Genomic DNA, 461,373 nt, shown 5'->3' with positions numbered 1-461,373 from the left:
CGACCTTGGCGTAGACGAAGCGCATGTGGATCTCGGTGACCGAGTCCACGATCATCGCAATCACCTTGTTGCCGGTCGAGGCCGCCAGCAGCTTGTAGAACTCGCGCGAACATTCGACCCGGTCGAGCAGCCGCCCCTCCTTGGTCGCAAAGCTCCGTCCGCTCGATATTGGCTTCCAATGCATCGAGATCGGCCCGGCGGGCATTGGCACAAGCCAACTGCACCACGAGGTCGAGGACGTGGACCCGCGTCTCCGACAATTCCCGCACCGAAATCGTGCCGAGGCTCAGCATGTCGCGCATGACCTCGTTCATGCGGCGGGTGTCGCCCTGCTGGATGAAGGCGCCGCCCTTGACGCCCTTCTGCAGCCGGAGCACGCCGGCCATTTCGAGGCTGCGCAATGCTTCCCGCAGCACATTCCGACTGACGCCGAGCTGCTGAGCCAGCTCGCGCTCGGCCGGCAGCTTGTCGCCGGGCTTCAGCACGCCGAGCGCGAGTTGCTCGCGAATGCGCTCGCAGATCTCCTCGAACGTCCGCCTGGTGTGAATCGGCTTGAATGTCGGCGCGGCCGGCGAGCCGGCCGCACGATGATCGGTGGCCCGCTCCCGGCGGCTCGGCGAGGCGGCACGGGAGCGCCGCGGCGCGCGAGGGCTTGACTTGGTGCTCATGCGGTGAATTATTAAATGGATCACCCATTCAATGGAAGCCCTTTTTTAGCTTCCGGCAAAGAAAACGAAACGGGAGTTCGCATGAGTTTTTCCGAGGAGCAGGTCGCGTTCCGCGACAACGTGCGCAGAATGGTCGCCAGGCACGTGGCGCCGATCGCCGCCGAGATCGACGAAACCGACCGCTTCCCGCTCGAACTGGTCAAGCTGTTCGGCGAGATGGGACTGATGCAGCTCTGGGTGCCGGAGCGCTATGGCGGCCCGAATGGCAACCTGACCATGGCCTGCATCGCGCGCGAGGAGATCTCCAAGGTCTCCCCTGCCTGTGCGTCGATCGCCGCGCTCAACACCATGTTCATCATGCCGCTGCTGCATTTCGGCTCTGAGGAGCAGCGCAAGAAGTATCTGCCGATCATCGCCGAGGGTGGCGTGGTCACGGCAATCGCGATCTCGGAGCCGCAGGCCGGCTCCGACGTCGCCGCGCTCAACACCCGCGCCCGCAAGGACGGCGATAGTTATGTCCTGAACGGCCGCAAGCAGTGGTGCAGCTATGGTGTCGCGGCCGACTACATCGTGGTCATGGCGCGAACCAGTGACGGCGCCGGTGCGGACGGCATCAGCGCCTTCATCGTCGAGCCGAAGAGAATGCCGGGCATCACGTTCGGCCGCCACGAGCGCAAGATGGGCTTTCGCGGCGCGCCCAACACGCCGATCTTCTTCGACAATGTCCGCGTTCCCGCGGAAAACCTCGTCGGTGAGGAAGGCAAGGGCTTTCGCGCGTCGATGCGCGCGCTCGACCTCAACCGGCCCACCATCGGCGCGCAATCCGTCGGCCTCGCACAAGGCGCACTGGATGCCTGCGTCGCCTACGCCAAGGAGCGCAAGCAATTCAAGAAACCGATCGCCGAGTTCCAGGGCGTGCAGTTCATGCTCGCCGACATGGCCATGCAGATCGAGGCGGCCCGCGCGCTGGTCTACGAATGTGCCCGCGCCGGCGATGCCGGCGACTGGAAGCGGCTCAACGTGCTTGCCAGCATGGCCAAATGTGTCGGCAGCGACATGGCGATGAAGGTGACGACCGACGCGGTCCAGATCTTCGGCGGCTACGGCTACACGATGGACTATCCGGTCGAACGCATGATGCGCGATGCCAAGCTGACCCAGATTTTTGAAGGCACCAACCAGATCCAGCGCGTGGTGATCGCCCGCGAGCTGCTGCGCTAGCGCGGATCGATTTCAAGAAGAAGCAATTGCAGGGAGGAACGAACTTGAACCACATCATCAACCGGGCGCTGATAGCCGGCGCGGTGTCAGCACTGCTGGCGGTACCTGCCTATGCTCAGAACGCCTACGGTCCCGGTGCCAGCGATACCGAGATCAAGCTCGGCCAATCGACGCCGCTGAGTGGTCCCGCATCCGCGTTCGGCGCGGGCGCCGGGCGGGCGGTGGTCGGCTACTTCGAGATGCTGAATGCCAAAGGCGGCATCAACGGCCGCAAGATCAACTTCACGCAGCTCGACAATGCCTACAGCGCGCCGAAGGCGGTCGAACAATCGCGCAAGCTGATCGAGGACGTCGGCATATTGGCCGAGGTCGGCACGATCGGCACCGCGCCCAACGTCGCGATCCAGAAATACCTGAACGCCAAGCAGGTGCCGCAGCTGTTCATCACCGCCGGCGGACGCCGCTTCAACGATCCCAAGGCCTTTCCCTGGACGATCCCGCTCTATCCCGACTTCGAAACCGAAGGCCGCGTCGTCGCCAAATACATCCTCACCGTAAAGCCGGACGCCAGAATCGGCGTGCTTTATCAGAATGACGACTATGGCAAGGACTACCTGAAGGGCCTCCGCGCCGGCCTCGGTCCGAAGGCCGAGCTGATCGTCGCCCAGGCCTCCTACGAGCTCGCCGATCCGACGATCGACTCGCAGATCGTGCAGCTGAAGGCCGCCGGCGTCGACACCCTGATCGAGCAGTCGTCGTCGAAGGCCGCCGCGCAATCGATCCGCAAGGTTTACGAGCTCGGCTGGAAGCCCCTGCACGTGATCGGCGGCTCGACCGCGTCGGTCGAAACTATCCTGAAGCCCGCAGGCCTCGAAGCATCGAAAGGACTGGTCACAACGCAATTCCTCAAGCAACCGGGCGATCCAGCCTGGGCAAATGATGATGAAGTCAAGGCCTACAAGGAGTTCCTGAAGGCGTACGCACCTTCAGCCAATCCGGACGACTATTCCGTGCTCGTGGCCTATATGAACGTGCACGCTGTGGAGCTGGCTCTGCGCAAATGCGGCGACGACCTGACCCGCGAGAACCTCATGAAGCAGGCTACCTCGCTGAATGGCGAACGATTGCCGATGATGCTCCCTGGCGTCGCGATCAGTACCCGGCCCGGAGACTACACACCCTTCAGAGCTCTGCGGATTGCGACATTTGACGGAGAAAGCTGGTCCTTGACCGGCGCCCCTCTATCGGCCGACTAGACCAGACCAGACTGCGGGCGAGAGCCATCAAGGCTCTCGCCGCGGCAAAGCCCAATAAATTGGCCTAGCCGCCCCGCGCCGTAAAACCCGATTTCCGATCAAACCCAACGGGCTAGACGCAATAACTACTGCCATGATTGCCTCTTGCCCATCCTACCTCAACGTTGGGGCGCATCATCTGCTCCCTCAACTTAGCGATTGCTTCTGTCGCTAGCTTTGAGGAGAATGTTTTTATTGTGCCGGAAGTTTTTCAGTATGTGCTTTTTGGATTGGCCCATTGAAGTCCAACAGGCCGCGCGCAAAGCAGACGCGCGGCGCAAGCGTTTGACCGAAGAACTCGTCGTCCGTTTTGCAAGGAAATTTCCGCAGATCACATACACCTTGATCTGGGACTCGCCACTAATAAACGCGCAGGCTTGGCGACTGGGAGAGCAGCGCAACGTCTATCTCTATGGCGGTTTCGTGCGGCAGCCTGCTATTACGCGCGCCGGATTGGCGCTCGCCTTGGCACATGAGACGGGACACCATCTTGGGGGAGCGCCCTACGACCCGGCCATGACCTGGATGACTAGCGAAGCGCAAGCGGACCATTGGGCTGCAGTTTCAGGCATGCCTAGCCTGTTTGGTAGCAGAGCAAAAAGATTAACCTTGCGAGGTGCCTGCGAGATCGCCGTGGTGCAACGTCAATGTCAATGCGGAGCAAATAGCGACGATAAAGAGGTGAACGAACGAGTTCTTCAATTCTATTCTAGCATTCAGCAGAGTTCGTCTGCTGGCATTGGAGAGAGCAAATGGGAGCGCTGATCAGAACTGTCGGAACACGCATGCTCATCCAGCATTTCAATCACGAATTTTGTGGCAGCCGACTTAACGACATTCGTACACAACATCCGATGGTTGATCCCAAGAATCAGTTGATCCAAGAGTATTTCAAGACAGATAAGGACCTGTTGTGGCTCACCAACAATATAAAGCACGGGCACGCCCGCAGGCCCGACAACAAATGCTTTCTTCCAGTCAAGAACAAGGATAAGGCCGCGCCGAACGCGATATCAAGATGGACTTGGTTCATCGACAAGGCGAATATTAGTGGGCTTGACGCCTTAACGGCTGCAAATCATGTAGCTGTCTGCGATGCGATCTACACAGGCTTGACCGGAGCTTCTAGCACCGGCGGCCGTTACGACCGAATTGAGTTCGATGCCATAGACGGAACGTCAGTAAAGGGAGCAGCGGATCAGTTTGTGCTGCAAGCTGAGGAGACGGACCCTGACGGCGCGAAGTACTACAAAGTTATTTTGGTCACGCCACCGATCCCGGCCGCTGCTGGGGGCGGAAGGCCGAAAAAAGATGATCAACCAGGAGACCCATAAAGAGCGGTGGGGAATTTCCCTCTGTCAGGGAAAAGGATGCGAATTGAGTGCCGAGCCTGCCCTTCAGGCGCTCTTTGCGCGCCTTCAGACTCACGAGGTGACCAAGCCATTTGCTGTCGAAACGGGCCTCGATGAGCCCACGTTGGCACGGGTACGCGCGATTCGCACTGAGCGGCTTCAGACCGGCAAGAACGTGCTCTTGATGGATTTTTCTGCATCTCTCGGTGCACCACCGTGTGCACACGCAGCTCTCTAACCAATTGAAACCCTTGAGCTCTCGCTCCAATCCATCACCACCCAGCTCGGGCAAGCTTCCGCCAAACAGCTCAAATTGGAGGAGGTTCAGGGAGAGCCGGTTTCCGCCGATGGTAAGCTGATGATGCGCGGCGCGCCGACCTCCCGGGGCAGTGGCGCGCCGAGCACAAGCGACAGCTGATGCGAGGCGTCGGTGAGCCGGGCCGCCAACGCCCCGAGATCGGCGCGACGTATGCGTTCGACGGGGCCGCTGACCGTCATGGCCCCCACCAGTGCTCTGTCGTGGCCGAAGACAGCGGTGGAGAGAGAGGCCGTCACGGCGTCGTAAATTCCGGAGCTGACAAAGATGTGCACGCCGTCATCTACCCGGTCCGCCCAACGGGCCATCCTCAGCACTTGTCCTGTCGAGGTCAAATCAAGCGGCGCGAGATTTGTGAGCCGTGCGACGTCGCGTACTAGTTGCGGCGAATCCACCCGAAATAGGCAGAGCCGGCTGTCACGTTCGCGCACGTGAAACGCGCTGCTCTCCAACGTCTGCTGGCTTAGCCGCTGAAGCACCGGCAGCACATGCTGTTCGAGATTGAAATTGGCCCGATAGGTGGTACCGAGCTGGAAAGTCTTCGCACCGAGTGCGTAGCGGCCGTCGCTGAGGCGGACGACGTAGCCGGCTTCGTCCAATGATACCAGCGAACGCATCACCGTTGGTTTTGCCAAACCCGTGATCTTGGCGATGTCGGCCAGGCTGCGCGAGCCGGCTCCAGCGAACGTATCCAAGATCGCCAGTGCGCGCTGCACGGCGGCGACCCCCTGCGTTTTCGGCATCGAAATCCCCTGTTCCGCCGATTCCGGGTTGACCTCGGCGTATCACCATTACACTATGCGTAACGGCGTTCCATTTTCAATGGGGTTCGGTATGGCCGTAGGGTTCAGGATCCACTCCCGCAAGCGCGCTGTCGCGGACGAATGGATCAAGCGGGCTCGCGCCCTTCCGGTCGCCAATATTAGTGATGTGATGTCACGCATGGCCTCGGGCGGCGCGACGCTCCGGCCCATGCATGCGGCCGGTGGCATGGCTGGTCCCGCTCTGACCGTGAAGACCCGCCCCGGCGACAATCTGATGGTTCACAAGGCGCTCGACATGGCAGTTGCCGGCGACGTCATCGTGGTCGATGCGGCTGGCGACCTTAGCAACGCAATCTTCGGAGAGATGATGCTCGCGCAGGCGGCCAGGCGCGGCGTCGCCGGCGTCGTCATCCATGGCGCGATCCGCGATGCCGCTGCGATCCGGGCGAACCCGCTGCCCGTATTCGCAGCGGGTGTCACCCATCGCGGTCCATACAAGGACGGTCCGGGCGAGATCAACGGGCCGATCGCGATCGGTGGCATGGTCATACTGCCCGGCGATTTGGTGTTGGGCGACGACGACGGCGTCCTCGCAGTTGCCGTCGACGATTGCCGAGCGGTGATCGAGGCCGCCGAAGCCAAGGGGGCTGCCGAGACCAAGCAAATGGCGGCGATCGAAGCCGGTACGCTCGATCGTAGCTGGGTCGACGCCTCGCTCCGCCGTCTCGGCTGCGAGATGCCAGAGGTCTAACGATGGCCGGGCGTACGATCTCCGAGAAGATACTTGCTCGAAAATCCGGGCAGGATGCGCAGGCCGGGGACCTCGTGGTCTGCGAGGTCGATTGCGCGCTCGGTACCGACGGTTCAGTCCCGATGGCGCTCGATTATTTCAAGGCGATGGGCGGGAAGAACGTGCACGATTCCGCGCGATTGGTCTTTGCGCTCGACCATTACGTGCCGCCCGCGAGCCCGCAAACGATCGAACTGCATCGCGTGATGCGAGACTTCGCCAAACGCTTCGGCGTCACACTGCACGAGGCCGGCGAAGGAATCGGCCACCAGCTCATCGTCGAGACCGGCCGCGCGCTGCCGGGCAGCTTGGTCGTTGGAGCCGACAGCCACGCCGTGACATACGGGGCGCTGAATTGTTTTGCGACCGGGATCGGCTCGTCCGACCTTGCCGCAATCATGCTGTGCGGCCGGATGTGGTTGCGCGTCCCTGACTCGATCCGCGTCGTTCTGACCGGAGAACTGCCGAGCGGCGTCTATGCGAAGGATGTCGCGCTGGCGCTCGCGGGCCGACTCGGCGCCGACGGTGCGGCCTATCAGGCGCTCGAATTCGCGGGGCCCGGCCTCGCCACGCTCACGCTGGAGGACCGCCTCGTCCTGAGCAATCTTGCGGTCGAGATGGGGGCGAAGACCGGCATCTTCCCGGCCGATGAAGAGACCGTCGCGTATCTGGAAGGTCGCACCGGCCAAGCCTTCGAACCGATCGCACCGGATCCGGATGCCCGCTACACCCGGACCGTGGAGATCGCGCTCGACGCACTCCCGCCGCAGATCGCGTTGCCGCATCTGGTGGATCAGGTCGTGCCACTCGAGGATGTGGCCGGTACGCCGGTGCAGATGGTCTATCTCGGCACCTGCACGGGCGGCAGGCTACGCGATTTCCATCAGGCCCGCGCCGTGCTCGAGGCGGGTGGAGGCGTTGCGCCCGGCGTGCAGCTCGTGGTCACGCCGGCATCGCGCGAGGTCCGCGACGCTATGGCGGCCGACGGCACGCTCGACGCCCTGGTCGGCTTCGGCGCGACGGTGGTCGAGCCGGGTTGCGGCTCCTGCTGCGGAACCTGCGGAGTGATCCCGGCAGACGGGGTTTCGGTGATCTCGACGGCCAACCGCAACTTCAAGGGCCGCATGGGGAACGCCAAGGCATCGATTTACCTCGCCTCCCCGGCTGCCTGCGCAGCCACGGCAACACGCGGCGTGGTGACTGATCCCCGCGAGGAGTCGCGATGACAGCTCTGCGGGGACGCGCGCGACTGGTTGGCGACGACGTCAACACCGACTCGATCATCAGCTCGAGCCGCAAGCGGGAGAGCCTCGATCCCGCCATTCTGAAGCAATTCCTGTTCGAACATGTCGATCCTGCCTTCGCAGCTTCTGTACAGCCCGGAGACATCCTGGTGGCGGGCAAGAATTTCGGTTGCGGTTCGGCCATGGAGGTCGCCGTCACGACAGTGCTCGGCGCCGGCATTCCGGCAGTGCTGGCTCGAGGATTCTCGCGGACCTACTACCGCAACGCCATCAACAACGGCCTGCTGCCGCTCGTCTGCGATACCGGCGGGATTAGTGAGGGCGACATCCTGATCTACGACGGCAGCGGCGCGATCCGCAACGAACGTAGTAGCGAGATGCTCAGCCCGGATCCTCTGCCACCGATCATGCTGGCGATCCTGCGCGCGGGCGGCCTGGTTCCCTACATGCGTCAGAACGGTGACTTCAAGCTATGACGGCCACAGAGACTTCCTCCGCCATCGCCTCGACAGGTTACCGTCTTCGGCTTCCCGGTCCAACTGAGGTGCCCGAGCGGGTGCGGCATGCATTGGCCCGGATAATGGTCAACCATCGCGGTCACGAATGCCGGACCGCGATCGGCGAGGCGGAGAAGATGATCCGTCCGATCCTGGGGACAACAAACCATGTCCTGTTCTTTGCGAGTTCCGGAACAGGCGTTATGGAGGCCGCGCTCGTCAACGTAGCCGGACCCGGCAGCCGGATCCTTGTGATCGAGCATGGTCAGTTCGGCGAGCGTTTCACCGCCATCGCGAAGGCCATGAACATCACGGTCGACACGGTCGCGATCGAATGGGGCCAGGCGATCGATATCGCCGCGGTGGAGACCCGGTTGCGCGAGCACACCTATTGCGCCGTCGTCGCCGTGCACAATGAGAGCTCAACCGGGATCGTGGCCGATCTCGCAGCGCTCGGCGCGCTCGTGCGCAACCGGCCAACGCTGCTGATCGCAGATTCTGTCAGCGGTCTTGGCGGCATCGAGATGCGGCAGGACGAATGGGGCGTCGATATCGTGGTCTCAGCCTCGCAAAAAGCCTTGATGTGCCCGCCCGGCCTCGCACTTGCCAGCGTGAGCGCCAAGGCGTGGCGCGTGATCGGGCAGGACAAGCAGCGATCGACCTTCTATTGGGATTTCCGTCGCGCGCTGAAATCCGCAGAGCAGAACGAGACCGCATTCACGGCGCCGGTGAGCCTCATCTACGGTCTGCGAGAGGCCTTGACGATGATGCATGAGGAAGGCTTCGCCAATGTGCTCGAGCGCCACAAGAAGCTCTCAGCCGCGCTGCGCGCCGGCGGCGCGGCGCTCGGACTAGCAGATTTTTGCCGCGATGGGCCGCGCTCGAGCACGGTCGTGGTCTTCAAGGTCCCAGACGGGCTCGAAGGCGGAGCCATCGTCCGGCAGCTCTACCAGGATCACCGCACGGTGATCGCAGGCGCCCGCAACCGTCTCTCTGGCCGTGTCATCCGGTTTGGCACGATGGGTGCTTTGAGCACGGGGACCATTCTGACCGACCTTCTGCATCTTGAAGACTCACTCACGAAGCTCGGCTTGCCGATTGAGCCGGGCGCCGGGCTCAAGGCGGCCACCGTGTACCTCGCTGCCACCACATGAGCGACGATTGAACCGATAAAGGCGAACTATGATGAGATGTCCTGCCTCCGTCCTCGCCAGAGTCGTGGCCCTCGCGGTATCGCTGTTCGCGGCCGGGCTGGCCGCGGCCCAGCAGAGCGTCGTGCTCTATTCGGCCAACGACGACACCGTGAACAAGCTTGTCGCCGAAGGCTTCGCCAAGGCGACGGGGATCAAAGTCGACGTGGTTTCGACCGGATCGGGTGTCCTTGTACGCCGTGTCGCCTCTGAGTCCGCCAATCCGCAGGGTGACGTAATCTGGGGTGTCAATGCGACGCTGCTGCGGCTGGCGAGTCCACATCTTCAGGCTTACCCGGCCACGGGCCGCGAAGTCGTGCCGGCCCAATTCCGCGATCCAAACGACCTTTGGCTGGGCACCAACATCCAGGTCGTTGTGATCGGGCAGAATACCAAGGCGATCGACAAGACCAGCGGGCCCAAATCCTGGGCCGACCTCCTCGATCCGAAATGGAAGGGCAAGCTCGCTTTCACCGACCCGGCCAATTCGGGATTCTCATATGCGGCCGCGACCACACTTCTGTCGCTGTGGGGTGCGGATGACGCGGCCTGGACGAGGATGGACGGGTTGCTTGCCAATGCGAAGGTGCTCAACCGCTCGACCCAGGTGTTCGACGGGATCGGTAGCGGCGAATATCCACTTGGCATCACCCTCGAATATGCCGGCTTCTTGTGGGCCCATAATGGCGCGCCAGTGAGCGTCACCTATCCGGCCGAGGGCACATATGCGGGCGTCGAGGGCGCGGCCATCCTGAAAGGCGGACCGAACCCCGGGCCCGCCAAGCGGCTGGTCGACTACCTGGCCAGCAAAGAAGTTCAGGAGATGTTGCTGAAAGCGACTTTCCGGCGCCCTGCCCGTCAAGATATCGAGCTCGAGGCAGTCGCACCCGGGATGCTGCCCTTCCGGGCGATCAAGGTGCTGCCTTATGACGACGCCAAATGGGAAGCGGCCCGGCGCGACACCCTCGCGCGTCTGAAGACCACGATCCAGAACACGCGCTGATCCCATGACCAGGATTCGGATTGAAAGTCTGACCCGCACCTTCGGCGCGGTGCGGGCCGTGGACGACATTTCGCTCGACATCAGGCACGGCGAGCTGTTCACGCTGCTCGGGCCTTCGGGCTGCGGGAAGACGACGCTGCTGCGCATGATCGCCGGCTTCGTGGATGTCGAATCCGGATCCATTTCCTTCGACGACCGGCGCATCGATGCCGTGCCCGCGCATCGCCGCAACACCGGCATGGTGTTTCAGAACTACGCGATCTTCCCGAACCACACCGTCGCCGAAAACGTGGCCTACGGGCTGAAGGCCAGGAAGGTCCCGGCTGCCGAGATCGCATCGCGTGTCGACAAAGCGCTCGAGCGGGTGCGCCTAGCAGGTTACGGTCCGCGCTCGCCACACCAGCTCTCCGGTGGCCAGCTTCAACGCGTGGCGATCGCCCGCGCGCTCGTGATCGAACCCGCCGTGCTCCTGTTCGACGAGCCTCTCTCCAATCTCGACGCGCAACTGCGCACCGAAATGCGAATCGAGGTCCGACAGCTCCAGCAGGCGCTCGGCCTCACTGCGATCTACGTGACGCACGATCAGGAGGAGGCGCTCGCCATCTCCGACCGCATCGCCGTCTTGCGTCGCGGCAAGATCGAGCAAGTGGACACGCCCGAACGCATCTATCGGATGCCGCAGACTGCGTTCGTCGCCGAGTTCCTCGGTTCGACCAATGTGGTGCCGGGCATCGCCGGCGCTTTCGATGGCCGCAACACCCCTGTCGCGGCGGCCGGAACGGAGTTCTCGGTCAGAGGCGAGGTTGCGTCACCGGGCGCACCGGTGTTGCTGTCGGTCAGGCCGGAGGCCCTGCGGCTGGGAAGCAGTTCCGAGGGTCCGCTCGTCCAGGCACGTCTGGCGCTACGCGAATTTCTGGGCCCGATGCAGCGTCTCCACGCAACCTTGCCGGACGGCACCCAGCTACGGATCACAGCGCTCGGCGGCCAGGTACTTGATGTCTTGCCCGGCGCGCCGCTCACCCTTGCCTACGATCCTGCCCAGATCACGGCGTATCCGGCGCCATGAAACGCTTTGCCACCATCGTGGCGCTGGCGGCGCTGGTGCTGCTCGCGGTCTTTCTGCTCTACCCGCTGGCTCTCGTTCTGGATGCGAGCATACGGATCGACGGCACAGGCGGGCTGACGCTTGGGAATTTTGCGGCGATTGTGAAGAGCCGATACTACCTTGGCGGCATCGGCAATAGTCTGCTCTGCGCCGCGCTCGCGACGGCCTTCACATGCGCGATCGGCATCCCGCTCGCCTTCTGTCTTGCCCGGATCGACATACCGGGCCGCGCACTGCTGCTAACGCTTGCCTCCCTGCCGCTGGTCCTGCCCTCCTTCGTCAGCGCCTATGCGCTCGTGCTGCTGTTCGGTCATGCCGGCGTCATCACTAGCGCCTTGCGCGGACTCGGCATCCCGATCGGCTCGATCTATGGCCTACCCGGCATCGTCATCGTGTTCACGTTGACTCTCTATCCCTACGTCGTCATGCCCGTGATGGCCGGCTTCCAGGCCGTCGATGCTTCGATGGAGGAGGCAGCCCGCAATCTCGGCGGTTCACGGTCCTATGTGATCCGCACCGTGCTGCTGCCGATCGTGATGCCGGCGATACTTGCCGGCGGAATTTTGGTGTTCATTGAGGCGCTGGAGAATTTCGGCGTGCCAGCGGTGCTGGCTGAGGACCGCCCGTTCCTGGCCGTCGACATCTTCAAGCTGTTCGCCGGCGAATCTGACGCCAATCCGGCTGCTGCGGGTGCGCTCAGCGTGCTCCTGATCGCCTGCACGGCGCTCGCGCTTGTCGTTCAACGGCACTATCTCGGCAAGCGCCGCTTCTCAACCAATGCCCGCAGTGCGGCCGCGAAGCTGCCGCTGACACCGGGACCGCGGCAGGTGGCTACGGTCGTGAGTTGGGGCATTGTGATTGCCTCGCTGCTGCCTTTTGCAGCCGTGTTGATGATCTCCGTCCTGCGCTTCCGTGGCCCCGTGCTGACCTGGGAGTTCGGATTGGGCAATTACGCGACCTTGTTGTCGGGCTCCTATCGGCCGCTGCTCAACACGCTGATACTCGCCAGCATTGCGGCCATCGCCACTATGCTGATCGGCGCTCCGATCGGCTACGTGGTGGCCCGGCACCGCTCGCGCTTGTCAGGATTGCTCGATTTCGTCGGCATGGTGCCGTTTGCGGTTTCCGGTACGATCCTGGCGATCGGACTTATCATCGCGTTCAACAGCGGCCCTTTGATCTTGACCGGCGGCTGGCTGATCCTGGTCATCGCCTACGTCGTCCGCAAATTGCCCTTCGCGATCCGGTCGTCCTCAGCGATCGTGCATCAACTCGATCCCTCGCTCGAGGAAGCCTCAATCAATCTCGGGGTCTCGCCGAGCAAAACCTTCGCGACTCTGACGGTGCCGCTGATGGCGAGGGGCCTTGTCGGCGGGCTGGTGCTGGTCTGGATCACCGCAGCCTCCGAGTTGAGCGCAACTATCGTGCTCTATGCGAGCGGCTGGGTCACCACAACCGTCGTGATGTACCATGCCATCGAGGGCACTGGCGCGGGACTCGCAGCCGCCGCAGCCGCGGTGCTCATCCTGGTCACCGCAATCCCGTTGCTCCTGATCAACTGGCGCATAAGCAAACACGAAACGACCGTGATCTGACGGCGGCCGAGGACGGCATGAACGAAGCAACCAAAGCGCTCCCGAATTTTCGCAGCGACAACGTCGCGCCGGTCAGCCCTGAGATACTGCGAGCGATCGAGGAGGCTAATCGTGGCTCAGCCGCCGCTTATGGCGACGACGATTATTCGAAATTGCTGAATCAGCGCTTCTCGACGCTGTTCGAGACCGAGGTCGCGGTGTTCCCAGTCTCGACCGGCACGGCAGCCAATGCTTTGGCGCTCGCAGCCTGCGTGCGGCCCTACGGCGCGATCTATTGTCACAAGGAAGCACATATCGACACGGCGGAAGGCGGCGCGACCGAAGCCTTTACAGGTGGCGCAAAGCTTCTCACGTTGCCCGGCCGGCATTTTCGGATCGAGCCACCAATCCTGCGCGAGGTGGTTACCGGGGCGGCTTGGGGAGTCCGCAATCGCGCCCAGCCCGATGCGGTGTCGATCACTCAGGCCAGCGAATATGGGACGGTCTACCCTCTCGCCGAGATCGCCGCGATCGGCGAAATCGCCCGTGACAAGAATCTATCGCTGCACATGGACGGCGCCCGGTTCGCCAACGGCTTGGCGCGGCTCGGCTGCAGCCCGGCCGATATGACCTGGCGAGCGGGCGTCGACATCCTGTCGTTTGGAGCAACCAAGAACGGGGCGATGTCAGCGGATGCGATCGTGGTCTTCGACCACGACCTTGTTGAACCCCTGTCCTATCGGCTTCGCCGCGCCGGACAGACCGCGTCGAAGATGCGTTATGCGTCCGCACAGCTGCTCGCTTATGTCGAGGATCGCCTTTTTCTACGACTCGCGGCAAAGGCCAATTCCGTGGCTGCCTACCTTGGAGCAGGACTCGCCGCACTGCCTGACGTTCGGCTCGTCGCTCCGGTGGAAGCCAATTTGATTTTCGCCAAGCTGCCCGCACTAGCCATCGACCGGCTCACGGCGAACGGGCTGCAATTCGCGCGACGAGGCGACGAGGTGATCCGGTTCGTCGCCCGCTTTGACAGCACCGAGCAGGAGGCCGATGAGGTCATTGCCCTCGTCCGTCACGCGGTCACGGGACCAACATCAGCTGACTTGTGACGCCTGCGCGCCCCCTGTTGATGAACATAGAAGAGCAGTGTGGCGGACAAAGTGCAGCCCATGCGAACAGGGAGCGACCCAAACCCCACATTAACTCTATCGTCGACTGTAGTTGGTTCAGCTTCTCCCGAACGGCCGAATGCCGTGAGGAACACTAGCGTCTTCGCCACAATGCGCGAGCCAGCGGCTCGACCTCCCTCTACCCATCACCGCTTTGCAGCCGTCACACGTCAATTCAAGGAGGCCCTCAAGACTTGACGACGATAGATTTTTCTTGATCTCCCGGTGCACACGCGGCCTGCTATCTTTTTTCAAGACTTGAACTCTCGCTCCATCCATCATGGGCTGGTTTGCGCAAGCTCCAGCCAAATTGCGGCAGGTCGCCCCAAATTGCAGAAAATCAACGGGCGGGCACCGCTTACCATCACGGCTTCGCTGATCGACACACACAGTTCGTTCTTGTCCGGCTTAGCGCAATATCCGCAACAACGGCTATCAATCGTTGGCTTCGCTCAGCTCGTCGTTGCCGCACTTCGCTCGAAAGGTTTGTTTTCTGCGATGAACCTTGCCGCCAGCACGAGAGCGCCCATAGAGAACTCCTTGCCATGCGCGGCGATCATCCGCTCGGAAAGCTCGGCCAGCTCCTTGAAGTACTGATCTTTGCTGTCGGCTTCATTTAGCGATCGAGTAGACGTCATGGTAGCCCTCCTAATGACAGCGGAAGACTTTCGCTCTGGCGCGGACCCGCTATTTGAAAATGTGGGAAGGAAACGTAATGATCGCCGCCTCCCCGTTATCCGAGCCGAATGCAAGATGCTGGCCATCGGCCGACCACCGAAGTGCGTGGACCGCGCCCCCGCCAGGTGGCTTGACGACCAGTTCGTCCGATTCCCCCATCTTGGCGACAACCACCATGCCGTCCCGGTACCCTGCTGCAATCAGCTGACCCTCGGGGTGTATATCTATTGCATCCACGAGTACGGGTCGGGCATGGCCTGTCGAAAGGCTGGCCGGCCGTTCGCTGTCGTCGCTCAGGCTGGAAATGTCCCACGCGATTATTCGATAAGCTCCGCTCGTGACAAGAACGCGGGAGTCCGTGCTCCACGCCAGGGATGAATTGTTCCCAGGATAACTGGAAATCCGAACGATCCGGGCATCGGCAAGGCGGACCAAGACGACGCCAGTCCCCACGATAGACGCGGCCAACCAGCTTCCATCGGGACTCCACGCCAAATTGGAAATTGGGCCGAGCTCGAATGAGGCCACCGGCTCTGGTCGTGCCCCGAAGGCACGAACAAGCACGCAATCGTCGACTCCCATCGCAAAGCGCCGACCATCACTTGATACAGCCAGTGCCGATGCATTCCTGCCCGCGCGCTCCTGGAGCCAGCCGACTTCGCCATTGGGATCGTAAAATATGACCGATCCACCGGAAGCGGCCAGAATGCCCCCGGCCTGCACCGGGGCGACGAGATCGATTGCGGACCCATGGTCCGCGATCAGATGCGTGACGCCGGATGGCGACACGCCGAGCAGCCGGCTGCGCTCATTTGCGACAAAGCCCGACGACCCGATCGAGGCGAGATGAAGCGGTGCGTCGCTAATGACGACCTTCGTCAATGGGGGCACCGGTTTCCGCCGCGGCGAGATTGTGGCGCGGCCTCCGTCCAGCGCGATACGACAGCGATCCTGCGGCCGCTCGATATCGGTCAACGGAGCGATTGCCAGCGCGCCATCGGTGAGCGCAAATGCGACTGCGTCTCCAGCGAAGGCCGTACTGGTGACGGGCGCCCGCACCGTCCAGTGCCGCCCGAGCAAGTCATAAAGCGTTGCAGTCTCTGCTTCCATCGTGTCCATCGAACGTCTCACCTGCCGGCGGCAATCCGCCTGTCAAGATCGTCAAGGCGTCGTTCCAGTACGGCGCATTGAGTGTCGCATGCTGCCATGCCGGCGGTTGCGCTTTTCAGGCGCGCCCGTGCTTCCTCAAGCGCCTGGGCGAGCGCATGCGAGGCGCCTGTCGTGGCAATCTCACGCTCAATCTCCTGAATCTCGAATTCCGCACCACCGCCAAGCTGGAAGTTCAGAAGATTGCGCGATTGAGCGGCCGATATCTCCTGAACGACAGCCAATCGTTCCTTCAGCACTTCGATCAGGATCGGAGGATCGTCACTCATGAGTCCGCCTCGATCTGAGTCAGGATCCGCTGCAGGCCTCCGACACCAGATACAAAGTGTTGCTGCGCGTCATTGATGTGAGATTGCAGCGAGTCCCACAGATCGACCCTTAGCAACCGCGCCGGATCGCCGGCCATCGTCTCGATGACCTGAAGGCCGAACTGGTGCCGTAAGCCGATTCCCTTCAAGACGAATTCCGAAAGCTCGCGTGCATGCGTTTCGACGAAGGGACGCAATAGCGGATGCGCACCGTAACTGATATCGCGCTTTGCGAGTTCGACCTCGATGAACACGATGAAATGCCTAACCAGCAGATTCTGGCTTTCGCCAAGCAGTTGCACCACGAAAGTGACATCGCGGTCTGCGCGTGCAAGGATCTGCGATGCGATTGCCACAGCGTTGGTCGCCCCCTCGCCGCCGCTCTGCTCTTTCCAGACAGCCGCCATGCCTCATCCCGCCTTCAGGTCCGGGAACGGTATTGGTGCAATTTTCGATACAGCGTCGCGCGCGAAAGCCCGAGCTTCTCGGCAGCGGCGGCAATGTTACCACCTGCATTCGCGACCGCCCTCTCGATGGTACGGCGTTCCACTTCGTCGAAACGCGCAATCTCATCGCCTCCTGATCCCGTCGAGCTCTGCCCCGCCTGCACGGACACCGAGGAGGGCTGAGCCGACGCCATTTCCACGAAATCCTCCGGCAAATCCCGGGGAGCGACGATGCCGGTGATCGTCATCAGCACGAGGTTCTCGACCAGATTGCGCAGTTCGCGAACATTCCCCGGCCAGCTATAGCGCCGCAGCAACTCCATCGTCGTTGCCTCGAAATGTAGCGGTTGGGTGCTGTAGGTCTCCGCAAACTGCCTGTTGAAATGATCGATCAGGATATCGACATCACCCAAACGCTCACGAAGTGGCGGTATGGTGAACTTGACGACACCGATCCGGAAGTACAGGTCCTTGCGAAAACGCCCCTCCGCCACTTCCTGCTTCAGATTCCGATTGGTCGACGCTACGAGCCGGACGTCCACAGGTCGCGCCTTGCTGTCACCAAGCCTGTACACCGCGCGCTCCTCCAGCACACGGAGCAGGTAAGGCTGCAAGTCCATCGGCATCTCGCCGATCTCGTCAAGGCTGAGCACGCCGCCATTGGCAAACTCAAACCGTCCGGGCCTGCCCTCGCGCGTCGCGCCGGTATAAGCGCCCGGCGCATGCCCGAACAATTCGCCGCCGAGAAGCTCCTTGGAGACCGCACCGCAATTGAAGGCAATGAATGGCTCCTTGCCCGTATTTTGGCTGGCGGCGTGAACCAGACGGGCGAAGAGTTCCTTGCCGACGCCCGTCTCACCCTCGAGCAGGATTGCCGTTCGTCCAAGCGCCGCCCGCTCAATCTTCTCGATCGTTTGCACCAGCGCGTCACTGCATCCAACAATCGCTTCCTTGGCCGAGACAAGTGCGGTGTGGGCTGCTGGCGACATCTGGGATCGGGCAAGCCTGGCGCGTGGCTTCGCCGCGAGCACAAGCATCGCGCCCTTCACCACGCCGTCGACCACCAACGGCTCGATCCGCTGCTCGCGCAGTTCCTCGGGCAGCCCTTTGGCGAGGTCTCTCGCCAAAAAGCCCTCGTCACTTGGGAGAAGCTGCTGCCCGATACTCAAGTCATGCGACTGCGCAATCCGGTGCCAGCGGACGGATGCCATGTCGTTGTGGTGAATGACCCGGCCGAACCGGTCGAGAATGACAACCCCGTCAGCACTATTCATTCCCGGCATTCGGGAAATGCTCGCCTCGAGAAGCCGTATTCTCTCGATGCGGACCTTTTCCGAGAGCGCCAGTTCGATGTGATGGGCCGCGACCACCGCCAGGGCCACATTGTGCCGATGAAAGATTGCCTGAGGTCCGGAAAAGTCTACGATGCCGATGATGCTGCGGTCTATCGGACTGCGAATGGGGCTACCGACACAAGTCCATGCCTTGATGCCCTCCGAGAAATGCTCGGCCGCATGGACATGAACCGGCTTTCCCGTGACCAGCGCTGTGCCAATGCCATTGGTGCCGGTGACCGCTTCGGCCCAGGCCGCGCCGGCTTCCAGGCGAATATCGTGCCCTGCATCAATGGTCCGCCGATCGCCCCCGACCTCCAGCACGACGCCGTTCCTGTCGGTGATGACGACCATCGTTGCGGCGTCACCAAGCACCTCGGCAATGCGGCGGAAAGTCTCGGCGCTCGAACCAAGCAGGTCATCGTTCTTCAAACGCAGCTCATAGAGATCATCCGGCGAGGCGAGGAGATTACTGCCCTTGCCACGAGCATCGACCCCGGACTTGACACTGCGTTGCCATGACTCCTCGATGAGACCGCGCACCGGAGCGTTTTCGCGCCTCAGGTCTCCGAAGGTCAGGAAATTTTCCCATGCCTTGTTGGTTTCGCCCTCATCGTATGGCCGCCCCTGCTCCGCGTCCGAAGCTTTGTAGCCTTCCAGGGAAAACGGCGGCTTGGCCATGAGCGTTTCCGTCAGCATTGGAGCACCATACGTCCGTTGGCAAACAGCAACCCGATCGGCAAACACAAACTGAGCCGGAGCCCATCGGGATCACTTTCCCTACAGGCTCCGCTCACGCAGATCATTCGACGCTTCTGGAGATCGCGTCCAGGCCGAGGCGACCTGAGATGACCTGTTCAAGGTGGGCTTCCGACGTCTCGTCGGGCACACTCACTCCCTCAAGGTCGGCCAGGACCCTGTACAATTCGTCGTCTAGCGGCTCGAAGATCCCGTTCTCGCGTGTCGCCAGAGCGAAGTATCGCGATTGGCCGTTGCCGCGCAATTCGCCGACAAAATCGAGCTGCCGTCCCGATGCAAGATCGGCGATCACGACGCGACCGTTATGGCTGATCCGCACATAGGGCTCGGCCTCCTTTGGACGGGCCGGCGGCGTGGACCAGAGTTTGCCCGATGGCTGCGGTTGCGGAGGAGGCGTCGGATTGCGCAGCTGCTGCCAACGCCCGAGTGTCAGATGATTGGCGAGCGCGTTGATCGTGGTGCGGTTCTTCTGAAGGAAGTCCTTGGCCGCCACCTCTTCCCGGTGCGGACCGTCGCGCTTGGAGATGATGTAGACCATGTCCCTTTCCTCCCGCCCGGCTGATCGGATGAGCCTGGAGGCTTGTTACACTGCCTCCTTCGGCTCATGCCGGGACTTTCAAGATTGTAACCCGTTCCGGATCGTTGTCACGGTGCAATCAGTCATGCGATCGCGAACGTCACGCCGTCGCCACCATCTGGCGCGTCACCCCCGCCTTGAAGACGTAACCGGACAGTGCGGCCCCCAGGCACGGCGCTACAAAATAGAGCCACACCTGTGACAGCGCATCGGAGCCAGCAAACAATGCAGGCCCCAGCGAGCGCGCCGGATTGACCGATGAGCCCGACACGGCAATGCCGGCAAGATGGATCGCGACCAACGTCAGACCGATCACCAACCCGGCATAGGCAGACGCCGCTCCGTTTTGCGTCGCACCAAGGATCACCGTCAGAAACAGGAAGGTTGCCGACGCTTCGAACACAAACGCGGATAAAACACCGTACTGGCCCCAGCCATTCTGGCCAAAGCCGTTCGCCGCGACATCGTAGCCTCCGACCTTGCCTTCGGCGATGAGGTACAGCACGGCTGCAGCCGCGATTCCTCCGACGAATTGCGCAACGATATAGCCGGAGAAATCCCGCGGCGACATCCGCCCGGCGACGAGCATCCCGAGGCTGACGGCCGGATTGAGATGAGCACCGGAGATATGTCCGATCGAATAGGCCATTGCGACCACGGTCAGGCCGAATGCGAACGCGACGCCCAGCAAGCCGACCTCAGCTCGCATGAAGATCACGGTCGCACAGCCAAAGAACACCAGCGCGAACGTACCGATAAATTCCGCAACATACTTCTGCATAGCTCCCCCTCCCTGGTGATGGATTCGATATCGAGGCCTCTGTCCCCCTGGTCGCGGCCCGCATCGTCTCCTGAGACGGTGCGGTGGAACGCGGACCGCGTGCACGTGCCTCATGCGCGGCCAAGCTTCTCCGCTCCGCCGCCCAATGCCGGCCCTTGTGTCGGATCGATGTACTCCGGCACATCGGCAATCAGGGTGTTGGTGGTCAGCACGAGCGTGGCGACGGAAGCGGCGTTTCGAAGTGCCGTATAGGTCACCCGGACGGGGTCGATGATGCCAGCCGACACCATGTCGATGAATACGCCGTTGGCGGCATCGAACCCGACCCCTGCCCGGGAACTCTGCAGATCGGCTATGACCGTCTCCGCATCATGGCCTGCGTTCCGGGCAATGAAAGCGGCGGGACGCGACAGGGTTTCGCGCACCAGCTTGATGCCCTCACCCAGATCGCCATTGATGTTGCCGAGTGTGCGCGTCACCACCGGCGCGCACTGCGCCAACGCCGTGCCGCCACCGGGCACGATGCCCTCCTCGACCGCGGCGCGGGCCGCGCTGAGCGCATCGTCGATCAACTGGATCGTCCGCTTCTGCTCGACGGGAGTGACGCCGCCTGCAAGGATCACGGCGGTCCCGCCCGACAGCTTCGCCAGCCGCTCCTTGAGCTTGTCCTGTTCGATGTTAGGCGGTGCCAGATCGTGCTGCTTGGCCACCTGCTGACGCCGCGCCGCAATCGCCGCATCGTCGCCGCCACCGCGAATGATCACCGTTTCCCGCGCGCTGGCCCGCACCTGCCGTGCGGTCCCGAGATCGGTCAGGCCGGTTTCTTCCAGTCTGCCGCCAAGCTCGCGCGCGATGACCCGTCCGCCGGTGATGATGGCGAGATCGTCCATCATTGCCTTGCGCCAATGACCATAATCAGGCGGATTGACCACCAGGATCTTGCCGCGATTGTCATCGCCGAGCAGCGTGACGACCACTTCCGGCGCAATCTCCTCGGCGACGATGACGAGCGGCCGCCCGGTCGCGGCAACGGTCGCACGCACCGCCACCAGCTCGGCCGGCGTTTTGATCTTCAAGTCGGTCAGGAGGATGTACGGCTGATCGAGCACCACCTCCATCTTTTCGACATCCGTCACCATGTGGTGGGAGATGTAACCGCGATCGAACGACATGCCCTCGACGACTTCGAGCGTCGTGCTGGTCGTCAACCCGTAGTCGGAACTGATGATGCCATCCTTGCCGACGCGCTGGACCGCCTCCGCAATCAGACCGCCCAGATGGGCGTCGGTCGACGCAATCGTGGCCACCGCCTCCAGCGTCTTGCGGTCCGATACGACGATTGCCGAGCTCTTCAAAGCATCGACAACGACCTCGACGGCCCGGTCGATCCCTTTGCAGAGATCGACGGCCTTGGCGCCCCGCTCCAGTGCTGCAACGCCTCCCTGGATGAGGCCATTTGCAAGCACCATGGCGGTGGTCGTGCCGTCGCCGGCGACCTCGTTGGTCTGCATCGAGACCTCGCGCACCACCTGCGCACCCATGTTCTCGAAGCGATCAGGCAGTTCGATTTCAGAGGCAATGGTGACGCCATCGCGCGAGACGATGGGCGTGCCGATCGGCCTGTCGACCATCGCGTTCATGCCCTTGGGACCGAGGGTCGATTCGACCGCCGCTGCAAGCTTCTGGACCCCGCGCGCGAGAGCACGGCGGGCTTCGGTATGATGTAGTAATACTTTCGGCATTGGCTTCGCTCCCAAGCGGTCGGATCTTGTTGTCTGATTGGGCGGACTTGCTGACCGCTCCGGTTCTTGGCGCTTCCGGGCAGCGCGCAAAACGCACTCCCACGCTTCTAGCTCCTCTAAGGTCAGGGGCTGCCCGATGAAGCAGCACAGCGGCTGCCACAGCCTCCGCACGGTGACGGCGTCCGTCCAGGATTGCCGTCGCTGAGTCCGCGATCGCGGACAGCAAGCAGGCCTCTGCACAATGAACTGTTGAACTCCATATTGATGCGCACTCCCCGCAGCCGCTGCAGATAAGACGCCAGTTCGTGCCGTTTGATGGGGGCCCCCTCGTAGGTGACAAACGTGCGATCCTCCGGGAGGCAGGCCAGGCCTGCTTCAATCAGAAGCTCGCGATAGCGGGGCTTCTGGCGCGCAACATCCGGCGAAGCGAACTCGACCTCGTCAAAGCTACGCAGACTCATCCGGCAGATCTCCGGATCCTCATAGCCCAGCCCCCGCAAGGCCAGTATCATGACCTCCTGGCGCCGCTCGAACGCCTTGCGGCGGAACTTATCCCGCAATTCGTCAAGCGAGCCTCCAGGCGCAAACTCCTTGAGTGCATCGGCAAACGACCTCCCTTCGCGGACACCAAGGTTGATCTGCTCCGCGACCATATGGTCCCGAAGCTGCGGCCGCGCCTCGCGAACCCACGACAGCGACGACACCGCCCGGCGCATGTCGTCGGCCATGAGGAATGCGAAGTTCGCCGAACACCAATATGTCGGCAACCGAAAGACGATATCGACATCACCATCGTCGTCGACGGTGACATGCTCGACGAATCCGAGATCGGTCACCGACTCGTCGAGTTCGGGGTCTGTGACCAACGCGAGGCGCTGCCACACCTCGCTGGTCCTTCGGTCATGCTTCAAGAACGGCGCGTTCATGTGATGTCACCCCGCCGCGGTCGCGTAGGTACCTTTGGCAAGCTTCGCCTTCTGCGCCTCGACGTCCACGCCATAAAGCCGCGCAGCGTTGAGACCGAGGATCTTCTTCTTGGCCTGCGGCGTCAGATCGACACCGTGCTCCTGCTTTAGATCCTCCGGCAGCTCGAAGTTCCAGAACTTCTCGACCAGCCAGCGGGGCGTCCAGATGGCATAGTCGCTGCCGAACAGAATCTTGTCCTCGCCGACCCAAAACAGCAATTCGCTGATCACTTCCGCGAAATACCGGGGACGTCCGTGAATGAACGGAAGCGCGACCGCAAGGCCGCCATAGACGTTGGTCTCCTGCACGGCGATCCAGCAGAAATCGTCCAGTCTGGGCAACCCGCAATGCTCGATGATGAAATTCAAGCCCTGGAAGTCGGTCGCCGCATGATCGACGTCGTGAACATCGAATGCATCCTTGTCCAGCGGGATGATGGTCGGCCCCTTGTGGACGTGGATGTTCGTGATACCGAGCTTCTGGCAGAGCTCGAAGCAACGATAGGCGTTCGGATCGGTGAGCTTCCAGCCCCGCGACTCGCCCTTCCACTCGGCGGTGTAGAGCTTGACGCCCTTGATGCCGAACGTTTCTTTCATGTAGTGAATATATTCCAGCGCCCGCTCGCCGTCGCGCGGATCAAATGCGCCGTTGACGATGAAGCGGTCCTTGTACTTCTTCGCCATTTCGGCGTTGCGGTCGATGGTGTTGAATCCATTCTTGTAGAATTCCGTGAGGTAGGTCGACTGCACGATGGCCATGTCGTCCGGACCGTCGACGAACAGATCGCGGTACATCTGCTCTGCGCTGTACTTCTCGAACTGCTCTTTGGGCCATAGCTTGTCCTTTGGACTGAGCGAGCTGTGGTAGGCATAGAAGCAATCAATGAACTGCTTGCCGTGAATGTTGAGCTGGTTCGCCGGACTGCCGTCCCAAAAGTGGGTGTGACCGTCGATGACGAAGACTTCCTCGCCCGTGGGAGTTATGAACATGATGGTCTCCAGGAATTTGATTAGCTCTGTTCGATCAATCCACGCGTCGTAGCTGCGCGAACACCTTGGAAGCGGCGGGCCACACCTTTGAGGATGCGGCCCCCAGTGAGTGAGCTTCACTCGATGTATTCGAAGACCTCGTCCATGTTCCCGAACAGCGTCACCGTATTGTCGTCGATGCGCACCATCCGGCCGTAATGGGTCGAGGTATTCACTTCGAATATCTCGGCCGTCATGTCCTTTCCGAGGATGTCGCTGATCTCGTCCATCTTGAAGATCAGCTTGCCCTCGCCGTCGATGCGGATCAGGGCCGGCTGGTAAGTCACGGTCACGTTCGGCTTCTTGCCCATGAATTCAGCGATGGCGCGCGCCTCGACGCTGTCGTTCATAGTGACGCCGCACTGATGGGAAATCGTCTGTTCGAAACGAAGATCTCCCATCTTCTGGAAGATGTTCTGGTTAGTCGCACTTCTTGAAGCAACGGACATTGCAGTCTACTCCTTGGGAAGGACGAGACCGAGCTCGCCGAGAATCTTCTTGATGCGCTCGACCGACTGCGCGCGGACGTCGGCGTACTGCACCGGCTTCGAATGTGGCTGCGACCAGATCGGCTGCAGTCCGGCGGCCGCCTTGCTTGCCAGCGCCACGTGCTTGTTCACCCAGCCCTGGAACAACTTCTTGTTGTGCGCGGCATACTGATTGTCGCTCACCAGCAGATGCATCAGATCGATCGTGTTGGCGAGATTGCGCTCATAGTCGGCCTCGGCCGCCGAAATCACCGTCGGCGTGATGAAATCGCCGTTCGGCGAGCCGACCTGCATCAGGAAGCCGCTGCGGAACAGCTCGCCGACCAGCGGCTCGAACACGATGTTGGTGGCGAAGTACTGTTCGAGATAGTCGGCCGACCCCATGATCGACTCGATCGCTTCGCGGGTGCCCTGCCAGCCTTTGTCCTCCAACCACGCCCGCTTGCCTGCGGCGTCGTCGAAGCCCGGAATGTCCATTCCGATCTCGGCGAGATAGAGCGTAATGTCCTGGGCCAGACGAAGCTTGTAGGACGAGTTCGTCAGGGTCGCGTTGTTGATCATCTGGGTATAACCGTAGCGCTGAGCCTGCATCAGCGACGTGCCGAGCCCGAACTCGGCATGTTTCCACGCGCCGAGATGGTTTTGCAGGATCTTGACCCAGGCCTTGTCGAACCCCTTCGGCGCGCCGGACTTGCGGCCGTTGGCGATCACCGATTGGACCATCGTCTCGATCTTGGACTGGCGCTGGTAGTGGGTGCGCTCCCACTCCTGGTCGGGCGCACGGAAGGCGTGCCAATTCGAGCTCAACGCGGCCGTGTTGTCCTTGGTGTAGGCCCCCTTCCCGTTGGGAAAAGAGATGATCCAGTCCTGCAGCAAATAGCGCTCAGGATCGGGCTGAACGTCTACGGTCACGTCCTCATAGTGCGTCGCCCGCTTGCTGCGTGGCTCGAAATACCGGTACTTGCGGCTGTCCGAATCCGGAAATACCGCAGCTCCTGCTGCACCGGATTTCGCTAGAACACTTTGAACGGCAGTCATGGTCGTCTTCCTCCTCCCTTGGTGGGCTCTACAAAAGGCACGCTCGCTAGTCGGAACTCTCAGTTGTTGGCTGGTGTGAACTTGTCGAAGAAGATGCGATCCGACTCGACGTCGTTCATCTGCAGCACTGGCACCAGCGCCTCGATCATCGGCGACGGTCCACAGGCATACACGTCGACGTCTTCGCCATATCCCGCGCTGCGAAGATGCGCTCCGACAGCTTCGTGCACGAAGCCCTTTGCTCCATCCCAGGCCGTGTCATCGGCCGCATGGGAGAGCACCGGAACGAAGTGGAACTCCGGATGCCTGGCGGCGAGCTCCGCGAAGCGATCGAGATAGAAAAGATCGTTGCGCGTCCGTGCTCCGTAGAAGAAGTGTACCGGGCGTTCTTCGCCAGACGCGATGTGATCATGCAGAATCGACCATAGCGGCGACATTCCCGATCCGCCGCCGACCAGGACTATGGCTCCGGTTCTGTTTTCTCGCCGGAAGCAGGTCCCGTAGGGTCCGCGGAGTCCGACCGCGGTTCCGACGGCGAGGTCTCCGTCGAGCCGGGAAGAGAAGCGTCCGTTCGGGTACTTCTTGATGATGAAGGCGAGCTTTTCGCCCTCGATCGGCGAATTTGCCATGGAAAACGAGCGCGTAATCGTCTCTGCCCCCGAGAGCGTGATGTCGACATATTGACCAGCCCAGAACTTCAGAGGTTGCTCGAGCGAAATCTCGAGAAGCCGGATGTCATGGGTCAGTGCGGAGACGCTCGTGACTGTGCCCGTGAAGTCCCTGACCGGGATCGATTTCGACAGCACCTCCTCGTCATAGTTGAGGAGCTCCACCTCGAGATCCGAATAGGCCAAGGTCCGGCACAGCAGGATGTAGTCCTGGCCTCGCTCCATCTCGTTGAGGGCGAACGTCGAATACTTCTTGAGTTCTACTTCGCCTCCGGTGAGAACGCATTTGCACGCCGAGCACTGCCCCTCCTTGCAACCATGAGGCAGTGCGATGCCCTGGCGGAATGCGGCGTCAAGAACGGTCTCGTTCTCCTCGACCTCGAATTCTATGCCTACCGGCTGCAGGCGAACGACATTAGCGGGCGTGCCCATAGGGCCTCCTCAAACCAAGGCTTGCGTATCTTCCGGAGATCGATCGGGAAGAGCCGGCCGGAGCCGGCTCCTTCCGTCTCGGTTAGTTGCAGGGATTGATGGTGAATCCCTTGCGGTACTCGGCGAGGTGCTTCTCCCGGTCGGCCGGGCTCATCTCCCGCAGCGTGAGCAGCGGGCTCTTCAGGATGTGGCCGCGGACGTCGTCGAGCGTCCACATTTCCTTCTCGTCGAAGCGCAGGTGCGGCTGGGCGACCAGGGTCTTGCCGTCCGTGCGCACGAAGCCGAGATCCTTGATGGCATCGGCGATATCCACGTTGTGGTAGACGCTTTCCCATTCGCGACGGCCGCTGAACCGTCCCATCGCCGGGGTCGGACGCCCCTGGTACTCGCCGGCGAAGGCTTCGACGGCCGTCCACCGATCGAGCTCATGGGCGAACGTGTAAAGCTTGCCGTCGATCTCGCCCGTGACCATGTCCTCGCGGATCAGGCAGGGCACCAGGCACGACCAGCAACGATGCGGATAGACGTAACCGACATCGCTGTTGAAGAGGATGTTGGTCTGTCCGCGGTGCGACAGCTTCTCGTACCATTTCCAGAAGTCGCCGAACTGCGCATACCAGCCAGGATACTTGTGCTCGAACCACTCGAAGTCCTTGTCGGTCTGGGCCTCGATGCGCCAGAAGTTGGCCGACCAACCGACCGCGAAGAACTGCGCGACCTTGTGGACGTAATGCTTCTCGGTCAGCCGCTTCCAGGCAGTCTGAACGTCGTCATGATGGATCTTGATGCCATACTTCTCGAGCGGCAGCATGTACGTGCGATAATAGTCCTCGAAGATCCAGCGGTGCCACATCTCCGCATAGGACTCCTTGGCCTTGTCGCGGTTCGTGGTGCCGTATTCGATGAAGGTTCCGATCGCCGCGTCGACGATGGCGTGGTTCTGCCAGAACGCATAGCGCATGTCGCGCTCCAGCAGCAGATGGTTCTCCGGCTCCTTCAGCATCGACATCAGCATCGAGTGGCCGTTGCCGATGTGCCGGCTCTCATCCGACTGAACTGACAGGAACACCGTCGGCAACGCATAGTCACCGTTGCGTGCGGCTTCCGACGGCATGGCGACGAACAACGTGTTGGTGAACGCGGTTTCGGCGACCACGGTCAGATACACGTTCGCAGAGGTGATTGCGTCCCCAGTGATGAAGCCCTCACCGAACTGCCTGCCGATCGTGGTGGCGTAGCACTTTCCGAACGCTTCCTCTGTGATGTCGAAGCCGGCCGGATCGATGTAATTCTCCATGTACCACTTCTTGAGATTCATCTGGATCGTCGAGTGACGGAACTCGTCGACCATCTGCATCGTGAAGCCGGTGCGAAGATCTTCACCCGGAGCAAGGCGACCAACCATGGCCATGGATCGCGCTGCGGAGATTTCCGGGAACGGAATGATCGCCAGGAACAGCTTCATCCACTCGACCCAACGTGGCTCGACGTTGCGGAACATGTCGCCGCGCAGCGCAGCGTCGAGCGCACCGTAGACGCGGTTGTCCTTCTCCTCCTGCATCGGAAAATAGGAGCGGAGGACCTGCTTCATCGGATCCTTTGGCGCCTTCGCAATCTTGTAGTCCGTGGGAAAAGTCATCGCTTCCTGGACGTAGGAAGGGTTCCATCCGAGATCTGCAATCTTCTTTGCAGCATCACCGACGGATATGCCGCGCTGAGCGGTGATCTTGTTGAGTGTTAAAGTTCCAGACATCTCGTCTTTCCTCCTGATCGGGTCAGAAACCACATCGATATTCCGCCTGCCTGAGCCTTCGAGGACCGGGCAGTGCTTACCCGCGCGTTACGGGCCACCTCGCGACCGTTTGCACGGCCGGACGCTTGATATCGGCAAGGGTTTCGGGAACGACTGTGGTGCACCGCAACGATGATCAGGAGCGATCTTCCGAACCACGGTCCTTCGATCGCAATGCTTCATCCCGCACATCATGCGCCCTCAGCCAAGCGTCCCCTTCCCTCGTTCTTGTCGCGGCTCGCCCCGGACGGAGCAGTCGGCATTGTTGTGAGCAGGAGCTTTGCAATGGGCGTGCCAGCGCGTTGGAAGCACTGGCCAGCGCGCTTTCAGAGGCGCTGATGCTGATATTGAGTGGACGGAGCCGTCACATCCGCCCGGCTTGCGGGTGAAGGAGATGCAGATTGCGACGGAAATTGCAGAATGAGAATCCCGACAATGCAAAAGCATCGGCGTGCGCAGCAATTTTTGCACCGCAAAAGCGAAGTGGCTTCGTCGGAAGCCGCAGCGACCGCACGTTGGATGCCGCGATGTTTCGGGATCTCGACCTGGATGGCTTTCTTGCCCGAACGCTTCCCCCACGCGGTTGGACGAGCTAGCGGGAGGTGTCCGCAACGGCCGAGTGCTTCGTCTGCGCCGCCTTGGAGATCCAGCGGTCGCAATAGAGTGCGTAGCAGTCATGACCGCAGAAGGACAGCCCGGTGCTGAATTCCTTGAGATAGCTCGCGCCGATTGGCTCACAGCAAAGCATGCAGAGGGTTCTCGGGCGCAGCCTCATGCCGTTCACCAGAATGAACCTCATGTGACGCCTCTCAATGCGAAGAAACGATGTCACTGGCAATCGCCCCAAATCATCCGCGGAACCGCGAAGCATCTTGCAGTCGGCTCCCGGCGTTATTGAATCGATCAATGCGTGCTGCGATGGGTGCCTGCGCATAGTTCGTGCAACGGCCGTGCCAGACTCCCGACCACCGCTTCCTGAACAAAGTGATCGCCGGTGATCCTGGATGACCGCGCCGCCCCGACTTGAGAGCGACCGCGACGCAAATTGCGACAACGATATGCAAATTGAGACTCGCTGCGAACTTCCGTCGGTGTTTTTGCGATGCAAAATGAGCATCTGTTGGATGCCTGGAAGCCGATTTGATCGACTGGCTGCTTCCGCCCGGTCCTAAAAACCTCCTTCCTTCAAGCCATCTCCGGCCTACACAACCGAACGAGAGCTCCTTCGCTGTGACAGGTGGCCGGGCCTGTGAAATCCACCACGAGCAAATGCTCGCGGTGGACCACGTTCGACTTCACGGAATCAATACGGCGCGTCCATGAATCTTGCCGGCATTGAGATCATGCAAGGCCTTGTTTGCATCGGCGAGGCGATACTCGGCGGTCGCCAATTCAACCAGACCGCGGTCTGCGAGCGCCATCAACTCCGTCAGTTCGGCCCATGTGCCAACCAGATTGCCGATGATGTTCTTCTCGGTGATCACCATGTCGACGGTCGGAATGCGGATGTCCTCGCCATAGCCGACGACATAGTAGCTGCCCATCGAACGGGTCATCGCCAGCCCCCTGGATGTCGTGCCCTTTTCGCCGACGAAATCGATCACCGCCTCTGCGCCGTTTCCGCCAGTCAGAGCCAGAACGGCAGCCACTTCATCGCCGTCGGCTTTCACCAGATGGTCGGCACCTGACTTTTCGGCTAGCTTCAGCGACGCTTCGGACTTGTCGACGACGATAATATCGGCGGCGCACATTGCCTTGAGGCACTGGATTGCGATGTGGCCCAATCCACCTGCACCGATAACGACGCAAGACTCGCCGGGCAAAAGGTGACGCGTCGCCTTCTTGACGGCGCGATAGGCGGTGAGCCCCGCATCCGCGTAAGGCGCCACCTCCTTGGGGGCAAGCGTCCGTGGCAGCGGCACGATATTCCGCTCCGAGGTGCAGAGGAATTCTGCATAGCCGCCGTTGCAATCCAGACCAGGAAATGTGCCGGGGCCATGCATGTCGAAGCCGCGACGACAGGCGAGACACGTCCCTCCGGTGATCTTCGGATGAACGATGACGGGGTCTCCCTTTTTCAGTCCCTCGACTTCCTTGCCGACCTCCTCGACCCAACCTGCATTTTCGTGTCCCATGATGATGGGGAGGAGTTTGTCGCCGGACGGATCCATGTGCGGCTTCCAGACGCCTTCGATGATATGGAGATCGGTCCTGCATACGCCCGCGCCGCCGATTCGGACGATAACGTCGGTCGACTTCGCAAGCTTGGGATCAGGTACGTTTTCTTCGATGACCCAGCGGTCGTTGGACAGCTTCTCGTCATACGCTCTCAATACTTGGGCTCTCATGTTCTCCTCCGTCTGCCCAGCGAACCTTGCGCTCGCCGTCGCGGAGGCGACTCAGCATTTTTTGTGCCAGCACAATTGCTATTGCAGCGCGACGCAGGACTCGGGGTGCCTGTCGGGAAACTTGCCCCGATCAAGATGGTGCCCGTCACGCCAATTGGATGACCCAACGCGATCGAACCTCCTTTGACGTTGATCTTGTTTCGATCGATCCGCAGGTCGCGGATGTACTTCTCCACGGCGACGGCGAACGCCTCGTTGACATCGAACAGGTCGATATCATCGAGAGTCAGTCCGGCCCTGGCGAGCACCTTGAGGGTTGCGGGAACAATATCCGTGGCCGGCGCGACAATCTGCACAGTGGGAAGCGATTCGTAGCGCCCCATGCTCGCGCTGCCTATCGTGAGATTTTTCTTGATCTCCGGGTGCACACGTCGTGCACACGCGGCCATCTAACCAACTGAAAATCTTGAACTCTCGCTCCAATCCATCATCGGGGCAACGGAAAATTTCCATGTCATCTCAATTGCCTAGCCGCAACATCGGTTCAATGCAACATGATGTTTCGGAGCGCTGCCCGGCCGAAACAGGCCCGGCCCAACCAAAATATCGAAAACAACCCCATGCAAAGTAGCTTCGCCATTGCGGGGAGCTCAACGGAGGCGGTCAGAACTGTACCGGCTACCCGGGAAGTCGACAGACATCCGGATGCAGCAGCGGCGCCTCCTTGATCCAGATTTTCGCGCCCTGCGGGCCCACCGTCGCTTTCAGGTCGACGCCGGCGGGTAGCCGACCCCAGCCCTGCGGCTGCAGCGTCTCGCCCCCGATCGTTAGTCCCCCCGATAGAACAAAGAACTCGAGCCCGCGCGCGTTCGCAAGGCTGATCGTCTCACCCGGTCGCCAGTCTTCAAGGCGGACCTCTTCGTCGCCGTCCTTAAATAGAATGCTGACGCTGCTTGCACCGGGGCGCGGCGCAACCTGTTGACCCTCACCTGGCTGACGCACGACCTGGGTCCGGTCCTCGTCCCGGAACTGCCAGAGCCGCACGAAGATGGTGCAGCCGTCCTTCGAGGCGGGAACATGTGACGTCCCCGGAGGGTTGCGGAAGTAGCTGCCCGCGGGATAGTCGCCATGCTCATCCTGAAAGGTACCTTCAAGGACGACAATCTCTTCTCCACCGCCATGCGTATGACGCGGGAAAGCGCTGCCGGGAGCGTAACGCACGATCGAGGTGGCGTGCGCGACTTCGCCGCCAATGCGGAACAGCATGCGCCGATCCACGCCGGCCGACGGACTGGCCACCCAGTCCAGCTTCGAGGCGTGAACGATAACAGGCTTCGACAGATCATCGTTGATGCGCATCATTACTCTCCCTCAGGCGGCGCCATCCGAAACCCACCACTTCGCGATTTCGGATCTCTTGGCCAGTGCAGGTCCCTAAACCAGGACACGTTCAGATGCCCGCGAGCGGAACGCCACTCGCCGCATTCTGCGGTCGTCGTGACGCGATCAGCCGCCGCGCCTCGTCGGCGCGACCACTGCGCAGCAAGGCGCAAGTGACGGAATATTCCAGCAGGTCGCGCTGCGCGCGGCTGCCTCCAACCCTTTCATGGGTTGCCAGGACGGGCGTTAGCTCATCGACGACCCGTGTCCAGTCGCCCTTGGCCAAACCATCGAAGCCGCGCGCGATGGGCACCACCATGTCCGCGGCGGGTCCCTTCGGGTTCTCGATGATCCTCGCCAAGGCCTCCGCATCGCCGGCCATTGCAAAGGCGAGCGCGCTGTGCATGTCGGCAAAGATGATCCCCGAGTTGGGAAACCACTTCGCCGCATACTGGCTGATCTCGCTCCACAGTTCCGGATACCGCGGCTCGCCCGCCATCTCGGCGCGTGCAAGGAACGAGGCGCAATCGGTGAGGACATTGATCTGCGGCCCCCACGAGCCGCCCGGATGCAGCGCCTCACGATAGATCTGCCAGGCTTGATCCCGCCTGCCGGTCTCCAGCGACCACAGGGCAAGATGCCAACTGATATGGCAATGCAGTTGCGCCTCGCGCGGGTAAGCGGCGTTCCATTGCTCGAGATAAGCCAGCCCCTCCTCGCGCTGTCCCTTCTCATAGAACAGATGGGCCTTGATATGCGCAGCGTGAGCGTTGCGGGGACAACCACGAAGGGCGGTCTCGATATTCCTGAAACCACTGTCGAGCCTGTGCAGCTCGATTTCGGCAAACGCGAGCACGGTTCGAAACCACCAGTCATCGCCATAATGGGTTGCAAGCGGCTCCAGCATCGCCAGTTGCTCAACCTCGCGGCCGGACTTGCCCGAGAAGCCGATCAAGCCGAAGACACCGGTGGCCGGTGCCAGCACCATGGCATCGCGCGGCCAGTGCTTGATATGTTCGGCGATCGCCGAAACCGCCGCAGCGCCTTGACCACTCAGGATCTTGGCAAAGATCGCAATATGACCTTGCTCGCGCGAAGTCGTAGCAGGCGCTAGCGCGATCGCGCGTTCGAGCGGCGCTTTGACTTCGTTGCCGCGACCGAGCAGTTGCAGGGTTCGCGCAAGCGCAATGTGCGCCAGAGCAAAACCTTCGTCGGCGGCGATCGCGTCGCGGAATGCCTGGTCAATCCCCGACCCAGCCGAGAGCAGCTTGTCGACGCCGGCGACATATGCGTCGCGGGCGGCGGCAGAGCTTGTGCTCAAGGGGTTGCCGTACCGGTCTTCAAGAACGCCCACCCGATTTCCCATCGAACTCTCGGTCATTTTGATGACACTCCCTCCATGGAAACCTGCTTGGCCTTGGCTTGCCGCCGGCGGCGCTCGTCACCCAGCTTGAGCAGCCGCTCGCGATCCTCTGGATTTACTCTTCCATACCGGGGCCGCCAAAGGGAACCCTCCTCCTTCCACGCAAATGGCGCTTTCACAGTCGTTCGCGGCGCCGTCGCCGTGTCAAAAAGGGCGAGCGCCTGGCGCATGATTTCGCGCTGCATGTCCGGTCGCCAGGGATGCCCGCAAGGATTGCCCAGCGGGAAATCCGTGAAATAGAACCGTGGCACGCCGCAGTGCTCCACGACATCCTGCGCCGAGCCGACAATGACCGTCGGAATGCCGTTCGCTTCCAGATGCCGGGCCACCAAGCTTACGGTCTGATGACACACGGGGCAAAGGGGGCAAAGGATCGCAGCATCAGCCCCGTCTTTTCGAACCCGTGCCAGGATTTCAGGTGCATCCTCCGCGTTCGTTTTCCGTTGGCTGTATTCTGTCGGCACGCCGTGAAAGTGCCGGGTCAGTCCGACAAGGGCGCCCTCGCCGACCAATCCAAAAGCGGCTTCTACCGGCAGGAAGCTGCCCGGATCATTGGTGTGGGTCGACTCCTTGTCCCACGCAACGTTGTCGGTAAACAGCTTCCCGGGCGGCGGCGAAACCTCACCCGACCACACCCGTTTGACGCCGTCAAAATCCGGCGGACTGGCCGTGGTAATCAGTGCGATACGCAGATCCGATGACAGTTTGGCAGGTTTGATGAAAGGGACATCATCAAACCTCGCCCAGACATAGTCGTTGTCGTAACCAAGGGCACGGTAATATTGGCGCGTTCGCTCCATATATTGAACCGGGGTTTCCGCTACGCTCATGTGGATTCTCCTCGAGACGCTAGCTTGGTCGTGCGGTGGGCCGGTATGAAAAGCCGATGAGTGCCAGCAATGCGGCGACGAGTGGTGCGAACGACAGCATCAGGACGGTCGACCAGCCGAAGGACGACAGCAGCCCGCCCGACAGGAAGGAGCCGACGGTCATCGTGCCGAAGACCACGAAGTCATTGAGCGACTGAACGCGCGCCTTTTCCTCGGGACGATGGCACTCCAGAACCATCGCGGAGGCGCCGATGAAGCCGAAGTTCCAGCCGATCCCGAGCAGGCTCAGCGTCGCCCAGAAATGCACGACATCGATCCCGAGCAGGCCCACCGACGAAGAGGCCGCAATCAATACCAGCCCGACCGCGACGATCGCGGATGCGCCGAAGCGCGTGATCAAGCGGCCGGTCCAGAAACTCGGGGCGTACATCGCAATGACGTGCCACTGCAGACCGAGATTGGCCGATTCCTGAGGCAGCCCGCAGAGCTTCATCGCCAGCGGGGCTGCGGTCATGAGGAAATTCATGAGCAGGTAGGAGACGACCCCGCAGATCACGGCCAGGATAAAGCGCGGCTGCCGGGCAATGACAGCGAGCGGCCTTCCGGCGTTGAGATGCGTTGCAGTCAGCGGAGGAAGCTCAACGCCCGCCAGAATAACCGCGGAGAGCGCCGCAACCACCGCCTGGCCGACAAACGTCGCGGCAAAGAGGTACGGCGCCCACAGATTCATGGTGTGCGTCACAAGCTGTGGACCGATCACACCGGCGAACACACCGCCAGCCATCACGGCCGAGAGCGCGCGCGGACGCCGTTCAGGTGCTGCGCAATCGGCCGCCGCAAAGCGGAACGAGAGCACCACGGCCGCGTAGACGCCGCCAAAGAAGGTCCCGGCGCAGAATAGCGGGAATGACGCGTTGAGTACCGCCAGGACCGCAATCAAGCCTGCGAGGACGCCGCTGCCTGCACCAAGCAGGAATGTCGTGCGCCGGCCATAGCGCTGCGCGACAACGCCCGCCGGCAGCGTGCACAGAGCCATGCCGACGACAAAAACCGAGACCGGCAGCGTCGCAAGTGCCTTGGTGGGCGCCAGCATGTCGCCGACCACGGCCCCGGTTGCGTAGACGACCGTGGAATTGGCGCCTGCGAGGGCCTGGGCGACGGCAAGCCTTGCGACATTGTTGCGCTCGCGGCGAATGGCGGTCGGCGCCTCATGGCTGGGAACGGAAAAATTGAAGTTCACGCTGCGGCTTGCTCCGCCGTTAGATGTCCGTCGACGGGACGTCGCCGATCAGACCAGTGGCCGATCCACCGGGCCGTGGATCACCGCGTCGGAGTTAAGGAGAAATCGCTGGACTTTTCCTTCTACAGATTGCCAATTTATGTCGATGAAACGTCACATTTCGCCAGGGAACGCCGGCTGGAAGACGGTCGATGCCCCGCACGGCCTCGGATCACCGAAGCCTCTGATCGTTCGGGTGCAGTCTCTTCCTGCGAGGAGCTACTTCGCCGAACACAGTCACAGCTGGAATCAGTTGGTCTACGCGATCTCAGGCGCGCTCACCGTGAAGGCTGATGGACGGCGCGTCGTCATTTCTCCGGAACAGGCCGTCTGGCTGCCGGCCGGTACGAAGCATTCGGTCGGCTCCCTGATGGGAGCGGAATTCCGGAGCCTCTGGGTCGCCAATGCGGCCGGCCAAGGCATGACGTCCGGCACGACGGTCATCCATGTGTCCCCGCTCCTGCGGACGCTCATCGTGGAAGCCGCGTCGCTGAAAGGTGAGGATCGTCGCTACGCCGCTCGCGTTATCGCGCTCATCCTCGATCAGTTGCGGCGGGCGACGCCGATCTCGGCAGCGTTACCTTGGCCCACCCACCCGGGCCTGCTGGCCCTCTGTGAAACCCTCTACGCCGATCCTGCGAATCCGCGCCACGCCGAGAGATGGGGGCGTGAGATCGGCATGTCGCCACGAACCTTGACGCGACACTTCGAGCGCGAAGTCGGCATGAGCTTGCGCGCATGGCGTCAACGTCTCCGCCTGCTCAAGGCTATCGAATTGTTGGGCAGCGACCTGCCGATCACGGAGATCGCGTTGCGTCTGGGTTACTCATCGGCCTCCGCATTCATATTCATGTTTCGCTCTGAAATGCGGATTAGTCCCCTGCAACATCGACGCAGTCTGGGCCATGCTGCCAGCAGAGGGACTCCATCAAGGCGTCGATCCGAATCTCAAGATTCGCCCCGCCGGGCGCGCTGACCCTTCAGCCGTAGGGCGGCTCTCAATGGCGAGGTAGGCGCTAGCCGTCCCTGCCCCGTCATCCAGCGAAAACGACGACCATGATCGATCCCCAGGTCGTCAGCAGAATATTGGAGATCGGATAGGCGGGCGTGTAGCCGAGCACCACCACGGAGCTGCCCGAACGCTCCTGAATGGCGGCCATCGCGGCCGTGACCGTCTGTGCGCCGGTCAAAGCGCCGAGCATGAGGATGGGGTTCATGCGCAACACGAAATGGCCGAAACAGAAGCCGACGATCTGCGGCAGCAGGGTTACAAACATGCCACCCAGCAGCAGGCCGACGCCCGACTCCCGTATGGCGGAGAGGAAGACCGGACCGGCATGGATCCCGGTCAGGCCGACGAAGGCAGCCAGTCCGAGCGACGTCATCAGGCTGATGGCGCCATCGGGAATCCGGCCGAAATACGGCAGACGTGTGCGGAGATAGCCGACAAGAAGTCCAGCGAGCAGCGTACCGACGCTGGTGCTCAGCGAGATCGTGACGCCACCAATCGAAAAGCTCAGGAGCACGCCAACGAGGCCGCCGAAGAAGATCGCGAGCCCCAGCACCACGAAATCGATCGTGGTGCTGGGCGCAACGATGACGCCGATGCTCTTGGCCGCGTTCTGCACCACCGATTCAGGACCGACGATGCGAAGCATATCGCCGCGCTGCAGGACAACGCCGGCCGCGATGGGGAGAGCTTCATCGCCGCGGCTCAACGAACGCAAGTAGAGGCCGCGTGCCCAGCTCTGTTCCGACGCCTGCTGCAGACTGCTGCCTGCGAGCTCCGGGTTGATCAGGAACACGTCCGCCGAGATCACGGGGATGTCGAGCAGCTCGCTGTCCTCTACCTCCTCGCCGCGCGGTCCGATCAGTTCGACGATGGTCTGGCGCGGCGCCGACAGCGCGATGATATCGCCGGCCGCGAGCACCGCTCCAGGCTCTGTCTCCAAGATGCGCTCGCCGCGACGAATGCGGTGGATGAACACGCGTTGCCCGGGCACACGAGCTTCGGCGGCGTCCACCGACAATCCGGCGATCGCCGCCTGAGCATCCAGCCGGTAGGCACGCAATTCGAATTTGCGCCAGGCAGACGCCAGGCCGGGCTTGGCGCGCGTGATGCCCAAGGTCTGCTCCAGCTTGAGCGCCTCCGCCTTCAGATCGATCTTCAGCAGCGCCGGAACGATCAGGGTGCAGAATGTGATCACGCCGGCATAGCCGAAGATGTAGCAGACCGCGTCGGCCACCGCGATGTGCGAGACCAACAACGCGCGCTGTGCTTCGGTCACGGCGAGCCCATTGACTGCATCGGTTGCCGTACCCATCGCCGCGCTTTGGGTGAGCGCGCCCGACATGAGCCCGGCTGCAAAGCCGGCGTCGAGCCGCAGCACGCGTGCCACGACGATCGCCGCCGCAAGACCGGTAAGGCTCACGATAACGGCCATCAACATCGGCTTCAGCCCGTCGCGCTTCATCGCCAGCACGAATTGCGGACCGACCGAATAGCCGACCCCGAACAGGAACAGCAGGAACAGGAACGATTTGGTCATGCTTGAGACGGGCACATGCGCGAAATCGCCGACCGCGAGTCCTGCGAACAGCGCACCCGTCACCGGGCCGAGGCTGAAGGCGCCGATCTTGAAGCTTCCGATCCAGTAGCCCGCGGCGATCACCAGGAACAGCGCGAGCTCCGGATACCGAACGAGAAATTGCGCCAGCCAGGTCAACATCGTGTCAACACGGTCCCGCGCCGCGGCTATGTCATCATCATCACCAGCACCATGCCCCAGATCGTCAGCAGCGTGTTTCCGACCGCATAGGTGACGGTGTAGCCAAGACCGGGAATCTGGCTCTTCGCGCGGTCGTTGATCATGCCCAGCGAAGCGGTCGTGGTGCGCGCGCCGGAGCAGCATCCGAGCAGGATCGCGTCGTGGAACCGGAACACGTATTTGCCGACGAACATCGCCAGGATCAGCGGCACGGTGGTCACAACGACGCCCCAAAGGAACAGGCTGAAGCCGAGCTTTTGCAGGCCGGCGACAAATCCCGGGCCCGAGGAGATTCCGACCACGGCAATGAAGACGTTCAGGCCGACCGAGTTCATGAACCACACGGTGGGTGACGGGATGCGGCCGAAGGTCGGGTGCACGGATCGGAGCCAGCCGAAGAACAGGCCGGAGATCAGCGCACCGCCGGAGGTGGACAACGTCAGCGGCACGCTTCCGATCTTGTAGACGAAGGCGCCGACCAGGGCGCCGATCGCGATCGCAGCCCCGATGAAGGCGACGTCGGCAACATCGGTTGCGCGGTCCGGCCGGCCCAGCATCTTTGTGGTGGCAGCGACATCGGACGTGCGGCCGACCAGGGTGAGGATGTCGCCCCGATTGATCTTGGTGTTCGGCAGGATCGGAATCTCGGTCGCGATCGCCCCCCGGGCGATCTTGCGCAGGAATACGCCGCGAGCGCCCGGTTCCTTGGCCAGTTGCTCCAGCGTCTTGCCGTCGACGTCCTTGCTGGTCACGTAGACATCGACACCTTCGATCGGCACCGCCAGCAGCTCGCGATCGTCAACTTCCTCCGCCTGCTCGCCGATCAGCTGCACCAGCACATCGCGGCGCCCGGCGACGGCGACGACATCGCCGGCATGTATCACGGTGTCGGAGGTTGCCTCCACGATCTTGCCGGCTTGCCGGAGCCGGAGGACGAAGATGCGATGATCGGGAAGCAGCGCCTCGGCCTGCCCGACGGTCTTGCCGGCGACGGGTCCGCGCTCATGAACGCGATAGGCGCGCACATCGAACTGGTGCCAGGCCGTCCCTGGGCCGCCCAACTCCTTCTTGCCGCCATGCTCCTCCTCGTATTTCTTGCACGCGGCTTCGAGATCGATCCCGAGCAGCGCCGGTCCGAGCAGCGCCAGCACGATCGCCGACCCAACCGTGCCGAAGATATAGGTCACGGCATAGGCGACCGGCATGGCATCGAGCAGCTTCTTGGCTTCGTCCGCGGGCAGACCAAGGCGATTGATGGCGTCGGTCGCGAGTCCCATCGACGCGGAGATCGTCTGCGAGCCGGCATAGAGCCCGATCGCCGATCCGACGTCGTAACCGGCGACCTTGGCGCCGAGATAGGCGGACAGCAGACAGAAGACGCAGACCACGGCCGCGAAAATCGCCTGCGGGACGCCGTCCTGCGCGATACCGCGCACGAATTGCGGTCCGACGCCATAACCGATGGCGAACAGGAACATCAGAAAGAAGAACGGTTTCAGCGGCCCTGATATGGTGATCCCGATCTGGCCGATGATGACAGCGGCAACCAGTGTCGCGGTGACCGCGCCCAGTCCAAGCCCCTTATAGGTGAAGGAACCGAAATAGTAGCCCAGGGCCAGCGAGAGGAAGATCGCAATTTCGGGATAGGTGCGGAGCGTCTGGAAGAGCCAATCGATCATGATGTCACCCGTTCATGCTGTCCCGGGGCTTCGGCGTGCGACCGCTTCGATCTCGTGCGGGGGGTGCCGAAAAGGGCGAGCAACCGTATCGGTCGACATCAGACGGCGGTTGGCGAGCAGAATGTTGATCTATGTCAACCGCAACTGCGAGAGCCTCGCGATTTCATGATCTTGCCGACACTACGCACGTGCCGCGCACTTGCATCGTGAGCGACTATCCGTCGCAGCATCGCATCGCCTGCGCGTGACCGTTGACATAGATCAAGGCTCGTAACCCGTCGCCGATCATGCTGCGCGCGATTGCGCAGGCAACAGAGCCTGTCGCCTCCATTCCAACAGCATGCATCGCCCCGGGAGTGTCAAATGGCCGATCTTCTGACCCTGAAGAAATTCGAGGCGTTGAGCCCCTTCGAGATCAAGGACGAGCTGATCAACCTCGCCAAGAGCAATTCGAAGCGGAGCCAGATGCCCTTCCTGAACGCCGGGCGGGGCAATCCGAACTGGGTGGCCACGACGCCGCGCGAAGGCTTCTTCCTGCTGGGGCAATTCGCCATCACCGAGAGCAAGCGGGTGATGGAGCATCCGGCGGGCATCGGCGGCATGCCTCAGGCAAACGGCATCGCCGGCCGGTTCGAGGCCTGGCTCAAACAGCACAAGGACATGCCGGGCGCGAGCTTCCTGACCGAGATGCTGCCCTTTGCGGTCAAGAAGTTCGGCTTCGACCCGGACGCCTTCGTCCACGAGCTGGTGGATTCGATCATCGGCGACAATTACCCGGTGCCGGACCGCATGCTGGTGCACAACGAAAAGATCGTGCACGAATACCTGATGTGGGCGGTTTGCGGCGAGCCCCGGCCGGCCGGAAAATTCGACATCTATGCGGTCGAGGGCGGCACAGCGGCGATGTGCTACCTCTTCAAGTCGTTGAAGGCCAATCGGCTGCTGGTGCCTGGCGATACGATTGCACTGGCGACACCGATTTTCACGCCCTACATCGAGATGACGCACCTGGAAGACTACGACCTGAAGGTCGTTCAGATCAGGGCTCCGCAGGAAAACAAGTTCCAGTTCACCGACGAGGAAATCAAGAAGCTGGAAGATCCGAAGATCAAGGCCTTCTTCGTGGTCAATCCGTCCAACCCTCCGGGGATGGCGTTGAGCAAGGAGACGGTTGCCAAGCTGGCCAATCTGGTCAAGACCAAGCGCCCCGACCTGATGATCCTCACCGACGACGTCTACGGCACCTTCGTGCACGGGTTCCGTTCGCTGCTGGGCGAACTGCCGCACAACACCATCGGCGTCTACTCCTATTCGAAGTATTTCGGCTGCACGGGATGGCGGTTAGGGGCGATCGCCATCCACGAGGACAACATCTTCGACAAGATGATCGCCAAGCTCCCGGACGAGGCCGTGAAGGCGCTCGACAAGCGCTACGGGCCGCTCACGCTCGAACCGCGCAAGCTCAAGCTGATCGACCGCATCGTCGCCGACAGCCGCGACGTGGCGCTCAATCACACCGCGGGCCTGTCGTTGCCGCAGCAGGCGATGATGAGCCTGTTCTCGCTCGCCGAGATGATGGACGAAAAGAAGACCTATCAGGCCGCCTGCATGGAGATCGTCAACAAGCGCCTGTGGTCGCTGCTCGACGGCCTCGGGCTTGCCGACAAGCTGACCCCGAATCCGAGCTATGATGCCTACTACGCCCTGATCGATTTCGAGTTCTGGGCCCGAAAGAACATCGGCGACGAGGCGGTTGAATACCTGAAGAAGAACGTCCATCCGCTGGACCTCGCGTTCAGGCTGGCTGAAGCCCACGGGATCGTGCTGTTGAACGGCGGCGGATTCGACGCGCCCGAATGGTCGCTTCGCGTCTCGCTCGCGAACCTGCCCGACGATGTCTATGACGATATCGGGCGAGGCGTTCGGACCATCGCCAGAGGCTATCGCGACGCCTACGAAGCAGCGAAGGGCGCAGCCGCAAAGCGCTGACAGCGGCGCTTGCCGCACTTCGGACATTTGGTCCGGTAGCCGCCAAAACTAAAAGAAAGGCCCCGGCAAGAATGCCGGGGCCCAAATTACATCCATCCAGGGAGATCAGTATCTCGCGACGACCGGCCCGCCGAACCGATAGTTCAGGCGGATCGTCAGCAGATCCACATCCTGTCCGATCCGGTTGGCGGCGCCGGCCACGATGGGATTGACCACCGAGAACGTGTTGTTGGAATCGCCCATGAACAGACGGTCATATTCGAGCCCGACGGACCAGTTCGGGGTGAACCCGTACTCGAAGCCCACGCCGACGGTACCGCCCCAACGGGTCGATGTCGCCGACGCGACCCCGATTCCGCCGACCGTGGTAAAGATGTCATAGCGATTGCTGGTGACCGCTGCACCACCCTTCACGTAGAACAGCGCGGCATCCCAGGCCCAGCCGAGCTGGCCGGTGAAAAGGCCCAGTCCGTCGGTCTTCGTTGTCGTCGAGAACCTCGGATCGATCAGGCTGAGGCGCGAGCTCTTCAGGTCCGCCCAGTCACCCTGCCCTTCCAGGCCGAAGACGAACTGGCCGGCCTGCCAGCGATAGCCGAGCTGTCCGCCGAAAACGCCACCGGAGCGCGAGCTGCACCCGTCGGCCACGACACCTCCGACAGCGGGGATGAAGTCCCAGCAGGTGCGGCTCTCGCCCCAACCGCCGTTCGCACCGATATAGAAGCCGGTCCAGTTGTAGACCGGCGGAGGGACCGGCACAGGCGCCGCCTTGACGGCCATGTCAGCCGACAACGCCGGCGTGGCCATGCCGACAATCGCGGCGACAGAAAGCAAAAATCTCTTCATGGAATGATCTCCGGGTCTCTTCGCGTTAAATCGAGAACAGCAGTCCTTGCGCTCGCCCAATCGGGGCAGTGATCGAAGCCTAGATGTGAGTCACGAAAAGGCGCGTGCCAAAATGGCAACACTCAAGGGCAAACGAACACCGTGCTTGGGCTGTGCTTTCAACATTCGGTGCAGCACGAAGCTCGTGCTGCCGGAGAGGAAGCGCCGGAGCCGACTCACTGTTCGACGAGCCAATCGGCGATGTTATGCGAGGGGATCAATTGCCTGGGGAGGTGCGGATTGATGGTGCCGGCAAACACGACCAGCCCTTCGTCCAGTTTTGACCGTGCGAACGCCTTGGCTTCCGATTCGCTGGCAAATGTCCTGGTCTCGCGAGGACTGCGCGCCCTTCGAGCCAGCAGACCACGTCGGCGAATTTCATAAGTGACATACCAGATGGCCGACACCGCGACACCGGAGAGAGCGAACAGCCCTAGCGACACACCATCTTGCCAGTGGCCGCGCCTTGACCTCGGTCAAGCGCCCGGACCGTAAAAATACGGGAGCCGCGGCCGGCATTGAGAGACAGCCGGTTCGATCGGAAGCGCCAGTGAACCGCGACGAGCCTGCCGACCGTCGACATCGCCGGCTTCACCTCCGACCCGTGAAGGACAAGGATGCCGTCCAAGGCTTGCGCGATCGCAGCGACGATGGTCAGCGCCAGTTCTTTTGCATCGCATTCATCACGGTGTCTGTCTTGTGCGACTTGCAGTACTTGCCGATGACCTTGCCGTTTCGCTCGACGTAGCGAAAATCGACGACGGTCAGGTTCTTCGATGCGCTGAAATAGCCCGACATCCAGGAGCTGATCAGCATTTGTCTTTCCTGGTCCGCCTCCAGCAGTTGCTTGCAGGTAATGAGGGACAGATCGACGACGACTTGGGCTTTGGCCACGACGCTCGTGGCGAGGAGTGCAACGGTCGCAACGGCAAGAATCGATGGCTTCATTGTAGTCTTCCAATCCTGTTTGATCATTGGCCGGCCGTAGAGCGCTCAAGGCCGGCCATCACGGTCTGAGTGGGATTGGTCGCGCACCACGCCTTTACGCTTGCGACATTTCGCGCATACGCGTTGAGATCGACAAAGACGTATCCCTTCTTCTGATTGAACCAGCCGCTCATCCAGGCAGAAAATACGGAAGAATCGCCCGGGGACATGGCGAGGTATTGCGAGCAGGTTATCCGCGCCATATCGACGCTCGTCTGCGCTTGCAGCGGACCCGACAGCATCGCACCGGCAAGAGCCAGGCACACAGCGATTTTGTTCATTCGATTTCTCCCAAGCTCCATGCACAGTACTTTCTATCCACCGATCTGCACGCTCACTGACAGACAAGGACCGGAGTCCTTGCTTGCGTCAGCACCTTGTTTGTCACACTGCCGATGAGAAGCTTGGAGAGCCCGCTGCGCCCGTGCGATGACATAACGATGAGATCGCAGCCCTTGTCCTCGGCTGCCGCGATGATGGCTTGATGGGGTTGCCCGCTCTCGACCTGGCTTGTCTCGCAGGGAACGCCGGCCTCCCTGGCCGCGTGTGCGGCGCGATCCAGCGCGCTCGTGGCCTCTTCCTTGCGTATCTCGGCAAATCTCGCGAGCAGATCACGGTACCGCCCTCCTATTTCCGAGAGCGGCTCAACGACGAAGATGACCGATACTTTGGCTCCGAGAGATTTCGCCAGCGCCAACCCCTGCTTCACCCCTTGCTCCGCCAGTTCCGACCCATCTGTCGGAGTGAGAATGTGCCGGTACATGCCTCCACCTCCCGGTTACCTGGATGACCTATCGCCGCCCCGCCGAATGCAGGTTGAACCTGAGCCTCGGACCCGGCCTTGAGATAGATCAATCCATCGCTCAGCGCCGCACCCCGGACGCTGGTAGTCGCGCGGCGGAGGCACCTTCCACCTGCGGCCCATCTGAGGCAGGGCGAATCGAGCCCGAGCTCAGCGCAGCGAAATCGTGAGTCCGCCCAGATTGGCGGCGAACTCCAATCCCGCTTTCGGCCCTTTGAGCATGAGAACGACGCCGTGCTCATTGCGCAGGCTCACCCCGCCTACGCCCGCGGCCCACGCGCCGCCTGCCCCGACCAGCGCGTAACTGCCGGCGAAATCGTTGACGTCCCTGATGCCTGAGGCGGTGCCCTCCAGCCAAGTCACCGACGCACCGGCAGTCACGCCGAGGCTGAAGCCGGACGCGATGAACCGATAGTGCCGCCCGCGGTAGGTCAACGTGCCGCTGCCGCCGCCGCCGCCCACGACGAGCGCCGCCTTCACGAACTTGACCTGGACGTGGCCGACGGCCTGGGCGAAGCATGGCGCGACCAAGAGGACCATCGCGACAAGCGCCAGTACGACGGAACGAATCATGGATCGCGTCACTGCAGCCCCCTCCTCGCTCAGGGACTTGCCGGGTCCACTTTCTTCCAGGTGTGATCCGGATCGAAAACGATCATGCGCTTGGCGAGGAAATCGGTGCGTGAGCCGAGATCCTTCTGATAGACCGTGCCTGCGTGGTTGACCAGGAAGGTCATGACGCCGGAATTGCCGTATTCGGCGGGATAGGCGACCAGCGCGAATCCACCGATCATCTTGCCCCTCACGACATAGTTCAGCGCGCCGCCAGGAGCGTCGGAGCCCTGTGCCTTCAGGATCCGATAGTAGTAGCCGTGGTACGGCATGCTCTGCTCGCCGACCTTGTAGCCTTCCGCGGCGGCCTGGGCCGCCAGCTCGCCGAGCGGGCTTGGATCCTTGTCGTCGCGCCAGAACAACCCGTCCGTCTTGCCCGGCCTGCTGACGATGCGCTGGGCATAGGCGCCCACACCCTCGCCGCGATCCTTCTCTGCGTATTCGTTCTGTGCGTCGACATAGGCAAGAGAGGTCTGGATCGCGGCCAACTCGTTGCGGCCTATCCTGCGGTAGAGGATTTCGCGACGTCCCGCGGCGGCGTCGAAACTCCAGCCGTCATTGTTGTTGACGAGCGGGATCGGGAACGGGAAATCGTCCCTGCCCAGAATCAAGGTGGCTTTCTTGTTGCCATCAGCCTTGATCGAATGCTTGGCGTCGTAGGCAGAAAGAAAGCTCTCTCGCGCATTGGCGTCGGCGACATCGTCGCCCGACTCGATGATATCGGCGGCATCGCGGCCCAGCACCTTCAGCATCGCCCGACTGGTGCCGGTCTTGACCGCGGTTGCCAAGGCGGACGCCGCGTCTTCCGGATTGGGGAAGCCTTGCTGCGCGCGCGCCGGAGTCAGCAGCAAGGCGAGTGCTGTTGCCGTGGCCACGCCGATGGAGGCAATATGATCCAGTCGCGAGTACGAGGGGCCTGTCATCGTGATGCCTCCGACGGGGATGGAATCTTCGCGCCGGCGGCAAGCCAATCGTTGTAGCTGCGGAACTTGAGTCCGAGCTTGTCGTAATAGACCCTGAGATAGCCGTCGGCGCCGCGCGTCACCGCCGCCGGCATGACCTGCTCGACCTCCTGCGCCATCACGCCGACATAGGCTTTCCTGCTACCGAGATAGCTGAAGCGATAGTAGCCGAGGCCGTTGGCGAGATGTCCGAGCAGCTCGATATCGTGCTTGAGCGCGATGTCGGAGCGCCGTCCACCGCCGCCGCCGCCGCGAAAGCCACCGCCTCCGCCACCGCCGCGGAAGCCACCTCCGCCGCCGCTGAAGCCACCGCCACCACGGCCGGCAAAACTTGCGCCGCCGCCGCCGCGCGGCATGCTGGCCATACTCGATCGCCCGCGCGCCGATGCCGCCGCAGCTGCCCGCCCGGACGATACGTTCATGGCGCCACCGCGACTGCCACCGCCACGATTCGCCGCTGCTGCGCGGTTACCGGCATTGCCGCGGTTAGCGGCCTTGGCGCGATCGCCGCCGCCCTTGGCCTTGTTGCCGGCACCGGCGCGGTCGCCGCCCTTGGCGCGATCGGCGGCACCGGCACGGTCACCACCCTTCGCACGATCTCCGGCGCGGTCGCCTCCACGGTCTCCAGCGCGATCTCCCGCACGATCTCCGGCGCGATCACCCGCACGGTCGCCGCCGCGGTCTCCTGCCCGGTCACCTGCGCGATCAGCACCCGGGCCATCGCCGCCGGGCTTGAGGACCTGCTGACCATCGCGGCCGCGAAAATCCATCCGATCGCTGGCACCAGCCCGATTGGCGTTGCCGCCGAAGCGCTGCTGGACGTTGCTGTTGTTGTAGCGGACGCCCTGGCGATGCGCCGGATTGTGCTGCCAGCCATTTGCGATGTTGGTGGTCCGATGATTGACATAGACGTTGCGATTGCCCCAGTTGAAGCCGCCGCCCCAATAATTGCCCCAGCGCCCGATCGCCCAGCCGGCGCCGAAGGCAAGACCTGCCGCGATCACCCCGGCGCCGATATAGGACGGATAGCCGAAATAATACGGCGGATAGTCTGCATAGGGCCACGCGCCATAGACCGTCGCGGGATCGTAATAGGGAACGTAGACGGTGTTCGGATCGGTCTGCTCGATGACGATGACCTGCTTGCTCTCCTGGGTCTGGACGCTGACCTTCTGCTGCTTGGTCGTCACCAGCTTGTTGTTGGCCTGCGCCTTGCTGCGCAGCCGCTGGATCGCATCCATGACGTCGGGCTGCTGCGCCAGCACGGCATCGCCCAGATTCTTCGTCCAATCGATCTTGTCGCTCATCATCGCGAGCACGTCGGCGGTGCTGGTGAGCGCCTTCACGCTGTCATCCCAGGCCTGCTTGTCGACCTCGGCCTTCAGCGCATCCCCTTTCAGGCTCTTGCGCTCCTTGACCCAGCGATCGGCCTGCACGACCTCGAGCGGATAGGTCGACGCCGCCAGCACGTTGGCGAGCAGCGAGTCCGGGTAGAGCGCGATCGGCGCCACCAGGGCTTCCAGCTGTTCCGGCTTCAGGATCTGATCGGTCGGCTGGGTTGCCGCAGCCGGCTGGCTAGCCTGGGCGGGCGGGCTGGTCTGGGCGGGCGGCTTGTCAGCCGTTTGCGCGAATGCGGCAACGGACGTCACCGACACCAGCACAACCGCGAGCAGAATCTTGCCCCAACGGAACATCGCGACCTCCATCGACACCAACAGTCGACAGCATCGGCCACGATCCCCTCCCCTCCTTGATCGAGATCAAGGAAACTGTCCTTCGGCTCAGCTTTCGACTCAGCTTTCGACCTGGCTTCCGGCCTGGCCCGGCTGTCGCGACGCAAGGTGAATGCGGCGGTCGTGAATCAGGTTCTCGAGCCGATGGGCCGCAACGTTCACCGCCGTGACAGCGCGCTCGGCCTTGTCGTCCGCGACCGGCTGCTCGCGCTGCGTACGCAGCACCTGATCGATTTCGCGCTCGATCTCTTCGAGATCCGACACACGCCTGGCCATCCGAATTCGCCCTGCCAGTGCATAAAGCGTGTCGAGCGCCTCCTTCCGGCTCGGTGCCTCGCTCGAGCGGAGAAATTTCCACGCCGCCGCGAGCACCGACGCAAGCCCGCCTGCGATCATCGGCGCCAGGAAGATCGCATTGCCCCATTGATCGAGAAAGCTCTCCCTGGTCCCCTCATAGACCGCAGCCGCCCCGGGATGCACGGGAATGTAGGCGCCCGCGTCGGTATCAGGCGTAGCGATCTGGGAGAGCGCCGGCAGTTCGGCGAGCAACTCTCGCCGCGCGTTCATGATCGACTGCGTCAGGTCGCTGATCACGTCGTTCCCAAGCTTCTTCTGTGCTACCAAATAAAACGACGTCTGGAGCGTCGTCAGGTCATCAGCAGGAACAGGCGGCGAGCCGCGCAGGGTTCCCTTGGGTACGTCGAAGCTTTCGTAGGCGCGCTCTTTCTCGGCGATCGCTCCGGCGGACTCGATGGCGATCATCACCGGGCCGGCTCGCGTGGTGCGCGCGAAGACATTGCGCAGCAGCGAAAGATATCTTTCAGTCAAAGGCATGACGAGCAGGATCGCCCGTACCTCCTTGGTGTCGAGCGCCCGGCGCGCATCCGCGGGTGCGAGCGGCTTGAACGTCACGCCCGCGCGCGTCAGATCGTATTCGTCGGTCAGCACCTTGATCAGCTTCTGATTGGCTTCGGCGCCGATCACACCGATCGCGACGCGTTTCAACTCCGCCACGTCAGATATCGCAGCGCCGGGCGGCGCGACCAACAGGACGGTGGCGTGGGCCAACACGATCACGGCCTGGGCCTGCGATAGATCGCCGACGTCTCCACGGACGACCGCGAGGTCCACCTTTCCGGACGCGAATGCCTTGGCGGACTCAAGCGGTCCCGGCGTCTGGACCAGGCTGAGCCGGACTGGTGCTTTCGATTGGGCGAACTTTCCTGCGATCGCCGAGACCAGCCTCCCGGCCTCGCCGTCCAGCGACCCAACCGCGATCGTCAGGGTCGTCGGCCGCTCGTACCAGCGATAGGCGAACAGGCTTGCACCCCCCGCCAAAAGCACAAGGCCGGCCACCAGGGCGATGCGCAATGACCTCGGCAACCTGCTGGGATCCACGGCGCATCACTCGATCGGTTCGGCGCCAGCCGACAACGGTCCGGCGGCGCTGAGCCAGCGCGGGGAGCGGATGCCTCTAGATCTTGCAACGATGATAGTTGACCTCCATCCCCTCGATGCCCGGGAATTGGCGCGTAATGGTATCGTCGTCGACGGCCTTAAGGAAGAACTGCACATTCGATACCATGATTCCGGACGCACAACCGACGATGATGTTGATGGTCTGGCCGTCGTCCTTGCGCGATTTGATCTTGCAGTTCTCGAACTTGCTCCGGAGGCGATCGGGCTCGGCGATGAATCCGCCGCCATAGACGCCAGAGAAGTTCGTGAAGGTCAGCTGGTTCGCCCTGCCCTTGTGGGCGAACACTTTTCGGCATTGCTCGGCGCTCGTCGCCCAGGCGCCCGTGAGATCGAAAGCGTGCGCGTAACCCGGCAATCCGAAGATCATGCCCGTTACCACGATTGCGCGAAGCTTGCGGCCCGGCTTCATCTGCTGTCTCCCTGTTCGCGCCCGTCAGTGGCCACTGATCACCAGCGTCTTGATCGGCAGCAGCAGAGCCTGGATCCGAAGCAGCAATGCATGCACGAGGCCGGTCGCGTCGACGGCGTGCAGGACAAAGCCCTTCAACGCGCCGGTTTTCGGATCGGCAATCTCGTCATGGTTGCTGGTGTAGGCATTGACGATGCAACTGCTGCCCGGCGTCACGCCGTCAAGGCCGCCCTTGTAAAGCGGCTCGAGGAACACGAGGATCGAACCTGGCTGTTGCAGATTCTGCGGGTCGATCAACAGCTCGCTGGCCCGAAACTGGCCGGCGGCGATGAAATCCTGCACGCTGGTGACGACCAGCGGAATGATCACCCAGGGTTTCGACATACAGGTGGCTTCCGCGACCATGCCGGGCTTCATCACCTGGGCTTCGATCTGCCCGAAGCCCGCCTGCAACCTGTTGCGGCCCGCTTCGTCCGGTATCAGGATTCCGGCCGGCCGCATGATCTGGGCGACGAGGTCCCCGGGGCGAACGAGGAATTGCTCGACGCGGCCGTTAACGCCGGCACGGACGAAGGTCTTGTCGAGATCCACTTGCGCCTGCGCCCGCGCGGCCTCGGCGCTCGCCTTCTCGGCCGGCAACAGCGTGGAGACGCGCAACGTCGCCGACTCCCTGGCGGCGCTGGCGGCATCGACGCCGGACTGCCGCTGATCAACCAGAACCTGCAGCTTCTCGATGTCACGTTGCGGCACGATGCCGGGATTGCGACGCTGCAACTCGCTCTTCACCTCCAACTCGTCCTTGGCCTGCTGCAAGGAGGCCTTCGCCTCCCCGATCTGAGCGTCCGCCTTGACGACGTCGGCCTGCGCCGCGATCAACGACGCATCCACCTCGGCGATCTTTCGCTTGGCGGTCTCGAGCGCGGCCTCCTGCTTCGAACTGTCGAGCCGGAACAGAACGTCCCCCTTCTTCACCGGCGCGGTGAAGCCGACATTGACCTCGACGACACGTCCGGAGCCTTCGGGCAGGATCGGCACGGTCCTGAAGTAGATCGCCGCCGAGGTTGTCGAGGGATGAAAGTAGAAGATCATCGTGATCAGCGAGATCGTGAGCATCAGGCAGCCGGTGATCCCCCATCTCAGTTCATACCAGACAGAGAAGAACGTGATCTCCTTGCCGAACCGCTTGCCTTGCCGATAGCGGCGGTAGAGGTAATCCGGCAGGATCGTCACCAGCGAGCAGATCATCAGCTCAAGCATGGTTGTGCACCTCTTGCTTCGCGGGCGTCCGGACATCGGGACCGCCGCCAGGTCCGGATTCGGCTACCGGTTCGGCAGCGCCCGGCGTGGCGTCGGCTATGCGCTCGACGGAATCTGCGATGCTGCGCATCGGCGTGCCGAAATCCGGCAGGTCGATGAGTGCCAGCAACAGGCCGGCGACCCAGAAGATATGCATGTGGGTGAAAAGCGATATCAAGCCGAGAACGGCGACGATCTCAAACTGAAGTTTCTGGCTCTTGTGCGCCATGCGCTCCGGCAGGCTGTGCAGCTTCCAGTACAGAGTGCCAACCCACAAGACGGTGGCTACGAGGAAAATGCCCATCACCACCATCAGGGTGTCCGACCCGTCGGCGCCGGGAATGAAAAACGGCAGATGATGGGGGGCCGCCGGATGCATCTGTTCGCTCAAGCCAAGTCTCCCGGTCGCAATAACACCGCAGGCGAATCCTGATCGACACTGCTGACGATCCTATCGCGCTTGCTTGATCTGGATCAAGGAAGCCGGTCGGCTCATCCCTACCGTTCCGGGGGCAAGGTCGAAGATCGGGCTTAGGAGTCCCCAGCCATGCGAAACAAAATCGATGACCTGATCCCGAAGGCGCACGAGATCCAGAAGCAGGCAGCGCTCAAGGAAGCGGAGAAGGCCGAGGAGCATGCCAAGCGTGCGGCTGCTATCGAAGCCGAGAAGCGCGCGTTGATCGAGCGGCTGAGCAAGCCCTCGGGGCTTACCGAGGACGAGAAGGTCAAGCTCGCGTCGACGGTGATTCAGCGGGCGGTGCGCAATGGCTTGAGCGAGGTCCAGGTCTATCGCTTCCCGAACTCGCTGTGCTCCGACAAGGGGCGAGCGATCAATCAGATGGAGGCCGGCTGGGAGAAGACGCTGACGGGTATCCCTAAGGAAATATACCAGCTTTGGGCTGACTACCTGCAGCCGCGCGGCTACCGCATCCGCTATCAGATCGTCGATTACCCCGGCGGCATGCCCGGCGATATCGGAATCGTCATTGCCTGGGGCGACTAGTTGAAAACGATGGACGGATATCCATGGCGAAAGACAAGCCGACCGAGAAGATGAAGCGCAAGGACTATGAGGAAGAGCTGCAGAAGCTGCAGGCCCAGCTCTGCCAGCTCCAGGATTGGGTACAGGCGAACAAGCTCAGGGTCATCATCCTGTTCGAGGGACGCGATGCGGCCGGCAAGGGCGGAACGATCAAGGCCCTGACCGAGAAGGTCAGCCCGCGCGTGTTTCGCGTGGTCGCCCTGCCCGCGCCCTCGGATCGTGAGAAGTCCCAGCTCTTCATCCAGCGCTACATGCAGCAGTTTCCGGCGGCCGGCGAGATCGTGATCTTCGATCGCAGCTGGTACAATCGCGCGGGCGTCGAATATGTGATGGGTTTCTGCACGCCGGCGGAGCACAAGCGATTCCTTTCCCTCTGCCCGCAGATGGAGCAATACATCATCGAGGGCGGCATCATCCTGATCAAGCTGTGGCTCGAGGTCGGGATGGAGGAGCAGGAGCGCCGCTTCAGGGCACGGATCGACGATCCGATGCGGCAATGGAAGCTGAGCCCGATGGACACCGAATCCTACCGCCGCTGGTATGATTACTCCCGTGCGCGCGACCTGATGTTCAAGGCGACGAGTTCGAAGCACGCGCCCTGGAACGTCATCCGTTCCGACGACAAGCGGCGGGCGCGGCTGAATTGCATCTCGTTCCTGCTGAAGACAATTCCTCACGGACGGGTCAAGCGCGACACGGTCAAGCTCCCCAAGCGCTCCAACAAGGGTCGCTACAACGATCAGGCCGGACTGCGCGGAATGAAGTTCGTCGAGGAACGCTACTGAGAGGACAGGCCGCGCAGGGCGCGCGGCCGGCCTCCCTTGGACCTACTTCAAGCGGATGGAAACCCCGCCCACGGCGGCCGAGACTTCGGCGCCGACCTTCGGGCCGCTGAGCTGCAGGATCACGCCATTGGCGTTCTGCAGCTGCACGCCGCCGGCGCCCGCGGCGATCGCCCCACCGGCGCCTGCCGCGCTGTAGGAGCCTTCGATCGAGGCAGGCCCTCTGAGATTGAGGGCGCGCCCGACCAGCTTGGTGGTCGAAGCGCCGATCGTGAAGCCGACGCTCATGCCCGACACCGTGAACGGATAGTGCTTGCCGCGCAGCGTCAAGACGCCCTCGCCGCCTCCGACACCAACGATGAATCCACCCTTGGTGAAGATGACGGCGACCGAGCCGGTTTCAGCCAGTGACGGCGTGCTGAAGCCGGCCAATCCAACCGCCAGCATAGCAAGAGCTCCGATCAAACTCACTTTCCTCATCATGTCCCTCCAGGAACCGGTTGCGTTACGCCTCGTTGCGCAAGACTCTTCGCCGCAAGAATGCGAAGACGCCTTGCGGACTCTCCTTCGTCTATGATGCAGCCTTGAACTTCGGCGCAGCCGCTCGCGGCTTGCCCATCCTGGCCAATGCCTCGGTCGTCACGAGCTTCAGGCCCTCGGCCGCGTCGTAGCCATGGATCTCCTTCACATCCAGCTTGCGCATGAAATCGATGGTCTCCTGCGTGATGACCTGGCCAGGGACCATGATCGGGAAGCCCGGCGGATAGGGAATCACGAAGTTGGCGGAGACGAGAGCGGGCCCGTTCTTCAGGCGCCTGTCGATCTCGGGATCGTGCAGGCGAATATATTCGCATCCTGCCGCGTCATAGGCCGAATAGAATCCGCCGCGGATGTCGCCCTCATTCGTCTTCGCGCCGGCATCGCCGCGATAGGCGTCGTGGAAATGCGAGAAGTTCGGCAGGTCGGGGACGTCCTTCATCAGGCTGTTGACCCGCATGTCGAAGTCGACCCTGGCGTTTGCGCCGCCCTTGGTCAGGCCGCGATCGATTTCACCGGAGATTTCGGCCAGCACCCGGACGAGATGCGCGACGTCGCTCCGGGTATTGTTGATGTTGGACTGGATCAGGACCGAGTTGCGCGAGGTCTTGTTGACCTGGATGTTGTAGCGGCTGGCGAGCAGCCCCTTGAACGACGTTCCGTCGTACCCGGCCGTGCCGCAGACCAGCGTCATGCGGGTCGGATCGAGGCAGAACTCGTCGTCGTTCAGGCTCTTCAGGGCGCTAGCCCAGTTGGTCCCGGCCGCCAGATAGTCGGTGAATCCGCTCTCGCGGTATTGCTTCGGCACCATGGCATCCGCGCCAAGAACGCGGAAATATCGCGAAATCAACGGATTGGTGTTGACCGCGTTGCGGATGGCGAACGCGATCTCCATGGCATTGGCCACCAGTCCATATCCCTCGAGCTCCATCTGCCGGCGCGAGACGTCGAGGCTCGCGATCAGCTGCTGGTTCGGGCTGGTCGAGGCGTGCGTGAATACGGCCTCCTTGAACTGCGCTTCGACGGTGTGGAATTCGATGTCCTTGACCGCCAGCATCGAGCCCTGGCGGATCGCCGACATCGACTTGTGCGTCGAGTTGGTCTGGTAGACGCGCAGCCGGATCTGGCGCGGATCGGGGATCAGCCTGGTCTTGAGCAGAACCTCGTCGGACGGATTCTTGCCGAGCTCGGCCTGCTGTTTCTCATAGGCGGCGACCGACTTGGGATCGCGCATCCAGGCTTCGATCTCATTCGCCGCGCCCATCGCGGTTCGCCGCCTCAGGAACGGCGAAAACCGCGCGAAGCCGAACCAGGCCTCGTCCCAGAGGAAGATCAGGTCAGGCTTGATCGCGAGGCATTCCTCCATCACCCGCCGCGTGTTGTAGATGTGGCCGTCGAAGGTGCAATTGGTCAGGTCGATCAGCTTGACCCGGTCGAGCCGGCCATCCGCCTTCGCGTTCAGAAGTGCCTGCTTGATCGTCTGTAGCGGCACCGCGCCATACATCGAGTATTCCGTCATCGGGAATGCCTCGACGTAGAGCGGCTGCGCGCCGGCCAGCACCATGCCGTAGTGGTGCGACTTGTGGCAATTGCGGTCGACGATTGCGATGTCGCCGGGACCCAGCAGCGCCTGCACCGCCATCTTGTTGGATGTCGAGGTGCCGTTGGTCACGAAGTACACGCGGTCGGCGCCGAGCGCGCGCGCGGCCTTCTCCTGTGCCTTCTTGATGTTGCCGGTCGGCTCCAGCATGCTGTCGAGGCCGCCGGTGGTCGCGCTGCTCTCGGCAAGGAACAGGTTCAACCCGTAGAATTCGCCCATGTCGCGGATCCAGTCCGACTTGAACACGGACTTGCCGCGCGCGATCGGCAGCGCGTGGAAGGTGCCGATCGGCCGCTGCGCATATTTCTTCAAATTGTCGAAGAACGGCGTGTCGAAGCGATCCTGCACGCCCTCCAGAATTGAAAGGTGCAATTCGAGGATATCCTCGACCGAGTAGAACACCCGGCGCACCACATCGGCTTCGGGATTGCCGGCCAACTCCTCGACGTCGCGATTGGACATGAGGTAGAGGTCAAGCTCGGGACGCACCCGCTTCAGGATATGGGCCAACCGGAGCGCGGACGCATCGGACTCGTCGTTCAGCCCCATGGCGCTGGTCATGGCGCGAAGCACCGGCGCATCGTGGCGCGAGCGCAGCCCGAAACCTTCATTGATCACCACCGCCGCAATATTGGGGTTCAGCATTGCTGCGCAGAAGGCGTCCTCGAGGTTGCCCACGACCACAGGCTCATAGATGAAGGCGTCGACCGGACGCCGCAGCTTGCGCCATTCCGCCAGGAGCCCGGGCCAGTTGCTGGCCGGCACCCCGGTCACGATCAGGGTCTCGAAGTAAGGACGGCGCGCCGCCGATTGTCCGAGAGTTGGGGGAAGCAGATCGGGAACGTCGCCATTGCCATCGTCCTGCGTGCTCCAGTCACCTGCATGCTGGCGGAAGGATTTTGTCTGAAGTGCCTGGGCGATCCGCGTCGCAAGCATATGCGAGGTGGCGGCGTCGCCGGCCGCCGCGGCCTCCTTCAGCGCCGCCATCAAACCAAGGCCCGGATAGCCGTGAAATTCCTCCGTCACCGCAAGCGCCGACAGCGCCGCGTCATACGCCGCACGGTTGCCGCCCCTGCTCCATACCTTCGCCGCCTCAACCAGATCGCGCCAATTGTCGGCTCGTCCGCCGGGCCCGGAGAAGAACTGGTCGATGCGCTGCTGTGCCGGCTTCGCCTCGTTGGCCATGAGTGTCTCCCGATCTCGTGATCTCAGCGCTGGTTCTGTCCAATCGTACAAACCGGGCCCATTGCGCCCTTTGATCCAAGTCAAGCTGCAAGCTGGATTGAGACAGCCCCCCAGGCGCGCGTGATCGCGACGTCTTGCGGCGCAACAAGGCCGGATTGTCGCAGCAGTCCGTACGGCCGCGCACGCTAGATGCTTGCCCGCGGCTTCCTGTTGCTCAATACGCTGTCGAGCGTACGCGTCCAGTCGCCGCTGTCGGTCTTGTCGGCAAGACCGTCCGCCCGAAGCAGATCCCGCAACTGCGCGTGCGCACCCACGATGCAGAATGTGATCTGGCGCGATGCGAGCTCCTGATGAAGGTCGTGCAGCATGCGCGAGCCCGCAAGGTCGATGAACGGCGAGGCCGACAGGTCACAAGCCACCAGCTTGACGTCGGGCGACGTCCGAAGCGCCGCCAGCACCGTTTCCAAGATCGTCTCGGCATTGACATAAAGCAGCGAGGTCTCCGGGCGGAACGCGATGATCCCGGTCAGGGGCTCGACGTCATCGTGTCGCGCCCGGTCGGAATAGCGCCCGCTGCCGGCTTGACGGCCCAGAAACGCGATATTGGGCTGGGAAGCCCGCAACAGCAGCAGGAAGATCGAGGCGACGGCCGCCAGCAGCACGCCCTGCAATATCCCGAGGAACAGCACGGACACCAGCGCGATGATAGCGGCATAGAAATCGATCCGACTGATCCGCCACATTCTGGCGAGCGCCGGAATATCGACCAGTTTGTAGACGGCTGAGAAAACGATCGCGGCGAGCACGGTCTTCGGCAGATTGGTCAAGAGGCCCGTGAAGAACAGCAGGCAGAGCGCGAGGGTTGCCGAACAGAACACCAGCGCCAGCGGCGTGCGTGCGCCGGCGGCGTCATTCACGGCCGACTGCGACAACCCGCCGGCGACGGGATAGCCATGCCCGAAGGCTGCGGCGAGATTGGCCGCGCCGAGTCCCAGAAACTCCTGCCTGACATCCAGCGGGTAGCCGTGCTTTGCCGCAAAGCTGCGCGCGGCAGACACCCCTTCCACATAGGCCAGCACGAGGCATCCGGCAGCGATCGGAAAGAGATCGTCAAATTCGAGCAGACCAAATGTCGGGAGCGACATCGTCGGCAACCCGGTCGGGATCGGCCCGGTCACCGGCAGTCCCATTTGCGCGAGCCCGAGCGCGGAGGCCATCAGGATCGAGAGCGCGACCACCGCCAACCCGATGGGCTTTCCCGGCAATCTCTTCTCGCCGAGCAGGAGCAGCACCGTCGCAGTCACACCGAAGCCGAGTACCAGCGGCCTGGTATCGCCCAGCTGGCCGGCAAGCTTGATCACGCGGTCGAAGAAGTTGTGGCCGCCTCCAGCGACGCCGAACAGGCTGGGCAGCTGGCTCATGATGATGGTGAGCCCCGCTCCGGCCTTGAAGCCCACCAGAATACTGTCGCTGATCAACCGCACCAGCACGCTGAGCTTGAACAGCCAGGCAATCAGGCAGAGCACTGCGACGCTGAAGGCCACGAGACTGGCAATCTGCCCATAACGCGTGGCGTCGCCGCCGGCCAATATGCCGACGGCGCCGGCGATCATCAGCGAGATCGCCGACGTGGGCCCGACCGCGAGCTGCCGGGACGAACCCAGCAGGGCGTAGCCCACGCCGCCGAGCAGATAGCCATAGACGCCGATCTGCGGCGGCAGACCCGCAAGCCCCGCATAGGCCAGCGACACCGGGATCGCGTAGGCCGCCAGCGTGACCCCGGCGATTGCGTCCGCCCCAAGCCAGGATGCGCGGTAGTCGGCGAGCCAGTTCGCCGGCGGAAACCAGCGCATCCAACTCGTCTCTGCCTGGATCGACATCAAGCCCGCCGTATGACGCCACAATGGTCGCATGTGGTTGCGCCGGCGGGCCCGATGCGCGTTGATTCAGATCAAGCCTTGCAGTCGACAATGTGCTTCTGATCTTGCGCGGCTCGATCGTCGTAACCTGCACATTTGCCAGATGATTGCCGGAGCGCATGACATGCGTCAGCACCGCTTACGGACCCTCGCAACCGCAGCGCTGCTGTTGCTTGGCCTGACCGCTCCAGCACGCGCCGATGACCAACAGTCGCCCCAGCGCATCCAGGAAGAGATCTGGGCGTTGCCGACCCCGCTGCCAATGTTCGCTTATCTGGTCCGTCCGCTCGGCGATGGCCCTTTCCCACTGGTCATCATGAACCACGGCGTGTCACTGAACGCCAGGGATCGCAGCTTCTTCCCGCTGGTCGAATTTCGCGATGCCGCAATGTGGTTTGCACGGCGCGGCTATCTCGTGGTGGCGCCGGTCGGGACCGGCTATGGCGCGGCGGCCATCGACATTCCTGAACGCGGCCTTTATGGCCCGTTCTTCTCCAAGATCGGCATATGCACCAATCCGAATTTCCTCGATGCGGCCCTCGCCGTCGCACAGGTCGATCTCTGGATCATTGATTACATGGCTGCCGAAAAGCGCACCTTGCCGAAGGACGTCATCGTCGTCGGGCAGTCGGCCGGCGGCTGGGCTGCGATCGCGCTGTCGAGCCTCAACCCGCCGCAAGTCAAGGCCATCATCACCTTCGCGGCAGGCCGCGGCGGCCGTGTCGACGGCAAACCCAACAACAATTGCGGCCCCGACAGACTGGTCGAGGCCACCGGCATGTTTGGCCATACGTCGCGGGTGCCGATGCTGTGGTTCTACATCGAGAACGACACATTCTTCGGCCCGGCCCTGTCGAAGCGAATGCACGAGGCCTTCACGCGCGCCGGCGGTCGTGCCGAGTACCATCTTTTGCCGCCGTTCGGCGACGAAGGGCATTTCCTGATCGGCTCTCCCGATTCCATTCCCATATGGTCGCCTTTGGTCGAACGATTTCTCGACAAGGTTCGCTAGGCGGCCGTTCGCGCTGGAGGAGCATCCATGGTCCGATATGGTGCCTTGGCGAAGTTGGCGCTGTTTGCGGCCGGCATCAGTGCTGCCCACGCTCAACAGACGTCCTCACCGCCTGCTACGGTGAAGGACGGCGGCGAAGTAGCCCCGCGGGGGGCACGTCAGCCGGTGCGGGACATCAAGTATGGCGAGTGGCGAAAGGTCTGCTTCAACGCCGCCGGCGCCAAGACACTATGCCGGACGACGATCACCGGCACCTTCCCCACCGGGCAGACGGCCGTTCGCCTCGATCTGATCGAGCGAGAGGACGGCAGCAGCCGCGTCCAGCTATTCCTGCCGGTCGGGATGTATCTGCAAGCCGGCGTCAAGCTATCGGTCGACCAGAAGGCGGTTCGTCGGCTGCCCTACACCTGGTGCGCGACCAACATGTGCATCGCGGCCGATGTCGCCGATCCCAAGCTTCTCGAGGACATGGATGGCGGAAAGACGCTCTCGATCGAGGTCGTCGACACCAGCATTTTGACGATGACGACATCGGTGCCGCTCGACCGCTTTGCAAGCGTGCGCAAGGGCGCGCCTGCGCTGACGCTCGATCAAGTCATCGATGAATGATTGAGACCGGCTGCCGCTAGACCACGCCGGCCAACAGCCGTTCAATCGGCTGGATCAGCGAGTTGGCGGTGAATGGCTTGGTCAGATAGGCAACGCATCCCGATGCCGTTGCCGCCATGCGCGTCGCCGGGTTGTCATTTCCGGTGATGTAGATGACGGGGATTTCGATGCCCTGATCCGCCAGGCGGTGCCGCAGTTCGATCCCGGACCCATCGCTGAGATTGATGTCCAGTATCAGGCAAACCGCGCTGTCAAAGCTGCCATGTCTCAGTAACGCGCTTCCGGTCTCGAATAGCCTGGATGCAAATCCGCACGCCCGCAGCAGACGTCCGATTCCACGAAGCATGGAAGGATTATCATCCACAACGAAAACGAGTTTCGCGGTCGGCAAATCCTGAAGCCTCTAGCTATCGCTGAATGACCTTCGCCCGCGTATGGATAAAGGGCACGTCAAGCGGCTACCAGCGCGCAATGTTCTCCGCGGCCAAGATCGGAGATACGCCGCGTCACAGAGCTTTCATATTGTACCATGGGACAGGAGGGGCAGAGCTGCCCGGCCGATCAAGCCTTGACCTCGCCACCGGATGCGCGCGTGCCGAGCTGCTCCGCGATCGAAACCAGCTCGGCAAGCGACTGCACCTGCATCTTCTCCATGACCTGGTGACGATGCGCCTTGATCGTGCGTTCGGTCGTGCCAAGCTCGTGGGCAATCTGCTTGTTGATCCGGCCGCACACAATCAGATCGAACACCTGCCGCTCGCGCGGGGTCAACTTCGCCAGCAGCGCGCGCAGCGAATCGAGCCTGGTTCGCCGGCCGCGGGCCAGTTCGTGCCGCGCAAGGGCGCGATTGATCGCCTCGATCAGCTGTTCCGACGCGATCGGCTTGGTCAAAAAATCTTCGGCACCTGCCTTGATCGCCTGGACGGTGGTCGCCGTGTCGGCATGTCCGGTCAGGAATACGATCGGGAGCGTCGACCCCAGTTCGTTGAGACGCCCCTGCAGCTCCGGACCACTCATTCCGGGAATGCGTACGTCCAGCAGGATACAGCCGGTCTCTTCGTCGTCAGGCAATTGATCGAGCAATTCCCGAGCCGATGCGTAGGTGGCCACACGATAGCCTGCGAGCTTGAGCCGGCGCTCGAGCGCTGCGCGAAACGAGGCGTCGTCGTCGACTATGTGCACGTAAGCGTGCATTATTGCTCCACCGGCCAAAATCGCCGCTACCTGTAGAATGACCATCAGCGGCGATCTGAAAATGCTGCGTTCGTCGTAAATTGAACCTTGCAATAAGGCAAACAAGACCCAAACGCGCTACGCGGCCAGCGGCAGTGAAAGGTGGAATACCGCCCCTCCTCCGGACTGATTCTCGGCCCAGAGCTGGCCGCTATGCGCAAGAACGATCGTCCGTGCGATGGACAGGCCGATGCCCATGCCCTGCTCCTTTGTGGTGAAGAACGGATCGAAGATGTCGTTCAGCCTGTCCTGCGGAATTCCCGGCCCGGAATCGCTGATGGAAATCACCGCCGACGCGTCCCCATTGACTTCCGTACGGCCGATGATGGTGCGCCCGTAGGGCATTTTGGCCATCGCGTCCATGCTGTTGACGACGAGGTTGAGAATGACCTGCTGCAACTGCACCGGGTCGCCCTTCACCCGCAGGGTCTGCGGTGAGGTCTGCAGATAGATTGCGACGTTGCGCGTCGAGGCCTGCAGCTTGAGGAAATCAAATGCTTCCCGCATGGTCTGGTTGAGGTCGATCTCCTTCTTCTCAAATGGCGCACGCTTGAGCAGGCTGCGCATCCTGCGGATCACCTCGCTTGCACGCAGGTCATCGCGCTTGATGTCGGAAATGATTTCCCGCACCTCCTGAAGGTCGGGCGTCGGCGACGCGAGGATCAGCTCCGCGCTCTCGGCATTGGTCAGGATCGAGCCCAGCGGCTGGTTGAGCTCATGGGCGATCGAGGACGAGAGCTCACCGGCAGTCGCCTGCCGATTGATATGGGCGAGTTCGGACAGGCGACTGCGGGCTTCGACCTCGGCACTCCGCCGCATGTGACGCTCGTGCAGCAGGAACGCAATGAGCGCGGTTTGAACCAGCAGCGCCACTGCCAGGGCAACGGCCCGCCAACGATATTTTTCCAGGAAGGACGGCTCACGGAAGCGAATTTCGTTGCCTCTTGGCAGACTGGCTTCGCTGACGTTCCAATGCTGCATCTGCCGCCAGTTGAAGATCGGCTTCACCGCATCGATGACCGACGGTGGCAGGCTTTCCGGCGCCTCGCCATCCAGAATGCGCAGCGCCCTTCCCGCAGCCTCGGCACCGATCAGCGACGGAACTATGACGAATCCGCCGATGCCGCCCGCCCCGAGAAAGGTCTCCGCGGCGACGACAATCGGACGATTGGCTCTTGCCGCGACAAATGCGAGGGCATCCGACGGCGGATAATAGTTGCCTTTGCCGTCGCTATAGAGGCCCGTGTAGATGATCGCGCTATGATCGGGGAGCGCCGCGACCCGCTCAACGATCTCGGGCATCGGACGTCCGATGATCTCGACGATGTCGAGGCCCGGAATGCCGGCCGCTGCCTGGTCTTTCCAGTTGCGAAACAGAACTTGCCGGTCCCAATCCGCGCCAACCAGCACGACGGTCTTGAGGCCCGGCAACACGGCGCGGGCAGCCGTGACGGCATCCTTGAGTTTCAAGTTCACGATGCCGCCGGTAACATAGGCCGGCGGCTGCAATCGCTTGAAATCGGCCTCTTCGACCAGCGAAAACACGATTGGCGTGTCGGGCCAGAGCTGCGGGCGCCAGCGGAGCGCAAGCTCAAGCGCAGCCGCGCCAATGGTGACCACCACGCCGATCGGCCGATCGCGATATTTCGCCTCGAGGAATCGCCGGAAATCCTCCTGATAGGCCTCGCCGCCGAAGCGATTGAGATCGAGGCTTTCGGTGTAGACGGTGGTCGGCGCGTGCCCGTGAGCGCTCACCGCATCCCTTAGGCCAACGAACACCTGGTAGTAGAAGGGGCCACGTCGATCGGACTGGTCCAGCACCAGCATGGAATGCGGGCGCGTTTGTTGCGCCCGGAGATCAGCCGGTGCCAACAAAGCAGCCAGCAGGATGATCAGTCCAGAGAGCCGAATTGCACTGCCCATAACGTTCGGAGCCGGAGACCAACGGGTCCAAAACCTAGCACCCGGTTGTCGCCGAGAAAATTGAAAAGTAATCTAAGACTGTGCGCACCAATTTACGAACAAATTGCCGCATTTCGCGCACCCTGTCCTTTAGGACAATGACCTCAAGACCAATAGAGACCGGCCGGGCCCTGTCGTAGTTATTGCGCGCGGACAAAAGCATTTCGAGCCGCCGCGGACGCTGCATCAGTTGTTACCCGAGAGAGTTAGTCCATGTTTGCTCGCGTCAATGCCAGACCCGCCAATGTGCCGAGCATCCTCGGTGGGTTGACCGTCCGGCACGCCAACTGCATCACCAGCGAATTCCACTACAGGAAAGGCACCGAGATCTACGGGGAGAAGGAGCCGGCAGAGTACGTCTACCAGGTCGTTTCGGGGGCGGTCCGCAGCTACAAGCTGCTTTCCGACGGACGCCGCCAGATCGGTGCCTTTCACCTCGTCGGGGATATTTTCGGCCTCGAGAATGCCGAAACCCACCGCTTTACCGCCGAAGCCATCGTCGACACGAACGTGCACCTGATCAGGCGGATCAGCCTCGAACGCGTGGCCGATTCCGATTTCGCCCTGGCTCGCAACCTGCTGGTCATGACGACCAGCAACCTGCGGCATGCCGAGGAGCACATGCTGCTGCTCGGCCGCAAGACCGCATTGGAGCGGGTTGCCGCGTTTCTGCTCGAAATGGATCGCCGGCTGACCGGAGTCGGTGTCGTCGCCTTGCCGATGTGCCGGCGTGATATTGCCGACTATCTCGGACTGACGCTCGAAACCGTGTCACGTGCGCTATCCAAGCTGCACGCCTACGGCGCGCTCAACTTCCTTGGCTCGAACCAGCGCGAGATCATGCTGGTCGACCGCGACCAGCTGTCCAGGCTGGACGACTAGCCGACGTCAAGGGGATTTCGTGAGCGCCGCCTGGCGCTCGATGGTCTTTTGCAACACTTCGAACAAGACCGCGGTCGACCATCCGAACATGAGAATGCCGTTCATGGCCGCCATCGGTCCGATCAACAGCCACTGCTTGACCGGGATGACGTCGCCATAGCCGAGCGTGGTGTAGTTCACAAAGGCGAAATACAGCAGATTGCTGCCGGCAGGCGCGGCGCCGAGCACCCAATAGGCCAGGCTCCACACCACGATCTCAAGCGTGTGAGCCAGCATCAGCGCAAGCGCGGTTGCGACCATCACGCCGCTGAGCTGTAGCCCCGCCCGGCCGGCCGCGCTCAAGGCAACGTTGCGAAGCAACCCGATGGCCGCGACTGTCCACAGCGAATGGATCGCGATGTTGATCGCGCTCACCGCCGATCCCACGAGGAGCTGAAACAGCATTATCGCTCTCCCGCCAGCCGGGCGCGGTCGTCCCGGATCCATGCCGTGAGCAATTCCCAGGCGACCGCGAGAATGATTGGACCGATGAACAGGCCCACGATGCCGTGGGCAAGCGTGCCGCCGATCACGCCGACAAAGATGACGAGCGCCGGCGTGGTCAAGCCCCGCCCCATCACCAGCGGCTTCAGCACATTGTCGAGGACGCCGACGACCAGGAAGAAGAACGTGAGGGCGAGTGCGGTCGTGAAATCCTTGGCCGACCATAGCCAGATGATGACCGGAAACAGCACGATTGCCGCCCCGATCTGCACGATCGCGAGCAGCATCACGACAAACGCCAGCAGCCCCGCACTCGGGATCCCCGCCAGCTTGAAGCCAATGCCGGCCAGCAGCGATTGCAGGACGGCGACGCCAATGACGCCGCGGGAAACCGCCCGGATGGTCGCACCTGCAAGGTCGAGGAAGTGCTCGCTCTGCTCCGGCACGATGCGGGACAGGAAGCTCCGGCACGCCGCCGCAAGCTGCAAGCCATACGGAAACAGAAACCCTGCCACGACGACCGCCAGCAGAAACTTCAGCATCCCGATCCCGGCATCGCTGGCAAATGCAAACAGGGTCCCGGCCAACGGCTTCAGTTGCGGCACGACCTCGCGCAGCACGGCACGCAGATTGGTCGACGCCCGATCCCAGATCTCATGGAGTGGGCCGCCGATCAGCGGCCAATCCTTGATCTCGGGCGGCGGCGACGGCACGACAACGTGGCCGGCGCCGAGTTGTTCGGCGAGCTCCCTCACCCCCTCTACTGCTCCGATTCCGAGCCAGGTCGCCGGCCCGATGACGACTCCCAGAGAGATCAAGGTCAGCACGAGCGCCGCGATGCCGGTATGGCCGCCGAGCATTGCTGCGAGCCAGGTGAAGACGGGATAGAGCGCGACCGCGAGCACCACGCTCCAGGCCAGGATCGGCACGAACGGGCTGACCAGAACGAACGACCAGTAGATCAACAGCGCCAGCAATCCGAGGCGAATTGCGAGCTGGACGAACTCGTCTCCGGTCACGAGCTGGCGAAGGGTTTTCAAGAGCGTGCTTTCGATCGAGCATCAGCAGCTACCCGGGAAGCGATGCCATCGCCTTGCTGCGCACGGCTTGATTCAGATCAAGCGTGATGCGTCCGGACTTTCACCGAAGAAGCGGCCCGGTTCGGGGGCAGGAGATCACGAGCGCGATCGCGCCCCATCAGGCGGCGGCCTGCCTATCCGCGGCAATTGTCCCAGGTGCAGGATCAATCGTCCGCACCGCCCTCTTGCCACTTTGATTCAAATCAAGCTTCGGGCCGGCCGCGGCTGACAGGCTCGGCGTCCTCATGGATCGGACAGCCGCTCTCGATTTGGCTGCCTTTCGGTCGCGACTGCCTGTGTCACCCCGATGTGGAGGACGTCATGAAGAACACCAAGACCCTGCCGGCCTTGATCCTGCTTGCGAGCATGGTCGGCATTGGCGCGAGCCAGGCGGCCCCGTTGCCGACCAATGTCGCGGCCATGAAGGGCATGGTCGAGAGCAACACCGCCCTTCAGGTGCGCTGGGGCGGCTGGGGCGGCTGGCGCGGCGGCGGCTGGGGCTATCGCGGTTGGCGCGGCTACGGCGGCTGGGGAGGCTATCGTGGATGGGGCTATCGAGGCTGGGGCGCTGCGGCCCGCCGGTGCGATCGTTGGCGGAGCCATCGCGAGCTCGGCCTACTATGGCGCGTATCCCTACTATGGCGGTGGATACGGCTATGGCGGCGGCTATGGCTACGACTATTGCCCGCCGGGCGGAGGCTACGGCTATTACGCTCGGCCACGCTACTATGACGGATGGTAGTGCCGGCTTTACGTGACAGGCCGGCCTTCGGTGATGTCACCGAAGGCCGAGCAGCGAACGCCGATAGCCGCTCTCGCGCGCTTCATTCCTGCACACGAAACCGCCATCGAAGCCCCTGGCATAGCGGCTTTGCCCTTTGAGGTAGTAGCGTCCGCGCCGAAAATCGAGCCAGACCACGCTATCGCCGGGGCAATGCCGCTGAGCCTGGGCTTCATAGCGGAAAGGCGTCAGCGGCAGCGCGGCCGTCTGTTGCGCGCAGCAAAACAAGAAGGTCGCGGCGCAGGCCCCGACGCCCAACCTGGCCGCCAGACGGTCTCGACGTCCGCTCGATTTTTCAGCTAATTCGAAGTGCATTCATTGCCGCCGGGAATGATCCGTGTCGTGCCGAAGACGATAGCTCATATTGTCAGAGCTTCGCGGGCGGAGCACCTCAGAACGACGATTCCAGCATCACGCACGGCCAACAAGAGGCGCGCTCAGGACGATAGCAATCCAAAGGCGATCGCCGCGGTCGACAGCATCCCGGCCGTCACGACCACGACCTTGAAGGCAATATCGCCGTCGGCCGCTTCAAGCCAGCGACGCAGCCAATTGCGAGCGCCAGCCGGCTGGCTTGCGCCACGCACTCGCCGAAATCTGTCGCTGGTATACCCCATGGCTGCGATTGTAGATCGCGGTGGAATGGAGAGGCCAGTGCAGCTTGTGCCAAGCAGTCAGGGTCACGTGCGACGGCTTAACTGACCCAATTGGGCTATACGAGCCGGTTCGGCGCCAAGGCCCGCTCAACCAGCGCGCCCTAGCTGCCCTTCGAGCCGGCGGCGTTCCGCATCGGCCGCTCCTCCTCCGACGCGCTCTTCGAGGGCGCCGCGCCGCACATGGAGCTACTCCTTGATTCCACGGTCGTCGCGCGAGCGGTGCGATCAAATGGATTCCGCTCCATGACCTTCAGCGAAGCGAGCTCCTCCTTGTTCAAATAGGAGATCTTTCCCGGCGGAGTCATGACCATCCTGCCGATGGCCGACGGAGGAATACGGAGCTTGGCCGACAACCTCGCAAGCTTGATCGTGTCACGAATCGTTCGACTGTCCTCGTTGCCGTGTAAATTGGAAACCGAATGGACGCCGATCTTGGCATTTGGCGCCACATAACGCTTCCTGCTCGCCAGGAAAATAAAAGCGCATGCCGAGTCGCATTCTCCGGAAACGTAACTGGCGATTTGCCTCTGGTGCGCGAGCATGGCGATTCGGAAGCCTTCGTAGAGGGACCCACCTCGGGAATCGAGATCGAGGCCAACGACCCGGCGCTCAGTCGCCAGATATCCGCGAAAGCGGACAAAGTCCCCATCCCTGATATCTCCACTGAGCTTCAAGACATCTCCAAAGCACCCCTGGACACGGGAGAACTCCATCGCGAGACAGTTCGTCGAGGTCAGCACGACCGCGATGCTCAAAACGCATCCTGCAATCCGCATCGAGCGAATTGCAGGCGCTCGAGAATGAAGTTGACCCGCTGCGACATCGCTTCGGGGTGGCCGCAACCCATGCGTGGCGCACCGGCCGTTTGCGTCGCCGTCGATAAATGTCGCGCGGAGGACCCTCAAAGCGTGCTTCCAGGCTGCCACGGCGCTCCCCATTGGACCCGGGACCTCGCACGATAAACAGAGCATCGACGCGCATCGTGGGTTGATCTGAATCAAACCCAATTCGGCAAGCGCGCAGGCGGGAGCGCCATTTTGACGTCTAGAGAGCGACGCTGGCCCTCAAGCGCACGCCCCGTGCCGAGAGCGAACATCATCTACCGCGACCCTACGATCAGCCAGTCCAATCCAGCATCGGGGTCACCGACAATCTCCACCTTAAGTCATTCATTTCATTTATTTCTTTTTCCCCCGATCCTTGAGGGGACTGGACCGCTTGAGGAATCCCATCCGGCTCGACATGCGCGATCAATCCACGCTCCACGCGAACTGCTGGTCGCCAAGGCAACCTAACGCGGGATGCGGCGTCTCGATGGTGCAGCGTCCCGAAAGCCGCCGCTTGCGCCCCATGGCTTGAGCGATGGCCGCCCACACGCGCCGGACAACGCTGTCCGCGACGCGTCATCTTGTGTAAACTCCCACTGCATCCCGATCGATTTGGGAGAACGACAATGAAAGTCTTCTTGCTCGCCTGCGTGGCCGCCGTCGTCGTGTCGGCATTCGGGGCCCTGGCGCTAAACCGGGTGCAAGAACCGGTCGCACAGGCCTTTGCAACGACGGGCGTACGGCTGTAGCAAGTTCGCGTTCAACGGCTGCGCGCCCCCCTACTCCGCCGCGGTGACGGAGGGCTGGGGTCGAGCATCGCGCGCATTCTCCTCTTCCAGCCAGAGGCTGTGGTGCTCCCTGGCCCAATTGACATCGACGGTGCCGCTTCCCATCGCCTCGAACGCGCCTTCCATGCCGATCGTGCCGATATAGATGTGCGCCAGCATCACTGCCGTGAAAAGCATCGCGACGATGGAGTGGACGATCTGCGCAAGCTGCATCCCTTCGATGCCTGACAGGTAGAACGGGAACATCAGCACATATCCCGTCGCCGCCACCAGACCTCCGCCGATGACCACGATCCAGTAGATCGCCTTCTGGCCGGCGTTGAAACGATAGGCCGGCGGATGATCGTGCCCGACGATGCCGCCGCCGCGCTTGATCCAGTCGACATCCGCCTTGTTCGGGATATTGCCGGCGATCCACATCAGGAAGATCAGCACGACGCCGATGGTGAACGGGAAGCTGAGATAGTTGTGAACATATTTCGCCCATTGCGACCATTCGGAAAACGCTTCGTGGCCGATCAACGGCAGCAGCAATGGACGTCCAAAAGTGACGTTCAACCCCGAGATCGCCAGAATGATGAAGCAAGTCGCCGTCATCCAGTGCACGAAGCGCTCGAATGCGGAAAAGCGCACGATGGTCCGGCCGGAACGACCGCTCTGCAGCCGTACCATCCCGCGGCTGAGATAGAAGATGACCAGCGCCGCGAGCATGCCAAGAATGGCGATGCCGCCGATCCAGCGCAGCGTCACGTTCCGGAACTCGCGCCATTCACGGCCGGCCGGCTGTTCGAGAACGCCCGAGCGCTGGTCGGGTATGCTGACGCGTCCCTGCACCCGGTTCAGTTCCTGCAGGAGCTGTTGCTCCTTGACCGCGCTTGCGGTCGGGTTGACCTGCTGGGCTACGGACGGGGAAGCCGCGGAGACGAGCAGCAGGAGTCCAGCCACGCCAATGACGAGCCGAACACATCGTGCAAAACACGCCATAAGGTCCTCCCGATATCGACGCGACCCGCGCCAGGTCGTCGTCAGGACTCGATCGTCTCGCGATAGGCGGTCTTCCAGCCCCATGCGCCTGAGCCGTAGCCGCGCTTCAGCACGCGCTCTTTATAGATCTGGGCAATGATCTCGCCGTCGCCGGCGAGCAGCGACTTGGTCGAGCACATCTCCGCGCACAGCGGCAGCTTGCCTTCGGCAAGCCGGTTCGCGCCGTATTTCTCGTACTCTTCCTTGCTGCCATCGGCCTCGGGACCGCCGGCACAATAGGTGCATTTGTCCATTTTTCCGCGCGAGCCGAAATTGCCGACCTTCGGATATTGCGGCGCGCCGAACGGACAGGCGTAGAAGCAGTAGCCGCAGCCGATGCAGAGATCCTTGGAGTGCAGAACCACGCCGTCGGCGGTGGTATAGAAACAATTCACCGGGCACACCGCCGCACAGGGCGCGTCCGTACAGTGCATGCAGGCCATCGAGACCGAGCGTTCGCCCGGCTTGCCGTCGGCGATGGTGACGACCCGGCGGCGGTTGATGCCCCAAGGCACCTCGTGCTCGTTCTTGCAGGCCGTGACGCAGGCGTTGCACTCGATGCAACGGTCGGCGTCGCAGAGAAACTTCATACGTGCCATCGTCGTTGCTCCCTTATGCCGCCGCGATCTGGCAGAGAGTGACCTTGGGCTCCTGCATGCCCGTCGCGGGATCGTATCCGTAGGTGGTGATCGTGTTCGCGCTTTCGCCGAGCACGATCGGATCGGTGCCCTTCGGGTAGTTGCCGCGAAGATCCTTGCCCGCAAGCCAGCCGCCGAAATGGAAGGGCATCCATGCAACGCCCTTGCCGACCCGCTCGGTAACGAGCGCCTTCATCCTTGCCCTGGAATTGTTCTCGGCGCCGGTGACCCAGACCCAGCCACCGTCCTTGACACCGCGATCGGCGGCATCGGCGGGATTGATCTCGATGAACATGTCCTGCTGCAACTCGGCGAGCCACGGGTTTGTGCGCGTCTCCTCGCCGCCGCCCTCATATTCGACCAGACGGCCGGACGAGAGGATGAGCGGAAACTGCTTTGCAATGCCCTTCTCCACCGCGGCCTTCTGCACGGAGAATCCGATATTGGGCATCCGGAACTGCTTGGCGTCGGGCAGCGTCGGGTACTTGGCGACGAGATCGACACGTGGCGTATAGATCGGCTCGCGGTGAACCGGGATCGGATCGGGCAAGCCGAAGGCATTCATGCGTGCCTTGCCGTTGCCGTAGGGTACGCAGCCGTGCGCAAGCGCGACGCGCTGAATGCCGCCCGACAGATCGAGCGACCACGACACCGTGTCCGGATTGGCCGGATTGATCTTGTTGATCACGGCCATTTCCGCTTCGGTGAGCTCGGTGTCCCAGCCGAGCTTCTTCAGGCTCGCCAGCGTGAATTCCGGATAGCCATCCTGGATTCCCGACCCCAACGAATACGAGCCGTCCGCGAGCAGGCTTACCTTCCGCGTCGTGCCGTCCGGCAGCTTCTCCTCGCGCTCGACGCCGAACCGCGGCCGGAACGTGCCGCCGCCGTCCATCACGTGCAGATTGGTGTTGTAGAGCAGTGGCGTGCCGGGGTGCCTGACCTCGGGTGATCCCCAGCACGGCCAAGGCAGGCCGTAATAGTCGCCGCCAACCTCGGGATCGTCCTTCGGCGCCCGCATCGTCAGCATGTCGAACTTCGCCTGGTTCTTCATGTGCGCCTTGAGGCGCTCGGGCGATTGTCCGCAATAGCCGGTCGACCAGCTGCCGCGGTTCATCTCGCGCAGCACGTCCTCGGCCTCAGGCAGGTTGTTCTCGACCTTGATCTTCTTGAACATCTGATCGGCGAAGCCGAGCTTCTTCGCCATCAGATAGATGATTTCGAGATCGTCCTTCGACTCGAAGATCGGCTTCACAATCTGCTCGCCCCATTGCAGCGAGCGGTTGGAAGCGACGCGCGACCCCTTGCACTCGAACTGGGTGGCGACCGGGAGAATGTAGACGCCTTCGGTGCGTCCCGCCTCGACCGCGAGCGAGGCCCAGGTCGTCGGATGCGGATCGGCGATGACGAGCAGCTCGAGCGCCTTCAGGCCGTTGAGGGATTCAGGGATACGGGTGATGCTGTTGGAGGCGTGTCCCTGCACGAACACCGCCTTCACGTTGTCCTTCTGCGCAACCTGCTCCTTCGGCAACGTCACCGCCTCGAACCAGCGGGTCAGCGGAATGCCGGGGGTTTCCATGATCTGCTTGGAATCGAACCGCGCCTTCAGGAAGTCATAGTCGACCTCCCAGACCCGCGACCAGTGCTTCCAGGCGCCTTCGGCAAGGCCGTAGTAGAACGGCAGCGTGACGATATCGAGCCCGACATCGGTCGCGCCCTGCACGTTGTCGTGGCCTCGGAAGATGTTGGCGCCGGCGCCGGCCTTGCCGACATTGCCGGTCATCAGCAGCGCGATGCAGCTCGCCCGCACATTGGCGGTGCCGACGGTCTTCTGCGTCTGGCCCATGGCCCAGATCAACGTTGCCGGCTTCTCGGTGGCGAACATCTTGGCGACGCGCTTGAGCTGCTCGCCGGGAATGCCGGTGACGCGCTCGACTTCCTCAGGAGGCCATTTCTCGACCTCCTTCTTGAGGTCGTCGAAACCGTAGACGCGCTGCCGGATGAACTCCTTGTCCTCCCAGCCGTTCTGCAGGATGTGCCACATCATGCCGTAGAGCACCGGAATGTCGGTACCCGGCCGCATCCGCACATATTCGGTCGCGTGCGCGGCGGTGCGCGTCAGGCGCGGGTCGATGACGATGAAGTTGGCCCTTTGCAGCTCCTTGCCCTCGAGCAGATGCTGCAGCGAGACGGGATGCGCCTCGGCCGGATTGCCGCCCAGGATGACCTGCGTCTTCGCATTGCGGATGTCATTGTAGCTGTTGGTCATCGCGCCGTAGCCCCAGGTGTTGGCGACGCCGGTGACGGTGGTTGAATGGCAGATGCGGGCCTGGTGATCGGTATTGTTGGTGCCCCAGAACGCACCGAGCTTGCGGAACAGGTAGGCGCCTTCGTTGGTCATCTTGGCCGAGCCGAGCCAATAGACGGAATCGGGACCCGACTTCTCACGTACCGCCTGAATCTTGTCGCCGATCTCATTGATCGCGGTGTCCCAGGAGACGCGGGTCCACTGCCCGCCCACCAGCTTCATCGGATAGCGCAGCCGCCGCTCGCTGTGCACGAGCTCACGCACGGAAGCGCCCTTGGCGCAATGCGAGCCGCGATTGATCGGCGAATCCCAGCTCGGCTCCTGGCCGATCCATACCCCGTTCAAGACCTCGGCCGTCACCGTGCATCCAACCGAACAGTGCGTGCAGATGCTCTTGCGGACGGTCGCGCCCGCCGTGAGCGGACCGGCCGCCGCGGCTTCCGCCTTGCGCACGCTGCCGAGCGGCAAGGTGCCGAATGCGGCGAGCGCGCCGCCGGCAAGACCGGATTTGCGCAGGAAGCTGCGGCGGTCGAGGCCACCGGCCTGATCTGCAAGGGAGCTGGCGGCGGAGCCTTGGCGCAGGGAACGCTGGTTTGTTCGCTTGATCAGCACGGTCAACCTCCCTTGGCCGGATAACGATTGACGCGGTAGAACGCCTTGACGTGATCGGTTTCCTTGTAGCGCGCCTTGCGCTTCTCATCGTTGGTTTCGCTGTCGGCTTGCGCAGAGCCGACCAGAGGCGTTGCCAGTGTCGCGCCGGCGCCCACCGTGCCGACGCCGACCTTGCGCAGGAAATCGCGGCGCCCGACTGTGGTAGTCCTGTCTTCACTCATCGCATCTCTCCTGGACCCGCGGATGCAGGTCAGTTCGCGAACGTGAATGCTTCTGTCTCGATCTCGATAAAGGCGCGACCAAGCGCACCGACCGCACGATAGAAGACGGCGCTCTCCGCGCGCTCGATGTCGACGAACAGCCGCCCCATCCAGGGCGCGACGTGTTTGCCGAAGAAGGCACGCTGCGTGTCGAACGGCGCCGGGAAACGCCCTCCCGCGAAACCTGCCATGATCTCGCACAGGATAGCCGCGTGATCTTCCGGCTCGGAATTGTTCGCGATGCGCTCGATCCCGGACGCAGCGAGGTCGGCGCGCAGCCTCGACAGCGGCCGCTCGTTGAGAAAGCCGGTCAGATAGTAGGAGGCGTAGGGCAAGAGTTCGCCGCGGCCGAGACCTGTGAACAGATCGAAATATTCGCGTTCGACCTTCGCCGCGACCGCATTGGCGGCGGATTCGGCCAGCGCGGCATGCGCGCGCCCAAGCGGCGTGGCATCGGCGGTCAACGCAGCCAGTTGATCGAGCAGTTTCTTCGATGGTGCGGCGGACAACAGCGTCGCGAGCAGCAGATATTCCTGCGCACGCGCGACATCGACAAAATCGATCGGCGCTTCGGCACGAAGCGGCTCGCTGTACAGATCAGGCCGCAAATGATCGCGCGAGATGCCTGTGGCGGCTTCGACGGCGATCACCCGTTGCGCGGGCACCTTGTTCCAGTTCGAAACAGAGGGCTGGCTGATGCCGATTTTGCGCGCAAGCTCTGCAACGCCGCCGGCGGCGTCAATGGCTCGCTCAAGGCCAGCATCGCGCACGTGGACCTCCATCCAAGTCCCGGGTGCTGATTTTGCTTTTCTTACAAAGCGCTAGCGAAGCCTAGTCCCGGCCCAACGGAGGGTCAATCGGCTCGCTATAGTCTGAGGCTATGGCCTTTCGTCGCGGTCCCTAGCGGGGCAGCGCACTGCCGTGCGTGCGGCGCTCAACCGGCACCTGTTCGCCGTCGGAGCTTTCCGCGACCGTTCGTTGCGTTGCAGCAGGATCAGGCGCGGATCCCGTGGTCGCGGCTTCTTCGGCGGCGATGCCCGGCAACTCGACCTCGCGCAATTCCTGCGAAGAATCCGCGACTTCAACCGAACGCTCAGGCGGCGCCTCGGCCGGCTTGCCGAGGCCGCCGACGATCCTGTCGATGAGCGCGGTGAGCTCAGCCTCGGAGCAATCCAGCGGGCCAAAGCCCGGCATCGCGGTCGGGTCGTTGAAGTCCCAGGCGTTCTCGGCAAGCCCGACAAAGTCGCGGATGACGGGATCGGCGCTCCAGGCGCGACGAAGCGCCGCACGCGTCAGCTCCTGCGGGATTCCCTTGCGCAGGAACGCCGTGATGTCGGTCGCCGAGGTAATCGAGTCAATCGAAGGCAGGCTCGAAAGATCGAACTCCGCGTCGTCGTCTTTGACTGCTGGCGGCGGCGACTGCATGTCGTCGCGCATGGCCGGGTCCGGTGGCGTGGCGTTCGCCTTTGCCTCCTGCTTGCGGCGGGACCAGCGCGTCAGGAACTTGTCCTCACTCATTCGTGTCCGCCTTCATGCTGCCGGCGCGCGAGCGCCTCGGGATCGGCCTGCCGTCGCTTGCGCTTGAAGAACTCACGTTCGACGTGGTGCTCGGCCACGAAGCTTTCAATCTGCTCACGCAGCATCTCGGGCATGGGGACGGCCTCGACCAGATTCGCACCGGCCTCCGTGAACGCCTCGCCCTCCGAAGGATCGGCGGTCGCGGCAGCCACCGAGTAGGGCCAGGCGCCTTCGGCCGGCGACAAGACGGTCCAGATGGCCGGACTGCCCGAGACGAGATTGTCGCGATAGCGCGCCGTCTCGGAACCATAGAGATCGACCATGGCGCTGCCGGCATAGAACAGCGTCGTCCCGTTCTCTTCGCGAAGCACCGTCCAGGGTTTGGTGTCCGGCTCGTCAGGCAGCACGGCAACCGCGCGCCAGACGAAATCGGTCCACGGCGAGTCCGCCTGATGCCGCTCGACCACGACGCCGACGGGGACGCGCACAAGCGGCAGCGCGGCCGGACTCATGTCGCCATCTCCAGATGTTTGACCGGCAGCCCCGTCAGCAAATTCTGCGGCTTCATCCGCAGCTTCTGATCGGCGTTCATCGACAGAATGAGATAAACCGGCTCGCCCCGCATCTCGTCTGCGGCCGCGTTCGTGTCCGCAAACATCAGACGGAACAATGAAAGCACGCGTCCTGCGCTGCGGTCGTCGAGCTGCTCGCCATGCCAGAGACGGTCGCCGAGTCTGGTCGCGTCGGCGTCGAGCCCGACATACCAGGTGAGACGTGCATCACGCAGCTCGCGCAGCGGCTCAATGCTGACGTCGATCCCGAGCAGATGGGAGATCCAGCGCACCATCGCCTGCGCCAGCGCCGCCGGCCCGCGGCCGCCTGCGGTGAGGTCGAATGCCATGTCGAACTGGTCGCTCCGGCGCCAGTAATCGCCGGCATTGTCCTCGCGCAAGACGTCGAGCTCGGCATCGGTCACCGCCCCCAGCATCGACATCAGCGAGAGCACCGGGGTCGGAGTCTGTCCCCCGACGACCTCTTCATCGCCGAGCAGCAGGGCCTGCTCCTGCGGCAGGATGCGCTGCGGGCGGAAGAACAGCTCGGCTGCGCGCAGCACGAACGGATCATCGCAGCCGTCGAGCGCATTGCGCAGGATCACGTGGACGAGCTGATTGACGAACAGCGGCGGCAAGTCGTTCGTCCCGGACCGGACGGTTGCAAGATAGGCCTGCTCCAGCGTCGGATGCCGCAGGAGGAGATCGCGGAAGGCAAGCACGAGCCGCCAGTTCTCCCGAGCATCCGCATCGACGATCGCGTCAATCTCTTCCGCGCCGACCGGCCTGCGGGGAGCCGCGAGCAGCGCGCGGTGCAGCCGCCGCTCGACCGGGCATGCTTCGTCCGGCGGAACCAGCTCCGGACGAGCAAAATAGGCCTTCAGGAACTCGTCGGTGACGCAAAGCCCCCCGCTCTCGTCGCGATCGAGCAGATGGTGGCCGCACGCGATCCAGAAATCATTCATCGGTGCCGCGACTCCCCACTCATATCGGCAAGCTTGAGATCACCGTCAGGCTCGACATCGTCTTCGACTTCCATGAACGAGAACGCCTTGCCGTGTCCCTGACCCTGACGCAGCTGCAGCCTGCGGAACGACTCCCGGACTTCGCCGTCGCTCACCGAACGGTGAACGGCAATGAGCGAGCTGACCGGATGGTTGCAGAGCGACTGCGCGAAGGCGACCTCCTCTTCCGCCGCCGTCCGCGCGGTCGCCAGATTCGGCGCTCCGAAACGATCGATCAATTGCCTGGCGAGGCGGTCGATCAGCGCGCTGCAATCGTTCTCGGTCGCAGGCACAATCTGCACCAGCGTCGACCAGCCCCAGGACTGCACGCCGAGGAAGCCACTGCGGAACGCGACGCGGGCCTTGCCGGTCAGCTTCGTCGGATCCTGATCGCAGAAGCGGAAGGCACCGGAGACGGCCCATTCGCCCGGCTCGGCCGCCACATCGAATACGAAGGTGTCGGAGGGATCGAGCGCGATGCTGCGGAGCAGTTTCACAGCCGCGGCCCTCCGAGCTTCGGATCGAACCAGGACGGCGTTCCGAGCGCCTTGACGAGTACGCTGCGTTCGATCCTGTCGGCGCCGACGCGGCGCGTGAGGAGATCGCCGCCGTCATCGATCCGCAGCACGGTTCGCCGCTCGCGGGGGATCCGGCTGAGATAGTCGCGCGCGAGGCTGCCAAAGCCATCGGTCTGCCAGCTATCGATCGCCCGCATCAGGTGCCGCGCAAAGCTCTCGGTCACCTGCACGGCTCCTGCTTCGCCAAACCCCTCCTCATCCAGCGCGGACGCGAGCGGATGGACGCCTGGTCCCTGATCGGCCATTGCAACCGTCCGGATCATGGCGCCGAACACCAGCCAGGCAGGCGGCTCGTCCTCGCGCGCGGACGTCGGCCATCCCAGCCGTCCGCCGCCCACCAGCCCACCGTCAATCGCGACGGTGTCGGGCCAGCCGATCGCGACCGTCTTGTGCGGCGGCGCATAGGCGCGCAGGGCGTCGGTGAGCGCGACCATGCCGGCATAGAAGGCGCGCCGTGCGGTGGCCAAGGGCTCGCCCGGCTCGAGCACCACGGCGAATTCGGCAAGATCGAACCGCCCGACATACACCAGCGTGCCGGCACCGCTTTTGGGTGCAATGCGGCAAGCGTGAGCAAAGGCGTCTCCGCTCTCACGCAACCGGACGAGCGTGAATGGCGGCGGCAGATGGATCGCTTCCGTCACGGAGACGCGGCTGGTCGGGGTCGACCGCAAGGGCCGTCCTCCACTTTCCTTTTCCTTCCGATAGTGAATATCTATACGAGGTGAAGGAATGGCGCGAGTCCGCAAGACGGCGCCGCACCCGCGGAGGGATCGACCTGGAGCAGCCAGCGAAGACCGTCCTGATCTGCTCGTGTGAAGACACGATGCGCCTTGACGTGGCCGCGATCCTGCGTGGATGTCCCAACTGCGAGATCAGGAGCCATCGTCATCTCTGCGGCGCCGAGCTCGAAGATTTCCGCAACGCCGCGAAAGCCGACGGCCCGCTGACCGTCGCCTGCACGCAGCAGGCCGGCCAGTTCACCAATGAGATGGGCGAACGCGCCGGCCCGATCAGCTTCGTCAACATCCGCGAGACGGCGGGCTGGTCGCGCGACGGCGCGAAGGCGGGCCCGAAGATGGCGGCGCTGCTTGCAGCGGCGGCGGTTCCCGCGCCGGACTATCCGCTGGTCACATTGTCGAGCGATGGCATCATCCTGATCTATGGGCGCGACGAGACCGCGATCGAGGCTGGCCGGCTGCTGGCGGACCATCTCGACGTCACGGTCATGCTCAGGAAGCCGGCGGACGTCGTGCCGCCTGCCGCGGCCGTGTTCCCGATCGTGCAGGGCACGATCCGCAATGCGCGGGGGCACTTTGGCGGCTTCGAGCTCGCGATCGACGACTACGCGCAGCCACGCCCGTCCTCACGCGCCCGCTTCGAGTTCGAAGCCCCGCGCAACGGCGCGATCTCGCGCTGCGATCTCGTGCTCGACCTCTCCGGCGAGCCGCCTCTGTTTCCCGCACACGATCTGCGAGACGGCTATCTCCGCGCGGATCCGAGAGATCCCGCGGCCATGCTGCGTGCGGTGCTCGCCGCCCGCGATCTCGTCGGAAGCTTCGACAAGCCGAGATATGTCGACTTCACACCCAGCCTCTGCGCGCATTCCCGCTCGAAGCTGATCGGATGCCATCGCTGCCTCGATTTGTGCCCGACCGGCGCGATCACGCCGGACGGCGACCATGTCGCAGTCAACGCGGAGGTGTGCGCAGGCTGCGGGCAATGTGCGGCCGCCTGCCCCACCGGAGCGGCATCCTACGCGCTGCCACCCGCCGATACCCAGTTGCAGATCCTCCGCGCCATGTTGCGCGCCTATCGCGAGGCCGGCGGCACACATCCGGTCCTGCTGCTGCATGACAGCCAGCACGGCACGCCGCTGATCGATGCGCTCGCCCGCCATGGCGACGGATTGCCGGCCAATGTGCTTCCCCTCGCCGTCAACGAGCTGACGCAGGTCGGCCTGGAAGCCATCATCGGCGCCTTCGCCTATGGCGCGGCTGCCGTGCGGCTCCTGCTGCGCGCCAAGCCACGACACGACGTGACCGGATCGTTGCTGACGATCCGGATGGCCGAGACCATTCTCGCCGGACTCGGATTTGACGGCCGCCGCGTGAGCACGATCGAAACCGACGATCCCGACACTCTGGCCGAGCAACTGACGGGGATTGGCCCCCTCGCCGGCCTCGAAAATCCCGCGACTTTCCTGACGGTCGGCAAACGCGGCGATCTGCTTCGCTTCGGCTTGAGCGAACTGCATCGCCTCGCCCCCAAGCCGGTTGACGTGATCGCCTTGCCTGAGGGTGCACCTATCGGTGCGATCACCGTCGACGTCGCCGGTTGCACGCTGTGCCTGTCCTGTGTTTCGGCCTGCCCAACCGGCGCGCTCCGCGCCGATCCCGACCGCCCTGTCCTCAAATTCGTGGAGGACGCCTGCGTGCAGTGCGGTTTGTGTCAGAGCACCTGTCCTGAAAAAGTCATCAGGCTCGCCCCGCAGATCGATTTCCGGGCAAGACGCGCGCCGGCGCGGGTGATCAAGGAAGAAGAACCTGCCCTGTGTATTCGCTGTGGCACGCCGTTCGGCGTCAAGAGCACGATCGATCGGATCGCGACCAAACTCGAGGGACGGCATTGGATGTACCCTGCCGGGGACCGCCGGACCGAGGCCTTGCGGATGTGCGCCGATTGCCGGGTCATCGTCATGAGCGAACAGCAGTTCGATCCGATCCAGGACGTGCCGGAACGCGCGCCGCCACGAACGACGGATGACTACCTGCGTCAACGCGAGAACAAGGACTAGCCGCATGCCTCGATTCATGAAGGTTCTGTCGACGTGCCTTGTCACCACCGCCCTTGGCGGCACAGCCGTCGAGGCCGCCGCTCTTACCAAAGCCGAAAAGGTTGCACTCAAGCAGGCGGTGGTCGCCTGCAAGGCCGAGGCGAAGGGCAAGAAGATCAAGTGGCTGTCCCGCCGCAAATACGTCAACCAGTGCGTCGTGGCGGCGCTCAAGGAACATCCCAGCATTAGTATCGCCCGCATGCTCAAGGAGAACCCGGAGCTGACGAAAATTCCGGTGGAGCAATGGCCGGGGTATTAAAGTCTCATATCGCGGCTTGACGCCTTCGCTTGAGTATGCGCAAGGCGGCTAGCACCAACGCGGGCTATTTCGACGTCGCACGCGCCAGGAAGTCTGTGAGCGCGCGGCGATCTTCGGCCGAGCCGATCTGCTGCTCCGGCATCTTCGTGCCGGGCGTATAGGCGTTCGGCCCGATCTCGAACAATTTTGAGACGGTGTCCGGCGTCCAGACGATGTCCATCGTCTTGAGTGCGTCGGAGAAGCGATAGCCCGGCAGCGAGGCGATCTTCCGACCGAACAGTCCGGCAAGGGTCGGACCGGCACGCTGCACCTCCGTCTCCGACAATGTGTGACAGGCGACGCAGGCCCTGAAGACTTCGGCACCGTGGTCGTCGGCATAGGCGGCGAGCGGGTCCCCCGGCGTGCCCACCACGTTCGATCCGATCGCCGCGCCGGTCAGTGCATTCCAGCGCCTGATCTTGCCGTCGGCGCCGCCGGTCAGGAGCGTCACGCCATCGGGCAGGAATGCAACCGACCAAACCGGCCCGCCCAGCCCGGCGAACGTGCGCAGCACGCTGCGCGCCTTGCGATCGACGATCGCCACCGTGCCGTCAATTGCCGCCGCGGCGATCAAGGCGCCGTCATGCGAGACCGCCAAGGCGACGATCGGCGTGGCGCCGGCGATGACCTCGCCGCTTGCCTTGCCGTCGGCCGTCATCATGCGCAGCTTGCCGTCCGCTGCGCCGGTGACGATTTCGCCGTCAGGCGAGATGGCCACGGCATTCAGCGGCAACGGCACCGTGACGACCTCGGCGCTGCCGTCCGGCAGGCGCCAGATCCGCACCGTCAGATCGTAGCCCACGCTCACCAGCGACTGTCCGTCGGGGGCAAAGGCCACGCCATTCACGTTTTGCGAGTGACCTTGCAGCACGCGCGAGCCCCCGTCGGACAACGACGAGAGCCGCACGGTATGGTCCCACGAGGCGGATGCGAGCTTGGATGCATCGGGCGAAACGGCGAGCCCGACGATGGGTCCCGTATGGTCCGCGAAAACCCGGTCCGGCTGCGGCCGGCCCGACGTCCAGATCGCAATCCGGCCATCCGCACCCGCCGTTGCCATTCTTCCATCGCCGAGGAAGGCGACCGCATTCACCGCACCCGAATGGAAACGAAGCACCTGCTCCGCCGACTCGGTTGCCAGCGACCATCGGATCGCCGCAGTGTCGAAGCTGCCCGACAGAACCGTCCTGCCGTCGCCTAAAACGGCGATCGCGCGGACAGGTCCGCCGTGTCCGGCCAATTGCGCTTGCGCGGGTTGCAGCGCAAGAAGCAACGATGCCGTCACAAGGAACGTGGCGAGGCGCAAAATCAAATCCATGGCCGTCGGAGACACTCGCAGCGAAGCCCCGGGCCATTCTGCCCGTTTTTGCTGCCCGGCCAAAGTGCTCCCTGGCGTCCATCGGCCCCGCCGGCGGTCATTCTGAAAATCTGGCGTGTCCATGGGCGACGGGCTTGGCCCCTGGCAACAACGTGCCCATTTCACCAGTAATCAACAAGGGAGTTCGTATTCGGTTCGGGGTGCGACAAGCGGCGCCTTGAAGAGCGGCCCACGCGGTCGCAGTCTTGGTAAAGGCGCCTCACAATCGAGGTCGAACATGCAAATACATCCGAAAGCATATCTGCAGTTCATCTCGCGCATTTGGCATTCTCGCGTGTTGCCGCCGCGGGATCGCAATCCCACCAGCCGGGACGCGTCGCCACTGCTGATCTACATCGCTGCGGTGTTGGCGCTGCTACTGGCAATTCTGATAGTCGATCGCCACGGTGCGCCGTTTCAATTCCCAGAACATGTCGGCGATCCCGCTGAGATCAACCCGATCTTCATGAGTTTTTGAAACACAGCGCGCGACGGGGGCTGCGCAAGCGAACAAGCCGTCCGACGCGTCGCGCTGTTCAACGCCAGACGATTTCCAGCCCGCTCATCCCGAACCGAATGCGTTCGGATGCGACGGCACCATTCTCTCTATTGCTGAGTTCCCCTCGGAAACACCAGCGATCGATCGTCGAAATCTTCAACCGGCAGCTTATCTTGCACAGCGGGCATCCCTGCCACCGATGTGTGGCTCACGGACGATGGATGCGATCTCGGGACATTCGTCGCAGCCAGAAAAAGCGCGAGGGCGGTCAGGCCGGCGATCATCAGGAGCTTCATGCGAACCTCCGTTGGTTCTGAGAAATTCCTGACTAGTGCAGGACTCGACGTCCCCCTGTGAGATCGCTCACAACTCTCCTTTTGTTGATCAGCGCTGGAGCCGATGCCTCGGCTCCAGCCCCCTCCCAACCCGCCTATGGCAAATCTTTCGGGCGCGGCCACAGGCCGCCTTCGGACCAGGATTCGGATTCATCGGGCGACAACGAATCCGCGCCACCGCCGGTTCGTGAGGGATCGACATTGAGCCATCGGCGCAATTCGAGCTTGCCGATCTGGTTGCGGTGGACCTCGTCGGGGCCGTCGGCCAGTCGCAACAAGCGAGTCGTCGCGAGCGCTGCCGAAAGGAAATGGTCGTTGTTGGTGCCGCCTCCCCCGAACGCCTGGATCGCCCAGTCAACAATGGTCTGCGCCATGTTCGGCGCAACGACCTTGATCATCGCGATTTCCTGCCGCGCTGCCTTGTTGCCGACCGTGTCCATCATGTAGGCAGCTCTGAGCGTCAGCAGCCGCGCCTGGTCGATCTTCATGCGCGCTTCGGCCACCCGCTCGAGCGTCACGGTTTGCTCGGCGAGAGGCTTGCCGAAGGCGACACGTTTCAGCGCGCGCCGGCACATGCGCTCGAGCACGCGCTCGGAGAGGCCGATCAACCGCATGCAATGATGAATGCGTCCGGGCCCGAGCCGACCCTGCGCGATCTCGAACCCACGCCCCTCGCCGAGCAGCATGTTGGCGGCCGGCACGCGTACATTGGTGAATATCACCTCGGATGCACGATCCGGTACGCCGTAGAAGCCGAGCACGGGCAGCGAACGGACGACATGCACGCCGGGCGTCTCCTTCGGCACGAGGATCATCGACTGACGCTTGTGACGATCCGGATTCTGCGGATCGGTCTGCCCCATGAAGATGATGATCTTGCATCGCGGATCGGTGGCGCCCGTGGTGTACCATTTGCGACCGTTGATCACGTAATCGTCGCCATCACGGACGATCGAGCTGGCCACATTGGTCGCGTCGGACGAGGCGACGTCGGGCTCCGTCATCGCAAAGGAAGAACGGATCTCGCCGGCCAGCAAGGGCTTCAGCCAGCGGTCCTTCTGCGCCTCCGTACCGTAGCGCAGGATGGTCTCCATGTTGCCCGTGTCAGGAGCACTGCAATTGAAGACCTCGGGAGCAAGATGCGAACGCCCCATGATCTCGCATAGCGGGGCATATTCGAGATTGGTCAGCCCGTCCTCGTGAGTGGGCAGAAACAGGTTCCACAGGCCGGCCAGTTGTGCGAGCGGCTTCAGTTCCTCGACGACCGGATGCACAGCCCAGGGCCCGAGCCGCTCGGCCTCCTGATAGTATCGGCGCTCGTTCGGATAGATGTGCTCCATCATGAAGCGCTGGAGACGCGCGGCCAGTTGCTGGCTGCGCTCGCTTTGGGTGATATCCACGTCGATTCTCCTTACCGGCCGCGCAGGCCGTCCCTGAGCGTGTTTCGGGTGATTTTTCCGGATTCCGTCTTCGGCAGGTCGTCCAGCACGCGAATGTCGACCGGGCATTTGTAGGCCGCCAGTCGCTCGCGGCAGAAGCGCGAGAGCGCGGCGACGTCGATCACGGTGCCGGGTTGAGCGGAGACGAAGGCGACCACCGTCTCGCCGCGATAGGGATCGGCGGCGCCGACGACGGCTGCCTCGCGCACGCCCGGAAAGCCATAGATCACGTCTTCGACTTCACGCGGCCAGACCTTGAAGCCGGAGGCGGAGATCATGTCCTTCTTGCGATCCACGAGGTAGAACCAGCCGCTCTCGTCAAAGAAGCCGACGTCGCCGCTATGCAGCCAGCCGTTGGTCAGCACCTCGTCGGTTTCCGCCGGCTTTCTCCAGTAACCGGCCATCACGCCTGAGCCACGCACAACCACCTCGCCATGCGCGCCGGGTCCGAGCGGGCGGCGCTCGTCGTCGACGACGATCGCATCGGCGCCCGAAGTCGGCCTGCCGATCGACAGCGCGCCTGAGTCGGGATCGACCGGAATCCGACCTTCGTTGGGCGCAAGATGGCTTGCAGAGGTCAGTTCGGTCATTCCATAGGAACTGCGGATCGCCCGTCCAAACCGTCTCGCAAAGGCATCGATGACCGAGGGCGCGATCGGCGCGCCGCCGGAATAGATATGTACGAAGCTCTCGAAATGCCGGCTCGTTGCGTCGGCCTGGTTCATCAGCGCGATGTATGCGGTGATGGCACCGACGATGAATGTCGGCCGCCATTCAAGGAAGGCATCGAGCGCGACCTGGGGCTGGAAGCGATAGGTCAGCACCATCGCTGCACGCGCGGCAAACGCCGCGACCATCTGGATTTCAAAGCCGGTGATATGGAACAGCGGCGCGACCCCAAAGATGCACGACGTGCCGTTCAATTCGAAATGATCGCAACAGATCAACGCGGTCGCCACCAGATTGCGATGCGTGAGCATGGCGCCCTTTGGAACGCCCGTGGTTCCGGAGGTATACAAGAGAAGGGCGATGTCGTCGGACGTCAGAACCGGTGCCGGTGGTGCGGCTGCATTTTCGGCGAAAACCGTCGCCAGCGCCCGGGCCTGCGGAGCTGCGCCCGGCACCGGCAGCACCCGGACATCGTTTCGCAGCTGGAATTCCCGAGCGCCGGTCCAGAACACCAGCTCGGAATCGACCGAACCGGCGGCCAGGAAAACGTTCTCCCATTGATCGTCGTGGCAGATCACCGCCTTCGGCTCGCAATCCCCGAACAGCTTGCGAAGCTCTGGCGTGCGGTACATCGGGTTGAGGCTGACGACGATGGCCCCGACCTTCCAGGCCGCTACGCTGACGATGACGAACTGCGGCACATTCTGAAGAATGACGGCGACCCGATCGCCGCGCCCGACTCCTTTTTGCGCGAAGCGGGCGGCGAGCCGGTCGCTGAGCCGATCGATATCGGCATAGGTCTGCGTCGCATCGAAATAGAACACGGCCGGCGCCTCGCGCGGCGCGGCTCGAAACAGATCAAGCGCCGTCCGCCTTCCGGGATCGGGCGGAGCGACCGATTCCCCGAGCCGCGCGCGCAGCCGGCCCGCGGCTTCCTCGTAAGCGCGTGCACGCGACACGGAATCCAGGTCGACAGTCATCGCCGCTTGCCACCACTGTCGCAACGATGGCAGCCCCGTCCGGGCCGGCGGCCGCTATAGCCCGCCGCCACCTGGCGCAGCAGGAACCGTGGCAAAAGGCGTTCGCCGCCACTACTCATTGGCACTTTTTCCTCGATAGACCGAGCCGAGACGCGCATGCGGAAGCGCGGCACGGCTTGCAAGGGGCGGCTGGGCCGCCCCACTCTCTTTTGCTTGAATGACAACGCGCGTGCGCCGGATGTGGAGACGCACCAACACCTGTGCAGCTTCGACATCGCGCGCCCGGATCGCGTCCATGATCAGGACATGCTGGGGATCGGAGAACGGAAACCCGTCCTTGGCATAGGTCTCGCTCACAAACTGTCGCCGGAAATGCTGCGTGCTGTTCCAGAAGCGTTCGACCATCGCGAGCAGTTGCGGCATCCGCGCCCGCGAATAGGTCCGTAGATGAAACTCCCGATCAAGCTGGATGTATTCCTCGAGCGTGGTGACCTGCTCAAGTTCGCGCACAATGCGGTCAAGCGTCTCGATATCCTCGTCGGTCAGATTTGGAACGCTTTCGCCGATGGCAAGCGGCTCGACCGCTTCACGGATCTTGTAGATCTCGATCGATTCTTCCGAATTGACGTCCGCAATCCAGGCGCCACGGTTCGGCGCCATCACGACGAGCCCCTCGTTCTCGAGCTGCTTCAGCGCCTCGCGCACGGGAATGCGGCTGGCTCCGAAATGGGCCGCAAGAAGCTCCTGCCGAATCCGCGTGCCTGGCCGCATCTCGCCGCTCAGCACCGCGCTGCGAATCTCGCTTGCGATCCTCTCGCTCATCAGGCGACGGGACTCCGGATCGTCCTCATTGCCGTCCCGCGTCATGTCCTTCCAATGGGGAGGCCGCTGATAAGGACTCATGAAAGGCCCTCCTTCAATGAATGGCCGCGTACATGATCTTGTCCTCGGTCGCATCAGCCCGTGCCATTTCCTCGACGATACGTCCGCCGCGAGCGACCAGGATCCGATCCGAGATAGCCAGAATCTCCGGCAGATAGGAAGAAATAACGACAACCGCCTTGTTCTCGCGCGCCAGCCTGCGAATCGCCTCGTGAATTTGTGGAATGGCGCTCACATCGACACCACGCGTCGGTTCGTCGAAGATGACCACCGTAGGCTCCTGGGCCAGAGACTTTCCCACCACGACTTTCTGCTGGTTGCCGCCGGAATATTCGACAATCTTCAGCGTCCGCTTCAATGCAGAGATCGAGAGCGCCGAGATCCATTGATCGGCGATCCGTTTCATCTCGCGCGCGGAGTAAAGGAACCGCTTGACGCGCGGCGACGACAGATAGCCAAGATAGATATTCTGATCCACCGTCATCGTCTCGAAGAAACCGTCGACCTTGCGATCCTCGGTGATGTAGGCGATTCCGTCGCGCACCGCCTGCCGCGGCACCCGGTAGCGGACCGGCTTGTCCCGCAGATAGATCATCCCGCCGCGCAGGAAGTTGCGCTTGCGGGCGCCGCTGACGATCTGCGCGATCTCGGAGCGCCCTGCCCCGACCAGCCCGAAGATCCCGACGACTTCTCCGTTGAACACCGAGAACGACATATTCTTGACGATGCTGCCCATCGTCACGTTCTCGACCGAAAGCACCTTCTCACCGCGGGAGGCAAGCGGCTTCGGCGCATCCGGATCAGCCCCGTGGGTCGCGTACTGCGCTGCGGTTTCCTCACGGCCAACCATCATCCGCACGAGCGCGTCCCGCGTGACGTCCTTCGCCGGTACGGTGGCGACCAGCTTGCCGTCGCGAAGCACGGTGATGCGATCGGCGATGTTCAATGCCTCTTCCAGCGCATGCGAGATGAAGATGATCCCGGCGCCCTTCTCCTTCAGGGTGTTGAGAAGATGGAACAGATGCTGCGTCTCTTCGGGGGTCAGCGATGCGGTCGGCTCATCAAAGATGAAGACCTGGGCGTTGTGGCGAACCGCACGCACGATTTCGACCATCTGCCGCTTGGCCGTTCCGAGATTCTCCACCAGCACCAGCGGGTCGACGTTGAAGTTCATCGATTGCAGCGACTGGGTCGCGGCGATGTTGATCTTGCTGTAGACCGTGACCCATTTCTCCATGCCGAGTTCAAGGTTCTGCGCCACCGTCATGGAGGGGACCAGGCTGGATTCCTGGTAGACCATCGCCACCCCACCCTCGAGCGCTTCCTTTGGCGACGCGAACGAGACCTTGCGCCCCTGGATCAGGTAGTCGCCGGAGGTCAGCACGATCGCACCGGCAATCGCCTTGCAGAGCGTCGATTTCCCCGCGCCGTTTTCTCCCAGCAGCGCGTGGATTTCGCCCGGCCGCAGATCGAAATTGACGCCATCGATCGCGTGCAGGCCACCATAGACCTTGCTGCCGTTGACGATCTGAAGCAGCTGGGTCCCTGCCCGTTGTTCGGCCGGCATGGCGTTCATCCTTCTTGCATGCCGCGGCCAGGCGGCAGTTCGACGAGGCAATCGCGTCCCTTGGACACCGCCAGCACACGCGAGCCGATCGGGCGGACGGCGGTGATTCCATGAACCCGACCATCGACCCGGCTGTGCAGCGTCTCGGTCGCCGCGCCCCTGGCGTCGAGCCGGGCGACAAGGCCATAGGAACGCGGCGGGGCCCACGGCTTCTGGATGCCGAGTTTCTTGATGCGGCCGATCTGGGTCGGTTCGCGCGGATTGAGGCGACCATCCAGCGCCGGCCCGATCCAAAGCTCAGGTGGCACCGTCCGCATCATCTCTTCGCAGAATGCCCGCTCGCGCAGGACGAATTCGGTCAATTGCGTGCGGAGCGCGAGGAAGGCCATCCAGACCTCACCATTCTCGCCTCGGGCAAGACGCGCCGGGTAGCCGGTATGATTCTTGACGATCACGCGCCTGTCGTCACCCGCACGTGAAAAAGCGGTCAGGCGGTGGGCCCAGGACTCGGCGACCCACACATCCTTGCCGTCACCGGATACGACCACGCCGAGCGGCCATGCGAGCTTGTCCGCACGCGCGCTCGCACCGCCGAGCGAGGAATTGCAGGCAATGAGCCGGCCCGACGGGGCGCGGTTCTGCATCAGGTCGGTCAGCCAATGCTCTGGCCGATTGTTTCGCGAACCGTCGGTCAGGTAGATCGCCCCGTCCGGCGCGACCGTCACCGACAACGGACAGGCAATCTTCTCACCACCGACGCTTTCGAGCTTGCCGGCGATCTCGCCAGTTGGCGAAAGCGCCACCAACCCCACGCCGGAGACGCAGGCGAGCAGCCGGCCGTCCGGCGTGCAGGCAAGCCCGCCGACCGGGCCGTCGAGCGTCGCGAACGCCGCGCGCGTGTTGAAGTCGTCTCCCGTGCAACGCAGGACGCGGTTGCCGGTCGAGACATAGAGCGCACCGTCCTGCCCGAGCGCGATGTCGTCCGGCCGCTCGATCTCTTCGCCGAGCTGGCGGGCCTGATCGAGCCGCTGGTTCGGGGAGAAGGCGCCGTCGAGCACCGGAATGCCGTGAACTTCCCGGTTCGGGGACAACACGCGATCGATGATATCGCCAAGCAGAGACATGGCTCAGGCCCCTCCCCAATAGGACTTGTGCGCTTCCCAGGTCGGGTCGGCGTCCTGCAGGCGGATACGGCCGATGCGGTTGTTCTCCAGACCCCCGATATAGAGATAGCCCTTGTGTTCACGGACCGACGTGATGGTCGGATGCGAAAGCCCGCCCGGATCCCAGAGCGATTCCGTCACCACGCCATTGTCGTCGAACTTGACCACGCAGCCGTAGTTGATGCCCGGACACAGCCATTCGTCCGGCGGGATCTGCTTGACCATGCGAGTACGGAAAACAGGGTTGCGCATCGCAAGGTCGTAGACCGGCGTGCGCAGGCCGACGAAAGCGAGCCAATACTTGCCGTCGGATGCGCGGTTGATGTTGTCGCAATAGCCCGGAAGGTTGTCGATCAGGATTTCGCTGGTGCCCGCCTTCGGGCCGGCGATCCAGAAGCGGTTGATCTGGCATAGCCAGGTGCTCGCCCACAGCACCGACTGACCGTCATGCGAAATGCAGATGCCGTTGGGAAACGTCAGGTTCTTGAGGACCGTCCTGGTGATCCCGGTTTTCGGATCGTGGCAGATCAGCCGGCCGTTGCCGCGCCCCTCAAAGCCGTCGAGCGCCCAGTCGGTCAGTTCATAGCGGGTCGAGGCCTCGCTGAAATAGATCTTGCCGTCGGGCGCGACGTCGAGGTCGTCAGCGAGATAGAGCCGCGAATCGTCCTTGAGGCGTGTACGCGTGCGCGTGGTGCGGTCGGTGACCTTGAAGACTGAACGATCGGGCTTCACACCGTAAACGCCCATGCCCGCGATGCAGACGAGCAGGTTCTGATCCCGATCGAACGCCAACCCGAGGGGCCGGCCGCCGATGCGTGCGAATTCCTCGCGCACGGTATAGTCAGGCGCGAGAAAGCGGATGATCGAACCGTTGCGGTTGACGGTGTAGAGGTTGTCCTTGCGGTCAAGGATGATGTCTTCCGGGCCTTCGATCATGTTGAGCGCGATCGCTTCCGCGTTCTTCAGGCGATCGTTCTCCGCGAACGGCGTGCCGCTGCCCCGCTCGACCGACGGCGGCGGCTCGAAATCAACCCAGCTTGGGGTGACGTAGACCTTTTGCAGCACCTTGCCCTTGTTCTTGATCCACTTCACGTTGAAGCCGACCGCAAGCAGCAGGATGATGCCGATGATGGCGGTCGTCAGGTTGCCGGAGATGCCGAGCCGAACCATGCCGCTGGTGAGCATGAAGATGATCGCCGCGCCCATGACGGCGCGCGCGATGGTACCGCGGCCGCCGGCCAGGCTGATGCCGCCGAGCACCACCGCGGCCAGCGCGTTGATCTCCCAGCCGACGCCGGTGTCGGTGCCCGAGCTGCTCTGCCGCGCGGCATAGAGGATCCCCGCCAGCGCCGCGATCGCGCCCGACATCACATAGGCGGAGAACAGCACGCGCTTGACGTTGACGCCGGCGTGGCGGGCCGCCTTGCGGCTCGACCCGACCGCCATGATGTGGACGCCGGGCTTGATGCGGGTGAGGAAGAAGTGGGTTCCGACCGCAAGCAGGATCAGCACCAGCATGTTGAAGGGAATGCCGAGAACCCTCCCCGAGCCCATGAAGTCCCACGTACTGGACCCGCTGTCGATGCTCGCGAGTTCGTTCGTGAACGCAACCGTCACCTTGTTGTAGGCGGCGCGGACGATGATGAGGACGACGAGCGTCGTCAGGAACGGCCGGGTCTTGCCGTAGGCAATCAGGCCGCCGTTGATCGCGCCCATCGCCGCACCGAACAGGACCACAAGCACGATCGTCACGGGCAGCGGCAGCCCGAGGATGAGATACAGATAGAGCGCGAGGAAGTTCGACATCGCGAACACCGCGCCGACCGACAGGTCGATGCCGCCCGACAGCACGGAGAAGGCCATCGCGACCGCGACCATGCCCTGCTCCGCGAAATTCCGCATCAGTTCCTGCAGGCTGCCCGCCGTCAGGTAGCGCGGGATCATGATCGCGAAGGCCAGGAAAACCGCGATCGTCAGCGTGAATGGAATGATCGGCTCCATCCAGCGCTTCTCAAGCAGTTCGCCCAGGAACAACTGGGGCGAATGGCGGTGCCAGGCTCGTTGCAGGCTCTTCATCAACAGACTCCGGCGGGCTCGGCGCAGCAGCGGCCGAACGGCGGGACGACACGGGGGATTTGGATCGACAGCTCCGGCCTGCCCGCGCCGCGGTGGGCGCGGGCGCCGGAACGACTTACTTCGCGCCCTTCGGGATGCTGAAGCAGTACATGCGATCGTCCTTCGACTTCACCCAGGCGGGGGTCGTGTAATAGGCGATGTTCTTCGCGCCCGGCTTGTCGCCGCTCTGCAACAGCGCAATCACCGCGTCGGCGATGGTCTGGCCCTGCACGTCGGCGCGATACGACAGGTTCGCGGAGAACGCGCCTTGCTCGAGCAGATCGCAATCCGCAGGTTGGCCGTCGCTGGCGACGAACACCTTCACCTTGTCGCCCATGTTGGCGGCCTTGATCGCCTGCGCCGCGCCCGCGGTTTGCGGTCCCCAGACGCTGAGGATCCCGCACAGCTTGGGATGCTGCTGCAACACGGTGGTCGTGATGTCGCCGGCCTTGTTGGCGTCCCAGCTGGTCGGCTGCGACGACACGACCTTGATCGACGGGTCGGTCTTGAACACCTCCATCGCGCCATTCTTCATGTCGAGCGAATAGGCCGCGGTCGCCTCACCTTCGAGGATCGCAACCTCGCCGGAGCCCTTGCCGCCGCCACACTGATTGATGACCTCGCGCGCGATCTTGGTGCCGAGATCCTTGGCATCGACGCCGACATAGGCGTCGGTCAGGGTGTTCGATGCCATGTTGACCTGCACGACATAGATGCCCGCGTCCATCGCACGCTTCAGCTCCTTGGCGAGCAGCGTGACGTTCGGATTTTGCACCACGATCACGTCGGGCTTGTCGTTGATATAGTCGCTGACGGTCTGAAGCTGGATGTCGGACTTCATGTTGGCGTCGCGGGTGACGAGCTTGATGCCGTAATCGTCGAAACGATCCTTCATCACGCGCGTCCATTCGGATTCCAGAACACCCATCCAGACCGGCGACCAGGCCACCGTCTTGCCCTTGAGCGACTTGTCGAATTTCTCGCGCAGCTGGTCGCGCGGCCCGGCCGCCTGCGATGGCGCAGCCACCAGCGCGGCGGTTGCCACCATCGCGGCCAGCCCGATGCCGGCAAACGCCCTCCTGTGCACAGCTTTCGTCATGTCAATTCCTCCCCTGTTATGTCGGCCGACTGTTGCGGCCCGTTGGTTGATGCAGAGCTTTAATCGCCCTGCTTCGACGTCTCCTCGTCGCGCGGATGCAGCCGGGAATCGAGCAGGATCGCGATCAGCAGCACGACACCCTTGACGATGTTCTGGGTCTGCACGTCCATGTCCATGATGGTCATGCCGTTCAGCAGCACGCCGATCAGCAGCGTTCCGGCGATGACGCTCATCACGTTGCCGCGGCCGCCGACGAGGCTGACGCCACCGAGCACCACAACCATGATGACGTCGAAAATGATCGTCGATTCCGCGACCTGGAGATGCATCAGCGCCGTCTGCGCGACCATCACGACACCGCCGACATACCCGATCGCGGCGCACAGCGCGTACTCGATCATGGTCAGCGGGCGGGTCGGCAGACCGGTCTGACGCGCGGCATCCGGATTGTCGCCATGGGCATAGACGAAGCGCCCGATCACGGTGCGCGACAGGAAAAGATGCACCACGACCGCGGTGGCCGCGAAGATCAGGATCGAGATCGGAACGCCGCCCCAGATGTTGCCGCCGAGCCGCAGGAATTCGTCATGCCCCTTGGAAAGATAGACGACATAGTGCTGCACCGCTGTGGTGCGCACGATCCCCAGCACCGCCAGGCTCGACGCCAGCGTCGTCAGCAGCGGCGGCATCTCGATCACCGAGATCAGAAACCCGTTCAGGATGCCGATGGCGATCGCCATCACGAAGCCGATCAGCAGCGCGACCGGCGTCGCGTAGCCCGAGTTCATCAGGATGATCGCGATCGCGGTGGAAGCGGCAAAGGAGGCGACTTGCGACAGATCCAGTCCACGCCCGATCACGACCACGGCCATGCCGAGCGCGAGAATGCCGAGTATCGAAATGTTGCGCGCCAGCGCGAACAGATTGCCCAGCGTCAGGAAGCCCTTCAGGAAGATCGAAAAAATGACGATCAGGACCGCGCACATCACCAGCACGGCCGTCGTCTGCGTCAATTTCGCCCCGCGCGCGCCCGAACTGCCGGTCACCGGGTCCTCCCAGGATTGATTTTATTGTGGGCGGAAATTGAACAGAATGTATCCAGAAGTCAACATCCGTATCCAAGATTTGGACAGCAGCTGGTTTGACCGGAGGATATATTCACACCTGAAACCCTCCATAACTGTCTATATCTACATGGATATATGTATGTTCTGGCGATCCGCGATCGAAGCGCATTTTCCGAGTTCGATCGGTCCTTTTGAAGCCGACATTGCTATATTGGATACATTCGGCTTGAGAGCCTGTCCCTAAGGCCAACTGGTCCTCATAGCGCCGTCACCCGCGGCGACGGAACGAAGCCGACGACGTTGCGGCAATCGCTCCTGGCCAAGGCCTGAAGATCGTGGCGAAAGAGAATGCCGAGACCGAGCTTTGACGCCGCCTTTCGCCCATCGAAGCCGCGCCAGATGGAAGACCGAGCGACCTGACGGCCGGTTTAAATTCAGTCTCGGCGCGCCCATATGCGTGGCAGGTTCGCAATCACTGACGGCACCAGATTGTCCGAGCAACTGTCGATGTTCGATGCGCCCGCCGCAGGACCGGCGGGTCTGCGCTACGCGCCGGATTTCATCTCCAAAGCAACCGAGGGCGAGCTCATCCGCCACATCCGGGCACTTCCGCTTGCCCCCTTCCAGTTCGGACAGTTCGAAGGCAAGCGCCGCGTGGCCTCGTTCGGTTACCGGTACGACTATGGGTCGCGCCGACTGGAATGTACCGAACCGATCCCCTCCTGGTTAAGCGACATCGTCGCCGCGATCCAATCCTTCGGCGGCGCGTCGACCGAGATCGGGCAGATCCTGTGCACCGAGTATGATCGCGGCGTCGGTATCGGCTGGCACCGCGACAAGCCGCATTTCGACAGGATTTTCGGACTGTCCCTGGGATCCGCATGCAAGTTCCGCTTCCGACGCCGGACGGAAAACGGGTGGGAGCGGTTCACGCTCGAGGCGGCGTCCCGATCACTCTATCTGATGGCCGGTGATGCACGGCAGATATGGGAGCACAGCATTCCGCCGGTCGAGGCCCCCAGATATTCGATCACTTTTCGAACCATGGTCGAAACGGCGCGGGGCGCCAAAGCGTCGCGATGACCTTGGATTGCCGGTTCCAGCGATCCGCTGCGCATCGCCGCATCAACCCTGATCGAGCGCTACTTCGATCCAATCGGAAGACGCAATCATGAGCGGAAGGTGCGACCAACGCCGCGCGAATGGTTGATGGGACGGGGGCGGACGAACTTGGGAAGTTCGTCCGCCGAGAGATCGCGCGTCCCCGGAGTCGATCGCGGGGAACGCACCGGGCTTCTCACGCCGCTTTCGCAGCAGCCTTGTCCGCCGGTGCCGTTTCCATGGCGCGCATATAGAGATCGAGCAGGGATTCGCGCTCGTCACGCTCATCCTGATCCTGCTTTCGCAGTTTGACGATCTCCTTGAGGATCTTCACGTCGAAACCCTCACCCTTGGCTTCCGAAAACACTTCCTTCTTCTGCTCGTTCAGTTCCTGCAGTTCAGCGTCCAGATTCTCGATCCGCTCGATGAAGGAACGAATTTTTCCGCCGGGAATGGTGATGTCAGACATGGTGCCTCTTTGTTGAATGAGGCGGTGAAAATGAAAGCAAAGTGATAACCAATGTCTTAAGCTTCATCGGTTCCTGTAGCGCATCTATCCCGCGGCTTGCCGCGGTATTTCAGACCGCGATCCAGCTGATCACGGCTGCGGCCGACGTCCAGAGTGTCCATCCAAGGCCAAGCAGGGACATCACCGCGGCCGCCATTGCTACGGCCAGCAGCAGACCATCTTCCTGCAGGTAAGCGATCGCGATCAGGACGACCACAATTCCGGGAATGACGTTGACCAGAGGCAGGGGCCAGCCCGCCAGCAGACCCAACAGGAACACGACCAAGCCAACAAGCCGGTCAGTCACGTCATGGCGCGCGTTCCAGCGCGGCCGGCTGATGTTCTCGATCGCGCGCAGCAGCGGACCCGCCCTGACGGTGAACCGCTTGAATCGCTTGAAGTCGAACGGCCGCTTCGACAGGAAGCGGGGAAAAGATGGAGCACTGTGCCCCAACATCATCTCGACCGCCGGAAATAGGAGGGCCAGCGTCGCAATTGTGGCCACGCCGGGGACGATCACGAGCAGCCCCAGCAACAGCAGGAGCAACCCGAACGAGCGCCTGTCCAGATGGCTGAGGAGCCATTCGAGGTCGACGGGGCCGTCAGGTGCTTGCGCGACGAGTTCTTCGAGGAGCTGGGAAGTACGGGTAGGCGCTGAGAGGGGAGCGGGCAAATGAAGCATTACCCGGTAACATGGTCGAACTCCGTATCGATTGCAACGAATGCCAGAGGCGCCTAGGAAGCATTGATGGACAACGATTCCGACCAGGCGTGGCACGGCCATGCGCCGAACAGCCCCCTGCCCGCCGGTCGCCGCCGCTGGCCATGGTTTCTTCTGATCGTCGTCGTCGCCCTTGTCGGCGCCGGCGGCGTCTACGCTTGGCCCGAAGTCGCGGCATTGGTCCCCGCCATAAGCCACGAATCGTCCGGCGGAGCGATGACGACGAGCGACAAGGAGGCGTTGCCAACTCTCCTCGCGGCCCAACAGAAGCTCGAGGAAGACCTCGCCGCACTCGATCGGTCAGTAGCCGACGGGCAGGCGCAGTTGAAGGCCATTACCGACCAGTTGGCGGTCCTGACCTCGAAGGTCGAAGAGTTGCAGCATCTGCCCCCGCCGACAGCGCCGCCGCCACCTGTTACGGCCGAGGCGCCGCGTGCCCCGATCCCGCCACCCGCCCCGCAGCCGAGAAAGCCGCCGCCTCGGGCCGTTAGGCCTTCGGGTCCCGTTTCGACTGGCGGCGCACCGCTCAATGTCGCGCCCGGCGGCATGGCCCGTTGAGTTCAGAAATGCCCCAAACCGTATTCCGATATTTGGCTTGGGGGTTGATCCTGGGCCTCTTCATCGTCACCGATACAACGCTGGCATTTCGTCCCCACACGTTGATATCGCCAAACGCCGATCGCTTTGCGGCGCTCTTCGTCGTCGGTGCCGTTTTTTCGCTCGCCTATCCGAAGCATGTCCTGCCGATCCTGCTGGCACTGCTCGCCGTCATCGTCGGCTTCGAACTCATTCAAAAGCTGCTCGCCGGCAGGCATGGCTACATAAAAGACATATTCGTCAAAGGTGCCGGCTGCTGCGCAGGCGTTGTCGCCGCCAATGCCCTGAGACGCGCGCTTTCAGCGATGTCCAAGCCGACAGGTACCTCCTGACGTCCTGCGCCGCCTTTGCCCTGTTCGACGTTGGCGCAGAGGCACGTGTCGGCAACCTTCGGTCCAATCCATCATCAAACCTGCCTTGGCACGTGCAAGTCCGCTATTCAAATTGGACCGGCTCGGATCCGGGATAGGAATGAGCGACGAACTCGCAGAACGCGCGAGCCGCCGGAGAAAGCTTCGCCTTGTCCTTCCAGGCAAGCCCGACATCCATGGTGTGGACGGCGTCATCGAGCGTCTTGAGATCGATGCGATGTCCTTCGAGCGACCAGGGACGGTAGACCATGTCGGACAGGATTGTAATTCCCATGCCGGTTGCGACCATGCTGCGAACCGCTTCGACCGACAGGGTCCGGAAGATGACGTTCGGCACGTACGCCGTATGCTGCCAGTAACGCATCGCGGAGCGTTCGGCTTCATCGACGGTCAACATCAGATAGGGCTCGCTCACCAGGTCCGCCAGCTTGATGCTGTCCTTGCGAAGCAACGGATGATTGACGCAAGTCCACAAGCGACGCGGCGAGCGCAACAAGAGCCGCGAGCGAATGGAGTGCCGGTCATGCAAGTTCGCAACCAGCATGATGGCCGCATCGACGCTACCGCTGATCAAGCTCTGCTCGATCGCGTCACGCGGAAACTCGTGGAGACGCACCGTGATGCCCGGAAATGATCGCCAGAAGCGCGACAACAAGGGCGGCAGGAAATATCCGGCGATGGTGTAGCTGACGGCGACATCGACGGTGCCGTCCACCTGCATTCCCCAGCGATGCGGCCCGCGTATCGCATCCGATACGCTGGCCTCGATCGCGCGGGCACGCTGCAAGAACTCCCGTCCGTCAAAGGTCAGCGTCACGCCGTTCGAGTGACGGTCGAACAGCTTGTGGCCGAGCTCGGCCTCGAGCGCCTTGATGGACGCGGTGACCGCAGATTGCGTCACGCTGAGCGCCGCCGCGGCAGCCGAAACGCGCCCGGTCTCGGCGGTTGCGATGAAATGCCGAACCTGACGGAACGTCAGAGACATAAAAATTTCCGATATCAGCGAACGATATTTCGAATTTTACAATCCCCCGGCGGACCGGAAAAATCAATCCATCGGTTCGCGAGTGAGAGGCATTGAGGTCATGTCCGATGGTTTGGAGTTGGTCGCTCGCGATATCAGCGTCCAATTCGAAGGCCTGAAGGCGCTGTCCAACGTGACCTTGACCGTACCGCGGGGACGTATCGCCGGACTGATCGGTCCGAACGGAGCCGGCAAGACCACCCTTATTAATGTGCTGACGGGTTTCCAACCGGTTGGCGCCGGAACCGTGGAACTGGAAGGCGAGACGCTGAGTGGCATTGCAGCGCACAAGTTGCGCCGCAAAGGCGTGGCGCGAACCTTCCAGTCGGGCCGACTTTTCCGCGACCTGCCGGTGATGGACAACCTTGAGGTCACCGGCGTCGGCCTGGGCCAATCCCGTCCGGAGGCGATCGGTGAAGCCGAGCGCGTCATGGCCTGGCTCGGCATTTCGCATCTGTCCAACACCATCGCCGGCGCCCTGCCCTATACCGACGAGCGCCGCGTCGCGATCGGCCGCGCCATCATGTGCACACCGCGCTATCTGCTGCTCGACGAACCGGCGGCAGGAATGTCGGAGCATGAGAGCCACGAACTTGCCGCCATCATCCGGCGGATCGCGGGCGAGCTCAATGTGGGGGTGCTGCTGATCGAGCACAATATCGGCCTCGTGCTCGAGCTCTGCGAGCGCATCTACGTCCTCGATTCCGGCGAGGTCATCGAAGCCGGCCCGCCTGCTCAGATCCGTGACAGCGACGCGGTCAGGCACGCCTATATGGGCACGCAGCGCGACGAGCCGCTTCCGCCGGTCGGCGCCGAACAGGCCGTCGCGTCATGACGCTGCTTGCCGTCGACGACATCACCGTCAGCTATGGGCGCCTGACGGCTCTCCGCGGCCTGACGCTGAAGATCGATGAAGGCGAAATCCTGTTCGTGACCGGCCCGAACGGCGCTGGCAAGTCGACCTTGCTGAACGCCATCGCGGGCGTCGTGCCACCGGGCTCCGGGTCCATCATGATCGATGGCGCAAAGATCACGGGTGCCGCACCCGAAGACATCGCCCGGCGCGGATTCTCCCTGGTTCCGGAAGGACGCAATGTCTTTGGCGCGCTGACGATCGAGGAGAACCTGAAGGTCGGAACCGGCATGCGCGCCGACCGCAAGAAGATCGCCGACGACCTGGATCAGGTCTACGAGGAATTCCCGATGCTGGCCGAGCGCCGCCACACCCCGGCGGGCATGCTCTCCGGCGGCCAGCAGCAGATGCTCGTCATTGGCCGCGCCTTGATGGCCGCGCCCCGCATCATGGCGATCGACGAGCCGTCGCTCGGCCTTGCGCCAAAGATCATCGACCAGGTCTACGAGATCCTGGTGCGGCTGCGGACGCAGCGCAAGCTCACCCTCCTGATCGTCGAGCAGAGCTCGACACGCGCCATGATGACGGGCGGACGGATGGTCCTGATCCGCGGCGGCCGCATCGTGCTCGAGGGCCCTGCGGCCGATATGGTCAGGGATGATCGTCTGAAGCAGTCCTATTTCGGCTTCGGAGATCATTGAGATGCGCGAACTGCTCCAGATCATCTTCGATGCCCTCAGCCTCGGCAGCCTCTACGCCCTTGGCGCGCTCGGCATCGCCCTGATCTTCGGCGTGATGCGGCTCGTCAACTTCGCCCACGGCGATTTCATCGCATTTTGCGTCTTCGCCATGCTGTGGCCGTCGATCGATGCTGCGGCGATCGTCTTTGCCGGGCAGCTGCCGTTCCATCTGTTGATCCCGCTGCTGCTCTTGATCGGCGCCGCGCTGTCGATCCTGTCGGAGATCGTCGTCTTCCGCCGCTTCCGCAATGCCAATCCGGCGACGATGATGATCGCATCCTTCGCGCTCGGCTTCGTGATCCGGCATCTCCTGCTGATGCTGTTTTCCAGCCGGCCGAAGTCGATCACGCTGTGGCCGAGCCTTGGCCTGCCGGTCGAATTCCTCGGCGCTCACATCCCGATGCTCCAGGTCGTGACCATCATCATCACGCTGGCCGTGCTGGCGGTCCTCGTCCTGTTCCTCAAGCGCACGCGCTACGGGCTCGAGATGCGCGCGGCCGCCGACAATTTCACCATGGCGCGCATGCTCGGGGTCCGCGCCAACGGCGTGATCCTGCTGGCCTTCGCTATCAGCGGCATGCTGGCGGCGGCGATCGGCCTGATCCTGGCGACCAATTCCGGCACCGCCGACATCGGCATGGGCGCCAATGTGATGCTGATCGCGTTCATCGCGACCGTGATCGGCGGCCTCGGCAGCATTCCCGGCGCCGTTGCCGCCGGCTTCCTGATCGGTGCGGCCAGCGTCGTGTTCCAGGCGACCCTGCCGCATGACGCCAGGGTATTCCGCGACGCCTTCGTCTACGGCGCCGTCATCGTCGTCCTTCTGGTGCGGCCGCAGGGCCTGTTCGCACCGAAATCCGCCAAGCAGAGGGTCTGATCGATGTCGCAGCGGCCGTCCGTCATCCGGCAAACGATCATCACGCCGATCGTGCTGATCGTGGCGCTGCTCATCATGGCGGCCCTCTCCTATCAATTCGGCAGCCGGGCCTTCAACCGCACCGTGGTCGAGATGTTCATCAACATCATGGTGGTGGTCGGGCTCTACGTCTTCGTCGGCAATTCGGGCCTGCTGTCGTTCGGCCATATCAGCTTCATGTGCCTCGGCGCCTACATGACCGCCTGGCTCACGATTCCGCCGGTGATGAAGTCGATCACGCTCAAGGGCCTGCCGGCGTGGCTGCTCCACGCGCAACTGCCGATGTGGGTGGCGACGCCGATATCCGGACTGTTTGCGGCACTGTTCGCGCTGATCGTCGGCCGCGTCATCATGCGCCTGTCGGGCATCGCCGCCTCGATTGCGACCTTCGGCCTGCTCGGCGTCATCAACAATGTCTATTCGAACTGGGATTCGGTGACGGGCGGACAGGGTTCGATCGTCGGCATTCCGCCCACCATGAATGTCTGGACCGGATGGATCGGCGGCGCCGTGGCCATCGCGATCGCCTATCTCTACTCGATCTCGCGCTCCGGGCTGGCACTTCGCGCCACGCGAGACGAAGCGGTCGCGGCCAGCGCCTCCGGCATTGACATCGTCCGCGAACGGTTGATCGCCTTCGTCGTCAGCGCGTTCATCATCGGGCTCGCCGGCGCGCTGTACGCGCATTTCCTGAGCATCGTCAATCCCGGCGCATTCTATCTGCGGACGACGTTTATCACGCTGTCGATGCTGGTGGTCGGCGGCATGTACAGCCTCAGCGGAGCCGTCTCGGGCGTGGTCGCGATCTCCGTGCTGATCGAACTGTTCCGCAATCTCGAGAAGGGCATCAGCCTCGGCGGTCACACCGTCGGCCTGCCGAACGGTGTCCAGGAGATCGCGATCGGCATCATCACCATCGCGATCCTGATGTATTTGCCGACGGGACTGACCCGCAACCAGGAATTCTCCTGGCGTCGATGGCCGTTGCAGCGCCGCCTGACGCCACCGGTCCAGACCGCGCTGAAGGAACTGCACTGACGCTTGTTTGTACAATTGGAGGAGTGGGGATATGCGCTTTACGACATTACTCAGCATCTTGGCCGGAGCATCCGCGCTCTGGTTCACGCCTGCCCGGGCAGCCAACGAGATCGTTGTTGGGTTTGCGACCGCGGCATCCGGGTTCATGCAAGCCTATGACAAGCCGGCGCAGGACGCGGCGCTGATCCGGATCGAGGAGATCAACAAGGCGGGCGGCCTGCTCGGCAAGAAGATCAAGCCCGTCTTTGCCGACACCAAGACCGATCAGGCCGAGGGTGCCAAGGCCGGCCTTGCGGTGCTCGACCAGGGTGCCGACCTCGTCATCGTCTCCTGCGACTATGATTTCGGCGCGCCCGCGGCGCTGCAGGCGCAGGCCGCCGGCAAGGTTTCCTTCTTCCTCTGTGCCGAATCGATCAAGGCCGGCATCCCCGGCGTCGGCCCGTTCTCGTTCTCGGCCTCGGTGCTGGCACCGGTGCAGGGAGCGACCATGTCCGAATGGGCTTACACCAAGAAGAACGCACGCAGCTTCTATCGGCTGCTCGACAGCTGGACCGTCTACAACAAGGGCATCTGCGACGGCTTCGACTGGATGCTGCCGCGCCTGAAGGAGGCCAAGCTGGTCGGCAGCGACACCTTCAAGAACGACGATGCCTCGATCGCCTCGCAGATCACGCGCATCAAGAGCCTGCCGAAGGAGCCTGACGCCATCATGCTCTGCACAATGATGCCGGGCGCTGTCTCCGCCATCAAGCAGATCCGTGCCGCCGGTATCAAGTCGATGATCCTCAACGGGTCGGGTGTCGACGGCAGCTACTGGATGAACGCCGTTCCTGATCTCTCGAACTTCTACGTCCCGGTGCAGGGCTCGGTCTATGGCGACGATCCGAACCCGAAGGTCAACGAGTTCAACAAGAAGTACAAGGAGGTCACCGGCGGTGACCCCTCCAGCCAGTACGTCTATCCGGGTTACGTCCTGATCGACGTCTGGGCCAAGGCGGTCGAACGCGCCAAATCGACCGATGCGGCAGCCGTCGTGGCCGAGCTCGAGAAGATGAACAACGAGTCCACGCTGTTCGGGCCGCGCACCTTCACCAAGGACATCCACCACCAGAACCAGGGTCGTTACCTGATCGTCGACACCGAGGCCGGCAAGCCGCAGGTGATCGACCAGTGGACGATCTCGGAAAAGATTCCGCTCGACTATCTGGTGTCCAAGTAACCCGGCAATGCGCCGCCCTGGGTGCGCCAGTGATACCCCGGGGCGGCCTTCGCCGGTCATGTGCAAAGCCAGTTGGAAGGAAATCAGGAGATGGTCGTGATCAACTGCGACATGGGCGAGGCCTACGGCCTCTACAAGATGGGCGACGACAAGGCATTGATGCCTCATATCGACGTCGCGAACGTCGCCTGCGGCTTTCATGCCTCCGACTTCAATCACATGCGCAAGACCGTGCAGCTCGCCAAGCAATTTGGCGTCAAGGTCGGGGCGCACCCGTCGCTGCCCGATCTGCAGGGATTTGGTCGCCGGGAGATGAAGATCGACCGCGAAGAGCTGGCCAATTGCCTGCTCTATCAGATCGGCGCACTCAAGGCCTTCCTGGATGCCGAAGGCATGGCGCTCAATCACATCAAGCCGCACGGCGCACTCTACGGCATGGCATCGCGCAACGAGGAGATCGCCGAAGCCGTGGCTGATGCCGCCGACGTCTACAAGGTACCGTTGCTCGGCATGAAGGGAACGTTGCACCAGAAGGTCTACGAGCGGCGCGGTCATGCCTTCGTCGCCGAATACTATGCCGACCTCGACTACAATGCCGACGGCAGCCTGATCATCACCCGCGAGCACGAGGCGAAGGATCCGGCCGACGCCGCCACCCGATGCGCAAGGGCGGTCAATGAAGGCAAGACGCGCACGGTGGCCGGAAACGACATCGTGGTCGGCTCCGATTCGATCTGCATCCACTCCGACACGCCGAACGCCGTCGCCATCGCCGAGGCCGTCCGCGAGGCGGTGCGCCCCTATCTCACCGCGCGCTGAACCGTCGCGGCAACGAACCAATACACCACGAGGAAACAATGGCAACGCAGCAGATCTTCTCGCCGCTCCCAGGCATCTTTTATCGCAAGCCCGCGCCCGACAAGCCGGTCTACAAGAACGATGGCGACGCCGTCGCCGAGAGCGACACGATCGGGCTTATCGAGGTGATGAAATCGTTCAACGAGGTGAAAGCCGGCATCGCCGGCAAGATCGTCCGCTTCCTGGCCGAGAATGAAGATGCCGTGATGGCCGGCCAGCCGATCGCCGAAATCGACGTTTAGGGGCTCTTCGACCAGCCATGGCGATCAAGAAGCTCCTCATAGCCAATCGCGGCGAGATCGCGGTGCGCATCATCCGCGCGGCGCGCGATCTCGGCATTGCAACCGTGCAGGTCTACAGCAAGGCCGACCAGGATTCGCTCGCGGTCAGGCTCGCCGACGAAGCGGTCGATATCGGTCCGCCGCAGGCGTCGAAATCCTATCTCAACCAGGCGGCCATCCTCGCCGCGGCGCGGAGCACCGGTGCCGACGCCATCCATCCCGGCTACGGCTTCCTGGCCGAGAACGCCGAGTTCGCCGCCGCTGTCGAAGCGGCGGGATTGATCTTTGTCGGTCCGACCGCGCAATCGATCCGGCTGATGGGCGACAAGGTCGCGGCACGCGAGGCCGCCGCCGCGGCCGGGGTGCCGACCGTCCCCGGCAGCCAGGGGCGGCTGGAGTCGGCGGACGCGGCCTTCGCGCTGGTCGAGAAAACCGGCTTCCCCGTGATGATCAAGGCCGCTGCCGGAGGCGGCGGACGCGGCATCCGCATTGCGCGGTCGCCCGAGGAGTTTCAGCATCTGATGCCGCAGGCACAGGCCGAGGCGCTCGCGGCCTTTGGCGACGGCGGGCTTTACGTCGAAAAGCTGATCGAAGGCGCGCGGCATATCGAGGTGCAGGTGCTCGGCGACGGACACGACGTGATCCATTGCTTCGAACGCGAATGCTCATTGCAGCGCCGCCGCCAGAAGGTCTGGGAAGAAGCCCCCTCGCCCTCGCTCACCCAGGCCGTGCGGGACAGGCTCTGCACCTCGGCCGTGGCACTCGCCCGAGCGGTCAATTATCGCGGCGCCGGGACGCTCGAATATCTCTACGACGACGCCACCGGCGAATTCTACTTCCTGGAGATGAACACCCGCATCCAGGTCGAGCATCCGGTCACGGAAATGATCACGGGCATCGACCTCGTCCGCGAGATGATCCAGATCGCCGGCGGCGAGCGCTTGCGCATCAGCCAGAACGAGATGCGCGTCAGCGGCCATTCGATCGAAGTCCGTATCAACGCCGAGGATCCCGCCAGAAACTTCCTGCCGAACCCGGGCACGGTGAGCGCACTCAGCCTGCCCGTCGGCGACGGCGTTCGCTTCGACAGCATGCTCTATCAGGGCTACACGGTGCCTCCCTTCTACGACAGCCTGCTCGGCAAGCTGATCGTGCACGACAAGGATCGGCCGAGCGCCATGAAGAAACTCGAGCGCGCGCTTGCCGAGCTCACCGTCGAAGGCATTTTCACGACCAAACCCCTGCACCAGGCGCTGGCGCGCGACGCCGACGTCCAGGCTGGACGCTTCCATACGGCATGGCTCGAACCCTGGCTTGAGTCCCACGCCGCCACGCTTGCCACCGCTCAGCCGCCATCAGCTGCGAAGGTCGCCTCATGATGGCGAGAGAATCCGCCCCGTCAGCAACAGGAGGCCGCTAGCATGCAAACTCGATTTTCCTTCGGCGGCGATGAGCACATTTTCGCCGAGGTCGGCGAAGCGATGTCGCTCGAGGCCTTTTTCAAGAGCCTGTTCATCACCAATGCGGTGCGCGATGCCAGGATCAAGGGTGTCACCGAGATCTGTCCGGCGAACGCGTCCTATCAGGTCAAGTTCGATCCGGAGCGGATCAAGCCCGACGATCTCCTCGCCGAGCTGAAGCGGCTGGATTCCGCATCCGAGAAATCGGAACCGGTGATCAAGACGCGGATCATCGAGATTCCCGTGCTCTACAACGACCCCTGGACCCGTGAGACCTTGATGCGCTTCCGCGAGCGTCACCAGGATCCTGACGGCACCGACCTCGAATACGCCGCGCGGATCAACGGCCTCGACAGCGTCGATGCCTTCATCAAGGCGCATTCCAGCGCGCCCTGGTTCGTCTCGATGGTCGGCTTCGTCGCCGGCCTCCCCTTCCTTTACCAGATGGTCGAGCGCAAGCGGCAGCTTCAGGCCCCGAAATATCTGCGCCCGCGCACGGATACGCCAAAGCTCACCGTCGGACATGGCGGCTGTTTCAGCTGCATCTATTCGGTGCGCGGCGCCGGCGGTTACCAGATGTTCGGCATCACGCCGATGCCGATCTATGATCCCAATCAGACCATCAGCTATTTGCGCGACTTCATGTGCCTGTTCAAGCCGGGCGACATCGTGAAATGGAAACCGATCGACCGGGCAGCCTATGACGCCGCGGTCGCCGACGTCGACGCCGGCCGGTTTGCGCCTGTGATCCGCGACGTCTCATTCTCGCTGACCGAGTTCAACCGCGACATTGATGGCTACAACAGCAAGCTCGATGGAGTTCTCCATGGCCGTTAGGGTTTTGAAGCCGGGTCTTGCGACCACCGTCCAGGACCTCGGACGTCCCGGCTATTATCACATCGGCATCCCGCTCTCCGGCGGCATGGACCGTCACGCGCTGGTCGCCGCAAATCTGCTCGTCGGCAATGATGCGGGCGCAGCCGTGCTTGAAGCGGTGTTCATGGGGCCCGAGCTCGAATTCACCGAGGACGCCACGGTCGCCGTCACCGGCGCGGAGCTGCCGCCGAAACTCGACGGCGAGCCGCGCGAGACCTGGACCAGCTTCAAGGTAAAGCGTGGCCAGATCCTCTCCTTCGACTTCCTCAAGCGAGGCGCACGCGGCTACATCGCGGTCGCCGGTGGCATCGATGTGCCCGTGGTGCTCGGCTCGCGATCGACCTACGCACTCGGCGCGCTCGGCGGCTTCAAGGGCCGCAAGCTCGAGGCCGGCGACGAATTCCCGGTCGGCCGTGCCAGCGTGACGGTCAAGGACGGCCGCACCGTCGCCAACGATTTGCGCGGGCAACCGGCGGGAATGCCGACGGAGCTGCGCGCCATGCCCGGCCTCTATTGGCACCGCATCACCGAGGCCGCCGGCAGCGGGTTCTTCTCCGACACCTGGAAGGTCGCGCCGGAAGCGGACCGCATCGGCTACCGCTTCAAGGGTGGCAAGGCGCTCGAATTCGTTCCGCGCGAACCGCCGTTCGGCGCCGGCTCCGATCCGTCCAACATCACCGATGCCTGCTATCCCTACGGCTCGATCCAGGTTCCCGGCGGCACCGAACCGATCGTGCTGCATCGCGACGCCGTATCCGGCGGCGGCTACTTCATGGTCGGCACCGTGATCGCCGCGGACATGGATCTGATCGGTCAGCTTCAGCCCAACACGCCGGTGAAGTTCGTCAAGGTCGACATGGATCAGGCGCTTGCGGCACGCAAGAGCCGGACCGAGCTGCTGGGCAAGCTTCGCAGCGCCATGGCGTAATCGCGAGGGGGCCCACCGCATCTGCCAACGGACCTCGGCCGCGGGCGCCGGAGCGATCGCGCATGGTCAAGTCTAAACCTGTGGCTGTCGATTGCGCGCTCGCACATCTGAGGTCTGTGCCACGGTGTGCTGTCCGCCGGACGGCACGAGAGTTGCAGCGGACACATTCGGGCTGAGAAACACTGCTCATGAGTTGTGCAAACATCGGAACAACCGCGATGTCCGTTTCTCTGAAACAGATCCGCTACTTCGTCGCCGCCGCCGAGACCGGGCGGATCAGCCAGGCGGCCATCGATCTCAACGTCTCGCAATCAGCGGTCACCGCGGCGATCCAGCAGCTCGAGGCCACCGTCTGCGCCCGCTTGCTGGAGCGCACGCCGAACGGCGTAACCGTCACCATGGAGGGCAGCCGCTTCCTCTCCCAGGGCCGTCATATCCTCGCCGCCGTCGCCGAGGCGGTGCGCGACACGCAGATGTCCGCCGGCCCCCTGTTCGGGACGATCCGCGTCGGCGTCACCTACACCGTGTCGGGCTACTTCCTGCCGCGTCATCAGATGCGCTTCAAGGCGAGTTTCCCCGGGATCACGATCGAGCTGTTCGAGGCGCCGCGCGACGTGCTCGAGCGCGCACTCGTCGATGGTGCCCTCGACCTCGCGGTGATGCTGGTCTCGAACCTGCGCGACAACGCCATGCTCACCAGCGAGACCTTGCTGCGATCGCCGCGCCGGCTGTGGCTTGCGCCCGAGCATCCCCTGACCCGTGCCGAGCGGGTCCACCTCGCTGACATCGCGACCTATCCCTATGTCATGCTCACGGTCGACGAGGCCAAGCACACCTCGATGCGCTATTGGAACAACGCCTCACTCGAACCGAAGACGGTGTTCCGCACCTCCTCGGTCGAAGCCGTCCGCTCCATGGTCGCCGGCGGCATGGGGATCGCCATTCTGTCCGACCTGATCTACCGGCCCTGGTCGCTGGAGGGGCAGCGGATCGAGACCCGCGTCATCGAGGACGAGGTGCCCAGCATGGACATCGGTCTTGCATGGCGTCGCGACACCAAGCCATCGGAGGCTGCGATGGCTTTTCGCGATTTCATGCGCTTTGCGGTTGCCGGCGTCGGGCCGGCCCGGCCGCCGGTCAGCATGGACCACCGGCATCAGGCCGAGGAGGCCATCGAAATCTAGAATATCAGTTTCCGTTTTATTCGACTTGACGCCGTCCGGCTGTCCTCGCCAAACTTTGCCCGGGGACACGACGACCGGAGGCACAGCCGGCGGCGGGAGTGAGACATGCAAGTCACCTACACGACCAACGACATCCCGTTGCAGACCCGCCGCCAGTACTGGCAGGAGGTCGTCTCGAAGACCTATTACTCGCTCGACCTGCGTTTCCCGAGCACGCGCGACTTCAATGCGCGCCTTGGCGCCTGGTCGATGGGCCCTGTCTCGGTGTCCCGCAACATCGCCAACGGCCTGCTGTACAAGCGGCATGAGCGGCATCTCCTGAGCGAGCGGGAGGAATCCTTCCTGATCACGGTGCCCGAACTCGCCGAAATCCGTTTCGAGCAGGACGGCAAGGTGGTGCATTGCCGCCCGGGCGCGTTCCTGATCGAGCGCAGCCACCTACCCTACGAGTTCAGCCATCAGGATCCGACGGCGCTGTGGTGTCTGAAGATCCCGAGCGCGGTGCTGCGCGCCCGCATTTCCCGGCCCGAGCGCCTCGCGACGCTGCAATTCGACGCCAGCCGCAGCGTCGGCGCGCTGTTCGTCGACACGCTGCGCCTGTCCGGTGAACGGATCGAGGAAATGGACGAGACGGCGCGCACGATGATGGGCAAGCACCTGATCGAGCTGCTTGCGATGGCCATTGAATCCGACGACCGTGTGTTGACCGGTCACTCGTCCTCCGTGCGCAACGGCCATTTGCTGCGTTGCGAGCAATTCATCCGGGCCCGTCTCGACGATATGCGGCTCACGCCGCAGATGATTGCCGACGGCTGCGGCATCTCGCTGCGCTATTTGCACCAGATCTTCGAGGGCGAAGGTCTGACCGTCTGCGCCTACATCCGCAACCAGCGCCTTTCAATGTGCGACGCCCTGCTGCGCGATGCGAACTGCCGCAAGAGCATTTCGGAAATCGCCTATCAATGGGGCTTTGCCGACCAGGCGCAGTTCAGCCGCAATTATCGCGGCCGGTTCGGATGCACCCCGAGCGAGGCCCGCGCCATTTCGCGCACAGCCAACTCCTGAAGACTGGCCTGCTGATCGATTCTTAGGCACACCGCCGCCGGTCTGGGCATGTATGGGCACCGGCACGGTTCGCTCTCTCGCACAAATCTTCCTGCGCTCAGCGTCAAGAACGAAGGCCGCCGCTCTGCCTAAGATCGGCGAAACGCTCGTTCGAAAGGAAGAGGCATGGCGCAGAACCTTCGTGTGGCCGTCGATGTCGGTGGCACCTTCACCGACATCTGCATCATGGACGAGACGACCGGTCTCGTGCGCATCGAGAAGACCTCCTCCACGCGCGATCCGATCGAAGGGATCATGGGCGGCGTATCCAAGGCCGGCATCGACCTGTCCAAGGTGGCGCTGTTCTCGCATGGCACCACGATTGCCACGAACGCGCTGATCACCCGCCGCCTGCCGCGCACCGCGGTGGTCACGACCAAGGGGTTCCGCGACGTCATCGAGATCCGGCGCGCCAACAAGGAAGACCTCTGGGACACCTACAAGGACGTGGTCCGGCCCTATGTGCCACGGCGCGACCGCCTCACCGTGCCCGAACGCGTCGATGCTGCCGGCACCGTGATCGAACCGCTCGACATCGAAGCCGCGCGCAGCGTCGCCCGCATCCTCAAGCGTCGCGGCGTCGCCGCAGTCGCGGTGTGCTTCATGAACGCTTATCTCAACAGCGCCAATGAGCGCGCCATGCGCGATATTCTGCTGGCCGAGATGCCCGATATTCCGGTCTCGATCTCCTCGCAGGTGCTTCCCGAAATCTTCGAGCACGAGCGGTTCTCGACTACGGTCGCCAATGCCGTGGTGAGCCCGGTCGTCGTCAACTACACCAGCCGGCTCGGCGAACGCCTCTCGGACGAGGGCTACACCCGCGATCTTCTGCTGCTGCACACCGGCGGCGGCGTGATGACGCCGGCGAGCGTGAAGGATTTTGCGGCACGCCTTGCCGGCTCCGGCATCGCCGCCGGGGCCATCGCCAGCCGCCATATCGCCGGTCTTTGCGGTTTCCCCAATTCGATCGGCCTCGACATGGGCGGCACGTCGACCGACGTGTCGCTCGCCTATGAGGGCCAGTCGCGGATCACCAAGGACTGGCACATCGAGTTCGGCTATCCGATCCGCTTCGCATCGATCGAGGTGCTCACCATCGGTGCCGGCGGCGGCTCGCTGGCCTGGACCGATCCGGCCGGCTCGCTGCGCAACGGCCCGCAATCGGCCGGCGCCTATCCGGGACCGGCCTGCTACGGCAACGGCAATACGCAGCCGACCAACACCGATGCCAATGTGACGCTCGGCCGGCTTGGCACCGATCTCGCCGGTGGCAAGGTCAAGCTCGATCCCGAGCTGGCACGGCAAGCGGTCGAGGGCGGCGTCGCCAAGCCGTTCGGCCTCGGCCTGCATGAAGCCGCGGATGCAATCGTCAAGGTCGCCAACGCCAACATGTCGGATGCGGTGCGGCTGATCTCGATCAGTCGCGGCTACGATCCACGCGATTTTGCGCTGGTGGCGTTCGGCGGCGCCGGTGCCCTGCATGGGGTCGACGTCGCACGCGAGCTGGCGATTCCCGTCGTGATCGTACCGCCCAATCCCGGCGTGACCTCAGCGCTCGGTTGCCTGCTCGTCGACATGCAGCACGATTTTTCGCAAAGCTGCATGGTCGACGCCGCCGAGGCCGACGCCACCGAGATCGAGGCACAGTTCGCCGAGCTCGAGAAGGCTGCGCTCGCACGGTTGACCCATGAGGGCGTCGCGCAGCAGGACATCGTGCTGCAGCGCTCGATCGACATGATGTATCGCGGCCAGTGGCGTTCGCTTGCCGTCAACGCGCCGCGGCCGATCGGCGCGATCGCCGATCTGGTGCAGAGCTTCCATGCCGAGCATCAGCGCGAATACAATTTCCGCCGCGACAGCGCGCCGGTCAGCTTCTTCCGTCTCAATCTGAAGGCAGTGGGCGTGGTCCCCAAGGCCGAGTTTGCCGTCCACGAGCCGACCGGCGCTAGCCCAGAGCCGGTCAGCCGCCGCAGGGTCTGGTTCGAGGGCAGCGGGCTCGATACACCCGTCTATCGGCGCGACAACCTGCCCTGCGGCTTCTCCTTTCAAGGCCCCGCGATCATCGAGCAGGTCGATGCCACCACCGTCGTTCCGCCCGGCGCCGCCGCCGAGGTCGACAGATATCTCAACATCATCATCCGCGTGAAGGAGTGAACCATGGCCGGAGCTCTCCCGCTCGACCCCGTGACCTTCGAGGTTTTGAAGAACTCCTTCATCACCAGCGTCGACCAGATGGGCGAGCAGGTCCTGAGGACGTGCTACTCCTTCGTCATCTACAATCGCGATTTCTCGAGCGCGCTGCATGACGCCAACGGCGAATGCGCGGCGCAGGGCAACCAGGATATCGCCGTCCACGTCGGCACGCTGCATTTCACGTGCAAGGATGTCATGCGCCATTTCGAAGGCGACATGCATGAGGGCGACGTTTTCGCCATCAACGATCCCTATGCCGGCGGCACGCACTTCTCCGATGTCCGCCTGATCCGTCCGATCTTCGCCGACGGCAAGATCATTGCCTTCAGCCAGTCCAACGGACACTGGTCGGACGTCGGCGGCAGCGTGCCGGGATCGTTCGACGTCGCCGCCCGGGAGATGTTCCGCGAGGGCCTACGCATCACGCCGGTCCGCCTGTTCGACAAAAATGGCCTGCGCAAGGACGTCGCGCATCTGATCGCCTCGAACACGCGCGACCCGGCCTCGATCATCGGCGACATCCAGGCACAGGCCGAAGCCACCGCCGTCTGCGAACGCGAGATCCTGCGCCTGGTCGGCAAATATGGCCGTGATACGGTCGAGACCGGGCTTGCCGCCGTCCAGGACTATGTGGAGCGTTCGGCGCGCCAGCGCATCGCGGCGCTGCCGGACGGCGAATGGGAAACCGTCGACTTCATCGACCGCGATCCGGCCGGCGGCGAAGGCATGATCCCGATCCGCATCAAGATGACGATCAAGGGCGATCGCGCAATCTACGACTTCACCGGCAGCCATCCAACCATCGGCTCGATCTACAATTCGGCGTTCGGTGCAACCTTCTCTGCCGTCGCCGCCGGCATGAAGACTTTCTTCCCCGACCTGCCACTCAATTCCGGTTTCTACCGCTGCTTCGAGATCATCGCCCCCGAAGGATCGATCGTCGACGCCAAATGGCCGATCGCGGTCACCGGCTTTCTGATGCCGTTCGAGAAGATCATGAACTCGATCTACGAAATGTGGTCGAAGCTGATGCCGGAGCGCGCGCTCGCTTGCGCGTTCAATCTCGAATATCTGCTCACCGGCGGGCTCGATGCCCGCAGCTCCGACAAGCCGATCTTCATGTTCTATGACTGGCTGCCCGGCGGCTGGGGCGGGCGCAACGGCAAGGATGGCAGCAATGTCACAACCGCCTGCTTCGGCACCGGCTTGATGTCGCAGCCGGTCGAAGGCCAGGAGCGCGCCAACCCGATCCTGACCACCGAATGCGAGATCCTCAAGGACTCGCCCGGCCCCGGCAAGTGGCGCGGCGGCGCTGGCGTGGTGAAGACGTCGCGGATGCTGCAGGCCGAGAAAACCGTGATCTCCTATATCTGCGACCGCGAGCGCGCGATCGTGTGGGGCATCGAGGGCGGCCTGCCGTCGATGCCGCACGGCCTGACCCTGAAGCGCGCCGGCAGCACGGCCGCGGAGCGGCTCGGCTCGATCTTCTCGGACGTCCCGATCGGCGAAGGCGACACTTTCTCGCGTCCGACCGCCGGCGGCGGCGGATTTGGCGATCCGCTGGAGCGCGATCCGAACCTCGTCGTCGAGGATATCAAGGACGACTATGTCTCGGTCGAGCGTGCCGCCAAGGACTATGGCGTCGTGGTGCACACCATCGACGCCGAGCTCTGTAACTACGAGGTCGACAAGGTCGCGACCGAGGCGCTCCGTGCGAAGATCCGCTCCGAGCGTGTCGCCAATGTCCGGCTCGATCCGGAGCTGGTGGCGCAACGCTATCGCAGCGGAGCAATCGACGCGCTCGACGCGATCCGCAAGCACGCGGTGATCCTCGATTGGGGCACCGGTGCCTTGCTTCCCGAATCCACGCGCCAGTTCCGCGAGGTGTTTGAGCGGCGCTCGGTCGCAACGTGGAAAGCAGGCTGAATGCCATCGCCGGCCGCGACGTCGGCAGACCGCACAGAGCGTTCACGAAAAACTGGATCCGACACCGCCCCTCCACTTTCATTCGAGCCATGAGGATTGTGCTATGACGAGTACGACGTGCCTTTCCCCCAATCGAGTTTGGCCGATCCGCCCCGCGCTCGGCCTTGCCGCCGGCCTCGCCCTTGCCGCTGCGGTCGCGCCGGCCGCGGCCGAGACGCCGTGGTTTCCGATGAAGGTCTACGACGCGTCGTCCGGCACACCGAAGCCGGCCGAGTACACGCCGCTGCCGAAGGCCGAGAAGCCTTACAGGCTCTGCGTGCTGTTTCCGCACATGAAGGACAGTTTCTGGGTCGCCGTCGCCTATGGCATCGTCAAACAGGCCGAGGCGATGAACGTCAACATGAACCTCTACGAGGCCGGAGGTTACGAGAACCTGCCGAAACAGCTGTCGCAATTCGATGACTGCATGGCGAGCGGGCCGGACGCCATCATCGTCGGCGCCATCTCCGGCGCAGGCCTCGGCAAGAAGTTCGAGGAAGCCAAGGCCAAGGGCGTTCCGGTCGTCGGCGTCACCAACCCGCTGCCGCCGAACGCGCTGCCCGCGGCCAACTACGTCGACTTCGTCGCCATGGGCGAAGTCACCGGCGCCGGCCTGCTGGCGCAATCCAAGCCTGGCGACAAGCTCAACATCGTGACGTTCCCCGGTCCGGCCGGCTCTGGCTGGGCGGAGTCGTTCAACGAAGGCTTCAAGAAGGCCGTTGCCAAGAACCCGAACGCCAAGATTCTGGCCGAGAAATTCGGCGACTCCGGCGTCGCCGTGCAGCTTCAGCTCATTCAGGACGCCTTGCAGGCCTATCCCGGCATGAACGTGATCTGGGGCACCGCCCCCACAGCTGAAGCCGCCATCGGCGCCGTTGCCGAGGCCGGCCGAAGCGACCTGAAGATCGTATCGTCTTACGAAAACCAGGCCATGCTTGACGCGCTCAACCGCGGCGACATCCTCGCCTTCGCAACCCAGTATCCGGTCGGAGAAGGCGCCGTCGCGATCGATCAGGCAGTGCGTCTCATCGAGAAGAAGCCGGTCATGAGCCTTGTCCAGCCGATCGCCGCTGTCATCGACAAGACCACCGTACCGAAATTGCAGATGGACCTCGTGCTGGCTCCGGCGAGTTGGACACCGGTCTATTCGGTCAAGGCCAAGTAAGCCGCTCGCGAATGGTGCCGGGTGGGAGCACGTGCTCCCACCCGTCTTGCTCACGGCCCAACGGAGACGCGGATGGATGTCGAGATTGACCCGAAGCCTGCCGAGCCTCTGCTTCGATTGCGGGGGATATCAAAGCGCTTCACCGGCGTTCGCGCGCTCGACCGGGTCGACCTCGACGTTCGTGCCGGCGAGCTTCATGTCCTGTTCGGCGAGAACGGTGCCGGCAAATCGACCCTGATCAATGTCGTCTCGGGAACGTTTCCGCCGGACGAGGGCACGTTCCATTTTGGCGACGAGGAGATCCATCATCTCACGCCGCAGCGGGCCCGCACGATCGGCATCAGCCCGGTCTTTCAGGAGTTCTCGCTTATCCCGAGCCTCACGGTGGAAGAGAACCTGTTCCTTGGTCGCGAGGTCACGCATGGCGGCGTGCTGCGCTCGCGCGAGATGCGCAAGCGCGCCAGGGCGCTGATCGACGAGCTCGGCTTCGATCTCGATCCGGCGCAGCGGATCGACGACCTTTCCCGCGCGCACCAGCAGATGGCCGAAATCGCCAAGGCCCTGCTCGGCCGCGTCCGCCTTTTGATCCTTGACGAGCCGACCGCCTCGTTGACCGAGCGCGAGACCGGACGGCTGTTCGAGCTGATCGCGCGCCTGAAGAGCCAGAATGTCGGGCTGATCTATGTCTCGCATCGCATGCGCGAAATCCGTGCCCTCGCCGACCGTGTGACGGTGCTGCGCGACGGCCGCCACATCCAGACCCTCGACGCCGCCGGCTCGACCGACGGCGAGTTGGTAGAGCTGATGACCGGCCGCAGGATCGACCTGCTGTTCCCGGCCATCGGCCACCGGCCTGACAAGGTGATGGTCGACATCGAAAACCTGACGCTCGCGGACGGCAGCGTTCAGGAGGTGAATTTCCATGCCCGCGCCGGCGAGATCACCGGCATCGCCGGTCTCGTCGGCTGCGGCAAATCGGAGCTGATCCGCGCGGTCTACGGCATCGAGCCCGCGGCATCAGGCGTGATCCGGATCGACGGCCTGCCTTACGAATTCCCGACCCCGAGGCAAAGCCTCAAGCGCGGCATCGCCTATTTCCCTGCCAATCGGGTTGCTGAAGGGCTCGCGCTGTCCCGTCCGATCCGCGAGAACGCATCCATGACGGTGCTCGACCTGCCCGCGTTCGCGCGCTTCGGCGTGCTGCGGCAAGCCGCCGAACGCGCCACGATCGCGGACATCATGGAGCGGTTGCAGCTGAGGCCGCCGAACATCGAACGGAGCGCCGGCGCGCTGTCCGGCGGCAACCGTCAAAAAGTGATGCTGGCACGCGCGCTCACGCGTGAGCTGACCGTGTTCCTGTTCGACGAGCCGAGTGTCGGGATCGACGTCGGCGCCAAGCTCGAGGTCTACCAGTTCATGAAGCGCCTGGTCGAGGCCGGCGCCGCCGTGATCGTGGTGTCGTCGGAATTGCCGGAGGTTCTGGCGCTGTCGAACCGGCTCTACGTCATGCATCACGGCCGCGTCGCCGCCGAGCTGAGGGGCGCCGAGAAGACCGAGCAGAACGTGCTGTCGAGCTTCTTCCGCGACCATCTCGCCGCGGAGGTCGCGTGAACACCGCGCTGGTCACCGCAAACGCGCAAGGCGCGATCGGCTTGCGATCGATCGCAGGCCGTGTCGGGTTCCTGCCGGCCCTGCTGGTCTTGCTCGTCGCCGGCATGTCGGCGGTCGATCCGCAGTTCTACGGCATCATCAACACCCTCAACATCCTGCGCAACGCGTCGCTGCTCGCGATCGTCGCCTGCGGTCAGGCACTGGTCATCATCGCGGGCGGCTTCGATCTTTCGGTCGGCGCCGTCGTGGCGCTTGCGAGCGTCGTCACCGCCAAGACCATGGCCGCCGCAGCCACCGCGTTTCCCGGCAACAACGCCCTCATCATTGCCAGCGGGATGGCGGCCGGACTCGGCTCCGGGGCCGTGGTCGGGCTCGTCAACGGCTTCTGCGTGGCAAAGCTCAAGGTATCCGGCTTTGTGGTGACCCTGGGCACGATGTCGGCGACTGCGGGCGTCGGCCTGATGATCACCAACGGAATCCCGGTTTACGGCATGCCCGATATCTTCGTGAAGGGCTTTGGGCGCACCCAGGCACTCGGCCTGCCGACCGCCGTCCACGTCGCGCTGGTCATCATCATCGTGATGGTGTTTGCGCAGCGGCGCACGCTGTTCGGCCGTTACGTCTACGCGATCGGCGGCAATGTCGATGCGGCCATCGTGTCGGGCGTATCGATCCAGCGTCACGTCGTCGGCACCTACGTTGTCTCGAGCATGCTTGCGGCATTGACCGGCATCCTGTTGACCGCGCAGGTCGGCTCCGGCCAGGCCAGCTTCGGCGGCGATCCGATGATGCTGCAATCGATCGCGGCCGCCGTGATCGGCGGCGTGAGCTTGCGCGGCGGCGTCGGGCGCATCGAAATCGTCGCCATCAGCGCCCTGTTCCTGACCATCCTGGGCAATGCGCTCAACCTCCTGCACGTCGACTCCCGGCTGCAGCCGGTCTTTCTCGGCGTCATCATGGTCGCGGCCGTGGCGCTGGACGAACTCAGCCGACGGAGCAAGGCTCGTGTCTGACCTCGAATTGTCCGTCGCCGCCAAGAACGCGGATCGCCCGAAATTGGCGCCGGGTCGCTGGCTCTGGAGCGCAGTGCTGCCGGTCGCATTGGTGGCCCTGTTGCTCGGCTTCGCCACGGTCGACCGCGGCGTGTTGTCGCCGGCCAACCTGCTCAACATCGCGCAACAGAGCAGCTATCTGGCGCTGTTCGCGATGGCCCAGACCGTGGTGATCCTGACGCGCGGCTTCGACCTCGCACTCGGCCCGACCGTATCGATGGTGAGCGTCGGCACCGCGCTGGCGATGGCCGGCGCGACGGCGTCGGGCCATGGTACAGGCGCCGTGCTGCTCGCCGGGCTCGCTGCCGGCTTCGTGCTCGGCACCGCGTGCGGGCTCTTCAACGGCGTGGTTATTGCGCTGCTCGGGGTCAACCCCTTCGTCGCAACGCTCGGCAGCTACAATATCGCGATCGGGATTGCGACCACACTGTCGTCCGGACGGCCCGTGCAAGGCGTGCCGGCGCCGTTCTCGCAGATCTTCTACGGCGGCACCATCTTCGGTATTCCGGCGGCCATCGCGATCACGGTCGGGGTCGGCGCCGTGCTCCATTGGACCCTGACGCGGACCGTGTTCGGCCGTTCGCTTTACCTCATCGGCACCAACCCGCGCGCAGCGGCGGTCGCCGGCCTGCCGGTCAAGCGCACCCTGATCGCGACTTATGTGCTGTGCTCCGGGCTTGCGGCGCTCGGCGCGATCATGATGACGGCGCGGACCGGATCGGGCGAGCCGAACCTCGGCGGGGCGCTTTCATTGCAGGCGATTGCCGGCGCCGTGGTCGGTGGAACAAGCCTGGCGGGCGGGCGCGGCGGGGTCGGCACCGCGGTGCTCGGCGCCCTGTTCATCACCATTCTGTCCAACGGCATGAACCTCACCCGGATCGACGGGTACGTCCAGATGGTCGTGCTCGGCGCGATCGTCATCGTCGGCGTTCTGCTCGATCGCCTGCGACTGGAGCGACGCCAATGACGACGGGTTCTCCCATGCAGAGCGTCGCGGGCGAGACTGCACCTGCCTCGATCTACGTTGCGCCCTCGCTCGCTTCCGCACTCGACGCACTGAGCGAATTCGGCACAGCCGGCGCTGCCTTTGCCGGTGGCACATGGATCATGCGGTCACCGATCCGCCACGAGCGGTTGAAGCCGCACTATGTCGCGATCGGCAAGATCGCCGAGCTGACCGCGGTTCGTATCGACAGCGATGCAATCGAGATCGGCGCGGCGGTTACGCATGCGGCACTCGCGGCGGCCCTGGCCCATCATGCGGAATTCGCGGTCCTGGTCGACGCCGCCGGCCGCTCCGCCAATCCCGCGATCCGCGCGATGGCGACGATCGGCGGCAACCTTGCGACGTCGGAATTCGCCGCCGCGGATTGCGTGCCGGCGCTGCTCTGCCTCGATGCCCAAGTTGAAATGTCGGCCCGCGACGGCCGCGAGCGCATCGGCCTGGCGCATTTCCTGAAGATCCGATCGTCCCTTCCCCCCGGTCATCTGGTGACGCGGATCATCTTGCCGCGGTCGGCGCGCAGAAGCGCCCATGCCCGCCTGCCGCTGCGTAAATCGGGTGACTACCCGGTCGCCATCGTCAGCCTGTCGGTCAGCATCGATGCAGCGGGCCGTGTCCAGGCGGCGCGCGTCGCGGTCGGTTCAGTCGAGCCAGTGGCGCGCCGCTGGGAGCGGCTCGAGGCAGCGCTGATCGGACGCCTGCTCGATGCGGCGGAGGCAGCGCAGAGTGCGGCCGCGTTGGCGGATGAGTTCGTCGGCCGCGACAGCGTCGATGCCCCTGCCTGGTATCGGGTCAGCGTGCTACCCGGTCTCGTCCGCCGCGCTGCGATCGCAGCGCTTGGCTCCTGAACCGGTGGGGATCGACATGGGATTCAAGCTGACCGTAAACGGCGATCATCTTTCTTCCGCGGCCGATCCCGCCACTCCGCTGATCGACATTCTGCGTGAGGAGATGCATCTGACCGGCGCGAAACCGGTCTGTCGCGAAGGCTTTTGCGGTGCCTGCATGGTGCTGGTCGACGGCAAGCCGACGCCATCGTGCCTGCTGCCCGCCGCGCTGGCCGATGGCCACGAGATCCGCACCGTCGAAGGCCTTGCGCCTCACGGCGAACTGAACCGCATCCAGGCGGCCCTCGAGGCCAGTGATGCCGTCCAATGCGGCATGTGCTTTCCCGGCATGGTGGTGAGCCTGACGCATCTCTTGACGGCCCGGCCCGACGCCACCCGTGACGATATCCGGGCGGCCCTGACCGGGAACATCTGCCGCTGCACGGGATACGAACGCATCGTCGAGGCGACGCTGCTCGCCTTGGCCACGGCATAATCGGGAGGCGCAAGCATGTCCGACGTTTCCGCGACGATGGATCTGCGCCGGCGGGACGCCGCCGACAAGCTGCGTGGCCGCACGCGCTACACCATCGATCGATATCTGCCGGGCATGCTGCACGCCGCGGTGCTGCGCGCCGGCGTGCCCTCGGGGCGGATCATTCGTCTCGACACGTCGAGGGCTGCCCGCATGCCGGGGGTACGTGCGATCGTGACGGCAGAAGACGCGCCCGGCATGATCGGAATCGGCATCGCCGATCACCCGCTGTTCGCCCGCGATGTCATTCGCTACGACGGCGAACCGCTTGCCGCGGTCGCAGCTGTCACGTTGGCGCAGGCGCAGGCTGCGCTTGCGGCGATCGACGTGGAGATCGAGCAACTCCCCGCAGTATTGACCATGGCGCAGGCGCTGGCACCAGATGCGCGGCTGGTTCATCCGGACTGGCGCGGCTATGAGGTCCTGGTCGAAGGCGGCGCGCGTGCGGGCAATGTCGCCTGGGAGGCGACCGTCGTTCGCGGCGACGTCGACGCCGCCTTTGCGCGGCCTGACGTCGAGATCGTCGAAAGTTTCTATCGCGTCGGCCGGCAGAACCACGTGGCCTTCGAGCCGCGTGCGGTCGTCGCAAGCTACGAGGACGGCCGCTTCCATATCGAGACGTCGACGCAGGTTCCCTGGAGCGTCCGCAATGCAACCGCGCGCGCGTTGGGCGTGCCGGCATCGCAAGTGCGCGTCACTGTGCCGCCGGTCGGCGGCGGCTTCGGTCTCAAATTCGATCTGGCGGTTGAGCCCTTCGCCGCCCTCCTCGCCCGCGCCAGCGGCCGGCCGGTTCGCCTCGTCAATTCCCGCGAGGACGAGATGCTGACCTGCCTGTTCCGCGAGAACGCCGATATTCGCATCCGCTCGGCGGTGACGCGCGACGGAGAAATCGTGGGCCGCGAGGCGGTCGTGCTGATGGACTGCGGCGCCTATGGCGGCGAACAGATCTTCCTGACCACCATGACCGCACACACGCTCGGCGGAAACTACAGGCTTGGCAGCGTGCGCATGGTCTCGCGCGCGGTCTATACCAACACGGCGCCGAACGGCGCGTTCCGCTGCTGCAATGGCGTCTACAACACCTTCGCGCTCGAGCGGCACACCGACGAGATCGCAGCGCGGATCGGAATGAATCCGCTTGCTTTCCGGCGCCGCAACGTGCTCGGCGACAAGGATCTCGGCGCCACCGGCCAGGTATTCGAAGGCGATGTGCTCGGCCCGATGCTCGACCGGATGGATACGTTGCGCGACGCGGCAGCGCCGCTGCCGGCGCGCACCGACGGCAAGCTCCTTGGACGCGCGACCACCGTCGGCACCTGGTTCGTCTTCGTCGGCCCATCGGCCGCGACGGTGAACATGAATGCCGACGGCACGGCGACCCTGGTCACGTCGGGTGTCGAGATCGGATCCGGCTCGATGATGCAGAGCCTGCCGCAGATCGTTGCCAGCACGCTCGGCATCGCGCCCGAGCAAGTGATCGTCCGCGCCGCCGATACCGATGCGGCCGGTTATGATGTCGGCGTCGGTGGCGGCCGCACCACCGTCTCGCTCGGCGCCGCCAGCCTGTCGGCGGCACAGGAGGTCCGCACGAAGCTTTTGAGGATCGCCTCCGAGATGATCGAAGCCGCGCCCGGCGATCTCGTCATGCGCGATGGTCGGATCGAGATCGCGGGCGCGCCGGGCTCCGGCCGCACCGTCGCGGAGGTCGCGACCCGCGCTCAAGCGCTGGGCGGACCGGTCGCCGGCACCGGCGCCTTCACCGGCGCCGGCGTGCCGGCGATGCCCGGTTGCGTTGCCGGTCATTTCATCGACGCGATCGACATCCCCGTCTTCGCCGTCCACGACTGCGAGGTCGCCGTCGATCCGGAGACCGGGCATGTCGAGGTGCTAAGCTATCGCGTGGTCCAGGACGTCGGCCGTGCGCTGAATCCACGCGCAATCCACGGCCAGATCCAGGGCGGCGTCGTGCAGGGCCTGGGCTACGCCCTGCACGAGGAGGTGACGATCGGCAGCAATGGCCGTGTCAGTCAAAGCGGCTTTGAGACTTACCGCGTACCGCTTGCGCTCGACGTCGTACCGGTGGAGATCAGCCTCTATGAGGGTGCGGCGTCGGTGGGGCCGCTCGGCACCAAGGGCGCCGGCGAGGTGCCGATCCTCAATGTCGGCGCCACCGTCGCCTGCGCCGTTGCCAACGCGACAGGAAAGCGGGTGCAGGAATTACCCCTAACGCCGCCGCGCGTGCTCGAGCTTCTGCTCGAGCGCAAGCCGGGTCTGGCACTGTCTCACATTGCCGAGGTGTGGGCGGACAACCTTGTTCGTCCTCACCAGTGGCCCTAGGGACATCAGAGAATGCCCAGCAAACAATCCGAACGCTGAGCGACCGACCTGGGCGCCAGGCGCCTGATCCGTGGCAGGTAGGCGCTACCGTCCCCGCACCGACCAGGCCCACGATATTTTCGTCCATTCCCCTCCGCGGCGCTCAGGCAGCCGCGACCTCGTGGCCCGCCATGACCTCCAGCGCTCTCAGAATGCCGGAATGGTCCCAGCTTTTGCCGCCGAGGGCGGTACAGGCGTTGAACAGCTGCTGGGCTGCGGCAGTGCCTGGCAACGACAAGCCGAGCGCGCGCGCCCCTTCCAGCGCGAGGTTGAGATCCTTCTGATGCAGCTCAATGCGGAAGCCCGGATCAAAATTGCGCTTCAGCATGCGATCGCCGTGCACTTCGAGGATTCGCGACGACGCGAAGCCACCCATCAACGCCTGGCGCACCAGCGCTGGGTCGGCCCCGGCCTTGGAGGCGAACAGCAACGCCTCGCTCACCGCCTCGATGGTCAGCGCCACGATGATCTGGTTCGCAACCTTGGTGGTCTGGCCGTCGCCGTTGCCGCCGACATGCGTGACATTCTTCCCCATCGTTTCAAACAGGGGCTTCATCGCATTGAACGCCCGCTCCCGCCCGCCGACCATGATGGTCAGGCTGGCCGCCTTTGCACCAACTTCGCCGCCGGAGACCGGCGCGTCGAGATAATCGGCCCCGAGCGCATCGATCCAGCGTGCAAACTCCTTCGTCGCCAGCGGAGAGATCGAGCTCATATCCGTCACGATCATGCCTTTGGAGATGCCCTCCGCGACGCCGCCTTGACCGAACAGCACGGCTTCGACATGCGGAGTGTCCGGTACCATGATGATCACGGCGTCCGCCTCCTGCGCCACCTGCTTGGCGGACTCGCAAGCGATGCCGCCGGCCGCGATCAGCTCAGGCGCAACAGGTACGACGTCGTGCAGGAACAGGCGATAGCCGGCAGCCAGGAGGTGGCCGGCCATCGGTCGTCCCATGGTGCCAAGTCCGATGAATCCGATGTCTTTCATTGTCGTTGCTCCCTGTCAGCCGGATGAAGGCGTTTTTCCGGCGAGCGACTCTCGGCTCGCGTGAAGAAACCGCGTTAAATAAAATTCCAGAGCTCCGTCCCGATTCAATCGGAACGGAACAGGCTCTAGGTCACGAAAGTCTGTGCGGCGTGCCAGCCCAGGCTCTCGAGCGTGGTCGTCCGCGGCTTGTATTCGCACCCGATCCAGCCCCGATACCCGATGCTGTCGAGATGCTTGAACAGATAGGAGTAGTTGATTTCGCCGGTTCCCGGTTCATAACGGCCCGGATTGTCGGCGAGCTGGACATGCGCGATCCGGCCGAGATGCTTCTGCAGGGTCCGCGCGATATCACCTTCCATGATCTGCATGTGATAGATGTCGTACTGGATGAACAGATTGGATGAGCCAACCTCGGAAATGAGCTGCACCGCCTGTTCCGTACGGCTCAGGAAGAAGCCGGGAATATCGAGCGTGTTGATCGGTTCGACCAGGAGCTTGATGCCATGCTGGGCGAGCGCGCCTGCGGCGAAGCGCAGGTTGGACACGAGGACTTCCTGCAGGTCTGCCCTATCCGTATCGGCTGGAGCGATGCCGACCAGGCAGTTCAGCTGCCGGCAATCCAGCGCCTTTGCGTAGTCGATCGCGCGCACCACGCCGTCGCGAAATTCGTCGACCCGATTGCGCAGGATCGCAATGCCACGCTCACCGGCGGCCCAGTTGCCGGCTGGAAGATTGTGCAGCACCTGGGTCAGCCCACAGCGCGCCAATTCCTCCCGCAACGCGCCCTTTTCGAAGTCATAAGGAAAAAGATACTCGACTGCGTTGAAGCCGGCCGCCTTGGCGGCCGCGAACCGATCGAGGAACGGCAGCTCGTTGAAGAGCATGGTGAGATTGGCGGCAAATTGAGGCACGGGTCGTATCTCCGCTTGAAGCGCTGAAAGATGTGGTCAGGCCGGCAACAGCGTGCCGGATCGTGACGCACTCGGCACGTCATCGAGCGGAAGATCGAGCACCTCCTCGAACTCGACGATGTTGTCGATCTCCGTTCCCATGGCGATATTGGTGACTCGCTCGAGAATGAACTCCACCACCACGGGCACGCGATGCTTCGTCATCAGCTCGCGTGCGGTCGCGAACGCCGCCTGCGCGTCATTCGGATCGGTGACCCGGATCGCCTTGCAGCCCAACCCCTCCGCGACGGTCACGTGGTCGACGCCGTAAACGCCGATCTCGGGCGCGTTGATGTTCTCGAACGAAAGCTGGACGTGATAGTCCATGTCGAAGCCGCGCTGCGCCTGCCGGATCAGGCCGAGATATGAATTGTTCACGACGACGTGGATGTAGGGCAGATTGAACTGCGCCCCGACCGCGAGCTCCTCGATCAGGAACTGGAAGTCGTAGTCACCCGACAGCGCGACGATGTCGCGGTCGGGATCGGCGGCACGCACACCAAGCGCGGCCGGCAGTGTCCAGCCGAGCGGACCGGCTTGGCCAGCATTGATCCAGTTGCGCGGATTGTAGACGTTGAGGAACTGGGCCCCAGCGATCTGCGACAATCCGATCACGGTCACGTAGCAGGTGTCGCGGCCGAAGGCTTTGTTCATTTCCTCGTAGACGCGCTGGGGCTTGATCGGGATGTTGTCGAAGTGGCTCTTGCGCAGCATCGAACGCTTGCGGTCGCGACAGGCGGCGGGCCAGGCCTGCCGATCGCGCAGCCTCCCGGACTTCCGCCACTCCCGGGCAACGCTCACGAACATTTCCAGCGCAGCCTTGGCGTCGGAGACGATACCGAGGTCCGGATTGAAGACCCGCCCGATCTGCGTCGGCTCGATGTCGACATGCACGAATTTGCGGCCCTTCGTGTAGGTCTCGATCGAGCCGGTATGCCGGTTGGCCCAGCGATTTCCGATGCCGAGCACGAAATCGGATTCGAGCATCGTGGCGTTGGCGTAGCGATGGCTGGTCTGCAAGCCGACCATGCCTGCCATCAGCGCGTGATCGTCAGGAATAGCGCCCCACGCCATCAGCGTCGGAACCACGGGAACGTTGACCACTTCGGCGAAGGCGACCAGCAGCTCGGACGCATCGGCGTTGATCACGCCGCCGCCGGCCACGATCAGCGGCCGCTCCGCGGCGTTCAGCATCTCGAGCGCCTTCTCGATCTGCTTGCGCGTCGCCGTCGGCTTGTAGACCGGCAGCGGTGAATAGGTCTCGTCGTCGAACTCGATCTCGGCCAATTGCACATCGAGCGGAAGATCGATCAGCACCGGTCCCGGCCGCCCCGACCGCATGACATGGAAAGCCTGGCTGAACACGCGCGGCACCAGCGCCGGCTCGCGCACGGTGACGGCCCATTTCGTCACCGGCTTTGCGATCGACTCGATGTCGACGGCCTGGAAATCCTCCTTGTAGAGCCGCGCCCGCGGCGCCTGACCGGTGATGCAGAGGATCGGAATGGAATCCGCGATCGCCGAATAGAGGCCGGTGATCATGTCGGTGCCGGCGGGACCCGATGTGCCGATGCAAACGCCGATATTGCCCGCCTTCGCCCTGGTATAGCCTTCCGCCATATGCGAGGCGCCTTCGACGTGCCGTGCCAGGATATGACTGATCGATCCGTTGCGCTTCAGCGCGGAGTAAAGCGGATTGATCGCCGCGCCGGGAACGCCGAATGCGCACGTGATCCCTTCGCGTTGGAGAATGCGCACTGCTGCATCGACTGCTCGCATCTTCATGTGATGATCCCGCTTCGCTATGAGTTGGTCTGAGCAGGATCATCAGGCCCGCGAGCATCGATCTCAACGCAATCGATTGGAATTTCCGCGCTGTGGCAACGCTCGCGATTTCTTGCGCGTCTTCAAACGATTAGCGTCAGTGTAGAAATGGAAATTGTTGCGGACGGAATTGCAGCCCGCCCTACGCCTGCGTTTGCTGCGTGCGGTTCCCGCGAAGTTCGGCCGTGAGCTCGGCTGCGATCCGGTGCACGATCGTACCGATCTCGGGCAAGCGTTCGTTCGTCAGCCTGTCCGCCATGCCGGATACCGAGATCGCGGCATATGGCTCGTTGCAATCGTTGAAGACGACCGCGGCCACGCAGCGCAGCCCGAGGCGCGCCTCTTCATCATCCACCGCATAACCCTGACGCCGCACGCTCTCCAATTCCTTGAACAACTCGCCGGGCCGCACGATCGATTTTTCCGTCAGCCGCGGCATGCCCTGACGGCGAATGATCGCATTCACGTCGGCATCGGAATAGGTAGCCAGCACCGCCTTGCCCACTCCCGAGGCGATCATTGCGACGCGCCCGCCCACCTTGGTCAGCGAGCGCATGATCTCGCGGCTTTCGATGCGGGACACGACGATGATGGATTCGTCATCGACCACCGCAAGGTTGGCCGTTTCCCTGGTCTGGTCGCGCAGCTTGCGCAGATAAGGCAGCGCCTGCGCGGCAAAATTCCGCCGGCGCACGAAGGTAGAGCCGACCACGAAGCTTTGCGCGCCGATGTGCCACTTGGACTCCTCGCGGTCGAACTGCACGAACCTGCGGTTCTCGAGCGTGGTCAGCAGACGATGAACGGTCGAGGGCGACAGGCCGGTACGGATCGCCAGATCGGTCAGCCGATAGCCTTCATCATCCTCTGCAAGTGTCTCCAGGATTTGCATGGCGCGATCAACGGACTGAACACCGCCGTCGCGCGCGTCCGGCTCCGGCTGCGCGCGAAGATCGGGGTCGGACGGCTTGCGCCGGATCGGCTCTCTTTTCATCACGACTTGCCCCTAACCGGTTGCAGTTCAGAACGAAATTGCTCGTCGAGAACGAGTGCCACAATTGGCATATGGCATACCAAAAGACCCTGGAGTCAAGGCGACAATATTCGCGAATAGGTCAGTATTTTTACCATTCCTCTTACCAAATGGCGCGATTCTTTTGTTTGACTTCTGGGATAATGTATACCACGATCATTTCACGACGATCCAAACAAACAACCGGGAGGACGATGCCATGTACGTCGGGGACATCCTTCGCGCCAACAATGCGCACGTGGTGACGATCGGCTCGAACGAAACCGTAAGCATTGCGGCGAACCTGATGTACGCGAGCAATGTCGGCGCCCTCGTGGTCAGGAACGCCTCGCGCAGCAAGGACGCCGCCGTGATCGGAATGTTCAGCGAGCGCGACGTCGTCGCTGTGATCGCCGAGCGCGGCACCAATGGACTTGCCATGAAAGTCGCGCAGTTCATCTCGCCGCGGCCGCTGCTATCCTGCAATTCGCAAGATGCGCTCACGGATGTCGAGCGCCTCATGGCCCGTCATGGGATCCGCCATGTCCCCGTCATCGACAACGGCCGGCTCGTCAGCGTCGTGAGCATGCGGGACATCACCCTTGCTTACGAGGAAGCCGCCTGCGCGGCCTGACGGACTTTCCTAAGGCCATTGCCACGCTACTCGGTTCGAGCCGCTGCGGCTCCTGCTGTGTCCCCACTCTGCTTGCGAGGATCGAATGAGAATCTGCATCTACGGCGCCGGCGCGATCGGCGGCTATCTCGGTGTCGAATTTATGCGCGCTGGTGCCGATGTCAGCCTGGTCGCGCGGGGTGCGCATCTCGCCGCAATGCGGCAGAACGGCCTGAAGCTCCTGATCGGCGACGAGGAGCGCGTCGTGCATCCTCACTGCACCGATAACCCCGCCGAACTCGGCGAGCAGGATTACGTCATCATTTGCCTCAAGGCGCATTCGATCACCGGCGTCATCGAGCCCATGCGGCCGCTGCTGGGCGATCGGACCCGCATCGTCACCGCCGTCAACGGCATTCCCTATTGGTATTTCCACAAGCACGGTGGTCGGCACGAAGGATCGACGCTCGAGAGCATCGATCCTGGCGGTCAGCAGTGGAACGAGCTCGGCCCCGAGCGCGCCATCGGCTGCGTGGTGTACCCCGCCACCGAAATCGAGGCGCCCGGCGTGATCCGCCATGTCTACGGCAACAACTTTCCGCTGGGCGAGCCCTCCGGCGAGATCACATCCGACGTCCAGAAACTTTCCGAGCTGTTCGTGGCCGCGGGCATGAAAGCGCCGGTCCTCGACCGTATCCGTGACGAGATCTGGCTCAAGCTGTGGGGCAATGTCTGTTTCAACCCGATCAGCGCCCTCACCCACGCGACGCTCGACGTGATCTGCAGCAATCCGGGCACGCGCGCGCTGTCCCGGGCGATCATGCTGGAGGCCCAGGCGATCGCGGAAAGCCTCGGCGTCAAGTTTCGGGTCGATGTCGAACGCCGCATCGAAGGTGCGCGCAAGGTCGGCGCGCACAAGACCTCGATGCTGCAGGATCTCGAGCGCGGACGTCCGGTCGAGATCGATCCGTTGATCACCGTGGTGCAGGAGATGGGCCGGATGACAGGAATCGCGACGCCCGCCCTCGATGCGGTGCTGGCCCTGGTCGCGCAGCGCACCAGGCTGGCCGGCCTCTATGATGGGGCGGCCGGCGCCGCAGCAGCAGAAACGCTGGCGGTGGCGTGATCCCGATGGCCAATGTTACGCGCTGGGTCCGCTTCCGCCACCATGCCGAAATCGGCTTCGGGCAACTCACCCCGTCCGGCATCTCCGTGCACGAAGGGGACATGTTCGGCGACATGCGAACGACTGGACAAACGCTGGCGCTGGACAACGTCGAGCTGCTCGCCCCGACGCAACCGAGCAAGGTCATCGCGCTCTGGAACAATTTTCACGCGCTTGCGGAGAAGCTGAAATCACCTGAGCCTGCCGAACCGCTGTACCTGTTGAAGGCGCCGACCAGCGTCACCGCGCCTGGTGCCGTCATCAGGCGTCCCTTGGGCTATGATGGCAAGACGACCTACGAAGGTGAACTCGGCATCGTCATCGGCAAGAGCTGCACGGCGGTCGCGCCCGAGCAGGCCGACGCCTTCATCTTCGGCTACACCTGCACCAACGACGTCACCGCCGCGGACATCCTCAATCGCGACCCGACCTTCCCGCAATGGGCGCGGGCCAAGGGCTTCGATGGATACGGCCCGTTCGGCCCCGTGATTGCGTCAGGCCTCGACCCCGCACGCCTCGTGGTGCGCACCATTCTGAACGGCGTCGAGCGCCAGAACTACCCGATCGCGGACATGATCTTCAGCGCACAGACGCTGGTCAGCAAGATCTCGCACGACATGACGCTGTTGCCGGGCGACCTGATCTGCTGCGGGACATCGATTGGCGTCGGGGTGATGAAGGAGCCCGTCAACACGGTCACCGTCGCGATCGACGGAATCGGCGAGTTGACCAACGAATTCCGTCAGTAGGCTGCGGCGGGACGACAACCCGACGCAGCCGGCCCAAACGACGATTATCTGCCTTAGGAGCGTACATGATCTCCACGAACCCGGCATCATCGCCCGGCGGCTTCCGCTGGCTGCAACTGGCGGTCGGCATCGTCTGCATGGCGATGATCGCCAACCTGCAATATGGCTGGACGCTGTTCGTTGATCCGATCGACGCGAAGTTTCACTGGGGCCGTCCGGCCATCCAGCTCGCCTTCACGATTTTCGTGATGACGGAGACATGGCTTGTGCCGGTGGAGGCCTGGTTCGTGGACAAATACGGCCCCCGCATCGTCATCATGTTCGGCGGGCTGATGATCGGGTTGGCCTGGGTCATGAACTCATACGCCTCATCTCTCGTCACACTTTATGCGGCAGCGATCGTCGCGGGCATTGGCGCCGGCGCCGTCTACGGCACTTGCGTCGGCAATGCGCTGAAATGGTTTCCGGACCGGCGCGGCCTGGCCGCAGGAGCAACCGCCGCCGGGTTTGGCGCCGGTGCGGCCCTCACCGTTGTACCGATTGCCAACATGATTGCCGCCAGCGGCTACCAGAGCACCTTCCTGACCTTCGGGATCGGACAAGGCCTCATCGTCATCCTGCTGGCCTGGTTCGTCCGGCCACCACATGGCGTCGAAGCACCCAGGAAAAAGCGTCTCAATCTGCCGCAGAGCGCGATCGACTACACCCCGCCCCAGGTGTTGCGCACCCCGGTCTTCTGGGTCATGTACTTGGTGTTCGTCATGGTGGCTTCCGGCGGCTTGATGACCGCCGCGCAAATCGGGCCGATCGCGCATGACTTCAAGATCGCGGACACGCCGGTCACCCTGGCGGGCTTCCAGATGGCGGCGCTGACGTTCGCCATCTCGCTCGATCGCGTCTTCGACGGTTTCGGCCGTCCGCTCTTTGGCTGGGTCTCGGACAACATCGGCCGCGAGCACACGATGTTCATCGCGTTCGCCACTGCGGCGCTGATGTTGCTGACGCTGTCCACCTACGGTCACATCCCGGTTGTCTTTGTGCTGGCCACGGCAATCTATTTCGGCGTCTTCGGCGAGATCTACAGCCTGTTTCCGGCGACGTCGGGCGACACGTTCGGCGCCAAATACGCAACCACCAACAACGGCATGCTCTACACGGCGAAGGGCACGGCAGCGCTGCTCGTGCCGCTCGCGAGCATCATCTCTTCCCAGCTCGGCTGGCAGGCCGTGTTCATCGTCGCGGTTGCACTCAATGCGACCGCTGCCCTCACCGCGTTGTTCCTGATCAAGCCGATGCGGCGCGCGTTCATTCTCGGCAGTGAAGCGACGGCAAGTGCCGCAATCGCTCGCGCAAAGGTCTTTCCCGGTGAAGGCGGTCGACTTGAGGCACCCGTGTCTTACGACCGTCTCGAGAAGGCACCATAACAAGAGACCTATCGGCCGGAGCGCAAGCGATTGAACGACAGATGGACGGATGTGCGGGCTCGGTCCGCCCTGCGGCGAATCTTCGACGCCGCCATCGCGAGCGCCGATCCGAGGATCACGATTGCCGACGCCCTGCCGGCAAAGCCGAAGGGCAGATGCATCGTCGTCGGCGCGGGGAAGGCGTCGGCGGCAATGGCTGCGGGCCTCGACGCGGCATGGCCTGACGTCGAGCTTGCAGGTGTCGTCGTCACGCGCCACGGCCATTCGGTTCCAGCCGGCCGTATCGAAGTGCTCGAAGCGTCTCACCCCGTGCCGGATGACACGAGCAAGGCCGCGGCCCTTCGCATGCTGCACGCCGTCGAGGGGCTTTCAGCAGACGATCTCGTCATCGCCCTGATGTCCGGCGGTGGCTCGGCGCTGATGACCCTGCCAGCATCTCCGATGACTCTCGCCGACAAGCAGGCGGTCAACCGGGCACTCCTTGCAAGCGGCGCGACGATTTGCCGAGATGAACGTCGTCCGCAAACATCTGTCCGCGATCAAGGGCGGTCGGCTGGCGCTGGCCGCCCGTCCCGCCCGCGTCACGACCCTTGTGATCTCAGACATTCCCGGCGACGATCCCGCGGCGATTGCCTCCGGTCCCTCGCTGCCGGACAGCAGCACAAAAGCCGCTGCGCTGGAGATCGTTGGCCGGTTTGCCATCGACCTGCCGGAAGCGGCGCGGCTTGTGCTTGAACAAGCTGACGAGACACCCAAGCCCGGCGAGATCGATGCCGACGTCCGCATCCTTGCCGCTCCATTTCATGCGCTTGACGCTGCGGCCAACGCCGCCCGGGACGAAGGCCTGACGCCGATCATCCTTGGAGACGCGATCGAGGGCGAGGCACGGGAACTCGGAACCGTGATGGCCGGCATCGCCCGGTCGGTCGCGGGGCATGCACAGCCGGGCCCTGCCCCCGCGGTGCTGCTGTCCGGAGGCGAGACGACGGTGACGATCGGGCGCGGTCCGGCGGGACGCGGCGGCCGCAACACCGAATTCCTGCTGGGGCTTGCCGTCGCCCTGTCCGGCGCATCCGATATCTGGGCCGTTGCGGGCGACAGCGATGGAATTGATGGAACGGAAGATGCGGCTGGCGCTTTGATCGGTCCGGATACGCTGCGGCGCGCCGCCGCGAATCTGCTTGACGCGCGGGCGCATCTGGCTGCCCATGACAGCTACACGTTCTTCGACCGCCTTGGAGACCTCGTGCGCACCGGGCCGACGCTTACGAACGTCAATGATATCCGTGCCGTGCTGATCGCAGCCGGCCAACCACCGACGAGGTGATCCATGCGTCGTCATCGACGAGCCAAGATCGTTGCAACCGTTGGTCCAGCAAGCAGTTCCCCCGAGATGCTCGAGGCGCTGCTGCTGGCTGGCGTCGATACGTTCCGCCTGAACTTCAGTCACGGAACGCAGAGCGATCACGCACGCATTCACGCAGCGATCCGAAAGCTGGAACAGGAGGTCGGCCGGCCGATCGGCATCCTGATGGACCTCCAGGGCCCGAAGATCCGCGTCGGCACCTTGCGCGATGGAAAGATCACCGCAGTGGCCGGAGAGACCATTCGGTTCGTCTTGTCCGGATCGGAAGGCGACCGAACCGCAATTCCCCTCCCGCATCGGGAGATCTTTGCCGCCGTTGCCCCCGGCCATGACCTTCTGATCGACGACGGCAGGGTCCGCGTTCGCGTTACCGGGCTCGGTGACGATTTCATCGAAGCCAAGGTGATCGTCGGTGGCACGATCTCGAATCACAAGGGCGTCAATCTGCCGGGGACGGTCCTCGATCTTTCACCGCTGACCGCGAAGGATCGCCTCGATCTGGAGTTCGGCCTGAAACTTGGCGTGGATTGGGTTGCCCTGTCGTTCGTGCAGAAGCCCTCGGATATCATCGAAGCGAGAGGCCTCGTTGGGGACCGCGCCGGTCTGATGGCCAAGATCGAGAAGCCGGCAGCGCTCGAACGGATCGACGATATCATCCAGTTGTGCGACGCCATCATGGTTGCGCGGGGAGATCTCGGCGTCGAAATCCCGCATGAGGACGTGCCGGGGCGCCAGAAGGAGTTGGTGCGGGCCTGCCGTCTCGCGGTGAAGCCCGTGATCGTCGCCACGCAAATGCTGGACTCGATGGTCGCCGCCCCGACGCCGACGCGTGCGGAAGTCTCCGACGTTGCGACCGCCATCTATGACGGCGCAGACGCAGTGATGCTGTCGGCGGAGTCCGCGACAGGCCGATATCCGCGCGAGGCGGTCGAGATGATGGACCGCATCATCCGCAGCACCGAACAACACAAGATGTACCGCTCGATCGTCGAGGCGACCCAGCCCGGCGAAGAGCAGACGCCACCGCATGCCGTGGCCACGGCAGCGGCCGATCTCGCCTCCGTCGTTCACGCCGCGGCCATTGTGGCCTACACCTCGAGCGGTACCACGGCCGCACGCGTCGCGCGCAAGCGGCCGAGCCGCCCGATCCTCGCCATCACCCCAAGCCGCGAAGTGTCTCGCCGCCTGTGCCTGCTTTGGGGCGCTCACAGCGTGCTTTCCGACGACGTTCAGAGCTATGAGGAGATGGTCGAGCGCGCAACTACATTCGCGCATGCAGAGCAGTTTGCATCAAGCCGCGATCTGCTGGTCGTGGTCGCCGGCATTCCCTTTGGACAAGCGGGAACGACCAACAATCTACGGGTCGTATCGCTGCTCTGAGAGTACGTTCGGCCCGAGCGATTGCATCATCAGCGCACCGCGCGGCAAGGTGAACGCGACGGTCGCGCGCATCCCGATCGCCTAGGTCAGCATCGAGATGATCGACTGGAGCTGATCGGATGCCGACGTCACGAGCCCGTCGAACGAAGTCTGGCCGTGAGCCGCGGCTCGCAGGATGCATTCCGCAACAGCGGCCTTGAGACCGAACACGGATTGATCCGCTGGCACGCTTGCCATGACCGCATCCAACGCTTCGCGCATCGTCTGGATCAGTTCGGCGCTGTACTTCATGGCTGTCCTCCGCAGCCTCAAAATAGGCCGGCCGCACGAGGTCGCCACTCACAAGCGCGCGATTCCAAATTGCCTTTTCTTAATGCAGTGACAGGTACGTGAACCGGCGAGCGCTAGAGGTCTCTCTCCGCGAGCTTGCGAAACGCATCGGGCACCGAATGAACCGCCTCCAGCGCGGCTGAACCATATCCGATCGCCTCCCAGCCAAAGCGATCGCGGATCCTGTCGATCGCACGGTCCGCCGCCCAGCGGGCCATCCCTGTCGGACTTCCAGGCCGAAGCGCTTCGTCCTCCAGTCCGAGTGGAAGCTCCAATGCAAGATCCCAATGCTCCTCGAGATGCGACACCGAGATCGCCAGCAGCGAGATGATCTTCTCGCCGGGATGGTCGGCAAGAGCCGCGCGCACCAGATTCTCGCCGAGCCGGGCCAGGACGATGGTCGTGCACACCGGCGCATCGAGCGTCATCGAGCGCGTCACCGACTTCAGGTCGGCGAAGCGGACGCGCACCGTTACGGTTCGTCCAGGCCGTGACTTCGCCCGAAGCCGCGTGGCGACGCGGTCGGCGAGATGAAGCAACGTGGGCCGAATGACTTGCTCGATCGCAGGCTTTCGGCCAAGCGCCGATTGTGCTCCCGCCGATCGTGCGCGCCGGTGTGGCTTGAGCTGTCTCGGATCACGATTCCAGGCCAGCGCGGCGAGTTTCTCGCCCGCTGCCGGACCGAGCAAGTGCGTCAGCGACCGTTCCGACAGTTTGGCGAGCTGACCGATCGTCGCGACGCCGATCGCGTCCAACCGGGTCCTGGTGATCGGCCCTACTCCCCACATCAACTCAACCGGCAATTCGTGAAGGAAGCTCAGCTCGGCGTCGGGATCGACGACGACAAGTCCGTCGGGCTTTGCAACCTGCGAGGCGATCTTCGCCAGATGCTTGGTGCGGGCGACGCCGACCGAGATCGGAAGGCCGAGCTCGCTGCGCACGCGCCACCGGATCGACGCGGCGATTTCGGCAGGCGTTCCGAACAGGTGAGTGCAGCCGGCAACATCCGCAAACGCCTCGTCGATCGAAATTCGCTCGACCAGCGGCGTGAAGTCGCCGATCACCTTGATGGCCGCGTCACCCAGCCGCTGGTAATCGCTGAAATGGCCGCCGACGAAAACGAGTTGCGGGCACAGTTGGCGCGCTTCCCGCCCCGACATGCCGCCATGCACCCCGAAGGCCTTGGCCTCATAGGACGCCGCCAGCACAACCCCGCCCCCGACCGCGATCGGCTTGCCGCGCAGCGAGGGCTCGAGCAGTTGCTCGACCGATGCGTAAAATGCATCCAGGTCCGCATGAAGGATGGTGGCTGCGGCTGCCATCTCGACCCCTCATCCCTGACCTGACCGAAGCCGCCGGTGGAAATGGCTGATATCGTGACGCTGATCGACAAGCGCGAAGGGGCACCGAAGAAGCGCGGCCCCTATAAAAAACATCTAACGACCACGAACTGAGGTGGTTTTGCCGCGAAGTCTCGCCAAAGCTCTCCTCGATCGGCGCAGTACAACTGTGCTTTGCGCAAGCACCCTATAGCTGTGTTCAAGCGACTCAAGCACGTATCGATCGGATCGGTCCCTAGTATCGAGTTTTGCGCTACGGCAACGCTCAGCTAGTTCTAGGTATTCTTTCAAGACGTTCATGGAACGTGAAGCCAGCACGCGTCGGTTAGTTCCTAACTGACATTGGAACAAAATAGGAACATTCTGAAATCGTGTCAATCCACCAACGTCGTCGCGGCCGCTGGCGCCGCGAACGACGCCAGGTCGTCAACGCGCGTTGCCACGCTGCGCGCGCGCTTGCCGCGCGAGAGGATCTGCCGGCGCTCCCTTCAGCCGGCTTCGCCCGATCGCCCCCGATCTCGGTCCGCGGGAGATCGAAGCGGGAGTTGCTGCGAGGCATCGACGCGAGGCACATCGGCGGATCGTTCGAGATGCATGACGGCGGCTTCTGCGATGCACGACCGCAGCTTGCGCGTATTGCCGCACCGGCTCACTCATCAGCCGGCTGACTTTGCCGTGCAGGGCTTTTTCGGGTAGATATTTTGCAATGACCGACCAACCCCATCAGGTGGACTTCCAAGCTGCGGCCCACCTTTACAAATGGCCTTCTCTCAACAACTCCAGGCGAGAGGATCGCGCGCCCTATATGGTCGTCAATGGAACGCTCGACCAATGCATTCGGGATTTCATGGGCAAGCCCGAGAAGACGCGACATCTTTACGAGATCCGGACCAAGTCGCAGCCTCCCCTCGTCCCCGACGTGCTGTCACCCGAGCATGTGATCGAGCTTTCCAGGCTTCGCGAGTTTCTCTGAGGCGCGCAGCGAACGCGATCCCGACGCGTGTCGTTTGCGCCGACTTATCCATCTGTCGTAGGTCTGGTGCCGGATTGTTTGCCCCTTGGCGAGCCGGTACACTTGCTTGACTCCCTGACTGACCGACGTCCGCGCCGGCATGATTGATCCGCTTCGACCCGCTGAGGCCCGCACGTCGCCTGCACGGGAGCTGAACGGCGGCACGGCCGGTTGATGGGGTATCGCGAGGCGCCGCATGAGGTTCAATCTGGCGATCCTGAGTGTGCTGGCCGCAAGGCCCGGGCAGCGGATCGCGATCGACGAGGTCAGCCGCGAGGTCAAGCGCATGATCGCGGCCGGCGATGAAGCCACGCAGTCGAAGCGGCCGTCCGAGCTTGGCGACGCCGACGTCTTCCAATCGGGATGGGCATCGATCAACGACGCGGGCCTGCAGATCACCGATTCGGGGCTCTCGCTGTGGCGCTCGCTTGAAGCCGCCCGCATCGAACAAGGACTCGATCGACAGGAAACGGAACGATTGGACGCCGCTGCGGCCGACACGCGCCATTACGTTGCGGATACTGCGATCGACCGCCCCGACGACGTTGATCTCGAGCTCCCCGGCATGACGCGCGAGGACCACGACGACCGCCAGCGATCCGGCGCGGGCCGTTCGGCTACCGCTCCCGCCATCCCCTCGGCGCACTCGCCGATCGTCCCGGCGCCTGCATTCGGCTCCTTTCAAGAGGCGAACCGGGCGGCGGCTGCGCGGCTGTCCGGTCTGGTCAGCTTCCTCGGCACGATCAAGCCGAAATTCGCCGCCGCGCGGCAACGGCGATCCGCGGAGGATGTCCGGGATCGTCGTGCCGATCGTCGAGGCGGATTGACGGGGCTGGCGGTGGCTTGCCTCAGCCTGATCTCGGTCGTCGCTTGCGTTGCCGCCGCGATTGCGCTTGGTCAGCTTTCTTCGCTGAAGTCGGACATGGCCGCGTTGCGGCGGGAGATCGCGCCGCTGAGGGAACGCCTCACCAGACTCGAACAGGTCGAAGTCGCAAAACGCGAGGCTGCCCAGCAGCAAGATGCGCAAGACAAGGCCGAGGCGGAAAAGAAGCTGCCTGACGGCGCAGGCGAACAGGCCGCGCTCAGCCTCTCGCGTGAAGAGATTCAGTTGATAAGAGAGTACATCAAGGCCGCGCCTTCGGCCGGCGCAGCTGTCGCGCCGATCAATGTCGGCGATCCCATCACCGGCGGAATGATTCCGCTGCCTTCATCGCTGACGGAGAAGGTGCCGCGCCTTGTCGGCGCGAGATTTGCGACCCGCAACGGCGCCATCGTCATCAGCACGCGAAACAGCCGCCGCATCGATGCGGTGCTGATGCCGAACTAAATCGGCAGCAACATCGCGTCGGTCGAAAGCGAGACCATCTGCCGGTGCGCGCACATCGCGATGGCACCTTTTGCCGGCAGACGCGATGAAATCCCCGTCCGTTCCTTGCGCGGACCTTGCTCCTGTTTTCTCGAACAAATACTGGCGCAAAGCGGAACGATGGCGCGGTTTCCTTAAGGATTTTAGGAACTTATGACACATCGCGGCGACGCGGGGCGCCCGACACAACAGGCGGCAAACAGGCGCCGAACAGGAAGCAAACAGGTCTTGAACAGGGACGTAACAGGTCGACAAATCGCTTGATCCGGCCTGTTTGCTCGCTCGTGGCGATCGACGGTCGGATATTGACGCATACGGGGGGCAGTTTGCGGATGACGTTTCACACACAACCGAGCAAGAGCATCCGGATCGGCGGAAGCGGCGCGCAATGCTGGGCGCGAAACGATGGTCTACCTGCGCTTAAGAAGAGCCATCCAAGAGCGCTGCCATCCGATGTCGATCGATGATGTTGGGGTCCGGGGGCAGCGGATAGCCGTCCAATTCGGCCAGTTTCGCGGCCACGTTCGGTCTCGCGATGACCTCCTGGGGCAGCGCAAGGCACATTGCGATTTCAATCATGCCACGGAGCGCGTCGGCGTCTTGGGATGAGGCGACGAGAAGCTTGGCCATGACCGGGTTGGGTGCGGGCATCGGCGTGCCCGCTTCCAAAGCATTCATTTCAGCGATACGCGCGCGGTCGGCGGCGATCTGGTTTCGATAAAACGGCCCGACTAGGCGTTCGGTCTCGGCATCATATTCACGGCAGAACGCTCCGGGATCGTCGATGTGTCGACGGACGGCGTCGCGTAGCACCTGTGCGTGCAGAAGGCCAACGCTCAAGCCCCGTCCGGCGGACGGGTTGGTGCACGCCCATGCATCACCTACGGCGGCGAACCCGGTAACGACGGGCTGACCATCGATGACAAACCGCCGGTACCGGTCGATAACTCCGGCCATCAGAAGGACGGGCGTTATTGGCTCGCCGTCGAGCCAATGGGCCTGCCGCGGGCACGCGGAGACGACGCGATGGAATGTCGTCGTATCACGCAAGGCTCGCATCGCCTTGTTCTTCGATGAGGTATACAAGGTGACCGACCAGGTATCGTTGTCGCCGTCCAACGTCAGGATCGAGAACAAGCCCATCGGCGTCAGCGCGCGGCCCATTCTGCGGGGTCGCCGCTGTCCGGAAAAATATCGGGTAAAATAGGCGAAATTGCTGTCTTCGGCTTGCTCGATCGGACTACGGGCTCCTGCGCTGACCATCCAATCGCAAGCCGGGCTTCGCCGACCCATGGCGTCGATCACGAGATCGGCTCGAATTTCTTCGCCGGAGCTAGTGCGTACGCCCGTGACGTGGGGCACGCCGGAAACCGCCGAAGCGCCCGTGATCAATTCCCGAACCTTGGCTCCCCTGCGGATAGTCACGTTCGGCGCGGCTTCTGCCATTGCAGCCACGGCGCACTCTATCACGGGCCTTCGACCGGTGACGAAGCGGATCGCGTCGTCGCCCGGACGCGGTGTCCGATCCGTTATGGATGGCGGAAGACTGTCGAGATAGTCCACCCAAACGCAACCGGCTCGGAGCAAATCATCCGTTAGTCCCGGTAATTCCTGGTCGCTGATCAGCCGAAATCGCGAACTGAGGTTGTGAGGTTGCCGGAATTGGGCAACTCCCGGGCGTTCCCACGCCTCCCACCCCGCGGAGGGCGCCGTCGGAAGACCTGCCGGGTCGGCTTCTAAGACTGTGACGCGGTGACCGTCGCGGCCGAGCATCGTGGCGGCGCATAATCCGATCACGCCTCCACCGCAAATGAGGATCTTGCTCATTCCTCGTCCCCCCTTAAGCCCGTCGCGCTCGAGCCAGCGACGCGGTCTCGCCATCATGTTCTCTGGCGAGACGACAACACCCGCACACGCGGGGCACGGCATTCAAGACACGGCACTCAAGACATGGCACTCAAGACATGGCACTCAAGACATGGCACTCAAGACATGGGTCGGTGCGGCAAACCGGAGGTTCAAAGCTCTGCGCAGCTTGCCTTGGCGTCCTGGCCGGTCAGGAGGCGTATGGCGCGAGGCGAACATTATCCAAAGACTGCAGGTGGGACAGCCATCCTGACGCAGCAGACCCAAGATCTCACGCCTCCTCCAGGCTCTCCGGTTGCCGCGGTCGAGCTCGCGATGATGGTTACCTCGACCTCCGGCAACCTGGGCACGGAACGCTCGGTGTTCGTTCGCGTTAGACCGGCTCGAGCTCAGGGAAGGATTCCATATGCTGAAGATCGCTCTTGTCTTAGCGGCATCCGCGGCGGCGCTGACAACCACATCGTTTGCCAATCCGGCCAAAGCCCAAGGCGTCAAAATCGCCCAAGGCGTCGATGTTCAGGTCGGACCGGACCGCGAGGACCGCTATTATAGAGACCGCGACTACCGGGACCACGACCGCTACAACCGCGATACCACGGTTGGCGTCGGCCCGGGCGGCGTCACCGTCGGCCCAAGGCAGCGCTGCCACTACGAGACCACCACGAGCGAACGGGACGACGGCCGCAGGATGACGCGCCGGGAGCGCATTTGCGACTAACACGGCGAGCTGACGGTCCGGAGCTCTGACTTAGACACTTCGACCCAAAGCGGCGCCGATCAATCGGCGCGGAACATGCGCGCGCGTTCCTAGCGCTTTGTTCAAGATTCACCGGCGGGCCACAAAATGGGTTTGTCCAAAAACGGGTTTGTCCAATGAGCGAAGCGACAGTGTTCATGGCGGGCGTGGCGGGTTTGGCTCTATGGGCCGCGGTCGTGGCGGTGTTTGAGATCAAGGCGGCCTGGGAACGAAACCGGCTACGAGCCCGTGAGCGAGGCCATATAACCCATTAGGCTTTCGCGGCCATTGTCCGGTGCCGTGGCGTTTTTGGCTGCCGCGACCCGCGGACATCAACGACGCTCGGCGCTCCATTGCGGACGCGCCTGGGAGCGGACTGAATCCGAGCGTCCTCTGTTCTCATGCGGAGCTTATGCACCGTTTGTCCACAGCGGCGAGGAAACGCATCAGGATCGGATCATGAACCGTCCCCTGCACGCCTGTGTCATAAGGACCTTTCGCGCCCGATGGACGTTAAAGCGGGCAAGAGGCATGACGGCGAACCGGGTCATGTGCACTGTCCCTCTGGACCTCGAAAGAAAATTCGAACAGCGCTGGGCCGCGCGATTTCCGCGGCAAGCTCTATCGGCGCCTGAAGGGCATGAACTCGGAGCCAAGACTGCGCAACCGGCTGCGCTCGCTGGGAACAACAGAAATTCCCGCCAGGACAAGGCAGCTGGCGTGGTCGGCCTGCAGGATGACCGCGGGACTTAAGAGCGGGACTTGAGCGCTCACCTAAGCCGCGAATTTGCAGGCGCTCGGCGACGCATAAAGACGAGTGGATTCGCAAAGCCCAAAACGTCCCCGGTTATCTCTGAAAAAATACGCCGTCGGGCTAAAAATATCGTGTCCCGGCGGCGCCCTGTCGCTGGGCCCCTGAAATCCCCCAGCGCTCTGGATGTAGCAGTCATCCCCCGCGCGAACGTGAACCCGTTCATAATCGCGTCTCCGTAAAACCCCGGTCTGTCTCGCTGTCGAAGGAAGCGTCGAGACCATCACGGCCGACCGTAGGACGCTCTAGCAGGCCGTCCCGGCCCCATAGCCCACGCGAAGACGATAGGCAGGTTCTTGGTCGGAAATGGCAATGCAGCAGCACCGCGTTCTTCATCACCACTTGCGCGCAAGTTCAGACTGGTGCCGGATAGTCCGGGAAGACGCCCGGCATCGGCGCCGAGATTGCCGACGTAGCGGTTGACCACGCGGAACAGGGCGGCGATGGCGGCTTGGTTTGTAGTGATGCTGTACACGGCTATGTCGTTCCGACTAGATGTTGCCGATAGAACGCCGACATTCGTTTAAGCTCGTCTTGGTACCGAGTTGAGTGAGCGAAGATATCGTTGTGTCGGCCATCCGCGTAGTAGACCGCCTCAACGGGCCTTCCAGCAGCACACAGAGCCCGTTCAAAGTTGCGCGCCATTTCGACGTTTGTGAACTCCGTTCCTCCGTCCCCGGGACCGTCTGCCGTGCCATGGAGCATCAAGACAGGCGCTGTCATTCTGGAGGCGAGGTCCGCAAGTTGTCGCGGATACCGCGATGAACTGAGTACGCCAGCCTGCACATCACCGGCTCGAAGCATGTAGCTCAGCGCGGCTCCTCCCCCGCGAGAGTGCCCGAACAGTCCAATGCGGTTGGGCAGGGCATCCGGTAGATTTCTAACCGTACGTACAAGCGCGCTTACCGTTTGCATTGACTGATCGCTCAAAGGATCGGGGACCGGAGGCGCTTTAGGCCAGACAATCGGAGTAATGAAACGCTGTCCAGCTCCGCCGCCTTCGCGAAACCAACACGCCGCCACGCTTAACAGGCCAGCACGGGCAAGGTCCTGCGCCAGACGCACATATTCCTGCGCGAAGCCATGGCTGCCGTGCAGGAGTAGAACTGTCGGAAACGGTCCATCGCCGGTCGGCCGCGCCACAGCAGCTATTAGACTGCCGATATCCGGGACACCTACGCTGATCCACTCAGCTCCAAGTTTCTCTGTTCCCGCAGGCGCGTCGGCAACAGAAACTGTCGGCGCGGCCTCCATGATTTCACCGCTCCCCCGGCCACCACGTCGATGGCGGATTGCTCGCCGAAATCTTCGTCGTCCGCAGCGCCACCAAATGGCTCCGCTTACGCGGGTAGGAGAAGGCCGCCGTCACGCGACCACCTTCCACTGGTATGAACGCGCACCGTTTAGCTGCTGCGGCGCTTCCGGCACCCCATTGCGGATAAATCGGCCCCAAGCCTTCCCGTAAGGCCACTTTCCAATTTCGATCCGCTCGACAAGGAAGGCGCTGCTCTCGGGGTTCCAAGTCCACCGGATCACTTTGAATGGAAGTTTCTCGCCGCCTTCCTTCCAAAGCTGGAAGACGTTCTTGTTGCACTCAGGGTCGGTCATGGTCCTTGTTCGCCCCGCCACAATGTTTGTTTCACATTGCAGACTGCCTTGCCCAGCCGACCGCAGCCGTAGCTGCGCTCTTGAGCATCAAAACGTCGAAGCCCAGCCCTACGCTAGAGTATCCGCGCGCTACGGCTGATTGGACCTCCTGCTCCGTCATAGCGAGAGTGCTCCTCTGCACTTTGGCCGCCGTCGTGGCCCACTCGAACATCTCGACTGCTTTTAGGAAAATGGGATTGTCGAGTTGGCCGGGGCAGCCAAGCTCAACCGAAAGATCGAAGGGCGCGAGGACCAAGATACTGATGCCCTCGACAGCACAGATCGCCTCGATGTTGTCGATCGCGCCTTTTGTCTCGATCAGGATGTTGCAGAGGACCGTGCCACCGAGCTTCGGCAAATACTCTTGAAAGGGCACACCCCATCGAGAATGTCCAATGAAGGGACCGAAGCCGCGCCTGCCGCGAGGCGGATAGCGTGTCATCGCGACACAATCGGAAGCCTCTTGCGCGGTATTCACTTGCGGAAACACGATACCGGCAGCGCCCATGTCGAGTGCCAGTTTCACCATTGCTTCATCACGCTTGCCGACCCTGACGATGGGGCGGCAGTTGGTGCCAGCAGTTGACGCGATCATTGCATGGAGGTTCTCGGGGCCGATCGCACCATGCTCCTGGTCAATTACGACAGTGTCAGCGCCCGCCTGCGCCAGCGCCTGCGTAACCACCGCCGACGGAATTGTGCAGATGAACGAAGTACGGATTTTGTGAGTTAGTTCTGACATCTCAAGCCCCCGAAGCGAATGAACGTTTGGAAACAAGCGGATCAAAAAATGCGCGATGCTCAGAGCGTCGCGGCTGGCTGATCCTATGCTCAAATCTTCGGCCTAGAACAGGAGGCAATTCGGCACAGGCCACTTGGAGTACCCGCGCGGGCACCCTACGCGCGCTCGGCAAAGCGCGTCAGCGGCCAAATTGGCGTTTCGGCTTGCGCCTAAGGCAGGCCAGTTTTGCGCCGACCGGGCAGCTCAAAGGCTACAGCGAAAAGGGCTCCGGCTCGCTGAACACCTCCGAGAGACACAGGCGTCGGTGGCCGTGAGTCCCAAACAAGCGAAAAGGGAGCGCGAAATGCACTTCCCTCTAGGCGAAATGTGTCGTGATTTTGAGGTTGCGATCAGAAAACGCTGAAGTATGGATCGAGCTCAGCGCGCAGGTGCTTTACCGCCAACCTCATTTCGTCGGTTACGTCTTCAGGAAACTTGCGAAACCGATCTTCGGCATTCGCAATCGCTTCGACATTGGTTAGTTGCTGCTTAATGTGCTCGAGCGTGAATCGCTCATGCCTCTTACTATATTCGACGATTGCCCGCAGATCTCCAGCGACAGCCTTGCGGATCAACTGCATGTCAATTGCCTTATGCGCCGAAATGGTCTTCCGCCTTCCGTTTTCCGTGATGGTGATCGGCGTTTCGGCGGCTTCAAAGAACTCGCGCCTCAGTCTTTCGGTAGAAATCTCCAAGGGCTGCTTGCGAGGACGACCGCGCGGGTTGCCACACGTCCCCTTTTCGAACTGGCCCAACTCGTTGCGAGGCATTGCGCTACTCCATTTCTAAGGAGCCGCGCCACAAATAAGAAAGGCGCAACTCCGGAGGATATTTCGAGCCTGCTCTTGCAGGAAACTCGACCCATCCGGCGTCACGCCGTCATTTTCGGACTACCTGCTGGATTTCCGCATCACGCAAGGTTCGCAAAAAGCAAACCCAACCCAGCTCTCGTCGCGAGGCGAATTCACTTTATCGCAACGATCGGATTTGATCAAATCTTGATCGCGACGCGATCAGCACTTGGTCGCTCGCGCGCCGCGATCAAGTTGCGTCACGCTTGCCTCACCGCAGCTATTGCAATGGATCGCCGCGCCGCTGTTCGACATCGGCAAAGCTCTCGCCGGTGATCGCCATCAAGGCCGCCTGCCCTGTGTAAGCCTGCCAGCGGCGGATGGCGATGTCGACGTAGAGCGGGTCGAGCTCGATCGCCCGCGCCCGGCGCCTCGCCTTGTGCGCGGCCATGATCGTGGTACCCGAGCCCGCGAAGGCATCGAGCACGATCTCGCCGCGCCGCGAACAATCCCTGATGGCGTCGATCACGAGTGCGGTCGGCTTTACCGTCGGATGCATGTCGAGTTCGGCGGCGCGGCCGGGCCGAAAGCTATTGACGCCGGCATAGTCCCAGACGTTGGTGCGGTAACGTCCGTGTCGGCCAAGCTCGATCGTGTTCAGATGCGGCGCGGTCCCGACCTTATAGACAAAAACCAGCTCATGCTTAGAGCGGTAGAACGAGCCCATCCCACCGTTGCTCTTGTTCCAAACGCAGAGGTTCTTCAGCTCGGAATAGATCCCGCTCGCCGCCCCCAGAACCTCGTCGAGATGCCGCCAATCCATGCAGATGAAATGGATCGCACCATCGACGCTGAAGGCGGCCAGATGGCCAAACACCGTTGCCAGGAAACCACGAAATTCGCTCGGGCTCATTTCGCCGCAGGCCATCTTGAACTCGCGGTGCTTGACCGCGCCGAGCCCCCCGACATGGCCGTCGATCGGCACGTTGTAGGGCGGATCGGTAAAGACCAGGCGCGCCGGCTCGTCGCCGAGCAACTCGGCATAGGTCGCGCGGTCGCAGGCGTCGGCGCATAGCAGCCGATGCTCGCCCAGCATCCAAAGATCGCCCAGGCGGGATACCGCGGCCGCCTCCGCCGCCGGGATCTGATCGCTGCGATCCACCTTGTCGGGTTGGGTCGGGCCGTCGACCAGCAGATCAATCTCGGCGGTGCCAAATCCCGTGACCTCCACGTCGAAATTGAGCTCGGCGTCCATCAACTCCCGCCATAATCCCTTCAACTGGTCGAGGTCCCAATCGGCGTTCAGGGCGATCTTGTTGTCGGCGAGCGCAAACGCGGTCTTCTGCGCCTCGGTTAGATGGGTTACCCGAAGCACCGGGACCGTCTCGAGCCCGGCCAACCGCGCGCCCGCGACCCGGCCGTGCCCGACAAGGATGCAGCCGTCCTCATCGACCACGACGATGCTGTTGAAGCCGAACTCGCGGATCGAGGCCGCGATCTGGTTTAACTGCTTGTCAGAGTGCCGCCGCGCGTTGCGCGGGTTGGGCTTCAATTCGCCGATCGGACGCTGCTCAACCTGAAAACCTGTCATCGAAAACGCCTCCAAAACACGGGAAAGTTCATTTATACCATGAACTATGCCAATACTTCGTGAGGCATCCTCCAACGATGGATCGAATGGTTAAGCGAACGGTTCAGCCGCGAATGATGATTTCCACGTCCTCGGGCGTTACGCCAAACGTCACCGCCAAAGCCTGCTTGGCCTCCGCAATCGTTAGTCGACGTTCGCCTGCGGTCGAGGGCGGCTGTACCGGCTTGAACTGCAGCCGCCGCGGGTCGATTCCGATCGTCTTCAGCGCGCTATAGCCAACCGGGTTGGTCACATCCCTGCGCCATACCTCGGGACAATCAACCTCGGCATAGTCCGAAATCCCGATCAGAAATCGCCCCTGCCCCCGCGCATTGCTGCTCGCATCAAACCGCGTCAAGCCCGCGATGCGGCAGACCAGGAATGCGGCGCGGTGCGCGATCCCGTCCGCGCGGTTTTTCCAGCCCGAGTTGCGGCAACAGACGACGTACCGGCAGCTGTTGCCCCGCGTCGGACTGAGGACCCAATCACCAGTGCCCGCCTTGCCCAAAATCTCCTGTCGGCTCTCCGAGGTGAACACAACAATGGTGTCATCGTCCTTCGCCATCGTTGCCTGGTCTCCCTAGTCGTCCAGATCGTCCCAATCGAACGGCGGTAACGGAGCCGCGCCGTGCGCTACCATGAGATCATCCCCTGCCTGGTGCAGCAGCCGGCTCGGCGCGTGCTGGCCGTAGGCGTCCCGTTCGTTGCGGGCGCCATGGACCAACAAGAGCAGCTTGTCGCCCAGCGCCCTGGGTTCGCGCAAGCCCGCCTTGTCGCATAACTCTACGACGCGGCGCCGCTCCTTCTGCCAGTACTGCGCGATCTCCGCCAACGCGACAACCTGCGGACCGCGTAATAACTCAGCCGCGGTGCGAGCTAGCAGCGCCTCGGGCCGAACCGGATCGGTCATGCGCGCTTGTTCGTAGAACATCCACCAGCGCAATTGCGCGTGGGGATCGTCGGGATAGTGGGCCTCGACCTCGCGCCAGTAATCCTCCGATTCCTCAATCAGCGACCTTACGAATTGGCCGATCAGGCGCTCGCCGTGCCCGAAATATTTCGTGACGGTCGCGACATTCGAATGCGCCTGCTGGGCTATCATCAGCAAATGGATCCGGATTCCATACCGCCGGAACAGTTGGTCTGCGGCCTCGGCAATCCGCTGCTTGGCCGGCTTGTCGAACCCAGAGCCTTGGGTCACTTGGGGCGACGTCGTGCGGGACAACTTTGTCATGGGATGGGACTCCAATAAGAATATCATCAACTATCAGCATACTTCGTGCCAACATTTGCCAGGACCACGCATCGCCCGACGCTCATCCGGCGGATGGCAAATCCCGCACCGGCGTCACCGAGCTGCGTCAATCGGCAATCTGCTATCCCATTGATTTCTTGATCGAATAATCCAACGCTCCGTCCCGGCCCTGGAGCCGATGCACGTTGCTCAAAGCCGAATATGAAGGATTCTGACCCTGTCAGAGTGCCCCGACGGCGCCAAACCCACCCACGGCCTTCCCTGGGTATTACAGAGCCTATCGCGCTCAGCGGTGGTTGTTCCGATATCGCTACTTTTGATTGTGCGGGCGATCTTGCCGCCAAGCTCGGGGATCCTTTCATGGGGCGCGCCGCCGAACCACAAGAACGGACCGAGCCGCAGCGTATCCGGGTCGAAATAGATCCAAAGGATGCAGGCGGCCGGCCGGTCCAACAGCTTGACGTTGGCGGTGATCGCACCGCGCCTGGCATCGCGGTGGCTGGACTTCAGCTGGATGTGGCGGACCACGCCCTGGAATTCCAGCGCGAGGTCGTAGCCGCCGCTGTCCACCTCCGGTCGTAACACCTCGACGCCGCGGATGTTCTTCAGCCACAACGCGCGCAATAATTCGCCCAGAAAAAGATGCTCCACCAGCTTCTCGCGCGCGCTCGAATCCGCTGAGTGTGTCGGCGCGAATCCAAGGACGTCGTCCCGCAGGTCCATTTGCGTCATGCCCGTTGCCCTCCGCCTCTCCTTCGCCTCACCGCGGCAGTTCGCTTGCCGCGGCCGCGAAGTCGAGGGGATACCGCGAGAGTAGACCATCACGGTTAACGATTATCCTTTTTTGGGATAATCCGAATCCAGGATCAGATTGCCTGCCGCCCGTTTCCCCAGCTCCCGGCGGCGATGCAAAAATCCCTTCAATCTGCCGAATATCGGCGCCTCATCGCGCTTCTTGTCGCCGTACGGCACAAGGCTGGCATCCGCCAGCACGCGCTCGCCAACAAGCTCGGCAAGCCGCAATCCTTTGTCGCCAAATATGAGGGCGTGGAGCGGCGGCTCGATGTCATCGAGTTCATCGCGATCGCCGAAGCCCTTGGTGCCGACCCCGCCAAGCTGTTCAGGCAATTTTTACGTGGCAAAGGCCGCTAGGCGCGAGGCAAGCCCGCCGCCCACCTCGCGCAATCGGCGTCGATCCGGCGAATCGCCAACCCACCGCAAAGCCGACCGCGTGCTACGGCGCCATTAACCGACGCGCAGGCTAAGCGCTCCCGGGCATCGCGACATGCCAGGCACCGGCACGATCATCCGATATCGGCGGAAAATGATCAGTGCAGGCTGGTATCCGACAGCCAACGCTGATGCTTGTCGGCCGTTTCGTGGTGCCATTGGTTTTCCGCCATGGCCTCAGTCTTTTCGACGATTCTAAGTCGGACGGCACGGTCGCGGATCGAGCGAAAGGCTAGCAGCAGCCTGAACGCCTGCGCTGCATCGGCAGCCTCGCTTTGCGTCGTCAAGATCACCCTCTGATCTCTGATTGCGTTGCGGGGCGGGACAAACCTTCTCCAGTGGGTGTAGTTGAATTGGCCTTCCCATGAGTGGACCGGCGCATTGCACTCCGCGCAAGGCGGTGTCGGGGCACGCCTTTGCTCTTGCACCGCAAAATAAAGCGCACCGCAATCGGTGCAGGTGAAAACAACTTGGGTCATCAAAATCGGTGTCGTGCTGCAAACTTGGTCTCGTGCTCCAATCAACTGACCATGAGCTGCCCGATCGGAGCGGGTCATGGTTGTGGCACCACGATCCAATGTCACGTTGCGCCAAACGTTGTCTCTATCCCGATCATTGTCAATGCGGACGTCCAACGGCCGAGCGAAATGCGAAGACGTCGCTGTTTTTGAGGTTGCGCGCGATACCTGAAGTCTATCCCGGCGCGCTCGGCTGGCGCGCATAGCTGACGCGCCGAGAGATGTCATGGCGCGCATCTCTCTTGACTGGATTGGCCCGTGACCCAAATGGGCCAAGACGCGTCGGCATCGAGACCCTACGATGCATTTTCCTCGTCGTCTGCGATTCTATTGAAAGTGCTTTCCGTGGCGTGGGGTGGATTGCCGCCAATCCGCATTGCGCTGATCGCGATTGTCGTCTCAACGGGTTTTGGGACCTTATTGCATTTTATGACTCTCACCTCGTGATCGATTGCGAATTCAATTTGGGTTTGACTTGGCCGTGCCCTTCAACCAGCGCCATCGGCAATTTCTAGAGTATCTTCGGAACGGGGCATGGATGCGCTCGTCCGACCTACCCGATCGGCCAAAACTGAAACTGAGCTTGCTTCACAACGAATGGATCGAGGTTCAAGAGACCGACGGCGAAGTCCGTTACCGGATTACGCCAAAGGGACTCGCTGAGATGAGCAAACCTAGAAGGCTTCGCTAACGGGTAACCGCACCAGTAATATCCAGGACCGCGCCAAGCATCGTCGTACCAGCAATAATTGCGGCCGCCGAAAATGAACTAAGCCCGTTCGACATTGGTTGGGCCGACCGCCGGCGTCATTTGGCCGATGGGCATTGCGCCGGCCGGCTCCGCTGCGACGAGGGCGGCAAGCGCGGCTGCCGCGACATAGATAGGTGATCGCATCAAAGTCTCCACTTCATCTTGTGAGTCGCCCCGAGAGCGCGGTTGTAGCCCAACCGCGATCAAAGCCCAGCGCCGTCTTTTTGCATCGCAGAACCTCAATTCCGCCGCCTTCCGATACAGAGTCAGAGGCGACGTTTTTGGGGGGGGCGCTCGCGCATGGCCCCGATGCTGTACCAATTCTTCTAGTAGCCAGCCCCAGTGCAGCATCGGGGCCGGCGGCCTCTTAGCCCGCGAGCAGCATCGAACCGTTCGAGCGGAAATGATCGTGCGCCGATCGCGGGAGCCGATGGTCCTTCGCGAATTTTTCATTGGTGCATCGATCAGAAAACGGATCCAGCGCAATTCTCCGAATGCCCCCGCGGTCCCGAAGCACGTCGTCATGATCCTCCAGGCGGGAGACTCGCCACCTGCTGCAGCTGTCGCTTCCGCGACCGCGAGCAGAAATATGACTTTCGACACTTCGAACCGATCCAGTCCGAGATAGCATCTTGCGCGCCAGCGCTAGGCAAGCGCGGTCTTGGCCACCCCAAGGCTACTCCAAGGTCAAGACCGCGCCCTTTATGGTCGCGACGTTTAGCAGCCGTTGTTTGCAAGCAAGCTCGTTCTCAGCTCGAGGAAGTCACGGCCACGACGAATGATCCGCGGTACGGAAGCTTGCGCGCCTCCCGAGGGAGTTCGATATGAGCAATCGGTTAGGTCAACTCGTCTATTTTCTTTATGCCTTTGGACCGGCGCTGGCGTGGCTGAGCGCGCCGATCACGCCCGCCCATAGTCGGGGCTTTGCTTGGTTTTTCGCGCACTCCAAGCCGCACGGCGCCTGTTCGGGGCAACACGTCGTCGCAACTTTCTATACCTCGGGACGGCGGACGGCGAATGGTGAGACATTCGACTCGAACCGGCTTACGGCCGCACATCGCACACTGCCGTTCGGCTCGCGAGTAACGATAATGAATCTGCAGAATGGAAAATCTGTCACCGTGGTGATAAATGATCGAGGCCCGTTTAGGCGCGGCGTGACCATTGACCTGGCGCACGGTGCCGCTCGCGCGATTGGCATGAATCGAACGCAGTGGGTTTGTATGCTGTGACACGCTGAGCGAAGGTCAGCACGACGGGAACACCTGCAGCAATCAGCGGAGGATGTGCGTCTGGTCCCCCGATTATCATGCCCCTCCCACTCTAAATGAGAGCCAGTTGTTGCGCTTGCGTAAACGCACCATCTACGATGTCTCGTTGAACGTCGTTTAATCGTTCACCCAGTGCTTTTCGATCCATAGAAAGTCCGTCCCCTGAGAGTTCTTGATGCGGTAAGATGTATCCGTCCAATGAAGCGGACTGTAACCGCGAATAGAATATTGCAGAATGGCGGCAGGCTTTTTGATCTTGGTTGCGACATTCGATGACGAAGGCAACTTCGGCCACATCACGTACGCCGTCGCCGTTGCGGATGCAGCGGAAGCCATCCGCATAGCGATGGAGGAGAGCGCCGGCTCGGCGGCTGTGGTGAGTTCCGAGCTAAACGAGGCGCAATTGCGCGACCTCCATCTCAATGCCGGCGAGTTGCTCGCTCTCTATGACAACAAGTCGGACCCGATTACGTCGGGCGCTTTGCGCCACTAGCGGTGTCCACGCCCAGGCGAACGGCCCAAGCAGGATGCCACTTTGGCGACTCGCCCGCCGACCCTAGCAGGTGTGAAATGCAGCTGAATAGGACATGGAACCGAGCGATTGCCCGCGAACAACAACGAATCCAGATCTATTCCAATCAGCGTGGTTTTGCTTCGCTGAGCGCGTTTCCATTTTCTATTTTGGGGTGGACAGAACGCAATCCTTGCTAGTCTGATGGATGGTCCTGTGCGGATGGCGCCGACGCAAGGCGACGCATATTTGGTCACTAGAATTTTCGTTGCGGCAGGCCCCCAAATTCGATGAGGGGCTGAGATAGATAAACAAAAAAGGATGAGGAAGGTCTTCGAATTCGGCCTGCGAGGTCAAGCGGTCTCAGGCTCGCAGCAATGTCCGCAACAAAGACGCCGCGTCCTGGAGCCGCCCGGCGTCATAGATTAATTGCTCGATCTCCATGGAGACGCGCACGCCCTCGCTGACGCTACCGATCTCGGCGCAGGCGGCTGCGGCTCTGGCAATCTGCTCGGCCTCCTTGAGCTTGGCGTGAACGTTCTTAAGGCAGGCCGTAATGGCCGGCTCGATCCATGCGTCGTCCATCGCATGCGCTCCTCCCTGCTCTTCGCATTGCAGGAACGCTCCGTTTGCGCCGCAAGTCCAGTCGGTTCGGCCGCGATGCTTATCCCCCGTTGGGCAGATACGCGGGAGCCTCGCATCCTTGGGCACGGTATCGTACGCGGCGCCAGCAATGTGCGCGCAAGATTGCCAACGGGCAGCATTCCGATTGGCTTTGTTTTGTTCGATGCCAAATCGAGGCGCTATCTGCGGCTCCGCATCGCCCGCATCTGTCGTGCGACGGCCGCGCGCTCATAGCGCTCCAGCCCCAGCAGCCGTTTTCGCAATTTTGCGTCGGGAGCCTTTAGGAAGGCAGCCAGTAATTCGTGACGGACCGCGCGCAAGCGGGCGAGCTCCAACTTGGTACGTACGACGTCCGCTGGCTCAATGGAGGGCGCCTCTCGCGCCATCCAATCCAGGACGCCCCGTGTCAGTGCCTCACACTCCGCATCCTCATGCGGCGCTGGCCGCGATAGACCGTGGCGGAGCGCATTCCGGCTTGATCGAAGCTTCCCCTGCCCTGTCTTCGGGCCCGTGCTGCGCTTGGCATTTCTCCGATTGGCTTCGATTTGTCGATCTGACGTCATGTCCCATTCTCCCCCTTACCGGTCGCGTCCACCACCTCGCTCTGATCCGCTGTCCGCATCAAGCTTTGAGGCGCAAAAGAGCAAGATTGTTGCTGCAGAAAGGGACTGGCATTCGCGTGCCATTGGAGCGTTACTGAGTCGGCCGGGCACACAACGGCCCCGGTTTCTCACCTCGCATCCCGCGGGGTTTGGGCAGTGCGGCAACCATCGCCGCGCTGTTCACATCAGGAGAGACCGGTGAGTACCATTGAGACCGGTGGCGCAACGGAGCCACATTTCCAGCTAATCAAGTTCAGCCCTTCCGATCGTCGCCATTTCATCGGCGGCTCGGATGCCCGCATCATCATGGGCAACGATGAGGCGGACCTTATCCGCCTGTGGCAGGAAAAGCGCGGCGAGAGCGAGCCTGAGGACCTGTCAGGCAATCTGATCGTCCAGCTCGGTACCGCCACCGAAGAGCTCAATCGCTGCTGGTACCAGCGCAACAGCGGCCAGACCGTCAGAGACATCCAGAGACGCGTCCGTCACCCCGTCCATTCATGGATGGCGGCAACGCTCGACGGCATCGTCGAACCGACCGGCGCGGTGTTCGAAGCCAAGTTCATGCTGCCCTGGGCCTTCACCGAGGAGGGCGCCGCCGAAAAGCACATGGCGCAGCTGCAGCACAACATGTGGGTTGTGGCGGCACGCTCGGCGGTCCTATCGATCATCACCGGCGGCGGCAAATGGGTCGAGATCAACATCCATGCCGATCCGCTCTATCAGCACCTTCTGCTCACTGCCGAGAAGAAGTTCTGGCGCTGCGTTAAGACCGGCGACCCGCCCGTCCCGTTCAACATCGAGGCGCCCCGGCCAAGGCTGGAGGCGGTCAAGGTCGTCGACATGACGTCCTCCAATCTTTGGGCCAAACTGGCCGCGACCTATCTGCGCACCCGGACCGCCCATGGCGACCACGAGATGGCGAAAGCAGAGCTGAAGGCGCTGGTCCCGGAGGATGCCAAGGAGGCGACCGGCCACGGCGTGCGCGCCAAGCGGTCCAAATCCGGCGCCGTCAGCTTCGATGCCGTCGCGGTGGAGAACGCCGATGCTGCAGTCCAGTGAGAGCATCGGTGCCGTCGCCGCCGCCTTGGCGCGCGCCCAGGCCGACCTTGTCAACCCCGAGAAGACGCTCACCGCCACCATCCGTTCGCCTTCCCCCCGGGAGGATGACCGGACCTTCCGCTACGCCTCGCTCGCTACCGGCCTCGACATCGTCCGTAAAGCCCTAAGCCAGCAGGAGATCGCCACTGTGCAGACCACCCGCCTGGAAGCGGCCAGCGGGCAGATTCACCTGACCACCCTGCTCGCGCATTCGTCCGGGGAGTGGATCTCCTCCGATCTTCCGGTCTGCGCCGCCAAGGACACCGAGGCGCCGCACCGGATGGGCGCGGCCCTAACCTATGCGCGGCGCTACGCGCTGTTCGCCCTGGTCGGGATCGCCGGCGAGGACGATCTCGACGCCCCCGACGCGGTGACCGGCCCGCCGCCGGCCGAGCCACAGAGCATCCCTAGACCGAACGAGCGCCCCGCCAAGCGCGTTCTCAACCGCCCCGCGGTGCTTGGGCCGCAGCATTCGGCCGAACTGTGCGCGCGGCTGCTAACCCAGCTCGAGGCCTCACATTCCACCGAGGCCCTGCTAGCCTGGGCCAAAGCCAGCCTGCCGCTGAAGAATACCCTCCTCGAGGACGACGCCCGGCGCGTGGAGGCCGCTTATCAGCGGCGGCTCGATGCCGCGCTACCCCCGCTCAGCGAAGCCAGCAGCGATCCGTCGGTGTCGCCGGCCCCTGCCCCACAGGTCCCGCACGCCGCCGCGCAAGCTCAGCCCGAAGCCTCCGATGCCGGGCTCGCGTTCCCGAAGGAGACCCCTCGCAAGCGCAGCAAGGCGCATTTGCTCTTCGTCAGGGAGCAGCCCTGTCTCGTCTGCAAACAAACCCCGACTGATGCCCACCACCTCAAGTTCGCCCAGCCGAGGACTCTGGGCCGCAAGGTCAGCGATGAATTCACCGTGCCGCTCTGCCGCGCGCACCACCAGGATCTGCATCGCCATGGCAACGAAAAGGCTTGGTGGGCCAATCTGCAGATTGCTCCGCTCTCACTCGCCAAAGAGCTTTGGCAGGCAAGCCGCGTCCAGGAGACCCACACAACGCCCGTTGACAATGGCGCCCGCCCCGCCAGCGTCCGCCGGGAGGCCGCCGCGTCATGAACGGGCCTGTCCCTGTCGCCCGCCAGCTGGCGGCCGCCGCGCTGCCGCTGGAGCTTGAGGCTTTAATGCCCGCGCCGCTGCTACTGCCCGGCGAGAGCCTCGAAGCCTATCATTTGCTGCAGCAGGCCGTCTTCGCCGACCTAGCGCCCCGATCGGCGCTGGAATGGCTGCTCGCCATCGAAATCGCGGAGCTCTCATGGGAGATCCGCCGCTACCGATTGCTGCGCCACGCGCTCCTGGAGGACCACCGCCAGCACGCGATTGAGGCCGCGCTGCGCCGCATCGACCTCGCGGGTATCACAGCTGAGTTCGCCGAGGACGCCACCTCCCACCTACGTCAAAACGCCCTAAGCTGGCGGTCGGATCGCGCCGCCGCGCACGAAATCGAGGCTCGCCTGGCGGCTTACGGATTTGACCAGTACGCGTTGAACCTGGAGGTCTTTGTTCAAACCAGGGAAATCTTCTTGATGTTCGAGGGGCTGTTGATTGCGGCCCAGAAGCGCCGAACGCTCTTGCTTAAGGACATCGATCACCATCGGAATAGCCGACAGGTTAAGTCGGCACAGAACCAGCAAAACGCTTAGGGATGATCGAAGGCTCCTCGCCAAAGGCCTCTGATTAAGACGCTACATCACCGTGAAAATCGAAATACAGGCGCGTCCGGCGTCGTACGGTTGCCGTGGTTTTACGGGGGCGCGATCGTGGACGAATTTGCTTGATGCCATACTACAATGTAGGTTGCTGCATTATTTTCATTTTCTTTTCGGAGTTTTCATCGGGTGAGTATTGGCGCTGCTAGTTTACCGTCTGATTTCGGTACCGAATCCTCGATTTCGACTTTCGGATCTTTGCAGGGGCGGCTGTGGTTGGCGACGGCCATAGGGCTGGTTGTCGTGCTCCTTGCTCCCCTGTTCGTTATCGACGTTCCTCCTATAGAGGATTATCCCAACCATCTTGCCCGGTTCTTTGTCCTGGCCCATCCCGACGATGCCGTTCTCTCGACGATGTATGCTCCTCACTGGACGATCCTGCCCAATTTAGGCATGGACCTCATTGGCACCGGCCTGCTGCGCATCGTCGGTCCGTACACGGGTGGCAAGATACTTTTGGCGTTGAGCCTGCTCGCGCCTCTTGTCGGCGTCGTGATCTATCACCGGGTCGTGTTCGGTTGTCTTTCCTGGTGGCCTTTAGCTTCTGGCTTGACGGCCTATAATGCAGCCTTCTTCCTCGGCTTCATGAATTTTTTGCTCTCGCTAGGCGTTGCGTTCGTTGGCGCCGCAACATGGGTCGCGCTGCGCAGGCAGAACCGCCTCGCCCGGATGTCGTTAGCTGGAGCGGTCGCGTCTACCTTAGCTTTCTTCACTCACATCTTTGGACTTGCCTTTCTGTTTGTCTTGATCGGCGCGCATGAGGCGGCCGCACTCCGGCAACGCTCGTCCTCTACGGTAACACTGTCCGACGTCGCGAGGGCAAGCGTCCCAATGGCTGTCGCGTTCGCTCCTGCAGTCGTGCTGTATGAACTCAGTCCCTTCAGTGATGCAACCAACTCTATCGGCGACTGGGAACCATTCGCCAAAGCTGTGTGGCTGTTTAGCCCGTTCGCCGTCATGAATCTCAACTTGACTATCGTGACTGCCGGAACGTTCGTCGCCGCCCTGTTTGTCATGCGTCGGAGATTAGAGTTTGCGCCGGGATTGTGGCTGGCCCTGACGGCGTTAGCGATCGTGTACGTCGCTACGCCGTGGAATCTGAAAGGTGGTTCTTTCATCGAGTTGCGGATCGCGGTGATATTTGCGCTGTTGATGTTCTCCAACGTGCGTCCACGGATTCCTCGGCGTGACGCGATGATGCTGGGCTCCGCTATTGCCATCCTAGTCATTGTTCGTTCCGCAGTTGCTGGAGCTTCATGGATCGACACGCGAAGTGACCTCGCCGATCTGCGAGCGGCGATCGCGGATATCGAACCGGGAGCGCGTGTGATGGTCGCAACGGGCGATCTAAACGAACGGCTATTCTCGCCGCCACAACGAGTGCTGCCCGGCTTCTACCGGCTCACCAATCATCTCCCAGCGCTGCTTCTCATCGAGCGCAAGGCCTTCTGGCCATTGCTGTTCGCTAGTCCAGCACAGCAGCCCATAACAATTCTTCCGCCTTTTGATCGTATCGCTCACCCCCTCATGGACCCAGTTAAGTGGAGCAAATTGGCCGCGGAGCCGTACGCGGCAGAGACCCTGCGTCGCGCGCGCTATCTCGTCCAATGGCGTACGAACTTCGATTATCTGTTGCTCATTGATCCAGATTCGTTGAATCGGACGGTCGCGAAGCTTACGCCGCTCCACGACGGCGCCTTCGCAAAGTTGTATCGGATCGATCGCTAATGTCGCCGCGGCTGACTCCAATTAAGATGTTCGGCAGATAGTATTCGGGCAAACAATTTCAAATCAACATCACAGCGCGGCGCCTCAATCGGTGCTGGTATCTTGATCTACAGGAGGCAGTAGATGCGTCCAACATTCCTTCTAGGGCAGGTTGTGGGCGATGGTATGAACCCGACGATGGTTGGGAATGGTAGGCAGGAAATGCGGTTTGAACTCAGGGCACTAACCGGGTTCCGCGGATTAGCAGCGACGACAATCGCCCTCGCGCATTTTCAGAAGTTCTATCCGACCTACCTCAATGCTCCCTTTATGTGGCACAACGCAGTCGATCTCTTCTTCTGCCTCAGTGGATTTACGCTCTCCTATGTCTATCGACCCGAGAGCTTCAAGTTTTCAAGCTATCTGACGGCACGCGTCGCCAGAATTTATCCGCTGTATTTAGCGACGCTGCTCATTGCCGGGGCGACGATCGCCTGGCCTGCAGTTGACCAGACAGCGTATCCTGCAAGAAACGCCTTTTCTGACTTCGTGCTCCAGATTCCGGCGCTGAACTCTTGGCCGATCATTGGTTCTGGCGTTCATTGGGACCCACCAGCATGGTCAATATCTGTCGAGTGGCTCTGTTATCTGCTCCTATTTCCTCTTTTGCTTGTTCAGAGAGCACCTTCATCGACACCGATAAGGCTACTCTGCATTGTGGTGCTTTCCTCGATTTCTTACTCACTCTTCGTGCGCTATTTCGACAGCAACGTAATGCTCCCCCAAAGATATCAGGCCCAGACTCAATGGAGCTATTGGGTAAACTCATTGCGTGGCGCATTTGGCTTCACAGCTGGGTGGCTCGTCTTCAGGTGCTTTGAAAAGAGAGATGGCATTTACGTATTTTGCGCAAGATTCCATTGGTTGATTTGGTGCAGCATGGGTCTAATCGTTGCGTTTGCATACTGTGACCACATCAATCCACAGGCGCTGGTGTTTCTCTTCCCGTTCGCGGTTTTGGCGGCAACCGATCAGACATCTGCCAGCTCACGACTGCTAGGATCAAAAGGGCTTCACTTCCTCGGCGTTATTTCTTATTCAATCTACATGACGCATTTTGTCGTTTTTGTCTGCCTGCTTGACGCCTTCGGGCCGCCTGCAACGTGGACGATATCCATCTACGCTGCCGCTATAATTCTCGCGGCTGCCGTCTTTACAATCAGCTATTTCATGATTGAGAAACCGGCACGCGACGCGATCCGCGCACAGCGGCCAATCAGGCCGTTGAGGCCTGAATAAGACAAATTCACGAACCTCGCGCAGGCGTCTGCCGATCCTCCAACTTTGCTTCTTGCTCTCTTGTCGGCACGGAGCACAGAAACATCTCGCACAGCGGCAGGAGCTGCCCGCGTAGCCGCGGGTCGACGTCAGCGGCGACTTGTACGCCGTCTCGCGAGCGGACGGCTTGCCGCACGCTATTTGATGGCCAACCTCCACCCCTGGGCCTCCGGGTTTGACCGCCGCGCAGCCTGGCTTCTTTCGTGCGTCGATGCCAGCCAATTATGCCTTGGTAGATTCAATGATCAGGTCCCGTAAAAGCCCCGGCTTGTCCTGGACGACCAGCTGCGCAGAATGCATCGAGCTGGGATGGAGCACCCCGATGAAGCCCTCGCGGCCAGAACTACGAGCGCTGACTGGGCTGCGCGGAATGGCGGCTATATGCGTTGCTCTAGGCCATTTTCAGCAGCTTTACCTCACCAATGCTCCCTTCATGTGGGACAACGCGGTTGATCTATTTTTCTGTCTCAGTGGCTTCACACTCTCGTACGTCTATCGCCCCGAGGACATCCGGTTTTCGCATTATTTGACTGCGCGTATCGCCCGGATCTATCCGCTCTACTTCGTGACCTTAGTCATTGTTGGAGGTGCCATCGTCTGGCCGCTGCAAATCGATTCAACGACCTACCCAGTCGGACACGCGCTCTCGGACTTTTTACTTCAGGTGCTCATGCTGAACTCGTGGCCGCTGATTGGCTCCGGAGTTCATTGGAATTCACCGGCATGGTCAGTATCCGTCGAATGGTTCTGCTACGTCCTCCTGTTTCCATTGCTGCTTTTTCAGAAGGCGCCGCGGTCCACCGCTATTAGACTGCTCTGCATTGTCCTGTTGTCGGCGACGGCCTATTCCTTGTTCGTGCGCCACTTCGATAGCAACCTTTTTATCCCAATGCTCTATGAGCCGAAAAGCCAATGGAGCTACTGGGTCGACTTGTTCCGCGGAGTTTTCAGCTTCACCGCGGGCTGGATAGTCTTCTCATGTTACGATAGGCGCGACGCGCTTTACACCTTCTGTACAAAATCCTCTGCACTGCTCTGGTCGAGCGTCGTTCTCCTGATCGCCTTGGCATATTGCGACCGCATCAACTCTCAGGCCCTGATGCTTCTGTACCCATTCGTGGTACTCGCGGCGACCGATCAAACGTCGGTTGCGTCTCGCCTACTCGGATCCAGGCCCCTACACTTTCTTGGGCTCATTTCGTACTCGATCTATATGACTCACTATGTTCTCTTTATAGGCGTCGTGGCCGTGTTCGGTTTGCCTGCCACTTGGAAGTTGTCGATTTATCCCCTTGTGGCTGGAATTTGCCTCGCCATGTTTATTGGCAGCTATCTAGTGATCGAACGACCGGCGCGTGATGCGATACGAAGGCCTCGGTGTATGCACGTCATAGGCGCGAGCTGATAGGCGCCCTGAGCGAGGTTTGAGTACGAGGTTGTCGGATCAAATTGACTGAGCAACGGGACGACGCAGTTCGGAACCATTTCGTGTCCAGCCCGTTGAGGTGCCACCACTGCTCGTGCAAAATTAACGAAACTGAATTATCAACTTGGTCTTTGCCATTCCGACGTTCGGCATCAAGAGGCTAAAATGAATTGGGTTAAGGCATTGCTAGTGTTCACCGTACTGATACTCGGATGCGCGGACCTTGTAACCACGAATAGGATTCTGGATCTTGGATTCGGCGAGGCGAACCCGTTCATGCAAATGGCTCAGGCATGGTTCGGTGTCTGGTGGCTGATCCCTAAGCTCGGTTTGACATTTGTCGTCATGGCATTGCTTTGGCTCAGCAAGAACCTCTTCAACATCGCCATGGTGGTAGCGTTTTGCTCCACGCCCGTAATAAACAATCTCCTGATCATCGCCGGCGCAAACTGAACTATGATCGCCGTTCGCCGCACGGATTAGACAAGTCCTATCTATCACCCCGATCAATTCTTGCACGACCGGTCGCTAACCGGCTCGCAGCGCCCCTCAGATTATTGTCCAAGATGCCGCGCTGCGAATAGATCAGTGCTTCGCGCCCAGAGAGCGTAAACTCGGTGCTCATGAGCGTCCGCGGCCGCAAATCGTCCGGCTAGGCTCTAGGGTAGAGGACGGATCGTACCGAGCCTGTTCGCAGCCATCGCACCAAGGCTGCAATTTCCTTTCCGACGGCCTGGACATAAAGCAGATGCGTGATCGCAAATGACAGGAAGCAAGCGCCCAAAATCGTCGCTATCAGGTACAGGCCAGCGCCGGAGGGAATCGCGCTCAAACCGAGTGAAGCCTGTGCAGTGGTGGGCACGCCGGCACGCCAGGAATAGACCAGGAAACCCGCATAGCCGGCGCTCAAGTGCGTTGCGACGGTGAATGCCGGCCTCGCCTTGGCTGCGAGGGCAAGGCAGGCTAGCAGGAAGAGCGGCAGCGCGACCCCGAAGAGCTGAAAGCTGTCGATTGCAACGTACCCGCTCAACAACGCGTGGCTGCGCTGGAAGATACCGAAAATCCTGAGGTTGATGAACCAGAGTAATTCGGAGCTCGGCGCAAATTGCAATGCCCGCGCAGCAATTTCGGCGCAAAGCGCGGCGGCGAAGAGTACGCATGGACCTAGGAATTGCAGTTTGAAAAGGCAATTCACGAAACAAGCCATATGAAAAAACGTCTGGCTTGTTTTAGGTCCAAAGCATTTAACTTGTCTTAATAAGCCCCTTGCCCCGGGTCGCCTGCGTACAAATATTAAATTCAAGCTACTCGGTCCAGATCACCGAGATTATGGCTGATTGTTTGGCGGCCTCTCGATGAACCTCCGACTGCCGTTGAGAAGTTCGAGGTTGTTCGCGATCACCGGATTAGTCGGATCGAGTGAATATGCCTTTTCGAACTTCCGCCGCGCGCCACCCAGATTGCCGCGCAGCATGAGGGAATATCCCTGATCGTTGAGGATCTGGACGGTCTCGCCGCCAAGCCGGATCGCCTGCGCATACGCCTGATCGGCAAGATCGAAGCGACGCAACTTATCATAGCTGGCCGCTAGCCCGACCCAGGCCGTCACGTCCTTCGGCGCTTTCTCGACAGCATCCTTGAAATAACGCTGCGAGATTCCATAATTGCCGCGGTTGTATTGCTCCAACCCCATCCGCACCGGCTCGTCGGAGGGATAATATTTGACGTCGGTCGGCTCCTGTACGGGGTCGCCGCCTGGCGGATCCACGGGCGCGACAATTGCTGCCTCCCGCGTTGTGTAATCGCAGGCGGCAAGGCTTACGGCCAGCCAGCAACAGGCGAGCGCCGGAATGAGACGACGCAATGCTCGTCCCATGCTCCAGCCCCGGCGACTTATCTGCGTCATTCGAAAAACCATCGTGAAAACTACCTAAGAAAAACAGACCGTGCGACCGAGCAGGTTCACTTATTTCCCTACCCCGACCGCCACCGATCCTCCGGTCCCCGCTCCCAATCCGGTTGTGTTGACATTCTGAATTGTGGTGACGGGCGGCGCCTGGCCCATCGCCTTGCCCGGATCGCCCACGTCGGGAAGCTGATCCAGTGGGCGTTGCTGATTGCCATAGCGAGTTACCGCAGCGCCCGTACGCCGCGCGTCGTACGCAATTCGACGATCGCCGACGTAAGCCGGCCATGGGTGGATCGTATGGGTGACGGCATTGACCTCCTTGGCGTTACCGGCACTCATCGTGATGGTGTCGGATCGCTGGACGTAGCGGTCCATCTCGTCATGTCCATAAACGCCGTAGCAGCCGCCGAGCAGGAAGGGTGCGAGCAGAGCCAGGTATCTGAAAGACATCTCTCGCCTCCTTTAATTCAGGGTCTTCACGACCGGTTGGTCGACAACGGCTGCTGGCGGCGGAGCGCGAACGACTGCATCGGGCGCGATGATGTGTCCATAGGGTCCCTTCACGTCGCCGCCGGAATTGACGTAGTCGTTGTAACGCTTGCGAATTTCCATCTGGCCGTTGAGGAAAAAGTCGACGTCGTTTGCGGGCAACCTCGAATCGAGGGGCGACGCGAGAGTTTGCCCGGGGGCCGCCGGCGCAACTAGACGCGGCGTCACGATAACCACCAGATCCGTCTCTTTCTGCTGATAAGATGCGCTTCGGAACAACGCACCGAGGACTGGCACCGAACCAATCCAGGGTAACTGCGAGACGTCCTGTGCGTTGCGGGTCTGGAGCAAGCCGGCAATTGCAAAGCTCTGGCCGTCGCGCAATTCCACCGTGGTCCGAGCGTTGCGGCTGGTTAATGCCGGGACCGTCGTTCCAGAGATGGTTACAGCATTGGCGAAATCGAGTTCGCTGACCGACGGCTCAACCCGAAGGTTGATCACGCCGCGCGATAAAACGGTCGGCACGAAGGCCAACTCGACCCCGAACTTCTTGAATTCGATGGTGGTGGTGGGAAAGCCGTTCGTAGTGTTGGAGGCTACCGGCACCGGAAACTCCCCGCCGGCCAGGAAGCGCGCCGCGTCGCCCGACAACGCCATCAAGTTGGGCTCGGCCAAGCTCCGCACCAGTCCCTTCGTCTCCAGCGCCTGCACTAGCAGATCCACCGAAGTGCCATTCGTTTTCAGCACGTTCGTTAAGAGGCTGCCGAAAGGAACCGCGCCGCTCAACAAGTTGTTCGCGGTGCCGAGAAGCGGAACACCTTGGGGCGTAGCTGACGCAAATGGACGGCCCGCAGTTCCGCTATTCCCAACCTGCGTGAGGTTGCTATTGCCGGCATAGAGGTTCACGCCCAATTCGCGGCCGGCCGATCTCGCGACCTCGAGGAACCGCACCTCAAGCATCACCTGCTGCGGCGCCGCGACGCTCATGGCATTGACGACGATGCCGCCCTCGGGAACGCTGCCCTTAGCAATCGTCAGCGCCCGCTCCGCAGTGACCGCATCGGCTGCCATTCCGCTCAGCACCACCTGGCCTTCGGATGCGGACACGCGAATGCCGCGCGTGCCTGTGCCGGATGCGATGTTCTGCTGCAGATTTCCGATATCGAGAGTCACCTCGACATCCAGGATACCGATCTGCTTCATCGAACTGTCGAACAGGATGACATTGGTGGTGCCGGTCTTCTTGCCCTGGACGTAGATCAGGTGATCGCTCAGCGACTTGACGTCGACGATCTCGGGAGAGCCGGCCACAATTGTCGAAAAGGCCGCGTCGACTTTGAAGGTGCGCGACTTGTTGACGGTCACCTTGACCCGCTGGACCTCGGTCATTTCACTTACGAAGACGCCGCCAGAATTAGCCCGCCGCTCTGCTGCCCCCGCGTGACCAGCCGAACTAAGCAAGCCAAGCGCAGCAGCACCGAGGGCGATCACGCCCAAGGCGGCAAAGCTACGTTCCGCGCTACCCGAGACGCGACCGCCACTCATCCGAATCCCCTTCGTCGCTGCTGTCGCAGCTATCCGTAAATTTACGGCTCCCCGGCGTCCTGACTAGTCTCCTTCGTGCACCACGCCTCGGAGCTTACAATCTGTTCAACTACAAATGGTTACTGATCCTGGCAAGCCTCAAACCAGCTCGGTTCGGACGCGTCCCGTCGTCAAGCCGCAAATGGCGACCTCGGGATCATCCTCTGCCACGCGCCTCGATTGCAAGGAGAGAGCGCCGACTGCCGGGGGCAACACCTGAGAAAGCTCCCCGATGTTGCCAGAGCGCACCACTTCCGTGCCGCCGGAGCTCAGTTGCGCTAGGCCTGATGGGCCGACAGATGGCGAGCCGGCGGGCAATCTGCGATTCCCGATAGCGAATCGCCCCCGTCAGGCTCCCCAGCAGGACGGCCTAGAAGGGTATCGCAGTGGACGCGCTCGGATTCTTGAATGTCGTGCCCCATAGCGGCACGATCGAATCGAAACCGAGCAAGGTCGCCTTAACAGTGAGAGTGGACCCGACAACCGTTGTAGCCACGGTCGGCGAGAGCCCGCCGGCGTAGAGGAAGGGAGCTATGGCTTGCTTCTCCGCAAGGGTAAGGTAATCGCCAGTACAAGCTGAGGGAGATGTGTTGGCCGAGGTCCCGATCACTGCAGGCGTGTAGCATTGGATCATCGCCGCGCGAGCACCTGCATTCGCAAGCGCCCTTAGCGACTGCATCGTGATTGCGTAACGCCCGAGATCGATGATGACAAACATTAAAGTGAAAAGCGGCACGGCGAGCATGCAGAATTCAAAAGCCGCGACGCCGCGCTGATCGAGCTTTCTCATCAATGCACCAAAGCGACAACTTGGCTATGAGCAACGGTGCCCGGAGCACAGTTGTTCGTACTCATGTACGCATTTCCGTTGATGGTGAGTGTGTTGGCAATCACTTCTGTACAGGTCGTATTAGTATTTTGAACCCCTCCGCCCCACGAAACGTCAGCATAGGGGAAGTACATCGCACCGCCAAAGCTAGACGTAGCGCCACCGTTGATGTTGACAGCAATCTTGCTCGCGTTCGTCGGGTTCTGGGCCTGATCGTCAATCAGAACGCCGTTCAGATCAGAAGAAAAATTGTTGTACTTAGCGGCAGATAGATTAACCGTGCCGCCAGTCATGCTAATGGTCGAAGTCGTCCCCAGCAATACGAGGGTCACGCCAGATGTCGCTGCGCTTGTGCAGGTGCTGCAGGTGACGGTTCCACCAGTGATTTTGATCGTGGCATTGTAAAAAAAGTACGTACCTGGTGCGAAATCTACCCAGTCGTTGTTAGACACCGTCAGGTCTTTGTAGGCCCCCGTGCCCCCGCTGTTCGGGCTCACTGAATAACATTTGGCAGTGGAAGTAGGTATCCCTGAGGGGAAGGTTGCGGGGCACCCTGAGGACGCTGTCGGAACCATTTTATTTAGTGGATTGTCAGTGCCAGTCCTACTGTTGAACGTCTCAGTATTCAGCACCTTCAGCGGATTCGTCGCCGGCAGCATGTTGTAGTTATACGGCACACTAAGGGCACAATGGCCCACCGAAGCGACACAGCCGGTTACGCCATTAACGGCCCAACCCGAACCACTGAAAGTCGGAGTGCTATTATACTTGACGCTGTTGTCCGACATCAGCCCGCAACCATTTCCGGTTATGTTGCTGCTGCCGCCGATTGTAAGTGCATTATCGTGTGGTCCAAGTCCCAGCGCACATAGCTCCTTCGGTTGCTTAACCTCGACGATTGCTTGAGCGCTGATGTTGACAGTGGACAGACCAAGCACTCTTGCGAGATACGCAGGTTGTTGCTGGCTGATAGCCACCCGAACGAAACTACCGGTAGCCGAGCTGGTCCAGGTATTAGCCGCGTAGCTGCCTCGATCGATCGTCACCGTCTGTGAAGCATCTCCCAGGGCGACGCAGTTAGCTCCCGGGTACGAAGAATCGCCCGAATTGCAGAAGGTATTCTGCGCAGCAAACTGCTTGCCGCGATAAACATAGTCATGTCCGGTATCACAACTGCTACTTCCAGAAATCGAGCACGCCAGCGTCAAGCCGCTTGAATAGGCCGCAGCATCGGCGGCGGTCTGCGCGTGCTGCTTGGTTGCGTACCACGATCCCGCTTCAGCCCCGAGCGCGACCATTCCTATCAGTGGCACCAAAGCCACAACCGTCGCGAAGGCAACGGAACCACGACGACAGCGGAGCAAGCTGCGCATTCATCCTCCTACTGGAAACGTTCCGAGTACTTTACCGTGCAGGTGCTGCACAACACCTTTCCAAGCACAATGGGTGACAAGGAAAAACTTGTTTGAAATGTGAAGTACTTCGGAAAGGCTGTTCCGGCGCAGGGGGGTGCCGTTCCGGCATCACCGCACTTAATCGTCGCGCTGATCGTATAGCCTCCTACCGTCGTAGGCAGCGAGCTCTGCCACGTGCTAATGCTCGTCGAATCTGTTGCGTCAAGTGTGGAATACTGAGTTAGCTGCCCCATATCCCGCAACGCCTGATACGCGGAAATGAATTTAAAGCCAGCGACAGCAACATCAGCAAGCGGCAGGAGCATACTCACGATCAGGAAGACGTAGACGAACGGCATCTCGAACGCGACCGCGCCGCGCTGATCCCTGAGAAGAGACCGCCTTCGGCTCAAGAGCCTAACTCGAGGGGCGCGAAGCGTGCTCATAGCTCACCGTAACTAGATCTGTTTGAATGCCTTTATGAGGTGCAAGAACGGGCTTGCACCAAGAATGACGAACATCGCCGGAAGCAGGAACAACACCATCGGAATGGTTAGCTTGGCGCCGAGCTTGTGCGCCCTTTCCTCAAGCTTGGTAATCCGCTCCCGCCGAAGGTCGACCGCGATGCTGCGTAGCGCCTGGCTCAGCGGCGTTCCGTATTGCAGGCTTTGACTGACCATGGTGCCGAAACGACGCAGGCCCTCCGACGTGTTTGCCAATTTCTCGAAGGCATCGATGCGGTTTGGCAAAACCCGGAGGTCATCCAGAAGGCCGCGCAGCACCTGAGCCATAGCAGGGCTGGCCTCCTTCATCTCTTCTGCGACACGCTCCAGCCCACTCTCGAGGCCCATGCCGGCTTCGCTGCAGACGACCAGCAAATCAATCGTATCCGCCGTAGCTGCCCGAACGGACTTGTCGAACCGGCGCCTAAGCTGCCACAGGATCAGGCGAGGCCCCATGATTCCGATCACCACGCCGATCAGCGTGAAGACAAGCACCCCGCTGAGCGAATCTCCAAGGATTTGCGCTACGGAGAAAGTCAGGATCGGAAAAGCAAGCATGCAAACGATCTTGAGACCGATCCAGATCGGAAGCGTCCGGTGATGATTGAATCCCGCAGATTGCAGAACCGCTCGCAGTTGCTCGATGTCCCCGTCGGCATAGAGACGGCGGTAGCGTGCGCCGATCGACGAGAGCCAGCCGACCAGGTCCTTGGATGGGCTCGATCGGTCAGGAATGCCGAGAACCGCGTTCGATACTCGCGTGTCCAAGGCGCGGATATGCACCTCGCGAATGATCAACATGAATGTCGCCGCTGCGGCAAATATAGCGACGACCGCGATCTCAAGACCGGCAGTCATAGCGAGGTTTCCCTTCTGACCATCCAGCGGATGACAAAGTGCCCCATCAGCACTGAACACACAGCGTAGACCAGAAGCACGTTTCCGGTGGGATCATAGAACAGTTGATCGATCATCTTCGGACTGACCAGGTACATCACCCCACCTACAACGAGGGGCGACACTGAAAGCGCGCGGGAAGAGAAAATTACCTCCCCGGCAAGAGCCTTCGCGCGGGCAGCCAGCGCAACCCGCTGGCTTACGGTCTCCCCCAAATTCTGGAGAGTTTCTGCCAAGCTGCCACCGGACTTCAACTGGACCGCGAGCGTCACCGCAAACATCGCATATTCCGGCACTTGCGTTCGCCGATAGATAGCTTCCACCGCCTCCTCCGGCGCCCTCCCGACGTTTAGCTCACTGCATACGATCGCAAACTGCCCAGATGTCGGCTGTGGCATCTCACGAGCGATGGTGCGAAATGCCTCATGGACGGGCAGACCTGATCGGACGGTGCTTGTCACGAGCTGGATCGCGTCGGGCAATTGCCGGAAAAGCAGATAGGTAAAGCGATGTCGCTGCCATCCGAAGAGCCCGCGCACCACCAGGACGGCAACGACGGCCGCCACGACGGATACCGTGAACGCGGAAAATCCCACCAGACGGTTGGCATAGACGACGCCTCCCGCGGCTACGACGCCAACGAAAAGCACATAGATCGGATGCACGACGTAGACGATGTGGGGCAAATAGTTGGCGAAGCGCTGGAGAACCTGCCAACGCGAAGTCGATTCCGCGCGGCGTATCGAAGGCAAGCCAGCCACATGAGACATCGGCAGGGCAATCTCGATCTGACGGTCCATCCGACGCTGCCGCGCATCGAGCCACAGCGTAATGCAAGTCGCGCCTATCAGGAGCGCCAGCACAATCAGAGTGAGGGACGTCAGAGTCATAGCTGCCTCATAGCCTCCGCCCAGGCTCGGTCGAGCCCGAAATAGACAAGACGGCTCTTGAACTTCGGGATCCCGTTGGTTGATCGATAGGTGCCCGATATCCGTCCGTGGACGTCCTCCTCCTTGTATTCGAACAACGCGATGTCATTGGTGGTGACCACTTCGCCTTCCAGCCCGATCACCTCGCTGACCTGGACGATGCGGCGCTGGCCGTCGCGCATGCGCTCGACCTGTACGATAAGATCTAGCGCGGCTACGATCTGGGCCCGGATCGCTCGCGATGGCAGGTTGACCTGCCCCATCTGAACCATATTTTCGACGCGTGTCAGCGCATCGCGGGTGCTGTTGGCGTGCACCGTTGAGATTGAACCATCGTGCCCGGTGTTCATCGCCTGCAGCATGTCGAACGCCTCGGCGCCGCGCACCTCGCCCACCACGATCCGGTCCGGACGCATGCGCAGCGCGTTCCAGAGTAGATCTCGCTGCGTCACCTGTCCTGTTCCTTCGAGGCTCGGCGGGCGCGTTTCCAGGCTGATGACATGCGGCTGCTGCAGTTGCAGTTCGGCCGCGTCCTCGATCGTGACGATGCGCTCGCTGTGGTCAATGAACTGGCTAAGAGCGTTCAGCAATGTCGTTTTGCCCGAACCCGTGCCTCCGGAGACCAGGACATTGAGCCGGCAGCGAGAGGCAATCTCCAACAGCTGTCCGAGGGCGGGGGTCATCGTGCCGTTTTCGATCATGCCGGCGATGTTGAGGCGCCGGTTCGGAAATTTGCGTATTGAGATGCAGGGACTATGGATGGCCAGCGGCGGCAGGATGATGTTGACGCGGCTGCCATCCGGCAGGCGGCAGTCGACCATCGGGCTGGATTCGTCGACGCGGCGGCCGACCTGCGAGGCGATTTTCTGTGCGACGGCGGCGATATGGTCATTGTCGCGAAACCGGACAGCAACCCGCTCCAGCTTGCCGGCCCTCTCGACATACACGTTGCTCGGACCGTTGATCATGATGTCGTTGATGGTCTCATCGAGCAGCAGCGGACGAAGCGGTCCGTAGCCGGTCATGTCGTCGGCGATTTCCTCCGCCAGAAAGAGCTGCTCGCGGCCCGACAGCTCCAGCCGCTCCTGGTTGGCGATACCGTGGATGATTTCCTCGATCTGCCGCCGCAGCACGTCGCGGGAGACGGTCGTGGCGACCGCCGGCTCGATCTGCTCGATTACTCGTTCGCGAAGGGACGCCGACATCACCGGATGGTGCGAAGGCTCTTCATGCTTCGGCGCCGACGCAAACGGGCTGGGCGCTGCTGGCCCCATGCTAGGCTCCGCCAGCGGCAAAGGCGGCGGGACCGGCTGCGCGCTTGGTGCCGCTGGCGGTGCGACCAGCACCGCTCCAGGCATCCGCACCGGCATATCGTCTGCGCGCCTGCCGAATTTTTTCATAGCCCGAGCCACCTCTTCCACCCGGCCTTTTTCATGGAGCCGACGCCGGTGATCTCCCGTACGATCGGGGCGAGGTGACGCCGCAGCCTGGATACGTGCTTCAGCGCCGGAACGCCGAGATTGACCGCCTGGGTCATTCCCTTGCCGAGATCCGGGATGATCATGTCCGGCTCGGCGCCCAGCGCCTTGACGATCGTCGCCCTGGGGAGGCCGCCGGCGCGGTCGGCACGGTTGAGCAGGGTAAACACCCGATCCTTGCCCGCGATGTTGGTGACCGCGTTGCGCAGCGCATGGGCGTTGCGCAGGCCGGTTACCTCAGCTTCCAGCAGCACCAGCACATGACGGGACATCTGAATGACCGGATAGATCGATGCCGGGAACGGCACCGGCACATCGACGACTACGTAGTTGAATCGCTGACGGAGCAGACCCAGCACGTGCCGCACGCCCGCTTCGGTGATCTCGAGCTTCGCATCGAGCTCCTCGTCGCCGGAAATCAGGCAAACCCGATCGTTGACCTCGATTGCCGCCCGCTCGAGAAACAGCGTGTCGGCCCGCATCGGGTTTTCAAGGGCAATGCGCAAGCCGGGTCCAGGGCGAACACCCAGCATCACCGCGGTCTCGCCGCCTTGCAAATGCAGGTCGAGCAGCGCCACCTTGGCCTTAGTGGTTTCGGCCAGTTGCAGCGCTAGGTTGATCGCGACGCTGGTTGCGCCGGCGCCGCCCTGCGCGCCGCAGATCGACACCACGTGCCCGCCGCGATCATTGTGAGTGGGCGCGACATCGCCGATCAGCTTCGGACGAAGCTGGTCCAGCACCATGTCCCGGGTAATCGGCGTCGGAAGATATTCGGTAAGGCCGGTATCCATCAGCTCGCGGTAAAAGGTGATCTCCCTGTTGTCGCCGATAAGGGCCACCTTCACATCCGGCGGACAGACGCTGGCGAGGCGCTCCAGTTCAGTGAACGGATCATCCATCCCGCTGATGTCCGTCACCAGCGCGTACAGATCGGTGTCGGTCTCGAGCATACGTGTCGCATGACGGATGGTGCCACGCCGGATCACCAGGTTGCTGCCGTCGAGGCCCTTGCGAAGCGCCGCAGCGCTCAGCTCGTCGTTGACGAAGCAGACGATTCGATTGCGCGCGACCAGGGACGTCGTCTCTTCTGGTTCGACCATTGCCATGTTCGCACTCATCAACGTTTCTCCGGTCCCTTGCCGACGTCGCTCGCTGCCGCTGTGGTCTGACGATCGAGTTCGGACGGCACGTCGCAGCCCGCGCGGGCGTCGTCGTCCAAGTCCTGCTTCCTGACCGAGTATTGCTTGACTCCGGTGCCGGAATAGATCGCCACCGTCGTGCTCTGGCCGGCGACCGCACTCTGGCGCGCCAGCTCCGGCGAGACGTCGCAACTGGATGTCACACCGGTGTCGGCCTTGTCCCACTGCTCGGCCGCAGCCCGGACGACGAACGACAGCGTTCCAAGCTGCTTTGCAACGGCGACCCGCTTCACCTGTTCCGGCTTGAGCTCCAGCGAAACGGTCTGCGCCGTCTTGCCTGCAACGGCATTGCTGACGGAGCGGCCGCCTTGGGCAATCTCCTGGTCGATCGCGATGACGCGCACGTTGGATAGAACGGTTTCGCTGACCGCCCGCCGCACCGGATCCGCCTTCTCGAAGACCTGGGTCAAAACCACGTCGACATTGTCGCCCGGCCTGATCAGCCCGGAGACGCCGGTCTCCTCGTCGACCTTGATGCTGATCGCGCGGCTGTCCGGCGCCAGAACGCTGGCGAGGAAGCCACGATCCTTCGGACGAAGAATGTCATCCAAGGTAATGGCGCTGCCGGCGTCGACGAACTTCCGAACCAATGAGCCGGGGAGTCCGGCCTTGGTGTCGGGCGTCTCAAGGATCGCTCCGGCAGGGACGCGGTCGGGCATCGCCTGGCGCACGGTGAAATCCTCGTCCCGCGCCAATGTGCCTTTCGAAAGCGGATGCGACGCAACAAAATATCCGACGGTGGCGGGCCCGGTCGGCGCCGGTGCAGTTGCCGCGACCACCGCAGCCGGCGCCTTTGGCTGGTTCATGCTGTAGGCGATGAGCCCGAGCGCCGTCGTCGCGAGCAGCAGCACCATGATGATCGAGACGCGCAGGGCGGATGACATGTCAGAATCCTTTGCTCAAAATGGTCCAGATTCCGCCGCTTGCGATGGCGACCCCGTAGGGCAACGGCGCATGCCGCAAGTGGCGCCAGCGCTCGACTGCATAGACGCGACGTATCAGAGACGATCCGGCAGGCGCGAGCCGAGGTTGCGGCAGGCGACGCATCATGAGATGCAAAGCGGCGAGAACGCCGCCGGCCAGCGCAGTCGCGGTCAACAGCTGGATCACGCCGGTCAGCGGCAGACCGATCGCCAAAGCGACGAGCAACTTGACATCGCCGCCGCCGATCATGCCGCGCTGGTAGATGACGAGCAGAACCAGAAAAAGAATAGCAACGACGATTAGCGCTTGGGCAAGCTGCATCGGCGCGAGCAATTGAGCGGCGATCCCAAGGAACGCCAATGCCAGGCAAATCTCGTTGCTGATCAGTCGCGTCGCAATGTCGATCGTTGCCACATACAGCAACAACAGGATTTCCAAAACCGAAGCTACGGGAACAATCCAGCTCATCAAACACATGCCTAAAAACGACTAAAAAATAGCAACCAACCTGCCTCAGAAAACGCCGATGGCAAATCCCTGTACCGCACGAACCGGGTGACTTCACTAACCTCCGACCGCGGTACTCACAGCGGCGCTGCCCGTCGATCAACTTCTCCTTGACGGGACCACTGGCCAAGAACACAGCATCCACAGCGCCGACAACAATAACATGCCGAAACGACACGACGCGGTTGGAGCCCGTCTGCAGCGACTCGGCACGTCGACAATTTGGGCAAAAAGCCTCAGCATTGGAATCCCGCCTTCTTGACGCGAAGGGCGACAATCCATTTCAAAGAGATGCTGTGGAATACCGGGACATTGGTTACTCCAATGCCCCGGTATCAACTGTCTTAGCTAACAGCGGAGGTGAGCTTCGCGACGACGGCGCTGATCGCAGACGACAAGCCGCTCGAAAGGGCACCACTGCCACTCAGGCCGAACGCGGCGCCGACCGCAACGATAATGCAAGCGGCGACGATCACGTATTCGAACGACACAACGCCATCCTGGTCGGCGCGGAGACGCTTAAAGGCTTCAGCGGACTTGATATAATACTTGAGCATAGGACAAAATCCCTCGTTATAATATTTACACCACAAGTTGGCGGGCAAATCTGGTGCCAACTTCAATTTTACTTATAATCCATCGTGAGATAGCTGTCATCCGGTAATCGTTTATTAACCCTACCGGTGCGGCCGCCGCCGACTCAAGATGGAGCAGATGTCGCGCAGGCATCGACCGGAATTCCTTGAACTAACTCGGAATTTCCTGGCGCTTCTCAACGTCGGGCGCACCGGTCCGTGCGAATACGGTGCGCGCATTCCCGGATTCGAACGAATACACTGCGCCGTGCACAAAGCAGCGGGAACTTCTGCCAGGAACTCCACTTGCTTATGCGCAGGATCACCCGCCTCGATGGCAACTCCGCCAAGCAATTGCTTGCTCGCATCCGATTGCGGAGCTTCGAACGATATCCAAATCGCTGGCCGTGGTGCCCACGACGACCATGAGTATTTGAACGCAGCAAGCGCGTCTACTTCATGGTGTCCGCGCCTACATCATGCGTACGTCGGACGTGGACAACGGCTACGTCATCGGCATAAGCCCGCTTCCACTCCGGCAGCCGATCGAGCAGCCCCACCGCCGCAGTTGATGGGAACAGCAGCGTTGCGTCGATTTTGTACTCGTCGAGCAACCTGACGAAATCCGCAACGTCATCGAGCGAAATTGCGCGCACGTAACGATTGAGAAAGGTCGGACCGTATAGTTCAGCTCGTGAATCAATGAACACCGGAACATCCTGGAAGATAAGGTATCCGGAGAAGTAGTAATCATTGAGAACGCGATCGGCCCTCTGTTCCTTGAGCTTTTCGACTGCAGCGCGCGGCATGAGTGGCGGCGTGATATCCATCACCGCGATGACCACGCCACTGGCGATGACCAGGGCCGTAATCGCCGTAAAAATCGCTGACCTTGTCGGGGGGACCACTTTTCGACTGTGTTGCAACTGGGGCCAAGAGAGGTGCTGCGCCAGCGGACCTGCAATGAAGAATGGCGAAACCAGTGCGAGGACGTCCGCATACCGGACGTGGGAGAGCGTCTGATAAATTACCGCCAGGAGCGCTGCGATCCTGATCGGAGGCAGCCTGAGCCCGCTGTACAGCACGTAGGCAAGGCCAGCGATGAGACACAGCGTGACGGCATTCAAGTCGCCGAAGTTGAGCGGTCGCCACTCCCCGATCTTTGAAAGAGTCGCTCCAAGGCGCAAAATGCGGAAAATGACCAGTATCGATTCCGGCCCATACGGGGTGATGCAGGCAGCCAAAAGCGCCAGTATACCAAATCGAATCCATTGGACCGCGACCGTCGCGCGAGCGGATTTATCTGCGGTCCAGAGCGCCTCCAGGGCGAACGGCGCAATCAACGCCAAGCCTAGCGTGAAGCTTCCGTGTAGATTCGCCCAGAGAGTGATGAGCGGGAGATATACGAAGGAAGGAGCCCGTCGTTGTTCGCTCGCCTCGACCAGGGCGTTTGCCCACAGCACCATCAAGGGAAAGATCAGGACGTGCGGCCGAGTGAATACATGGAACGACGTTATCGCGATTCCGGCCGTCAGCATAATCATGACGGGTATGTTGGGCAGCCTCTTCAAAAGCAGGAGCGCAAGCAAGTAGAACGCGACCGAGGCTGCAAGCGCTGCTAGAATCAAGGGCCCCGTCCATCCGGCCAGTTTGTACGCCACGAAGTAAAGGACTTCTGATAGCCACTCACTGGTTATCCAGGGTGCACCGCGCATCGTGAAGGAAAACAGATCGCTGTGAGGCACGGCACGATGATCAACAATCCACTGGCCGACAACTATGTGCCAATAGATGTCTGCATCCTTTAATAAGTTGGCGCTCCTGGTGATAAGCGTCAGATAGGCAGTAACGGCGAATATGAACGGCAACCAAGGCCGAAGGTAATCGCTGTGCGCAGGCACGCTCGGCCCGGTCTCCTTATTCTGAGGCGGATGACTGGTTGAACGCATGCCTCTATCCTCCGCTACCGATCAGCGCCGTCTACGACATGCGAGCGCATCCCAGCGCTTGCCAAAATTGTCCGTCTCAAAGGCATTTCGCGGCATCGGCTTTGGGTCGACGACCTCCGGGCGGATTGTCGCCACTACGCGACCGAAGTCTTGGCTGTGCGGAGCTGGTAAGAGCGCCTTCTTAAGTTGAGCTTGGTCTCGGGGCGCGGAATCTAACTCACCAACTCGCCCTCCCTTACAAGATTGCTCGGACCGGACGGATTGCAAACTAGGCCGGAGTGAGCCCGTTTGTGTGCGGTCTGTTGATATTGTAGTCCATCCTCCATTCTTCTAGGGAGGGGGAGCCTCCCGTACCATTGACCGACTTTGCGACCGTTTTACTCTCGCTGCCGTAAGTGGATCGAAAGTGCTCCCCGGCATCTTCTCTTGATGGCTTTGAGAGATCTAATGATGACACGATTCGCGATTATGCCGCAAAGAACCGCCTTGATTATCGTTCTAGTTGCGTTCATCTCAGCGTTGTGGCTCGTCGTTCTTGCGGAAACGGCGCCGATCACGAGTTCGGTCCTTCCCAAATATACGGATCCGGACGCTTATCTAGATATCTTAGCGCTCATGCGCGGTGGGGCCGGCTATTACGAAGCGGCTCACGAAATTCTTCTGGCGCACGGCTATGGCACGCGCTCAGTGTTCAATTGGCGAACCCCAGCCTGGATTGAACTTCTCTCCCTACTGCCGTCCATCGTCTGGGCGCAAAAGTTGCTGGCGGTCCTTACGTCAATGACGCTTCTTCTCGCTTATCGGATGATCCGCGCACAAGGCAGCATAGCACTAGCAATACCTGCGATTATCGGGATTTTTTTTAGCATTATTCTATTGGCCGGCGATCGAGGTATCGTAATGTCAGAAGTGGCAACGGGCGCGTTGATATTGTTATCCGTGGTCAACTATGGCAACGGCCAATGGCTTGTCGGTCTATTGGCCGCGCTGGCAGCACTCTTTACCCGAGAACTGGCCGCACCTTACATCCTGATCTGCGTTGCCTTTGCAGCGTATCGAATGAATGTGCGAGAATTATTCGGGTGGGCTATAGGACTTTCGGCTTACTTCGTGTATTTTGCGTGGCATTGGGTCGAGGTCCTGCGACATATCGCACCTACCGATCGCGCCTATCCAGACGGATGGATAAAGTTTGGTGGGCTCAGGTTCGTCCTCGAGACCGCACATTTCAACGGTCTTTTCAATCTGACGCCATTATGGATAACGGCCGCCCTCTTGCCGGCCGCGCTGCTCGGACTTTTTGCATGGCGTGATGGGCTTAGAGCCGCCGTCACCGTGACGACCTACCTCTGCATCTTTGCTGTGGTCGGCAAGCCATTTAACGATTATTGGGGAGCGCTCTACACCCCCTTGCTCATGCTCGGGCTCCCTTGGTCGATCCCTGCTGTTTACGATGCAGTCGCCCGGCGGCCCTCGGCTCTGTCCCGACTTTCCGACACATCTAAGCAAATTAATTTCTGAAATCGACGAATCCAGCCACCCACTGCCTTTCGCATGATGGCTCCTGCCAAAGAAAGATGCCGGAGTGCTCTCCGGGCTGGCTACGAAACTCCTCGGGTTGGATTGTCCTCACTGGGTGACCGCTAGCAGTGCTTGCCGGCGTCTGCCGGCGCTGGCAATAGCTTGCTGCGCTCTTCGACGGCCGGCCGTGAATGAACCTTCTGAATCTGAGCGCTTCGTTCGAGCTGAGCTATAGTTCTTTGAACCTTCTTTACCGTGCCTTGCGCAAAGACGTTCCGATCGAGCAATTCGGGAAATGACAACAGCGGCCGTACGAGCACGTAGAGCGGGTACGGCTGACTCAGATTTTGGTTGCAATAATGGGTTGCACGAATAGGCTACTTCCCCTTCTCGGTTATGGACGCCAATCTTGTCGATAATCAGCTCAGGCGTATGGCTGACCGCTAAACGCGTTCAGTTGTACCCGACGATGTTTTTGACGATAAGCGCGGTTCTGTCAGTGGCCTACCTGCTGTCAGGACATAGCAACCTTGACGTTCGCGGGAAACCGATTGGAACGGATTTCGCTAGCTTTTGGGCGGCCTCCAGGTTCGTGCTGTCCGGGAACGCGGGCGATGCATATGACCCAATCAAGCATTATGCGGCGCAAGAGGCTTTCTTCGGAAAGGGCGTTGTGTGGGCCGCTTGGTTTTATCCCCCTCCCGCCCTTTTAATTATCGCACCCCTCGGTGTTCTACCTTACCTAATTTCTCTGTTCACCTGGCTTGCCGCAACCGGCGTGGTATATATCGCCACAGTCCGGAGATTCATCTCGCGACCCGACTCCATTGTCCCGGTACTCTGCTTCCCGGCGGTTCTAATAAACATAATTCACGGTCAGAACGCGTTTCTATCGACATCGATAGTTGGGACAGGCTTGCTTATGTCGGATCGATACCCGACTGCCGCCGGAATGCTCCTTGGCACCTTATGCTTCAAACCGCAGCTTGCACCTATGCTTGCCGTTGTGGTCTTTGCCCGGGGAAATTGGAGGATGGCGCTTGGCGCCGCATTTTCGGTCTGCGCCATAGCAACTGCAGCGACGCAACTGTTCGGGCCTGAAATATGGCGTCAGTTTTGGTCAACTGTCCCCCTCTCTCGGTTGTGGCTGGAAGAGGGTTTAACGGGCTTTGCCAAGATGCAAAGCGCGTTCTCAGCCGTTCGCCTCATTGGAGGCGGGATCAATCTAGCCTACTCAATACAAGCTGCATTTAGCATTTCGGCTGCTATATTACTCTGGATGATTTGGCGCAGTGTCGCGTCGATACGTCTGCGCGCAGGAGCGACAGGTGCCGCGATCTTGCTGGGCACGCCATTTATTTTGGACTACGATTTTGTTCTCTTGTCCTTGCCAATTGCGGCTTTGGCAGCCGAGGGCCTCGAAGACGGCTTTCGACCATACGAGAAGACCATTCTCGCCTGCGCCTGGACTTTGCCATTGATTGCCCGATTGGCTGGATTTGCATATGTGCCGTTAAGTCCGGAAATCGTCATGTTCTTGCTGGTACTGATCTGGAGACGCGCAACTCTGCCGCACAGGAGTTCGCTTGCAGCGGCAGGCAAGTGTGAAGTGCCAGCAGTAGATTGATGGCTATTGCACAGCTTGGACGGATTTTTCGTGAACAATTTGGCCCCGGAACGAAGCGTTCAGCCAGACCGTTCTGAGCCGCTTGATGCGCTCCGCGGACTTGCGATTTCATTGGTGATCGCCCACCACTACTTCGGCTTCAGGCTTGGAGAATTCGGCGTTGACCTATTCTTCGTTCTCAGCGGCTTTCTGATCGGCGGCATTCTGCTGGATAGTCGTGAACAGCCCGACTTCTTCTCATCATTCTACGTACGACGCGCGTTTCGCATCCTGCCGTTGTATTGGCTCCTGCTGCTGATCGCTCCACCCGATCGTTGGGCCTACTATCTGTTTTTCATTCAGCAGGTGCCGTGGGTGCAATTCGGCTATCCCGTACATGATCCGACGTTCGTGACCTGGTCACTCGCCGTCGAGGAACAGTTTTATTTAGTGCTCCCGATTTTGGTTTTCTGGCTACCGCGCCCATGGCTGATCCGCGTATTATGGTGCGGCGCATTATTGGCTCCGCCTTCGCGCTGGCTGTTTGGTGCCTATCTTCCCCATCCATCATGGGTGGTGCTGCTACCCGGTCGCTTGGATGAGTTATTTGGCGGAGTGTTGATCGCCTGCTTCATGCGCGAATATTGCCGTAGCCGCGTCGCATGGGCGACCTTGGCGCTCGTTCCACCGCTTTGCGATATCTTCCATTTCGCGCTTTTTGGCTCAACCGCACCCCTATCGGTCGCGTCGTTGATATGCTGCATGGCGGTCATGTCCGCCGCAGCGACCGACGCGCAGGTGATGTTTCGTCCGCTGATCTGGATGGGCCGACGTTGCTATGCACTCTATTTGTTCCACATGCTCGTCTATAGTGCAGTTTCCGGACAGACGTGGTCTGCCGTTGTCGCGTTTGCGATAGTCGGCGCGCTGGCGGAAATAAGCTGGCGCATCGTCGAGGCGCCGCTGATCGGCTACGCAAAAAGACGGTTCGTCATGCGAAGCTCAGATGATCACCCCAGCAGCCGCGTCGGCGCGCCGACGCACATGCCGGACGGGTTTGTGGTTGAGACGAAGCACAAATGAAAAACCCGCGTCGCCAGGCATGGCAACGCCGACCCTTGGAGGTTACCCGGCTCGTTAAGTTCAACGGCGCGCGTCACTTCGTCCAGCGCATCGCGGGCCGATACTTTTGCGCCCCTTCTTAGCCATTATTGGTCCCGGATCGATCCTGCAGCTGCCGGATCTGATCCAATCTCTCTCTATCGGGTAACAAAGATCGAAAGAGTGCCACAGCCAGTCTCGCCAAAGTGTCCACCAGGTAGCATCCACCATGCACCGGCGTCGAGGCAATCATCATCACGTTCACCTCACAAGGAGAGTCGGACATACGGCCTTCCACTTAATAACACGTCCCGGAATCGCCTCTGAGCCGGCCTCAAGTCTCCCCATTGGATTGCCGCCACTGCGTGACCGCCAGCGGCGGCTTGCTCCCGTCCGTGGGCGCGGCCGATAGCCTGCTGCGCTCCTCTTCGAGGAGCTGCGAATGAAGCTTCTGGATCTGGATGTTGCACTCGAGCAGGGACATCGTTCTTGTCTGAACCTGCTCGGCCAGTGCCTTGCGCAGGGCATTCTCGCGGTCGAGCAGTTCAGGAAACGGCAACAGCGGACGGACGAGGTCGGTCGCCTTGATTGCGCATAAGGCCCGCCCGACCGCCTGTGCGATCTGGTCAGAAAAGGCGCAGCGGCAGCCCGCGAGGGCGCCGTTCAGGTTGACCGCTGCGCTCAGGCTTCGGCTCCGCCGTCTCCTCGATGGCCTGGCGCGCAGCCCGCATCTGGCCGGCATGACACAGAGCGGGGCAACGAGCGCACACCGGATAGTGTCGCTCAGATCCGGCGGCGCACTCGGCCAGGTCACTGGCGCGCCATGGGCGCGGGCGCCAGCGGTGAGTGTAGCTGTCGATCAGCTCGCTGCGGCCGTGGTAGCCCACCACCTCTGCTGCCTGACCGACCTGAACGATTCCGAGGCCACCTTCGTGCGGTCACTTCTGCCGGAACGCACGGTTGAACGACATAATGAGTGGCCCCACGATGTAATCAAACGCAGTTCGCTGAATCGTCGGGATCATCACGGTTGCCGGCATTCCCGGATATAGCCGAATGTTTGGCATGCCAGCCAATTCGTTCTGATCAATCCGAACGAAGGCCGTATAGTAGGGATTGTTGGTTTTGGGATCCGTCAAGCGGTCCGCCGAGACCTGAATGACGTCGCCATGAATGATCGGGACGATCCGCTGCTTGTAGGCGGTTAGGTGAACTTCCGCGCGCGTGTTCGGATGCACGTCGCTGATATCCTCGACCGCCACCTGCGCTTCGATAGTCAGCGAATCCTCGTCGGGCACGATGTCCAGGATCTTGTCGCCGCGCTGGATCACGCCTCCTACCGAAAACACGCTCAGCCCAACCACGCGTCCGGTATAGGGAGCACGAATTTCCATCCGGCCGAGCACGGCTTTGGCGTTCGTCGCCTTCGGGATGACCTCCAGGAGCTTGGCTTGCGTATCGCGCAAATCCTTGGTGACGTCTGTCATCCGATCGTTGTCGAACTGGGCGATCTGCTGCTCCTGCTCGGCGATCGCCTGGCGAGCTTTGGCGATGTTGGCGTTCGCATCGGCGATCTGGCCTTCGAGACCGTACGCCGTCCGCTCCAACTGCAGGATGCGGGGACGGGCGATCAGCCCTCGCTCAACGAGCGGAGCGATATCCTTGGCCTCCTTGCGTACTGAATCGATTTGATTGGTGAACGACTTCACCTGCGCTTCCGAGCCAACGATCTGCGAGCCCAGCTGATTGATCTTCTCGCGAACGACGCTTCTTTGCCCTTCGAGCGACGCCCGGCGGGTATCAAACTGACTGACCTGTCCGTTCCAGACGCTCTTGAAATAGGGATCGTCAGAGCGCGCCTTCAGATCTGGCGGTATGACAAGCCGTGAGCCATGATCAAGCTCGGTCAGCAGCCGGATTTCCGTTGCCCGCAGCACGGCATATTGCTGCGTCAGCACCTCATGTTCGGCGCGAGCCTGGGTCTCGTCCAGAACGATTAGCAGATCGCCTGCGAGCACCCTGTCGCCTTCCCTGACATGCAATTCCTTGACGATGCCGCCATCGAGGTGCTGGAGGCTTTTGCGGTTGCCATCGACCTTCACGACCGCGTTGGCGACCACGGCCCCGTTGAGAGGCGCGGTAACCGCCCAGGTACCGAGACCGAAGAAAAAGATCGCGATGATCAGCCAGCCCGCCAGCGCAATGTTGCGAATGGAATCGTTTGGCGCTCCATGCTTGCTGACAGATTCTCTACGGCCTGGAACAGTGCCGGGGCGCATCGATAGGTCGGCAAGATCAAGCAACGACATGACGTCTCCTAGCCTGCCGCCCCTCGAACGGCCGGTACCGGCACGGGACGTGTTAGACGCGACAGGACTTCATGGCGTGCGCCAAACATCTCGACGACGCCGTCACGCAACACGAGAAGTTTATCGGCCACCCCGATCGTTGCCGGTCGATGCGAAATGATGACGACCGTCGTTCCACGCTTCTTCAGCTCGGTGATGCACTCTGCGAGTGCGGCGTCACCTTCCGAGTCGAGGTTTGAGCTCGGCTCGTCAAGCACGACCAGGCTCGGATTGCCGTAGACCGCGCGTGCGAGGCCGATGCGCTGGCGGTAGCCTCCGGACAGGATCGCGCCGCCTTCCCCGACCTGGGTGTCGTAGCCGTCGACGAGCCGCAGGATCATCTCGTGCACGTCGGCCATTCGCGCCGCCAGAATGATGTCCTTGTCGTCTCCGTCCTTGAACCGACAAATATTGGCGGCCACCGTATCGGCAAACAGCTCGATATCCTGGGGAAGATAGCCGAGATGCTGGCCGAGCGACGACCTGATCCAGCTCGAAACGTCCGACCCGTCGAGACGGACGGCACCTGCAGATGGCGGCTGAACGCCAACGATATGGCGCGCCAGCGTCGATTTGCCGGCACCCGAGGGGCCGATAATCCCCAGCACTTCGCCCGGCTCGATCTGGAAGGTGACACCGCGCAGAATGGGCCTCGATGTTCCAGGCACAGCAAAGGACAGCGCTTCCACGGAAAGACGGCCTTCGGGCCGCGGCAGCGTCAATCCTGATTGGCGCGGCGGATTGACGGCCAACAGCTCCCGCACCCGCAGGAATGCGCCGCGGGCCGAGACAAGACTGCGCCAGGATCCGACGATCTGTTCGATCGGCTGCAACGCGCGGCCGAGCAGGATGCTGGCGGCAAACATGGCACCGGCGGTGGTCATCCGCTCGATCACCAGATAGGCGCCAAGGCCGAGGATCAGAGATTGCATCGACAGCCGCAGGAAACGAATCATGCTCTGCATGGTCGCCGCGCGATCGCTAGCGGCAACCTGGCGCTCGAGCATGCGGTCGCGGTCGCGGTTCCAGCGCTTCAACAGACCAGCGGTCATCCCCATTGCGCGCACCACCTCAGTGTTGCGCAGGCTCATCTCCGTGAAACTGTAGTTTCGATTTGCCGCCTCACCTGATTCGGAGAGCGGAGGCTTGACGATCCATTCATTGAGAAAGGCCATCAGCACCAGAACGATCGAAGATCCCAGTGCAAAGGCGCCCAGGAACGGGTGCAGGCAGAAGATCACGGCGATGTAGATCGGCGACCACGGCAGGTCGAAGATCGCGTGAATTCCGGACCCGGTGATGAACTGTCGGAAAGTATCGAAATCGCGTAGCAACTGGCTGCGCGCACCGCCGATCCTGGTCGAATGGTCAATGATGGCGGTCATCACGCGCGGCGCGATCTTGCGATCGAGGCGAATGCTGGTGCGGGTCAGAACACGAGCGCGCACGGCGTCGAGACCTGCGAGCGCCATGAACGCTAGTAATAGCGCAAGCGTCAGCATCAGCAGCGTGATCTCGCTCCCGCTCGAGATCACGCGATCATAGACCTGCAGCATGTAGAGCGGGCCGGCCAAGTACAGCAGGTTAATGGCAAGGCTGAATATAGCCGCAGTCACAAAATAGCCTTGGCAGGCCTGCAGCGCCTGCCGGAATTCGTCCGCTCTTTTACGAAGGGTACTCACGCGGAACCTGGCCGGAGCCATCCCCTTAATGATGAGCGGCAGCCAATAGGCGGCAGCCAAAAGGTCCAAGTAAATCCATCATCCAATCTGTTCTACTTAACATGGCCGGCGCCTGCGCCAAAGCGGCTGCCGGCGCAAAAGAGGCAGGAGGGTAAACTTACCGAGTTTGGCTTCTCCCACGAGTAGTCTTCCCCCGTGAAGTTCCGCCCCTCAGGCGATGTGGTGCGGGTCATAGGTGATCACCGTACCGTTCGTTGCATCAGCCTTCTCGGCAAAGCCGTTTGGATCGTATTGCCCGAGCAGGACGATGTTGGCCGTGTGAGCGCCATCCGACACCGTCAGAGTGCCGCCGGTGCCCGCCTGGTTTTCCGTGAAGCTCAATGTGGTGCCTGCGCCGAAGCTGACGCCCTTGACGTCGATGTCGTCATTGCCATCGAGGCCGCTCACCGTACCGGAGAAGTGGAAGGCATCATCCAGGATCAGGTGGCCAGCGGCGGTCGTGTCGAAGGTGACGCCTGCCGCCGAGGCTGCCCCGAACTCGATGGTGCCAGCCCCGCTGATCAAGGCGTTGCCGTTGCCGGTAACGTCGCCTTCTGCTGTGACCGTGCCGCCATTGGCCCAAATCAGGCCGCTGTTGGCGACCGCACTCTCGAGCACCAGCCCACCCGCACCACTCGCCTCCAGCGTACCGGCGTTGGCGATCACGTTGGCGCCGGTGTCGATCACCAGGGCATGAATGCCGGTGGCATCGATGGTGCCCTCGTTGCTCAGCGTCAGGCTGCCCTGACCGAGCTGGCCCGCACCGGAGATCACGTTGTCGATGTTGTCGAGCGAGACGTTCGAGGCCGTGCCGGCGATGATGTTGTGGTCATCGTCGGACAGGACCACGTGGCCACCGCCGTTGAGTGTGACCCCGGTCTGGATTAGCTGCAGCAGCGTGTCGTCGCCGGAGGCCTGCAGGTCGATCTCGCCGGTGTTTTGGATGACACCCGACAGCGGCAGCATCGCGCCGTCCCCAATGGTCATCCGGCCGGAATTTTCGACCGTGGGTGTCACGTCGAACTCAAAGTTTGACGCGGTCAGGTCCGCCGCATGGACGCCGTCCAGGGTGATTGTCTGACCATCTGCGAGCGTGATCACAGCATTGCCGATCGCATCGTCCGCGGTGTGGGCCTGGACGTCCGCGAAGCTTTGCCAGCCGTAGCTGATGAGGTCGATGACGTCCGAGGACACCTCGAAACTGTGCACCACGTCGTTGCCAATCGGCTGCGAAAACACAAACGTATCGCGGCCGCTTGAACCGGTCAGATGGTCATCGCCCGACCAAGCAAAAATCGGAGATCCCGGGGCGTACGCTTCGACGTTGTCGCGAACCAGAATTGTGTCAAAGCTACCATCGGGATTAGCCCAGGTGGCGGAAATGGTCACAACCGCGGCTCCGACAAATTCAAGGGGCGTCGTAACTGTGAGCGCGCCTAAGTCGGCCCCCGATACGGCAAATGAACCGTCGCTAAGCTTGGTGCCGTTTGGCACGGTCCACCCCGTTGGGAGGTTTGTTATCGTCACCGAGATAGCGGTGTCGTTTGCTTCGGGTTGATCAAGACCGAGGTTAATCGGCTGACCCGAAATACCCGCAGGAGCTTTTTTCGAAATAGTCAGAGATCCGCCACCGGCCCCGGGATTTCCCGCAAGGTCGGTCCAATAGGGATCCGTGGTAGCCGTGGTGCCACTGTTGAAAACTGTGATTGTTGTACTATTGGAGCTGCCCTTGGTGAACGTCGCGGTCCAGGTGAGGCCGCCATCGGTGGACTGAAGATTGCTCAAATTAGTCCCGCTAGAGCTATCGTTTAGCGATATATCTCCAAGCGTAAGATTCGTAACTTTTTCGCTGAAGGTAAACGTGATCGTTTCGCTATTGCCCGCAGGCAACGAGTTGCCACCCGTAATCGATATCACCGTAGGCGGAGTTGTGTCGGTCGCATTGATAGTGATGTTCGCAGTATCAGTGGCGGTCGAAAATGCCGTCGTACCGCCATTGGATGAGGTGTCCACCTTGACTCCGTTCGAGCCGCTGGTCTGATCCCAAGCGCGGAAGGTGATGGCATTTGTATCTATACCGGTAAAGCCCGCGCTTGGTTGGAAGTAAAGCCGCGTGTTGGCGTCCGCCGAGAGGAGTAGAGCCGTGCTGTTTGACACCGCTCCTACAGGGTTCCACGTTGTGCCGTTATTTGTGGAAAAGAACCAGGTGCCGTGGCTCGTATCGGTACCGGTAAGTGCGATGCCGACCACGGCCCCTGTATCGACATCGGTAACATTGTCCACCCCCCCACTGGGTGGATTAAGATCCACCAAGCTAGAGACCAACGTACCGACAGCTCCCGCTGGCGCACCGCTGCCTTGGTTCTCTGCCGTGAGCACCGGCGTTTTGGACGGATCGAGAACTGGGGCGTCATTGGTGCCGGTCACCGTGATCTTCAGCGTCGTGCTGTTGGACACGAGCCCGCCCGGGTCCTTGGCCGTGTAGGTGAAGGTGTCCATCGCCGTGACACCCGTGGCGAGGCTGTTGGCGGTGTCGGCTACGTAGCTGTACGAGCCGTTCGCATTCAGCGTCAGATGACCGTAGGTGCCCGCGATCGAGGTCGCGACGCCAACCCCCTGCGTTACGGCTCCAGTGCCGGCAACCACGCCGGAGACCACCAGCGTGTTCGTGGCGTTGTCGACATCGGTATCGGCTACTGATCCGCCGGTCGTGCCCTGGACTACGCCATTAGCCGCCAACACCGTGAGCGTAGCATCCTCGTTCACCTCACCAGTATCGGCTTTGGCCACCGGCGCATCGTTGCTGCCGTCGATGGTGAACACGACGTTGGTGGATGCCGTGGCGGTGCCATCGGTGACCGGAACGGTGAAGGTCTCGGTCGGATGGCTGCTGGTGTTGAGCGCCTGGGTGGCGGTCAGCGTATCGTCGAGCGCATAGGTGAGCGTGTTGCTGCCGGTATGCAGCGTGGCGGTGCCGTAGGTCCCGGCCTTGGTCCAATTGCCGGAGCCGGCATCGGTCCAGCCGTCGCTGGTCAAGGCGGCGGTGTCGTAGCTGGCGGTGCCGTCGACGTCGCCCTTGGTGATGGTTGCGGTCGCAGTCGCGGTGCCGAGCGTGCCATTGGCAACGCCGCCGGCTTCGACGAGGTTGTGATCGACCAGCGCCGAAACCGTCGGATTGTCGTTGCTGCCGTCGATGGTGAACACGACGTTGGTGGATGCCGTGGCGGTGCCATCGGTGACCGGAACGGTGAAGGTCTCGGTCGGATGGCTGCTGGTGTTGAGCGCCTGGGTGGCGGTCAGCGTATCGTCGAGCGCATAGGTGAGCGTGTTGCTGCCGGTATGCAGCGTGGCGGTGCCGTAGGTCCCGGCCTTGGTCCAATTGCCGGAGCCGGCATCGGTCCAGCCGTCGCTGGTCAAGGCGGCGGTGTCGTAGCTGGCGGTGCCGTCGACGTCGCCCTTGGTGATGGTTGCGGTCGCAGTCGCGGTGCCGAGCGTGCCATTGGCAACGCCGCCGGCTTCGACGAGGTTGTGATCGACCAGCGCCGAAACCGTCGGATTGTCGTTGCTGCCGTCGATGGTGAACACGACGTTGGTGGATGCCGTGGCGGTGCCATCGGTGACCGGAACGGTGAAGGTCTCGGTCGGATGGCTGCTGGTGTTGAGCGCCTGGGTGGCGGTCAGCGTATCGTCGAGCGCATAGGTGAGCGTGTTGCTGCCGGTATGCAGCGTGGCGGTGCCGTAGGTCCCGGCCTTGGTCCAATTGCCGGAGCCGGCATCGGTCCAGCCGTCGCTGGTCAAGGCGGCGGTGTCGTAGCTGGCGGTGCCGTCGACGTCGCCCTTGGTGATGGTTGCGGTCGCAGTCGCGGTGCCGAGCGTGCCATTGGCAACGCCGCCGGCTTCGACGAGGTTGTGATCGACCAGCGCCGAAACCGTCGGATTGTCGTTGCTGCCGTCGATGGTGAACACGACGTTGGTGGATGCCGTGGCGGTGCCATCGGTGACCGGAACGGTGAAGGTCTCGGTCGGATGGCTGCTGGTGTTGAGCGCCTGGGTGGCGGTCAGCGTATCGTCGAGCGCATAGGTGAGCGTGTTGCTGCCGGTATGCAGCGTGGCGGTGCCGTAGGTCCCGGCCTTGGTCCAATTGCCGGAGCCGGCATCGGTCCAGCCGTCGCTGGTCAAGGCGGCGGTGTCGTAGCTGGCGGTGCCGTCGACGTCGCCCTTGGTGATGGTTGCGGTCGCAGTCGCGGTGCCGAGCGTGCCATTGGCAACGCCGCCGGCTTCGACGAGGTTGTGATCGACCAGCGCCGAAACCGTCGGATTGTCGTTGCTGCCGTCGATGGTGAACACGACGTTGGTGGATGCCGTGGCGGTGCCATCGGTGACCGGAACGGTGAAGGTCTCGGTCGGATGGCTGCTGGTGTTGAGCGCCTGGGTGGCGGTCAGCGTATCGTCGAGCGCATAGGTGAGCGTGTTGCTGCCGGTATGCAGCGTGGCGGTGCCGTAGGTCCCGGCCTTGGTCCAATTGCCGGAGCCGGCATCGGTCCAGCCGTCGCTGGTCAAGGCGGCGGTGTCGTAGCTGGCGGTGCCGTCGACGTCGCCCTTGGTGATGGTTGCGGTCGCAGTCGCGGTGCCGAGCGTGCCATTGGCAACGCCGCCGGCTTCGACGAGGTTGTGATCGACCAGCGCCGAAACCGTCGGATTGTCGTTGCTGCCGTCGATGGTGAACACGACGTTGGTGGATGCCGTGGCGGTGCCATCGGTGACCGGAACGGTGAAGGTCTCGGTCGGATGGCTGCTGGTGTTGAGCGCCTGGGTGGCGGTCAGCGTATCGTCGAGCGCATAGGTGAGCGTGTTGCTGCCGGTATGCAGCGTGGCGGTGCCGTAGGTCCCGGCCTTGGTCCAATTGCCGGAGCCGGCATCGGTCCAGCCGTCGCTGGTCAAGGCGGCGGTGTCGTAGCTGGCGGTGCCGTCGACGTCGCCCTTGGTGATGGTTGCGGTCGCAGTCGCGGTGCCGAGCGTGCCATTGGCAACGCCGCCGGCTTCGACGAGGTTGTGATCGACCAGCGCCGAAACCGTCGGATTGTCGTTGCTGCCGTCGATGGTGAACACGACGTTGGTGGATGCCGTGGCGGTGCCATCGGTGACCGGAACGGTGAAGGTCTCGGTCGGATGGCTGCTGGTGTTGAGCGCCTGGGTGGCGGTCAGCGTATCGTCGAGCGCATAGGTGAGCGTGTTGCTGCCGGTATGCAGCGTGGCGGTGCCGTAGGTCCCGGCCTTGGTCCAATTGCCGGAGCCGGCATCGGTCCAGCCGTCGCTGGTCAAGGCGGCGGTGTCGTAGCTGGCGGTGCCGTCGACGTCGCCCTTGGTGATGGTTGCGGTCGCAGTCGCGGTGCCGAGCGTGCCATTGGCAACGCCGCCGGCTTCGACGAGGTTGTGATCGACCAGCGCCGAAACCGTCGGATTGTCGTTGCTGCCGTCGATGGTGAACACGACGTTGGTGGATGCCGTGGCGGTGCCATCGGTGACCGGAACGGTGAAGGTCTCGGTCGGATGGCTGCTGGTGTTGAGCGCCTGGGTGGCGGTCAGCGTATCGTCGAGCGCATAGGTGAGCGTGTTGCTGCCGGTATGCAGCGTGGCGGTGCCGTAGGTCCCGGCCTTGGTCCAATTGCCGGAGCCGGCATCGGTCCAGCCGTCGCTGGTCAAGGCGGCGGTGTCGTAGCTGGCGGTGCCGTCGACGTCGCCCTTGGTGATGGTTGCGGTCGCAGTCGCGGTGCCGAGCGTGCCATTGGCAACGCCGCCGGCTTCGACGAGGTTGTGATCGACCAGCGCCGAAACCGTCGGATTGTCGTTGCTGCCGTCGATGGTGAACACGACGTTGGTGGATGCCGTGGCGGTGCCATCGGTGACCGGAACGGTGAAGGTCTCGGTCGGATGGCTGCTGGTGTTGAGCGCCTGGGTGGCGGTCAGCGTATCGTCGAGCGCATAGGTGAGCGTGTTGCTGCCGGTATGCAGCGTGGCGGTGCCGTAGGTCCCGGCCTTGGTCCAATTGCCGGAGCCGGCATCGGTCCAGCCGTCGCTGGTCAAGGCGGCGGTGTCGTAGCTGGCGGTGCCGTCGACGTCGCCCTTGGTGATGGTTGCGGTCGCAGTCGCGGTGCCGAGCGTGCCATTGGCAACGCCGCCGGCTTCGACGAGGTTGTGATCGACCAGCGCCGAAACCGTCGGATTGTCGTTGCTGCCGTCGATGGTGAACACGACGTTGGTGGATGCCGTGGCGGTGCCATCGGTGACCGGAACGGTGAAGGTCTCGGTCGGATGGCTGCTGGTGTTGAGCGCCTGGGTGGCGGTCAGCGTATCGTCGAGCGCATAGGTGAGCGTGTTGCTGCCGGTATGCAGCGTGGCGGTGCCGTAGGTCCCGGCCTTGGTCCAATTGCCGGAGCCGGCATCGGTCCAGCCGTCGCTGGTCAAGGCGGCGGTGTCGTAGCTGGCGGTGCCGTCGACGTCGCCCTTGGTGATGGTTGCGGTCGCAGTCGCGGTGCCGAGCGTGCCATTGGCAACGCCGCCGGCTTCGACGAGGTTGTGATCGACCAGCGCCGAAACCGTCGGATTGTCGTTGCTGCCGTCGATGGTGAACACGACGTTGGTGGATGCCGTGGCGGTGCCATCGGTGACCGGAACGGTGAAGGTCTCGGTCGGATGGCTGCTGGTGTTGAGCGCCTGGGTGGCGGTCAGCGTATCGTCGAGCGCATAGGTGAGCGTGTTGCTGCCGGTATGCAGCGTGGCGGTGCCGTAGGTCCCGGCCTTGGTCCAATTGCCGGAGCCGGCATCGGTCCAGCCGTCGCTGGTCAAGGCGGCGGTGTCGTAGCTGGCGGTGCCGTCGACGTCGCCCTTGGTGATGGTTGCGGTCGCAGTCGCGGTGCCGAGCGTGCCATTGGCAACGCCGCCGGCTTCGACGAGGTTGTGATCGACCAGCGCCGAAACCGTCGGATTGTCGTTGCTGCCGTCGATGGTGAACACGACGTTGGTGGATGCCGTGGCGGTGCCATCGGTGACCGGAACGGTGAAGGTCTCGGTCGGATGGCTGCTGGTGTTGAGCGCCTGGGTGGCGGTCAGCGTATCGTCGAGCGCATAGGTGAGCGTGTTGCTGCCGGTATGCAGCGTGGCGGTGCCGTAGGTCCCGGCCTTGGTCCAATTGCCGGAGCCGGCATCGGTCCAGCCGTCGCTGGTCAAGGCGGCGGTGTCGTAGCTGGCGGTGCCGTCGACGTCGCCCTTGGTGATGGTTGCGGTCGCAGTCGCGGTGCCGAGCGTGCCATTGGCAACGCCGCCGGCTTCGACGAGGTTGTGATCGACCAGCGCCGAAACCGTCGGATTGTCGTTGCTGCCGTCGATGGTGAACACGACGTTGGTGGATGCCGTGGCGGTGCCATCGGTGACCGGAACGGTGAAGGTCTCGGTCGGATGGCTGCTGGTGTTGAGCGCCTGGGTGGCGGTCAGCGTATCGTCGAGCGCATAGGTGAGCGTGTTGCTGCCGGTATGCAGCGTGGCGGTGCCGTAGGTCCCGGCCTTGGTCCAATTGCCGGAGCCGGCATCGGTCCAGCCGTCGCTGGTCAAGGCGGCGGTGTCGTAGCTGGCGGTGCCGTCGACGTCGCCCTTGGTGATGGTTGCGGTCGCAGTCGCGGTGCCGAGCGTGCCATTGGCAACGCCGCCGGCTTCGACGAGGTTGTGATCGACCAGCGCCGAAACCGTCGGATTGTCGTTGCTGCCGTCGATGGTGAACACGACGTTGGTGGATGCCGTGGCGGTGCCATCGGTGACCGGAACGGTGAAGGTCTCGGTCGGATGGCTGCTGGTGTTGAGCGCCTGGGTGGCGGTCAGCGTATCGTCGAGCGCATAGGTGAGCGTGTTGCTGCCGGTATGCAGCGTGGCGGTGCCGTAGGTCCCGGCCTTGGTCCAATTGCCGGAGCCGGCATCGGTCCAGCCGTCGCTGGTCAAGGCGGCGGTGTCGTAGCTGGCGGTGCCGTCGACGTCGCCCTTGGTGATGGTTGCGGTCGCAGTCGCGGTGCCGAGCGTGCCATTGGCAACGCCGCCGGCTTCGACGAGGTTGTGATCGACCAGCGCCGAAACCGTCGGATTGTCGTTGCTGCCGTCGATGGTGAACACGACGTTGGTGGATGCCGTGGCGGTGCCATCGGTGACCGGAACGGTGAAGGTCTCGGTCGGATGGCTGCTGGTGTTGAGCGCCTGGGTGGCGGTCAGCGTATCGTCGAGCGCATAGGTGAGCGTGTTGCTGCCGGTATGCAGCGTGGCGGTGCCGTAGGTCCCGGCCTTGGTCCAATTGCCGGAGCCGGCATCGGTCCAGCCGTCGCTGGTCAAGGCGGCGGTGTCGTAGCTGGCGGTGCCGTCGACGTCGCCCTTGGTGATGGTTGCGGTCGCAGTCGCGGTGCCGAGCGTGCCATTGGCAACGCCGCCGGCTTCGACGAGGTTGTGATCGACCAGCGCCGAAACCGTCGGATTGTCGTTGCTGCCGTCGATGGTGAACACGACGTTGGTGGATGCCGTGGCGGTGCCATCGGTGACCGGAACGGTGAAGGTCTCGGTCGGATGGCTGCTGGTGTTGAGCGCCTGGGTGGCGGTCAGCGTATCGTCGAGCGCATAGGTGAGCGTGTTGCTGCCGGTATGCAGCGTGGCGGTGCCGTAGGTCCCGGCCTTGGTCCAATTGCCGGAGCCGGCATCGGTCCAGCCGTCGCTGGTCAAGGCGGCGGTGTCGTAGCTGGCGGTGCCGTCGACGTCGCCCTTGGTGATGGTTGCGGTCGCAGTCGCGGTGCCGAGCGTGCCATTGGCAACGCCGCCGGCTTCGACGAGGTTGTGATCGACCAGCGCCGAAACCGTCGGATTGTCGTTGCTGCCGTCGATGGTGAACACGACGTTGGTGGATGCCGTGGCGGTGCCATCGGTGACCGGAACGGTGAAGGTCTCGGTCGGATGGCTGCTGGTGTTGAGCGCCTGGGTGGCGGTCAGCGTATCGTCGAGCGCATAGGTGAGCGTGTTGCTGCCGGTATGCAGCGTGGCGGTGCCGTAGGTCCCGGCCTTGGTCCAATTGCCGGAGCCGGCATCGGTCCAGCCGTCGCTGGTCAAGGCGGCGGTGTCGTAGCTGGCGGTGCCGTCGACGTCGCCCTTGGTGATGGTTGCGGTCGCAGTCGCGGTGCCGAGCGTGCCATTGGCAACGCCGCCGGCTTCGACGAGGTTGTGATCGACCAGCGCCGAAACCGTCGGATTGTCGTTGCTGCCGTCGATGGTGAACACGACGTTGGTGGATGCCGTGGCGGTGCCATCGGTGACCGGAACGGTGAAGGTCTCGGTCGGATGGCTGCTGGTGTTGAGCGCCTGGGTGGCGGTCAGCGTATCGTCGAGCGCATAGGTGAGCGTGTTGCTGCCGGTATGCAGCGTGGCGGTGCCGTAGGTCCCGGCCTTGGTCCAATTGCCGGAGCCGGCATCGGTCCAGCCGTCGCTGGTCAAGGCGGCGGTGTCGTAGCTGGCGGTGCCGTCGACGTCGCCCTTGGTGATGGTTGCGGTCGCAGTCGCGGTGCCGAGCGTGCCATTGGCAACGCCGCCGGCTTCGACGAGGTTGTGATCGACCAGCGCCGAAACCGTCGGATTGTCGTTGCTGCCGTCGATGGTGAACACGACGTTGGTGGATGCCGTGGCGGTGCCATCGGTGACCGGAACGGTGAAGGTCTCGGTCGGATGGCTGCTGGTGTTGAGCGCCTGGGTGGCGGTCAGCGTATCGTCGAGCGCATAGGTGAGCGTGTTGCTGCCGGTATGCAGCGTGGCGGTGCCGTAGGTCCCGGCCTTGGTCCAATTGCCGGAGCCGGCATCGGTCCAGCCGTCGCTGGTCAAGGCGGCGGTGTCGTAGCTGGCGGTGCCGTCGACGTCGCCCTTGGTGATGGTTGCGGTCGCAGTCGCGGTGCCGAGCGTGCCATTGGCAACGCCGCCGGCTTCGACGAGGTTGTGATCGACCAGCGCCGAAACCGTCGGATTGTCGTTGCTGCCGTCGATGGTGAACACGACGTTGGTGGATGCCGTGGCGGTGCCATCGGTGACCGGAACGGTGAAGGTCTCGGTCGGATGGCTGCTGGTGTTGAGCGCCTGGGTGGCGGTCAGCGTATCGTCGAGCGCATAGGTGAGCGTGTTGCTGCCGGTATGCAGCGTGGCGGTGCCGTAGGTCCCGGCCTTGGTCCAATTGCCGGAGCCGGCATCGGTCCAGCCGTCGCTGGTCAAGGCGGCGGTGTCGTAGCTGGCGGTGCCGTCGACGTCGCCCTTGGTGATGGTTGCGGTCGCAGTCGCGGTGCCGAGCGTGCCATTGGCAACGCCGCCGGCTTCGACGAGGTTGTGATCGACCAGCGCCGAAACCGTCGGATTGTCGTTGCTGCCGTCGATGGTGAACACGACGTTGGTGGATGCCGTGGCGGTGCCATCGGTGACCGGAACGGTGAAGGTCTCGGTCGGATGGCTGCTGGTGTTGAGCGCCTGGGTGGCGGTCAGCGTATCGTCGAGCGCATAGGTGAGCGTGTTGCTGCCGGTATGCAGCGTGGCGGTGCCGTAGGTCCCGGCCTTGGTCCAATTGCCGGAGCCGGCATCGGTCCAGCCGTCGCTGGTCAAGGCGGCGGTGTCGTAGCTGGCGGTGCCGTCGACGTCGCCCTTGGTGATGGTTGCGGTCGCAGTCGCGGTGCCGAGCGTGCCATTGGCAACGCCGCCGGCTTCGACGAGGTTGTGATCGACCAGCGCCGAAACCGTCGGATTGTCGTTGCTGCCGTCGATGGTGAACACGACGTTGGTGGATGCCGTGGCGGTGCCATCGGTGACCGGAACGGTGAAGGTCTCGGTCGGATGGCTGCTGGTGTTGAGCGCCTGGGTGGCGGTCAGCGTATCGTCGAGCGCATAGGTGAGCGTGTTGCTGCCGGTATGCAGCGTGGCGGTGCCGTAGGTCCCGGCCTTGGTCCAATTGCCGGAGCCGGCATCGGTCCAGCCGTCGCTGGTCAAGGCGGCGGTGTCGTAGCTGGCGGTGCCGTCGACGTCGCCCTTGGTGATGGTTGCGGTCGCAGTCGCGGTGCCGAGCGTGCCATTGGCAACGCCGCCGGCTTCGACGAGGTTGTGATCGACCAGCGCCGAAACCGTCGGATTGTCGTTGCTGCCGTCGATGGTGAACACGACGTTGGTGGATGCCGTGGCGGTGCCATCGGTGACCGGAACGGTGAAGGTCTCGGTCGGATGGCTGCTGGTGTTGAGCGCCTGGGTGGCGGTCAGCGTATCGTCGAGCGCATAGGTGAGCGTGTTGCTGCCGGTATGCAGCGTGGCGGTGCCGTAGGTCCCGGCCTTGGTCCAATTGCCGGAGCCGGCATCGGTCCAGCCGTCGCTGGTCAAGGCGGCGGTGTCGTAGCTGGCGGTGCCGTCGACGTCGCCCTTGGTGATGGTTGCGGTCGCAGTCGCGGTGCCGAGCGTGCCATTGGCAACGCCGCCGGCTTCGACGAGGTTGTGATCGACCAGCGCCGAAACCGTCGGATTGTCGTTGCTGCCGTCGATGGTGAACACGACGTTGGTGGATGCCGTGGCGGTGCCATCGGTGACCGGAACGGTGAAGGTCTCGGTCGGATGGCTGCTGGTGTTGAGCGCCTGGGTGGCGGTCAGCGTATCGTCGAGCGCATAGGTGAGCGTGTTGCTGCCGGTATGCAGCGTGGCGGTGCCGTAGGTCCCGGCCTTGGTCCAATTGCCGGAGCCGGCATCGGTCCAGCCGTCGCTGGTCAAGGCGGCGGTGTCGTAGCTGGCGGTGCCGTCGACGTCGCCCTTGGTGATGGTTGCGGTCGCAGTCGCGGTGCCGAGCGTGCCATTGGCAACGCCGCCGGCTTCGACGAGGTTGTGATCGACCAGCGCCGAAACCGTCGGATTGTCGTTGCTGCCGTCGATGGTGAACACGACGTTGGTGGATGCCGTGGCGGTGCCATCGGTGACCGGAACGGTGAAGGTCTCGGTCGGATGGCTGCTGGTGTTGAGCGCCTGGGTGGCGGTCAGCGTATCGTCGAGCGCATAGGTGAGCGTGTTGCTGCCGGTATGCAGCGTGGCGGTGCCGTAGGTCCCGGCCTTGGTCCAATTGCCGGAGCCGGCATCGGTCCAGCCGTCGCTGGTCAAGGCGGCGGTGTCGTAGCTGGCGGTGCCGTCGACGTCGCCCTTGGTGATGGTTGCGGTCGCAGTCGCGGTGCCGAGCGTGCCATTGGCAACGCCGCCGGCTTCGACGAGGTTGTGATCGACCAGCGCCGAAACCGTCGGATTGTCGTTGCTGCCATGGATCGTCACCGTCAGCGTCGTGGTAGCCGTCGCCCCCGTGGTATCTTTTACTGTATAGGAGAACGTATCTGTCAGCGTGTCACTAAACGTGCGCAGCGCCTCGACCGCGCCCTGGCCGTTGTTCACCGTATAGGTATAAGAGCCATCGGTATTGAGATGCAGGGTACCGTGCGCACCGACCACATCGGTGCCGGCGCCCGAGCTCAACGCGGCACTGGTGGTTCCCGCCGTAACGCCCGCGACCGTCTTGGAAGCTGCACTGAAATCGAAATCGTTCGTTAGGACGTTGCCGGTCGGATTGACCCCGGCCGTGCCGTTATTAATACCGCCCGCTTCTGTCGCCGATGCTGTATCGGCAGTGGCTGCGATCGTAAGATTGCCCGAGGCATCACGTACTTCAACTTTCTCGATCGCAGAAACCTGCAAATTGAGAGTTTTGAAGGTATAGATGGTACCGTCGGCTTGTCCGGTTTGAGCACTGATGTGCGCAGGAACCCAGACGTTCTTATAATATGAAATCTCGGCCCGAATATCTGCATCGGCTAACTGCGCGGCGCTCAGCCAGATCTGGAGCGTATCGACATCCGGCGTCGCCCCCGCCTTGCCGAGCTGCACAGCACCATTTCCGCCGTCGTAGGAGTCGTAGCCCTGGAATGTTGTACCTGAGACGACCGTAGACGCGCCAACAATGCCGAGACTCGTCTGATCGGTTCCTGAATAAATAGTCCCGCCGCTGATTTGCTGGTTGGTGGCGGTGAAGCCGGTCGATCCCAAGATGTACTGATTTTCATAGGCCTTATATATCAGGGTATCGGATCCTGATCCGCCCAAAACGGTATCAAAGCCGCTGCCGCCGTTAAGGGTGTCGTCTCCAGAACCACCGTTGAGACGATCGCTACCTGCACCTCCGTACAGCGTGTCGTTGCCAGAACCTCCGACCAGATTGTCGTTAGTGGTTCCCGTCATGATAATGGTGGTGTCGCCGCTGGCGCTTGCCATTAGAGATGCTCCAATAATTCTTTTCGTACAATTCGCGTCACAGCTTCTGCTATTTGATCAAACGGATGCGTGATTAGCTGGCTCGATTCCGGGAATGATGTCTTGATAGAGCGACAGGAAAAGCAATCAGAGCCGGCCGATCACTCGCCGGAGTGAGCGCAGGCTCGATCGGAAGATCGGCTGACGATGAAGAAGCAGAATTTGAAATTCCTTGGAGGCGCGATTCAACTTCGGACCAGTTGATCAGTGGCTGGGCCTTCGGGATGAAATTGACGCGACTCAATACACACTCCTTGAACTCTGCTAACGCAGAGCAGGCGTGATCGCACCCGAAAATCAATTCACAACAACACGCACGATGCCCATCAGCAATATTCGTGGGGCGCGCGGCCAAAGGCCGCCCATGTGCCATTAGACGCCTACCGTGAAAAGACTCCGACCGCCATTACCCTGCCCGTTTCGCGTGCGGCCCTGCACTCCGCATGCTCGCAATTTTTCTTGTCTTTCAATATTCAGCTTCGAGAGGCTTCGGCGCCTGGCCCGCAAGACTGCGGGCGCCCAAACCTCTAAATCTAATTGAATGCAATTTGCCGCAAATTTGCGCAGCCGTCTAGAGCCGAGCGATTTGCTCTACTTTAACGATTAACGCCGTGCCGCCATGGAGTTCCCTCCTGTCTTCAACAATGCCCCGTTGATTTACGGGTCTCCCCAAACGTCCTATCCACGCGCAGCGCCGGTTTGGGCGCCGCGGGCTCCGACGCCATCCCGACCATGCCTCGTTTCGTCACCGAACAGTTCGAGCTTATAGCGAGCCTGTCTCCAAATGCAGTGCATGCTGGGTAAGGTCAAGAACAGCCTGCAGCGGACGCTTCAATAGCAACTTCCGGAGTCCCCTCCGAGCCGGCCGCAACTCTCCCCATTGGACTGCCGGCACTGTGTGACCGCCAGCGGCGGCTTGCTGGCGTCCGCGGGCGCGGCCGATAACCTGCTCCCCTCCTCTTCGAGGGGCTGCGATGAAGCTTCTGGATCTGGATGTTGCGCTCGAGCAGGGACATCGTTCTTGCTTGGACCCGCTCCGCTAATACCTTGCGCACGGCGTTCTCCCGATCGAGCAGCTCGGGAAACGGTAGCCAGCAGCCATTACCAATACGTCGTCGGATCGGTATGTGCGCCCGATGAGAACCGTGTCGGCGTTTGGCGAAAATTTCCGCTTCTTCCCGGCCAAACCCCTGCTCTTGGATTAGCCATTTCAGCTAGGGTGCTCACCCACGATGGCCCGTGGAATTTTAGAACCACATACGCCACCTGAGACAATCAAAACGAAGATTCAAATGATGTTCAACGTCACGAGAACCGAATTCCTCCTCTACGTCATAGCCGCATTGACCATTGCAGTGCTTGTCGCTTGGGACGAACCGTGGATCATGGGACGAATATGAAGGTGTCCTTGAGAGACCGGCACGCGACGCATCCGCGGCATTTGACGAGAAAACCTGCGCTGCCGGACGGCGCGACGCAGATCCTTGGAGGTACGCGATACGGTAATCGGGCCTGATCGCGGGGCCTGTTTCGGCGCGCGCGACATTTATCAGCTTCGCGACGTCGATTTCGACAACGGTTCCCGACAATTCTGCCATGGCACCTCCTCCTGTGATTGGATCGACACAGACGGACAGTGTAGCGCGAGCCACATAGCTGGAAGAGACGGCCATACGCTTTCCACTCAATAACACGTCCCGGAATCCCCTCCGAGCCGGCCGCAACTGTCCCCATTGGATTGCCGCCATTGCGTGACCGCCAGCGGCGGCGGCTTGCTCCCGTCCGCGGGCGCGGCCGATAGCCTGCTGCGCTCCTCTTCGAGGAGCTGCGAATGCAGCTTCTGGATCTGGACGTTGCGCTCGAGCAGCGACATCGTTCTTGTTTGAACCTGCTCGGCCAGCGCCTTGCGCAGGACATTCTCCCGATCGAGCAATTCAGGAAACGGCAATAGCGGCCGGACGAGCTCGGTAGCCTTGATCACACACGACGCTCGCGCCTTTGCCTGCGCAATCTGATCCGGAAAGGCGTTCCGGCATTCCGCCAGTGCGCCGTTCAGGTTGATCGGTTCCGCCGCTGGCGTCCGTGTCGCCTCCGGCGTCGATACCGGTGTCGCTGTTGCCGATGGTGTCGGCTCTGTGGCCGCCGTCGCCGTCTCCGTTATTGGGTCCGGTGCCGGTCCCGCCTCCTTCTCGATGGCCTGGCGAGCGGCCCCGCAACAAGACAGCAAGATGCAGAACGAGAGAACGACCAGGCATCTCGCGCGCCTTGGCCAATACTCCCTGGCGCCCGCCTCGATCGGGCGCCCGACTACGATTTCGATCACGGCAGGCCCCATCGTGAGGCCCCCACCCTGCCTCCTGCTGATCCGAACATCACATCGAGCAATGGGTCGATCGCGACGGTTCGTTAGCGATGCGTACGAGAGACTGGTTCTGTCGGCGCGACAGACGCCGCGCCGCGCATCCATACCCGCCGGCTAACCATCTGCGTAATGTGGGACGCAAGGCTGTCCTTCCTCCGGCGAAATTGGTATCGACCAAAACCTGCATCTGCAAAAAAGTGGTATCTCGAAATATCGCGCCTACACGAAATGATGCCGCTACACTGCATTGATTTTAGATGTAGTTTTGTCGGTGACGCAACAGTCGGCTGGAGAGTAGCGGCGCGGCGCGCCTCTTGGCGCCTATCGCGGCGTTCGTCCGACGCCATCTATTCTGATACTGTGGAGATCAGGATCGGCGTCGCGCGCGCGCGCTCGGACCGCCTATGCCACCGAATCGCCATGGCGGCCAGTTTTTCTGCGCCGGCGAATGCGCCCGCCGGCGTGAACGGCCGCATCCTTGTTCAACGACAACCGTGATGTTTGCGTGGCCGGCCAGCCGCGCTTTCGACCTATGTTATCAACAGGCGCACGATTCGCATGGGACCCGCATTGGTAAAAATTTCCGCTTTTTCGCGGCCTAGCCCTTGCTCTAGGATCAGTCATTTCAATTCGGGCGCTTACCCACGATGCGCCCGTGGAATTTTAGAACCACAGCATACAGTGACTGATCCGGGCGTCATGGGGATTTGAGATGGCCGATCGTATTGCACTTTTCATCGATGGCGCGAATCTTCACACCACGGTCAAGAACCTCGGTTTTGAAATCGATTTCCGGCGACTGCTCTCGGAGTTCGGCAAGCATGGACAGATCGTCCGCGCCTACTTCTACACCGTCGTGAGAGACGACGACGAGTTCAGCAGCCTTCGGCCGCTGGTGGATTGGCTCGATTACAACGGATATGCGGTCAGGAGAAAGTTAGCCAAAACGCACGATGACGGCGAAGGGCGGCGGCGAATGAAGCGCAGCATCGGCATCGAGCTCGCGGTCGACGCATTGGAAATCGCGCGCCGCATCGACCATGCGTACCTGTTCTCTGGCGACGGTGATTTGCGCGCCGTTGTCGAGGCGGTCAGGCGGATGGGCGTCCGCGTGACCGTCGTTTCCAGCATCCGAACAAAGCCTCCCATGATCGCCGATGAGCTTCGCAGGCAAGCTGACGTCTTCCTCGAACTCGAAAGCCTCAGGGCATCGATCGAACGTCCAGCGCACCCGATCGCGCCCGAGTGAAATCGCGGGCGCCTCTTCCGGCGAGGAAGCAACGCAGCTCTGCTTGTCCGTAAATCACCGAGTTGCGCGAGTCAGGCGCTGACATCACTATCCTCCAAACAACGAAACAGAGGGTAACACCCATGTGGAGGTCGGTTGGCTGCCTGTTGCTGTTCTTGGCGGCGACGAGCGCTGCGATCGCCGAACCTTCCCGGTTCACCTGCGACACGCCGCGGGGCAAACGGGTCGAGCTCGGCCCGTCAGGCAAAGGCGGCGACGCCCAGTGGATCGATGACGATCTCGATACGGTCCGGCCCGCCGTCGTGATCGATGGCGACACCTTCACGGTCACTTGGGGGACATCTGTCGCGGCAGAAGGCAAGGGAGGAGCCAAGCTCACGACCTACGTCTTTGCGGCCGCCCGCCGGTCCGCCGCGTCGATCTTCGCGACCCGCACGGACGACACCACGGCCGAGATCTTCCGGTTCTATTTTGGCGACAAGTCGCTCTACAAACTAACGAGCCGACTGGGAGGCCCCTCCGCGGACACCAAGGCCGCGCCCTTCGTTGCAACCTACCTGGCGACCTGTCGCCAGCAGTAGCCGGCTGCCGCCAACCTTAAGATGGGCTTAACTGATCTTTCATGTTCCGGTCCCCGGTGTTGCGGCTCGGCACCAGTTCGCGCGATCACAGAACATCATATAAATCACTGAATTTTAATAAAAATGTTTAGATTTGCGCGCACCGGACCTCGGATGGTTCGGCCCCCACTTAGGCCGCCTGTGTGGCTGAAATGTCATAGGTCGCGGAACTGTCCTTTGTTACCCTTTGGAGGATTCTACATAATATTTTTGTGAGTAGGGGCTGAGATTATGAAGTCGGCATACACGGTCATAGCGTGCCTATGTCTGGCGGCAACGCCAGCATGTGCCGAGGTTTTTTCTATTAATGATGCTTTGCGCCAGGCCATGCAGACCAACCCGGGTATCGGCGAGGCTTCGGCGAACCGGCGGGCGACGGAAAGCGAGCTGCGGCAAACCCAAAGCACACTGCTGCCGCAGGTGCGCATTGACGCCAGCTACGGCCCGGAAAAATTCGATCAATCGCCGGGCTTCATCACCCCGAACATTCAGGCGGCGCCGACCGTGGGTTCAGGACCATGGCGCAATGGCAGCCAGGAATCGGTCGTGGTGCGCCAGCTGCTGTGGGACGGTTTTTCGTCGATCTATGACGTCTGGCGCCAGACCGCGCGGGTCAATGCCGCCGCCTCCCGCGTCAAGGAGAGAACCGAGCTGCTGGCCCTCGACGCCGCCGAAGGCTACATCGACGTCACGCGCTACATGCGGCTGGTCAGTCTTGCCCAGCAAAACGTCGCCAACCACGAAAAGATCTTTTCAAACGTGAACTCCCGCTTCTCGGGCGGCCGGGCGGGCGAAGGCGATCTGGAGCAAGCCCGCGAGCGCGTCGAGGCTGCCCGTGCGGCACTTGCCGAATTCCAGCGCAGCCTGGATGACGCCAGGGCGAAGTACCGCAAGACGGTTGGCCTCGAGCCGATCAATGTTCGGTTCCCCGCCCCTCTCGCGGGATTGCCGCACAGCCGCGACGAAGCGTTGGCGACCACGCTCCGGTTCAACTCGACGATCGCGGCGGCACAGTCCGACGCCGACGCCGCCAAGCACGCGTTCAAGGCCACCGACGGCACCTTCGGTCCGAAATTCTATCTCGAGGGACGGGCAACCCATTACGACAACTCCTACCCATACGTGGCGGCCCCGGGAACTCCCGCCATCACGCATGAGGACTACAGTGGGAAGGTTGTCATGTCGTGGGACATCTTCCGCGGCGGCCAGGACGCGTGGAATCGGTCAGAGAAGGCCGAGCGCTACACCGAAGCCACCATGCGCCACGCTCGCCTGCAACGCGACGCCTATGAGTCGATCGACAAGGCGTGGAATGCCCGTACGATTACGGCCACGCGCATCGGTGCTCTGACCCGTGAGCTGGAAGCAGCCAGGAAGACCATCACGGCCTACCAGAAGGAATACGAACTCGGTCAGCGCTCCCTGATCGATCTCTTGAACGCGCAGAACCAGTTCTTCAACACGTCGGTCTCGCTCACCTCAGCCCGCGGCGTCGTGGTCTTCGCCGACTACCAGCTGCTGGCCGCGATGGGCACCTTGATCGAGTATCTGAAGGCTCCGCCGCCGGTCGATGCTGCGCCGACGGACATGCTTTCGATCGGCCTGCCCCGCTACTCGTTCCCGACCCTTCGCGTGAACCTCCCGCAAACCGGGTCCGAGCCGCTGCGCGTCGCCGCTCCGGCGCCTGTCGCCCGTCCTGCCAAGACCTATGCGGCGGCCCAGCCGAAGGATGTTGGCTTTGCGGACCGCTTCACCGGTGCGACGACGACCGCAGCGGTGCCCGGTTCAGCGGAATGGATGCAGCAGCAAAAGACCGCTGCGGACGGCCCGAACGTCATTTACACGGACCCTTCGGTCACGGCGAACGCGAGCTCCTATGCGTCGACCAAGCCCCACTGGCTGCTGTCGGCCTTCCCGAGTTCCGCTCGGTAGCGACCGCCAACAAGCTCAGGACAAGACTGCCGGAAGGGCCCCAAGTCGGGGCCCTTTCGATTCCTTATTAATCGTTAAGATAAGTTTCGCTGAATTTGTTCGCTGTTTGTTGTAGTCTGCCCGAAATCTAATGCGATTGCTGCATTTCCATTTTGCTTGTCGAGGTTTCAGTTGTTGTTTCGAACCCCCAGCGCGGCGGCCGACGCCGTCCGCCCCTCGCCGGATGACTCAACCTCAAAGCCTGTCGCGATAAATGGGCCACGCGCGCTGGGCGACGATCCCCTCACCGCATCGTTGACTTATCTCGCCGCCCATCACGGCCGCGCGGTCAGCCGCGAAGCTCTGCTCGGCGGACTTCCGATCACGGACGGACGCTTGTCCGTTTCGCTCTATGACCGCGCGGCCAGGCGCGCCGGTCTGGAGACCGAGGCCGTCAAGCGCGACATTTCAGACATTCCCGCGCTGGTCCTGCCGGCCGTCCTCGTCATGAAGAACGGCTCTGCGCTGATCCTTCTGGGTGTGGACCCGGCGAACAGGTCGATCAAGGTCGTTGATCCGGCGACGCCGAACAGCCCGCGCGTCGCCGACATCGGCTCGCTCGCCACGGACTATACCGGCTATGCGTTCCTGGTGAGAAGCGCGCCGCAGGCCGATGCGCGCGCCGTCGCCGCAGGCGACATCCCCAAGAGCCACTGGTTCTGGTCGGTGGTGAAAACGCATTGGCGCAGCTACGGGCACATCGCGGTCGCGGCCTTTCTGACCAACATCCTCGCGCTGGCGACGCCGCTGTTCACGATGAGCGTCTATGACCGTGTCATCCCCAACGGGGCGATCCCCTCCCTGATCGCGCTCTCGATCGGCATGGGGCTCGGCATCGTATTCGATTTCATCTTCCGCATGGTCCGCAGCCGCATGATCGACGTGACCGGCAAGACGATCGACGTTGTGCTGGCCGCAAACATCTTCGAGCACGTGATGTCGGTGAAGATGGCGCAACGGCCGACTTCGGTTGGCATCCTGGCCAATCAGCTCCGCGACTTCGACTCGGTGCGCGAGTTCTTCACCTCCGGAAGCGTGGTTTCGGCGACCGATCTGCTGTTCGCCATTCTCTTTGTTGGGGTGCTGTTCCTCATCGCCGGACCGCTGGCCTGGATCCCGCTGATCATGCTGCCGCTGGTCATGCTGATCGGCTTCTTGCTGCAGCGCCCGCTCGATCGCGCCATCAAGCGGCTGCAGGCCGAATCCGCCGCCCGGCACGGCGTGCTGGTCGAGTCGCTGTCCGGCCTCGAAACCGTCCGTGCAACCGGCGCCGAGGCCCGCATGCAGACCTTGTGGGAACGGTCGGTTGCCGCGACCGCCCCGATCCGGCGAGGACGTTCACTTCTGGTCGTCGATGTCGCTGACGAGCGCGAGCACGGCCCAGCAGATCACGAGCCTGCTCCTCGTCATCGTCGGCATTTTCCTGATCCTCGACGGCAAGCTGAGCGTCGGCGCGCTGGTCGCCGCAAACATGCTCGCCGGGCGCGTCCTGGCGCCGATCGCCGGGATCGCCTCGGTGATCACCAAGGGTACGCAGACGATCACGGCCCTCAAGGCGATCGATCGCATCATGTCGATCGAGCGGGAACGCTCGCCGACCCGGTCCTACGTCGCAAGACGAATCGAAGACGGCAAGGTCGCCTTCGAGAACGTATCGTTCGCCTACCCCAACGCGCCGGGTAACGCGCTCGAAAAGGTCAGCTTCAAGATCGAGGGCGGAGAAAGGGTCGGCATCATCGGCAGGGTGGGCTCTGGCAAGACCACGGTCGGCAGGTTGCTGCTCGGATTTTACGAGCCGAAGGAAGGCCGCATCCTGGTCGATGGCGTCGACTCGCGCCAATACGATCCCTCGGACCTGCGCGCCGGCATCGGCTTTGCGATGCAGGATACCGACCTGTTCTTCGGCAAGCTGCGCGACAACATCGCCCTTGGCAAGCCGGAAGCAACCGACGAGGAAGTCCTGCTTGCCGCGCGGCTTTCGGGCGTCGAAAGCTTCATCGCCGGTCACCCGATGGGCTATGACATGCCCATCTCGGAAGGCGGCCGCAGCCTGTCGGGCGGCCAGAAGCAGGCCATCGGACTCGCGCGCGTTCTGATCCGCAAGCCTCGCGTGCTCTTTCTCGACGAGCCGACGGCGCACTTCGATATTCGCAGCGAACAGGAGTTCCTTGAGCGGCTCAAGGGCCTCAATGATGATCGCATGACCATCATCATTTCGACCCATCGCTTATCATTGCTGAATATGGTCGATCGCTTGCTGCTGTTCGACAATGGCCGCCTGGTTGCCGACGGCCCGCGCGACAAGGTGCTCGCTTTGCTCCAGGGCCGGCCGGCGTCCGCGGCCCCGTCGCCGGAGAATACGATTCAGCCGAAATCCGCATAACGAGCAAATACATTATGGCGTCTTCCGATTTCACATTTGCAAATGATATCCGGTCCGCGGCGCTGCTGCGCACGCCGCGCACCTCCCGCATGCTGCTGTGGACGTCGTGCGCGCTGCTTGCGACGTTCTTGATCTGGGCTCATTTTGCCGTGCTGGACGAGGTCAAGCGCGGCAGCGGCCGCGTCGTGCCGTCGCGGCAGATGCAGGTGGTTCAATCGCTCGAAGGCGGGATCGTCGGCGACATCCTGATCCGGGAAGGCGACATCGTTCAGCAGGGCCAGTCCCTGATGCGGATCGATGATACGAAATTCGCTTCCGAGTTCGGCGAAATCCGCGAGCGCCGCGCGGCGATGGCGGCGCGGGTGGCCCGCCTCGACGCCGAGGCGCGCGGCCGAGCCGAGATCACCTTCCCGGACGATCTCGACAAGATGGTTCCCGCCGCCGTCGCGACCGAGACCAGCGTGTTCAAGATGCGGGGTCAGAAGGTCGCGCAGGACATCGACGTCCTCAACCAGCAGGTCACTCGCCTCACCGGCTCCCTCAAGCTCCTCGAGCGCGAGCAGACCCTGACGCGCAGGCTGTATGAGCAGAAGGTGGTGCCCGAGATCGAGATGCTGCGACTTGATCGGCAGGCAACCGAAATGAAGGGACAGCTGGCCGAAGCGCAGTCGAAGATCGCGAACATCACCGCGTCGTTCCGTTCACAGGCCGACGAGGACCTGGCCAAATCGCGTGCCGACCTCGCCGTGCTCGACGAGAATATCAAGTCCGCCCAGGACCGGGTGCGCCGCACGGATCTGAAGGCGCCGGTCCACGGCATCGTCAACAAACTGAACATCAGCACCATCGGTGCCGTCGTGCAGCCGGGCGCCAACCTGATGGACATCGTGCCGCTGGACGACACGCTGCTGGTGGAGGGCCGGATTCGTCCCCAGGACATCGCGTTTATCCGTCCCGACCAGGACGCGGTGGTGAAGATCAGCGCCTATGATTCCTCGGTCTACGGATCGCTGAAGGGCAAGGTCGAACGCATCAGCGCCGACACCATCGTCGACGACAAGGCGGAAAAGACCGAACGCCAGGAGACCTTCTACCGGGTCATGGTGCGTACCGATAAGAACCATCTCGGCACCGAGCAGCATCCGCTGCCGATCATTCCGGGCATGGTGACCACGGTCGAGGTCTTGACCGGCGAGAAGTCCGTGCTGGACTACATCGTGAAGCCCGCCCGCCTGCTGCGTGACGAGGCCCTGCGCGAACGCTGATCGGGACCACGGATTCCGTGGTTAACCGATCGTGACCTCGGTTCGTTCAATTTCGAACGAACCGGCAAACCCCGGATTGACCGCCTTTTCGACATTCGAGGCGGCGCCCCCCTCCACTTAACTCCGCTTAAGCGGCCAAGGCGCCAGTTTGCGTCCCGATAACAGCGGGGGCGCAGATCGACGCACAGACGTTGACGGTCCCCGACATTGGGGACGTCATATGAAGTCGCTGAACTTTGCTTCGTCGGCGGTCATGGCCGCGGCTGCGCTGACAATCGGTCTTTGCGCAGCGCCTGTCGCATTTGCCGCGGACGGGCTCTCTGTCGGAAAACCCGCCGGCGAGCTCGCGCCCGCTGCGGACGCCGCGTCAAACCGCCCGCCTGCCACCTTCTTCACCATCGCCGACGTCCTGGCCAAGCTCGACCGGCAGCGCGGCCGGGGTCCGAACGCCATTCGCACCGCCTCGCTCACACCGCCAAATACCGCGACCGACGCGGTGCCCGCGGCAAAGCCGCTTCCGCCTGTCGGCGCCGAGCCGTTTGGCCTGTTCACCTTCCGCGCACCGGAAAACGGCCTGTGGCGCAAATGGCGCGGCCTCGAATCCGATCTCGCAAAGGAGGCGAGCGTTCTCGAGCAATGCCGCGAGAGCGCGACCGGCTGCCCGTCGCAAGCCGCGCAATTCCTTCGCCTGATCGGCGCGGTCAAGTCCAAAGCCGGACGCGACCGGCTGGATGAGGCCAATCGCGCCGTCAATCAGGCGATCCGCTATGTCAGCGACTTCGCCCAGCACGGCGAGGCCGACCGCTGGACCGCCCCGCTCGCCACCTTCGCGACCGGCAAGGGCGACTGCGAGGACTATGCGATCGCAAAATACATCGCGCTCAGCGAAGCCGGCTACCCGCGCGAGGATCTGCGCCTGGTGCTGGGCCGCGATCGCGCCATCCGCCAGGATCATGCCGTGCTGGCGGCGCGCCTGGACGGCCATTGGCTGATCCTGGACAGCCGCCGCTCCGAACTGATTGATGACGGCGAGCTCGGCAACTTCACGCCGATGTTCGCGATCAACGACCGCGGCGTGCAGCTGTTTGCGGCACCTTACGCCAAGCGGCTCCCGCTCGGCGATGAACTTGACGCGGCGCCGGCGGCCGCCAATGCGGCGGAGACCGAATGGACCGGCGTGGAAGCGCTGGACGCGGCAAGCCCGCTCTTGGGCTTCCTGCCCGTGCTGATGTGATTGCGCGCAAGAAAGGCGACAATTCAATCAATAAAAATCCGCGGAGAGGTCTCCGCGGATTTTCGATTTTGCTGCAAGCCTAGCCTAGAAAATATGAACGTTCGTGGCCGCCGGCAAGCCGGTGCTCACATGTGCGAGGTCCACCTTGTCGGAGCCTGTACCATTTGCCGAGTACCAGAGCTCATGGGTCGTATTGTTGAAGAAGAATTTGTTCGTGCTTGCACTTTCGTTCCAGGCGCTGGCGTTGTTCTCGGTCCCGCCGGTGACTGCCGATGACGTGAACTGGCCAGCCGTAAGGGCGTTTGAAACGCCCGTCGGCAGGCTCAGGCCGGCCACGTCGAGAAGGAGTGTATCACCGCTGTTGAAATCACTGATGATATCGTGGGCGGTCAGATTGAGAACAAACTTGTCGTCCCCACCATTGCCAGTGAGCGTCTCGTTGGTTGGTCCGGCGACAATGACATCATTGCCGGCCGTGCCCAGCAGGGTCGTGGTGCCATTGATGTTGATATTGATGGTGCTCGACGCCGTGTCGCCGTCACCGTCAATCGTCGACACGTTGAAGCTCAGATCCTCGGAGACGTTCGTGGTCGACGAAACTCCGACGCCAACCAGGTCGACCTTGCCGCTGCCTGTCACGTCCGTGAACTGGACAGTGTAGAGCTGCAGGCCGGCCGGCGCTGTGGGCGTCGACCATTCGGTGGCGACCGTGGTGTGGGTGGAAGGATCGAAATCACCGGATACCGATGTGATGGAGGCGGCGTGCACTCCGTCCCAATAAGATACGACGTAATGGATTTCGTCCCCGCCCTTGTAGTTGGAGAACGTGTAGTTCGCGACCGATTCGTTTGCCGGCGGATGGAACGCCGCATTGCCGACCGGACTGGCGATTGCGCCGCTCGTGAAATCGAACAGCAGCTTTTCATTGGGGTCGAAGTTATTGTTGTCGACGCCCCAACCGTTGGTAGATCCGTTCACACCGCCTTGGCTGCCGCCGGAGGTCGTTCCCGAAACAACCGCCAGTTGATCGGTGTTCGACGAAAGAACCTGCTCTTCCGATGGTCCCGAGCCGAAGGAAGATGAACTGCCGACATTCTGGATCGTTGTCTCCGTGAATGGCTGAAGCAATGTGAATAGGTAGTGACCGGTTGTGTCATCCAGATTCAGCGTGAAGATATTATTCGCTGCTGATGGGGCCGCACCGATATAGGCCGTCAAATTCTGTCCAAACGCGTCGATGGAATAGTGCACGGCCTGGCCATTGAACGTCAGGCCGGCCGGCGCCGTGTTTCCAGTCAAGGTGAAGTCATATGCGCCAAAACCATCGGCGCCGGAGAACACGGGTAGGTTACCTAGCACGGACATTCCCGCGTAATCGGCAATGATTCCATGCTCGATCGTGCCGAAACTCGGGCCGTCGTCGAGGAAGCTGATATGAGTGCTGATGTCGGCGGTGGCCGTCACATGATCGCCATCGGCGTCCGTCAACGTGACCGTCGCGCCGATCTTGCCGGCCGTCATCGTCAGCAGATCGTTCGAACTGGCGGTGCTGTTGTGGTGGAGCGAGAGATAGTCCGCCACATAGAGCTGACCGGTGATCGGATCGATGGCGATCGCGAAGGCCGTTTGGCCCGTCAGGCTGGGGTTGGCGGCATCGTTGCCCACAGTACCGATGATCCGGCCGCTGGCATCCAGCGACAGCGCGATCCCCGTGCCATCCGTCAATGTCAGGCCTGACGCAGCGCTGAGGACGCTCAACGCATAGGTCGTAGACCCCGCGCCGTCAGAGCCGAAGCTGCCGCCGGCCACCGTCAGGATGCTGCTCGCGCCCGTCGAGGCAAAGCTGAGCGCACCGTTGTCAAGTGACGCTGCCGACACGTCGGTGTCGATGCCCTTGTTCGCAACCGTGCTGAACAGCGCGGCGACAGTGCTGGCGGCACCGTTGAACGTGATCGCAGTGGAGCCGAGCACGTCGCTCGCGCCGCCGGTGGTCTGCACGCCGGGCGTCTCGTCCACGCCGATCGTAGCTGCGCTGACCGTCGCTGTCGGCGCCGTCGGGCCGCTATCCTGGATTATGAACACGCCGGTGCCGAGGTCGAGCGGCGTCGACACGCTGTCGCCGTCGGCATCGACGATGGTCTGCATCACCTGCAGCAGGTTGGCGCTCGAGAGCGTCAGCGTCGCCGCATCGTCCGAATTGTTCGGATCGGAGTGCCAGATGTTGTTGACCTGGGTGAAGGTCACGATCCCGGTTGCGGGATCAATGGTGATCGTGAAGTAGGTCGTCGCGCCAACCGAACCGGTGATGGTGTTGCCGGACTGGTTCAGCAGAATCTGCGCACCTTGTCCGATACCATCGCCGTCGCCGGCAGTCTTGTCGGTCGCATCGAGCGCATAGAGACCGGAGGCCACGTTCGAGCCCGTCAGCTTCAGCGTGTAGGTCGTCGAACCAGCACCGTCGCTGCCATAGCTACCGCCGGTGAAGTTGTCGGAGAAGTTCGCCGTCACGGAAACAAGCCCGTTCGGCGCCGTGCCGCCCGCGGTGTCGGTGCCAACAGGACGCGTCTCGTCCAGCACGAGCGTGTCGGTCGGGCCGGTCACCGTGCCGGCGGTCGGACCGCTGTCCTGGATCGTGAACACGCCGGTGCCGAGGTTCAGCGGCGTCGTCACGCTGTCGCCGTCCGCATCGGTGATGGTCTGCACCACCTGCAGCAGATTGGCAGCCGACAGCGTCAGCGTCGCCGCATCGTCCGGGTTGGTCGGATCGGAGTGCCAGATATTGTTAAGCTGGGTGAAGGTCACGATGCCGCTCGAAGGATCGATCGTGATCGTGAAGTAGTTGGTGCCGCCGACCGAGCCGGTGATGGTGTTGCCGACCTGGTTCAGCAGAATCTGCGCACCCTGTCCGATACCATCGCCGTCGCCGGCGGTCTTGTCGGTCGGATCGAGCGCATAGAGGCCGGAGGCCACGTTCGCACCGGTGAGCTTCAGCGTGTACGTCGTGCTACCAGCACCGTCGCTGCCGTAGCCGCCGCCGGTGAAGTTGTTGGAGAAATCCGCCGTCACGGTGTCGAGTCCGGTCGGCGCTGTGCCGCCCGCGGTGTCACTGCCAACAGGACGCGTCTCGTCCAGCACGAGCGTGTCGGTCGGACCGGTCACGGTACCTGCCGTCGGGCCGCTGTCCTGAATCGTGAACACGCCGGTGCCGAGGTTGAGCGGTGTCGACACGCTATCACCATCGGCGTCCGTGATGGTCTGCACCACCTGCAGCAACTCAGGGCGCGTCAGCGTCAGCGTCGCCGCATCGTCCGGGTTGTTCGGATCGGAGTGCCAGATGTTGTTGACCTGGGTGAACGTCACGATCCCGGTCGTCTCATTGATCGTGATCGTGAAGTAGGTCGTGCCGTTCGCCGAGCCGGTGATGGTGTCACCGACCTGGTTGAGCACGATCTGCGTTCCCTGTCCGATGCCGTCGCCGTCACCGGCGGTCTTGTCGGTCGGATCGAGCGCATAGAGGCCGGAGGCCACGTTCAAGCCCGTCAGCTTCAGCGTGTAGGTCGTCGACCCAGCACCATCGCTGCCGTAGCTGCCGGCGGTGAAGTTGTTGGAGAAGTCCGCCGTCACGGTGTCGAGCCCGGTCGGCGCCGTGCCGCCGGCGGTATCCGTTCCTGTGGGACGCGTCTCGTCCAGCACGAGGGTGTCGGTCGGGCCGGTCACCGTGCCGGCGGTCGGGCCGCTGTCCTGGATCGTGAACACGCCGGTGCCGACGTTGATCGGCGTCGTCACGCTGTCGCCGTCCGCATCGGTGATGGTCTGCACCACCTGAAGCAGGTTCGCGGCCGACAGGGTCAGCGTCGCGGCATCGTCCGGATTGGTCGGATCGGAGTGCCAGATGTTGTTGACCTGGGTGAACGTCACGATCCCGGTCGTCTCATTGATGGTGATCGTGAAGTAGGTCGTGCCGTTCGCCGAACCGGTGATGGTATCACCGACCTGGTTGAGCACGATCTGCGTACCTTGGCCGAAGTGGGTCGGGTCGGTGTCGGTCGGATCCAGCGCATAGAGACCGGAGGCGACATTCACGCCGGTCAGCTTCAGCGTGTAGGCCGTGTTGCCCGGGCCGTCGCTGCCGTAGCTGCCCGCCGAGAAGTTGTTCGAGAAGTCCGCCGTGACGGTGTCGAGCCCGGTCGGCGCCGTGCCGCCGGCAGTATCCGTTCCTGTGGGACGGGTCTCGTCCAGCACCAAGGTGTCGGTCGGGCCGGTCACCGTGCCCGCGGTCGGACCGCTGTCCTGGATGGTAAACACACCGGTCCCGAGATCGAGCGGCGTCGACACGTGGTCGCCATCCGCATCGGTGATGGTCTGCACCACCTGCAGCAGGTTGGCCGCCGACAGCGTCAGCGTCGCGGCATCGTCCGGATTGGTCGGATCGGAATGCCAGATGTTGTTGACCTGGGTGAACGTCACGATCCCGGTCGTCTCATTGATCGTGATCGTGAAGTAGGTCGTGCCGTTCGCCGAACCGGTGATGGTGTCACCGACCTGGTTGAGCACGATCTGCGTACCCTGCCCAAAATGGGTCGGGTCGGTGTCGGTCGGATCGAGCGCATAGAGGCCGGAGGCCACGTTCACGCCGGTCAGCTTCAGCGTGTAGGCCGTGTTGCCCGCACCATCGCTGCCGTAGTTGCCGCCGGTGAAGTTGTTGGAGAAGTCCGCCGTCACGGTATCGAGCCCGGTCGGCGCCGTGCCGCCTGCGGTGTCGCTGCCAACAGGACGGGTCTCGTCCAGCACCAAGGTGTCGGTCGGACCTGTCACCGTGCCCGCGGTCGGACCGCTGTCCTGGATGGTAAACACACCGGTCCCGAGATCGAGCGGCGTCGACACGTGGTCGCCATCCGCATCGGTGATGGTCTGCACCACCTGAAGCAGGTTCGCGCCCGACAGCGTCAGCGTCGCGGCATCATCCGGGTTGGTCGGATCGGCGTGCCAGATGTTGTTGACCTGGGTGAACGTCACGATCCCGGTCGTCTCATTGATCGTGATCGTGAAGTAGGTCGTGCCGTTCGCCGAACCGGTGATCGTGTCACCGACCTGGTTGAGCACGATCTGTGCACCTTGGCCGAAGTGGGTCGGGTCGGTGTCGGTCGGATCGAGCGCATAGAGGCCGGAGGCCACGTTCACGCCGGTCAACTTCAGCGTATAGGCCGTGTTGCCCGGACCGTCGCTGCCGTAGCTGCCGGCCGAGAAGTTGTTCGAGAAGTTTGCCGTCACGGTGTCGAGGCCGGTCGGCGCCGTGCCGCCCGCCGTATCCGTGCCGACGGGACGGGTCTCGTCCAGCACGAGGGTGTCGGTCGGACCGGTCACCGTGCCGGCGGTCGGGCCGCTGTCCTGGATTGTGAACACACCGGAGCCGAGGTTGAGCGACGTCGTCACGCTGTCGCCGTCGGCATCGGTGATGGTCTGCACCAATTGCAGGATTTCCGGACGCGACAGAGTCAGCGTCGCGGCGTCATCCGGGTTGGTCGGATCGGAGTGCCAGATGTTGTTGAGCTGGGTGAAGGTCACGATACCGGTCGAGGGATCGATCGCGATCGTGAAGTAATCGGTGCCGCCGACCGAGCCGGTGATCGTGTTTCCGACCTGGTTCAGGAGAATCTGCGCACCCTGCCCGAAATGGGTCGGGTCGGTGTCAGTCGGATCCAGCGCATAGAGGCCGGACGCCACGTTGGCGCCGGTGAGCTTCAGCGTGTAGGCCGAATTGCCCGGGCCATCGCTGCCATAGCTGCCGCCGGCGAAGCCGTTCGAGAAATCCGCCGTGACGCTGGCAAGGCCGGTCGGCGCCGTGCCGCCCGCGGTGTCGGTGCCGGCAGGCCGCGTCTCGTCGAGCACGAGCGTGTCCGTTGCGCCAGACAGCGCGCTCGCCGTCGGGCCGCTGTCCTGGATGGTGAACACACCGTTGCCGACATCGAGCGGCGTCGACACGTGGTCGCCGTCCGCATCGGTGATGGTCTGCACCACCTGCAGCAGGTTGGCCGCCGAGAGCGTCAGCGTCGCTGCATCGTCCGGGTTGGTCGGATCGGAATGCCAGATGTTGTTGAGCTGGGTGAACGTGACGATGCCGGTCGTCTCGTCGATCGTGATCGTGAAGTAGTTGGTGCCGCCGGCCGAGCCGGTGATGGTGTCACCGACCTGGTTCAGCAGAATCTGCGCACCCTGCCCGAAATGGGTCGGGTCGGTGTCGGTCGGATCCAGCGCATAGAGGCCGGAGGCGACGTTGGCACCGGTGAGCTTCAGCGTGTAGGCCGTGTTGCCCGCGCCGTCGCTGCCATAATTGCCGCCGGTGAAGTTGTTGGAGAAGTCCGCCGTCACGGTATCGAGGCCGGTCGGCGCGGTGCCGCCTGCGGTGTCGCTGCCGACAGGCCGCGTCTCGTCCAGCACAAGGGTGTCGGTCGGACCTGTCACCGTGCCCGCCGTCGGGCCGCTGTCCTGGATCGTGAACACGCCGGTGCCGACGTCGAGCGGCGTCGACACGCTATCGCCGTCCGCATCGGTGATGGTCTGCACCACCTGCAGCAGGTTCGCGGCCGACAGGGTCAGCGTCGCGGCGTCATCCGGATTGGTCGGATCGGCGTGCCAGATGTTGTTGAGCTGGGTGAACGTCACGATGCCGGTCGTCTCGTCGATCGTGATCGTGAAGTAGGCGGTCCCGCCGACCGAACCGGTGATCGTGTCACCGGATTGGTTCAGCACGATCTGCGCACCTTGGCCGAAGTGGGTCGGGTCGGTGTCGGTCGGATCCAGCGCATAGAGGCCGGAGGCCACGTTCACGCCGGTCAGCTTCAGCGTGTAGGCCGTGTTGCCCGCGCCGTCGCTGCCGTAGCTGCCGGCCGAGAAGTTGTTGGAGAAGTCCGCCGTGACGGTGTCGAGGCCGGTCGGCGCGGCGCCGCTGGCAGTGTCGGTGCCGACAGGACGGGTCTCGTCCAGCACCAACGTATCCGCCGCCGCGACCACCGTGCCGGCGCTCGGGCCGCTGTCCTGGATCGTGAACACGCCGGTGCCGACATCGAGCGGCGTCGTCACGCTGTCGCCGTCGGCATCGACGATGGTTTGCACCACCTGCAGCAGGTTGGCGCCAGACAGCGTCAGCGTCGCCGCATCGTCCGGATTGGTTGGGTCGGAGTGCCAGATATTGTTGAGCTGGGTGAATGTCACGATCCCGGTCGAGGGATCAATGGTGATGGTGAAATACGTCGTCCCGCCGGCCGAGCCGGTGATCGTGTTGCCGACCTGGTTCAGCAGAATCTGCGCGCCCTGCCCGATGCCGTCGCCGTCGCCGGTGGTCGTATCGGTCGCATCAAGTGCGTACAGACCGGACGCCACATTCGCGCCGGCGAGGTTCAGTGTGTAGGTCGTGTGGCCCGGGCCGTCGCTGCCATAGCTGCCGGGCGTGAAGTTGTTGGAGAAGTCTGCCGTTACGGAATCAAGGCCGGTCGGCGCCGTGCCGCCCGCGGTGTCCGTGCCAACCGCACGGGTCTCGTCCAGCACCAGGGTGTCGGTCGGGCCGGTCACCGTGCCGGCGGTCGGGCCGCTGTCCTGGATCGTGAACACACGGGTGCCGACATCGAGCGGCGTCGACACGCTGTCGCCGTCGGCGTCGGTGATGGTCTGCACCACCTGCAGCAGGCTGGGGCTCGACAGCGTCAGCGTTGCCGGATCGTCCGGATTCTTCGGGTCAGAATGCCAGATGTTGTTCGACTGCGTGAAGGTGACGATCCCGGTCGACGGATCAATGGTGATGGTGAAATACGTCGTCCCGCCGGCCGAGCCGGTGATCGTGTTGCCGGACTGGTTGAGGACGATTTGCGCGCCCTGTCCGATGCCGTCGCCGTCGGCAGTGGTCGTGTCGGTCGGATCCAGCGCGTAGAGACCCGAAGCCACGTTCGAGCCGGTGAGCTTCAGCGTGTAGGCGGTATGGCCGGGTCCGTCGCTGCCGTAGCTGCCGGACGTGAAGTCGTGGGAGAAGTCCGCCGTTACGCTGGCAAGCCCGCTCGGCGCAAAGCCGCCCGGCGTGTCGCTGCCAACCGGGCGCGACTCGTCCAGCACCAGCGTTTCGGCCGCGCCTTCCTTCTCGATCACCGTGCCGGCCGTCGGACCGCTGTCCTGAATTGTGAATACGCCCCCACCGAGGTTGATCGGCGTTGTCACGCTGTCGCCGTCCGCGTCAGTGATGGTCTGCACCACCTGCAGCAGGCTGGCGCTGGAGAGGGTCAACGTCGCCGCGTCATCCGGGTTGGTCGGATCGGCATGCCAGATGTTGTTGACCTGGGTGAAGGTCACGATCCCGGTCGTCTCGTTGATCGTGATTGTGAAGTAGGTCGTGCCGTTCGCCGAGCCGGTGATGGTGTCACCGGACTGGTTCAGCACGATCTGCGCACCCTGCCCGAAATGGGCCGGGTTGGTGTCGGTCGGATCCAGCGCATAGAGGCCCGAGGCGACGTTCGTGCCGGTGAGATGCAGCGTGTAGGCGGTGTTGCCGGCACCGTCGGCGCCGTAGCTGCCGCCGGTGAAATTGTTGGAGAAGTCCGCCGTCACGCTGGCGAGGCCGGTCGGCGTGGTGCCGCCCGCGGTGTCGCTGCCGACGGGGCGCGTTTCGTCGAGCACCAGCGTGTCGGTCGCGCCGGTCACCGTGCCCGCCACCGGACCATCGTCAAGGATCGTCAGATGCGAGCCGACGTCGACGCTCGCACTTGCCGACTGATTGTTGTTGTCAGTCACGGTGGCGGTCAGCGTGATCAGACCCGACGCCAGCGTGATCCCTTCATTGAAGTTGCCCGGTGTTGCCTCATGAACCGCGCGCAGATCGGTCAGCGTCACATGACCCGCGGTGTCAACCGAGACCGTGAGGACCAGATCGCCACTGATCGCCGTGCGGCCTTCCACGACGCCGGCCGCGTTGACCGTCAGCAGAACGTGCTGACCGGTCGCCGAATCGATCAGACCGGAATCTTCGTTCGGTGTCGTGACCGACAGCGCATAGGTCAGCGACTGCTGGCCGCCCGGTACCGTGACGTTGAACGACACCTGCACAGACGCGACCGTTGCCCCTGCTGGTCCGAGCCCCGAACCGGCGACACCATGGTTGGTGGCCGCGGTCAGGAAGCTCTCGTCGACAATCAGCGCCGACAGGGGGTTGCCCGAAATGGTCGGAGGCGGAGCAATGCCCAGCACGAAGCCGGTCGGCGGCACAGGGGTCACGAGGTTCGGCAACTCTTCCTGCGGCGCCAACACGTTGGTCGGCACAGGAGCTAGCGGATCAACCGCAAACGGGCGGAAATCCGCGCCGCTCGCCTGCGCGTTGCCGTTCGAGTTGCCGCCATTGTCGGCCGCCGGCAACACGGAGGCATCCGTGGTGATCGGAAACAGACTGGCGAATTCCTGGACCGAGACCTCGCGTCCCGGCGCCATCTCGATCGTGACATTCTTCTGTCCATCCGTACGGGAGTCGAAGAACGGCTCAACCGTGACGGTCGACTGGTTGTCGAACAGGATGATCAGCTTTTCGCCGACGTGGACCAGCGTGATCTTTTCATTGGCGATCGACGAAAAGTCGACCTTCACCTTCTGGTCGTATCCAAGATTGACGACCACCGCCTGATCGGTCAGCGGCTTGGTCAGCTTGTAAATTCGTACGGGAGCCGAATTGGTGGAATTGCCGGTGCCGGTTGCCTGAGCGACCTGAAACGAACCCTGCATTATCAACTCCGCAAAATGCGATTAGAGGAAAAGTTGTAGAAAAATTTAGTTTTAGGCTATTGTTAACCCTCCCCGCGGTCAAGAAATGTATTTGGTTAATCAATGCTTTCCGTCGAAGTGTGGTAAAGATCGGACAGGTCGAAGCAGAAAGAACAACGGCTTAGCGGGATTAACTTGGCCAAAGGCAGTATTTCCCCGGCCCCGTTCGTCCTTCCCGGCGATTTGGAGCAGCAGTCGATGCGTGTGATTCTTCAGGCGTGCGCCGCTGTCTTGATTTGGGGCTGTTTCGGCGCGGCCGCCGCGCAAGCCCCTGCACAACCTGTCCCCCAGGAGACCACGGTGGAGCGCCAGGTTCGCGCCCTGGCCAACCGGGACACCCAGATTGGCCTCTATCTCAACGTGTTACCTGATTGCACGTCGGGGCCGCTGCCGACCATCCGCCTGGTCACCGCGCCGGCTGCCGGAAAGGTTGTGGTGAAGTCGGCGAAGGCGAAGGCCACCAATTACAAGGCCTGCCTGGCGCTCGAGGTGCCAGCCTATGTCGCCTTCTACAAGGCGCCACCGGAATTTCTCGGCGACGACGCCTTGACTATTGAGGTCAAATATCAGGGCGGTCGAACCGAAATTCAGAAGATCACCGTCAAGGTGAGTGCACCAGGCGGGCAGCAGAAGATCTGATGGTGTTGCGGGCGGCCTGAGGCCCGCGCGCCGACCAATCGCCTTACAGCGGCTCGCCCTCGGCTTCGTCCTGCTGCAACGACACCTCGCTCGGTGCGGAGGCCGGCTGGCTGAGCGAAGCTCTATCCTCGTGGCAATCGCTGATTCGGCGGGCAACCACCCGGTCGGTCCGCGGCGCCTGACCAACATTGGTCTTGTTGACCTCGGTATAGGCCTCGTCGCTGAGAACCGTGATGACGGTGCTGACCGGCCCGAGATAGTCGCAGCGGTTGGAGAAGACGTATTTGTTGTTGATCTTTTCCGGCCGCGAAGAGTGGCAATTTCCAACGGACGGAGATGAGAAGGTCGCCTTCATCGCCTGGGTCGGATCGACACAGCGCGTCATTTCGCGCTCGAGCAGCGTTTGCCGGACGTTCGAGGACGAGGCGATTTCCAGCGTCCGCACGAAGCGCCACATCCCCTTTCGGAAGGTCGGTCCGCTGAATCCTTCCTCCGCCAGGGCGCTCGGGGAGGCGAGCACGAACACGGAAAGCGCGGTCACGACGCCAAGCGCGGATGCGAAGATCTTCGACGGGGCGAAGCCCTCACGCGATGTCATTTATTGAATCCCTAACCGGCCGATTGACGCGGATCGCGTGACTTCGCTTGAAGCACGTCCAACCTCACATCATTCAGGAGCATTTCGTGTTAAGACCCCGTAAATGCTTGGCCTTTGCTCGAAGTTCTCACGAGCTCTTGCGCCAAACACGGTGAATGCCCGGTTGCTTCAGGCCGGGGCAGCTTCGGCGCGAAAGGAAGCGCAGCGTCTGCGTCGTCGGGGACGAATGGACGCCTCGTCCGCCGCCACTGCCGTTTGATTGCCAGCTAATGCTGCAAAGCCGCCGCAGCGGACTTGTCAGTCTTGGCCTCGGACTTGGCCTCAATCTTGGCCGCGCTACCGTCGTCGCAGTCGCCGATCCTTGTCGCGACGACCGTGTCGGTCCGGGGATGCTCTCCGGTGCTGATCTCGTTCAGCTCGGTATAGGCCTCGTCGCTGCGCACGGTGATGACGGTGCTGACCGTCCCCATGTAATCGCAGCGGTGTCCGAAGGTGTATTGATTACCGACCTTCTCCGGCTTGTCCGAGACGCAGCTTCCGATCGATCCCGAGGCAAAGGTCGCCTTCATGGCGTGGGTCGGGTCGACGCAGCGCGTCGTCTCCGCGTTGACCACCCGATACTTGAAGTTCTTGTTGGCGGTCCTGACCACATCGAGCGTTCGCACGAAGCGCCACAGACCTTTGCGGAAGCTCGGGCCAGAAAAGGCTTGATCGCCCTGAGCCGGCTGCGCCGCCGCTGCCCGGCCGTTCGCCGGTTGAGGAGCCTGAGTCTGCGCATGAGCTGCCAGCGCAGGCAATGAGACAATCATCAGGGTCAGTAGCGAACGTGCAATGCCACCACGGAAGTCCATTCCCACCCCCGATGTCCGTCCGAATGCGTTCGTGATGCGATCCGGTCAGCGCATTGAAGCAATCTCCGGAACACGACTCAATACATCACACCACTTGCAGGGCGAATTGTGGCCAGTAAAGGTGCATTAACGCTACCGGGCAGCTTGCGGCCGAATTCAGACTTACTGCAGCAAACTTGCAACACCTGACACGCCATTCGCGATGGCGCCGGCCGATCTCCCCCGCACCACATTGGGCAGAGAGGTTTGACCTTGGAGGTTTTTTTTGCTCATTTAGCGCGAGATATTTTCTTCAATTACTTAGCCTATCGCTGGACGAGGGGGCACTGATGCGTATTCGGTTTGGCTACACGGTCGCAGGCATTTTGGCGTTGGGTGCAACGTTGTTCGGCAACTCCGGGCCGGCGGCGGCAGCGGACCTTGGCCTGGTCACAAAAGCACCGGTCGGCACCTGCACCGAGATTGTCTTCACCTGCGAGAACGGCCATCAATATCCGCTGTGCCCGCGCGCCGTGTCGGTCGAGGGCGAAGTGGTCACGGCCTCCCTGCTCACCGGCCGTGGCGGCGTCCATGTGCGGCACGTTCCGATGGGCGTCGGCTATCGCTATGCGGGCCGCGGCGTCTGGCTGGACGGCTTCCGGGAAAACGCGCTGCTCAACTTCGGCAAGCGCCACCAGGTGGCGTGCACCATCGCGCATTCATGAGTGCGCGCTCTGCGTCGCTGCAATCGGCGTGACGCAGAGCACCTCAAGCAGCCGAACTCTCCTCACCCCTTGGTGCGGAGCACGACGCGCGACGAGCGCGAGAACATATACGCCTTCGGATTGACGTAGACCGGGCAGTAGTCCTGCCACTGGTACAGCTGCCAATTCCATTTCCAGCAGCCCGATACGATCTGGGGCTCTTGCACGTAGTCCAGCCGGTACGGCGGATCGCCAAACGGATAGTAGTCGCCGCATCGCGCCGCCGTCGAAGACAGAACGACGATTGAAGCGGCCGCGGCAATGATCACAGAAAATGACTTGTTCATAACGCCCCTCGATGGAATGACGTGACCGCACGAGAGTGCCAAATCCGCCGGTCGTTATCAAGGTGCCGGCCGCCTGCCCCGAGACGTCAACCGGCCGCCTACACCGCGCGATTCTGCGTCGGCGCCCGGCCGCCGCCATCGGCGACCAGCACCGCGCCGGTCACGAAGGACGCCTCGTCGGAGGCCAGGAACAGGCAGCACGCGGCGATCTCGGCGGGCTCGGCCATCCGTCCCAGGGCAATGCGTCGTTCGACGCCGCGAATCTCGGCATCGACGGTGGTGCCGTTCTGGTCCGCGAGCAGCTGCATTTCATGGGCGCTCATCGGCGTGCGCACCCAGCCCGGTGCCACCGCATTGGCGCGGATGCCGTCGGCGCCGTGCGCATAGGCCAGCGAGCGCGTATAGGCGACGACGGCAGCCTTGCTGGCGGCGTAGCTTGCGCTGTCCGGGCTGGCATTGAACGCGGCAACCGAGGCGACGTTCACGATCGCCCCGCCGCGCTGCCGGAGCAGCGGCAGGGACGCGCGACAGACGCGCATCGTCCCCGTGAGGTTGACGTCGAGCGTTTTGGCCCAGACCTCGTCGGAGACGCTGGCCGGCTGATCCGGCACGATCAGGCCGGCGGCGTTGACGACGACGTCGAGCCACGCGCCGCAGGCGGTGACGGCCTTTGCGATGTCGTCCGGCCGGGTGACGTCACCATGGACCGCCTGCCCGCCGCACTCCACTGCTGCGGCCTGAAGCTCGGCGTTGCCGAGGCCGAACAGCACGACGCGCGCGCCGCTCAACGCCAGCCGCGCCGCCGTCGCCCGGCCGATCCCCGTGGCTGCGCCGGTCACCAGCGCCGTCTTTCCGTCGAGCCGCGGCATCAGGGCATGATCCGGAAAAGTGGAAACCGGTTTTCCGAAAAGACCATGCTCATCTAGACTCCCCACTGCCGTTCGACGGCAAATCCGGTCTCCGGCAACGTCGAGCCGCCGTCGACGACGATGGTCTGCCCGGTGACGTATTTGGCCTCGGTGGAGGCGAGATAGAGCATCGCGCAGGCGATGTCGTCGGCGCTACCCATGTGCCCCATCGGAATGAAGCGCTCGAGCTTCGCCTTGTTCTCCGGCGCGCTCATGGTGCCGCGGCCCGGCTTTTCGATGAAGCCGGCCTCGACGCCGTTGACCGTGATGCCGTCGCGCGCGAGTTCGAAGGCGGCGCCGCGGATGAATGCGTTCACGCCGGCTTTCGCCGCCGAGTAATGCGCGCCGCCGCCCATCGCGACGCGCGCGGAGACCGAGGACGTCACGAGGATGCGCCCGAACCTGACGGCACGCATGTGCGGAATTGCGGCCTGCGCGAGCCAGATGCTGGCGTTGAGGTTCAGCGCCAGCGTGTCCTCAAGCTTGGCTTCATCAAGCTCTTCAAGCGATGACCACGGACAGCCGCCGGCATTGTGCACGACGATATCGAGCCGGCCATATTGAGCAGCGACGCGATCGACCATCGCGCGCAAGCTACTGCGGTCCAGGCGGTCGAACGGAACGCAATGCGCCGCGCGTCCATCGGCCACGAGTTCGCGTGCCAACGCCTCGGCCACATCAAGAGTCCGGTTGGCGATCACCACGGTCGCGCCCACCTGCGCGAACCTTCTCACGATGGCGGCGCCGATCCCCCTGCCGCCGCCGGTGACGATGGCGATGCGACCGTCAAGATTGAACGGAGGGGCCTGCATCAAATCGCTCCCGCGCCGCGAAGCAAATTGATGAACTGCGCCAACACCCTCGTGTGCTTGTCGACGTCGCGCGCGGAGGTCGCCGGACACATCAGCAGCATGGTGTGGAACGGGGTCACCAGAATGCCCTCATTGATGTAGAAGGCATGCAGCAGGGTCTCGAGATCGGGTTGCCGGCCCGCAATGACGTCGGCGCCGCTGCGTGGCGGCTGCGGCATGAACATGATCTCGGCGCGCGCGCCGATCTGCGTCACGTGCCAGGGCAGACCAGCCGCCGCGATCAGGCGGCGCGCTTCCTGCGCGAGCAAGGTCGCGGTTCCGATCATTCGCTCGTAATTCGCAGAGGTCAGCACCTTCTCCAGCACCGCGCGCATGGTCGCGACCGTCAGCGCGTTGCCGGCGAGCGTGCCGCCGAAGCCGAGATGCGCCGATTGCCGCTCGCGCGGATTGACGTGGGCAACAAGTTTCCAGAGCCGCTCGGCGATCTCCTGGCTGAGACCGAACACACCGGCAGGGATGCCGCCCGCGATCGCCTTGCCCGCGACGAAAATGTCGGGCTCGAGCCCATGGCTCTCCGTATAGCCGCCCGGTCCGCAGGACAGCGTGTGGGTCTCGTCGATGATGAGGACGGAGCCGGCGCGCCGGGTCAGCTCCCGCAAAGCCTGGTGAAAACCGGGATCGACCGGGATCATGCCGAAATTCGTCATCAGCGGCTCGGTCAGCACGCAGGCGACGTCGCCATGCGCAAGCGCCGCCTCGAGGCCCGCGACATCGTTGAACTCGACGACCCTGCTCACCGCATCATGATCGATGCCGTTGGGATGGATCATGTTACGCAGGCCGACCCGGCCGTCGCGGATCTCGACATGCGCCTCCTCGACGCCGCCATGATAGCAGCCGGAGAACACCAGCACCTTTCGCCGGCCGGTGATCATGCGCGAGATGCGGATCGCGGCACGGTTGGCGTCGGTCGCCGACGTCGTCAGCGTCCAGTATTTCGGGCCGAAGCGGCGCGACAGCTCGGCGCCGACCCAGATACTGTCCTCCGTCGGCAGCATCATGGTCGCGCCACGCTTGAGCTGAGCGAGCGCGGCCTCGGTCACCGCCTCGGGCGCGTGCCCACACATGCCGCCGGTGTCGCCAAGGCAGAAATCGATGTAGTCGCGTCCGTCGATATCCCTGATATGCGCGCCCTGCGCCTGCTCGGCATAAACCGGGAAGCCGCCGGCCCAGCGCCGCATCCAGTGCGACGGGCCGCCGTAAAGGTAGTGCCGCCTTCCGTCCTGCCAGGCCGCCGCCGATCGCGGGTGCAGCGCGCGAAAGCGGTCCTGCTCGGCATCGAGCAATCGGTTCAGAACGCCGGCGCGTTCGGCAGTTGCAGCTGTCATAGCGCGATCCCGGCGGTCTTGAGGTCGGTATAGGCATCGAGCGCGTGCAGCGACTTGTCGCGTCCGAAGCCGGATTGCTTGAAGCCGCCGAGCGGCACCGTGATGTCGGCGCCGCCATAGGCGTTGACGTGCACGACGCCGGCCTTGATGGCGCGCACCATGCGATGCGCCGTCGACAGACTTGCGGTCCACACCGCCGACGCAAGTCCATAGGGGGTCGCATTGGCGAGCGCTGTGGCATCTTCCTCGCCCTCGAACCGCGTCACTGCCAGCACCGGGCCGAACACTTCCTCGCGCCAGACCTGCATCGACGGCGTCACGTCGGTGAGGATCGCGGGCGCCATGAAGTTGCCGCCGCTCTCGACACGGACCTGCTCGCCGCCGATCAGTCGCTTCGCGCCCTCCGCTTCCGCATGGGCAACGGCATCCAGGTTCTTGCGCAACTGCGGCTTGCTCGAAATGGCGCCGATATCAGAGCTCAGTTCGAGGGGATCGCCGACCCTTAGTTTTGTGGTGGCGTCGAGCAGCTCGGCCATGAAGCGATCATAGATCGAGGACTGCACCAAGAGCCGCGATCCAGCCACGCAGACCTGCCCGGAGTTTCGGAAGATGCCGTTCGCGGAGACCTTGGCCGCATGCTTGATGTCGGGCGCGTCGGCGAACACGATGTTGGGCGACTTGCCGCCAAGCTCGAGATGGACGCGCTTCAGGTTCGATCGCGCCGAGCATTCCAGGAGACGCCGGCCCACCGCACCCGAGCCGGTGAAGGCGAGCACATCGACATCCATGTGCAGCGCGAGCGCTTCGCCGGCCGATGCGCCGCGGCCGGTGACGACGTTGAGCACGCCGTCGGGCAACCCCGCCTCGGTCGCGAGCTCGGCAAGCCGCAGCAGCGTCAGCGAGGCAAGCTCCGGCGGCTTGACCACGACCGAATTTCCGGCGGCGAGCGCCGGGCCGATCTTCCACGCTCCGATCATCAGCGGGAAATTCCACGGCACGATCACGCCGACGACGCCAAGCGGCTCGCGATGCACGAGCCCGAGCACATCGCCTGAGGTCGGCGCGATCTCGCCATAGACCTTGTCGATCGCCTCGGCGTAGTAACGGATGGTGCCGGCGGCCGAGAGCGGCTCGGCCTTGTAGGCCATACTGATCTCGGTGCCGTTGTCGCGCACGCCGAGCACCGCAATCTCGAGCGCGTGCCGCTCGATGAGATCGGCGAACCGCAGCAACACCTTCTTGCGCTGCGCCGGCGCCGCGCGCGACCAGCTGCCCTGCTCGAAGGCCTGCCGCGCGTGTCTTACCGCGGCGTCGACATCGGCCGCATCGCCGTCAGCGATGCTGGTCAATACCTGGCCGTCGATCGGCGACACGACATCAAGCCGTGCCTCTCTGATCGCCGGTGTCGGCCGGCCGCCGATGAAGAGCTGCTGGGCCGGAATGACGGCCGCGCGTAGTCGATCGATCTGGGCTTGCTGCATGCGAGATAATTGTGACGATGACAAAAGCGGCTTCCAAGCGAGACCGCTGGCACGGCGCAATCCTCGCCAAATCAAGGCTTTGGCAGCAATCAACCGATAGGTGGATGTCACGGCAAGGCGCGTCCCCATAGCGTGATCGCACGATGGCCGAGCGCTCCGCCTGCGTTATGCAAACCGGTTGTCACCATCCCTTACGCCTGCCGGCGAGCCGAAGGTCATGCCTGAGATGACGCAGCCCCGCATTCTCCTGATCGGAACGGGAGACACCAAGGCCGACGAACTGCTGTTCATGAGCGAGTGCATCGCGCGCGCCGGTGGACGAACCATCATGATGGACATCAGCGTGCTCGGGGATCCGCCGTACCAGGCGGCACATGACAAGCACGCGGTGGCGGCCGCCGCACAAACCACGATCGAGGCGATCGCATCGAGCGGCGACGAGAATTCCGCGATGTCACTGATGGCAGTTGGCGCCGCCAATCTGGCGCGCGCGCTCGCGGAGCGCGATGCCATCGACGGGGTGATCGCGATCGGCGGCACGATGGGCACCGACCTTGCGCTCGACGTCGCGCAGGCGCTGCCGCTCGGCCTGCCGAAGCTGATCGTCTCGACCGTCGCCTTCTCGCATCTGATCCCGCCCGAGCGCGTCGCCGCCGATCTGATGATGATCCTGTGGGCCGGCGGCCTCTACGGCCTCAACGGCACCTGCACCGCCGTGCTGTCGCAGGCCTGCGGCGCGATCGTCGGCGCCGCCAGAAGCGCAATCAGGCCGCGCAAGGACCGGCCGGTCGTTGCGATCACCTCGCTCGGCAAGAGCTGCCTGCGCTACATGGTCGAGCTCAAGCCGCAGCTCGAACGGCGCGGCTACGAGGTGGTCGTCTTCCACACCACCGGCATGGGCGGCCGCGCGATGGAGTCGATCGCCACGCAAGGCGGCTTTGCCGCGGTGCTGGACCTCAGCCTGCAGGAGGTCGCCAACCAGCTCACCGGCTCGGTGGTCAATTCCGGCGCCGACAGGCTGGAGAATGCGGGCAGAGCCGGCATTCCGCAGATCGTCGCGCCCGGGGCGATCGACATGGTCGACTTCCCGGCATGGCTTGGGGTTCCGAACGAGCTGTCGGATCGCCCGTTCCACGCGCATAACCGGCTGCTTGCATCGGCGACGTCGGGATCCACCGATCGCCAACGGATCGCCCGCGCGATCGCTGAAAAACTGTCCCAGGCCAACGCTCCCGTTGCCTTCGTGCTGCCCGCCGGCGGCATCCAGCAATGGGATCGCGAAGGCGAAGCCTTGCACGATCCCGACGCCCTCGCCGCCTTCGTCGACGCCATGCGATCGGCGATCAAGGCGCCGGTCGAGCTGCACGAGATCAAGGATCACATCAACAGCGCCGCATTCAACGAAACGGTGCTCGGCATCTTCGACCGATGGGTCGCTGCCGGCATTGTCCCTCGCGGCCGCACCACGGTTGCCGCATGAGGAGGCCGCGTACCCAGGCGCTGGTGCTCGACTTCGGCGGGGTGATCTCGAAGACATTGTTCGAGACCCATGACCTGACCGAGCGCGCGCTCGGGCTCGCCCCGTGCACGCTGAAATGGCTCGGACCGTTCGCACCCGACAGCGATCCGCTCTGGACGAGCATGCAGCGTGGCGAGATTTCGGAACGCGACTACTGGCTCATCCGCAGCCGCGAGGTCGGGCGCCTGGTCGGCGAGGACTGGCGCGACATGGAGACCTTCGTGAAACGCGCGCGCGGCGCCGATCCCGACACCGTGATCCGCCCCGAGGCAGCGCGCGCGATCACCCTCGCCGCCGATGCCGGGTTCCGGCTCGCCATCCTCTCCAACGAGCTCGACCTGTTCTACGGCACCGATTTCCGCAGCCGTCTCTCCATCCTCAAGCGCTTCGACACCATCGTCGATGCCACGCATACCGGGATCCTGAAGCCCGACCCCCGCGCCTATCAAAGCGTGCTGGACGAACTGGCACTGGAGGCAGACAATTGCGTCTTCGTCGACGACCAGCGCCGCAACATCGCAGGCGCCGCCGCGTGCAACATGCGCACGGTGCTGTTCGATGTGCGCAATCCTGCCGCGTCCTACAGCGAGGCGCTGCGGCATTTCGGGCTGCAATTCGACTAAAGCGCTTTCGAGCGAAGTGGTACCGGTTCGCGTGAAGAAAGCGCATCAAAACTGGAATCTGGAGCCCCGTCCCGATTCCATCGGAACGGAAAAGGCTCCGGCCGGACAGGGAACGATCATGCGCGACAGAAACTTCCTGGTTGAGAACAACGCCAAGCCGATCTGGCACCCGATGGCCCATCCCGCCGAGATGCGGGCGCAGCCGCCGCGGATCGTGATGAAAGGCGAAGGTGTTGAAGTCACCGACATCGATGGCAAGACCGTGATCGATGCGGTCGGCGGATTGTGGAATGTCAATCTCGGCTACAGCTGCGATCCGATCAAGCAGGCGATTGCGGACCAGCTCAGCGCGCTGCCGTATTATTCCGGCTTTCGCGGCACCTCATCCGGCCCCTCGATCGAGCTCGCCTACGAGCTCACCGAATGGTTCAAGCCGGAAGGCATGGTGCGCGCCTTCTTCACTTCGGGCGGCTCGGACTCGGTCGAGACCGCGCTGCGGCTCGCGCGGCAATACTGGAAGATCAAGGGCCAGGCTGACCGCACCAAGTTCCTGGCGCTGAAGAAGGGCTACCACGGCACCCATTTCGGCGGTGCCTCCGTCAACGGCAACGCCAATTTCCGTCGCAACTATGAGCCGATGCTGCCCGGCGTGTTCCATATCCCCGCGCCGTCGACCTATCGCAATCCCTTCAACGAGACCGATCCCGCAAAACTCGCGCAGCTGTGCGCGGCGGCGATGGAGGAGGAGATCGCGTTCCAGGGCGCCGACACCATCGCCGCCTTCATCATGGAGCCGGTGCTGGGGGCCGGCGGCGTGATCGTGCCGCCGGACAGCTTCATGAAGCTGGCGCGTGAGATCTGCGACCGTCACGGCATCCTGATGATCGCGGACGAGGTCGTCACCGGTTTCGGGCGCACCGGCGCGTGGTCGGGTTCGCGGCTCTGGGGCGTGAAGCCCGACATGATGACAATGGCCAAGGCGATCACCTCGGGCTATTTCCCGCTCGGCGCGACGCTGATCGGCGAGCAGATCGCGGAAGCCTTCGAGGCCGACACGACCACGTTCGGCTCGATCGGCCACGGCTACACCTATTCCGGCCATCCGGTCGGCTGCGCCGCAGGCCTTGCCGCACTCGCCGAGACCCGCCGCCTCAAGCTGGACGAGAATGCCGCCGCGCGCGGCGAGGACCTTGCGCGGGCGCTTGCGGCGCTCAAGGCGAAGCACGCGCTGGTCGGCGACGTCAGGGGCAAGGGCTTGATGGCCGCACTCGAACTGGTCGCCGATCGCGACAGCAGGAAGCCCGCCGACAAGAAGACGATGGCGAAGGTTGCCGACGCCGCCTACGACGCCGGCGTGATGCTGCGTGTCTCCGGCAACAACCTGATCCTGTCGCCGCCCCTGATCCTGACGCCGGCCGACGTGAGGCGGATCGCCGAAGGGATCGACGCCGGGCTGTCAGCGGCTTCCTGATAGCGCACTCACACAAGCCATGGCGCGCTCGAACAGCGCGCCATCCGCCCTGCCGCGGTCAAGGCAATCGGCCAGCGATATGGCTGACATCCGCTGGTCGGTGCAGAAGATGCGCATGAAGTCGGCCGCGAGCGCGACCTTGCGCGGCGCCGGTTGCCTCTCCCAGTCGCTGGTGCTCAGATAGAGCAAGGACGCATCGTCAACGCTGCTGTTTTCGGCCGCTGCGCCACGCGCGGCTGGGCCGGTCGCCAGCAACGCCAACAGCGCGCCGACCACGGCTCCCATGCGATGCATGCGGCCGCTCATTTCGTCTCCCTGGCATTCACCATCGGCGGCACGTCGAGCGCGGGATTGCGATCGAAGAAGTTGAACGGACGCAGCCGGAAGCCATGCCATAGGCCCGGCATGGCCGGCCAATCCTCGGCGCGCGGCACGTGGCGGAAGCCGACCGTGTACCACAGCACGAGGTCGCGGTCCTCGATCGGCCGCTTGGCCGCCGTCCATTTCGGCAGGCCGTCGACCTCGGGGTTTCCGTTCGGATACATGCCCGCGGCGTAGCGCTCGTCCTTGGCGTAGGCCGAGGTCCACAGCGTGTAGGCGCTGAAACCGGCACGCAGCTGGATCGGATCGTCCTTGGCGAGCAGCGAGACGTCGGAGTGGCCGGGCATCAACTGATAGCTTGTGCGGTAGCCGCGGCTGTTGGTCCTGCCCGTGCTCTCGACCCTAAATTGCGCCGCGTTCAGCGGCATGGTGATCGGACCTTCGGTCGCAACCGGCCTGGTGTCGACCTGCCAGAGGCTCTTGCGCTGACCCTGCTCCAGGCGGCGGACATTGAAGCGATCCTCGACCAGCCGGTTCGAGGTGCCGTCGACGTCCATGTCGATCCGGAACGTCATGTAGTGATCGTGATTGACCGCGAGCAGCCGTTCGTCGACCAGCGTCCCAAAGGCGGTATCCTGCGCGGCCGTCGGGTCGCTCAGTGTCTTGCTCGCGACGCCCTTGGTGGCATCGATGCCGTAGGCGCCGAGCCGCACATCGATATTGCCGGCACGGTCGAACACGTAGTCGACCAGATAGTCGTAATTGCCGACCACCGGCGCCATCCGCACCACCAGCTCATTGTTCGGCCGCACCTCGGCGGTGTTGTTGATCAGCTCGCTGTGGCGCCAGATCGGATCGCCGGTCGGGCGCTCGAAGATGCAGACCGCGCCCTTGGAAACGACCGGCGCGCCCTTGGTATCCGAGATCGTCAGGTCGAGATAATGCGCGCCTTCGGGACAATCCACGCCGCGCTGCAATTCACTGGAGAGCACGCCAAAGCCGTACTCGCCGATATCCATATAGGCGCGGAACGACCAGGTCGGCGCCGGATCCATATAAGGCACGAACATCTCGCTCGCCGAGATCTGATAGGCGATGTCGCGGAGCGTGCCGTGGTCATCGTAGCGGATCAGCGACAGCACGGCGCCGACACGCGGCTCGAGACGGACATGGAACGACCAGTTGTCCCAGCGGACTTGGCCGCCCTCCACCTTCACGTTGCTGCCTTCAGGCGCGGCGATTTCGATCGGCTTCGGCGGCTTGCGATATGTTCCGGAGTCGGCATAGGCGTGCGAGGGCGTCTGCGGCGGTGGCGGCACCACGCCGAGATCGGTCACCGACAGCACCGTTTTGCTCTTGAGATCGACCTGAGCGAACAGGTTCTCGATCGGCTTGCCCCAGAGATTGTTGGCGGCGCCCGTGGTGTCGACACAGGGAACGTTGAGCAGGCGGCGGCCTTTCAGGACCGGGTCGCTCACCGGACCGACCGTCAGCGGCAGACACATGACGTTGCGGAAATCGGTGATGCCGCGCTTGGCCATCGCGGCGATCCAGCGCGGGTCCTGCTTCGGCAGGTCGCCGGCGGAGATCAGCTCATCGATGGTCAGCGCAGCCTCGTGATCCCTGACTTCCTGCCAGCCGAGCAGGCTTCGCGTGGCGAGATCAACATGCGCCTCGTAGAGATGCCCGCCGCTCAGCAGCGTCGCGCTGGCCCGGCGCGTGAAGGGCTGTCCGGGCTTCCACGCCCGCACCTCGTCCTTGGGATCCTCCTCGACCGACATCGAGACGACCCGCGCCGAATCGTCGAGCTTGCCGGCGCCGCGCAGGATATCGGAGACCGAGCGGATTTCGTCGGTGGTGAGCCCGTCCATCGGGTGCGTTGCGGCCGCCTGCGGCCACATCCGCCGCTCGGCCTGCGCCGGCAGCGGCGCCGCCAATGTCGCGACCATCAGACCGGCCACTGCCCACACGCCATGCCTGAAAATCAGAGCCATTCCGCTCTCCACTCAAAGCTAGAACTGCCAGAATACAAGCAACGGCGGCGACGTGAAGGCCCGCTCCTTCATCCGGTAACCTGTTCCGACGCCGCCGGCAGGATTGCGGCCGCGGCCGGGCGTGGCGCGGCGCGGTGGACATCGAGCAGCCGCACGCCGATGCGATCGCGCAAGGCCGGCCAGAGGCCGCGCGGCGCCACGATCATCACGACGACGGCGATGATGCCGAGCCCCACCAGATACCAGCCGCCGGACAGGCCGAGCGGTCCGGTCATCAGCTCGCGCAGGCCGAAGAAGATGATGACGCCGAGGATCGGGCCTTCCAGCGTTCCAATACCGCCGATGATCACGATAAACATCATGTAGACGGACCAGTTGACGTCGAAGGCCGCTAGCGGCGCGATGAACAGATTGCCCATGAAGCTGAGCGCGCCGGCAAGCCCACATCCCGCCGCCGAGAGCACGAAGGCGACGAAACGATTGTGCCGGACGTCAACGCCGACGCTCATCGCGGCAAGATCATTGTCGCGCACGCTCATCAGCCCGAGCCCGAAGCTCGACGTCATCATCCTGTACAGCGCCGCAATGGTCACCAGCGTCAGGCCGCCGGCGAGCCAGAACATCGTCGGCTCGAACCAGTCGAAATCGATCAGCTTGCTGGTCGCGAGCGGCACGCCCGACGTGCCGCCGACGGCCTGCGACTTCATTGTGAACGCGCCGATGATTTCGGCGAACACCCACATCGCGATCGAGAAATAGGCGTCGCGCAAACGAAACAGCGGAAAGGCGATGATCGCCGCAACGGCGCCCGCCACCAGCGGCACGACCGGCAGCACCCAGATCGGCGTAACCTCGAGCCAGCCCGAGGTCAGGAACAGCGCATAAGCGCCGAAGGCGATGAAGACCTGGTGGCCAAGCGAGACCAGCCCGGCATAACCCGCCAGCAGGTTCCACATCTGCGCCATCGTCAGCAAGAGCAGGCACTCGGTCGCGAGCCGCAGGAATCCCTCGTTCAGCACGAAGGGCGCGCCGGCAATCACCGCGACGAGCACGATGGCAGAGGCCGCAAGAATGGTACGTGTCGGCATCGGCATCACACCCTGCTCGACACGAGACCCGACGGGCGGATCAGCAGCATGATGAAGAACAGGAGGTGCGCATAGAGCAGCCCGGCATTCGGATCGATTTTCAGCCCGATCAATTGCGCCATGCCGAGCGCGATGCCGCCGAGCAGCGCGCCCCAGAACGAGCCGAGCCCGCCGAGCACCACGACTTCGAACGCGATGAGGAGCCGCTCGGCCCCCGAGAACGGCGTGAAGCTCGAGCGCACCGCGAGCAGCACGCCGCCGATCGCGCCGAGCGCGAGCGACAGGCCCATGACATAGTTATAAACCCGGTCCGGTTTGACGCCGGACAGCCGGACGATATCGCGGCGGTCGGCGGTGGCGCGCACGATCCGGCCGAACTCGGTATGGCGCAGCACGAGTTGCAGCGCCATGAACAGCAGCGCGGCGAGCACCAGCGTCAGCAACGGCATGATGCCGATGTTGAGGCCCGCGATCTCGAGGCTGGCGCGCGAGAGCTCGCCGACCTGGAGGCTGCGCACGTCGGCGCCGAACACCTCGACCATCACGTTGCGCAGGATCACCGACACGCCGAAGGTCAAAAGCAGCGGCGACAGCGGATCGGGCGACGTCACGACCCGGTTGACGATGGCGGCCTGGTAGAGCCATCCGACCGCAAAGGACAGCGCAATCACCGGGATCAACATCAACAGCGGCGACACCTGCGGAAACAGGTTGGCCAGCAGCACGGCGCAGAACGCGCTCAGCACCATGAACTCGCCATGCGCGATGTTGACGACGCGCATCACACCGAACACCAGTGCGAGCCCGATGCCGAGCAGCCCATACAGCCCGCCAAGCAGGGCCCCGTTGATCAACGTCTCAACCCAGATCATGTCGTGCCAACCCTGGCTAGTTACCGAAATAGGCGTGCGTCAGCTGCTCCGGCTGCAAGCCTTGCGCCGGGCCGGTCAGCGACACCCGCCCCTTCAACAGGCAATAGATCCGCTCCGAGGTCGCGAGCGCGCGCTTGACGTCCTGCTCGACCAGCACGACCGCGGTACCCTCGCGGCGGATGTCGGCGAAGGAGCGGTAGATCTGCTCGACCACGACGGGGGCGAGCCCGAGCGAGATCTCGTCGCACAAGAGGAGCCGCGGGTTCGACATCAGCGCGCGGCCGATCGCCGCCATCTGCTGCTGGCCGCCGGAGAGCTGGCCGGGAAACATCCGCCGCCGCTCCTCGAGGATCGGGAACAGGTCGAACACCCGCCGCAAGGTCCAGCTGCCTTTGCGCCGGTTGACGCTGCCCATCAACAGGTTCTCCTCGATCGTCAGCGAATCGAACAGCAGGCGGCCCTCGGGCACCATGATGAGGCCGAGCCGCGACACCTCTTCGGCCGGCATCTGCGAGATATCGACGCCGTCGAACTGCACCGCGCCGCGACGCTCCTCGTTGAGACCGACCAGCGCCTTCAGGAACGTCGACTTGCCGGCGCCATTGGCGCCGACCAGTGCCACCGCCTCGCCGTCCGCGACGGTGAAGTTCATATCGAACACGGCCTGCAGATCGCCGTAGAAGATCTGCAGGCCGTTCACATCAAGCAACGCCATCGGCCTTCAATCCCATGTAGATCTCGCGCACCACGGCGCTGTCCATGACCTCGGCCGGCGGCCCGTCCAGCACCTTGCGGCCGAAGTCGAGCACCAGGATGCGATCCGACACCGCGCGCAGCGCGTGCGGAATGTGCTCGATCCAGATCATGGCATGATCGGCCTTCACCGACTGGATGATGGCAACGAGGCGCTCGACCTCGGGCTCGGTCAGCCCGGCGGCGATCTCGTCGAGCAGGATCAGCTTCGGCTTCGAGGCCAGCGCCTTGGCGAATTCCAGCCGCTTGCGGTCGATCAGCGGCAAGGCGCCGGCGAGCCTGTCCGCCTTGGCGTCGAGCCCGGTGCGCTGCAACACCTCCATGGTCCAGCTCGACGCCGCCTCGCCGGTGAGGCCGGCGCCGTAGGATGCCGCGACCAGCGCGTTCTCGTAGACCGACAGATGCGGGAACGGCTGCGGGATCTGGAACGCCCGCCCGAGCCCCATCCGCGCCCGGCGATGCGGCGGCAGGCCTGATATCTCCCTGTCGTCGAGCATGATCGAGCCGCCGTCGGCCGTGAGCAGTCCGACGATCAGGTTGAGCAGCGAGCTCTTGCCGGCGCCGTTCGGGCCGATCACGCCGAGGCATTCGCCGCGCGCCAGCGCGAAGCTGACATTGTCGGCGACCACGATCTCGCCGAAGCGCTTGGACAGACCGCTGACGCGCAGAAGCGGTGCCATCTCAGGCCAGCTTGGAGAGCAGCTGGAGATCGGCCTGCTTCGGGATGAACGGCGCCGTTCCGTTGTGCACGATCAGGAGCTCGTATTTCGACTTGCCGCCCTTGGCCTTGCGCCATTGCCCGCCCGACAGCGAGGTCACCGCGACGTTCTTGATCGGACTGTCCTTGAACTTGACCCGGCCGACCACGGTCTCCATGTCGAGGCCGGCGATCGCATCGCGCAATGAGTTCTTGTTCTTGGGATCGCTGTTCTGCAACGCCGCGAGCCCGACCTCCCACAGCGCATGGGCGTAGCCGATCGGTTGGGTCCACTGCTTGCCGGTGGTCTTCTCCCACTCCGCGGCGAGCTCGGCAGCGCTCTGCCCGGTCAGCGAGGACTTGAACGGATAGGCCGGCGTCCACCACACCTCGGTCGACATGCCGTCGCCGCGATCGCCGAGCGCATTCACCGCGGCCGGGAACAGGAAGGCCGCCGCCACCGTGCAGATCTGCGGCTTGAAACCGGCCTGCGCCGCCTGATTCCACAGCGTCACCCAGTGATTGCTGAAGGTGAAGCCGGAGACGATGTCGACGCCGTTGTTCTTGAACAGCGCGATCTGGTTGGTGAAGTCGTCGGTCGCGATCTGGAATTTGCCGGCCGAGAACTCCTGATAGCCCGCTCCCGAGATGCCCGCCGGCAGGCCGAGCTTCGGATCGGAGAACGCCTGGCCCGGCGGGTTGTCGATGTAGAGCGTGCCGACCTTCTTGTTGGTCTCGACCGACTGCCACATGCCCAAGAAATTTTTCGCAACGTCGTCGGCACCCCAGAAGAAATGGTAGCTGTAGGGAAAACCCTTGTCCGGCGTCGACTTGCGCGGAAACATCCAGCCTTGCCACGGCACCATGGTCGAGATGGTAGGAATCCCGCGGGCGTCGGCGAGCTCCTGCACCGGCGGCTGGGCGTCGCCGTCCTCGATCAGGATCAGGTCGCACTTTTCACGGAGCACCAGCTCGCTCGCGATCACCGACGATCGATTCGGATCGGATTGATTGTCCTTGAACACCAGTTCGACCTGATAGGTCTTGCCGCCGATCTTCAGACCATCCTTCAGCCGCGCCTTGATGCGCTCATGGATCCAGGGATCGGGCTCGGCGAACTGCGCCCGGACGCCGGAGAGGCAGCCGACCCAGCCGATCTTGAGGGTGTTGCCGGCCGCCCGCGCGATATTGACCAGCGGCACGTTCATCGCCGATGCGAGGCCGGTGGCACCGGCCGCTTTCAAGAGCGTGCGCCGGTCGAGCCGGCCGAACGCCGTATTGTTCTTCGTCTCAGTCATGTCCCTCTCCCTCCACAACCAATGATGAAAATGCCTGACCGCGGCTCACGCCGCCGATCGCTGGATCGCCGCACGGCTCACCGCGGCGAATTTGCACAAGGTGTTTTCGATGATCTGGCGCGGGATGCCGCGCACGATGAAGACGAGCCGCGAGCGCCGGTCCGCCGACGGCCAGCCCTGCAGCGCGATCGGCGGATGGAACACGTGCTGCACGCCGTGCACCACCATGGGCGCATCGGGCTGCTCGGCGACATGCACGATCGCCTTGAAGCGCAGCAGGTCCTCGCCTCTAAGCGCCGCGACATAATCGAGCCAGCGCGCGAACGCCTCCCGCTGGATCGGCTCGTCGATGATCAGGCTGTAGGACGATACGCCGGTGTCGTGCGCGTGATGACTGTGGTGGCTGCACGCCTCGCCGTCGCAATGGTGATCCCCGTGATGGTGCGGCGTGTTCGCCGCCTGCGCTGCCAGATCGAACCAGCGCACCACATCAGCGGAGCGCGCCGCCGGATCGAACAGCCCGGCATCGAGAACTTTTGCCGGATCGACGATCCCGTTCCGCACGTGTGAGCGCGTTGCGACCGGATTGATCGCCGCAAGCTGCGCATCAAGCCGCGCCAGTGCATCATCGGCGGCAAGGTCGGTCTTGGTCACCAGCAGCCGGTCGGCGACGGCGATCTGCCTGACGGCTTCGCTGTGCGCCGCAAGAGTGTGCGTACCATTAACCGCATCGACGGTCGCGACCACGCCGTCGATCCGGTAGCGACTGAGGACATCGGACGCCGTCATCAGCGTGTGCAGCACGGGCACGGGATCGGCGAGCCCGGTGGTCTCGACCAGCACCCGGTGGAATGGCGGGATCGTGCCGTCAGCGCGGCGCGATGCGAGGTCGGCCAGCGTCTCGATCAGGTCCTCGCGCACCGAGCAGCAGATGCAGCCATTGTCGAGCAGCGCCAGGCGGTCTTCGCTGCTCTCGACCAAAAGGTGATCCAACGCCACCTCGCCGAACTCGTTGATGATGGCGACGACGCCATTGAGCTCTGGCTGGCGCAGCAAATGGTTCAGCACCGTGGTCTTGCCGCTGCCGAGGAAACCGGTCAGCACCGTGACCGGGATCTGATCCGCCGTGCCCATCACGCGCCCCGCTCGTAAACCTTGCGGCCCTCGAAGAAGGTCAGCTCGACCCGCGTATCGGCCAGTTGATCCGGCGGGATGTCGAAGATCATCTGGTCGAGCACGATGAGGTCGGCGGATTTGCCGACCTCGATCGAGCCGATCGACTGGCCGAGCCCGGCCGCGCGCGCGGCATCGATCGTGTAGATGTCGATCACGGTTTTGAGGTCGAGCGCCTGCTCCGCCCACAGTGACTTGCCGGGAAAATCCCCGGTCGGATTTTGCCGCGTCACCATGCCCTCGATGCCCTGCCAGGGATCGGGGATCGGGATCACCGGCCAGTCCGAGCCGCCGGCCATCAGCGCGCCGGCCTCTTTCAGATCGCGGTTCGGCCAGAAGCGCTGCGCGCGCTCCTCGCCCATCGCGGCCTTGTGCGCCTCGAGGAAGATGGTCGGATACCAGATGATCGGCGACAGGTCGGCGGCGACGCCGAGCTCGGCGAAGCGCTTGACATCGTCGGGCGCGATATAGCTCGCATGCGCGATCTGATGGATCAGATGGGTCGGGCCGTTGAAGTTGCGCACGACATCGATGGCGTCGAGCGCCTGCGTGACCGCGGCGTCGCCCGCGCAATGGATCTTCGCGGCAAGGCCGAGCTTCTCGCAGCGCCCGAGCCAACGGATCAGGTCCGGCACGGTCAGCATGGTGGAGCCGCGGAAGCAGCAGCCGCGCACCGGGTCGGCCACATACGGCTCGTGGAAGGCCGCGGTCTTGGCGCCCGGCACGCCGTCGAGGAACACCTTGACATAATCGGGCTTCACATGCGCACCGCGGTAATCCTCGCGCAGCGCGAACAGCTCCTCGCCGGCCTTGCCGAACATGAAGCCCGGCTCGACCACCGGCATCGCGCACACCGCCCAGGCGGTGAGCTCGCCGCGATCGTCGAGCCCCTTCAGCGCCGCCATGATCGGCTGCATGCTGGCGGCATCGATGAAGGCGGTGACGCCATAGGCGTTCAGCACCGAGATCGAGCGCGCCACTGCCGCACGGTCCATCTCGGCCGTGTAGTGGCCGGAGGCCGCGAGCGCCCGCTCGACCAGGCCGGAGGCGGCCTCGATCATGATCCCGGTGAGCGTTCCGGACTTGAGGTCGCGGCCGATCTCGCCGTCGGTCGGATCCGCCGTGTCGGCCGCAACACCGGCCAGCCGCAGCGCCGCCGAGCTCGCCCAGCGATTATGATAGGTGTCGTCGCGCAATACGACGGGATGGCCCAGGCAGGCCGCGTCGAGCAATGCGCAGGACTCCGCGGTGTTCATCTCGTTCAGGAGATTATTGCCGAACTGCCCGCCGACGATCCAGGCGCCGGGCGCCGCCGCCGATGCGGCCTTGTGCAGGGTGTCGGCGATCCTTGGAATGCTGTCTGCGTTGGAGAAGCGCAGCTCGTAGAGATCGGCCTGCCCACCCATCATGATGTGATTGTGGATGTCGACGATCCCCGGCATCGCCATGCGTCCGCCGAGATCGACGGTCGCCGTCCCCTCGCCGATCAGCGCCACGACGTCGCGTTCCTCGCCCACCGCGATGAACCGGCCGGCCTTGACGGCCGCACATGTCGCCCAGGGCTGCCCGCGGTTCGACGTGTAGATCCGGCCGTTGCGGAAGACCGTGTCGGCGAATGTCCTGTTCATACGGATCAAACTTCTCGATTGGGAAAGCCTGGAGCGATCAGCCTCTCACCGTGCGGTGCACAAGGCTGAACCGCGCACGACGCCGGCATGATGGCCAAACGTTCGGCATGTCGGCATTTTGAACAATCCACCGTCCGGTGGATGCTCCGCCGCGTCCCCGCAATGCGGGCGGCGGCCTCAGCTCAGGATGATAGTCATGGGGCACATCGGTCCATCCACGTCATTGCGAGCGGAGCGAAGCAATCCATCACTCCGCGGGCGGTGATATGGATTGCTTCGTCGCTGTCGCTTCTCGCAATGACAACTGTAAAAGCCTCACCGCCCCTCAAAACCCCAGCGCGAGGCCGTCCTTGCGGTGATCGGAGGCACCGAACAGAACGCCCCTCGCATGGTCGATGCGGATCGCCTGGCAGCCGCCGATCGGCTCCTCCAAGAACCGCGCATCGTGGCCGCGGGCGCGAAGGTCGTCGCGTATCCCGGGAGAAATGGTCGTCTCCAGCGACAGCGCGCCGTCGAAGGCAAAGGAGCGCGGCGCCTCGGCCGCGGCCTGGATGTTCATCTTCATGTCGAAGATGTTCGACAGCAGATTGGCGTGGCCCGCGGCCTGGTAGTGCCCGCCCATCACGCCGAACGACATCACGGTCTTGCCGTCCTTGCGCAGCAGACCCGGAATGATCGTATGCATCGGCCGCTTGCGCGGCCCGAGCGAATTGGGATGTCCCGGTTTGGCGCGAAAGCTCCAGCCGCGGTTGTGCAGCAGGATGCCCGATTTCGGCGCGTAGATGCCGCTGCCGAACGGATAGAACAGCGAGTTGATCAGTGAGACGGCGTTGAGATCGCGGTCGACCACCGTGACATAGACGGTGTCGCGATGCTCGATATCGTCCCAGGTCGCGGGCGCGGATGCGCGGCGCATGTCGATTTTTCCACGGATTCTCCCGATATAATCGTCGGCAAGGAATGCGGCCGGATCGACCTTGCTGGTGGCGGGATCGCAAAAAAAGGCGTCGCGCGCGCGGTAGGCCGCTTTGGTGGCTTCGGCCAGCAGATGGATGCGATCGGCCTCTCCGAGCTTGCCGACATCGAAGCCTGCAAGCGTCCGCAGGATCATCAGCGCGGCCAGGCCCTGCCCGTTCGGCGGACACTCGACCACGTCGTGGTCGTGGTAGCGCGCCGAGATCGGGCGCACATAGTCGGAGGTCTGGGCGGCGAAATCGTCGGTGCTATGGGCGCCGCCCAGGGCACGCAAGATAGCCACCATCTCGTCGGCGGCCTCGCCCGCGTAGAACGCGTCGCGCCCGTGCTGCGCGATCCGGCGAAGGGTGCGGCCGAGCGCGGGTTGCGTCCGGATGTCGCCGACCTCAGGCGCCTTGCCGCCGGGCAGGAACTGCGCCGCCGCATTGCCGTCGATCTCGATCCGGGCCCGGAAGCGGCGCCAGTCCTCCGCGACGCGCGGCGTCACGCAAAAGCCCCGCTCGGCAGCCGCGATCGCCGGCCGGAAGATCTCCTCCAGCGACCTGCTGCCATGATCGGCGACCAGCCGGCACCACGCATCGATCGCGCCGGGCACGGTGACGGCCTCGGGCGCGGTCGGCGGAATGTCGCGCGCGTCGCTTGCGGCAAATTTCTCGGCATCGGTTGCGGTCGGCGTGCGGCCCGAGCCGTTCAGCGCGATCGGCTCGCCGGCGTCAGGCGAATACAGCGCGAAGCAGTCGCCGCCGATCCCGGTCATCTGTGGCTCGACGACGCCCTGCACCGCGACCGCCGCCACCGCGGCATCGACGGCGTTGCCGCCGGCCTTCAGCATCTCGACCGCGGCCAGCGTCGCCTGCGGGTGCGAGGTCGCGGCCATGCCGCGCTCCGCAACCGCCACCGAACGGCCGATGGCCATGAAATCGCGCATGTCGTTTCCTTCAATGTTGTGAGCGGCCGCCGCTCGCCAACATTGTCGAAAACGACACCGGTCCTCGCGGAGGACTCTCGTTTGGCCACCGGGCAGGCAGCAATCCACCTAACGGTGGATCGGTGAACACGGACGAGGGTTGTCCCGCCAGACGCGTCTCGGACGCGGCGGATTGATCCGGCGGGCAACCCGGCAACACCTGTCAAACCTGCACGTAAGGAATTCTTTCGGCCTATCTGAATAGTTGCGTGCTCGGCGGCAATTCTGTGGTGGGTAACTGGTTGCCAAGCCCGGAGCGCGATGGCACGCTGCCATGATCAATTTAGCTCATGTCGATTGCCAATGCCGATGTCATCTCTCAGAGAGTTTCATGGCGCCAGGCGAAGTCGGTTCGGTTGCGGGGCTGGTTGGTTACGCATTGCCTCGTCTCTGGTTTCACTGTCATGCTGCGCCGTCGTTCACGATGTGCGTGCGGCGTCGCCCAATGAGGAGTCGAGCCGGCAGGTGACGGCATCCGAACCGTCGGCTCAATCCGATGCCAACGGGAGTGTCTTGCCGGATGCGGACCGAGCGTCGCCCGAGGCTTTGCCGACGACGCCAAGCGAGAAGCAAGCTGAGCAGGCCTCTCAAACCGCCAACGTTACCGACCCGCTCAAGGCCACTCCGGACAATGTCGATACAGTCTTGGTCCTGGACGAATGCTTTGTTGCCGAGACGTGCATCGACCGGTTCCTTGGCGCGCTTTACATGCGCGCGCCGAAGACCGACTGGATCGTCGTGTACGAAAAAAAGGACGTGATCATCAAACGGAAGCGCAAGCTGATCACCGTCACACGCAGCTTCCCGAAGCGGGTCGAAAATGACTTCGGGTGGAAGGACCCCAAGGCGGCAGAAAGAGCCCGCATGCCTCTGATGGATTACGTGATCGGAGGGATGGATCGAGCCTTCAAGCTAAAGCTGTTCTATTTGCTCCATGCAGCGGAACAGGCCGGATTGGCACCCGGGATCACAAGCGGATTCCGCGATGACTACCGCCAATCGATTGCAAACGGGCTGAAGGCCGCAAATGACAAGTCCTATCACGGCGGCAGCGCGCGTGGGGGCTATGGTCACGGGCTCGCCGCAGACGTCGTCAGCATGAATGGCGGGAGCAAGGAGGAGTGTGCAGCCGAGACCAAGCGATTATGGAAATGGATCGACGAGCACGAAAAGCAGTTCGGAGTTGGACGTCCATACTTGAATGGAGACCCAGCGCATCTCGCACCGGTCGATGGTCGGGAGTATGCTGCTCATCGTACGGTATCAAGGCACACAAAGCTGGCCGGCAAGCGTCATACCCGAATTGCAGCATCGTCCAGACATGGCGTGACGCCGCGCGCAAAGTCAAAAGCAGCGTCAAAGGCCGCGACGACGAAAGTCAGCTCGCGCCTCTGATTGGCCTACCCCTCCTGCGCTTCGTGCGCTCCGGCGCCCCAGCTCAGGGGGTGAGCTGGGGCTGACGGCGGCTTCGGAGGCCGTAGCGGCCAGCCTCCACCCATGACGTTATGCCTCTCTTCGGACTCTCATCTACCAGGAACCGCGATTGCTGCGCCGCGCTACTACTTCTGCGCTGTGGAGCATGCTTGCCGCTGAATCTGTCACTCGGGGCTAGTCCAGAATGGCAATTGCCGCGTGCGCTTGTCGATCTATCATGTCCCCAGTCGTGCGGATTGGCCGACATTTTGCCCACACCCGACCATGCACCTCGCGCGATCAGGGATCGCCGCTTCGGCCCACGGAGCGACGGTCCCGCCCAATTCCGGATGTGTGACTCACAGACCGCGCCACACACTCAATGTCGTCCTGGCGAAAGCCAGGACCCATTGCCCCGGATCGCAATTGTTGCGCGACGCTGGGGCCACGATCCCGTTCATGATCAAATGCTGTGGTTATGGGTCCTGGCTTTCGCCAGGACGACGATCGTGTGTCGCATCCGCACTGTCATTGCCCGGCTCGCCGCCTCCGCTAAAGCTTCGGCGCGCCAAGGATGCATGGCCTCGTTGAAGCCTTGGCGAAGACGGGACCGGGCGATCCAGTACGCCGCGGCCTCTCGATTCAAGCACAGGCATCTCTGAAATACTGGATCACTCGCATGCGCGTGCGCGGGTGATGATACCGAAGATGGGAGCGCAATGACAGTGCGTTGTCTCGCGCGAGAACGATCCTCATCGTCGTCCCTGCGAAAGCAGGGACCCATAACCACGGATGTTTATTGTTTCACGACGCTGGGGTGACGAATCTCGTTCACAACATCCGCCGCGGCGTATGGGTCCCTGCTTACGCAGGGACGACGTGCTGGAAGAGCCGCGGACTCTAATCGACAGCCCGCGCCTCAATGCGGCCGCGACATCATCGCCACGACGGCGGAGCGGGTCTCGACGCCGAGCTTTTCGAAGATATGGATCAGATGCGTCTTCACCGTCGCGAGACCGATGTTCAGGCACTCGCCGATCTCGCGGTTGGTTCGGCCGCAGCACAACAGCTCAACGACTTCCATCTCGCGCGAGGTCAGGCCAAAGCGCGCCGGCTCGTCGGCATTCGACGACAGGCGGCTGGTCAGGTTGAACTCGAGGTAGTCGTGGATTTTCTCCGCAATATGCATGCTGCCGTCGGGGATCGCGCAGCCCGGCGCCCACAGCACGCTCATTCCGGCGACGATGCGGTCGTTGCGGCGGAAGAAGAACTCGATCATGTCGGCGACGCCGCATTGGCCGGCGAAGGCGCGGTAGGTCGCCGCCTCCTGGGTCGCGCATTGGTCGAGCGCTGTGCTCAGCCGCGCAATCGGCCGGTTACTCGCCGAGCGCGGATGCAACGGATCGAGCCGGTTCATGCCGGCAAGATACTGGTCGTGGAAACTCGGCGGCACGTTGCTGCTGAGCACGAAGCGGTTGAGGGTCAAATTGCCGTCGACCTCGTAGAACGCGGTCGCCGACCCCTCGAGAATGCCGCGCGCGAACTGAATGGCCTGCGTGGTTGCCGGATCCGGTCGGCCCAGAAGCGCGATCATGACCTACCTCCCGATGTTTCCCGATGGCGAACGTCTGCGCGTCGCGCGACCGTCACGCTGGGGCACGCGCGAGCCATAGTCAAGCAAATTGCGGGCCAAACGCACGAAGCGCACGTCCGGGGAAACGGTTACGCCGAAGTAACCCAACGGCCCCCTCCACCATCCGGTTGATTGCGAGCGACGCGAGCCATGCGGAACTTTCGTACATCATCCGATGTCATTGCTGGATCAAGAATGAATTCGCGTCGCATCATGGCCGCCTTCCCGTCGGCGGCCGACCAACAGGTCACGCTCGCCAACTGGCGTCAGCATCCCTTCAACGAGTGGGCATTCCGCAATGTCCGTGAATTGCTACCTACCGCGAACATCGCGCGCGCCGCGGCGCCGGCGCCGCTGTCCTTTGCGCCGCGCTATCTCGACGACGTCAGCTTCGCCAACCCGCGCGGCGAGACGGTCGGCGTCGGCGAGGCGCTGCGTGCCAGCCACACCGACGGCATCGTCGTGTCGCATCGCGGACAGGTCGCGTTCGAATGGTATGCCCATGGCCTCACGCCCGATGCCCCGCACCTGATCTTCTCCGTCAGCAAGTCGGTCGCCGGAACGCTCGGCGGCATCCTCGCCGATCACGGCAAGCTCGACCCCGACGCGCCGGTGACGCGCTACATCCCGGAGATGGAAGGCTCGGTCTATGGCGGCGGCTGCACGGTACGGCATCTGCTCGACATGAGCGTCGGCATCCGCTTCGACGAGGATTACATGGCGCGCGACGGCGACGTCATGAACTACCGGCGCTCGACCGGCTGGGAGCTGCCCGATCCGGCGATTCCGCCGAGCAATCTGCGCGACTATCTGCGCACGCTGCGGCCGAACGGCGCACCGCATGGAGAGACCTTCCACTACGTCTCGACCAACACCGATGTGCTCGGCTGGGTTTACGAGCGCGCCTGCGGCCTGTCCTACGCAAAGATCCTCTCCCACTATCTGTGGCAGCCGATGGGCGCCGAGCACGACGCCTACATCACGGTCGATTCACGCGGCGCAGGCCGCGTCGCCGGCGGCATCTGCGCGACACTGCGGGATCTCACCCGCTTCGGCGAGATGATGCGCAATCACGGCATCAGCAACGGACGACAGGTCGTCCCCGGCTGGTGGATCGACGACATCAGGCAGAACGGCAATGCGGAGGCCTGGTCGCGCGGCGACCTGACGAAAGTGTTTCCAAACGGCAATTACCGCAACAAGTGGTACACGCTCGATCGGCGCGAAACGCCGTTTGCCGCGGTCGGCATCCATGGCCAGTGGATCTACATCGATCCGGCCAATGAGACCGTGATCGCACGCGTCTCCTCCCAGCCGCTGCCGATGGATCTCGATCTCGATCACATGTGGATGCGCGGCTATCGCGCGATCGCGGCCAGGCTTGCCGGCAAGAGCTGACCGATTGCGACAGGGGGACACCATGGGACCATCGATCAACCGCCGCCGTCTGTTGCAGATCAGTGCGGGAGCAAGCCTCGGCATTGCGATGCCGCGCATCGCGCGGGCCAGTTCGAAGACGATCACGGCCGTCATGCACGCGCCGCTGCGCGCCACCGACCCGATCATGACGACGGCGTGGACCGCGCGCAACCACGGCTATATGATCTACGACACGCTGTTCTCGACCAATTCGAAATTCGAGATCAAGCCGCAGATGGTCGAGGCCTGGGAGGTCTCCGCCGACAGCCTGACCTACACCTTCCGCCTGCGGCCCGGCCTCAAATTCCATGACGGCAGCGCAGTGACATCGGCCGACGTGATCCCCTCGCTGCAGCGCTGGGCCAGGCGCGACACGATGGGCCAGAAACTGTTCGAATTCGTCGCCGAACTGAAGGCGATCGACGAGCGCACCTTTCGCATGGTGCTGAAGGAGCCGTGCGGCTTCGTTCTGGCGGCGCTCGGCAAGCCGACCGCCAACGTGCCCTTCATCGTGCCGGCGCGGATCGCCGCGACGCCCGCCGACCAGGCCATATCAGATCACCTCGGCTCCGGACCGTTCCGCTTCGTGACGGCGGAATTCCAGCCCGGCGTCAAGGCCGCCTATGAGAAGAACCCGGACTACGTTTCCCGCTACGAACCATCCGACGGCACCGGCGGCGGCAAGGTCGTCAAGATCGGCCGCTATGAATGGATCAGCGTGCCGGACTTCCAGATCGCGACCAACGCGCTGATGAACGACGAAATCGACTACTTCGAGGTGCCGCCGCACGACCATCATCCGATGCTCGCGCGCGCCTCCAATGTCGAGCTGACCGATTACAACACGCTCGGCTTCTCCGGCATGTGCCGGATGAACTGGCTGGTGCCGCCGTTCGACCGGCCGGAGATCCGCCAGGCCGTGCTGCACGCGGTGAACCAGAAGGACTGGCTCGACACCCAGATCGGCAATCCCGATTACTACAAGATCACGCCGGCGATCTTCGTCGCCGGCACGCCGTTCGAAAGCGCGGTCGGATGGTCGACCAAGGCGGACACCGCGAAAGCCAGGGAGCTGCTCAAGCAGGGCGGCTACAAGGGCGAGCCGATCACGATCCTGCACGCGACCGACGCCCCGATCATCACCGCGCTCGGCACGGTCACCGCCGAGGCGCTGCGTTCGATCGGCATGAACGTCAACCTGCTCGCGATGGATTGGGGTTCGGTGGTGGCGCGGCGCGCCAAGCAGTCGATGCCGGCCGAGGGCGGCTGGTCGCTCTACCATTCGACCTGGGCCAGCGCCGACCTCGTCAATCCGATCGGCAACGCCTGCGTCAACGGCAAGGGCAAGAACGGCGGCTTCTTCGGCTGGGTCGAGGATACCGAGCTCGAGCGGCTGCGCGACAGCTTTGCCCGCACCGCGGCGCCGCCGGACCAGAAGGCGCTGGCCGACAAGATCCAGGCACGCGCCTACGAGGTGGTCACCCACGTCCCGACCGGGCAGTACAATCAGCCGGCCGCGACGCGCAAGGCGCTGAAGGACATCGTCCGCGCGCCGGTGCCGCTGTTCTGGAACGTCGACAAGACCGGTTGAGGCCCCTATTCGATCGGCGGCCGCCGCGTGTGCCAATCCGTCGCCGACTGGAACGCGGCGCCGGCGCGGACCAGCACGTCCTCGGACAGATGCGGGCCGACCAGTTGCATACTGAGCGGCATCTGGTCCGAGGCCATGCCCATCGGCAAGGTAATGGTCGGGCTGCCCGAGAAATCGAACACCGCCGTGAAGCGCAGAATGCTCAGGAGGACATTGGGGTCGGCACCGTATTCGCTCATCTTGGTGAGCGTCGGGATCGGCACCGGCATCGTCGGGATCAGTAGCAGGTCGATATCCTCGAACATGGCGACGAGGCTGCCGCTGAACTTCTGCCGTTCATGATGGATGGCCGCGATGTCGACGCCGCTCGTCGCCCTGCCCTGCTCGATCAGCTGCGCGAGATCGGGTCCGTATTCCGACTTCCGCGACGGGTAGGTGTCCAGATGCGCCTCAGCCGTCTCGACCGAGCACATCGCAATCCACTGGCTGACGAGCTTCTGGTAAGGCGGGACATGCACCTCGCGGATGTCGGCGCCGAGATCGGCGAGCGTGCGCTCGGCTTGCACCAGCGCAGCGACGACTTGCCGATCGATGCCCTCCTGGGTGTACCTGCGGTCAACACCGATCCTGAGGCCCCTGATGCCGTCGCCCGCTCCAGCGAGATAGTTCGGCACCGGAGCCCGCAAAGCGGTCGGGTCGTTGATATCAGCGCCCGCGATGACGCCGAGCATCGCCGCGGCATCCGCAGCGCTCCGGCACATCGGCCCGACGTGATCGAGCGAGTCGGCCAGCGGGAAGACGCCGTAGCGGCTGACCCGCCCCCAGGTCGGCTTGATCCCGGTCAACCCGCAGGTCGCCGACGGAAAGCGGATCGAGCCGCCGGTGTCGCTGCCGATAGAACCGTAGCAGAGCCCCGCCGAGGTCGCGACGCCCGATCCGGTCGACGACGAGCCAACCCAGTAGTTCACATTCCAGGGATTGAGCGGGGCCTGAACGGCCGGATGATGGCTGGTATAGGCCCCCTCCGTCATCTTCAGCTTGCCGAGCGTCACCGCACCGGCGACTTCGAGCCGGTCCACGATCGTGGCATTGAAGGACGGCACGAACTTGGCGTGGATCGTCGTGCCGCCCGCGGTCGGCGCAAACGAGGTGTAGCAGAGGTCCTTCAGCCCGATCGGAACGCCATGCAGCGGGCCGCGCCAGACACCCTTGGCGATCTCCGCATCATACTGCTTGGCCTGGGCCATCGCCCGCTCCGCAAGGACCAGCGCATAGCCGTGAAACTGTCCATCCAGCTTCGCAATCCGGCCCAGCATTGCCTCGGTCACCTCCGACGGCTTCGCCTCCTTGCGGCGAATGAGCTCGGAGACTTCGATGATGGATTTGTAGTGCAATGAATCCGCTGACATCTGACGCCCTGCTGTTATCGGAATATGCCTGTCCGGACCGCCGCCGCGGGCGGCGATCTCGCGGCTCTGCTGACGGCGCGCCCCGCCTAGAACTGGACGCCGCGCGTCAACGCGCCGTCCACCACGAGGTTGGTCCCGGTGATGAAGCTCGCCGCTTTGCTCGCCAGGAACACAGCGGCGTTCGCCATCTCCTGCGGCGTGCCCATGCGGCCGGTCGGGTTGAGCGCCAGTGCTGTCTTGTACAGTTCGGGATTGCCGTCCTTGATCATGTTCCAGACACCACCCTCGAAGTAGGTGTTGCCCGGTGATACCGAATTGGCCCGGATGCCCTTGGCCGCGAGCTGGTAGGCAAGGCCCTGCGTGTAGTGGATGATCGCCGCCTTGAACGTACCGTAGGGACCGCTGGCAAAATCGACCTCGCGTCCCGACACGCTCGAGATGGTGACGATCGCGGCGGCGCCGCTCTTCTCCAGATACGGCATCGCCGCGTTGACGAGGCGCACCGTCCCCATCATGTCGGTGGAGAATTCCTTCTCCCAGCTCTCCTCGTCCTGCCCGATCGACAGCGCGCTGACATTGGCGACCACGACATCGATGCCGCCGAGCTTGGACGCCATGTCGGCGACCCAGGCCTTCAGGGCCGGCCCGTTTGAGACGTCGACGGCACTACCGAACGCCGAAACGCCCTTGGCCTTGAGCGCTGTGACCGCAGCGTCGACGTCGCCCTGGTTGCGCGCACAGATGCCGACATTGGCGCCCTCGGCGGCGAACGTGTCGGCGATCGCCCTGCCGATGCCCTTGGTGCTGCCGGTAACGAGAACCTTTGCTCCCTTGAGTCCGAGATCCATGTCCATTCCCTCCATTATTATCAATTATGCAACGCACTGATCTTCACCGCATCGCGCGGTCGATCACAGCAACAGCTGCGCGCGAACGTTGTCCGCGTTGACCTCCTCACCGGCCAGCGATCGCGTGATCTTGCCCTTCTCCATGATGTAGCAGCGCTGCGCGATCTCCAGGATGGTGTCGAGATTCTGCTCCACGAACACGATCGTGGTCCCGAGCTCCGCTCGGAACGATTTCAGCGCCTCGCAAATATGCTGCACGATCGACGGCTGGATGCCCTCCGACGGCTCGTCGAGGATCATCAGCGCCGGATTGCCGATCAGCGCGCGGCCGATCGCAAGCTGCTGCTGCTCGCCGCCCGACATGGTGCCCGCGATCTGGCGCCGGCGCTCCCTCAGGCGTGGAAAATACTCGTAGACGAGCTCGGGCAGCTTCTTGCCTTCGGGCCCGCCGATCAACTCGCCGACCTGCAAATTCTCCTCGACGCTCATTTGCGGAAACACGTCGCGGCCCTGCGGGATGTAGCCGAAGCCGGCGCGCGCCCGCGCATCGGCCTCGAGCTGCGTGACATCCTGATCCATGAAGCTGATGGTGCCGCGCCAGGTCTGCAGCAGACCGATCAGGCACCGCATCAGGGTCGACTTGCCGACGCCGTTGCGGCCGATCACGCCGACGATCTCGCCGCGCGACACCGACATGCTGACGCCTTGCAGGATCGGCGTCGCGCCGTAGCCCGCCCAAAGCCCCGACACCTCCAGAATGCGATCAGTGGGCATGAGTCTTACCCAGATAGATTTCTGCGACCTTCTCGTCTTCCAAAATCGCCTCCAAGCTGCCGCGCGCGAAGATCTTGCCAAGATGCAGAACGGTAACGCGCTGGGCAACCTGACGCACGAACGCCATGTCGTGCTCGACGACCAGGACGGTCATGCCCTCGGCATTGAACGACTTGATCAGCTCGCCGGTCTTGAAAGTCTCTTCCGGCGACATGCCGGCGGTCGGCTCGTCCAGCAGCAGCAGCTGCGGCTGCAGCGCCAGCGCCATCCCGATCTCCAGCCATTGCTGCTGGCCGTGCGACAGCGCACCGGCGAGCTTGCCGCTATCGTCAGCCAGGTTGAGCAATGCGAGCAGCCGCTCCTCTTCAGCACGGCAATCCGCGCCCGAAATGCGTTCCTGCAGCGCGATCTGGATGTTCTGCCGCACCGGCAGCTCCTTGAACACGCTCGGCGCCTGCATCTTGATGCTCATGCCGCGCTGCACCCGCGCGTAGGGCCGCTCGACGGTGATATCGATCGAGTCGAAGAAGATGCTGCCCGTGGTCGGCGGATAGAGCCCGACGATCAATTTGAACAGCGTGCTCTTCCCGGCCCCGTTGGGCCCGATCAAGCAGTGGACCTCGCCGGCATTGACCGTCAGGTCGACATCGGAGACGGCGGTCAATCCGCCGAAACGTTTCGATACGCCTTTTACGTCGACTAACGCCATGATTCAGGTCTCATCCGATTGCAGGCGGGCGGTATCGGCCAGCGCGGGGGCTTCGTCGCGGCGCCGACGCCTGGTCCACCAATCGACGACGAGCTTGCCGATGCCGAGCACGAAGCCCTGCGGCGCCAGCATCACGGTGGCGAGCAGCAGCACGCCCATCAGCACCAGCGCCGCTTGCTGGCTGTAGACCGTGATGGTCTGAAAGCCGAACAGCAGCAGGAACGATCCGACCAAGGTCGCGGTCAGATCGTTGCGTCCGGAGAACGCCACCCACACGATCGGCATCGCCGCCGCCGGCAGGCCGATGCTGGATGGCGTGATGAACTGCCCCCACGACGTGTACAGTGCGCCGCTCAACCCTGCGAGGCCGCTGCCGATCACGAAGGTCAAAAGCTGATACTTGCGGACATCATAGCCGAGCATCTCGGCGCGCTGCGGATTTTCCCGCGTCGCCACGATCACGTTGCCGACGCTCGAGTTCACCAGCATGCGTAGCGCGATGTAGACGATGACGATCAGCGCGATCATGACGTAATAGAGCGCCGAGCCCTCGATGTCGAAGTCGCCGACCGTGAGCGGGTCCATTCCCTTCATGCCGTTGAAGCCGTTCAGCCGGGCCGGACCGATATGCCATTCGGGTCCCGCGGTCTGCCCGAGGAAGAAGGCAAGCACTAGCGTCGCCGACAACGTCACGATGCCGAAGAAAATCCCGCTGATGCCGCCCCAGATCATGAAGTAACCGAGGATCCCGGCCGCGATCATCGCGATGACCACGGAGAGAACCAGCGCGGCGATCGTGGTCGTTCCCCCGCCCATATTGATGGCGAGCACGCCATAGCCGTAGCCGGCGATGCCAAAGAAGAAGGTCTGGCCGAACGACAGCATGCCGCCGTATCCCCACATCAGGCAGAGACCGAGCGCCATGAATATCCAGATCAGGAAGTAGGCGAAATTGCCGACGTCATAGGAATCGGCGAACAGCGGATAGATCAGCGCCCCCGCCAGCACGGCGAGGAAACAGGACCAGAAGATCTTCCCGCGTCCGAGCGTCTGCGGGCCCTCGAGCAGCTTCAACATCAGAAATTCCCGTCTAGCGCCCACGACGAACCAGCACGCTGGATAGTCCCTCGGGCAGCACACGTATGATCAGAATGACAGCAAACAGCATGCCGATCTGGCCGATGATCTGCCCGTAGCTGGCATTCAATGCCATTCGGATCATCGCCAGGAACACCGCGGCCGGCGCGGTTCCGAGCAGGACATTGGCGCCGCCGATCACCACGGTGACGAAGCTCTCGACCACAAAGGTCGCGCCCATGGTCGGGATCAGCGTCATGGTCGGCGCGTAGAGCGCGCCGCAGAGCCCCGCGAGCGCGGTGCCGATACCGAAGCTGATGGAATAGATCCGCCCGGTGCGCGCGCCGAGCGCCTTGGCCATCGCCGCATTCTGCATCGTGGCGCGGGCGATCACGCCAAAGCGCGTCTTCATGAAGATGACGTAGAGGCCCGCAAGGACCGCTACCGCACAGGCAAACAGCACCAGCCGGTAGGTCGAAAACGTATAGCCCCCGATCGCGAAGCTTCCTTCCGGCGTGCCAATACCGCGCACCGCGGAGCCGACGATCAGCAGCATCGACTGCGTCACGATCAGACTGAGGCCCCAGGTCGCGAGCAGCGAGTCGAGCGGTCGCTTGTAGAAGCGCCGCACGACGAGGTACTCGACGATCATGCCGATGATCCCCGCCGTCAGCGCGGCCAGGATCTGCGCGATCGGAAGCGGCACGCCGAGATTCACGAGCCCCACGGTGACGTAGGCGCCGCACATGATGAACTCGCCATGCGCCATGTTGATGACGCCCATCATGCCGAACACGATGGCCAGGCCCGCCGCCGACAGGATGAGGAACGCGAAGACATCGGCGAACTGATAGAATACCGAGAAGAGTTCAGCCGACATTCCGGTCTCCCTGATCGCGGCGCCGCATCATTGCGGCGCCGGCTTGCTTCAAAGCCGCGATGCAAACACGAGCAAGATTCGTGCCTGCGCGCATCACGACTTGCTGGGAAGATGACTCGGCGTGTACTGATCCTTGTCGTTCTTCTTGGTGAGGTCGCAGCCGATCTCGCCGAGCCAGTATGGCTGGATCGTCCCGTAGTCCTTCTCCACCGTCACCTCATGCTTGGGCCCGACCGAGATCAGGCGCATGCGGTGCGACGTATGCTGGCTCTTCGGGTCGATGCAGACCTTGCCCTCGGGAGCCTCGATGCAGGCATCACCCGTTGCGATCACCTTTCGCATGTCCTCGAGCTTGGTCGACTTCGCCTTCTCGACCAGCGCCTTGTACATGTAGAGCGCGTTATAGGCGTTGTAGCCCATGTCGTTGATGTAAAGCTCATCGGGGAATTTTGCGTGCCAGCGCTTCTTGAAGTCATTGGCTTCGGGGGTATCGATCTCCTCGAACCAGTTCGCGGTCGCATGCATGTTGTTGAGCGCCGGCGGCTTGAACCGCTTGTGCTCGAAGCCGAGCATGATCTTGATCGAAGAGCCCATCGGCAGGTTGAGGTTGGCCGCGGCCGCCTGCTCGAAGAACGAGTCCTGGGCGGCGCCGACATTGATCGTCAACAACCAGTCCGGCTTCGCCTTCTGGATGTTCTGGATCGTCTGCGCGAACTGCGACACGCCGAGCGGGATGAATTCCTCGCCCACGACCTCGCCGCCGAGGTCCTTCATGATCTTGCGGTTCCATTCCGCGGAGATCTGGCCGAAATTGTAGTCGGCTGCGATGACATAGACCTTCTTGCCGAACTTCTGGACCATCCAGGGGATCAGGGTCGAGAACTGCTGCTCCGGCACCGCGCCCATGCTGATCATGCTGGCGTCGCAGACACCGCCTTCATACTGGTTCGTATAGAAGTACGGCGTGGTGGTGCGATCGACGATCGGACGCAGCGCCTCGCGCGATGCCGAGGTGATGCCGCCGATCAGCACGTCGACCTTGTCGCGATTGAGCAGCCGTCGGCCGAACTCCTGATAGCGGGCATTGTCACCCTGGGGATCGAGATGGATCAACTCGATCTGCCGGCCGAGAATGCCGCCGCTCTTGTTGATCTCCTCGACCGCGAGCTGCGAGCCGTGCAGCTTCGGCATGCCCATGAAGGCGAGATCGCCGGAGACGTCCTCCAGCAAGCCGACCTTCAGCGGCGGCTCCGCCGCCTGGGCGACACCTATTGCCGCGGTCCCGAGCATTGCACCAAGCAAAGCCATTCCGACTATACGCCCCGAATACATCGCGATGTCCTCTGTCGTTGAAGGATGTTTGAAGTCACGCCTTGAGGTAATTCTTCAGGATCGACGCCCCCATCGTGTATTTGGGATCGACCATGTTGCCGAGCCGCATGCGGCCGGCCTGGCTGAGCAGCATGTAGGCGTCGATCTCGTCGAAGCCGTAATCGGCGCTCATCCAGCGCACGAGCTCGCGATAGGCGATGCGCGCCGCGTCCTCGAGCGGGCGCGCGCTGCCGATCGTCATGATGAAGTCGCGCGTCTCGAGCCGCGGCCAGGCGAAGCTCCAGTTCTTGATCAGATCGATCTGCAGCGTCACCGTCGCGCGCTGCTCGAGCGCGACGCCCGAGAGCTCGCCATCGCCCTGCGTCGCGTGGCAGTCGCCGACATAGAGCAGCCCGCCTTCGGCATGCACCGGCAGATAGATAATCGCGCCCGGTGCGACGTCGGGCAGGTCCATGTTGCCGCCGTGATAATCGGGCTGCAGCGAGGAGATCGCCTCGATCTCTGGCGAGACGCCGATCGTGCCGATGAACGGTTCATAGGGCAGCGTGATCTTGTCGTTCCAGCGCACGCCGTTGCGGTCGACATGCAGCTTCCTGACGCGTTCCGGCAGCGGCGGATTGAGCAGCGCCGTGGATGCGGTCCCGACCAGGCCGCCGAACTCCGGAATGATGCAGGTCGTTCCGGCCGGCTGCGCGCCGCGGGTCTCGACGTCGCGGATATAGACGGCGAGGCAATCGCCCTTCTTGGCGCCTTTGACCGCGATCGGTCCGCATTGCGGGTTCAGATAGGGGAAGTTCAGCTTCGCCGTAGGGCTGTCGCTTTCGCTGGTGAGCACGCCGCCGAAGGCGTCTTCGGTTTCGACAACGACGACCCCACCTGGGTCGATCGAAAGGGTCGGCTTGGCATAGGGCCCATAGACGTAATGGAAGCCGCCCTGCTGCTCGATCGTCAGGCTATGGGTCGTGCCGGTCGCGCCCTTGGCAAGGGCGCGCTTGGCCATGATGGAACTCTTCAACCAATCCTCGGTCATGCGGTCGGCTCCTCAATTCAGATCGCGGGATGGCGCTTGTGCCAGTCGGTGACGCGCTGGAAAGCATCGCCCGCGCGAACGAGGCTTGCTTCGTCGAAGTGACGGCCGACGAACTGGAAGGCGATCGGCCCGCCGTTCGGCGCGAAGCCGCCGGGAAGCGTGACGGTCGGGCTGCCGGTCATGTCGAACGGACAGGTGAAGCGCAGCAGCCCGGTAATCAGCGACGGGTCCTCACCCAGCGCCGCCATCTTGGCCAATGTCGGCGCAGCGAACGCCTGGGCCGGAACGGCGATCAGATCGACCGTCTCGAACAACAGCCGCACCGCGCCGCGGAATGCTTCGCGCCGCAGCACGATCTTCTGATAGTTCATGCCGGATTGCGCCCGGCCGAGATCAAGCAGGCCGGCGAGCGCCGGACCGTATTCGTCCTTGCGGGCCGGATAGGTCTCTTCGTGCGCGACCGCCACTTCGATGCCGCACAAGGGGAACCAGTCCTCGATGACGGCCTTGGGATCAGGAAACGTGATGTCCTTGATCTTCGCGCCCAGATCGGCAGCAACGCGCAGCCCTTCGCTGAGCACCTTGCCGGCAGCCTCGTCGGTACCTTCGCTGGTCCAGCGCCGATCGACCCCGATCGTCACGCCGCGCAAATCGCCGGACAGGCCGGCGAGATAGTTCGGCACAGGCAGCGGCACGGAGGTGGTGTCCTTGGGATCCTGGCCGGCAATCACGGCGAGGATCGCGCCGCAATCGGCCGCGCTGCGCGCCATCGGCCCGATGTGATCGAGCGTTGCCGCAAGTTCGAACGCGCCATAACGGCTCACGCGTCCCCAGGTCGGCTTCAGCCCGGTGATGCCGTTGGCGGCCGATGGAAAGCGGATCGAGCCGCCCGTATCGGTGCCAAGCGAGCCAAAGCAAAGCCCCGCGGCGGTGGCGACGCCGGAACCGCTCGACGATGCGCCCGACCACAAATCGGCATTCCACGGATTCTTCGGCGGGTCGATCTTCGGGTGATGGTCGGCATAGGCGCCCTCGGTCTGCTGCAGCTTGCCGAGGATGACAGCGCCGGCATCCTTCAACCGCGCGACGACCGTGGCATCCTCGCTCGGCCGGAAGTCCCGATGAATGGTCATGCCATGCGCGGCCGGCGCGCCCTTGGCCCAGCACAAATCCTTGACGGCGATCGGCACGCCGTGGAGCGGTCCCTTGATCTTGCCGGACGCGATGTCCTTCTCGGCTGCCGCCGCTTCGGCCAGCGCCGCCTCGCCCATCACATAGGCGTAGCTCTTGAGCTTGCCGTCGAGCTGCTCGATCCGCCCGAGCATCGCCTTGGTCACCTCGACCGGCGAGAGCTTTTTGGCCTGGATTTGCTGCCCGATCTCAATGAGCCCGAGATAGTGAAGATCCGTCGTCGGCATCGTTTCTCATCCCCGCACTTGACATGACGCAAGCGCAGGCACTGCCCATCACCGCGCATGCGCCTCCGGCTTGGCGGCACGGACGTGTCGCCAATTTGTTTAGCGGCAAAAGCAAAAAACCACCCGCCCCTCCGAAACGAAGGTGACGAATGGCCCAAATGCCGCGGCTATGAACTATCGCATGGGTCCGAAGTCGAACGGAGCACTCTGCGCGGCGATCGGGACGTCATCGGCCAAATCGACGCACGCAAGGTTCGACAGGAAGCCCTGTAGGAGAAAATTCTAAGGAGGTGTGCAGCGCGTTGTCAACGAGGCTGGCTGCACAAATTTCGCGAGGTGCATGCGCAGCAAATCGGCATGACCTCTTGCACCGACCTCTGCGAAGATGATTTCCTTGATGCGTTGCGCCGCCGAAAGCACTCAATGACCAAGCCCTCCATTCCAGTTGGCATCATCTGCTCGCAGCACGGGCCCTATCAGGCCATGGGACGCGAGATCCTGAAGAGCGCCATGATGGCGGTCGACGAAATCAACAATCAGGACGAGTTCGACTTCGCGATATCTGCGCATGTCCGCGATCCCCGCGGAATCATTTCGGAGTACCACACGGTCTGCGACGACCTCATTCGCAACGTCGGCGTCGAGCACATCATCGGCTGCTACACTTCGGCCTCGCGCAAGCAGGTGCTGCCGATCGTCGAGCGTACCGATCGCCTGCTCTGGTATCCGGCGCGCTACGAGGGGTTCGAGTGCTCCGACAATGTCATCTATGTCGGCGCCTCACCCAATCACAACGTGCTGCCACTGGTGCGTTACGTGCTCGATAATCTGTCGCACGAGATCTTCTGTGTCGGCTCCAACTACGTCTGGACCTGGGAAACCAATCGCGTCACCCGCGAGCTGGTGACGGCGGCCAAAGGACGCATTCTCGCCGAACGCCTGCTCGAACTCGGTGAAAGCGCGGTCACCCACATCGTGGACGAGATCGTGCGGCGCCGGCCGCCGGTCGTCTTCAACACCTTGGTCGGCAGTTCGAGTTATGACTTCATCCGCGCCTTTCATGCGGCGACCGCCGCGGCCGGCCTCGACATCCCGATGCTGAGCTGCAGCCTGTGCGAGCCCGAGCTCAAGATCGCGGGTCCCGCGTCGGCCGGATGCATCACCTCGTCGGCCTATTTCGAGAGCATTCGCCTGCCCGAGAACCGGGCCTTCGTGGCGCGCTGGAAGGCGCGCTACGGCGAGCACAGCAGCCCGTCCGTCGACGGGCAATCCGCCTATGTCGCGGTCTATCTGCTGGCCCGCGCGCTGCAGCGTGCCGGCACATCCGATATCGGCGAGGTGCGGCGCGCCGCGGCCGGCCATCGCTACAATTCGCCGCAAGGTCCGGTCTGGATCGACGGCAGCAACAACCACTGCGTCCTGACGCCGCGGCTGGCCGTCTCGAACGCCGAAGGACAGTTTGACATCTTCTGGGAAGCTGAAGCGCCGGTTAGACCGGATCCTTATCTGACGCAGCTCGACATCGCCGCCAGCCCGGCAAGGGATGGAACGTTGCCGAATGCGCCGCATTTGCGGGTTGTGAAATGAGCAAACCGTCGTCATTTTCGCTGCGCGGGCGCAAGGCGCTCGTCGCCATCAAGGATGAGCGCGATGCCTCGATCGTCAGGCGCCAGTTCGAGCGTCTCGGGATCGAGATCGTCACATGGGAGCCCGGTGCCAGTATCGACTGCCGTCCCGACGTGACGCTGATCGATGACGAGTTCCTGCCGCTCACCTCGCCGGCGCAACGGACGTCGCTTGGACGAAGCCCGGTCATCACCCTGCTCGGCACCGAGACGCCAAGCCGTCTGAAGCTGGTGCTCGACCTCGATCCGGCGTCGTTTCTGGTAAAGCCGCTGCGATCGGCCGGCATCTATGCCGCGCTCGTCCTGGCTTTCGAGCGAAGCGAGCGCACCAGCGAGCTCAAGCAGCAGGTGCTCAAGCTGGAGCAGCGCCTGCGATCCCGCCGTGTCGTGCTCGCCGCGGTCCTTCAGGTCATGCACACCCATGCGCTGGCCGAGCCGGCTGCCTTTGCGCTGATCCGCCGCGCCGCCATGGAGCAGCGCAAGACGATCGAGGAACTCTCGGCGGAGATCACCGCAAAGGGTTCCCTGCCGCGGGCAACGGGCTAGAGCCGGGACTATTTCTTCAGTTCTGCGTAGAGCTGCATCACCCGTTGCGGCAGCACCTCGATGCGCGGCACGCGGAGCGCATAACGCTCGCCGAAAATCCGATCGAGCTGGGGAAATTTGTGCTCACCGATACCAAAGGCAAAGATATCGGTGCCGCGCCGCCGCAGCTGCTGCGCGGCCCGGCGGGCGTCCTCGACGAGATATTGCGCATCCGGCACGTCGACGTCGGACGGCTCGCCGTCGGTCAGAACCAGCAGCACTTTCCGGAACGCGCGTCGTTCCGCGAGGTAGCCCCCGGCATGGCGCAATGCCGCGCCGAGGCGCGTGGAATGGCTGCTGCCAAGACCCGCGAGACGTGAACGAACCACGGCATCCATCGGCTCCGCAAAGCCCTTGATGCGCAGATAGCGCACGCGCTCGCGGCCGTCGGAGCTGAAACCATGCACCGCGATCGCATCATTCGCGGCCTCGACCGCCGCCGCCATGATCGCAGCCGCCTTGCGTTCGACGTCGAGGACCGTCCGGCCGCGGCGGTCACGGTCGGCGGTCGATTGCGACAGGTCCAAGAGCAGCAGGATGGCGAGATCGCGCGGTCCCGGCGCATCGCGCTGGTAGACCCTGGGCTCGCTGATATTGCCGGTGCGCCGCTCGATCGTCAGGGCGATCGCCGCGTCGATGTCGAGCGCGTCGCCGTCGCGCTGGCCCTTGTGTCTGATCCGGCGGCCGATCGACGCGTCGCGGGTCAACTCCGTGATCCAGCGCATCGCCTCGGCGTCCGTCGAGGAATCGAAGGGCTGCGCGGAAACGGCTGCATCGGCTTCCAGAATCGTTGTCCAGTCCGGCCGCTCGGTACGCGCCGCATAGTCCCATTCCGGGTAGGTCGCGACCGGAAACCCGTCCAGCAGCGTTACCGCGCTGGCCTTCGCGCGCAGCGTCTCGTCCGGCCTGGCGTTGTCGTCGGCCGATTGGCCACCCGCATCGTCGCGCCGCTCGATCCGGACGGAATCGACGGCAAGTTCGATCGTCTCGGCCGGACTGTCCCGCTGGTCACCGAAATCCCACAGCGCCAGATTGTCGTCGCGATAGGCAGGTTCGACGACGTAGCTCTTGGCGTTGAACTGCAGCCGCATCTGCCCGATGTCGTTGCCGAGCAAACCACCGATCTCGCGGCTGATGGCGGGATCGGTCCAGCGGCCGGCGGCAGCGGCAAACAGCGTCCGTCCCTTGGTCACCCACGCATCCGGATCCTGATAATCGGGATCGATCAGCGCCCGCGCCAGCCGCATCATCAGTCCGGCTGCGGTTGCCTGGCCGGCTGGCGTCGCGCTGTGAAATGGCAGCCACAGCCGGCGCAGCCCCGGCATCTGGTGGAGCGCCAGCGCCTCGACCCGGGCATCCTCGATCAGCGAGACCAGCGCGATCTGCAGCGCCTTCAGTCGCCTCACCGGAAAGCGGACGGTGGAATGCACCAGATGCGCGCCAGCATGCGCGACCGCCGCGAGATAGACGGCGTCGGCCGCCTCGCCCTCGAAGCCGGGAAAGGTCTGCGGAAGACCGACGAGGCCGGCGGCGAGCGAGGTCCGCCGCGGCACCGGCGTCGGTGCAACGGCAAGTTTGCGGAAACGCGGCTTTCTGTTCCACAACGCGATCGTGGTTGCAGCGAGGCGCTTCTCCAGCCGCGCGAAATCATCCCCGCTCCGACCGGCTGCGAACAGCTGCGCCGAAAGCTGATCGTCGAGCGCGAAATAGGCGCGGCGGCGCGATGCGCGACTGCCACTGGCGCGCAAGCCAGCGGAGACCCACGCCGCAAACTCGTCGCCGCCGGCATGCGTCAGAAACTGCCCCAGCCGGCCGATCGCGAGCCCCGCCGACTCCGGCCCGGTGGCTGCGAGTTCGTCGAGCGCGGCGAGAACTGCGGTGAATTCTCCTGCACCCGCAAGCCGGGGCAGCACCTTGGACAATTCGGTCAGCAAGGCATGGGCGACGCGGCTTCCGGCACTGCAGCCGATGTCCCTGACCGCGCGGCCGATCGCGATCAGATCATCGGCCGATCGCTGCGCCGGCCATTGCTCCGATAGACGCAGAAAACCCTGCACCACGGCTTGACCGAGATTGGCCTCGAACAGGGCGTGCACGGCCTCGTCCCAGACCGCCAAATGATCGAACCAACCGGTTCGCTGCAAAGCGGCGCGCGCCGCCTGCACGGCCGCAGCTACATCGTCATGGCCGCGCAACAGTGCCGCAAGCCGACGTCCGGACCGGAAGCTATCGAGCGAACTGATTTGCGCGACCGCCACCTGCAATCTTCCACTTACCCACAGGCCGAGATCACGTCGCGCAACGTGTTCCTGGTGTCCGCATCATCGGTCAAGGGAACGACGATCGTGGTCTCGCAGGCCTTTTCGAGGCTGATCCCGCATCCGATCAGTCGGCCGGCATTGACCAGCATCCGGGTCGAGGCACCTTCGTCGAGCCCCTGGCCTTTCAGGTTGCGGCTGTGCTGGGCGATCTTCACCAGGAGATCGGCGAGGTTCGGCTCGATACCGGCTTCGCGCGACACCACCTCGGTTTCGGCCGGCCGATCAGGATAGCCGAAATCCAGCGCCGCGAAGCGCTGCTTGGTGGATTCCTTGAGGTCCTTGATCGCGCTCTGGTAGCCCGGATTGTAGGAGATCACGAGCTGGAAGTCGGAATGGGCGTGGATCAATTCACCACGCTTTTCCAGCGGCAGCACACGACGATCGTCGGTCAAGGGATGGATCACGACCGTCGTGTCCTGGCGCGCCTCGACGATCTCGTCGAGGTAACAGATCGCGCCAAGACGCACCGCTGTGGTGAGCGGCCCGTCGCTCCACACCGTGCCCTCTGCGTCGAGCAGCCAGCGCCCCACCAGATCCGCCGCCGTCATGTCCTCGTGGCAGGCGACCGTAATCAGCGGGCGGCCCAGCCGCCACGCCATATATTCGATGAAACGGGTCTTGCCGCAGCCGGTCGGGCCTTTCAGCATCACCGGCATGCGGTTGGCGTAGGCTGCACCGAACAGTTCGACCTCATCCTTGAGCGGCCGGTAATACGGCTCCTCCCGGATGCGGTACTGGTCGAGCAGCAAAGCGGGATTGGACAAGCTCACGCCTCCCATGATCGCGCAGGCAGCCGTTCGCAACCGGTCGATATCACGATGCGAGCAGCTCCTTGAGCTTGCCGTCGATAAAGTCGACATCGACCGGATTGGTCCCCGGCCCGCCGGCGAAGTGGCCCCAGATCGACGGCACCGGCACGAGCTTGGCGTTCGGCATGTTCTCGACCTCGAACGCGCTGTCCTCCGGCGGGAAATAGAGATCGGTCTGCCCCGGCATGACATAGGCCTTGGCCTTGATCGCCCGCAGCGCGGCCTTGAAGTCGCCGTTGTAGATTTCGTTGTCGCTGATGTCGCCGTGCTGCCAGGTCCACAGCATGGTCAGCAGATTGTTGGGATCCTTCGGCAGGAAGAAGCCTTCCCAGAACGCCACCAGGAAATCCTCCAGCGACGAATAGCCCAGCGTCTTGATGTCGAGCTGCTCGCGATAGAAGGCCTGCGAAAAGCCCCAGCCGGCATAGACACGCGCGGCAGCGCGCAGGCCGCGGGCCGGCTTGTCGGTATACCAGCCTTCCTTCCACGCAGCATCCGCGGTGAGCGCCGCCTTCACGCCCTCGAGGAACACGAAGTTGTGCCGCGAGCATTTGGCCGAGCCACAGAACGGCGCCAAGAGGTCCATCATATCGGGATAGAGCGCGCCCCAATGGAACGTCTGCAGCGCGCCCATCGACCAGCCGACGACGAGACGGATATGCTTGATGCCGAATTTCTCGGTCACCAGCCGATGCTGGGCGCGCACATTGTCATAGGCCGTCACCTGCGGAAAACGCGGTCCATTATACGGTTCCGGCGTGTTGCTCGGCGACGACGACAGCCCGTTGCCGAGCATGTTCGGGATGATGATGAAGTACTTTGCCGGGTCGAGCGCCCTGCCCGGTCCGATCAGCCATTCATTGTCGTAGTGCTGGCCGGAGTACCAGGTCGGATAGACGATGACGTTGTCCTTGGCTGCGTTGAGCTGGCCATAGGTCTTGTAGGCGAGCTTGCAGTCGCGAATGGTCGCGCCGCGCTGCAAGGTCAAATTGCCGAGATCATGGATCTGATAGTCGACGCTCATTGATGTACCCTTCTTGCTTGATCGAGCTGATCGCTTACGCCGGACGCGCCACCTTTTCAGTCGGAGACTCCACCCGTGCGATCGCACCGTACACGATGCCTGCGACCACCGCGGCGGAGAACGCAGTGGACAGTCCCGGCATCAGGTTTTCAACCGCAAAGGCAAACAGCGACCCGATGCCCCAGGCGATGAACGGCTTCGCACGCCAGTCGACGTCCGCGCGCGCCTCGGCCCGTAGCAGATACTGATCGACCAGAATGATCGCACCGATCGGCGGCACGAGGATGCCGAGCAGCGACAGCCACTGGATGAAGAACGCCCAGACATTGCCGGCAGCGACCAGGATACCAAGCGCGCCGAGCACCACCGCCATCAGCCGCATATTGGTCCCGAGGATGCGCGACCAGCCGGTCGCCGCATTGTACAGGCAATGCGAGCAGACCGAGCCTAAATTGGCATAGAGGAAGATGAACGCGAGGATGCTGAGCCAGGTCAGCTGCTTGCCGTTCATGTAGCCGAACATGTTGTCGACACCGAACGGATTTGCGTTCGGCACGGCGAGCGCCGCCGTCATCACGCCGCCGACCAGCATCGCCACCAGACTGGCGAACGGAAATGCGCTGAACGTGGCAAACAGCGAGGCCCGCGTGCTCGGCGCCCAGCGATTGAAGTCCGCTGTCACCGTGCCTGCATCGATGAACAGCGCGAGCACCACGGTAAGCCCGACGCCCATCGACATGCTGGCGACGCCATTGTTGCCGGCATAGCCGAAGATCGCCGCCGACGTCGTGGTCGAGGCGGCATCGGCCGCGACCCAGAGGCCAAGCACGACAAACAGCGGCACCGACGCCAGCCCGATCCAGTGCAATCCCTTCACGCCGACGAAGGTGATCCCGATATAGAGCACGCCGGCGACGATGGTCATCGCCACATAGTTGAGGCCGTAGGTCGAGGAGATCAATGCGCCGGTGATGCCGGTCTGCACCGCATACCAGCCGAGCAGCAGGGTCGACAGCAGGCCCGACGCCAGCACGTAGCCCTTCTTTCCGAACACGATGCTGGCGATAAGCGCGAAGTTCATGCCTCGCCGGGTGCCGATCAGGCCGAGCGCGCCGACATAGGCGAACATGATCAAATTGCCGATGATCATCGCCACTAGCGCATTCTTGAATCCCATGCCCAGCACCAGCAACGATCCGGTCATCGCGCCGGTGATGATCATCGGAAAGCCCAGCCACACCATCGTGACCGAGAAGGCGCTGCGCCGAGCGCTCATCGGTACCGGCTCGTGCTCGAATTCATGGCCGAGAAGATCGTCGATCTGCCCTTCGGTCTGCTGGACCAGCCCGCTATTCGATTGACCGCTCATGATGTCCCCCCTGTTTCCTCCGCGAGGAAGTGTCCGCCGTTGCACGGAACCACGCCGGCGCGAAACATCGCGCCGGCGCCGATCATCGATGTCACTCAACGATGTGCGACTTTCTGGTTCGGAATGCCCTCGATCGGGCATTCGTCGGTTCCGACAGTCGGACGGGTCATGGCCTCGACCATTTCCCGTGTCCCCTCGGGGTCGGTGATCCAGTTCTTGTAGAAGGTGTAGGGGCAGACCGCGTGGCCGCGATCGCCGTCGCCGGAGTTGATCAGGCCGGTGTAACCGCGGTGCATCAGCTTGAAGAGATGGTTCTGCGACTGCATATTGCGGCGGGCGTCGCGGATCAGCGACACCGAGAGCTGCGCGTACTGGATGCCGTTCTCCTCGGTGCCGCACTCGCCGAGCGTCCTTCCGTCGAAGCCGATCAGCGCGGAATGGCCGAAGTAGGAATAGACGCCGTCGAAGCCGGAGGCGTTTGCGACCGCGACGTAGCAGTTGTTGGCCCAGGCCATCGACTTCGAGATCTGGATCTGCTGCTCCTTGGCCGGATACATGTAGCCCTGGCAGCGCACGATCAGCTCGGCACCGCGCATCGCGCAGTCACGCCAGATCTCCGGATAGTTGCCGTCGTCGCAGATGATCAGGCTGATCTTCAGTCCCTTGGGCCCGTCCGAGACGTAGGTGCAATCGCCGGGATACCAACCCTCGATCGGCACCCACGGCATGATCTTGCGATACTTCTGGACGATCTCGCCCTTGTCGTTCATCAGGATCAGGGTGTTGTACGGCGCCTTGTTGGGGTGCTCCTCGTGACGCTCGCCGGTTAGCGAGAACACCCCCCAGACCTTGGCCTTACGGCAGGCGTCTGCGAAGATGCGGGTCTCCTCGCCCGGCACGGACGACGCCGTCTCGTACATCTCCTTGGAGTCGTACATGATGCCGTGGGTCGAGTATTCCGGGAAGATCACGAGGTCCATGCCCGGAAGGCCGAGTTTCATGCCGTCGACCATCTTGGCGATGTTGCGCGCGTTATCCAGCACCTCGGCCTTGGTGTGCAGGCGCGGCATCTTGTAGTTCACCACGGCAACGCCGACCGTGTCCTTGCTGCTTGATATGTCTCCATGCAACATGTCTCGACTCCCTTTCCTGAGCGATAATTCCCGCTACACGGCCATGTGCAGCTGGATGAGATCATCGGTGAGCTCACCGATCGCGCCCTTGGCGACGACGCGTCCCTTTTCGAGCAGCGCGAAGCGGTGAGACGCGCGCCGCGCGAACGCGACATTCTGTTCGACCAGCACGACCGTGATGCCGCGCTCGCGATTGAGACTGACGATCACGTCCTCGATCTGCTCGACGATGTTCGGCTGGATGCCCTCGGTCGGCTCGTCCAGCAGGATGACCTTGGGCTTGGCCAGCAGCGCCCGCGCGATCGCAAGCTGCTGCTGCTGGCCGCCGGAGAGATTGCCGCCATAGCGATTGAGAAAGTCCTTGAGTACCGGAAACAGCTCGAGCACCCACTCCTCGATTCCGTTGGCCGATTTCGCCGCGAAGGTTCCGAGCGTCAGGTTCTCCCGCACGGTGAAGCGCGGCAAAATCCCGCGGCCCTGCGGCACGTAGGCAATACCGGCCTTGGCGCGCTGATAGGTCCGCAGCGGCGAGATGTCGGCACCGTCGAGCGATAGCCGTCCGGTGCACCGGTCCATCAGGCCGAGGATGCTGCGCATCAGCGTGGTCTTGCCGACGCCGTTGCGGCCGAGCACCGAGAGGAATTCGCCATTGCCAACCATCAGGTTGATGCCCTGCAGGGCGCGGCTGTTGCCGTAGAAGGCGTCGACGTCGGTCAGCTCAAGCATGGCTGATGCCTCCCGATCCGAGATAGGCGCGGCGCACTTCCGGATGCGCCTCCACTTCCGCCGCGGTGCCCTCGGCCAGCATCTGACCCATATGCATCACGGAGATGATGTCGCCGATCGCCTTGACGAAGCCCATGTCGTGCTCGACCACGATCAGCGTGTGCTTGCCCTTCAGCCGTGCGAACAGTTCGGCGGTCTTGCGGGTTTCCTGCACCGTCATGCCCGCGGTGGGCTCGTCCATCAGGATCAGCTCGGCGTCCTGGGCGACCAGCATGCCGATCTCCAGCCACTGGGTCTGACCGTGCGACAGATAGGCGGCCGGCCGGTCGAGCTGCTCGGTGAGCCCGACCAGCTCGGCCAGACGCTCGACATGCTCACGCCCTGAATTGCCAATATTCCAGCGCAAATTGCCAAGCACGGAGGTGCGACGCGCCCGCGCCACTTCAAGATTCTCGGAGACCGACAGCTCGCGGAACACGCTCGGCACCTGGAATTTGCGGCCGACGCCGGCGCGGGCGATTTCGTATTCCTCAAGGTCCTGCAGCGCGGTGCCATCGAAGCTCACCGTGCCGGCGCTCGGCTTGACCTTGCCGCAGATGATGTCCAGCGCGGTGGTCTTGCCCGCGCCGTTCGGCCCGATCAGGCAGCGCAGCTCGCCCTTGCGCACGCTCATGTTGAGTGAATTGAGCGCCTTGAAGCCGTTGAAGCTGACCGAGACGTCGCGGAGATCGAGATGGGAGCTCATGTGCTGCCCTCCGTCTGGCCGACGCCTTGCGCCACCCCGCCCGCGGCCGCATGGCGGCGCTGCACGATCCAGCGCAGCATGACCTGTGCGAGGCCAGCGAGCCCCTTCGGCAGGAACAACACCACGAGCACGAACAGCGCGCCCATCACCAGCGTCCAGGTTTCCAGGAACGCCGCTGACTCCGACAGCGCGCCCTGCATACCCGCCACCAGCACCGCGCCGAGGAACGCACCGACCAGGCTCTGCCGGCCGCCGACCGCGCACCACACCACGACCGAAAGAGAGAGCTGCACGCCGAGGAAGGTCGGCGAGGCAAACTCCATCACCACCGTGTAGAGCATGCCGGCAAGGCCCGCGATCGCCGCCGACAGCGCGAACACGAAGATCTGGTAGAGCGCGACGTCGTAGCCGAAGTAGCGCACCCTGCTCTCATGGTCGCGGATCGCCTGCACGATCAGGCCGGCCTTGGTCCTTGTAAAGGCAAAGGCGACAAGCAGGCTGAGCAGGACACAGCTGGCCACGAGATAGTAGGTTGCGCGGCCATAGGCGTCGAACGCGACGCCGAAGATCTCGAGCTGGGCGAGATCGGTGACGCCGTTGAAGCCGCCGGTGTAGCTCTGCTGGTCGATGATCACGAGATTGATCACCACCATGGTGGCGAGCGTGATGATCGAGACATAGACGCCGGTGACGCGGCCCCGGAACATGAACCAGCCGAGCGCCGCCGCAACCAGCGCCGGCACGATCAGGCCCGCGGCGATCGCGAAGGTCAGCGAGCGGAACGGCTCCCAGAACCACGGCAAATGCTGGACATTATTCCAGACCATGAAGTCCGGCAGTCCGCTCGCCCCCGTGTGCACCGGCACGGTCTTGAGCTTGAGCGCCATTGCCATGGCGTAGGAGCCGAGCCCGAAGCTCATCGCTTGGCCGAGATTCAGGATGCCGCCGAATCCCCAGGACAGCCCGAGCGACACCGTGAGGATGCCCAGCACCAGATAACGCGCGACCTTGTTGAGCAGGAAGTCGTTGTTGAGCATCACCGGCAGCGCGAACACCACGGCGCAGACGATCAGCAGAGGCGCAAGCTGCGCGATCAGGCGCTGCAATCCGCTGGAGTTAGGAACATGCGACGGCATAGATGAGCGATCTGTCTCAGGCCCGCACGCGTGCGGTGAAAAGCCCCTCGGGGCGGAAACGGATGAGCACGACGATGGCGAGCAGCACGATCGCCTTGGCCACCGTGTCGTTCTGCAGGAAGGCAATGCCGCCGGAGAGCTCGCCGAGGATGAAGGCGCTCGCCACGGTGCCGGCGAGGCTCTGCACGCCGCCGAGCACCACCACCATGAAGGCATCGACCACATAGCCGGTGCCCATATCGGGCGACACGCTCTTCAGCGGCGACACCAGCGCGCCGGCCAGTCCCGCAAGGCCCGCACCGTAGGCGAAGGTCAGCGCATAGACCCGTTTGGCGTTGATGCCGAACGAGGCAGCGACGGAACGGTCCTGGATGATCGCGCGTAGCTTCATTCCGACCGTGGTGCGGTTCATCAGCAACCAGGTCGCCACGAACAGTGCGATCGACACCACGAACAGGAACACCCGATAGGACGATACCGAGATGCCGAACACGTCCATGCTGTCGGACAGCGCCGGCGGCAGCTGCACGTAGCGCAGTTCGCTGCCGACCATCAGCCGCACCGCCTGCTGCAGCATGATGCCGACGCCCCAGGTCGCAAGGATCGTGTCCAGCGGCCGGTTGTTGAGCAGGCTCAGGACGTAACGCTCAATGACCCAGCCGAACGCGGCGACCACGAAGAAGATCGGCACCAGGCTCGCGAGCAGGCCGAGCCCGAAATAGGTATGGAACACCCAGGCCGCGTAAGCGCCCAGCATCACGAACTCGCCATGGGCGAGATTGATGATGCCCATCGAGCCGTAGATGATCGACAGGCCCAGCGCGACCAGCAGCAGGATCGATCCGATGCTGAGGCCGGTGACGATTTGTTCGATGAATTGGTCCACGTCGGGATCCGCTTTCGATGTTCGCGTTGTGCGCCCTGCCCCTCGCCCCCGTTCGTGCGAGAGGCGGCATTCGTTTCGGGACGCTGGCCGCCGGCGCCGCACGCCGACGGCCTTCGTCAGCCCCCGTCGTCAGCTCTTCTCGACCAGGCCCTTCTCGGTGCACGACTGTCCGGGATAGGCCGCGTAAGGCACCGGCTTCAGCCACTCCTTGGCCTCGACGAGAATCTCGAACTGTCCGTTCGACTTCGCCTGCGCGATCTTGGGCCACAGCCAGGTGTGCAGGTTCTCCGGCTCGATCCGGACCTTGCCCTGCGGTGCAATCACTTCCTGGCCCTTGACCGCGTCGCGGATGTTCGGCGGCGTGAGATCGCTGGTTGCGAGCTTCTCGACCGCCTGCTTGAACAGGTAGGTCTGGAAGTAGCAGGCCTCCGACACGAAATGCGTCACCTTGTCGGCGCCCCAACGCTTCTTGTAAGCCTCGACGAACTTCTCGTTCTCCGGCGACTTGTGCACCATGAAGTAAGGCGCCGAGGTGAAGTGACCGGCGGCCGCCTCGCCGCCCATCGCAGCGACTTCGTTCTCGGAGGTCGTGAGACTCGCCATCGGCATCTTCTCGGGATCGAGGCCGGCCGCCTTGTACTGACGATGCAGCGCGACCACGGAATCGCCGACCACGGTGGAAAAGATCACGTTCGGCTGAGTCGAGCGGATCTTGTTGATGACGGAAGAGAATTCGGAATGGCCGAGCGGCACATATTCTTCCGCCACGACCTCGCCGCCGAGTTTCTCAAGCAGCTTCTTGCAGTAGTTGTTCTCTTCCTTCGGATAGATGTAGTTGGAGCCGATCAGGTAGAACTTCTTGCCGAACTTCTTGACCAGCCAGGGCACGAACTCGTCCTGCTGCTGGTTCGGCACCGCGCCGGTGTAGATGACGTTCTTCGAGCACTCGCGGCCTTCATAGAGCGTCGGATACCAATAGAGATTGTTCTGCCGCTCGAACACCGGGAGCACCGCCTTGCGGCTTGCCGAGGTGTAGGAACCGAACACACTGACGCATTTGTCGCCGACGACGAGCTTGCGAGCCTTCTCCGAGAAGGTCGCCGGATCGGACGCGGGGTCCTCGACGATCGGCACGATCTTGCTGCCCTTGATGCCGCCTGCGGCGTTGATCTCCTCGATGGCGAGCAGCGTCGCCTTGTTGAGCGATTCCTCGATGATCGCGGTCGTTCCCGTCAGCGAGAACAGCACGCCAACCTTGATCTCGCCGCCGGCGGCGTAAGCGAGGTCGGCGTTCTTGATCCAGATGTGCGGCAGTCCGGCGCCGGCAAACGCGCCCAGCGCCGCGGTATTCCTCAGCAAAGTCCGCCGTGAAATGCTCATCCCTAGCTCCCTTCAGGACTGAAAAAACAAAAAGCCCTCCCGATGCGCGCTTACGCGAGCATTGGGAGGGCTTTGTTGCCGGTTGTGTCGAAGGCGGCGCTGTCGCCGCCGGCCCCGCTATTGGGGCCTACTGTTGATGATCGTAGCCAAGCAGTTCGAACGAGTCAACAATCGCCGCGGCGACTGCACTTGCCGACACGCGACGATCCATCGCCTGTCGTCTGATGAAGCCATAGGCTTCGGTTTCCGGCATCTGCCGCGTCGCCATCAGGATCGCCTTGGCGCGCTCCACCGTGCGCATCGAGCGCAGATTGTCATCGAGCTTCTCGATCTTGCTGCGAAGCCGCCGTTCATAACCAAATTGACTGCGCGCCAGCACGAGACTGGACAGCACGGCATTCTGCGTGAACGGCCGCGGCAGCACGGCGTTCGGCGTCGCATGACACAGCGCATCGGCGTGAACGGTTTCCGTCGCCGGCAGGATCACAACCAGCGCCGAGCGCGCGTCGCCGGGAATCCATGGCAGGCGCCGCGCCAGGTCAGGGGAATATTCGCAGTACACCACGTCGGCATCGGCGGGCACGCTCTCCGGCATCGGCCAGACCTGCCGCACCCGCATCCGGAACCGCTGCAACTCGCGCAGCAACATGCCGACCTGATCGTCGACCGGCGCGACCACCACCGCCGACAGATCGGCAAGTTCCTGAACCATGGTCTTGCGTCCGCCGACGTCTCGGCTCAGCGACGGCTTACGCGACATTTCGTTCATTGGACGCTTCCTGCTTGCGTTGCACGACCATATCCGATCAGGAACGGATCCGCATGCACCGGCTCCTTCGACTGGCTGACGACATCGAACTGCCCCTGGCGGTTGGCGCGCCCGATGCGGGTCCAGAGGTCGGTATGACCCGACATCGGGTTGACGGTGACGGCACCTTGCGGTGCATCAAAGCTGGTGCCGAACACCATCGAGCGGAGAACTTCGGTGTCGAGTGAATTGACCTGCTCGAGCGCCTTCGCGAACAGATGCAGCTGGAAATAGGATGCTTCGGCGCACATGTTGGTTGAGATATCGGCGCCGAACCGCTTCTTGAAGCGCTGCACAAACGCATTATTAGCGCTGCCCTCGACGCCCTGGAAATACGATGCGGCCGTGACGTGTCCCTCGCCGACGTCGAAGCCCATGGCGGCAATTTCCGCTTCCGTCGTGGTCAGGCTGGCGATCGGCACCTGCTTTGGATCGAGCCCGACATTCGCATAGGCCTGATAAAGGAACACCGTGCCCTCGCCAACGACGGTCGAGAAGATCACGTCGGGCCTGACACGCTTGATATCCTGGATGATCGGCACAAAATCCTGCCAGCGCGCGTAAACATTGACATAGCGCTCGCCGACCACCGAGCCGCCGTTGCTCTTGAGCAGCTCCCGCATCACCCGGTTGGACTCGCGCGGATAGATGTAGTCGGACCCCACGAAATAGAACCGCGTTCCGAACGTATCCATCAAATAGCGGCACAGCGCGAGGCTGTTCTGGTTCGGCGAGGCGCCGGTGTAGATGACGTTGGGCGACGCCTCGAACCCTTCGTAAAGCGTTGGATACCAGAGCAGACCGTTCAGCCGTTCGACTACCGGCAGCACCGCCTTGCGGCTCGACGAGGTGTAGCAGCCGAAGATCGTGCTGACCTGATCCTCGATCATCAGCCGCTTGGCGTAATGACCATAGGCGGCCGAGTCCGATCCGGGGTCATAGGCAACGGGAACCAGCTCGCGGCCGCAGACGCCGCCCGCTTCATTCACCTCTTCGATCGCGAGTTGCGTGCCCTGATACTGGGTCTCCTCGATGACCGACATGAAGCCGGTTCGCGAGAACAGCACTCCTATCCGCCACGGAGCGGATGTCGTTTGGGTAAGGTTCGACATGATCAGGCCCTCGACAGAATTGGAGGGACGAGAGGGATTATTGTTCTTGTTGCTCTCGAACAGCATTGCCGGCTGCGGAAGATTGCATGCCATCTGCCGCGAGACAAGGACCCTGGCCGCTCATCCTGTCAGCGAAGCTGACGCGAAAGCAGGCAGACTAATGTGTCACCCGCGACGGGTCACAGGCGCAGCGCTCCACGGACCACCTATCTCCGGTAGCTGCACCGCCGATTTCCCGTATCAAGGCATGTCCGGCCGGTCACCTCGCGTACATCAACCGGAAGGTTGAGAGCTGCAACGGGATTGCTCGTTAAGCTGCGCCCCGGTCGGGAGATGCCGCAACTCCCGATCGAGGAGGTCCCATCAGCGCAGGCTGGGCAGATCGAGCCCGTTGGCGCGCGCGCATTCGATCGCCGTGTCATAGCCGGCGTCGGCGTGGCGCATGACGCCCGTCGCCGGGTCGTTCCACAGCACACGCTCCAGTCGGCGCGCCGCCTCCGGCGTGCCGTCAGCGACGATCACCATGCCGGCGTGCTGCGAATAGCCGATGCCGACGCCGCCACCGTGATGCAGCGACACCCAGGTGGCACCGCTCGCGCAGTTGAGCAAGGCGTTGAGCAGCGGCCAGTCGGACACCGCGTCGGAGCCGTCGCGCATCGCCTCGGTCTCGCGGTTCGGGCTCGCCACCGAGCCGCTGTCGAGATGATCGCGGCCGATCACAATCGGCGCCTTGAGCTCGCTGCGCGCCACCATCTCGTTGAAGGCAAGGCCAAGCCGATGGCGGTCGCCAAGCCCGACCCAGCAAATTCGCGCCGGCAGTCCCTGAAACTTGATGCGCGCCTTGGCCATGTCGAGCCAGTTGTGCAGGTGGCTGTCGTTGGGCATCAGCTCCTTAACCTTGGCATCGGTCTTGAAGATGTCCTCGGGATCGCCCGACAGCGCCGCCCAGCGGAACGGTCCGACGCCGCGGCAGAACAGCGGACGGATATAGGCCGGAACGAATCCCGGGAAATCGAACGCCTGCTTCAGGCCCATGTCCTTGGCCATCTGGCGGATGTTGTTGCCGTAATCGAGCGTCGGGATTCCCTGCGCGTGAAAATCCAGCATGGCCTGGACGTGATCGACCATCGAGGTCTTGGCCGCTGTCTCAACGGCCTTCGGATCGGCCGCGCGTTTGGCTTCCCAATCTGCGAGCGTCCATCCCTTGGGCAAATAGCCGTTGATCGGATCATGCGCGCTGGTCTGGTCGGTAACGATGTCCGGGCGCACGCCGCGGCGCACCAGTTCGGGAAAGATCTCGGCCGCATTGCCGAGCAAGCCGACCGACACCGGCTTCTGGCTCTTGACCGCCTCAGCAATGATCGCGAGCGCGTCATCGAGCGTCGCCGCCTGGCGGTCGAGGTAGCCCGTCCGCAGCCGCATCTCGATGCGGCTCGGCTGGCATTCGACCGCGAGCATCGAGGCGCCGGCCATCGTCGCGGCCAGCGGCTGGGCACCGCCCATGCCGCCGAGGCCCGCCGTCAGGATCCATTTGCCGGCGAGACTGCCGCCATAGTGCCGGCGGCCGACCTCGACGAACGTCTCGTAGGTCCCCTGCACGATGCCCTGGCTGCCGATATAGATCCAGGAGCCTGCCGTCATCTGGCCGAACATCATCAGGCCCTGGCGGTCGAGCTCGTTGAAATGATCGAGCGTTGCCCAATGCGGCACCAGGTTGGAATTCGCGATCAGCACGCGCGGCGCGTCGGCATGGGTCCGGAAAATGCCGACCGGCTTGCCGGACTGCACCAGCAGGGTCTGGTCGCCTTCGAGCTTGCGCAAGGACGCGGCAATCCGATCAAAGCTCTCCCAGTCGCGCGCCGCACGGCCGATGCCGCCATAGACCACGAGCTCGCTCGGGCGCTCGGCGACATCAGGGTCCAGATTGTTCATCAGCATGCGCAGCGGTGCTTCCGTCAGCCAGCTCTTGGCGCTGATGTCGGTGCCGCGGGGAGCACGGATGATGCGTTCGTTATCCAGTCGGCGGTTCATGACGGATGTTCCTGCTAAGCAAGTCTTCTAAGTCAGTCTTGGAAATGGATCGGTCGGAAGCACCGCGATCGCAGCGGCGGGCAGCGCGTCGGCTTCGATCAGAGCGGCCGCCCTGGCGAGATCGTCAGCCATGTAGCGGTCGGCGGCGAGCGCCGGAACCTGCTCTCGGAGCGCGGCAATGACCGCAGCGAGCGGCGCGCTCGTTGAATGCGGCGCGCGCAGCGTGATGCCCTGCGCGGCGACCAGCAGCTCGATGCCGAGGATGGCGGCGAGATTGTCGGCCATATCGGACAGCCGGCGCGCGGCATGTGCGGCCATCGAGACGTGATCCTCCTGATTGGCGCTGGTCGGCGTGGAATCGATCGAGCATGGCATCGCGCGCTGCTTGTTCTCGGCATAGAGCGCCGCCGCCGTCACCTCGGCGATCATGAATCCGGAGTTGATGCCGGGCTCGGGCGTCAGGAACGGCGGCAGGCCGAAGTTCAAGGCGGGATCGACGAGGGTCGCGATCCGGCGCTCGCTGGTCGCCCCGATCTCCGAAAGCGCCAGCGCGATCTGGTCGGCGGCGAACGCCACCGGCTCGGCGTGGAAATTGCCGCCTGACACGATCTCGCCGGTCTCGACCAGGACGAGTGGATTGTCGGTGACGGCATTGGCCTCAACGGTCAGCCCGCGGGCGGCCTGCGCAAGCAGGTCGAGCACGGCGCCCGCAACCTGCGGCTGGCAGCGCAGGCAATAGGGATCCTGCACGCGCTCGTCGCCCTCGAGATGCGATTGCCTGATATCGCTGCCGTCAAGCAGCGCGGTCAGGGCGGCGGCCGCAGCGATCTGCCCGTCATGGCCACGCAAAGATTGAATCTCGGGACGAAACGGCACCGTCGACGCCATCGCCGCATCGACCGACAGCGCGCCGGTCACCAGCGCGGCGCACGCCAGGCGATGCGCACGCAGCAGGCCGGAGATGGCGTAGGCGGAGGAAAACTGCGTGCCGTTGATCAGCGCGAGCCCCTCCTTGGGACCGAGCGTCAGCGGCGCGAGGCCGGCGGCGGCAAGCGCTTCGCGGCCCGGCACGGCTTTGCCATCAAGAATTGCCTGTCCCTCCCCGATCATGACCGCGGTCATATGAGCGAGCGGCGCCAGATCGCCGGAGGCACCGACCGAGCCCTGCTGCGGCACCAACGGATAAACGCCGCGCGCCAGCATACCATGCAACTGCTCGATCACTTCGCGGCGCACGCCAGATGCACCGCGACCGAGCGAAATCACTTTCAACGCCATCATCAAACGCACGATCGGCTCGGGCGTGTTCGGACCGACTCCGCAGCAATGCGACAAGATGAGGTTGCGCTGAAGCAGCGCAGTCTGGTCGGGCGCGATGCGCGTCGATGCCAGCTTCCCGAAACCGGTATTGATGCCGTAGACGGGAACGTCGATATGCGCCGCCTTCGCCACGATTTGCGCGGCCGCCTCGACGCGCGGCCAGCACGATAGATCGAGCATGATGGGCGCGCCCGCGAGCACGCGCACCAGGACGTCGAGGCCGACGGTTCCGGGCGTCACGACGACAGGCGCATCCCGATCGCTCATTGCCCCCTCCACACCCGGCTGTGCAGCGGGTTGAAGCCGATGCGGTAGACCAGTTCGGCCGGACGCTCGATGTCCCAGATCGCCAGATCGCACCACTTGCCGGCCTCTAACGTACCGGTCTCGGCGAGCATGCCGAGCGCGCGCGCCCCTTCCCGCGTCACCCCTGTGAGGCATTCGGCGACCGTCATCCGGAACAGCGTTGCGCCCATGTTCATCGCCAGCAGGAGCGAGGTGAGCGGCGAACTGCCGGGATTGCAATCGGTCGCCAGCGCCATGTTCACACCGTGGCTACGGAACAGCTCGACCGGCGGCTTGTGCGTTTCACGAATGAAATAGAACGCGCCGGGCAGCAGGACCGCGACGGTGCCGGCCTTCGCCATCGCCACCGCGCCGGCTTCGTCGGTGCGCTCGAGATGATCGGCCGAGAGCGCCGAGAATTTCGCGGCCAGCGCCGCGCCGCCGAGATTGGACAGCTGATCCGCATGCAGCTTGACCGGCAGTCCGAGCGCACGCGCCGCCTCGAACACCCGTGCCGTCTGCTCTCCGGAAAACGCGATCCCCTCCATGAAGCCGTCGACGGCATCGGCGAGGCCGGCCTTGGCCACGGCCGGCAGCATCTCGTTGCAGACCAGATCGATGTAACCGTCCTTGTCGCCGTTGGCCTCCAACGGCAGCGCATGCGCTCCGAGGAACGACGTGCGGATCGCAACTTGCCGCAGGCGGGCAAGGCTGCGTGCCGCCGCAAGCTGCCGCATCTCGGTCTCGGTATTGAGGCCATAGCCGGACTTGATCTCGACCGTGGTTGCGCCCTCGCCGATCAGCGCGTCGAGCCGCGGCAGCGCGCCGGCGACGAGCTCCGCCTCGGTCGCGTTGCGCGTCGCCGCAACGGTCGAGACGATGCCGCCGCCGGCGCGCGCGATCTCCTCATAGCTCGCGCCCTTCAGGCGCAGCTCGAACTCGTGCGCGCGGTTGCCGCCGAAGACGAGATGGGTGTGGCAATCGACCAGCCCGGGCGTGATCCAGCGGCCGGCACAATCGATCCGTTCAACGGCGTCCGCATCCACAGGAAAGTCCGACGGCACGCCGGCATAGACGATGCGGCCGTCGCGCGCCGCGATCAGGCCTCGCTCGATCTCGCCGAGATCAGTGCGGTCGCTGCGCATCGTGGCGAGCCGGGCGTTGTGCCAGATACGGTCGAAGCGCTCTGCCATGCGATCGTCCCCTCGAGGTGGGATGCTTGACTTATATGTCTAGACATATAATCGTGTCCGGGTTCTGTCCAGCCGGCGTGAAAAAATGACACGACTGCATTTCGCATTCGCGCTGCTGCCTTCGGGCTGGGCCAATGACGTGCAGGTCGTCGTTGTCGATGGCGCGATCGCCTCGGTGACGGCGGGCGTTGCGCCCAGCGCCGGCGACGAACGTCACCAAATGGCGGTTCCGGGATTGGCGAGCCTGCACAGTCACGCGTTTCAGCGCGGCATGGCCGGCCTTGCCGAACTGCGCGGCGACACGACCGATACGTTCTGGACCTGGCGTGAGACGATGTATCGGTTCGCGCTGACCATGACGCCGGACGACGTCACAGCCGTCGCCACCCTGCTCTATGTCGAGATGCTCGAGCGGGGCTTTACCCGTATCGGCGAGTTTCACTATCTGCATCATGATCGGGACGGCGCGCCCTACGCCAATCTCGCCGAGATGGCCGTACGCATCGCAGAGGCCGCCGACGCCTCCGGCATCGGGCTCACGCTGCTGCCGAGTTTCTATGCTCACAGCACGTTCGGCGGCGCCGCACCGCATGCCGGGCAACGTCGCTTCATCTGCTCGGTCGATCAGTTCGCCGCGCTGATGGCCGCCTCGCGCGAGGCAATCCGAAAACTTCCCGGCGCCAACATCGGCATCGCTCCGCATAGCCTGCGCGCCGTGGCGCCGGATGAGCTGGCGGCGATCATCCCGCTTGCCGGGGCGGACCCGATCCACATCCACGCCGCCGAACAGGTGCGCGAGGTGGAGGATTGCCTTGCCTGGTCAGGACAGCGGCCGGTGCAATGGCTGCTCGAACATGCGCCCGTCGATCGACGCTGGTGCCTCATTCACGCGACCCACATGACGGAGCAGGAAGTCAATGCACTCGCCGGCAGCGGCGCGGTTGCCGGCCTTTGCCCCGTCACCGAAGCAAGTCTCGGCGACGGCATCTTCTCGGCGCGCGAATTCCTCGCCGCGGGCGGCCGGTTCGGCATCGGAACCGATTCCAATGTGCTGGTCGGCGTCGCCGACGAACTGCGCCAGCTCGAATACGGTCAGCGGCTGAAACACCGCGAGCGCAATGTGCTCTCGGGGCGTCCCGGCACATCCACCGGCCGCGCCCTGTTCGACCAGACGCTCGCTGGCGGCGCGCAGGCTCTGGCACAGACCAAGGCCGGGCTTGCGCCCGGCGCGCGCGCCGACATCGTCAGCCTCGACACCGCGCATCCGTCCCTCGCGGGACGGTCGGGCGATGCGGTTCTCGACGGCTGGCTGTTTGCAACCGGCAGCGACGCGATCGACTGCGTCTGGGCCGGCGGCGACAAGGTGGTCGCGGGCGGACGGCACCGGCTGCGCGACAAGGCGCGCGAGCGGTTCAATGCGAGCGTGCGGAGGCTCGTCGCATGAGTCTCGCCTCCGACCAGGCCAAGCCCGGCGCGGCGAACAAGCCGACACTCTACAAGCGCATCCGGCTCGACATCGAGACGCGGATCCTGACCGGCGAATGGCCGCCCGGGCATCGCATCCCCTTCGAACACCAGCTGATGGCGCGCTATCGCTGCTCGCGCATGACGGTGAACAAGGCGTTGTCGGAACTGGCGCAGGCCGACCTGATCGAGCGGCGGCGGCGTGCCGGCTCATTCGTGCGCCGTCCGCAGCATCTGTCGGCGGTGCTCAAGATCGCCGACATCCGCGCCGAGATCACCGCGCTCGGCCGCAGCTACGGCTATCAGCTGATCGAATGCCGGCGGCGTACCGCGACATCGGCCGATCGCGCCCGGCTCGGCGTCAGCACGGCCGGCAAGGTAGTCGCGATCGCCTGCCGGCACAGCGCCGACAATGTGCCGTTCGCCGTCGAGGACAGACTGATCGATCTCTCCACGGTCCCGGAAGCTGCAACCGCGGACTTCGCCCGCGAACCGCCGGGATCATGGCTGCTGCACCACGTGCCGTGGACCGAAGCCGAGCATACGATCAGCGCCGTCGTCGCCGACGACCGCACGGCAAAGGCGCTCGACATCGCGGTCGGCGCGCCCTGCCTCGTGATCGACCGCTACACCTGGCGCAGCGCACGCACGGTGACGGCGGTGCGGCTGCATTATCCGGGCGAGACGCATCGCCTGGTGGCTCGCTTCAAGGGAGGCTGAGGACGCCTTGCGCGGCATATTTCATGCAATGCATCATGGGCCATCGTCCGCCGACATGCTTCATGCGGCAATCCGCCGCGACTGACGTGAAGACATCAACTGGGTTCAATCCATCGTTCAAGGGGTCGACAATCATGCGTTCCTTCAAGCTATTGCCCGCAATCGCAGTGTTGCTCGCGTCCACGGGCGCGTTCGCGGATGACGTCAAGGTCGGCGTCGGCATCTCCGGATGGACCGGCTTCGCGCCGCTGACGCTCGCCAAGGAGGCCGGCATCTTCAAGAAGAACGGCCTCGACGTGACCCTGAAGAAGATTCCGCAGAAGGACCGCCATCTCGCGATCGCCTCGGGCGACATCCAGTGCGCGGCCACCACGGTCGAGACCTGGATCTCCTGGAACGCCAATGGCGTCGCGACCAAGCAGATCTTCCAGCTCGACAAGAGCTATGGCGCCGACGGCATGGCCGTGCGCAACGACGTCGCCGCGATCAAGGACCTCAAGGGCAAGACCGTCGCGGCATCGGCGCCGGGTACCTCGCCCTATTTCGCGCTGGCCTGGATGCTGAAGAAGAACGGCCTCACGGTGAAGGACGTCACCGTGGTGAATCTGGAGCCCGCCGCCGCGGCGCAGGCCTTCGTCTCCGGCCAGAACGATGCCGCGATGACCTACGAACCCTATCTGTCGACCGTGCGCGCCGCTCCCGACAAGGGCAAGATCATCGCGACCACGCTCGACTACCCGATCGTGATGGATACCTTCGGCTGCACGCCGAAATTCCTGACCGACAATCCGAAAGCTGCGCAGGCGCTGGCCAACAGCTATTTCGAGGCGCTCGACATGATCGCCAAGGACCAGGCCAAGTCCTACGAGATCATGGGCGCTGACGTGAAGCAGACCGGCGAGCAGTTCGGCAACTCGGCAAAGTACCTGCGCTGGCAGGACAAGGCCGCCAACCAGAAATTCTTCGCCGGCGACTTCCTCACCTTCAACAAGGACGCCGCTGAGTTGCTGCTCGAGGTCGGCATCATCAAGGCCGCGCCGAAGGTCGAGGACATCTACGACGCCAGCTTCATCAAGTAACGCAGCAACCCTTTCCACCGGTCCCGCATCGCGACACAGCGGGCGGGACCGGCGCATAAGCTACGCCCGGATCATCTGATGCGTCCTCTCGAGCCCACGACATCGAAGCAGCGCGTGGCCTATGGCCTCGCCTTCTTCGTGCTGTTCGTCGCCCTCTGGTCCTGGGCAACGTTCGGCGGCCACGTGTCGAAGACCTTCCTCGCCAACCCGCTCACCATGGTGCAGGAAGGCTATGAGCTGCTCGCCAAGCAGGGCTTTCTGTTCGACATCGGGATGACGATCTGGCGCGTGATCGGCGGGTTTGTGCTTGCTGCCGTCATCGCGGTGCCGCTCGGCGTTTTGATGGGAGCCTACAAGCCAATCGAGGCCTTTCTCGAGCCGTTTGTGTCCTTTGCGCGCTATCTGCCGGCATCCGCCTTCATCCCGCTGCTGATCCTGTGGGCGGGCATCGGTGAGTTGCAGAAGCTGCTTGTGATCTTCATCGGCGCGGTGTTTCAGATCATCCTGATGGTGGCCGTCACCGTCGGTGCCACAAGGCGCGACCTGGTGGAGGCCGCCTATACGCTCGGCGCCCGCGACCGCGGCATCATCCGCCGCGTGCTGCTGCCCTCCGCTGCGCCCGAGATCGCTGAAATCCTCCGGCTGGTGCTGGGCTGGGCCTGGACCTACGTCATCGTAGCCGAGCTGATCGGCTCGTCATCCGGCATCGGGCACATGATCACCGACAGCCAGGCGCTGCTCAACACCGGCCAGATCATCTTCGGCATCATCGTGATCGGGCTGATCGGCCTGATCTCCGATTTCCTGTTCAAGGCCTTCAACGCCTGGCTGTTCCCCTGGAAGCTCGCATGACCGCGCTCAGGATCGATCAGGTCTCGCGAACCTTCCGCGCTCGTGCCGGCAACGCGCCGACGAGAGCGCTTGAGCCGACCACGCTCGACGTCGGCGACAACGACTTCGTCACCATCCTCGGCCCCTCCGGATGCGGGAAATCCACCCTGCTCCGGATCATCGCCGGGCTCGACCGGCCGACCAGCGGACGGGTCACGCTCGACGGGCGCGAGGTCACCGGCCCCGGCGCCGACCGTGGCATGGTGTTCCAGTCCTACACTCTGTTCCCCTGGCTGACGGTGCGGGAGAATATCGCATTCGGCCTGCGCGAGCGCGGCGTTGCGCAAGAAGAACGCCATGAGATCGCCGACGCGTTCATTCGCCGGGTCGGGCTGTCGGGCTTCGAAAATCACTGGCCCAAGCAGCTGTCAGGCGGCATGCAGCAGCGCACCGCGATCGCCCGGGCACTGGCCAACGATCCGAAGATCCTGCTGCTCGACGAGCCGTTCGGCGCGCTCGACAACCAGACGCGGGCACTGATGCAGGAGATGCTGCTCGGCATCTGGGAGCGCGACCAGAAGACGGTGCTGTTCGTCACCCACGACATCGAGGAAGCGATCTTCCTCGGCAGCCGCGTCATCGTCATGAGCGCGCGGCCCGGCCGCATCAAGGCCGAGATCGCGGTCGACCTGCCGCATCCCCGGTCCTACAAGATCAAGACCACGCCCGAATTCGTCGCCCTGAAGGAGCGGCTGGTGGAAGAGATCCGCACCGAGGCCCTGAAGGTCGCCGAACAGGCCTGAGAGCCTGTTTCTCCGTCATGCCCGGCCTGTGCCGGGCATCCACGTCTTTGCTTCAATCGGACAAGAAAGACGTGGATGGCCGGGACAAGCCCGGCCATGACGAAGCAGCGCCAGTTGAGGAAAGCCGACGATTGGCTGCGCTGTCAGTGGCTGATCATCCAGGGACGCGCGGTGGGAAACCCCTTGGCGCCGCTCTTGGTCTTGGTCATCAGCCGTGCCGGCTTCTTCCTTCCCGTCGAGCAGCAGCCGCAGCCCGGGCCGTGCGCGGCCTTATATTGATCGAGCGTCTTCGGCGCGTGCCGGCTCTGCTCATTGGTGGCGTGCGCCTTGCGCTTGTCCGAGGGCATGCAGAAGAACGCCGGCGCGGTGAGGATCACGCGCAGCGACGTCGCCTCGCATTGCGGGCAGTCCTGCGGCAGGTCGCATTCCGCCATCGGCCGCATGTCGGTGAACGGGCCGCAGTCGTTGCAGAGATATTCGTAGATCGGCATTTCCTTAATCCTTGCGCAGTCGTGCGTGACATTCGGCGATGGATGCGGGGCGGCCGATACGCAGCCGTCCCGCACCCTTCGCGCAGGGATCACCTAAAGGATCACTTGTCCGGTGAGATCGGCATCTGCACGTCGCCCTTGATGTGCTTGATCGGTCCCGCCGACGACGGCATGACGTCGAAGTCGAAGATCTCCGTCGGCAGCCACAGCGTGGCACAGGCATTCGGCACGTCGACGACGCCGGAGATGTGGCCCTGGCACGGCGCGGTGCCGAGGATCGAGTAGGCCTGGGCGCCGGAGTAGCCGAACTTCTTCAGATATTCGATCGCGTTCAGGCAGGCCTGGCGATAGGCGATGTGGACGTCGAGATAGTGCTGCTTGCCGGCCTCGTCGACCGAGATGCCTTCGAAGATCAGATAGTCCTTGTAGTTCGGCGTGATCGGCGACGGCTTGAACACGGGGTTCTTGATACCGTATTTCGAGACGCCGTCCTTGATGACATCGACCTTGATGTGCAGCCAGCCGGCCATTTCAATGGCGCCGCAGAAGGTGATCTCGCCGTCGCCCTGGCTGAAATGCAGATCGCCCATCGAGAGCCCGCCGCCCGGCACATAAACCGGGAAGTAGATCTTCGAGCCGCGCGACAGATCCTTGATGTCGCAATTGCCGCCATGCTCGCGCGGCGGCACGGTGCGGGCGCCCTCGAGGCCGATCTTGGCCTTGACGTCGCCCTTGGCCCGGCCCGCATGGGCGGTCGGCGCGAACGGCGGGTTGGCGAGGCCCGGCACGCGGGTCGGGTTGGTCGCGATCAGTTCCGCTTCGCGTGCGTTCCATGCGGCAAGCATCTTGGCGTCGGGCAGACAGCCGATCAGGCCGGGATGGATCAAGCCGGCGAAGTTCACGCCGGGAATGTGCCGCGACGAGGTGTAGAGGCCCTTGATGTCCCAGATCGACTTCTGTGCCAGCGGGAAATGGTCGGTGAGGAAGCCGCCGCCATTCTGCTTGGAGAAGAAGCCATTGAAGCCCCACAGGCTCTCCTTCAACGGACCAACGTCGAGCAGGTCGACGACGAGGAGATCGCCGGGCTCGGCGCCCTTGACGCCGATCGGGCCGGACAGGAAGTGCACGATCGACAGATCGATATCGCGCACGTCGTCGGCTGAATCGTTGTTCTTGATGAAGCCGCCGGTCCAGTCGACGGTCTCGATGATGAAGTCGTCGCCGGGGCTGACCCACTCGACGATCGGAACCTCCGGATGCCAGCGGTTATGGATCTTGTCGTTTTCATAGGCCGACTTGCTGAGATCGACCTTGATCAGTGTATCTGGCATCGCATTGCTCCCCTTCGTTTACTGGTGGTTACACAGACAGATATTTCGAGATCTGCGCGGCATCGACGCTGGCGCGCGGATCGTCGCGGACGATCTCGCCGTTCTCGATGACGAGCACGCGGTCGGCGATGTCGAGCGCGAAGCTCAGGACCTGTTCGGAGACCACGATCGACAGCCCGCGCTCGTCGCGGATCCGCTTCAGGGTGCGCGCCATGTCCTTGATGATCGACGGCTGGATGCCTTCGGTCGGCTCGTCCAGCAGCAGCACCTTCGGCTTGGTCGCCAGCGCGCGGGCGATCGCGAGCTGCTGCTGCTGTCCACCCGAGAGATTGCCGCCGCGGCGGCCCTTCATCTCGAGCAGCACCGGAAACAGCTTATAGATGTCGCCCGGTACCTCGGAGCCGCCTGACACCACGAGCCCGGTCTCGATGTTCTCCTTCACCGTCATCGTGGAGAAGATCATGCGACCCTGCGGCACATAGGCGAGCCCCTTCGCGACCCGCTCGTAGCTCTTCATCGCGCCGAGCTCGGTGCCGTCCATGGTCACCTTGCCGCTCTTGGCCGGCAGGATGCCCATCAGCGACTTCATCAGCGTGGTCTTGCCCATGCCGTTGCGGCCCATGATCGCGACGATCTCGTTGGGTGCCACCGAGACGTTGAGGCCGTGCAGCACCTCGCTCTGGCCGTAGGCGACGTGAAGATCATTGATTGCCAGCATCGTCCCAGTTCCTCAGTGGCCCAAATACACTTCGATGACTTTCGGATCGTTCTTGACGTGCTCCATCGTCCCCTCGGACAGGATCTGTCCCTGGTGCAGCACCGTGACCTTGTGCGCGATGTCCTCGACGAACTTCATGTCGTGCTCGATCACCAGCACCGAACGGTCCTTGATGATGCGGTTGAGCAGCTCGGCCGTCTTGGCGCGCTCGGACACGCTCATGCCGGCGACCGGCTCGTCGAGCATTAGGAGGTCCGGGTCCTGGATCAGCAGCATGCCGATCTCGAGCCACTGCTTCTGGCCATGGCTCAACTGGTCGGCATAAGTATTGAGCTTGTCCTTCAGGAAGATCATCTCGGCGACCTCCTCGACCCGCTGCCTGACGGTATCGTCGCGCTGGAAGGTCAACGAGCCGAACACGGTGCGGCCGCGCGGGAAGGAAATCTCGAGGTTCTCGAACACGGTGAGATCCTCGAACACCGACGGCGTCTGGAACTTGCGTCCCACCCCGGCCTGCACGATCTCGTTCTCGCGCAACCTGGTCAGCTCCTGGCCACGGAACTGGATCGAGCCTGACGTCGCCCTGGTCTTGCCGCAGATCAGGTCGAGCACCGTGGTCTTGCCGGCGCCGTTCGGGCCGATGATGACGCGGATCTCGTTCTCCTCGACATAGAAGGAGAGATCGTTCACCGCCTTGAAGCCGTCGAAGGACACAGTGAGACCGGAGACCGCGAGCAGGAAGTCCTTGGGCTGATGGCCGACGAGCATGATGATCCCTCCTCACTCGGCCGGTGCGCCGTCGGCGATCAGGCCGGCCGCCGATTTCGATTTGCGTGATGCCAGCAGGCGATCGATGCGCGGCTGGACGTGGTCCGCCCAGATGCCGGAGAGCCCGTTCGGGAATGCGAGTACGACAGCGATGAACAGCGCGCCGAGGCCGAACAGCCAGAGCTGCGGGAAGGACTCTGAGAGGCTGGTCTTGGCGAAATTGACCAGGAGGGCGCCCCAGACCGCGCCGAAGATCGACATCCGGCCGCCGACCGCGGTGTAGATCACCATCTCGATCGACGGCACGATGCCGACGAAGGATGGCGACATGAAGCCGACCTCGAGCGTGAACATGGCGCCGCCGATCGCAGCAAACACCGCCGCGGCGCAGAACGCGAAGATCTTGAAGTTGGCGACGCTGTAACCGGAGAAGCGCACGCGATCCTCCTGCTCCCGCATTGCCACCAGGATGCGCCCGAGTTTTGTCAGGCGGATGAACTGCGCGACGCAGATGCAGCCGAACAGCAGCACAACCTCGACGAAATACAGAATGAACTTGGCGTGATCGGTGCGGATGTCCCAGCCGTGCAGCGTGCGCAAGTCGGTAATGCCGTTGATGCCGCCGGTGTAGCCTTGCTGCCCGACAATCAGGATAGTGAGGATCGCGGCGATCGCTTGCGTGATGATGGCAAAGTACACGCCGCCGACCCGGCGCTTGAACATCGCGGCACCGATGATCAGCGCGAAGACCGCGGGAACCAGCAAGATCGCAAGCAGCGTGACCGGGAAGCTGTGGAACGGCTTCCAGAAGAAAGGCAGCGAGGTGAGCTGGTTCCAGTCCATGAAGTCGGGGATGCCCGGCGTCGACTGGATCTTGGTGTTCGCGACCGACGACGCCTCGAGCTTGAGGTACATCGCCATGCAGTAGCCGCCGAGGCCGAAGAACACGCCCTGCCCCAGGCTCAGGATGCCGCCATAGCCCCAGCACAGCACGAGGCCGATCCCGACGAAGGCGTAGGTCAAATATTTGGCGACGAGGTTGAGGCGGAAGATATCCAGCGACAGCGGCAGGACGAGAAACAACAGCACCGCGAGCGCAAGGAAGCCGAGCAGTTCGGAGCGATTGAAAAAGCGCGAGTTGATGATCATGACCAGCCTGCTTGTTCTTATTTGCGGACCTTGAGCGCGAAGAGCCCCTGCGGACGCACCATCAGGATCGCGACGATCGTCAGCAGCGTGATCACCTTGGCCATCGATCCGGACAGGAAGAATTCCAGCGTCGATTGGGTCTGCGAGATCGAGAAGGCGGAGGCGATGGTGCCGAACAGCGAAGCCGCACCGCCGAACACGACGACCAGGAAGGTGTCGACGATGTAGAGCTGGCCGGCGGTCGGTCCGGTCGAGCCGATCATGGTGAAGGCCGAGCCGGCGATCCCGGCGATGCCGCAGCCGAGGCCAAAGGTGTAACGATCGACCTTCTCGGTGTTGATGCCGACGGCGCCCGCCATCACGCGGTTCTGCACCACGGCGCGTACCTGCTTGCCCCAGCTTGACCAGAACAGCACATAGGCGACCGCGATCGTGATCAGGATGGTCAGCGCCATCACGAACATGCCGTTGATCGGAATCTGGATGGAGTCGGTCGCCTGCCAGGAGCCCATCATCCATTCCGGCAGTTCGACGCCGACCTCGCGCGCGCCGAAGACCGAACGATAGGCCTGCTGCAGGATCAGGCTGAGGCCCCAGGTCGCCAGCAGCGTGTCGAGCGGACGCTTGTAGAGATGGCGTATCAGCGCCCACTCGACCAGCATGCCGAGCGCGCCTGACGCAATGAACGCGAGGATCATTGCGATGAAGAAGTAACCGGGGAACAGCCAGGGCGCGACGTGCTGCACGGCGTTCGACGTCATCCAGGTGACGTACGCCCCCAGGATCATGAACTCGCCATGGGCCATGTTGATGACGCCCATCTGGCCGAAGATGATGGCAAGCCCCAGCGCCATCAGCACATAGACGGAGAACAGGATGAGCCCGGCAAATCCCTGCATCGCAAGGATGGCGCCGAGATCGCTGATCGAATAGTCGCCGAACATCTGGTCCTCCGTCATTCCAAGGGGCACGCGCCGCCGGTCAAGCGACGCTCGTTCCGTGGCGTGGACGATGACGTCCACGCCACGATGCGTTGTGGAGCTTCGTAGCCCGGGTGAGCGGGTGCGATACCCGGGACGGTCCCGCATATCGCCCCGCTCATGAGGGCTACTGGCTCACTGGTAGCCCTTGGGGAACGGATCCGGCTCGACGAGATCGGCGGTCTCGTAGATCAGCTCATACTGGCCATCGGCCTTGGCGCGTCCGACGCGGGTCTTCGACCAGAGGTGATGGTTCTCGTGGATCCGGACGTAACCTTCCGGCGCGCCCTTGAACTCGACGCCGGGCGACGCCGCCGCCACCTTGTCGATGTCGAAGGAGCCGGCCTTCTCCACCGTCAACTTCCACAGCCACGGGCCGAGATATGCAGCCTGGGTGACGTCTCCGATCACGGTCTTCTCGCCCCACATTTTCTTGAACGCGGGCACGAAGGCCTTGTTGTTCGGATTGTCGAGCGACTGGAAGTACTTCATGCAGGCATAGGCGCCGGCAATGTTCTCGCCGCCGATGCCGTCGATCTCGTCCTCGGTGACCGAGATCGTGAGCAGCGTCTGCTTGGACAAGTCGATGCCGGCCGCCTTGAGCTGCTTGTAGAATGCGACGTTGGAGCCGCCGACGATGATCGCGTAGATCACGTCCGGCTTGGTCAGCTTGATCTTGTTGATGACCGAGTTGAACTGGGTCGAGCCGAGCGGGAAGTATTCCTCGCCGACCACTTTGCAGCCTTGCAGATGGTTCTCGATGTGCTTGCGCGCGATCTTGTTCGAGGTGCGCGGCCAGATGTAGTCCGAGCCGAGCAGGTAGAAGCTCTTGGCGCCCTTGGTCTTGTTGACCCAGTCGAGACCGGCGATGATCTGCTGGGTCGCCTCCTGCCCCGTGTAGATCACGTTCTTGGACTGCTCGAGGCCTTCATAGAAGGTCGGGTAGTACAGCATGCCGTTGTACTGCTCGAACACCGGCAGCACCGCCTTGCGCGAGGCCGAGGTCCAACAGCCCATCACGGCCGCGCATTTGTCGTTGACCAGCAGCTTCTTGGCCTTTTCCGCGAAGGTCGGCCAGTCGCTGGCGCCGTCTTCCTGGATGAACTTGATCTTGCGGCCGAGCACGCCGCCGGCGGCATTGATCTGCTCGATCGCGAGCTTCTCGGCCTCGACCGACCCGGTCTCGGAGATCGCCATGGTGCCGGTGACGGAATGCAGGATGCCGACCGTGACTTCGCTATCGGTGACTGCAAGACCCGTGGTGTTGACCGCAGAGGTTGCAGGAACGTCGGCAAATGCCGGACGGCCCAGCATCGAAACGGCCGGCAATGCCGCCATTCCCATCAAGAGCTTGCGCCGGAGCGGAGACTTCAGGCCTGGTTTTGGTTCGTCTGACATGAGCACCCCATCTGGTTCGAGAACGCTTATTGATCAGGCGAGGATTGCTCACTTTTGTGCAGCGCACTGATACGTGAGATCGCGTATACTGCACCGCAAAATAGCGACGTAGGTTTTTGGTACGGGATTTGCCCGCGATCAGCGCATCGTGGACCAGGAGTTCAAACGAGTGGCAGGGCGGCAGCGGATAGACCGCGTCAGGCGCCAGTACAATCAATGGGTCGCCAACCAGACGCTGGAAGACTACGCGCTGCGCTTCACCGCCAAGAGCGCGCGGCGCTGGTCCGCCGCCCGCGTCGCCAACACCGCGCTCGGCGCGATCTCCTTCCTCGCGCTGGAGGCGATCGGCGGCACCATCACGCTGAACTATGGCGCGATGAATGCCTCCGCCGCGATCCTGGTCGTCAGCGTCATCATCTTCCTCTGCGGGCTGCCGATCGCCTACCATGCCGCGAAAAGCGGCATCGACATCGACCTGCTGACCCGCGGCGCCGGCTTCGGCTATATCGGCTCGACCATCACCTCGCTGATCTACGCCTCCTTCACCTTCATCTTCTTCGCGATCGAGGCGGTGATCCTGGCCAGCGCGCTCGACATGTGCTTCGGCATCCCGCGGCCGATCGGCTATTTGATCAGCGCAGTCGTGATCATTCCGCTGGTTATCTACGGCATCACGCTGATCAGCCGCTTCCAGCTCTGGACCCAGCCGCTGTGGATCATCCTCCACATCATGCCGTTCGCGGCGATCGCCTGGGCCAATCCGCATTCCTTCACCGAGTGGCGCAAATTCGCCGGCGATCACGGCGATCCCGCAGGGAATCTCGACCTGCTGCTGTTCGGCACCGCCGCCTCCGTCGTGTTCGCGCTGGTGGCGCAGATCGGCGAGCAGGTCGACTTCCTGCGCTTTCTGCCGCGCGACCGCCGCACCTCGCGCAAGGCCTGGTGGATCGCGCTGCTGAGCGCCGGTCCCGGCTGGATCGTGCTCGGCGCGCTCAAGCTACTGGCCGGTTCGTTCCTGGCCTTCTTCGCGCTCAGCCACGGCGTCTCGGCCGAGCACGCGGCCGAGCCGGCCAACATGTATCTCGAAGCGTTCCGCTACGTGCTGTCGCAGCCGGATCTGGCAATGGCGCTGACCGGGACGTTCGTGATCCTGTCGCAGGTCAAGATCAACGTCACCAACGCCTATGCCGGCTCGATCGCCTGGTCGAATTTCTTCTCCCGCCTCACCCACTCGCATCCCGGCCGCGTGGTGTGGCTGGTGTTCAATGTCGTCGTCGCGCTGCTGCTGATGGAGATCGGCGTCTACAAGGCGCTGGAGCAGACGCTCGCGCTCTACTCCAACGTCGCGATCGCCTGGGTCGGCGCGCTGGTGGCCGATCTCGTCGTCAACAAGCCGCTCGGCCTGCGGCCGCAGCACATCGAGTTCAAGCGCGCCCATCTCTGCGATATCAATCCGGTCGGCGTCGGCGCGATGACGATCGCCACCGTGGTCTCGATCAGCGCGTTCTACGGCCTGTTCGGCCCGACCGCGAAGGCGCTGTCGGCCTTCGTTGCGCTTGCGGTCGCGTTCGTCACGGCTCCCCTGATCGCCTGGGCCACCGACGGCAAGTACTACATCGCCCGCAAGCCGAAGCGGAGCTGGCAGAACATTGAATCGATCCAGTGCTGTATCTGCGAGCATGCGTTCGAGCCCGAGGACATGGCCTCCTGCCCGGCCTATGCCGGCCCGATCTGCTCACTGTGCTGCTCGCTCGACGCACGCTGCCATGACCTCTGCAAGCCGCATGGCCGGATCGGCGCACAGGTCTCGGACGCGCTGGGCAAGGTGATGCCGCAGCCGATCTACGCCCGCCTCAATTCACAGCTCGGGCATTACCTCGGCGTGTTCGCCGTCTCGGCCGGCCTCGTGGCGCTGGTGCTCGGCCTGATCTACCTGCAGACCACGGCAGCCGTGCATGCCAACGAATTGCTGGCCGACGTGCTCTGGAAGGTGTTCTTTGCGCTGACCCTGATCATCGGCGTCGTCGCCTGGCTGTTCGTGCTGGCGCAACAGAGCCGGCGCGCCGCGGAAGCGGAAACGCGGCGGCAGACCACGCTGCTGATCCAGGAGATCGACGCCCACAAGCGCACCGATGCCGAACTGCAGCGCGCCAAGGAAGTCGCCGAGTCAGCCAATCTCGCCAAGAGCCGGTACGTCGTGGGCCTCAGCCACGAGCTGCGCTCGCCGCTGAATGCGATCTCCGGCTACGCGCAATTGCTGGAGCAGGACGATAGCCTGCAGGTGCGGCCGCGCGAGCAAGTGCGCGTCGTCCGCCGCAGCGCCGATCATCTGTCTGGGCTGATCGACGGCATCCTCGATATCTCCAAGATCGAGGCCGGCCGGCTCTACCTGTCGCGCGACGAAGTGCGGCTGAACGATTTCCTCGAGCAGCTGGTCGGCATGTTCCGCCTGCAAGCCGCAGCAAAAGGCATCGACTTCGTGTTCAAACGGCCGGCCGTGCTGCCCGTCGTCGTCTATGCCGACGAGAAGCGGCTGCGGCAGATCCTGATCAACCTGCTGTCGAATGCGATCAAGTTCACGCAATCCGGCCAGGTGCAGTTCGTGGTGCATTACCGCAGCCCGGTCGCAGAGTTCGAGGTGATCGATACCGGGCCGGGCATCCAGCCCGACGACCTCGAGCGGATCTTCGCGCCGTTCGAGCGCGGCGCGCTCGGTGTCAGCCAGCCGCAGACCGGCACCGGGCTTGGCCTCACCATCAGCCGCCTGCTCGCGGGTGTGATGGGCGGCGACATCAAGGTTTTGAGCATGGTCGGCACCGGCAGCACGTTCCGCGTCAAGCTGCTGCTGTCGGAGGTCACCAATCCGCGGCGCGATGCACCGGTCGATGCTCCCGTGTACGGCTATCACGGTCCGCGCAAGACCATCCTGATCACCGACGACGACCCGACCCACCGCGACCTCCTGCGCGAGATCCTGACGCCGCTCGGCTTCATCCTGCTCAGCGCGCCGGACGGGCCAGGCTGTCTTGCGCTCGCGCAGCATTGCCGGCCGGACCTGTTCCTGCTCGATATCTCGATGGCGGGCATGGACGGCTGGACGGTCGCCGAAACCTTGCGCTCCGAAGGCCATCACCAGGCGCGGATCCTGATGATCTCGGCCAGCGCGCTGGAGGCGCATGGCGCGCCGCTGGCGCAACCATTCCATGACGGCTACCTGATGAAGCCGATCGACATCCCGCGGCTGCTCGAGACCATCCGCCAATTGCTCAAGATCGAGTGGCAGTATGAGGCCGAGCCGGCCGCGCCTCCGCAATGGAAGCCCGAGAGCGGTTCGCGGCCGCCGGTGAAATATGTCGAAGAACTGATCAGCCTCGGCCAGCTCGGCTATGTCAGGGCGATCCAGCTCAAGCTCGACGAGATCGGCAACGAGTGTCCCGAACATGCCGACTTCGTCGGCCAGATGCGCACGCTGATCGACCGGTTCGATCTCGATCAATATATGGCGACGTTGAAGACATTGCACAGCTATGACCATTGAACAGAAGAAGCGCGACGTCGCGCTCGTCGTCGACGACTCTCCGGAGACGTTGCGCCTGCTCACCGACGCGCTCGACGGCGCCGGCATGACCGTGATGGTCGCACTTGACGGTGCCTCCGCGATGCGCATCGTCGAACAGATCACGCCCGATATCGTGCTGCTCGATGCCGTGATGCCCGGCATGGACGGTTTCGAGACCTGCCGGCGGCTGAAGCGCGATGCCGGGCTTGACGGCGTGCCGATCATCTTCATGACGGGTCTCGCCGAGACCGAGCACATCGTGCGCGGGCTGGAGGCCGGCGGCGTCGACTATGTGACGAAGCCGATCGTGGTCGAGGAGATGCTGGCGCGCATCCGAGTCCATCTCGCCAATGCGCGGATGACGCAAAGCGCCCGCGCGGCGCTCGATGTCTCCGGCCGCTATCTGCTCGCCGTGAACAGCGCCGGCGCGCTGCTGTGGGCGACGCCGCAGGCACAGCGACTGCTGTCGGATACGCTCGCCGACGCCGCCGACAATTTCGTGCTGCCGGATCCGATGCCGCAATGGCTCGAACAGGCGCAGAAAGGCAAGACCGGATCGAAGACCGCGACCATGGCGTCGTTCCCCGGCAACGAGCAGCTTCGGCTGCAATATATGGGCAAGCTCGGCCCGAACGAATTCCTGCTGCGGCTCGCCAAGGACACCAGCGGCGACATGCCGGCCGAGTTCTCCAGCGAGCTCGGCCTGACCACCCGCGAGGGCGAGGTGCTGTCCTGGCTCTCCAAGGGCAAGACCAACCGCGACATCGCGCAGATCCTCGGCCTCAGCCCGCGCACAGTCGACAAGCATCTCGAGCAGATCTACGCCAAGCTCGGCGTCGAGAACCGCACCGCCGCCGCCGCGATCGCGGTCAACGCAAGGCATCGCAAATCTTGATCTAGCGCCTCTGCGCCTCGCACCGAAACGTACGCGAGGCACGGGGGACGCTACGCATCCACAGTCGGCGAACTGCCTTTCCGATCAGCCGGCACGGCAGATTCCAACGACACGTCGTGTTCCGGCGGCTGCGTCTTTCGCCACTGCGCCGGCGTCACGCCCATGTGGCTCTTGAAGGCGCGCTGAAAGGCGGCCTCCGATTGATACCCGACCATCTCCGCAACGGCGCCGGTCGAAAGCGATGATCCCTTCAACTCGTTTGCCGCAAGTGTCATCCTGATATCGGTGAGCAGATCGCTGGCCGATCGCCCGAGCTTGTCCTGGAACTGCCGCGCCAGCGTCGCGCGCGACATGTTGCAAAGCCGTGCGAGCTCCGGCAGCGACCACGCATGCGCGGGCTCCTTGAACATGGCGGCCACGGCCGGTGCGAGCCTGGGATCGCCGACCAGGGCGAGAAGTCCCCGTGACGTTGCATCGGTCTCGCTGGCAAGCCGCAGCACAAGCGCGAACATTGCCGTGGATAGCGCATTCAGCATGGCGTGGCCGCCCAGATGATCGTCGGCCGTTTCGCTGCGCATCAGGGACACGAGCCCGGCGAGCTGCGCAGCCGTTCCCTTTCCCGCACGCGTGCCGGCATGCACGACAAGACGCGGCGGAAGATAATTGCGCAACAGACGGTCGTGTGGCGGAGCAATCGCGAAGTGCCCGCACAACAGGTCAAGCCGTTCGTCCGATCCGAGGTTTTCGCTGATCGTGAAATTCTCCGCTGCCCGGTTGCGCGCCGGCAGCGGTGTCGCCCCGCTTCCGTCGTGCATCACGTGTCGCGGGTTGCCGGGAAGCAGGAGAATATCGCCGGGCTTCAGCAGCAACGGCCGTCCGCCCGCGGCGTCGTCCAGGATCGCCGAGCCGGCAAGCACCGCATGATAGGGGATTTCACTGGTTACACCCGGTCCCTGCTCGATACGCCAGGGGACGCTGTAGCTGCAGCGCAGGTCGAGCCGCCCGCGCACCGGCATCATCTCGAACAGCCGGCTCAGCCAATCCATAGCCAAATTCCCCTGAAGCAGCACTTGAGACGATTGAGCATATAAACGAGCAATATGAACATTCAATGTCTCAAATCTCGATCCTAATGTCACTCCGCAATCGTTCACCACCCCGAACAAGGAGTGCCACCATGTCTCGTCTCTCAACCCCCAATCTCGAAAGCGATACCGGCCCGTCGGGCCAGATCTACGCCCAGATCAAGAAGGCGATCGGCGCCGTCCCGAACACCTACGCGGCGATTGCGGCCCACGGTCCGGCCGCGCTCAAGTCGATCCTCGCGGCCGATGCCGTGCTGACCGGCGGCAGCCTGCCCCGGCGCGACCTGGAGGTCGTCAAGCTCGTGATCAGCGCAGCCGGCGGCTGCGATTATTGTGTCGCCGCGCATTCGCATCTCGCCAGGCTCGCCGGCGTGAATGCCGATGTGCTCAAGCAGATCCGCAACGGAGCGCCGACCGGTGACGCCCGGCGCGATGCGCTCGTGCATTTCGTCCGCAAGCTCGCGCAGTCGAGCGGCACCGTCAGCGACGGGGATTTCGCCGCGATCAAGTCCGCCGGCTACAGCGACGCACAGCTGGTCGAGATCAGCCTGGCGTTTGCGACCACGGTCTTCACCAACGTCTTCAACCGCATCAACGACACCGACATCGACTTCCCGGCAGTCGCGTGAAGCGACCGGGCGATGTCACGCGAAAAGGATCACGACCATGACCACGCTTGCCAACACCACACAAAATCCGCTTGTCCGCGCGCTTCATAGGTCCGGCCTGCTCGCGGAAGATCTCGACTATCACGTCGTCCGGGCCGCGATGGTGATCATGTTCCTGTTCTTCGGTTACCAGAAGTGGTTTCCGTACGAGTTCGAACGGCTGGTCCCGTTCATCAGCAACGGGCCGCTGATCTGGTGGCTGTACCCAGCGTTCGGCCACGCCGGCGCCAGCTACTTCCTTGGCGCCTCGGAGTGGACGTTCGGTTCGCTGCTGCTCGCGGGCTTCTGGGACAAGCGGCTCGGCGTGCTCGGCGCCCTCGGCTCGACCGGAACCTTCATCGCGACGGTCACCATCATTCCGTTCATGCCTGATGGCTGGGACGTTGCCGCCGGTGGCTTCCCCGCGATGACCGGCAACGTGCCGTTCCTGATGAAGGACGTCGTTCTGCTCGCCGTCTCGCTCTACCTGCTGCGACAGGACGTGGTTCGTCTAATCAGGCAATAGCTGATCACGATTGATCGCCGGTGGGCCTCGGGCGTGCCGGCGATCGCGCGTGGTATTGAGCAGACGCAGCATTTCTCTCGAACACAACGACATGGCAGTCACTATTGCTGCACGGTCCGGCGGCCCATGCTCTTTAAGAACCGAGCCATAACCCATTGCCGAACTTGCATAATGCGTTGAAAATCGGCCACGCGCTCCGCGCGATCGGCTGCGCTGTCGCCCGCTCGACGACGCACCGCCGCTTCCATGCACGAATGATCCGGTAGCTCTCCGGCCATGAACATAGTTCCGCCGCGCGGTCTGCGCTAAGAAGGAGCGCCGGTGTTGTTCTGGGGTGAGTTGATGAAGAAGGACGACGTCACATGCCCGCGTTGCGGGGCTGGATTCCGACGCCTTGAGCTGGCATCCAGGTCAGGAAGTGAGGGCGAGTATCGCTGCCCGGTTTGCGAGACGACCCTCGAGCAGTTCGATGGCGACAAGCTTGTCGCTTACCGCCTGACCATCCAACCCTCGATTCGCGGGTTGAAGACCTAGCGGCCCCGCTGCATGGAATGCCGCCGGAGCAAAATCCGGATCACGATCTCCGCTTCAGGACATAGCTGTCCATGATCCAGCCGTGCCGCTCACGCGCCTCGCGTCGCGCGGCGACGATGCGAGGACCCACCTCTGCCAGTTCTCCCGCCATGACGATCTGATCGGGCATGCCGAGATAGGCGCCCCACCAGATTTGCAGTCCGGCAGGATCCAGCGTCTGGAAGGCGGCGCCGCCGTCGAGCATCACGACCACGGTGTCGAGGCCGGGCGGCCAGCCGCCCTCGCGCAGCCGCCGGCCGGTCGTGACGAGGAACGGCTCGCCGATCTCATTAAGCGGCAGCGCATGCGCCGCGCACAGCGCCTGGATCGACGTGATGCCCGGGATCACCTCGATCGATGGCAACGGATCGAGCCGGCGCGCAATCCGCAGGCTCGAATCGTAGAGCGAGGGATCGCCCCAGATCAGCAGGGCGACGCGTCCCTCCCCGCCGAGATGGCGCGCGATTTCCTTCGACCACGTCGCGGCGATCGCATCGTGCCAATCGTCCACGCCCTTGCGATAGTCCTCCTCACCGGCGTCACGCACCGGCAGGTCGAACTCGGCAATGCGTGTGCGGTCGTTGCTCAACGCTTCCGCGCAGATGGTGCGACGCAACTCGGCGAGATCCGACTTCGCCGTCCCCTTGCGCGGGATCAGGATCAGGTCGGCGGCATTGATCGCGGCGGTCGCGGCGAAAGTGAGCTGCCGGGGATCACCACAACCGATGCCGATCAGAGACAGCGTCAACATAGCCGCGTCACCCTCGTTCCGTCGCCAGCGCACCGAACAGGATAACGGCAGCCGCCGTGGCCGCGCCTGCCTGCGTGAGCTGTTCGGCCAGCGCTGCGATCGTGGTGCGAAGCAGCCGCTCGTCGGCGTGGCCGAGCGATTCCGCCAGCAGTGCGGGAGTGTCGGGCGCGAGGCCGTGCGCGATCAGCCTTGCGGCCAATGCCGGGAAGGTCCGCCGCCCCATATAGACGACGGTGGTCGCTTCCGGATCGGCCAGCGCCGCCCAGTTCAGGTCCGCAGGCAATTCGCCTGTCACATCGGCGCCGGTGACGAACTGGACCCGGCGCGAGGTCAACCGGCGCGTCAGCGGAATGCCGGCCTGCGCGGCGGCAACCGACGCCGAGGTCACGCCGGGAATGATCTCGTAGCCGATGCCGGCCACGCGCAGCGCTTCGATCTCCTCCTCGAGCCGTCCAAAAATGCCGGCGTCACCGGATTTCAGCCGCACCACCCGCACGCCGGCGGCGGCATAATCGACCAGCAGCCGGCTGACATGGTGCTGCTTCGCCGACAGGCGGCCGGCGCGCTTGCCGACCGCGACGAGATTGGCGCCGGAGCGCGCGAGATCGAGGATCGCGCCCGAGGCGAGATCGTCATAGAGCACCACATCGGCCTCGCGTAGCCGAGCCGCTCCCTTCATGGTCAGGAGTTCGGGATCGCCGGGACCGGCCGAGACGAAGGAAACGAATCCGCTCACCGGTCCTCCGCAATCAGATGGAAGAATGTACCCGTCGCACAGCCGCGCCGCGATCCGGTCTCCGCAACGATCGTACCGGTCGCATCACGCACCACCGCGAGCGGCGTGTCGGGCTGCGCGATGATCGTCGAATAGTGAAACTCGTGGCCGCGCAGCCGTGCGCATGGGCCGTGGCCGGGCATCGGTGCGGCAAGCTCGGCGACCCGGTAGCCCAGATGCATGCGGCGCTTGGCATAGCTCGTCTCAAGGCCGAGCAGGCCCGCCATCTCGTGGCGCACGCCGTCGGCGTCGGTCAGCGCGGCGCCCAGCACCATGTAGCCGCCGCATTCGCCGTGCACCGGCCGCGTCGCGGCGAAGGCGCGGAGCCGCCCGAAAAATCGCCTGTTGGCCGCAAGTCGGCCGGCATGCAGCTCGGGATAGCCGCCGGGCAGCCAGCACACATCGGCGCCCGAGTCGGGGCCTTCGTCCGCAAGCGGCGAGAACGTCACGATCTCAGCGCCGGCCGCGCGCCAGGCTTCCAGCATGTGCGGATAGACGAACGAGAATGCGGCATCGCGCGCCAGCGCAATGCGCTGGCCGGGCGGCGTGATGTCCAGCCCACGCACGGCTGGTTGTGGCGACCAGACGCGCGCCGATCGCAGCACGGCGTCGAGATCGACATGCTCGGCGACGAAGCGTGCGGCTTCGTCAATCAGACCGTCGATTTGAGCCTGCTCTTCGGCCTGTACCAGGCCGAGGTGACGCTTCGGCAAGGCGATCTCGGCGTGGCGCGGCAGCGATCCCAATACCGGAATGCCCGCACCTTCCATGGCATTGCGCACCAGCGCTTCATGCCGCGCGCTCGCGACGCGATTGAGGACGACGCCCGCAAGCCGAACGCCGGCGCGAAAATCACGCAATCCCGCCGCGACCGCCGCCGCGGTCTGCGCCTGACCGGAGGGATCGATCACCAGCAACACCGGCCACTCCATCATCTCGGCGATGTCGGCGGTGGCGCCGGTCCCCGAGACGCCCCGCGCGGCGACGCCGTCGAACAGTCCCATCGAGCCTTCCGCCAGCACGAGATCGGCGTCCGCGCCGCGGCCTGCCAAATGCGCGATCGCTTCGCGCGCCATCGCCCAGCTATCGATGTTGACCGACGGGCGTCCCGTGGCGACCGCGTGAAAGGCGGGATCGATGTAATCAGGCCCGCTCTTGAGGCATTGTACCTTGAGACCACGATTGCGATAGGCGCGCGCCAACGCCAGGGTCAGCGTCGTCTTGCCGACACCGGATGCCGGCGCAGAGATGACGAGCCCCGCGGTCATTGCGATGATTCCGGAAAACGCGGCGCCACCCCGACCGGACGGTAGCGACGGTCGTAGTCAGCTGCATAGAGACGGCTCTCGGCGAATTCGTCCGCGCCGAGCGTCTTGCCGACCAGAATGAGCGCAGTGCGTTCGAGCTCGGGGCCGACGGCGGTATCGAGCGTCGCGAGCGTGGCGCGCACGATGCGCTGGTCCGGCCAGCTCGCGCGCCAGACGATCGCAACCGGGCAATCCGCGCCGTAGTGCGGCGTGAGCTCGGCGATGACCTTGTCGAGCAGATGGATCGAAAGATGGATCGCCAGCACCGCGCCGGTCGCGGCAAAGGCTGCGAGCGTCTCGCCATCAGGCATCGCGCTCGCCCGGCCCGGCGTGCGCGTCAGCACCACCGATTGCGCAAGGCCCGGCAGCGTGAGCTCGGCCTCCAGCGCCGCCGCGGCTGCCGAGAAGGCCGGCACCCCCGGCGTGACCGAATAGGGAATCCGCAACGCGCGCAGCCGGCGCAGCTGCTCGCCCATCGCCGACCAGATCGAGAGATCGCCCGAATGCAGCCGCGCGACGTCCTTGCCCTCCGCATGCGCGGCAGCGATCTCGGCGATGATTTCGTCGAGCGAGAGCGGCGCGGTGTTGACGATGCGCGTATCCGGCGGGCAATGCGCCAACACACCTGCAGGCACCAGCGATCCGGCATAAAGACAAACCGAGCACGAGGCGATGAGATCGCGCCCGCGCAGGGTCAGCAAATCGGCAGCGCCGGGTCCTGCGCCGATGAAATGCACCGTCATTCGCCGTCTCCTTCCGCGATCGCCGCAACGGCCATCCGGTCCGGTGACGCGGTCCTGATCGAGATCAGGCGCGCACCGCGCCCTGCTGCAGCGATCGCCGCAGCTTCGGCGACCGAGCCCGTTCCGAATCTCGCCTCGATGAACTCGGATTGCGTTGCAGTCTTTATTTCAGCCAGGACCCCGGCGGGAATGCTCCGGACCGGCAGCCCCAATTCCCGCGCCAAGTCCCTCAATGCCGCCGCATCGGCCTTGTCACTCACCGTTGCAATTGCCGCAAGGCCGTCGGAACCGCCGGCCGCGTCGAGGGCGCCGCGCAAGGACGCGACACTGGCATTGCGCCTGAATCCGAGACCAGCGACCTTCATCGGAGCGCGCTCCATTGCACGATCGGCCGCGCGGCCTTCCAGCCGCGATAGCGGCCCAATGGCTCGGCCTGCGCGATCTCGACCCGCATCAACTCGCCGCCATGACGCTGGTGCAGATCGCAGAGCAGCGCCTCTGTCTCCAGGGTCACCGCATGCGCGACCAGCCGCGTGCCCGGCGCGATCTGCGACCAGATCGCATCGAACATATCAGCGTCGAGGCCGCCTCCGATGAACACCGCATCGGGCGCCGCGAGGTCCGATAAAGCGCCGGGCGCCTCGCCCTCGCTGACTGTGATCCGATGCGTCAAGCCGAAGCTCGCCGCATTGCTGCGGATGTTGGCGGCGCGTTCGGTGCGGGCTTCGACGGCGATCGCCGTCCCTCCACACAGCGCCCATTCGATCGAGATCGAGCCCGAGCCCGCGCCGACATCCCACAGCCGCTCACCGGGCCGCGGCGCAAGCGCCGACAGCGCAAGCGCGCGGACCGGCCGCTTTGTCAGTTGCCCGTCATGCACAAAGAGCGCATCGGCAAGACCCGAGCTGCTTGCGATTCCCTGCGCTCCCCGCGCCTCCAGCGCGACTGCGACCAGGCTCTCGCCTGAATCACCCGCATACGAGTCGGCGCGATGCTGCGTGATAGATTCACGCGGTCCGCCAAGCGCCGCAAGCGTCCATATTGCCGACGCCCCCCAACCACGCTCCGTCAGCCAGCGCGCAAGGTCGGAAGCTGCCTTGCCGTCACGCAGCAGGCAGATGATCCGCGCATCGCGCACGAGATGCGGTAACAACCGTTCAAACGGTGCGGCATGAAGACCGAGACAGACACCATTCTCGATACGCCAGCCCAAACGAGCCGCCGCCAGTGAGAACGTCGACGGCGAGGAGTGCGCGACCCACTCGCCGGCCTGCAGCTTCTCGACAAGGCTTCCGCCGACGCCATGCCAGAACGGATCGCCCGACGCGAGCACCACCGTCGGACGGCCGCGACAGCTCAGCACGATGTTCGCATCGAACGGCACCGGCCAGGCACGGCCGCGGTCGGCGATGCCGGCGAGCGCGAGGTGCCGTTCGCCGCCGAAAACTGTTTCGGCTTCACGGAGCGCCTTTCGGCTTGCATCGGAGAGGCCGGCAAGGCCATCTTCGCCGATGCCGATGATGGTCAACCAGGGATTATCCATGATGCGCGCCCTGATCCTGGGCGGAACGGCCGATGCCAATCTGCTCGCCGCTGCGATCGCAAGCGCGGGGATCGACGCGGTCTATTCCTATGGCGGCCGCACCCGTGCGCCGGCTGACCAGCCATTGCCGGTCCGCAGCGGTGGTTTCGGCGGCGTCAGCGGTCTTGCCGACTATCTGCAACGCGAAGCCATCACGCATGTGGTCGATGCGACGCATCCCTTCGCGGCCGAGATGAGCCGCAACGCCATCGCGGCGTGCGCGCAGACCGCAACGCCGCTGCTCGCGCTCGAACGCGCGCCCTGGGACAAAACCTCCGGTGATCGCTGGATCGAGGTCGCGGACGTCGTATCCGCAGCCGCGGCCTTGCCGGACAGCCGCGCCAGCGTGTTCCTCGCGATCGGCCGCCAGCATATCGCGCCGTTCGGCAACCGGCCGCAGCATGCCTATACGTTGCGTTTCGTCGACCCGCCCGAGCAAGCGCTGCCATTGCCCGATGCCGACGTCATCGTCTCGCGCGGCCCCTTCACGCTCGAGGGCGAACTCGCGATGATGCGCGCACGTCGCATCGAGTGGATCGTCGCCCGCAACTCCGGCGGAACCGGCGCGCGCGCCAAGATCGACGCCGCCCGCGTGCTCGGCCTTCCCGTTATCATGATCACGCGGCCGCTGCTGCCCGACAGGCCGCGGATGGAAAGCGTGAGCGAGGTGATGCAATGGCTCGGTCATCGGACCTGCCTCGGCGCATAGACCCAGCGGCCGACCCGCCGTGTCGCCGAATTGCCGACGATCACGAGCGTCCGCATGTCGGCCATGTCTGGCCTTGCGTCGCGCAGTTCGACCGTCTCGATCCGCTGCTCGGGCGTGCTGACGGAGCGCGCGAACACCACGATCCGCTCGTCACAGCCGGCCTCGCGCAAGATCTCGAGCGCGCGCCCAAAACCTTCCGGCCGGCTGGCCGAGCGCGGATTGTACATCGCGATCGCGAAATCCGCTTCGGCCGCAAGCCGCAGGCGTTTCTCGATCAGCGGCCAGGGCTTGAGATTGTCGGAGAGATTGATCGCGCAGAAATCATGACCGAGCGGCGCGCCGGCGCTTGCCGCCGCCGCCAGCATCGCCGTCACGCCGGGCAGAACGCGAATCGGCAGGTCGTGCCATTGCGGCGCGTCCTCCAGCGCTTCGAACACAGCCGATGCCATCGCAAACACGCCGGGATCGCCTGAGGAAACCACGACGACGTGGCCTCCTTCCGACGCGAGCCGCAGCGCGTCAGCGGCGCGCTGCAACTCCACGCGATTGTCCGAGGGATGCAGCGTGAGCCCGGCGCGCGGCGGCACGCGCGTCACATAGGGCGCATAGCCGACGATGTCGGTCGCGGCCGCGAGCGCAGCAGCGACCTCCGGCGTGATCAGCGCCTCGGCGCCCGGTCCGAGCCCCGCGATGGTCAGCGTGCCGGTCATTGCGCGACCTCCCTGCGCCGCCCCTGCCCGTGCACCAGCACGATCGCAAAATAGGGACAATCGGCCTCGCCGACATCTGCAAGCCGTGCGACGCGCTGATCCGGCATGGTGCCGCGTTCGACCAGCCACGCATCATCGAGGCGCCCCGCGAACGCCAGCGCGCGGCGAATCTTCGGAAGATTGCGACCGGTCTTCATCACGACCAGCGCGTCGGAGCTGCGCATCCGCTCGGCGAGCTCCGCCTCCGGCAGCGTCCCCATCAGAACGGTCGTCACATCGTCGGCCAGCGCAATCGGCTGCCCCACCGAATTCCAGCAGCCGACCATGCCGGGAATGCCGGCGATCACCTCGATCTCGACACGCCCCTGCAGCCGCGCATGCAGATGCATGAACGAACCATAGAAATAGGGATCGCCCTCGCAGAGCACGACGATGTCGATCGCGCGCGCAAATCGCGCCAGGCGCTCGGCCCATTCGTCATAGAAGTCGGCCAGCAGGCGCGCATAGTCCGGACTGTCGAACGCGATTTCCGTGGTGACCGGATATTCCATCGGATATTCGCTGACGTCTGCGGCGAGCAAGCCTTCGACAATGCGGCGTGCCTGCCCCGGCTGGCCCTTCTTGCGAAAATAGGCGACGTGCTTCGCGGCACGCACAACGCGGTCGGCACGCACGCTCATCAGGTCCGGATCGCCTGGGCCGAGGCCGCAGCAGATGATGCGTCCCATCGCTATTCGCTCCGGCTCGCCAGCGCATTGACGGCGGCAACCGTGATCGCCGAACCACCGAGCCGTCCCTCGACCGTCAGCGCCGGCGCGGGCGGCTCAGCCATCAATGCCGCCTTGGATTCCGCCGCGCCGACAAAGCCGACCGGACAGCCGATGATCGCCGCCGGCCGTGGGCAATCGGGATCCTCCAGCATGTTGAGCAGATGGAACAGCGCCGTCGGCGCATTGCCGATCGCGACGATGGCGCCGCCCAGATGCGGCCGCCACAGCTCGAGCGCCGCCGCGGAGCGCGTGTTGCGCATCGATTGCGCGAGCGCAGGTACCTTGACATCACCGAGCGTGCAGATCACGGCATTGCCGGCCGGCAGCCGCGCGCGCGTAATTCCCTCCGACACCATGCGCGCGTCGCAGAGGATTGGCGCGCCCTCCTGCAGGGCGGCTCGCGCGCGCGCAGCCATGCCCGATGTGAAGCGCACATGCGCTTCCAGGCCTACCATGCCGGCGGCATGGATCATGCGCACGACCACCGGCTCTTCGTCTGGCGTGAAGCGGGCAAGGTCGGCCTCGGAGCGGATGGTGGCAAAGGACTGGCGATAGATCGCTGCGCCGTCGGTCTCGTAGACGTGCGGCATCAGCGGCCTCCCGTCAGCACGGAGGGATTTGCGACGAGGTACGAACTGCTCAACCCTCGGGTGACCGGCGCATCCCGCGTCGTGCCGCGGCAGATCAGATCAAAGCCGTTGTCTGTCGCAACGAGGGTAACATCCGCAGAACCGGAATGGGCACAGCCCTTGGCGCAGCCGGAGACGTGAAGCCGCGCATCAGGTGGGATATGCCGCGCGAGCGCCGACGCCAGCATACGCGTATCCGCATGCGCATCGCCGCAGCGCGGTGCGCCGCTGCAGGTGACCACGCGCAGCCTCGGATCGCCGGCATCAGTCACGAGGTCCGCCCCACCCGGCATCTCGCGCATCCCCTCCACCAGCATCATCCGCCACGGCGTCATGCGGAGAGCCTGCGCGCAACCGGCGAGATCGTTGAGCGTCTGGTGCGGCATCTGCCCGAAGGCGACGCCGACCATCGCGCCCGCCGGATAGAGGCCAGGCGCAGGGGCCGCCGATCGGGCCACGGGCTCGGCATCGCCGCGAAGTGTCTCGGGAACGCTCGCGCCGCCCGCCAGATGAGCCGCCATCCGCCGTTTCTCACCCTTGGTTCCGCCGGCGGCGACGAACCACTCGGCCAGCGCCAACGCCGTCCGCACAGCCTCGCTCCGCGTGACCGAAAGCCCGCACTGTGCGCCATCGGCACGTACCAGCAGTCCGCCGTTGCGATCGCGCTCGATCCTGACGTCGGCGGACGCGCGCGCCAGCATCCGCGCATCGCCATCATCGATTGCGAAGCCGAACTTGGTTGGAAGATCAAGCGAGGCACCGGCAAGCCCCTGCTCAAGCTCGGTCGCAAGCGAGCGCGTCTCGTCGGCGGCAGTCCAGAACGGCGTCACCAGAATGTTGCGCTGCGCCTCGATGTCCGCGCCCGCGTCCAGCAACCCGAGCTCAGCGAGCCCATCGACCAGGGGCGGATAAGCTTCATCGCTGACGCCGCGGATCTGGAGATTGGCGCGGCTGGTCAGGTCGATCAGGCCGTTGCCGTATCGCGCCGCCAGCCTGGCGATTCCCGCTGCCTGCGCCGCGTCCAACCGTCCGCCGCGCGGGCGAATGCGCACCACGAGGCCATCGCCTGATAGCATCGGCCGCAGCGCGCCTGGACACCAGCCCTTGACCGCAACCGCACTCATGAGGCCTCCTGCAGCGCAGCCGCAATCGAATTGCGCCGCGTCTGCCAGAGCGAGGCTTCATGCAATCTCATGAAGCAGGTTTCGATCGCAGCCAGCGCCGCCGCGTTCTCGCGCGCCATGAAGCCGCGAACCTCGTCATTGCCGAGCGTCGCATCGTAGTAGAGATCGAACAGATGCGGCGGCACCGCGCCGGCAAGATGGGCGAACGCCGCCATGTGCTCCAGCGTCGCCGATATCTCGGCGGCACCACGGAAGCCATGGCGCATCATGCCCGCGATCCAGGCAGGGTTGGCGGCACGCACCCGCACCACCCGTGAAATTTCCTCGGTCAACGCGCGGGCATGCGGCTGATCCGGCCGCGTCGCATCGAGGTGATAGAGCGACGGAACTTTTGTGCCAAGGCGCCGGGCGGCCGCCGCGATGCCCGCCTCGTGCGCGGCATAGTCCGCCGCCAGCAGCAGATCGGTCTCCGGCAGATCCTGAGTGTGAACAAAACTGTCCGCAGCCGCGAGCCGCGCCTCGATGCCGGCGCGATCGGGCCGCATCTCGCCGTCGGATGCGAGAGCCCACGACGATGCCGACAGCCAGGCTTCGCCGGCCGCCTCGCGCGCCTCCTCGGTGAAGACATCCGACAGCGACGCAATGCCAACGCCATAATGTCCGGGGCGAGGACCGAACACGCGCGCGATGCGCTGCCGGTAAGGATTCTCGTCCGCCTCGTCGCTGCGTTCGGACAACGCCTCCGCTGCGGCTTCGAACAACTGGGCCAGCCCTGAGAAGACGTCGCGGAACAGCCCCGACACCCGCAACGTGACGTCGATGCGCGGCCGGCCGAGCTCCGCCGGCGCGATGATGTCGTAGCCCGACACCCGCCCCGATCCATGATCCCAGCGCGGCGCGATGCCGGCGAGGTGCAGGGCCATCGCAAAGTCCTCGCCGGCGGTGCGCATCGTCGAGGAGCCCCAGAGGTCGACCACGAGTCCCTTCGGCCAGTCGCCGTGATCCTGCAAATGACGCCGCAACAGCTCCTCGGCGAGTTTCACGCCTTGGGCATGCGCCGACGGCGTCGGCACCGCGCGCGGATCGACCGCAAACAGATTACGTCCGGTCGGCAGCACGTCGCGGCGTCCGCGATAGGGCGAGCCCGACGGCCCCGGCGCCACGCGCCGCCCCGCGAGCGCATCGCGCAGCGCCGCCCTCTCCGCCTCACCGCAAGCGCCCTGCCCGAACACATGCAAGCCGTCGCTGAATTGGCTTTCCTTGAGGTCGCAGACGAAACGATCGATCTGCGGAATGGCCTCGGCCGCGGAGACCGACGCGGCGAGACCGAGATCGTCCTCCAGCCCGGCGATGCGCGCTTCGTCGCGGATCGCGGCGATCAGGCGCTGCCGCCGCGCCGGATCGAGACCGTCGGCGGTCGAATACTCATCGAGCAAGCGCTCGAGATTGCGCAAGCCTTCCGGCACCGCGGCCTTCGCGAGCGGCGGCGGCAGATGGCCGATCGTCACGGCACCGATCCGGCGCTTGGCCTGCGCCGCCTCGCCGGGATCGTTGACGATGAAGGGATAGACAACAGGCAGATCGCCGATCAGCGCCTCCGGCCAGCATGCGGGCGACAGCGCAACCGACTTGCCGGGCAGCCATTCCAGCGTTCCATGCGCGCCGATGTGGACGACGGCATCGATGGCCTGCTGCCTGAGCCACAGATAGAACGCGACATAGGCATGGCGCGGCGTGCGTGAGAGATCGTGATAGTCGGCGTCGCGCTGCCCTACCTCACCGCGCTCCGGCTGAACGGCAATGACCGATTTGCCGCAACAGATCGCAGCGAAATGAAATGCGCCGTCACGGCAATCCCGATCATCCTCCGGCGCGCCCCATGCGCGGCTGAGATCGTCCTGCAGCAGTTCGGGAAGGCCGGAAAGCGCCGCGCGATAGTCGGCGACGTTCCACGTCAAAGTCCTCCGCAAAAGAATGTCGCCTAGCGACCGCACCGGCTCAAGGTCAAATCCCGCAGCCGCGAGATCGGTCAGCAACGCCTCGACTGAAGCCAGCGCATCGAGGCCGACGGCATGCGCGATCTGATGCGGGCGGCCGGGATAGTTCGAGAGCACCAGCGCGAGCCGCTTCTCCTGTGCCGGCTTGCCGGCAAGCCGATGCCAAGCGGCCACGCGTGCGGCAATTGCAGCGACGCGCTCGGCATCCGGTCGATGCGCAAGATGCGCGAATTGCAGCTCGGGATCGCGCTCACCAGGCGATTTGAAGCTCACGACCCCTGTGAACAGGCGGCCGTCGACCTCCGGCAGCACCACATGCATCGCGAGATCGCCCGGCGACAGGCCGCGAAGCGACAAGGCCCAATCCTCGCGCCGCGCGGTCGACAGCGCGACCTGGAACACCGGGCATGATGCGGCGTCGAAGGGCGTCGTGCCGTCGTCACCGGCCGCGGAAAACGCGGTCGCATTGACGATCGCCGCTGGAGCGCATTGCGCGAACTGAACGCGCAGCCAATCGGCCACGCCCGCCGCCTTCAATGAAGTGACGAACACGCCATGAGCATCAAAGCCCCGCTCACGCAATGCATCGATCAATGCATCGACCGGTGCCGTGTCGCCGGCCGCGAGATAAGAACGATAAAACGTAACCAGCACGCGCGGCCGGCCATCCGGTGCCGGCAACGCCGCGATGGCTCCGCGCCGGGGATCGTAGACGCCGATCTCGGGAAGATCGATCTCGCCGACCACCGGCCCGGCATAGAGTCCGGACGCCAGCGCCAGTTGCGCGATCACGGCCTGAGCGGCAACCGGGCCGCCCTTGTCGCACAACACCTTCAGACGGCGCAGCGTCGAGACCGGCAAGGTCGAGAATTCATCCAGCCGCTGATCGTCGCGGCCATCGGCCGGCAGCACGACCAGGGCGATGCCGCGCTCCTTCGCCAGCCGATGCACCGCGGCCAGCCCGTATGACCAATAGGGCTCGCCGCCGATCAGCCGCACCAGAATGCCGCGGGCGTGCGAGAGCGTCCGCTCGATATAGGTATCGACCGACAGCGGATGGCGCAGCTCCGCGAGATTGGCGAGCCGCAGCGACGGCAGCGCAGCACGGCCGCGCCGCCAGCCGGCCGCGAAGGCAGCAAGATCGCTGTCGGAAAACGACAACACCACGAGATCGGCCGGATCCTGGCCGAGGTCCCTTGGCGTCGCGGTCTCCTCAAGGCCGCGGCTCTCGCGGAAGACGACGTGCATCAGACACCAAGCCGTGCCCTGATCGCGGCTTCATCGATGTCGGCATGTTCGCCGATCACGACGAGCTTCGACTGCCGCGCCCGGGCACCCCAGGGCATGTCGAACTGATGCCGCACCCGCTCGCCGACCGATTGCACCAACAGCCGCATCGGCTTGCCTTCGACCGCGATGTAGCCCTTGGCGCGCAGCACGTTCTGCTCGCGCGCCAGCCCCTTGATCGAGGCGACCAGCGCGTCGACATCCGAAACTTCCGGAAGATCGATCACGACGGAATTGAAATCGTCGTGCTCGTGTTCCTCCTCGCCATCGTGATGCGACGGCCGCGCCGCGAGATCGCTTTCCGCCGCCGCCCCGAGCCCGAGGATCACGCGCGCGTCGATCGTGCCGTCGACGACGGGCAACATCGGCACCTCGCGCGGCATCTCGGCCGCGATCACCGCTTTCGCTGCCTTGATCCCCTCCGCCCCGGCGAGATCCGCCTTGGTCAGCAGCACGATATCGGCACAGGCGATCTGGTCCTCGAACACTTCCGACAGCGGCGTCTCGTGGTCGAGATTGTCGTCCGCTGCACGCTGCGCATCCACCGCGGCCGGATCAGGCGCAAAACGGCCGGCGGCGACGGCCTCGGCGTCGGCGAGCGCGATCACGCCGTCGACCGTGATCCGCGAACGGATCTCCGGCCAGTCGAACGCTTTCAGCAGCGGCTTCGGCAGGGCGAGCCCCGAGGTCTCGATCACGATGTGATCGGGCTTCACGTTCCGCGCCAGCAACTGCTCCATCGCCGGGATGAAATCGTCGGCGACGGTGCAGCAGATGCAGCCATTGGCGAGCTCGACGATGTTCTCGGCCGGACAATTGGCGTCGGCGCACGACTTCAGGATGTCGCCGTCGACGCCTTCGCTGCCGAATTCGTTGACCAGCACCGCGAGCTTCTTGCCGTTGGCATTGCGGATCAGATGCTGGATCAGCGTCGTCTTGCCGGAGCCGAGAAAGCCGGTCACGACGGTGACCGGAATTTTGGCGAGCGTGGTCATTCTGCGGCCTCCGGCACGACGGGAAGAGGTGGAATGCGGGCGAGCGATTGCTTGCGGAAGATTTCCGGACGGCTGCGCCACGGCACGATGCCGTCGGGCGCCGCCGCATAGGCGGAGGCACCGGCGATCACATCCGCGGCATTATCAGCGGACAGTCGGCCGTAGACATAGGACCAGCGCCCCGGCGCGCTGAGCGCGACCGAGCAGCCCTGGCTGCAGGCCGACAGGCATGCGACGGGAACCAGATTGACGTCATCGGGCACGCCGGCCTCGACAAGCGCGGCATGCAGGCGTGCACCGGGCGCGAGTTCACCTTCCGCCGACGTCTGGCCGGCGCGGCAGGTGATGCAGACATGAAGTGTGACGCTCATCGCCCTTCCTGGATTGACAGCGGGAAGCGATGAGGCACACGAACCGATTTTGGACAGGTTCGTTCCCCGTCGCGGAACACCCCGTCCGCCGGTTTCACAACATGCTGCGTTGGCAGGTCTCCCGGCTTGCGGAGCAGGTTTTACCCTTCGATGCCCACCTTCCCGACTCCGTATGGAATCAGTGGCTTGGGCATCTCTCCGGTCACGGTCGCGGGGGCGGCTGCGCTTCGGGCCCGATTTAGCGGAGCCCTATCGCATTCCCTCTTCGCCTGTCGTAGGACAGGAACCAACGCAGGACCACCATTCGTCCAAGCCTCGCACTTGTCAAGCCGAAGGAATGTGATGACTTCTGATGGAAAGGACGCTGAAGACGGCGCCGTCGGCACCGATCTTTCGCCGGATGCGCGCCACGCGGACAAGATGGCGAAAAAGAAGGCCGCCCGCGACCGCATCATGGCGACCAAGAGCGGTGAAAAGGGCCTGATCATCGTTCATACCGGCGCCGGCAAAGGAAAATCGTCCTCCGCGTTCGGCATGATCGTGCGCTGTGTGGCTCACGGCTTTCCCTGCGCCGTGGTGCAGTTCATCAAGGGCGCCTGGGATACCGGCGAGCGCCGCCTGCTCACCGGGCATTTCGGCGATCTCTGTCAATTTCACGCCATGGGCGAAGGCTTTACCTGGGAGACGCAGGATCGCGCCCGCGACATCGCGGCAGCGCAAGCCGGCTGGGAAAAGGCCAGGCAGCTGATCGCGGACCCGAGCCTGCGCATGGTCGTGCTCGACGAGATCAACATCGCGCTACGCTACGATTACCTTGCGATCGCCGATGTCGTCGACTTCCTGACCACGTCGAAGCCGCCGATGACCCATGTCGTGCTCACCGGGCGCAACGCCAAGGAGGAGCTGATCGAGATTGCCGATCTGGTCACCGAGATGACGCTGGTAAAGCATCCGTTCCGCTCCGGCATCAAGGCCCAGCCGGGCGTCGAGTTCTGACGGGCATCACGATGGCGCGCGCATTGATGATCCAGGGAGCCGGCTCGGACGTGGGCAAATCGCTCATCGTCGCCGGCCTCGCCCGCGCCGCCCGACGGCGCGGCCTGCGCGTGCTGCCGTTCAAGCCGCAGAACATGTCGAACAACGCCGCCGTGACCGTCGATGGCGGCGAGATCGGACGCGCGCAGGCATTGCAGGCGCTCGCCGCCGGCGTCGAGCCGCACACCGACATGAACCCGGTGCTGCTCAAGCCCGAGACCGATGTCGGCGCCCAGATCATCGTGCACGGCAAACGGATCGCCACCGCACGCGCGCGCGAATATGCCGGCATGAAACCATCGCTGATGGGCGCGGTGCTGGAGAGTTTTGCGCGCCTGAAGCAGCGCGCCGATCTGGTGCTGGTCGAGGGCGCCGGCAGCCCCGCCGAGGTCAACTTACGCAAAGCCGATATCGCCAATATGGGTTTTGCGCGCAAAGCAGACGTGCCCGTGGTGCTGGTCGGCGACATCGACCGCGGCGGCGTGATCGCGCAGCTCGTCGGCATCAAGACGGTGATCGACCCTGATGATGCCGCGATGATCCAGGGCTTTATCATCAACAAATTCCGCGGCGATCCGACATTGTTCGATGACGGCTATCGCTTGATCGAAGAGCGCACCGCCTGGCGCGGATTTGGCGTGCTGCCCTGGTTCGTCCGCGCCGGCGAACTTCCGGCCGAAGATGCGCTCGGGCTCGGCGAGGCGCGCAAGCCGGGCCAGTGCAAGATCGCGTTCCTTGCGCTGTCGCGGATCGCCAATTTCGACGACCTCGATCCGCTGAAGCTGGAGCCCGGCGTCGATCTCGTGATGGTACGTCCGGGCGAAGCCATCCCAGGTGATGCGAAGCTCGTCATCCTGCCCGGCTCGAAATCGACCCGCGGCGATCTCGCCTTCCTGCGCGCGCAGGGCTGGGACATCGATCTCTTGGCACATCATCGCCGCGGCGGCCATGTCCTCGGCCTGTGCGGCGGATATCAGATGCTTGGTCAGACCGTCGCCGACCCTGAAGGGATCGAGGGGCCCGCCGGCGAAACACGCGGCCTCGGGCTGCTCGATGTCGCAACCACCATGACCGAACAGAAGACGCTGACGCGCGCCAGCGCGGTGCATGCCGCGACCAGCCAGCCGATCAACGCCTATGAAATCCATATCGGGCGCACCGACGGCCCGGATCGCGCGCGGCCCTTTGCATCACTCGACGGTACGGCTGAGGGCGCTGTCTCCGCAGATGGGCGCGTTCACGGCAGCTATCTGCACGGCCTGTTCGCCTCGGACGATTTCCGCAAGGCGTTCCTTGCACAACTCGACATCGCGGCGGCTGATCAGCCCTACGGCGCCAGGGTCGAGAGCGCACTCGACGCGCTTGCCGAGCACATCGAGACCCATCTCGATGTCGAAGGCCTGCTCGCGCTGGCGCGTTAAAGCGAGATGATTCCTTCTCACCTCGCCCCGCGTGCGGGGAGAGGTCGGAACGCATCGCTAGATGCGTTCCGGGTGAGGGGGAGTCTCCGCAACCGCAGCTGTCGCCGAATATGCGGATGCGGCCCCTCACCCCAGCCCTCTCCCCGTAAGAACGGGGAGAGGGAGCGCAGCGCCGTCGCAATCAGCGCGACAACACGGCGGAAAGGCGCGACCACTCGGGCTCACTGCCCGGCAAGCCGAGGCGCAGCCATCCCGGTTTCTGCTGGAAAACCCGCGACCAAATCTGGCTGCGCGCAAGCTTCTCCTGCACGGCCAACGCATCGCCGGTCTCGTAGAGCCGGAACAGCAACGTGCCACCGAGCAGCGTCCAGCCCCGCGATCGCGCCATTGCAGCGAGCCTGACGCAGTCGTCCGCGAGCCGCGCAGCCGTCGCCGTTGCCCAGTCGTGATCGAGCAACGCGCGCCGCCCGATCGCGATTGCTGCTCCCGAAACCGGCCATGGGCCCGCCCTCGCCGCAAGCGCGGCGACGTCCGCCTCGCTGCCGATCGCGAAGCCGAGGCGCAAGCCGGCAAGTCCGTAGAACTTGCCGAAGGAGCGCAGGATCAGCAGCCCCGCGTGTCCTGCTTCCGGTGCAAGGGACAGGTCAGGAACGGCGTCCGCAAAACTCTCGTCGATGACGAGCCGGCCAACGCGCGGCAGCAGTGCCAGCAACTCCCGCCGATCATGGCGTCGTCCGTCGGGGTTGTTCGGATTGACGACGATCGCAATGTCCGCACCCGCAAGCGCGGCGAGATCGGACACCTCGGCAACGTCCCAGCCGGCGGCCGACAACACCGCGGCATACTCGTTATAGGTCGGCGCCAGAATCCGCGCCCGCCCCTTGAGCGCCAGATGCGGCAGCAACTGAATCGCGGTCTGCGCACCACCCATCGCCACGATCGGCGCCTTGGTGACATAGGCCTGCCGCGCAGCGTCGTGCAGCGATTCAAGATCGGATCGCGACGGCAACGCGCTCCATTGCCGCGGCTCGACATCGACCAAGGGATACGGCACCCGATTGATCCCGGTCGACAGGTCGATCCAGTCGTCCGCGGCGCCGCCGAAGCGCTGCCGGGCGACATCAAGGTTCCCGCCGTGCTCACGCATGCGCCGCTCCTTCACGCCAGCGCCAGGACCAGCAGCGCCCCAGCCAACAGAATCATGGCGTAACGATAGAGTTTCAGCCCGGTGAGGACGTCAGCGGCAGCCGGATCGCGCGCCCCCTCGTTCAGCCAGGGCTCATCGGCGATGTGCCCGTGATAGATGCGAGGACCGCTGAGCCGCACGCCGAGCGCGCCGGCCATCGCAGCTTCCGGCCAGCCGGCATTCGGCGAGCGATGCCGCTGCGCATCGCGCAACATGCATGACCACGCCTGCGAACGGTTCGGCGCGAGCAGCACGAACAGAACACCCGTCAACCGCGCCGGAATGAGATTGGCGAGATCGTCGATCCGGGCGGCCGCCCAGCCAAAGGCTTCGTGCCGCTCGGTGCGATGACCGATCATCGAGTCCAGCGTGTTGATCGCCTTGTAGCCAAGGATTCCCGGCAGGCCGAACAGCGCGCCCCAGAACACCGGCGCCACGATGCCGTCGGATGCATTCTCGGCGAGGCTCTCGATGGTGGCGCGCGCGATGCCGGCGTCGTCGAGCGTTGCCGGATCACGCCCGACAATTTGCGCGACCGCTGAACGTGCGACCGCGATGTCGCCGGATGCCAAGGGACTTGCCACCGCGGCGACATGGTCGTGCAGCGAGCGCACGGCAACCAGCGGCCATGCCAGGACACCGACAAGGACAATGCGAACCCATCCGCATGCGAGCACGGACTGAACGGCCCAACCGAGCGCAATCACCAGCGCGATCACCAGGATCGCAGCCGCAATACCAGCGCCGCGACGAAACGCCGGCGGGTCGGAGGCGCGGTTCCAGGCGCCATCGACAAGATGGATCAGCCGGCCGAGCCAGGTCACGGGATGGCCGATGCGGGCAAACAGCCACGCCGGCCAGCCGATCAGAGCATCCACAGCCATCGCCACCGCCATCGCTCCCGCAAAACCCACTTGACCCTCTCCGCGCCGCGGTCCCCCTGATGCGCAAGACATCGGCCGAGCGCAAGCCCTCCGTGACGGATTTCGGCTTTGTCTTTCTCCGCGATTGGTGGTTAGAGCGTTTGTGAACGACGTGCGTACCGGTCGCACAGGAGATGATATGGCCGTCATTCTGATCACGGGGGGAGCCCGGTCCGGCAAAAGCCGGCGCGCCGAACTTCGTGCGCGCAGCTTTCCGGGACAGCCGGTCTATATCGCAACCGCCGAGGCGCTCGACGCAGAAATGGATGAGCGGATCGCCAAACATCGCGCGCGGCGCGGCAGCGACTGGATCGAGCGCGAGGTGCCGCTCGATCTGGTTGAAGTGCTGTCCGGGACCGATGGCGCTGGTGCACGGCTGGTCGATTGCCTGACGCTCTGGCTATCCAATCTGCTGCATGCCGGGCGCGACTGGTCGCAGGAAGTGACGCGGCTGGCGGATGCACTGTCGCGCCAGCACGGCCCGGTCGTGCTGGTCACCAACGAGGTCGGTCTCGGCATCGTGCCGGACAATGCATTGGCGCGGACGTTCCGCGACGCCGCAGGAATCATGAACCAGACTATCGCCGGCATCGCAGACGAGGTCGAGTTCGTCGTTGCGGGCCTGCCGATGAAGCTTAAATGAAGTCCGAGATCGATCCCGCCAAAGGCCCCGCGATGGTCTCATTCGACGATACGTTTCGCCGCCAACTGCACGAACTGTTCGTGTGGCGGCGCGACGTGCGGCGGTTCCGGGCCGATCCGCTGCCGGATGGTGCGATCGAGCGGCTGATCGAGATCGCCTGCCTGTCGCCTTCGGTCGGCCTGAGCCAGCCCTGGCGGTTCGTCATTGTCGACGACAAGACACGACGCCGCGCTGTCATCGACGACTTCAAGGCCTGCAACGCCGATGCGCTGCGGTCCTATTCGGGCGAGCGCGCCACAAAATACGCCGCGTTGAAATTATCGGGCCTCGAGGAGGCGCCGGGCCACCTCGCCGTGTTTGCCGAGAAGACCGACCGGATCGGCGCCGGTCTCGGCCGCGCGACGATGCCGGAGACGTCGGAATATTCCGTGGTGGCCGCGATCTGCTCGATGTGGCTTGCCGCGCGCGCCGAAGGCATCGGCATCGGCTGGGTATCGATCCTCAATCCAGACCGCATTCATGGCGTTCTGGAAATCCCGGACTCCTGGAAATTTATCGGCTATCTCTGCATCGGTTACCCCCAGACCGAGTGCGACCGCCCGGAGCTCGAACAGGCCAAGTGGGAATCGCGGCGAGGTCCGGATGAATTCACCGTCCGACGCTGACCGAGCCCCTGCCGGCGACGGCACCTCGAGCTGTGACGCGCACTGGCGCGCCGACATCGCCTCGCTGGTCTTTCCCGTCCCGGGGCACAACGCGATCTGCGCGGTGCATCGGGGCGCCTTTCGCACGCTGCTTGGCATCGACCCGACGGTGGACGCATGCCTCGCCCATTTCAGGCGGTTTGAACCAGCCTTCAAGGCAGCCGCACACGCCAAGATCGAGCGCAAGCGCATTCCCCTTGGAACAAATTTGCATCTTACCAGTCGCGACATCACCCGAAAGCTGCTAGAAGCCGATCAAATCGAATGTGGAGAACGACCATGAGCCAGTCCCAGACCGCGCAAACCCAGGTTACTCAAGCTCAGGTCACGCATCTGCCGATCGCCACCCGACAGGTCGGACGGCTTGCACAGTCGTTGATAGCCATGACGCTCGGCCTGTTCATCGTCGGCGTGGTCGGCTTCTCGCACATCGACGTAATCCACAACGCCGCGCATGACGTGCGCCATTCCAACGCCTTCCCCTGCCACTGATCTCCTTGGCATGAGCACGTTTCGCTCGATCGTCTTCTCGTCGGTCATTGCCGGGTTCATCGTCGGCCTGATCGTCACGGCGGTCCAGCAGTTCGGCACCGTTCCCCTGATCCTCAGGGCCGAGGTCTACGAGAAGGCGGCCACGCACAAGCACGAAGCCGCCGCGCCACCGCAGGTGATCCTCGTCCATGATCATGCGGATCATGATCATGGCGCGGAGGCCTGGGAGCCGCGCGACGGTTTGGAACGCAACGTCTATACCGCGGGGGCAAACATCCTGACCGCGATCGGTTTTGCGCTTCTGCTCTGCGGCTTCCTTGCGGTTCGCAGCGGCGCGACCGGCGAGCGGATCTCGTGGCATGAAGGCTTGATGTGGGGCCTCGCCGGTTTCGCCGTCTTCACCATTGCTCCGGGCCTTGGACTGCCGCCTGAATTGCCGGGGGTCCCCACCGCTCCGCTGCTTTCGCGCCAGATCTGGTGGGTGACGGCGGTGCTGGCGACCGCAGCCGGCCTCGGGCTGATCGCGTTCCGGCGCTCGATGCCGGCCGCCATCGCCGGCGTGGTCCTGATCATGCTGCCGCATCTGATCGGCGCGCCCGAGCTGGAGCACGTCGAGACCAACGTGCCTTCGTCCCTGTCGCATCAGTTCATGGTCGCCGTCACGCTGACCAGTCTGGTGTTCTGGTCCCTGCTGGGCAGCCTGACGAGCGCCGCATTCGCCTATTTCGACCAGCCAAGCTCATCCGCTCGCGGGTGACAGCCGCTGCCGGAAGAACGCCAGGATCTCATCGCGGGCCGCGATGGTCGGCTGGCCGGCCTCGTCGATCAGATGCACAGTCACGACGCTGTGCGGTGTCGTGACGAAATTCCGGAAGAACGGCGGCACATCGCGGTTCGCCGCGCTGTCGGGAAGCACTCGCCCGATGAAGCGGTCGCCGAGCGCCTCGCGATAGGCCGCAAAGCGCTGCGCCATGCAGAACTTGTCGCCCTCAAAGCGATAGGCCAGCACGGTCAGGTCTTCGCGCTCCAACCGCTCGCGCACCGCCTTGACTTGCTCCGGTGCGATCTCGATGCCCGCCGGATCGTTCAATGGCAATGACGGCTGCGAAAGCACCGGCGCCAGCATCGACGGCTCCAGCATCATGGTGAGCGCGAAATTGCCGGTAAAGCACATCCCGATGGCCCCGACACCGGGACCGCCGCATTCGCCATGGGCAAATCGCGCCAGCGCGCGCAACCATTGCGTCACGGGACTGGACTGGTTTGCGGCCATCGCACGAAACTCCGCGCTGACGCAGGCGCGCTGAAACACCGCTGCGCCCTCCTCCGCGCTCGCAATAGCGCCGTCACGGCCGAACAGCGACGGCATATAGACGGTGAATCCGGCATCGCGAACCCAGCGGGCGAAGCGCGCCACATGCGGGCTGATGCCCGGCATCTCCGCCATCACGATCACCGCAGGACCTGCGCCGCCAACATGGACGGTCTTGCCGGCCCCATCGAGGGTAATCTGGCGGCGCTCGAAATCCTCGAGCGAATCGTCCTGGGTCATCGGCCGGTTCGGCATCGGCGGTCCTCCTGATCGAGATCGGCAGCGTCTCGGCACCAGAGTTGCGATTTTCCGGCCCGGCAGCTAGTGTCAAAAATGACATTGATCGCGGATTTTATGACATGACCAGGATCGCGGTTGTCGAGATCGACGGCTGCCTCGCGTCAGCGGCCGCCATCACCCACGACGTGCTGGCCACCGCCAACCGGATCAGTACCTCGAAGCGCGCGCGCTTCGAGGTGACGACGCTGCGTTATGGGCCGAAGCGGCGCGCCGCCCGATTGCGCGGCGCGGACCTGGTCATCGTTCCCGGGCTCGGCTCGGCATCGGCCGGCGAGCTGGAGCGGAAGCTGGCGACACCGGCATGTCGGCACGCCCGCGACATGCTGGTCACGGCGTTCGCGAGCGGCGCGATGCTCGCCGCGTCCTGCGCCAGCAGCTTCCTGCTCGCGGAGACCGGCCTGCTCGACGGCAAGCGAGCGACCACGACATGGTGGTTCGCGCCGCTGTTTCGGCAACGCTATCCGAATGTCGAGTTGATGACGGAGCGGATGGTGGTGGCCGACTGGCCGATCGCAACCGCCGGCGCGGCGATGGCGCAGATGGACCTGATGCTTGCGGTAATCACGCGTTTCGGCAGCCCGGCGCTGGCCAAGGGCTGCGCCAACTACCTGCTGCTTGGCGAGCGGCATTCGCAGGCGCCGTTCATGGCGATCAATTATCTTGCCAGCCAGGACCCCAAGGTTGCCAGGGCCGAGAAATGGGTGCGCAGCAACATCGCGCGCGACTTCACGGTCGGAGACGTTGCCACCGCCGTCGCGCTGACGCCGCGGACATTTGCCAGACGGCTCGAGTCGATCTGTGGCGTGTCGCCCATTCAATTCGTGCAACGCATCAGGATCGAGACGGCGCGGTCGTTGCTCGAGACCACGCGCCTGTCGGTCGAAGAGATCGCGGGCAAGGTCGGATATGCCGAGCCCTCGACCCTCCGCCGGCTGATCCGGCGCGAAACGCGGCATTCGCCGCGGCATTTCCGTTCAAGCGGTTGATCCGCAACGACGCCACATCAGCGATGAAATCATCACGCCGAGAGCCATGCGAAGGCGCGGCGCAAGAATGCCGGCGCATCCTTTTCGACTGGCGTGCCATGGGCCATCAGCACCCTTTCGGCGGGCCACGCCAGAATCCTCTGTAAGGCCGCGCGCGCGGCACGGCGGCCCGTGAAGGCAACGCGGAACTTGCGCGGCACCGACGGCTCCGGCCCGACCATCAGGTCGAGTTTCGCGATCGTCGCGCGCCAACCCGAGACCAGTTCGGGAGGAATCTGCTGCAGCAAGTCGGTGAACAGCACGGTGCCGCTTTCGACATGGAAGAACACCACCTCCGTGGTGATCAGGTTGCCGCGCATCACCACCTGATCGATCTGTCCGGCCCAGTCGAGGCTCGGCCCATCCGCGAGATCGGCATCGAAGCCGAGGTCACGGCGCCGCTTGCACAGGCCCGGCGGGGCGTGGAGCACAGCGGCAGGATAGGCCTGCTTCCACTCGGCGAGGAACAGATGATGCAGCGAGTTGGGCGCCACGATGTGCCTGACCTGGCCGAGCGCGTTGACGCCGGCCTGCAATTGCTCCGTCAACCGGACCGGCGACCAGATGAAAAGGGCGCCGTCCGCCAGTCTGACGACGGCCATCCGGGTCGGATAGTGAAACCCGGCGATCGCAAGGTTCGGCCCCCCGGCAATCCAGATGTCGTGGCCGAACTGCTGCAATATCGCCATTTGCGATGAAACCTGACCGTAGATCGCCGCATGCTGCCGCCGGCGTTGCGGGTTCATTTACCATGCCCGGCGTGACAGGCCGCGGACAAGGGGCAATGTCGATCATCGGTTCCGATTGCGCCGCGGCCAATTGCAACGATCGGGTTTACGCAACCTTAGACGATTTGATCCAAATGTTGCGCGTGCACGACGCGATTGGGATGAAGCGGCCGATGTCGCAGAAGTCGGACCTCGAGGGACACAGGCTGGCCTTCGCTGATGACGCCGCGCGTCACTTCGCGGCGGATGACGCGGGTCGTGGCGCTGCGATGCCGCGCGCGACCATCAGCCCAACTACGTCCACAGGTCAGCCGCAGGTGGCAATCGCGCATTCACGGCAGTCCGGCGCGGGCGTGCTGGTCTCCGCGCTGCGTGAGGCCGACTGGCTCACGGCTGACCGTGTCACCGCCTTCACCCGCGTATTTCTCGTCCTGTTCATCGCCTGCATCGCGATCATCCCATGGGCTGTGCCGACGATGGATGTCGGCCATGATTTCGCGGCGTTCTGGACCGCGGCGAAGCTCGCGCTCGAAGGCCGCGCCGGCGACGCCTATGGCGACGCGGGCCGCGCCGCTGTAGCCGCCGTGCTCGGTCAGAACACCTACGCACCGTTCTTCTACCCGCCGACGTCGCTGTTGTTCTGGCTGCCCTTTGCACTGGTTCCCTTTGCAACGGCGGCCGTCGTCTGGATCTTCGCGACCGGCGCCGCCTATGCAGCCGCGGTGAGAGCCATGCTCGAGCGCGGCTCCGTCGTTCCAGCGCTCGCCTTTCCCGCCGTGTGGGTGTGCGCGCTATTCGGACAGAATTCGCTGTTCTCGGCGGCTCTGCTCGGCGGATCGGCCGCCACGCTGGACCGCTACCCGGTGATCGCCGGCGCGCTGCTCGGGTGCTTCAGCTACAAGCCGCAGATCGCCCTGCTTGCGCCGCTGGTGCTGATCCTGACGCGGCGCTGGCGCGCGCTGGCTGCAGCGGCCGCAACGACGCTCGTGCTTGTGCTGGCGGCCACCGCCGTCTTCGGGATCGACCCGTGGATCAAGTTTGTTGCCGTGCTGCCGGAGGCAAGCGCCTGGAGCCTCGGCGGCGGCCCCGGTTTCGAGAAGTTCGCCAGTCCCTATGCCGCGGTCAGGCTGGCCGGCGGATCCAGCAGCACGGCCTGGCTCGTCCAGGTGACCACGGCCGCGATCGCGATCGCCGTCCTGGTCCTGGTGCTGCGAAAACGTCCCGGCGGCGCCGCCGAGATCGCGCTGATGGTGGCGATGACCGGCCTCTGCGTGCCGTCGCTGGGCAACTATGAGGTCGTGATCCTGGCGATCCCGGGCGCGTGGCTGATCGCGCAGGCGCTTGCACAGGGCTGGCTGCCCTATGAGCGCATCGCCCTCGCGGCGCTATATTTGACGCCATTCGCCATGGTGCCCGCGGGCGCCCACGGCCTGCAACTGGCACCGATCGCCGCCGCGGCAGTTGCCATCCTAGTCGTGCGCCGCATCAGGCATCTGCCCCTGCTGGACGGCGAAATCGTGCAGGCCTGACGCCCTAAGCGAAGGTATGACCCACAAACGCCGACCCATATTGGGTGTCGTCCCTGCGAAAGCAGGGACCCATAACCACAAATGCTGATTGTTGAACGATGTTGGGACAACGAGTCCCACTCACAACACCTGCCGCGGCGTATGGGTCCCTGCTTTCGCACCGAACAAGCTGTTTGACAGTTGAATCCGAAAACCAATGTGGCTCATAACCGCCGCAACGCGACGAACCGGCGTCCGCTGCTATCCAGCCGGCATCAGGATCGCCTCTCGCGCCGCGTGCCAGCTCGCCTCGTCGGGTGCGCACAGCAAGCCGCCGGTCAGATTGACCGGCCGGTAGGGTGATCCGTCGAAATGCGCGCTGTAGCCGCCGGCCTCGCGATGCAACAGCCAGCCCGCGGCATGATCCCATGGCATCAGCTTTTTGTAGAACAGCAGATGGCAATGTCCGGACGCCGCCATGCGATATTCGTGCGCGGCGCATCTGAGCCAGGCGCTGCCGCCGAGCCTGGAAAGATTGCCGGCGACGATCGTGCGCAGCGGCTCGGGCAGGAAGTTGACGCCGACGATCGCATCCATCTGCTTGACCGGCACGGCGGGAGCCACTTTGAGGTCATGCCGCCGGCCGTCCGGCATCGCGAGCCACGCGCCCTCGCCGCGCAGCGCGAATGCGGTGTCGTTGCTGACCGGATCATGGATCGCGCCGAACACGATCTCGCCGCGCATGGTGGCGGCCACCATGGTGCCGAACAGCGGAAGACTCGAGGTGAAGTTCCGCGTGCCGTCGATCGGATCGATGATGAAGGCAAGCTCCGCGGTTCCGACCTGATCGAGCGCGGCCGGATCACGCGCGGTGCCCTCCTCGCCGATCACAACCGCATTCGGAAACGCCCGCAGCAGCGCCGCCGATATCGCCTGCTCCGCCAGCTCATCGGCTTCGGTGACGACGTCGAATGCCGATGTCTTGGTGCGGACCTCGATCTCCCGCACGCGGCGGAACCGCGGCATGATCTCGCTGCGACCCACTTCGGCAAGGATGGCTCCGATATTCAGCGTATCGGCATGGGACAGTTTCACGCGGCATTCTCCTGCGTTGCGCCGGCACCCTACCGTGGAATTGTGACTGCGTGGCGGTCAGCGGCGCTGGTTGTAGACATCGATGCAGACGGCGCCAAGCAGCACGAGGCCCTTGATCACCTGCTGATAATCGATGCCGATACCGAGGATCGACATGCCGTTGTTCATGACGCCCATGATCATGGCGCCGACCACCGCGCCGCCGACCCGGCCGACGCCGCCATAGGCCGAGGCACCGCCGATGAAGCAGGCGGCGATCACATCGAGCTCGAAGCCGAGGCCGGCCTTCGGCGTCGCGGTGTTGAGCCGGGCTGCGAACACCAGCCCGGCGAGCGCGGCCAGCACGCCCATGTTGACGAAAGTGAAGAAGGTGAGCCGTTCGGTCTTGACGCCCGACAGTTTCGCCGCCTTGGCATTGCCGCCCACCGCGTAGATCTGCCGCCCGATCACCGTCCGCCGCGTGACGAAGCCATAGAGCGCGATCAGGACGGTCATGATGACAAGCACGTTGGGCAGGCCGCGATGCGAGGCGATCAGGTAGGTAAAGTAGAGCACCGCGCCCGCCAGCGCGATGCTCTTGACGATGAAAAACGCATACGGCTCGACGGCGATACCGTGCGCCTGCTCGCGCGCCCGGCTCCTGGCGGTCGCCAGCACCAGGACAAACGCCAGGACGATGCCGATCGCGAGCGACGTCGGATAGAGCGTGCCGGCGCTCGGGAACAGCTCGGGGATGAAGCCCGACGACAGCTTCTGGAAGGTCGGCGGGAACGGCCCGACCGACTGGCCCTGCAGGACAGCGAGCGCGAGGCCCTTGAACACCAGCATGCCCGCCAGCGTCACGATGAAGGACGGAATGCCGAAATAGGCCACCCAGTAGCCCTGGGCCGCACCGATCGCGGCGCCGACCAGGAGGCAGGCGACGAAGGCGATCGGGTAGCTGACATGGTAGCGCACCATCAGCACCGCCGCGACGGCGCCGACGAAGCCCGCGACCGAGCCGACCGAAAGGTCGATATGCCCGGTGACGATCACCAGCAGCATGCCGAGCGCCATGATGACGATGTAGCTGTTCTGCAGCACGAGGTTGGTGAGGTTGAGCGGCTGCAACAGCGTGCCGTCGGTCACGATCTCGAAGAACAGCATGATCGCGAGCAGCGACAGTAGCATGCCGTAGTTGCGCAGATTGTTCTTGATGAAGCCGGAATGCCTGGGGGCCTCGGGAAGTGATACCGTCTTGTCGGTCATGGTGCCCCTCCTCCGGCGCGTGCCACCCTTTCGTCGGCGCGGCGTCCGGACATTCTGACATTGCGCATGATGGCGCGCATGATCTTCTCCTGCGTCGCATCGTGGCCTGCGAACTCGCCGACGAAGGCGCCGTCATTCATCACGCAGATCCGGTCGCAGATGCCGAGCAGCTCGGGCATCTCCGAGGAGATCACCACGACGCCCCTGCCGGCCTCCGCCAGCTCGTTGATGATGGAGTAGATCTCGTATTTCGCCCCGACGTCGATCCCGCGCGTCGGCTCGTCCAGCAGCAGCACCCTCGGATCGGTCATCAGCCATTTCGACAGCACGACCTTCTGCTGGTTGCCGCCCGAGAGGTCGCCGGTCGCCTGGTAGACGTCGGAGCAGCGGATCCGCATCCGGGTGCGGTAGTCGCTCGCGGCCTTCAGCTCGGCGACATCGTCGATCACGCCGCGATCCGACACCTGGCGCAGGCTCGCCACCGTCACGTTCTTGCGGACGTCGGCGGCAAGGATCAGCCCGAGCTGCTTGCGGTCTTCGGTGACATAGGCGATGCCGGCATCGATCGCGGCCGGCACGCTGGACAGATCGGCCTCGCGTCCATCGAGGCGGACCTTGCCGGAGACGTTGGTGCCCCAGGCGCGGCCGAACAGGCTCATGGCGAACTCGGTGCGGCCGGCGCCCATCAGGCCGGCGATGCCGACTACCTCGCCGCGGCGCAGTGTGAAGTCGACGTTCTTGATCACCTGCCGCTCGGTATGCAGCGGGTGATACACTGACCAGTTCTCCACCGTCATCACGGGTTCGCCGATCTCCGCCTTCCGCTCGGGAAAACGATGCGCCAGATCGCGGTCAACCATGCTGCGGATGATGCGGTCCTCCTCGATGCGCTCGGTGCGGCAGTCGATGCTGTCGACGGTGCGGCCGTCGCGCAGCACCGTGATGCGGTCGGCGACCCGCGCAACCTCGTTCAGCTTGTGCGAGATCAGGATCGAGGCGATGCCCTGCTCGCGGAAGGCCAGGAGACGCTCGAGCAAGGCGGCGCTGTCGGCCTCGTTAAGACTTGCGGTCGGCTCGTCGAGGATCAGGAGACGCACCCGCTTGGACAGCGCCTTGGCGATCTCCACGAGCTGCTGCTTGCCGACGCCGAGGTCGGTGATCAGCGTATCCGGCGGCTCCCGCAGGCCGACCTGCGCCAACAGCTCGGCGGTCCGCCGATGCACCGCGTTGCGGTCGATGACGCCGAACCGCGACGGCGGATGCGACAGAAAGATGTTCTCGGCAATCGACATCAGCGGAATCAGCGCCAGCTCCTGATGGATGATGATGATCCCGAGCGCCTCGCTGTCGTTGATGTCGCGGAAGCGCCGCTCCTCGCCGTCGAACACGATCGACCCATCGTAGCTGCCGGCCGGATAGACCCCGCTCAGCACCTTCATCAAGGTCGACTTGCCGGCGCCGTTTTCGCCGACCAGCGCATGGATCTGCCCGGCCTCGACGGTGAAGCTGACGTCGCGCAGCGCCTGCACGCCGGCAAAGCTCTTGCTGACGCCGCGCATCTCAAGCATTGCCGTCATCGGATCATGTCCCGCAGCGTCGATCGTCCCCGGCCCGGCTCGCTGCCGCTCCGCCCTAGAGCCCATTCCGTTCCGATTAAATCGGAACGGGGCTCCAGATTCTAGTTTGATGCGTTTTCCGCACGCGAACTGGTACCCACTTCGCTCGAAAACGCTCTAGTCGAATTGCGAGCGCTTGTAGTAGCCGCTGTCAATCAGGACTTTCTCCCAATTGTTCTTATCCACCACGACCGGCTTGAGGAGATAGGACGGAACCACCTTGACCCCGTTGTTGTAGGTCTTGGTGTCGTTGACGGCGACCTCCTTCTTGCTCAGCACAGCGTCGACCATGTCGGCGGTCACCTTGGCGAGGTCGCGGGTGTCCTTGAAGATGGTCGAGTATTGCTCGCCGCGCAGCATCGCCTTGATCGAGGGGACTTCGGCATCCTGCCCGCTGATGTACGGCATCGGCTGGTCCTTGCTGCCGTAGCCGACGCTCTTCAGCGAGGAGATGATGCCGATCGACAGGCCGTCATAGGGCGACAGCACCGCGTCGACGCGCTTCTTGCCGTAGAACGCGCTGAGCAGGTTGTCCATCCGCGCCTGCGCGGTCGCACCGTCCCAGCGCAGCGTCGCAACCTTGTTCATGCCCGTCTGGCCGCTGCCGACCACGAGCTTGCCGCTGTCGATATAGGGCTTCAACACCGACATCGCGCCGTCGTAGAAGAAGTACGCGTTGTTGTCGTCGGGCGAGCCGCCGAACAGCTCGATGTTGAAGGGCCCCTTGCCTTCCTTGAGCCCGAGCGCGTTCTCGATCGACTGGGCCTGCAGCACACCGACCTGGAAATTGTCGAAGGTCGCGTAATAGTCGACGTTGGGGGTGCCGCGGATCAGGCGGTCATAGGCGATCACCGTGATGCCCTGGGCCTTGGCCTGCTTCAGGACATCGGACAAGGTGGTGCCGTCGATGGCGGCGATGACCAGCACCTTGGCGCCCTTGGTCACCATGTTCTCGACCTGGGAGAGCTGGTTCGGAATGTCGTCTTCGGCATATTGCAGATCGGTGCCGTAGCCGCGCTCCTTCAGCACCTTGACCATGTTGTTGCCGTCGTCGATCCAGCGTGCCGAGGACTTGGTCGGCATCGCGATGCCGATGGTCGGCTTGCTCTGGGCGAGCGCGTCGCGATCCGACACCGCCGCGGCAAGGCCGGCCAGCGCGAGCGCGAACAAGGTCTTCAATTTGAACATGCTTCACTCCCTCGTTTTTTGAGTTGGGGTACCGTTGCCGTGGACAGCGTCAATCGACGGCTATCGTTCGTGGGCGGACCGCAGATCTACGGCGATGTCGGATCGGCGCCGGGACCGTCACGAACCGAAATTGCGGAATGTCGATCGACCCCGTCAACAGCGCCGATGCTCGCTCCGCACGATCGGCCATGTCGATCCCGCAATGCCGGGTTCAGTCGCGAGTCATGTCGTGGGACGAACGAGGCGCAGGAATGACGTGGAGGATCATGAGGCGCCGGTCTCCCGGAATCGTTGGCGAGCGCCAGCGTCCGACAGGACGTCTGGCGGTGCGCTGCCGTTTTCTGCACCCTTTGGTTGATGTTGCCGCTGCAATGTGGACGCAAGCGCCGACTGGCCATTTATTTCATTATCCGAAGAAATTGATCGGAGACGCGGAGGGTCGCAGGGGTACTGTCCGGAATCGCTGGCAAGTCCTATCGCCTCCCAGGTGGTGCAGCACCGCTTCTGGTAACCTTTCGCCGGATTGTGCCTTCACCCTGCTATGGATGCAAGCGCCATTTATTTCACCATCTGAATAAATTGGCCTGAGCTGCCGGCCGGGGGCAGCGAGCTTCAGGCGTCGATGTCAGAGAGATCGTCAACAACCAGCAAAGCCTCGGCAAAATCGTCGTCGCCGAAATAGGTGCTGCGGGTGATGACGACGGGGATGCCGGCGCGCGCCGCGGCGGCGAGGCCGTTGCCGGAATCCTCGATTGCGACGCAATCTCCCGGCCCGAGCCCGAGCCGGGTCAGGACCTCGGTGTAGACATCGGGCGCCGGCTTCTTGCGCGGCACGTCGTCGCCGGCAACGATCGCCTCGAACTGATCGGCCCAGTCCAGCCCGAGCGAAACCGAAAGCAGCGCATCGATATTGCCGTGCGAGGTGGTGGTTGCGATCGCGAGGCGCTGGCCGCGGCTGCGCGCGCCGGCGAGCCAGGCCCTGACGCCCGGCCGCAACGGGCAGCCGCCCGCGGCAATCAGCACGGCGTAGCGCGCGGTCTTGATCCTGTGCAGGTCAGCGATCTCGGCGAATGTCAGCATTGGGACCGCGTTGCGCTGGTCGAAGGCGCGGATGCGCTCCTTGCCTCCGGCCACCCGCAGCAGCCGCGCGTAAGTGACCTGATCCCAGAACCAATCGAGCCCGGCTTCGGCAAAGGCTTCATTGAAGGCGCGGCGGTGCACCTCCTCGGTTTCGGCGAGCGTGCCGTCGACATCGAAGATCAAGGCGCGGGCGCTCGCAATGATGTCGCGCATCCCGGCGGTCCGGATCACGGCGAGCGCCTCGTTCATCGTCCCTCGCCCGCCGCACCGGCGCCTTTGACGAACACCCGGCTGGCGAGCACGTCGCCGGCCTCGATCGACATCACGTCGTCGGCGGTGAGCGTGCGGTCGAGCTTCGCCACGATCCGGTTGGCCTGGCGCAGCCGGATGCGATCGAGCGCATTGCGGATCGAGCGTGCATTGGAGAACAGCGGCTGTTCTTTGCGCACGGCGATGTAACGGATGAAGGCCTCGCGGGCTTCCGGAGAGAACTGATAATTCTGCTGCTGCAACATCAGCTCGGCGATCCAGAGCAACTCGCCGTCGGAATAGTCGGGGAAATCGATGTGATGCGCGATGCGGGAGCGGAAGCCCGGATTGCTCTGGAAGAATTTCTCCATGCGGTCGCCATAGCCGGCCAGGATCACCACCAGATCCTCGCGCTGCTGCTCCATCACCTGCAGCAGGATCTCGATCGCCTCCTGTCCGTAGTCGCGCTCGTTTTCCGGGCGATAGAGGTAATAGGCCTCGTCGATGAACAACACGCCGCCCATCGCCTTCTTTAAGATCTCCTTGGTCTTCGGCGCGGTGTGGCCGATATATTGGCCGACGAGGTCGTCGCGCGTGACGCTGATGACGTGGCCGCGGCGCACGAAGCCGAGCTTGTGCAGGATGCCGGCCATCCGCAGCGCGACCGTGGTCTTGCCGGTGCCGGGATTGCCGGTGAACGACATGTGCAGGGTCGGAAACGTCGTCGCCAGCGCCATCTTCTGCCTGATGCGTTCGACCAGCAGCAGCGAGGCGATCTCGCGGATGCGGGTCTTCACCGGCTTCAGGCCGATCAATTCGGAATCGAGCTGGTCGAGCACGTCGCCGATGCCGAGGTCGGCGAATTCATGGCGAAGGTCGATAGTCTCGAGCGGGGTCTCGCGGATTTGTTCGCTGATCTGTTCTTGCGCTTGCGTCATTGTCCTCTCGCCTGGAAAAGCTCCGTCGCCGCGGCGGCGACGACGGAGAAGTGCATCCGGACCAGGACGGTCGAGGGAGCAACCCGCCTGGTTTGCAAGCCGGACGCGGTCAATGATCGGTGTAGCGTTCGCCTTCGGGGCGGCCCGCTGCATAGGAATGGGTCGCATAACGCAGATTGCGTCCGGCCGCCTCCTGGCGGTCGAGCCGGAAGCCTGGCTCCTCCTGCGGCCGGTTGACGATGAAGGAGATGCGAACCGACTCCCAGCCCGGGCTGGAATCAAAGCCGGAGATCCGGATATAGCGGTCGCCATAGACCCGTCGGCAGTCGGCGAGCTCCTTCATGATGCCCGCCGCATCGCGCAGGTCGAACATCGGCAGGCCCCACATGTCCCAATAGGTGTTGCGGGGATGCGGATCGTCGGTGAACTCGATGTTCACCGCCCAACCCTTGTCGAGGCAGTATTGCACCTGCGCGGCGATCTGCTCGTCGGTGAGATCGGGCAGGAACGAGAAGCAGCCTTGGGTAACGCGCATGAGTATCTCCTCTCAGACCGCCATGCTCGGCGTGGGAACGAAATCGGGGGCGTCGGTCGACTCGTAGTTGAAGGTGACGTCCTTCCAGACGTCGAGCGCCTCGCGCAGCGGCGTGCAGGTCTGCGCCGCCTTGGCCAGGATCTCCGGCCCCTCATGGACGTAGTCGCGCCCCTCGTTGCGGGCGAGGATCATGGCTTCCAGCGCGACGCGGTTGGCGGTGGCGCCGGCCTGGATGCCGCGGGGATGGCCGATGGTGCCGCCGCCGAACTGCAGCACGACGTCCTCGCCGAGCAGATCGAGCAGCTGGTGCATCTGGCCGGCATGAATGCCGCCCGAGGCCACCGGCATGAGCTTGTTGAGGCTCGCCCAGTTCTGGTCGAAGAACACGCCGTGCTCCAGGTGCAACGGATTGAAGTCCTCGCGGCAGATGTCGTAATAGCCGCGGGTGGTGTTTGGATCGCCTTCGAGCTTGCCGACCACCGTGCCGGCATGGATGTGATCGACGCCGGCGAGCCGCATCCATTTCGCGATCACGCGGAACGAGACGCCGTGGCTGCGCTGCCGCGTGTAGGTCGAGTGGCCGGCGCGATGCAGATGCAGGATCATGTTATTCTTGCGCGCCCACTTCGCCATCGACTGGATCGCGGTGTAGCCGATCACAAGGTCGATCATGACGATGTTGGAGCCGAGCTCATGGGCAAACTCGGCGCGCTCGTACATATCCTCCATGGTCGCCGCGGTGACGTTGAGATAGGTCCCCTTGATCTCGCCGGTCGCGGCCTGCGCGCGGTTGACCGCCTCCATGCAGTAGAGGAAGCGCTCGCGCCAGTGCATGAAGGGCTGCGAGTTGATGTTCTCGTCGTCCTTGGTGAAATCGAGCCCGCCTTTCAGCGCCTCATAGACGACGCGGCCATAGTTGCGGCCGGACAGGCCGAGCTTCGGCTTCACGGTGGCGCCGAGCAATGGACGGCCGAACTTGTCGAGCCGCTCGCGCTCCACCACGATGCCGGTCGCCGGGCCCTGGAATGTCTTCACATAGGCAGTCGGCAGCCGCATGTCCTCGAGCCGCAATGCCTTCAGCGGTTTGAACCCGAACACATTGCCGATGATCGAGGCGGTCAGGTTCGAGATCGAGCCCGGCTCGAACAGGTCGAGGTCATAGGCGATGTAGGCGAAGTAGCTGCCCGGCGAATTCGGCACCGGATCGACGCGGTAGCACTTCGCCCGGTATTTCTCCGCGGCCGTCAGCCGGTCGGTCCACACCACGGTCCAGGTCGCGGTCGAGGATTCGCCCGCCACAGCCGCGCAGGCTTCGGTCGGATCGACGCCGTCTTGCGGCGTGACGCGGAACAAGGCGATGACGTCGGTGTCCTTGGGCTCGTAGTTCGGCTCCCAATAGCCCATCCGCTTGTATTCCATCACGCCGGACTTGTAGCGATCCTTGCCGCGCACGGTGATCGACTGCTGCATATTCATCGAAATCTCCTGTGGTTCGTCGCCATTTGCTCAGGCGGCCTGGGTCATCTTTCCAATTTGCGGATCGAGCGCGCCGGCGCGATAGCGGCGAGCCATTTCCGGCAGTGCAACCACCTTGATTCTGGCGGCATTGCCGGCCGTGCCGAACTGCTCGAAGCGGTCACGGCAGAGTTCGCGTAGCGCATCCATCGCCGGCTTCAGGAATTTGCGCGGATCGAACTCACTCTTCGACTGGACGGCGACCTTGCGGAAGGCCGCCGCCATCGCCAGGCGGCAATCGGTGTCGATATTGACCTTGCGCACCCCGTGCTTGATGCCGCGAACGATCTCCTCGACCGGGACGCCCCAGGTCTGCGGCATCTCGCCGCCGAACTGGTTGAACATGTCCTGCAGCGGCTGCGGTACCGAGGACGAGCCGTGCATCACCAGATGCGTGTTCGGCAGGCGGCTGTGGATCTCCTCGACCACGCGCATCGCCAGGATCTCGCCGTCGGGCCGCCGCGTGAACTTGTAGGCGCCGTGCGAGGTACCCATCGCGATTGCAAGCGCATCGACCTTGGTGGCGCGGACGAAGTCGACCGCCTGATCCGGATCGGTGAGCAGCTGGTCATGGCTCAGCTTGCCCTCGACGCCGTGACCGTCCTCCTGCTCGCCGCCGCCATGCTCGAGCGAGCCGAGCACGCCGAGCTCGCCTTCGACCGACGCGCCGACCCAGTGCGCCATGTCGACCACCCGGCGGGTGATATCGACGTTGTAGTCATAGTCGGCTGCGGTCTTGGCGTCGGCCTTGAGCGAGCCGTCCATCATGACGGAGGTGAAGCCGTAACGGATCGCGGTGGCGCAGGTCGCCTCTTCGTTTCCGTGATCGAGATGCAGGCAGAGCGGAATCTGCGGATGCATCTCCTCGAGCGCGTCGATCATCTTCGCCAGCATGATGTCGTTGGCATAGGAGCGCGCGCCGCGCGAGGCCTGGATGATGACAGGCGCATCGCAGGAAGCCGCCGCCTCCATGATGGCGAGGCCCTGCTCCATATTGTTGATGTTGAAGGCCGGAACGCCGTAGCCGCGTTCGGCGGCGTGGTCCAGCAACTGCCTCAGGGTTATCCGCGCCATGGTGGCGTCCTCCTTTCAATTCGCTCGTTGAATGAGCTGTTTTGCTGCAGCAGCGATTGCCGCGGGCGTGATGCCGAATTCGCGGTAGAGCACGTCGGCCGGCGCGGAAGCGCCGAAGCCGGCCATGCCGACGAATGCACCGTCGTCTCCGAGCCAACGCGTCCAGTCGCCCTCGACCGCAGCCTCCACGCCGACGCGCGGGGCGCTGCCCAGCACCTGGGCGCGATAGTCGCTCGGCTGCTGGCGGAACAGGTCGAAGCACGGGGCCGAGACGACCGCGGCCTGTACCCCGTCTTCCGCCAGCAGCTTTGCGGCTTCGAGCGCAATCGCCACCTCCGAACCCGTTGCAATCAGGGTGACGTCACGCGCGAAGGCCGGCTCGACGAGAACGTAGGCGCCGAGCGCGACCTGGTTGTCCTTGCTGCCGTCGCGAACCGTCGGCAGCGCCTGCCGCGACAGGCAGAGGATCGACGGCGAGGTCTCTGCCTTCAGCGCGCAGTCCCACGCTTCCGCCGTCTCGACCGCATCGGCCGGGCGGAACACCAGGACGTTCGGGATCGCGCGCAGCGCCGCCAGATGCTCGACCGGCTGATGCGTCGGCCCGTCCTCGCCGAGTCCGATGGAATCGTGGGTCATCACATGGATGACGCGGATCCCCATCAGCGCCGCAAGGCGGATCGCCGGCCGGCTGTAATCGGCAAAGCTGAGGAAGGTGCCGCCATAGGGAATGAACCCGCCGTGCAGGGCGACGCCGTTCATCGCCGCGGCCATGCCGTGTTCGCGAATGCCGTAGTGGATGTAGCTGCCGTCGAGCGTTTCCGGCCGCACCGAAACCTGCGACTTCGCCAGCGTCAGATTGGAGTGCGTGAGGTCGGCCGAGCCGCCCAGCAAATTGGGCAACGCCTCCGCGATCACGTCGATGACCTGCTGCGAAGCCTGCCGCGTGGCGAGCTTCGGCCGCTCGGTCGCGAACCGCTCCACCAGCTTGGCCATCGCCTCGGCATAGGCGCAGGGCAATTTCCGGTTCAGCGCATCGTGGAACGGAGACCGCTCGGCCCTGTCGCCCTTGCAGGCGCCGCGCGAACGCTCGATCCAGGCCCGCCGTGCGTCGCGGCCGCGGCCGCCGAGCTCGCGCCACTCCGCCAGCACCGCATCGGGAATCTCGAATGCCGGATACGGCCAGCGCAGCGCGGCACGGGTCTTCGCCACCTCATCGGCACCGAGCGGCGCGCCATGCACCTTTTCGCTGCCCTGCCGGTTCGGCGCGCCGAACCCGATCACCGTCCGGCAGGCGATCAACGACGGACGATCGCTCGATCGCGCCTGCCTGATCGCCGCGGTGATCGCCTGCGGATCGTGGCCGTCGACGCGGTTGACGTTCCAGCCGCTGGCCTTGAACCGCGCCGTCTGGTCGTCCGAGCAGGACAGCGAGGTGGCGCCGTCGATCGAGATATGATTGTCGTCGAACAGCACGATCAAGCGGTTCAGCCGCAAATGGCCGGCCAGCGAGATCGCCTCATGGCTGATGCCTTCCATCAGGCAGCCATCGCCGGCGATCACATAGGTGTAGTGGTCGACGAGGTCGTCGCCGAAGCGGGCGTTCATCAGCCGCTCGGCAAGCGCCATGCCGACCGCGGTCGCAACCCCCTGCCCGAGCGGCCCGGTCGTGGTCTCGACACCCGGGGTGTGGCCGTACTCGGGATGGCCCGGGGTCTTCGATCCCCACTGCCGGAACGCCTTGAGCTGGTCGAGCGTCATGCTCTCGTAGCCTGTGAGGTAAAGCAGCGCGTAGAGCAGCATCGAGCCGTGACCGGCCGACAGCACGAAGCGGTCGCGGTCGGGCCACGCCGGATCGGCCGGGTCGAACTTCAGGAAGTCCGTGAACAGCACGGTCGCGACATCGGCCATGCCCATCGGCATGCCGGGGTGGCCGGATTTCGCCTGCTCGACCGCGTCGACGGCGAGGAAGCGGATGGCGTTGGCCATCTCGTCGTGGCTGATTTCGGGGCGGCTGGCTACGGACGCAAGTGCGGTCATATCGTTCGCCTCTTTCGTTCGATCAGTTGCAGGATCAGCGGGGTCAGGATGAGCTGCATCGCGAGGTCGAGCTTGGCGCCGTGCACCACGATCGAATTGGCGCGCGACATGAAGCTGTTCGGGATCATCGAGAGCAGATAGGGGAAGTCGATGCCGCGCGGGTTCTTCAAGCGGATCACGACCATCGATTCATCCGGCGTCGGGATCCAGCGCGCGATGAAAGGGTTCGACGTATCGACGGTCGGCACGCGCTGGAAGTTGATGTCGGTCTCGGTGAATTGCGGACAGATGTAGTTCACGTAGTCCGGCATGCGGCGCAGGATGGTGTCGGTCACCGCCTCGGTGGAGTAGCCGCGATGGCTGCGATCGCGGTGCAGCTTCTGGATCCATTCGAGGTTGATGACCGGCACGACGCCGATCTTGAGGTCGGCATGCTGCGCGACATTCACCTTGTCGGTGACCACGGCGCCGTGCAGGCCCTCGTAGAACAGGAGGTCGGAATTCTCCGGCAGCGCCTCCCAGGCGGTGAAGGTGCCGGGCTTGGCGCCGTAGAGCCGCGCCTCCTCCTCGTCGTGCACATAGTGCCGCGTGGTTCCGGTGCCGGTCTCGGCATAGTCGCTGAACAGCTTCTCCAGCTCCTGGAACAAATTGGTCTCGGGGCTGAAATGGCTGAAGTGCTTGTTGCCGCGCTCGGCTCTCTCCGCCATCAGGCTGCGCATCTCGGCGCGGTCGTAGCGGTGGAACGCGTCGCCCTCGATATAGGCGGCGACCACGTTCTCGCGGCGGAAGATGTTCTCGAAGGTCTTCTTCACCGAGGTGGTGCCGGCCCCGGAGGAGCCGGTGATCGAGATGATGGGATGCCGACGTGACATGCGGTCCTCCTCAGCGGAACAGGCCGCGCCGCGCGAACAGCGGGGCATCGCTGCTTTCGAACAACGGCTCGACGGTCAGGTGGATCGCATCGACGTCGCGCACGGCGCGCGCCGATCCCATGATCAGGGGCACACGCTGATGCGGCGTGCGTGCCGACAGTTCGAGAATGCGCGACCGGCCGTTCGACGCGGCGCCGCCCGCCCATTCCATGATCAGTGCGATGGGATGCGCCTCGTACAGCAGACGCAACCGGCCTTCGCGGTAGCCCTGGCGCGCATCCGCCGGATACAGGAACACGCCGCCGCGCATCAGGATGCGGTAGGCCTCGGCGACCAGCGAGCCGATCCAGCGCATGTTGAAGTCCTGCCCGCGCTCACCGTTCACGCCGGCGAGGCACTCGTCGATGTAGCTGCGCACCGGGCCGCTCCAGTGCCGCCGATTCGAGGCATTGATGGCGAATTCCGACGCATCCTGCGGCACGCGCAGATCGCGCGCGGTCAGGACGAACTCACCGGTTCGCGGGTCCAGCGTGAAACAGTCGACGCATTGGTCGAGCGCCAGCACCAGCACGGTCTGTGGACCGTAGATGAAGCAACCTGCGGCGCATTGCGCCGTGCCGGGCTCGAAGAAGGTCGAGATGACGTCGTTTCCCTTCGGCCGGATCGAGAAGATCGTGCCGATCGAGATGTTGTTTTCGAGATTGGCGGATCCATCGAGCGGATCGATCGCGACGCAGAGCGGCGCGTCGGGATCGAGCGTCTCGGGCAGTTCGACTTCCTCCGACAGCACTGCGGCGACCGGCGCGGCGCGCAGCGCGTTCCGCATCAGGTCGTCGGCGACGATGTCGATGGTCTTCTGGCGATCGCCGTCGGGATTGACGCCGCCGCTCTCGCCGCCGACTCCGGCGAGCGGCCCGGCGGCAATGATGCGCGAGAGCTCGATCGCCGCACGCGCAAGGGCTTCGATCACCACAACGGTCGCGGCGCGCAACGGGTTGTGTTGCGTCGGCCACTCCAGATGGGCATGCAATGCAGGACGAATCTCCACCGGCCTCTCCCTATGATCGCGCCCTCTGTCCCGAGGCTTCGAGAGGCGACCTCAGGGGAGTCGCCTTCGCCCTATCAACGCGCGAATTGCCCAATTAGGGAAATTTTATTATCTTTGGTCCGGGCAAAGTATTTCTTATGGAGCTTGTCATGGCCGGCAACTTCTCACGGGATCTCACCATCCGCCAGCTGCGCGCACTGTCGACCTTGCACGAGGCCGGATCGATCACGTCGGCCGCCAACCGGTTGAACCTGACGCAGCCCGCGGTGACGCTGCAGCTTCGCAACCTGCAGGCGCTCGCGGGGTTGCCGCTGATCCAGCGCACCGGCGACGGTATGGCGCTGACGGATGCCGGCGCGCATGTGCTGACGCTGGTCGAGCGGATCGAGGCGGCGCTGAAGGATTGCGAGCAGTCGCTCGACATGATCGCCGGCCGCAGCGGCGGCCGCGTCGCGATGGGCGCGGTCTCCACCGCGAAATACTTCGTGCCGTTCGCGATCGCGGCGTTCTCGCGCCGCTTTCCCAAGATCGAGGTCACGCTCAGGATCGGCAACCGCGAGGAGATTCGCGACGCGCTGCGCGGCTATGATCTCGACATCGCGGTGATGGGCCGGCCGCCGGCCGACGTCGAGGTCGAGATGAAGCCGCTCGGCCGGCATCCGCACTTCATCGTCGCCGCGCCCGATCATCGGCTGGCGCGGCGGCGGCACGTCGCCCCATCGGAGCTCGCCAACGAAACCTTCATCACTCGCGAGCAAGGATCGGGGACGCGGATGCTGATGCAGCAATATTTCGAGCGGGTCGGGCTGGAGCCGAAACTCGGCATGGCGATGGACAGCAACGAGACCATCAAGCAGGCGGTGATGGCCGGGCTCGGCATCGCCTTCATCTCCCAGCACACGGTGTTCCATGAGCTGGAGGACGGCCGGCTGGTGGTGCTCAAGGTGAAGGGCCTGCCGATCGTCCGGCAGTGGCACGCGATCAGGCGCGCCGACAAGATCCTGCTGCCGCCCGCGCAGGCCATGCTGGATTTCCTCGGCAAGGAGGGCTGGCGCTATCTGCCGAATTCAAACTAGCGCCCGGGCGACGTTGCAACGCCCGATCGAGCCAGAAAATCGAGGTGGTGCCGTATGTTAGGCATTGAAGTTCCGCGAAACGCATGTCACATCTTGACTGCGGTCACCCGGCGGACCGCACCCTGCGAGGGAGGTTGAACTGCAGAACCAGTCCCCGCCGACGCCCGACTTCAAGGCGTTATTCGAGGCGGCGCCCGGCCTTTATCTGGTGCTGACGCAGCCCGACTTCCGCATCGTGGCAGTGAGCGACGCGTATCTGCGCGCCACCAAGACCGAGCGCGCCGCGATCCTCGGGCGCGGGCTGTTCGAGGTGTTTCCCGACAATCCGGACGATCCGACCGCCGACGGCGTGCGGAACCTGCGCGCCTCGCTCGAGCGCGTGGTCCAGTTCCGCCGCCCCGACACCATGACGGTGCAGAAATACGATATCCGCAAGCCCGAGTCGGAGGGCGGCGGCTTCGAGGAACGCTACTGGAGCCCGCGCAATACGCCGGTGCTGGGGCCGAACGGGCAGTTCACCTACATCATCCATCGGGTCGAAGACGTCACCAGCTTCATCCAGCTGAAGCAGCGCGGTGCCGAGCAGGACCAGCTGACCGACCGGCTGCGCGAGCGCACCGAGCAGATGGAAGCGGAAATCTTCATGCGCGCCCGCGAGGTCGAGGCCGCCCGCGAACAGCTCGAAGCCGAGCAAAAGCTCCGCCAGGTGCAGAAAATGGAGGCCGTCGGGCACCTCTCCGGCGGCATCGCCCACGACTTCAACAATATCCTGACCGTCATCACCGGCCTGATCGACATCCTCGCGGAAGCCGTTGAACATGATCCCGCGCTGTCGTCTGTCGCCAAGATGATCACCGACGCCGCATTTCGCGGTGCAGAAGTGACCAAGCACCTGCTGGCCTTCTCGCGGCTGCAGCCGCTGCAACCGCGTGAAGCGAATCTCAACACCCTGGTGCAGGACACCGCGCGGCTGCTGCGCCCCTCGCTCGGCGAGCAGATCGAGATCGATACCGCGCTCGAGCCCGACGCCTGGTCGGCTTTCATCGATCCGAACCACATGGCGACCGCGTTGCTCAATCTCGCCGTCAATGCCCGCGATGCGATGCCCGATGGCGGCAAGCTGATGCTGGAGACCAGCAACGTCATCCTCGACGAGGTTTATGCCGTCGCCAACCCCGACGTGCGGGCGGGTGAATATGTGATGGTCGCGGTTAGCGACACCGGCGGTGGCATCCCGGCGGGGATCCGCGACAAGGTGTTCGAGCCGTTCTTCACCACCAAGGACACCGGCAAGGGCACCGGGCTCGGGCTCAGCATGGTGTACGGCTTCATCAAGCAGTCCAACGGACACCTCAAGATCTATTCCGAAGAGGGCCACGGCACCTCGATCAAGCTCTATCTGCCGCGCAGCAGCGGCGACATGATCGACGTCGAGCCGCCTCCTCCGGTCGACACCCGCGGCGGCAATGAATCCATCCTGGTCGTCGAGGACGATCCGCTGGTGCGCAATTACGTCAGCGCCCAGCTCGAGCAACTTGGCTATCACACCATGGTCACCGCCAACGGCCCGGAAGCACTGGCTGCGGTCGACAAGGGGTTCGTCTGCGACGTGCTGTTCACCGACGTCATCATGTCCGGCGGCATGAACGGCCGGCAGGTCGCCGACGCCGTGATCGCCAAACTGCCCTCGGTGCGCGTGCTCTTCACCTCCGGCTACACCGAGGACGCGATCATCCACCACGGCCGTCTCGATCCGGATGTGACGCTGCTGCCGAAGCCCTATCGCAAGTCCGATCTCGCGCGGATGATCCGGCAGGTGCTGGCCCAGCCGCCGGCGGCGGCAATGGGCAAGTGACGCGGGGCATCACGCGTCTCCGTTCTGCTTCTTGATCTGATCGGCCGGCACGGCGCATCCGGACAAGAACAGTGCCGCGCAGGCCTTGGCGCGGGCCTCGATCTGCGCCCGCGACGGCGGCGGCCTGTGGCCGTACATCACGTCGCGTTGCGGCTGGAACACGAGCATGCCGAGCAGCATGCCCGCAGCAGCCTGCGCGTCGTCCACCGCGATCCTTCCCCTCCGCTGCTGCACGCCGAGCCACGCAGCGAGCGCGCCAAGCGTCCGCTGCATCGCCTTCTCGTAGAACATCTCGGCGATGTCGGGAAATTTGTCGCTGTCGGCCAGGATGATGCGCTGAAGCGCGATGACCTCGGCATCGAGGATCAGCTCGCCACAGGTCGAGAGTGCGGCCTCCAGTGCCGCCGCGATATCACGGCCATCGCAGGCGCCGAGATTTACGGCGGATATGAATCGGTCCATCCGGTCCGTCACCGTGCCCTCGAACAGCGCCAGCTTGGTCGGGATCAGCCGATAGAGTGTCTTGGTGGAGACGCCGGCGCGGCAAGCCACGTCGGCGATGTTGGCCGCAGCAAAGCCGCGCTCGGAGAACTCGCGCCGCGCGGCGTCATAGATCAGCGCACGCGTCTCGTCGTCGGAACGCAGCTGCGGCCGCCCACGACCGCGCCGCGCCGGCGCGCCTTGCTCAGTCTGATCCTTGTCATTCCGGTTCATCCGCGAGCCATGCTTTTAAATGATGCCTGTCATTCTATTGACACTCCCAATATGGGCTCTATTTTGGAAAACATCAAGTTTCCTAATTAATCCTGCGAGCGCCGACCGAAATTGGCAAGACTTTCCAGCAGGATAGAACGGATCAGGAGCGCCGCCATGAGCCAGCATGAGACATCATTCAAGGCCGAGAGCCAGGTTCCGGCCGAGACCGCCAGGCAATTGATCGCAAATCCGGAGGCCGCCAGGCCGCCTGCCGCCAAGGGCAGGCTTCGCCGCCTGCTGCTGGCCGGCGCGGCGCTCGCCGTCCTTTCGGGCGGCGCCTGGTACGGCTGGGACTACTGGACGGTCGGCCGCTTCCAGGTCTCGACCGACGACGCCTATGTGAAGGCCGACAACACGACGATCGCGCCAAAAGTCTCCGGCTATCTCAGCGCGGTGCTGGTGGGCGACAATGAGCATGTGCGCGCCGGCCAGATGCTGGCGCGGATCGACGATCGCGATTTCAGGGTCGCGCTGGATCAGGCCAAGGCCGATGTTGCCGCCGCCGAAGCCGCGATCGCCAGCAAGCATGCGCAGCTCGATGTGCAGCAGTCGGTGATCGAAGCGGCACGCGCGACCCTTGCCGTCGACACCGCGACGCAGACCTTCGCCGAGCAGGAGAACAAGCGCTACACCGACCTCGCCGGCACCGGCTTCGGCAGCGTGCAGAACGCGCAGCAGGCGCAGTCGCGCTACGCCAGCGCACAGGCCGCTGTGGCCCGCGATACCGCGAACCTCGCCTCCGCGCTCCGCCAGGTGGAGCTGCTCAAGGCCGACATTGCGCAGGCGGTCGCGGCGCAGGCGCGCGCAACCGCGCTCCAGCATCAGGCCGAGCTGAACCTCGGCTACACCACCATATCAGCCCCGATCGACGGCGTGGTCGGCAACCGCACCCTGCGCACCGGCCAGTTCGTCCAGGCCGGCACGCAGCTGATGTCGCTGGTGCCCGCCACCGGCGCCTATGTGATCGCGAATTACAAGGAGACTCAGCTCACCAATGTCCGCAAGGGTCAGCCGGTCGAGATCGCCGTCGACATGTTCCCCGGACAGGTGGTGCGCGGCCATGTCGACAGTCTCGCGCCCGCCAGCGGCCAGGAATTCGCGCTGCTGCCGCCTGACAATGCGACCGGCAATTTCACCAAGGTGGTGCAGCGCATTCCGGTGAAGATCAAGCTCGACGCGACGGCGGTCGAATTGCGGCCCGGCATGTCGGTCATCCCGACCATCGCAACCTTGTCGCAACCTGGCGAGGCGCCGCGCTCCAGCGCCTCTCCCAAGCTCGCTGTCGCCTCATTCAAATAGGTGATGTCATGTCCGACCTCGCGCTCTCCTCCCCGGCTGCTCCGCCCCGCGCGGCAGCCGCAGCGGCCGATCCCAACCGCGCCAGCATGGCGGTCTGGATCTCCATCGTCGCCGCCATGATCGGCGCCTTCATGGCGATCCTCAACATCCAGATCACCAACGCCTCGCTGCTCAACATCGAGGGCGGCATCGGAACCGGCGTCGACAACGGCTCCTGGATCTCGACCTCCTATCTGATCGGCGAGATCGTGGTGATCCCGCTGACCGACTATCTCAGCCGGGTGTTTTCCTTCCGCAAGATCATCATCGGCTTCGCCACCCTGTTCGCGATCTTCTCGGTCGCCTGTGCCTTCACCCACGACCTGCCCTCGATGATCGCGATGCGCGGCTTGCAGGGTTTCTTCGGCGGCGTGCTGATCCCGATGGCCTTCACGCTGGTCTTCACCAAGCTGCCGAAGGCCCAGCAACCGGTCGGCCTTGCCATGTTCGCGCTCGCGGTGACCTTTGCGCCGGCGATCGGCCCGACCATCGGCGGCTACCTCACCGAGAATTACGGCTGGCAGACCATCTTCTTCGTCAACGTGATCCCGACCGCGGTGATGGTCATTACCCTCTATTTCACGCTGGAACGCCAGCCGATGCAGTTGCATCTGCTGCGCGAGGGCGACTGGCTCGGCATCGTCACGATGGCGATCGGCCTGTCGTCGCTGCAGGCCGTGCTCGAGGAAGGCAACAAGAACGACTGGTTCGGCTCGCCCTTCATCGTCAAGCTCGCGGTGATCGCCGCCGTCAGCCTCACTCTGTTCGTCTGGATCGAGCTCGTCGTGGAAAAGCCGCTGATCCGGCTGCGCCTCCTGACCCAGCGCAGCTTCGGCTTCGGCACCATCTCGGCGGTGTTCGTCGGCTTCGCACTGTTCGGCTCGGTCTACCTGCTGCCGGCCTATCTCGGCCAGGTGCAGCGCTACAACGCCGAGCAGATCGGCCAGGTGCTGGCCTGGACCGGCCTGCCGCAGCTGATCCTGATCCCGCTGGTCCCGAAGCTGATGCAACGTTTCGATCCGCGCTTCATCGCCTTCACCGGCATGATCCTGTTCGCGGTCTCCTCCTTCATGAACATCGCGATGTCGCTCGATTACTCCGGTGACCAGTTCTTCGTCCCGAACATCGTCCGTGCGATCGGCCAGGCGATCATGCTGGCCCCGCTGTCGGCGGTCAGCCTCGGCAGCGTCGCGCCGCAGGATGCCGCGGCGGCCTCCGGCATCTCCAATATGATGCGCAATCTCGGCGGCGCGATCGGCACGGCCCTGCTCGCCACCATCGTCACCAAGCGCGAGCAGTTCCACTCCAACATCATCGGCCAGTCGGTCGACTTCGGCCGCGAGGAAGTGCGCACCCGGATCGCCGAGGTGACCAATTACTTCCTCAGCCACGGCATCTCCGATCCGGCGACCGCGCACCACCAGGCGATCGTGGCGCTCGGCAATATCGTGAAGCGCCAGGCCCTGGTGCTTGGTTTCAGCGACACCTTTGCCGTAATCGGCATCGTGCTGGTGTTCGCCGCGATTGCGATCCTCTTGACCGGCAAGCCGAAGAACGCCGCCGGCGGCGGCGCGGCGCATTGATCCCTCGTTGATCCCCGGGGCGGCGGCCGAAAGCCGTCGCCCGATTTTCAGCTTGCCTCGCGCAGCTTGAAGCGCTGGATCTTCCCGGTCTGGGTCTTCGGCAGCTCCTCGACGAAGGCGATCGCGCGGGGATATTTGTATGGCGCGATCGTCGCCTTGACGTGATCCTGCAGCAGCTTGACCTCGACCTCGTCGCAGCGCGCGCCCTGCTTCAGCACGATGAACGCCGAGACGATCTGCCCCCGCTCCTCGTCGGGTGCGCCGATCACGGCGCACTCCGCGACATCGGGATGGCCGAGCAGCGCGGCCTCGACCTCGGGGCCGGCGATGTTGTAGCCCGCCGAGATGATCATGTCGTCGGCGCGCGCCACGAAAGACAGCCGGCCGTTCTCGTCGCTGACGAAGGCATCGCCGGTGATGTTCCAGCCGTCGCGGACATATTTGGTCTGCCGGGAGTCGGCGAGATAGCGGCAGCCGGTCGGACCGCGAACCGCCAGCTTGCCGACCTGGCCCGCCGGCAGCTCGTTCATGTCTTCGTCGACGATCTTCGCCTCGTAGCCGGTGACAGGCGTGCCCGTGGTGCCGCCGACGGCGCTGCCGGTGCGGTTGGTGATGAAGATGTGCAGCAGTTCAGTGCTGCCGATGCCGTCGAGGATCGGCTTGCCGGTCTTCCTGGTCCAGCTCTCGAACACCGGCGCCGGCAGCGTCTCGCCGGCCGAGACGGCGAGCCGCAGCGACGACAGATCAGCGCCCTTGTCCATCGCGGCCATCATCGCCCGATAAGCGGTCGGCGCGGTGAAGCAGATGGTCGCCTTGTAGGTTTCGATGATCCGGATCATCTCGCTCGGCGCCGCGTTCTCCAGCAGCGTCGCGGTGGCGCCGAAACGCAGCGGGAAGATCGCCAATCCCCCGAGACCGAAGGTGAAAGCAAGCGGCGGCGAGCCGACGAACACGTCGTCGGGCGTCACCTTGAGCACCTCGTTCGCATAACCGTCGGCAACGATCAGGAGATCGCGGTGGAAGTGCATGGTCGCCTTGGGCTCGCCCGTCGTGCCCGACGTGAAGCCCAGCAGCGCGACGTCGTCGCGGCCGGTCTTCACCGCATCGAACTTGACCGGCTTGTTCAGCGCGATCCGGTCGAGCTCGGCGTCGTGGTTCTGCGTGCCGTCGAAATTGACGACCTGCTTGAGGAATTTGCTGGTCTTGGCGCAGGCCACCAGTTCATCCGCGATGCGGCTGTCGGTTAGCGCCAGCGAGATCTCGGCCTTGTCGACGATCTTGGCCAGTTCGCCGGCGCGCAGCATCGGCATGGTGTTGACGACGACGGCACCGGCCTTGGTCGCAGCGAGCCAGGCCGCGACCAGCGCCGGGTTGTTGCCCGAGCGGATCAGCACGCGATTGCCGGGCTTGACGCCGTAATTCTCCACCAGAGCGTGCGCCAGGCGGTTCGACCAATCGGTCAATTCCTTGTAGGTGCGCTGACGGCCATTGCCGATCAACGCGATGCGATCGCCCATCCCCTGCTCGACGATGCGGTCGGTCAGTTCGACCGCGGCGTTGAGATAATCGGGATATTGAAACTCCGGCCGGTCGAGCAGCAGTTGCGGCCATTGCGCTGATGGCGGCAGGTTGCGCCGCGCGAAATCGTCGACATGCCCGGATGGGCCGAGCCCGGGAAATTCACCTGACATTCGATTGCCCCTCGCTTTCCATCCAGAAAGGCCAAGACCAACGTCGAGAAGAACAAGGACGCCCGGCAGCGTTCCAATCGCCAATCATTTTATACTTAAAATAATTCGACGCAAGCCTGGAAATCGCGCGGCAATCGCCGGCCGATCCTTCAGAACCTCAGATTTGCGTAAGCTGCTTCAGCCGCGCGACCATCGCCGAGCCCGGGTCGGCGAGCGGCGCGATCGCGGTGAAATGATTGGCGTCGGGCACAACGCCGAACCGCGTTGCGACGCCCGCTTTGCCCCAGACATCGACGACGGTCCGGCTCTGCCGGTGATATTCCGCGCTCTCGGCGCCGCCGACGACGGCATCGAGCGTCGCGCCCGCAGGCGGCGTCCAGGACAGCGGGCTCGCCGCCCTCGCTGCGGCGCGGTCGAGGCCAAGCGCCTTGTTGATGGAGGTGCCGACCAATGGCTCAAGCTCGAACAGGCCGGAGATCGCGTAAGCAGCCCTGACCAGGTCGTTCGGCAGCGACGCATCATAGGCCGGCCAATCGGTCGCGAGCATGCATGCGGCAAGATGTCCGCCTGCGGAGTGTCCCGACACGACCAGCGGCCGGCCGAGCCTGGCCAGTTCGCGGCACGCCGCACGCATCTCGCCGATGATGTCGCCGACCGTGACATTGGGACAGAGATCGTAGCTCGGCACCGCGACGCCGATGCCGTGGCCGTTGAGCCCTCGCGCGCAGTGGCTCGATGACGAGCCGTCGAGCGCCTGCCAGTAGCCGCCATGGATGAAGACCACGAGCGGGCCGTCACGATCGCCTTCGAACAGGTCGATGACGTTGCGGCTGCCCGGACCATAGGTCAGCCGCCGCGGCGGATGCTGCTCGCGATAGGCCGCGGAGTCCCTCGCCCAGCCGGCCATCAGCGCCGGATTTTCCGGCACCCGCGCCCGGTTGTTGTATTCGACCTCGTAATCGACCTCGCTCACGGCTTAAGCGCTCCTCGCCTTGGCGGAGCGCTGCGCCGAGCCCTTGGCCTTGGCGAGCAGCCGCATCAGTTCGCGGATATCCTTCGGCGAGAGATCACCGAAGATATCGGCGATCCACTTCTCGTGCTCGGCGGCCATCTTGCGGAATTCGGCGCGACCGAGTTTTGTGAGCCGGATGAACTGCACGCGGCGGTCCGTCTCCGAGGTGCGGCGATCGAGATGGCCTGATTCAACCAGGCGCTCGACCAGCCCGGTGACGTTGCCGTTCGACACCATCATCCGCTTCGACAGGTCCGACAGCGTCATGCCGTCGGACACCTTGTCGAGCTGGGCCATCAGGTCGAAGCGCGGCAGCGTGACGTCGAACTTCTCGCGCAGCCGGCTGCGCACCTCGCCTTCGATCAGCGTGGTGCAGGTCAAGAGGCGCAGCCACAGCCTGAGCTCGGTGCCGTGGTCGTCGGGCAGTTCGACGGCTTTGGTTTCGGAATCGAGGATCATGCGGCGATCGTGCCTCCGCGGCGGGTTCCGGTCGGACCAATTGCTTTGAGCTTCAAGCAATTCGCGGCGCCCCGCAAGGACAATTGCGAATCGTGCCGGACGCGCCTGGGCAATCCTGCAATTTCTTTAAACTTCAAGCAATTGGCGCGGCGCTTGCATGTGCAGCGCCTGCATGATGCGCGACGATCGCCCTGACGCGATGCCACATCGCTGTCCGTAGCGGGTGAAGATGTCGTGTTTTTGTAGCTCGTGATCTGTCGCCTTCGTTTCTGATTTGCAGGGGAGCCGGAAGGCGGGGACGGCTTTCCCTGATTGATCATGCCACGGCTGTTGTGGCGGTTTTAGCCCTGTGGGTGAGTTTCTTTGTTCGACTTGAAGCCCGTTTCTCCGTCCCGACCCGCGCTGTCTCGACGGCGGCGCGCGCAGGAGCGGTCAAGGACGCGCGCTTGCGCGCCCGCCAGGGCTTGTCCTTGACGGCTCCGAGCACGCCGCCAGGCTGAGGCGCGTCGGGGCTGATCTGCTGTCCGTCAGGCGCAAACCTCGCCAATCGATGCGGTCCAAGGAACACGCTGACGGTGCCATCGGGATACTCATGTAGCCGCACCACAGCCTTGACGAAGTGAGGTCTGAGCCGGCTCTCCGGCAGCTGCAGCCGCCGACCGTTCCATGCAACGGTATTGTCGTTGGCGACGGTTCGCTCCTCGATCACGCACAGCGCCTCGCGCCAGGCCTCATGCCGGTCGGCCACGAATGCCGAGCCTTCCTGTTCGGGCTTGATCGCAAACGCGGCGTTGTGCCCGGGGATGTAATGCGCCTTCAGCCACGCGTTGGCAGCCTCAACCGTCGTGATCCCGGCAAGCCGCAGCTCCTTCGGCAGCCGGTCCTGCAAGGTGCCGAACACCCGCTCGGAGCGCCCGCGCGCCTGCGGCGAATAGGCTGCGATATGCTCGATCCCAAGATGCGACAAAGCCCGTCCCACCTGGGTTTGTTGCGTCTTCGAGATCTTCTCGCCAGCTTTTGGGGTCAGGAAATAATGGCTGCCGCGGTCGGTGTAGAGCGCGCAGAACAGGCCATGCTCGCCAATCACTTCGCGCAAGGCCTGGAAGGTCGAGGCCGTTCCTTCTTCCTCGACCAGCACCATCGAGTAGATCTCGCTCGTCGCATCGTCCATCGTGACGATCAGGTCCCTCGCGGGCAGGCCTTCGATCCAAACGTGGCGCGATCCGTCCTGGTGCAGCAGCATGCCCCGAAGCGGCCGCCGCGGCCGCTTCTTGCGGTGCGCCGAACGCTTCGGAGCCTTCCGCACCAGCCCTGCCGCGTGCAGCGCCAGCTTCGTCACCGTATAGCCCAGCACATAATCATGCCGCTTTTGCATCTGCTCGTGGAAGTGCTTCACCGTGAAGTCCGCGTACTTGTCCCGGTACAGCGCAAGCATTCGTTCCAGTTCCTCCTCCGGCGCCCGCCGTGGCGAACGACGCCCCAGCCGGCGGTCGACCAGCCCGTCGTCGCCCTCCGCCTCATAGCGCTCCGCCCAGCGTTGAAACGTCCGAACACTGATCCCAAGAACCTCCGATGCTGCCTCCTGCGTCAGTTCCTTCGCCTCCGTCCGATCCAGCAAATCTGAAAACCGCATCCGTCGTACACCCTCGTGAATGGATGCCGTGCCCATCGCGCCCCCTTTGTTCCGGAGCACCGAAAACACGACACTTCACGAGCTACAAACAGGCGACAGATCACGAGCTACTGACACGCGATGCCACATCGCTTGCGGCGATTGCATGCGTCAGACTAAGCTGCGGCCAATTGGGCTGAAGCCGAAAACATCAAGGCAGTGGTCGGGGGAGAGACATGAAACAATTGATGAAGCTCGCGGGATTGGCGGCGCTGCTGGGTGTCGCCGTCACCCCGGCGACCGCGGAGGATAAGATCAAGATCGGCGTGCTGGTCACGACCTCCGGCCCGGCCGCGGCGCTCGGCCAGCAGGTCCGCGACGGCTTTGCGCTCGCGATCAAGGACCTCGGCGGCAAGATGGCCGGCCGCGATGTCGAGATCGTCAACGCCGACGACGAACTGAAGCCCGACGGCGCGGTGGTCAAGGTGCGTGGCCTGCTCGAGCGCGACAAGGTCGACTTCGTGGTCGGCCCGATCTTCTCCAACATCCTGCAGGCGATCCACCGCCCGGTCACCGACAGCAAGACCTTCCTGATCAGTCCGAACGCTGGTCCCTCCAGCTACGCCGGCAAGGAGTGCAACCCGTTCTTCTATGTGACGTCGTACCAGAACGACCAGGTGCACGAGATCCTCGGCAAGGTGGCGCAGGACCGCGGCTACAAGCGCGTCTACCTGCTGGTGCCGAACTATCAGGCCGGCCGCGACTCCGTCGCCGGCTTCAAGCTCGACTACAAGGGCGAGGTCGTCGAGGAATCCTACACGCCGCTGAACACGCTGGATTTCCAGCCCGAACTCTCCAAGATCGCCGCGCTGAAGCCGGACGCGCTGTTCACCTTCATGCCGGGCGGCATGGGCGTTAATCTCGTGAAGCAGTACAAGCAGGCTGGCGCCACCGTGCCGGTGCTTTCCGCCTTCACCGTCGACGAATCCACCCTGCCCGCGCAGCAGGACGCAGCGGTCGGCATGTTCGGCGGGGCGAACTGGGCGCCGAACCTCGACAATCCCCAAAGCAAGAAGTTCGTCGCCGCCTATGAGGCGGCCTACAACGGCGTGCCCGGCACCTACGCCATGCAGGCCTATGACGCCGCGCTGTTGATCGACAGCGCGGTCAAGGCCGTGAAGGGCGATCTCTCCAACAAGGACGCTGTCGCGGCGGCGCTGAAGAAGGCCGACTTCACCTCGCTGCGCGGTAACTTCAAGTTCAGCAACAACGGCTATCCGATCCAGGATTTCTACCTCACCAAGGTCGCGAAGCGTCCGGACGGCAAATTCCAGACCGAGATCGTCGAGAAGGTGTTTTCGAATTATGGCGACCGCTACGCCAAGGACTGCGCCGCCAAGTAGATCATAGGAGCAAGCATGAGCATGAAAGACGAGATCGCCGGCATCACCCGCGCCAATGAAGGCATCCAGGGCATTTCCTGGAGCATCCTTGGCCAGACCTACGTCCCGAAGAGCCGCACCGAGCATTCATTCTCCTGGCACGCCACCTTCCCGCCGGGCACCTTCGTTCCTCCGCATATCCACCCCGACCAGGACGAGTACCTCTACATCCTCGAGGGCAAGCTCGACTTCATGCTCGACGGCGCCGACGAATCCGCAACTCCAGGCGATCTGGTTCGCCTGCCGATGGGCAAGCCGCACGGCATCTTCAACAAGTCGCAGCAGCCGGCCAAGACGCTGTTCTGGGTGTCGCCGACGCGGAGGCTCTACGACCTGTTCTGGGCGATCCACAACATGAAGGAGCAGAACCCGGATGACGTGGTGCGGCTCGCCGCCGAGCACAACATCCACTTCCTGCCGCCGCCTCCGGCTTAGCGTCGGCACCGGCCTCTTCCGTCATCCTGAGGAGCGGCCACTTGGCCGCGTCTCGAAGGATGCACGGCCCCGCCGGTGGCCGTCGACCCTTCGAGACGGCCGCGTTGCGGCCTCCTCCAGCGACAAAGGCGAAGCCTTTGCGCGGGGGTGACGATGTGAGAATTGTAGCGGGCGGCCCCCGCACGCCGTCGTCCTGGCGAAAGCCAGGACCCATAACCACCGAATTCGATTGAAAGTGCGATAGTGGCCCCAACGTCGCACAACAACAAACGGTTGGGGTAATGGGTCCTGGCTTTCGCCAGGACGACGCTGAGTACATTCACATTCTCTCGGGGTGACGGATCGACAGATCGGACGTTGTCTCCTATTGCCGCGCCACCACGCGCGCGGCAAAGCCGGCCTTGGCGGCATAGCCGCGGACGATCGCCTCGCGCGCCTCGTAATTGAGGATGGTGTCGACGTCGGTAAAGCCCTGCGGCGCGAGCTGTTCGACGGCGTCGATCACGCCTTCCGGCCCGCCGCGGCGGTTGGAGGCAACGATGTCGGCGGTCATCGGCAGTCGCTGCCGCTCATAGGCCGCCAGCGCCTGGCGCGGGTGCTCCGAACGCGCCAGCATGTCGGCCAGGCAGCGCGCATCGAGAATGGCCTGCGACGCGCCGTTCGAGCCGACCGGATACATCGGATGCGCGGCGTCGCCGAGCAGCGTGACGCGGCCGCTCGACCAATACGGCAAGGGATCGCGGTCGCAGCAGGGATACTCCCAGAATTCCGGCGTCGCGTTGATCAGGCCGGTAAAGTCGACCTGCGGGATCGTGAAGCTCGTGACATAGGGCATCATCTCGTCGCGCCGGCCGAGGTTGGACCAGCCCTCGCGGCGCGGCGGCGGCGAGGTGCCGTCGCCGATCCGTACCAGCACCGCCCAGTTGGTGAGGCGGCTTGCCGGGCTCGAGCCCGGCGCGATCGGATAGATCACGGCCTTGGCGTTCAGGCCGCCGGCGATGATCATCGAGCGCCCGGTCAGGAAGGCCGGCCAGTCGGTCGCGCCGCGCCACAGCATCAGGCCGTTCCAGCACGGCCCGCCCTCGTCCGGAAACAGCGTCTGCCGCACTTTCGAATGGATGCCGTCGGCGCCGATCAGGATGTCGCCGCGCGCCGTATGCACATGGGCGCCACTGCGATCGAAGAAATAGGCCGAGACGCCACCCTCGTCCTGGGTGAAGGAGCCGAGCCGGCAGCCGGTGTGGATCGCATCCGCGCCAAGCCGATCGACCACGGCCTGATGGATCACGCTTTGCAGGCGGCCGCGATGGATCGAGAATTGCGGCACGTCGTGACCGGCATCGAGCCCGCGCTTCTCGTGCCAGACCTGCTGGCCATGTCGCGTCAGATAGAACAGCTCATAGGTCCGGATCGCCACCTCGTCGAGCTTGTCGAGCAAACCAAGCCCCGCCAACTCGCGGATCGCATGCGGCAAAGTGTTGATGCCGACGCCGAGCTCGCGGATTGTCTCGGACTGCTCGTACAGCTCGCAAGCGATGCCGCGCGAGCGCAGCATCAGCGCAGTGGTGAGGCCCCCGATTCCGCCTCCGACGATAATCGCCTTCATCGTCCTCATCTCCACTCACAACAGGACGCTTTTACGCTTTGGGCTAAGGTCGCATGCCCCGTTGTCCGGCCGCAAGCGGGTTTGCGGCCCGGGACGAGGACTGGCCCACGACGATTGGGCTTAGCCTTAACATTGCTTCAGCGTACCCCAATCTATCCCCGTCACCCTGAGGCGCTCGCGCAGCGAGCCTCGAAGGGTCGACGGCCACCAGCGGGACCGTGCATCCTTCGAGACGCGCTGCGCGCACCTCAGGATGACGGGATTGGCGGAACTGCGTCACCCTCAATCCGGCACCACCGCAATTGCCTGGATTTCCACCTTGGCGCGGTCCTCGATCAGGCCGGCAACCTGGATCGCGGTCATCGCCGGAAAGCGCCGGCCGATGATGTCGCGATAGACCGTGCCGATCTCCTTCAGCCGCGCGGAATATTCCTTGCGGTCGAGCAAGTACCAGGTCATCGACACGATGTGCTCCGGCCCGGCGCCGCCGGCGGCGGCGACCGCGACGATGTTGCGCAAGGTCTGGCCGATCTGCGCGACGAGATCGTCGGTCTCGAACACGCATTGTCCGTTCCAGCCGATCTGGCCCGCGATGAAGAGCTGTTTGCCGCGCGCGGCGATGCCGTTGGCGTAGCCGATCGGCTTGGCCCATCCTTGGGGTTGCAGGATCTCGATCATCTCAATTGCCCTCGAAGGCCGGTTTCTGCTTTGCGGCGAACGCCTCGAAGGCGCGGCGGAAATCGCCGGTGACCATGCAGATCGCCTGCGCCTGCGCTTCCGACTCGATCATCTCGTCGACGCCCATCGCCCATTCCTGGTTGAACATCGTTTTCGTCACGCCATGCGCGAACCACGGTCCATCCGCGAGCGAGCGCGCCAGTTCTTGCGCAGCACCGGCGAGTTCCGCCGGCGGCACCAGACGGTTGTGGAAGCCCCACGCAAAACCTTCCTCGGCGCTCATCGCACGTCCCGTGTAGAGCAGATCGGCCGCATGGCCCTGCCCGATCACGCGCGGCAACAACCCGCACGCGCCCATATCGGCACCGGCAAGACCGACGCGGGTGAACAGGAACGCGGTCTTGGCCTGCGGCGTCGCCAACCGCAAATCGGACGCCAGCGCCAGCATCGCCCCGGCCCCGGCGCAAATGCCGTCGATCGCTGCGACGATGATCTGCGGGCATTTGCGCATCGCCCGCACGACCTCGCCGGTCATCCGCGTGAAGGCGAGCAGGTCCGGCATCGCCATCCGCGTCAGAGGCTCGATGATCTCGAACACGTCGCCGCCGGAGCAAAAATTGCCCTCGGCGCCGGTCAGCACGATGGCGCGGACATCGGCGGCGTATTTGAGATTGGTGAAGAGATCGCGCAGCTCCTCATAGGACTCGAAAGTCAGCGGGTTCTTCTTGTCCGGCCGGTTCAGCGTGATGGTCGCGACACGGCCGCTCGCATCGACCTGCCAGCGGAAGTGCTTGGCGGGATAATCCTTGAACGGCCGGAGCTTTGCTTTCATCTCGGACATGACGTGTTCCTTCACCCGGTAAAGACTTCGCCGCCGGCGACCGCGACGGCTTGTCCGTTGATTGACGATGCAGTCTCGGAGGCAAGCCAGAGGATGGCGTCGGCGACCTCCTCCGGCGTCACCAGCCGCTGCATCGGATTGACTTTGGCAAGCGCAGCGCGCGCCTCCTGCTCGCTGCGGCCGGTCTTGGCGACGATGTTCGCGGCGGCATCCGCCACCAGCGGCGTATCGGTGTAGCCGGGGCAGACCGCATTCACGGTGACGCCGCGCCCTGCATATTCCAGCGCCAGCGAGCGCGTCAGGCCGATGACGCCGTGCTTGGCCGCGACATAGGCGGAGACGTAGGCATAGCCGGTGAGGCCCGCGGTCGAGGCGACGTTGATCACGCGCCCGCGGCCGCGCTGCGCCATGCCTGGCAACACGGCTTGCGTCACCAGGAACACGCTGGAGAGGTTGCTCGCCAGCATGTCGGCCCACAGCGCCGCGCCGGTCTTGTCGAACGGCGCGCTCGCCGCCTTGCCGGCATTGTTGACGAGAATATCGATCGGGCCAACTTCGACCTCGATCTGCGCGACACCCTTGGTCACCGCGGCTTGATCGGTCACGTCGATCGAAAACGGCGACGCCGGCGTGCTTGTCGAGCGATGCCGCCGTCGCCTTCAGCGCGTCGATCCGCCGTCCGGCGATGCTGACGCGCACGCCGGCTTTTGCCAGCGCGATCGCCGTCGCGGCGCCGATGCCGGAACCGGCACCGGTCACCAGCGCATGTGCGTTGGGCCAGAAGCGAGTCATGCCTTCACTCCCGCGGCTGCGCGTTCGAGATTGGCCTCGTATTGCGACTTGCCCGACAGGTACTGCTTCGGCCAGGCGATCTGCTTGACGCCGATCTTCGCAGCCTCATGCAGCGTCCAGGCCGGATCGGCGAGATGCGGACGCGCGATGGCACAGAGATCGGCGCGACCGGCGGCGATGATCGAGTTGGCGTGATCGGCCTCCGAGATCGCGCCGACCGCGATCGTGGCGATGCCGACCTCATTGCGGATCTTGTCGGCGAACGGGGTCTGGTAGAGCCGGCCATAGACCGGATGGTCGTCGGCCCAGACCTGCCCCGAGGAGCAGTCGATCAGGTCGGCTCCCGCCTCCTTGAACAGCTTCGCGAAGGCCAGTGCATCCTCGGGCGTGTTGCCGCCCTCGGCCCAGTCGTGACACGACAGGCGGACCGACATCGGCTTGTCCTCCGGCCACACCGCGCGGACGGCGCGGAACACCTCCAGCGGATAACGCGCGCGGTTCTCGATCGATCCGCCATAGTCGTCGCTGCGGCGGTTGGTCAGCGGCGAGAGGAAGCTCGACAGCAGATAGCCGTGCGCGCAGTGCAGCTCCAGGATATCGAAGCCGGCGGCCGCACCGCGCCTGGCTGCGGCGACGAACTGGTCGCACACCTCGTCCATCTCGGCGCGGCTCATCGGCCCCGGAATCTGGCCGTCGGGCAGATAAGGCACTGACGAAGCCGACACCAGCGGCCAGTTATGGTCCGGCAGGGCTTCGTCCATGCCTTCCCAGGCGACGCGCGTCGAGCCCTTGCGGCCGGCATGGCCGAGCTGGATGCCGATCCTGGCTTGCGAATTCTGATGCACGAAGTCGACGATGCGCTTGTAGGCCGCCGCCTGCGCGTCGTTCCACAGACCGCAGCAGCCGGGCGTGATCCGCGCCTCCGGCGAGACGCAGGTCATCTCGGTAAACAGAAGGCCGGCGCCGCCGAGTGCGCGGGAGCCGAAATGCACCAGATGGAAGTCGGTCGGCACGCCCTCCTCCGCCGAATACATCGCCATCGGCGAGACGATGATCCGGTTGTGAAGCGACAGGCCGCGGATGTGGAACGGCGTCAGCATCGGCGGCGTGACGCGGTCGTTGGTCGCGGCCACACCGCTGCGCTCCGCGAACCAGCGCTCATAGCCCTCGAGCCAGGTCTTGTCGCGCAGCCGCAGGTTCTCGTGGCTGATGCGCTGCGAGCGGGTCAGCAGCGAATACATGAACTGCTCCGGCTCCAGCGTATCGGCATAGCGCGAGCCGACCACCTCAAACCATTCCATCGCGTTGCGCGCCGCGTTCTGGATCCGTGCCACGTCGACCCGGCGCAGCTCCTCGTAAGCCTTGAGCACCGCGGGAATGCTGTCGCGCGTCGCGCCGTGGATCTTGAACTGGTTGGTCAGCTCGATCGCATCCTCCAGCGCGAGCTTGGTTCCCGAACCGATCGCGAAATGCGCGGTGTGGGCGGCATCGCCCATCAGCACGACATGGCTGTTGCCGTTGAACGCGGTCCATTTGCCGCAGATCAGCCTGGGAAACGACAGCCAGGCCGAGCCGCGCAGGTGCCGCGCATTCGAGACCAGATGATGCCCCTCGAGGATTTCCGCGAACACATTCTCGCAGAACGCGATGGAGTCGCCCTGCTCCATCTTGTCGAGGCCGTGGGCAAGATAGGCCTCCTCGGTGGTCTCGACGATGAAGGTCGCCGCGCCCTCCTCGAACTTGTAGATGTGCGCCTGGAACCAGCCGTGCTCGGTCTTGCGGAAATCGAAGGTGAAGGCGTCGAACGGACGGTTGGTGCCGAGCCAGATATAGCGGTTCGGCCGCATCAGCATGTCGGGCTGGAACGTCTCGGCATATTTGACGCGCACCTTCGAATTGACGCCGTCGCACGCCACGATGAGATCGGCGTCGGGGAATTCGAGATCGGAATTCACCTCCCGCTCGAAGATCAATTCGACGCCGAGCTCCTCGGCGCGCGCCTGCAGGATGTTGAGCAGCCGCTTGCGGCCGATGCCGACGAAGCCGTGGCCGGTGGTGCGCATGCGCCGGCCCTTGATCAGGACCTCGATGTCGTCCCAATGGTTGAAGGCCTGCTCGATCGTGTCAGCGGTGACCGGATCCCATTTGCGCATGTTGTCCATGGTCGCATCCGAGAACACCACGCCGAAGCCGAAGGTGTCGTAGGGCCGGTTGCGCTCGACCACGGAAATGACGTGTGCGGGATCCAGCATCTTCATCAGGATGCCGAAATAAAGCCCGGCCGGCCCGCCTCCAATGCAAACGATACGCATGGCGTTCTCCCGTTGGCTTCGGCGGGTTGGGGGTGCGGACGAGGCGTGTTCTCCCTGGAGCCGACAAGGGATAATATTTTATACTTAAAATAATTGTCAAGGGAGTTGGCGCCCACCCAACGCTGTCGTCCCGGCGCAGGCCGGGACCCATACGCCGCAGCAGATATTGTCGGCGGGACTCGTCGTTCCAGCGACGTACAACAATGACGATCTGTGGTTATGGGTCCCGGCCTGCGCCGGGACGACACTGAACTTGTTGCCGCTGATTTGCCCGTCGAAGGCGTGGCAAGACGGCGGATTGCGCTGCGCTAATCCGCCCTACGCCGACGACAGGCCGCGCTGCGCGACCTCAATGCACCGCGGCGTACAGGATCTTGTCCTGCGTCGCGTCGGCCGCGTCGAACTCGGCGACGATGCGGCCGGTGCGGGCGACCAGGATGCGGTCGGACACCGCGAGGATCTCCGGCAGGTAGGACGAGATCACCACCACCGCCTTGCCCTCGTCGGCGAGGCGGCGGATTTCGCCGTGGATGTGCGGGATGGTGCCGACGTCGACGCCGCGCGTCGGCTCGTCGAAGATGATGATCGAGGGGTCCTGCACCAGCGTCTTGGCCAGCACCACCTTCTGCTGGTTGCCGCCGGACAGCTCGATGATCCTGGCCTTGCGCTGCAATGCGCTGATCTTCAGCCGATCGACCCAGTAGCTGGCGAGCTTGCTGCGCCGGGCGCGCGACAGCAGGAAGCTCCAGCCCTTTCCTGTGGCGAGGCTGCCGATATAGACGTTGTCGTCGACCACCATGGTCTCGAAGAAGCCGTTGGCCTTGCGGTCCTCGGTGATGTAGGCGATGCCGTCATTGATCGCCTGCCGCGGCACGCGGTAGCGGATCGGCTTGCCGCGCAGCCGGATGGTGCCGCCATTGACCAGATTGCGCTTCAGTGCACCGTAGATGATCTTGGCGATCTCGGTGCGGCCGGAGCCGATCAGGCCGGCGATGCCGACCACCTCGCCGGCATAGACCGAGAACGACATGTTCTTGACCGCCATGCCCATGGTGACGTTCTCGACCGTCAGCACCTTCTCGCGGCGTTGATGGGTTTTCGCCTTGCCGCCATAGACCGCCTGCGCCACCTCGCGGCCGACCATGTGCTGCACCAGCGCATCGCGCGTCAGCTGTCTGGCCGGCGCGGTGATCACCAGCTTGCCGTCGCGCAGCACGGTGATGCGGTCGGCGATCTGCAGCGACTCCTCCAGCGCATGCGAGATGTAGATGATCGAGACGCCGCGAGCGCGCAGGTCGCGCACCAGATGGAAGAAGTGGACGATCTCCTCCGGCGTCAGCGACGCGGTCGGCTCGTCGAAGATGATGATGCGCGCCTTGTTGTAGATCGCGCGCGCGATCTCCACCATCTGCTTCTTGGCGGTGCCGAGCAGCGCCACCGGCGTTGCCGGATCGACGTGGAAGTTGAGCGACTGCAACAGCTGCTGGGCCTGGATGTTCAGGGTGCGGAACCGGGTCAACAGCTTTTCGTTGCCGAGCTCGATGTTCTGCGCGGCGGTCATGGTCGGCACCAGGCTGGTCTCCTGATAGACCATGCAGATGCCGGCATTGAGCGCGTCGCGCGGCTGCTCGAAGCCTGTCGGCTTGCCGTCGAGCAGATAATCGCCGGAGGTGAGCTGGATCGCGCCCGCGATCGCCTTGCACAGCGTCGATTTGCCGGCGCCGTTCTCGCCGACCAGCGCATGCACCTCGCCGGGATAGAGGTCGAAATGGACGCCCTCGATGGCGTGGACGCCGCCATAGATCTTCGAACCGTTGGTGATCCGCAGCACCGGCTCGCGGGCTGCGGACTGGGTCGCGGTCGCAGCCTGAATCACGCCGTCATTCATCGCAGCTCTCCCGTGTAGCGCAGCAGGCGTCCGGCGCCGCGTGCGGCGATCACGACGCCCGATGGCGTGGCGCAGGCGGCGGTGATGCCGTGGAAGCGGCCGCCGGCGCGGCTGTGCAGGCTGTCGGTCGCATCGCCCTCGGCGTCGAGATGCACCAGCAGACCGTAGGAGCGCGGCGGCGCCCACGGCTTCTGGATGCCGAGGGCCTTGACGCTGCCGATCTGCATCGGCTCCAGGCAATCGCTGCCGCCGGCGAGCGCCGGCGCGACCCAGTAATCCGGCGGCATCGTCGCCATCATCTCCTCGCGGAAATCGTCTTCCTTGAGCACGAACTCGATCAGATGGGTGCGGCGGGCGAAGATGCCGAGCAGCATGCCGCCGTGGCCGTCCGGATGCAGCCGCGCCGGATAGCCCGGCATGTTGGCGGCGACGGTCTCGCGCGGACCAAGCCCGTTGCCGCCAAGCGCGAACCGGCTGAGGCGATGCGCCCAGCTTTCGGTGAGCCACAGGCTGTTGCCGTCGGCCGAAACACTCACGCCATAAGGATAGGGCAGATCGCGCAGCAGCACCTGCGGATTGTCGAGGCCGGCGCCGCAGCTGATCAGCCGGCCATTGGCGCGCTTCTCCATCAAATCGTGCCGCCATTCGCCTGGACGTCGGCCGCTACTGCCTTCGACCGCATAGATGCGGCCGTCAGGCGCCGCCGCCACCGACAACAGCCCGGTGAGCGCGCTGCCGCCGGCGGACTCCAGCCAGCGCGGATCGGGCTTCGCCGGATCGATCGCGGCAAGGCCCCTGCCCGCGACGCAGACCAGCAGGCGGCCGTCCGGATGCAGCGCGAGCCCGCCGGCATCATCCTCGAACTCGGCGACGACTGTACGCGTCGACAAGTCATTGCCGCCGAGCTTCAGCACCCGGCGTCCTGCGGAAACATAAACCGTGCCGTCGCCGGCGGCGATCACGTCGTCGACGCCGGGCAGCGGCTCGCCGATCGGGGTTGCGGTGTCGAGCCGGTCATTCGGGCTCAGCGCGCCGTCGAGCGGCGGGATCGCGTTCTGGCCGCCGTCGCGGTCGATGACGCTGCGGATGTCGCGCAGCAGATGATCGAAAAATCCCATTACGTCGTCACCCTGCTCTTTGCGCCCCAATAGGCATCGTAGCCGGTCCAGCTGTCGTCGACGCCGTCGAGCTTGATGCGACCGATCCGGTTGTTCTCGAGCCCGCCGAGATAGAGATAGCCCTGGTGCTCGCGCATCGAGGTCAACGTCGAATGCGAAATGCCGGTCGGATCCCACCAGGATTCCAGCGCCTCGCCCTTCTCGTTGAACTTCAGCACGCAGCCATGGTTGAGCGCCGGCGCCAGCCACTCGTCGGTCGGCACCTGCTTCACCATGCGCAGGCGGAAGCCGGGCTTTCGCGCGGCAAGGTCGAAGGTCGGTGTGCGGATGCCGACCAGCGCCAGCCAGTAGGTGCCGTCGGAGGCGCGGTTGATGTTGTCCGGGTTGCCCGGCAGCTCGTCCATCAGCACCTCGGTCTTGCCCTTGTTCGGCCCGTCGATCCAGTGCCGGAACACCTTGCACAGCGAGGTCGACGCGATCAGGATCGACTTGCCGTCGTGCGAGACGCAAATCCCGTTCGGGAAATAGAAGTGGTTGATCACCGTGCGCGTGGTCCTGGTCGCCGGGTCGTAGCAGACCACGCGGCCGTTCGGCCGGCCCTCGAGGATGTCGAGGGTGTTGGTGGTCATCTCGTAGCGCGTGGTGCAGTCGCTGAAATAGATCTTGCCGTCGGGTGCGATGTCGAGGTCGTCGGCCATCCGCAGGCGGGAATCGTCATTCAGCTTGTACCAGGTGCGATTGGTCTCGTCGGTGACCTTGAAGATGCGACCGTCGGGCGCGACGCCATAGACGCCCATGCCGGCGACGGCGACGATCAGATTCTCGTCGCGATCGAACTGCATGCCGAGCGGCCGGCCGCCGATATGGGCGAACACCTCGCGGGTCTCGAAGTTCGGCCCGGAGAAACGGATCACGTTGCCGTCGCGGGTCGAGCCGTAGAGCCGGCCCTGGCGGTCGAGGATGACGTCCTCGGGCCCCTCGACCTGATCGACGCCGATCGCCTGCGCGTTGATCAGCCGGTCGTTCTGCGCATACGGCGACGTCGCGCCCGGCTGCACCGCGGGCGCCGAGGCAAGCGGCACGAAGGCTGGATTGACATAGATCTTCTGGATCGCCTTGCCGCGGTTCTTCGACCATTTGACGTCGATGCCGACGGCGGCGAGCAGGATCATGCCCGTCACCGCCGAGGTGACGTAGCCCGGGATGCCCATCCGCACGAGGCCGTTGATCAGGAGAAAGATGATCAGCGCACCGATCATCGCCCGCCATACCGTACCCTTGCCGCCCGCGAGCGACACGCCGCCGAGCACGACGGCGGTGAGCGCCTGGAACTCCCAGCCCACGCCGGTGGTGGAATCCGTCGAGGCTTGCCGCGCGGCGTAGAAGATGCCGCTCGCCGCGCACAGCGTTCCCGACAGCACATAGGTCATGAACAGCATCACGCGGACGCGGATGCCGGCGTGGCGCGCTGCCTTGCGGCTGGCGCCGATCGCGGTGAGATGCCAGCCATAGCGCGAGCGCGACAGGAAGATGTGGCAGATCAACAGCACCACGAATAGCGTCGCCGCATTGACGGGAATGCCGAGCACGCTGCCGCCGCCGATGAAATCCCAGGCGTCGCTCTCGACCGAGTTGGTCGCGAACACCTGGGCGTAGCTGGTGTTGAGCAGGTTGACCGAGGCGCGCAGGATGATCAGCGTCACCAGCGTGGTCAGGAACGGTCGCGTCTTCAGGAAGCCGATCAGGAAGCCGTTGATGCTGCCGAGCAGCGCGCCGACCAAAAGCGTCGCCGGCACCGCGAGGCCGACCGGCCATTCGCGCACGAGCAGGAAATACAGCGCCGCGAAGTTGCACAGCGCGAAGATCGCGCCGACCGACAGGTCGATGCCGCCGGTGACGAGGCAGAACCCCATCGCGAGCGCGACGAAGCCGAATTCGGCGAACAGCCGCAGCAGCGACACCGAGTTCTGCACCGAGGCGTAGTCGGGAATCGTGAGCGCGAAGTACGTCCACAGCCCGATCATCACGGTGAAGGGAACCACCGGCTCAAACCACTGTTTCAGCAACAGCTCCGACAGCAGGAGCCGGGGTGAAAATCGCCGCACCGATGCGGCAAAGGAATCAACGGCCATCGACATCGCCAAAGCACCCTCTTGATTGAGCACGACCTTGCGGAAAACCGGCTTCCACTTTTCCGGATCGTGCTCGTGATCGCGCACGATCTTGCGGAGAGCCGGCTTGCACGTCCCCGATCATGCTCCTGGTCATGACGCGATCGGCCATCGTATCGCGACCTCGTCCCTTGATGAACACGCTCTCCGTGAACGCTGCGCGTCGGTCGGAGAAAAACCGGCTCCACCTTGCCGGATCGTGCTCTTTGATACAGCCGGCGCGGGAATGCCCCCCGCGCCGGCTGTCCGCGCCTTGTTAATTTTTCTTGGGTAGCGCGAAGCAGTTGGCGCCCGAGGCGTTGGACTTATCGAGCCAGATCGGACGCGTGTAATAGACGAGATTGCGGCTGCCCGGCTTCTCGCCTGATACCAGCAGGGTCTCGGCGGCGAACATCAGGTCGTGGCCCTGCTCGGTCGCCTTGTAGCTCAGGAACTTGTAGAAATTGCCCGAATTGACCTGGTCGCAATCGAGCTGCGAGCCTTCACCCGAGGCGAACACCTTCACATCGTCGATCTTGCCGGCATTGCGGATCGCCTGCGCCGCGCCCGATTCCATGATGCCCCAGAACCCGATCGAAGCGCAGAGGTCGGGATGCTGCTGGATCACCGTCGCGGTGACGTTGAGCGCGGTGTTGGCGTCCCAGTTCGCGGCCTGGTTCGAGACCACCTTGATGTTCGGATCCTTGTTCAACACCTCCATGATGCCGCCGACCTGATCGACGCTGGCGGCCGCGGTCAGTTCGCCCTGCACGATCTGGACCTTGCCCGACTTGCCGGAGCCGGTGCCGCAGGCCTTCACGGCTTCGTTCGCCAGCATCCTGCCGATCTCGCGCCAGTCGGCGCCGACAAAGGCGCCGGATTTGTAGTTCGAGGACATGTTGATCTGGATCACATGCGTGCCCTGGCTTTCGGCGCGCTTCAGATCCTTCATCAACAGCGTGACGCTCGGATTCTGCACGATCAGCACGTCGGGCTTCTGGTCGACCAGCGCGGTCAGGGCCTGCTGCATTGCCGAGGGGTTGTTGTTGGGATCGCGCACGACATATTTCATGCCGCGCCACTCGGCTTCCTCCTGCACCACCCGGCCCCATTCGTCGGACAGCGGCACGCCGAGCGCGATCGGCAGATAGGCGATCGTCTTGCCCTGCAGCGCCTTGTCGTAGACGGCACGCAGCTCGCGCGCGGTCTTGGTGCCTTCCTCCTGCGCCGATGCCGCAAACGGCATCGCGGCCAGCGTCACGCCGGCCAGCAGGATCGTCCAGAATTTTGTCGTCGTCTTCATCGTCTCCCTCCACAAAGCAATTTCTTTTGATTGATCTATTTGGCGCGGCGGCCGGCTCAGTCGCCTCGTCTCAGTCCCCTTGCCGCGCGGTCTCCTCGTCGCGGGGATGCAGCCAGTTGTCGAGCACGATGGCGGCCAGCAGCACCACGCCCTTGATGATGTTCTGCACCTCGCTGTTGACGTCCATGATGGTGAAGGCGTTGAGCAGCGTGCCGATCAGGATGCAGCCGACCACGACGCTGAACACGCTGCCGCGGCCGCCGATCAGGCTGATGCCGCCGATCACGACAACGAGCACGACGTCGAAGATCATGGTGCCCTGGGTGATCGCCATCTGCATGCTGCCCGTGGTGCCGACCCAGACCAGGCCCGCAATCCAGGCGAGCAGTGCAACCAGCACGTGCTCGAGCACGATCAGCGGCCGCAGCGCGACGCCGGTCAGCCGCGCGGCCTCCGGATTGTCGCCCTGCGAATAGATGAAGCGGCCGATCGAGGTGCGCGACAGGAACAAATGCATCGCGATTGCACAGGCCGCGAACACCAGGATCGGAACCGGGATGCCGAACAGCCGTCCGGCGCCGAGATACGTCAGGCCCGGCGCATCCTTCGGCGCATAGACCACCCAGGCCGGCGCGATCCAGAAGGCGAGGCCATAGATCACGAAGCCGGCAGCCAGCGTCACGAACAGCGCCGGCGCCTCGACGAAGGCGACCATCACGCCGTTGACGACGCCGATCAGCACCGCGACCGCCAGCGCCAGCAGCACTGCCGTGAAAACAGGCATGCCGTTCTGCATGTAGATCAAAGCGATCGCCCAGGAACCCGCCATGATCGCGACCTCGGAGAGGTCGATGCCGCGGCTGATCACGATCAGCCCCATGCCGAGGCCGAGCACGCCGAGGATGGAAATACTCCGCAACAAATTCAGGAGATTGGAGACGGTGGCGAAGCCGTTCAGCGTCAGGCCGAACACGATCAGGAGCGCGATGGTGATCAGGAGCACGATCTGCTCCTGGCTCGGCTTCGCAAACATTGCGCCCAGGCGAGATGATGCCGCAGGGACAGCAACGCCGCGCGATGGCGATTGCACGCTCATCGTTTCCTCCAGGTATTATTTTGCTTGAGACTTTAAGAGTGCCGATTAGTATTCGTCAAATGCATTCGACGGATACGGATTGATCATTTCCATGCATGTACGCGACGTCGATCTGAACCTGTTCGTCGTGTTCGACGCGATCTATTCCGAGGGCGGCGTCAGCCGCGCCTGCTTCCGCCTCAACCTGACGCAGCCCGCGGTCAGCCATGCGCTGAGCCGGCTGCGCGCGATGTTCAACGATCCGCTGTTCGTGCGCCGCAACCACGTGATGACGCCGACCCCGCTGGCCCGGCAGATCATCACCACGGTGCGCCAGGCGCTCAACGGCCTCGAGACGACGCTGACCCACACCCACCGGTTCGATCCGGCGCAGACGCCGAAGCGGTTCGTGATCGGGCTGCGCAACAATCTGGAGGCGCCGATGCTGAGCGCGCTGATCAACCGCATCAGTACGGTGGCGCCGCTGGTCGAGATCGCCACCGTGCGCAGCGAGCGCAACAATCTCGAGCGCGAGCTTGCCGCCGGCACCCTCGACGTCGCGATCGATACGCTGTTGCCGCTGTCGGCGGAGGTGCGGCGCGAGCAGATCCTGACCGAGCATATCGCGGTGTTCGCGCGGCGCGGCCATCCCGAGCTCGGCAGCCGGCTCGACAAGAAGGCTTATTTGCGCATGGAGCATGTCTGCGTGACGTCGCGGCGCAGCGGCCTGTCGTTCGAGGATTTTCAGCTCCAGCGCCTCGGGCTGACCCGCACTGTTCGCCTGACCTGTCAGAATTTCGCAACCGCCTGCCACGTCGTGAGCCGCAGCAACATGCTGCTGACCGCCTCGGAGAGCGCCGCCTCCGTGCTGGAAGATCCCGGGCTGCTGCAGTGCTTCCCCTGCCCGTTTCCGATCAGTCCGCACGTCAATTATCTCTACTGGCACGCCACCGCCGAGGACGACACCACCAATCAATGGCTGCGCGAGCAGCTGCGCGCGGCCGCGGCGCTGCTGGCCGGCAGCCAGTTCGGCCGCAGGAACGGGCGCGCGAAGATGCGCCCCCGCGTGGGATATCCGGCGCCGGCCAGCCTCGCCGCCGAATAGCCGCGTCAGCCCACCACGCGGATCGGGTCCGAGCCGTCCCAAGTCGCGGCCACGGTCCTGATCTTCTCGAAGAACCGCCCCTTCGATCCCGAGATGTCTGAGATCTCGATCACGGTGCCGGCATGGCCGGCGGTGTCGAAATAGGCGAAGCGTCCCTTGGGGCCGCCGATCTGGCCTTCATGACCGACCGTGAAGCCTGCCGCGACGGCGCGGTCATAGAGCAACTGGTAGTCCGTGCTCCAATACGACATGTGCTGCAGGCCCTCGCCGTGGCGCGCCAGAAAATCCAGATACATCGACGGCGCGTCGTTGCGCTGTTGGATCAGCTCGATCTGCAGATCGCCGGAATTGGCCAGCGCGATCGACATCTCGACCGCGGAGTCCACGCCGCGATAGCGGAACCAATCGACCTTGACCGAGGGGATCAGGAAGAATGGCCCGACCCGCAGTGTCTCGGTCCAGAACTTCAGCGCCGCATTGATGTCGCGAACGACGTAGCCGTTCTGACAGACCTTGCCGAACAATGCGCTCATGCGCCCTCCCCGCCGCTCACAAACCGCTGAGCCCGCTGTCGACCGCGAGCGTCTGCGCGGTGACATAGACGCTTTCATCCGACATGAAGAACAGCACGGCATAGGCGATCTCCCACGCCGTCGCCTGACGGCCGAACGGGATATGCCCCTTGCCGCGCGACGGCCGGCCCGCGCCGGCCTCGCGGCCGTTCGGGGTGTCGACCAGCCCGGGATAGACCAGATTGGCGCGGATGCCGCGCCGCGCGCCCGTGTGTGCGATGTTGCGCATCAGGCCGCCGAGCGCGGCCTTAGAGGAATCATAGACCGCCATCTGCGATCCCGCCTTCAGCGCCGCGATCGAGGAGATGAACACGATCGAGCCGCCGTCTTCGAATTTCGGCAAGGCCGCGCGGCAGCACAGCATCGGGCCGCGGACATTGACGTCGTAGATCCTGTTCCATTCCTCCGCGCTGACATTGTCGAGCCCGGTCTTGCCGAAGGTACCGATGTTCAGCACCATGCCGTCGAGCCCGCCCATCGTGCGATGCGCCTCGTCGATCATCCTGATGACGTCGGCTTCCATGGTGACATCGGCGGCGATCGCGAAAGCGTGGCCGCCGTCAGCAGCGATGCGCGCAACCGTGTCCTCGGCCGAGGCGCGGTTGAGGTCGGCGACCGCGACATGCGCGCCCTCGCGTGCGAACAGCAGGCTCATGGCGCGGCCGTTGCCGATCGGATCGGTGGCGGCATCGAACACCCGCTGGCCGCCGCCGACCACGAGGATGCGGCGGCCGTTGAGCCGCCCCCTGCCCGGCGCGGTGCCGGCCGATTCCGCGCAGAGCGGACGGACATAGCGCTCCGGCTTCGTGTCTTTATTGGCCTCTTGCGAAATCTCCGACATCTCGTCAATCCCGCTTCTTGCCGCCTTCGAACACGGCCATGCCGGCGGCCGGATCGAGATCGGTCTCGGTCGCCTCGGTCAGCCGCGCCATCATCATGTAGAAGCCGAGCGCGACGATCGTCTCGACGATCTCCTGATCGCTGAAATGCTCGCGCACCGTGGCAAAGGCCGCATCGCCGACGCGGACCTTCTCGACCACCTCGCGGCCGAAGCGAAGCAGCGCACGCTCGGCTGCGTTGAGTGCAGCATCGTCGTATTCGCCGCGCTCGACGGCATCGATCTGCGTCTGGGTGACGCCGACACCGAGCGCGATCGGCACATGTTGCCGCCATTCATAGGCGCCGCCCTCGAGCTGCGCGGCCTGCAGGATCAAGAGCTCGCGGTTGACCGCCGACAGCTTCTGCTTGTGCAGGATCGAATTGGCGAGCCGCATCGCCGGGATCATATTGGCCTCGGCATGGGCCATCATGCGGAAGATGTTGAGCTTGACCGGCATGCGGTCGAATGAGGCGCGGATCTCTCCGCTCGTCGTCTCCGGATCAATCAGGGGCAGCCTTGCCACGCGTGTCTCTCCCTTTTTTGCTTGTTCGTTGTTCTTGCCGTCGGTGCGACCAGCTAATGCACCGGGCCGACCGAGATCAAGCCGCCCGCGCGACATTGCCCGAATTGCGGGGTTCAGCCATGCGGTTCCGCGCTTGAATCCGCATCCACGGGCAGGCATAAGGAGCGCCAACTCCCCTAAAAAATGCCCTTAGCCCAAGGATTTGAGAAGGATTTACGATGCCCGCCTATCGCTCCCGCACCACCACCCACGGCCGCAACATGGCGGGTGCACGCGGCCTCTGGCGCGCCACCGGCATGAAGAACGAGGACTTCGGCAAGCCGATCATCGCGGTGGTCAATTCCTTCACCCAGTTCGTGCCCGGCCACGTCCATTTGCAGAATCTCGGCCAACTGGTCGCGCGCGAGATCGAGAAGGCCGGCGGCGTCGCCAAGGAGTTCAACACCATCGCCGTCGATGACGGCATCGCGATGGGCCATGACGGCATGCTGTACAGCCTGCCCTCGCGCGAGCTGATCGCCGACAGCGTCGAATACATGGTCAACGCGCATTGCGCCGACGCGATGGTCTGCATCTCCAACTGCGACAAGATCACGCCCGGCATGCTGATGGCGACGCTGCGGCTCAACATCCCGACCGTGTTCGTCTCGGGCGGACCGATGGAGTCGGGCAAGATCGTGCTCAAGGGCAAGAAGCGCGCGGTCGACCTGATCGACGCGATGGTCGCGGCCGCCGACTCCAACGTGTCGGACGAGGACGTCGCGGTGATCGAGCGCTCGGCCTGCCCGACCTGCGGCTCCTGCTCCGGCATGTTCACCGCGAACTCGATGAACTGCCTGACCGAGGCGCTCGGCCTCGCGCTGCCCGGCAACGGCTCGGTGCTGGCGACCCACGCCGACCGCAAGAGCCTGTTCGTCGAGGCCGGCCATCTGATCGTCGACCTCGCTCGCCGCTACTACGAGCAGGACGACGCCAAGGTGCTGCCGCGCAACATCGCGAACTTCAAGTCGTTCGAGAACGCGATGACGCTCGATATCGCGATGGGCGGCTCGACCAACACCGTGCTGCATCTGCTCGCCGCCGCGCGCGAGGGCGAAGTGCCGTTCACGATGACCGACATCGACCGCCTGTCACGCAAGGTGCCGGTGCTCTGCAAGGTCGCGCCCTCGGTGCAGGACGTCCACATGGAGGACGTGCATCACGCCGGCGGCATCATGGCGATCCTCGGCGAGCTCGACCGCGCCAAGCTGCTCACGACCGACGGGCCGACCGTGCACGCCGCAACGCTGGACGATGCGCTGAACCGCTGGGACGTGGTGCGGACCACGAGCGACAAGGTACGCAACTTCTATTGTGCCGCGCCGGGCGGCGTGCCGACCCAGGAGGCGTTCAGCCAGGACCGCCGCTTCGACGAGGTCGATCTCGACCGCGCCAAGGGCTGCATCCGCGACGCCGCGCACGCCTATTCCAAGGACGGCGGCCTCGCCGTGCTGTTCGGCAACCTCGCCGAGGACGGCTGCATCGTGAAGACCGCCGGCGTCGACGAGAGCATTCTGAAGTTCTCAGGTCCCGCCCGCATCTTCGAGAGCCAGGACGCATCGGTCGAAGCCATCCTTGGCAATAAGGTGAAGGCCGGCGACGTCGTGCTGATCCGCTATGAGGGACCGCGCGGCGGCCCGGGCATGCAGGAGATGCTGTACCCGACCAGCTATCTGAAGTCGAAAGGCCTCGGAAAGGCCTGTGCGCTGATCACCGACGGCCGCTTCTCGGGCGGATCGTCGGGCCTGTCGATCGGCCACGTCTCGCCGGAAGCCGCCGAAGGCGGCCTGATCGGCCTCGTCGAGGAAGGCGATATCATCGAGTTCGATATCCCGAACCGCAAGGTCAACCTCAAGGTCGACGATGCCGAGCTGAAGCGCCGTCGCGCAGCGATGGAAGCCAGGGGCAACGCGGCCTGGAAGCCGGCAGCGCTACGCAAGCGCGCCGTCTCGACCGCGCTGAAGGCCTATGCGGCGTTCGCCAGCAGCGCGGCCAAGGGTGCGGTTCGCATCCTGCCGGAGTGATCGGCGACAAGTGCTAGTCTAGGTCACGGCGCGCTTCACCTCTCCCCACCGGGGAGAGGTCGATTTGCGCAGCAAATCGGGTGAGGGGCCGCGGCACCAACGAGGACCGTGTGCCCTCACCCGGCGCCACGCGCCGACCTCTCCCACGGGAGAGGTGAACTTCCGATGCCGATTCGGCTCGGCTTACCCGCGGTGGCAACGAGGCGCCGACGTCAGCTCACGTGCAAGTCGGCCGCCTCGATCCGGATGCGGTCGGCATGCAGTGACCAGTCGCACAGCGATTGCTCCTGGCAAAACTTGACCTTGGCCATCTCGGTGGCCTGGCCCTCGCTCGAGGCGTCGATCTCAAGCGCACCCTGGCAAACCTCGCGCTCGCGGCCATTGCCGCCGAGCACGTCTTTCATGAAATGAACGACGAAGCGTGACATGGAACCCTCCCTGCTGCACCGGCAGAGCCCGGGGGTACCACGCTAGCACTAACACGAAAGGGTAGTGAGTTAATTCGGCTGATACGCGTGCGACTGTTCGCAGCGGGAAAAGCTACGCGCCGGCCTGGGGCAGGCTGGCGGCGGCGATCGCGACGATCTGCGCAAGACGGCGGCCGATCCTGGCGGGCGCGTTGCGGAGCAATGACTGGACCTGTCGCATGAAAATCTTCCTTCCGTGCCCGGAATGGTCGGGCACAGACGGAAAATGGCGATTTCGGGCTAAGCCGTCGATATCTCAGGGAAAATAAAAACGGACGTGTTGCGAGGCGGTCGTTCGGCAGTGGGTTTATTGCCTCGATCGAGGCTGCAACGAAGGAGATTTTCTCCGGTGTTTTTGCCCGCGCAACAACGCTCGCACGGCTGGCCGCTTGTGCGAGGGAAGCACCGGCGGAAGAGTTCCCTTCCGCCCTTGCGGGTATTCTCCCCCGCAAAGCCCAGCGCTTGCACGATTTCTGAATATTGGAAATGTACCCCTGAGTTGCCCGACGCGTCAAGCTGCCTGCTCGAACGCCGACAGCCGCCAGCTCCTTTGCATGAGGTTGTTTTCGATATTTTTGACCGCGCGCAGCCGCGGCCCCGCAGGGGCACTGCCGACCCTATCCCGGCATGAACCCGAACGCCTTCTCGAACCGTCTTGCGTAGACCGGCCACACCTCGGGATTGATGATGCGCGGCGGGCGCTTGCCGTCGAGGGCATCGAGGATCTGCTCGGCCGCGATCCGGCCCATGTTGATGCGCGCCTCGCGGGTGACGCCGGCGGTGTGCGGGCTCGCCAGCACATTGTCAAACTGCAGCAGCGGATGATCCGGCGGCGGCGGCTCCTTGTCCCAGACGTCGAGGCCCGCACCCGCGATGCGCTTTTCACGTAGTGCCTCTTCCAATGCCTTCTCGTCGTGGATGAAGCCGCGCGCAGTGGTGACGAAGTAGGCGTGCGGCTGCATCAGCGCGAACTGGCGCGCGCCGATCATGCCGCGGCTGTTCTTGTCCAGCGGACACGAGATCGAAACAAAGTCCGCGCGACGCAGGAGATCGTCGAGCTCGACCTTCTCCCCGCCCCGCTTTGCCATCTCATCCGCCGTGAGATAGGGATCGTAGGCGATCACCTTCATGTGCAGGAGGCCCTTGCACAGCTCGGCGATGCGGCGGCCGACATTGCCGAGCCCGACGATGCCGACGGTCTTCTCCTTCAGCTCGTTGCCGATCAGGTCGTTGCGGTTGACATTGGCCTCGCGCCGCAGCCTGCGGTCGGACTGGATGATCCGCTTCGACAGCGTCAGCATCATGCCGAGCGCGTGTTCGGCGACCGAATTGGCATTGCCGCCGGACTGGTTGACGACAAGCACGCCCGCCGCGGTGCAGGCATCGACATCGACGGGATCGAAGCCGGCACCATTCGACGACACGATCAGAAGATTCGGCGCACGCTTCAACAGCTCAGCATGGGCATGGAAATGCGGCGCCAGCTCATCGCGCGCCGCGCCGATCTGATAGGCGTGCGCGTCGGCAAGGACGGGCGCGAACGCCGCCTCCGGCGTCTCGTTCTCGAGACGATCGAGCCGGACGTCCGGCCGCTTCTTCAGGATATCGACGTAGATCTCGTGGGCGAGGTATTTGACGTAGAACACGCGCTTGTTGTTGACGGTCATGTCTTCGAGCAGCTTTCAGTTTGGGAAGCCATAGAGTCGTGCGGGATTGTCGACCAGGATACGGTGCCGGGTCGCCGCATCCGGCGTCCAGTCCTGGAACAGCGTCAGCAGATGGCCGGCGTCGGGCATTTCGCCTTCGACCCGCGGATGCGGCCAGTCGCCGCCCCACACCAGCCGTTCAGGATTGGCTGCGACCAGCGCCTCGTGGAACGGCCGCGCATCCGGATAATCGGGCGCCCGCTGGCTCAGGCGATGCGCGCCCGAGAGCTTGGCCCAGCACCAGCCTTCGTCCACCGCACGCAGCAGGCTCTGAAAGCCCGCGGTGTTGATGCCGGCGGCAGCATCGGTGCGGCCCATGTGATCGACCACGACCGGCAACCCGAGCGCCTTCAGCGTCGGGATCGTGTCGGGCAGATCCTTCACGTCGATCCAGAGCTGCAGATGCCAGCCGAGCTCGGCCATCACGCCCGCATGCGTCTCGGCAACTTTCAAGGGAATGCCGCCGCGATAGTGCAGCTGCCCGCCGCGGAAGAAATGGTTGAAGCGCAGGCCGCGGACGCCGAGCACATGCCATTGCCGCAGCGTGCCTGCCGCCACATCGGCATCGGCCACCGCGACGCCACGCAGACGCGCGGGTTCACGCTGCAACGCATCCAGCATCGCCGAATTGTCGTGGCCGTGCGCGCTGCCCTGCACCAGCACGCCGCGGGCGAAACCGAGCGCGTCGAGCATGCCGAGATAGGTCTTAAGCGGCGCGTCCGGCGGCGTGTAGCTGCGATCGCCGGCATAGGGGAAGCGGTCAGCCGGGCCGAACACATGCGCATGCGTATCGCAGGCCTTTGGCGGCAGCTTGTCCCTTGGCGGCGTCACCGGACGCGGCGGCAGGCAGGCGGGAATCTCCGACGCAGCCATGTTCTATTCCGCCTTCATGCCGGCGGCCTTGATGATCGGCCCCCATTTGTCGTAGTCGGCCTTGATCTTGGCGGCGAACTTGTCCGGCGTGGAGCCGATCGGAATCGCACCGAGCTTGCCGAGCCGCTCCTTCACGGCATCGGTGTTCACCGCCGCGACGAAATCATGCGAGATCTTGGCGACGAGGTCGGCCGGCATGTTGCCGGGTCCGAGCAGCCCCCACCACACTTCTGTGTCGTAGCCCGGCACGGTTTCCGACATGCTGGGCACGTCAGGCAGGAACGGCGCACGCGAGCCGGTCGTCACCGCCAGCGCGCGAACCGTGCCGGCCTGCAGCTGCCCGACCGATTCCGGACCGTTGTTGAACGACAGCGGAATCTGCCCGCCGAGCAGATCGTTGATCGCGGGCGCACCGCCCTTGTAGGGGATCGCGTCGAGATCGATCCTGGCGAGGCTCTTGAGCAGCTCGCCGGCCAGATGGGTCGAGGTGCCGTTACCGGCATGGGCGAAGGACAGGCTGCCGGGCTTCGCCTTCGCCGCAGCGATGACGTCGGCGACCGATTTGAACGGCGAATCCGCGCGCACCAGCAGCACGTTCGGCGCCGACGCCAAGAGCGAGATCGGCGAGAAATCCTTGAAGGTGTCGTAGGGCAGCTTTGGATAAAGGAACGGATTGGTGGCGTGGCCGCTCGCCACCATGATCAGATTGTAACCGTCAGGTGCGGAGGTCGCGATCGCCTGCGAGGCGATCACCCCGCCGGCGCCGGGCCGGTTCTCGACCACGATCGATTGCGTCCAGGTCTTCGACACCGCTTCGGCGAGCGTCCGCGTCAGCACATCGACGCCGCCGCCGGGCGGATATGGAACGAGAATGTGAACGGCCTTGGCCGGGAACGGCTGCGCGGACGCAAGCCCGGCCACAAAAATGGCCGCTGCCGCAATGGCGGTCCGCCAGACCCATCCGGCCATCGACGCCTCCCGTCCCTTTTTTCGTTACGCCTGTATCGCACGTTGGTTCGGCGCTGCGATGGCCGAATTCCGCAGATCGCGTTGCGGCCGCGACATGTTGACAATCGCAGGCACCGCGTCAAGTTTCGTGCGGCAAGCGGCCACCAGCGTCGCGCGAGCAGGGAGAACAGGATGGCGGCCGCGGAACAAGCCTCGTCCCAGAAGTCAGCGACCAGCTGGCACGGCATCGTGCTGCAGACGCTGAAGCGGAACGAGATCAAGCTGGTGCCCTATGTGCCCGACCGGGTGCTGACCACGCTGATCAAGGACCTGCACGCCGATCCCTATTTCACGACGTTTCCGACCGCGCGCGAGGAAGAAGCGGTCGGCATCGTCTCCGGCGCCTGGATGGCGGGCACCCGCGGCGCGGTGCTGATGCAGACCTCGGGCTTTGCCACGCTCGCCAACGTGCTGGCCTCGCTCGCGGTGCCCTACCAGATCCCGCTGATCATGTTCGTCTCCGAGCGCGGCACGCTCGGCGAGTTCAACTACGGCCAGGCGCTGGTCTGCCGCACCATGCGCCCGGTGCTGGATTCGCTGGCGATGGAGCATCACACCATCACCCGGCTCGACGAGCTCGAATTCATCGCCGACCGCTCGATCAAGCAGGCCGTCACGACCCAGGCGCCGGTGGCGCTGATCCTCTCGCCGCTGCTGACCGGCGGCAAGACCTTCGACAAGTGAGATCAGCCATGACCAGCACCCCCGCGCGCAACACCAAGGTGATGAACCGCTTCGAGCTCACCCAGCGCCTCGTCGCCGGGCTGAAGGACGAGGCCGTGATCGGCGGCATCGGCAACACCAATTTCGACCTCTGGGCCGCCGGCCACCGCCCGCAGAATTTCTACATGCTGGGCAGCATGGGCCTCGCCTTCCCGATCGCGCTCGGCGTCGCGCTGGCACAGCCGAACCGGCGCGTGTTCGCGCTCGAAGGCGACGGCTCGCTGCTGATGCAGCTCGGCTGCCTCTCGACCATCGCGACACTGGCGCCGAAGAATCTCACCATGGTGGTGATGGACAACGGTATCTACCAGATCACGGGCGCGCAGCCGACGCCGGCCGCCGGCCATACCGATATCGTTCAGGTCGCAATCGCCAGCGGCATCGCGAGCAGCTCATGGGCCGCCGACGAGGACGATTTCGAGCGACTGATCGAGCAGTCGAAACAGGCCTCCGGCCCAACCTTGATCGGCGTCCGCATCGACGATAAGCCCGGCACCGGCACCACCCGCCGCGACCCCGTGCAGATCCGCGAGCGGTTCATGAACGGGATGGGGGTACGGCAGCTGCTGTAGGGGCCTGCCGCACGAAGCATCCTGGTCGTGGTGGTAGACACCGCGCAGCAATGCTAGGTATGTGAACAATACGCGCCACGTCGATGCCCGGTAGAGACATTCGAATGTCGTCATCTCCATGTCCCAAGGCGAACCTAGCCTTGATTGAAACGACACTATGGCGTGTAGGTCTGTAGGTCTCCAATCCCTTGGGAATACGATAGTGCGGCCAACTATGGCTTCCGCGTTATCGGTGCTCCTGATCATCGCTGGTGGAACTGACGGTGCTCGAGCGCAGAACGCGCAGCAGCAGCAAAGGATCGTGTCGGCCTGCCGTAACGATGCACCGCCAGCAGCCGAAGGCAGAATTCCCGATGCCCCTGCGCTCGCCAAAAGCAGAAAGGCTGGTGCGATGGTTGCGAGCACCGCACTATCGTCCACGGGCGCTTACGAGAGAGCCATAGAAGGCCTTGGCCGCGTGATTGAGCTCGATCCGGACAACGCGCGGCTATTTGCCCGACGAGCCAGACTTTATCTGGGAATCCGCCAGCCCGACAAAGCACTGGAGGACTACAATCGTTCGATTGCTCTCGATCCCAGTTCTTCGGTCGCCTTGCTCGGACGTGCCGGGACCTATTTCCGAATGGCGGACCATGAGCACGCAATTGAGGACGCCGGCGAAGCCATCAGACTGTATCCTAGCAACGCCCGCGCTTATGTGATCCGCGGCCAGATTTACATCAGTAAGCGCGAATATGGACGGGCCATCGAAGACTTGGACCAGTCGATCAAGCTGGACCCGATGTGCCCGGCCGGCTATAGCACGAGAGCCGAAGCGTTTGAGCTAGGAGGCGATCGCGAGCGCGCCAATTCGGATTACGAGCGGGCGATCGCTCTTGACGCTGATCCCGGAAATGCGACCGCTCGCTGGCGTCGGGCCCGTGCATACGCGGGAAAGCACGACTATAATCGCGCCCTGATTGACCTTGAGCAAGCCTTGAAGCTTGAGCCCCGCAACGCCGCCTTGTTTAACAGTCGATGCCTGCTCCGGGTCATGCTGGGCGCCCTCGATGCCGCACTGGCCGATTGCGATGAGGCCCTACGTATCAAGCCAGATGATGCCAGCATTCTCGATAGTCGTGGCCTTGCCTATCTCAAGAAAGGCGCACTCGATAAGTCCATCGCCGACTATGATTCCGCTCTGCGAATCGATCCCAAAATAGGGCTTTCGCTTTACGGTCGTGGAACGGCCAAGCGCCAGAAGGGAGACGTCGAGGCCGGCGACGTCGATATTGCCGCTGCGTTGGCGGTGAGGCCAAATGTTGCCGACGATTTGGCAAGGTATGGGATCAAGTGACGACCATGCCCATTACCCCATCAGAGCGGTGGCGCGCCGGTTCGCGATATTGAACTCGCCCTCAATTCATCCTCAACTCCGTGATGTGCCGCGGATCCGGCGCGAGCTCGCCGCGCTCGACGCGCTTGACGATGTCGGTCAGCGCGGCATTGGCATTGCAGGTGATGCCGAGCTTCTCGCCTTCGCGAACCACGAGCCCGTTGAGGAATTCGATCTCGGTGCGGCGGCCCTTCTGCATGTCCTGGCCCATCGAGGGGCGCTGCGCCGATGAGGTGCGCTTGGCATCCTTGAAGCGCTGCTCGTCGCAGGCGCGCGTCGCGGCCTCGTCGCCCTCGCCGGCGCGGGCGATGGTCTCGGGCGGCAGATGCAGGATCTCCTCCAGCTGATAGCCCTGCGCCTGGCCGACCCGGATCGCCTCGCTGCCGAGTCGCGTCGAGAAGCGGCGCAGCGGCTCGCTTTGCAGCACCTCGCCGCCCGTTAGACCAGTGCAGGCCGAGAGCCCGTTGCCCATCACGTTGGCGACGAGCTTGGACCAGCGCTCGCCCCAGAGATTGGAGGTCACCTTGGCGCTGTCGGAATAACCGACCAGGCGGCAGACTTCCTCCGCCCGCGCCGTGATGCGACCATGCACCTCGCCGGCGCGAAACACGGTGTGCGCTGCGCCGCCCTTGCCGGCGCCGCGGTGGATATGGCCCGGCTCCGGCAAATTGACGGTGATGCTGCTTGCGATGCAGCCGAGCGTCTTGCCCCAGCCGACGATGCCGGCGATGGTTTCCTCGTTCATACAGTTCTGCAGCGAGACGACGTAGCCATCCGCCGCCAGATATTGCCGGATCAGCATGGTGGCCCAGGCGGTGTCGTAGGACTTCATGCAGACGAAGGCGATGTCGACCGGCTTCTCTTTCGCCAGCTGCTGCGCGTCGGTGACATCAAGTGCGCGCACCGGCACCGAGAATTCCGCGACGTCCATCGCGTGCGTGACGCGCAGGCCGTGCTTGCGCATGTGCTCGACATGCGCGGGCCAGGGATCGATGAAGGTGACGTCCTCCCCTGCCTGCGCCATATGCGCACCGGCATAGCCGCCGACAGCGCCCGCGCCGACGATCGCGATCTTCCGAGCCATGTCTCCATCCCCTGCTCTTGATTGAGACGAACGCTGGCTGCGTCCATCCGTTGCGGATCAGTTTAGGGGATCGCGGCGTCAGGCCAACCGGTCGCTTCATGAAAAAAGCGGGCACGTGCCATGCCGGTATTCATGGGACCCACGAAAAATCGGACCAAGAAAATCCCCGCGGGCGATGGGCCCGCGAGGATGATATTTCTCCACTTCCGTCATTGCGAGCGAAGCGAAGCAATCCACGCTTCAGCATATGCGGCGCGATGGATTGCTTCGTCGCTTCAGCGCAAAATTGCTTCGCAATTTTGTCGCGAGCTCCTCGCAATGACGGGAAATCGATGCGATCAGTCGATGATCTTGACGATCCGGCGGGTGCGCGGCTCCACGATCACGCGGCGGTCGTTGACGACCGCGTAGCGATACTCGGTGTAGCGCGGCACCGGGCGCAGCACGACGGTGTCGGGCAGCGGCTCGCCGACCACGACGCGTTCACGCACCACCACCGACGGCTCGTTGCGCGGGATCGAGGTGATCACCGCATTCGGAATCTCGAGGCCGGCGCCGACTGCGGCACCCACCGTGCCGCCGACGATCTCGCCGACAGGGCCCGCGATTTCGCCACCGGCCCGCGCGCCGTTCGCGGCACCCGCCGCGGTCGTGGACTGCGCGAAGGCCGAGCCGGACGCGAGCAGCGACGCAGCAGCGACAAGGGACACAGCAAAACGCTTGTTCATGATTCTCCTCCTCCGAATTGATCGATGCCCCCTCAACATCGCAAGCAACGAGAACGTTCCAGTTCCAATGCTGCAACCCGCGCAACTCCAGTTCCGTGCGCAATTCGCTTGATTCCAGCACAAACGAAAATGCCGCTCCGAACAATGTCCGAAGCAGCATTCATCCTGGGTTCAGATTCAGAGATCGTTCAGAACAGAGCGCGCGGCGCGCCGTTCATTCCGACGGCTTTTGATCGGCTCGCCGTCTCGGAGCTCGCCGTCTTGGCGGCGGTGCAGCCGCTGGCTTGATGCGGATTCGCATCGTCCCGCCCTTCGACTCGATCTCGAAAGCGTTGGTCCTGCGCACCAGCTCGCCGAGGGTGCGGAAGCCGTAGGTCCTCTGATCGAAATCCGACGCGAAATTGGCCAGCTGCCGTCCGACCTCGCCAAGCGTGACCCAGCCGTCTTCGCTCGCCATCTGGCTGATGACCTTCTTGATGATCGGCGTGGCGGCCTCGGGCGGCTGCAACGGCTGCGCCCGCACGGCGGCATCCTGATTGCTCGGCGCGCCGCCGCGCAGATTCTCGGTATAGACGAACCGGCGGCAGGCCTGCCGAAAACTCTCCGGCGTCTTCTGCTCGCCGAACCCGAACACGTCGATGCCGTGCTCGCGGATGCGGGCGGCAAGCCGGGTGAAATCGCTGTCCGACGACACCAGGCAGAAGCCGTCGAAACGGCCGCTGTGCAGCAGGTCCATGGCGTCGATCACCAAAGTGATGTCGGATGCATTCTTCCCGGTCGTATAGGCGAATTGCTGTTGTGGAATAATGGCGTGCTTCGACAGGATGTCGGCCCAGCCCTTGGACCTGGGATTGGAGAAGTCGCCGTAGATCCGGCGCACGCTGGCCTCGCCGATCTTGGCGATCTCCTCGAACAGCCCATCGGCGATCTTTGCAGATGCGTTGTCGGCGTCGATCAGGACGGCCAGACGCGGCGAACGGAGTTCGGAAGGCATGGCATTTCTCGGCTGGGACAGGATGAATGGACAATTCCGCAGACAGCTGCGGAACCGGCGCAGCTGCCGTATCGGAGCACATCGCGCGTCCCAAGCATAGGCGGCATCGCCAAGACGTCGCGGCGATGCCAGCCTTGAGGCGGCGAGGTCAGATCACCTCGCCCAAGTCGATCGCCCGCCTGGCGAACTCGATGGCCTTCTCGGCGGTGATCGCGTCCGCTGTGGTCGTCGCCTCGTCGCGCACCGACGGCGGCGAAGCGATCCGGATCTTCTTGCCGTTCGAACGGCGGATGGTCGCGCGCCAGCGATCGACATCGCGCCGGTAGGCATCGATGACAAAATCCCGATAGCTGACGCCGCTCATCAGCGGCTGAATCGATGCCGCTTCGACAGTGAGCGGCCGGCTTGCGATGTCGCGCACCATCTCGACAATGGTCTCGATGGCATGCTCACGCGCGACGCCGGTCGCGTCCCTGAGCAGATAGTTCACCGCCGCGCCGATCTGCGCCCTCGCGCGATCGTCGCTCGCAAAATCCAGATCGGCCTGAACTGACATATGGGGAAAACGCCTCCGCCCGACGCAACATCGGATACCTCCAGGCATCCGGCACCTTGCAACCACGTGACGTTTAGTCGACTCCCCATTAAAGCCGGATTATCCGTTAGCGCCCGATTTCTCGGATGCCGTTAACCGGCTCTTGATGCCGCTTCGCAGGATGCCCGACGCGGCAGGGATGGTCGACCGGATCACGGAAGGACCGGGCTACGCGCCGATGTGTCCGCGGCCTCACCCGCTGCCGCAGCCCGGCCCGCGCCGCCAATTCGCGTGTGATCAGCAATTGACATATCACTGCTATCCGTGTGACATTTTATTAAAAGGGGCCGACAAGAAGCCCATCAATCTCTACTTGGGGAGGCAGCAATGACCATTTCCGACGTCACCGCGGCAGCGGGAAGCCGGGCTCCGGCCGCCGTTGCGCGAACCGCGCAGGCGCAGCAGGTCGCCGATATCGCGGCGCGGCTCGAACGCCTGCCGCTCACCTCCTATCAGCGCTGGATCTTCGGAATCATCGCGACCGCGTGGTTCTTCGACAGCATGGATCTGGCCGCGCTCACCTTCGTGCTCGGTTCGATCCGCCAGACCTTCGGCCTGTCGACGGCGGAAACCGGGCTGCTGTCCAGCATGAGCTTCCTCGGCATGTTCGCGGGCGCCGCGTCCGCCGGCCTGCTCGCCGACCGTTTCGGCCGCGCCCGCGTCTTCCAGGTCAGCATGATCTTCTGGGGACTGGGCAGCCTGTGCTGCGGTCTGTCCACCACGGCGACCGCGCTCGGTGCGTCCCGCCTGCTGCTCGGCTTCGGCATGGGCATGGAGTTTCCGGTCGCGCAGTCGATGGTCTCGGAGATCATGCCGGCGCGCAACCGCGGCCGCTACATCGCGTTCCTCGAAGGATTCTGGCCGCTCGGCTTCATCGCGTCGGGCTTGTTGACCTACTTCGTGCTGCAGGTCGCCGACTGGCGCTGGGTCTTCATCCTGCAGGCAATCCCGGCCGTGTTCGTGCTGGTGGTGCGCCGCTTCGTTCCGGAATCGCCGCGCTGGCTTGCGTCCCACGGTTATTCGGAGCGGGCCGAAGCGACCGTGCGCGACATCGAATCCAGGGTCCGCGACCGTCTCGGCGGCAAGGAGCTGCCGCCGGTGGTGCGCCAGGTGGCCGCCCCCGCGTCCGAAGTGACCGGCCTGAGAACGCTGTTTTCGGGCATCTATGCCAAGCGGACCACGATGTTGTGGACCCTGTGGTTCTTCGCGCTGCTCGGCTTCTACGGCCTGACCACGTGGCTCGGCGCGCTGCTGCAGGCCAAGGGCTTCCCGATCACCAAATCGGTGTTCTACACCATCCTGATCTCGCTCGCGGGGATCCCCGGCTTCCTGGTCTCGGCGTGGCTCGTCGAATCCTGGGGCCGCAAGGCGACGCTGGTGATGAACCTGCTCTGCGGCGCGATCGCCTGCCATTTCTACGGCTCGGCGGCGGACCAGACCCAGCTCATCATTGCCGGCCTCTGCATGCAGTTCTTCCTGTTCGGCATGTGGTCGGCGCTCTACGCCTATACGCCCGAACTGTACCCGACCCATGTCCGCGCCACCGGAACGGGCTTTGCCTCCGCGGTCGGCCGAATCGGTTCGCTGATCGGCCCCTATGTGATCGGCGTGATCCTGCCGGCGGCTGGACAAGGCGGCGTGTTTGCGCTCGGCGCCGGCGCGTTCGTGGTGGCGGCGCTTGCGGTGCTGTTGCTCGGCGAGGAAACCCGCGGCCGGACGCTGGAAAGCATTTCGCACTGATGGGCGCGCGGCGCGCCGTCCGATTCGGCTTAGGCCGATCGACCGGCCTTGTCATTGCCATCGGGCGTGTGAGATATCTGCTGTACAGCAGCACTCACGATCCTGATGGTAAATTCGAGCAAACGATCCAGCACGGTGCGCGTGCGCACAGCAGGAAGCCGCCGGCCGGCACGGCAATCGTCCGCCGCCGGCGACAAGCCGCGCGGTTCCGCGCCGGCCCCGCTCCCGCAAAGCGACGTCACGCTCACCGATCGCGCCTATGCCGAGCTGGAAGAGCTGATCGTGACGCTGCAACTGCCGCCGGGCACCGCGCTCTCCGAGCTCGTGCTCGCCAAGCGGCTCAACATCGGCCGAACCCCGATCCGCGAGGCCTTGCAGCGCCTGTCGCGCGACGGCCTCGTCAACATCCTGGCCCGCCGCGGCGTGCTGGTGTCCGAGATCGACCTCAGGGCCCAGCTGCGCCTGCTCGAAGTCCGGCGCGAGCTGGAACGGCTGATGGCGCGCGGCGCCGCCGAGCGCGCCACCAGCGAGCAGCGCACCCAGTTCTCCGAGATCGCCGCCGGCATGCGGCGCGCGGCGGAGAAATCCGACGACCTGCTGTTCATGCGGCTGGATCACCAGTTCAACACCCTGATCTCCGCGGCGTCGCGCAACGAGTTCGCCTCCCGCGCCATGGGCCTGATGCATGGCCTGTCGCGCCGGTTCTGGTACCAGCATTACAAGGAAGCGGCCGATCTGCCGCTCGCGGCGCGGCTGCATGCCGACGTCGCCGAAGCCGTCGCCGAGCGCCGCGTCGACGCCGCGGGCGCGGCCTCCGATAGCCTGATCGACTACATCGAGAGTTTTGCACGTTCGACGCTGTAACGGCTCTCAGAGCTCGACGACCGTGCGGATCGAACGTCCGCGCCGCAGCGCCTCGAAGCCGTCATTGATGCTGTCGAGGCTGCAGCGGCCTGTGATCAGTTCGTCGAGCTTAAGCCGGCCGTCCAGATAGGCCTGCGCCAGCAAGGGAAAGTCGCGCCGTGGCCGCGCGCCGCCATAGCTCGAGCGGCGAAATCGCTTCTCGCCCATCAACGCGCCCCAGCGAAAACTCACGTCCCGCGTGACGTCGATCTTGCCGAGCCAGATCACCTCGCCGCCCGGCCGTACCGCCTCCGCGGTCTGCCGAAACGCGTTGGGATGGCCCGCCGCTTCAAGGATGACGTCGGCGCCGCGGCCGCCCGTCGCCTGCTTTGCGAACTGGACCGGGTCCTCGCGGGCCGCGTTGACGACGTGCGTGGCGCCGAGCTGCCGCGCCAGCGCCAGCTTTGCATCATCGAGGTCGACCGCGATGACAGCACCTGCGCCGGCAAGCCGGGCGCCCTGCACCGCTGCCAGCCCGACCGCGCCGCAGCCGGTGACCATCACGGTATCGCCGTGACCGATGGCGGCGACGTTCAGCGCGGCGCCGACGCCGGTCATGACGCCGCAGCCGATCAGGCACGCGCGGTCGAACGGGATGTCGTTCGGCACGACGATCGCCTGCTGGGCCGGCAGCACGACATATTCCGAGAACGCGCCGAGGAACATCAGGTGCGTCAGCTTGCGTCCGTCCGCGAGCTGCGCCTTCGATGCGCCGTCGAAATGCACGCCTTCCGCGCCCCGCGCGAGATAGGTCTCGCACAGGATCGGCTGCGCGCGGTCGCAGTGAAAGCAGTGCCCGCAATGCGGATTCCAGGACAGGATGACGCGATCGCCGACGCTGATGTCGCGCACCGCGCTGCCGATTTCCTCGACCACGCCGGCCGCCTCGTGCCCGAGGATTATCGGCAAGGGATAGCGCAACGATCCGTCGATGACTTCCAGATCGGTGTGGCAGAGCCCCGCGGCGCGCACCTTCACCACGACGTCGGTCGGCATGGGTGGCGCAAGCGATACGCGCTCGACGGAGAGCGGCGTTCCGCTTTGATGCAGCACCGCCGCGCGACAGGTCAGGGTCATCTCAGGAATTCTTTGCCGGGGGCATCAGATCAGCACGGCTCAGGCCGTCTGTCCGGAGCGCAGCGCCGCGACCGCCTCGTCGAGATCGGCCGAGGAGAGCTCCCATTCATTGTCGAAATTGGCGACGACGCGCCGCATGAAGCTCTCGTGCAACGCTTTCGCGGCAGCGGCATCGTGCAGATGGTCATAGAGCAGCGCGAAGGCCAGTTGTGCCGGCTCGGGCCCCTCGTAGCTCCATTCAAAGCCGTGTTCGGTGAGACGAAGCTGGTCGTAGTGCGGTGACAGCGGCTTGCCGTCGACCAGCACCGAAATGCCGTCGATGGTGCGGTCCCCGGTATAGCTCGCCATCGGATCCTCCCTGTGCTGCAGCATCATATCAGGAGCTCGGTCAGGATCCCGGCGGACGCATCTTGAGGTCCTTCTTGACGACCTCGGGGAATATCCACATCGCGACGGTTGCGAACACGCCGAGGAAGGCTACCGCATAGCTCGGTCCCTGCTGTCCCAGATAGACCATGAAAAAATATCCGCAGGCCGCCGTGGCGAGGCAGGCCAGCGACAGCATGAGCTTGATGTGGCTTGGCATCGAGACCTCCCTTCAGGTTATCCACGTGGAAAAGGACGGCGCCGCGACGCGGACCAGCAGCGCGAGCGCGGCGATCATGGCGCAACAGGACAGCCGCAATCCCGCGCGTCCGTCGCGCCACCATTCCGGCAGCGCCTGAAACAGCCCGGGTAGAAACAAGAACAGCACGCCGCCGACGACAACGATTGTGGTCCAGCGCAATTCGGCCAGCGCGAATGCCAGCGTGCCGGCGAGCAGCACCACCCATAGTGCAGTCGTCATCGTCACCGGCAGGACGGCGCGCCCGCGCAGCGGGTACATCCCGGCCAGTTGCAGGAAGCCGATGCAGCACACGCTCCACAGCAGGCCGAACCAGGCGAGACCGGCGAGATTGGGCTCAAGCTGCGGCATGCGGCACCGATTGCTCCTTCGCCATGACCCGCGGCGTCCGCGCCGTCCGGCGCATGTCGGTCTTCACATGGCGCGTGCTGTAGCCGTTGAAGATGTGGCCAAGCAGGCCGCGATTGAGATCGGAGGTGCCGAACACATAGTCCATCACCGGGAAGGTCAGGTTCATGTTCCGCTCCATCATGATCGACTGGTTGTGATGGGCGGTATGATGCCGGCGGATGGTGTTGACGAACGGCATGTTGCGCACGAAGGCATTTTCCTCGACGTGGCAGCAGAAATGCATGAACTCGTAGATCAGGTACATCGAGGTCGTCGTGGTGATCAGCAGCCAGCCGGTGTTGGCCGAGATCACAAGGCCCGCGACGATCGCCGGCGGGATCGACATCAGAGTAAACACCACGAGCGCATAGGGCGGGAAGAAGGTGACGCGCCAGTCGTGATGATCGGCGAAGCGCATCTCCTCCTCGGTGAAGAACTGATGGTGCATCAGCGTGTGGCGGCTGTAGATCGCGCGCAGCAAGGGCACATTCGAGGGCCGGTGCATGACGAAGCGATGCACCGCCCATTCGAAGAAGTTTGCGATCAGGAAGACCACGGGAATGGTGAGGTATTCCCACCATTTCACGTCGTGCACATTGGCCAGATAGACATACAGCGCCGTGAAGCCGATCGTGTAGATCAGCACGACATGCAGCCAGCCATTGTACCAGCCCACCACGCGCTCGCGGTAGGTCGCGCGATATTTGCGCTGGCGGTCGGTCATCCCTGTTGCAGCCAACTCCATCGCGGGTCCCTCCGTCATTCCTGATCTGATATATCAGTAGCACATCAGATGCGGAAGGCAAGCTTCGTCAGCCGCGCGCGGGTCCGGAAAAGAAGATGGTGCGCGGAACCCGCGCAGGAGGATCAGAAAGCCTGGCTTGGTTTCGCACGATCGGGCTGACCGCGCCCTTCCCGCTCATCTCGGCGGCCCATTGCGGATGGGGACAGCCCAGCGAAAAGGCCGCCCCGGACGGTGTCCGGGGCGGCCTGTGGCATTCGACAGATCAGAAGATCAGAGCAGGCCCGCGCCGCGCGCCCACTTGTACTTGGCGCCGAGCACCTCGACCGGCAGTTCGGTCGAATAGGCGTAGGCCGGGATGCCGTTCTGGTAGAGATACTCGGCGGCTTCCTCGACCTCGACGTCGCCGGCGAGCGAGGCGACGATCGGCTTGACGAAGCCCTTGGCCTCCATCTCCTTCTTCACCTCGACCATGTTGCGCGCGAACACCATCGGCGGCGTCACGATGGTGTGCCAGTAGCCGAGGATCAGCGCGTGGATGCGCTCATCCGACAGGCCGAGCTTGACCGTGTTGACGTAGGTGATCGGCGGCTCGCCGCCGGTGATATCCACAGGATTTCCGGCCGCGCCGAACGGCGGGATGAACTTGCGGAACGCCGCATCGAGATCCGGCGGCATCTGCATCAGCGACAGGCCGTTGTCGACCACGGAGTCGGAGAGCAGCACGCCGGAGCCGCCGGCGCCGGTGATGATCAGCACGTTCTCGCCCTTCGGCGTCGGCAGCACCGGCACGCCGCGGGCGAATTCGAGCAGCTGCCGCAGGCTGCGGGCACGGATCACGCCCGACTGCTTGAACACGTCCTCGTAGATCTTGTCGTTGCCGGCGAGCGCGCCGGTGTGCGACGAGGCCGCCTTCGCACCCGCAGAAGTGCGGCCGGCCTTGAGCACGACCACCGGCTTCCTCTTGGAGACGCGCTTGGCGGCTTCCGCGAAGGCGCGGCCATCCTTCAGGTCCTCGCAGTGCTGCGCGATCAGGTTGGTGTTGGGATCCTGCTCGAAAAAGGCGAGCAGATCGTCCTCGTCGATGTCGGACTTGTTGCCGAGGCCAACGATCGCCGACACGCCCATCTTGGCCGAGCGCGAGAAGCCGATGATCGCCATGCCGATGCCGCCCGACTGCGACGACAGCGCGGCGTGGCCCTTGACGTCATAGGCGGTGCAGAACGTGGCGCAGAGATTGGCCGGGGTATAATAGAAGCCGTAGATGTTCGGCCCCATCAGGCGGATATTGTACTTCTTGCCGACCTCGACGATCTCGGCCTGCAATTCCGGCGCGCCGGCCTCGGCAAAGCCCGAGGGAATCAGCACCGCGCCGGGGATTTTCTTCTCGCCGCATTCGGCGAGCGCGCCGGCGACGAATTTCGCCGGGATCGCGAACACCGCCGTGTCGATCTCGCCGGGCACGTCCTTGACGCTCTTGTAGGCCTTGTAGCCGAGGATCTCGTCGGCCTTGGGGTGGATCGGATAGATCTCGCCCTTGTAGCCGCCGTTGATGAGGTTCTTCATCACGGAGTTGCCGATCTTGCCGTCCTCGGCGGAGGCGCCGATCACAGCAACGCCCTTCGGCTGCATGATTCGGTTCATCGCGGCGACGATCTCTTCGGTCGGACGCGGCGCCGGGCGCGGCTTGTAGTTGAAGTCGACGACGATGCGGACGTCGGCCGCGATCGCGTTCTTGCTGGTGGCGAACACCGGGTTGAGGTCGAGCTCGACGATCTCGGGGAAATCGCTGACCAACTGCGACACCTTGACGATGACGTCGGCGAGCGCCTCGCGATTGACCGCCTCGCCGCCGCGCACGCCCTTCAGCATCTCATGCGCCTGGATGCCGTCGAGCATCGACAGCGCATCGTCCTTGGTCGCGGGCGCGAGGCGGAAGGTGATGTCCTTGAGGATTTCGACCAGCACGCCGCCGAGACCGAAGGCGACCAGCTTGCCGAACGAGCCGTCGGTGATCGAGCCGACGATCACCTCGGTGCCGCCGCCCAGCATCTGCTGGACCTGGATGCCCTCGATCTTGGCGTCGGCCTTGTACTTCCTGGCGTTGGCGAGAATCGTCTCGTAGCTCTTCTCGGCCTCGGCGGCGCTCTTGACGCCGACCACCACGCCGCCGGCCTCGGTCTTGTGGAGGATGTCTGGCGAGACGATCTTCATCACGACCGGGAAGCCCATGTCGGAGGCGATGCGGGCGGCCTCGGCCGCCGACTTGGCGACACCCTCTTTCGGCACCGGAATGCCGTAGGCATCGCACACCACCTTGCCTTCAGGCGCGGTGAGGCTCGTGCGCTTGTCGGCCCTGACCGCATCGAGAATTTTGCGGACCGCATCCTTCGAATTTGACATTGGCTTCCTCCTGGGACAGATTTCGTGGCATTTGGTATGCCAAAAACGCAATTGTCAAGGTCGGTCGAGGTCCAAAAAGATCGAAAAATATAGGCAGCTTGACATTCTGGTATTTGGCATGCCAAAAATCTAAGGTAATTTCTTCTGCTAAGAAGACGTCTCCAAGAGGAGGAGACGAGTCGTGCCAGAACCGAAACAGACCAAGGCGTCGCCCACCATGGCTGACACAGATATCGCCATCGTCCGGATCGCGCCGGAGACGAGCTTCAAGAACAAGGCCTATGAAGCCTTGAAGGAAGCGATCCTGAAGATGGACATCTACGCGACGCCGGAGCCGGTGATGCTCGACGAGCGCGCACTGTCCGAGCGCCTCGGCGTCAGCCGCACGCCGATCCGCGAAGCGATCGCGATGCTCGAGCAGGACGGATTCGTGAAGACCGTGCCGCGCCGCGGCATCGTCGTGGTCCGCCGCACCAAGGCGGAGATCGTCGACATGATCCGCGCCTGGGCGGCGCTGGAGAGCATGGCGGCGCGCCTGATCACGACCACCGCGCGCAAGAAGGACATCTCGGCGCTGCGCGACTTCTTCAAGGACTTCAGCGACGATCGCCTGCCGCAGGATCACGTCGAGGAATATTCCAAGGCCAACATCGCCTTCCACCAGGCGCTGATCTCGCTGTCGGAATCGCCTGTTCTGGTCGACCTCACCAATGACCTGCTGCTGCATGTGCGCGGCTATCGCCAGCTCACGATCGGCCGCAAGGACCGCACCGCGACCTCGCTGCCCGAGCATCTCGGGATCATCGAGGCGCTGGAAGCGCGCGACACCGAGCTTGCCGAGAAGCGCGCGCGCGACCACACGCTTGGGCTTGCCGCCTATGTCGAGGCGCACGGCCAAGAATTATTCACGTAGAGAACCGTTCACTTAAGTTTGAGAGTCCACACCCGCTTCAGACGACAATCAGATCGTCCGAACAAAGAACGATCAGGGAGACGATGCCGATGCTGAATACCGCTACGAAGTCCGAGGCACCGGGCACCGAGCAAGAACTGACCGATGGCTTCCATCTCGTCATCGATGCGCTCAAGCTCAACGGCATCGACACCATCTATGGTGTGCCGGGTATCCCGATCACGGACCTGGGCCGCATGGCCCAGGCGGCGGGCATTCGCGTGCTCTCGTTCCGCCATGAACAGAATGCCGGCTATGCGGCCTCGATCGCCGGCTTCCTGACCAAGCGGCCCGGCGTCTGCCTCACGGTGTCGGCGCCCGGCTTCCTCAACGGCCTCACCGCGCTCGCCCACGCCACCACCAACTGCTTCCCGATGATCCTGGTCTCGGGCTCGTCCGAGCGCGAGATCGTCGACCTGCAGCAGGGCGACTATGAAGAGATGGACCAGCTCGCGATCGCCAAGCCGCTGTGCAAGGCGGCGTTCCGCGTGCTGCACGCCCAGGACATCGGCATCGGCCTTGCGCGCGCGATCCGCGCCGCGGTGTCGGGCCGTCCGGGCGGCGTCTATCTCGACCTGCCCGCAAAGCTGTTCTCGCAGGTGATGAACGCCGACGCCGGTCAGAAGTCGCTGGTCAAGGTGATCGACGCCGCGCCCGAGCAGATCCCCTCCCCGTCTTCGGTCAAGCGCGCGCTGGACGTGCTGAAGAGCGCGAAGCGTCCGCTCGTCATCCTCGGCAAGGGCGCGGCCTACGCGCAGGCCGACGAAGCGATCAAGAATTTCGTCGAGAAGAGCGGCGTGCCGTTCCTGCCGATGAGCATGGCCAAGGGCCTGCTGCCCGATCTGCATCCGCAATGCGCGGGTGCGGCGCGCTCGACCGTGCTGAAGGAAGCCGACGTCGTGATGCTGATCGGCGCCCGCCTCAACTGGCTGCTCTCGCATGGCAAGGGTAAGAGCTGGGGTGAAGCTCCGAAGAAGTTCATCCAGGTCGACATCGAGCCGAAGGAAATGGATTCCAACGTCGAGATCGTCGCTCCCGTGGTCGGCGATATCGGCTCCTGCGTCTCGGCGTTCCTCGACGCCATGGGCGCGAACTGGACCGCGGCGCCGTCCGACTGGCTCTCGACCATCGCCAAGAAGCGCGACGACAACGTCGCCAAGATGGCGCCGAAGCTGATGAGCAACGCTTCGCCGATGGACTATCACGGCGCGCTCGGCGCGCTGCGCGCCATCATCGCGGAACGTCCGGACACCATCTTCGTCAACGAGGGCGCCAACACGCTCGACCTCGCCCGTGGCGTCGTCGACATGCACAAGCCGCGCAAGCGGCTCGACGTCGGCACCTGGGGCGTGATGGGCATCGGCATGGGCTATTCGATCGCCGCTGCGGTCGAGACCGGCCTGCCCGTGCTCGCGGTCGAAGGCGACAGCGCGTTCGGGTTCTCGGGCATGGAGATCGAGACCATCTGCCGCTACAGGCTGCCGATCTGCGTCGTGATCTTCAACAATGACGGCATCTATCGCGGCACCGACGTCAACAGCGCCGGCGACGATCCGGCGACCACCGTGTTCGTCAAGGGCTCGCGCTACGACAAGATGATGGAAGCCTTCGGCGGCGTCGGCGTCAACGCCACCTCGCCGGACGAGTTGAAGCGCGCGGTCAATGCGGCGCTGGATTCCGGCAAGCCGACGCTGATCAACGCGGTGATCGATCCGGCGGCGGGCTCGGAGAGCGGCCGCATCGGCAACCTCAATCCGCAGAGCGTTCTGCAGAAGAAGAAGTAACCCCTAACCCCCATCACTCCCTGCGGGTGCAGGGGCAGACAGAGTACGGAGCAAACATTATGACCAAGGCGCTGAAGGGCGTTCGCATTCTCGATTTCACCCACGTCCAGTCGGGTCCGACCTGCACGCAATTGCTGGCCTGGTTCGGCGCCGACGTGATCAAGGTCGAGCGTCCCGGCGTCGGCGACATCACGCGCGGCCAGCTGCAGGACATCCCGAACGTGGACAGCCTGTATTTCACCATGCTGAATCACAACAAGCGCTCGATCACGCTCGACACCAAGAACCCGAAGGGCAAGGAAGTGTTGACCGCGCTGATCAAGCAGTGCGACGTGCTGGTCGAAAACTTCGGCCCCGGCGTGCTCGATCGCATGGGCTTCCCCTGGGAGAAGATCCAGGCCATCAACCCGAAGATGATCGTCGCCTCGATCAAGGGTTTTGGCCCCGGCCCGTATGAGGACTGCAAGGTCTACGAGAACGTCGCGCAGTGCACCGGCGGTGCCGCCTCGACCACCGGCTTCCGCGACGGCCTGCCGCTGGTCACCGGCGCGCAGATCGGCGACAGCGGCACCGGGTTGCATCTCGCACTCGGCATCGTCACCGCGCTGTACCATCGCACCCACTCCGGCAAGGGCCAGCGCGTCACCGCCGCGATGCAGGACGGCGTGCTCAACCTTGCCCGGGTCAAGCTGCGCGACCAGCAGCGGCTCGCCCACGGTCCGCTGAAGGAATACAGCCAGTTCGGCGAAGGCATTCCGTTCGGCGATGCCGTGCCGCGCGCCGGCAACGATTCCGGCGGCGGCCAGCCCGGCCGCATCTTGAAGTGCAAGGGCTGGGAGACCGACCCGAACGCCTACATCTACTTCATCACCCAGGCCCCGGTCTGGGAGAAGATCTGCGACGTGATCGGCGAGCCGACCTGGAAGACCGATCCGAACTACGCCAAGCCGCCGGCCCGCCTGCCGCGCCTCAACGAGATCTTCGCCCGCATCGAGCAGTGGACGATGACCAAGACCAAGTTCGAGGCGATGGAGATCCTCAACAAGGACGACATCCCCTGCGGTCCGATCCTGTCGATGAAGGAGATCGCCGAAGACCAGTCGCTGCGCGCGACCGGCACCGTGGTCGAGGTCGATCATCCGACCCGCGGCAAGTACGTCTCGGTCGGCAACCCGATTAAGCTCTCGGATTCGCCGAGCGACGTTCAGCGCTCGCCGCTGCTCGGCGAGCACACCGACGAGATCCTGCGCGAGGTGCTCGGCTTCAGCGATCACCAGGTCGCCGAGATCCACGACTCCGGCGCGCTCGACCCGCCGCGCAAGCAGGCGGCCGAGTAAAGGCAGCGCTCAAGCAGAAACACGAATGGCCGCGGGCAACCGCGGCCATTTTCGTTCCGGCCGGTCGTCAGTTCCGCCGTCGTGGCGAGATCAAGGTCCCCGGCGAAAGCCGGCGCTCATTGCCAGCCCGGAACTCCACGCATGTCGGGTAAGTGATGTGCAATGCCCTTGTGGCAATCGATGCAGGTCTTCTCGCCGGTAAACAGGAAGCGCTGGTGCGCCACCGACGCGCGCGGTGACTGCTTGGTGATATCCATCGATTCCGCGCTGTGACAGTTGCGGCATTCGAGTGAATCGTTGGCCTTGAAACGCGCCCACTCATGCAGCGCGAGCTCGAGCCGCTTGTCGACAAACTTGTCGCGGGTGTCGATGACACCGAACAGGTGGCCCCACACCTCCTTGGAGGCCTGCATCTTGCGTGCGATCTTGTCGGTCCAGTTGTGCGGAACGTGACAGTCCGGGCAGGTGGCGCGGACGCCGGAGCGATTGGTGAAATGGATGGTCGACTTCAGTTCCGCAAACACGTTTTCGCGCATCTCGTGGCAGCCGGTGCAGAATTTCTCGGTGTTGGTCAATTCGAGCGCGGTATTGAACCCGCCCCAGAAAATCACCCCGGCGACGAAGCCCGCGATCACCAGCACGCCGAGCCCAAACACCGTGCTCGGCCGCACCAGCACGTCCCACAGCTCGCGCGCGAAGGCCCATGCGCGTCGGAAGAGCCCCTCCTTCGAGGCTTGGGGGTCGGCCGCCTTCATCGACGGCCGCCCGGACCCGCGCGGCTCAGCATGGTGTCGATGTCGACGAAGTCGTTGCTGATGGGCGGATTGCTCACGCTCTGCGGTACGTGACATTCAGTGCAGAAAAAACGGCGCGGCGAGATCGACGCAAGGAACTGGCCGTCGCGATCCATGAAATGAGTAATCGAGACCATCGGCGCCTGCGACTCGCCGGTGCGGGCGCGCGCGTGACAGGACAGGCATTTGTTGCTGTTCAGATCGATCTGGTAGCCGTCGATCGAATGCGGAATCACCGGCGGCTGCTCGGGATAGTTCCTGACCTCCCGCTCGGACGTGTTGCGCGTCGGCATCATCGGCGGAGCCGGGCCTTCATTATCGAGCGGCGTCGGCCCCCGCAGCCCGGAATCGAGCGATTGCGCCGCCAATGTGCCGGTGCCGGCCCCTATCGCCAGGACGAGCAGAACGACGCGCAGGTCCCTGATCATGACGGCAGCACCTTCTCGATGCGCACGGCGCATTTCTTGAAATCGGTCTGCAGCGAAAGCGGATCGGTGGCGTCGAGCGTCACCTTGTTGATCAGCTTCGACTCGTCGAACCAGGGGACGAACACCAGACCTCGCGGCGGCCGGTCGCGGCCGCGGGTCTCCAGCCGCGCCCGGATGAACCCGCGGCGAGAGATCACCTTGACCTCGTCACCGCGTCGCAGCTTGGCCTCCTGCGCATCATCCGGATGCATGAAGCAGACGGCCTCGGGAAACGCGCGATAGAGTTCGGGCACGCGGCGGGTCATGGTGCCGGAGTGCCAATGCTCCAGCACCCGGCCGGTGGAAAGCCACAAGGGGTATTCGCTATCAGGCGATTCCGCCGGCGGTTCGTAGGGAAGCGCAAAGATGCGCGCCTTGCCATCGGCAAAACCGTAGAACTGCACGCCTCTGCCCTGCCCGACATACGGGTCCGAGCCTTCGCGGAAACGCCACTTCGTCTCCTTGCCGTTCACGACGGGCCAGCGCAGCCCGCGCTCGCCGTGATAGGCATCGAACGGCGCGAGATCGTGGCCGTGGCCGCGGCCGAAGCTGGCATATTCCTCGAACAGCCCTTTCTGGACATAGAAGCCAAACGCCTTGGATTCGTCGTTGGCGTAGCCCGACGCGACGTCGGAGACCGGAAACTTGTCGACCTGGCCGTTGCGATAGAGCATGTCGAACAGCGTCTTGCCACGATACTCCGGCTTCTTTGCCAGCAACTCTTCCGGCCAGACCTCCTCGATCTTGAAGCGCTTGGAAAACTCCATCAATTGCCAGAGATCTGAACGCGACTCGCCCGGAGCGGTGACGAGCTGGTGCCAGAACTGGGTGCGCCGCTCGGCATTGCCATAGGCGCCTTCCTTTTCCACCCACATCGCGGTCGGCAAGATCAGGTCGGCGCCGAGCGCGGTGACGGTCGGATAGACTTCCGAAACGACAATGAAATTGTCGGGGTTGCGGAAACCGGGATAGGTTTCCTCGTTGATGTTGGGACCGGCCTGCAAATTGTTGTTGACCTGCACCCAGTAGGCGTTGAGCAGACCGTCCTTCAGCATCCGGCTTTGCAACACCGCGTGATAGCCCGGCTTGTCCGGAATCGTGCCTTCCGGCAACTTCCAGATCTCCTCCGCCTTGTCGCGATGCGCCTTGTTGGTGACGACCATGTCTGCCGGGAGGCGGTGCGAGAAGGTACCCACCTCGCGTGCGGTACCGCAGGCCGAGGGCTGGCCGGTCAGCGAAAACGGGCTGTTGCCGGGCTCCGCGATCTTCCCGGTCAGAAGGTGAAGATTGTAGACCAGATTGTTGCACCAGACGCCGCGGGTGTGCTGGTTGAAACCCATGGTCCAGAAGCTGACGACCTTGGTCTTCGGGTCAGCGTAGAGCTCGGCCAGCGCCTCCAGGCGATTGAGCGGAACGCCCGACATCTTCGCCGCCTTTTCCAGCGTGTAGTCGGCGAGGAATTTGACGTAGTCGTCGTAGCTCATATCGGTGGCATCGTTGGCCTTGGCCGCACCCGTCGCCTTCTTCTGCAGCGGATGATCGGGCCTCAGGCCGTAGCCGATGTCGGTCTGGCCGCGCTTGAACACGGTATGCGCGGTGACGAAATCCTTGTTCACGCGCCCGGTCTTGATGATGTGATTGGCGATCGCATTGAGGATGTAGAGATCGGAGTGCGGCGTGAACACGATCCCGATGTCGGCAAGGTCGAACGATCGGTGCTCGAAGGTCGAAAGCACGGCGACCCGCACATGCGCCGCCGAAAGCCTGCGGTCGGTCACCCGCGTCCACAGAATCGGGTGCATCTCCGCCATGTTGGAGCCCCACAACACGAAGGCATCGGTGGCCTCGATGTCGTCGTAGCAGCCGGCCGGTTCGTCCATGCCGAAGGTGCGCATCATGCCGACCACGGCTGAGGCCATGCAGTGGCGCGCGTTGGGATCGATGTTGTTGGAGCGAAAGCCGGCCTTGAACAGTTTTGAAGCCGCATAGCCCTCCCAGACCGTCCATTGGCCGGAGCCGAACATGCCGACGCCGCTCGGCCCGCGCTGCTTCAGCGCCGCCTTGAACTTCTCGGCCATGATGTCGAACGCCTCGTCCCACGCGACCGGGGTGAAGTCTCCGTTCTTGTCGTACTTGCCGTTCGTCTTGCGCAGCATCGGCTGCGTCAGGCGATCGTGGCCGTACATGATTTTGGAGAGGAAGTAGCCCTTCACGCAGTTGAGGCCGCGATTTACCTCGGCCTTGATATCGCCGTGGGTGGCAACGACGCGATTGTCCTTGGTTGCCACCATGACGCTGCAGCCGGTGCCGCAGAAGCGGCAGGGAGCCTTGTTCCAGTCGAGTTCGCTGGCATCACGGTCAGTGACGAGGTTTGCCGCGACCGACGCAACTGGCATTCCGCCGGCCGCAGCGGCGATCGCGGCGGCCTCCAGCTTCAGCATCTGGCGGCGGTCGAGCTTGGTTTCGGTCATGGCTTGCCTCCCGGCACTTCAGCAGACGTCGATGGCGTGAAACACCAGCGAGGCGGAATGGACGTGCGGTAACAGAGCGATCGTGTTCAACGTCGCGCCGAGCGCACCGGCATCGGGTGCATCGACCACCACGACGAGCTTGCCTCTGGGGTCGCGGCCGAAAATCTCGCAGCCGGAAACGGCGAGGATGTCGGCTTCGACCGCATCAAGGCTCTCGGGGCGGGCCTGCACCAGGATGCTGGCGATCTCGCCCCCCGGGGGCGCCACGACGCGCTCCGCTGTCAAGGCGCGGCCGGTAATCAACATACGGCGATTGATCGCGGTCTTGCGCACAACGATGCTCTCCCTGTCAGTGCGGTGGGGGCGGACCGGGAGGGCCGGCCACCATTTGGTAGATCCAGATCGCGAGTCCGTATGACCCCACAGTCGCGACCGCGAGCCCCGGCATCAGGATGGCGGTCAGGAACAGGAAGGCGAAGATTTCCATTCGCGTTCGGCGACGCCGTGCATCTGCGTCGCCGTCTGCGACCGCCATGATCGTGTCTCTCGCTTGGGACGTTGGGGGGACGGCATCCGGGCCGCTGCCTTGGACATCAACCTAAGGAGCGGCGGTGAGCGGACATTGATTCAGATCAATGCGCGGAGCGACGGCCTCACGCAGCAAACATATCTCGGGCGAGCGAGACGACTCTACGTGGTAATCAATCGCACGCCGGATCAACCACCCTCGCCGCTCTCGCCCTCGCCGCCCTCATCGCCCGGCACATATTCCAGGATATCGCCCGGCCGGCAGTCCAGCTCGCGGCAGATTGCCGACAGCGTCGAGAAGCGCATCGCCTTCGCCTTGCCAGTCTTCAAGATCGACAGGTTCTGGATCGAAATGCCGATCGCGTCCGCGAGGTCTCCGAGGCGGCGCTTGCGCTTTGCGAGCATGACATCGAGGTTCACCACGATGGGCACAAGCATCACCCTCAGATCGTCAGATCGTTTTCGGACTGCAACAGGATGGCCTGCTCGATCACGAATTTCAGCGCCATCAGGAACACGCCGCCTGCGACGGTGCCGACGTCGACGCCGTAGCTCGGCAGGAAGAACTTGATGTCGCCGAGCTGATACAGCGCATAGGTCACCGCGATGGTCGTGATCGTATCCACAAACGGCCAGACCACCAGGAAGATCCCCATCCACCAGACACCCTGCAGCGTTTCGGACACGAAGATCCGTCCGTTGGCGAATCGGTTCACCATGCGATGTAGGATGCCGATCAGCACGGCGTAAAACGATACCCCAAGCGCGAACAGCGACCAGAACAGCACCTGGCCCTTGGCGGACATGGTCAGCGGGTTGGCGACGATGCTGGCGCACTTCGCCTGCTCGCCGATCAGGTTCTCGGCGATCGTCGCCGACGCCGTGGTGGTGCGGTAATAGGCCAGCCACAGCACCACCGGCAGTGCCGCCCAGATCAACCAGAACGCCCGATCGAGCCTGCGAAACCAGAGCTGGCGCTGCTCACGAACCGATTTCCCCATCGCACCCATCCGAAAAATTCTTTGCCAAAAAGCCGGTACGGCCGGATTGCATCATGCCTAGGCAATGTCATTGACTCAACCTTAAACGTGATTTATTTCATGTTTATCATGAAATTTTTCATGAAGAAGGTGGATGATGACGGTATTCCCAGACCAAAACGGCCTGCGCAAGGCCCTGAAGCAATTGATCCACACTCACCTCACGCGCCGCTTGATCGTGGCCGCGTTCCACATCCCGCTGCTCGGCAGCCCCGCCGATGCCGCCAAGGCGAGCGACAAGGCCAACGATCCGGCCGGCGTCTGGCTGACCCAATCCGGCGACGCCAGGATCAAGGTCCACCGCTGCGGCAGCGCGCTGTGCGGCCGCGTCGTCTGGTTGAAGGAGCCGACAGACAAGGCCACCGGCAAGCCGCAGCTCGACGACAAGAATGCCGATCGCGCGCAGCGCACCCGGCCGGTCATAGGCATGTCGCTGTTCATCAACATGCAGCCCGCCGGCCCGAACAAATGGGCCGGCCGGATCTACAACGCCGACGACGGCAAGACCTATGAGAGCTCGGTGACGCTGGTGTCGCCGGGCACGCTGAACGTTCGCGGCTGCATGGGAACGCTGTGCGCCGGCGAAGACTGGACGCGGTGAAGGGAATGCGGTGAAGGGACTTGGCCCCGACCCTTCATCGGCCAAGAAGAAAAGCAAACCCGCTCACTCGAGGCCGCCGCATTTGGGCGGCCTTCTTTTATGAACGCGCCGCCCGCCCTCAGCCTTCCACGCCGAGCTTCCACAGCGGCGGCAGATCGGCGAAGGGCGGTGTGGTGTGGGCAATGACGATCGCGGCGCGCCGGCTGTCGGAATCGATCTTGCTGTTGATCGCCTTGACGTGCGCCTTCACGGCATCGAGCCCGACGCCGAGGATAGCAGCGATCTCTTCGTTCGACTTGCCCTGCGCGATCCACGACGCCACCTCGATCTGGCGCGGCGTCAGCGCGGGAAATGCCAGACGCAGGCGGTCGCTCGGTGTCAGCGCCGCCAGCGTTCGCTCCTGCGCCTGGCGGTAGCCGCGTAGGATGTGCGGACGAAAACCCTGCATCCGGTCGCGCTCCTCGTCGCTGAACGCCGGCCGTCCCACCACGCGATGCCCGACAACCGTGACCACATAACCGGCGTGCTCGAACGCGATCCCCATGATCCGCCGCGCCCCCGACGGCAGGAACACCTCCTTGGCAATCGGCAGCTCGACGAATTCCTCGTCGCTGAAGAAATCCGACTCGCGCAGCGCGCGTTCGCCATAGAACGCCGGATCGTGCTGCCAGAACGGATGCGAGTGCATGTGCTTCGCAAACGCCTGCATGCCGCGGGCACGAACCTCCGGATCGTCGCCGACCGAAATCAACGACCGGAAATCCCAGCTCGGACGATGGAACTCGGTGAAGCTCACCACCTCCGCATCGACCAGGCGGCCGACGCCGGCGAACAGGACACCAGGCAGCGTGTGCAGGTTGGACTCAGATTCGTAGAGACGAATGATTTCGTCGTCGAGTGTGCTGTCCCGTTGCATGGGATTTTGATCGACCAGGTTTGATTTGATTTTTTGGCGATCACTGCAACGTCGCGACGTGCCCACATGTTGCAGCAAAGCCTCGCTCGCCGTCTTATCGTTCGTGCGCGCGTTGGTATACCCCTTAGGGTAATGGCCAGATCGCATTCGATTACGGAATCTCTCCGCTGTGTCGAGTCCGACACATCGCGCAACGTCATCAGGGACTGCAACACACATGGCCCGGCGAAAGTTGCAACAATCCGAGTTACTACCGGGACTGAATGCGGTGCCCCATTTGACGACGCAGCGGAACGTCCCGCTGTAGGACAGTTCGACGACACCGTAGCGGTTGCTTGGCCTCGATCTGCGCATCACGTCGCAGGCAAGCGTCGGCATCTCCTATGTCGGCCAGTTGGCCGATCGGGTGCAGGATCATTCGGTGAAGGGCAATTTCAGCTGGAAGTTCTGACGACGGCTTCGACACCATCGTCGCTGTTGAATTGGCGTGACACGCGACATCTCGCGCTCTTCCCGCTAACGGGAAGAGCAAGCCGTCTTGATTCAATTTGCGCGCAATTCGCAGCGATTGTGGGACCCGCCTGTTGCAGCAAAGCCTCGCTCGGCGACTTATCGTACGTGCGCACGTTGAATACCCTTTTGGGTAGTGGCCAGATCGTAGTCCATTACGGAATCTGTCGGCAGTGTCGACTCCGACACATCATGCGACATCATCAGGGCTCGAGTCACGTAAGCCCGATGAAGGCGGTGACATCTCGAGGCTGCCGGGGCTGAATGCGGTGACAATGCGGGAATACGCGGCGAAGGATTTCGCTGTAGGACAGTTCGGTGGCGCGCAGACCGCCCGTCTCGATGCGAAGTCGCGCGCGAGTTATTTTCGCACCCTCGCCACGGTCTCGCCGCTTGCGCTGATCCTCGGCACGGCCGGCCTGACATTGCCGGCTCACGCCCAGGCGGCCTGCACGGCTGACACCACGGCGTGCAGCGCTGCCGGTGGTCCCAACTCCGGCGGGCGTGGCGGCTTCGGCGGCAACGGCAATGGCGTCGGCGGCAACAGCACCAACCTGGTGGGCGCCGACACCGTGCAAGTGCCTGGCAGCCCCAGCAGCGGCGGCACCGGCGGGATCGGCGGTGCGGGGGAGAACGCTGGAGGAAACGGCGGCGCGCCGGGCTCGGCACTAACCGGAACGGCTGTCGTGACGACACCAACCACCGGCGTGACCGGCGACACCGGACCGGACGGGTTTCATTTTGGGTCCGGCGGCGGCGGCGGCGGCACCGGGGTGTATTTTTCGGGCACATCCCTGACCGTCAATGGCGGAGTGACAGTCAACGCCGGTAACGGCGGTGCTGGCGGAAATTCTCCCGGCGCCGGTGGCGGTGGTGGCGGCGGCGGCGGTGGCGCCGGCGTGGTCTCCACCGCAGCCGGCGCCTTCGTCTCGAATGCGGGGACGATCACGGGAGGGCAAGGCGGGGCCGGAGGCGGCGGGACCGGACTCGGCGGCGGCGGCGGGGGCGGCGGCGATGGCTTGCTGGTGCTCGGCGATGGAACGTCGATCAGCAACGCCGGCAGCATTACCGGAGGCGGCGGCGGCAGCGGCGGGATCGGCTCCCTTGGCGGAGCCGGCACCGGCGGCAGCGGCGCTGGCGTCAATCTGGTCAGCAGCAATAATACACTGGGCAACACCGGCACCATCACGGGCGGTGCCGCGACCGGCGGAGGTACGGCCGGCGTCGGTGTCATGACCAATGGAAACAGCACCATCAACAATGCCGGCACGATCAGTGGCGGGCTCAACGCCGACGGCGCAACCCATGCGGCCGCGATCCGTTTCGGTGGAACCAGCAACGTCCTGAATTTGCTGACCGGCTCGACGCTTGTCGGCGATATTCAATTGATTACGGGTGCCGCTGCAACGATTGCAGCACAAAACAACGGGTTCGCGGTCGGCAACAACATCGTGCTCGGCTCCGGCTCCCTCGTCGCCTTCAACACCACGCCGGCCAATTTTTCAGTCACCGGTGTGGTATCGGGCGCCGGCAGCGTGGCCGTGACCGGAATAGGCACGCTCACACTCTCCGGGAACAACAGCTACACCGGAGGAACGACGCTGGCGGGCGGAACGCTGTCGGTGTCGTCAGAGGCCAACCTCGGCGCGGCTTCGGGCTCCCTGACCTTCAACGGCGGCACGCTCCAGGTGACTGGCACGAGCTTCACCGGTACGTCACGCACCATCAATTGGGGCGGCGGCGGCTTCGAGATCGTCGATGGCACCAACAATTTCGTCGTCAGCAACTCGTTCACGGGCAACGGCGGGCTGACCAAGTCCGGCGCCGGAACGCTGACCTTCACCGGCAGCAACAACTACTCCGGCGGCACCACCATCTCCGCCGGCACGCTGCAACTCGGCAACGGCGTCAGCTTCGGATCCATCACCGGCAACGTGGTGAACAACGGCATTTTCGCCGTCAACCGATCGGACATCTATACCTTCGGCGGGACGATCTCGGGCAGCGGTGCGTTCGCGCAGATCGGCATCGGCACCACCATCCTGACCGGCACCAACAGCTATGGCGGCGGCACGACTATGTCGCGTGGCACAGTGCAGGTGTCATCGGACACCAATCTCGGCGCCGCGTCGGGCGCGCTGAATTTCGACGGCGGTGGCACGCTGCGGGTCACCGGCACAGCCTTCACCGGCACCACGCGCGCCATCAACCTGGGCAGCGGCGGCGGAGCGTTCGATATCGCCGATGCCGCCAACAATTTCACTCTGGGCCAGTCGATCAACGGAAACGGCACCCTGTTCAAGTTCGGCGCCGGAACGCTGACCTTGACCGGCAACAGCAGCCTGACCGGCGGCATCGCAATCAGCGCGGGCACGCTGCAACTCGGCAACGGCGGCACCTCCGGCTCCATCCTGGGCCAGGTGGTGAACAATGGCACCTTCGCCATCAACCGCTCCGACACCTATACTTTCGGCGGCGACATCTCGGGCAGCGGCGGGTTCGTGCAGAAGGGCAGCGGCACCACCATCCTGACCGGCACCGGCCGCTATGGCGGCGGCACCACGATCGCGAACGGCACGCTGCAGATCGGCAATGGCGGCACGTCGGGCGCGATCACCGGTAACGTCTTCAATAACGGACGGCTGATCTTCAACCGCTCCGACGACAGCACCTTTGCCGGTTCGATCAGCGGCGGCGGCCTCTTCACCAAGAGCGGGACCGGCACGCTGACGCTCTCCGGGAACAACACCTATACCGGCGGCACGCAGCTGCTCGGCGGCACCTTGGTCGTGCAAGGTGGCAACGCCCTTGGCGACAATTCCAGCGTCATCGTGCTCGGCAACAGCACGCTGCGCCTGCTCAGCAATGAGACGGTGGCAACGCTGTCGTCCGGCACCACCGATTTCGGCACCGTCGATCTGGCCGGCGGCAATCTCACCACCAGCCTGAAGTCGACCATCACCACCGCGCTCTACTACGGCGCCATCACCGGCGCGGGCGGTTACATCAAGGACGGCAGCTACAAGCAGGTGCTGGCCGGCACCAGCAGTTACACCGGCGGCACCACGATCCAGGCCGGCACGCTGCAGCTCGGCGATACCACGCATCAGGGCAAGATCATCGGCAGCGTGCTCAACAACGCCACCTTCGAGGTGGTCAACGCCGATACCTCGGGCCTGACCACGATCACCAACAACAGCAAGCTAAACTTCCGCAACGCGACCTCGGCCGGCGCCGCCACGCTCGTCACCACGGCGAGCGGCCAGACCGCGTTTGCCGGCAACAGCACGGCGGGCAATGCCCGTCTCGTCACCGACGCCGGCGGCGTCGTGGATTTTTCCGCAAGCACGGGGCCGGCCGGAAACCGCGTTCTCTCCGCCGGCTCGATTGAGGGAGCCGGCCGCTATAATCTCGGCGCGAACGCACTCACCGTCGGCGGCAACGACCTGTCGACGATCGTCAGCGGCGTCATCGCCGACGGCGGCGCGAGCGGCGGCACCGGCGCATCGCTCACCAAGATCGGTGCCGGCACGCTGACCCTGAACGGCCAAAGCACCTACACCGGCGCGACCAACGTCAACGCCGGCAAGCTCGTGGTCGGCGACGACAGCCACGGCGGCGCAAGCCTTGCCAGCGCCGTCACGGTGAACAATGGCGGCACCCTCGGCGGCATCGGCACCGTCGGCGGCGTCACGGCCAATGCCGGCGGCATCGTCGCGCCCGGCAATTCGATCGGCACCTTGAACGTCGCCGGCAACGTTTCCTTCGCGGCCGGCTCGATCTACCAGGTCGAGGCCAATGCGGCCGGCCAGTCCGACAAGATCATAGCCACCGGCACCGCGACGCTCGCCGGCGGCAATGTGCTGGCGCTGGCGCAGACCGGCACCTATGCGCCGCAGACGGTCTACACCATCCTCACCGCGAACGGCGGCGTGAACGGCACCTTCACCGATGTCACGAGCAGCCTGACATTCCTCACGCCGACGCTGAGCTACGACGCCAACGACGTCTTCCTGACGCTCGCCCGCAACGCCACCTCGCTGACGAGCGTCGCGTCGACACCGAACCAGATCGCCGTCGCCGGCGCACTGGACGCAAGCGGGCAACAGCGCGATCCGCTGATGGTCGCCGTGCTGAACCAGAACGCCGCCGGCGCGCGGCAGGCGTTCGATGCGCTGTCCGGTGAAGTGCATGCCAGCGCGCAGACCGCGATGCTCGACGACTCGCGCTATCTGCGCGAAGCCGTGCTCGGCCGTCTGCGGCAAGCTTCGTTCGCCGGCAGCAGCGGGCCGATGGCGGCGCTCGGTTCAGGTGGCCCGCAGACCGCTGCGATGGATCAGCTTTCGGTCAGCACCGCGCTCGCCTATGCCGGCACCGAGCGGCCCGCGTTTCCGGTCAAGGCGCCGCCACTCGCGCATGCTGCACCGATCGCGGACACCACATTCTGGGCACAGGGGGTCGGCGCCTGGGGCCGGTTGAACGGCGACGGCAATGCCGCGGGAATGACGCGCGACCTCGCCGGCTTCTTCAGCGGCGTCGATCATAGATTCGCGCCGAACTGGATCGCCGGCATCGCCGGCGGCTACACCAGTTCGTCGGTTCATATCGGCGATCGCGCGAGCTCGGCCGATATCGAGACCGCGCATCTCGCCGGCTATGTCGGCGCGAGCTACGGCGCGGTCAATCTGCGCGGCGGCGCCTCGGCAAGCTTCAGCACGCTCGACACCAGCCGTTCGATCGTGTTCCCAGGCTTCTTCGACACCGCGCGCGCCCGCTATGACGCGACCACGGCGCAGGTGTTCGGCGAGATCGGCTACGGGCTCTCGCTCGGCCGCACCGCGCTCGAGCCGTTCGCGGGCCTTGCCTGGGCCCACCTCAACACCGACAGCTTTGCCGAGACCGGTGGCACCGGCGCCGCCGCGCTGCGCGGCTCCGGCAACGACCAGGATGTCGGCTATTCCTCACTTGGCGCCCGCATCGCCACCAGCTTCGCCCTCACCAATGGCATGCAGCTGACGCCGCGGGCCTCGGTGGCCTGGCAGTACGCCTTCGGCGACGTGACCCCGACGGCGGCGCTCGCGTTTCAGAGCCTGGGAACCGGATTCAGCATGGCCGGCGTGCCGCTGGCGCGGAACGCGGCGCTGGTCGAAGGCGGGCTCGACCTGCGGGTCACGCCGCAGGCCAGCATCGGCATCGCCTATGTCGGCCAGCTCGCCGACCGGGTCCAGGATCACTCGGTAAAGGCCAGTTTTAGCTGGAAATTCTGACCCGGCGCCGCCGCCGGACTCCGTCCCTTCCACGCCAATCCGGAATGCCGATCTGCCGATTTTGCTGCATTGCACAGTCGTGCATGCTGCTATGCAAACAAGTTCGTTGTATCTGGCATCTGGTATACATAGTTTGGCTGCAGATGATGAGCCGGCCCATTGCTGGCCTCCAATGAAAGGGGACACCAATGTCCAAGACCACTGTACTGACGCTCGCGCCCTCCTCCACCCTGTTCGGCCGTCTGCTGGCCTCGATCGACCGCCTGCTGATGAAGAGCGCGGAGATCTCGAATCGCAACGGCGACCTGCCGCGCTTCGGCCTCTAAGCCAAGGGATTTCCGGCGCTCTCCGCCGGATGCAGCTTTCGTCGCAAGATGCGACCTGACATTGAACCTTCGACCAATGGCCCCGATTTTCGGGGCCATTTCCTTGCGCGCTGAACTAGTCTCCCGGGGTGCCCGGGCTGAGTCCTGTGCGGCATAAGCGCGCGCCGCCCCTGCGACAGCTTGAACCTTGGCATATCGGATACCAAGATGGCCATCGCGCGCTCATAAGCAACGACAAGGGGCGCACTGGGAGGATCTATGTCGGACATGGTTCAGGCAACTGCGGCCCCTGCGGCCGCGCGTGTCAGCGACACCTATCGCTGGACGCAACTCGCGATCGGCGTCGCCGCGATGGTGATGATCGCAAATTATCAATACGGGTGGACGTTCTTCGTCCCCGACATCCAGAAGAAATTCGGATGGGATCGCGCATCGATCCAATGGGCCTTCACGCTGTTCGTGCTGTTCGAGACCTGGCTGGTGCCGGTGGAAGGCTGGTTCGTCGACAAATACGGTCCGCGCATCGTCGTGCTGGTCGGCGGCATCCTTTGCGCACTCGGCTGGGCGATCAACGCGCAGGCGACGACCCTGAACGGCTACTATCTCGGCATGATCATCGCCGGCATCGGCGCCGGCGGCGTCTACGGCACCTGCGTCGGCAACGCGCTGAAATGGTTTCCGGATAAACGCGGACTTGCCGCGGGCATCACCGCTGCCGGCTTCGGCGCAGGCTCGGCGCTCACGGTCGCGCCGATCCAGGCGATGATCAAGGACTCCGGCTTCCAGACCACCTTCCTGTATTTCGGTCTCGGCCAGGGCATCATCATCGTGCTGCTCTCCTTCTTCCTGCTGGCGCCGAAGGCCGGACAGGTGCCGGCCGTCGTGGCGAACGCCAACATCATCCAGACCCGGCGCAACTATCAGCCGACCGAAGTGCTGCGGCAGCCGATCTTCTGGCTGATGTACTTCATGTTCGTGATCGTCGGCGCCGGTGGCCTGATGGTGACGGCGAACCTGAAGCCGATCGCGGTCGACTGGAAGGTCGACAGCGTGCCGGTCACGCTGATGGCGGTGACGATGACGGCCGTGACCTTCGCGGCAACCATCGACCGCGTCCTCAACGGTCTGACGCGTCCGTTCTTCGGCTGGATTTCCGACATGATCGGCCGCGAGAACACGATGTTCATCGCCTTCGGCATGGAAGGCATCGGCATCTGGATGCTCTACCTCTGGGGACACGACCCGGTTTGGTTCGTGCTGCTCTCGGGCTTCGTGTTCTTTGCCTGGGGCGAGATCTACTCGCTGTTCCCCTCGACCTGCACCGATACGTTCGGCGCCAAGTTCGCCACCACGAATGCGGGCCTGCTCTACACCGCGAAGGGCACCGCGGCGCTCTTGGTGCCGATCGCCAACTACATGCAGCAATCGTCGGGCAACTGGGACAAGGTGTTCATCATCGCGGCAGGCGCCAACATCCTCGCCTCGCTGCTCGCGATCATGCTGCTCAAGCCCTGGCGAAAAATCGTGGTCGCGAAATCGGCTACGGCTTAAGCAACCGCCTCACCACAGCCTGCGAAGCGCCCGGTCAAAAGCCGGGCGCTTTTCATTTTGCCGTTAGGAAGAGGCCGTCCGGAGCGGCGCGTCGGAGGGCAGATTTGCTGCATTGCAGCAGAATGAAGGGCTTGCTTTCTGGAATATAGTATACCAACTTCCGCCGACGCTTGCGACGATACGCCACAATAATTGCGACACTCGGTCACAAGACCAGCGCGCTCGGGAGGACTTGATGGTTTCCAGCAATACTGCCGTCACACAAGCTCAACCTTCGTCCAGCGGCTTCCGCTGGCTGCAGCTCGTCATGGGCATCGTCTGCATGGCGATGATCGCGAACCTGCAATACGGCTGGACGCTGTTCGTCGATCCGATCGACGGCGCGCACCACTGGGGGCGCGCGGCGATCCAGTTCGCCTTCACGATCTTCGTGGTGACCGAGACCTGGCTGGTGCCGGTCGAGGCCTGGTTCGTCGACAAATACGGCCCGCGGCTCGTCATCATGTTCGGCGGCATCATGATCGCGCTCGCCTGGGTGTTGAACTCCTATGCCGACTCGCTCGCCTTGCTCTACACCGCCGCCGTGTTCGGCGGCATCGGCGCCGGTGCGGTGTACGGCACCTGCGTCGGCAACGCGCTGAAGTGGTTTCCCGATCGCCGCGGCCTCGCCGCCGGCGCAACCGCGGCCGGCTTCGGCGCCGGCGCCGCGCTCACCGTGGTGCCGATTGCAAAGATGATCGCCGCGAGCGGCTATCAGACTGCGTTCTTCGATTTCGGCATCGGACAGGGATTGATCGTCTTCCTGCTCGCCTTCTTCATCCAGCCGCCCGCGGTCTCGATCCCGCCGAAGAAGAAGCAGCTCAATCTGCCGCAGACCAAGGTCGACTTCACGCCGCCGCAGGTGCTGCGCAGCCCGATCTTCTGGGTGATGTATCTGGTGTTCGTGATGGTCGCCGCCGGCGGCCTGATGGCGGCGGCGCAGATCGCACCGATCGCGCACGACTACAAGATCGCGAACACGCCGGTCACGCTCGCCGGCTTCCAGATGGCCGCGCTGACCTTCGCGATCTCGCTCGACCGCATCTTCGACGGTTTCGGACGGCCGTTCTTCGGTTGGGTGTCCGACAATATCGGCCGCGAGCACACCATGTTCATTGCGTTCGGCACCGGCGCGCTGATGCTGCTCACGCTGTCGACCTGGGGTCACAACCCGGTGGTGTTCGTGCTGGCGACCGCGGTCTATTTCGGCGTGTTCGGCGAGATCTACTCGCTGTTCCCGGCGACCTGCGGCGACACCTTCGGCTCGAAGTTCGCGACCACCAACAACGGCATGCTCTACACCGCGAAGGGCACCGCAGCGCTTTTGGTGCCTGCCGCCAGCATCGTTGCCGCCAGCTATGGCTGGCAGGCGGTGTTCGTGATCGCGGTCGCCCTCAACGCCACCGCGGCGCTGATGGCGCTGTTCGTGATCAAGCCGATGCGCCGCGCCTTCATCAACGGCAACGAGGCTGCCGCCGCGGAAGAGACCGCGACGAGCGCCAAGACGGCTTAACAAGACGGCTTGGCTAAAGACCACCCGATCAGGACCGCTTGGTCCCGACATTTCCCCGGAGACTGATGGAGGCGCATTTCGGTGCGCCTCTTCTCTTTTTTGCCAGCTCAGGGATGCCAGATGCCACCACGCTTAGTGCGGCAGATCGCCCGCGCCGCGCACGGCCGCTCACAATCGTCGGAAATGTCAGCAAACCTGCCTATTTTAGCATTTTGCTGATGGTAGATTTCTGTGACAGCCACGTTGACAATTGGCATTTTGTATACCAGACTCCAGTCAACGATAACCAAGGAGGTTGCCATGCAAGTCGGAGATATCCTGCGCAAGAAGACCCCCCGCGTCGCCACGGTGCGCATGAACGAGACGGTGGCGATCGCCGCGCAACTGATGCGGGCCAGCAATATCAGCGCGCTCGTGGTCAAGGATGTCGTTCGCACCGAGGGTAACACCGCCGTCGGCATGTTCACCGAGCGCGACGTGGTGCGCGCGATCGCCGAGCACGGTGCGGCGGGCGCAAGCATGAAGGTGTCGCAGTTCGTGTCGGTGCAGCAGCTGGTGTCGTGCACATCGAGCGACACGCTCGAGCACATCCGTCATCTCATGACCAAGCACCACATTCGCCACGTGCCCGTCATCGACAATTACAGCCTGATCGGCGTCGTCAGCATGCGCGACATCGCCGCCGCATTCGACGAGGAGACCGCCGCGTCGAAGAAAGACGCCGTGCCGGCGTAACAAGCGCCTGCTTTGCCTTGCTCTCAGCCAGGCGCTGCGTGTTCGATCACCAGCGCCTGAACAGATGACGAAAGATTTCCGTCCCGCCCTCGCCCGACCGCCGCGGCCTGTCATTTCCGCATGGGCGCGCCGCAGGTCGCCGGTAGACAATTGCCGGACAGGACTGCATCCTTCCCTCGACATCCCATAACAACACCGTGCGCCGCCGTCCGCGACACGGAAAATTTTGATGGAAACGAGGGCAGAATGATCAAGACACGTTTCACCGAAATGTTCGGCGTCGACCACCCGATCGTGCAGGGCGGCATGCAATGGGTCGGGCGCGCCGAGCTGGTTGCCGCCGTCGCCAATGCCGGCGCGCTCGGCATGATCACCGCGCTGACGCAGCCGACGCCGGACGATCTGCGCAAGGAAATCGCGCGCTGCCGCGAGCTGACCGACAAGCCGTTCGGCGTCAACCTGACCATCCTGCCCGCGATCAAGCCGCCGCCCTACGCCGAGTATCGCCAGGCCATCATCGAGAGCGGCATCAAGATCGTCGAGACCGCCGGCAACAAGCCGCAGGAACATGTCGACGAGTTCAAGAAGCACGGCATCAAGGTGCTGCACAAATGCACCAGCGTGCGCCACGCGCTGTCCGCCGAGCGGATGGGCGCCGACGCGATCTCGATCGACGGCTTTGAATGCGCCGGCCATCCCGGCGAGGACGACACCCCCGGCCTGATCCTGATCCCCGCCGCAGCCGACAAGGTGAAGATCCCGATGATCGCCTCGGGCGGCTTCGGCGATGCGCGCGGCCTGGTCGCAGCGCTCGCGCTCGGCGCCGAAGGCATCAACATGGGCACGCGCTTCATGTGCACCAGGGAGAGCCCGATCCATCAGCTGGTAAAGGAACGCATCGTCGCCAATGACGAGCGCGAGACCGAGCTGATCTTCCGCACCATGCGCAACACCTCGCGCGTCGCCAAGAACGCGATCTCGACCAAGGTCGTGCAGATGGAGAAGGAAGGCGCCAAGTTCGAGGACGTGCGCGAGCTGGTCGCCGGCGCGCGCGGCAAGATGGTCTACGCGTCGGGCGATGCCGACGAAGGCATCTGGTCGGCCGGCCAGGTGCAGGGCCTGATCCACGACATTCCGTCCTGTGCCGAGCTGGTGTCGCGCATCGTCCACGAAGCGGAAGCGATCATCCGCGAACGGCTGGAAGCCATGATGTCCGGCGCCAAGCGTCAGGCCGCGGAATAGGCCGGAGCGGAGCACGAGTGTTATCCGTCACCCTGAGGAGCGCGAAGCGCGTCTCGAAGGGTCGACGGCCACCAGCCGGGCCGTCCATCCTTCGAGGGCCGCTGAAAAAGCGGCCACCTCAGGATGACGGAATTCAAGTCATCTCGCGTTAGACACAAACGAGAAGAAGCCCATGAAAGCCTATGTCTACGGCCCTAACGGCCCTGAAATCACCGACGTTGCGAAGCCCGTGCCGAAGGGCACCCAGGTGCTGGTCAAGGTTCATGCCTGCGGGCTGAACCGCGCCGATCTCGGCATGACCAAGGGCCATGTCCACGGCGCGGCCGGCGGCGTCGGCACCGTGCTCGGCATGGAATGGGCCGGCGAGGTCGCCGAGCTCGGCCCCGATGCCAAGGGCGTCAAGGTCGGCGACAAGATCATGGGCTCCGGCGGCGCGGCGTTCGCCGAATACACGCTGGCCGATCACGGCCGGCTGTTCCGCGCGCCCTCGAACATGAATTTCGACGAGGCCGCAACCCTGCCCGTCGCGCTCGCCACCATGCACAACGCCGTCGTCACCAATGGCGCACTGCTGCCGGGCCAGAGCGTGCTGATCCAGGGCGCAAGCTCCGGCGTCGGGCTGATGGCGATGCAGATCGCCAAGCTGAAGGGCGCCAAGCTCGTGGTGGGCTCATCGACTGATGCGATGCGTCGCGGCCGACTGAAGGAGTTCGGCGCCGATCTCGCGGTGGACTCGAAGGATCCCGGCTGGGTCGATCAGGTGCTGCAGGCGACATCAGGCGAAGGCGTCGACCTGATCGTCGACCAGGTTTCCGGACCGGTCGCGAACCAGAACCTCAAGGCGACCAAGGTCAAGGGCCGCATCGTCAATGTCGGCCGGCTCGGCGGCACCCACGGCGACTTCAACTTCGACCTGCACGCGGCACGCCGCATCCAGTATATCGGCGTCACCTTCCGCACCCGCTCGATCGAGGAGATCCGCGCGATCTTCGAGGAGGTGCGCAAGGACATCTGGCCCGCGGTCGAGGCACGCAAGCTGCAGCTGCCGATCGACCAGGTCTACAAATTCGCCGACATCGGCAAGGCATTCGAGCACATGGAAGCCAACAAGCACCTCGGCAAGATCGTGGTGACGCTGTAGCGGCAGCCTCCGGCGATCGTCATCGTCATTGCGAGCGACGGGCGGATCAGCCAACGGGTCCGCGCTTGCCGCGTGCTACGCCCTGGCACTTTCGCGTCCGATGTTCAGCCGACCGGTCCGGGAATCCAATAGTCCCCCGCAAGCGGGCTGACCTTGACGCCACTGATGACTCCGAGCTCCAGGCTTGGATCGAAATAGCGCATCGTCCGCTCGTTGAGGTCAATGATGCGGCCAGGCCTGAGTGGCCCCACGTCATTTATCTTCACGATGACCTTCTTGCCGACAGCCTCGACGAGGGCAAATTTCGGCCTCGCGCCAAATTGGACCCCACCGAACTTCCGGCGCAGACTCGTCTTGATGGCAGCCGCCCAGACCGAGTGATCATAGCGCTCGCCGGAGGCTGTGCTTGGACCGCCCTCCTCCTTGCCGGGCTTGAACGGATTGTACATGGATGCCGCGCCAACGATTGCATCCCCACACGCGGCATTGACGACGGCGCTTGAATGAACCGCAGCGATTTCACTTCGAGCAGCGGTGCCAGAAAAGGCGAGCGCAACCAGGGCGCCGCAAATCGCGGCGCTCGAGCCGAACAGCATCATAACTCCTTGATTGATTTTCTTCGATCGTCCGGTTCCCGATGCCGCAAAACATGGTCAAGCGAACGCGGAGGCGTTTACGCGTGCCGATTCCTTGCGGATTCGTGCCAGTTCCGGCGGTGGAACCATCGTGAGAACCTGGGCGGCCCTCACACCGTGTTTTTCAGTTTCTCGCTCGACTAAAACAGAGATTGCGTCAGCAAAATGACTGAACGGAGCTGTCTTCGACAGCGCGTGAGGAGTGTATCGTCACCTTTCGCACCCGCTCGATCGCGGAAATCCGCGCGATCTTCGGCGAAGGTGCGCATAGCAAAGCGGCGCGAAGCAAGTGCCCCGCGCCGCTTGACCGTGTGATTATCGTTATGATTATCGCGACGTTCCCCCTCGCCCCGTTGTGGCGGATTGAGCCGTCTGGTTCGGCGTCACGATATTGAACCAGAAGTCGAACGTGTCGAGATACGACACGAGATCGCGCAGCTTGGTCTGGTCTCCGCTGACCTTCACCGCGCCGGACGAGATGGCATCATCAAACTTGGTCTGCTGCAGGATGATGCCGTTCAGCGTATCCCGCGACAACGCGACCGTCGCATCGGCATTGTTGGACTTCATGTTCGCCGTGTGGTTCAGCACTCCGTTCTTCAGTTCGACGAAGTAGTTGCCGTCCTTGCCGAACTCGAAGTTGAGCTTCGCATGCGCGTTGCCGGCCTTCTCCGCGTTGAGGCGAACCCCGAGATAGTCGAAGAACAAATCCGCGGACATCGCGCGCACCGTATCGGGGCTCGCGGTGTTCGGCGTCGGCAGCTTGGCGACACCGTTGCGCAGCTCCTGGGCGCCGGTCAGGTAGAAGTTGCGCCACGGTCCGGACTCGGCCTGATAGCCGAGCTGCTCGAGCGCGTCAGCTTCGAGATTCTTGGCGGCCTGATTGTCGGGATCGGCGAACACGACGTGGTGGACGGCTTGAGCCACCCAGCGATATTCGCCCTTGTCGTAGGAAGCCTTGGCCTTCTTCAGAACCTCGTCGCTGCCGCCCATGAACTCGACGTATTTCTTGCTCGCCTCGACCGGCGGCAGTTCGTGCAGGGTGGCCGGGTTGCCGTCGAACCAGCCAAGATAAAGAACATAGGTGGCGGCCACGTCATGATAGATCGAGCCGTAGTAACCGCGGTTTGCCCAGACATTGGCGAGGCTGTCAGGCATTTTGAATCCGTCGGCGATCTCGCGCATCGTCATGCCGTGGTTGACCATGCGCAAGGTCTGGTCGTTGATGAAGCGGTAAAGGTCGCGCTGGCTCTCCAGAAGTGAAACCACCTTGTCATTGCCCCATGTCGGCCAGTGATGCTGCGCAAACACCGCATCGACCTTGTCGCCCCACATCACCAGCGCCTGGTTGAGGTACTTCGACCAGGGAAGCGGCTCGCGAATTTTGGCGCCGCGAAGCGAATACGTATTGTGCAGCGTGTGGGTCGCGTCCTCGGCGGATTCCATCGCCTTCTTTTCCTCGATGAACCACATCATCTCCGACGGCGCTTCCGAACCGGGCGCCATCAGAAACTCGTAGGTCAAGCCGTCGATCTTCTCTTTCTGTCCGGTTTCCTTGATGATGTTGGTCGGCGCGATGAGCGTCACCGTGCCTGCCGAGGTCGTGGTGCCGAGACCCGCGCCGACCTGCCCCTTCGGATCCGCCTTGAGCAGGTTGCCGTACATGTAACTGGCGCGCCGGCTCATCGCGGTGCCGGCCATGACGTTCTCGGCGACCGCAGCCTCCAGGAATCCATCCGGCGCGTAGATCTTGACCTTGCCGGACTGGACGTCGTCCTCGCTGGTGACGCCCCGCACACCACCATAGTGATCGACGTGGCTGTGGGTGTAGATCACGGCCTTGACGGGTTTGTTTCCGCGCTTCGAGCGGTACAGGTCGAGCGCCACCTTTGCCGTCTCTGCCGACACGAGCGGATCGACGATTGTAATGCCCTCGCTGCCCTCGATGATCGTCATGTTCGACAGGTCCTGATTGCGGACCTGATAGATGCCGTCGGTCACCTCGAACAAGCCGGAGATGTTGATCAGCCGGGATTGTCGCCACAGGCTTGGGTTGACCGTATCGGGGGCTGTCGCGTCGCTGATGAAGCCGTACTGCTGCGGGTTCCAGATCGCGTTGCCCGTGCTTCCCTTGATTGCCTCGGAAGGCAGCGCGGCCATGAAGCCTTTGTTCGCGGCGTCGAAATCGGAGGTGTCGTTAAACGGCAGCTGTTTCAGCAAGACCGAATTCGTCTGCTTGGTCGCATCGGCCGCGCCCTTGCGCAAATCTTGAGTCTGTGCCGCGGCCGTACCGATCAGCCCCGCGCTGACAACCCCGAGGATTGACGCCTTCGCGAAAACGCTCCTCATGTGGCCTCTCCCTTTACATTGGATATTGGTCCACTCCCTGAGCACCGAGAGCATCGCCGCCAAACACGTCCAGAGGGCAATCGTTCCACCCGAAGTTGCGACGTCGAAACATGTCCGGCAGCATCCGTCCCGCATGGCTGCGCGCTCTGGCACAAGCTGCACACCAACGCTGCGGGCTGAGCGGTCAAAAAAAAAGATGTCTGGCGCGCGAAATCACGCTCCGAGTAGCCCTGCATGCCGCGATGGCCGGCTCTGAGGCGAGGCGCAGCGCACCGGCCACGCTGAGAGAGCGCTGTTTTGCCGCACACGCTCGCGTCCTGGCGATGGCGAACAGTTCGCATTTTACGCAAGCGGAAGGCCGCCCGAAGGCGGTTCCCTGTTGTGGAAGCGGGAGCCATCGGCCACGGCCGAATTCCGTCCCTGCGAGCGCTACGTCTGGCTCGCCTACGCACCCGGCCTGACTTGTGTGATGGCGACGCCGGAGATTGCAAGCAGTCCGCCGACAATCAGCTTCGGCGTCACGCTGTCGCCAAGGAACAGCACGCTCGAGATCAGCGCGAACACCGGAAGCAGCAGCCCGAACGGGGCGACGCGGGCCATGGAGCAGCGGGCGATCAGCCAGAACCACAGGCCGAACCCGACAATGCCGCCGATGAAGACGGTGTAGGCGAGCGCCAGCCAGCCACGTTGATCCGCCGTGCCAAGGCTCGCCAGCTGTCCATATTCGAGCAGCAACGACATCAACATCACCTGCGGCACGGTGAGCAGCGACGACCACCCCATCAGCATCAGGGGATCGAAAGGGCCGTAGCGTTTCGTCAGGACGGTGGACGCCGCGAATGCGAACGCCGCGGCAACCACGAGCAGCAGTGGCAGCGCGTTTGCCGACAGCCCCGGCCCCGCCGCCAGCACCACCACGCCGACGAACGCCAGCACCACGCCGGCGGATGTGATGAGCGACGGCCGCTCCGCGAGCAGCGGCCAGGCGAGCAGCACGGTGAAGGGCGGGGCGAGTTGATAGGCGACGGCCGACATGCTCCCCGAGCCGAGCCCAAGGCCGACATAGAACAGCCCGAAGTTCAGTCCGCCGAGGAAAACCGAAATAGCCGCGACAGGGCCGAGCTGTTGGCGTGTCGGCCTTCTGACGAACGGAACAAGCAGCAGCGCGATGGCCAGGAAGCGCAGTCCGAGGAAGAACAGCGGCGGAAACTCGGTGACGCCGACCTTGATGACCACGAACTGATAACCCCAGAGCAAGGGAACGGCCACCGCGCAAATGATCTGGATGGCAGACATCGCATCCTTCCTTTCAAGACCGATCGGTCCATATATTGGCGTACCGATCGCGCAGACGTCCAGAGGACATCAAGGGTCATTCCAACAGTTGCTTATTTGATGAAGCGATCGAGCAGCGCGTCGGCGGTGGCTTGCGACATGGTGCGCGCCGGCGCCGTTTTGGCGACCACGCGCAGCCCCCAAAGGAAACAGATCAGAATTCGGGCGGCACTCGAAGGCTCGACGCCATCGGCCAATCTGCCCGCGGTCTCCGCACGGGAAAATGCGTCCGCCACCCTGGTCTCCATGGTTTTGAAGAAGCTCGCGAAGCGGCGGCCAACCTCGGCATCCTGGCCAGCCAGCTCCATCGCCGTCGCCACCAACAGGCAGCCGCGCCGGCCATTGGCACCGCACGCGCGTTCAACGTAACCGGCAAGGTAGGCCCGCAGGCCATCGACCGGATCTCTGCGGGGATCGAGTTCGTCATCCATCCGGGTCAGGGCATCGGCAATGTAGCGATCGAGTGCGCGCAGGAACAGCGAGTGCTTGTCGCCGAAAGCGGCATAAAGGCTGCCGCGCGAGAGTTTTGTCGCACGCAGCAGGTCCGGGAGTGCCGTGGCGTGATAGCCGCGCGACCAGAACACATTCATCGCGCGTTCGATGGCGGCGTCCACGTCGAAACTTCGCGGGCGGCCACGGGGCGCCTGCATGGTGGTTTGGCGGCTCATTGCCGATATATAGACCAATCGGTCCTTAAATGGCAAGGGCCGCTTTGGATCATTAGCTCGTAGGATGGGTAGAGCGCAGCGAAACCCATCGATTGCATCCGCACGCCGAGATGATGGGTTTCGCTGCGCTCTAGCGAAACGCGCCGCGAGAACGCGGATGTTTAGTTGACACGTCGCGCAACACGTCCAGCGTCGTCCTGGCGAAAGCCAGGACCCATTACCCCGAATGCGAGTCATGACGCGATTCAGTCGCTACAGCTCACTTCAACAACACAACCCTTGGTCATGGGTCCTGGCCTTCGCCAGGACGACAGCGTGATTTTGGCAAAATCCTGCAATTGCAACTGAGTGGCGATTGCGTTTCATCAACGACACTTGATGTTCACCAACTCCCTGCTAAACCGCCGCCCATGAGCCCTTCAAACACCAGCGCCCCCTCCACCAAGACATCGGTCGCCGCGATCTCGATCCTCGCCAGCGGCAGCATGGCGGTGGCGAAGTTCGTGGTCGGCATCGCGATCGGATCGCTGGCGCTGATCTCCGAGGCACTGCACTCCTCGATCGACCTGGTCGCCACCATCATCACCTGGGCGGTGGTGCGGGTGTCGGACCAGCCGGCCGACGCCGAGCATCATTACGGACACGGCAAGTTCGAGAGCGTCTCGGCGCTCGGCATCATCGCCCTGCTCTATGTGCTGGCCGGCGGCATCCTGGTGCAGGCCTACAGCCATCTGCGCGAGGGCGCGCCGCCGCCGTCGATCTCGGCCATTCCCTTTGTCGTTCTGGTCATCGATATCGGCGTCAATCTGTGGCGGGCCCGCGCGCTGCACCGCGCCGCGCGCGACACCAAGAGCCAGGCGCTGGCCGCCGATGCGCTGCATTTCGCCTCCGACGTGATGGGCTCGACCGCCGTCATCGTCGGCCTGGTGCTCGCCGGCTTCGGCTTCTGGTGGGGCGATGCCGCAGCGGCGATCGCAGTCGCGGTGATGATCGCCCTGCTCGGCCTGCGCATGGCGCGGGAGACGGTCGAGACCCTGCTCGACCGCGCGCCGGAAGGCGCACTGGAAAAGGCCACCGCCGCCATCAAGGCCGTGCCGGGGGTGGTCGATGTCGACCGGTTGCGCGTCCGCATGGTCGGCGCGACGCATTTCATCGATGCCATCGCCAAGGTGCCGCGCACCTACCCGATCGACCGCGTCGAGGACATCAAGCGCAGGGCGCAGGCGGCGGTGACCAAGGCGTTCGGCGACGCCGACCTCACCTTCACCGCGGTGCCGGTGGCGCGCGATAATGAGAGCGTGCGCGAGCGCATCATGGTGATCGCGCGCAATTCCGGCCTCGCCATCCACCACGTCACGGTGCACGACATCGGCGGCAAGCTGATCGTCGGCATCGACCTCGAGGTCGACGGCAACATGGCGCTCGACGCGGCGCACGACATCGCCCACCAGCTCGAGCGCGCGATCCGCGAGGATTTCGGCGAGGACGTCGAGGTCGACACCCATATCGAGCCGCTCGAGCCGGAACTGCCGTGGGGAACCGACGCCGCGCCGGACCGCGTCGAAGCCATCAAGGCGGCGCTGACCGGCTTTGCCGATGGCGGCGCGATCCATGACATCCACAATGTGCGGGTCCGCAACACCGACGCCGGCGAGGTCGTCAACTTCCATTGCCGAGCTCGGCCTTCGATGAGTGTGATCAAGGTGCACGAAAGCGTCGACGAGATCGAACGCAAGCTGCGTCGTGCGTTCCCCACCGTGAAGCGTGTGATCAGTCACGCAGAGCCGACGCGCGGGTAATTCTACGGAGCTGTTCCTGTTTCGGACTCACTTTGCGCCGCATGATTCTCTCCGGGACAAGAATTTTTTCGCATTAACGAATCGTTGACTCTCGACAGTCCCGGAAATCTGGATTCAAATGATCATGATTCGGATGCATCGTGGGGAGCATCCGAACCGGGTAAAAAATCAGCTTAGAGCGGGGGTCTCAGGCATGGCGCGCGCGCATGCAGCGAACGCGTGCGTCCAATCCGATTCGATCAAGGGATTGGCGCAGTCGATCGCGAAACCGGCCTATCACAGGCTCCTGACGGCCGAGCCTGCCCTGCGCCGCGCTGTCCCTACCCTCCATCATCGCCTTCCTCATCACGATCTGCCTCGGCGCCTTCGTCCAGGTGATCGACCAGAACCGGCAGAAGCGCGGCGCGATGAAGCGCGACCTTGCTGCACTGTCCGACATCCTCGCCGAACGTCTCGATCGCCTGACCTCGGTGCGGCGCGACCGGCTCGCCAACATCGAGCGGATGCAGGAACTGCTGCCGGACCTGATCCCGTCCTGGGGCATCGCCTATGGCCGCCACGTCATCATCACCAGCGCCGATCACCGCGTGCTGGCGCGCGTGCCGGTCGATGGCGCCGGCGAGAACGACCGCATCCTCGACATCGTCTCCACCGCGCAACTGCTCGTCGCGCCCGGCCAGCAGGGCACGGTCAGCGACATGACGCTGCCCGGCGGCACCGGCGCACTGGCGATCTCGCAACTCGTCAAGTCGCTGCCCGGCCAGGTCGTCGTCATCCAGGAAATGAACGAGCCAATCTGGGGATCGGACGCGGCGCTCTCGGTGACGCTGTCGGCGACCACGAGCTTCGTCGTGCTGATCCTCGGCTTCGCATTCCACTGGCAATCGACCCGCGCCCGCGAGGGCGACCTGATCAACGACGCCGTGCGCGGCCGGATCGACACCGCGCTCAACCGCGGCCGCTGCGGATTGTGGGACTGGGACCTGTCGCGCGGCCGGATCTTCTGGTCGCAGTCGATGTTCACCCTGCTCGGCCTCGACACCCGCAACGACCTCCTCACCTTCGGCGAGGTCAACGCGCTGGTGAATTCCGACGACATCAACCTGTTCGACATCGCCGACCAGCTGATCTCGGGCAAGATCGATCACATCGACCAGAGCTTCCGCATGCGCCATGTCGGCGGCCACTGGATCTGGCTGCGGGTGCGCTGCGAGCTCAGCCACGCCGCCGCCGACGGCGGCCTGCACCTGATCGGCATCGCGGTCGACATCACCGAGCAGAAGAGCCTCGCCGAGAAGTCGGTGGAAGCCGACCTCAGGCTGCGCGACGCGATCGAGACCATTCCGGAAGCCTTCGTGCTCTGGGACGCCGACGATCGTCTCGTGCTCTGCAACTCGCACTTCCAGCGGCTGCACAAGCTGCCCGATTCCGCCGTCAGCCCCGGCACCTCCTACGAGACCGTGATCGAGGTCGGCAGCATGCCGGAAGTGCGCACCCGCCTGCACGAGAGCGGCGTCCCGGCGCCCGGCGCCCGCACCTTCGAGGCCCAGCTCGACGACGGCAGCTGGCTGCACATCAGCGAGCGCCGCACCAAGGACGGCGGCTACGTCTCCGTCGGCACCGACATCACCCGCATCAAGGCGCACGAGCAGAAGCTGGTCGACAACGACCTGCGCCTGCGCGCCACCGTGATCGACCTGCAGCGCTCGCAATCCGAGCTGGAGCGGCAGGCCGTCGAGCTTGCCGACCTCGCCGAAAAATATTCGCAGGAAAAGACCCGCGCCGAGGACGCCAACGCCGCGAAGTCGAAATTCCTCGCCAATATGAGCCATGAGCTGCGCACCCCGCTCAACGCCATCATCGGCTTCTCCGAGATCATGGGCAGCGGCCTGTTCGGCACGCTCGGCTCGGACAAATACGCGGAGTACTGCCACGACATCCTGACGTCGGGGAAATACCTGCTCGAGGTCATCAACGACATCCTCGACATGTCGAAGATCGAGGCCGGCCGCATGAAGTTCGACATGGAGCCGCTCGATCTCTCCGGCATCCTCGCGGAGTCGCTGCGCGTGGTTTCCGGCCGCGCCGAGCACAAGGGATTGTCGCTGGAGTCGAATATCGAAAGCACGATCTCGGTCGTCGCCGACCGCCGCGCGGTCAAGCAGATCATCGTCAACCTGCTCTCCAATGCGGTGAAGTTCACGCCCGACCACGGCCGCGTGCTGGTGCGCGGCCAGATGCTGGATGACTCGATCGTGCTGTTGATCGCCGACAGCGGCATCGGCATCGCGCCGGAATCGCTGCGCCGGCTCGGCAAGCCGTTCGAGCAGGTCGAGAGCCAGCTCACCAAGAGCTACCAGGGCTCCGGTCTCGGACTTGCGATCGCGCGCTCGCTTACCAATCTGCACGGCGGCTCGATGCGGCTGCGCTCCAAGCTCGGCGTCGGCACCGTCGTCCGCGTCACGCTGCCGCGCGATCCGCGGTCCCTGCAGACGAAGCTGCCGGAAGCGGCCTGAGCCCCCCACACTACTTCGCAAGCACCCCTTCCAGCAGAGCGGAATCGCCGAGCACGGCCAGCGTCTCGCGATGCGTGAGATGGCGGACCGCCTGGTCGAAGCTGTCGCTTGCCTCGATCCGCGCACGCGCCACCGCGAGGTGAAGATCGATCTCGCCCGGACCGCCGCGCCGCGCCGGCGGCAGCGACGAGAGATGGCGATGCAGCAGCCCGGAATCCTGCCGCAACGTCGCGAGCGCGGGGGCCGATGCGTGTGCCGGCGACGATGCGAGCTCGTTGGCTCGGACCAGCACGCGCGGCGGCTTAGCTTCCTCCGGCGTTACGAACAGCGCGCGCATCGCGGGCCTTGCGGTCCAGGCGCCGATCGGGATCGCAAACAGCAGGCCGACGATCACCGGCGACATCCACAGCAGCAGCGGCAGCGACACCGCCCAGGCGCTCATCGCCATCGCGACACCGCAGGCGGTCGGAACGCCGTACTTGCGATAGAGCTCACGCCGCTCGACCGCGCCGTCGTCGCGCCGCTGCGTCTGCCAGCCGGCATCCCGGCCGAGCAGGATCTCGACGACGGCGATCGACTGGAACACCATCATGACCGGCGCGATCATCGCCGAGATCAGCACCTCGGCGATTACGCCCGTAAGAGCCCGGAAGCCGCCGCCGAATTGCCGGCGCACGTCCGAGCGCGTCAGCAACAGGATGAAGCCGAGCAGCTTCGGCACGATCAGCAGCGCCATGGTGAGGCCAAACACCCAGGCGGCGAGCACCGGGTCCTGCGCCGGCCAGTTCGGGAACAGCGAAAAGCCCTTCGGAAAATATTCGGGCCGAATGAAGCGCGCCTGCAACGAGATCAGGATTCCGAGCAGCAGGAACGACAGCCAGAGTGGCGCGGTGATGTAGGAGCCGATCCCGGTCATGAAATGCAGCCGCGAGATCCAGTGCAGCCGGCGCGTCCTCAGCACGGCGAGATGCTGCAGATTGCCCTGGCACCAGCGGCGGTCGCGCGCGGCAAAATCCAATAGCGACGGCGGGACCTCCTCAAAGCTGCCGCCAAGCATCGGGGCCATGTAGATACCCCAGCCGGCGCGCCGCATCAGCGCCGCCTCGACGAAGTCGTGGCTCAGGATATGTCCGCCGAACGGCTTGCGTCCGGAGAGCTCGGGCAGCCCCGCCTGCTCCGCAAATGCCTCGATCCTGATGATGGCATTGTGCCCCCAGTAATTGCCCTCGGAGCCGTGCCACCACGCGACACCGGCGGCGACCATCGGCCCGTAGAGCCGGCCGGCAAACTGTTGCAGGCGGCTGAACAGGCTGCGCGCATTGACGATGACCGGCAGCGTCTGCAGCAGCGCCGCCTGCGGGTTGGTCTCCATCGCGTGCGCCATCCGCACCATGGTGTCGCCCGACATCAGGCTGTCGGCGTCGAGCACGATCATGAACCGATAGGCGCCGCCGAACCGCGTGATCCACTCGCCGACGTTGCCGGACTTCCGCGCCGTGTTGTCGGCGCGATGCCGGTAGAACAGCCGTTGCGCGCCGCAGGCCTCGCAGAGTTCGAGGAACGCCCTCTCCTCGGCGATCCAGATATCGGGATCGCGGGTGTCGCTGAGCACAAACCAGTCGAAGCTGTCGCCCTGCCCGGTTGCCTCGACGGACTCGTAGATGGCGCGCAGGCGCGCCATCAATTGATGCGGATTCTCGTTGTAGGTCGGGAGCAGGACCGCGGTCCGGCTCGCGAGCTGCGGCAACGGACCGTCGTCGCGGATCGGCAAGGCGTTGCCGTTGCGCCGAAGCAGAGCGAAGAAGCCGGCGAGCGCCGAAGCGAACGAAAACGCGATCCAGGCGAGCAGCGCGACGAACAGCACCAGCACCATGCCTTCCATGATCGTCACGCCGCCGACCTGGACCACCATGTACATCTCGTAGGCGCCGGCACCGGTCAGCGCCGCCGTCAGCATCAGGACGAACGCGCGGCGCATCAACATGCCCGCACCGACCGACACCGGCTTGCTCACCGCATGCGGCGGCCGGCCGAGATCGGCCGCCGACATCGCAAGCGGGCTCTCTTGTGGCAGGAAGCCGTCGGCCGCCGCAGCGACGTCAGGATGAGGCGACGTGACTATGGCGCCCATCGATAGACCCAGATCTCGGAGAGCGGCTTGTCATCCTGCGCCAGATGCGCACGCAGCTCGATCGGGTCCTTCTTGACGGCGCATTGGAAGCTGAGCCGCCATCCGCCGGTATTCGGATTTGGCTGCGTGACGACATTCGTGATCTCGGACTTCTCGGCCGTCACGACGCCCTTGACGCTATTGGGATCGATCCCCTTCAGATTGTCCCCGAACAGGTCGAGCACGAACAGCTTGCTGTTCTCGCCATGGGCGCCGATGCCGCTGCGCGTGAAGCGCGCGAGCGAATGCGGCTTCGGCGCATCCGGCCCCCAATGCAGGCGATAGGTGAAATTGGTCTCGCTCTTGGCCTTGAGCGGCGCCTTCGGCCGCCAGAACGCGGCGATGTTGTCGTGGATCTCTTCCTTGGTCGGGATCTCGAACAGGATGACCGCGCCCTCGCCCCAGTCGCCGATCGGCTCGACCCACAGGCTCGGACGCTTCTCGAAGCGCGATTCGATGTCCTGATAGGCGAAGAAATTCTTCTCGCGCTGCATCAGACCGAAGCCATGCGGATTGACGTCCTGGAACGTGCTGATCTGGAGGTCGCGCGGATTGCTCAGCGGGCGCCACAGGCTCTCGCCCGTGCCGTTGTAGATCGCAAGCCCGTCCGAATCGTGCACCGACGGCCTGAAGTCGTCGACCTCTCGTTGCGATCGTTGGGCCCGAAGAAGAACATGCTCGTCATCGGCGCAAGGCCCACGTGCTCGAGATCGGCACGCGGATAGAGCGATGCCTCGACATCGAACACCGTGGTCGCTCCAGGCCTGATCGTGAAGCGGTAGCTTGCCGCGCAGCTCTTGCTGTCGAGCAAGGCGTGAATGACCAGCGAGGTCGCGTTGGGCACGGGACGCTCGAGCCAGAACGCCTTGAAGAACGGAAACTCCTCGCCCTTGGCTTCGCCGGTATCGATCGACAGGCCGCGCGCCGACAGGCCGTAGGTCTCGTCCTTGGCGACCGCGCGGAAATAGCTCGCGCCGAGGAAGACGCAGACCTCGTCATAGTAGTTCGGCTTGTTGATCGGCGCGTGGATGCGAAATCCGGCAAAGCCGAGGTCGGTCTCGGTGAAGTCAGGCACGGTCTCGCCGAACGAGAACATGTCCTTGCTGTACTTGACTTCGCTGACCTTGCCGTCAGCGACCTCGAAGATCTTGACCTTGTTCTTGTAGAAGAAGCCGCGGTGGAAGAACTGCGCTTCGAACGGCAGCTTCGCGCCGCGCCACAGCGCGCGCTCGGGCGTGAAGCGGATCGAGCGGTACTGGTCGTAGTTCAGGTCCGTCAGACCGTTCGGCAACTTCTCGTCCGGCGCCTCGAACGACTTGCCGGCGAGATTGCGCGCAAGCTCCCTGACCATGCCTGGGTTGAAGGGTGCGTCCGTCGCGCTCCCTGCGGCGGCGGCCTGGCGCTGTGGCAAGAACATGAGTGTCGGCAATACGGCCGATCCGTGGAGTAACTGGCGACGATTCAAAGCAGCTCCTGCTCGCTGACCGGGACGCCGCAATGCAACCGCCGAACCGGCGCTGAGTTCCATCTTTGCTGCGAGCAAGCGAAGATTGTCCGCCGGCTGAACACCAGGACTTGCTTCAACACAACCACACAACGCGTGGTCGGTTGCTGCCGTGCCGAAACCGTGGCGAAAAGGCTGCGAGAGAATGCCGGGAGCTACGCGCTCTCGAGCGTCGGCGCGACCTCGCGTGCGACCTGCACCAAGGCTGCGATCAGCGGCGTCATCGGATCGCGCTGCGGGATCACGAGGCCGATGCTGTAGTCCACGACCGGATCGACGATCGGAATGCTGCGCACGGCATCCGCAAGGCCGAGCGTCTCGGCAAGCTTGGCCGGCATCACGCTGGCCCAGCGGCCGGTCTTCACGTGGGTGTAGAGCACGAGCAGTGAGTTCGACGTCAGCGTCGGCGTCGCCTCCGCGCCGACCGAGGTCAGCGCGCGATCGATGATGCGGCGGTTCTGCATGTCGGGCGTGAGCAGGCAGAGCGGCACGGTGCCGACTTCCTTCCACGTCACCTGCTTGCGGTCGCCGAACATCGCATCCGGCGCCGTCAGCAAGCGATAGCTCTCGTTATAGAGCGGGATGGTGCGGACCTTGCCGATCGGCTCGTTCTCGATATAGGTCAGCCCGGCATCGACCTCGAGATTCTCGAGCAGGCCGAGCACGTCGGCCGACGTGCACGACTGGATGCGGAACCGCACATCGGGATGGCGCGCCCGGAACGGCGTGGTCAGCGAGGCCACCATGCCGAGCGCGGTCGGGATCGCCGCGATCCGGATCTCGCCCGACAGCTTGTCCTTGAGGCTGTTGATCTCCTGCTTCATCGCGCGCGCATCGCCGACGATGCGCCGCGCCCAGTCCAGCGTCCGCTCCCCTTCCGGCGTGAAGCCCTGGAAGCGGGATCCGCGCTGCACCAGCATGACGCCGAGGATTTCCTCGAGCTGCTTGAGGCTGGTCGACATCGTCGGCTGGGTGACGCCGCAGGCCTCCGCGGCCCGGCCGAAATGCCGCTCCTTGGCCAGCGCCAGCAGAAGTTCCAGCTTGTCGATCAAGGTTCAGATCCCTTCGGAAAGCGGCGCCCCAAGCGGCAGCCCGATACGTCCATAGGTAGCACGATCGGGGTGCGATCCCGAAATCCAAAGCGCCGCGGAAGTGCGTGATTCCAGAACATTATTACGAAACCGCATCGATCCATTCGGCGACGCTATTAATCGCGTTTCGCAATCGCCGCATGAGACAGCTTTATTGATGTTTCGAAGGATTCCAACTCTCATGTGCGAAGCAAAAAACTGATCGTGAGAAGCGCTGATGACGGTGGGATACGAACCTTGGGACAAGGCGCGCGGCGCTGAAATCATCGCCGAGCATGCCGGGCTTGAAGGCGCCACGCTGGTGATCCTGCACGCGCTGCAGGAGGCCTTCGGCTACGTGCCGGAGCCTGCGATCCCGATGGTGGCGGAGGCGCTCAACCTGTCGCGCGCCGAGGTGCACGGCGTGTTCACCTTCTACCATGATTTCCGGAAGCAACCTGCCGGCCGCCACGTCCTCAAGCTGTGCCGCGCCGAGGCCTGCCAGGCCGCCGGCGGCGATGCGCTCGCGGCGCGCGCGGAAGCCAGGCTCGGCATTGCTCTCGGCAATACCACGGCGGATGACCGCGTGACGCTGGAGCCGATCTACTGCCTCGGGCTATGCGCCACCGCGCCCTCGGCGATACTGGATGGCCGCGTGGTCGGCCGGCTCGATGAAGCGCGGATCGACGCGCTGGTCGCGGAGGCACAGCGATGACAATGCGGATCTTCATTCCCCGCGACGCCGGCGCGGTCGCCGTCGGCGCCGACGACGTCGCCCTCGCCTTCGAGCAGGCCGCAGCAGCGCGCGGCATGCCGATCGAGATCGTCAGGACCGGCTCGCGCGGGCTGTACTGGCTGGAGCCGCTGGTCGAACTGGCGACCGCACAGGGCCGCGTCGCGTTCGGCCCGGTGACGCCGGCGGACGTTCCATCCTTGCTCGACGCGATGGCCGGCAGCGGCCAGCATGCGCTGCGGCTTGGTGTCACGGATGAGATTCCCTGGCTGAAGCGCCAGACCCGGCTGACCTTCGCCCGCTGCGGCGTGATCGATCCGCGCTCGGTCGACGACTACCGCGCCCATGGCGGCTACAAGAGCCTGGAGCGGGCGCTGACGCTGACCTCCGACCAGATCCTCGCCGACGTCACCACGTCCGGTCTGCGCGGCCGCGGCGGCGCCGGCTTCCCCACCGGCATCAAGTGGAAGACCGTGGCGCAGGCCAGCGCCGACCGCAAATACATCGTCTGCAACGCCGACGAAGGCGACAGCGGCACCTTCGCCGACCGCATGATCATGGAAGGCGACCCCTTCGTCGTGATCGAGGGCATGACGATCGCAGGTATCACGGTAGGCGCCACCAAGGGCTACATCTACATCCGCTCGGAATATCCGCACGCGGTCGAAGCGATGAATGCGGCGGTCGTGGTCGCCCGCCGCGCCGGCTTGCTCGGCAAGCGCATCGGCGGCTCCGCCCATGAGTTCGATCTCGAGGTGCGGGTCGGCGCCGGCGCTTATGTCTGCGGCGAAGAAACCTCGCTGCTGGAAAGCCTCGAGGGCCGCCGCGGCATCGTACGGGCCAAGCCGCCGCTGCCGGCGCACAAGGGGCTGTTCGGCCGCCCGAGCGTGATCAACAACGTGCTGTCGTTCGCGGCGATTCCCTTCATCCTCGACAACGGCGCCAAGGCCTACGCCGATTTCGGCATGGGCCGCTCGCGCGGCACGATGCCGATCCAGCTCGCCGGCAACATCAAATATGGCGGGCTGTTCGAGACCGCCTTCGGCGTCACGCTCGGCGAACTCGTCGACGAGATCGGCGGCGGCACCTTCACCGGGCGCGAGGTGCGCGCGGTTCAAGTCGGCGGCCCGCTCGGGGCCTACTTCCCGCGCGCGCTGTTCGACACGCCGTTCGACTATGAAGCGTTCGCTGCGCGCGACGGCCTGATCGGCCATGGCGGGATCGTGGTGTTCGACGACAGCGTCGACATGGCGAAGCAGGCCCGCTTTGCGATGGAATTCTGCGCCGTCGAATCCTGCGGCAAGTGCACGCCGTGCCGTATCGGCTCGACCCGCGGCGTCGAGACCATCAACAAGATCATCAATGGCGAGCGCGTCGCGGAAAACCTCGCTGTTGTCGAAGACCTCTGCAACACCATGAAATTCGGCTCGCTGTGCGCACTCGGCGGCTTCACGCCCTACCCCGTGATGAGCGCACTGAAACACTTCCGGGAAGATTTCGGCGGAGATCTAGGTCCCGCACCGGCCCGGTTGCAGGCCGCGGAATAGCAAGGAAATCACGATGTCGCTGATCCAGGAAACCGATTTCGGCACGCCCAAGTCCAAATCCGAGACGATGGTCACGCTGACCATCGACGGCAATCAGATCACGGTGCCCGAGGGCACCTCGATCATGCGCGCGGCGATGGAAGCCGGCACCCAGATTCCAAAGCTCTGCGCGACCGACATGGTCGACGCCTTCGGCTCCTGCCGGCTCTGCCTCGTCGAGATCGAGGGCCGCGCCGGCACGCCGGCCTCCTGCACGACGCCGGTCATGCCCGGCCTCGTCGTGCACACCCAGAGCGAGCGGCTGAAGAAGCTGCGCAAGGGCGTGATGGAGCTCTACATCTCCGACCACCCGCTGGACTGCCTGACCTGCGCGGCGAACGGCGACTGCGAATTGCAGGACATGGCGGGCGCCGTCGGCCTGCGCGACGTGCGCTACGGTTATGAAGGCGAGAATCACGTCTTCGCCAAATCGCACGGCTGCGAAAACGACAACTGGATGCCGAAGGACGAGTCCAATCCGTACTTCACCTACGATCCCTCGAAGTGCATCGTCTGCTCGCGCTGCGTCCGCGCCTGCGAGGAAGTGCAAGGCACCTTCGCGCTGACGATCTCCGGCCGCGGCTTCGACAGCCGCGTCTCGCCCGGCATGAACGAAAGCTTCCTCGGCTCGGAATGCGTGTCCTGCGGCGCCTGCGTGCAGGCCTGCCCGACCGCGACGCTGACCGAGAAATCCGTGATCGAGATCGGCCAGCCCGAACACTCGGTCATCACCACCTGTGCCTATTGCGGCGTCGGCTGCGCCTTCAAGGCCGAGATGCGCGGCGAGGAAGTGGTGCGCATGGTGCCGTGGAAGGACGGCAAGGCCAATCGCGGCCATTCCTGCGTCAAGGGCCGCTTCGCCTGGGGCTACACCACCCACAAGGAGCGCATCCTGAAGCCGATGATCCGCGAGCGGATCGAGGATCCCTGGCAGGAAGTGTCGTGGGACGAAGCCTTGAATTTCGCCGCCGCGAAATTCAAGGGCATCCAGCAGAAATACGGCCGCGACGCGGTCGGCGGCATCACCTCGTCACGCTGCACCAATGAAGAAACCTATCTGGTGCAGAAGCTGATCCGCGCCGGCTTCGGCAACAACAATGTCGACACCTGCGCCCGCGTCTGCCATTCGCCGACCGGCTACGGCCTGTCGCAAACCTTTGGGACTTCGGCCGGCACGCAGGATTTCGATTCGGTGGAGGACACCGACGTCGTGCTGATCATCGGCGCCAATCCGGCTTCCGCCCATCCGGTGTTCGCCTCGCGGCTGAAGAAGCGGCTGCGCCAGGGCGCCAGGCTGATCGTGATCGATCCGCGCCGCACCGAGATGGTGGAATCGCCGCATGTGAAGGCGCTGCATCTGCCCCTGATGCCCGGCACCAACGTCGCCGTGCTCACCGCGCTCGCCCATGTCATCGTCACCGAAGGGCTCGTCGATGAGACCTTCGTGCGCGAGCGCTGCGACTGGAGCGAGTTCCAGGATTGGGCGGCTTTCGTCGCCGATTCCAAGCACAGCCCGGAAGCCACCGCGATCATGACCGGCGTCGATCCGAAGGCGCTGCGCGAGGCGGCACGAATCTATGCCACCGGCGGCAACGGCGCGATCTATTACGGGCTCGGCGTCACCGAGCACAGCCAGGGCTCGACCACGGTGATCGCGATCGCCAACCTCGCGATGGCGACCGGCAATATCGGCCGGCCCGGCGTCGGCGTGAATCCGCTGCGCGGCCAGAACAACGTGCAGGGCTCCTGCGACATGGGCTCGTTCCCGCACGAGCTGCCGGGCTACCGCCACATCGCCGGCGACGCGGTGCGCGAGCAGTTCGAGGCGATGTGGAACGTCAAGCTCAACAACGAGCCGGGCCTGCGCATCCCGAACATGTTCGACGCCGCCATCGAGGGCAGCTTCATGGGGCTCTACGTGCAGGGCGAGGACATCCTGCAGTCCGACCCTAACACCAAGCATGTGGTGGCGGCGCTGTCGGCGATGGAATGCGTCATCGTCCACGATCTCTTCCTGAACGAGACCGCGAACTACGCCCATGTCTTCCTGCCCGGCTCGACCTTCCTCGAGAAGGACGGCACCTTCACCAATGCCGAACGCCGCATCCAGCGCGTCCGCAAGGTGATGACGCCGCTCAACGGCTACGCCGACTGGGAAGTGACGATCATGCTCGGCAAGGCGATGGGCTTTGAGATGAACTACACCCATCCATCCGAGATCATGGACGAGATCGCCGCGCTGACGCCGACCTTCGCGGGCGTCTCCTATGCCAGGCTCGACGAGCTCGGCTCGGTGCAGTGGCCCTGCAACGAAAAGGCGCCGGAAGGCACCCCGGTGATGCATATCGGCGGCTTCGTGCGCGGTAAGGGCAAGTTCATCCTCACCGAATATATCGCGACCGACGAACGCACCGGCCCGCGCTACCCGCTGCTGCTCACCACCGGCCGCATCCTCAGCCAGTACAATGTCGGCGCGCAGACCCGCCGCACCGAGAACGTGGTGTGGCACGCCGAGGACCGGCTGGAGATCCATCCGCATGACGCCGAGCAGCGCGGCGTGCGCGACGGCGACTGGGTGCGGCTGGCGAGCCGGGCCGGCGAGACCACGCTGCGCGCCGAGCTCACCGACCGCGTGGCGCCGGGCGTGGTCTACACCACGTTCCACCACCCTGACACCCAGGCCAACGTCATCACGACCGACTTCTCCGACTGGGCCACCAACTGTCCGGAGTACAAGGTCACCGCAGTGCAGATCTCGCCGTCGAACGGTCCGTCCGACTGGCAGAAGGCCTATGACGAGCAGGCACGCCACTCCCGCCGCATCGCGCCGGTGGTGGAAGCCGCGGAGTAACGATGCGCGAGCCCGTCCACCAATCAAGGCGGAAAGTCTGGCGTGACGGCGTCTTCAGCGACGGCGCGCGCCTGATCCCGGAGGAGACGCCGCTCGCGCTGACCTATAATGGCGGCACCTACGCCGTGATGATGGGCTCGCCCGAGGACCTCGGCGATTTCGCCGTGGGCTTCAGCCTGAGCGAAGGCATCGTGCAAGCGGCCGACGAGATCGAGACCCTCGACATCGTCGAGCTCGATGACGGCATCGAGCTTCGGATGTGGCTCAGGCCTGACAGGGCCGAGCGGATCGCCGAGCGACGGCGCAACATCGCCGGACCGACCGGCTGCGGCCTGTGCGGACTTGATTCCATCAGCGAGGCGGTCCGGCCGGCCGCGGTGGTGCGCGCGGGCCGCGCCTTCTCGCCGCGCGAGATCATGGCGGCGGTGGCGGCGGTGGCGCCGCTGCAGGAGATCAACCACCAGACCCGCGCCGTGCACGCCGCGGCGTTCTGGACGGGCGCGCGCGGCATCGTGGCGCTGCGCGAGGATGTCGGCCGCCACAATGCGCTCGACAAGCTCGCCGGCGCGCTGGCCCGCGACAAGGTCATGGCCAGCGAAGGCATGGTGCTGCTCACCAGCCGCGTTTCGGTCGAAATTGTGCAGAAGACCGCCGCGATCGGCGCGCCGCTGATCGCTGCGGTGTCGGCGCCGACCGCGCTTGCGGTGCGGATGGCGGATGCCGCCGGCATCACGCTCGCCGCGATCGCTCGCGCCGATGGATTTGAAATCTTTACGCATCCGGAACGCGTCACAGGCGCGATGGCCGGCAAGGAGCCCGCTTATGTCGTCGTCGCCTGACAAACTGGTCTATATGGCGAACCAGATCGGAAAATTCTTCCAGAGCCAGGGGCGCGAGCGTGCCGTGCAGGGCATTTCCGAGCACATCTGGAAGTTCTGGGATCCGCGGATGCGCAAGCAGATCTTCGCCCATCTCGACGCCGGCGGCACCGGCCTCGATCCCGACGTCCGCGATGCCTTGCAGAAGCTGAAGCAGCAGGCGTAGCGAACTGCAAACCCCACACTGTTTCTCACCGTCACCCTGAGGTGCGAGCGGAGCGAGCCTCGAAGGGTCGACGGCCCGACTGTGGCCGTGCATCCTTCGAGACGCGCTACGCGCTCCTCAGGATGACGGGATTGAGATCGTAGCTTCCCCTACCCTACGATCGCGTTGAAGACGCGGCGCACCTCGCTCTGGGTCTCGCGCAGGCGGGCTTCCAGTGCGGAGAAGTCCGGCGTGTCCCCGGCCCGCGCCATCACGCGCAGCAGGTCTTCGCCCGCGCTCTCCGGATTGAACTTGCCGGTGACGCAGAGCCGCAGGATCTGCGTCAGGTCATGATAGAGCCGCGCCGCCGAGCGCAGGATCTCCGCCTCGGACTGGCCGAGCAGGCCGAGCTTGGCGGCATTGTCGAGCACCTGCAGCGTCGAGACGCTGAGGATTTCCGGCTTCACCGCGGCATGCGCGAGCTGGAGATATTGCGCGATGAAATCGATGTCGACGAGCCCGCCGGCGGCGAGCTTGAGATCCCAGACGTCGTCCTCGCCCTTCTCCAGCGCGATCGCGCGCCGCATGTCGGCAACGTCGGCCGCGGTCGACGCCGCATCGCGCGGCCGGGTCAGCACGCTGCGGATGATCGCCTCGATCTTCTCACGGAATTCCGGCGACGACGAGATCACGCGGGCGCGCGTCAGCGCCATGTGCTCCCAGGTCCACGCCTCGCGCTCCTGGTAGTCGGAGAACGAATCGATCCGCGAGGCGACCGGGCCGGCGCGCCCCGACGGGCGCAGCCGCATGTCGACCTCATAGAGCACGCCGTAATTGGTCCGGGTCGTGAAGGCGCTGATCAGGCGCTGGGTGAAGCGGGCAAAATACTGCGCGCCATGCAGCGAGCGCTCGCCGTCGGAGTCCGGCGCCTCGCTGTCGAAATCGTACAGCAGGATCAAATCGAGGTCGGAGGACGCCGTCATCTCGCGGCTGCCGAGCCGGCCCATCGCGATGATCGCGGTCTCCTGCCCCTTGATCCGGCCATATTGCGCAGCGAACTGGTCGGTGACGAGGCCGTGCACGGTGTGGACGATCCCCTCGGCCACATCGGCAAAGGCGGTGCTGGCGTGCTGCGCCGATACCGTGCCGGACAGGATCCGCGTGCCGATCAGGAACAGGCTCTCCTGGCCGAACAATCTCAGACGATCGAGAAAATCCTCGTAGGACGAGGCATCCTGCAGCGTGGCGGCGAGCCGCTCCGACAGTTCCTTCTTGTCCGGCATTGCGCCGAAGAAGCGCGGATCGACCAGGCCGTCCATGATCTGCGGCTGCCGCGCCAGCATGTCGCCGAGCCGCGGTGCCGCGCCGAGGATCAGCGCCACCAGCGCAACGAAATCGCGGTTCTGGCTAAGCAGCGAGATCAGCCGCCCGCCCCGCTGCAGCGCGCCGAGGAAACGGTCGAACGCCGCCACCGCATCGTCAGGCTCCTCGGCATGCGCGAGGCCGTCGATCAGGCCGGGAATGAATTCCAGGAACGCGGCGCGCGTCGCCTCGACGCGCAGCGCGCGATAGTCGCCCTCGATCCATTGCTGCACGGTGCCGGCAACCGCAATGGGCTTCTTGAAGCCGAGATTGGCGAGATGTTCGATCAGGCGGGCGTCCTCAGGTCCGGCGCCGTAGTCGATATCCGGCAGCTTTGCGGTGCCGGTCGGATCGTCGCCCTCGAACAGCTTGCCATAGTGGTTCTGCACGATCTTGAGCTGGCCGAGCAGGTCTCTGGCGAAGGCCTCGCGATTTTCGTAGCCGAAGAAATGCGCAAAGCGCTCGACATCCTCAGGCGCTTCGGGCAGCGAATGGGTCTGCTCGTCGGCGATCATCTGCAGCCGGTGCTCGACCCGGCGCAGGAATTCATAGGCCGTCGTCAATTCGTCGCGCGCTTCAAAGGTGATCCAGTTGCTGTTGGCGAGCACGTTGAGCGCCTCCAGCGTCGGCCGCACCCGCAACTCCGGATGGCGGCCGCCAGCGATCAGCTGCTGGGTCTGGGCGAAGAACTCGATCTCGCGGATGCCGCCGCGGCCGACCTTGACGTTATGGCCCTCGACCGAGATCTCGCTCTGGCCGCGATAGGTCTGCATCTGCCGCTTCATGTCGTGGACATCGGCAAGCGCGGCAAAATCCAGATGCTTGCGCCAGACGAACGGCGCGAGCTCGGCGATCAGGGCCTCGCCGGCCTTCGGATCGCCGGCACAGGGCCGCGCCTTGATCATCGCGGCGCGCTCCCAGGTGCGTCCCTCGCGCTCGTAATAATGCAAAGCCGCGTCGGTCGAGATCGCGACCTGGGTCGAGGCCGGGTCCGGACGCAGCCTGAGATCGACCCGGAACACATAGCCGTCGCCCGAGCGCTGCTGCAGCATCCGCGCCATCGCCTGGGTGACGCGCACGAAGAACGGCTGCGGCTCGATGTCCTCGGCGAGCGAGGTGGCCGCGCGATCGAAGAACACGATCAGGTCGATGTCGCTGGAATAGTTCAGCTCGCCGGCCCCCATCTTGCCCATCGCGAGCACGATCAGGCCCGAACCTGCTTCGGGGTGATCGGGATCGGCCGCGGTCATCCGGCCGCGGGCCACTTCCTGCCGGAACAGATATCGCAGCGCCGATTGCACCGAATTCACCGCGACGTCGGTCAGCGCCGCCGTCACCCGCATCACCGGCCAGACGCCGCCGATGTCGCACAGCGCGATCATCAGCGCGGCCTCCGCCTTCATGCGGCGAAGCAGAACCATCACGTCGGCCTCGCTGCCGGCGGCGAGCACCTCGCGCGACGTCGTCTCGATCAGGTTGGCCAGATGCGACTCCGGGTCGCATGACAGGATCCGGATCAGCCGCGCGGCGTCGGCACGCGCGAGCTCGAACAGGTAGGGCGAGAACTCGGCGATGCCGCGCAGGATGTCGCGTGCGAACGGATGTTCAAGCAGCGCATTGAGCGCGGCCAATTGCGCCGGCTCGAGCTCGGCGAACCAGTCGGTCAGGCGCTGATCGGCGGATGTGGGCGCGGCGACACGCGGTCCGTCCGCGAACCGCGCGGCCAGACCATGTCGATCCGCGTTTCCCGGCGCGGCGGCATTCATGCCGCCTTCTGTGGCACATCCTGCGTTTGAGCCGCAAGCCTGTCACTGCCGCCCGCCCGCGCGGGCAGCACCAGGGTGGCGACCAGCCCCGGATGGGCATCGCCGAGCCTGAGCTCGCCGCCATGAAGCGTGGCGACCGCCGAGGCCAAGCTGAGGCCGAGACCGGAACCGGGTAAGGTCCGGCTCGCCTCGAGCCGGACGAAGCGCTCGACCGCGTGCTTGCGATCGGCCTCGGGAATGCCCGGACCGTGGTCGGTGACGCTGAGCAGGACCTGGTCGCCCTCGCGCCGCGCCTCGATCAGGATCTCCCGCGCATCCGCATTGAGCGGCTGTGCGCTGACGTCGGGCTTGCCGTATTTGATGGCATTCTCGACCAGGTTGGCGACCGCCTGGCTGATCAATTCGCGGTTGCCGTGAATCGGCGCCGGCACGGTCTTCACCTGCAGCGTCATGCCGTCGTCCTCGGCCAGCGGCTCGTACAGTTCGTGGATGCCGTTGGCGACATCGGCACCGTCGAAATCGTCCATGTTGCCGCGCGCCTGGCCGGACTCGGCACGCGCAATCATCAACAAGGCGTTGAAGGTGCGGATCAGCCCGTCGGATTCCTCGATGGTCCGCTCCAGCGCCGCGCGATAGTCGGCCTCGCAGCCCGACCGCGCCAGCGCCTCCTCGGCGCGGTTGCGCAGCCGCGTCAGCGGCGTCTTGAGGTCATGGGCGATGTTGTCGGAGACCTCCTTCAGCCCCGTCATCAGCGCCTCGATGCGCTCGAGCATGGCATTGAGATTTTCCGCCAGGCGATCGAGCTCGTCGCCGCTGCGGCCGACCGGCAGCCGGCCGGACAGATCGCCCGCCATGATGCGCTTGGTGGTTCCGGTCATGGCGTCGATCCGGTGCAGCACGCGGCGGGCGACGAAGATACCGCCGCCGATGCCGAGCACGACGACGACGAGGATCGACCATTGCGCGGCCTTGGCGACGATGCCGAACAGCCGCCGCCGTTCCTCGAGGTCGCGCCCGACCAGCAGGCGGAAGCCGTTGTCCATCTGGGTGACCCGCACCAGCGCGCGGTGATCGGTCTTGTCCTGGTCATCGAGCCGGCGATAGGCGGTCTCGGTCCAGCCCTGCGTGCTCATCACGCCCGGCGCCAGCGCGCCGACATTGCCGGCAAGCATCTGCCCGTTCGGCGCCGTCACCAGATAGAGGTTGGCGCCCGGCCGCAGCGCACGATTGCCCATGGTGCCCAGCAGGCCGCGCAGGCCGCGGCGGTTGTAAATATCGGTGATCTCGCTGATCTCGACATTGACCGTCGTCGTGATCTGCTCGGTGATCAGCCGCCGCGTGTTCCATGCGAAGTAAGCCAGCAGCGAGGCGGCGAACAGCGCGAACAGGAACAGGTAGACCAGCGTCAGCCGAAACGCCGTGGTCCGGATCAGTTTACCGAATGCCGTCACGGATCATATACCCCGCGCCGCGGATGGTATGCAGCAGCGGCCGCTCAAAACCCTTGTCGATCTTGGAGCGCAGCCGCGAGATGTGAACGTCGATGACGTTGGTCTGCGGATCGAAATGATAATCCCAGACATTCTCGAGCAGCATGGTGCGCGTCACCACCTGCCCGGCATGCTTCATGAGATATTCGAGCAGGCGGAACTCGCGCGGCTGCAAGGTAAGCTCGTCCTTGCCGCGGGCGACGCGATGGGACAGCCGATCGAGCTCGAGGTCGCCGACCCGGTAGGTCGTCTCCTCGGCCGGGCCGACATTGCGCCGCGACAGCACCTCGACGCGCGCGAGCAGCTCGGCGAAGGAATAGGGTTTCGGCAGGTAGTCGTCGCCGCCGGCGCGCAGGCCCTTGATGCGGTCATCGACCTGGCCGAGCGCCGAGAGGATGAGTACCGGCGTCCGGTTGCCCTTGTCGCGCAGGCTGCCGATCAGCGACAGGCCGTCACGCTTCGGCAGCATGCGATCCACAACCAGCACGTCGTAGTCGCCGGACTCGGCCATCGACAGCCCTTCCTCGCCATCGGAGGCGAGATCGGCGATATAGCCGACTTCGCGGAATGCCTTGACCAGATAGTCGGCTGACTCACGGTCGTCTTCGATGATCAGGATGCGCATTTGCGGAGCGATTGCGGTCACGGGAATTGGCCCTCTGTCAGCATGACGCGGCCGGCCTGCACATGCAAGACGACCGCGCATATTCTCGATTGCTTGAAAAAAGTGGGCGGTGAAGCTGGGGGACCTCACCGCCCTGAGACCTTCCGACAGAGGGGGGCATATTCCATCGAAAGGCAACGTAGGGAGCGAGCAAGGGGCCCGCCCCCCGGAAAGCGCCGTCGGCGGGGGCGACTGATGCCGGCGACGCCTTCCAACTCATAGATAGTTATCCCTTCGCCAGCGGCACTGCCACAAAGCGCGACGAACCGCCGCTCTTCACGCGCATGAGAACGCTGTTCTTGCTGTCATTGCGCGCCGCGGTGATCGCATCCCGCACTTCACCGGCGGTGCCGACGGACTTGCCGGCGACCTCGAGGATCACGTCGCCTTCCTTGAAGCCCCGCTCAGCGGCAGCACTCTTGGGATCGACTTCGGTCACGACCACGCCATCCTTGCCGGCGCCGGCCACGCTGTTGGCGGGCGCGACGGTGAGGCCGAGCTTCGGCACGTCGGTGCCGCGGGACGAATTGCCCTTGTCGCTCTTGTCGGTGTCAGCCTTGGCTTCCAGGTTGTTCGGCAGCTGGCCGAGCGTGAGGTTGACGGTCTTGTCCTGACCCTTGTGCAGCACGTTCAGCTTCACGGCGTTACCGGGCGCGAGGCCACCGATGGTGCGGGCGAGCTCGCGCGCATCCTTCACCGGCTCGCCATTGACGGCGGTGATGACGTCACCGGATTCGATGCCGGCCTTGGCCGCGGGGCCGTTGGCCTGCGGTTCGGCAACCAGCGCGCCTTCGGCCTTCTTCATGCCGAGGCTGTCGGCGATGTCGGAGGTCACCGGCTGGATCTGGACGCCGATCCAGCCACGGCTGACCGCGCCCTTGTCCTTCAACTGGGCGACGACGCTCTTGACGGTCTGGGCCGGGATCGAGAACGCGATGCCGACGCTGCCGCCGGACGGCGAGTAGATCGCCGTGTTGACGCCCATCACCTCACCGGACACGTCGAACGCCGGGCCACCCGAATTGCCCTTGTTCACGGGCGCATCGATCTGGATGAAATCGTCATACGGGCCGTTGCCGATGTCGCGGCCGGAGGCCGAGACGATGCCCGCGGTCACGGTGCCGCCGAGGCCGAACGGATTGCCGACCGCCAGCACCCAGTCGCCGATGCGCGGCTTGGTTTCGGAAAGCTTGGCAAACTGGAAGTTGGAGCCGCCCTCGACCTTGATCAGCGCGAGGTCGGTGCGCGGATCGGTGCCGATCACCTTGGCGGAATAGGTCTTGCCGTCGTCGGTGGTGACTTCGACCTTGTCGGCGCCGTCAACGACGTGATTGTTGGTCACGGCAAAGCCGTCAGCCGAGATGAAGAAGCCGGAGCCCTGGCCCGTCACCACGCCACCGCCACGCGGTCCACCGCGCAGACCCGGGGGCAAGCCATCCGGACCGCCGAAGCGGCGGAAGAAGCGCTCCATCGGCGAACCCGGCTGGAACGGCGAATCGTCATTGTTGTTGCTGTCATCCTTCGCGACCTTCTCGCGAATGTTGACCTTGACCGAGATCACCGACGGTTTCACGCGCTCGACGATGTCGGCAAATCCGACCGGCTGCTGAACCTTCTTGACCTCGTTGTTGACCTGCGCATGCGCGGGCGTCGTGAACAGGTCGGCGGGGTTGTGCGAGGGGCTGAAGCCATAGGTGGCGGCACCGAGGCCGGCCACGACCGACGCCATCAGCGCGAGTTTGCGGGCAGAGAACAGCGAGCGCTTCGGCGCCTTGTAGGACGGAAGGGTCGAGAGGTCGGGACGGTCGGTCATGTCTTGAAATCTCCAGGGCCAGAATCATTGGTGCCGGGGGCGAGCACCTGATGGGTCTGAACATGGGGTCATCAGCCTTACGGCGCGCTGGCTGCGGAATTAAACTTTTGTAATCGAGGCGGCCGCCGCTGCGGCAGAATAGCGCAGGTAAATAAAGGACTTAAAAGGGAACTAAAGCGGCTTGTCCGGCGCGGATTCCGCCGCCAGCAGCCGTTCCAAGCGCGCCTGCTCGTCGGACGTCAGTCCGGCGGCGGAATCGCCCCCGCCCGCGGCCGGATTTGCCTTGCGCCGGCCGAGGCGCCAGAGCGCAAAGCCGCCCAGCAGCAACGCCAGCGGCGGGGTCAGCCACAGCAGCAGCGTGTGCTCGTTGAGGCGCGGCTTCAGCAGCACGAATTCGCCGTAGCGCGCCACCAGGAAATCGATCACCTGGCCGTCGCTGTCGCCGGCCGAGATGCGTTCACGCACCAAGAGACGCAGGTCGCGCGCCAGCGGCGCCTCCGAATCGTCGATCGACTGGTTCTGGCAGACCATGCAGCGCAGCTCCTTGGAGAGCTCGCGCGCCCTCGCCTCCTTGGCCGGATCCGCCATGACCTCGTCGGGCAGCACCGCCCGTGCGGGCATCGCCCCGAGCATCAGGGCCGCCGCAAGCACGGCGGCTGCAAGCGCGCGCGACCGCATCACTCGGCCGCCTGCAATGCGCGCGCCGCTTTCGCTGGCTTCGGCGCGCCGACCCGCAAGCGGCGGTCGGACAGCGACAGCAGACCACCGAACGCCATCAGCACCGGGCCCCACCAGATCATCAGCACCAGCGGCTTGTGATAGATGCGCACCGCGATCGCGCCATCGGCCGAGGTATCGCCGAGCGAGATGTAGAGCTGGCTGGCGCCGCGCGTCATCAGCGCGGCCTCGGTCGTCGAGGCGCCGCGGGTCGTGAAGTTGCGCTTCGACGGCGTCATCACGCTGACCTTGTCGCCGTCACGCGTCACGGTGAATTGCGCGACCATCTCGCGGAAGTTCGGCCCCTGCCGCGGGTTCAGGCCGTCGAGCCGCAACTGGTAGCCGGCGACGCGGGCGACGTCGTCGGGCTTCATCGCGCCGATATATTCGCTGTTCCAGGTGGTCTCGCAGACGATTCCGATCAGCGCGACGCCGAGACCGGCATGCGCAAACGCAGTCCCCCAGGTCGCACGCGGCAAGCCGCGCGCCCGGCGCAGCGAGAGCGACAGCGGAATCCGGAACAGCGCGATGCGCTCGGCGAGATCGCACAGCGCGCCCATGATGACGAACACTGCCAGCCCGATCGCGAGCGGCGCCAAGGTCGCGCCGCCATAGGTCCACGCCAGCACCAGCGCCATCGCAACCAGCGCGACGATGCCGGCCACCATCAGCCGCTGCGCCGCGCCGAGCAGATCGCCGCGCTTCCAGGCCAGCAGCGGCCCGAACGGCACCGCGAGCAACAACGGCACGAACAGCGGCGCGAAGGTGAAATTGAAGAACGGCGCGCCGACCGAGATCTTTTCACCGGTGAGCACCTCGAGCGCCAGCGGATACAGCGTGCCGATGAACACGGTCGCGCAGGCGGTGGTGAGCAGCAGATTGTTGAGCACCAGCGCGCCTTCGCGCGAGATCGGTGCGAACAGCCCGCCCTGCTTCAGCGCCGGCGCGCGCCAGGCATAGAGCGACAGGCTGCCGCCGATGAAGACGAACAGGATCAGCAGGATGAACACGCCGCGTGTCGGATCGGTCGCGAAGGCATGGACCGAGGTCAGAACGCCGGAGCGCACCAGGAAGGTGCCGAGCAGCGACAGCGAGAAGGTCAGGATCGACAGCAGGACGGTCCAGACCTTCAGCGCATTGCGCTTCTCCATCACCAGCGCCGAATGCAACAGCGCGGTGCCGGCAAGCCACGGCATCAGCGATGCGTTCTCGACCGGATCCCAGAACCACCAGCCGCCCCAGCCGAGCTCGTAATAGGCCCAGTAGGAGCCCATCGCGATGCCGAGCGTCAGGAAGATCCAAGCCATCAGCGTCCACGGCCGCACCCAGCGCGCCCAGGCGGCGTCGATCCGTCCCTCGAGCAGCGCCGCCACCGCGAACGAGAACGAGATCGAGAAGCCGACATAACCGAGATAGAGCATCGGCGGATGCACCGCGAGGCCGATATCCTGCAGCACCGGATTGAGGTCGCGTCCCTCCAGCGGCGGATTGGCGATGCGCAGGAACGGGTTCGAGGTGATCAGGATGAACAGATAGAACGCGCTGGCGACCCAGGCCTGCACCGCCAGCACATGCGCACGCAGCGACAGCGGCAGATTGTTGCCGAAGGCAGCGACGAGGCCGCCGAACAGCGCCAGGATCGACACCCACAGCAGCATCGATCCTTCATGGTTTCCCCACACGCCGGTGATCTTGTAGAGCAGCGGCTTCAGCGAATGCGAATTCTCGTAGACATTGGCGACCGAGAAATCCGAGGTGACGTGCAGCGTCACCAGCGCCGCGAACGACGCCGCAACGAACAGCAATTGGGCGAGCGCGGTCGAGCGCGCGACGTTCATCAGCGCCGCATCGCGCCAGCGCGCGCCGACGATCGGCACGATGGACTGGATCAGCGCCAGCCCGAGCGCGAGCACCAGGGCGTAATGTCCACTTTCGGCAATCACCGCACGGCTCCCTGGGTCGGCGCCGCGGAGGCGCTCGGCGTATTGCCTGATTTGGCACCGTAATCGTCCTTCCAGTGGCCCTGCTTCTTCAAGGCGTCGGCGACGTCCTTCGGCATGTAAGTCTCGTCATGCTTGGCGAGCACGGTGTCGGCGCGGAACACGCCGCTGGCGTCGAGCGCGCCTTCGGCGACGACGCCCTGCCCCTCGCGGAACAGATCCGGCAGGATGCCCTTGTAGGCGACCGGCAGCGTCGCGCCGCCGTCGCCGACGGTGAAGGTCACGGCGAGATTGTCGCCGCGCTTGAGCGAGCCCTGCTCCACCAGGCCGCCGAGGCGGAAACGCTTGCCCGGACCAAGATGCTTTTCGGCGACCATCGACGGCGTCGAGAAGAACACGATGGAATCGCGCAGCGCGTTCAGCACCAGGCCCGCGGCGATCGCGAGCACGACGAGCGCGCAGCCGATCAGTGTCAAACGCCGTTGCTTCCTGGTCATGTTCCATCCTTGCGCATGACATCCTCCGAAAACCGCCGCGCACTTTTCGGCGTCATGCTCTATCCATCCAGCCCGAGATTCTTCAGCCCCTCATTGAGCTGACGCAACCGGTCCGCATCGTTGGCGACCGCCTGACGGGCATCCGCGAGCGCGCTCATCGCCTTGTCGCGCTCGCCCATCACGAGATAGGCGCGGACCAGCCGCAGCCAGCCCTCGACGTCGTCGCCATTGGTCTTCAGCCGCGTCGCCAGCCGATCGACCATGCCTTTGATCATGGTGCCGCGATCGGCCTCGCTCATGTCCCTGGCCGCAGCCACCGCACTGTCCGGCAGCGCCGGTGCGCTCACGCCACCGGGTGCGCTGACGCCGCCGGGCACGCTTCCGCCCACCCGCACCAGCGCGGCCTGCACCAGCGGCAGCCACGGCGCGTCCGCCGGCGCCTTCGCCAGCATCTTCTGCCAGAGCGCAGCGGCATCAGCCTTGCGGCCGTCCTGCTCGGCGGCGAGACCGAGGAAATAGTTCGCCTTTGCATCGTCGCCGTTCAGCGCGACCGCGCGCTCGAATTCCGCCTTGGCGTCCGCGGTGACGACGCCGCCGGCAGTCCCCATCAGCGCCTCGCCGAGGTCGGCGCGGCGATCGGCGCTGTCGCCGGCATAGGTGATGGCGTTGCGATAGGCGCGGACGGCGTCATCGTAGCGGCCGAGGCGCGACAGCACCGGGGCCAGCACCGTCCAGCCGCGGCCGTCGGTCGGGTTCTTTTCGAGATGCGCCTCGACCTGCGCGACCAGATTGGTGAGCGGCTGGTTGGCGTCGGCCACCCGGCCGCGCTCGGCGAGCGGAAAGTCGCCAAGCCGCGGCGAGCCGAGCGCGAGATAGAAGCTCGAGGCAATCACCGGCAATCCGACCAGGCCGACGATCGCGGCAGTGCGCCGCAGATTGAGGTTGCCTTGCACCGGGGTCTCACGTCCGCCCTGATCGGCGGCGGCCAGCAGCCGGCGGCTGATCTCGACCCGTGCGGCATCGGCCTCGGCGGCACCGATGATGCCGGCGGCCATGTCGCGGTCGATTTCGGCGAGCTGGTCGCGGTAGACCACGACCTCGCTGCCGCCGGTATCCGCGCGCCCGCGGCGGCTGAGCGGCCACAGCACGGCAAAGATCGCCGCGACCGTCATCAGCGCGAACACAAACCACAGCGTCATCAAGCGGTTCCCGGATGGAACGGCGACTTCCGGCAAGCCGCCTTAGAATCGCTTTACACTACCGGCGGCGAGCCCGGCAATTGACAATTGCTGGATCGGCGGAACGTCGAAATCAGGCGGTTTCCGGTGCAGTTCCGGCGGTATTGCAACGGTGTTTCCGGGCGAGGGCGCGCACGACCAAAATATCGAAAACAACCCCATGCAAGGGAGCAGGCTTCCAACAGCGCTCGATTGACACAGCGCTCGATTGACGGTTGACACGTCGGGCAAATCAGTGCCACACTTCCATTATTCCGAAATTGTGCAATGCTGATGGTCCCGCCTTGGCGGGCTCGTCGGCTTGTCGTCGAACATGCTCGCGAATTGCGCGATCTCGCTACCCCGCGCGCGACGACTTGCGCTCGCCGGTCACGGCGTTTTCGGCGGCCCGGTTCATCAGCGAGGCGTAGTCGTGGCCGAACAGCACCTCGCAGAAGCGGATCGCGGCCTTGACCTGCTGCTGGCGGAACGCCCGGACCCGGGCGTCGCCGCCGCGCAGCGACTGCACCAGCCCTTCGGTCGACTGCTCGACATAATGTTGCAGGTCGGAGAAAGTCCGCAGCGTCACCTCGTTGATGGCGAGCTCGCTGGCATAGGTGCGGCACACCGCGACGAAATCGATCAGCGCCGCGGCATCCTCGACCTCGGTCGCATCGATCTTGGCCCCTGCCGTAATGTCCTTGTCGGCGCGCTGGCGCAGGATGCGGCGGACCCGGCCCGGCACGCTGTCGATCTCCGATTGCAGCGCGTTGGAAGTATCGGCGCGGACCGAGGTGAGCTGGCGGCCCCAGGTGGAATCGTTGCGCAGATCGAGCTCGGTGCGCAGGCCGCGGACGCCGTCATGCAGGGTCTTGAGCTGCTCGCCGACATAATCGAAATGCCCGCGCCTGATGTCGGTGCGCAGGCAGGCCGCGACGAACGACAAATCATGCAGCGCGATGGTGACCGCGATGCCGTAAGGCGTCGCCGCAACCCGCAGTTCGTCGTCGGAGGCCGCCATCTTGATGGCGAGACGGATGATCTGCCATGGCGCGGCGAGCCGCTGCGCAATCAATGACAGCGCAAACGGCAGCAGTTGCGGCGTCTGCAACGACGGCAGCTTGAGCGCCTCCATCGCGGAGGCGATCTGGGAATCGGCAAACACCCGGATCTGGCTCGGCAGCCGGCTTCCCAGGGTTTCCAGCGCTTCGCGGGCCTGCAGAACGAGGCCGATCGGCAGCAGGTCCTCGACCACGTTTGGCGGGCCGACCCGCGACAGCGCGCGCTGGCGGTCGTCCTGGCTCGGCGCCGCGATCTTGAGGATGGCGTCCGCGGCGGCAAGCTGGAACTTGCGCGCGGCGGCCTCCATCGGACCGCTCTCCGTGGCCGCGGCCAACGCCGCCTCGAACGCGCGAGCCGCTTCGGGCGCGCCCTCGCGGGCCAGCCATTGCCAGATCGGCAGCAGCGAGGCGCGCCGGATCTGGCCCGCTCGCGTCGGGAAATTGGTCTCGGCGAGGAACGGCTCGAGCGGCCGGAACAGGAGCCGCGCCGGGTCGTCGCTGCGCGGCTGGATCTGCTCGTCCTCCTCGGCCCCGCGCACGATCTTGCGCAGCTGCTCGAGGACCAGATTGGCGACGGCGACGTCATCGCCGCGTTCGACGGCGCGCTCCAGCTCACGCATCAGCAGCGCCTGCGATTGCGGCGGAAGCTGCGCGAGATAATCCCTCAGCCGCTCGGTCGATTTCTGGCTCATGCCCGGTCGTGAAAGCTTGGTGCCCGGCAAGCGCCGCAGCCCGTCCGCCCGCAATGATAGCGGCGGGCGCGTTAAGAAGCCGTTTAGGAAGAATGACGGCGCCGAGCCTCCCAAGGCCGACTAGAGCGAGATGGGTTTAGGTCGGATGGCGACCGCGGCGGCGCTGCGCTCCCTCGCCCCGTTCTTACGGGGAGAGGGTTGGGGTGAGGGGCCGCCTCCGCGTATCGGGTGATAGCTGCGTTTACGGAGACTCCCCCCTCACCCGGAACGCATCTAACGATGCGTTCCGACCTCTCCCCGCGCGCGGGGCGAGGTGAAGCGGAATCTGCCGCTCGATTCAGAGTAAAGTCATCTTGCACTACACCGCCGGCAGCGTGAGCTCGGCGCGCAGGCCGCCGATCGGCGCGTTGTTCAGGGTGAGATTGCCGCCATAGAGGCCGGCGAGATCGGTCACGATCGACAGGCCGAGCCCGGAGCCGGGTTTCGACTCGTCGAGCCGCTGGCCGCGCCGCGACACCTGGGCACGCTCGGCTTCCGAAAGGCCGCGCCCGTCGTCGTCGACCACAATGCGCAGCCTCGGCCCGGCGCCCGAGGCCTCGGGCGGGACCACGGTCACCTCGACGAACACCTGCGAAGCCGCCCATTTGCAGGCGTTGTCGACGAGATTGCCGACCATCTCCTCCAGATCCTGCCGCTCGCCGCGAAACCGTGCCGCCGGATCGGCCTTCGCCTCGATCGAGAGGTCGCGATCGCGATGGATCTTCTCCATGGTCCGGCGCAGCGCCTCGATCACAGGTGCGACGTCGGTGATGGTGCTGATGATGGTGGCACGGGCGGCGATCCGCGCGCGCTCGAGATGGTGCGCGACCTGGTCCCGCATCAGATCGGCCTGCTCCAGCACCTTGCTGGCGAAAGGATCGGCGGTATGCGCGGCCGCCTCGTTCACGATCACCGAGAGCGGCGTCTTGATCGCATGGGCGAGATTACCGACATGGGTGCGCGAGCGCTCGACGATCTCCCGGTTGGCATCGATCAGCGCATTGGTCTCGCGCGCCAGCGGTGCGATCTCGACCGGAAACCGGCCCTCCAGCCGCTCGGCGCGGCCGGAGCGGATATCGGCAATCGCATCCGAGATTCGCTTGAGCGGCGCGAGACCGTAGCGCACCTGGAAGATCGTGGTCAGCAGCAGCACGATGCCGAGCGCGGCGAAGGTGCCGCCGAGATAATAGTCGAAGCTGCGGGTCTCATCGAAGATCTCGGTGGCATCGCCGGCGACGCTGACCAGGAACTTGCCGTCGGCGCCGAGATCGACCGGCCGCTCCACCACGCGCAGGCTCTGGCCTTCGGGCCCGTCGACATAGCCGAGCCGGACCCCGGCGGCGGTCAGCTCGGCGCCGTGCTCCTCGAGCTTGGGCAGCTTCTTGTCCCACAGCGAGCGCGAGGCGCGGGTCTCGCCCTTTTCGGTATCGGTCCGGGTGATCTGCCAGTACCAGCCCGACAATGGCAGGTCGAACAGCGGCTCGCCCAGCGACTGGAACTGGCGGTCCGCCGGCTCGTCCGGCGTCGCCACCTCGGCGATCAGGGTGCGCAGATAGAGATTGAGCCGGCGGTCGAAGGCGCGCTCGGTCGCGTCGCGATAGACCGACGACAGGATGACGCCTGTGATCGCCAGGATCACCACCACCCAGGCGGTCGCCGAGACGAACAGGCGTGTCGCGAGCGAGCTGCCGCCCATCAGGGCACGAGCTCGAACATCGCGTCAGCGGGCCGCGACAAGGCGAGTTCAGACATGGCGAATCCAGTCCTCCTGGCGCGGATCATGCCAATGCCCGCATCGCGATCAAGCACCTTAAGAGCATGATCCGATTGAATAGGACATGCTCTTATCCCATTGTTTGGTCCGCGCTTTCTTCACGCGAACGAACCGGCATCCACTTCGCTCGAAAATGCTTCAAGAGCATGATCTCCGCGCAAACGCTTCGCGTTTGTCGCAGGGAAAACCGCTGCGCACTTTTCCGGATCATGCTCTAGGTCGGCGGCGAAAGCATGTAGCCGAGGCCGCGCACGGTCTGGATGATATCGACTTCCAGCTTCTTGCGAATGCGCCCGACGAACACCTCGATCGTGTTGGAGTCGCGGTCGAAGTCCTGGTCGTAGAGATGCTCGACCAGTTCGGTGCGCGAGACCACCCGCCCGGTGTGGTGCATCAGATAGTCGAGCAGATTGTACTCGTGCGAGGTCAGCTTGATCGGATTGCCGTTGACGGTGACCCGCTTGGTCCGGGTGTTCAGCGCCACCGGCCCGCAGTTCAGTTCGACCTGGGCATGCCCGGTCGCGCGGCGCAGCAGCGCGCGGATCCGCGCCAGCACCTCCTCGAGGTGGAAGGGCTTGGCGACATAGTCGTCGGCGCCGGCGTCGAAGCCCTGAACCTTGTCGCTCCAGCGATCTCGTGCGGTGAGGATCAGCACCGGCATCACCCGCTTGTTCCGCCGCCAGGCCTCGAGCACCGAGATACCGTCCATTTTCGGCAGGCCGATATCCAGCACCACCGCGTCGTACGGCTCGCTATCACCAAGGAAATGCCCCTCCTCGCCGTCGAACGCGCGATCGACCACATAGCCGGCGTCCGTCAGCGCGGTGGTGAGCTGGCGGTTTAGATCCGGATCATCCTCAACGACGAGCAGACGCACTTTGGCCTCCGAGAGTGAGCATTACGACATTCCGGCACCAAATGAGGCTTCCCGCCGTGAACGGCTTATGAATGGACCCGCAAGGCGTCGCTAATTTTTTCGTCAGGTGCACCATCCGGGGAACCCGCGCAAGCACCCCTGGTTCCCTCCATGAGATGCGCGCGAAGTGAGATTGGGTTTCAGTTTAGGGTATTTTAATACCATAAACTTGAAAGCAATTGTTGCTGGCAACCTTCCGGCGGACCGGAGCGCGGACAACATGTCGGGTCATTTGCAGCCGACCGGCAAGTTAACCTTCGACGACCATTTTCATGTCGCTGACACCGGCGATGCGCTAATTCAACGGCGGCGCGCCCAGCGCATATGGACCGGGAAGAACGCGTTGCTTGTTTCAAAGATACGGAGGTTCGGCGTGATTGCAGGCTGGCTTGCGCTTGCGCTCATCGCCTTCGTGACACTGTCCCCGATCCAGGACCGTCCCTCGCTATTCCATCCGCAGATCGAGCATTTCGCGGCGTTCGCCGTGATGGCGCTGGCCTTCGTGCTGGGCTACCCGCGGCGCACCGCGCTGATCGTGCTCCTTGTCATCTTCAGCGCGTTCACGCTCGAAGCAATGCAATTCCTGACACCGGATCGTCACGGCCGCCTGATCGATGCGATCGTCAAGGTGGCGGGGGGTCTCGCCGGCATCGGCGTCGGTCGCTTCATGCTGCTCGTGCTGCGTAACCAGCTCGGCCGGCTGAGGTCGGGCGTGGAGCAGTCCGCGAACTGAGCGGCCGGCGCATTGCGCTCAATCGCGCTTCGGCGCTTCCGCCGACTTCGTGTCGTCTTGCGCCATGCATTGCTGAAAGAAATGCAGCCGATCGCCATTCATCGGCACGGCCCCCGGTCGCTTGTAGGGGTAGACCATGTAGGCCGCGCGCAGGCAGCGCTTTGCGGTCTCGGCATCGGGTGCGGCGACGGCGGCACGCGATGCCAGCAGGAGCGCCAGCACGACGCTGAGCCGGACGGACACCCCGCTCACGGTTTCTCGCATTCTGAGTAGAACACACCATTTGCGGCCGCCAGCCGCTGCAGGCAATGCCGCTTGTCGGTGACCGCGCCCTCGACCGTGAAATCGTAGGCCTGCGCCTTCAGGATCAGCGCGTAGCGTCCCGGCGGCAGCGGCGCGTCGTCGCGCGGCAGGATCTCGAACATCTGCGGATCGTCCTTGAGCGGCGCCGCGCGGAACGGGATCGAGATGTTGCGGATCACCCAGCTGTCGTCGCCCGGCGAGACCACCGGCTTGCCGGTCGCGTCGAACGTGGTCTGCTGGCTCACATGAGCGATCAGACGTACATCGATCGGATCGGAGGCGCCGCCGGCACCCTCGCGCCGGAACACAATGAAGCGGAGATGTTCGTCCGGCAGCGTGGTCTCGCTCGGCCTGGTGATCGCCGCCGAGATCGCCACCCGCGGATCCGGCGCACGCCCCTGGATCAGCTGCAACTCGTAGAGCTTGCCGCCGCTCTCGGCGTAGACGCCATAGGCGGTCGGCAATGGCCGTCTTGGCGCCGGCGGCTCGGCCGCAGCGGCCGGCGCCGGGACGGCCGCGACCACGGCCGGCCTTTGGGTTTCAGGCGGCGCCGATGCCAGCGTGCCGGCAATCATCGCGCGGGCCGCGGCCCATGACACGCCGCGTTGCTGCAGCAGGACAACGGCCGCGATCAGCCCGAAGAACGCCAGCATGACAACGTAACGCAGCGGCGCCGACGACGACCATCGCGGACCGCGCGCCACCGCGGCAGGCTCGACGCGATCGAGCGTCGTGACAAAGGCCGGCTCGGCATCGATCCGGGGCGGTGCCTCGATCCGCCGCGCAGCGCCCGCCGCCTCGAGGAATGCGGGCAGCGCCCGCGCCGGCGGCACCTCGAATTTCTCGATCACATTGCTCTTGGTGTGCGCTTCGACGCCTTCGATCGCCACTTCCAGCGCCTGCATCAGACGCTGCTTTTCCGCCGGATCCTCGTGCGCGAGCTGCTGCAGCTTCTGCCGCGCGAGCTCGTAGACCGCGCTGCGCAGCTGCTGCGGGTCGGCGCTCACGGAATCGATGGTTCGTGCCAGCACCAGCGCGAACTCCACCTCGGGGTGCGCAGGACCGATGTCCCTGACCGTTCTCTGGGCCGGCGTCGGCGTCATAAATGTTAGTCTGGTTTGCCCATAATGTTACAACATTCTATGTGGATTTTACTGTTAACACAAACCACCAGGCCGGCAGATGACGCCCCGGTTTGACCGTCCCGATCCGAGCAGCAGCAGGATTCATTGACCCGTTCTCTGCCCATCCTGGACCAGTGGTTGTTCGCGCCCAAGCGGGACCGCCGATCCTGGCCGGACGTCCTGCTCCTCGCGGGATGGGTCGCGCTGGTCGGCTTCCAGATCGGCCGTCACGTGATGTGGCGCGACGAGGTCCGGGCGCTCACCATTGCCCTGAACGGCGACGATCCGGGCGCCATGCTGAGAGGGTTGCATGGCGAGGGCCACCCTGCCCTTTGGTACCTTCTGCTGCGCGGCACGCATGCCGTATTCGACCAGGTCGAGGTGCTGCCCGCCGTCGCCTTCGTGGTCGGGCTCATCACGGTCGCGTTGCTGATCTTCCGGTCACCATTCCCACGACCGCTGGTCCTGCTGCTGATCACGGGCCATGCGCTGTTGTTTGAATATGTCGTGATGGCCAGGAATTACGGCATCTCGGCCCTGTTCCTGTTCGCGATCGCGGCCTGCTATCGGGCTCACCGCGACCGTGGTTTGCTGCTCGGCGCGCTGCTGTTCCTGCTCGCCAACACCAACGTCGTCGGCGCGATCATGGCCGGCGCATTCCTGCTGTTCTGGCTGCTCGACCTGCTCGAGACCCGAGAGAGCCGTGACTGGCGCTGGTCGCCGCAACTCACCAATTTCGCGATCAATGCAACGATCGCGACGATTGGCGTCGTGATCTGCGCGGTGACGATGCTGCCGACCTATAATGACGCCGCGGCCCGAGACTGGTCGCACGATTCACCGCTGGCGGCCGCAGTCCTTGCGCTGGTGAACCCCGGCGCGACGTCGCTGGGCGCGCTGTTTGCCAATCTGCTGCCGGGGGTCGCGGGATCGGTGCTGCTGTTCGGCGCGACGCTCGGGCTTTTGCCGCGGCGACCGGCCTTCCTCGCCGCCATCGCCGCCCTGCTGCTGACGTCGTTGTTCTTCGCCGTCGCCGCCAACAGTGCCTACCGACATGCCGCGGTCTGGCTGAGCTTCCTGATCGCGCTTTACTGGATCGGCTGGAGCCGGCTCACCGCGCCATCCGGCTCTCGCGCATGGCTCAACCGGCGCCTGCCGGCGATCGGACGCGGGTCGCTGCTGCTGGTGCTCGCGATCCAGACCGCCGCCGGCATCAACGATCTGCGCAACGCAGTGACCGGCGTGGTCGCGAGCCGCAGCGCCGATCTCGGCCGCCTGATCGCCTCGCGCGCCGATCTCACCAATGCAGTGATCCTCGGCGAGCCGGAATGGCTGGTCGAGGCGCTGCCCTACTACGTCAAGAACCGGACCTATCTCGCGCGCGACCACAAATTCGGCAGCGTCGTGATCTTCTCGCGCAAGGGCAAGATGGACAGCGATCTCGGCGAGACCCTGCGCCTTGCCCGCGAGCTTCGCGACACAAGCCGCACGCCCGTCATCATCCTGCTGGCCTACCGGCTCGACGAGATCACGCCCGACCGGACCTACGACGAAGGCAAGGACTGGCGGACGTTCCGTGCCTCAGCGGCGCAGATCCGCGATTTCCGCGAAGCGACCACGATGCTCCGCCGCTTCGGCCCCGCCAAGACCGACGAGAGTTTCGACGTCTACCTCCTCAACTAGGCGATCGATCAACGACGACAGAAAAAGGACCGCGCGATGGCGCTGATGGACAGCAAGGTCGAAGCCGGCAAGCCGCCGGCCGCAAGCATCCGGCAGTATCTTTCCATCCTGCGGCTCGATCACAGCACCAAGCACATCTTCATCGTTCCCGGGATTGTCCTTGCCTGGCTGTTGCGCGGCCCGAGAGGCGAGCATATCGCAAGCGCTATCGTCCTCGGCCTTGCGGCCGCGATCTGCATCGCGTCGGCCAATTATGTGATCAATGAATGGTTCGACCGCGACTTCGACCGGCATCACCCGACCAAATCGCAGCGCTCCGCGGTGCAGAGCGCGATGGACGGCAAGATCATCGGAATCGAGTGGCTGCTGCTGGTCGCGCTCGGCCTCGTCTGCGCATCTGCGAGCAGCCGCCTGATGCTGTTCGCAACCGGCATCTTCGCCGTGCAGGGCATCGTCTACAATGTCCCGCCGCTCCGGAGCAAGGACAAGGCCTATTTCGACGTCATCTCGGAATCCGTCAACAATCCGCTGCGGCTGTTGATCGGCTGGGCGATGATCGATCCGACCTCCCTGCCGCCGGGCTCGGTGATCCTGTGCTACTGGTTTGGCGGCGCGTTCCTGATGGCGGCCAAGCGGCTGTCCGAATATCGCGAGATTGCCGCGTCCCACGGCAGGGAGCTGCTGGCACGCTACCGCGCGAGCTTCGCGCACTATACCGAGGTGTCGCTGACGGCCTCGTGCCTCAGCTATTCGCTGTTCTCGGTGTTCTTCCTCTCGGTGTTCCTGGTGAAGTACCGTATCGAGTATGTCCTTGCGATGCCGCTGGTGGTGATGCTGTTCACCACCTACTTCTCGATGTCGACGTCGCCGGGGTCGTCAGCGCAGAAGCCCGAGAAGCTCTATGGCGAGCGCGGCCTGATGCTGCTCGTGCTGGCGCTGGTCGCCGTCTTCCTGGTGGCAAGCCTTGTCGACATGCCGTTCCTCGCGCGATTGGCCGAACAGCATTACATCACATTGAACTGAGCCTCTCGCGGCTTGATCGTTATTTGAGCATGATCTTGTCGGAAAACCGCTTCGCACTTTTCCGGATCATGCTCTACCGCCGGCGCGGATGCGCCTTCTGATGCCAGGCCCAGGCCGAGCGTATGATGTAGCCGAGATCGGACCGGCTGGCCCTGAAGCCGAGGCCGCGCTCCGACCTGGAGGGATCGGCCACCAGGACCGGCGGATCGCCGGCCCGGCGCTCGCGCACCACGCTCGGCACCGCTTCACCGGTCTCGGCGCGGATCGCGTCGAGCACCTGGCGCACCGAATAGCCGGTCCCGGTGCCGAGATTGAACACGCCGCCGGCGTCGCCCTTCAGCAGCAGCTCGAGCGCCGCGATATGGGCGCTGGCGAGATCATCGACATGGATGTAGTCGCGCACCGCGGTGCCGTCAGGCGTGTCATAGTCTTCGCCGAAGATGGCAAAGTCCGGCACGTGCCCCAGCAGCGCCATCAGCGCGCGCGGAATCAGATGCGTCTCGGGATCGCGGAGTTCGCCGATGGTGACGGAGGCGTCGGCGCCGCAGGCATTGAAATAGCGCAGACAGACCGAGTTGAACCGATAGGCCGCGCGGTAGTCGGCCAGGATCTGCTCGATCATGAATTTGGAGCGGCCGTAGGGATTGACGGTCGGACCTGCGGCACTCTCGGGAATTGGATCGCGGCCGGCGTTGCCGTAGACCGCGCCGGTGCTGGAAAACACCAGGCGGTCGCAACCCGCCTCCCGCATGCCGCGCAGCAGGCCGAGCGTGCCGGCAACGTTATTGGTGAAGTATTTCTGCGGATCCGCCACGGACTCGCCGACCGCACTGAACGCGGCGAAATGCATCACGGCGAGCGCGTTGTGGTCGCGGATGGTGGCGGCGATCTTGTCATGGTCGGCGACGTCGCCGATCACGAGCGGTCCCCATCGCACGAAATCGCGGTGACCGGTGGACAAATTGTCGTAGACGACCGGCAGAAACCCGGCCTCGGCAACCGCCTTGGCGCAATGGGACCCGATATATCCCGCGCCACCCGTGATCAGGATCGAACCCCTGCCCGCCATTGAAAGTGTTGTCCCTGCGCGAACCAATCCCGCGCCTCAACAGGCGCAGTGATCGCATCGGTACGACATTCCGTCTGGGGCGGCAAAATGACGATGGGAATAGCGTTAAGACCGAACGGATTTGCAGCCGAAGCGACGGTCAGCGCGACCCCAGCGGCACGTTGGTCCGTTGACCGACCGGCGGCCCGTGCCGCGACGGTCTGCCATACGGGTAAGCCGGTGTTGCCGGCGGGACCGGCCGGGTCGCCTGCGGCCGCGATGTCGGAACACCACCGCCCGGTCCATCGATCGAATAGCGCGTTGTGCCCTGCGTGGTCTGCCCGGTGCCCTGTGCAAGCACCGGCGTGGCTAGGGCGACGACCAGCGCCGCTGTTGTGACAAGGCCGGCCAGCTTCATGTCGATGCCTCGATGGGTTGAACCGGGGTCAACCGTCGATGCCTCCAATCGTTCCGGCAATGTCGCCGCGGCGCGCTGGCGATCGTCGCTGCTACGAAAAATGGCGCGGCGAAATGTCTCGCTGCGCCATTTTCGAACGATGGGGCTCGTTCAGAAATTCAGGCGCCGGCCTGCGCGACGCCAGCCCAGTGGTCGGGGTTCGCGGGGGTCTGCATCCTGACCCAACGATAACGCGCCTGCGACCAGCTGCGGATCTGCGCATTCAGATTGTCGAGCACGATGTCTCCACCCTTGGCGCGGACCACCAGCACGAGATGATGCTCACCGGAGGAGGTCACAACCTCGCTCAGCAGAAGGTCGCGCATCGGCCAGCCGCGCGCCAGCAGCTCGTGGCGCTTGCTGACCGCGTAGTCGTTGCAATCGCCGCGCGCCGGATTGATCAACCATTCCTCGCCGGCAAGGCCGCGTTCGTTGCGCTGTGGCACGATGCTGCGATTGACCGAAGCGTTGACCTCGATCAGGTCGGCGATGCGTTGCTTGGTCAGGCGTGTGGCGCCGCCGCGGAACACCATCCGGGCGCGGGCTTTCGGCTTGCACTCGTCGGCATAGCGCATACAGAACATGGTGTAGGCCATCGGGGCCAGCGTCGGCTCGCTGAAGCGGATCTTCTCGATCACGCCACGCAGCGGCAGCGGGAAGCCGACCATCCCAGCCTGGGTGTTCTGTGCGCTTGTCCCGAGCGCAAGGACGGCCAGAACCAGGGCCATCACTCTCTTGACGTTGTACATTCTTCACTCCCCACAGTGACGGGAAGCATGTACGGGAAATGTCTTGAGCTTGGGCTCAAGCGCGCGGTGGCATTTGTTTCAAATGCGAGGGTGCGCGCGAGCAGTCCGTTAACCAAGCCTGCGGGGCGCCGCCGTCAAGGGCCGGTTGCGGCCCGAACTCTTTCGTTCCCATGCCGGCATGGTTGGCCTGTCGTGAAGCCGCCGGCGCGCTCTGTTAAATCGCCACCCGCTGCCTGGGCGCGATCCCGCACCAGCTCATGACGAGATCGGCGAGCATCTTGATCTCGAGATCCGCGGGCGTGCCGCCGGCGAAATCGGCGACCGATTGCCCCAAGGCGACGGCGCGAACATAGGCCGAGCGGCTGCCGATCATCGGCCCGATCTCCTCGTCGAGCGTATCGAGCTCCTCGATCAGCTGCTGGCCTTCGAGCGTGCGCTGGTCGACGCGGTTCGGCACGATCATGGCACGGAGCGCCGTTCGCCGCGTGGCGCGCACTTCCCGCACGATGTCGAGCGTCCGCGCGGTGGCCTCGATGTCAAGGCCGGACGGCGTGCACGGCATCAGCACGATATTGGCGACCGCGAGCACCGCGCCCAGCACCCGATCGTTCGGCGCGGAGTCCACCACGATGATCTGATGCGGAATCTGGCGCATCAGCTTGGCCCATTCGGCGACCGGCCGGGTTTCCGGATCAAGCTGGTAGACGGGGAACGACAGATTGCCGGGCTCGGCCCAGTGACACGCGGACGCCTGCGAGTCGGCGTCGACCAGTCCGACCACGCCCGTGCGCCGATCCAGTTCTGCGGCGAGCAAGACCGCAAGGGTCGTCTTTCCGACTCCGCCCTTGCGCTGGGCAACCGAGATGACAAGCGGCATCGCAAACTCCTGGCGTTATCCCCCGTACGTGCGCGGGAGGACACCTTCATCAACGAGCGTCAGCATCCGGGGCAGACAGACCCGCCTTGCGTCGTAATTGTCCCGCACGAAGCTGCGCGCCTTCATCCGCATCTTCTTGAAGGCCTTGGGCCGTGACAGCACCGAGACTACCTGATCCGACAGCACATCAATATCAAAAAACGGCACCAGCAGGCCGTTGCCGTCCGAGATGATATCGCGAAGCGGGGCGGTGTCGGATGCCACCACCGCACATCCCGCGCTCATGGCCTCCAGCAGCGACCACGACAGCACGAAGGGATAGGTCAGATAGACGTGCACCGAGGAAATCTGCAGCAGCTCGAGATACGGTTCCCGAGGAATCCGGCCGAGGAAATGCACCCGGCGCAGGTCGATGTCCGACTTGATTTCGTCGAGGAACATCGACTTCCAGCTCGAGCCCTTGGGTGGATTCGCCCCGTAGGATGTCCCGCTGCCGCCGACGATCACGACCTGCGCATTCGGCCGCGCGGCGAGGATCCTCGGCAGGGACCGCATGAAGATATGGAATCCGCGCACCGGCTCGAGGTTGCGCGAGACGTAGGTGATCACTTCGTCGTCCGCCGACAGCGTCGCGCCGTTCGGAAGCTGAAACCGCGCGACGGGATTGGGCTTCACCTCGTCGGTGTCGACGCCCTCGTGGATCACCTCGATCTTGCTCTGAAACTCGGCGGGAAAGGTCGACCTCTGCCATGGCGTCGGCGAGACGCCCGTATCGCATTCCGTGAGCGCCAGCAGCGTGGTCGCATTCTTCAGATGGAGTGCGACGTTGCCATCGAGGCCCGTCATGGGAAACTCGGGATCGAAGCCGACGTCCCTGCCCTCGGCACCGTAGTAGAATTCGCAATAGAGGATGATCCGCGCGCGCGGAAACATCGTGCGCAGCGGCAGCGTCTCGCCCCAACCGGGATGCGCGAAGATCAGGTCGGGCACGAAGCCCTGCCCCGACAGCGATGACAGCGCGTACAGAACCTCTTCGGCACGCCGCGATTCGACATCGAAGCGCCGGGCAAACGGATGGACGACCGCGGAATCCGTCTTGGTCGTCGAATATTTGAGCAGCCGGATATCCGGCGTCGTGCTGGCGGTCGATGAACCGACGGCAACGACCCTGTTGCCGGGCTGCTCTGCGAGCGCGCGCGCAATGTGGCGGTACTGGGCCGGAAAGTTATTGTGGACGAACAGGACGTTCATTGGCGGGCGAGCGCGCCCCCCGGCCGCGCGGTCTTCGATTGGGGTCAGGGTCTGCATCATCACCGGCGGTATGTCATCGATTGGCGAGCAAAACTATCTTACCGGATTAACATTAAGCCCCCTTCTATCACACAGATTTTTGGGGCACACTGCGGGAGACTTATCAATCCATTCCGTTAGGCTCGCAGGCGACAATGAACGAACAGATTCAGCAGAAAACCATTGATCTGGCACGGGGTCTCTTCCTGGTTCGGTACAATGGCGCAGATGATAAGGTGTCACCTCCGGTGGTGCGCGTATACGCGGATCGCGCCAGTCTTAACAATTGTAATATCATTACCGGACCGGACGTGGTCAATGGAACCCTGTTCGCGCCCGAGACCGCACTGGTCGTTTCGGTCGCCCGGCCGAGCCGCCTGATCGTCGAGGTCACGGCAGGGCGCGTCGGCGGGTCGACCGCCGCCAATATCAAGATCGAGCCGCTGACCCAGGGACAACCGGCTGAGCAGCCGGCCAGCCAGCCATTCGACATGTTCGAGCCCGAGGCTGGCCCCGGCGAGTTGAGCGACCTCAAGCTGCTCGCGCATGTCGCGGGCCTGGGCGACGTGACGGTCGGCTCGAATGTCTGGATTGCCGGACCGTCCGCTCCGGCGCGGATCGAGGGAATTTCCCTCGAATGGCCCAACAAGCCGCACGATCTCCACCTGCAATATGCCGTCAAGTTCGCCAGGCCGCAGCGGGGTGACAACCAGTTCGTTCCCCTCGGAACCTTTGCCGGAACCCGGGGACGCGCATTGGCCATCACGGGGTTCTCGCTGGAGGCCTCGGGTCCCGGCGCGGATCGCTTCGCCATCGCGGCTGAAACCATCTTCCTGGGGGCTCCGACCCTGCGGGTCACCGGGAACCGGATTGTGGTGTCGGGTCCTTCCGGACGGGAACCGCTGGTGGGCCTCAAGCTCAATCTCGAGGAGCGCCGGGTGCAGGCAGCCCCGCTCGCGCCCCAGCAGCCGCGGCGCGTCGAACCCGCCACTCCAATGCCGCACCAGGACGGACCCCGCCTCGAGGGACGGGTGCGCGTGTTCCGGAGCCGGCAGGGCGCCGTCAAGACGGCAGGCTGACCATGCGGGCAGATAAGGGCGCCACTTGACCGCCGACGCGCGCAGGATCGCCTTTACGTCCAAAACGCTCCACCACGTCGATCTTGAGCGGGCCGCTGTCGGGGCGCTCGAGGCGCGTGATTTCCGCCTGGCGTTCGCGCTCGCCGACCGCCGCTGCCGGATCCTGCCGCATCCGGGCGCCCGCGCCCATCTGCTGCGCGCAGAAGCGTTGTTTCATCTCGATCTCAGGGATGCGGCCATCGCCAGCGTTGCGAGGGCGCTCGAGCTCGAGCCGGACGATCTGGTCGCTGCCCGGCGAATGATGGCCTGGGGCGACGACCTTCAGCAGATCGAGGCGGCGCGAAGCGTCACGCGGCGTGATGACGATCCGGATTCGGTCAGGGGCGCCCTCCTTCTGCTCGAACAGAGCGGCCAGGACAGCTGCGCCCGCATCGACTTTCTCGACGAAGAGGTGAAGGGATGGGTGACGTGGCGCGGGCCGGACGACCCGCACCTTTCGCTGGCGCAGGCGGATCAATCCAGCACGATCCAGCTTCCCGCCGATCCACGCCACAGATTCGCGCGTGACGGGCGACAGGCTGCGAGCTTCCGTCTGATCCGGCCCGCGTCCGCGACCTCGCAGCGCCTGCAGATCACGCAGGCGGACCGGGTGATCGCAAGTGTTCAACTCCCGGCCAACCGCGTTCCGGATCACCGGGCCGCACCGCGCCGGCCGGCTCGCCTTCGAAACGGCGAACCTCCTCCGCTCACCATCATCATCCCGGTATACCGGGATCTGGCCGCGACGCGAGCCTGCATCGACAGCGCGTTGAATGCGCTCGCCTGCACGCCGGGCTCGACCATCGTCGTCGTGGATGATGCGTCGCCCGAGCCCGACATCAAGCGCCTACTCAACGAGCTCGCCGCCGAGTTCCGCATCCGCCTCCTGACCAACGAGCACAATCTTGGCTTTGTCGGCGCGGTCAACCGGGCGCTCGGCGAGACCGGCGCCGGCGACGTCGTGCTGCTGAATTCGGACACGATCGTGCCGAAATACGCGCTGCAACGCCTGCGCAGCGCCGTGCAATCGACGCCGAGGGTGGGCACGGCGACCCCGCTGTCGAACAACGGCGAATACACCAGCTTTCCAATCCCGAACCGGTCAAATCCCCTGCCCGCGGTCGGCGAAATCGAATTGCTGGATGAACTTGCAGGCAGGGCAAATTCCGGGATTGCGATCGACATCCCCAACGGCATCGGGTTCTGCCTCTACATTACCCGCGAATGCCTCGACGCCGTGTGCGAGCTCTCCGACGACTTCTATCGCGGCTATCTCGAAGACGTCGACTTCTGCCTGCGCGCAGCGGAGGCCGGCTTCCGCAACGTGTGCATTCCTTCGGTTTTCGTCGGGCACGAGGGCTCGCGCTCGTTTCTGGGCGAGAAGCGTTCGCTCGTGATGCGAAATCTTCGCGTTCTCGAACACCGTTACCGGCGCTATGCGACGGACTGCGCCGCATTCCTGCTTGCCGATCCACTCCGCGATTGCCGCGCCGCGCTTGAGCTCAAGCTGCTCACGAACCAGCAGGTCGCCGCCGGCCCATCCGTCATCCTCTGCGGCTCGTTCGCCGGCCGCGCAATTGCCATCAGGCGCTGCCGGCAGTTGGCGGCAGAGGATCAGCACGGTGTGATCGTGCAGATCCGCTCCGAGGGACAACGCCAGCTGGCTGCGATGTTCGATCCGGATGGCGGAGCGCCGCAGTCGATCGTACTCGACGTTGCGACGCCTGAGGGCCGCGAAGCTCTTCTGAAGTCTCTCGCCGATCTCGGAATCCGATCGCTCGAGATCGCAGAGCCGAACCGCATTCCCGGCGCATGTCTGGCGCAGCTCACGCAACACTTTGCCTACGACCTCCTGATCACCGACACCGCGCTTGCAACGCGCGCGGCGGTTGGATCAGGCGTTCATCCGGACTGGGCAAGCCTGGTCGCCGGGGCGCGGCGCGTGACTGCGATCGATGACCACGGCGCGGCCTTTTCGGAAGGGGTTCTCGGCCTGCAAGCCGTGAGGCTGAGCGACCCGCCCGCGCCGCCGGCGCTGTATCCCGCCGTGAGCGGCCCCGCGCGTCTCGGCCTGCTGGTCCTGCATGCCAACGCCGCGGAATTTCGCTTCATACGAGCGTTGAGCGATCAACTGGCCGACGCCGACGAAGACGTCGAGATCATCGTGCTGGGAAGTACCCTCGACGATCTCAAGCTGATGCAGCGCACCAATGTCATCGTCACCGGCGATATTGCCGTCGACGACGTCGCCACGCTCATCGAAGGTCACGGCATCACGAAATTGGTTCTCGACATCGGCGAACCAGCGTTTGGCCATCCGCTGGTGGACGCGCTGCTGGCAACCGGCCTGCCGATCGCCGCGACGGAATGGAGCCCGACGCCTCCGGGGCGCGGCCGAAGCACGGACCTGCAGCTGCAGCCAGGCTTTGATGCCGATGCAACGTTTGCTGCCGTACGCGACTGGGCGGTCGATGACGTCCTGCTACAACCCGATCGGAGGAGCGGTCGACACCGGCGGCAGGTTGGCACGCGGTTTCCATGATCGCGGCGGCCATGCAAGCGAAGAGAACGGCGTCGAATCCAGCCCCAGTAGCGGGCTGTAATAGGGATCGTCGAGCAGCACCTCGCCCCATTTCGCGCGCAGGATCGACAGCTCGCGCCTGAAGCGTGCCCTGCGATCCGGCGCGGAATCGCGACCGCGGCTTGCCGACTCCAGATGAACGAGTTTCGCGTCCGGCGTGAACACGATCCGCTTTCCGAGCTGGCGCAGCTTCAGGCACAAATCGATATCGTTGAAGCTGATCGGAAAGCGGATCTCGTCCATGCCGCCGACGGCCACGAAATCGCGCTTGCGCATCAAGAGGCACGCCCCCGTCACCGCCGAACATTCGTGCGCCACCTGAAGCAGATCGCCATAACCGGGATCACCATCCATCCGGTCGTTGAAAGCGTGCGCGGCCGAGAAATTGGCCCCCAGCACCACTCCACCGTGCTGCACGACGCTGCTCGGCCATAGCAGCTTTGCACCGACGGCTCCGACATCGGGAGCGGCGAGCCGCCACAGCATCTCCGCCAACCAGCTGTCGTCGAGCGCCTCGACGTCATTGTTGAGAAAGCAGATGTTCTCGGTATCGACGCAAGCGACGGCGGCGTTGTTGATGAATGCGAAGTTGAAGGGCCCCTCGACCGAGATGACGTCGATTTCCTGCGCGGACAAGCTGTCCAGATAGTCCAGCGTTTCCGGCTCGGTCGAGCTGTTGTCGACGACAAGGATCCGGGCGTTCGTCTCATTTGCCGCCGGCATGACCGTCTCGATGCATCGCTTGAGCAGCTCGGCGCGATTTCTGGTCGGGATGATGATGGTGGTGCGCTCGTTCCAATCGACGGCGCGCTTGACCTGAACGGCCGGAAGAAGGCCCGCTTTCCGCGGCTCGACATTGGCCTCGATGCCGGCCCTGGCAAAATACGCCTTGCTTGCGGCGACCAGTTCGGCGGTGGCGGCCGATGCATCGATCCGCGGCAACGCCGCAACCGATCCCGGAAGATGATAGGTTCGATCCGGCTCCGCGCAGCAAAGGAAGATGTCGTAGAGCGACGTCGCCGATCGCAGCGCTTCCACGGCAGGCTCCCGACGCACCGCAAAACAATACGCCCCATAGCCCTGCTCGAGCGCGCGCTCGAGATCGAATGCCGAAAGCGCCAGCGGCCAGACAGCGCCGGCGCCCGCAGCGACCTCGACGTCGCCATAGACCATATCGCAGCCGGGTTCGGACGCGAAGAGATCGGCGAAGCGTTGCAAGGCGTCTTCCGCGAGGATCGTTCCGCTCAGACAAAACACAAAGAACGCACTGCCGGCGGCATCGCCCTCGACAAACTCGCGCGCTGCTTTCGGATCGAATTGACTGAACGCCCGCGCCGGCAGGGACACCGCCGACCAGGCGGAGTGCCGTTGGGCTTCGAGGCTTTCGATGCTCTCGTCCACCCTGACATCGCCGATCAGGACGACTGCCGCCTCGGATGCAACATCAGACTGTTCAGATTGTGTCGTCGGCAAGAAGCGCTCTTTCCAGCCGCGATAGGCGTGAAACGGCATCGAGGCCGGCAGCACCCGGTCGAACAGCTCTCCACGAAGCCGCTCGCTATCCCAGCGCCCGAGATCCGCGAGCGTTTGCTCCAATCCGCGATCGAAAGCGACAAAGGAAATCGGCTCCGAGATCAGGCTCCGTCCCGAAATCGTCCGCGCGGATAGTCCGCGCATGCGACCGTCCGCAAAATGCTCGGGCAGATGAAAATCGATCCGGCGGCCGACGCCGAACTCGCCGCCCCGCGCAACGTTGGTCCACCCGGTCGGCTTCACGGTCATCACCGGGCGTTGCGCGATCAGGATTTCGATGTCCTCGTCGATGTCCTGAGCAAGCCAGCCTTCGAAGCGCAGACCTCCGACCCACTCGATATCGCCGATCCGGTGCCATCGCGCTTCCGGCGCAGCGACATCGCAGCGAATCGGAGCACCGACGGGAGTGCCGATATTTGCCAGCCTTGCCTCAATGATCCCGGCGTTCGCGCTGACCTGATCCTGCACGTTGAACGTAAAGCCAAATCGAGCGTCGCCGATCCCGGCGTCGGCAAGCTCTGTTACGAACTCGTCACACAATGATGACATGTATGGCTCGCCGTCGACGAGCAGGTCGACAGTGTAACGCCGGCCGAGATCGGCGCGATCATAGACAAACCCGGAAAACGTCGTGCGATCGGATCTGGAGAACCGCGTTTGCAACGACGCGTATTCAGCTCCTGAGGGCTTCTGCTTGCTAATCGTCTTCATGCTCATGTCCACCCTCAAACGGCAGCTCGAATGTCGGTCGATTTCAAGTTGAGAATGTGTCCATGGTGCGCCCGAGGTGACTAGCGGGCGCTCAGCTGCACTGGGGCGATCACCGTTTGCACAAAAAGCCGCCGACCTCCAACACAAACTATGCGTTATAAAACTTGGCGTTGTCGGCGCCAATTGTGCTAGTGCTAACTCCTCCTCTCCACACTGATCGACGAGCGGATTCATGAAGATTGCAATGGTTGGAACGGGATATGTAGGTCTCGTGTCCGGAGCGTGTTTTGCCGATTTCGGCCATCAGGTCGTTTGCGTCGACAAGGACGCCGGCAAGATCGAAGCCCTGAAGCGCGGCAAGATCCCGATCTACGAAACTGACCTCGATAAGCTCGTCGACACCAACGCCGCGGCCGGACGGCTGACCTTCACGACGGAGCTCGCGGGCGCCGTCGCGGACGCCGATGCCGTGTTCATCGCTGTCGGAACGCCCTCGCGGCGCGGCGACGGCCATGCGGACCTGAGCTACGTCTATGCTGCTGCCAAGGAGATCGGCGCGGCGCTCAAGAAGTTCACCGTGGTGGTGACCAAGTCGACCGTGCCCGTGGGCACCGGCGACGAGGTTGAACGCCTGATCCGCGAAACCAATCCCGACGCCGATTTCGCCGTTGCGTCGAACCCCGAATTCCTCCGCGAAGGCGCCGCAATCCAGGATTTCCGCCATCCCGACCGCATCGTCGTCGGCACCGAGGACGACCGGGCCAAGAGGGTGATGGGCGAAGTCTATCGTCCGCTCTATCTGAACCAGGCGCCGATCCTCTATACCGCGCGACGCACGGCGGAATTGATCAAATACGCCGCGAATGCCTTCCTTGCCACCAAGATCACCTTCATCAACGAGATCGCCGATCTCTCCGAGAGGGTCGGGGCGAACGTGCAGGAGGTCGCGCGCGGCATCGGGCTCGACAACCGGATTGGAACCAAGTTCCTGCATGCCGGCGCCGGCTATGGCGGCTCCTGCTTCCCGAAGGACACCCGCGCGCTGTTCAAGACCGCGCTCGACCACGACGTCCAGCTGAAAATCGTCGAGGCCACGCTGACCGCGAACGACAACCGCAAGCGCGCGATGGCGCGCAAGGTCGCCAACGTGCTCGGCGGCGAGCTGCGCGGCAAGACCATCGGCGTGCTCGGCCTGACCTTCAAGCCCGACACGGACGACATGCGCGAGGCGCCCTCGATCCCGCTGATCAACGGCCTGATCGACTTCGGCGCCAAGGTTCGTGCCTACGATCCCATCGGCATGGAGCAGGCGCGCAAGGAATTGCCGGAGATCGAGTACTGCAAGGATGCCTATGAATGCGCGCGCCAGGCCGATGCGCTGGTGATTGTGACCGAGTGGCGCCAGTTCCGCGCGCTCGATC

Annotated in this window: 391 protein-coding genes, 10 pseudogenes and 1 riboswitch (2 of these 402 cut by a window edge); of the genes and pseudogenes, 145 read left to right on the top strand and 256 right to left on the bottom strand. The window is 63.8% G+C overall.

The window, feature by feature from the left end; genetic code table 11:
• Both ACVW1B_RS09150 and ACVW1B_RS09145 read right to left on the bottom strand, forming a co-directional pair.
• Positions 1-184, bottom strand: the start of a protein-coding gene (locus ACVW1B_RS09150; RefSeq protein ID WP_456821551.1) for an FCD domain-containing protein. The gene continues 200 nt to the left of window position 1, outside the view; only the first 184 of its 384 coding nucleotides appear in the window; the start codon lies at positions 182-184; its stop codon lies beyond the left edge, outside the window.
• A 229-nt stretch (positions 185-413) separates the two neighbouring features.
• Positions 414-668: pseudogene (locus ACVW1B_RS09145) on the bottom strand (FadR/GntR family transcriptional regulator); the annotation flags it as partial.
• Positions 669-749: 81 nt separating this feature from the next.
• Here ACVW1B_RS09145 and ACVW1B_RS09140 point away from each other — a divergent pair.
• The 4 genes from ACVW1B_RS09140 to ACVW1B_RS09125 all read left to right on the top strand — a co-directional run bounded on the left by ACVW1B_RS09140 (position 750) and on the right by ACVW1B_RS09125 (position 4,518).
• Entirely contained in the window at positions 750-1,889 is a 1,140-nt protein-coding gene (locus tag ACVW1B_RS09140; RefSeq protein ID WP_057017207.1) for an acyl-CoA dehydrogenase family protein, read from the top strand.
• Positions 1,890-1,942: 53 nt separating this feature from the next.
• Complete coding sequence (locus ACVW1B_RS09135; RefSeq protein WP_456823018.1) at positions 1,943-3,145, top strand: ABC transporter substrate-binding protein; 1,203 nt, start codon at positions 1,943-1,945, stop codon at positions 3,143-3,145.
• Between the two features lie 225 nt (positions 3,146-3,370).
• The gene (locus ACVW1B_RS09130; RefSeq protein WP_456821550.1) at positions 3,371-3,949 is read left to right on the top strand and encodes a M48 family metalloprotease; all 579 of its coding nucleotides are present in this window, start codon (positions 3,371-3,373) and stop codon (positions 3,947-3,949) included.
• A complete protein-coding gene (locus ACVW1B_RS09125; RefSeq protein ID WP_225648231.1) occupies positions 3,937-4,518 on the top strand; it encodes a hypothetical protein in 582 nt (193 codons plus the stop codon). The genes ACVW1B_RS09130 and ACVW1B_RS09125 overlap by 13 nt, the downstream gene beginning before the upstream one ends.
• 342 nt (positions 4,519-4,860) lie before the next feature.
• Here ACVW1B_RS09125 and ACVW1B_RS09120 read toward each other — a convergent pair whose 3' ends face one another.
• Entirely contained in the window at positions 4,861-5,595 is a 735-nt protein-coding gene (locus tag ACVW1B_RS09120; protein ID WP_225648230.1) for an IclR family transcriptional regulator, read from the bottom strand.
• A gap of 91 nt (positions 5,596-5,686) precedes the next feature.
• Here ACVW1B_RS09120 and ACVW1B_RS09115 point away from each other — a divergent pair, with 91 nt between their 5' ends.
• From ACVW1B_RS09115 to ACVW1B_RS09075, 9 genes and pseudogenes are all read left to right on the top strand, one after another.
• On the top strand, positions 5,687-6,367 hold the full coding sequence (locus ACVW1B_RS09115) for an RraA family protein (protein WP_225648229.1): 681 nt from the start codon (positions 5,687-5,689) through the stop codon (positions 6,365-6,367).
• Between the two features lie 2 nt (positions 6,368-6,369).
• Complete coding sequence (locus tag ACVW1B_RS09110) at positions 6,370-7,632, top strand: 3-isopropylmalate dehydratase large subunit (RefSeq protein ID WP_253609229.1); 1,263 nt, start codon at positions 6,370-6,372, stop codon at positions 7,630-7,632.
• Entirely contained in the window at positions 7,629-8,126 is a 498-nt protein-coding gene (locus ACVW1B_RS09105) for a LeuD/DmdB family oxidoreductase small subunit (protein ID WP_253609230.1), read from the top strand. Before ACVW1B_RS09110 ends, ACVW1B_RS09105 begins: the two co-directional genes overlap by 4 nt.
• 104 nt (positions 8,127-8,230) lie before the next feature.
• A complete protein-coding gene (locus tag ACVW1B_RS09100) occupies positions 8,231-9,301 on the top strand; it encodes a pyridoxal-phosphate-dependent aminotransferase family protein (RefSeq protein ID WP_253609231.1) in 1,071 nt (356 codons plus the stop codon).
• A 64-nt stretch (positions 9,302-9,365) separates the two neighbouring features.
• Positions 9,366-10,340 (top strand): extracellular solute-binding protein, encoded by a 975-nt coding sequence (locus ACVW1B_RS09095; protein ID WP_225648225.1) that lies wholly within the window; start codon positions 9,366-9,368, stop codon positions 10,338-10,340.
• A gap of 4 nt (positions 10,341-10,344) precedes the next feature.
• Positions 10,345-11,406, top strand: coding sequence for an ABC transporter ATP-binding protein (locus ACVW1B_RS09090; RefSeq protein ID WP_225648224.1), 1,062 nt, complete (start codon positions 10,345-10,347; stop codon positions 11,404-11,406).
• Positions 11,403-12,170, top strand: a pseudogene (locus ACVW1B_RS09085) (ABC transporter permease); the annotation flags it as partial. The gene ACVW1B_RS09090 and the pseudogene ACVW1B_RS09085, both read left to right, overlap by 4 nt.
• Before the next feature lie 330 nt (positions 12,171-12,500).
• Complete coding sequence (locus ACVW1B_RS09080) at positions 12,501-13,040, top strand: ABC transporter permease (RefSeq protein ID WP_375167305.1); 540 nt, start codon at positions 12,501-12,503, stop codon at positions 13,038-13,040.
• A 17-nt stretch (positions 13,041-13,057) separates the two neighbouring features.
• Entirely contained in the window at positions 13,058-14,128 is a 1,071-nt protein-coding gene (locus tag ACVW1B_RS09075; protein WP_456780898.1) for a threonine aldolase family protein, read from the top strand.
• A 512-nt stretch (positions 14,129-14,640) separates the two neighbouring features.
• On the opposite strand, the gene ACVW1B_RS09070 is transcribed toward ACVW1B_RS09075, so the two are convergent.
• From ACVW1B_RS09070 to ACVW1B_RS08970, 21 genes and pseudogenes are all read right to left on the bottom strand, one after another.
• A complete protein-coding gene (locus tag ACVW1B_RS09070) occupies positions 14,641-14,826 on the bottom strand; it encodes a hypothetical protein (RefSeq protein WP_028345431.1) in 186 nt (61 codons plus the stop codon).
• 49 nt (positions 14,827-14,875) lie between these two features.
• Positions 14,876-15,985: a WD40 repeat domain-containing protein gene (locus tag ACVW1B_RS09065; RefSeq protein ID WP_253609235.1), complete on the bottom strand. Its 1,110-nt coding sequence runs from the start codon at positions 15,983-15,985 to the stop codon at positions 14,876-14,878.
• A gap of 8 nt (positions 15,986-15,993) precedes the next feature.
• Positions 15,994-16,302: a hypothetical protein gene (locus tag ACVW1B_RS09060; RefSeq protein ID WP_225646134.1), complete on the bottom strand. Its 309-nt coding sequence runs from the start codon at positions 16,300-16,302 to the stop codon at positions 15,994-15,996.
• A complete protein-coding gene (locus tag ACVW1B_RS09055) occupies positions 16,299-16,748 on the bottom strand; it encodes a hypothetical protein (protein WP_253609236.1) in 450 nt (149 codons plus the stop codon). Before ACVW1B_RS09055 ends, ACVW1B_RS09060 begins: the two co-directional genes overlap by 4 nt.
• A gap of 14 nt (positions 16,749-16,762) precedes the next feature.
• Entirely contained in the window at positions 16,763-18,802 is a 2,040-nt protein-coding gene (locus ACVW1B_RS09050) for a sigma-54-dependent Fis family transcriptional regulator (protein ID WP_225646132.1), read from the bottom strand.
• A gap of 121 nt (positions 18,803-18,923) precedes the next feature.
• Entirely contained in the window at positions 18,924-19,418 is a 495-nt protein-coding gene (locus tag ACVW1B_RS09045) for a hypothetical protein (RefSeq protein ID WP_456780900.1), read from the bottom strand.
• Between the two features lie 139 nt (positions 19,419-19,557).
• Complete coding sequence (locus tag ACVW1B_RS09040; RefSeq protein WP_225646130.1) at positions 19,558-20,238, bottom strand: MIP family channel protein; 681 nt, start codon at positions 20,236-20,238, stop codon at positions 19,558-19,560.
• Positions 20,239-20,348: 110 nt separating this feature from the next.
• Positions 20,349-21,980: a molecular chaperone GroEL gene (gene groEL / locus ACVW1B_RS09035; RefSeq protein ID WP_253610040.1), complete on the bottom strand. Its 1,632-nt coding sequence runs from the start codon at positions 21,978-21,980 to the stop codon at positions 20,349-20,351.
• Positions 21,981-22,102: 122 nt separating this feature from the next.
• Positions 22,103-22,906: an iron-sulfur cluster assembly protein gene (locus ACVW1B_RS09030; protein WP_253609240.1), complete on the bottom strand. Its 804-nt coding sequence runs from the start codon at positions 22,904-22,906 to the stop codon at positions 22,103-22,105.
• Between the two features lie 6 nt (positions 22,907-22,912).
• Positions 22,913-23,935: an amidohydrolase family protein gene (locus ACVW1B_RS09025; RefSeq protein WP_253609241.1), complete on the bottom strand. Its 1,023-nt coding sequence runs from the start codon at positions 23,933-23,935 to the stop codon at positions 22,913-22,915.
• A gap of 116 nt (positions 23,936-24,051) precedes the next feature.
• Entirely contained in the window at positions 24,052-24,423 is a 372-nt protein-coding gene (locus ACVW1B_RS09020) for an MmoB/DmpM family protein (protein ID WP_028345441.1), read from the bottom strand.
• 6 nt (positions 24,424-24,429) lie between these two features.
• Positions 24,430-25,500, bottom strand: a complete 1,071-nt coding sequence (locus tag ACVW1B_RS09015; RefSeq protein ID WP_225646127.1) for an aromatic/alkene monooxygenase hydroxylase subunit beta — start codon at positions 25,498-25,500, stop codon at positions 24,430-24,432.
• 59 nt (positions 25,501-25,559) lie between these two features.
• On the bottom strand, positions 25,560-26,600 hold the full coding sequence (locus tag ACVW1B_RS09010) for a 2Fe-2S iron-sulfur cluster-binding protein (RefSeq protein WP_225646126.1): 1,041 nt from the start codon (positions 26,598-26,600) through the stop codon (positions 25,560-25,562).
• 82 nt (positions 26,601-26,682) lie between these two features.
• A complete protein-coding gene (locus ACVW1B_RS09005; RefSeq protein WP_225646125.1) occupies positions 26,683-28,353 on the bottom strand; it encodes an aromatic/alkene/methane monooxygenase hydroxylase/oxygenase subunit alpha in 1,671 nt (556 codons plus the stop codon).
• 631 nt (positions 28,354-28,984) lie between these two features.
• Positions 28,985-29,191 carry a hypothetical protein gene (locus tag ACVW1B_RS09000; RefSeq protein ID WP_225646124.1) on the bottom strand — a complete coding sequence of 69 codons (207 nt, stop codon included), beginning with the start codon at positions 29,189-29,191 and terminating at the stop codon, positions 28,985-28,987.
• Between the two features lie 496 nt (positions 29,192-29,687).
• A complete protein-coding gene (locus ACVW1B_RS08995; RefSeq protein WP_456791985.1) occupies positions 29,688-30,740 on the bottom strand; it encodes an NAD(P)-dependent alcohol dehydrogenase in 1,053 nt (350 codons plus the stop codon).
• Between the two features lie 125 nt (positions 30,741-30,865).
• Positions 30,866-31,066: pseudogene (locus tag ACVW1B_RS08990) on the bottom strand (acetyl-CoA C-acyltransferase); the annotation flags it as partial.
• 352 nt (positions 31,067-31,418) lie between these two features.
• Positions 31,419-32,099, bottom strand: coding sequence for a cupin domain-containing protein (locus tag ACVW1B_RS08985; RefSeq protein WP_456780901.1), 681 nt, complete (start codon positions 32,097-32,099; stop codon positions 31,419-31,421).
• A 91-nt stretch (positions 32,100-32,190) separates the two neighbouring features.
• Complete coding sequence (locus tag ACVW1B_RS08980; protein WP_456821549.1) at positions 32,191-33,501, bottom strand: tetratricopeptide repeat protein; 1,311 nt, start codon at positions 33,499-33,501, stop codon at positions 32,191-32,193.
• A complete protein-coding gene (locus ACVW1B_RS08975; RefSeq protein WP_456780903.1) occupies positions 33,498-34,373 on the bottom strand; it encodes a glycine reductase in 876 nt (291 codons plus the stop codon). Before ACVW1B_RS08975 ends, ACVW1B_RS08980 begins: the two co-directional genes overlap by 4 nt.
• 19 nt (positions 34,374-34,392) lie before the next feature.
• Entirely contained in the window at positions 34,393-35,568 is a 1,176-nt protein-coding gene (locus ACVW1B_RS08970; RefSeq protein ID WP_456823017.1) for an MFS transporter, read from the bottom strand.
• Positions 35,569-35,602: 34 nt separating this feature from the next.
• Here ACVW1B_RS08970 and ACVW1B_RS08965 point away from each other — a divergent pair, with 34 nt between their 5' ends.
• Entirely contained in the window at positions 35,603-36,628 is a 1,026-nt protein-coding gene (locus tag ACVW1B_RS08965) for an AraC family transcriptional regulator (RefSeq protein ID WP_456821548.1), read from the top strand.
• Positions 36,629-36,686: 58 nt separating this feature from the next.
• On the opposite strand, the gene ACVW1B_RS08960 is transcribed toward ACVW1B_RS08965, so the two are convergent.
• Entirely contained in the window at positions 36,687-38,324 is a 1,638-nt protein-coding gene (locus ACVW1B_RS08960; RefSeq protein ID WP_456823016.1) for an aspartate-alanine antiporter-like transporter, read from the bottom strand.
• On the opposite strand from ACVW1B_RS08960, the gene ACVW1B_RS08955 reads away from it, so the two are divergent.
• Complete coding sequence (locus tag ACVW1B_RS08955; RefSeq protein WP_456823099.1) at positions 38,217-38,471, top strand: hypothetical protein; 255 nt, start codon at positions 38,217-38,219, stop codon at positions 38,469-38,471. The genes ACVW1B_RS08960 and ACVW1B_RS08955 overlap by 108 nt on opposite strands.
• Here the strand turns inward: ACVW1B_RS08955 and aspT are convergent.
• Complete coding sequence (gene aspT / locus ACVW1B_RS08950) at positions 38,408-40,099, bottom strand: aspartate-alanine antiporter (RefSeq protein ID WP_057017161.1); 1,692 nt, start codon at positions 40,097-40,099, stop codon at positions 38,408-38,410. The genes ACVW1B_RS08955 and aspT overlap by 64 nt on opposite strands.
• A 363-nt stretch (positions 40,100-40,462) precedes the next feature.
• Here aspT and aspD point away from each other — a divergent pair, with 363 nt between their 5' ends.
• Entirely contained in the window at positions 40,463-42,088 is a 1,626-nt protein-coding gene (aspD, locus tag ACVW1B_RS08945) for an aspartate 4-decarboxylase (protein WP_456821547.1), read from the top strand.
• 105 nt (positions 42,089-42,193) lie between these two features.
• Here aspD and ACVW1B_RS08940 read toward each other — a convergent pair whose 3' ends face one another.
• From ACVW1B_RS08940 to ACVW1B_RS08885, 12 genes are all read right to left on the bottom strand, one after another.
• On the bottom strand, positions 42,194-42,931 hold the full coding sequence (locus ACVW1B_RS08940; RefSeq protein ID WP_456821546.1) for an outer membrane protein: 738 nt from the start codon (positions 42,929-42,931) through the stop codon (positions 42,194-42,196).
• A 215-nt stretch (positions 42,932-43,146) separates the two neighbouring features.
• Positions 43,147-43,413 carry a hypothetical protein gene (locus ACVW1B_RS08935; RefSeq protein ID WP_456821545.1) on the bottom strand — a complete coding sequence of 89 codons (267 nt, stop codon included), beginning with the start codon at positions 43,411-43,413 and terminating at the stop codon, positions 43,147-43,149.
• Positions 43,414-43,624: 211 nt separating this feature from the next.
• The gene (locus ACVW1B_RS08930) at positions 43,625-43,918 is read right to left on the bottom strand and encodes an HdeA/HdeB family chaperone (protein ID WP_256528091.1); all 294 of its coding nucleotides are present in this window, start codon (positions 43,916-43,918) and stop codon (positions 43,625-43,627) included.
• A gap of 23 nt (positions 43,919-43,941) precedes the next feature.
• Positions 43,942-44,238, bottom strand: coding sequence for an HdeA/HdeB family chaperone (locus ACVW1B_RS08925; RefSeq protein ID WP_456821544.1), 297 nt, complete (start codon positions 44,236-44,238; stop codon positions 43,942-43,944).
• Between the two features lie 53 nt (positions 44,239-44,291).
• Positions 44,292-44,720, bottom strand: a complete 429-nt coding sequence (locus ACVW1B_RS08920) for a universal stress protein (RefSeq protein ID WP_456821543.1) — start codon at positions 44,718-44,720, stop codon at positions 44,292-44,294.
• Positions 44,721-44,909: 189 nt separating this feature from the next.
• On the bottom strand, positions 44,910-45,332 hold the full coding sequence (locus ACVW1B_RS08915; RefSeq protein ID WP_456821542.1) for a hypothetical protein: 423 nt from the start codon (positions 45,330-45,332) through the stop codon (positions 44,910-44,912).
• A 29-nt stretch (positions 45,333-45,361) separates the two neighbouring features.
• Positions 45,362-46,294 (bottom strand): DUF2950 domain-containing protein, encoded by a 933-nt coding sequence (locus ACVW1B_RS08910; protein WP_456821541.1) that lies wholly within the window; start codon positions 46,292-46,294, stop codon positions 45,362-45,364.
• Positions 46,291-48,027 (bottom strand): DUF3300 domain-containing protein, encoded by a 1,737-nt coding sequence (locus ACVW1B_RS08905; protein ID WP_456821540.1) that lies wholly within the window; start codon positions 48,025-48,027, stop codon positions 46,291-46,293. Before ACVW1B_RS08905 ends, ACVW1B_RS08910 begins: the two co-directional genes overlap by 4 nt.
• A 99-nt stretch (positions 48,028-48,126) precedes the next feature.
• The gene (locus ACVW1B_RS08900; protein WP_456821539.1) at positions 48,127-49,437 is read right to left on the bottom strand and encodes a TAXI family TRAP transporter solute-binding subunit; all 1,311 of its coding nucleotides are present in this window, start codon (positions 49,435-49,437) and stop codon (positions 48,127-48,129) included.
• Positions 49,438-49,540: 103 nt separating this feature from the next.
• Complete coding sequence (locus tag ACVW1B_RS08895) at positions 49,541-49,954, bottom strand: hypothetical protein (protein ID WP_456821538.1); 414 nt, start codon at positions 49,952-49,954, stop codon at positions 49,541-49,543.
• Positions 49,955-49,978: 24 nt separating this feature from the next.
• Entirely contained in the window at positions 49,979-51,211 is a 1,233-nt protein-coding gene (locus ACVW1B_RS08890) for an HlyD family secretion protein (RefSeq protein WP_456821537.1), read from the bottom strand.
• Positions 51,204-51,641 (bottom strand): hypothetical protein, encoded by a 438-nt coding sequence (locus tag ACVW1B_RS08885; protein WP_194295332.1) that lies wholly within the window; start codon positions 51,639-51,641, stop codon positions 51,204-51,206. The genes ACVW1B_RS08890 and ACVW1B_RS08885 overlap by 8 nt, the downstream gene beginning before the upstream one ends.
• 156 nt (positions 51,642-51,797) lie before the next feature.
• Here ACVW1B_RS08885 and ACVW1B_RS08880 point away from each other — a divergent pair, with 156 nt between their 5' ends.
• Positions 51,798-52,253: a hypothetical protein gene (locus ACVW1B_RS08880; protein WP_057017151.1), complete on the top strand. Its 456-nt coding sequence runs from the start codon at positions 51,798-51,800 to the stop codon at positions 52,251-52,253.
• Between the two features lie 23 nt (positions 52,254-52,276).
• The gene (gene ppk2 / locus ACVW1B_RS08875; RefSeq protein WP_456821536.1) at positions 52,277-53,077 is read left to right on the top strand and encodes a polyphosphate kinase 2; all 801 of its coding nucleotides are present in this window, start codon (positions 52,277-52,279) and stop codon (positions 53,075-53,077) included.
• Positions 53,078-53,119: 42 nt separating this feature from the next.
• On the opposite strand, the gene ACVW1B_RS08870 is transcribed toward ppk2, so the two are convergent.
• The 3 genes from ACVW1B_RS08870 to ACVW1B_RS08860 all read right to left on the bottom strand — a co-directional run bounded on the left by ACVW1B_RS08870 (position 53,120) and on the right by ACVW1B_RS08860 (position 58,276).
• Entirely contained in the window at positions 53,120-53,554 is a 435-nt protein-coding gene (locus ACVW1B_RS08870) for a hypothetical protein (protein ID WP_456821535.1), read from the bottom strand.
• A 91-nt stretch (positions 53,555-53,645) separates the two neighbouring features.
• Complete coding sequence (locus tag ACVW1B_RS08865; protein ID WP_456821534.1) at positions 53,646-56,396, bottom strand: decarboxylase; 2,751 nt, start codon at positions 56,394-56,396, stop codon at positions 53,646-53,648.
• A 185-nt stretch (positions 56,397-56,581) separates the two neighbouring features.
• Entirely contained in the window at positions 56,582-58,276 is a 1,695-nt protein-coding gene (locus tag ACVW1B_RS08860) for a SulP family inorganic anion transporter (RefSeq protein WP_456821533.1), read from the bottom strand.
• 163 nt (positions 58,277-58,439) lie between these two features.
• Between ACVW1B_RS08860 and ACVW1B_RS08855 the strand changes: the two genes are divergently transcribed.
• Positions 58,440-59,327: an alpha/beta hydrolase family protein gene (locus tag ACVW1B_RS08855; protein WP_456821532.1), complete on the top strand. Its 888-nt coding sequence runs from the start codon at positions 58,440-58,442 to the stop codon at positions 59,325-59,327.
• A 27-nt stretch (positions 59,328-59,354) separates the two neighbouring features.
• Positions 59,355-59,936 carry an invasion associated locus B family protein gene (locus ACVW1B_RS08850; protein ID WP_456821531.1) on the top strand — a complete coding sequence of 194 codons (582 nt, stop codon included), beginning with the start codon at positions 59,355-59,357 and terminating at the stop codon, positions 59,934-59,936.
• 16 nt (positions 59,937-59,952) lie between these two features.
• Here ACVW1B_RS08850 and ACVW1B_RS08845 read toward each other — a convergent pair whose 3' ends face one another.
• The 3 genes from ACVW1B_RS08845 to ACVW1B_RS08835 all read right to left on the bottom strand — a co-directional run bounded on the left by ACVW1B_RS08845 (position 59,953) and on the right by ACVW1B_RS08835 (position 62,678).
• Positions 59,953-60,327 (bottom strand): response regulator transcription factor, encoded by a 375-nt coding sequence (locus ACVW1B_RS08845; RefSeq protein ID WP_456821530.1) that lies wholly within the window; start codon positions 60,325-60,327, stop codon positions 59,953-59,955.
• Positions 60,328-60,497: 170 nt separating this feature from the next.
• Positions 60,498-61,130 carry a response regulator transcription factor gene (locus tag ACVW1B_RS08840; RefSeq protein WP_456823015.1) on the bottom strand — a complete coding sequence of 211 codons (633 nt, stop codon included), beginning with the start codon at positions 61,128-61,130 and terminating at the stop codon, positions 60,498-60,500.
• Positions 61,131-61,247: 117 nt separating this feature from the next.
• Positions 61,248-62,678 (bottom strand): sensor histidine kinase, encoded by a 1,431-nt coding sequence (locus ACVW1B_RS08835; RefSeq protein ID WP_456821529.1) that lies wholly within the window; start codon positions 62,676-62,678, stop codon positions 61,248-61,250.
• Positions 62,679-63,344: 666 nt separating this feature from the next.
• Between ACVW1B_RS08835 and ACVW1B_RS08830 the strand changes: the two genes are divergently transcribed.
• Positions 63,345-64,013 (top strand): helix-turn-helix domain-containing protein, encoded by a 669-nt coding sequence (locus ACVW1B_RS08830; RefSeq protein ID WP_456780922.1) that lies wholly within the window; start codon positions 63,345-63,347, stop codon positions 64,011-64,013.
• Between the two features lie 6 nt (positions 64,014-64,019).
• Here the strand turns inward: ACVW1B_RS08830 and ACVW1B_RS08825 are convergent, their stop codons facing one another.
• On the bottom strand, positions 64,020-64,457 hold the full coding sequence (locus tag ACVW1B_RS08825) for a potassium channel family protein (RefSeq protein ID WP_038374727.1): 438 nt from the start codon (positions 64,455-64,457) through the stop codon (positions 64,020-64,022).
• Positions 64,457-65,536, bottom strand: a complete 1,080-nt coding sequence (locus tag ACVW1B_RS08820) for an AI-2E family transporter (protein WP_253609263.1) — start codon at positions 65,534-65,536, stop codon at positions 64,457-64,459. Before ACVW1B_RS08820 ends, ACVW1B_RS08825 begins: the two co-directional genes overlap by 1 nt.
• Positions 65,537-66,116: 580 nt before the next feature.
• Here ACVW1B_RS08820 and ACVW1B_RS08815 point away from each other — a divergent pair.
• Complete coding sequence (locus ACVW1B_RS08815; RefSeq protein ID WP_456821528.1) at positions 66,117-66,317, top strand: hypothetical protein; 201 nt, start codon at positions 66,117-66,119, stop codon at positions 66,315-66,317.
• Between the two features lie 36 nt (positions 66,318-66,353).
• Here the strand turns inward: ACVW1B_RS08815 and ACVW1B_RS08810 are convergent, their stop codons facing one another.
• Positions 66,354-66,671 carry a hypothetical protein gene (locus tag ACVW1B_RS08810; protein ID WP_028334134.1) on the bottom strand — a complete coding sequence of 106 codons (318 nt, stop codon included), beginning with the start codon at positions 66,669-66,671 and terminating at the stop codon, positions 66,354-66,356.
• A gap of 442 nt (positions 66,672-67,113) precedes the next feature.
• Positions 67,114-67,767 (bottom strand): ATP-dependent Clp protease proteolytic subunit, encoded by a 654-nt coding sequence (locus ACVW1B_RS08805; protein WP_253609265.1) that lies wholly within the window; start codon positions 67,765-67,767, stop codon positions 67,114-67,116.
• Between the two features lie 698 nt (positions 67,768-68,465).
• Here ACVW1B_RS08805 and ACVW1B_RS08800 point away from each other — a divergent pair.
• Positions 68,466-68,588 carry a hypothetical protein gene (locus ACVW1B_RS08800; protein ID WP_256520575.1) on the top strand — a complete coding sequence of 41 codons (123 nt, stop codon included), beginning with the start codon at positions 68,466-68,468 and terminating at the stop codon, positions 68,586-68,588.
• 30 nt (positions 68,589-68,618) lie between these two features.
• Here ACVW1B_RS08800 and ACVW1B_RS08795 read toward each other — a convergent pair whose 3' ends face one another.
• The 10 genes from ACVW1B_RS08795 to ACVW1B_RS08750 form a co-directional block, all read right to left on the bottom strand.
• Positions 68,619-69,611, bottom strand: coding sequence for a formate dehydrogenase subunit gamma (locus tag ACVW1B_RS08795; protein ID WP_253609266.1), 993 nt, complete (start codon positions 69,609-69,611; stop codon positions 68,619-68,621).
• Between the two features lie 41 nt (positions 69,612-69,652).
• Positions 69,653-70,249, bottom strand: a complete 597-nt coding sequence (fdh3B, locus tag ACVW1B_RS08790) for a formate dehydrogenase FDH3 subunit beta (protein WP_011088224.1) — start codon at positions 70,247-70,249, stop codon at positions 69,653-69,655.
• Positions 70,250-70,262: 13 nt separating this feature from the next.
• Positions 70,263-73,205 carry a formate dehydrogenase subunit alpha gene (locus ACVW1B_RS08785; protein ID WP_253609267.1) on the bottom strand — a complete coding sequence of 981 codons (2,943 nt, stop codon included), beginning with the start codon at positions 73,203-73,205 and terminating at the stop codon, positions 70,263-70,265.
• Positions 73,206-73,207: 2 nt separating this feature from the next.
• Positions 73,208-73,426, bottom strand: coding sequence for a twin-arginine translocation signal domain-containing protein (locus ACVW1B_RS08780; RefSeq protein ID WP_028334130.1), 219 nt, complete (start codon positions 73,424-73,426; stop codon positions 73,208-73,210).
• Between the two features lie 29 nt (positions 73,427-73,455).
• Positions 73,456-74,235 (bottom strand): Cro/CI family transcriptional regulator, encoded by a 780-nt coding sequence (locus ACVW1B_RS08775; RefSeq protein WP_253609268.1) that lies wholly within the window; start codon positions 74,233-74,235, stop codon positions 73,456-73,458.
• A gap of 130 nt (positions 74,236-74,365) precedes the next feature.
• Entirely contained in the window at positions 74,366-74,983 is a 618-nt protein-coding gene (locus tag ACVW1B_RS08770) for a DUF3306 domain-containing protein (RefSeq protein WP_253609269.1), read from the bottom strand.
• Complete coding sequence (locus tag ACVW1B_RS08765) at positions 74,980-75,495, bottom strand: DUF3305 domain-containing protein (protein ID WP_253609270.1); 516 nt, start codon at positions 75,493-75,495, stop codon at positions 74,980-74,982. Before ACVW1B_RS08765 ends, ACVW1B_RS08770 begins: the two co-directional genes overlap by 4 nt.
• Positions 75,492-76,499 (bottom strand): DUF6352 family protein, encoded by a 1,008-nt coding sequence (locus ACVW1B_RS08760; RefSeq protein WP_253609271.1) that lies wholly within the window; start codon positions 76,497-76,499, stop codon positions 75,492-75,494. Before ACVW1B_RS08760 ends, ACVW1B_RS08765 begins: the two co-directional genes overlap by 4 nt.
• Positions 76,496-77,035: a DUF6505 family protein gene (locus tag ACVW1B_RS08755; protein ID WP_253609272.1), complete on the bottom strand. Its 540-nt coding sequence runs from the start codon at positions 77,033-77,035 to the stop codon at positions 76,496-76,498. Before ACVW1B_RS08755 ends, ACVW1B_RS08760 begins: the two co-directional genes overlap by 4 nt.
• The gene (locus ACVW1B_RS08750; RefSeq protein WP_253609273.1) at positions 77,032-77,787 is read right to left on the bottom strand and encodes a biotin/lipoate--protein ligase family protein; all 756 of its coding nucleotides are present in this window, start codon (positions 77,785-77,787) and stop codon (positions 77,032-77,034) included. The genes ACVW1B_RS08755 and ACVW1B_RS08750 overlap by 4 nt, the downstream gene beginning before the upstream one ends.
• 152 nt (positions 77,788-77,939) lie before the next feature.
• Here ACVW1B_RS08750 and ACVW1B_RS08745 point away from each other — a divergent pair, with 152 nt between their 5' ends.
• Together ACVW1B_RS08745 and ACVW1B_RS08740 are read left to right on the top strand one after the other, a co-directional pair.
• Positions 77,940-79,910: a 4Fe-4S binding protein gene (locus ACVW1B_RS08745; RefSeq protein ID WP_253609274.1), complete on the top strand. Its 1,971-nt coding sequence runs from the start codon at positions 77,940-77,942 to the stop codon at positions 79,908-79,910.
• Between the two features lie 4 nt (positions 79,911-79,914).
• Entirely contained in the window at positions 79,915-80,208 is a 294-nt protein-coding gene (locus ACVW1B_RS08740; RefSeq protein ID WP_253609275.1) for a hypothetical protein, read from the top strand.
• Between the two features lie 64 nt (positions 80,209-80,272).
• Here ACVW1B_RS08740 and ACVW1B_RS08735 read toward each other — a convergent pair whose 3' ends face one another.
• A complete protein-coding gene (locus tag ACVW1B_RS08735) occupies positions 80,273-81,565 on the bottom strand; it encodes a c-type cytochrome (protein ID WP_253609276.1) in 1,293 nt (430 codons plus the stop codon).
• 115 nt (positions 81,566-81,680) lie between these two features.
• Here ACVW1B_RS08735 and ACVW1B_RS08730 point away from each other — a divergent pair, with 115 nt between their 5' ends.
• The gene (locus ACVW1B_RS08730) at positions 81,681-82,082 is read left to right on the top strand and encodes a hypothetical protein (protein WP_253609277.1); all 402 of its coding nucleotides are present in this window, start codon (positions 81,681-81,683) and stop codon (positions 82,080-82,082) included.
• 128 nt (positions 82,083-82,210) lie between these two features.
• Here the strand turns inward: ACVW1B_RS08730 and ACVW1B_RS08725 are convergent, their stop codons facing one another.
• The 9 genes from ACVW1B_RS08725 to ACVW1B_RS08685 form a co-directional block, all read right to left on the bottom strand.
• Positions 82,211-82,399 carry a hypothetical protein gene (locus tag ACVW1B_RS08725; protein ID WP_310880357.1) on the bottom strand — a complete coding sequence of 63 codons (189 nt, stop codon included), beginning with the start codon at positions 82,397-82,399 and terminating at the stop codon, positions 82,211-82,213.
• Between the two features lie 134 nt (positions 82,400-82,533).
• Positions 82,534-83,838, bottom strand: coding sequence for an acyl-CoA dehydrogenase family protein (locus ACVW1B_RS08720; RefSeq protein ID WP_309144975.1), 1,305 nt, complete (start codon positions 83,836-83,838; stop codon positions 82,534-82,536).
• Between the two features lie 11 nt (positions 83,839-83,849).
• The gene (locus tag ACVW1B_RS08715; RefSeq protein WP_253609279.1) at positions 83,850-85,526 is read right to left on the bottom strand and encodes an AMP-binding protein; all 1,677 of its coding nucleotides are present in this window, start codon (positions 85,524-85,526) and stop codon (positions 83,850-83,852) included.
• Positions 85,527-85,637: 111 nt separating this feature from the next.
• The gene (locus ACVW1B_RS08710; protein ID WP_229189506.1) at positions 85,638-86,312 is read right to left on the bottom strand and encodes a GntR family transcriptional regulator; all 675 of its coding nucleotides are present in this window, start codon (positions 86,310-86,312) and stop codon (positions 85,638-85,640) included.
• Between the two features lie 130 nt (positions 86,313-86,442).
• Positions 86,443-87,984 (bottom strand): sugar ABC transporter ATP-binding protein, encoded by a 1,542-nt coding sequence (locus ACVW1B_RS08705; protein ID WP_456823014.1) that lies wholly within the window; start codon positions 87,982-87,984, stop codon positions 86,443-86,445.
• A complete protein-coding gene (locus ACVW1B_RS08700; protein ID WP_253609280.1) occupies positions 87,981-89,099 on the bottom strand; it encodes an SMP-30/gluconolactonase/LRE family protein in 1,119 nt (372 codons plus the stop codon). Before ACVW1B_RS08700 ends, ACVW1B_RS08705 begins: the two co-directional genes overlap by 4 nt.
• A gap of 3 nt (positions 89,100-89,102) precedes the next feature.
• Positions 89,103-91,214, bottom strand: a complete 2,112-nt coding sequence (locus ACVW1B_RS08695) for an ABC transporter permease (RefSeq protein WP_253609281.1) — start codon at positions 91,212-91,214, stop codon at positions 89,103-89,105.
• Between the two features lie 115 nt (positions 91,215-91,329).
• Complete coding sequence (locus ACVW1B_RS08690; protein WP_028334112.1) at positions 91,330-92,352, bottom strand: sugar ABC transporter substrate-binding protein; 1,023 nt, start codon at positions 92,350-92,352, stop codon at positions 91,330-91,332.
• A gap of 59 nt (positions 92,353-92,411) precedes the next feature.
• Complete coding sequence (locus ACVW1B_RS08685; protein ID WP_057017121.1) at positions 92,412-93,398, bottom strand: ABC transporter permease; 987 nt, start codon at positions 93,396-93,398, stop codon at positions 92,412-92,414.
• Positions 93,399-93,872: 474 nt separating this feature from the next.
• Between ACVW1B_RS08685 and ACVW1B_RS08680 the strand changes: the two genes are divergently transcribed.
• Positions 93,873-94,502, top strand: coding sequence for an alpha-ketoglutarate-dependent dioxygenase AlkB (locus ACVW1B_RS08680; RefSeq protein WP_456821527.1), 630 nt, complete (start codon positions 93,873-93,875; stop codon positions 94,500-94,502).
• Positions 94,503-94,716: 214 nt separating this feature from the next.
• Here ACVW1B_RS08680 and ACVW1B_RS08675 read toward each other — a convergent pair whose 3' ends face one another.
• Positions 94,717-94,989, bottom strand: a complete 273-nt coding sequence (locus tag ACVW1B_RS08675) for a DUF2312 domain-containing protein (protein ID WP_016842183.1) — start codon at positions 94,987-94,989, stop codon at positions 94,717-94,719.
• A 109-nt stretch (positions 94,990-95,098) separates the two neighbouring features.
• The gene (locus ACVW1B_RS08670; RefSeq protein ID WP_225646071.1) at positions 95,099-95,710 is read right to left on the bottom strand and encodes an exopolysaccharide biosynthesis protein; all 612 of its coding nucleotides are present in this window, start codon (positions 95,708-95,710) and stop codon (positions 95,099-95,101) included.
• Between the two features lie 66 nt (positions 95,711-95,776).
• On the opposite strand from ACVW1B_RS08670, the gene ACVW1B_RS08665 reads away from it, so the two are divergent.
• Both ACVW1B_RS08665 and ACVW1B_RS08660 read left to right on the top strand, forming a co-directional pair.
• Positions 95,777-96,307: a hypothetical protein gene (locus tag ACVW1B_RS08665; protein WP_456791961.1), complete on the top strand. Its 531-nt coding sequence runs from the start codon at positions 95,777-95,779 to the stop codon at positions 96,305-96,307.
• 8 nt (positions 96,308-96,315) lie between these two features.
• Positions 96,316-96,678, top strand: a complete 363-nt coding sequence (locus ACVW1B_RS08660; protein ID WP_253609283.1) for a hypothetical protein — start codon at positions 96,316-96,318, stop codon at positions 96,676-96,678.
• A 103-nt stretch (positions 96,679-96,781) separates the two neighbouring features.
• Here ACVW1B_RS08660 and ACVW1B_RS08655 read toward each other — a convergent pair whose 3' ends face one another.
• Positions 96,782-97,702: a LysR substrate-binding domain-containing protein gene (locus tag ACVW1B_RS08655; RefSeq protein WP_456791960.1), complete on the bottom strand. Its 921-nt coding sequence runs from the start codon at positions 97,700-97,702 to the stop codon at positions 96,782-96,784.
• A gap of 100 nt (positions 97,703-97,802) precedes the next feature.
• On the opposite strand from ACVW1B_RS08655, the gene ACVW1B_RS08650 reads away from it, so the two are divergent.
• The 21 genes from ACVW1B_RS08650 (at position 97,803) to ACVW1B_RS08550 (ending at position 121,886) form a co-directional block, all read left to right on the top strand.
• Entirely contained in the window at positions 97,803-98,576 is a 774-nt protein-coding gene (locus ACVW1B_RS08650; protein WP_253609284.1) for an ABC transporter ATP-binding protein, read from the top strand.
• The gene (locus ACVW1B_RS08645; RefSeq protein WP_225159390.1) at positions 98,573-99,295 is read left to right on the top strand and encodes an ABC transporter ATP-binding protein; all 723 of its coding nucleotides are present in this window, start codon (positions 98,573-98,575) and stop codon (positions 99,293-99,295) included. The genes ACVW1B_RS08650 and ACVW1B_RS08645 overlap by 4 nt, the downstream gene beginning before the upstream one ends.
• 1 nt (position 99,296) lies before the next feature.
• Positions 99,297-100,211, top strand: a complete 915-nt coding sequence (locus tag ACVW1B_RS08640; protein ID WP_456791959.1) for a branched-chain amino acid ABC transporter permease — start codon at positions 99,297-99,299, stop codon at positions 100,209-100,211.
• Between the two features lie 3 nt (positions 100,212-100,214).
• Entirely contained in the window at positions 100,215-101,288 is a 1,074-nt protein-coding gene (locus ACVW1B_RS08635) for a branched-chain amino acid ABC transporter permease (protein ID WP_016846056.1), read from the top strand.
• 31 nt (positions 101,289-101,319) lie between these two features.
• Positions 101,320-102,507 carry an ABC transporter substrate-binding protein gene (locus tag ACVW1B_RS08630; RefSeq protein ID WP_028345052.1) on the top strand — a complete coding sequence of 396 codons (1,188 nt, stop codon included), beginning with the start codon at positions 101,320-101,322 and terminating at the stop codon, positions 102,505-102,507.
• Positions 102,508-102,597: 90 nt separating this feature from the next.
• A complete protein-coding gene (pxpA, locus tag ACVW1B_RS08625) occupies positions 102,598-103,326 on the top strand; it encodes a 5-oxoprolinase subunit PxpA (RefSeq protein ID WP_028345053.1) in 729 nt (242 codons plus the stop codon).
• Between the two features lie 38 nt (positions 103,327-103,364).
• Complete coding sequence (locus ACVW1B_RS08620) at positions 103,365-103,607, top strand: acetyl-CoA carboxylase (protein WP_018270951.1); 243 nt, start codon at positions 103,365-103,367, stop codon at positions 103,605-103,607.
• A gap of 17 nt (positions 103,608-103,624) precedes the next feature.
• Complete coding sequence (locus ACVW1B_RS08615) at positions 103,625-105,025, top strand: acetyl-CoA carboxylase biotin carboxylase subunit (RefSeq protein ID WP_456821526.1); 1,401 nt, start codon at positions 103,625-103,627, stop codon at positions 105,023-105,025.
• 42 nt (positions 105,026-105,067) lie between these two features.
• Entirely contained in the window at positions 105,068-105,943 is an 876-nt protein-coding gene (locus tag ACVW1B_RS08610; RefSeq protein WP_225646064.1) for a 5-oxoprolinase subunit B family protein, read from the top strand.
• A complete protein-coding gene (locus ACVW1B_RS08605; RefSeq protein WP_253609287.1) occupies positions 105,933-106,910 on the top strand; it encodes a 5-oxoprolinase subunit C family protein in 978 nt (325 codons plus the stop codon). Before ACVW1B_RS08610 ends, ACVW1B_RS08605 begins: the two co-directional genes overlap by 11 nt.
• 218 nt (positions 106,911-107,128) lie before the next feature.
• A complete protein-coding gene (locus tag ACVW1B_RS08600; RefSeq protein WP_057017111.1) occupies positions 107,129-108,094 on the top strand; it encodes a LysR family transcriptional regulator in 966 nt (321 codons plus the stop codon).
• A 105-nt stretch (positions 108,095-108,199) separates the two neighbouring features.
• Positions 108,200-109,159, top strand: coding sequence for an AraC-like ligand-binding domain-containing protein (locus ACVW1B_RS08595; RefSeq protein ID WP_057017110.1), 960 nt, complete (start codon positions 108,200-108,202; stop codon positions 109,157-109,159).
• 165 nt (positions 109,160-109,324) lie between these two features.
• Positions 109,325-111,352, top strand: a complete 2,028-nt coding sequence (locus tag ACVW1B_RS08590) for a hydantoinase/oxoprolinase family protein (RefSeq protein ID WP_456821525.1) — start codon at positions 109,325-109,327, stop codon at positions 111,350-111,352.
• 3 nt (positions 111,353-111,355) lie between these two features.
• Positions 111,356-113,317: a hydantoinase B/oxoprolinase family protein gene (locus tag ACVW1B_RS08585; protein WP_253587232.1), complete on the top strand. Its 1,962-nt coding sequence runs from the start codon at positions 111,356-111,358 to the stop codon at positions 113,315-113,317.
• A 103-nt stretch (positions 113,318-113,420) separates the two neighbouring features.
• Positions 113,421-114,521 (top strand): TMAO reductase system periplasmic protein TorT, encoded by a 1,101-nt coding sequence (torT, locus tag ACVW1B_RS08580; protein ID WP_456821524.1) that lies wholly within the window; start codon positions 113,421-113,423, stop codon positions 114,519-114,521.
• Positions 114,522-114,593: 72 nt separating this feature from the next.
• Positions 114,594-116,132: a sugar ABC transporter ATP-binding protein gene (locus ACVW1B_RS08575; RefSeq protein ID WP_225646058.1), complete on the top strand. Its 1,539-nt coding sequence runs from the start codon at positions 114,594-114,596 to the stop codon at positions 116,130-116,132.
• Positions 116,129-117,145, top strand: coding sequence for an ABC transporter permease (locus tag ACVW1B_RS08570; protein WP_456821523.1), 1,017 nt, complete (start codon positions 116,129-116,131; stop codon positions 117,143-117,145). Before ACVW1B_RS08575 ends, ACVW1B_RS08570 begins: the two co-directional genes overlap by 4 nt.
• Positions 117,138-118,151 (top strand): ABC transporter permease, encoded by a 1,014-nt coding sequence (locus ACVW1B_RS08565; protein WP_456821522.1) that lies wholly within the window; start codon positions 117,138-117,140, stop codon positions 118,149-118,151. Before ACVW1B_RS08570 ends, ACVW1B_RS08565 begins: the two co-directional genes overlap by 8 nt.
• Complete coding sequence (locus tag ACVW1B_RS08560; protein WP_456821521.1) at positions 118,148-119,035, top strand: FAD binding domain-containing protein; 888 nt, start codon at positions 118,148-118,150, stop codon at positions 119,033-119,035. Before ACVW1B_RS08565 ends, ACVW1B_RS08560 begins: the two co-directional genes overlap by 4 nt.
• Positions 119,036-119,051: 16 nt before the next feature.
• Positions 119,052-119,510 carry a (2Fe-2S)-binding protein gene (locus tag ACVW1B_RS08555; protein WP_456821520.1) on the top strand — a complete coding sequence of 153 codons (459 nt, stop codon included), beginning with the start codon at positions 119,052-119,054 and terminating at the stop codon, positions 119,508-119,510.
• Between the two features lie 15 nt (positions 119,511-119,525).
• Entirely contained in the window at positions 119,526-121,886 is a 2,361-nt protein-coding gene (locus ACVW1B_RS08550) for a xanthine dehydrogenase family protein molybdopterin-binding subunit (protein WP_456821519.1), read from the top strand.
• Between the two features lie 142 nt (positions 121,887-122,028).
• Here the strand turns inward: ACVW1B_RS08550 and ACVW1B_RS08545 are convergent, their stop codons facing one another.
• The 4 genes from ACVW1B_RS08545 to ACVW1B_RS08530 all read right to left on the bottom strand — a co-directional run bounded on the left by ACVW1B_RS08545 (position 122,029) and on the right by ACVW1B_RS08530 (position 126,681).
• Positions 122,029-122,916 (bottom strand): 2-hydroxy-3-oxopropionate reductase, encoded by an 888-nt coding sequence (locus tag ACVW1B_RS08545; protein ID WP_168856845.1) that lies wholly within the window; start codon positions 122,914-122,916, stop codon positions 122,029-122,031.
• A 125-nt stretch (positions 122,917-123,041) separates the two neighbouring features.
• Entirely contained in the window at positions 123,042-123,827 is a 786-nt protein-coding gene (hyi, locus tag ACVW1B_RS08540; protein ID WP_057017099.1) for a hydroxypyruvate isomerase, read from the bottom strand.
• 36 nt (positions 123,828-123,863) lie between these two features.
• Entirely contained in the window at positions 123,864-125,651 is a 1,788-nt protein-coding gene (gene gcl / locus ACVW1B_RS08535; protein WP_253609297.1) for a glyoxylate carboligase, read from the bottom strand.
• A 181-nt stretch (positions 125,652-125,832) separates the two neighbouring features.
• Positions 125,833-126,681 carry an IclR family transcriptional regulator gene (locus tag ACVW1B_RS08530; RefSeq protein WP_253609298.1) on the bottom strand — a complete coding sequence of 283 codons (849 nt, stop codon included), beginning with the start codon at positions 126,679-126,681 and terminating at the stop codon, positions 125,833-125,835.
• 238 nt (positions 126,682-126,919) lie between these two features.
• Between ACVW1B_RS08530 and ACVW1B_RS08525 the strand changes: the two genes are divergently transcribed.
• The 6 genes and pseudogenes from ACVW1B_RS08525 (at position 126,920) to pyk (ending at position 133,396) form a co-directional block, all read left to right on the top strand.
• A complete protein-coding gene (locus tag ACVW1B_RS08525; RefSeq protein ID WP_253610049.1) occupies positions 126,920-127,333 on the top strand; it encodes a CBS domain-containing protein in 414 nt (137 codons plus the stop codon).
• An 85-nt stretch (positions 127,334-127,418) separates the two neighbouring features.
• The gene (locus ACVW1B_RS08520) at positions 127,419-128,438 is read left to right on the top strand and encodes a 2-dehydropantoate 2-reductase (protein ID WP_253609299.1); all 1,020 of its coding nucleotides are present in this window, start codon (positions 127,419-127,421) and stop codon (positions 128,436-128,438) included.
• Between the two features lie 5 nt (positions 128,439-128,443).
• Positions 128,444-129,226, top strand: a complete 783-nt coding sequence (locus tag ACVW1B_RS08515; RefSeq protein ID WP_438079797.1) for a fumarylacetoacetate hydrolase family protein — start codon at positions 128,444-128,446, stop codon at positions 129,224-129,226.
• 65 nt (positions 129,227-129,291) lie between these two features.
• Positions 129,292-130,650: an oxalate/formate MFS antiporter gene (oxlT, locus tag ACVW1B_RS08510; protein WP_456821518.1), complete on the top strand. Its 1,359-nt coding sequence runs from the start codon at positions 129,292-129,294 to the stop codon at positions 130,648-130,650.
• Between the two features lie 30 nt (positions 130,651-130,680).
• Positions 130,681-131,977: pseudogene (locus tag ACVW1B_RS08505) on the top strand (glycerate kinase type-2 family protein).
• 3 nt (positions 131,978-131,980) lie between these two features.
• Positions 131,981-133,396 (top strand): pyruvate kinase, encoded by a 1,416-nt coding sequence (gene pyk / locus ACVW1B_RS08500; protein ID WP_456821517.1) that lies wholly within the window; start codon positions 131,981-131,983, stop codon positions 133,394-133,396.
• 81 nt (positions 133,397-133,477) lie between these two features.
• Here pyk and ACVW1B_RS08495 read toward each other — a convergent pair whose 3' ends face one another.
• Together ACVW1B_RS08495 and dinB are read right to left on the bottom strand one after the other, a co-directional pair.
• On the bottom strand, positions 133,478-133,687 hold the full coding sequence (locus ACVW1B_RS08495) for a hypothetical protein (RefSeq protein ID WP_057017092.1): 210 nt from the start codon (positions 133,685-133,687) through the stop codon (positions 133,478-133,480).
• A gap of 113 nt (positions 133,688-133,800) precedes the next feature.
• Positions 133,801-135,048 carry a DNA polymerase IV gene (gene dinB, locus ACVW1B_RS08490; RefSeq protein ID WP_456821516.1) on the bottom strand — a complete coding sequence of 416 codons (1,248 nt, stop codon included), beginning with the start codon at positions 135,046-135,048 and terminating at the stop codon, positions 133,801-133,803.
• 33 nt (positions 135,049-135,081) lie between these two features.
• Between dinB and ACVW1B_RS08485 the strand changes: the two are divergent.
• From ACVW1B_RS08485 to ACVW1B_RS08475, 3 genes and pseudogenes are all read left to right on the top strand, one after another.
• Positions 135,082-135,180: pseudogene (locus ACVW1B_RS08485) on the top strand (IS1 family transposase); the annotation flags it as partial.
• A 592-nt stretch (positions 135,181-135,772) separates the two neighbouring features.
• On the top strand, positions 135,773-136,039 hold the full coding sequence (locus tag ACVW1B_RS08480; protein WP_076826237.1) for a hypothetical protein: 267 nt from the start codon (positions 135,773-135,775) through the stop codon (positions 136,037-136,039).
• A gap of 325 nt (positions 136,040-136,364) precedes the next feature.
• Complete coding sequence (locus ACVW1B_RS08475; protein ID WP_456821515.1) at positions 136,365-137,405, top strand: hypothetical protein; 1,041 nt, start codon at positions 136,365-136,367, stop codon at positions 137,403-137,405.
• Positions 137,406-137,864: 459 nt separating this feature from the next.
• Here ACVW1B_RS08475 and ACVW1B_RS08470 read toward each other — a convergent pair whose 3' ends face one another.
• Positions 137,865-139,271, bottom strand: coding sequence for an FAD-dependent oxidoreductase (locus ACVW1B_RS08470; RefSeq protein WP_456821514.1), 1,407 nt, complete (start codon positions 139,269-139,271; stop codon positions 137,865-137,867).
• Positions 139,272-139,716: 445 nt separating this feature from the next.
• On the opposite strand from ACVW1B_RS08470, the gene ACVW1B_RS08465 reads away from it, so the two are divergent.
• A complete protein-coding gene (locus ACVW1B_RS08465) occupies positions 139,717-140,028 on the top strand; it encodes a hypothetical protein (protein WP_456821513.1) in 312 nt (103 codons plus the stop codon).
• A gap of 1,186 nt (positions 140,029-141,214) precedes the next feature.
• On the opposite strand, the pseudogene ACVW1B_RS08460 reads toward ACVW1B_RS08465, so the two are convergent.
• From ACVW1B_RS08460 to ACVW1B_RS08420, 9 genes and pseudogenes are all read right to left on the bottom strand, one after another.
• Positions 141,215-141,338 (bottom strand): annotated as a pseudogene (locus ACVW1B_RS08460) (SOS response-associated peptidase); the annotation flags it as partial.
• Positions 141,335-142,111, bottom strand: a complete 777-nt coding sequence (locus ACVW1B_RS08455; RefSeq protein WP_456821512.1) for a dienelactone hydrolase family protein — start codon at positions 142,109-142,111, stop codon at positions 141,335-141,337. The gene ACVW1B_RS08455 and the pseudogene ACVW1B_RS08460, both read right to left, overlap by 4 nt.
• A 111-nt stretch (positions 142,112-142,222) precedes the next feature.
• A complete protein-coding gene (locus tag ACVW1B_RS08450) occupies positions 142,223-142,465 on the bottom strand; it encodes a hypothetical protein (protein ID WP_456821511.1) in 243 nt (80 codons plus the stop codon).
• A 31-nt stretch (positions 142,466-142,496) separates the two neighbouring features.
• Complete coding sequence (locus ACVW1B_RS08445; RefSeq protein WP_456821510.1) at positions 142,497-143,246, bottom strand: HpcH/HpaI aldolase family protein; 750 nt, start codon at positions 143,244-143,246, stop codon at positions 142,497-142,499.
• 389 nt (positions 143,247-143,635) lie between these two features.
• Positions 143,636-144,055, bottom strand: a complete 420-nt coding sequence (locus ACVW1B_RS08440; protein WP_456821509.1) for a DUF5681 domain-containing protein — start codon at positions 144,053-144,055, stop codon at positions 143,636-143,638.
• A gap of 301 nt (positions 144,056-144,356) precedes the next feature.
• Positions 144,357-145,667, bottom strand: coding sequence for a site-specific DNA-methyltransferase (locus tag ACVW1B_RS08435; RefSeq protein ID WP_456821508.1), 1,311 nt, complete (start codon positions 145,665-145,667; stop codon positions 144,357-144,359).
• A gap of 103 nt (positions 145,668-145,770) precedes the next feature.
• Positions 145,771-146,271 (bottom strand): hypothetical protein, encoded by a 501-nt coding sequence (locus ACVW1B_RS08430; RefSeq protein ID WP_456821507.1) that lies wholly within the window; start codon positions 146,269-146,271, stop codon positions 145,771-145,773.
• 15 nt (positions 146,272-146,286) lie between these two features.
• On the bottom strand, positions 146,287-146,940 hold the full coding sequence (locus ACVW1B_RS08425; RefSeq protein WP_456821506.1) for a hypothetical protein: 654 nt from the start codon (positions 146,938-146,940) through the stop codon (positions 146,287-146,289).
• 210 nt (positions 146,941-147,150) lie between these two features.
• Positions 147,151-147,693 (bottom strand): hypothetical protein, encoded by a 543-nt coding sequence (locus ACVW1B_RS08420; protein ID WP_456821505.1) that lies wholly within the window; start codon positions 147,691-147,693, stop codon positions 147,151-147,153.
• A gap of 174 nt (positions 147,694-147,867) precedes the next feature.
• Here ACVW1B_RS08420 and ACVW1B_RS08415 point away from each other — a divergent pair, with 174 nt between their 5' ends.
• Positions 147,868-148,113, top strand: coding sequence for a helix-turn-helix domain-containing protein (locus ACVW1B_RS08415; RefSeq protein ID WP_253609315.1), 246 nt, complete (start codon positions 147,868-147,870; stop codon positions 148,111-148,113).
• Between the two features lie 176 nt (positions 148,114-148,289).
• On the opposite strand, the gene ACVW1B_RS08410 is transcribed toward ACVW1B_RS08415, so the two are convergent.
• Both ACVW1B_RS08410 and ACVW1B_RS08405 read right to left on the bottom strand, forming a co-directional pair.
• Entirely contained in the window at positions 148,290-148,748 is a 459-nt protein-coding gene (locus ACVW1B_RS08410) for a hypothetical protein (protein ID WP_456821504.1), read from the bottom strand.
• Positions 148,749-149,478: 730 nt separating this feature from the next.
• Complete coding sequence (locus ACVW1B_RS08405) at positions 149,479-149,604, bottom strand: hypothetical protein (RefSeq protein WP_456821503.1); 126 nt, start codon at positions 149,602-149,604, stop codon at positions 149,479-149,481.
• A gap of 680 nt (positions 149,605-150,284) precedes the next feature.
• Here ACVW1B_RS08405 and ACVW1B_RS08400 point away from each other — a divergent pair.
• Together ACVW1B_RS08400 and ACVW1B_RS08395 are read left to right on the top strand one after the other, a co-directional pair.
• On the top strand, positions 150,285-150,692 hold the full coding sequence (locus tag ACVW1B_RS08400; protein WP_456821502.1) for a septal ring lytic transglycosylase RlpA family protein: 408 nt from the start codon (positions 150,285-150,287) through the stop codon (positions 150,690-150,692).
• A gap of 274 nt (positions 150,693-150,966) precedes the next feature.
• Positions 150,967-151,224, top strand: coding sequence for a hypothetical protein (locus ACVW1B_RS08395; protein ID WP_456821501.1), 258 nt, complete (start codon positions 150,967-150,969; stop codon positions 151,222-151,224).
• 381 nt (positions 151,225-151,605) lie between these two features.
• On the opposite strand, the gene ACVW1B_RS08390 is transcribed toward ACVW1B_RS08395, so the two are convergent.
• Positions 151,606-151,827 (bottom strand): hypothetical protein, encoded by a 222-nt coding sequence (locus tag ACVW1B_RS08390; RefSeq protein ID WP_456821500.1) that lies wholly within the window; start codon positions 151,825-151,827, stop codon positions 151,606-151,608.
• 839 nt (positions 151,828-152,666) lie between these two features.
• Here ACVW1B_RS08390 and ACVW1B_RS08385 point away from each other — a divergent pair.
• The 7 genes from ACVW1B_RS08385 (at position 152,667) to ACVW1B_RS08355 (ending at position 160,245) form a co-directional block, all read left to right on the top strand.
• Positions 152,667-153,530 (top strand): YqaJ viral recombinase family protein, encoded by an 864-nt coding sequence (locus ACVW1B_RS08385; protein ID WP_456821499.1) that lies wholly within the window; start codon positions 152,667-152,669, stop codon positions 153,528-153,530.
• The gene (locus ACVW1B_RS08380) at positions 153,514-154,671 is read left to right on the top strand and encodes an ERF family protein (RefSeq protein WP_456821498.1); all 1,158 of its coding nucleotides are present in this window, start codon (positions 153,514-153,516) and stop codon (positions 154,669-154,671) included. Before ACVW1B_RS08385 ends, ACVW1B_RS08380 begins: the two co-directional genes overlap by 17 nt.
• Entirely contained in the window at positions 154,668-155,255 is a 588-nt protein-coding gene (locus ACVW1B_RS08375; RefSeq protein WP_456821497.1) for a hypothetical protein, read from the top strand. The genes ACVW1B_RS08380 and ACVW1B_RS08375 overlap by 4 nt, the downstream gene beginning before the upstream one ends.
• Before the next feature lie 195 nt (positions 155,256-155,450).
• Positions 155,451-157,049: a hypothetical protein gene (locus ACVW1B_RS08370; protein ID WP_310884930.1), complete on the top strand. Its 1,599-nt coding sequence runs from the start codon at positions 155,451-155,453 to the stop codon at positions 157,047-157,049.
• 123 nt (positions 157,050-157,172) lie between these two features.
• A complete protein-coding gene (locus ACVW1B_RS08365; protein WP_456821496.1) occupies positions 157,173-158,327 on the top strand; it encodes an acyltransferase family protein in 1,155 nt (384 codons plus the stop codon).
• A gap of 361 nt (positions 158,328-158,688) precedes the next feature.
• A complete protein-coding gene (locus tag ACVW1B_RS08360) occupies positions 158,689-159,771 on the top strand; it encodes an acyltransferase family protein (protein ID WP_310884932.1) in 1,083 nt (360 codons plus the stop codon).
• A 186-nt stretch (positions 159,772-159,957) separates the two neighbouring features.
• Positions 159,958-160,245, top strand: coding sequence for a DUF5658 family protein (locus tag ACVW1B_RS08355; protein WP_456821495.1), 288 nt, complete (start codon positions 159,958-159,960; stop codon positions 160,243-160,245).
• A 199-nt stretch (positions 160,246-160,444) separates the two neighbouring features.
• On the opposite strand, the gene ACVW1B_RS08350 is transcribed toward ACVW1B_RS08355, so the two are convergent.
• From ACVW1B_RS08350 to ACVW1B_RS08280, 15 genes are all read right to left on the bottom strand, one after another.
• Positions 160,445-160,987, bottom strand: a complete 543-nt coding sequence (locus ACVW1B_RS08350) for a hypothetical protein (RefSeq protein WP_310884939.1) — start codon at positions 160,985-160,987, stop codon at positions 160,445-160,447.
• A 132-nt stretch (positions 160,988-161,119) separates the two neighbouring features.
• Positions 161,120-161,668, bottom strand: coding sequence for a tetratricopeptide repeat protein (locus ACVW1B_RS08345; protein ID WP_310884940.1), 549 nt, complete (start codon positions 161,666-161,668; stop codon positions 161,120-161,122).
• 90 nt (positions 161,669-161,758) lie between these two features.
• Positions 161,759-162,151, bottom strand: a complete 393-nt coding sequence (locus ACVW1B_RS08340) for a hypothetical protein (RefSeq protein WP_310884941.1) — start codon at positions 162,149-162,151, stop codon at positions 161,759-161,761.
• Positions 162,152-162,163: 12 nt separating this feature from the next.
• The gene (locus ACVW1B_RS08335; RefSeq protein ID WP_456821494.1) at positions 162,164-163,735 is read right to left on the bottom strand and encodes a type II and III secretion system protein family protein; all 1,572 of its coding nucleotides are present in this window, start codon (positions 163,733-163,735) and stop codon (positions 162,164-162,166) included.
• 409 nt (positions 163,736-164,144) lie between these two features.
• Positions 164,145-164,564, bottom strand: a complete 420-nt coding sequence (locus tag ACVW1B_RS08330) for a TadE/TadG family type IV pilus assembly protein (protein ID WP_456821493.1) — start codon at positions 164,562-164,564, stop codon at positions 164,145-164,147.
• Positions 164,564-165,976 (bottom strand): pilus assembly protein TadG-related protein, encoded by a 1,413-nt coding sequence (locus tag ACVW1B_RS08325; protein WP_456821492.1) that lies wholly within the window; start codon positions 165,974-165,976, stop codon positions 164,564-164,566. The genes ACVW1B_RS08330 and ACVW1B_RS08325 overlap by 1 nt, the downstream gene beginning before the upstream one ends.
• Before the next feature lie 8 nt (positions 165,977-165,984).
• A complete protein-coding gene (locus tag ACVW1B_RS08320) occupies positions 165,985-166,356 on the bottom strand; it encodes a hypothetical protein (protein WP_456821491.1) in 372 nt (123 codons plus the stop codon).
• 99 nt (positions 166,357-166,455) lie between these two features.
• Entirely contained in the window at positions 166,456-167,358 is a 903-nt protein-coding gene (locus ACVW1B_RS08315) for a type II secretion system F family protein (protein WP_456821490.1), read from the bottom strand.
• Positions 167,355-168,287 carry a type II secretion system F family protein gene (locus tag ACVW1B_RS08310; protein WP_456821489.1) on the bottom strand — a complete coding sequence of 311 codons (933 nt, stop codon included), beginning with the start codon at positions 168,285-168,287 and terminating at the stop codon, positions 167,355-167,357. Before ACVW1B_RS08310 ends, ACVW1B_RS08315 begins: the two co-directional genes overlap by 4 nt.
• A complete protein-coding gene (locus ACVW1B_RS08305) occupies positions 168,284-169,726 on the bottom strand; it encodes a CpaF family protein (protein ID WP_456821488.1) in 1,443 nt (480 codons plus the stop codon). Before ACVW1B_RS08305 ends, ACVW1B_RS08310 begins: the two co-directional genes overlap by 4 nt.
• The gene (locus ACVW1B_RS08300; RefSeq protein WP_456821487.1) at positions 169,723-170,922 is read right to left on the bottom strand and encodes an AAA family ATPase; all 1,200 of its coding nucleotides are present in this window, start codon (positions 170,920-170,922) and stop codon (positions 169,723-169,725) included. The genes ACVW1B_RS08305 and ACVW1B_RS08300 overlap by 4 nt, the downstream gene beginning before the upstream one ends.
• The gene (gene cpaB / locus ACVW1B_RS08295) at positions 170,922-171,887 is read right to left on the bottom strand and encodes a Flp pilus assembly protein CpaB (protein WP_456821486.1); all 966 of its coding nucleotides are present in this window, start codon (positions 171,885-171,887) and stop codon (positions 170,922-170,924) included. Before cpaB ends, ACVW1B_RS08300 begins: the two co-directional genes overlap by 1 nt.
• A 1-nt stretch (position 171,888) precedes the next feature.
• Positions 171,889-172,404: a prepilin peptidase gene (locus ACVW1B_RS08290; protein ID WP_375166985.1), complete on the bottom strand. Its 516-nt coding sequence runs from the start codon at positions 172,402-172,404 to the stop codon at positions 171,889-171,891.
• 374 nt (positions 172,405-172,778) lie between these two features.
• On the bottom strand, positions 172,779-172,991 hold the full coding sequence (locus ACVW1B_RS08285) for a hypothetical protein (protein ID WP_310884952.1): 213 nt from the start codon (positions 172,989-172,991) through the stop codon (positions 172,779-172,781).
• Between the two features lie 470 nt (positions 172,992-173,461).
• On the bottom strand, positions 173,462-174,958 hold the full coding sequence (locus ACVW1B_RS08280; protein ID WP_456821485.1) for a hypothetical protein: 1,497 nt from the start codon (positions 174,956-174,958) through the stop codon (positions 173,462-173,464).
• A 450-nt stretch (positions 174,959-175,408) separates the two neighbouring features.
• On the opposite strand from ACVW1B_RS08280, the gene ACVW1B_RS08275 reads away from it, so the two are divergent.
• The 3 genes from ACVW1B_RS08275 (at position 175,409) to ACVW1B_RS08265 (ending at position 179,168) form a co-directional block, all read left to right on the top strand.
• Positions 175,409-176,479 carry a hypothetical protein gene (locus ACVW1B_RS08275; RefSeq protein ID WP_456821484.1) on the top strand — a complete coding sequence of 357 codons (1,071 nt, stop codon included), beginning with the start codon at positions 175,409-175,411 and terminating at the stop codon, positions 176,477-176,479.
• 469 nt (positions 176,480-176,948) lie between these two features.
• Positions 176,949-178,106 carry a glycosyltransferase family 87 protein gene (locus tag ACVW1B_RS08270; RefSeq protein ID WP_456823013.1) on the top strand — a complete coding sequence of 386 codons (1,158 nt, stop codon included), beginning with the start codon at positions 176,949-176,951 and terminating at the stop codon, positions 178,104-178,106.
• A gap of 30 nt (positions 178,107-178,136) precedes the next feature.
• On the top strand, positions 178,137-179,168 hold the full coding sequence (locus ACVW1B_RS08265) for an acyltransferase family protein (protein ID WP_456821483.1): 1,032 nt from the start codon (positions 178,137-178,139) through the stop codon (positions 179,166-179,168).
• A gap of 352 nt (positions 179,169-179,520) precedes the next feature.
• On the opposite strand, the gene ACVW1B_RS08260 is transcribed toward ACVW1B_RS08265, so the two are convergent.
• The 5 genes from ACVW1B_RS08260 to ACVW1B_RS08240 form a co-directional block, all read right to left on the bottom strand.
• Positions 179,521-180,000 (bottom strand): hypothetical protein, encoded by a 480-nt coding sequence (locus tag ACVW1B_RS08260; protein ID WP_456821482.1) that lies wholly within the window; start codon positions 179,998-180,000, stop codon positions 179,521-179,523.
• A 124-nt stretch (positions 180,001-180,124) separates the two neighbouring features.
• The gene (locus ACVW1B_RS08255; RefSeq protein WP_456821481.1) at positions 180,125-181,495 is read right to left on the bottom strand and encodes an HlyD family type I secretion periplasmic adaptor subunit; all 1,371 of its coding nucleotides are present in this window, start codon (positions 181,493-181,495) and stop codon (positions 180,125-180,127) included.
• Positions 181,496-181,503: 8 nt separating this feature from the next.
• On the bottom strand, positions 181,504-183,237 hold the full coding sequence (locus ACVW1B_RS08250) for a type I secretion system permease/ATPase (protein ID WP_456823012.1): 1,734 nt from the start codon (positions 183,235-183,237) through the stop codon (positions 181,504-181,506).
• Positions 183,238-183,426: 189 nt separating this feature from the next.
• On the bottom strand, positions 183,427-196,590 hold the full coding sequence (locus tag ACVW1B_RS08245; RefSeq protein WP_456821480.1) for a VCBS domain-containing protein: 13,164 nt from the start codon (positions 196,588-196,590) through the stop codon (positions 183,427-183,429).
• Between the two features lie 1,723 nt (positions 196,591-198,313).
• Positions 198,314-198,964, bottom strand: a complete 651-nt coding sequence (locus tag ACVW1B_RS08240) for a hypothetical protein (protein ID WP_456821479.1) — start codon at positions 198,962-198,964, stop codon at positions 198,314-198,316.
• Positions 198,965-199,703: 739 nt separating this feature from the next.
• Between ACVW1B_RS08240 and ACVW1B_RS08235 the strand changes: the two genes are divergently transcribed.
• From ACVW1B_RS08235 to ACVW1B_RS08210, 6 genes and pseudogenes are all read left to right on the top strand, one after another.
• Positions 199,704-200,240 (top strand): LabA-like NYN domain-containing protein, encoded by a 537-nt coding sequence (locus ACVW1B_RS08235; RefSeq protein WP_456821478.1) that lies wholly within the window; start codon positions 199,704-199,706, stop codon positions 200,238-200,240.
• A 122-nt stretch (positions 200,241-200,362) separates the two neighbouring features.
• A complete protein-coding gene (locus ACVW1B_RS08230; protein WP_456821477.1) occupies positions 200,363-200,821 on the top strand; it encodes a hypothetical protein in 459 nt (152 codons plus the stop codon).
• A gap of 270 nt (positions 200,822-201,091) precedes the next feature.
• A complete protein-coding gene (locus tag ACVW1B_RS08225) occupies positions 201,092-202,792 on the top strand; it encodes a TolC family outer membrane protein (RefSeq protein ID WP_256558762.1) in 1,701 nt (566 codons plus the stop codon).
• A gap of 249 nt (positions 202,793-203,041) precedes the next feature.
• A pseudogene (locus ACVW1B_RS08220) lies at positions 203,042-205,214 on the top strand (type I secretion system permease/ATPase).
• Between the two features lie 14 nt (positions 205,215-205,228).
• Positions 205,229-206,479, top strand: a complete 1,251-nt coding sequence (locus ACVW1B_RS08215; RefSeq protein WP_018270880.1) for an HlyD family type I secretion periplasmic adaptor subunit — start codon at positions 205,229-205,231, stop codon at positions 206,477-206,479.
• Positions 206,480-206,699: 220 nt separating this feature from the next.
• Complete coding sequence (locus ACVW1B_RS08210; RefSeq protein WP_456821476.1) at positions 206,700-207,713, top strand: transglutaminase-like cysteine peptidase; 1,014 nt, start codon at positions 206,700-206,702, stop codon at positions 207,711-207,713.
• Positions 207,714-207,797: 84 nt separating this feature from the next.
• Here the strand turns inward: ACVW1B_RS08210 and ACVW1B_RS08205 are convergent, their stop codons facing one another.
• Positions 207,798-217,466 carry a beta strand repeat-containing protein gene (locus ACVW1B_RS08205; RefSeq protein WP_456821475.1) on the bottom strand — a complete coding sequence of 3,223 codons (9,669 nt, stop codon included), beginning with the start codon at positions 217,464-217,466 and terminating at the stop codon, positions 207,798-207,800.
• 174 nt (positions 217,467-217,640) lie between these two features.
• Between ACVW1B_RS08205 and ACVW1B_RS08200 the strand changes: the two genes are divergently transcribed.
• Positions 217,641-218,144: a hypothetical protein gene (locus tag ACVW1B_RS08200; RefSeq protein ID WP_253609349.1), complete on the top strand. Its 504-nt coding sequence runs from the start codon at positions 217,641-217,643 to the stop codon at positions 218,142-218,144.
• A gap of 43 nt (positions 218,145-218,187) precedes the next feature.
• Here the strand turns inward: ACVW1B_RS08200 and ACVW1B_RS08195 are convergent, their stop codons facing one another.
• Both ACVW1B_RS08195 and ACVW1B_RS08190 read right to left on the bottom strand, forming a co-directional pair.
• Positions 218,188-218,742, bottom strand: coding sequence for a DUF3617 domain-containing protein (locus ACVW1B_RS08195; RefSeq protein ID WP_253609350.1), 555 nt, complete (start codon positions 218,740-218,742; stop codon positions 218,188-218,190).
• Between the two features lie 266 nt (positions 218,743-219,008).
• Positions 219,009-219,593 (bottom strand): DUF3617 family protein, encoded by a 585-nt coding sequence (locus ACVW1B_RS08190; RefSeq protein ID WP_253609351.1) that lies wholly within the window; start codon positions 219,591-219,593, stop codon positions 219,009-219,011.
• A 329-nt stretch (positions 219,594-219,922) separates the two neighbouring features.
• Here ACVW1B_RS08190 and ACVW1B_RS08185 point away from each other — a divergent pair, with 329 nt between their 5' ends.
• Positions 219,923-220,297: a hypothetical protein gene (locus ACVW1B_RS08185; protein WP_253609352.1), complete on the top strand. Its 375-nt coding sequence runs from the start codon at positions 219,923-219,925 to the stop codon at positions 220,295-220,297.
• Between the two features lie 62 nt (positions 220,298-220,359).
• Here ACVW1B_RS08185 and ACVW1B_RS08180 read toward each other — a convergent pair whose 3' ends face one another.
• The 5 genes from ACVW1B_RS08180 to ACVW1B_RS08160 form a co-directional block, all read right to left on the bottom strand.
• Positions 220,360-220,623, bottom strand: coding sequence for a hypothetical protein (locus ACVW1B_RS08180; protein ID WP_076826182.1), 264 nt, complete (start codon positions 220,621-220,623; stop codon positions 220,360-220,362).
• A gap of 98 nt (positions 220,624-220,721) precedes the next feature.
• Entirely contained in the window at positions 220,722-221,492 is a 771-nt protein-coding gene (locus tag ACVW1B_RS08175; RefSeq protein WP_456821474.1) for an SDR family NAD(P)-dependent oxidoreductase, read from the bottom strand.
• 53 nt (positions 221,493-221,545) lie between these two features.
• The gene (locus ACVW1B_RS08170) at positions 221,546-222,343 is read right to left on the bottom strand and encodes an SDR family oxidoreductase (protein WP_456821473.1); all 798 of its coding nucleotides are present in this window, start codon (positions 222,341-222,343) and stop codon (positions 221,546-221,548) included.
• On the bottom strand, positions 222,343-223,731 hold the full coding sequence (locus ACVW1B_RS08165) for a transaminase (protein WP_456821472.1): 1,389 nt from the start codon (positions 223,729-223,731) through the stop codon (positions 222,343-222,345). Before ACVW1B_RS08165 ends, ACVW1B_RS08170 begins: the two co-directional genes overlap by 1 nt.
• Positions 223,728-225,212, bottom strand: a complete 1,485-nt coding sequence (locus ACVW1B_RS08160) for an aldehyde dehydrogenase (protein ID WP_456821471.1) — start codon at positions 225,210-225,212, stop codon at positions 223,728-223,730. Before ACVW1B_RS08160 ends, ACVW1B_RS08165 begins: the two co-directional genes overlap by 4 nt.
• A 217-nt stretch (positions 225,213-225,429) precedes the next feature.
• On the opposite strand from ACVW1B_RS08160, the gene ACVW1B_RS08155 reads away from it, so the two are divergent.
• From ACVW1B_RS08155 to ACVW1B_RS08145, 3 genes are all read left to right on the top strand, one after another.
• A complete protein-coding gene (locus ACVW1B_RS08155; protein ID WP_253609357.1) occupies positions 225,430-226,692 on the top strand; it encodes a Tm-1-like ATP-binding domain-containing protein in 1,263 nt (420 codons plus the stop codon).
• Positions 226,689-227,354, top strand: a complete 666-nt coding sequence (locus tag ACVW1B_RS08150) for an HAD family hydrolase (RefSeq protein ID WP_253609358.1) — start codon at positions 226,689-226,691, stop codon at positions 227,352-227,354. The genes ACVW1B_RS08155 and ACVW1B_RS08150 overlap by 4 nt, the downstream gene beginning before the upstream one ends.
• A gap of 118 nt (positions 227,355-227,472) precedes the next feature.
• Positions 227,473-228,825, top strand: a complete 1,353-nt coding sequence (locus tag ACVW1B_RS08145) for an aminotransferase class III-fold pyridoxal phosphate-dependent enzyme (protein WP_456821470.1) — start codon at positions 227,473-227,475, stop codon at positions 228,823-228,825.
• Here the strand turns inward: ACVW1B_RS08145 and ACVW1B_RS08140 are convergent.
• The 10 genes from ACVW1B_RS08140 to ACVW1B_RS08095 form a co-directional block, all read right to left on the bottom strand.
• Positions 228,811-229,131, bottom strand: coding sequence for a hypothetical protein (locus tag ACVW1B_RS08140; RefSeq protein WP_456780988.1), 321 nt, complete (start codon positions 229,129-229,131; stop codon positions 228,811-228,813). The genes ACVW1B_RS08145 and ACVW1B_RS08140 overlap by 15 nt on opposite strands.
• The gene (locus ACVW1B_RS08135; protein WP_456780989.1) at positions 229,128-231,140 is read right to left on the bottom strand and encodes a copper amine oxidase; all 2,013 of its coding nucleotides are present in this window, start codon (positions 231,138-231,140) and stop codon (positions 229,128-229,130) included. Before ACVW1B_RS08135 ends, ACVW1B_RS08140 begins: the two co-directional genes overlap by 4 nt.
• Before the next feature lie 68 nt (positions 231,141-231,208).
• Entirely contained in the window at positions 231,209-232,234 is a 1,026-nt protein-coding gene (locus tag ACVW1B_RS08130; RefSeq protein ID WP_456821469.1) for a branched-chain amino acid ABC transporter permease, read from the bottom strand.
• On the bottom strand, positions 232,234-233,100 hold the full coding sequence (locus ACVW1B_RS08125) for a branched-chain amino acid ABC transporter permease (protein WP_057017060.1): 867 nt from the start codon (positions 233,098-233,100) through the stop codon (positions 232,234-232,236). The genes ACVW1B_RS08130 and ACVW1B_RS08125 overlap by 1 nt, the downstream gene beginning before the upstream one ends.
• Before the next feature lie 16 nt (positions 233,101-233,116).
• Positions 233,117-233,815 (bottom strand): ABC transporter ATP-binding protein, encoded by a 699-nt coding sequence (locus tag ACVW1B_RS08120; protein WP_456780991.1) that lies wholly within the window; start codon positions 233,813-233,815, stop codon positions 233,117-233,119.
• Complete coding sequence (locus tag ACVW1B_RS08115) at positions 233,802-234,533, bottom strand: ABC transporter ATP-binding protein (protein ID WP_456780992.1); 732 nt, start codon at positions 234,531-234,533, stop codon at positions 233,802-233,804. The genes ACVW1B_RS08120 and ACVW1B_RS08115 overlap by 14 nt, the downstream gene beginning before the upstream one ends.
• A 1-nt stretch (position 234,534) precedes the next feature.
• Positions 234,535-235,848, bottom strand: coding sequence for an ABC transporter substrate-binding protein (locus ACVW1B_RS08110; RefSeq protein WP_456821468.1), 1,314 nt, complete (start codon positions 235,846-235,848; stop codon positions 234,535-234,537).
• 45 nt (positions 235,849-235,893) lie between these two features.
• Positions 235,894-236,982, bottom strand: a complete 1,089-nt coding sequence (locus ACVW1B_RS08105; RefSeq protein WP_456821467.1) for a CobW family GTP-binding protein — start codon at positions 236,980-236,982, stop codon at positions 235,894-235,896.
• Positions 236,982-238,649 carry an amidohydrolase gene (locus tag ACVW1B_RS08100; protein WP_456821466.1) on the bottom strand — a complete coding sequence of 556 codons (1,668 nt, stop codon included), beginning with the start codon at positions 238,647-238,649 and terminating at the stop codon, positions 236,982-236,984. The genes ACVW1B_RS08105 and ACVW1B_RS08100 overlap by 1 nt, the downstream gene beginning before the upstream one ends.
• Positions 238,650-238,974: 325 nt before the next feature.
• Positions 238,975-240,552 carry a gamma-glutamyltransferase family protein gene (locus tag ACVW1B_RS08095; protein WP_253609369.1) on the bottom strand — a complete coding sequence of 526 codons (1,578 nt, stop codon included), beginning with the start codon at positions 240,550-240,552 and terminating at the stop codon, positions 238,975-238,977.
• A gap of 504 nt (positions 240,553-241,056) precedes the next feature.
• Here ACVW1B_RS08095 and ACVW1B_RS08090 point away from each other — a divergent pair.
• The gene (locus ACVW1B_RS08090) at positions 241,057-241,986 is read left to right on the top strand and encodes a D-alanyl-D-alanine carboxypeptidase family protein (RefSeq protein WP_253609370.1); all 930 of its coding nucleotides are present in this window, start codon (positions 241,057-241,059) and stop codon (positions 241,984-241,986) included.
• Positions 241,987-242,923: 937 nt separating this feature from the next.
• Here ACVW1B_RS08090 and ACVW1B_RS08085 read toward each other — a convergent pair.
• Complete coding sequence (locus ACVW1B_RS08085; RefSeq protein WP_028345120.1) at positions 242,924-243,598, bottom strand: helix-turn-helix transcriptional regulator; 675 nt, start codon at positions 243,596-243,598, stop codon at positions 242,924-242,926.
• Between the two features lie 234 nt (positions 243,599-243,832).
• On the opposite strand from ACVW1B_RS08085, the gene ACVW1B_RS08080 reads away from it, so the two are divergent.
• Together ACVW1B_RS08080 and ACVW1B_RS08075 are read left to right on the top strand one after the other, a co-directional pair.
• Entirely contained in the window at positions 243,833-245,035 is a 1,203-nt protein-coding gene (locus ACVW1B_RS08080; RefSeq protein ID WP_253609371.1) for a serine hydrolase domain-containing protein, read from the top strand.
• Positions 245,036-245,057: 22 nt separating this feature from the next.
• Positions 245,058-246,647, top strand: a complete 1,590-nt coding sequence (locus ACVW1B_RS08075) for an ABC transporter substrate-binding protein (protein ID WP_253609372.1) — start codon at positions 245,058-245,060, stop codon at positions 246,645-246,647.
• 5 nt (positions 246,648-246,652) lie between these two features.
• On the opposite strand, the gene ACVW1B_RS08070 is transcribed toward ACVW1B_RS08075, so the two are convergent.
• The 9 genes from ACVW1B_RS08070 to ACVW1B_RS08030 all read right to left on the bottom strand — a co-directional run bounded on the left by ACVW1B_RS08070 (position 246,653) and on the right by ACVW1B_RS08030 (position 256,124).
• Positions 246,653-248,056 carry an amidase gene (locus ACVW1B_RS08070; protein WP_456791912.1) on the bottom strand — a complete coding sequence of 468 codons (1,404 nt, stop codon included), beginning with the start codon at positions 248,054-248,056 and terminating at the stop codon, positions 246,653-246,655.
• 86 nt (positions 248,057-248,142) lie between these two features.
• Positions 248,143-248,904 carry an SDR family NAD(P)-dependent oxidoreductase gene (locus ACVW1B_RS08065; RefSeq protein ID WP_225647396.1) on the bottom strand — a complete coding sequence of 254 codons (762 nt, stop codon included), beginning with the start codon at positions 248,902-248,904 and terminating at the stop codon, positions 248,143-248,145.
• 63 nt (positions 248,905-248,967) lie between these two features.
• On the bottom strand, positions 248,968-249,678 hold the full coding sequence (locus ACVW1B_RS08060; RefSeq protein ID WP_016845725.1) for an ABC transporter ATP-binding protein: 711 nt from the start codon (positions 249,676-249,678) through the stop codon (positions 248,968-248,970).
• Positions 249,668-250,387, bottom strand: a complete 720-nt coding sequence (locus tag ACVW1B_RS08055) for an ATP-binding cassette domain-containing protein (protein WP_253609375.1) — start codon at positions 250,385-250,387, stop codon at positions 249,668-249,670. The genes ACVW1B_RS08060 and ACVW1B_RS08055 overlap by 11 nt, the downstream gene beginning before the upstream one ends.
• 3 nt (positions 250,388-250,390) lie before the next feature.
• Positions 250,391-251,464, bottom strand: a complete 1,074-nt coding sequence (locus ACVW1B_RS08050) for a branched-chain amino acid ABC transporter permease (protein ID WP_057015931.1) — start codon at positions 251,462-251,464, stop codon at positions 250,391-250,393.
• Between the two features lie 13 nt (positions 251,465-251,477).
• Complete coding sequence (locus ACVW1B_RS08045; RefSeq protein WP_253609376.1) at positions 251,478-252,344, bottom strand: ABC transporter permease subunit; 867 nt, start codon at positions 252,342-252,344, stop codon at positions 251,478-251,480.
• A 93-nt stretch (positions 252,345-252,437) separates the two neighbouring features.
• Positions 252,438-253,652, bottom strand: coding sequence for an urea ABC transporter substrate-binding protein (locus ACVW1B_RS08040; RefSeq protein ID WP_092080051.1), 1,215 nt, complete (start codon positions 253,650-253,652; stop codon positions 252,438-252,440).
• A 58-nt stretch (positions 253,653-253,710) separates the two neighbouring features.
• Complete coding sequence (locus ACVW1B_RS08035) at positions 253,711-254,706, bottom strand: acetamidase/formamidase family protein (protein ID WP_057015930.1); 996 nt, start codon at positions 254,704-254,706, stop codon at positions 253,711-253,713.
• A gap of 17 nt (positions 254,707-254,723) precedes the next feature.
• Complete coding sequence (locus tag ACVW1B_RS08030; protein ID WP_253609377.1) at positions 254,724-256,124, bottom strand: amidase; 1,401 nt, start codon at positions 256,122-256,124, stop codon at positions 254,724-254,726.
• Between the two features lie 423 nt (positions 256,125-256,547).
• Here ACVW1B_RS08030 and ACVW1B_RS08025 point away from each other — a divergent pair, with 423 nt between their 5' ends.
• Together ACVW1B_RS08025 and ACVW1B_RS08020 are read left to right on the top strand one after the other, a co-directional pair.
• A complete protein-coding gene (locus tag ACVW1B_RS08025; protein ID WP_456791911.1) occupies positions 256,548-257,711 on the top strand; it encodes a transporter substrate-binding domain-containing protein in 1,164 nt (387 codons plus the stop codon).
• Positions 257,708-258,295, top strand: coding sequence for an ANTAR domain-containing response regulator (locus tag ACVW1B_RS08020; RefSeq protein WP_253609379.1), 588 nt, complete (start codon positions 257,708-257,710; stop codon positions 258,293-258,295). Before ACVW1B_RS08025 ends, ACVW1B_RS08020 begins: the two co-directional genes overlap by 4 nt.
• An 8-nt stretch (positions 258,296-258,303) precedes the next feature.
• On the opposite strand, the gene ACVW1B_RS08015 is transcribed toward ACVW1B_RS08020, so the two are convergent.
• The 15 genes from ACVW1B_RS08015 to hutI form a co-directional block, all read right to left on the bottom strand.
• Positions 258,304-260,592, bottom strand: a complete 2,289-nt coding sequence (locus ACVW1B_RS08015; RefSeq protein WP_253609380.1) for a nitric oxide reductase activation protein NorD — start codon at positions 260,590-260,592, stop codon at positions 258,304-258,306.
• Positions 260,593-260,606: 14 nt separating this feature from the next.
• Positions 260,607-261,434, bottom strand: coding sequence for a CbbQ/NirQ/NorQ/GpvN family protein (locus ACVW1B_RS08010; protein WP_051002629.1), 828 nt, complete (start codon positions 261,432-261,434; stop codon positions 260,607-260,609).
• Between the two features lie 34 nt (positions 261,435-261,468).
• A complete protein-coding gene (locus ACVW1B_RS08005; protein WP_225647402.1) occupies positions 261,469-262,488 on the bottom strand; it encodes an alpha/beta fold hydrolase in 1,020 nt (339 codons plus the stop codon).
• A gap of 34 nt (positions 262,489-262,522) precedes the next feature.
• Positions 262,523-263,857, bottom strand: a complete 1,335-nt coding sequence (locus tag ACVW1B_RS08000) for a purine-cytosine permease family protein (protein WP_253609381.1) — start codon at positions 263,855-263,857, stop codon at positions 262,523-262,525.
• Positions 263,858-263,952: 95 nt separating this feature from the next.
• Positions 263,953-264,990 (bottom strand): aliphatic amidase, encoded by a 1,038-nt coding sequence (locus tag ACVW1B_RS07995; RefSeq protein ID WP_253609382.1) that lies wholly within the window; start codon positions 264,988-264,990, stop codon positions 263,953-263,955.
• A 33-nt stretch (positions 264,991-265,023) separates the two neighbouring features.
• On the bottom strand, positions 265,024-265,716 hold the full coding sequence (urtE, locus tag ACVW1B_RS07990; RefSeq protein ID WP_050386944.1) for an urea ABC transporter ATP-binding subunit UrtE: 693 nt from the start codon (positions 265,714-265,716) through the stop codon (positions 265,024-265,026).
• A complete protein-coding gene (urtD, locus tag ACVW1B_RS07985) occupies positions 265,709-266,461 on the bottom strand; it encodes an urea ABC transporter ATP-binding protein UrtD (RefSeq protein WP_253609383.1) in 753 nt (250 codons plus the stop codon). The genes urtE (ACVW1B_RS07990) and urtD (ACVW1B_RS07985) overlap by 8 nt, the downstream gene beginning before the upstream one ends.
• Positions 266,458-267,597, bottom strand: a complete 1,140-nt coding sequence (gene urtC, locus ACVW1B_RS07980) for an urea ABC transporter permease subunit UrtC (protein WP_456821465.1) — start codon at positions 267,595-267,597, stop codon at positions 266,458-266,460. Before urtC (ACVW1B_RS07980) ends, urtD (ACVW1B_RS07985) begins: the two co-directional genes overlap by 4 nt.
• Positions 267,598-267,613: 16 nt before the next feature.
• Positions 267,614-268,483 (bottom strand): urea ABC transporter permease subunit UrtB, encoded by an 870-nt coding sequence (urtB, locus tag ACVW1B_RS07975; protein ID WP_253609385.1) that lies wholly within the window; start codon positions 268,481-268,483, stop codon positions 267,614-267,616.
• 129 nt (positions 268,484-268,612) lie between these two features.
• Positions 268,613-269,863, bottom strand: a complete 1,251-nt coding sequence (locus tag ACVW1B_RS07970; protein WP_057015919.1) for a transporter substrate-binding domain-containing protein — start codon at positions 269,861-269,863, stop codon at positions 268,613-268,615.
• Between the two features lie 127 nt (positions 269,864-269,990).
• Positions 269,991-270,632 carry an ANTAR domain-containing response regulator gene (locus ACVW1B_RS07965; protein ID WP_016845707.1) on the bottom strand — a complete coding sequence of 214 codons (642 nt, stop codon included), beginning with the start codon at positions 270,630-270,632 and terminating at the stop codon, positions 269,991-269,993.
• Positions 270,629-271,783: a transporter substrate-binding domain-containing protein gene (locus tag ACVW1B_RS07960; protein ID WP_253609386.1), complete on the bottom strand. Its 1,155-nt coding sequence runs from the start codon at positions 271,781-271,783 to the stop codon at positions 270,629-270,631. Before ACVW1B_RS07960 ends, ACVW1B_RS07965 begins: the two co-directional genes overlap by 4 nt.
• Positions 271,784-272,146: 363 nt before the next feature.
• Positions 272,147-273,814, bottom strand: coding sequence for a urocanate hydratase (gene hutU, locus ACVW1B_RS07955; RefSeq protein ID WP_253609387.1), 1,668 nt, complete (start codon positions 273,812-273,814; stop codon positions 272,147-272,149).
• Positions 273,815-273,841: 27 nt separating this feature from the next.
• Positions 273,842-275,401 (bottom strand): histidine ammonia-lyase, encoded by a 1,560-nt coding sequence (hutH, locus tag ACVW1B_RS07950; protein WP_456781003.1) that lies wholly within the window; start codon positions 275,399-275,401, stop codon positions 273,842-273,844.
• The gene (gene hutI / locus ACVW1B_RS07945; RefSeq protein ID WP_253609389.1) at positions 275,398-276,612 is read right to left on the bottom strand and encodes an imidazolonepropionase; all 1,215 of its coding nucleotides are present in this window, start codon (positions 276,610-276,612) and stop codon (positions 275,398-275,400) included. The genes hutH and hutI overlap by 4 nt, the downstream gene beginning before the upstream one ends.
• A gap of 85 nt (positions 276,613-276,697) precedes the next feature.
• Here hutI and ACVW1B_RS07940 point away from each other — a divergent pair, with 85 nt between their 5' ends.
• From ACVW1B_RS07940 to ACVW1B_RS07920, 5 genes are all read left to right on the top strand, one after another.
• Complete coding sequence (locus ACVW1B_RS07940) at positions 276,698-278,056, top strand: formimidoylglutamate deiminase (RefSeq protein ID WP_253609391.1); 1,359 nt, start codon at positions 276,698-276,700, stop codon at positions 278,054-278,056.
• The gene (hutC, locus tag ACVW1B_RS07935; RefSeq protein WP_283062382.1) at positions 278,053-278,796 is read left to right on the top strand and encodes a histidine utilization repressor; all 744 of its coding nucleotides are present in this window, start codon (positions 278,053-278,055) and stop codon (positions 278,794-278,796) included. The genes ACVW1B_RS07940 and hutC overlap by 4 nt, the downstream gene beginning before the upstream one ends.
• Positions 278,797-278,930: 134 nt before the next feature.
• Positions 278,931-279,875: an ABC transporter substrate-binding protein gene (locus ACVW1B_RS07930; RefSeq protein WP_438079709.1), complete on the top strand. Its 945-nt coding sequence runs from the start codon at positions 278,931-278,933 to the stop codon at positions 279,873-279,875.
• Positions 279,876-279,953: 78 nt separating this feature from the next.
• Positions 279,954-280,727, top strand: coding sequence for an ABC transporter permease (locus tag ACVW1B_RS07925; protein WP_018270830.1), 774 nt, complete (start codon positions 279,954-279,956; stop codon positions 280,725-280,727).
• Entirely contained in the window at positions 280,724-281,509 is a 786-nt protein-coding gene (locus ACVW1B_RS07920) for an ABC transporter ATP-binding protein (protein WP_456821464.1), read from the top strand. Before ACVW1B_RS07925 ends, ACVW1B_RS07920 begins: the two co-directional genes overlap by 4 nt.
• Before the next feature lie 143 nt (positions 281,510-281,652).
• Here the strand turns inward: ACVW1B_RS07920 and ACVW1B_RS07915 are convergent, their stop codons facing one another.
• The 7 genes from ACVW1B_RS07915 to urtA all read right to left on the bottom strand — a co-directional run bounded on the left by ACVW1B_RS07915 (position 281,653) and on the right by urtA (position 288,344).
• The gene (locus ACVW1B_RS07915; protein ID WP_253609396.1) at positions 281,653-282,000 is read right to left on the bottom strand and encodes an FmdB family zinc ribbon protein; all 348 of its coding nucleotides are present in this window, start codon (positions 281,998-282,000) and stop codon (positions 281,653-281,655) included.
• A gap of 101 nt (positions 282,001-282,101) precedes the next feature.
• Entirely contained in the window at positions 282,102-283,331 is a 1,230-nt protein-coding gene (gene fmdA, locus ACVW1B_RS07910) for a formamidase (RefSeq protein ID WP_253609397.1), read from the bottom strand.
• 28 nt (positions 283,332-283,359) lie between these two features.
• Entirely contained in the window at positions 283,360-284,049 is a 690-nt protein-coding gene (gene urtE, locus ACVW1B_RS07905; protein ID WP_253609398.1) for an urea ABC transporter ATP-binding subunit UrtE, read from the bottom strand.
• A 12-nt stretch (positions 284,050-284,061) separates the two neighbouring features.
• On the bottom strand, positions 284,062-284,817 hold the full coding sequence (gene urtD, locus ACVW1B_RS07900) for an urea ABC transporter ATP-binding protein UrtD (protein ID WP_057015909.1): 756 nt from the start codon (positions 284,815-284,817) through the stop codon (positions 284,062-284,064).
• Positions 284,818-284,829: 12 nt separating this feature from the next.
• Positions 284,830-285,966 (bottom strand): urea ABC transporter permease subunit UrtC, encoded by a 1,137-nt coding sequence (urtC, locus tag ACVW1B_RS07895; protein WP_092079986.1) that lies wholly within the window; start codon positions 285,964-285,966, stop codon positions 284,830-284,832.
• 17 nt (positions 285,967-285,983) lie between these two features.
• Entirely contained in the window at positions 285,984-286,910 is a 927-nt protein-coding gene (gene urtB / locus ACVW1B_RS07890; protein WP_076833517.1) for an urea ABC transporter permease subunit UrtB, read from the bottom strand.
• A 171-nt stretch (positions 286,911-287,081) separates the two neighbouring features.
• Positions 287,082-288,344: an urea ABC transporter substrate-binding protein gene (gene urtA, locus ACVW1B_RS07885; protein ID WP_057015907.1), complete on the bottom strand. Its 1,263-nt coding sequence runs from the start codon at positions 288,342-288,344 to the stop codon at positions 287,082-287,084.
• A 169-nt stretch (positions 288,345-288,513) separates the two neighbouring features.
• On the opposite strand from urtA, the gene ACVW1B_RS07880 reads away from it, so the two are divergent.
• Together ACVW1B_RS07880 and ACVW1B_RS07875 are read left to right on the top strand one after the other, a co-directional pair.
• Entirely contained in the window at positions 288,514-291,882 is a 3,369-nt protein-coding gene (locus tag ACVW1B_RS07880) for a hybrid sensor histidine kinase/response regulator (RefSeq protein WP_456821463.1), read from the top strand.
• Entirely contained in the window at positions 291,872-292,798 is a 927-nt protein-coding gene (locus ACVW1B_RS07875) for a response regulator (protein WP_225161586.1), read from the top strand. The genes ACVW1B_RS07880 and ACVW1B_RS07875 overlap by 11 nt, the downstream gene beginning before the upstream one ends.
• Positions 292,799-292,848: 50 nt before the next feature.
• Here the strand turns inward: ACVW1B_RS07875 and ACVW1B_RS07870 are convergent, their stop codons facing one another.
• Positions 292,849-293,844: an AraC family transcriptional regulator gene (locus tag ACVW1B_RS07870; RefSeq protein WP_456794076.1), complete on the bottom strand. Its 996-nt coding sequence runs from the start codon at positions 293,842-293,844 to the stop codon at positions 292,849-292,851.
• Between the two features lie 131 nt (positions 293,845-293,975).
• On the opposite strand from ACVW1B_RS07870, the gene ACVW1B_RS07865 reads away from it, so the two are divergent.
• Both ACVW1B_RS07865 and ACVW1B_RS07860 read left to right on the top strand, forming a co-directional pair.
• Positions 293,976-294,512, top strand: coding sequence for a carboxymuconolactone decarboxylase family protein (locus ACVW1B_RS07865; protein ID WP_456791902.1), 537 nt, complete (start codon positions 293,976-293,978; stop codon positions 294,510-294,512).
• A 37-nt stretch (positions 294,513-294,549) separates the two neighbouring features.
• Positions 294,550-295,056, top strand: a complete 507-nt coding sequence (locus tag ACVW1B_RS07860) for a YkgB family protein (protein ID WP_057015903.1) — start codon at positions 294,550-294,552, stop codon at positions 295,054-295,056.
• 574 nt (positions 295,057-295,630) lie between these two features.
• On the opposite strand, the gene cobF is transcribed toward ACVW1B_RS07860, so the two are convergent.
• Genes cobF through cbiE form a run of 6 tightly spaced genes read right to left on the bottom strand, consistent with a single transcriptional unit; the run spans position 295,631 to position 300,748 of the window.
• Positions 295,631-296,380 carry a precorrin-6A synthase (deacetylating) gene (gene cobF / locus ACVW1B_RS07855; RefSeq protein WP_253609404.1) on the bottom strand — a complete coding sequence of 250 codons (750 nt, stop codon included), beginning with the start codon at positions 296,378-296,380 and terminating at the stop codon, positions 295,631-295,633.
• Positions 296,381-296,387: 7 nt separating this feature from the next.
• Positions 296,388-297,116: a uroporphyrinogen-III C-methyltransferase gene (cobA, locus tag ACVW1B_RS07850; RefSeq protein WP_253609405.1), complete on the bottom strand. Its 729-nt coding sequence runs from the start codon at positions 297,114-297,116 to the stop codon at positions 296,388-296,390.
• Positions 297,113-298,423 (bottom strand): cobyrinate a,c-diamide synthase, encoded by a 1,311-nt coding sequence (locus ACVW1B_RS07845; protein ID WP_253609406.1) that lies wholly within the window; start codon positions 298,421-298,423, stop codon positions 297,113-297,115. The genes cobA and ACVW1B_RS07845 overlap by 4 nt, the downstream gene beginning before the upstream one ends.
• On the bottom strand, positions 298,420-299,205 hold the full coding sequence (gene cobM, locus ACVW1B_RS07840; protein WP_253609407.1) for a precorrin-4 C(11)-methyltransferase: 786 nt from the start codon (positions 299,203-299,205) through the stop codon (positions 298,420-298,422). The genes ACVW1B_RS07845 and cobM overlap by 4 nt, the downstream gene beginning before the upstream one ends.
• Positions 299,202-299,570: a cobalamin biosynthesis protein gene (locus tag ACVW1B_RS07835; protein WP_176936762.1), complete on the bottom strand. Its 369-nt coding sequence runs from the start codon at positions 299,568-299,570 to the stop codon at positions 299,202-299,204. The genes cobM and ACVW1B_RS07835 overlap by 4 nt, the downstream gene beginning before the upstream one ends.
• Entirely contained in the window at positions 299,567-300,748 is a 1,182-nt protein-coding gene (gene cbiE / locus ACVW1B_RS07830; RefSeq protein WP_456791901.1) for a precorrin-6y C5,15-methyltransferase (decarboxylating) subunit CbiE, read from the bottom strand. Before cbiE ends, ACVW1B_RS07835 begins: the two co-directional genes overlap by 4 nt.
• On the opposite strand from cbiE, the gene ACVW1B_RS07825 reads away from it, so the two are divergent.
• On the top strand, positions 300,747-301,496 hold the full coding sequence (locus ACVW1B_RS07825) for a cobalt-precorrin-6A reductase (protein ID WP_253609409.1): 750 nt from the start codon (positions 300,747-300,749) through the stop codon (positions 301,494-301,496). The two genes, cbiE and ACVW1B_RS07825, sit on opposite strands and share 2 nt — an antisense overlap.
• Here the strand turns inward: ACVW1B_RS07825 and cobJ are convergent.
• Genes cobJ through ACVW1B_RS07790 form a run of 7 tightly spaced genes read right to left on the bottom strand, consistent with a single transcriptional unit; the run spans position 301,472 to position 309,379 of the window.
• Positions 301,472-302,206 (bottom strand): precorrin-3B C(17)-methyltransferase, encoded by a 735-nt coding sequence (gene cobJ, locus ACVW1B_RS07820; RefSeq protein WP_168857099.1) that lies wholly within the window; start codon positions 302,204-302,206, stop codon positions 301,472-301,474. The genes ACVW1B_RS07825 and cobJ overlap by 25 nt on opposite strands.
• Positions 302,203-302,934, bottom strand: a complete 732-nt coding sequence (locus tag ACVW1B_RS07815; protein WP_253609410.1) for a precorrin-2 C(20)-methyltransferase — start codon at positions 302,932-302,934, stop codon at positions 302,203-302,205. Before ACVW1B_RS07815 ends, cobJ begins: the two co-directional genes overlap by 4 nt.
• Before the next feature lie 2 nt (positions 302,935-302,936).
• Positions 302,937-303,566 carry a precorrin-8X methylmutase gene (locus ACVW1B_RS07810; RefSeq protein ID WP_253609411.1) on the bottom strand — a complete coding sequence of 210 codons (630 nt, stop codon included), beginning with the start codon at positions 303,564-303,566 and terminating at the stop codon, positions 302,937-302,939.
• The gene (gene cobG / locus ACVW1B_RS07805) at positions 303,566-304,729 is read right to left on the bottom strand and encodes a precorrin-3B synthase (RefSeq protein ID WP_253609412.1); all 1,164 of its coding nucleotides are present in this window, start codon (positions 304,727-304,729) and stop codon (positions 303,566-303,568) included. Before cobG ends, ACVW1B_RS07810 begins: the two co-directional genes overlap by 1 nt.
• Positions 304,726-307,974 (bottom strand): cobaltochelatase subunit CobN, encoded by a 3,249-nt coding sequence (gene cobN / locus ACVW1B_RS07800; RefSeq protein WP_456821462.1) that lies wholly within the window; start codon positions 307,972-307,974, stop codon positions 304,726-304,728. Before cobN ends, cobG begins: the two co-directional genes overlap by 4 nt.
• Positions 307,974-309,008, bottom strand: coding sequence for a cobalamin biosynthesis protein CobW (cobW, locus tag ACVW1B_RS07795; RefSeq protein ID WP_253609414.1), 1,035 nt, complete (start codon positions 309,006-309,008; stop codon positions 307,974-307,976). The genes cobN and cobW overlap by 1 nt, the downstream gene beginning before the upstream one ends.
• Positions 309,005-309,379: a DUF1636 family protein gene (locus tag ACVW1B_RS07790; protein WP_253609415.1), complete on the bottom strand. Its 375-nt coding sequence runs from the start codon at positions 309,377-309,379 to the stop codon at positions 309,005-309,007. Before ACVW1B_RS07790 ends, cobW begins: the two co-directional genes overlap by 4 nt.
• A gap of 94 nt (positions 309,380-309,473) precedes the next feature.
• Positions 309,474-309,685: riboswitch (cobalamin riboswitch) on the bottom strand.
• Between the two features lie 36 nt (positions 309,686-309,721).
• Here ACVW1B_RS07790 and cobO point away from each other — a divergent pair.
• Complete coding sequence (cobO, locus tag ACVW1B_RS07785) at positions 309,722-310,375, top strand: cob(I)yrinic acid a,c-diamide adenosyltransferase (protein WP_168857103.1); 654 nt, start codon at positions 309,722-309,724, stop codon at positions 310,373-310,375.
• A gap of 11 nt (positions 310,376-310,386) precedes the next feature.
• Positions 310,387-311,835, top strand: coding sequence for a cobyric acid synthase (locus tag ACVW1B_RS07780; protein WP_253609416.1), 1,449 nt, complete (start codon positions 310,387-310,389; stop codon positions 311,833-311,835).
• Positions 311,836-312,016: 181 nt separating this feature from the next.
• On the opposite strand, the gene cobD is transcribed toward ACVW1B_RS07780, so the two are convergent.
• Together cobD and cbiB are read right to left on the bottom strand one after the other, a co-directional pair.
• Positions 312,017-312,982, bottom strand: coding sequence for a threonine-phosphate decarboxylase CobD (cobD, locus tag ACVW1B_RS07775; protein ID WP_253609417.1), 966 nt, complete (start codon positions 312,980-312,982; stop codon positions 312,017-312,019).
• Positions 312,983-312,993: 11 nt separating this feature from the next.
• Positions 312,994-313,917, bottom strand: coding sequence for an adenosylcobinamide-phosphate synthase CbiB (gene cbiB / locus ACVW1B_RS07770; RefSeq protein WP_253610051.1), 924 nt, complete (start codon positions 313,915-313,917; stop codon positions 312,994-312,996).
• A 166-nt stretch (positions 313,918-314,083) separates the two neighbouring features.
• Here cbiB and cobU point away from each other — a divergent pair, with 166 nt between their 5' ends.
• The 5 genes from cobU to ACVW1B_RS07745 are packed head-to-tail and all read left to right on the top strand — an operon-like array spanning position 314,084 to position 316,540.
• Positions 314,084-314,587: a bifunctional adenosylcobinamide kinase/adenosylcobinamide-phosphate guanylyltransferase gene (gene cobU / locus ACVW1B_RS07765; RefSeq protein WP_057015887.1), complete on the top strand. Its 504-nt coding sequence runs from the start codon at positions 314,084-314,086 to the stop codon at positions 314,585-314,587.
• Between the two features lie 32 nt (positions 314,588-314,619).
• Positions 314,620-315,252 (top strand): 5,6-dimethylbenzimidazole synthase, encoded by a 633-nt coding sequence (bluB, locus tag ACVW1B_RS07760; protein ID WP_253610052.1) that lies wholly within the window; start codon positions 314,620-314,622, stop codon positions 315,250-315,252.
• A complete protein-coding gene (locus ACVW1B_RS07755; protein WP_253609419.1) occupies positions 315,230-315,574 on the top strand; it encodes a hypothetical protein in 345 nt (114 codons plus the stop codon). Before bluB ends, ACVW1B_RS07755 begins: the two co-directional genes overlap by 23 nt.
• A complete protein-coding gene (locus ACVW1B_RS07750) occupies positions 315,571-315,783 on the top strand; it encodes a CbtB domain-containing protein (RefSeq protein WP_253609420.1) in 213 nt (70 codons plus the stop codon). The genes ACVW1B_RS07755 and ACVW1B_RS07750 overlap by 4 nt, the downstream gene beginning before the upstream one ends.
• A gap of 10 nt (positions 315,784-315,793) precedes the next feature.
• Positions 315,794-316,540, top strand: coding sequence for a CbtA family protein (locus ACVW1B_RS07745; protein WP_253609421.1), 747 nt, complete (start codon positions 315,794-315,796; stop codon positions 316,538-316,540).
• On the opposite strand, the gene ACVW1B_RS07740 is transcribed toward ACVW1B_RS07745, so the two are convergent.
• Positions 316,523-317,350: a dienelactone hydrolase family protein gene (locus ACVW1B_RS07740; RefSeq protein ID WP_456821461.1), complete on the bottom strand. Its 828-nt coding sequence runs from the start codon at positions 317,348-317,350 to the stop codon at positions 316,523-316,525. The genes ACVW1B_RS07745 and ACVW1B_RS07740 overlap by 18 nt on opposite strands.
• Before the next feature lie 104 nt (positions 317,351-317,454).
• Between ACVW1B_RS07740 and ACVW1B_RS07735 the strand changes: the two genes are divergently transcribed.
• Positions 317,455-318,381 (top strand): GlxA family transcriptional regulator, encoded by a 927-nt coding sequence (locus ACVW1B_RS07735; RefSeq protein ID WP_253609423.1) that lies wholly within the window; start codon positions 317,455-317,457, stop codon positions 318,379-318,381.
• Between the two features lie 32 nt (positions 318,382-318,413).
• Here ACVW1B_RS07735 and ACVW1B_RS07730 read toward each other — a convergent pair whose 3' ends face one another.
• Complete coding sequence (locus ACVW1B_RS07730) at positions 318,414-319,109, bottom strand: DUF4336 domain-containing protein (protein ID WP_253610053.1); 696 nt, start codon at positions 319,107-319,109, stop codon at positions 318,414-318,416.
• A gap of 212 nt (positions 319,110-319,321) precedes the next feature.
• On the opposite strand from ACVW1B_RS07730, the gene ACVW1B_RS07725 reads away from it, so the two are divergent.
• On the top strand, positions 319,322-320,677 hold the full coding sequence (locus ACVW1B_RS07725) for a glycosyltransferase family 87 protein (RefSeq protein ID WP_253609424.1): 1,356 nt from the start codon (positions 319,322-319,324) through the stop codon (positions 320,675-320,677).
• A 240-nt stretch (positions 320,678-320,917) separates the two neighbouring features.
• On the opposite strand, the gene ACVW1B_RS07720 is transcribed toward ACVW1B_RS07725, so the two are convergent.
• The 12 genes from ACVW1B_RS07720 to ACVW1B_RS07665 form a co-directional block, all read right to left on the bottom strand.
• Complete coding sequence (locus ACVW1B_RS07720) at positions 320,918-321,751, bottom strand: inositol monophosphatase family protein (RefSeq protein WP_310882463.1); 834 nt, start codon at positions 321,749-321,751, stop codon at positions 320,918-320,920.
• 57 nt (positions 321,752-321,808) lie between these two features.
• Positions 321,809-322,999, bottom strand: coding sequence for a multiple monosaccharide ABC transporter permease (gene mmsB / locus ACVW1B_RS07715; protein WP_168857111.1), 1,191 nt, complete (start codon positions 322,997-322,999; stop codon positions 321,809-321,811).
• Positions 322,996-324,576, bottom strand: a complete 1,581-nt coding sequence (gene mmsA, locus ACVW1B_RS07710; protein ID WP_456791898.1) for a multiple monosaccharide ABC transporter ATP-binding protein — start codon at positions 324,574-324,576, stop codon at positions 322,996-322,998. Before mmsA ends, mmsB begins: the two co-directional genes overlap by 4 nt.
• Before the next feature lie 156 nt (positions 324,577-324,732).
• Complete coding sequence (gene chvE, locus ACVW1B_RS07705) at positions 324,733-325,803, bottom strand: multiple monosaccharide ABC transporter substrate-binding protein (protein ID WP_456791897.1); 1,071 nt, start codon at positions 325,801-325,803, stop codon at positions 324,733-324,735.
• A 612-nt stretch (positions 325,804-326,415) separates the two neighbouring features.
• The gene (locus tag ACVW1B_RS07700) at positions 326,416-327,132 is read right to left on the bottom strand and encodes an HAD family hydrolase (RefSeq protein ID WP_253609428.1); all 717 of its coding nucleotides are present in this window, start codon (positions 327,130-327,132) and stop codon (positions 326,416-326,418) included.
• Positions 327,129-328,070: a CbbX protein gene (gene cbbX, locus ACVW1B_RS07695; RefSeq protein ID WP_253609429.1), complete on the bottom strand. Its 942-nt coding sequence runs from the start codon at positions 328,068-328,070 to the stop codon at positions 327,129-327,131. Before cbbX ends, ACVW1B_RS07700 begins: the two co-directional genes overlap by 4 nt.
• A gap of 109 nt (positions 328,071-328,179) precedes the next feature.
• A complete protein-coding gene (locus tag ACVW1B_RS07690) occupies positions 328,180-328,605 on the bottom strand; it encodes a ribulose bisphosphate carboxylase small subunit (protein WP_076833455.1) in 426 nt (141 codons plus the stop codon).
• A 12-nt stretch (positions 328,606-328,617) separates the two neighbouring features.
• The gene (locus ACVW1B_RS07685; RefSeq protein WP_038382128.1) at positions 328,618-330,075 is read right to left on the bottom strand and encodes a form I ribulose bisphosphate carboxylase large subunit; all 1,458 of its coding nucleotides are present in this window, start codon (positions 330,073-330,075) and stop codon (positions 328,618-328,620) included.
• Between the two features lie 36 nt (positions 330,076-330,111).
• Positions 330,112-331,194 (bottom strand): class II fructose-bisphosphate aldolase, encoded by a 1,083-nt coding sequence (fba, locus tag ACVW1B_RS07680; protein ID WP_283062445.1) that lies wholly within the window; start codon positions 331,192-331,194, stop codon positions 330,112-330,114.
• 15 nt (positions 331,195-331,209) lie between these two features.
• Entirely contained in the window at positions 331,210-333,231 is a 2,022-nt protein-coding gene (gene tkt, locus ACVW1B_RS07675) for a transketolase (protein ID WP_253609430.1), read from the bottom strand.
• On the bottom strand, positions 333,228-334,103 hold the full coding sequence (locus ACVW1B_RS07670; RefSeq protein ID WP_092080122.1) for a phosphoribulokinase: 876 nt from the start codon (positions 334,101-334,103) through the stop codon (positions 333,228-333,230). The genes tkt and ACVW1B_RS07670 overlap by 4 nt, the downstream gene beginning before the upstream one ends.
• 10 nt (positions 334,104-334,113) lie before the next feature.
• On the bottom strand, positions 334,114-335,145 hold the full coding sequence (locus ACVW1B_RS07665; protein WP_375167101.1) for a class 1 fructose-bisphosphatase: 1,032 nt from the start codon (positions 335,143-335,145) through the stop codon (positions 334,114-334,116).
• A gap of 155 nt (positions 335,146-335,300) precedes the next feature.
• On the opposite strand from ACVW1B_RS07665, the gene ACVW1B_RS07660 reads away from it, so the two are divergent.
• The gene (locus ACVW1B_RS07660; RefSeq protein WP_028331483.1) at positions 335,301-336,227 is read left to right on the top strand and encodes a LysR family transcriptional regulator; all 927 of its coding nucleotides are present in this window, start codon (positions 335,301-335,303) and stop codon (positions 336,225-336,227) included.
• 97 nt (positions 336,228-336,324) lie between these two features.
• On the top strand, positions 336,325-338,082 hold the full coding sequence (locus ACVW1B_RS07655) for an ATP-binding protein (RefSeq protein WP_456823011.1): 1,758 nt from the start codon (positions 336,325-336,327) through the stop codon (positions 338,080-338,082).
• A gap of 9 nt (positions 338,083-338,091) precedes the next feature.
• Here the strand turns inward: ACVW1B_RS07655 and ACVW1B_RS07650 are convergent, their stop codons facing one another.
• A complete protein-coding gene (locus ACVW1B_RS07650) occupies positions 338,092-338,796 on the bottom strand; it encodes a TetR/AcrR family transcriptional regulator (protein WP_253609431.1) in 705 nt (234 codons plus the stop codon).
• 156 nt (positions 338,797-338,952) lie between these two features.
• Between ACVW1B_RS07650 and ACVW1B_RS07645 the strand changes: the two genes are divergently transcribed.
• Positions 338,953-340,137, top strand: coding sequence for an HlyD family secretion protein (locus ACVW1B_RS07645; protein ID WP_456821460.1), 1,185 nt, complete (start codon positions 338,953-338,955; stop codon positions 340,135-340,137).
• 8 nt (positions 340,138-340,145) lie between these two features.
• Positions 340,146-341,759, top strand: a complete 1,614-nt coding sequence (locus tag ACVW1B_RS07640) for a DHA2 family efflux MFS transporter permease subunit (protein ID WP_456821459.1) — start codon at positions 340,146-340,148, stop codon at positions 341,757-341,759.
• Between the two features lie 47 nt (positions 341,760-341,806).
• On the opposite strand, the gene ACVW1B_RS07635 is transcribed toward ACVW1B_RS07640, so the two are convergent.
• From ACVW1B_RS07635 to ACVW1B_RS07620, 4 genes are all read right to left on the bottom strand, one after another.
• Positions 341,807-343,450 carry a benzoate-CoA ligase family protein gene (locus tag ACVW1B_RS07635; protein WP_456821458.1) on the bottom strand — a complete coding sequence of 548 codons (1,644 nt, stop codon included), beginning with the start codon at positions 343,448-343,450 and terminating at the stop codon, positions 341,807-341,809.
• 157 nt (positions 343,451-343,607) lie between these two features.
• Positions 343,608-344,423, bottom strand: coding sequence for an alpha/beta hydrolase (locus ACVW1B_RS07630; RefSeq protein ID WP_456821457.1), 816 nt, complete (start codon positions 344,421-344,423; stop codon positions 343,608-343,610).
• A 3-nt stretch (positions 344,424-344,426) separates the two neighbouring features.
• Positions 344,427-344,921: a MarR family winged helix-turn-helix transcriptional regulator gene (locus ACVW1B_RS07625; RefSeq protein ID WP_016845834.1), complete on the bottom strand. Its 495-nt coding sequence runs from the start codon at positions 344,919-344,921 to the stop codon at positions 344,427-344,429.
• 316 nt (positions 344,922-345,237) lie between these two features.
• Positions 345,238-346,554 carry an ISNCY family transposase gene (locus tag ACVW1B_RS07620; protein WP_456821456.1) on the bottom strand — a complete coding sequence of 439 codons (1,317 nt, stop codon included), beginning with the start codon at positions 346,552-346,554 and terminating at the stop codon, positions 345,238-345,240.
• A gap of 215 nt (positions 346,555-346,769) precedes the next feature.
• Here ACVW1B_RS07620 and ACVW1B_RS07615 point away from each other — a divergent pair, with 215 nt between their 5' ends.
• Positions 346,770-347,936, top strand: a complete 1,167-nt coding sequence (locus tag ACVW1B_RS07615) for an ABC transporter substrate-binding protein (protein ID WP_456821455.1) — start codon at positions 346,770-346,772, stop codon at positions 347,934-347,936.
• A 21-nt stretch (positions 347,937-347,957) separates the two neighbouring features.
• Positions 347,958-348,410 carry a cupin domain-containing protein gene (locus ACVW1B_RS07610; RefSeq protein WP_026192554.1) on the top strand — a complete coding sequence of 151 codons (453 nt, stop codon included), beginning with the start codon at positions 347,958-347,960 and terminating at the stop codon, positions 348,408-348,410.
• Positions 348,411-348,774: 364 nt separating this feature from the next.
• On the opposite strand, the gene ACVW1B_RS07605 is transcribed toward ACVW1B_RS07610, so the two are convergent.
• From ACVW1B_RS07605 to ACVW1B_RS07560, 10 genes and pseudogenes are all read right to left on the bottom strand, one after another.
• The gene (locus ACVW1B_RS07605) at positions 348,775-350,016 is read right to left on the bottom strand and encodes a flavin-dependent oxidoreductase (protein ID WP_456821454.1); all 1,242 of its coding nucleotides are present in this window, start codon (positions 350,014-350,016) and stop codon (positions 348,775-348,777) included.
• Between the two features lie 282 nt (positions 350,017-350,298).
• Entirely contained in the window at positions 350,299-350,694 is a 396-nt protein-coding gene (locus ACVW1B_RS07600) for a RidA family protein (protein ID WP_253609436.1), read from the bottom strand.
• A gap of 1 nt (position 350,695) precedes the next feature.
• Positions 350,696-351,535 carry an enoyl-CoA hydratase family protein gene (locus ACVW1B_RS07595; protein WP_199805355.1) on the bottom strand — a complete coding sequence of 280 codons (840 nt, stop codon included), beginning with the start codon at positions 351,533-351,535 and terminating at the stop codon, positions 350,696-350,698.
• 11 nt (positions 351,536-351,546) lie between these two features.
• Positions 351,547-352,327: pseudogene (locus ACVW1B_RS07590) on the bottom strand (SDR family NAD(P)-dependent oxidoreductase).
• The gene (locus ACVW1B_RS07585; RefSeq protein WP_456821453.1) at positions 352,324-354,639 is read right to left on the bottom strand and encodes a bifunctional salicylyl-CoA 5-hydroxylase/oxidoreductase; all 2,316 of its coding nucleotides are present in this window, start codon (positions 354,637-354,639) and stop codon (positions 352,324-352,326) included. The pseudogene ACVW1B_RS07590 and the gene ACVW1B_RS07585 overlap by 4 nt, the downstream one beginning before the upstream one ends.
• A gap of 349 nt (positions 354,640-354,988) precedes the next feature.
• Complete coding sequence (locus ACVW1B_RS07580) at positions 354,989-356,527, bottom strand: sugar ABC transporter ATP-binding protein (RefSeq protein ID WP_456821452.1); 1,539 nt, start codon at positions 356,525-356,527, stop codon at positions 354,989-354,991.
• Entirely contained in the window at positions 356,524-357,645 is a 1,122-nt protein-coding gene (locus ACVW1B_RS07575) for an SMP-30/gluconolactonase/LRE family protein (protein ID WP_456821451.1), read from the bottom strand. Before ACVW1B_RS07575 ends, ACVW1B_RS07580 begins: the two co-directional genes overlap by 4 nt.
• Positions 357,645-359,777: an ABC transporter permease gene (locus tag ACVW1B_RS07570; protein ID WP_456781043.1), complete on the bottom strand. Its 2,133-nt coding sequence runs from the start codon at positions 359,775-359,777 to the stop codon at positions 357,645-357,647. The genes ACVW1B_RS07575 and ACVW1B_RS07570 overlap by 1 nt, the downstream gene beginning before the upstream one ends.
• Positions 359,778-360,072: 295 nt before the next feature.
• The gene (locus tag ACVW1B_RS07565) at positions 360,073-361,098 is read right to left on the bottom strand and encodes a sugar ABC transporter substrate-binding protein (RefSeq protein ID WP_028331499.1); all 1,026 of its coding nucleotides are present in this window, start codon (positions 361,096-361,098) and stop codon (positions 360,073-360,075) included.
• Between the two features lie 70 nt (positions 361,099-361,168).
• Complete coding sequence (locus tag ACVW1B_RS07560; RefSeq protein WP_456781044.1) at positions 361,169-362,194, bottom strand: ABC transporter permease; 1,026 nt, start codon at positions 362,192-362,194, stop codon at positions 361,169-361,171.
• 91 nt (positions 362,195-362,285) lie between these two features.
• Between ACVW1B_RS07560 and ACVW1B_RS07555 the strand changes: the two genes are divergently transcribed.
• Entirely contained in the window at positions 362,286-363,278 is a 993-nt protein-coding gene (locus tag ACVW1B_RS07555; protein WP_456821450.1) for a LysR family transcriptional regulator, read from the top strand.
• A 5-nt stretch (positions 363,279-363,283) separates the two neighbouring features.
• Here ACVW1B_RS07555 and ACVW1B_RS07550 read toward each other — a convergent pair whose 3' ends face one another.
• From ACVW1B_RS07550 to ACVW1B_RS07540, 3 genes are read right to left on the bottom strand one after another with little or no spacing between them, the layout of a single operon-like run.
• Positions 363,284-363,811, bottom strand: coding sequence for a VOC family protein (locus ACVW1B_RS07550; RefSeq protein ID WP_456821449.1), 528 nt, complete (start codon positions 363,809-363,811; stop codon positions 363,284-363,286).
• A gap of 16 nt (positions 363,812-363,827) precedes the next feature.
• A complete protein-coding gene (locus tag ACVW1B_RS07545) occupies positions 363,828-364,691 on the bottom strand; it encodes an SDR family NAD(P)-dependent oxidoreductase (protein WP_253609443.1) in 864 nt (287 codons plus the stop codon).
• Between the two features lie 4 nt (positions 364,692-364,695).
• On the bottom strand, positions 364,696-365,253 hold the full coding sequence (locus tag ACVW1B_RS07540; RefSeq protein ID WP_456781046.1) for a carboxymuconolactone decarboxylase family protein: 558 nt from the start codon (positions 365,251-365,253) through the stop codon (positions 364,696-364,698).
• 218 nt (positions 365,254-365,471) lie between these two features.
• Here ACVW1B_RS07540 and ilvD point away from each other — a divergent pair, with 218 nt between their 5' ends.
• Entirely contained in the window at positions 365,472-367,316 is a 1,845-nt protein-coding gene (gene ilvD, locus ACVW1B_RS07535) for a dihydroxy-acid dehydratase (RefSeq protein ID WP_456821448.1), read from the top strand.
• Positions 367,317-367,528: 212 nt separating this feature from the next.
• Here the strand turns inward: ilvD and ACVW1B_RS07530 are convergent, their stop codons facing one another.
• From ACVW1B_RS07530 to ACVW1B_RS07515, 4 genes are all read right to left on the bottom strand, one after another.
• Positions 367,529-367,744, bottom strand: coding sequence for a hypothetical protein (locus tag ACVW1B_RS07530; RefSeq protein WP_028331505.1), 216 nt, complete (start codon positions 367,742-367,744; stop codon positions 367,529-367,531).
• Between the two features lie 656 nt (positions 367,745-368,400).
• Positions 368,401-369,450 (bottom strand): hydroxyacid dehydrogenase, encoded by a 1,050-nt coding sequence (locus tag ACVW1B_RS07525; protein WP_456821447.1) that lies wholly within the window; start codon positions 369,448-369,450, stop codon positions 368,401-368,403.
• Positions 369,451-369,465: 15 nt separating this feature from the next.
• Complete coding sequence (locus ACVW1B_RS07520) at positions 369,466-370,362, bottom strand: amidohydrolase family protein (RefSeq protein ID WP_456821446.1); 897 nt, start codon at positions 370,360-370,362, stop codon at positions 369,466-369,468.
• A 3-nt stretch (positions 370,363-370,365) separates the two neighbouring features.
• Positions 370,366-371,331 carry a Bug family tripartite tricarboxylate transporter substrate binding protein gene (locus ACVW1B_RS07515; protein WP_456821445.1) on the bottom strand — a complete coding sequence of 322 codons (966 nt, stop codon included), beginning with the start codon at positions 371,329-371,331 and terminating at the stop codon, positions 370,366-370,368.
• Between the two features lie 171 nt (positions 371,332-371,502).
• Here ACVW1B_RS07515 and ACVW1B_RS07510 point away from each other — a divergent pair, with 171 nt between their 5' ends.
• From ACVW1B_RS07510 to ACVW1B_RS07500, 3 genes are all read left to right on the top strand, one after another.
• Positions 371,503-372,054 carry a thiamine pyrophosphate-binding protein gene (locus tag ACVW1B_RS07510; protein WP_253609448.1) on the top strand — a complete coding sequence of 184 codons (552 nt, stop codon included), beginning with the start codon at positions 371,503-371,505 and terminating at the stop codon, positions 372,052-372,054.
• 8 nt (positions 372,055-372,062) lie between these two features.
• Positions 372,063-372,665, top strand: coding sequence for a thiamine pyrophosphate-dependent enzyme (locus tag ACVW1B_RS07505; protein WP_283062492.1), 603 nt, complete (start codon positions 372,063-372,065; stop codon positions 372,663-372,665).
• A 232-nt stretch (positions 372,666-372,897) separates the two neighbouring features.
• Positions 372,898-374,001, top strand: coding sequence for a tetratricopeptide repeat protein (locus ACVW1B_RS07500; RefSeq protein WP_456781052.1), 1,104 nt, complete (start codon positions 372,898-372,900; stop codon positions 373,999-374,001).
• Between the two features lie 61 nt (positions 374,002-374,062).
• Here the strand turns inward: ACVW1B_RS07500 and ACVW1B_RS07495 are convergent, their stop codons facing one another.
• The 4 genes from ACVW1B_RS07495 to ACVW1B_RS07480 form a co-directional block, all read right to left on the bottom strand.
• Complete coding sequence (locus ACVW1B_RS07495; RefSeq protein ID WP_456781053.1) at positions 374,063-375,124, bottom strand: ketopantoate reductase family protein; 1,062 nt, start codon at positions 375,122-375,124, stop codon at positions 374,063-374,065.
• A gap of 338 nt (positions 375,125-375,462) precedes the next feature.
• Entirely contained in the window at positions 375,463-375,852 is a 390-nt protein-coding gene (locus ACVW1B_RS07490; protein ID WP_016842369.1) for a DUF1236 domain-containing protein, read from the bottom strand.
• Between the two features lie 214 nt (positions 375,853-376,066).
• Positions 376,067-376,846 carry an NYN domain-containing protein gene (locus tag ACVW1B_RS07485; protein WP_253609452.1) on the bottom strand — a complete coding sequence of 260 codons (780 nt, stop codon included), beginning with the start codon at positions 376,844-376,846 and terminating at the stop codon, positions 376,067-376,069.
• Between the two features lie 148 nt (positions 376,847-376,994).
• Positions 376,995-377,402 carry a hypothetical protein gene (locus tag ACVW1B_RS07480; RefSeq protein WP_456821444.1) on the bottom strand — a complete coding sequence of 136 codons (408 nt, stop codon included), beginning with the start codon at positions 377,400-377,402 and terminating at the stop codon, positions 376,995-376,997.
• A 366-nt stretch (positions 377,403-377,768) separates the two neighbouring features.
• Between ACVW1B_RS07480 and ACVW1B_RS07475 the strand changes: the two genes are divergently transcribed.
• Both ACVW1B_RS07475 and ACVW1B_RS07470 read left to right on the top strand, forming a co-directional pair.
• Positions 377,769-379,181, top strand: a complete 1,413-nt coding sequence (locus ACVW1B_RS07475) for an MFS transporter (protein WP_057020275.1) — start codon at positions 377,769-377,771, stop codon at positions 379,179-379,181.
• Positions 379,182-379,286: 105 nt separating this feature from the next.
• Positions 379,287-380,045, top strand: coding sequence for a GntR family transcriptional regulator (locus tag ACVW1B_RS07470; RefSeq protein WP_253609454.1), 759 nt, complete (start codon positions 379,287-379,289; stop codon positions 380,043-380,045).
• Positions 380,046-380,051: 6 nt separating this feature from the next.
• On the opposite strand, the gene ACVW1B_RS07465 is transcribed toward ACVW1B_RS07470, so the two are convergent.
• The 6 genes from ACVW1B_RS07465 to ACVW1B_RS07440 form a co-directional block, all read right to left on the bottom strand.
• On the bottom strand, positions 380,052-381,161 hold the full coding sequence (locus ACVW1B_RS07465; protein ID WP_456781055.1) for a Zn-dependent alcohol dehydrogenase: 1,110 nt from the start codon (positions 381,159-381,161) through the stop codon (positions 380,052-380,054).
• Positions 381,162-381,200: 39 nt separating this feature from the next.
• Positions 381,201-381,509 carry a DUF6166 domain-containing protein gene (locus tag ACVW1B_RS07460; protein WP_028345228.1) on the bottom strand — a complete coding sequence of 103 codons (309 nt, stop codon included), beginning with the start codon at positions 381,507-381,509 and terminating at the stop codon, positions 381,201-381,203.
• A gap of 40 nt (positions 381,510-381,549) precedes the next feature.
• Positions 381,550-381,747 carry a hypothetical protein gene (locus ACVW1B_RS07455; protein ID WP_024579640.1) on the bottom strand — a complete coding sequence of 66 codons (198 nt, stop codon included), beginning with the start codon at positions 381,745-381,747 and terminating at the stop codon, positions 381,550-381,552.
• 12 nt (positions 381,748-381,759) lie between these two features.
• On the bottom strand, positions 381,760-382,137 hold the full coding sequence (locus tag ACVW1B_RS07450; RefSeq protein ID WP_456821443.1) for a hypothetical protein: 378 nt from the start codon (positions 382,135-382,137) through the stop codon (positions 381,760-381,762).
• The gene (locus tag ACVW1B_RS07445; RefSeq protein ID WP_076833360.1) at positions 382,124-382,921 is read right to left on the bottom strand and encodes a sterol desaturase family protein; all 798 of its coding nucleotides are present in this window, start codon (positions 382,919-382,921) and stop codon (positions 382,124-382,126) included. The genes ACVW1B_RS07450 and ACVW1B_RS07445 overlap by 14 nt, the downstream gene beginning before the upstream one ends.
• 270 nt (positions 382,922-383,191) lie before the next feature.
• On the bottom strand, positions 383,192-385,321 hold the full coding sequence (locus tag ACVW1B_RS07440; RefSeq protein WP_456821442.1) for an acetate--CoA ligase family protein: 2,130 nt from the start codon (positions 385,319-385,321) through the stop codon (positions 383,192-383,194).
• Positions 385,322-385,538: 217 nt separating this feature from the next.
• Here ACVW1B_RS07440 and ACVW1B_RS07435 point away from each other — a divergent pair, with 217 nt between their 5' ends.
• The 3 genes from ACVW1B_RS07435 (at position 385,539) to frc (ending at position 389,394) form a co-directional block, all read left to right on the top strand.
• Complete coding sequence (locus ACVW1B_RS07435) at positions 385,539-386,234, top strand: GntR family transcriptional regulator (RefSeq protein ID WP_050387017.1); 696 nt, start codon at positions 385,539-385,541, stop codon at positions 386,232-386,234.
• Positions 386,235-386,323: 89 nt separating this feature from the next.
• A complete protein-coding gene (gene oxc / locus ACVW1B_RS07430; protein WP_253609458.1) occupies positions 386,324-388,057 on the top strand; it encodes an oxalyl-CoA decarboxylase in 1,734 nt (577 codons plus the stop codon).
• 59 nt (positions 388,058-388,116) lie between these two features.
• Complete coding sequence (gene frc, locus ACVW1B_RS07425) at positions 388,117-389,394, top strand: formyl-CoA transferase (protein WP_057020269.1); 1,278 nt, start codon at positions 388,117-388,119, stop codon at positions 389,392-389,394.
• Positions 389,395-389,510: 116 nt separating this feature from the next.
• Here frc and ACVW1B_RS07420 read toward each other — a convergent pair whose 3' ends face one another.
• The 7 genes from ACVW1B_RS07420 to ACVW1B_RS07390 all read right to left on the bottom strand — a co-directional run bounded on the left by ACVW1B_RS07420 (position 389,511) and on the right by ACVW1B_RS07390 (position 394,655).
• Positions 389,511-390,149 (bottom strand): NapC/NirT family cytochrome c, encoded by a 639-nt coding sequence (locus tag ACVW1B_RS07420; protein WP_225163705.1) that lies wholly within the window; start codon positions 390,147-390,149, stop codon positions 389,511-389,513.
• On the bottom strand, positions 390,146-390,616 hold the full coding sequence (locus ACVW1B_RS07415) for a nitrate reductase cytochrome c-type subunit (protein ID WP_225163706.1): 471 nt from the start codon (positions 390,614-390,616) through the stop codon (positions 390,146-390,148). The genes ACVW1B_RS07420 and ACVW1B_RS07415 overlap by 4 nt, the downstream gene beginning before the upstream one ends.
• On the bottom strand, positions 390,613-393,126 hold the full coding sequence (gene napA / locus ACVW1B_RS07410; protein WP_456821441.1) for a nitrate reductase catalytic subunit NapA: 2,514 nt from the start codon (positions 393,124-393,126) through the stop codon (positions 390,613-390,615). Before napA ends, ACVW1B_RS07415 begins: the two co-directional genes overlap by 4 nt.
• A gap of 18 nt (positions 393,127-393,144) precedes the next feature.
• Complete coding sequence (locus ACVW1B_RS07405; protein ID WP_249794411.1) at positions 393,145-393,432, bottom strand: chaperone NapD; 288 nt, start codon at positions 393,430-393,432, stop codon at positions 393,145-393,147.
• 43 nt (positions 393,433-393,475) lie between these two features.
• On the bottom strand, positions 393,476-393,661 hold the full coding sequence (gene napE / locus ACVW1B_RS07400; protein WP_225163708.1) for a periplasmic nitrate reductase, NapE protein: 186 nt from the start codon (positions 393,659-393,661) through the stop codon (positions 393,476-393,478).
• Positions 393,662-393,843: 182 nt separating this feature from the next.
• Positions 393,844-394,086: a helix-turn-helix domain-containing protein gene (locus ACVW1B_RS07395; protein ID WP_057020304.1), complete on the bottom strand. Its 243-nt coding sequence runs from the start codon at positions 394,084-394,086 to the stop codon at positions 393,844-393,846.
• Between the two features lie 11 nt (positions 394,087-394,097).
• Entirely contained in the window at positions 394,098-394,655 is a 558-nt protein-coding gene (locus tag ACVW1B_RS07390; RefSeq protein WP_456821440.1) for a DUF2975 domain-containing protein, read from the bottom strand.
• Positions 394,656-394,788: 133 nt separating this feature from the next.
• Between ACVW1B_RS07390 and ACVW1B_RS07385 the strand changes: the two genes are divergently transcribed.
• On the top strand, positions 394,789-395,295 hold the full coding sequence (locus ACVW1B_RS07385; RefSeq protein WP_456821439.1) for a DUF2147 domain-containing protein: 507 nt from the start codon (positions 394,789-394,791) through the stop codon (positions 395,293-395,295).
• 118 nt (positions 395,296-395,413) lie between these two features.
• Here ACVW1B_RS07385 and ACVW1B_RS07380 read toward each other — a convergent pair whose 3' ends face one another.
• Positions 395,414-396,589 carry a helix-turn-helix transcriptional regulator gene (locus tag ACVW1B_RS07380; RefSeq protein WP_456821438.1) on the bottom strand — a complete coding sequence of 392 codons (1,176 nt, stop codon included), beginning with the start codon at positions 396,587-396,589 and terminating at the stop codon, positions 395,414-395,416.
• A gap of 407 nt (positions 396,590-396,996) precedes the next feature.
• Here ACVW1B_RS07380 and ACVW1B_RS07375 point away from each other — a divergent pair, with 407 nt between their 5' ends.
• The 7 genes from ACVW1B_RS07375 (at position 396,997) to ACVW1B_RS07345 (ending at position 408,535) form a co-directional block, all read left to right on the top strand.
• Complete coding sequence (locus ACVW1B_RS07375) at positions 396,997-401,988, top strand: autotransporter outer membrane beta-barrel domain-containing protein (RefSeq protein WP_456823010.1); 4,992 nt, start codon at positions 396,997-396,999, stop codon at positions 401,986-401,988.
• A 188-nt stretch (positions 401,989-402,176) separates the two neighbouring features.
• The gene (locus ACVW1B_RS07370) at positions 402,177-402,314 is read left to right on the top strand and encodes a hypothetical protein (protein ID WP_167350443.1); all 138 of its coding nucleotides are present in this window, start codon (positions 402,177-402,179) and stop codon (positions 402,312-402,314) included.
• 258 nt (positions 402,315-402,572) lie between these two features.
• Positions 402,573-403,865: an oxalate/formate MFS antiporter gene (gene oxlT, locus ACVW1B_RS07365; protein ID WP_057020267.1), complete on the top strand. Its 1,293-nt coding sequence runs from the start codon at positions 402,573-402,575 to the stop codon at positions 403,863-403,865.
• A 235-nt stretch (positions 403,866-404,100) separates the two neighbouring features.
• Positions 404,101-405,417, top strand: a complete 1,317-nt coding sequence (gene oxlT / locus ACVW1B_RS07360) for an oxalate/formate MFS antiporter (RefSeq protein ID WP_028331533.1) — start codon at positions 404,101-404,103, stop codon at positions 405,415-405,417.
• Between the two features lie 300 nt (positions 405,418-405,717).
• Entirely contained in the window at positions 405,718-406,152 is a 435-nt protein-coding gene (locus ACVW1B_RS07355; protein WP_028331534.1) for a CBS domain-containing protein, read from the top strand.
• Between the two features lie 246 nt (positions 406,153-406,398).
• A complete protein-coding gene (locus tag ACVW1B_RS07350; RefSeq protein WP_168858126.1) occupies positions 406,399-407,394 on the top strand; it encodes an NAD(P)H-dependent flavin oxidoreductase in 996 nt (331 codons plus the stop codon).
• Positions 407,395-407,566: 172 nt separating this feature from the next.
• Positions 407,567-408,535, top strand: coding sequence for a zinc-binding dehydrogenase (locus tag ACVW1B_RS07345; protein WP_229189921.1), 969 nt, complete (start codon positions 407,567-407,569; stop codon positions 408,533-408,535).
• 104 nt (positions 408,536-408,639) lie between these two features.
• On the opposite strand, the gene ACVW1B_RS07340 is transcribed toward ACVW1B_RS07345, so the two are convergent.
• The 4 genes from ACVW1B_RS07340 to ACVW1B_RS07325 form a co-directional block, all read right to left on the bottom strand.
• The gene (locus ACVW1B_RS07340; RefSeq protein WP_456821437.1) at positions 408,640-409,134 is read right to left on the bottom strand and encodes an RlpA-like double-psi beta-barrel domain-containing protein; all 495 of its coding nucleotides are present in this window, start codon (positions 409,132-409,134) and stop codon (positions 408,640-408,642) included.
• 363 nt (positions 409,135-409,497) lie between these two features.
• Positions 409,498-411,435, bottom strand: coding sequence for an alkyl/aryl-sulfatase (locus ACVW1B_RS07335; RefSeq protein WP_456823009.1), 1,938 nt, complete (start codon positions 411,433-411,435; stop codon positions 409,498-409,500).
• 528 nt (positions 411,436-411,963) lie between these two features.
• Complete coding sequence (locus ACVW1B_RS07330) at positions 411,964-412,815, bottom strand: DMT family transporter (protein WP_253609468.1); 852 nt, start codon at positions 412,813-412,815, stop codon at positions 411,964-411,966.
• A 92-nt stretch (positions 412,816-412,907) separates the two neighbouring features.
• Positions 412,908-413,504, bottom strand: coding sequence for a TetR/AcrR family transcriptional regulator (locus ACVW1B_RS07325; RefSeq protein ID WP_456781938.1), 597 nt, complete (start codon positions 413,502-413,504; stop codon positions 412,908-412,910).
• 428 nt (positions 413,505-413,932) lie between these two features.
• On the opposite strand from ACVW1B_RS07325, the gene ACVW1B_RS07320 reads away from it, so the two are divergent.
• Together ACVW1B_RS07320 and ACVW1B_RS07315 are read left to right on the top strand one after the other, a co-directional pair.
• A complete protein-coding gene (locus ACVW1B_RS07320) occupies positions 413,933-415,321 on the top strand; it encodes a cation diffusion facilitator family transporter (protein ID WP_456821436.1) in 1,389 nt (462 codons plus the stop codon).
• A gap of 193 nt (positions 415,322-415,514) precedes the next feature.
• Positions 415,515-417,837, top strand: a pseudogene (locus tag ACVW1B_RS07315) (ATP-binding protein).
• A gap of 10 nt (positions 417,838-417,847) precedes the next feature.
• Here ACVW1B_RS07315 and mdoH read toward each other — a convergent pair.
• From mdoH to ACVW1B_RS07300, 3 genes and pseudogenes are all read right to left on the bottom strand, one after another.
• The gene (gene mdoH / locus ACVW1B_RS07310; RefSeq protein WP_456821435.1) at positions 417,848-419,968 is read right to left on the bottom strand and encodes a glucans biosynthesis glucosyltransferase MdoH; all 2,121 of its coding nucleotides are present in this window, start codon (positions 419,966-419,968) and stop codon (positions 417,848-417,850) included.
• Positions 419,956-421,424: pseudogene (locus tag ACVW1B_RS07305) on the bottom strand (glucan biosynthesis protein G). The gene mdoH and the pseudogene ACVW1B_RS07305 overlap by 13 nt, the downstream one beginning before the upstream one ends.
• Positions 421,425-421,666: 242 nt before the next feature.
• The gene (locus ACVW1B_RS07300) at positions 421,667-422,563 is read right to left on the bottom strand and encodes a LysR family transcriptional regulator (RefSeq protein WP_018270739.1); all 897 of its coding nucleotides are present in this window, start codon (positions 422,561-422,563) and stop codon (positions 421,667-421,669) included.
• A gap of 256 nt (positions 422,564-422,819) precedes the next feature.
• On the opposite strand from ACVW1B_RS07300, the gene ACVW1B_RS07295 reads away from it, so the two are divergent.
• From ACVW1B_RS07295 to ACVW1B_RS07275, 5 genes are read left to right on the top strand one after another with little or no spacing between them, the layout of a single operon-like run.
• Complete coding sequence (locus tag ACVW1B_RS07295; RefSeq protein WP_456821434.1) at positions 422,820-423,296, top strand: formate dehydrogenase subunit gamma; 477 nt, start codon at positions 422,820-422,822, stop codon at positions 423,294-423,296.
• Complete coding sequence (locus tag ACVW1B_RS07290) at positions 423,293-424,861, top strand: formate dehydrogenase beta subunit (protein ID WP_456821433.1); 1,569 nt, start codon at positions 423,293-423,295, stop codon at positions 424,859-424,861. Before ACVW1B_RS07295 ends, ACVW1B_RS07290 begins: the two co-directional genes overlap by 4 nt.
• A gap of 13 nt (positions 424,862-424,874) precedes the next feature.
• Positions 424,875-427,751, top strand: coding sequence for a formate dehydrogenase subunit alpha (gene fdhF, locus ACVW1B_RS07285; protein WP_456781075.1), 2,877 nt, complete (start codon positions 424,875-424,877; stop codon positions 427,749-427,751).
• Between the two features lie 2 nt (positions 427,752-427,753).
• Positions 427,754-428,590 (top strand): formate dehydrogenase accessory sulfurtransferase FdhD, encoded by an 837-nt coding sequence (gene fdhD / locus ACVW1B_RS07280; RefSeq protein WP_456821432.1) that lies wholly within the window; start codon positions 427,754-427,756, stop codon positions 428,588-428,590.
• Positions 428,574-428,795 (top strand): formate dehydrogenase subunit delta, encoded by a 222-nt coding sequence (locus ACVW1B_RS07275; protein ID WP_076833312.1) that lies wholly within the window; start codon positions 428,574-428,576, stop codon positions 428,793-428,795. Before fdhD ends, ACVW1B_RS07275 begins: the two co-directional genes overlap by 17 nt.
• Before the next feature lie 149 nt (positions 428,796-428,944).
• Here the strand turns inward: ACVW1B_RS07275 and ACVW1B_RS07270 are convergent, their stop codons facing one another.
• The 11 genes from ACVW1B_RS07270 to ACVW1B_RS07220 all read right to left on the bottom strand — a co-directional run bounded on the left by ACVW1B_RS07270 (position 428,945) and on the right by ACVW1B_RS07220 (position 444,683).
• The gene (locus ACVW1B_RS07270; protein ID WP_456821431.1) at positions 428,945-431,902 is read right to left on the bottom strand and encodes a bifunctional [glutamine synthetase] adenylyltransferase/[glutamine synthetase]-adenylyl-L-tyrosine phosphorylase; all 2,958 of its coding nucleotides are present in this window, start codon (positions 431,900-431,902) and stop codon (positions 428,945-428,947) included.
• Entirely contained in the window at positions 431,899-433,353 is a 1,455-nt protein-coding gene (locus tag ACVW1B_RS07265) for an ATP-binding protein (protein ID WP_438079628.1), read from the bottom strand. Before ACVW1B_RS07265 ends, ACVW1B_RS07270 begins: the two co-directional genes overlap by 4 nt.
• Positions 433,337-434,017: a response regulator transcription factor gene (locus ACVW1B_RS07260; RefSeq protein WP_028331552.1), complete on the bottom strand. Its 681-nt coding sequence runs from the start codon at positions 434,015-434,017 to the stop codon at positions 433,337-433,339. Before ACVW1B_RS07260 ends, ACVW1B_RS07265 begins: the two co-directional genes overlap by 17 nt.
• A 265-nt stretch (positions 434,018-434,282) precedes the next feature.
• Complete coding sequence (locus ACVW1B_RS07255; RefSeq protein WP_057020253.1) at positions 434,283-435,869, bottom strand: Do family serine endopeptidase; 1,587 nt, start codon at positions 435,867-435,869, stop codon at positions 434,283-434,285.
• A 171-nt stretch (positions 435,870-436,040) separates the two neighbouring features.
• Entirely contained in the window at positions 436,041-436,547 is a 507-nt protein-coding gene (locus tag ACVW1B_RS07250) for a cytochrome c-type biogenesis protein (RefSeq protein WP_456781078.1), read from the bottom strand.
• Positions 436,547-438,529 (bottom strand): heme lyase CcmF/NrfE family subunit, encoded by a 1,983-nt coding sequence (locus tag ACVW1B_RS07245; RefSeq protein ID WP_456821430.1) that lies wholly within the window; start codon positions 438,527-438,529, stop codon positions 436,547-436,549. The genes ACVW1B_RS07250 and ACVW1B_RS07245 overlap by 1 nt, the downstream gene beginning before the upstream one ends.
• On the bottom strand, positions 438,526-439,023 hold the full coding sequence (gene ccmE / locus ACVW1B_RS07240; protein WP_253609480.1) for a cytochrome c maturation protein CcmE: 498 nt from the start codon (positions 439,021-439,023) through the stop codon (positions 438,526-438,528). Before ccmE ends, ACVW1B_RS07245 begins: the two co-directional genes overlap by 4 nt.
• 59 nt (positions 439,024-439,082) lie before the next feature.
• On the bottom strand, positions 439,083-440,222 hold the full coding sequence (gene ccmI / locus ACVW1B_RS07235; RefSeq protein WP_456821429.1) for a c-type cytochrome biogenesis protein CcmI: 1,140 nt from the start codon (positions 440,220-440,222) through the stop codon (positions 439,083-439,085).
• A 376-nt stretch (positions 440,223-440,598) separates the two neighbouring features.
• Positions 440,599-441,993: a hypothetical protein gene (locus ACVW1B_RS07230; RefSeq protein WP_057020248.1), complete on the bottom strand. Its 1,395-nt coding sequence runs from the start codon at positions 441,991-441,993 to the stop codon at positions 440,599-440,601.
• Positions 441,994-442,351: 358 nt separating this feature from the next.
• Entirely contained in the window at positions 442,352-443,728 is a 1,377-nt protein-coding gene (locus ACVW1B_RS07225; RefSeq protein ID WP_456821428.1) for an ATP-binding protein, read from the bottom strand.
• Between the two features lie 292 nt (positions 443,729-444,020).
• The gene (locus ACVW1B_RS07220) at positions 444,021-444,683 is read right to left on the bottom strand and encodes a response regulator transcription factor (RefSeq protein ID WP_016841655.1); all 663 of its coding nucleotides are present in this window, start codon (positions 444,681-444,683) and stop codon (positions 444,021-444,023) included.
• Positions 444,684-444,855: 172 nt separating this feature from the next.
• Between ACVW1B_RS07220 and ACVW1B_RS07215 the strand changes: the two genes are divergently transcribed.
• Positions 444,856-445,455 (top strand): VanZ family protein, encoded by a 600-nt coding sequence (locus ACVW1B_RS07215; RefSeq protein ID WP_210263074.1) that lies wholly within the window; start codon positions 444,856-444,858, stop codon positions 445,453-445,455.
• A gap of 18 nt (positions 445,456-445,473) precedes the next feature.
• Here ACVW1B_RS07215 and ACVW1B_RS07210 read toward each other — a convergent pair whose 3' ends face one another.
• Together ACVW1B_RS07210 and ACVW1B_RS07205 are read right to left on the bottom strand one after the other, a co-directional pair.
• Positions 445,474-445,707 carry a hypothetical protein gene (locus tag ACVW1B_RS07210; RefSeq protein ID WP_456781083.1) on the bottom strand — a complete coding sequence of 78 codons (234 nt, stop codon included), beginning with the start codon at positions 445,705-445,707 and terminating at the stop codon, positions 445,474-445,476.
• On the bottom strand, positions 445,704-446,789 hold the full coding sequence (locus ACVW1B_RS07205) for a hypothetical protein (protein WP_456821427.1): 1,086 nt from the start codon (positions 446,787-446,789) through the stop codon (positions 445,704-445,706). The genes ACVW1B_RS07210 and ACVW1B_RS07205 overlap by 4 nt, the downstream gene beginning before the upstream one ends.
• Before the next feature lie 198 nt (positions 446,790-446,987).
• On the opposite strand from ACVW1B_RS07205, the gene ACVW1B_RS07200 reads away from it, so the two are divergent.
• Together ACVW1B_RS07200 and ACVW1B_RS07195 are read left to right on the top strand one after the other, a co-directional pair.
• Positions 446,988-448,565 carry a hypothetical protein gene (locus ACVW1B_RS07200; RefSeq protein ID WP_456821426.1) on the top strand — a complete coding sequence of 526 codons (1,578 nt, stop codon included), beginning with the start codon at positions 446,988-446,990 and terminating at the stop codon, positions 448,563-448,565.
• A 36-nt stretch (positions 448,566-448,601) separates the two neighbouring features.
• On the top strand, positions 448,602-449,588 hold the full coding sequence (locus ACVW1B_RS07195; protein WP_456821425.1) for a UbiA family prenyltransferase: 987 nt from the start codon (positions 448,602-448,604) through the stop codon (positions 449,586-449,588).
• Between the two features lie 73 nt (positions 449,589-449,661).
• On the opposite strand, the gene galE is transcribed toward ACVW1B_RS07195, so the two are convergent.
• The 4 genes from galE to ACVW1B_RS07175 form a co-directional block, all read right to left on the bottom strand.
• A complete protein-coding gene (gene galE / locus ACVW1B_RS07190; RefSeq protein ID WP_456821424.1) occupies positions 449,662-450,657 on the bottom strand; it encodes a UDP-glucose 4-epimerase GalE in 996 nt (331 codons plus the stop codon).
• Between the two features lie 555 nt (positions 450,658-451,212).
• Positions 451,213-451,842: a transglutaminase-like cysteine peptidase gene (locus ACVW1B_RS07185; RefSeq protein WP_225161207.1), complete on the bottom strand. Its 630-nt coding sequence runs from the start codon at positions 451,840-451,842 to the stop codon at positions 451,213-451,215.
• Positions 451,843-452,056: 214 nt separating this feature from the next.
• The gene (locus ACVW1B_RS07180; protein WP_028345280.1) at positions 452,057-452,719 is read right to left on the bottom strand and encodes a ParA family protein; all 663 of its coding nucleotides are present in this window, start codon (positions 452,717-452,719) and stop codon (positions 452,057-452,059) included.
• A gap of 15 nt (positions 452,720-452,734) precedes the next feature.
• The gene (locus ACVW1B_RS07175; RefSeq protein WP_456781088.1) at positions 452,735-453,970 is read right to left on the bottom strand and encodes a glycosyltransferase family 4 protein; all 1,236 of its coding nucleotides are present in this window, start codon (positions 453,968-453,970) and stop codon (positions 452,735-452,737) included.
• Positions 453,971-454,164: 194 nt separating this feature from the next.
• Here ACVW1B_RS07175 and ACVW1B_RS07170 point away from each other — a divergent pair, with 194 nt between their 5' ends.
• A complete protein-coding gene (locus ACVW1B_RS07170; protein ID WP_456821423.1) occupies positions 454,165-455,088 on the top strand; it encodes a hypothetical protein in 924 nt (307 codons plus the stop codon).
• Here the strand turns inward: ACVW1B_RS07170 and ACVW1B_RS07165 are convergent.
• Positions 455,072-455,782 (bottom strand): hypothetical protein, encoded by a 711-nt coding sequence (locus ACVW1B_RS07165; RefSeq protein ID WP_456823098.1) that lies wholly within the window; start codon positions 455,780-455,782, stop codon positions 455,072-455,074. The two genes, ACVW1B_RS07170 and ACVW1B_RS07165, sit on opposite strands and share 17 nt — an antisense overlap.
• Between ACVW1B_RS07165 and ACVW1B_RS07160 the strand changes: the two genes are divergently transcribed.
• Complete coding sequence (locus ACVW1B_RS07160; RefSeq protein WP_456823008.1) at positions 455,738-457,669, top strand: glycosyltransferase family 2 protein; 1,932 nt, start codon at positions 455,738-455,740, stop codon at positions 457,667-457,669. The two genes, ACVW1B_RS07165 and ACVW1B_RS07160, sit on opposite strands and share 45 nt — an antisense overlap.
• Here the strand turns inward: ACVW1B_RS07160 and ACVW1B_RS07155 are convergent.
• Positions 457,610-459,952: a glycosyltransferase family 2 protein gene (locus ACVW1B_RS07155; RefSeq protein ID WP_456821422.1), complete on the bottom strand. Its 2,343-nt coding sequence runs from the start codon at positions 459,950-459,952 to the stop codon at positions 457,610-457,612. The two genes, ACVW1B_RS07160 and ACVW1B_RS07155, sit on opposite strands and share 60 nt — an antisense overlap.
• A 232-nt stretch (positions 459,953-460,184) precedes the next feature.
• Here ACVW1B_RS07155 and ACVW1B_RS07150 point away from each other — a divergent pair, with 232 nt between their 5' ends.
• Positions 460,185-461,373: the 5' portion of a UDP-glucose dehydrogenase family protein gene (locus ACVW1B_RS07150; RefSeq protein WP_057020237.1), read on the top strand. 119 nt of this gene lie beyond the right edge of the window; 1,189 of the gene's 1,308 nt are visible here — the first part of the coding sequence; the start codon lies at positions 460,185-460,187; its stop codon lies off the right edge, out of view.

This window comes from Bradyrhizobium sp. USDA 4502, assembly GCF_054063355.1.
Note: the sequence above shows the minus strand (reverse complement) of the source record. Positions and strands in the feature narration are given on the sequence as shown.

Excerpts from the sequence above, each read along its gene's own strand:
- ACVW1B_RS09140 (WP_057017207.1), top strand. The coding sequence starts at position 750 with ATGAGTTTTTCCGAGGAGCAGGTCGCGTTCCGCGACAACGTGCGCAGA.
- ACVW1B_RS09130 (WP_456821550.1), top strand. The coding sequence starts at position 3,371 with ATGTTTTTATTGTGCCGGAAGTTTTTCAGTATGTGCTTTTTGGATTGG.
- ACVW1B_RS09125 (WP_225648231.1), top strand. The coding sequence starts at position 3,937 with ATGGGAGCGCTGATCAGAACTGTCGGAACACGCATGCTCATCCAGCAT.
- ACVW1B_RS09120 (WP_225648230.1), bottom strand. The coding sequence starts at position 5,595 with ATGCCGAAAACGCAGGGGGTCGCCGCCGTGCAGCGCGCACTGGCGATC.
- ACVW1B_RS09115 (WP_225648229.1), top strand. The coding sequence starts at position 5,687 with ATGGCCGTAGGGTTCAGGATCCACTCCCGCAAGCGCGCTGTCGCGGAC.
- ACVW1B_RS09110 (WP_253609229.1), top strand. The coding sequence starts at position 6,370 with ATGGCCGGGCGTACGATCTCCGAGAAGATACTTGCTCGAAAATCCGGG.
- ACVW1B_RS09105 (WP_253609230.1), top strand. The coding sequence starts at position 7,629 with ATGACAGCTCTGCGGGGACGCGCGCGACTGGTTGGCGACGACGTCAAC.
- ACVW1B_RS09100 (WP_253609231.1), top strand. The coding sequence starts at position 8,231 with ATGGTCAACCATCGCGGTCACGAATGCCGGACCGCGATCGGCGAGGCG.
- ACVW1B_RS09090 (WP_225648224.1), top strand. The coding sequence starts at position 10,345 with ATGACCAGGATTCGGATTGAAAGTCTGACCCGCACCTTCGGCGCGGTG.
- ACVW1B_RS09075 (WP_456780898.1), top strand. The coding sequence starts at position 13,058 with ATGAACGAAGCAACCAAAGCGCTCCCGAATTTTCGCAGCGACAACGTC.
- ACVW1B_RS09070 (WP_028345431.1), bottom strand. The coding sequence starts at position 14,826 with ATGACGTCTACTCGATCGCTAAATGAAGCCGACAGCAAAGATCAGTAC.
- ACVW1B_RS09065 (WP_253609235.1), bottom strand. The coding sequence starts at position 15,985 with ATGGACACGATGGAAGCAGAGACTGCAACGCTTTATGACTTGCTCGGG.
- ACVW1B_RS09060 (WP_225646134.1), bottom strand. The coding sequence starts at position 16,302 with ATGAGTGACGATCCTCCGATCCTGATCGAAGTGCTGAAGGAACGATTG.
- ACVW1B_RS09055 (WP_253609236.1), bottom strand. The coding sequence starts at position 16,748 with ATGGCGGCTGTCTGGAAAGAGCAGAGCGGCGGCGAGGGGGCGACCAAC.
- ACVW1B_RS09050 (WP_225646132.1), bottom strand. The coding sequence starts at position 18,802 with ATGGCCAAGCCGCCGTTTTCCCTGGAAGGCTACAAAGCTTCGGACGCG.
- ACVW1B_RS09045 (WP_456780900.1), bottom strand. The coding sequence starts at position 19,418 with ATGGTCTACATCATCTCCAAGCGCGACGGTCCGCACCGGGAAGAGGTG.
- ACVW1B_RS09040 (WP_225646130.1), bottom strand. The coding sequence starts at position 20,238 with ATGCAGAAGTATGTTGCGGAATTTATCGGTACGTTCGCGCTGGTGTTC.
- groEL (WP_253610040.1), bottom strand. The coding sequence starts at position 21,980 with ATGCCGAAAGTATTACTACATCATACCGAAGCCCGCCGTGCTCTCGCG.
- ACVW1B_RS09030 (WP_253609240.1), bottom strand. The coding sequence starts at position 22,906 with ATGAACGCGCCGTTCTTGAAGCATGACCGAAGGACCAGCGAGGTGTGG.
- ACVW1B_RS09025 (WP_253609241.1), bottom strand. The coding sequence starts at position 23,935 with ATGTTCATAACTCCCACGGGCGAGGAAGTCTTCGTCATCGACGGTCAC.
- ACVW1B_RS09020 (WP_028345441.1), bottom strand. The coding sequence starts at position 24,423 with ATGTCCGTTGCTTCAAGAAGTGCGACTAACCAGAACATCTTCCAGAAG.
- ACVW1B_RS09015 (WP_225646127.1), bottom strand. The coding sequence starts at position 25,500 with ATGACTGCCGTTCAAAGTGTTCTAGCGAAATCCGGTGCAGCAGGAGCT.
- ACVW1B_RS09010 (WP_225646126.1), bottom strand. The coding sequence starts at position 26,600 with ATGGGCACGCCCGCTAATGTCGTTCGCCTGCAGCCGGTAGGCATAGAA.
- ACVW1B_RS09005 (WP_225646125.1), bottom strand. The coding sequence starts at position 28,353 with ATGTCTGGAACTTTAACACTCAACAAGATCACCGCTCAGCGCGGCATA.
- ACVW1B_RS09000 (WP_225646124.1), bottom strand. The coding sequence starts at position 29,191 with ATGAGGTTCATTCTGGTGAACGGCATGAGGCTGCGCCCGAGAACCCTC.
- ACVW1B_RS08995 (WP_456791985.1), bottom strand. The coding sequence starts at position 30,740 with ATGAGAGCCCAAGTATTGAGAGCGTATGACGAGAAGCTGTCCAACGAC.
- ACVW1B_RS08985 (WP_456780901.1), bottom strand. The coding sequence starts at position 32,099 with ATGCGCATCAACGATGATCTGTCGAAGCCTGTTATCGTTCACGCCTCG.
- ACVW1B_RS08980 (WP_456821549.1), bottom strand. The coding sequence starts at position 33,501 with ATGACCGAGAGTTCGATGGGAAATCGGGTGGGCGTTCTTGAAGACCGG.
- ACVW1B_RS08975 (WP_456780903.1), bottom strand. The coding sequence starts at position 34,373 with ATGAGCGTAGCGGAAACCCCGGTTCAATATATGGAGCGAACGCGCCAA.
- ACVW1B_RS08955 (WP_456823099.1), top strand. The coding sequence starts at position 38,217 with ATGCGCGAAATCGCCGACCGCGAGTCCTGCGAACAGCGCACCCGTCAC.
- aspT (WP_057017161.1), bottom strand. The coding sequence starts at position 40,099 with ATGATCGATTGGCTCTTCCAGACGCTCCGCACCTATCCCGAAATTGCG.
- aspD (WP_456821547.1), top strand. The coding sequence starts at position 40,463 with ATGGCCGATCTTCTGACCCTGAAGAAATTCGAGGCGTTGAGCCCCTTC.
- ACVW1B_RS08940 (WP_456821546.1), bottom strand. The coding sequence starts at position 42,931 with ATGAAGAGATTTTTGCTTTCTGTCGCCGCGATTGTCGGCATGGCCACG.
- ACVW1B_RS08930 (WP_256528091.1), bottom strand. The coding sequence starts at position 43,918 with ATGAAGCCATCGATTCTTGCCGTTGCGACCGTTGCACTCCTCGCCACG.
- ACVW1B_RS08925 (WP_456821544.1), bottom strand. The coding sequence starts at position 44,238 with ATGAACAAAATCGCTGTGTGCCTGGCTCTTGCCGGTGCGATGCTGTCG.
- ACVW1B_RS08920 (WP_456821543.1), bottom strand. The coding sequence starts at position 44,720 with ATGTACCGGCACATTCTCACTCCGACAGATGGGTCGGAACTGGCGGAG.
- ACVW1B_RS08915 (WP_456821542.1), bottom strand. The coding sequence starts at position 45,332 with ATGATTCGTTCCGTCGTACTGGCGCTTGTCGCGATGGTCCTCTTGGTC.
- ACVW1B_RS08910 (WP_456821541.1), bottom strand. The coding sequence starts at position 46,294 with ATGACAGGCCCCTCGTACTCGCGACTGGATCATATTGCCTCCATCGGC.
- ACVW1B_RS08905 (WP_456821540.1), bottom strand. The coding sequence starts at position 48,027 with ATGTTCCGTTGGGGCAAGATTCTGCTCGCGGTTGTGCTGGTGTCGGTG.
- ACVW1B_RS08895 (WP_456821538.1), bottom strand. The coding sequence starts at position 49,954 with ATGAAGCCGGGCCGCAAGCTTCGCGCAATCGTGGTAACGGGCATGATC.
- ACVW1B_RS08890 (WP_456821537.1), bottom strand. The coding sequence starts at position 51,211 with ATGCTTGAGCTGATGATCTGCTCGCTGGTGACGATCCTGCCGGATTAC.
- ACVW1B_RS08880 (WP_057017151.1), top strand. The coding sequence starts at position 51,798 with ATGCGAAACAAAATCGATGACCTGATCCCGAAGGCGCACGAGATCCAG.
- ppk2 (WP_456821536.1), top strand. The coding sequence starts at position 52,277 with ATGGCGAAAGACAAGCCGACCGAGAAGATGAAGCGCAAGGACTATGAG.
- ACVW1B_RS08870 (WP_456821535.1), bottom strand. The coding sequence starts at position 53,554 with ATGAGGAAAGTGAGTTTGATCGGAGCTCTTGCTATGCTGGCGGTTGGA.
- ACVW1B_RS08865 (WP_456821534.1), bottom strand. The coding sequence starts at position 56,396 with ATGGCCAACGAGGCGAAGCCGGCACAGCAGCGCATCGACCAGTTCTTC.
- ACVW1B_RS08860 (WP_456821533.1), bottom strand. The coding sequence starts at position 58,276 with ATGTCGATCCAGGCAGAGACGAGTTGGATGCGCTGGTTTCCGCCGGCG.
- ACVW1B_RS08855 (WP_456821532.1), top strand. The coding sequence starts at position 58,440 with ATGCGTCAGCACCGCTTACGGACCCTCGCAACCGCAGCGCTGCTGTTG.
- ACVW1B_RS08850 (WP_456821531.1), top strand. The coding sequence starts at position 59,355 with ATGGTCCGATATGGTGCCTTGGCGAAGTTGGCGCTGTTTGCGGCCGGC.
- ACVW1B_RS08840 (WP_456823015.1), bottom strand. The coding sequence starts at position 61,130 with ATGCACGCTTACGTGCACATAGTCGACGACGACGCCTCGTTTCGCGCA.
- ACVW1B_RS08830 (WP_456780922.1), top strand. The coding sequence starts at position 63,345 with ATGTTTGCTCGCGTCAATGCCAGACCCGCCAATGTGCCGAGCATCCTC.
- ACVW1B_RS08825 (WP_038374727.1), bottom strand. The coding sequence starts at position 64,457 with ATGCTGTTTCAGCTCCTCGTGGGATCGGCGGTGAGCGCGATCAACATC.
- ACVW1B_RS08810 (WP_028334134.1), bottom strand. The coding sequence starts at position 66,671 with ATGCACTTCGAATTAGCTGAAAAATCGAGCGGACGTCGAGACCGTCTG.
- ACVW1B_RS08800 (WP_256520575.1), top strand. The coding sequence starts at position 68,466 with ATGAAAGTCTTCTTGCTCGCCTGCGTGGCCGCCGTCGTCGTGTCGGCA.
- ACVW1B_RS08795 (WP_253609266.1), bottom strand. The coding sequence starts at position 69,611 with ATGGCGTGTTTTGCACGATGTGTTCGGCTCGTCATTGGCGTGGCTGGA.
- fdh3B (WP_011088224.1), bottom strand. The coding sequence starts at position 70,249 with ATGGCACGTATGAAGTTTCTCTGCGACGCCGACCGTTGCATCGAGTGC.
- ACVW1B_RS08780 (WP_028334130.1), bottom strand. The coding sequence starts at position 73,426 with ATGAGTGAAGACAGGACTACCACAGTCGGGCGCCGCGATTTCCTGCGC.
- ACVW1B_RS08770 (WP_253609269.1), bottom strand. The coding sequence starts at position 74,983 with ATGAGTGAGGACAAGTTCCTGACGCGCTGGTCCCGCCGCAAGCAGGAG.
- ACVW1B_RS08765 (WP_253609270.1), bottom strand. The coding sequence starts at position 75,495 with ATGAGTCCGGCCGCGCTGCCGCTTGTGCGCGTCCCCGTCGGCGTCGTG.
- ACVW1B_RS08760 (WP_253609271.1), bottom strand. The coding sequence starts at position 76,499 with ATGAATGATTTCTGGATCGCGTGCGGCCACCATCTGCTCGATCGCGAC.
- ACVW1B_RS08745 (WP_253609274.1), top strand. The coding sequence starts at position 77,940 with ATGCGCCTTGACGTGGCCGCGATCCTGCGTGGATGTCCCAACTGCGAG.
- ACVW1B_RS08740 (WP_253609275.1), top strand. The coding sequence starts at position 79,915 with ATGCCTCGATTCATGAAGGTTCTGTCGACGTGCCTTGTCACCACCGCC.
- ACVW1B_RS08735 (WP_253609276.1), bottom strand. The coding sequence starts at position 81,565 with ATGGATTTGATTTTGCGCCTCGCCACGTTCCTTGTGACGGCATCGTTG.
- ACVW1B_RS08725 (WP_310880357.1), bottom strand. The coding sequence starts at position 82,399 with ATGAAGCTCCTGATGATCGCCGGCCTGACCGCCCTCGCGCTTTTTCTG.
- ACVW1B_RS08715 (WP_253609279.1), bottom strand. The coding sequence starts at position 85,526 with ATGACTGTCGACCTGGATTCCGTGTCGCGTGCACGCGCTTACGAGGAA.
- ACVW1B_RS08705 (WP_456823014.1), bottom strand. The coding sequence starts at position 87,984 with ATGAACGCCATGCCGGCCGAACAACGGGCAGGGACCCAGCTGCTTCAG.
- ACVW1B_RS08700 (WP_253609280.1), bottom strand. The coding sequence starts at position 89,099 with ATGTCTCTGCTTGGCGATATCATCGATCGCGTGTTGTCCCCGAACCGG.
- ACVW1B_RS08695 (WP_253609281.1), bottom strand. The coding sequence starts at position 91,214 with ATGAAGAGCCTGCAACGAGCCTGGCACCGCCATTCGCCCCAGTTGTTC.
- ACVW1B_RS08690 (WP_028334112.1), bottom strand. The coding sequence starts at position 92,352 with ATGACGAAAGCTGTGCACAGGAGGGCGTTTGCCGGCATCGGGCTGGCC.
- ACVW1B_RS08680 (WP_456821527.1), top strand. The coding sequence starts at position 93,873 with ATGCGTGGCAGGTTCGCAATCACTGACGGCACCAGATTGTCCGAGCAA.
- ACVW1B_RS08675 (WP_016842183.1), bottom strand. The coding sequence starts at position 94,989 with ATGTCTGACATCACCATTCCCGGCGGAAAAATTCGTTCCTTCATCGAG.
- ACVW1B_RS08670 (WP_225646071.1), bottom strand. The coding sequence starts at position 95,710 with ATGCTTCATTTGCCCGCTCCCCTCTCAGCGCCTACCCGTACTTCCCAG.
- ACVW1B_RS08665 (WP_456791961.1), top strand. The coding sequence starts at position 95,777 with ATGGACAACGATTCCGACCAGGCGTGGCACGGCCATGCGCCGAACAGC.
- ACVW1B_RS08660 (WP_253609283.1), top strand. The coding sequence starts at position 96,316 with ATGCCCCAAACCGTATTCCGATATTTGGCTTGGGGGTTGATCCTGGGC.
- ACVW1B_RS08655 (WP_456791960.1), bottom strand. The coding sequence starts at position 97,702 with ATGTCTCTGACGTTCCGTCAGGTTCGGCATTTCATCGCAACCGCCGAG.
- ACVW1B_RS08650 (WP_253609284.1), top strand. The coding sequence starts at position 97,803 with ATGTCCGATGGTTTGGAGTTGGTCGCTCGCGATATCAGCGTCCAATTC.
- ACVW1B_RS08645 (WP_225159390.1), top strand. The coding sequence starts at position 98,573 with ATGACGCTGCTTGCCGTCGACGACATCACCGTCAGCTATGGGCGCCTG.
- ACVW1B_RS08640 (WP_456791959.1), top strand. The coding sequence starts at position 99,297 with ATGCGCGAACTGCTCCAGATCATCTTCGATGCCCTCAGCCTCGGCAGC.
- ACVW1B_RS08635 (WP_016846056.1), top strand. The coding sequence starts at position 100,215 with ATGTCGCAGCGGCCGTCCGTCATCCGGCAAACGATCATCACGCCGATC.
- ACVW1B_RS08630 (WP_028345052.1), top strand. The coding sequence starts at position 101,320 with ATGCGCTTTACGACATTACTCAGCATCTTGGCCGGAGCATCCGCGCTC.
- pxpA (WP_028345053.1), top strand. The coding sequence starts at position 102,598 with ATGGTCGTGATCAACTGCGACATGGGCGAGGCCTACGGCCTCTACAAG.
- ACVW1B_RS08620 (WP_018270951.1), top strand. The coding sequence starts at position 103,365 with ATGGCAACGCAGCAGATCTTCTCGCCGCTCCCAGGCATCTTTTATCGC.
- ACVW1B_RS08615 (WP_456821526.1), top strand. The coding sequence starts at position 103,625 with ATGGCGATCAAGAAGCTCCTCATAGCCAATCGCGGCGAGATCGCGGTG.
- ACVW1B_RS08610 (WP_225646064.1), top strand. The coding sequence starts at position 105,068 with ATGCAAACTCGATTTTCCTTCGGCGGCGATGAGCACATTTTCGCCGAG.
- ACVW1B_RS08605 (WP_253609287.1), top strand. The coding sequence starts at position 105,933 with ATGGCCGTTAGGGTTTTGAAGCCGGGTCTTGCGACCACCGTCCAGGAC.
- ACVW1B_RS08600 (WP_057017111.1), top strand. The coding sequence starts at position 107,129 with ATGTCCGTTTCTCTGAAACAGATCCGCTACTTCGTCGCCGCCGCCGAG.
- ACVW1B_RS08595 (WP_057017110.1), top strand. The coding sequence starts at position 108,200 with ATGCAAGTCACCTACACGACCAACGACATCCCGTTGCAGACCCGCCGC.
- ACVW1B_RS08590 (WP_456821525.1), top strand. The coding sequence starts at position 109,325 with ATGGCGCAGAACCTTCGTGTGGCCGTCGATGTCGGTGGCACCTTCACC.
- ACVW1B_RS08585 (WP_253587232.1), top strand. The coding sequence starts at position 111,356 with ATGGCCGGAGCTCTCCCGCTCGACCCCGTGACCTTCGAGGTTTTGAAG.
- torT (WP_456821524.1), top strand. The coding sequence starts at position 113,421 with ATGACGAGTACGACGTGCCTTTCCCCCAATCGAGTTTGGCCGATCCGC.
- ACVW1B_RS08575 (WP_225646058.1), top strand. The coding sequence starts at position 114,594 with ATGGATGTCGAGATTGACCCGAAGCCTGCCGAGCCTCTGCTTCGATTG.
- ACVW1B_RS08560 (WP_456821521.1), top strand. The coding sequence starts at position 118,148 with ATGACGACGGGTTCTCCCATGCAGAGCGTCGCGGGCGAGACTGCACCT.
- ACVW1B_RS08555 (WP_456821520.1), top strand. The coding sequence starts at position 119,052 with ATGGGATTCAAGCTGACCGTAAACGGCGATCATCTTTCTTCCGCGGCC.
- ACVW1B_RS08550 (WP_456821519.1), top strand. The coding sequence starts at position 119,526 with ATGTCCGACGTTTCCGCGACGATGGATCTGCGCCGGCGGGACGCCGCC.
- ACVW1B_RS08545 (WP_168856845.1), bottom strand. The coding sequence starts at position 122,916 with ATGAAAGACATCGGATTCATCGGACTTGGCACCATGGGACGACCGATG.
- gcl (WP_253609297.1), bottom strand. The coding sequence starts at position 125,651 with ATGAAGATGCGAGCAGTCGATGCAGCAGTGCGCATTCTCCAACGCGAA.
- ACVW1B_RS08530 (WP_253609298.1), bottom strand. The coding sequence starts at position 126,681 with ATGAAAAGAGAGCCGATCCGGCGCAAGCCGTCCGACCCCGATCTTCGC.
- ACVW1B_RS08525 (WP_253610049.1), top strand. The coding sequence starts at position 126,920 with ATGTACGTCGGGGACATCCTTCGCGCCAACAATGCGCACGTGGTGACG.
- ACVW1B_RS08520 (WP_253609299.1), top strand. The coding sequence starts at position 127,419 with ATGAGAATCTGCATCTACGGCGCCGGCGCGATCGGCGGCTATCTCGGT.
- ACVW1B_RS08515 (WP_438079797.1), top strand. The coding sequence starts at position 128,444 with ATGGCCAATGTTACGCGCTGGGTCCGCTTCCGCCACCATGCCGAAATC.
- oxlT (WP_456821518.1), top strand. The coding sequence starts at position 129,292 with ATGATCTCCACGAACCCGGCATCATCGCCCGGCGGCTTCCGCTGGCTG.
- pyk (WP_456821517.1), top strand. The coding sequence starts at position 131,981 with ATGCGTCGTCATCGACGAGCCAAGATCGTTGCAACCGTTGGTCCAGCA.
- ACVW1B_RS08495 (WP_057017092.1), bottom strand. The coding sequence starts at position 133,687 with ATGAAGTACAGCGCCGAACTGATCCAGACGATGCGCGAAGCGTTGGAT.
- dinB (WP_456821516.1), bottom strand. The coding sequence starts at position 135,048 with ATGGCAGCCGCAGCCACCATCCTTCATGCGGACCTGGATGCATTTTAC.
- ACVW1B_RS08480 (WP_076826237.1), top strand. The coding sequence starts at position 135,773 with ATGACCGACCAACCCCATCAGGTGGACTTCCAAGCTGCGGCCCACCTT.
- ACVW1B_RS08475 (WP_456821515.1), top strand. The coding sequence starts at position 136,365 with ATGATCGCGGCCGGCGATGAAGCCACGCAGTCGAAGCGGCCGTCCGAG.
- ACVW1B_RS08470 (WP_456821514.1), bottom strand. The coding sequence starts at position 139,271 with ATGAGCAAGATCCTCATTTGCGGTGGAGGCGTGATCGGATTATGCGCC.
- ACVW1B_RS08465 (WP_456821513.1), top strand. The coding sequence starts at position 139,717 with ATGCTGAAGATCGCTCTTGTCTTAGCGGCATCCGCGGCGGCGCTGACA.
- ACVW1B_RS08455 (WP_456821512.1), bottom strand. The coding sequence starts at position 142,111 with ATGGAGGCCGCGCCGACAGTTTCTGTTGCCGACGCGCCTGCGGGAACA.
- ACVW1B_RS08450 (WP_456821511.1), bottom strand. The coding sequence starts at position 142,465 with ATGACCGACCCTGAGTGCAACAAGAACGTCTTCCAGCTTTGGAAGGAA.
- ACVW1B_RS08445 (WP_456821510.1), bottom strand. The coding sequence starts at position 143,246 with ATGTCAGAACTAACTCACAAAATCCGTACTTCGTTCATCTGCACAATT.
- ACVW1B_RS08440 (WP_456821509.1), bottom strand. The coding sequence starts at position 144,055 with ATGCCTCGCAACGAGTTGGGCCAGTTCGAAAAGGGGACGTGTGGCAAC.
- ACVW1B_RS08435 (WP_456821508.1), bottom strand. The coding sequence starts at position 145,667 with ATGACAGGTTTTCAGGTTGAGCAGCGTCCGATCGGCGAATTGAAGCCC.
- ACVW1B_RS08430 (WP_456821507.1), bottom strand. The coding sequence starts at position 146,271 with ATGGCGAAGGACGATGACACCATTGTTGTGTTCACCTCGGAGAGCCGA.
- ACVW1B_RS08425 (WP_456821506.1), bottom strand. The coding sequence starts at position 146,940 with ATGACAAAGTTGTCCCGCACGACGTCGCCCCAAGTGACCCAAGGCTCT.
- ACVW1B_RS08420 (WP_456821505.1), bottom strand. The coding sequence starts at position 147,693 with ATGACGCAAATGGACCTGCGGGACGACGTCCTTGGATTCGCGCCGACA.
- ACVW1B_RS08415 (WP_253609315.1), top strand. The coding sequence starts at position 147,868 with ATGCAAAAATCCCTTCAATCTGCCGAATATCGGCGCCTCATCGCGCTT.
- ACVW1B_RS08410 (WP_456821504.1), bottom strand. The coding sequence starts at position 148,748 with ATGACCCGCTCCGATCGGGCAGCTCATGGTCAGTTGATTGGAGCACGA.
- ACVW1B_RS08405 (WP_456821503.1), bottom strand. The coding sequence starts at position 149,604 with ATGCGATCACCTATCTATGTCGCGGCAGCCGCGCTTGCCGCCCTCGTC.
- ACVW1B_RS08400 (WP_456821502.1), top strand. The coding sequence starts at position 150,285 with ATGAGCAATCGGTTAGGTCAACTCGTCTATTTTCTTTATGCCTTTGGA.
- ACVW1B_RS08395 (WP_456821501.1), top strand. The coding sequence starts at position 150,967 with ATGGCGGCAGGCTTTTTGATCTTGGTTGCGACATTCGATGACGAAGGC.
- ACVW1B_RS08390 (WP_456821500.1), bottom strand. The coding sequence starts at position 151,827 with ATGGACGACGCATGGATCGAGCCGGCCATTACGGCCTGCCTTAAGAAC.
- ACVW1B_RS08380 (WP_456821498.1), top strand. The coding sequence starts at position 153,514 with ATGCTGCAGTCCAGTGAGAGCATCGGTGCCGTCGCCGCCGCCTTGGCG.
- ACVW1B_RS08375 (WP_456821497.1), top strand. The coding sequence starts at position 154,668 with ATGAACGGGCCTGTCCCTGTCGCCCGCCAGCTGGCGGCCGCCGCGCTG.
- ACVW1B_RS08365 (WP_456821496.1), top strand. The coding sequence starts at position 157,173 with ATGCGTCCAACATTCCTTCTAGGGCAGGTTGTGGGCGATGGTATGAAC.
- ACVW1B_RS08360 (WP_310884932.1), top strand. The coding sequence starts at position 158,689 with ATGAAGCCCTCGCGGCCAGAACTACGAGCGCTGACTGGGCTGCGCGGA.
- ACVW1B_RS08355 (WP_456821495.1), top strand. The coding sequence starts at position 159,958 with ATGAATTGGGTTAAGGCATTGCTAGTGTTCACCGTACTGATACTCGGA.
- ACVW1B_RS08345 (WP_310884940.1), bottom strand. The coding sequence starts at position 161,668 with ATGGGACGAGCATTGCGTCGTCTCATTCCGGCGCTCGCCTGTTGCTGG.
- ACVW1B_RS08340 (WP_310884941.1), bottom strand. The coding sequence starts at position 162,151 with ATGTCTTTCAGATACCTGGCTCTGCTCGCACCCTTCCTGCTCGGCGGC.
- ACVW1B_RS08335 (WP_456821494.1), bottom strand. The coding sequence starts at position 163,735 with ATGAGTGGCGGTCGCGTCTCGGGTAGCGCGGAACGTAGCTTTGCCGCC.
- ACVW1B_RS08330 (WP_456821493.1), bottom strand. The coding sequence starts at position 164,564 with ATGAGAAAGCTCGATCAGCGCGGCGTCGCGGCTTTTGAATTCTGCATG.
- ACVW1B_RS08325 (WP_456821492.1), bottom strand. The coding sequence starts at position 165,976 with ATGCGCAGCTTGCTCCGCTGTCGTCGTGGTTCCGTTGCCTTCGCGACG.
- ACVW1B_RS08320 (WP_456821491.1), bottom strand. The coding sequence starts at position 166,356 with ATGCCGTTCGTCTACGTCTTCCTGATCGTGAGTATGCTCCTGCCGCTT.
- ACVW1B_RS08315 (WP_456821490.1), bottom strand. The coding sequence starts at position 167,358 with ATGACTGCCGGTCTTGAGATCGCGGTCGTCGCTATATTTGCCGCAGCG.
- ACVW1B_RS08310 (WP_456821489.1), bottom strand. The coding sequence starts at position 168,287 with ATGACTCTGACGTCCCTCACTCTGATTGTGCTGGCGCTCCTGATAGGC.
- ACVW1B_RS08305 (WP_456821488.1), bottom strand. The coding sequence starts at position 169,726 with ATGAAAAAATTCGGCAGGCGCGCAGACGATATGCCGGTGCGGATGCCT.
- ACVW1B_RS08300 (WP_456821487.1), bottom strand. The coding sequence starts at position 170,922 with ATGAGTGCGAACATGGCAATGGTCGAACCAGAAGAGACGACGTCCCTG.
- cpaB (WP_456821486.1), bottom strand. The coding sequence starts at position 171,887 with ATGTCATCCGCCCTGCGCGTCTCGATCATCATGGTGCTGCTGCTCGCG.
- ACVW1B_RS08290 (WP_375166985.1), bottom strand. The coding sequence starts at position 172,404 with ATGTGTTTGATGAGCTGGATTGTTCCCGTAGCTTCGGTTTTGGAAATC.
- ACVW1B_RS08285 (WP_310884952.1), bottom strand. The coding sequence starts at position 172,991 with ATGCTCAAGTATTATATCAAGTCCGCTGAAGCCTTTAAGCGTCTCCGC.
- ACVW1B_RS08280 (WP_456821485.1), bottom strand. The coding sequence starts at position 174,958 with ATGCGTTCAACCAGTCATCCGCCTCAGAATAAGGAGACCGGGCCGAGC.
- ACVW1B_RS08275 (WP_456821484.1), top strand. The coding sequence starts at position 175,409 with ATGACACGATTCGCGATTATGCCGCAAAGAACCGCCTTGATTATCGTT.
- ACVW1B_RS08270 (WP_456823013.1), top strand. The coding sequence starts at position 176,949 with ATGTTTTTGACGATAAGCGCGGTTCTGTCAGTGGCCTACCTGCTGTCA.
- ACVW1B_RS08255 (WP_456821481.1), bottom strand. The coding sequence starts at position 181,495 with ATGTCGTTGCTTGATCTTGCCGACCTATCGATGCGCCCCGGCACTGTT.
- ACVW1B_RS08250 (WP_456823012.1), bottom strand. The coding sequence starts at position 183,237 with ATGGCTCCGGCCAGGTTCCGCGTGAGTACCCTTCGTAAAAGAGCGGAC.
- ACVW1B_RS08245 (WP_456821480.1), bottom strand. The coding sequence starts at position 196,590 with ATGGCAAGCGCCAGCGGCGACACCACCATTATCATGACGGGAACCACT.
- ACVW1B_RS08240 (WP_456821479.1), bottom strand. The coding sequence starts at position 198,964 with ATGGGGCCTGCCGTGATCGAAATCGTAGTCGGGCGCCCGATCGAGGCG.
- ACVW1B_RS08235 (WP_456821478.1), top strand. The coding sequence starts at position 199,704 with ATGGCCGATCGTATTGCACTTTTCATCGATGGCGCGAATCTTCACACC.
- ACVW1B_RS08230 (WP_456821477.1), top strand. The coding sequence starts at position 200,363 with ATGTGGAGGTCGGTTGGCTGCCTGTTGCTGTTCTTGGCGGCGACGAGC.
- ACVW1B_RS08225 (WP_256558762.1), top strand. The coding sequence starts at position 201,092 with ATGAAGTCGGCATACACGGTCATAGCGTGCCTATGTCTGGCGGCAACG.
- ACVW1B_RS08215 (WP_018270880.1), top strand. The coding sequence starts at position 205,229 with ATGGCGTCTTCCGATTTCACATTTGCAAATGATATCCGGTCCGCGGCG.
- ACVW1B_RS08210 (WP_456821476.1), top strand. The coding sequence starts at position 206,700 with ATGAAGTCGCTGAACTTTGCTTCGTCGGCGGTCATGGCCGCGGCTGCG.
- ACVW1B_RS08205 (WP_456821475.1), bottom strand. The coding sequence starts at position 217,466 with ATGCAGGGTTCGTTTCAGGTCGCTCAGGCAACCGGCACCGGCAATTCC.
- ACVW1B_RS08195 (WP_253609350.1), bottom strand. The coding sequence starts at position 218,742 with ATGACATCGCGTGAGGGCTTCGCCCCGTCGAAGATCTTCGCATCCGCG.
- ACVW1B_RS08190 (WP_253609351.1), bottom strand. The coding sequence starts at position 219,593 with ATGGACTTCCGTGGTGGCATTGCACGTTCGCTACTGACCCTGATGATT.
- ACVW1B_RS08185 (WP_253609352.1), top strand. The coding sequence starts at position 219,923 with ATGCGTATTCGGTTTGGCTACACGGTCGCAGGCATTTTGGCGTTGGGT.
- ACVW1B_RS08180 (WP_076826182.1), bottom strand. The coding sequence starts at position 220,623 with ATGAACAAGTCATTTTCTGTGATCATTGCCGCGGCCGCTTCAATCGTC.
- ACVW1B_RS08175 (WP_456821474.1), bottom strand. The coding sequence starts at position 221,492 with ATGCCGCGGCTCGACGGAAAGACGGCGCTGGTGACCGGCGCAGCCACG.
- ACVW1B_RS08170 (WP_456821473.1), bottom strand. The coding sequence starts at position 222,343 with ATGCAGGCCCCTCCGTTCAATCTTGACGGTCGCATCGCCATCGTCACC.
- ACVW1B_RS08165 (WP_456821472.1), bottom strand. The coding sequence starts at position 223,731 with ATGACAGCTGCAACTGCCGAACGCGCCGGCGTTCTGAACCGATTGCTC.
- ACVW1B_RS08160 (WP_456821471.1), bottom strand. The coding sequence starts at position 225,212 with ATGCAGCAAGCCCAGATCGATCGACTACGCGCGGCCGTCATTCCGGCC.
- ACVW1B_RS08155 (WP_253609357.1), top strand. The coding sequence starts at position 225,430 with ATGCCTGAGATGACGCAGCCCCGCATTCTCCTGATCGGAACGGGAGAC.
- ACVW1B_RS08150 (WP_253609358.1), top strand. The coding sequence starts at position 226,689 with ATGAGGAGGCCGCGTACCCAGGCGCTGGTGCTCGACTTCGGCGGGGTG.
- ACVW1B_RS08145 (WP_456821470.1), top strand. The coding sequence starts at position 227,473 with ATGCGCGACAGAAACTTCCTGGTTGAGAACAACGCCAAGCCGATCTGG.
- ACVW1B_RS08140 (WP_456780988.1), bottom strand. The coding sequence starts at position 229,131 with ATGAGCGGCCGCATGCATCGCATGGGAGCCGTGGTCGGCGCGCTGTTG.
- ACVW1B_RS08135 (WP_456780989.1), bottom strand. The coding sequence starts at position 231,140 with ATGGCTCTGATTTTCAGGCATGGCGTGTGGGCAGTGGCCGGTCTGATG.
- ACVW1B_RS08130 (WP_456821469.1), bottom strand. The coding sequence starts at position 232,234 with ATGCCGATGCCGACACGTACCATTCTTGCGGCCTCTGCCATCGTGCTC.
- ACVW1B_RS08125 (WP_057017060.1), bottom strand. The coding sequence starts at position 233,100 with ATGATCTGGGTTGAGACGTTGATCAACGGGGCCCTGCTTGGCGGGCTG.
- ACVW1B_RS08120 (WP_456780991.1), bottom strand. The coding sequence starts at position 233,815 with ATGGCGTTGCTTGATGTGAACGGCCTGCAGATCTTCTACGGCGATCTG.
- ACVW1B_RS08115 (WP_456780992.1), bottom strand. The coding sequence starts at position 234,533 with ATGGCACCGCTTCTGCGCGTCAGCGGTCTGTCCAAGCGCTTCGGCGAG.
- ACVW1B_RS08110 (WP_456821468.1), bottom strand. The coding sequence starts at position 235,848 with ATGACTGAGACGAAGAACAATACGGCGTTCGGCCGGCTCGACCGGCGC.
- ACVW1B_RS08105 (WP_456821467.1), bottom strand. The coding sequence starts at position 236,982 with ATGGGCACGGCGGATCAGATCCCGGTCACGGTGCTGACCGGTTTCCTC.
- ACVW1B_RS08100 (WP_456821466.1), bottom strand. The coding sequence starts at position 238,649 with ATGAACAGGACATTCGCCGACACGGTCTTCCGCAACGGCCGGATCTAC.
- ACVW1B_RS08095 (WP_253609369.1), bottom strand. The coding sequence starts at position 240,552 with ATGCGCGATTTCATGGCCATCGGCCGTTCGGTGGCGGTTGCGGAGCGC.
- ACVW1B_RS08085 (WP_028345120.1), bottom strand. The coding sequence starts at position 243,598 with ATGATCGCGCTTCTGGGCCGACCGGATCCGGCAACCACGCAGGCCATT.
- ACVW1B_RS08080 (WP_253609371.1), top strand. The coding sequence starts at position 243,833 with ATGAATTCGCGTCGCATCATGGCCGCCTTCCCGTCGGCGGCCGACCAA.
- ACVW1B_RS08075 (WP_253609372.1), top strand. The coding sequence starts at position 245,058 with ATGGGACCATCGATCAACCGCCGCCGTCTGTTGCAGATCAGTGCGGGA.
- ACVW1B_RS08070 (WP_456791912.1), bottom strand. The coding sequence starts at position 248,056 with ATGTCAGCGGATTCATTGCACTACAAATCCATCATCGAAGTCTCCGAG.
- ACVW1B_RS08065 (WP_225647396.1), bottom strand. The coding sequence starts at position 248,904 with ATGGATCTCGGACTCAAGGGAGCAAAGGTTCTCGTTACCGGCAGCACC.
- ACVW1B_RS08060 (WP_016845725.1), bottom strand. The coding sequence starts at position 249,678 with ATGCCCACTGATCGCATTCTGGAGGTGTCGGGGCTTTGGGCGGGCTAC.
- ACVW1B_RS08055 (WP_253609375.1), bottom strand. The coding sequence starts at position 250,387 with ATGGCGTTAGTCGACGTAAAAGGCGTATCGAAACGTTTCGGCGGATTG.
- ACVW1B_RS08050 (WP_057015931.1), bottom strand. The coding sequence starts at position 251,464 with ATGTTGAAGCTGCTCGAGGGCCCGCAGACGCTCGGACGCGGGAAGATC.
- ACVW1B_RS08045 (WP_253609376.1), bottom strand. The coding sequence starts at position 252,344 with ATGTCGGCTGAACTCTTCTCGGTATTCTATCAGTTCGCCGATGTCTTC.
- ACVW1B_RS08040 (WP_092080051.1), bottom strand. The coding sequence starts at position 253,652 with ATGGCTTTGCTTGGTGCAATGCTCGGGACCGCGGCAATAGGTGTCGCC.
- ACVW1B_RS08035 (WP_057015930.1), bottom strand. The coding sequence starts at position 254,706 with ATGACCGAGGATTGGTTGAAGAGTTCCATCATGGCCAAGCGCGCCCTT.
- ACVW1B_RS08030 (WP_253609377.1), bottom strand. The coding sequence starts at position 256,124 with ATGCCGACGACGGATCTTCACTATCTCGGGCTCATTGAGATCGGGCAG.
- ACVW1B_RS08025 (WP_456791911.1), top strand. The coding sequence starts at position 256,548 with ATGACCAAGCCCTCCATTCCAGTTGGCATCATCTGCTCGCAGCACGGG.
- ACVW1B_RS08020 (WP_253609379.1), top strand. The coding sequence starts at position 257,708 with ATGAGCAAACCGTCGTCATTTTCGCTGCGCGGGCGCAAGGCGCTCGTC.
- ACVW1B_RS08010 (WP_051002629.1), bottom strand. The coding sequence starts at position 261,434 with ATGGGAGGCGTGAGCTTGTCCAATCCCGCTTTGCTGCTCGACCAGTAC.
- ACVW1B_RS08005 (WP_225647402.1), bottom strand. The coding sequence starts at position 262,488 with ATGAGCGTCGACTATCAGATCCATGATCTCGGCAATTTGACCTTGCAG.
- ACVW1B_RS08000 (WP_253609381.1), bottom strand. The coding sequence starts at position 263,857 with ATGAGCGGTCAATCGAATAGCGGGCTGGTCCAGCAGACCGAAGGGCAG.
- ACVW1B_RS07995 (WP_253609382.1), bottom strand. The coding sequence starts at position 264,990 with ATGTTGCATGGAGACATATCAAGCAGCAAGGACACGGTCGGCGTTGCC.
- urtE (WP_050386944.1), bottom strand. The coding sequence starts at position 265,716 with ATGCTTGAGCTGACCGACGTCGACGCCTTCTACGGCAACAGCCGCGCC.
- urtD (WP_253609383.1), bottom strand. The coding sequence starts at position 266,461 with ATGAGCTCCCATCTCGATCTCCGCGACGTCTCGGTCAGCTTCAACGGC.
- urtC (WP_456821465.1), bottom strand. The coding sequence starts at position 267,597 with ATGCCGTCGCATGTTCCTAACTCCAGCGGATTGCAGCGCCTGATCGCG.
- ACVW1B_RS07970 (WP_057015919.1), bottom strand. The coding sequence starts at position 269,863 with ATGAGCATTTCACGGCGGACTTTGCTGAGGAATACCGCGGCGCTGGGC.
- ACVW1B_RS07965 (WP_016845707.1), bottom strand. The coding sequence starts at position 270,632 with ATGAACGAAATGTCGCGTAAGCCGTCGCTGAGCCGAGACGTCGGCGGA.
- ACVW1B_RS07960 (WP_253609386.1), bottom strand. The coding sequence starts at position 271,783 with ATGTCGAACCTTACCCAAACGACATCCGCTCCGTGGCGGATAGGAGTG.
- hutU (WP_253609387.1), bottom strand. The coding sequence starts at position 273,814 with ATGAACCGCCGACTGGATAACGAACGCATCATCCGTGCTCCCCGCGGC.
- hutH (WP_456781003.1), bottom strand. The coding sequence starts at position 275,401 with ATGAGCGATCGGGATGCGCCTGTCGTCGTGACGCCCGGAACCGTCGGC.
- hutI (WP_253609389.1), bottom strand. The coding sequence starts at position 276,612 with ATGGCAGAGCGCTTCGACCGTATCTGGCACAACGCCCGGCTCGCCACG.
- ACVW1B_RS07940 (WP_253609391.1), top strand. The coding sequence starts at position 276,698 with ATGACACGACTGCATTTCGCATTCGCGCTGCTGCCTTCGGGCTGGGCC.
- hutC (WP_283062382.1), top strand. The coding sequence starts at position 278,053 with ATGAGTCTCGCCTCCGACCAGGCCAAGCCCGGCGCGGCGAACAAGCCG.
- ACVW1B_RS07930 (WP_438079709.1), top strand. The coding sequence starts at position 278,931 with ATGCGTTCCTTCAAGCTATTGCCCGCAATCGCAGTGTTGCTCGCGTCC.
- ACVW1B_RS07925 (WP_018270830.1), top strand. The coding sequence starts at position 279,954 with ATGCGTCCTCTCGAGCCCACGACATCGAAGCAGCGCGTGGCCTATGGC.
- ACVW1B_RS07920 (WP_456821464.1), top strand. The coding sequence starts at position 280,724 with ATGACCGCGCTCAGGATCGATCAGGTCTCGCGAACCTTCCGCGCTCGT.
- ACVW1B_RS07915 (WP_253609396.1), bottom strand. The coding sequence starts at position 282,000 with ATGCCGATCTACGAATATCTCTGCAACGACTGCGGCCCGTTCACCGAC.
- fmdA (WP_253609397.1), bottom strand. The coding sequence starts at position 283,331 with ATGCCAGATACACTGATCAAGGTCGATCTCAGCAAGTCGGCCTATGAA.
- urtE (WP_253609398.1), bottom strand. The coding sequence starts at position 284,049 with ATGCTGGCAATCAATGATCTTCACGTCGCCTACGGCCAGAGCGAGGTG.
- urtD (WP_057015909.1), bottom strand. The coding sequence starts at position 284,817 with ATGCTCGTCGGCCATCAGCCCAAGGACTTCCTGCTCGCGGTCTCCGGT.
- urtC (WP_092079986.1), bottom strand. The coding sequence starts at position 285,966 with ATGATCATCAACTCGCGCTTTTTCAATCGCTCCGAACTGCTCGGCTTC.
- urtB (WP_076833517.1), bottom strand. The coding sequence starts at position 286,910 with ATGTTCGGCGACTATTCGATCAGCGATCTCGGCGCCATCCTTGCGATG.
- urtA (WP_057015907.1), bottom strand. The coding sequence starts at position 288,344 with ATGTCAGACGAACCAAAACCAGGCCTGAAGTCTCCGCTCCGGCGCAAG.
- ACVW1B_RS07875 (WP_225161586.1), top strand. The coding sequence starts at position 291,872 with ATGACCATTGAACAGAAGAAGCGCGACGTCGCGCTCGTCGTCGACGAC.
- ACVW1B_RS07870 (WP_456794076.1), bottom strand. The coding sequence starts at position 293,844 with ATGGATTGGCTGAGCCGGCTGTTCGAGATGATGCCGGTGCGCGGGCGG.
- ACVW1B_RS07865 (WP_456791902.1), top strand. The coding sequence starts at position 293,976 with ATGTCTCGTCTCTCAACCCCCAATCTCGAAAGCGATACCGGCCCGTCG.
- ACVW1B_RS07860 (WP_057015903.1), top strand. The coding sequence starts at position 294,550 with ATGACCACGCTTGCCAACACCACACAAAATCCGCTTGTCCGCGCGCTT.
- cobF (WP_253609404.1), bottom strand. The coding sequence starts at position 296,380 with ATGTTGACGCTGTCTCTGATCGGCATCGGTTGTGGTGATCCCCGGCAG.
- ACVW1B_RS07845 (WP_253609406.1), bottom strand. The coding sequence starts at position 298,423 with ATGACCGCGGGGCTCGTCATCTCTGCGCCGGCATCCGGTGTCGGCAAG.
- cobM (WP_253609407.1), bottom strand. The coding sequence starts at position 299,205 with ATGACGGTGCATTTCATCGGCGCAGGACCCGGCGCTGCCGATTTGCTG.
- ACVW1B_RS07835 (WP_176936762.1), bottom strand. The coding sequence starts at position 299,570 with ATGAAGGTCGCTGGTCTCGGATTCAGGCGCAATGCCAGTGTCGCGTCC.
- ACVW1B_RS07825 (WP_253609409.1), top strand. The coding sequence starts at position 300,747 with ATGATGCGCGCCCTGATCCTGGGCGGAACGGCCGATGCCAATCTGCTC.
- cbiE (WP_456791901.1), bottom strand. The coding sequence starts at position 300,748 with ATGGATAATCCCTGGTTGACCATCATCGGCATCGGCGAAGATGGCCTT.
- cobJ (WP_168857099.1), bottom strand. The coding sequence starts at position 302,206 with ATGACCGGCACGCTGACCATCGCGGGGCTCGGACCGGGCGCCGAGGCG.
- ACVW1B_RS07815 (WP_253609410.1), bottom strand. The coding sequence starts at position 302,934 with ATGGGACGCATCATCTGCTGCGGCCTCGGCCCAGGCGATCCGGACCTG.
- ACVW1B_RS07810 (WP_253609411.1), bottom strand. The coding sequence starts at position 303,566 with ATGCCGCACGTCTACGAGACCGACGGCGCAGCGATCTATCGCCAGTCC.
- cobG (WP_253609412.1), bottom strand. The coding sequence starts at position 304,729 with ATGAGTGCGGTTGCGGTCAAGGGCTGGTGTCCAGGCGCGCTGCGGCCG.
- cobN (WP_456821462.1), bottom strand. The coding sequence starts at position 307,974 with ATGCACGTCGTCTTCCGCGAGAGCCGCGGCCTTGAGGAGACCGCGACG.
- cobW (WP_253609414.1), bottom strand. The coding sequence starts at position 309,008 with ATGACCACGCTCGCCAAAATTCCGGTCACCGTCGTGACCGGCTTTCTC.
- ACVW1B_RS07790 (WP_253609415.1), bottom strand. The coding sequence starts at position 309,379 with ATGAGCGTCACACTTCATGTCTGCATCACCTGCCGCGCCGGCCAGACG.
- cobO (WP_168857103.1), top strand. The coding sequence starts at position 309,722 with ATGACTTCTGATGGAAAGGACGCTGAAGACGGCGCCGTCGGCACCGAT.
- ACVW1B_RS07780 (WP_253609416.1), top strand. The coding sequence starts at position 310,387 with ATGGCGCGCGCATTGATGATCCAGGGAGCCGGCTCGGACGTGGGCAAA.
- cobD (WP_253609417.1), bottom strand. The coding sequence starts at position 312,982 with ATGCGTGAGCACGGCGGGAACCTTGATGTCGCCCGGCAGCGCTTCGGC.
- cbiB (WP_253610051.1), bottom strand. The coding sequence starts at position 313,917 with ATGGCGGTGGCGATGGCTGTGGATGCTCTGATCGGCTGGCCGGCGTGG.
- cobU (WP_057015887.1), top strand. The coding sequence starts at position 314,084 with ATGGCCGTCATTCTGATCACGGGGGGAGCCCGGTCCGGCAAAAGCCGG.
- bluB (WP_253610052.1), top strand. The coding sequence starts at position 314,620 with ATGGTCTCATTCGACGATACGTTTCGCCGCCAACTGCACGAACTGTTC.
- ACVW1B_RS07755 (WP_253609419.1), top strand. The coding sequence starts at position 315,230 with ATGAATTCACCGTCCGACGCTGACCGAGCCCCTGCCGGCGACGGCACC.
- ACVW1B_RS07750 (WP_253609420.1), top strand. The coding sequence starts at position 315,571 with ATGAGCCAGTCCCAGACCGCGCAAACCCAGGTTACTCAAGCTCAGGTC.
- ACVW1B_RS07745 (WP_253609421.1), top strand. The coding sequence starts at position 315,794 with ATGAGCACGTTTCGCTCGATCGTCTTCTCGTCGGTCATTGCCGGGTTC.
- ACVW1B_RS07740 (WP_456821461.1), bottom strand. The coding sequence starts at position 317,350 with ATGCCGAACCGGCCGATGACCCAGGACGATTCGCTCGAGGATTTCGAG.
- ACVW1B_RS07735 (WP_253609423.1), top strand. The coding sequence starts at position 317,455 with ATGACCAGGATCGCGGTTGTCGAGATCGACGGCTGCCTCGCGTCAGCG.
- ACVW1B_RS07730 (WP_253610053.1), bottom strand. The coding sequence starts at position 319,109 with ATGGCGATATTGCAGCAGTTCGGCCACGACATCTGGATTGCCGGGGGG.
- ACVW1B_RS07725 (WP_253609424.1), top strand. The coding sequence starts at position 319,322 with ATGTCGCAGAAGTCGGACCTCGAGGGACACAGGCTGGCCTTCGCTGAT.
- mmsB (WP_168857111.1), bottom strand. The coding sequence starts at position 322,999 with ATGACCGACAAGACGGTATCACTTCCCGAGGCCCCCAGGCATTCCGGC.
- mmsA (WP_456791898.1), bottom strand. The coding sequence starts at position 324,576 with ATGACGGCAATGCTTGAGATGCGCGGCGTCAGCAAGAGCTTTGCCGGC.
- chvE (WP_456791897.1), bottom strand. The coding sequence starts at position 325,803 with ATGTTCAAATTGAAGACCTTGTTCGCGCTCGCGCTGGCCGGCCTTGCC.
- ACVW1B_RS07700 (WP_253609428.1), bottom strand. The coding sequence starts at position 327,132 with ATGAACGAGGCGCTCGCCGTGATCCGGACCGCCGGGATGCGCGACATC.
- cbbX (WP_253609429.1), bottom strand. The coding sequence starts at position 328,070 with ATGACGCAAGCGCAAGAACAGATCAGCGAACAAATCCGCGAGACCCCG.
- ACVW1B_RS07690 (WP_076833455.1), bottom strand. The coding sequence starts at position 328,605 with ATGCGCGTTACCCAAGGCTGCTTCTCGTTCCTGCCCGATCTCACCGAC.
- ACVW1B_RS07685 (WP_038382128.1), bottom strand. The coding sequence starts at position 330,075 with ATGCAGCAGTCGATCACCGTGCGCGGCAAGGATCGCTACAAGTCCGGC.
- fba (WP_283062445.1), bottom strand. The coding sequence starts at position 331,194 with ATGGCGCGGATAACCCTGAGGCAGTTGCTGGACCACGCCGCCGAACGC.
- tkt (WP_253609430.1), bottom strand. The coding sequence starts at position 333,231 with ATGACCGCACTTGCGTCCGTAGCCAGCCGCCCCGAAATCAGCCACGAC.
- ACVW1B_RS07670 (WP_092080122.1), bottom strand. The coding sequence starts at position 334,103 with ATGTCACGTCGGCATCCCATCATCTCGATCACCGGCTCCTCCGGGGCC.
- ACVW1B_RS07660 (WP_028331483.1), top strand. The coding sequence starts at position 335,301 with ATGGCCGGCAACTTCTCACGGGATCTCACCATCCGCCAGCTGCGCGCA.
- ACVW1B_RS07650 (WP_253609431.1), bottom strand. The coding sequence starts at position 338,796 with ATGAACCGGAATGACAAGGATCAGACTGAGCAAGGCGCGCCGGCGCGG.
- ACVW1B_RS07645 (WP_456821460.1), top strand. The coding sequence starts at position 338,953 with ATGAGCCAGCATGAGACATCATTCAAGGCCGAGAGCCAGGTTCCGGCC.
- ACVW1B_RS07640 (WP_456821459.1), top strand. The coding sequence starts at position 340,146 with ATGTCCGACCTCGCGCTCTCCTCCCCGGCTGCTCCGCCCCGCGCGGCA.
- ACVW1B_RS07635 (WP_456821458.1), bottom strand. The coding sequence starts at position 343,450 with ATGTCAGGTGAATTTCCCGGGCTCGGCCCATCCGGGCATGTCGACGAT.
- ACVW1B_RS07625 (WP_016845834.1), bottom strand. The coding sequence starts at position 344,921 with ATGATCCTCGATTCCGAAACCAAAGCCGTCGAACTGCCCGACGACCAC.
- ACVW1B_RS07620 (WP_456821456.1), bottom strand. The coding sequence starts at position 346,554 with ATGCGGTTTTCAGATTTGCTGGATCGGACGGAGGCGAAGGAACTGACG.
- ACVW1B_RS07615 (WP_456821455.1), top strand. The coding sequence starts at position 346,770 with ATGAAACAATTGATGAAGCTCGCGGGATTGGCGGCGCTGCTGGGTGTC.
- ACVW1B_RS07610 (WP_026192554.1), top strand. The coding sequence starts at position 347,958 with ATGAAAGACGAGATCGCCGGCATCACCCGCGCCAATGAAGGCATCCAG.
- ACVW1B_RS07605 (WP_456821454.1), bottom strand. The coding sequence starts at position 350,016 with ATGAAGGCGATTATCGTCGGAGGCGGAATCGGGGGCCTCACCACTGCG.
- ACVW1B_RS07600 (WP_253609436.1), bottom strand. The coding sequence starts at position 350,694 with ATGATCGAGATCCTGCAACCCCAAGGATGGGCCAAGCCGATCGGCTAC.
- ACVW1B_RS07595 (WP_199805355.1), bottom strand. The coding sequence starts at position 351,535 with ATGTCCGAGATGAAAGCAAAGCTCCGGCCGTTCAAGGATTATCCCGCC.
- ACVW1B_RS07585 (WP_456821453.1), bottom strand. The coding sequence starts at position 354,639 with ATGCGTATCGTTTGCATTGGAGGCGGGCCGGCCGGGCTTTATTTCGGC.
- ACVW1B_RS07580 (WP_456821452.1), bottom strand. The coding sequence starts at position 356,527 with ATGAATGACGGCGTGATTCAGGCTGCGACCGCGACCCAGTCCGCAGCC.
- ACVW1B_RS07575 (WP_456821451.1), bottom strand. The coding sequence starts at position 357,645 with ATGGGATTTTTCGATCATCTGCTGCGCGACATCCGCAGCGTCATCGAC.
- ACVW1B_RS07570 (WP_456781043.1), bottom strand. The coding sequence starts at position 359,777 with ATGGCCGTTGATTCCTTTGCCGCATCGGTGCGGCGATTTTCACCCCGG.
- ACVW1B_RS07565 (WP_028331499.1), bottom strand. The coding sequence starts at position 361,098 with ATGAAGACGACGACAAAATTCTGGACGATCCTGCTGGCCGGCGTGACG.
- ACVW1B_RS07560 (WP_456781044.1), bottom strand. The coding sequence starts at position 362,194 with ATGAGCGTGCAATCGCCATCGCGCGGCGTTGCTGTCCCTGCGGCATCA.
- ACVW1B_RS07555 (WP_456821450.1), top strand. The coding sequence starts at position 362,286 with ATGCATGTACGCGACGTCGATCTGAACCTGTTCGTCGTGTTCGACGCG.
- ACVW1B_RS07550 (WP_456821449.1), bottom strand. The coding sequence starts at position 363,811 with ATGAGCGCATTGTTCGGCAAGGTCTGTCAGAACGGCTACGTCGTTCGC.
- ACVW1B_RS07545 (WP_253609443.1), bottom strand. The coding sequence starts at position 364,691 with ATGTCGGAGATTTCGCAAGAGGCCAATAAAGACACGAAGCCGGAGCGC.
- ilvD (WP_456821448.1), top strand. The coding sequence starts at position 365,472 with ATGCCCGCCTATCGCTCCCGCACCACCACCCACGGCCGCAACATGGCG.
- ACVW1B_RS07530 (WP_028331505.1), bottom strand. The coding sequence starts at position 367,744 with ATGTCACGCTTCGTCGTTCATTTCATGAAAGACGTGCTCGGCGGCAAT.
- ACVW1B_RS07525 (WP_456821447.1), bottom strand. The coding sequence starts at position 369,450 with ATGACCGTCAACAACAAGCGCGTGTTCTACGTCAAATACCTCGCCCAC.
- ACVW1B_RS07520 (WP_456821446.1), bottom strand. The coding sequence starts at position 370,362 with ATGGCTGCGTCGGAGATTCCCGCCTGCCTGCCGCCGCGTCCGGTGACG.
- ACVW1B_RS07515 (WP_456821445.1), bottom strand. The coding sequence starts at position 371,331 with ATGGCCGGATGGGTCTGGCGGACCGCCATTGCGGCAGCGGCCATTTTT.
- ACVW1B_RS07510 (WP_253609448.1), top strand. The coding sequence starts at position 371,503 with ATGGCGGCCGCGGAACAAGCCTCGTCCCAGAAGTCAGCGACCAGCTGG.
- ACVW1B_RS07505 (WP_283062492.1), top strand. The coding sequence starts at position 372,063 with ATGACCAGCACCCCCGCGCGCAACACCAAGGTGATGAACCGCTTCGAG.
- ACVW1B_RS07495 (WP_456781053.1), bottom strand. The coding sequence starts at position 375,124 with ATGGCTCGGAAGATCGCGATCGTCGGCGCGGGCGCTGTCGGCGGCTAT.
- ACVW1B_RS07490 (WP_016842369.1), bottom strand. The coding sequence starts at position 375,852 with ATGAACAAGCGTTTTGCTGTGTCCCTTGTCGCTGCTGCGTCGCTGCTC.
- ACVW1B_RS07485 (WP_253609452.1), bottom strand. The coding sequence starts at position 376,846 with ATGCCTTCCGAACTCCGTTCGCCGCGTCTGGCCGTCCTGATCGACGCC.
- ACVW1B_RS07480 (WP_456821444.1), bottom strand. The coding sequence starts at position 377,402 with ATGTCAGTTCAGGCCGATCTGGATTTTGCGAGCGACGATCGCGCGAGG.
- ACVW1B_RS07475 (WP_057020275.1), top strand. The coding sequence starts at position 377,769 with ATGACCATTTCCGACGTCACCGCGGCAGCGGGAAGCCGGGCTCCGGCC.
- ACVW1B_RS07470 (WP_253609454.1), top strand. The coding sequence starts at position 379,287 with ATGGTAAATTCGAGCAAACGATCCAGCACGGTGCGCGTGCGCACAGCA.
- ACVW1B_RS07465 (WP_456781055.1), bottom strand. The coding sequence starts at position 381,161 with ATGACCCTGACCTGTCGCGCGGCGGTGCTGCATCAAAGCGGAACGCCG.
- ACVW1B_RS07460 (WP_028345228.1), bottom strand. The coding sequence starts at position 381,509 with ATGGCGAGCTATACCGGGGACCGCACCATCGACGGCATTTCGGTGCTG.
- ACVW1B_RS07455 (WP_024579640.1), bottom strand. The coding sequence starts at position 381,747 with ATGCCAAGCCACATCAAGCTCATGCTGTCGCTGGCCTGCCTCGCCACG.
- ACVW1B_RS07450 (WP_456821443.1), bottom strand. The coding sequence starts at position 382,137 with ATGCCGCAGCTTGAGCCCAATCTCGCCGGTCTCGCCTGGTTCGGCCTG.
- ACVW1B_RS07445 (WP_076833360.1), bottom strand. The coding sequence starts at position 382,921 with ATGGAGTTGGCTGCAACAGGGATGACCGACCGCCAGCGCAAATATCGC.
- ACVW1B_RS07440 (WP_456821442.1), bottom strand. The coding sequence starts at position 385,321 with ATGTCAAATTCGAAGGATGCGGTCCGCAAAATTCTCGATGCGGTCAGG.
- ACVW1B_RS07435 (WP_050387017.1), top strand. The coding sequence starts at position 385,539 with ATGGCTGACACAGATATCGCCATCGTCCGGATCGCGCCGGAGACGAGC.
- oxc (WP_253609458.1), top strand. The coding sequence starts at position 386,324 with ATGCTGAATACCGCTACGAAGTCCGAGGCACCGGGCACCGAGCAAGAA.
- frc (WP_057020269.1), top strand. The coding sequence starts at position 388,117 with ATGACCAAGGCGCTGAAGGGCGTTCGCATTCTCGATTTCACCCACGTC.
- ACVW1B_RS07420 (WP_225163705.1), bottom strand. The coding sequence starts at position 390,149 with ATGAAGGCGGCCGACCCCCAAGCCTCGAAGGAGGGGCTCTTCCGACGC.
- ACVW1B_RS07415 (WP_225163706.1), bottom strand. The coding sequence starts at position 390,616 with ATGATCAGGGACCTGCGCGTCGTTCTGCTCGTCCTGGCGATAGGGGCC.
- napA (WP_456821441.1), bottom strand. The coding sequence starts at position 393,126 with ATGACCGAAACCAAGCTCGACCGCCGCCAGATGCTGAAGCTGGAGGCC.
- ACVW1B_RS07405 (WP_249794411.1), bottom strand. The coding sequence starts at position 393,432 with ATGTTGATTACCGGCCGCGCCTTGACAGCGGAGCGCGTCGTGGCGCCC.
- napE (WP_225163708.1), bottom strand. The coding sequence starts at position 393,661 with ATGGCGGTCGCAGACGGCGACGCAGATGCACGGCGTCGCCGAACGCGA.
- ACVW1B_RS07390 (WP_456821440.1), bottom strand. The coding sequence starts at position 394,655 with ATGGGGAAATCGGTTCGTGAGCAGCGCCAGCTCTGGTTTCGCAGGCTC.
- ACVW1B_RS07385 (WP_456821439.1), top strand. The coding sequence starts at position 394,789 with ATGATGACGGTATTCCCAGACCAAAACGGCCTGCGCAAGGCCCTGAAG.
- ACVW1B_RS07380 (WP_456821438.1), bottom strand. The coding sequence starts at position 396,589 with ATGCCGACGCTTGCCTGCGACGTGATGCGCAGATCGAGGCCAAGCAAC.
- ACVW1B_RS07375 (WP_456823010.1), top strand. The coding sequence starts at position 396,997 with ATGCGGGAATACGCGGCGAAGGATTTCGCTGTAGGACAGTTCGGTGGC.
- ACVW1B_RS07370 (WP_167350443.1), top strand. The coding sequence starts at position 402,177 with ATGTCCAAGACCACTGTACTGACGCTCGCGCCCTCCTCCACCCTGTTC.
- oxlT (WP_057020267.1), top strand. The coding sequence starts at position 402,573 with ATGTCGGACATGGTTCAGGCAACTGCGGCCCCTGCGGCCGCGCGTGTC.
- oxlT (WP_028331533.1), top strand. The coding sequence starts at position 404,101 with ATGGTTTCCAGCAATACTGCCGTCACACAAGCTCAACCTTCGTCCAGC.
- ACVW1B_RS07355 (WP_028331534.1), top strand. The coding sequence starts at position 405,718 with ATGCAAGTCGGAGATATCCTGCGCAAGAAGACCCCCCGCGTCGCCACG.
- ACVW1B_RS07350 (WP_168858126.1), top strand. The coding sequence starts at position 406,399 with ATGATCAAGACACGTTTCACCGAAATGTTCGGCGTCGACCACCCGATC.
- ACVW1B_RS07345 (WP_229189921.1), top strand. The coding sequence starts at position 407,567 with ATGAAAGCCTATGTCTACGGCCCTAACGGCCCTGAAATCACCGACGTT.
- ACVW1B_RS07340 (WP_456821437.1), bottom strand. The coding sequence starts at position 409,134 with ATGATGCTGTTCGGCTCGAGCGCCGCGATTTGCGGCGCCCTGGTTGCG.
- ACVW1B_RS07330 (WP_253609468.1), bottom strand. The coding sequence starts at position 412,815 with ATGTCTGCCATCCAGATCATTTGCGCGGTGGCCGTTCCCTTGCTCTGG.
- ACVW1B_RS07325 (WP_456781938.1), bottom strand. The coding sequence starts at position 413,504 with ATGCAGGCGCCCCGTGGCCGCCCGCGAAGTTTCGACGTGGACGCCGCC.
- ACVW1B_RS07320 (WP_456821436.1), top strand. The coding sequence starts at position 413,933 with ATGAGCCCTTCAAACACCAGCGCCCCCTCCACCAAGACATCGGTCGCC.
- mdoH (WP_456821435.1), bottom strand. The coding sequence starts at position 419,968 with ATGGGCGCCATAGTCACGTCGCCTCATCCTGACGTCGCTGCGGCGGCC.
- ACVW1B_RS07295 (WP_456821434.1), top strand. The coding sequence starts at position 422,820 with ATGACGGTGGGATACGAACCTTGGGACAAGGCGCGCGGCGCTGAAATC.
- ACVW1B_RS07290 (WP_456821433.1), top strand. The coding sequence starts at position 423,293 with ATGACAATGCGGATCTTCATTCCCCGCGACGCCGGCGCGGTCGCCGTC.
- fdhF (WP_456781075.1), top strand. The coding sequence starts at position 424,875 with ATGTCGCTGATCCAGGAAACCGATTTCGGCACGCCCAAGTCCAAATCC.
- fdhD (WP_456821432.1), top strand. The coding sequence starts at position 427,754 with ATGCGCGAGCCCGTCCACCAATCAAGGCGGAAAGTCTGGCGTGACGGC.
- ACVW1B_RS07275 (WP_076833312.1), top strand. The coding sequence starts at position 428,574 with ATGTCGTCGTCGCCTGACAAACTGGTCTATATGGCGAACCAGATCGGA.
- ACVW1B_RS07270 (WP_456821431.1), bottom strand. The coding sequence starts at position 431,902 with ATGAATGCCGCCGCGCCGGGAAACGCGGATCGACATGGTCTGGCCGCG.
- ACVW1B_RS07260 (WP_028331552.1), bottom strand. The coding sequence starts at position 434,017 with ATGCGCATCCTGATCATCGAAGACGACCGTGAGTCAGCCGACTATCTG.
- ACVW1B_RS07255 (WP_057020253.1), bottom strand. The coding sequence starts at position 435,869 with ATGACCGACCGTCCCGACCTCTCGACCCTTCCGTCCTACAAGGCGCCG.
- ACVW1B_RS07250 (WP_456781078.1), bottom strand. The coding sequence starts at position 436,547 with ATGCGGTCGCGCGCGCTTGCAGCCGCCGTGCTTGCGGCGGCCCTGATG.
- ccmE (WP_253609480.1), bottom strand. The coding sequence starts at position 439,023 with ATGACCAGGAAGCAACGGCGTTTGACACTGATCGGCTGCGCGCTCGTC.
- ccmI (WP_456821429.1), bottom strand. The coding sequence starts at position 440,222 with ATGACGCTGTGGTTTGTGTTCGCGCTGATGACGGTCGCGGCGATCTTT.
- ACVW1B_RS07230 (WP_057020248.1), bottom strand. The coding sequence starts at position 441,993 with ATGAGCCAGAAATCGACCGAGCGGCTGAGGGATTATCTCGCGCAGCTT.
- ACVW1B_RS07225 (WP_456821428.1), bottom strand. The coding sequence starts at position 443,728 with ATGGGCGGCAGCTCGCTCGCGACACGCCTGTTCGTCTCGGCGACCGCC.
- ACVW1B_RS07195 (WP_456821425.1), top strand. The coding sequence starts at position 448,602 with ATGGCGCTGATGGACAGCAAGGTCGAAGCCGGCAAGCCGCCGGCCGCA.
- galE (WP_456821424.1), bottom strand. The coding sequence starts at position 450,657 with ATGGCGGGCAGGGGTTCGATCCTGATCACGGGTGGCGCGGGATATATC.
- ACVW1B_RS07185 (WP_225161207.1), bottom strand. The coding sequence starts at position 451,842 with ATGTACAACGTCAAGAGAGTGATGGCCCTGGTTCTGGCCGTCCTTGCG.
- ACVW1B_RS07180 (WP_028345280.1), bottom strand. The coding sequence starts at position 452,719 with ATGCCGCTTGTCATCTCGGTTGCCCAGCGCAAGGGCGGAGTCGGAAAG.
- ACVW1B_RS07175 (WP_456781088.1), bottom strand. The coding sequence starts at position 453,970 with ATGAACGTCCTGTTCGTCCACAATAACTTTCCGGCCCAGTACCGCCAC.
- ACVW1B_RS07170 (WP_456821423.1), top strand. The coding sequence starts at position 454,165 with ATGAACGAACAGATTCAGCAGAAAACCATTGATCTGGCACGGGGTCTC.
- ACVW1B_RS07155 (WP_456821422.1), bottom strand. The coding sequence starts at position 459,952 with ATGAAGACGATTAGCAAGCAGAAGCCCTCAGGAGCTGAATACGCGTCG.